This is a genomic window from Corynebacterium pacaense (assembly GCF_900169525.1).
GTDB lineage: Bacteria > Actinomycetota > Actinomycetes > Mycobacteriales > Mycobacteriaceae > Corynebacterium > Corynebacterium pacaense.
Genome location: NZ_LT821240.1, coordinates 610,041 through 1,069,499, shown reverse-complemented (window position 1 = coordinate 1,069,499; position 459,459 = coordinate 610,041). Strand labels below are relative to the sequence as shown.

Genomic DNA, 459,459 nt, shown 5'->3' with positions numbered 1-459,459 from the left:
CCGCGGTGTCCACCCCGCCCCACTGACCAGGGAGTATCTGCGCCACGGCCAGCCCGACCGCCGCGCCGCTCATCGCATGGGTGGGTCCCATCACCATAGGTCCGGCACATCCTTAAAGTAGATTCGAGGCAGCCTCAACTATCGCACATCGTCGAACTATTGTACTAATTCGGAGCCGGGGTTCAGAATTCCGCTCCGCGCCATCCAGCCCGGATCATCTAGCGTAGGCGGTATGGACACCGAGGACCTGAATTCAGCTCTGGCACTGGTACGAGGCGCCCGGCGCATCGAAGTGTTCACCGGGGCGGGCATGAGCGCGGAATCCGGACTGGAGACCTACCGCGATGAGCGAACCGGGGTGTGGTCCACCGTCGATCCCCGGGCGATGGCGAGCATCTCGGCCTGGGCCCGGGATCCGGAACCTATGTGGGCGTGGTACCGCTGGCGCGCCGGGATCGCCGCGCGGGCCGAACCCAACGCCGGTCACAGGGCGCTGGCGCACTGGGCCGATCGCGCCGACCTCCACATCACGACCCAGAACATCGATGATCTCCACGAACGGGCCGGTTCGGTGGATGTCACCCACCTCCACGGAAGTCTCTTCGACTACCGCTGCACCATCTGCTCGAAGCCGTGGCGCGATGACGGCAACTACCCTGCGGAGCCGGTGCCGGGGTTCGCCCCACCGGCTTGCCCACTGTGCGAGAACCCGGTCAGGCCCGGGGTGGTGTGGTTCGGCGAGAATCTCCCGCAGCGGGAATGGGAGATGGCCGAGGACGGCATGGGGGAGGCCGATCTGGTGCTCATCATCGGGACCTCCGGGGTGGTCCAGCCGGCGGCCTCGCTTCCGGAGATCGCCCACGCAGCGGGCACCCCGATCCTGGAGATCAGCCCTGCCCGGACGCAGCTGAGCCGCTTGGCGAGCTTCTCCTGGCGGGCCACCGCCGCGGGTGCGCTGCCGGCACTGGTCGTCGGCCTGGGGGTGTGAGCCTCCGCTATCCGGAGAACTCGTTGGGATTCGGGCCGCGGCGCTCATCGCGGTTGAGGGCGTCGATGGCGGCGATCTCCTCCGCGGCCAGCTCGAAGCCGAAGATGTCGATGTTCTCCGCGATCCGGGAGGGGGTGACCGACTTCGGAATGATGATCCTGCCCTCCTGCAGGTGCCAGCGCAGGACGATCTGGGCAGGTGTCACCCCGTGCTCCGCGGCGGCGCGGGTGATGGTTTCATCGCCGAGTACATCACCCTGTGCCAGCGGGCTCCATGCCTCGGTGGCGATCCCGTGCTTCCGGTTCGCCGCGGCCACCTCGAGGTTCTGGAATCTCGGATGGAGTTCAACCTGGTTGACGGCGGGTGTGACCCCGGTGTCGTCGATGATGCGCTCGAGATGTTCCGGCTGGAAGTTGGACACGCCGATGGACCTGGTCAGGCCCTCCTCGCGGAGTTCCACCAGGGAACGCCATGCGCGGAGGTAGGCGTCGGTGTCCGCCGGTGCGGGCCAGTGGATGAGATAAAGATCCACCTGCTCGAGTCCGAGCTTGTCCAGGCTGGTGCGCAGCGCCGCACCTGCGTTGTCCAGATCGGAGATCCACAGCTTGGTGGTGACATGGAGTTCACCGCGGGGGAGCCCCGACTCCGCGATCGCACGACCGACGCCGCCCTCATTGCCGTAGATGGCGGCGGTGTCGATGCTGCGGTATCCCGCCTCCAGTGCGGTGGACACCGCCGCGGTGGTGTCCTCGTCCGGAATCTGGAAGACCCCGAACCCGAGCTGCGGGATCGAGGTGCCGTCGTTGAGTGTGATTGAGGTGCCCAAGATGTGCCACTTCCTTATGAATCGATTGTGGTCGGTGAGGTTCCCGAAGGTACCACCGGTGGCCTTCCCGCGTCACCGGTTTTTTCACCTCCGGATTCAATCCGGGTCTGCGTCCGGCGTTTACACGCCTCCGGGGAAACCCAGCTGCCGCCAGGCCTCATAGGTGGCCACGGCCGCGGAGTTGGACAGGTTCATCGAGCGGCGCCCCGGCAGCATGGGGATGCGCAGCTCCCGGGTGATCCTTCGATGCCGGAGATGGCCGGCGGGCAGACCGGTGGGCTCGGTGCCGAAGAGGAGGGCGTCGCCCTCCTCGAAGGCGGTGTCCGCGTACCAGGTTGTGGCCTGTGTGGTGAACGCGAAGATGCGGGAGGGAAGCGTCGAGAAGCAGTCGTCGATGGTGGCGTGGACGCTGACCTCCGCCAGATCGTGATAGTCCAGGCCGGCGCGGCGCAGGTGCTTCTCGCTCAGGTCGAAGCCGAGGGGTTCGACCAGGTGCAGGTGGGCGCCGGTGCCGGCGCACATTCGGATGGCGTTCCCGGTGTTCGGTGGGATGACGGGATTATCGAAAACCACGTGCAGGGGAGGCGTTGACATGGGAAAGAGTCTAGAGCGTGGAATAATGGCGGAGGTGACTGCTATCAAACTTGACGGAAACCTGTACCGTGATGAGATTTTCACCGATCTCGCCACCCGCGTTGCCGCGCTGAGGGATCAGGGGATCGTCCCCGGTCTGGCCACCGTGCTCGTCGGCGATGATCCGGCGAGCTATTCCTATGTGAAGATGAAGCACCGTGACTGCGAGCAGATCGGGGTCAACTCCATCCGCCGCGACCTGCCCGCGGATATCAGCCAGGACGAGCTCTTCGCGGTCATCGACGAACTCAACGCCGATGAAGCCTGCACCGGATACATCGTCCAGCTCCCGCTGCCCCGGCACCTGGATGAGAACGCGGTTCTCGAACGCATCGATCCGGCGAAGGATGCCGATGGTCTGCACCCGGTGAACCTTGGCAAACTGGTGCTCAATGAGCCCGCCCCGCTGCCCTGCACGCCCAACGGCTCGATCCACCTGCTCCGCCGTTTCGGGGTTGAACTCGACGGTGCGAAGGTGGTGGTCATCGGTCGGGGGGTCACCGTCGGGCGCCCGATCGGACTCATGCTCACCCGGCGCTCGGAAAACTCCACCGTCACCCTCTGCCACACCGGTACCCGCGATCTCGCCGCGGAGACCCGGCGTGCCGATGTGATCATCGCCGCCGCGGGAAAGGCGCACATGCTCACCGCCGACATGGTCAAGCCCGGTGCCGCCGTGCTCGATGTCGGGGTCTCCCGTCTCGATGGCAAATTAGCCGGTGATGTGCACCCCGATGTCTGGGAGGTCGCCGGTGCGGTGTCCCCCAATCCCGGGGGCGTCGGTCCGCTCACCCGAGCCTTCCTCGTGCGCAACGTCGTCGAGCGTGCGGAAAAGCTCGCGGGTGCGTAGCCGCAGATGAAAACTCCCGGTCAGGTGGTCCCGGCCACACGAGCGATGCTCGACAACCCCCACGACGCCCGTCTGGCACCCTCGCGGCTGCCGCGGGGGGTGCAGCGGGCCGGTGTGCTCCTCTTTGTCCTCGGCATCATCGTGGCGGCCGGCTTCCTGGTCACCGAGCACTGGCGCCGGGCCACTTTCACACTCGGCGCGGCGATGATCTTCCTCTCTGTGCTGCGCCTTCTCTGCGATTCCCGGATCACGGGACTGCTTGCGGTCCGTTCGCGCCGCTTCGATGCGGCCTTCACCGGAGTCCTCGGGGCCGCGATGATGTTCCTGGCGCTATCCGTTGACTCCCTGGGCAGCTGAAACGCTGATGCTGCCATCGGGGGAGAAGGTGGCGATCCATCCCTGACCACCACGGTCGACCTCCATGCCCCATGCGGCGTTGGCCGCGGGTTCACCGATGATGCGCAGACGGCAGTCAGCGTCGATGTGCTCGTTGGTGGGAACCTCGTTGAGCATTTCATTGACAGCCGTCTGCTGCGCGAGGTTGAGGTCCGTCACGGTGATTCCCGTGGTGGTGATTCTTAGGCGCTGCTCCTCGGAGAGCAGGCCGAGGAAGAAGCGCCCCACGGCCGCGTTGCTGGCGGAGATGCTCGGGGTCCCGGTCGATTTCACCGAGGTCATGGATGCCGCGACGTTTTCCGTCTGCGTCGTCGGTCCCGTGGAGCAGCCGGAGAGTCCACCCGCCACGGCGGCGAATGCCAGTCCGGCAAAAACACGGAGGTGCTGGTTCATGTCCCTCAATCTAAGCCCCCGCATTGAAATGGAGCCGGGAGTTTCCTGTGAAGAAAGGGCGAGGACGTAGGGGATTTCCACATCTTTGAAACCCCGGACCTGAGGTTCCGGACCCTAGATGTAGAACTCTATGGAGTCATAGGGGCTGGCGTCCCCGGTATTGAGCAGGCTGAAGAAGTTGCGCAGGATGCGGTCCATCTGGCGGGTCTCGGTGAGGAAGGCGTCGTGGCCGACCGGGGAGACGATCTTCGCCATCGCCAGCAGGTTGCCCAGGTTTCGGGAGAGGTGCTCCTGCTGGTGGTAGGGGTAGAGGATGTCGGTGTCCACGCCGGCGACCAGGGTGGGCACCTTGATGGCCTCGAGGGCCTTGTTCAGGCCACCGCGGCCGCGTCCGACATCATGGCGGTTGAGGGCGTCGGTGAGAATGACATAGGAGCCGGCGTCGAAGCGGCTGGTCAGCTTCTCCGCCTGGTAGTCCAGGTAGGATTCCACCGCGAACCGCTGGGTCGGACTGCGGTGCGCGCCGAAGGGGTTCTCCCCGCGCTGCGCCGAGGTGCCGAAGCGCTCGTCGATCTCCTGCTCGCCGCGGTAGGTCAGATGCGCGATCCGGCGGGCGGCGCCCAGGCCCGTGGCGGGATTGCAGCCGGATTCGTAGTAGTTGCCCTCATGCCAGTGGTGATCGTTTTCAATGGCCTTGATCTGCGCGGACTGGATGCCTATCTGCCAGGCGCTGGCTCGCGCCGAGACCGCGAGCACCGCGGCGGCGTCGACGACATCGGGGTGCAGCGCCGTCCACTCAAGTGAACGCGCCCCGCCCATGGAACCGCCGAGCACGGCGGCCACCGAGGTGATGCCGAGGCTGTCAAGGAACTGCTTCTCGACGTTGACCTGGTCACGGATGGAGATGGCAGGGAAGCGGTTGCCCCAGAAACCACCGTCGGGATGCCTGCTTGAGGGCCCGGTGCTTCCACTGCAGCCACCGATGACATTTGTGCAGACCACGCAGTAGTGGTCGGTGTCCAGGGCCCGACCCGACCCGATCAGGTCACCCCACCACTGCGCCGCATCGGAGTCGCCGGTCAGCGCGTGCTCGACCAGGATCACGTTGCTGCGCCCGCGGGCGTCCTCGGTGTACTCTCCCCACCGGTGGTAGGCGATGGTCACCTCCGGTATCAGGGCCCCCGCCTCGGTTCGGACATCGCCGATCGGCTGAAGGTTCAGCTGGGCTTCGGGCGCAAGTTGTGGCATCGGGGGTGACCGCCTTCTGTGTGGGTGGGAGCTCCGGTCAGTTTAACTGGACAGCTCGGTCTAGTCCAATGACCGGATCATCGGGACGTGTGTCAGATCGCGGCGAAACCCCTTTCGAGGTCGGCGATGATGTCCTCGATGTTCTCGATTCCCACCGACAGACGGATGGTGGACTGCGTGACTCCGGCGCGGGTCAGTCCGTGCTCATCGGACTGGGAATGCGTGGTCGTGGCGGGGTGGACCACGAGCGAACGGACGTCACCGATGTTGGCGAGGTTGGAGTGCAGCTTCAGGGCGTCGATGAACGCCCAGGCGCGGTCCTTGCCGCCGTCGATCTCGAAGGAGAGCACCGAACCGGTGTACTTCAATCCCAGCTTCTCCTTGGTGGCGTACCAGGGTGACTCCGGGAAACCGGCGAAGTTGACCTTGGTCACCTTGGGATTGTCCCTGAGGAACTCGGCGACCCTGATCGCATTCTCATTGTGCCGCTCGATGCGCAGGGAGAGGGTGTCCAGGCCCTGCGCGGTGACCCAGGCGTTGAAGGGGGAGGGGGCGGCGCCGGTATCGCGCAGCAGTCCTACCCTGGCCTTCAGTCCGAAGGCGGGCGCTCCGAGATCGGCGTACTTCAGGCCGTGGTAGGCGGGGTCGGGGGAGGTGAAGTCGGGGAAGACCGGGGCGCCGTTGCGCTCAACGGTCCAGTCGAAGTGGCCGCCGTCGGTGAGCGCTCCGCCCAGGCCGGAACCGTTCCCGGTGTAGAACTTGGTCAGTGAATTGACCACGATGTCCGCGCCGAGTTCGATGGGGCGGGCGATGGCGGCGGTGGCCACGGTGTTGTCCACAATCAGCGGGACGGAGTCGCGGTGTGCGATCTCGGAGATGGTGGGGATGTCCAGGACATCGGCGAGCGGGTTGGCGAAGGTCTCGCCGAAGAATGCCACGGTGTTGTCCCTCACCGCGGCCTGCCATGCCTCGGGATCGTCCGGCTGCTCGACAAAGGTGAATTCGATGCCGAGCCGGGCCAGGGTGACCTGGAAGAGGGTCTCGGTGCCACCGTAGAGGCGTGCGGAGGTGACCACGTGGGAACCCGCACGGGCGAGGTTGAGGATGGCCGCGGTGGTGGCTGCCTGCCCGGAGGCGAAGAGCACGGTGTGGCTGCCACCCTCCAGGGAGTTGATGCGGTTTTCCACCGCCTCGACGGTGGGATTGGTCAGGCGGGAGTAGACGGGGCCCGAATCCTCGAGGGCGAAACGCTGCTTGGCGTGCTCCGCCGAATCGAAGACATAGGCGGTGGTGAGGTAGATGGGCAGGTTTCGGGCCCCGGTGTCCGAATCGACAGGCTGGCCGGCATGGATGGATCGGGTGCTGAATCCCCAGTCCGCGGCATTGGAATTGTCGTACTTCTTGGTCATGGTTCCATCCTCAGGTTTGTCATGGTGTCCGCGCCCGGGGATTAGGGTGTGCCGGGCGCACTCCCGACAACACTACTGAACAGCTTGGTCTAGTTCAAGGGTACCGCTCTGTTTGTTTACGGTCCGGGGTCAATCGCCGGGGTTAGCCGTGGGGGACTCCCGGTGATCACGGCCCGAGTGCCGGTTCGACCTGCGTGAATTCGACCAGGCGCGGATGACCAGCGCGGCGACCGCGAGGATACCGGCGCCGCCCAGGATCAGGTATTGGACCGGGATGGGGCGGGCGCGGTCGATCTCATCGATGCACTCCTGGAAATCATCACGCAGCCCCAGCTGGATGGCGTTGAACTCCTCCGAACGCTGCGCGAAGGTGTCCGTGCGGATCTCGGCGATCCTCGTTCCTCCGGCCTGCCGGAGCTGCTCGAGGACACCGGCCGCGGGATCATCGGTGATGGCGTCGACGGTCGAGCGTGCCTCGTCGTAGCTGTACTCGGTCTTGTACTGCGCGGCCGCATCCGGATCGGTCACCTCCGGGACCAGCATCGCCAGTCCCTCGCCGGATCCCAGTGAGTCCAGCCGCTCCTGCAGCTGGGAGGGGCCGGGGCTGCCTGTTGCGATATAGGACTCGATATCGGCCCTTATCCCCGGATCCTGCGCGTCGAGTTCATCGAGGCGCCGGTTGCGCACATCGCCTTCGAGATCATCCCAGAACTCCACCACCGGGGAGGTCCGGGCATCGGCCACGACGCATGTCCGGTTGTCCACATCGGCCGTGATCGTCCTTGCGGAGGCGGGGATCGGGGATCCCAGGATAAGCAGGGTCATGAGGGCGGGAAGAAGACGGTGACAACGCATTCCCCCATTATCCACCCACGCGAGAGCGCCCCGCATCCGGATGGTTGCGGGGCGCCTGTTGCGAGGGGTGCTAGCGCTTAAGGGAATCGATGATCTCGTTGAACTCCTCCACCGGGCGCATCACCGCGGTGGTCCTGTCGTCGGAGGGCTGGTAGTAGCCACCGAGATCCACGGCCGGTCCCTGTACGGCGATCAGTGCGGAATCGATCTCCTTGGCACCGGCATTGAGCGCCTTTGCGATGGGCGCGAAGGTGGCGGCCAGCTCCGGATCCGCGGTCTGGGCGGCGAGCTCATCGGCCCAGTAGGTGGCCAGCCAGAAGTGGGATCCGCGGTTGTCAATCTCGCCGACCTTGCGCGAGGGTGACTTTCCCTCGTTGAGCAGCTTCTCCGTGGCGGTGTCGAGGGTGTCTGCCAGCACACCGGCCTTGGCGTTGCCGTGGTTGTTAAGCTCATGGCGGAAGGACTCGGCCAGGGCGAGGAACTCACCGAGGGAATCCCAGCGCAGGTGGTTCTCCTCCTGCAGCTGCTGGACGTGCTTGGGCGCGGAACCACCGGCACCGGTTTCAAAGAGTCCGCCCCCGGCCATCAGCGGGACCACGGAGAGCATCTTCGCGGAGGTGCCCAGTTCCAGGATGGGGAACAGGTCGGTGTTGTAGTCGCGCAGCACGTTGCCGGTCACGGAGATGGTGTCCTCACCGCGGCGGAGACGATCGACCGAGAGCTGGGTGGCCTCTACGGGGGAGAGGATCTGAATGTCCAGACCCTCGGTGTCGTGGTCCCCCAGGTACTTCTTCACCAGTGAAATCAGGTTGCGGTCGTGGGCGCGCTCGGGATCGAGCCAGAACACCGCGGGCATTCCCGACAGGCGGGCGCGGGTGACAGCGAGCTTGACCCAGTCCTGGATCGGGGCGTCCTTGGTCTGGCAGGCGCGCCAGATGTCGCCCTTTTCCACCTCATGCTCGATCAGGACATCGCCGTTGGAGGCCAGGACCACGACACGGCCGTCGGATTCGATGAGGAAGGTCTTGTCGTGGGAGCCGTACTCCTCGGCCTTCTGTGCCATCAGGCCGACGTTGGGAACGGTGCCCATCGTCGTGGGATCGAAGGCGCCGTGGACGCGGCAGTCATCGATGACCACCTGGTACACGCCCGCGTAGGAGGAATCCGGGATGACCGCAAGGGTGTCCTGCTCCTGATCGTGCTTGTTCCACATGTGTCCGGAGGTGCGGATCATCGCGGGCATGGAGGCGTCGACGATCACATCGGAGGGAACGTGCAGGTTGGTGATGCCCTTGGCGGAGTTGACCATGGCCAGATCGGGTCCGCCCTCGATCGTCTCCTCAAAGGCCGCCCTGATCTCCGCACCATTGTCCAGCTTCTCCAGACCGGAGTAGATCGCGGCCAAGCCGTTCTCGCCGTTGAGTCCGGCCGCCAGCAGTTCATCGCCGTAGGTGGCGTAGACGTCGGCGAAGTAGGCGCGGACGACATGGCCGAAGATGATCGGGTCGGACACCTTCATCATGGTGGCCTTCAGGTGGGCGGAGAAGAGGATGCCCTCATCCTTGGCGCGCTTGACCTGCTTGAGCAGGAAGGCGTCGAGTGCGCGGGCGGAGAGCACGGTGCCGTCGAGCACCTCGCCCCTGAGCAGCGGGAGGGATTCCTTGAGCACGGTTTCGGTGCCATCGGCGGCGATGTGCCGGATGCTCACGGTGTCGGCGTCACGCATGATCACGGACTTCTCGTTGTGGCGGAAGTCATCGGAATCCATGGTTGCCACATTGGTCTTGGAATCCGCGGACCATGCGCCCATGCGGTGGGGGAACTTCCGGGCGAAGTTCTTCACCGCCCGCGGTGCGCGGCGATCGGAGTTGCCCTCGCGAAGGACCGGGTTGACGGCGGAGCCCTTGACGGCGTCATAGCGCGCGCGGATGTCCCTGTCCTCATCGGTGGAGAGGGTGTCGGGGTACTCGGGGAGATCGTAGCCGTGGTCCTGCAGTTCCTTGATGGCTGCCTTGAGCTGCGGTACCGATGCGGAGATGTTGGGAAGCTTGATGATGTTGGCTTCCGGGGTCTTCGCGAGCTCACCGAGTTCGGCGAGGGCGTCGGAGACCTTCTGGTCCTCCTTCAGCAGGTCGGGGAACTGGGCGAGGATGCGGCCTGCGAGGGATATGTCGCGGGTCTCGACCTCGATACCCGCAGTGGCGGCAAATGCCTCGACGACCGGCTTCAGCGAGTAGGTGGCGAGCAGCGGCGCTTCGTCGGTGCGGGTCCAGATAATCTTTGACATGAGTCTCCTTGTGTATGTGGGCTCTTTTGTTCAGATACCAAGAATACCGCGCCGTGGTGGCGCCGGTACCCATGGCAGCCATGTACTAACCCCGTTTCCATGAGGGGTGGGTCACGGTGTTCAGCCGCGCATGGCCACGCCGAGTTTCCAATAGCCCATGAAAGCGACCTGGGAGCGGTGCAGACCGTGGTCCCGGACCAGCGCGCGGCGCAGCCGGGTAACCACACCGCTTTCCCCGGCGATCCAGTAATAGGCCCCGGAAAGGGTGGTGTCCGGGACGATTGATTCACCGGCACCGGAAAAGTGCGGTGTCTCCCACAGCAGCCCGTCTGCGGTGTCCGCAGCGGGGACCGGGGCGTCGTCAAGCCGGGTGCCCAGATGAGAGAGTACCGCGGGGGTGAGTGCCTCCCCGTGGGCCGCACCCGAGCGCGGCAACCAGCGGACATCGACACCGGCGGGGGCGTCGATGTCGAGTATGTCCGCGGCGGTGGGCACCTCAATGAAGGCGGCGCCGGATACCGTCTCGCCGTGCAGATCCTCCAGGATCCGCGCGATCGCCGGGGCCGCGGTCTCATCGCCGGCGAGCACGATCGACTCCGCACTACCGCGGTCGAACTCGATGCCACCGGCGGACTCCGCGCCGCGCAGCGGGGCGACGATCAGGATCTCATCACCCACCCCTGCCGCGGCGGCCCAGTTCGCCGCCGGTCCGCTCAGGCCCGGCTCCATGTGGAGGACGAAGTCCACGGTCAACTCGGTACTGTGGTCATCCATTTCCAAGAAGCGGATGGAGTAGGTGCGCATGGCACCGCGGGAACCCTCGGGAAGGGCCAGCCAGTCGTTGTACCAGTCCCCGGATCCCGCGATCGCGGGCAGCTCGGCGCAGGGGGAGGGGAAGATCAGTTTGATGCGTTGATCGAAGACCGCCGTGCGGGCGCCCACCCGCGCCATGTCCGGGCCCCCGAAGGTGATGCGGATGAAGCTCGGGCTCAGCCTGTCAACGCCGAGCACCCTGGCGCGGACCGGTCCGTAGGGGGCAGTGCTCATATTTACTCCTTCATCGTGTGGTGCGGATATGGTGGCGGCCCATCGGCATGACCAGCGGGCTGCCGGAGACCGGGTCCGTGATCACCTGTGATCTCACGCCGAAGACCTCCGCCATGGCGGCTTCGGTGACCACCTCGGCCGGGGTTCCGGAACTGTGGATCCGGCCGTCGTGCATGGCCACCAGCCAATCGGAGTAGCGTGCGGCGAGGCCGAGATCGTGGAGCACCATGACGATGGTGGTGCCGCGCTGCTGGTTGAGGTCGGTGAGCAGATCCAGGACCTCCAGCTGGTTGGCAATATCGAGGTAGGTGGTCGGCTCGTCCAGCAGCAGGATGTCGGTGTCCTGGGCCAGGGCCATGGCGATCCACACGCGTTGGCGCTGACCGCCGGAGAGCTCATCGAGGGGCCGTTCGGCGAGTTCGGTGGTGTTGGTGATCTCCAGTGCGTTGGCCACGACCTCATAGTCACGGGTGGACCAGCGCCCCATCAACCCCTGGTGCGGGTGGCGCCCGCGTCCGACGAGATCGGCGACGATGATCCCCTCGGGCGCGACCGGTGTCTGCGGCAGCAGGCCGAGCGTGCGTGCCAGCTGCCTGGAACGGTGCTCACCGAGCGAGACGCCGTTCAGAAGCACCTCACCGCTTCTCGGGACGAGCAGACGTGCCAGCGCGCGGAGCAGTGTGGACTTTCCGCAGCCGTTCGGTCCGACGATGGAGGTGATCGCGCCGGGGGCGATGTCGAGACTGAGATCGGTGATCACGGGGTGCTCGCCGTAGCCCAGCGAGATCCCGCGGGCACTCAACTGATTGTCAATGGTCACAATGAGCTCCCTGCCCGGTTGCTTCGAATGAGGAGATAGATCAGGAAGGGTGCCCCGAGCGCACCGGTGACCACACCGACCGGATAGCGGGTACCCAGGAAGTACTGTCCCAGAAGATCCGCGGCCAGCACCACGATGCCCCCGATCAGGGCCGAGGGGACCAGTAGCGAGGAGCCGGGGCCAACAATCCGGGCGGCGATCGGACCGGAGACGAAGGCCACGAAGGCGATCGGGCCGCATGCCGCGGTGGCCACGGCGATCAGCGCCACCGCGGCGATGATCACGGTGATGCGTGTCAGACCCACGGGAATGCCCAGGGAGGTGGCCGTGTCATCGCCGAGCCGCAACACATTGAGGTTGCGCGAAAGCAGCAGCATCAGCGGCAGCAGCACCGCCGCGGCGATGATCAGCGGAAGGGCACGCTCCCAGGTCGCGCCGTTGAGCGAACCACTCAGCCAGCGCATGGCGGTGGGCAGATCCCAGGTGTCGGCCTTCGACAGCGCGTAGGTGACCATCGAATTCAGCATCGCCGCCACACCGATACCGATGAGGATCAGCCGGGTTCCCGCGAAACCGCCCCTGAAGGAGAGCAGATAAATAAGCGTTGCGACGCCCAGTGCCGCACACATGGCCACCATGGAGGTGGCCGTCTGACCGAGACCGAAGATGACGATGGAGATCACCCCGGCTGCCGAGGCCCCGGCGGAGATTCCGATGATGTCAGGGGAGGCCAGCTGGTTTCTCAGCAGTGTCTGGAAGGTCACACCCGCGGCGCCGAAGGCCAGGCCCGAGATAAGACCCATCACCGCGCGCGGAAGCCTGAGCACCCCCACCGCGTAGCTTGCGCCCGGGACCTGCTCACCGGTCAGGACGTCGATGACCTGGGCGGGGGAGTAGACGACCTCCCCCCACATCAGCGAGAAGCAGAACAGTGCGAGGAGCAGGACCGCCAGCGCACCGGTGATAAGCGCACGGCGGTTGGCACGCGAGCGTCGGGCCGCCCGCAGAGTAGGTGTCGCGGTCACAGGTCCCTCACCTTCTGCCTGCGGACAATCCAGATGAACAGGGGAGCACCGATCAGTGGCATGATGATCCCCACTGCGACCTCGCTCGGTCTGGTGATCACCCGACCGAGGGTGTCCGCGAGAAGGATGAGCACCGCACCGCTGAGTGCGGAGGCGGGCACCAACCAGCGGTGGTCGGTTCCGACGATCAGGCGGCACAGGTGGGGAATGATCAGACCGACGAAGGCGATGGGTCCGGCCAGCGCGGTTGCCACCCCGCACAGCAGCACCGCACCGGCGGAGGAGACCAACCGGGTGCGCAGAACATTGACACCCAGCCCGGTGGCGACCTCATCGCCCAGGGCCAGGGCGTTCATCCCCGCCGCGCTGAGCCAGCAGATCAGGAAGCCGAGGATGAGAAACGGCGCGGCCATGGTCATCCTGTCCCACTCCGCGCCGCCGATTCCCCCGATCTGCCAGAAGCGAAAACTGTCCATCACCTGCACGCGGGGCAGAAGAACGGCGCTGACCAGTGCGGACAGTGCCGCGGAGGTGGCAGCCCCCGCCAGCGCCAGCTTCAGGGGTGTGGCGCCGCCGCGGCCCAGGGACCCTACGGTGTAGACGAAGACGGCCGCCGCGGCGGAACCGATGACGGCCACGATCATGGTGGCCACCGGATTACCCAGACCGAAGAAGGCGATCCCGATGACCACCGCCAGGGAGGCGCCGGTGAGAACACCGAAGATCCCGGGGTCGGCCAGCGGATTGCGGGTGACCGCCTGCATGGTCATCCCGGAGACCGCGAGGGCCGCACCGATGACGATCCCGAGCACGGTTCGCGGAAGCCGTTTCGCGGCGGCCGCCTGCTCGGTGGTCGAGGTCGCGCCGAGCAGCGACTGGAAGGCGTCGGTGACCGAGATGGACCTCACGCCGAACATCAGCGAGGCGATGCAGGCCAGGCCCAGGAGTAAGAAGAGAATGAAAATGAAACCGACACGGCGGCCCGCCCGGGGCCGCGGGGGCACAACTGTGGCCATGACGGGTTACTTGAGTGCTTCCTCGAGCTTGGCGAAGTAGTCCTCCACACCCCAGGGGATGGACAGCGGCGACGGGGTGGCGGACGCGGCGAGCGGGCCATCTCCGAGGAAAACGATCCTGCCCTCCGCGATCGCGGGGATCCGCGAGAGCAGCGGATCCGCCTGCAGCGCCTCGAGGGTCGCGCGGTTGGTCGCCTCGTCATCGGAGCCGTAGGTGATGATGAAGTCCACATCATCGAACTGCTCCGGGTTCTCCGCAGAGAGCTGCTCATAGAAGCTCTCCGAACCACCGGAGGACTTCAGGACCTCGGCCTCGTTGAAACCGGAGTCCAAGAGGAAACGGACCCTGGGGTCGACGGCGGTGTACACGCCGACCTGGGAGAGGTCGTTGGCATCGAAGAAGGCGAACACCGGGGTCGAACCCCTCAGGGCGGGGTGGTTGTCCATGGCCGTGGCGATATCGGAGTTGATCTGATCGATCAGTGCCTGGCCCTCGGCCTCCTTGCCCAGCGCCCTGGAGTTCATTTCGATCGTCTGATCAAGGGTGGTGCCCCACGCGAGTTCGGGGTAGGCCACGACGGGGGCGATCTGGGAGAGCTGGTCATAGTCCTCCCGCGTCATGCCGGAATAGGCGGCGAGGATGACATCGGGCCGGGTGTTCGCGATCTCCTCGAAGGGGAGGGAATCGGTGGCGTCGAAAAGCACCGGCTCCTCGCCGCCCAGCTCGTCCAGCTTCTCCCGCACCCACGGCAGGACGCCGTCATTGTCATCATCGCCCCAGGTCGCCCTCTCCATGCCCACCGGCGTGATGCCCAGGGCCAGGGGCACCTCATGGTTGGACCAGGCGACCGTGGCGACGCGCTGCGGGGCGGACTCGATGGTGGTCGAACCGAATGCGTGCTCGATGGTGACGGGGAAGGCCTCGGAGGAGGACGCCGCGGAGGTACCCGAGGTGCTCGCCGATGTCGATGTTCCCTCGTCGGAGGAGCATGCGGCCAGCGATACGCTCAGCGATGCGGCCAGTAGACCTGCGAAAATGCGGTTTCTACGCATGTTTTCTCTTTCCGTGTTCGTGGTCGGCACTAGGATGTGGCGGCTCATCCGGACCCGTTACGGGTCGATGGGATCAAGCCGAAGCCGACTTAGATTAGCACAACCTAATAACGCTGGGGAATGGTGCGTGTCACATGCGCGGGCCGCGCAGCGACCCTGCCACAGACTCGCCCCGCGGGCTGCGGACGCGGCGGGGGTCTCCGATAGGGTGTTCCCACATGCAGAAAAGAGGGAGAAAACCGGTCACCGTGATCACCCGTACCGAGCCAGGGGACGGGCGGGTTTCCCATAGGCGGATCCACCGCAGCCCCCTGCCCAGGCAGACTGAGATCTCGGAAACCCGCCGCTACCTGGTGATGATCGCCATGGCTCTGGGTGGATTCGCCATCGGGGTGACCGAGTTCGTCTCCATGGGGCTGCTGTCCATGATCGCACGGGACTTCTCCATCACCGAGGAGCGCGCGGGACTGATCATCACCGTCTACGCTCTCGGCGTGGTGGTTGGTGCCCCGCTGATCACCGCCTTCACCGGCAGGGTGCCACGACGCAGACTGATGCTGCTGCTGATGGCGGCCTTCGTCGCGGGCAACGCGCTGTCGGTGGCCGGTGGCAGCTACGAGGTGCTTCTGCTCGCCAGATTCATCGCCGGTCTGCCCCATGGCGCGTACTTCTCCGTGGCGAGTCTCGCGGCGGCCTCCATGGCACCGGAGGGGCAGCGCGGCCGGGCGATCGCCTTTGTGGGAATGGGTCTGTCGGTGGCTACCGTGATCGGGGTGCCGGCGGCCCAGGCACTCGGCGACGCCCTCGGGTGGGCCTTCGCCTACATTCTGGTCACCGTGATCGGCATGGTGACACTGGTGGCACTGTGGTTCCTTTTTCCGCACATGACCGAGATGAAACCGACCTCGCCCATGACCGAACTCGGAGCGCTGAGAAGGTCCCAGGTCTGGCTGACCCTGGCCATCGGCGCGGTGGGTTTCGGCGGCATGTTCGCGGTCTACACCTACATCTCCTGGACCATGACCGAACAGGCAGGGGTGCCAGGATCCCTGATCTGGATCGTGCTGATGGCCTACGGGCTCGGCATGATCGGAGGCAACATCGTCGGAGGCCGGATCGCCGATTGGAACGTGGACAGGGGCATCCTCGTCGCCCTGTGCTGCATCGTGGTGGCACTGTTGAGTTTCTATTTCACCTCGGGCAATGCGATCGCGGGCACCCTCAACTTCGGCCTGATCGGATTTTTCGGCTCCACCCTGATCCCCTCCCTGCAGATCCGGCTCATGGATGTCGCGGGACGCGCGCAGACATTGGCGGCCTCGCTGAATCAGTCCGCACTCAACATCGGCAACGCGGTCGGGGCGTCGATGGGCGGTGTGGTCATCTCCCATGGTTACTCCTACAGCGCACCGGCGCTGGCCGGCGCGGGCCTCGCGGTTGCCGCCATCGGCATCTGGACACTGATGGTCTGGATGCAGTCGCGCCCCGGGAGGTGACTGCGTCCGGGGGTGATTGCGCACCGACCCGCCGCGGATCGGTGCCGATATCCCCGGGCGGTCGGGCGAAAACCGCCGGTTGCGGGGCCGCCCGCCCCAGCCGCTACTGTATGGGGCATGGGTTTCCAGATCACCACCGTCAACGTCAACGGAATCAGAGCGGCCGTCAAGGAACGCAGTGCGGACAACCGTGGCTTCCTGCCCTGGCTGGAGCAATCGGCATCCGACGTCGTCCTCCTCCAGGAGGTACGCGCCAGCGAGCAGGATACGCAGAAGGCCCTGCAGCCGGTACTCGATCAGGGCTGGCACTACGTCGGCGCCCCGGCGGCGGCGAAGGGACGCGCAGGGGTGGGAATTCTCTCCCGCCGGCCGATGACGGGGGTGTCCATCGGATTCGGTTCCTTTCTCGACTCCGGTCGCTACATCGAGGCGACCATCGAGGACACCGGACTGGATTCCCCGGTCACCGTGGCATCGCTCTACCTTCCCTCCGGCTCCGCCGGAACCGCCAAACAGGATGAGAAGTACCACTTCCTCGACGAATTCGAGGAGATCCTCAGCCAGCGAGCCGGCGCCAACTCCCACATGGTCATCGGCGGGGACTGGAACATCTGCCACCGGCGCGAGGACCTGAAAAACTGGAGAACCAACCAGAAGAAGTCCGGTTTCCTCCCCGATGAGCGTGCCTTCATGGACGCGGTCTTCGGTACCTTCCCGGATGAGACCTCGCAGGTCGCGGGGGCGGGTGACTTCCTCGGGGCGGTCGACTACTCCGGGGCGGCGGGGCGTCGGGAAGCGGCGGTTGATCCCGTGTGGTTCGACGTGCAGCGTCGGCTGCAGCCGGAGGGTGACGGCCCCTACACCTGGTGGACCTACCGCGGAAAGGCCTTCGACACCGACGCAGGCTGGCGGATCGACTACCAGGCAGCCACCGCGGCCATGCGGGACCTGGCGCGCAGAAGCTGGGTGGACAGGGCACAGGCCTATGATCTGCGGTGGTCCGATCATTCGCCCCTCAACGTGGTCTACGGCTAGCCATGCTGCTGACCGTTCTCTGGATCATTGGCATCACCGCCGAGGGGATGACCGGCGCACTGGCCGCGGGCAGACAGAAGATGGACCTGTTCGGAGTGTCGGTGATCGCGTGTGTGACGGCCATCGGTGGAGGCTCACTGCGCGATGTGCTCCTTGGCCACTATCCGCTGGTGTGGGTGGAGAAGCCGCACTTTCTCCTGCTGATCATCGGAGCCGCGATTCTGACGGTCTCCATATCCGTGCTCATGCAGCACTTCCGCACCCTGTTCCTGGTGCTCGATGCCGTCGGTCTCTCCGCCTTCGCCGTGATCGGCACCCAGATCGCCCTGGAAATGGGGCACGGATTCATCATCGCGGTCGTCGCCTCCGTGCTCACCGGTGTGTTCGGCGGCGTGCTGCGCGACCTGCTCTGCGACCGGATTCCCCTGGTATTCCAGAATGAGCTCTACGCGTCGGTGGCCTTCCTGGCCACCTGCGTCTACTTCCTCATGATGTCGCTGGGCGCATCGGAGAACATCACGGTGATCGTCTCGGTCCTCATCGCCTTCAGCACGCGGCTGTTGTCGCTGTGGCGGGGCTGGGCGCTGCCCGTTTTCGATTACCAGGAACGTGAGTACAAACGTGATCCCCGACAGCGGCTGTGGCGGATGTTCCGGCGCTGATCCGGGGTTTAGCAAAGTCGCCGAATCTGAGGGTAGGATTGGAACCCTGAACTTCACCACGGCCGACTCCCCGGACTCGGGGAGCGAAAAGTTAAGGATCGTACATGGTTAAGGCATTCGCGCTGATGATCGTCGGCGCCATCATCCTCGCAGGCGGAATCTGGTACTCCAGCGACATCGGGCACACCGTCATGTCCATGGTTGCCGCGCTGATCATGGCGGCGGGCGGTGCCATCATCACCTGGGGTATCGCCGTGGCTCTGGACGTGCATTCACCGACGTCCCGCAAGCTCTAGCAGCAGCTCAGCGATTGCAACCCGCACCGCCGGTGCGGGTTTTTTCACGTATGCCGGGCATCTCGCATCCCCGGTGGCACATCCGGTATCGCGCTTTGACTACCGTAGCCCGGGTGGGTGCGGAGTCCATGACTAGACTGTTTTAGCATGACCTCGCAGGACACCACGCAGACAGCCACCACCACCCAGAGAGTTCTCTCCGGCATCCAGCCCACCGCCGACTCCTACCACCTTGGAAACTACCTGGGAGCGGTCAAGCAGTGGATCAATCTGCAGGATGAGTATGATGCCTTCTACTTCATCCCCGATCTGCATGCCATCACCGTCGATCAGGATCCGGCGGAGCTGCGCCAGCGCACGGTCGCGGGAGCGGCCCAGCTGCTGGCGCTGGGAATCGACCCGGAGCGCTCCACCCTCTTCGTGCAGTCCCACGTCCCGGCACACGCGGAGCTGTCCTGGGTGCTGACCTGCCTCACCGGTTTCGGCGAGGCATCGCGCATGACCCAGTTCAAGGACAAATCGGCCAAGCGTGGCGCCGACCGCACCTCCGCAGGACTGTTCACCTATCCCATGCTCATGGCGGCCGATATCCTGCTCTACCGCCCACAGCTGGTGCCGGTGGGGGAGGATCAGCGTCAGCACCTGGAACTCACCCGCACCCTCGCCGAGCGTTTCAACACCCGCTTCGGTACGGTCTTCGAGGTGCCCGAGGGGTTCATCCCCACCGGGGCATCCAAGATCTACGATCTGCAGAACCCCACCGCGAAGATGTCGAAGTCGGGGGAGAACCCCAAGGGCATCATCAACCTCCTCGACGATCCGAAGGTCTCGGCGAAGAGGATCAAATCCGCGGTGACCGACAATGAGGCGCGGATCGCCTACGATCCGCAGAACAAGGCGGGTGTGAGCAATCTGCTGGTCATTCAATCGGCACTGACCGGCGTCGGGGTGGATACACTGGTCGAGGGGTACGAGGGCAAGGGCTATGGCGCACTCAAGACCGATACCGCGGATGCGCTCGAGGCCTTCACCACCCCGCTCAGGGAGAAGTACGACACCTACATGAACGACCCCGCCGAACTCGAGCGGGTCCTGGCGATCGGAGCGGACCGCGCCAACGAGTACGCCAGCGGTGTTCTCGCCGAGGTCTATGACAGGGTCGGCTTCCTGGCGCCGCGCGGCAGGTAAAGGCACCACGTGAGATCACAATCCGGCCACGCCCGAGGTCCCCGACCACACGGGCGCTGCCGGATTTCCTATCCTTGAGGGTGACAAAAGTACAGACCACGTGATTTCCAACGTTTTCCGAAGGGTGGATCCCATGGCCGAAAAGACGAGACCCGATGAGTTCGGCATCGAACGCTCGAACCGTGACGAGCTCGGTGTGGTGGACAAGGTCCGCGAGCGATCCAGATGGATCGATCACCTCATGCGAATGAACGAGCGGTACGGATCCAAGGGCGGAAACCAGCTCTCGGCCGGGATCACCTACTTCTCCGTGCTGTCGGTGTTCCCCCTGGCGATGCTCGTCTTCGGTATCGCGGGTGTGATGCTGGCACGCAATCCCGAGGTGCTCCAGCAGATCCAGGATGAGATCACCAACGCCCTGGAGGGTGATATCGGTTCCACGGTCAACCAGATCATCGACACCGCGATCGCCCAGCGCGGCACCGTCCTGGGCGTCGGTGGTCTGACCGCCCTGTGGTCGGGCCTGGGGTGGATGGACAATCTGCGTTTCGGGGTCTCCCGGATGTGGGCGGTCGATCCGACCAGCGGCAGTTTCCTGAACAAGAAGATCAAGGATCTCATCGCCCTGGTGGTCCTCATCCTTGCACTGATTCTCGCCTTCGGGATCACCGCAGTCGGGGCGTCGGGAGCCACCACGGCGTTTCTCGGATTCCTCGGACTAGAGGCGGTCCCCGGAATCAGCTACATCACCTGGGTGATCGCGGTGGCCATCGGCGTGGTGGCCAACTTCTTCGTCTTCTTCTGGATGATCGTCTATCTGCCGCGGACCAAGGTTCCGCGCAGGCCGGGCGTGCAGGCTGCACTGCTCGGTGCGGTCGCCTTCGAGGTGGTCAAGCAACTCGGCTCCCTGCTCGCCTCCAACGCGCTGAACAACCCTGCGGGAGTGGCCTTCGGCCCGATCATCGGCATCATGGTTGTGCTCTATCTGATCTGGCGGATCCTCCTCTACTGTTCGGCATGGGCGGCCACCTCCGAGGAATCCTTGAAGAACGCGCTGGTGCCGGCACCGGAGCCGGCGGTGATCCAGGTCCGCACCGAGATCTCCCCGGTCTCCGCACCCACCGACGCTGCCCGGAAGGTCGGAATCGGAGTCGCGGTGGGCGCGGCGGCCGCCGGTGCACTGGCCCTCCTGCGCAGGAACTAGGGGTCTGGTGTCCGTGGGGGGCGTGGTGCGCCCCTGAGCAACCGGATTCAGGGCTTTCCCCGATTCCGCTGGCCAGACACGCGCTATAGGGTGGGTGTTATGAATAACGACCTGCCAACCCTTTATTCCGCTTTCGATCTCGATCGAAGTGATGACTCCGAGGAACTCGGACTTGTACTCTCGGCCAGGGACCTCCGCCTGGAACAGATGGGTGTTCCGGACACCGACCCCCGGCGGACCCAGACGGTGCTGGCCTTCTCGGTCCTGGCGGACCCGGGGAAACGGGCCATCTATGATGAGCGGATCGACGCCGGTGCCGCATTGACCTGGGACCAGATCCGCCACCTGGGTAGTTTCGGTAGCCTCGATTCCTTTCAGGGGCCGGTCACCGGTCAGTCCGCAGGAGCTCAGCCGACCGCCTTCAACAATCCCTTCGCCACGCCGCAGCCGGAGACTTCGCAGGAGCCCCAACCCGGCGGTTACGGATACGCCTTCGGTGATCCGGCGCCCACCCCCTTCGCAGGGAATGTGAACGCCTCGATGTACGGTTCACCGGGCTTTTCGACGCTGCCGACCACACACTCCGGTTTCGCGGCACCCTCACCGATTCATGACCGTCCGACCTCGGGCACCCGGCTGCAGATGGCGATTGTCGATCTGATCATCGCCGCCGTGGGTTCCGGAATCATCATCGGGATCCTCGGTGCCGATGGGCTGCTCGACTGGCTTCTCGGCACCCTGCTGATGATCGCCTACGTCGTCGGCTTCGAATCGGTCATGGGAGCGACACCGGCGAAGAAGATGTTCGGCTACGAGGTCCGGGATGTCACCACCGGCTCGCGACTCTCCGCCGGCGCATCCTTCAAACGCAACTGGTGGAAGTTTCTCGGCGCGGTGCCGGCTCTCGGTGGACTGGTGACACTGATCATGGCCGCGGTCTACGGTTCCTCGATCAATCCCTCCAACCAGATGCGGGGCATCCATGACAAGATGGCCAATGCCGAGGTGGTGAAGAAGCACTAGCATCCCGGGGGTGTACCCAGTTGTGACCACGCGAAGCTCCCGATGGATATACCGTTCAATTCGGCTATCAATCTGCGGATGCACCGCGCCACCTTGCGATTTGTCGGAGGGCCATGGCGGCCACCGCTAGCGGTGACCACCCGCGTCACCGTGATCCCAGACTGAGTGCATGACATCTCGCGGGATTCTCCGTCAGCGGTCAGCAGATACGGGCATTCTCCACACCGCACTCGTCTGTCCCGACCTCACCACCTGAGGACCTCCCCGGCGCACGCATCGCAGCCGGTCGCCGGTGTTTCAGCACCGCGCGTACCCGGCTCAGATCACTCCAATGGCATCTCGGGACCCGGAGCTAACGGAGTTCGTCCGGCCGCGGAGCGGAGCGGGGTGGCCTGATCGGCTCCGTGCTCGCTGACCGGCAGCACCATGCGCTCAAGGTGACATCGGCGGCGGGTACCAACGGTTCGCTGAGTGTCACCCACACGAGTTCAGGTCCCTCAGCCCTCGTTCACAACCTCACCGGGAATTACCCAACTAGGGTCGCCTCCTGAACGTCCACACCAGGGCGGCCAGGAGCAGCAGCACGACGGCGGCGATCGGGAGGATGATCCGCATTGCACCGGTCAGCGGATCCGTGGGGGAGTCCGGGGAGTCCCCGGGCACGGTGGCCGGGGGAGCCGCGGACACCGTGCCGGTGTCCGCGGCGGGGCCACCCAGCTGCCCGACGGCTGAGCCGGTGGGCACGACCAGGGAGGCGTCGATAAGCTTTCGGGCCTGCTCCCAGGGACGGCCGTGGTCGACCGTGGTGTCCAAGATCACCGCGCCACGGCGCCTGCCGTCACGATTGACCGCACCGACGAAGGTGTGGTGGGCGTCATCGGTATAGCCGGTCTTTCCCCCGATTCCATCGGGATCGTTCATGAACAGACCGTTGTCGTTCCACACCTGGAAGCCCTCGTTGTCACCCCATCCGGGAAAATCCACGTGGTCGGTGCCGACGATCTCCGCGAAGGTGGGATTCTGCCAGGCCCGCCGGTAGATCAGCGCCATGTCATAGGCGGAGGTGGACATGCCGGCGGCATCGAGACCCGAGTAGGTTGCGGCGCGGGTGTCCTCGGCCCCCAGGTCCCTCGCCAGGGAATTGACCTTGTCCAGGGTCCGTTCATCCCCGCCCAGTTCCTGGGCGAGGAGATAAGCGGCATCATTTCCGCTTGCCATGAGCAGGCCATGGAGCAGCTGGTCAACGGTGTACACCCCACCCTCACCGACACCGACCCTGGAACCCTCGATCTCCGCGGCCTCCCTGGTTCCGGTGACCACCCTGGCGGGGTCGAGTTCATCGATGGCGACCAGCGCCAGCAGAACCTTGATGATACTGGCGGGACGGTAGCGGCCGTGGGGGTCCTTTGCCGCCAGAATCTCACCTGAATCCAGGTCGAAGACCATCCAGGCGGATGCGGTCAGATCCGCCGGAACCTCCATGCCCGCCGGGACGGTCACGCCGCAGTTCGACATCTTCGCGCCACCGGCGGGAACCTCCGGTACCGCGAGGGCGGCGGGGGTCTGCGCACCGGGGGCCACCGCCTCGGAGGTGGTGTGTGCGGGCGAGGGGGAGACCTCATAAGGGCAGCCGTCGGTGTCGGGTGCGGACTCGCGCGGAGCCGGGGTGGCCGTGCCGGAGGTGTCCTCGTGGCCGTCCACCCTGTCCGCGTTCTCCGCGGTCACCGGCGGGTTCCCCTGCGCCGTCGCGGTGCCGGGGGCGAGCGGGATGAGCAGTGAGAGTGCGGCTGCGGCCGCCACCAGTGTTGTCCTCATGATCGACTCATAATATCCGCACCGCACCCGGGGGCAGGTGACCGGCTCCCCTGCTGTGGTGCGGTATCTAGATGCGTCGGGGCGGTGGCTGCGACCCTAGAACTTGGTGAATCGCCTGGTCAGCATGTCCTCGAGCTCGCGCCAGGACTGTGAATGGTCGGTGAAGGGGGCGTGGGGGACGTATCCCGAGGTGTCGGAGGCGCCGAGCATGTAGGAGATGTAGTCCTGCATCCGTGGGTTGGCCAAGAAGTAGGAGTTCATCGAATCGTCGCCGGCCCAGTCCGCGGCATCGGCCATGAGCTCGTAGGCGCGCGCCATCTGCTGGGTGTCCACGGCGTCGACGGAGGTGTTGATGTCCTCGATGAGGCCGGTGAAGGAGTAGAAGTTGTCGGGGTGGACCTGCAGTTCCGTCTCACCAGCATTGATTCCGAGCATCAGGTCACCCCAGGTGGAGGCCCTGGCCAGATCATGGTCATCGTGTTCGATCAGCCAACGCAGCAGTGCCTTGGGGTTGTTGAAGGTGTGGATCTCGCCGAACCTTCCGAGGAACACGGGCTGGCCCTCCAGATAGGTCCGGAGGGTGTAGACGGAACGACCGTCGATGGTGATCCTGATCGGGTCGATTCCGGCGATTCCCCACGCTGAGGTGTCATAGGGATCGACCTTCTCCGCCTCCTCCCTGGCCACCTGCTCCTCGGCCTCGCGAGTTGCCTCGGCGGCGGACTCTGCCTCGCGGATGCGCGTGGCGGCATCATCGACGAACACCTTGTCCACCTCCTTGACCGTCACTGCCTCATCAATGGCGTCAACCACGGAATCCCAGTTGCTCAGCACCGCCCGACCGATCGCGGACCATTCCCCGAGGCCGTTGGGGCCGGCGTAGTGGTCGGCGCCGCGGTCGACGTTGGCGAGCACGGAATGGGAGGAGAAGAAGACCGTCACCGGGGTCGAGGCGGTGACGTTGCCGAGACTGCGGGTCAGCGCGAAGATGCGGGCAACCTCCTTGACATTGGCGTAGGAGGGACGCTCCGCCAGCAGCGCGGGCAGTCCCACGATGTCGTAGGAGGAATCCTCCCCGGGAACGACCCTGGAGGCGTCGCGGGCGGCGAACTCCTTCCACTGCGGGTGGGAACGCAGGTCGTGCGGGGCATCGGATTCAATGAACACCAGCAGTTCCTCCGGGGAGGTGAACACGTAGAGGTCATCCCCGTTGCCCAGAAAGGCCTGCCACTCGTTGCCCTGCTCCCTCCAGCCCGGAGCCCAGAGGGTGAAGAAGTCACCCTCTGTCAGTGAGATGGAGACGGGAACGATTCCTTTTTTAGCCATGCTCACAAATCCTAGTCGGTACCTCTTTTCCACGTCACCTCCCGTGCTGCTTTCACCCCGGGTGGGGCCGTCTATCCGGTTGGCCGGTAGAAGCCGTGAAATGCCATGCCCATATTGGAGGTGCGGACCGGATTGGTCTGCACGGGATCACCGGCCTCAATGATCTGCCCCTCACCTGCATACATAGCCACGTGTCCATCCCAGACGAGGAGATCACCGGCCCTGAGCTCCTCATAGGACACCGGCCTTCCAACCGCCTGCTGGTCGGCGGTCCGCGGCAGTTCCACTCCCGCCTGACGCCAGGCCCACTGGGTCAGGCCGCTGCAGTCGAATCCCCCGGCACCGGTGCCACCCCACAGATAGGGGGTGCCGATGGCGCTGCGGGCGGCGGCCACAGCCTGTTCGCCGGCCGTGTTCCCCGGGGCCTCCTGCGGTGCGGGTGCCTCCTGCGGCACGTCCGCGTGCGCCGGTTCATTGTTGCCAGGGTCCGGGGCCGGGGCGGGTACGGGGGCATCGGAGATACCGGGAACATCGGAGGCACGGTGGGCGAGTGGTTGGATCTCCTGGAGACGACTGGTGACGGGGAGCAGCTCCAGCCCGAGGTCATCCAGGCGCCGGCCGGCGGCGTGGACGGCCTGTGTACACAGTGCGAGCAGTTCGGCGTGTGCGGACCCGGCAGCACCGGGGACGGGGGAGAGCATCCGGAGCATGAGCGGCCCTGAGCCGCGGAGCAGCCCGAGTCCGAGGTCGAGGAGATCGGAGCGGGCGGATTCGATCAGCGGGGCGGCGCTTGCGAGGGTGTGCACGAGAGTGTCATGCTGGCCGCCGATGCGTTCGGCCACCTCCATCAGCGCGGTGGGGTGCGCCCCGAAGACGGTGCCGAGGTGCACCGCGGCATCCAGGTCGGGGACGGCGGGCAGCGCCACCTTCGGCAGGGCGGCGGGCAGGTGCCCGGATATGTCCGCCAGGGCCCGGTCAAGCGGTGTCACCCCGGCCGCCCGGTGTCGTGGCCCAGCTGGTCGAGGTCGTGGGCCAGCTGCGCGTCCCGCGCGGTGATGGCCTCGATGTTTCGGAGCGCACGTTCGCCCATGTCACGGGAGGACCGCGCCAGGGATGTGACATTGCCCAGATACACCCCGAGGGCATCGGCGTACACCCGGTGGAATTCAGTCAGACCCTCCCCCTGTGGTGGAGGCGGCGGGGAAAGCTCACCGACATGCGTGCGGAGGAGTTCGTGGGCGAGGGTGCGGGCGTGTTCCGGGTCCAGTCTCATACCCTGTTGGACTGCGCAGCACCGGTGAAGGTTCCCCCGATCTTGATCGGGGCGCGGATGATTTAACATGAGGGGCATGGACATCACCATCGTCAACCATCCCCTCGTCGCGAGTCGGCTCACCATCATGCGTGACGAGCGAAGTGACAACGCAGCCTTCCGTGCAGCCGCCGCGGATCTGGGCATGATGCTGATCTACGAGGCATCCCGTGAGCTGGCCGTGGAGTCCTTCGACGTGGACACCCCGGTCGCCACCGCGACGGGCACGCGCCTGGAGAATCCCCCGATCATCGTGCCGATCATCCGCGCGGGGCTGGGAATGATCGATCCCGCGCTGTCGATGATCCCCGATGCCCAGGTGGGCTTCATCGGACTCGCCCGCAACGAGCAGACCCATGAACCGGTTCCTTACCTGGAGGCGCTTCCGGAGGATCTCAGTGGTCAGCCGGTGTTCCTCGTCGACCCGATGCTCGCCACCGGCGGGTCACTGCTCCACGCGATCCGGCTGCTGGCCGCGCGCGGCGCCACCGACATCACCGCGATCTGCATGGTCTCCGCACAGCCCGGCGTGGATGCCCTGGCGGATTCCGGTCTGCCCGTGCGCCTGGTCACGGCGACCATCGATCCGTCGCTGAATGAGCAGGCCTACATTGTCCCGGGACTCGGGGACGCCGGCGATCGGCTCTACGGGCCCCGCAACATCGACCTCTGAGGCCCGCTGCTCTAAGCTCCGCCCGTGCCCACTGTATTGGGCGGTGATTGTCCAACCCGATGGGCATTGTGGGGTGGGTGTACGCCGATACCGACGACTACCACTGGGCCAGCTACGGTCTCGTGCTGTCCTCGCGGCTCAGACACATCCGCCGGGCCCGAGGGCTGAGCCAGGAGGGACTCGCCGAGCTGTCGAAGGTGAGCCGGAACACCATCTCCAATCTGGAGCGCAATGAAAACAACAACGGCGCCCCGATCGATCCGGTGATGACCACAATCTACCGCCTGGCTAGGGCGCTGAACGTGCCGCCGGCGGCACTGTTCCCCGCGGTCGGCGAACCGGTGTCCATCATCTGCGTGGAAACATCCGTGGCCGTCGATGTCCGGTGGCCGGCCACCGAGGAGGAAAGACTGCTTTTCGACGCCCGCGACGCCGCGGGTGAGGTCCCGGCGCAGCTCGGCGAGGCGGACATCCGGGTCCTCGGCCGAACCGTGGATCCCACACTGCCCTGAGTCTGCAACCTAGAGCTGCCCGACCCACCCCTCAACCTCGGACTGCAGTCGTTTCAGCAGTTCCGAAGCCTCCTCATGTGAGCTCGCCTGGGCGACCTCGAGATACATCTTGGCTTTGGCCTCGGTCCCGGAGACACGGCCGATGACCCGGATGTGGATGGAGTCGAGCCGTCCGCTGACGCTGAGACCCTGGTTCTCCGGGAGCGGTCGGGCGATCAGCGGCACCCCGATCAGCTCTTCCGGGGGATGCAGTGACCAGGAATCCACCAGTTCGCGGGGATCGGAGGTGCGGACCGCGATCTGGGTCGAGGCGAAGTATCCGTACCGGCGGTAGAGCTCATCGAGCTTGGTCTGCAGGGACACCCCGGCCGCCTTGAGCTCGGCCGCCCAGTCCGCGGTGACCAGGGCCGTGGCGATACCGTCCTTGTCCGGTACCAGATCCGGTGCCGGGCAGGTTCCCACCGCCTCCTCGTAGGCGAAGGCCAGGTCCCCCCGGCTGTTGTCCGCGGCGCGGGAGAGATTCTTGAAGCCGGTCAGTGTCTCCGTGTAGTCCCATCCCTTGTCCTCGGCGATGATCCTGAGGAGCTGGGAACTGACCACGGTCGTGGCCACGACCGGGGGCGCACCCTCGCCGGTGTACTCGGGCACCAGGCGGGTGGACAGCAGCGTCCCGGTCTCATCCCCGGAGAGCATGCGGTGACCACCGTCCGCGGTCCGGATACCCACAGCACAGCGGTCGGCGTCCGGGTCGAGTGCGAAGAGAATATCGGCATCCTTCTCCGCGGCGCGCTCGAGCAGCAGCTCGATGGCGGAGGATTCCTCGGGGTTCGGGAAGGTGACGGTGGGGAAGGTGGGGTCCGGGTACTGCTGGGCCTTCACCGGAGAGGCCAGGGCGAATCCGGCCGACTGAAAGGCATTGGACATCGCGCGACCACCCACCCCGTGCAGGGCGGTGTAGACGATCCGCAGGCTGGCACGTTCGGAGTTGACCCGGAGCAGATCGGCCTGCCGCGGTGTGATCATGTCCACGATCTCATCGATGTAGCGGCGAACCTGATCCGAAACCGGTCGCACCGTCACCCGCGGCACCCGCACCGGATCCTCCACGGCCTCGATGTAGCGCTCCAGCTCGGCCTCCATGTCGGCGTAGAGCTGCCGGCCGTTGGCGAGGAAGACCTTGTACCCATTGTCCGCGGCACCGTTGTGGGAGGCGGTGATCTGGACACCGGCATCCAGACCACGCTGCTTGACCATCCAGGGAATGATCGGTGTCGGACTCGGGGTGGGCAGCAGCATCACCTCGAAGCCCGCGCCGGCGAACACCTCCGCGGTGGTCGCGGCGAAGGTGTGGGAGCCGTAGCGGGCGTCATAGCCGACGACCACGCGGAGCGGACCGTCCTGCGGGTAGATGCTGCGGCCGATACCGGTCTCATCCTCGGGAACCAGATGGGGGATGTGGTCCCGGGCCGCCCGCTCGGCGAGCCAGCTGGCCACACCCGCCGTGGTGCGGGTCACCTGGAGGACGTTCATCTGATGCGGGGCCGGCCCCACCGGTGCGCGCATGCCTGCGGTACCGAATGACAGCTGTCGGAACTCGTCCATGAACACCCCATTTCCGGGTCTTGTTGGGTTCGCTACTAGAATTGACTCTACCGCTATGCGGGAGCAGCCGGATACGCCCGCGGACTTTTAGGAAGGAACACTCAGTGACGGATATTGGTGCGCTGGTTACCTCGTGGATGGACCGCCACCGGGATGAGGTTCTTGGTTGGCGCAGGCATTTGCACAGCCATCCCGAGCTGTCACACATGGAGTACCGCACGACGGAGTTCCTCTCCGATGTCCTCAGAGCCCACGGCCTGGAACCCGTGGCCTTCCCCGGCACCGGTCTGATGGTCGACATCGGTCCCGCGGGCGACCAGAGGCTGGCCTTCCGAGCCGATATCGATGCGCTCCCCCTCACCGAGTCAACCGGGCTTCCCTTCGCATCCACGATTCCCGGTGTGGCGCACTCCTGTGGGCATGATGTCCACACCACGATCGCGCTCGCCCTTGCCTGCGCGTTGAGCACCATTGATCTTCCGATGGGGATCCGGGTGATCTTCCAGCCAGCGGAGGAGGTGATGACAGGAGGGGCCACCGAGGTCATCAACTTCGGTGCGCTCGATCAGGTCGATGCCATCTACGCACTGCATGTTGAACCCAAGCTCAAGGTGGGCCGCGTGGGTGTCCGCGCGGGGGCGATCACCTCCGCGTCCGATGTCATAGAGATACGTGTGCACGGCAGCGGCGGGCACAGCGCCCGTCCGCACCTGGCGGAGGACGTCGTCTACGCACTGTCGAAGGTCGTGGTGGACCTGCCTGGACTGCTTTCCCGCAGGGTCGATCCCCGAACCGGAACGGTTCTGGTGTTCGGAACGATCAACGCCGGGTACGCACCCAACGCGATTCCGGAGACCGGGTCCGTCTCCGGCACGCTGCGTACCGCAGACATCGGGACCTGGCGTTCCATGCGGCCGCTGGTCGGTGAACTGGTCGAGCAGATTCTGGCACCGACCGGGGTGCACCATGAGCTGATCTACAACCCCGGTGTCCCACCTGTTCTCAATGATGATGTGGCAACGGCGCTGCTGGCCAGTGCCGCACGCGATGTGGACACCCAGTCTGTGGTCCAGGCCCCACAATCCAGCGGGGGCGAGGACTTCTCCTGGTACCTGGAGCACGTACCCGGGTCGATGGCACGGCTGGGCTGCTGGCCAGGTCAGGGACCGAAACAGGACCTGCATCAGTCGGACCTCATCGTTGATGAGGGCTGCATCGGTGTCGGGGTCCGGCTCTTCGGCTCACTGGTCCAGCAGTACAGCAGCAGGTCCGAGGCTTTCCTCCAGCATTGAAAGGGGTAGGGTGTAGGGCTGGCTCCAAGTTTGGGAATTGTCGTAACCCGGCGTGACCAGCACATATGCTTTAGACTTGGGTCGCGCATCAGTGACAGCCCAGCATTCACCCAGCTCACACGTGTGGAGGTGCCTTAATGGCAAAGAGGATCGTAATCATCGGCGGCGGACCGGCAGGATATGAGGCCGCCCTGGCAGGCGCCAAGTACGGGGCGGACGTCACGGTCATCGAGGATGTGGGAATGGGCGGCTCGGCTGTCACCATGGACTGCGTCCCCTCCAAATCATTCATCGCAGGAACGGGGATCAAGACCGACCTGCGGCGCGCCGACGATATGGGTCTCAACCGCGGTCTCGGCAAGGCCCGCCTGGAGATCGATGCCCTGAACATGCGTGTGAAGGCACTGGCACAGGCACAGTCCGATGATGTGCGTGGTCAGCTTGAACGCGCCGGGGTCCGTCTGATCAGCGGCGTCGGTCGCTTCGATGACTACAACACGAACCAGACCACCCACTACATCCAGGTCACCCACTCCACGGGGGAGCAGGAGACACTCGAGTGCGACCTGGTTCTCGTGGCCACCGGCGCCACCCCGCGCATCCTCCCCGACGCCAAGCCTGACGGGGAGCGCATTCTCACCTGGCGTCAGGTGTATGACATTGATGAGATCCCCACACACCTTATCGTCGTTGGTTCCGGTGTCACCGGTGCGGAGTTCGTCTCCGCCTTCGCCGAGCTGGGCGTCAAGGTCACCATGGTCGCCTCCCGTGACCGCATTCTTCCGCACGATGACGCCGACGCCGCCGACGTCCTGGAAACCGTCCTCGCCGAGCGTGGAGTCTCGCTGGAGAAGCACGCACGCGTGGAATCGGTCACCCGCATCGAGGACGGCGGGGTCCGCGTACGCACCGCCGACGGCAGGGAGATCTTCGGATCGCACGCCCTGATCACCGTCGGATCCATCCCGAACACCAGGGACCTGGGTCTGGAGAATGTCGGCATCGAACTGGCACCCTCCGGGCATATCAAGGTTGACCGGGTCTCGCGGACCTCGGTCGCCGGCGTCTACGCCGCCGGGGACTGTACCGATCTGTTCCCCCTCGCCTCGGTCGCCGCGATGCAGGGGCGCGTGGCGATGTACCACGCCCTCGGAGAGGGAGTCTCACCGATTCGCCTGAAGACGGTGGCCACCGCCGTTTTCACCCGTCCCGAGATCGCGGCGGTCGGTGTCACCCACGCCCAGGTCGAGTCGGGGGAGGTCTCCGCACGAGTGATCGTGCTGCCGCTGGCGACGAACCCACGGGCAAAGATGCGTTCGCTGCGCCACGGTTTTGTCAAGCTGTTCTGCCGTCGCAATTCCGGATTGATCATCGGTGGTGTGGTGGTCGCCCCGACCGCCTCGGAGCTGATCTTCCCGATCGCCGTGGCCGTCACCAACAAACTCACGGTGGAGGACATCGCGGAGACCTTCGCGGTCTACCCCTCCTTGTCCGGGTCGATCACCGAGGCGGCGCGCCAGCTCGTGCAGCACGACGACCTCGGTTAGTCAGTCCCGGGGGTTCTTCATCCGGCGTGGTGGACGGGAGCGAGGTTGTACACCGGTGTGTCCAGGCCCTCCGCCCTCGCCTTGAGCTGCAGTGCGAGATAGCGTGAGTAGTGCCGTGACTGGTGCAGGTTCCCACCGTGGAACCACAGGTTGCGCTGCTGAGTGGGTTTCCACATGTTGCGCAGCTCCCCCTCCCACGGGCCGGGGTCCTTGGTGGTGTCGGATCCCAGGCCCCAGCAGCGTCCGACCCTGTCCGCAACCTCCTGGCTGATCAGCTGGGCCGCCCAGCCGTTCATGGAACCATAGCCAGTGGCCAGCACGATCACATCCGCCGGCAGTTCCTCACCGTCGGTCAGCACCACGGAGTTCTCCCTGACCTCCTCGATGGAGACCCCTGGTCGAAGCTGGATGCTGCCGTCGGCGACCAGCTCCGAGGCACCGACGTCGATGTAGTAGCCGGATCCGCGGCGGAGATATTTGAGGAACAGACCAGAGTCATCGTCACCGAAGTCGAGCAGGAAGCCGGCATCCTCCAGGCGCTGGTAGAAGTCGCTGTCCTGTTCCCGGATTCTGTCGAAGACCGGTCGCTGCGCCTCGTTGAGGATGCGGTAGGGCAGGGAGGCGAAGAGGAGATCGGCGGAATCGGTGTCCAGGCCGGATTCGATGGCGTCCTCCGAATACAGCGGACCGAATACCTCTCGCATCAGGGATTCAGAACGCACGATGTGGGTGCTGGAGCGCTGGATCATCACCGGGTGCGCACCGTGCTCATAGAGATCCGCGCAGATGTCGTGGGCGGAGTTGTTAGCCCCGAGAACGACGACGTTCTTGCCACGGTCGGCATCACCTCCGGGGTGCTGGGAGGAATGGCGGATCTCCCCTGCGAAATTCTCCTCGCCCTTCAGGTGGGGGATGTTGGGTACACCGGACATACCGGTGGCCAGGACGAGCTGCTCGGGGTGGAGTGTGATGTTCTCGCCGCCGCGGGAGACGGTGACGTTCCACACGCCGGCGTCCTCGTCGAATTCCGCGGACTCGCAGGTGGTGGAGCCCCAGTAGTCCAGGTCCATGATTCCGACGTAGTGCTCGAGCCAGTCGCCCATCTTGTCCTTCGGGGTGAACACCGGCCAGTTCTCCGGTAAGGGCAGGTAGGGCAGATGGTCGTACCACACCGGATCATGCAGGCACAGGGAGCTGTAGCGGGAGCGCCACTGATCGCCTGGCCGCGGATGCCTGTCAATGATCAGGGTGGGCACCCCCTGGTGCTTCAACCGTGCACCGAGCGCGATGCCACCCTGCCCGCCGCCGATGACCAGGACATAGGGCTGCTGGCTCACGCCCAGCTCGGCCTGTCGCCTGGCCCGCGCCTGCGCCCATGTCGTCCGTTCCTCCGCCGAACCGTGCTCGACGCCCTTCTCCCTGGTGCGGCCACGTTTCTCGGGGAACTCGATGAGTTCGCGTGCCGAGGTCACCAGGGTCCAGGCGGAGCCGTTGCGCAGACGGAGCACGCCACGGCAGTGGAAGTCCCCGGTATCGAAGGTGATGAAGGCACGCAGCACATCATCGCCCTCCGCCGCCACCTCGCCGTCGATGCGGGTGTTGGTGATGACGCTGCGCGGCCAGGTCCGGGTGATCATTTCCGCTATCTCATCGCGGCCCTCTGCCGTGGTGAGATTCCAGGTGAAGGCGAGGAGGTCCCGCCAGTATCCGTCGCTCTCGAAGAGTGCGGCGGCGGCCTCGCCCGCCGTCTCCCGCTCCGCCGTGGCCTTCTCCAGTGCATCCAGCCAGGTGCGTACGGCCTGGTTTTCGGTATCCGACATGAATCAGTGATCCTCTCAGGTGAGTTAAATTACGATGCGGCCACAATAGGTCCTGCATCACATTAGGGGGGGTATTCAGCCCCGTTTGCAAAGAACGAGAAAACCGACGATCGCCGCCACTTCCATGGTGATATGGGGAGGTGATGGGTATTTGCAAGGTTTGCTAAGTTCGCGCTTCGCCCCCACGGCGGCGGCGGTGGGAGGGTGCGGAGACCTGATTGCTGTCACGGTTTTGGGCGAACACGTGGAAAGCACTCCTTGCGCACAGGCTACGATGTGCTGAGAGTGACTGCCATCACCCTACGGCCGGATACTCGTCGAAAGGAACAACAACAGTGGTAACCACAGCACCCTCCACGCTGCCAGCATTCAAAAAGATCCTGGTGGCCAACCGTGGAGAAATTGCGGTCCGCGCTTTCCGCGCCGCATTTGAAACCGGAGCGGCCACGGTGGCGATCTATCCCATCGAGGACCGCGGGTCCTTCCACCGCTCCTTCGCTTCCGAGGCCGTGCGCATCGGCACCGAGGGCTCGCCGGTCAAGGCCTACCTTGATATCGATGCCATCATCGGAGCCGCAAAGAAGGTCAAGGCCGACGCCATCTACCCCGGATACGGCTTCCTCTCTGAAAATGCCCAGCTCGCCCGCGAATGCGAGGAGAACGGCATTACCTTCATCGGCCCGACGCCGGAGGTGCTCGACCTGACCGGCGATAAGGCGAAGGCGGTCGCCGCCGCGCGTGAGGCCGGCCTGCCGGTGCTCGATGAAACGGCGTCGAGCACCGATATCGATGAGCTCGTGAAAAGTGCGGAGGGTAGGAGCTACCCGCTGTTCGTCAAGGCCGTGGCGGGCGGCGGCGGACGTGGAATGCGTTTCGTGGACAACCCGGAAAACCTCCGTGCGCTGGCCGCCGAGGCCTCCAGGGAGGCCGCCGCAGCCTTCGGTGACGGCGCGGTCTACATTGAGCAGGCGGTGATCAAGCCACAGCACATCGAGGTCCAGATCCTCGGTGACGCCACGGGAGAGGTCATCCACCTCTATGAACGCGACTGCTCGCTGCAGCGTCGGCACCAGAAGGTCGTGGAGATCGCCCCGGCGCAGCACCTCGATCCGGAACTTCGTGATCGGATCTGCGCCGATGCCGTGAAGTTCTGCAAGTTCATCGGCTACCAGGGGGCCGGAACGGTGGAGTTCCTGGTCGATGAGGCCGGCAACCACGTGTTCATCGAAATGAACCCCCGCATCCAGGTGGAGCACACCGTCACCGAGGAGGTCACCGAGGTCGACCTGGTGAAGTCCCAGATGAGGCTCGCCGCCGGGGCGACGCTGAAGGAGCTGGGACTCACCCAGGACCGGATCCGCACCCACGGCGCCGCCCTCCAGTGCCGGATCACCACGGAGGATCCGAACAATGGATTCCGCCCCGACACCGGAACGATCACCGCCTACCGTTCACCCGGTGGCGCGGGTGTGCGTCTGGATGGGGCGGCCCAGCTCGGCGGGGAGATCACCGCGCACTTCGACTCAATGCTGGTGAAGATGACCTGCCGTGGCTCGGATTTCGCCACCGCGGTCGCCCGCGCCCAGCGTGCACTGGCGGAGTTCACCGTCGACGGCGTCGCCACCAACATCGGATTCCTGCGTGCGCTGCTGCGCGAGGAGGATTTCACCACCAAGCGGATCTCCACCAGCTTCATCGCCGATCACCCGCACCTGCTGCAGGCGCCCCCGGCGGATGACGAGCCCGGCCGCATCCTCGACTACCTCGCCGATGTCACGGTGAACAAGCCGCACGGCGAGCAGCCGCCGGCGGCCCGACCCATCGACAAGCTTCCCAGGGTCGATGATATTCCCCTGCCACGCGGTTCCCGTGACCGTTTGCTGCAGCTTGGCCCGGAGCGCTTCGCGCGCGAGCTGCGCGAGCAGGATGCGCTTGCGGTGACCGATACCACCTTCCGTGATGCCCACCAGTCGCTGCTGGCGACGCGGGTGCGCTCCTATGCGCTGATCCCCGCGGCCCGCGCCGTCGCAAAGCTGACCCCGGAACTGCTGTCCGTGGAGGCCTGGGGCGGCGCGACCTATGACGTGGCCATGCGTTTCCTCTTCGAGGATCCGTGGGCGCGCCTTGATGAGCTGCGTGCGGCGATGCCGAATGTGAACATCCAGATGCTGCTGCGCGGACGCAACACCGTCGGTTACACCCCCTACCCGGATTCGGTCTGCCGCGCCTTCGTGCAGGAGGCCGCCGATTCGGGGGTGGACATCTTCCGCATCTTCGACGCGCTCAACGATGTCACCCAGATGCGTCCGGCGATCGATGCCGTCCTGGAGACCGGAACCACCGTCGCCGAGGTGGCCATGGCCTACTCGGGCGATCTCTCGAATCCGAATGAGCAGCTCTACACACTGGACTACTATCTCAGGCTCGCCGAGCAGATCGTCGCCTCCGGCGCGCACATACTTGCCATCAAGGACATGGCGGGGCTGATGCGCCCGGCGGCGGCAACGAAGCTGGTCACCGCGTTGCGACGGGAATTCGACCTGCCCGTCCACGTGCACACCCACGACACCGCGGGCGGGCAGCTGGCCACCTACCTCGCCGCGGCGCAGGCGGGAGCCGACGCCGTCGACGGCGCCTCCGCACCTTTGTCAGGGACCACCTCGCAGCCCTCCCTGTCCGCGATCGTCGCGGCGTTCGCCCACACCCGCCGCGACACCGGCCTCAGCCTGGAGGCGGTGTCGGACCTCGAGCCCTACTGGGAGGCGGTCCGCGCGCTGTACACGCCCTTTGAGTCCGGGACCCCCGGGCCCACCGGTCGCGTCTACCGCCATGAGATCCCAGGCGGCCAGCTGTCGAACCTGCGGGCGCAGGCGACGGCGCTGGGACTGGCCGATCGCTTCGAACTCATCGAGGACAACTACGCGGCGGTCAACGAGATGCTCGGTCGACCCACCAAGGTCACGCCCTCCTCGAAGGTGGTCGGCGATCTCGCCCTGCACCTGGTCGGGGCGGGGGTCGATCCGGCCGATTTCGCCGCCGATCCGCAGAAGTACGACATTCCCGATTCCGTCATCGCCTTCCTCCGCGGTGAGCTGGGCAATCCCCCCGGGGGGTGGCCCGAGCCACTGCGCACCCGCGCCCTCGAGGGCAGGGCGAAGGGCAGGGATCCGATGGTGGAGGTCCCGGAGGAGGAGCGCGAGAACCTCAGCTCCGCGAACCGGGAGACCCGGCGTGGAACACTGAACCGCCTGCTGTTCCCCAAGCCGACAGAGGAGTTCCTCGAGCACCGCCGTCGCTTCGGAAACACCTCCGCACTCGATGACCGCGAATTCTTCTACGGACTCGTCGAGGGTCGGGAGACGATGATCCGACTGCCCAGGTCCGCGACACCGATGGTGGTGCGTCTTGACGCGGTATCCGAGCCTGATGACAAGGGCATGCGCAACGTGGTGGCCAATGTCAACGGCCAGGTCCGGCCGATGCGGGTGCGGGATCGTTCCGTGGAGTCCGTCACCGCCACCGCGGAGAAGGCGAACCCCTCGAACAGGGGCAGTGTCGCGGCACCCTTCGCCGGCGTGGTCACCGTGACCGTCGCCGAGGGCGATGAGGTCGCCGCCGGGGATGCCGTCGCCATCATTGAGGCCATGAAGATGGAGGCCACCATCACCACACCCGTGGACGGTGTGATCTCCCGCGTCGTGGTTCCCGCCGCCACCAAGGTTGAGGGTGGGGACCTGATCGTCGAGGTCGAGTAGGTTCCGCACTGCCGGGTTCCAAGGCGGTTCCGGCCCGTGGATCAGGCCCGGGGAGGGATGGTTGTCCTCCCCGGGCCCTTTCGCGTCCGGTGGCCCCGTCGTATCCGGGGGACCGCCCCCGGCATGATCCGCGGCACAGCGAGGGAGGACCCGCGGATGGCTGCTGACATGGGCCTTCCACAGGCTTTGCAAAGAACCACTATTTTGCTCACACTACATACACACTTTTCTTAGTGTTGCCTATCACCTCCCGTTGATACTGTGAGGTACATCAACTGTTTACAGCATGTACACTCCGAGGAGGAGAATTGCTCAACCACGAAGTAAGAACCCACGCTTCGGCCGAAGACTTCCCCACAAGGGACCACCTTGCCTGGAAGATCGCCCAGGTCGCCGTCGATCCGGTGGAGGTCCCCGGGGACACCACGGAGATGATCATCAACCGGATCATCGACAACGCCGCGGTATCCGCGGCCTCGGTGCTGCGCCGACCGGTCACGGTCGCACGTCGACAGGCGCAGGCGCACCCCCGTGACCACGGTGCCGCGGTGTTCGGCATCGACGGAACCTATTCAGCCGAATGGGCCGCCCTGGCCAACGGCACGGCGGTGCGTGAGCTTGATTTCCACGACACCTTCCTCGCGGCGGAGTACTCCCATCCCGGTGACAACATCCCGCCGATCCTCGCGGTGGCGCAGCAGGTGGGCAGCTCGGGCAGGGACCTGATCCGCGGTATCGCCACCGGATACGAGATCCAGGTCGACCTGGTTCGCGGGATGTGCCTGCACGAGCACAAGATCGACCACGTCGCCCACCTCGGCCCCTCGGTCGCCGCGGGTCTGGGCACCCTGCTGCACCTGGATGAGGAGACGATCTACCAGGCCATCGGCCAGGCGCTGCACACCACCACCGCGACACGCCAGTCAAGGAAGGGCGAGATCTCCTCATGGAAGGCCTTCGCCCCGGCTTTCGCGGGCAAGATGGCCATCGAGGCGGTCGACAGGGCGATGCGCGGGGAGGGCGCACCCGCACCCATCTGGGAGGGCGAGGACGGCGTCATCGCCTGGCTGCTCGCCGGAAAGGACCACGTGTACACCGTGCCGCTGCCCGCAGCGGGGGAGGAGAAGCGGGGCATCCTGGACACCTACACCAAGGAGCACTCGGCGGAGTACCAGTCGCAGGCACCGATCGACCTGGCGCGCATGATGAAACCCCTCGTCGAGGAGGCGGGCGGAACCGCCAACATCGAGTCGATCGTGCTGCACACCAGCCACCACACCCACTATGTGATCGGCAGCGGTGCGAACGACCCGCAGAAGATGGATCCCCATGCATCGCGTGAGACCCTGGATCACTCCATCATGTACATTTTCGCCGTCGCGCTTGAGGACGGCGCCTGGCACCATGCCGATTCCTACTCACCGGAGCGTGCGAACCGCCCCGAAACCGTGGACCTATGGCACCGGATCTCCACCGTCGAGGACCCCGAATGGACGCGCCGGTACCACTCCATCGACCCCGATGAGAAGGCCTTCGGTGCACGCGCGGTGATCACCATGCGTGACGGAAGCGTCATCGAGGAGGAACTCGCGGTCGCGGACGCCCACCCGCTCGGGGCCCGGCCCTTCGCCCGTGAGCAGTACATCGGGAAGTTCCGGACGCTCGCCGAGGGGGTGGTCAGCACCGCGGAGCAGGACCGTTTCCTGGAGGCTGTGCAGAAACTCCCCGATCTCGATGACCTGCGTGAACTCAACATCGTCATCGAGAATGAGATCCTGGCGAAGGCCCCCGAGACCGGGGCGGGTGTGCTGTGAACCTCTTCTCCACCGACACCACACCGCGGCAGCGTCGACAGGCACTGCGGGCGGCACTGAACGCACCGGGGATCGCGCGGATGCCAGGCGCCTTCTCACCCCTGGTTGCGCGCAGCATCCAGGAGGCCGGATTCGAGGGGGTTTACGTCTCCGGCGCGGTGATCGCCGCCGACCTGGCCCTTCCCGATATCGGGCTGACCACGCTGACCGAGGTCGCCGCACGATCGAGGCAGATCGCAAGGGTGACCGACCTGCCCACGCTTGTCGACGCCGACACCGGCTTCGGCGAACCGATGAGCGCGGCCCGCACCATCTCGGAGCTTGAGGACGCCGGCGTCGCCGGCTGCCACCTGGAGGACCAGGTCAATCCCAAACGCTGTGGCCACCTCGACGGTAAGGAGGTGGTGGCGACATCGACCATGGTCCAGCGGATCTCCGCGGCGGTGGGGGCGCGCCGCGACAGCGAGTTCGTCATCTGCGCACGCACCGATGCCGCCGGTGTCGAGGGAATCGACGCCGCCATCGAGCGGGCCAGGGCCTACGCCGGGGCCGGTGCCGACCTGATCTTCACCGAGGCACTGCACACCCCGGAGGACTTTGAACGCTTCCGCACCGCGGTTCCCGATGTGCCCCTGCTGGCCAACATGACCGAGTTCGGCAAAACCCGGCTGCTGTCCGCCGGACAGCTCCAGGACATCGGCTACAACGCCGTGATCTACCCCGTGACCACCCTGCGCATCGCCATGGGCAGCGTCGAGAGCGCCCTCGGCGACATCGCCGAGACCGGCACCCAGACCGGATGGGTCGACCGGATGCAGCACCGCAGCAGACTCTATGAGCTTCTGCGCTACTCCGAGTACAACGTCTTCGATCAGAAACTGTTCACCTACACCAACCCCCGGAAGGACTAGTCATGTCCACCACCTCACCCGCGACCGAGGTCCGCAAGGGCCTGTACGGAGTCATCGCCGACTACACCGGTGTCTCCAAGGTCATGCCAGAATCCAACTCCCTGACCTACCGCGGCTACCCCGTCCAGGAGCTGGTGGAGCACTGTTCCTTTGAGGAAGTGGTCTATCTGCTGTGGAACGGCGAACTGCCCACCGCCTCCGAGCTGGAGGAGTTCAACGCCCGCGGACGCTCCTACCGCAGCCTGGATCCGGGCCTGATCTCCCTGATCCACTCCCTGCCGGTCGACTGCCACCCCATGGACGTACTGCGCACCTCCGTGTCCTACCTGGGAACCAAGGATCCCGATCAGTTCACCACCGGCTCCGAGCACATCCAGCACGTCGGACACAGCCTCCTGGCGCAACTGCCCATGGCCGTGGCCATGGACATCCGGCGTCGCAGCGGCAAGGGCATCATCGCACCGGACGAGAACAAGGGGGTCGCCGAGAACTTCCTGGCCATGGTCTTCGGCAACGGTCCGGAGTCACCCGCCAGCAATCCCGAGGATGTCCGCGACTTTGAAAAATCGCTGATCCTCTACGCGGAGCACTCCTTCAACGCCTCCACCTTCGCCGCACGGGTGATCACCTCCACGCGTTCGGATGTGTACTCGGCGATCACCGGGGCAATCGGAGCGTTGAAGGGACCGCTGCACGGCGGTGCGAACGAGTTCGTCATGCACACCATGCTGGAGATCGATGATCCGGAGAAGGCCGCGGAATGGGTCAACGCCACCCTGGACAGCAGGAAGGTGATCATGGGATTCGGCCACCGCGTGTACAAGAGGGGCGACAGCCGGGTTCCCTCGATGAAGAAATCCTTCCTCAATCTCGCGGAGCGCCATGACGGGCAAAAGTGGGTCGAGATGTACGAGAACATGGAGCGTGCCATGGACGAGCGCACCGGGATCAAACCGAACCTGGACTTTCCCGCCGGGCCCGCGTACTACATCCTCGGCTTTCCGGTGGACTTCTTCACACCCCTTTTCGTGATCGCCAGGATCGCCGGATGGACCGCGCACATCGTGGAACAGTACGAGGACAATTCCCTGATCCGCCCGCTGTCCGAGTACAATGGGCCGGAACAGCGGATCGTGGTGGAGATCGAACAGCGCTGACGGCGGGGTCGGTGACGCCGGGCGGACTACCGGAGCTTCAGCCCCAGGTATCCCTCCGCCCAGCGCGTGATGGTGGCGGTGCCCTCCCGGAGGGCATCGCCCACGGTCATTGGTGCAAGGACCGGATCATTGGGCAGCGCGGTCTCCGGCGGCGCGGTGGGCACGACTTCCAGCCGCGGCCGCGGGCCGGGGTACAGGACCGCCAGCGCCAGCGCCTCGACCCGGGTCTGTTCGCAGATTACCCAGGTGTAGCGGGTGTCACTGTGCCAGTCACTTCGTGCCGTGGCGACGAAGTCCGCGTCGATCGCCTCCCCCAGGGCCCTGCTGAGGGCGGGCAGGTCGTCCACGCGGGCGTCGTGAAGGAGCGTGCGCGCGTAGAAGCGACCGCCATTGAGTTCCGTGGGTTCCAAGTTTTCCTTCTCCTTGCTCAACGTAGGGATTCCCTACCGGTCGGGGGGAACGCCCGTTGTACGCAGTTCTCCCGCGGACACAACCGGCATCCCGGTCCGATCTCCGCCGCGGAGGCCGGATCGAGGTTCAAACCCTGTGAATAGACCAGCTTGGGGGCCTCGGCGATATCGCATCCCAGTCCGATGGCGAATTCGGCGGAGGGATGCCCGAAACCGTGCGTGCGCCCGGAGATTGAGGTTGCCATCCACAGATAGGTCCGGCCGTCGGGCATGCGTGCGACCTGGCGGGTGATGTGTCCCCGTCTCTCGAAGGCGCGGTGCAGTGCCCACAGGGGGCAGGTGCCGTTGGTCCTGGAGAAGTGGAATGTCGCCGCAGATTGGCGCTTGGAGATGTTTCCCGCGCGGTCGGAGCGGACGAAGAAGAAGGGCACACCCTCCTTTCCCCTGCGCTGCAGGGTGGACAGCCGGTGGCAGGCCGCCTCGAAGGACACACCGAAGCGGGCCGAGATCAGCTCGATGTCATAGCGGGTCTCCCTGGCGAATCCGAGGAACTGCTCATAGGGCATGACCACCGCTCCGGCGAAGTACTGGGCCAGGCCCGTCCGGGCGATCTCAACGGACTTCACCGTCGGAAGGTCGGGGTGGTCGGCTGTCAGGGAGGTGAACAGATCCGGGTGCAGCAGCGGCGCCAGCTCCTCGGCGAGCTGGAAGCACTGCTGCGCCTCGGTGAGGTCATGGCGGAGGTGGATCTGCCTGGTCTCCGGATCGAAGTGGCGGCGTTCCTCGATCCCGGGGGAGCGGAACCGGACGGTGATGTTGAAATCGGTGTCCAGGAGGTGGGCGAGCCGGGTCACCCGGAGTCCGGGCTGCCCGAGCGTGGCGGCGAGATCCTCACCCAGGCGGTCGAGTGGATCAATGTGGTTGCGGTGCGCCGCGAAATAGTCCCGGACGTGGTCATAGGCGGTGCGGCGATCGCTCTCGGTGGTGGCGGGATGCACCAGGTGCCTGGCGATCTGGGGAAACCGGTTGACCAGGTCCACCAGTTCCTCGGTGGACAGGGTGGGACCGCCACTCATCGCGAGTGCCTCGGAGAGTTCGGTCGCGGCGGCGGCGTTGCGGTCGGGGGAGAAGAAGCTGGCCTCCACATCGAAGGTGGTGGTCAACCTCATCAGGACCGTCGCGGTCAGCGGGCGGCGATCATTTTCCAGCTGGTTAAGATAGCTGGTGGAGAGATTCAACTGCTCCGCCAGGGCGGACTGGGTGATCCCATGGGCCCGGCGAAGTGCCTGGATCCGTGCCCCCGAGTACAACTTGGCCACTGTCGTGCGCCCTCCGAAATAGTGTCCAGGCAGGTGTTTCCGCCTGGTTTGCAATAACCGTCCTATTAACTCCACATGTTTACACAAATTTAACATGGCGAACGGAAGCCCGCCGTGGTTTTAGGCTGGGAATCATGAACACTTCCGAAACCGAGCCATGCAGGGGATCTTCCAGTGGCAGCGGGCATCACGGTCGAAAAGTCCCAGCCGCGCCCACCCCGGCCGCGCCCACCCCCGACTGGGCCTCCTTCGCCGACGGTTCCGCCCAGCGCCGGGCGATAATCCGCAGCGTGTGGCTTGAACTCCTGGAGGAGGAGCTCGGTTGAACGGCACGGACACCCCCGCGGTCCCCGCCGCAACCCTGCGTCCGATTCTCTACCCGGCGCCACGGGGATCACACGGTGGAGCATCGGTCGAGGCGGTGGTCCACCGTTTTCTCAATGGGCAGATCGATCATTTCCAGATGGTGGAGGAGCTGCTGGAATGGGCGCTGCCGGATTCCTCGGGCACCGAGATGAAAAAAACACCCGGCGAATGCCGGGTGCTCAATCACAGGGGAGGTGAGGGTGGTGCTACTTGATCTCGAGCAGCACGGCGCCCTTGGTCACGCCCTCGCCGGCCGCGACGAGCAGACCGGTGACGGTACCGGACTTGTGCGCCTTGACCGGGTTCTCCATCTTCATGGCCTCGAGCACGACGACGGTGTCGCCCTCATTGACCTCAGCGCCTTCCTCGACGTTGACCTTGATCACGGTGCCCTGCATGGGGGCGGCCACCGCGTCGCCGGAGACTCCGGCCTTGGCTCCACCGGCACGACGCTTCTTCGCCTTCTTCTTGGCGGCCCCACCGGCGCCGCCACCGAGAGCGAGGTCGCCGGGCAGGGCCACCTCGACGCGGCGGCCGTCGATTTCGACGATGACCTTCTGTGCGGGGGTCTTCTCCTCGTCCTCGAGTTCCGCGCCGTCGGAGAAGGGCTCAATCGGGTTGACCCATTCCTCCTCGATCCACTTGGTGTAGATGTCGAACTTGTTCCCGTCGCCGATGAAGGCTGGGTTGGAGACGATGTGGGAGTGGAAGGGGATCACGGTGGGCATGCCCTCGACGATGTACTCCGCCAGTGCGCGACGAGAGCGTTCCAGCGCCTGCTCGCGGGTGCTGCCCCAGACGATCAGCTTGGCCAGCATGGAGTCGAACTGACCGGAGATCACCGAACCCTCGACGACACCGGAATCCATCCGGACGCCCGGGCCGGCGGGCTCGCGGTACTTGGTGATGCGGCCCGGAGCGGGCATGAAGTTGGAGCCGGCGTCCTCGCCGTTGATGCGGAACTCGAAGGAATGGCCGCGGGGGGTGGGATCCTCCGTGATGGAGAGCTCTCCACCCTCGGCGATGCGGAACTGCTCACGGACCAGATCCAGGCCTGTGGTCTCCTCGGTGACGGGGTGCTCCACCTGGAGGCGGGTGTTGACCTCGAGGAAGGAGATCAGTCCATCGGAACCGACCAGGTACTCCACGGTGCCCGCGCCGTAGTATCCGGCCTCCCTGCAGATGGCCTTGGCGGAGGAGTGCAGACGCTCGCGCTGGTCGTCGGTCAGGAAGGGGGCGGGTGCCTCCTCGACGAGCTTCTGGAACCGGCGCTGCAGGGAGCAGTCACGGGTTCCCGCGACGACGACGTTACCGTGCTGATCGGCGATGACCTGGCACTCGACGTGACGGGCCTTGTCGAGGTATCGCTCGACGAAGCACTCACCGCGACCGAAGGCGGAGGTGGCCTCGCGGGTCGCGGATTCGAAGAGGTCTGCGACCTCGTCCATCTTGTAGGCGACCTTCATGCCGCGTCCGCCACCGCCGAAGGCGGCCTTGATGGCGATGGGCAGGCCGAACTCCTCGGCGAAGGCGACAACCTCGCCGGCATCCTTGACCGGCTCCTTGGTGCCCGGTGCCATGGGGGCCTCCGCGGCGTCCGCGATGTGCCGCGCGGTGACCTTGTCACCGAGGGAACGGATGGAATCGGGTGAGGGTCCGATCCAGATCAGGCCGGCGTTGATCACGGCCTCGGCGAAATCGGCGTTCTCTGCGAGGAAGCCGTAGCCGGGGTGGACGGCATTCGCGCCGGACTTCGCGGCGGCGTCGAGGATCTTGTCGATGACGAGGTAGGACTCTGCGGAGGTCTGGCCCCCGAGTGCGAAAGCCTCGTCTGCGTATTCCACGAAGGGTGCATCTGCATCCGGTTCGGCGTAGACCGCGACCGAGGGGATCCCCTCATCGCGCGCCGCACGGAAAACTCGAATTGCGATCTCACCACGGTTGGCTACCAACACCTTGGTGATCTTCCTGGTCTCGACTGACACTAAACCCTCCTGGTTTAAAGTTTTTCGGCATGGGGCATGCCGGTGCTGTACGGCATATTCTTGCACATCCGGGTGTGGTGATTTCAGAGATTCGGCAGAAAAAGCAGGAGCACTTCTTTGAAGTCAAAATCTGAGCAAACACTCACATTAGACAATAACGCTAGTGCACCCCTGATTCATCGGCAAAGCCGGCAATCAGGCTATTGACCCCGGTTCACTACCCACGGATATCGGCATCCGGACCATGTTGCCCCACTCGGCCCAGGAGCCGTCGTAGTTGCGGACACTGTCGAAGCCGAGCAGATGCCTGAGCACGAACCAGGTGTGCGCGGCGCGGTCTCCGACCCGGCAGTAGACCACGGTGTCCCTGGTGGGGGAGAGATCGCGGAAGATCTCCTCGATCTCCGCGCGGGAGCGGAAATTGCCGTTGGGCATGACAACAGCATCCCAGGGGATGTGGATCGCCCCGGGGATGTGGCCGCCCCGGAGGGCGCCGCCGGCGACCGCACCGGTGCCGGTGGCTCCGGTGTACTCCTCCACGGTCCGGACGTCGACAAGCGTCAGCGAATCGTCCTTCAGGGACGCCAGCACCTCGTTGACGAACACGCGCATATCCTCATCGGCGCGCTCCACAACGGGGTAGTCGGCGGGGGGATACTCCGGGACGACGAAGGAGGTTTCGCGCTCCTCCGTCATCCAGGCGTCACGGCCGCCGTTGAGCAGCCGGACGTCCTCGTGGCCGAAGAGCTCGAAGACCCACAGTGTGAAGGCGGCCCACCAGTTCGACTTGTCCCCATAGACAACCACGGTGTCATCCCGGGCGATGCCCTTGCGGTTCATCAGGTCGGCGAAGGCCTCACCGTCGATGTAGTCGCGGGTCACCGGATCGTTGAGGTCCTTTGACCAGTCGATGCGCACCGCGCCGGGCAGGTGGCCGATGTCATAGAGGAGGGAATCCTCATTCGATTCGACGACCTTTAATCCCTTGGACCCCAGACGCGCGGACAGCCATGATGCGGACACGATCCTCTCGGGGTGGGCGAATTCCTGGAATTGGGGTAACGGGTCGAACGGTGTTGCCATGGTGGTTCGCTGCCTTCCGAAGAGAGTGGTGGGACATCACCAGCGTAATCCAGCCTATTGTGGGAGCGCAGGTGTGTCCTTAGTTACTTCCGTCAAAGATGGCGCTGCACGGGTAGCGATCTTCCTTTAGTCTCATGTGTGTCAACGAGACGGCGCACCAGAGTGCATAGGGACTGAGGACGTATGCGACGGGGCGAATGTTCTGTGTTGTCACCCAGGCAGTAGTCATAAAGATCTCCGAGCATTCCATGTGATTTCCTTCTTTTGATCACACCCTTTGACCACATTGAGCACACCCCGCCACCGGTGACCCGACACTCGTCGACCGGTCGGGGATTCACGGAAAGTGATTTTCACCATGGCTAAGAACATCGTCGTTTTTGAAGTCGAGGGCGGCTCCGACAAGTTCATCGATGGACACCGCAGGGACACCATGCCGATCGTCAACGCAATCAACGAGGCCGGCGGACACTCCGAGGTGGTGTACTACCGCCCCGAGTGGACCGAGGACCTGTTCGCCTACGTCTCCGAGAACTTCGAGGGCTACATCTCCCGCGTCAACCCCGGCAACGTCCCCGGTGGGGAGCGCGGCTACTTCGATCTGCTCACCCGTCTGTCCGAGGCCGGACTGGTCGGTATGTCCACCCCCGAGGAGATGATGGCCTACGGTGCCAAGGACGCGCTGGTCAAGCTCGCCGACACCGATCTGGTTCCCACCGATACCCACGCCTACTACGATGTGGAGACCTTCCACAAGACCTTCCCCACCTCCCTGTCCTACGGTGAGCGCGTGCTCAAGCAGAACCGCGGATCAACCGGCTCGGGCATCTGGCGCGTCCAGCTGGTGGACAAGGAACTGGCCGACTCCATCGAGCCCGGAACCGCGCTTCCCCTGGACACCGAGATCAAGGCCACCGAGGCCGTGGACAACCACACCGAGATCCGCAAGCTCGGGGAGTTCATGGACTTCTGCGACCAGTACATCATCGGTGACAACGGAATGCTGGTGGACATGCGCTTCATGCCGCGCATCGTCGAGGGCGAGATCCGCATCCTTCTCGTCGGACCGCACCCCGTGTTCGTCGTGCACAAGAAGCCGGCGGCGGGTGGGGACAACTTCTCCGCGACGCTGTTCTCCGGCGCCAAGTACACCTACGACAAGCCCGAGCAGTGGCAGGAACTGGTGGACCAGTTCGCCGAGGCACGACCGGTCATCGCGGAGAAGCTCGGCGGCGACAACATCCCGCTGATCTGGACCGCGGACTTCATGCTGGATACCGCCGCGGACGGCTCGGACACCTACGTTCTCGGTGAGATCAACTGCTCCTGCGTCGGTTTCACCTCCGAACTCGACATGGGAATCCAGGAACTGGTCGCCTCCGAGGCACTGGGACGCCTTCCCGTCACCGTGTAGCACAACCCCGCTTCTCGACGCCCACCCTCACCGAATCCAGGGATCTCGGAGGGCGGGCGCCGTTGTCCGCAGACCCAGATGGAGGCAGCACCATGACCACCGCACCACAGGGGAGGACCCGGCCAACCGGGTTCCATAGAGCAGGGTTGCACAGGGTTGGATCCGGCGTGGGGAGATTCCTCAGCCGCTACCATCCCGTGGGCCTCGCCTTCGCCCTGCTTTTCTACACCTTGGTTCGCCCCGGGTTTAATGGAGGGTAGGAAATTGGAAAAGGAAACCCTTACATGCCCACCAAATACACTGTCGAGCTCAAGCAGCGCGCTGTAGAACTCGTGCTCCACGCTCAAGCTGATCCCGTCACCGCCCGGGGCGCGGTCACCCGCATCGCCGACGAACTCGGCGTGAGCAAGGAAACCCTGCGCGTCTGGGTCCGCACCCACAAGCAATCCGGAACCGACACACCGGCCGAATCGATGGATCTGGAAACAGAAAACCGCAGGCTGCGGGCCGAGCTCGCCGAAGCCAAACGCGCCAACGAGATCCTCAAGAAAGCCTCGGCTTTTTTCGCGGCGGAGCTCGACCGCCCACACAAGTAATCGTCACCTTCATCGACGACAACCGTGCTCAGTTCGGGGTCGAGCCCATCATCCGCGTCCTGGCCACCACCAGCGCGAAGATAGCCCTGAGCACGTATTACGCCCACAAATCACGGCCTGAATCAGCCCGGTCCATCCGGGACAAGCAGATCACCCGGGCACTGCGCCGGATCTTCGAAGACAACTACTCATGTTACGGCGCCCGGAAGCTGTGGGCGGAGATCAACCGCGAGGCCACCTTCGGTCACGTCGCCCGCTGCACCGTCGAGCGTCTCATGGCGACCGACGGGCTGAAGGGGATCCGGCGGCGGAAGAAAAGACCGTCAACTCGCAGCGCCGACGCCGGCGAGTGTCCTGTCGACCTGGTGGAGCGCAACTTCGCCGTGACCGCGCCGAATATGCTGTGGGTCGCCGATATCACCTATATCCCCACCCGGGCCGGGTGGGTGTATGCGGCGTTTGTGTTGGACGCCTACACCCGTGAGATCATCGGTTGGCAAGTGACGAACCACATGCGGGTCTCGTTGGCCCGCGATGCCTTGGATATGGCCCTGTCGGCTCGTCTTCGCGCTGGTGAGGACGTCTCTGGGCTGATCCACCACAGCGACCGTGGAGTGCAATACCGCTCTATTACCTACGGCGAGTCATTGGCGGAGTCGAAGGTCGTGGCCTCGGTCGGATCCCGCGGCGACTCCTATGACAACGCGATGGCCGAGGCGTTGAATTCGATGTTCAAGGCCGAGCTGATCGACCGCAGGACGTGGCCGGCGCTGACCGATGTGATCGTGGCGACCTCGAAGTGGATCGGGTGGTACAACAACCGCCGGTTGCACTCCGCACTGGCTCATCGCCCGCCGAAGGAAGTTCACCAGGAATGGCAGAAGTATCAGGCCTACGCGGCCTGATCGACAAGTAAATCACCCTCTACAAAACCCGGGGCTTGACACCTGGTCACTGAGTCCCTCGCTGCTGCCGCGCATGTGGTACTTCCAGGCACTGGCGACCGGTGTCAGCCTCGCCTGCGGATACGGCGTAGGCCTGATCGCCCGGCAGATCTTCCGCTGGTCCGGGATCACCTGGCGGCCCTCCGCGGAGCAGCGGCGATGGGGCTGGATCGGACTCGGGGTGGCCGCCGCGGTGCTGATTCCGCTGTTCATGATCCTCGGGGCGCACTGGCAGAAGCAGACCAGGGCGCTGATCGGTGTCGATGATGACAGCGACGGCCTCTATATTCTCGTCCTGCTGATCGCCTTGATCGTCGCCATCGCACTGATCCAGCTCGCCCGCGGAATCGGTGCGCTCTGGAGGCGCATCGCCGAGTTCGGGCGCCGCTGGGTGCCACTTCCCGTGGCCAAAGTCGGGGGACTCGCGCTGCTGGTGATTCTCGGTGTCGCTCTGCTCGACGGCGCGGTGGCGCGCGTCGTCCTCAATGTGGCGGAGCGGAGCTACTTCGCGGCGGACCAGAACACACGCCCCGGGGTGGTGCAGCCGGTGAGCCCGAAAAGGTCGGGATCGCCGGAGTCCCTGGAGCATTGGTCGACCCTGGGCCGTGACGGGCGCAGCTTCGTCGCCGCGGGACCGGACCAGGCGAGGATCGAGGAGGTGACGGGTAAGGCTGCCGAGGAACCCATCCGCGTCTACTCCGGCCGGGCTTCCGCGGAGACCATCGCAGAGATCGCCGACAATGTCGTTGCCGAGCTGGACCGCACGCGGGCCTTTGACAGGACGTCGCTGCTCGTGGTGACCACCACCGGACGCGGCTGGGTGAACACGGCAGCGGCGGACGCATTCGAGTACATCAACCACGGTGATTCGGCCATCGCCGCCATGCAGTACAGCCACCTGCAGAGTCCCTTCGCCTATCTCGCGGATCGGCAGACACCGCTGCAGGCCGGTCGGCTGCTGCTGGAGGCGGTCTATGAACGCTGGTCGCAACTGCCGGAGGCGAGCAGGCCGAAGCTCTATGTCATGGGCGAGAGTCTCGGCTCCTACGGCATGCAGGGAGCGGTGTCCTCGCCGCAGGACATGATCTCGCGTCTCAATGGCGGACTGCTCATCGGCACCCCGAACTTCGCCGAACCCTGGCACCGGCTGACGGAGGAACGCGACCCCGGCTCGCGGGAGATTCTTCCGGTGGTCGACCACGGCCGCCACGTCCGCTTCGCCGCCGAGGATGGTGACCTTGAGCTTTCACAGGACTGGGAGGCCCCCCGTTTCGTCTACTGGCAGCACGCCAGTGATCCCATCACCTGGTGGTCCCTCGACCTGATATACCGCAGGCCGGACTGGCTCGCCGAGCCGCTCGGATCGGATGTCAATCCCAACATGAGATGGCTGCCTTTGGTGACATTCTGGCAGGTCGCGGCCGATATGGCGCTATCCGCCGGTGTGCCCGCTGGCCACGGTCACGCCTACGGTGATGCCGCCGCGGGGCTGTGGGCGGCGATCCTGGACCCCGAGGGCTGGGAGGAATCCGACACCGACCGGGTTCGTGAGGCGATCCGGAGTCCGGAGACGCAGCTGCAGCCCCTCGGTGAGATCCACTGACGCTCACCCACCGGCTCGGACCGGGCATAGACACCGGGCATAGACTCGGACCGAGTAGATTTCTGAGATACCGGATGTTCCGCCCCAACTATTTGGAGTCACCGTGACCACACGAGTTCCCGCCACACAGGCCTTCGATCTGGCTTATGCCCATCCCGCCGAGGAGGTCCTCGCAGGCCTGGGATCGGGGATGGATGGCCTCAGTTCCCCGGACGCGGAGAGGGCGGTCGCTGACTTCGGCCCGAATGCACTGCCCGTGTCCGCGCCGCTCCCGGCCTGGCGCCGTTTCATCTCCCACTTCGATGATGTGCTCATCTACATCCTTCTCGCCGCCGCGGCGCTCAAGGCGATTCTGCAGGAATGGGTGGACTTCAGTGTTATCGCCTTCGCCGCGGTCGCCATCGCCTCGGTGGGATTCGTTCAGGAGGGAAGGGCACAGAAGGCGATGGAGAGCATCAAGTCGATGCTCTCCCTGCACGCCCAGGTCCTGCGCGATGGAACCTGGTCGACGGTGGACGCCGAGGCGATCGTTCCCGGCGATGTCATCCGGGTGCGTTCCGGTGACCGGGTTCCCGCCGACGCCAGACTCCTGCGCGAGTCGAATCTGCAGGTCGATGAGTCGGCGCTGACCGGGGAATCGGTCGCGGCGATCAAGAGCATCGATGCGGTCGGGGAGAGCGCCGGCGTGGGGGATCGAAGCTGCATGATCTTCTCTGGCACCATCGTCAGCACGGGAACGGCGGAGGCCGTGGTCACCGCGACGGGTACAAACACCGAGATAGGCAAGATCACAAGCTTGGTCAACGAGGTGGAGTCCACGGAGACGCCTCTGTCCAGGCAGCTGCAGTCCCTGGCGAAGAAGCTGTCCATCCTCGTCGGCATCCTGGCCTTCGTGCTGATTCTGGTCGGTCGGATCTTCTACGACTACACCGTCGATGAGCTGGTCTCCGCGGCGATCGGTTTCGCAGTTGCGGCGGTGCCCGAGGGCCTGCCCGCGATGGTGACCATCACGCTGGCGCTCGGTGTGCAGCAGATGGCGCGTCGAAACGCGATCACACGGAAAATGACCGCGGTGGAGACGCTGGGGGCGGTGACCACGATCTGCTCGGACAAGACCGGCACCCTCACGCAGAATGAGATGACCGCACGGGTCGTGGTCACCGATTCCGGTGCCGTCAATGTGCAGGGCACCGGCTACGCCCCGCAGGGACACCTCACCGCGGCGGATGCCCAGGTGGATCCGGAATCACGCCCGGATCTCCACGCCCTGCTCATCGCGGCCGGCCTGTGCAACAACGCCAGGGTGGAGGAGAAGGAGCAGGGCTGGGTGCTCGTCGGCCAGCCCACCGAGGGGGCGCTGACGGTCCTGGCACTGAAATCCGGTGTGGATCTGACAGCGGTCAGGATCGGGGAGGTGCCCTTTGAATCGGCCCACAAGTTCGCGGCGACCGTTGATGATCTTCCCGGCGGCAGCAGGCTGCTGCACTGCGTCGGTGCCCCGGACCGACTTCTGGACCGCTGCGACTCGCAGCTGCGTGCCGACGCCTCCACCGAGAATCTCGACCGCGCCGGGTGGGAGCGCCGCATCACCGAACTCTCCGACCGGGGGCTGCGCGTCCTCGGTGTGGCGCGTCGTGACGCCACCGACCTCGACGCCTCCGACCTCGGCCTGCACGACGTGGACGGGCTCGCCTTCATCGGCGTGGTCGGCATCGTCGATCCGCCCCGGCCGGAGGCGGTCAGCGCGATCGCCGAGACGCACGAGGCCGGAATCAGGGTCAAGATGATCACAGGGGACCACGCTGGTACCGCCGTCGCGATCGCACGGGAACTCGGGATCGTCGAAGGGCGGGGATCCGCCCGCGTCCTCAGCGGCACCGAACTCGAGGCGATGAGCCAGGAGGAACTGCGCCGGGTCGCCCGAGATGTCGACGTCTACGCGCGCACCAGCCCCGAGCACAAGATCCGGATCGTTCGTGCACTGCAGTCGCAGGGCGAGGTCGTGGCCATGACCGGCGACGGCGTCAATGACGCACCCTCGATCACCCGCGCCGATGTCGGTGTGGCCATGGGAATCAAGGGCACGGAGGCGACCAAGGAGGCCGCCGACATCGTGCTGGCCGATGACAATTTCGCCACCATTGAACGCGCGGTCGAGGAGGGGCGGCGGATCTACGACAACATCCGCAAATCGGTCGTCTTCCTGCTGCCCACCAACGGTGCCCAGTCGCTGGTGATCCTCGTGGCCATCCTGCTCGGGATGTCGCTGCCGCTGTCACCGGTGCAGATCCTCTGGATCAACCTGGTCACCTCACTGACGCTGTCACTGCCACTGGCCACCGAACCCGTGGAACCCGGCACCATGCACCGAGCCCCGCGCGCGGCGAATGAGCAGGTACTCTCCCGGAGCTACTTCCGTCTCGTCGTCGCGGCCTCGCTGATCATCGGCGCGATGACCTTCGCGATGTACCTCACCGAGATCCGTCTCGGCACCGACTACGCGCAGGCACAGACCGCGGCGGTGACCGTCCTGGCGTTCAGCCAGCTGGCCTTCCTCTTCAGCTGCCGGATCCTCGGCGGTTCGGCGCTGACACCACGGGCCGTCACGGGAAACCGGATCGTCTGGTACGCGGTCCTCGCCCTGGTGGGGCTCCAGCTGCTGTTCATCTACGCACCCTTCATGCACGTATGGTTCGACTCGGCGCCGCTGGGACTGCGGGACTGGGGACTGGTCGCGGCCTCCTCCATCGCGGTGTTCCTGTTGGTCGAGCTGGTCAAGGCCGTGCTCAGGCGCAGCGAGTCCTAGTTCCCCGACCGGCCCCCGCGGCCGGGAGAGGCCGTGCTCAGGCGCTTCCCAGCGGCTTTTCCAGGGTGTGCCTGTCCCCGGAGTAGCCGCACTCCCGGAAGAGCTCCTCCATCCGCGGATCCGTCGTGCCCAGCTGCGCGATCCGGGCGCCCCGGGCCTTGCCGTGGGAGTGCGCCCACGTCAGCATCGGCGGGATCAGGGAGGCGTCGGTGGCGGTCAGTGCGCCGATGTTCAGGCGCGTCGCCCCGGAATCCGCGATGCCGGGGATGAAGGTCAGCTGCATGGTACCGGTGATCCGAGAGGAGGAATCGCGGACCACCGCGAGATAGTGCGCGGGATTGACGGCCATGACATCGAAGGCACCCTCATGGGCCTCGGTTGCTTCCGGGGCATCGGCCAGCAGCGCGACGATCTCCGGGATGTCGGCACGCCCGGCACGCTGGATGGTGTAGGTCCGCTCCCCGAGCTGGAAGCGCGAGGCCGCGGATTCCCGCGCCGCGGCCTGCATGGCCGCCACCAGCGCTGTCAGCCAGGCCCCGACATTGGCCCTGGCCTCGAGGGTATCGGGGTAGCGGCAGCGCAGGTGGGCGCCGGTGTCATCGAGGATGAACCACAGCATGACACCGTCGGTGTGCATCGCCGCGCTGATGTACTGGGCCTCGAGGCCGATGTCATCGATGCTCACCGGCAGCCGGCGCAGATCGAGCCAGGACACGGCGAACATCCCGGGTGTGTCCGGCATCCCGCCCCAGGGTGCGAGAACATCCTCCAGGGGCCATGAACCCAGACTGATGGCCTCCCTGACGGCTTCGGCGGCAGCCGCGGGTTCCGGGGAATCAACCTCGAGGATAGAGTTGGTGATGAACCAGCCCACGGAGTTGTGCCAGTCCCGGTCGAAGCGACTGTGGACGGGAAACAGCGCGCGCAGCGGGGTACCCGCGAGCTCGCGGGTCACCTTCGCCATCAGCGAGGTGGTCAGCGTGAGGGTGGACACCCCGAGTGCCCTGGCGTGGGCGGCGAAGGTCGCCGTGTCATCGACGGTGAACACATCGCGGACCTCCACCCGCTCCGGGTGCTGGCCCGGGGTGCCGATGGACAGGGGGAAGCGTGGCATGTGTCCACCGCCGGCGTCGATAATTTCGCGCCACCTGTCGCGCACCGAGTCCGGGGCGGGTTCCCGGGTGCGCAGGAAACGGGTGTGCTCGGAGAACGGGGGCGGGTTGCCTGAGGACGCCGATTCCCGTCCCCCCAGGGCGGACAGCAGGTCGCGCGCCAGCACGAGCATGGACCACATGTCCACATGCGAGTGGTCACTGGCGATGACAATGGTGGGACGCTGGGCGCTGTCGACGATGCACAACCGGTAGGAGGGCCGGGCGAAGGACACACAGCAGCTGTCGAGGACCTCGCGCAGGAGATCGCGCATCGACTGTCCCGGAAGCGCGACGTGCTCCACCCACCGGCCGCCCGAGACCTCCATCTCGCGCAGGATGAGCTCGCCGTCCTCACCGTCGCTGTCGTGCCCGTCCGGCTGTTCGTGCTCGAAGACCGTGCGCAGCGTGCCGTGCCTGGCGACGACCTTCAACCAGGCATCGGAGAGTCTCTCCCTGTCCACAGGGGAGGACAGACGCATGCTCATCGCCATCCAGCTGCCGGGGCGATCCCCGAAGGAGACGTGTCTGCGCTGATCAAAGGACACGGGTGAGGTGTCACCGGTCGGGGTAAGGCTCACCTGAAAGCTGTGCAGTGGGCCGAAGGGTAGCCGTAAGTGGGTGACATGGGTGAGCCTCATGGCGGTATCCTAACCCACACCAGAGCCATCGGAAGTGAAGGAGAAATCCCATGTCGACCTTTTCCGTCCCGGGTGCGGAGCTTGCCACCTCGTTCAGTGATGAGCACGGACACCCCGTCGTTCAGCTCCACGGGCTGACCTCGAGCAGAAAGAGGGACCGCCTGCTCGATCTGGATCTCGGCCGCGGGCTGTCCGGAACGCGCCTGCTGCGCTATGATTCCCGCGGACACGGATACTCCACTGGCAGAGCCGTCCCGGAGGACTATACCTGGACGAATCTGGCCTCTGACCTGCTTCTGCTTCTCGACGCCTACTTCCCAGGGGAACAGGTGCACGGGGTTGCACCGTCCATGGGCTGCGCGACCCTGCTGCATGCGGTGCTCCGCGAACCGGACCGTTTCAGCGGACTGACACTCATGCTGCCGCCGACGGCCTGGGAGACGCGGACGGCCCAGGCGGCCGACTACGAGGCCAGGGCGAGGTTCATCGAGGAACACGGAATGGAGCAGTTCCTGCGCGCCGACGCCATGGCGGCGGCACCACCGGCGACCGTGGGGCGACCGGACACCGTCCCCGATATTTCCGCCGAGCTGCTGCCCTCGGCCTACCGCGGGGCTGCGATGAGCAATCTGCCCCCGAGGGAGGATCTGGCCACACTCTCAACCCCGATGACCATCCTCTGCTGGACGGGCGACCCCGGTCATCCCGTGTCCACCGCGATTGATCTGGCCACCATCTTCCCGATGGCCAGGCTGTTCATCGCGACCACACCCGCAGAGGTCTCACGATGGCCGGAGGTGCTCCGTGAGGATGTGGACAGGGAGTCTATTCCCCTCGCTTCACAACACCACTGACCTCGGTGACGGTGATGTCCGCGGGGGCGGTGCGGGAGTACCTGAAACCGGCGTTCGCGCACTCCTCGCAGACATCCTCCGGGATCAGCCCCCAATGGATCAACCAGCCGAAGATCCAGCATCCGAGGCAGAACCCGAACACGGATTCCAGTGTCGCCGCCACGGTCAGCAGCACCAGGACGAAGGTGGCGGCGGTATCCCAGCCCACGATCGTCAGAAGGAGGGCGGTGGTGGCAAACGCCAGCCCGATCGCCTGGGCGAAACGCTTCGGGGGTCCGGCGGTGAGCAGCGGCCCGCGGCGCAGAAGCGGGGCCAGTACATGCACCGAGAGACGGCCGAAGGGCGAGTAGCGCGGTCCTCCCGCCACCCGCAGCGCGAAGCCGAGGGCCAGCACGGATACCAGCACCAGCCGGAGGGTGCCGGTGGAGAATATCGTCGCAAGTGTCAGCAGTACGACCAGGCCCGCGGTGAAGCGGGCTGCATACTCATTGACCGGATTGGGGAAGCTGAAGATTTTCGTGGCCACGGCTGGGTACTCCTCATGGCTTGACCGGGGTGTGTGGCCCGCAGCCTAGCGCCGCGCCGGGCACGCTGCCAATATTGCAACCAGGGGGAATGAATTCCGTGCCCGGGGCGGGGTCCGCGAGGATCGCCCGGGCCCTATTGGCGGCGAAGGTTTTCCACTATCCGGCCGCAGGCGGGGGAAGAGGTGCCCCGGCGGGAGGGGCGATCCTGGGATAGGCCCGTGCGGTGATCCGGGCGGTGCTCTCCGATTCGATCGCCGCCGTTGCGGCGACCGGCCGCGGGCGGTGCGGGGCGGGATCCCAGTTGCCGTCCACCGCACGCTTCTGGAAGATCATCGCACCAAGGAGCAGCACGGCCCCGATGATCAGGATGAGGATGAGTCCACCTACCGGGCCGGCCTTCGCTGCGGAACCGATGGCGATACCGAACCAGCCGAAGTCGGCATCACCGAAGGTGGTGTTCTCCGCTCCGAAGGTGCCCAGGACCGACAGCAGGAAGGCCGGGAGAAAGGTGATGAGCAGACCATTGGCGAAGGCTCCGGCGACCGCCCCGCGGCGGCCGCCGGTGGCATTGCCGTAGACTCCGGCCGCGCCCCCGGTGAAGAAGTGCGGAACGAGTCCGGGGAGGATCAGCGCCACCCCGAACACCGGGTTGAGCCAGGAAGCGAGCACCGCCAGGCCGACGAGACCACCGACGAAGGAGGAGAGAAATCCGATGAGCACCGCATTCTGGGCGTAGGGGAAGACGATCGGCGCGTCCAGGGCGGGGATCGCCCCCGGTACCACCTTGGCCGCGATCCCCTGGAAGGCGGGGACCAGCTCACCGAGGATGGTGCGCACACCGAAGAGGATCACCGCCACTGCGACACCGAACTGCAGGCCCTGGGTAAAGGATTGCATGAGGTAGTCGCCCACGTTGCTCGCCACGCCCTCAAAGGCGGTGAAGGCTTCCGCGCTGCCGCGGCGCACCAGAAAGAGCACTGCGAGGACAATGTACATCAGTGCCATGGACAGGGCGGTGGAGACCATGGAGTCCCGCAGGAAGCGCAGGCCCTCCGGGACCTTCATGTCCTCGGTCGAGGGGCTCGTGCCACGGCCACCGACCGCGCGCCCGACGGAGCCGGCGAGAATGTAGCCGGCGGTGCCGAAGTGCCCGATCGCGATGGAATCATCGCCGGTGATCCGGCGGGTCCACGGATGGGCGAACGCCGGCATCGCGACCATGAGAATACCCAGCAGCAGTGCGCCGACCCCGACGACGATCCATGAGTTGAATCCCGCGGTGGCCAGGATGATGGTCAGCATCGTGGCCATGAACAGTACATGGTGGCCGGTGAGGAAGACATAGCGCAGATTGGTCACGCGGGCCAGGACTAGTGAGACGGCGAAACCGAGGATCATCAGCCACGCCACCTGGGCGCCGTACTCCTGCTGGGCGATACCGGCGATGGCCTCGTTGGTGGGAACGACGCCCTGGGCTCCGGTGGCGCCGGTGATCATTGCGCCGAGGGGTTCCAGCGAGGCGGTGACCAGAGTGGCACCTGCGCCGATGAGCAGGAAGCCGAGCGTCGCCTTGATGGCGCTGCCGACCACCTGACCGGTGGAACGGCCGAGCGCGGCCAAGCCCACGGCGGTGATGATGCCGATGAGGAACGCCGGAACGGCGAGGATTTCGTTGACCAGGAATTCGGGTATGGCAAGCCAGTTCATCTGTGTCCTAAATATCGTAGAGCTCGCGCAGTGCGGCATCGATTTCCGAGGTGGATGTGAAGTCGGTGATCACATGGACGGGGATGCCCACATCGCCGAGCGTGCGGGCAATCTCGCCGGAGGTGAGGATCAGGTCCGCCTCCTTGGCCTTGCCCTTGGCGGAGATGGTGTCGGTGGCCTCGACACTGAGGTAAGGTCCCCACCCCCAGCTGTCGAGCACCTGCTCCAGGGTGTTCTTGAGAAAAAGTGAGGTACCCAGGCCGTTACCGCAGACGGTGAGGATCTTGTCCCTTGTGGAACCCCCGCTTCTCGACGCCGCTCCCGGTGACTCGGCCGCGGGCACCGGCCCGCCGGCCTCCAGGATGCGGAGGATCTCCGCGGGGTCCCCCGCCCGGTTGAGCTCGGTGCGGTGTCTCGCCAGTGCCTTTGCGATGGCGGCCATGGCCCGGGAATGGGAGGTGGAGTCGGTGGCGGCGAGGGCGACGACCAGGTCGACGGGGTCATTGTCGGGATGTCCGAATTCCACCGGTTCGGCCAGTCGCACCCAGGACAGTGCGGTCTCGTGGACGGCCGCGCTGGGACGCGCGTGCGCGAAGGCGAATCCGGGGGCGACGACGATGTAGGGGCCCTTCTCCTCCACGCTCCGGATCATCGCCACGGTGTAATCCGGGTCGATGCTGCCGGAGCGCTCGAGCAGTTCCCCGGCGGCGCGGATCGCTCCGCGCCAGTCTCCGACCTCGACGTCGAGGGCGATCCTCTCGGGCCGCAGTAGTTGCGTCAGTGATGTCATACCCTGATCGTATGCCTACGCGCTAATGCATCAAATATATGGTCCCACCAATGGAGGCGATCGGTCAGTCCTCGCCGATCTCCGGGACGTGGTGGCGCCAGAGAACATCGAGTCCGACCCCTTGTGCATCGGTTCCGGTCACGGCCAGCCCGTGTCCACTGAGCACCATGGCCACCTCGGCCGCGATCGCATCATCGGAGACGTCCTCGCTGCGCGATGCGGTGGTCACGGCCAGACCGGTCGTGGATTCGTGGCTGAGTTCCTCCCAGGCGTTGACCCAGACCAGCGCGACCCCGCGCTGTCCCGGGCGCGCCTGGATGGAGGCGTGATCGGTGAAGATCCCGGCATCGATGTCGTGGTTGTCGATCAGGTCCTCGAAGGCCGCAACCAGGCGATCGACGTCCGTGGTCTCCTCGGCCCATCCATCGGCGAGGGCGAAAGCCTCCTCCCAGAGGGCGTTGACGATGTCCACGGCCAAATCGCCGATGTCACCGGGCAGCTCCCCGGGGTCCTCATCCTCGAGCACCTCCTCGAGGTGGTCATAGGCATCCTCCGGGTCGAGGATATCGCCGTTGAGAATCCTGCGGCGCAGGTCGTCGATGAACCAGTAGTTGTCGTTGCTGAGCAGTTCCGTGATGTCGGTCATGGCCAGAGAATAAGCGCATTCGGGTCCCACCGCGCGGTGTGCGTTCACGACCATAGTGAAAGACCGCGGAGGGGTGCTTATCGTCTCTCAGGTTCCGGGGTCACGTGTCACCACCTGGTGCCCCTTGGGAACCTCCTCCCCGTGGCCGCGGTGGGCGTCGTCACGCGGTGGGGAGGCCCCACCGGTGGTTACTGATCGGCAATCCCGCCGGGGTGTGCACATATATCCGGAGACACCGGGACGCGTACCTGGTAGGTTTCCCGGAAAAGCACCGGGGCCGGGCCCGTGCGAGGGTGCCGGCGTCTGAAACATCAGGAGTTGGAGGAACAATGTCCGTGGAAGAACTTCTCGACGCCCAGTTCGAGCAGATCGGCGATCCGGCACTTCAGGGGATCCGCGCACGACGGGAGCGACTGGTGGATGCGCCCACCCCGCTGCAGCGGCTGGACAGGTTGCGGAAGTCACTCGGGGGCGGGCCGGAGCTGTGGATCAAACGAGATGACCTCACCGGCCTGGCGCTCGGTGGAAACAAGGCCCGGAAGCTGGAGTACCTCCTGGCCCAGGCGCGGGCGGAGGATGCCGATACACTGGTCACGGTGGGTGCGGCGCAGTCCAACCATGCGCGCCAGACCGCCGCGGCCGCTGCCGCCGCAGGCCTCGAGGCGGTGCTGGTCCTCAGGGTTGCGCAGGGGGCCTCCGAGAACTACCGCACCTCCGGCAACATCCTGCTCGACCGCATATTCGGCGCGAGGATCGTTTTCGCGGAGGAGACCCCGCAGGATCCGCATCCGGAGCGGGCTCTGGCGGAGGAGATTATCGCTGTGCTCAAGGCGCAGGGGCGGCGGCCGTTTTTCATTCCCAGTGGAGGTTCCACGGAGATCGGCGCGCTCGGCTACATCGAGGCCTACGCGGAGATCGCGTCGGCGGGGGTGGAGTTTGAGGAGATCGTCCTCGCCAGTGGCAGCGGTGGAACCCAGGCGGGATTGATCGCGGGACGTCAACTGCTCGCCGGTGCCGGCCTGCCCGCCATTCACGGTGTGGGTGTCGGGCCCGGGGTCGCGGAGTTCCGTGATGAGGTGGAAACTCTGAGCAGACGGACCCTGGCGCTGTTCGGCAGGGAGCTGGATGAGTCACCGATTGTTGATGATGCACACACCGGATCGGCCTACGGCGTGCCCACCGAGGCCGGCCTGGAGGCGATCCGTCTGTTCGCCCAGACGGAGGGGATACTCCTGGATCCGGTGTACACCGCGAAGGCGGCGGCCGCGCTGATCTTCGGCATCAGGGCGGGGAGGTACCGGGAGGATGCCAGAGTCCTGTTCCTCCACACCGGCGGTGCACCCGCGCTGTTCGCCTACGCCGGCGAGCTTCCCGCCGGCTGGTGATCAGCTGAAGACCCCCGCGTTGAGATAGCGTTCACCGGTGTCCGGGAGGATGGCCACGATGGTTTTTCCGGCGTTCCCCGGCCTCCGGGCCAGTGTGGTCGCGGCAGCCAGGATCGCACCGGCGGAGGGGCCGACGAGCAGGCCCTCCGCGCGCAGCACCGCGCGGGAGAAGCCGTAGGCCTCGACCGCCTCGACCGCGATGACCTCATCGGCGATGGTGGTGTCGTAGTTCGGGGGGAGCTGACCCTCCTCGAGATCGAGAACCTTGTGCACGCCGTCGATCTCGGCGGGGTAGATGTTGTCCTCGGTGGGCAGCGAGGCATCACCGGGCTCGACCACCACCACCTGCAGATCGGGATTGGCCTCCTTGAGGTAGCGGCCGGCCCCCGAGACGGTTCCACCGGTTCCCACGCCGGCCACCAGGAAATCCACCTCGCCGCCGGTGTCGCGCCAGATCTCCGGGCCGGTGGTTTCGAAGTGGATCTGCGGGTTCACCGGGTTGGACAGCTGATTGGCCACGAAGGCGTCCGGGTGCTCTCGGAGGATCTCCGTCACGAGGATCTCCAGGCCCTCCGGATCCAGGAAGGTGCTGTTGGGTACATCGATGACCTCGGCGCCGAGCACCTCGAGGAGGCGCCTCTTGTCGGGGCTGGTGTTGTCGCCGAGGTAGAACTTCGTCGGGTAGCCCCTGCTCGCCGCGATGGCGGCCAGGGCGATGCCGGTGTTACCGCTGGTGATATCGACGATAAGCGTTCCAGGGGTGAGCAGGCCGCGTTCCTCCGCATCGCGGATGATCGTCCAGGCGATGCGATCCTTGATGCTGGAGAGCGGGTTGAAGAACTCCACTTTGCCCAGGATCCGGGCCAGTGACCCGTGTGCGGAACCCAACCGGTCGAGGTCGAGCAGGGGAGTGTTGCCGATCAGCTCGGTGATGTCACCGGCAATCGGCGTCGGGGGGCGCGATGCGGTGTCCGCCGCGGCCTGCCTGTTGAAGACGGGTCCCTCCACCGGCGGATGTGCAACGGTGGTTGATCCCGTGGCTTCGCTGACGGGTGTTGACATGTGGATTCTCCTGGTGCGCTCGTTCGAGGGGTGGATGGGGCTCCACCCGTGTAGCACACGAGGCTAACAACCGGGAGGGCGGATGACCCTCATTCGATTCCGCACGAATTGAACTGCGCCCGGGGGATCACACCTCCTGCCGAGGCGGTCAGCGCAGTGTCCGCCAGGCCATGACGGATGCCGCGACCATCAGGATCGCACCGATGGTGCTGGTGACCATGACTCCGGAGTCGAAGGCGTGCCGCGCCGACTCCGCTAGCAGCCCGCCGGTGGCACCATCGATCTCATCGGCGATCCGGATGGCGTTGCCCAGGGTCTCCCGGGCCGAATCGGCCAGGTCCGCGGGCAGGTCACCGGGGAGTTCGACCCCCGAGCGGTAGGTGGCGTTGAGGATGCTGCCCAGAACCGCGGTGCCGAGGACGGCACCGGTTTCATATGCGGTCTCGGAGATTGCCGAGGCGGCGCCGGCCTTCTCCGGGGGGACGGCGGAGAGGATGAGATCGTTGGAGATCGTCTCGGCCCCGCCGATGCCCGCGCCCAGAATCACCGACGCCAGGATGAGTCCGAGGTCGCTGCCCTGGGCACCGGTCAGGGCGATCATGAGGTAACCGGCTGCGTTGAGCAGCAGGCCGGTGGTGACGATCGCCGCCGCCGAGAACCGCTGCGCGAGTTTGACCACCACGAGGCCGGCGATGATGGTGATCACCAGGGAGGGCACCAGCATCAGACCCGCGGTCATAGGGGAGTGCCCGCTGACCAGCTGCAGGTGCTGGGAGACGAAATAGAGGAAGCCGACGAGTGAGAAGACGCTGAGCAGATTCGCCAGCACCGCGCCGGTGAACGTCGGCCGTGTAAACAGGCGGACATCGAGCATCGGGTTGCCGCGGCCCAGCTGCCGACGCACGAAGGAGGTGCCGGCGACGATGCTCAGTGCGATGCAGGCGAGCACCACGAGGTCCACCCCCGAGGTGGCGAGCCTCTTGATCGCAAAGACCAGTGGTCCCATGGTGGAGATGATGTACACGACGCTCGTTCGATCCACCGGAGCGGGATTCGGGTCCCGGGACTCCGGGATGAGCCGGGGGGCGAGGGCGAGCAGGGGCAGCATGACCGGCACGGCCATGAGGAAGACCGAACCCCAGTAGAAATGCTCCAGCAGGAATCCACCGACGATGGGGCCCAGCGCCGCACCCCCCGAGAAGCCCGCGGCCCAGATGGCGATGGCGGTGCGACGCTGCGTGGGATCGGTGAAGATGTTGCGGATCAAAGACAGCGTGGCGGGCATGATCATGGCCCCGAACACGCCCATGCCGGCACGGCCGAGTATGAGGGGGAAGGCGGTCGGTGAAAAGGCCACGAGCGCCGAGATCACCGTGAAGCCGGTGGAGCCGATCAGAAGCATTCTGCGTCGGCCGATCTTGTCCCCGAAGCTGCCCATGGGTATCAGCAGTGCCGCGAGGACCAGGGGGTAGATGTCAACGATCCAGAGCAGCTGGTTGCCGGTCGGTTGCAGATCCTCCGTGATCCTGGGTAGCGCGAAGCTGAGAACGGTGTTGTCCACCGAGACGAGCAGCACGGGCAACATGAGCACAGCCAGTGCCGCCCAGGGGCGGGAATGCTGAATGGTGGGCGTAGGGGCAATCATGGGAATCCATCGGGTGGGGTTGTATGAACCCCCATACTGTAACGTCTGGACTGTACAGTAGGCAAGCGGTAGGGTGAATAACCATGAGTACCCGTGAGCGAATCCTGGACACCTACGAAGCAATCCTCATCGGGGAGGGTGAGCGGGCCGCCACCTTCGACCAGATCGCCGCGAACGCGGGAGTGTCCAAGGGTGGTCTGCTCTATCACTTCCCCGACAAGCGGGCGCTCGCACAGGGTCTGCTCGATCGGCTCCGCGCGCTCGTCCTGGAGGACGCGGCAAGGATGGAGGTAGCACCGGAAGGTCCCTCCGCCTACTACATCTCCTCCTCGGCGTTCACCGGCGATCCCCTGGACCGCGCGCTGCTCGCCGCCACCCGCCTGGGTCCCGAGGGCGGATTCCACCTGGTGCGAGAGATCTTCGATGAGGTCCAGGCCATCTGGTTCCGGCTGATCCTGGCCGAGGTCGGCGACGAACCCGTGGCCAGGGCGATCATGCTCATCGGAGACGGGCTCTACTACAACGCACTGCTCACCGGCGGCCTCGATATGGGGGCGGCGGCGGTGGAGCCAGGCCGGATCAGAGAGCTGATCGGGGTCGTCGACAAGCTCAAATCCCTGGCCTGATCCGTGCGGTGGCGGGCGGGGTAGCGGGTAAGCTTAACGCCAAATCCCCCCGGAGAAGTTAAGGAGCAGCGGTGTTTGAAAAGGTGAAGCGTTCCTCATTCATGCTTATTGCGGTCGGTGCGGTCGCCGTGGTGTTCGGCATCGTCGCCGTGGCGTGGCCGGCGGCGACCGCGCTCGCGCTCGTGCTCGTCTGGGGCTGGTACGCGCTGGTGGACGGCATCCTCCAACTGGCCGCCGGTGTCCGCAGTGGGGAATCCCCGGGACGGTGGCTGATTATCGGGATGGGAGCGCTGGGGGTCCTCGCCGGACTCGTCGCCATCTTCCGCCCACTCGACAGCGCGATCGCATTGACCTGGGTATTGGGAATCTGGCTGGTCGCGCGCGGTGGCGTCCAGGCGGCCACGGCCATCACCACCGATGTCGGTTCCTCAAGAAATCCGAAATGGCTGCTGATCATCGGCAGCCTCCTGTGGATCCTAGGTGGCGTGCTGTTCATGGCGAACCCGGGGGCCGGCGCCGTGGCACTGAGCGGCTGGCTGGGCATCCTCGCCATCCTGTGGGGAGTGTTCCTGCTCGGTGGCGGCGTCATGCTGTACTCCTCCGGGAAACGGGAGAGGTAGAGACCCGTCGACAGGCTCCGGCAGCCGCGGTGGAGGCTTCCGATAACATGAAGCCATGAGCGATTTCACGCCCACTGACCTGCGGGGATTTATCGCTGTCGCGGCGTCGGGGCACCTGACGGACACCGCGGACGCCCTCGGCGTGCCGCAACCCACACTGACCAGGCGGATCAGGCGGGTGGAGGCGGCCGTGGGGGCGGATCTCTTCGACCGCGGCGGCCGCCGGCTCAGTCTCAACGCCAGGGGCAGGGCGTTCCTGCCGCACGCGGTGCGGATGCTCGATGAACTGGCGGACGGCTCCGCCAAGGTGGCGCGCCTGATGGACCCAGAGCGCGGCACGGTGCGCCTTGATTTCATGCACTCGCTGGGGACCTGGATGGTTCCCGATCTTCTCAGGGACTACCGCGCGCGGCACCGGCTGGTTGATTTCCGGCTGCATCAGGGTGCGGCGCAGGTGCTCATTGACCGCGTGCTTGACGACGCCTCCGACCTGGCACTCGTCGGACCGCGCCCGGAGGAGGCCGGCACGGAGCTCGGTTGGCACCAGCTCAGGTTGCAGCGGCTGGCGCTGGCGGTACCCGAGGGGCACCGCCTCGCGGAGCCGGGCGCGGTGCCCATCGATCTCCGCGAGGCCAGCGAGGAGAACTTCATCGGCATGTTTCCGGGTTATGGAACCCGGCTTCTGCTGGACCGGATCAGCGCCGACCTCGGTTTCACGCCGACCCTGGTGTTTGAATCAATGGAACTGACAACGGTGGCAGGGCTGGTCTCCGCAGGTCTGGGGGTGGCGCTGCTTCCGCTCGATGATCCCTATCTAGCCCCCGTCGGACTGGTGCTCCGCCCGCTGGATCCACCGGCCCACCGGGAGCTGGGGCTGGTCTGGCGCGCGGGAGCGGAGCCGGCTCCGCCGGTCGATCTCTTCCGCCAGTTCGTCATGCAACGCTGACTCGCGGCCGACCCCTCAGCTGTCCAGCAGCTCCCTCACCGATTCCGGATCGGCATCGGAGAGCATCTGGCGGCAGCGATCATATTCCTGATCCTCACCGATGAGCCGGGCCGCACGCGCCAGGGCGGCGATGGCGCGGAGGACGCCACGGTTGGGTTCGTGGGAGTAGGGGACCGGGCCCCATCCCTTCCAGCCGTTGGCGCGCAGGCGGTCGAGACTCCGGTGATAGCCCGTGCGCGCGAGGGCGTAGGCCTGGATCTTCTCCTCATCGGAGGTGACGGAGCCGATCGCTTCCTCGGCGCGTACGGCCCAGACGAGCGGACTGTCGGGGTGGGCGAGGGCGGTGGCGGTCAGCCCCGGATCGGCCCCTTCTGCCGGATCCGGAGGAAGTTTCACCGGTGGTGGGGCGAGCATGTCATTAATATTGACCATGTCCACTATCCTATCTGTGCTCGGTTCTATGGGATGGGAGAGGCAATTATAGTGAGCAGTGCTGTCGAGGGATCAACCGCGGGAAGAGCCGGGGTGCGATCATCCTCCTACCGCTACGATCTTGATGGACTTCGTGGGATCGCGATCGCCTTCGTGGTCATCTTCCATGTCTTCGTCGGGAGGGTCTCCGGAGGAGTCGATGTGTTCCTCCTGCTCTCCGGCTACTTCTTCCTCGGTTCGCAGCTCAGGTACGCCGATCGCCCGGATGCCTCCCTCAACCCCTGGTGGCCGCTGTGGCGGACCGCGCGCAGGTTGCTGCCCGCGCTGGTGCTGGTTCTGGCCTCCACCACGCTGATCGCACTGCTGTGGGTTCCGGCTCTGCAGCGCATCGACATTGCCAACCAGCTGGTGGCCAGCCTCTTCTACGTGCAGAACTGGGAGCTGGTGCGCCAGGGGGCCACCTACGGTGCCGCCAGCGATGCGGTCAGCCCCTTCCAGCATCTGTGGTCAATGTCGGTGCAGGGGCAGTTCTATCTCTTCGCCATCGGACTCGGGTTCGCGGTGATCCTCATCCGCCGCTACCGCCCCGGGTTGTCCGCCATGCGACTGGCCACCCCGGTGCTCGCAGTGTTGACCTCGGTGTCCTTCTTCTCCGCCCTGCTCTGGCACTTCATCGACCAGCCGCTGAACTACTACTCCACCTTCACCCGTTTCTGGGAACTGGGTCTCGGTGCGCTGTGCGTTCTCTATGCCCCGAGGATCACCCTGGCGTTCCGGGTCCGCGAGATTCTCACGGGGGTGGGCCTGGTCATGGTGCTGACCACCGGTCTGATCATCGACGGTGCCGCAATGTTCCCCGGGCCCGGCGCCCTCTACCCGCTGATCGGCGCGTGCCTGATCATCCTCGGCGACGGCAGGGTGGCCACCTTCCTGGCCTCACCGCTGATGCGCTGGCTGGGCGACATCGCCTACCCGCTCTACCTCTGGCACTGGCCGCTGCTGATCATCGCCCTCGCCCTCTTCGACCGCACCGAACCGACGGTCATCCTCGGCATCGCGGTGGTGCTGCTCTCGGTCCTGCTCGCCGATCTGACCCACCGCTTCGTGGAAAAGCCCCTGCGGCAGCATGCGCGGCGTCCCGCCTTCCGTGAGGCACGCGGTGCGGCCGCGATCGACCAGCTGCGCACCCAGGCGGTCGCCCGCAGGCGTGCCGGTGCCGCGGTGGCCATCACCGTCATCGCGCTGACCCTGACCGCGACTCCCGAGGTGCTCCACAGGCGCGTGCTGGATTCCCAGAACACCAGGCTTGATCCATACACCTATCCCGGCGCCCTTGCGCTGAGCGGAGTCACCTATCCGAGGGCTGAACCGGAGCCGGATCCCTATCTTCTCGCCGATACCGTTTCACCGGCATGGGCGAAGGGGTGCATGTCCACCTTCGATGACGCACCCGATGAGATTGTCAATGACCGATTCGACGATGACTACTGCGCCTTCGGCGACAAGGAGTCCGAGATCGAGGTCTATCTCGTCGGAGGCTCGCACTCTGAACAGTGGATAGGGCCCCTGGACAGTCTCGGACAGACGCACGGATTCAGGGTCACACCGCTGGTGCGCCAGTCCTGCCCGGCATTCGTGGAGGATCTGGATGGTGTCTTCGGTGAAGACTGCGCCGAATTCAACGGCCGCGTCATCGAAAGACTGGAAAAGGTGCAACCGAACCTGGTCGTTAGCAATTCCACGCGACCACTTCTGGAGAAGGGGCGGGGCATCGATGAGGTACCGGAGTCGTATGTGACCCTCTGGGACTTCCTCGAGAACCGGAACATCCCCTTCCTCGGTCTCAGGGACAATCCGTGGTTCATCCTTGAGGATGGCAACGGATGGCTGGTTTCGCAGTGCATGGCGGAGGAGGGGGACCCTGGGGCCTGCAGCATCGACCGTGACAACTTCTACGCGCCGGTGGATCCGGCGCACCGGGAGCTCTCAGCGCGGGCCAACATGATCGTGGTGGACACCTCGGACTGGTTCTGTCCCGGGACTATCTGCCCACCGGTGATCGGCAACGTCTATGTCTACCGCGACGGCAACCACATCTCCGATGATTACGCCCTCTCGCTGAGTCCCTTCATCTGGAACAGCCTGCGCCAGCTGCTCCCGCTCTGAGGTCATCGGTTCCAGAGATCCGCGACGTCCATACCGAAGCCGTAGATGGCGCGACGGACCACCGGAAGGGACAGGCCGATCACCGAGGAGGGGTCGCCGTCGATGGAATCGATGAACCAGCCCCCGAGCGCCTCGAGGGTGAAGGCGCCGGCGCACTCAAGGGGTTCGCCGGAGTTGGCATAGGATTCAATATCGGCATCCGAGACCTCGGCGAAACGTATCCGGGTTCGGCTGGCCGACACCAGGCGCTGCGATCCCCAGATGATGGCGTGGCCGGTGAGCAGCTCGGCGGTGCGGCCCCGTTGGGCCCGCCACCTGTCGATGGTGGCCGCGACGGTGTGCGGTTTACCCTGCAGCCGACCGTCGAGGAGCAGCATGGAGTCCCCGCCGATGATGATATCGCCGGGGTAGAGCGGGGCGACCTGTGCGGCCTTGGTCTCCGCGAGGGCGGTGACCACCCGCTCCGGTGGGGCGTCGGCAAGCTCGGTCTGGAGGGCCTCCTCGTCGATCTCCGCCGGGTGGATGACTGGGTCCACCCCGGCGGAGTTGAGTATCATCCGCCGGGAGGGCGAGGCCGAGGCGAGAACCAGGCGCATTTCTTAGAAGAAGTTGACGTTCTGGAACGCGCTGGGGTTGAAGGTGGTGTGACGCTGCAGGCGTTCATCCAGATTGCCCCACTGGTTGCGTTCGCGGGAGGCCTCCTCCGCCTGGGCCGAGGCGGCCAGGCCGGCGAATAGTACCGTCAGCGCCGCCACCTGGGTGGGTTCGGGATTACCGGACAGGACCTGCAGAAAAGTCTTTTCAGACATTGTTCTCCTTGTGCTTTAGAGCGGAATGTTGCCGTGCTTCTTGGCGGGAACGTTGACTACCTTGCGGTCGAGCAGACGCAGGCCCTCGATGATCTGTCCGCGGGTCTCGGAGGGCGGGATCACGGCGTCGACATAGCCGCGCTCGGCGGCCATGTAGGGGTTGACCAGGGTCTCCTCGTACTCCTTCTCGTAGGACTTCATCACCGCTGCGACATCCTCACCGGCTGCGGCCGCGGCCTTGAGTTCCTTGCGGTAGATGAATCCGACGGCGCCGGAGGCGCCCATGACCGCGATCTGTGCGGTCGGCCAGGCGAAGACGAGGTCCGCGCCCATGTCCTTGGAACCCATGACGCAGTAGGCTCCACCATAGGACTTGCGGGTGATCACCGTGATCTTTCCGACGGTGGCCTCCGCGTAGGCGTAGAGCAGCTTGGCTCCGCGGCGGATGATTCCGTCGAATTCCTGGTTGGTTCCGGGGAGGAACCCGGGGACGTCCACCAGTTCGATGATCGGGATGTTGAAGGCGTCGCAGGTACGGATGAACCGCGCCGCCTTTTCGGAGGCCTTGATGTCGAGACAGCCGGCGAACTGCATGGGCTGGTTGGCCACGATGCCCACGGACCGGCCCTCGACGCGGGAGAAGCCGCAGAGAATGTTCTCGGCGAAGCTGTCCTGGATCTCGAAGAACTCGCCGTCATCGACGATCCTGGTGATGACGTCCTTCATGTCATAGGGCTGGTTCGGGGAATCGGGGATCAGCGAATCCAGCTCGAGGTCCGAGTCCGTGATGTTCTCCTTGATGGAGCCGATCATGATGTCGGCCTCCTGCCTTGGGGTCTCCGCACGGTTGTTGGAGGGCAGGTAGCTGACGAGATCGCGGACCCAGTCGAGGGCATCAGAATCATCGGAGGCGGTGTAGTGCGAGGTGCCCGAGGTCGACATGTGGGTGTGCGCACCGCCGAGTTCCTCCTGCGTGACGTCCTCGCCGGTGACGGTCTTGATCACGTCGGGGCCTGTGATGAACATCTTGGAGGTCTTGTCCACCATGATGATGAAGTCGGTCAGGGCGGGGGAGTAGACGTGTCCACCTGCGCAGGCACCCATGATCAGGGAGATCTGCGGGATCACGCCGGATGCCTGGGTGTTGCGGTAGAAGATCTGGGAGTAGAGACCGAGGGAGACCACGCCCTCCTGGATGCGGGCTCCGGCGCCTTCATTGATGCCGATCAGCGGAACACCGGTTTTGATCGCCATGTCCATGATCTTGACGATCTTCTCGCCGTAGACCTCACCGAGCGCACCGCCGAAGACCGCACCGTCCTGGGAGAAGACGCACACCTTGCGACCATCGATCGTTCCATAACCGGTGACAACACCATCGGTGACCGGTCGCCTGGCATCCAGGCCGAAGTTCTTGGAACGGTGGCGCGCGAGCGCATCGACCTCAACGAAGGAATCCTCATCGAGCAGGTACTCGATGCGTTCACGGGCGGTCTTCTTTCCCGCGTCGTGGACGCGGTCCACGGACGCCGGCCCCATGGGTGCCTGTGCCTCGGACAGGCGTGCGCGGAGGTCGGCCAGTTTCCCGGCCGTGGTGGTCAGATCAGGTGCGATGGTTGCTGCAGTCATGGTTTCTTAGTTTAAGCCTTGGGGTGGGTTCACGAGTAATAGTTGGGAAACTTCCCGGGGAAAAATGGTGAAGCGGGTGTGGGCTTTGATCACACCCGCTACCCCCTGTCGGTGTTGCTCTCCTCCCCGATTCCCCGGGGGGAGGGCCCTCCTGGAGACGGACCGACACCCGGACCCCGTCGACCACGGGGGCCGCGGCGACGGGGATCCGGGTGCCGGTGTTCGGGTGCCGGTGGGGACACCGTCGCGGCGGGGATCCTAGAGCGGGATGTTTCCGTGCTTCCGGGCCGGGCGGGTGACGTTCTTGTTCCTGAGCAGACGGAGGTTGCGGGCGATCTGACCGCGGGTCTCGGAGGGGAGGATGACGGCGTCGATCAGTCCGCGTTCGGCGGCGAGGTAGGGATTGAGCATATGATCCTCATACTCGCGCTCGAAGGACTTGGCCAGCGCCTGGACATCGAGTCCCTTGGCGTCGGCGGCCATGAGCTCCTTGCGGTAGATGAACCCGACCGCGCCGGCGGCACCCATGACGGCGATCTGCGCCGTCGGCCATGCCAGGTTCACATCGGACCCCAGCCCCTTGGAACCCATCACGCAGTAGGCTCCGCCGTAGGCCTTGCGCATGGTCACGGTGATCTTCGGGACGGTGGCCTCGCCGTAGGCGTAGAGCAGCTTCGCGCCACGGCGCAGAATGCCTCCGTACTCCTGGCCTGCGCCCGGGAGGAAGCCGGGGACGTCGACAAGCATGACGATCGGGATGTTGAAGGCGTCGCAGGTGCGCACGAACCGGGCGGCCTTCTCGGAGGAATCGATGTCCAGGCAGCCGGCGAACTGGGTGGGCTGGTTGGCCACGAATCCGATCGCCTGTCCCTCGATGCGGCCGAAGGCGATGACCACGTTCTCCGCGCGGTCCGCCTGGATCTCCAGGTACTCGCCGTCATCGGTCAGGCATGCGATGACCTCGCGGACATCGTAGGGAACGGTGGCGGAGTCGGGGATGATGTCATCGAGCTTGAGATCATCGGCGGTGATGTTTTCCTCAATGCCGCCCTCCTCGGCGTCGAAATCCTCGGAAGGGGAGTAGGAGCGGTTGTTCGAGGGGAGGAAGGACACCAGGTCCTGCACCCAGTCGAGTGCCTCCTCATCGCTGTGTGCGGTGTAATGGGAGTTGCCGGCGGTGACCATGTGCGTGGTGGCGCCACCGAGCTCCTCCTGGGAGATCTCCTCGCCGGTGACGGTCTTGATCACGTCGGGGCCGGTGACGAACATCTTGGAGGTTTTGTCCACCATGACCACGAAGTCGGTCAGGGCCGGGCCGTAGGCGTTGCCGCCGGCACAGGCGCCCATGATCACGGAGATCTGGGGGATCACGCCGGATGCCTTGATGTTCTGGTAAAAGGTCTGGGAGATATAGTCCAGCGAGACCGCACCGTCCTGGATGCGGGCGCCGGCACCCTCGTAGAGGCCGATGAGCGGGCGGCCGGTGTCGATGGCCAGCTCCATGATCTTGATCATCTTTTCGCCGTAGACCTCGCCGAGCGCACCACCGAAGACGGTGCCGTCCTGGGAGAAAATGCACACCTCGCGGCCATCGATGGTGCCCCAGCCGGTGACGATACCGTCGGTGACGGGGCGCTTGGAGCCGAGGCCGAATGCGGTGGTGCGGTGGCGTGCGAGCTGATCCATCTCAAGGAAGGATCCCTCATCGAGCAGGTAGTCAAGCCTCTCGCGGGCGGTCAGGCGATCCGCGGCGTGGACCTTCTCAACGGCCTTCTCGCCCATCGGGAAATGGGCCTCCGCACGGCGGGCCTTGAGGTCGGCGATCTTGCCGGCGGTGGTGTTGATGTCTGGCAGGTTGGCGACGTCAATCAAAGGTGAGGAAATGGTCATGTTTTGCAAGCGTAGTGCCAGACGGGGGTGGCGTCCACAATTTCTTTTCGGTGATATATGTCACTTTCTATGAATGTCCAGCTGGCGGGCCTTTTTCAGGATGCGGAAAGGCAGGGCGTGTCGGGTGGATCACCATATGTCCTCGGTAGAGTTGCTTCCATGAATCGTTCACCTCTGGACTGGGACGCGTTGATTCGTGATCTCGTCACAACAGGCCCCTTCGCCCGGGTTGACTACACCGCGGAGACGGGTTCGACCAATGAGGATCTGCTGCGGGCCGCGCGCGAGGGGGCACCGGCTTGGACCGTGGCCACCACCGAGTTCCAGGGAGCTGGCAGGGGAAGGCTGGGCCGGCCCTGGACCGCACCGCCGGGTTCCCAGACGATCTTCTCCGTACTCATCCGCCCCTCACGCGAGCAGTTGACCTCACTTGGAACGGTGCCCCTGGCCTGCGGGCTGGCGATGATGGATTCACTGTCGGAGCACAGCGTCCCCGGTGCGGGACTGAAGTGGCCCAATGATGTTCTGGTGCGGGGGAGGAAACTGTGCGGGATCCTCGTCGAAGCGGCAAGTCTGGACACCGACCCTGCCGTGGTGATCGGCATGGGAACCAATATCACCCTCGACACCGCCGAGCTGCCGGTCCCGCACGCCACCTCCCTCGCCCTGGAGGGTGTAAGCGTGGATCGCACCGAGTTCATCGTCTCCGTGCTCCTCAACATCCACCGGAGGGTCGGGCAGTGGGCCGAAGGCGAGCGGAACTGGCTGGAGGACTACCGCCGGGTGTGCAGCAGCCTGGGTCAGGATGTGCGCGTCATCCTTCCCGGGGACAGGGAGATCCTCGGCGTCGCGGTGGGCATCGCCGACGGTGGCCAGCTCCTGGTGCGCGACGCCGCGGGCACGGTGCACACCCTCAGTGCCGGCGAGGTCACCCATCTGCGACTGCAATAGGCTGCGACAGGGTGCAGTAGGGTGTAGCCCATGCCGGGGAAGAGGATAGCCGAAGGGGAGAGGGTCTTCGTCGACCTCACGGCGCCGCTGTCCACCCTGTTTTTCCCCGTCCTCGAGCTGATCATCATCACCGGGGTGTGCTGGATGGGCGTCGGGTACCTCGACCGGCTTCCCGGCCTCGACGGCAGCAGCCCCGCGGCGGCCTTCCCCGTGGGCACCCGGGAGGCACTGCTCTGGCTCTGGGTCCTGCTGAGCACCTGGCGCTTCCTCATACCCCTGGTTCGGCGGCGTCGTCAGAGACTGACGGTCACTGACCGGCGGGTGCTCATCCGCAGCCCCGGCCTTCGTTCGCGATATGACTCCATCCCGCTGAGCCACATGCAGGGTGTTCGGCGTCGGCGCGGCACCCTCTACCTGGGCCTGGGTGGACAGGAACGACCCTATGTGGTGCCGGAGGTTCCAAAGGCCAGGAAGGTGGAGTCCATCCTCAGCGATCTGCTGTACCGCTAGAGACCGTATAGTAGGAATTCGTGACTTCCCAGAACCCTGCTGACGGAAACCCCGACGCACATGCTCCGGGCATGCCCGTCGTTGCCATCATCGGTGACGGCCAGCTCGCCCGGATGATGCAGACAGCGGCGATCGAGCTCGGACAATCAGTACGGCTGCTCGCCGGTTCCGCCGACTCCTCGGCGGCCCAGGTCGCCGCGGATGTGCTGCTCGGTGACTACACCGACATCGATGATCTGCGGCGGGCCGCCCGCGGCGCCGATGTGGTGACCTTCGACCACGAGCACGTTCCCACCGAGCACCTGCGGCAGTTGATCGCAGACGGCGTCAACGTCCAACCCGCACCCGATGCGCTGCTCAACGCCCAGGACAAACTGGTGATGCGCAAGCGGCTGCGTGAGCTCGGAGCCCCGGTTCCCCCCTTCGCAGCCATCACGAATGTTGAGGATGCGCTGGCGTTCTCTGATGCCGTGGAGGGAGCGGTCTGTCTCAAGGCGCGTCGTGGCGGCTATGACGGCCACGGGGTCTGGTTCCCGGCGGATCGGGAGGAGCTGTCCACACTCGTGGCCGATCTGCTGGCCCGGGGCACGGAACTGATGGCGGAGAAAAGGGTCACCCTGAATCGGGAGCTGTCCGCCGTGGTCGCGCGCACCCCTTCCGGCGAGACTGCCGCCTGGCCCGTGGTGGAGTCCGTGCAGCGCGAGGGTGTCTGCGCGGAGGCCGTCGCCCCGGCTCCCGACCTCGGTGCCGAACTGCAGCACTCCACCCGCGCGCTCGCGGAGAGGATCGCGACGGAGCTCGGTGTCACCGGTGTGCTGGCGGTGGAGCTGTTTGAGACCCGGGACGCCAACGGCCAGCCGGAGATCTACGTCAACGAGCTCGCCATGCGTCCGCACAACACCGGCCACTGGACCCAGGACGGCTGCGTGACCAGCCAGTTCGAGCAGCATCTGCGTGCCGTCCTCGACTACCCGCTCGGCTCGACCGCGACGCTTGCCTCCCATACCGTCATGGCCAATGTCCTGGCCGCGCAGGAGGATCCCGCCGAGCCGATGGCGCAGCGCATGACGCAGGTGTGGGAGCGCTTCCCGAATGCCCGCATCCATCTCTACGGCAAGGGCTTCCGTCCCGGACGCAAGATCGGTCATGTCAACATCACCGGTGCGGATCTCACGGATGTGCGTCGAAACGCAACGGCAGCGGCCCACTACCTCGTCCATGCAACGTGGCCCATGGAGTAATGCCATAGCCTCGGCATCGGAGTGACCACCCCCTCAACAACGGATGAATGTAAGGAATACGATGGAACCGCTGGTTGGATTGATCATGGGCTCGGACTCGGACTGGGACACCGTCTCACCCGCTGCGGAGATACTCGCGGAGTTCGGGATTCCCTTCGAGGTCGGTGTGGTCTCCGCCCACCGCACGCCGGAGAAGATGCTGGCCTACGCCAAGACCGCCCATGAGCGCGGACTGAAGGTAATCATCGCCTGCGCGGGCGGCGCGGCGCACCTTCCCGGGATGGTCGCGGCGGCCACACCCTTGCCGGTCATCGGGGTTCCGCGCGCGCTCCGGGACCTCGACGGCCTTGATTCGCTGCTGTCCATCGTCCAGATGCCCGCCGGCGTGCCCGTGGCCACCGTCTCCATCGGCGGAGCCAGGAACGCGGGCCTGCTCGCCGTGCGCATCCTCGGCACCGGCAATCCCGAGCTGATCTCCCGCATGAGCCGGTACCAGGAGGATATGGCCGCCGAGGTCGAGTCCAGGGACCGCGCGCTGCGAGACCGTCTCATGGGTCAGTGAACCCCATCCTCGTTCTCGGATCCCGGGTGCGGGACGGGCAGGTGAGCGCACTGCTGGCCTCCCGGCTCGACACCGCACTTTCGCTTGCCGACGCCCACGCGGCACGCCCCATCGTGGTCAGCGGCCTCGGCGAGGCCGCCGCGATGGCCGAGTATCTGACACGGCGCGGGGCCGTCAACGTCATCGAGGAGCCCGCGGCGACAAGTACCAACGAAAATCTCGAGAACGCCCGCGCCCTTTTCCCCGACACCGCCGGGTGGACGGTGGTGACCAATGGATTCCACTCCCTGCGGACCCGGCTCTGGGCCTGGCACCTGGGGATTCCCGTGACCATCGTGCGTGCGCGCACCCCCCGAGAATGGCGGGTGAGGATGCTGGCCCGCGAGTGCTTCGCACTGCCGCATTCGGCACTGCGGGTGCTGTGGCGAAGGATCAGGGCGTTGAAGAACTGAGCCTTCACGCGTAGACAGGGCCCATGAGCACATTCGCACTGGAAAACCCGAGCACCGGACAATCAGAGCTACACTTCGACCGCATCGACGACGCAGAGCGCGGGGGGATCCTCGACCGTTCCACGGCCGCCTTCAACAGGTGGCGGACCACCACCATCAGCGAACGTGCCGCCGTCCTCGGGCGCACCGCTGACCTCTACGAGGCCAACATCGAGGAGCTGGCCGATCACATCGGCCGCGAGATGGGAAAGCTGACCCGCTGGGCGAAGATGGAGATCGGCGTGGTGATCGACATCTACCGCTGGTACGCGGAACACGCCCATGAGCTGCTCGCCGATGTCGAGCTGCCCGCCCAGGGTGCCTTTCACACCTTCGTGCGAAAGGAACCCCTTGGTCCCCTCCTGGGCATCATGCCGTGGAACTTCCCCTACTACCAGGTCGCCCGCTGGGCCGCCCCGAACCTGCTGCTGGGCAACTCGCTGATCCTCAAGCACGCATCGATCTGCCCGCTGTCCTCCCGGGCATGCCAGGACCTGCTCGAGGAGGCGGGCCTGCCCGAGGACACCTTCATCAACGTCTACGCCTCCGGATCCCAGATGGACGGGTTCGTCTCCGACCCGCGGATCAGGGGGGTGTCACTGACCGGCTCCGAGGCCGCCGGCGCCGCGGTGGCACGGACGGCGGGGGAGAACTTCAAGAAGTCCCTGCTCGAGCTCGGCGGAAATGATCCCTTCCTCATCATCGATGATGAGAACCTCGACTGGGTGCTCGAGCTGTTCGTGCGGATCCGGATGTACAACACCGGCCAGGCGTGCAATGCGCCCAAGCGGCTCATCGTGCTGGAGGAATTCTATGATCGGACGGTCTCATTCCTGCAAAGGCGCATCGCCGACCTCAGCGTCGGAGCCTACGACGACCCCGATGCCGACGTCGGACCACTGTCCTCCATCGATGCCCGCGATGAGATTGTTGAACGCCTGGAGAAGGCGGAGAGCAATGCGGAGGCACGCATCCTCACCGGAGGCGGGCGGATCGACCGGCCGGGCGCCTTCATGGAGCCTGCGCTGCTCGTCGATGTGGATCCCGCGGCCGACGTCGGATGCAATGAGATCTTCGGACCGGTGGCACTGGTGTACAGCGCTGCGGACATCGACGAGGCCGTGGAGCTGGCCAATGATTCCGAGTACGGGCTGTCCAGTTCCGTATGGGGCAACGATCCGGAGGTGGCGCAGCAGGTCGCGTTGCGGCTCAATGACGGCATGACCTTTGTAAATGAGCACGCGGTGACCGCTGCCGGCCTGCCCTTCGGTGGCATCGGGCGTTCCGGTTACGGTCGGGAACTGGGTCGATGGGGGGTCGGTGAGTTCCTCAATGAGCACCTCTACCGCGTCAGCGATCAGAGCAGCCCCGGAGCCTCGCCCGCGGCATAAGCACGCTGCACGGCCGGATCCGCCCCCCGCGGTGTCAGCGGCGTCTGGCCCGCCACACCGCCACCGTGGCAATGACGAGAACTAGGGCCAGCGCCGCCGGCCACACCAGCGGCTCGGGGCGGAAGACATTGATGATCGCCTGCAGCACCGCGATACCGGCGAAGAATCCCAGGAACCCGAGCAGGGCGTCATGGCGCAGGCCGTGGCGCCTATCCTCCGATTGATCCTGCACGGTGGCACCCCCCATCCGGAAATGCGGTCGATGAACAGCGGTTGTGCATTTCTACGCCTTCACCCCGCCCGCGGTCAGCCCGGAGACGATGCGGCGCTGGAAGACCAGCACCATGATGATCAGCGGGATGGTCACCAGCGCACCCGCGGCCATCACCGCCGAGTAGGGGTACTCGAAGGAACTCGGCCCGGAGAAGCGCGCGATGGCCACGGTGACCGGTTCGGTCGAGGTGGTCGACAGCTGGCGGGCCAGCATGAACTCATTCCAGGTGGCGATGAACGCGAGGATGGCGGTGGTGAACAGCGCCGGCGCGGCCAGTGGCAGCAGGATCATCCGGAAGGCCTGGCCGCGGGTGGCGCCATCGACGCGCGCGGCCTCCTCCAGCTCCCAGGGCAGCTGCCTGAAGAAGGACACGAGGGTGTAGATGGTCAGCGGCAGCGCGAAGGAGATGTTCGGAATGATCAGCGCCTGGTAGCTGCCGATCCACCCGATATCACCGAAGAGCTGGAACAACGGGGTCACCAGCGCGATACCGGGGAACATCGAGGCCGCCAGGATGATACCGGTCACCAGCCCCTTGCCTCGGAAATCGAGGCGGGCCAGGGCATAGGCGGTGAACACGCCGACGATCACAGCCAGGGCCGTGGTGGTCACACTTATCAGGATCGAATTGCCGATGGCCGCGAGGAAATTGTTGCCCTTGTCGGTGGCCAGGGCATCACGGAAGTTCTCCAGGGTGACGTGGGTGGGCCAGGGGGTGGTGTCGAAGGTGTACGCGGAATCGCGGAGTGCGGTGATCACCATCCAGTAGAAGGGCGCCAGCCCCCAGAAGAGGATGAAGACAACACCCGCATAGTTGAGAATCAGATTGCTGCCGTGCTTTTTCATGATGCCATCACCTCGGTGTCCTTCTCCTTCACCTTCATATTGGTCCGTTTCCTCTTCCCCTTCGGTTTCCTCACCTTCATCCCCCTCTGACCGGAGACATCCGCGCCGAGGAAGCGGATCATGATGAAGGCGATGAGGAAGATGAGCAGGAAGATCAGTGTGGACAGCGCCGAGGCGGAGTTGAAGTTGTTCTGCCGCATGTCCTCGACCACCAGCTGGGAGATCACCGCAGTGGGGGAGTTGGAGGACCCGGAGATCATGATCACCGGCAGATCGTACATCCGCAGCGCGTCGAGGGTCCGGAACAGCACGGCCACCATCAGCGCGGGCCGGACCAGAGGCAGGGTGATCATGGTGAACTGCTGCCACCTGCCCGCACCGTCGACGCGTGCGGCCTCATAGGTCTCCCTGGGGATCATCTGGAGACCGGCGAGGATCAGCAGTGCCATGAAGGGTGTGGTTTTCCACACGTCGGCGAGGATCACCGCGAACCTCGCGGCCCAGGGATCGGTTGTCCAGCTGATGTCGAGCCCGAAGAGTTCATTGACTATTCCCCGCGGTGCGAAGATGAACTGCCACAGCTTCGCGGTGACCGCGGTGGGGATGGCCCAGGGAATGAGCACCGCCGCGCGGACCAGCGCACGGCCCCTGAACTCGCGGTTCATGATCAGCGCCATGCACATGCCAAGCACGATCTCCAGGGTGACGGTAACGACGGTGAAGAACAGGGTGATCCGGACGGCGGGCCAGAAGTCCGTGGCCAGGGTGCCCGGAGGGCAGGTTCGAACGGTACCGTCGGCCGACATGCACCTCTGGGTCAGCCAGTACAGGTAGTTGTCCAGGCCGGCGAACCCACCGTCGGTGAACAGGCCGGTGGTGGGATCCAGTCCCTTGTCGGCCTGGAAGGACAGCCAGATCGCCCGGATGATGGGGTATCCGATCACAACGGCCAGCACGACCATGGAGGGTGCGATCAGCCAGGCGGCGGTTCTCGCCTGCTTCTTTCCGGCCATGGATCCAGTGCTCCTTAGAGATTGAAGAGGATTAAGTCATGTTACATGGATCATAGAACCCCGGGTCCGGTGATGGAACCGGCTCCCCCTGATGCCGCCACCCCCGGGTTGCCGCCACACCGGATCCGGTGGGAACTCCCCGACGGTCCTCCGCGACAATTGGTTCATGACTTCTACCCTCGAGCGCAGAACCACGGCCACAGGCATGGTCAACCGCCTGCATACCATCGCCGGACTCTTCGTGGCACCGCTGCTTCTGGTGGCCGCTCTCAGTGGTCTGGTCTATGCGCTTGCCCCGAGCATGGAGCAGGTTGTCTACCGGGATGAACTGGGCGCGACCTCCGGCCTGCCCGCGCGGCCGGTGGCGGAGCAGATAGCCGCGGGGCGGGCGGTCCGCCCCGACCTGGCATTCAGCGCGGTGGAGGTCTCCGAGGATTCCGATGCCACCACCCGGGTGCTGCTCACCGATCCCTCGCTCCCCGGTGGCAGCTATCGGCAGGCCGTGTTCGTTGATCCGGGATCCCTGGAGATTCGCGGCGAACTGGTGCAGTACGGCTCCTCGCGTGCCCTGCCGCTGCGTGCCTGGATCTCGGAGGGACACCGCAGTCTGTGGCTCGGGGAGCCGGGGCGGATCTATTCTGAGACCGCCGCCTCGTGGCTGGGGATCCTGAGCATGGCGGGCGTGTGGCTGTGGTGGTCGCGACGGCACCGGGGAGGCAGGGGTGGCTCGCTGCGGCGGCGACTCAGCGGCGCGCACTCCCTCCTGGGGGTGTGGCTGGCCCCGGGTTTTCTCTTCCTCACCGTTACCGGTTTGACGTGGTCGCTGGTTGCCGGCGGCAACATCGGTGAACTGCGGGCGCAGCTGAACTGGGTCGAGCCCACCCCCGTGGTGACGGTGGCGGGTCATTCCACCGGTGCCGCGCACCACGGGGGGCACACCTCGGCTCCGGTGGCGACCGACACCTCGGCCGTGGACACGGTGATCACCGCAGCCCGCGCACAGGGACTGACCGGGATGCTCGATGTCAACGCGCCGGCTGATCAGCACAACGCCTGGGTGGCCCGGGAATCCCGGGATGCCTGGAAGTTCGCCAACGATTCCGTTTCCGTCGATGCCGAAACCGGGGCGATCGTGGATTCGGTGGACTTCGCGGACTGGCCGCTGGCGGCGAAACTGTCGGCCTGGTTGATCCAGCTCCATTCCGGGCAGCTGCTCGGCCTGCTCAATCAGGTCATCCTGGCGGTGATCGCACTCGGACTGATCGCGATGGTCTGCCTCGGCTATGCGATGTGGTGGAAACGCGGCTTCGGGCGGCTGCCCCCGGCGGGGCAGTGGCGGCGGGTCCGGCCCCCGGTGCTCGTGGGCATCGGTGTCTTCCTCCTTGCCTACGCCCTGGTGGCGCCGCTGTTCGGTATCAGTCTGCTCGCCTTCCTGGTGCTCGATGCGGCGCTGCAGCGGGTGCGCATGCGGCAGCGGCTGCGGCATGGGCGTCGATAAGCAGGGAAAACGGGCCACCCCGGAAAGGGGAGGCCCGTTGTCGCACGTCCTAGCCGGCCGAGGCGTTCTCGATCGCCGACTTCATGTCGGTGGTGGCCTGGTCAACATCGACGCTGCCGTTGAGGGCTGCGTAGGCATTGTCCTGGATGGCCTTGGAGATCGCCGGGTAGAAGGGGGACACCGGGCGGGGCGCGGCGTTTTCCAGTGACTCCTTCAGCGCGGGCAGGTACGGGTACTTCTCCACGAGGGCCTCATCATCGTAGATGGAGGCCAGTACCGGCGGGAAGGAGTTGTCGGCGAACCAGGTCTGGTTCTCCTCGTTGATCACGAACTCGATGAAGTCCCGTGCGGTGGCCTTGTTCTCCGAGTGGATGTTGATGCCGTTGTTGTAACCGCCGAGGGTGGACACCCCCACCCCGTCCCTGCCCACCAGGGGCTGGACGGCGAAGTGTCCGGCGACCGTGGAGCTCTCGGCGTTGGTGAACATGTAGGGCCAGTTGATCGCGTATGCGGTATCGCCCGCGGTGAAGGCCAGATTGGTCTCCTCCTCGGTGGCGGAGGTGGAGGACGCTGAGATGGTGCCGTCCTTGTAGCCGTCGACCATCGCCTGGATACCTGCCCTGGCGTTGTCGCTGTCCACGGTCGGATTGCCCTGATCATCGAGGATGCTGCCGCCCCATCCCTCGATGAAGCCCGCCGTGTTCACCGCGAGGCCCTCATACTGCTTGAGCTGCAGGGTCAGGCAGTCAACGTTGGCCTCCCTGGCGAGGTTGCAGGATTCCACCAGATCGGCCCAGTTCCCGGGAGCCTCGGGGATGATCTCGGTGTTGCGGAAGAGCAGCTGCCCGTTGGTGTTCTGCGGAAGTGCGTAGAGCTTGCCGTTGTAGGTGGCCGAGTCGACAGTGGCCTCCAGCAGCTTCGAGGTGTCCACCTTGAGGTCGCCCTCGAGGGGGGCGAGCCACTGGTTGGCGGCGAAGTCGGCGGTCCAGATCACGTCGAGAGCCATGACATCGTAGTCGGAGTTGCCCGCCTGCAGGGACTGGACGAGGGTTTCGCGCTGGGCGTCGGCCTCGCCCGCGAGTTCGTTGAGGGTGACCTTCTCGTCCGGGTTCGCCTCGTTCCACCGTTCGATCACGGGGATGATCTTGTCGGTGTCGTTCTTGCCCATGGCGAAGGTGATCGGGCCGCGGCCGTCGGTGCCTTCAGTGGCGGAGGAATCGGAGGATTCGCCGCCGGAGCTGCAACCTGCCAGTGCGATGGCGGCGATCAGCGAACCCGCTGCGAGGGAGGCTCCGGTCTTGCGGGAAAATGAGGACATGGATAGTCGCCTTTCTTAGCAATAGGTGACTCCAATTTTATGAATCAGGACACTATTTGGCGGCAGAATGCCGTATTTCACCCCCGACGCGTGTCGACGCCACCCCCATCCGGCTCAACGTGAGCTGAGCCGCTCACCATTTTCGGGGCTGAATCGGTGTGCCCCCTCCGGGTCATAGGCCAGCTCGACGGAGTCACCGGGTGCGGGCACCGCGGAGGAATCCCACCGCGCCACCAGGCGGTGTCCCTCCCAGGTGGCATAGACATAGGACTCCGACCCCAGCTCCTCGACGATATCGACCACCGCAGCCAGACGACGGTAGGTTGAGGGGGTGTCCGCGCCGGCGATGAGCATGCTCTCCGGGCGCACCCCGACGGTGACGCCATCTGCTGGGAAGAGGTTCATCGACGGCGAACCGATGAAACCCGCGACGAACTCGTTGACGGGATGGGCGTAGAGCTCACGCGGCGGCGCCACCTGCTGCAGGATGCCGTCCCTGAGCACGGCAACGCGATCACCCATCGTCATCGCCTCGACCTGGTCGTGGGTGACATAGACGGTGGTGGTGCCCAGGCGGCGCTGCAGTGCGGCGACCTCGGCGCGGGTCTGGACCCGCAGCTTCGCATCGAGATTGGACAGCGGCTCATCCATGAGGAAGACCTTGGGGTTGCGCACCAGGGCGCGGCCCATGGCCACCCGCTGCCGCTGGCCTCCGGAGAGATCCTTCGGTTTCCGGTCGAGGAACTCCTCGAGCCCGAGCAGCTCGGCGGCCTGACGGACCTTCGCGTCAATCTCCGACTTCGGCAGCTTGGACAGTTTCAGAGCGAAGCCCATGTTCTGGGCCACCGTCATGTGCGGATAGAGCGCATAATTCTGAAAAACCATGGCGATGTCTCGTTCCGCGGGTTCCTGACCCGTGACATCGACACCACCAATGCTGATCACACCGGATTCCACCTCCTCCAAACCGGCGAGGGCGCGGAGGGTGGTTGATTTTCCGCAGCCCGAGGGACCGACGAGGACCAGGAACTCACCATCGGCTATTTCAAGGTCCAATTCGTGGACGGTTGCGCGTTCCGCGCCGGGGTAGCGGATGCTGACATTGTCAAAGGTAACCGGAGCCATGGTCTGTTAACTTACCAGCAGCCGGGAAAGCGCCGGCGGCCTTTGACCGGGGATCACGCCGGGAGTGCACGTTCCATGTGGTGAAGAAGCTCCAGTGCCCGGTCGCGCCGCAGCTCCAAATGGAAGCGTTGGTTACTAAAGGAGCGCAGGCACGCATAGCAGGAGGTATCCTCGCCGCAGCCGCAGGTGTCAACGCGGCTGATAGCAGCGCCGAGCACATCCCGAAAGTTCTCCTTGACCTTTCTCGTAATTCCGGCCCCGCCGGGGACGGTATCAAAAAGAACCATTGTGGGAACGCCGTCCAACCAGGCCATGGTGCCGCTGAGATCATCCCGATTGATCTCGAGTTTCTCCGAGGCGGCCTCGATGATGGCGTACAGCCCCGATCGCCAGTCCGTGAAGTCCCTGGTGGGGAAGGAGGGGACGGAGATCGTCGCGATATCGGTCTGGTAGGTGTGGCCGAAGGAAATAGCCTCGATTCGCCCTGAACACTCTTGCCCCGTCCGGGGATTCTGATGCGTGCTCGGGGTCCGCTTCCCCCGTTGCGCGGCGAAACCACAGGATTCGCAGTACCAGTACCCCAGCGAGTGCAGTCCGGTTTCCAGCGCGCCCATTTCGGTTCGCGCCCAGGCACGGGTGTGAACACTCTCCGGGGAGCCCGGATTCTGGAATTCCTCAGCCTCGATCAACTCACCGAACTTCTTGACAAACTCCCGGCGATTCCACGAAGAGGTGGGTGGAGCGGAGCCGACCTTTGTTGGAGTGTGCTTGGCTACGAAACCGAATTCCGGGACGATATACCTTCTTGATTTGGATTCGGTGAGCACACCATTGCAGTGGGTACAGGTCGAGCCTTCGGAGAACTCATCCAGGGATGTCTCCGTGTGACCGCAGGCGCCGCATTCGGTCCAGAAGTAGTGGCGGGGCTTCTTTCCCGGCAGCTGCCGTACCCCCGCGGATTCCCAGACCTGCCCACCGGCGACCACCTGGGCGCCCGGTGCATAGTCACTGATCGCCAACTGGAGATCTCGCGAGAGATTGACCTTGTTTCCGTGCTCACTGAAGTTGGTCTGGAGTTCGACGGTATCAACGGGAAAGCTGTACTTAGGCAGCAGGTTCTTCTTGGCCAGGTACCCGAGCAGGTCCTGCTGAACAAGCGTCCGGATGGTGAACTCGACGCCATCGGCAAGCCGCCCCTTCCCATCCTCGAGCAGGCGCGAACGCCGTCCCGTAAGAAGAGCGAAGTCCTCCTTGATCTCATCGGCGACATCCGAGAAAACCTCGAGGTATTTCTCCGCCCACATGTGGTCCCTGATGCCGATCGCCATATGAAGTGATCCGGGTATGATGCGTTCCAATGCGCTGCTGACCGGCTCAGGGACCGGTGTGAGGAACTCGTTGACCAGGGGCAGCCCCGGGGTGTCTGAACCTTTTGCCCTGCGATACCGCTGCGCCTGCGAGGCAAGGAAGAAGTCACCGACGGTTGACCATGTGTTGCCTCCCTCCGCCGACTCGCGGAGAAATGCCGCAAGTCCGACGGAAAAGGCATGGCGGAGGGCAATTCGGGGGTTTTCAATGTGGAGGAAGGGAGCGGTCATCTCCCCATCGATCATATTGACGGGATCCTTGAAAACGGACATATCGTGAGCACCGCGCTTGGCAAAAGTGAGCACGAACGCCGCTGAACCGACCCGCCGTCCCGCACGCCCCGCGCGTTGGACATAATTTGCGGTTCGGGGAGGAACGTTTCGAAGCATGACCGATTGCAGATCGCCGACATCGACACCGAGCTCAAAAGTCGTGGAGCAGCTGAGGACATTGACATCGCCGCTGACAAAACTCTTCTGCACCTCCGCAGCCTCGGTGGGAGTCCACTGTGCCGTGTGCTCCCTGGCCGACAGTGGAACGATCTGCATGTTGCGCGCCAGATTCCTGTAGTGGTTGTCCACGATCTCCGGCGTCGAGGTATCCAGGGTCACAAGGTGACCATGACAGAATCCATGGGGACAAAGATTCGCAATGTTGAATGTGGTTAGTCCACGGCAGGTGTCACACTGATACCAGGTGTGATTCCCGCCAGAACTGACCCGGAGCAGCTCGTGGTCTAATGACAGTCCCCGAGCCTTCTCCCCTGGAAGCTTCAATACTCCGGCGCTGCCGAGATCCTTCCAGAGCAGATTGAGCAAGATTGCAGATCTCTCGCCTTTTTCATCAGCTGTTCCATAGGCGTTGAGCACCTTATCCACCAGTCTCTTTCTGGTGTTGGTGTTCTTCTGCGGGATCCAGGAATAGAGCCGCTTAACGGGGTCCGCACCACCATCCTTGCGGAAGAATCGCATCCCCTTCCTTGGTTCGAATCTCGTGTCCTCCAAGTCGACGAAGCCGGGGGCGGTCAAAGCCCCCTTGTGCCGTACATCCTGAAGCAGGACGTTGATCAGGTTCCGCGCGGTTGATTCATCCTTCAAAAAAATCGCCAGCTTCCGGGTTAGCGGAAGGTCGGATATGGCATCCGGGTCCAGTTCAATCCTGGCGAGGCCGAGACCCTCCGTGGACAGACGTCTGGATACCGACAAAATATCCGCGAAGACCCATGCTCCGACCTTCTCACGGATCTCGGTTGATGAATCTCGCTCAGGAAGAATCCGCTTCTCTCGTGCGATTCGACCTGCCAGGGTGATCCATCGGTCCAGCCGCGCGCCTTCGGAGAACTCCTCATCCCGAAGCGCTTCGATGAGAATTCGGCGCTCGAGCAGTTGTCCATGGGAATTCTCCAGATAGGGCGCAGCGTAGGCGGCGGACTGACGTGAATCGGAGAACGCAAGCAGTTTTCTACCTCCCCCGACCTTGCTGGCGGTGTCGGCATCCTCGGACTCGGGAAGCAGTTGATAAAGGGAGGTGGTGAGGACCGCTGGGGCAGCATTGGCATCCGTCTGGAGTCTGCGGATCAGGTTGGTGCCCTTCCCGCCGCATTCGGTGCAGGTTTGTGAGGAACCGGTAGCTCGCGGAAGCACTCTCACGGACAGCAGTCTGGTTTCTCCGCAATGTTCATTGCCGCAGGAAGTCGCCCAGTGGTCCGTCAGCTTGCCGCAGGCTGTGCAGACCTTGTTCAGCAGTAGAGGGGTGTCGGAACCAATGGTGTCCTCCTCCAGCCGATCATCCTCATCCATCTCGGCCGCGTCCGGAGCTTCGGTGAGTACGGACCACTGTGGCTCGGCGCGACCTCGTGCGGTTTCCGGCATGATGAGGAAGTCCTCCTCCTTGCTGCCGTTGATATGGACCGCTCCGCATTTGGTGCATGTACCCATTTCGTACATCGGCCGCGTTGTTCCATCGAGCGTGGTGCGGCGTTCCAAATAGATTTCCGGACGGCCATCATCATGAAAACCCAGAAATGCACCCTCAACTGCCCGCACGAACATGTGGTAGCGGGCGGACAGTGCGGGGATGCCACTCTCGGAAAACACCGTGCCTCCCAGTAGCACCAGCAAGTGCGCACGGTGCATCGCGATGGACCGCTCGGTTTCCGGCCACAGGAGTGCGCCGATTTCCGTCAGGGACAGGCTGTGGTCGGCGCAGGCACCCCGGAGCCGCACAATGTGCTCCTCATGAATCAGGGCCTCGTAGTTGTCGCCGGGGTGATTGCACAGAGCCTGGAATAGAGCTTCACTTCCACGCCTATCGAACAGCTCATCGGGCAGAGACCAGGTGTGCTTCTCCGGCAGTGGCAATCGCTCGGAACGAATCAGATCCTGACGGCCCTGGTCTGTTTCATCGTATTCGAAGGGTTCACCGAAAAGGTCGGTTCCGAACTGCATGATCCGCTGGGGGGACCCTTCCAGGGAGGCACTCGTGGCTATGCACTGAAGAGGACGGTCCCTGTGCACGCGGTCTTTGAGCCGGCGCAGCAGCATGGCAACCTCGGTGCCCTGTGCACCTGCATAGACGTGGGCCTCATCGAGCACGATGAACTTCCAGTGATGGGAGAATTCATCATCAAAGAAGGCATTGTCCGCTGGGCGGAGGAGCAGGTATTCCAGCATGGCGTAGTTGGTCAGGAGCAGGTGCGGGGGTGAGGCCTGCATCTCCTCCCTGCTGATCAACTCGTTGTCAAGTGGTGGCACACCCGGGCCGTTGATCTGTTGGTAAAGTATCTCCGCATCCTTGCGTGTCCTTTTCGTCTCACCCGTGTAGCGGCCGAAGGTGATCTCCGGAATGTCCGAAAGCAGCTCCCGCAATCTCTTGACCTGGTCATTGGCCAGCGCGTTCATCGGGTAGAGCAGCAGGGCCCGGACACCGGGTCCCAGATCCCCGGACTCTTTCTGACGGAGAAGCTCATCGATGATCGGAATCAGGAAGGACTCGGTCTTTCCTGAGCCGGTTCCCGTGGAGACGATCAGATTGCGTCCGTTTCTGATCTTTCGGACTGCGCTTTCCTGATGCCGGTAAAGGGGTCGATCCAGGGCGAAGCTGTGCGAGGCAAGGCGACTGAAGGATCCGCACAGTAGTTGCTCAGCGATGAGCTCCCGACTTGACCTTCCGGTGGCGAATGGAGGGGTAAGTTGCAGAATGGGTCCACGGGTCAGACTGTCAGACTCGTCCACAGCCCTTCCGAGCTCCCTGCTGATCGACGGAGTGCTTGGGCTGAGCATAGTTTTCAGGTACCTGCGGTAGTCCAGGCTAATCCGCTCGGAGGCCTCGACGGGATCGATGTTCCGGTCACTGGTGACTTTCGCCCGGGCATGTCTGGAGTCACCTGCATCCTCGGCCTGAAAGGTCTCTTCCGAGGACGTGCTTAGATGATCGGAGAAGATCGAGGAGAAGGTGTCGGTCTTGGAGGTGGACATTGTTTTCCTTGACGGTCGGATCATCGGGGGACGTGGTGCTTGCGGATCGCACCGAGGACAGTGGCTTCTGAGAGGACGAAATCGAATCCGGTAAGCAACGGCACGTGACGTGCGGCCGTCGCCCAAACATGGCGGAGTTCATTAAGGGTGGGGACAGTACGAATGACACCGTGTGCCGCCATTCTCGACAGAAGTGTGAGGACAAATGAGATATAGGGCATGAAAAGCCAATAGTCATCATCACTGCGGTGCTGCTCGCGAGCGAATGAGGACAGGTTGAGAGCTGTGATCTTCAGCTCGGGTTCCTCGAGATGGTCGATGAGATACTCATGATCCGACACGGTGGAAAAGAGCTCATGCAGTCGCGGTATTCCGGCGAGCTCACGCCGGTTTTCCAACCATTCCAATTGCGCTGCGAGGCGTGCGTTCGAGGAGATGTACTGGGCACCGAGTGCCTTGATTCCGAGCTCCTGTCTGATTCCAGCGATGCTGTCAGCCCTGACCGACACTACATTTGTGGCCGTTGGCTGGTGGTCTCTGACAATTGTCAATCCGCCGATATCGCCGGAGTACACCTTCCAAAGAACTGGACCCCCGGTTTCCCGAATGTAGTGCTCGGACTCCGCCCTTTCCGCTGCGATCTCCATGGAATCCTGCGCACGCGCCCCGAGGACCCGGAGATCGTTCATTTCCTGTATGAGACCGATCCAGGGGACGCGGTGGATATCCCCGCCGGTCTGGGCAGACCGGAAGGAACATGTGTGAAGCCCGGAGCGGATGAACGCCTCGAAGTGACCATCCACTGGGAGGGAGGATCTATCAAGCTGATCCAGGGAGAGACGTGGATTCCGGTGTAGAAACTGTTCGGTGGCATCATCGAAGGCGCGGATGCTGGGGATTCGCCGGTTCTCCTTAACGGAGAGGACATGGTGCAGTTTGCTCCGTGCATCCCACACTGTCTGGATCTCGTTGGGAAGCAGTTGGTGGGGCAACTCCCGCGCGAAGAGCCAACGGTTTTTGAGGGTGGGGTCAAACAGTGGGGGAAGGGCTCCATTGTGTTCAACGATGACCGCATGTCCTGACGGCGACTCCGGCGACCAGACCTCCAGGAACTTCCGCTCTCTCACCTCGACTATGAGCGGGCCGACATTGAGCAGTTCCTCCGGCAGGATTTCGCTGTCTCCGGTTATCGGTATCTCCACCGGAGGGGCCAGGGGATTGTGGATGGACCAGGCCCACCCCTCGAGCTCCATGGAGTGTGTTCGTCCGAAAACCAATTCAATAGCTGTGCCCTCGATGGCCGCGCTCAGCAGCAACGGCTGTTTTTCAACATTGAACAGGGAAACGAGGGCTCCGTGTCCTCGGGGGTCCCTCCGCTTGTGCTGGGGTGCTTTTCTCCACCGTCGGCGTTCCTTTTCTTCCATGTGGCGGTCAGCGTATTGCTCTTGGGTGAGCGGGTACCAGCAGGCAAGAATGGTGTATTTCGCAGCTTCCGAAATTGGCAGGATGAGTCGGGACATGGGTGCGGTCCAGACATTGCCCGTCTTTCTACTCAGTGATATCTCTTCAGATTTACCAATCTGCTGATTCGGCAGGGTCTCCGTGATGGTCAGTTTCACCTCGTGAACGGTGTCGGGGAATCTGATCTGAAACTCATCGTCCTCAAAAAGATCATTGAAGTTGAATGACTGAAAAGTGGGCGTCCAGCTGGCCACTTCATCGCGCAACGGGAGACGGTATTGCAGGCGCGGAACGGAGGCGTACACGTCGAGGTGGTAGGTCTCCGGAAAGGCCGAGCTCTCGAGGTGAAACTTCTGCGAGCGGGAGTCGTCCGCGAGAGCGATCTGGCCGGTGGGATGGGTGAGCCCCGCATCGTCGTCTGAGGTCAATTCGATAAAGGCTCTGGTCAGGGAATGACGGAAACCCATCGGTTCAGGTACCCGAAACTTGCCGGTCTTCTGGTAGCTGGGGAAACTCAACCGGACACTGAGACCCTCGGCGAGGTTGAACATCCGCCACTCCCTGAGTAGGGAGTCGCGGAATATCACAACCTTGAACCGTCCAACCCAGGGATCATCCGCCGGGTCGAAGAGGCTGAAGGCCTTTCCTTTAAGATGGTCCTCGACCACGTAGTCGTTCATGGGCACTTCACCCCCGTCTGGAAGGACCTGGAAGTAGCGCACCATCCAGGTGGCAGAGTCCCTTGGTACCTGGATCTTCGGGCTCTCGTGGTGCACTGGTAGCTGGTCGGATCCCTGAAGGTTCCTGATTGATGATTCCTCATCCAGCCATGTGACATCTCGCGACTCTTTGACCGGGTACACCCTGCCGAAGGTGAAATACTCGAGGTGCAGAGTGCGCACATCTTTTAGTGAGACTGTCCTGACGACCCAGTCCCGCCATCCGAAAACGGGACCAAGCTCCTGGACCCGGCGCGACATACTTTCCGGTCCCGTGGCTGTGATGGTAGCCGCAGCTGGCATGATTACGATCGTGTTCCGGCCGGTCAAGCTGGTTGGGCTGGGATTGAAGCGTCCCGAGGATTGGAAGAACAGCACTGGTTCCCGAGCCTCGATGCTGGTGACGATCGTGTGTTCGGCGCCGCTCGGACTGACAACTTTTAATGAGGAGATCGGGGAGTGCAGTGAATAACGGAGCTCTTCAAAGCCACCGTATGACCAGTCCCGGTCCTGTTTGGCCCTGGTCGTCGAACCATTCATGATCACGGACCATTCCGGCGTGTTGATATGCTTCGCCACAGTTCCGCTGATCGCGGGGAACACCAGAACCAGCTCGAGAGTGTCCGGATTCAGATGCAGGAAGGGATTCGGATACGTAACGTGATCATCCTCCGCGATCTGCTCGCGCACCGCCACTTCGGTGTCCCCGGAAAGGAATCTCAGGAGATAGTCGAAGGTTGGCTCGGGCAGCCCGTGGGTGCCTTCAAAATTCTCTGCTTCCGAAGGGTCGTCGAGGTTGCGGTACCAGTTGGTAATCTCATGGATGCGCGCGAAGAAGTCGGCGGACCGTACCGGGAGATGGGTGGTCAGGTTCCTCAGCGGGGAGTTGAACAGTCCATCGTGCTCCGATGCACCATAGCGAACGGCATGGGTCGCAAACTCCTCCGGATCATCGGTCAGGATCCCTTCGCTCCTCAGGTGATCAATGAGGGTGACCACGGGTTCGATATCGGCGGGTGTGATGCCGGCATTCAATCGGATAAGTGAGACATGGTTGGGGCCCGATACATCGGAATCGCTGAAGGTCTCCAGTCGGTTCTTTCGAAGCGCGCGGCGTAGTGTCGTCCGGATCACGGTGTAGAGGTGCGGGGAGGGGCCTGTTCCCAGCAGGTCCCAGAAACTGTCCCAGAAGCTCTCTTTTGACTCCAGAAGTGGAGTTCCAGTCAGTGCGGCAATGAAGACCAGGGGGTAGGCGTCGAACAGTGTCTCCAGCGTCCTGGTATTGCTCAACGCACCGGAAACCGATTCACCGAGGAGTCCGAAGAGCCAGCGGTAATCCTCGATGCTGAGGTTCAAATCAACGGCGAGGAGTGGAGAGGGAAGGGCCACTTTCTCCCCCCTGTTGTTCATGGGAGATATTCGTTCAACAAGGTAGCCGTTTGCTGATGCGAGCCGTTCGCTCAGGGTGCCTGTACCGTCCAACTCTTGGACAAAGTCAAAGACTGATTTGCTGCGCTTTCCACTGCTCACGGTGTTCCACGAGTGCTTTCTCTAGGGGTTGTGCCGATACCGGACAACTCTAACTGTCGGGGCCGACACGGCTGCCTTAAGCATCGAATTTCTGTGCGGACCGTTGCTCCGGTTTCCAGCGATCAGGTGGAACCCGCCGGATCTTCCGTGGCTGTTTCCCGGCCCAGGAGTTCAGATCCTGGCCGTGACCTTCTCCGCGGCCGCGATCTGGTCGAGGCGCGTTGAATCCGCCAGCCCCGCGACGATGACGGCCGAGCCGCTGGCGGCCAGAGGGGCGAGCACGGTCCGCACGAAGCCCTCCTTATCGGACCATCCGGTGCTGAGAACGCGCTCGGCCCCGCCACTCGGGGGGACGATCTCGGTCAGGGCCCTGGTTGGGTTGAAGAACTGGTCGCCGTAGAATCTCACGGTCGGGCCGAAGTCGATCGTCCCACCGGGCAGGGTGCCACCGCTTTCGACGATGCCACGGCCGAAGGGATCATCGCTGACCAGCAGTACGTCACCGGTGGGTTGATTCGCCTCGAATCGGTCGGGGGTGGTGAACTCGGCATCCGCCTCCTGGTCGCCGAACTCGACCTCGATTCCCGCGGCCAGGGCCCCCAGCACGATGACCGCGGCCTGCCAGCTCACGGGCAGATCGATGGCTATGGTCGATTCTTCATCCAGATCGAGTTCCTCCAGCAGCATATTGCCCACCTTCGCGGCCCAGTTGTCCAACGTCAGGGCCGAAAAATCGAGTCGCGCACCTGTGGTTTCGTTGTAGATGGTCAATCGGGGGGTGGCGGGATCCGCGAGGAGCAGGTGGGATAGGAGTTCCATGCGTTCCAGCCTAAGCAAAAACCCGCCCACGGCGGTTGTCTGCTAGTTCACACAGCGCGGGCCGTCGCCGCCGGCGTGGATCTCGGGGCTGACGATGGCTTCCCCCTCGTCTGCTCCGGGCTGGCCGACCACGGCGCTCGGCGTGGCCTCCGCTGCGGGGCCGGTGTAGTCCGAGGCTGGGACGACGATGAAGGTGTCGGCATCGAGAGATTCGTTGGCGATGATCTGCAGTCCACCGAGCTGATCGGAGAGAGCGACCACCCGCGGATCGGAGGGGTTCGCGGCCAGGATCTGCGATTCGTAGTAGAGGCCCTCGATCGCATTTCCGGTCTCGGTGATGGTGTAGCCCAGTCCCTGCAGGTGGGCTGCGACCTCACTGGCCAGGCCGATTGTTCCGGAAGCGTTGAGAACGTGGATCTCGACGCCCTCCGTGGACGGAGCCACCTGCGTCGGCATCTCCTCCGCGGGCGTCTCCTGTGCATCCTCCTCCCCGAGGGCGTCCTTGAAGAACTCCTGGACCTGGGAGGGGTTGACCGTGACCACGGACTCGCCGTAGTCACCGATTCCGTCGATGGAGGTCACCGGGATGGTGGCGAAGGAGACGTTGCCCCCGGCGAGGTTCTGCAGCTGGGTGGCGAAGCCCATCACGTCCCAGCCCTCGTCGATGATCACGGAGCGTTGGACGGCTTCCGCGAGCGCGGAAAGCCGTGAGGGGTTTGTCAGGGTTCCCGAGGAGAGCACCTGGTTGACCAGGGAGGCCATGAAAGCCTGTTGACGCACGATGCGGTCGAGGTCACCGCGTGGCAGATCGTGGCGCTGGCGGACGAAGGACAGGGCGTCGGACCCCTGGAGGGTCTGGCGCCCGGCGGGGAAGTTGGCGCCGGACAAGGGCTCGTCGACGGCCTCGTTGAGACACACCTCGACGCCTCCGACGGCATCGGTGAGCAGCACGAAACCGAGCAGACCCACCTCGGCATAGTGGTCCACCGTGATTCCCGTGAGATCGGAGACCACGTCGATCAGCCCCTCGCGACCAGCCTCCTTGGACCGGGACTCCAGCTCCGCCTCGTCGGTCACCCCCATGTTGATCAGTTCGTTCTTCCGGTCAGTCTTGTGGGCGCCGTAGATGCCGTTGATCTTCATGTTCCCGTACTCACCGGCGTTGATATAGGCGTCGCGGGGGATGGAGACGGCGGTGGCCGAGGAACCGTCGTTGGGAACGCGGATGACCATGATGGTGTCGGTGTTGTCGTTTTCCTCGTCACCGGCGCGCAGCTTGTCTATCTCCTCCTGGGAGAGCGGCTTTCCCTGGGCATCCGAACGCGAGTCGGAGCCGACGAGCAGAATGTCGGTGGCGCCGTCGGCGGCGTGGCCGTCCTTGACGCCGTTCTTGCCACCGAGGGTCAGGTTGCCCGCGTTTGCCACGTCCCCGATTGACCCCACGGCGAAGTATCCCAGCCCGGAAATGACCAGGATGATCACCGAGAGCACGGCGATCACCGAGCGCAGCGCAACGGGCCCGGCCTGTGCCGTGGAATGAACCGATGTCGGCGCGGCCTGGATATCCCGAACTGGGCGGTACTTCTCGGACACGTGGTGTAACCCTTCGGCAGTTGATGGTCAGTTACGGAAGAAACCGGCTCCATCGATGGAATGGCGAATTCGAGTGGAGTCTGTGCCTGGTGGGATTGTATGCCACTTTCGCGGCATCTCCTCAAACCATCTCGGGAGTGGCGGAATGTTGCTTGGCACGACAACCGCTAGACTCTGGTGGCTGTGAGCAATTCTAAACCACCCCTGGCCGTGATTACGGTGACGTATTCACCGGGGCAGTACCTGAATAGATTCCTGGATTCCATCCCGGGGGCCAGTGCCCGGGATGCTCTGGTTGTCATGGCGGACAATGGGTCGGTCGACGGTGCCCCCGAGAATGCGGCGCGGGAACGGCCGAACGTGGAGTTCCTGCCCACAGGGGGCAACCTGGGATATGGAACCGCCGTCAACGTGGCCGCGCGGGCCCTGCGGGGGCGTCGAGAAGCAGGGGGGATCGACAATGAGTTCTTCATTGTCTCCAATCCCGACGTTGTCTTCGGAGAGGGATCGATCGATGAGTTGATCGCCTGCGCGCGGCGGCATCCGCGCGCCGCCTCGGTGGGTCCGATGATCCTGGAGCCGGATGGATCGGTCTATCCCTCCGCTCGGGCCGTGCCGACCCTGGGGAACGGCATCGGTCATGCGCTGCTCGGTGCTCTGTGGAAGAACAACCCCTGGTCCGCGGCCTACCTTGATGATCAGGATATGACCGTTGAACGAAGTGCCGGCTGGTTGTCCGGATCCTGCCTGCTGCTTCGCTGGGAGGCCTTCGATGCGATCGGTGGATTCGATGAGCGTTACTTCATGTACATGGAGGACGTCGATCTCGGTGACCGCCTGGCGCGCGCGGGCGGCGAGAACATCTACTGTCCCGGTGCCCGGATCACCCACGCCAGGGGGCATGTAGCGGGAAAGCACCCTGAGATTCTGCTGCCCGCGCACCACGAGAGCGCCTACCGCTTCCAGGCGGACCGGCTGTCCGCGCCCTGGCAGCTGCCGATCAGGGTTGCCCTGCGCATCGGTTTGAAGCTCAGGGCCGTGCTGACTGTCGCCGCGTCCACAGTCCGCAGGGGTGGATCCGCCGCGGTTTAATAGGTATCAATTTCGCTGATTGCGTGGCGGCGGCCCGCAGCGTCCATTAGTTTTACGTTGTTCCCGGTCGGCGTCGGCCGGGAGGTTTAAATGTACAGAAAGTGATTCCAGGAAGGCCACATGTCTGACTCCCATGCACTGAATCCCGCTGAGGTTGATGCCGTAATTCTCGTCGGTGGAAAGGGGACACGGCTTCGTCCGCTGACCATCAACACCCCCAAACCCATGCTGCCCACCGCAGGGCATCCCTTTCTCTCGCATCTTCTCGCGCGCATCGCCGCGGCGGGTATCAAGCATGTCGTTCTGGGTACCTCCTTCAAGGCAGAGGTGTTCCGCGAATACTTCGGAGACGGTTCGGACCTAGGCCTCGACATCGAGTACGTGGTGGAGGACAAGCCGCTGGGCACCGGTGGTGGTATCCGCAACGTCCTGGACAAGCTGCGCCATGAGACGGCCGTGGTGTTCAACGGTGACGTGCTCTCCGCGGCCGACCTCGGTTCGATTCTGGACACCCACGCGCATAAGAGGGCGGACCTGACCATGCACCTGGTGCGGGTGTCCAACCCCCGGGCGTTCGGCTGCGTGCCCACGGACTCCGAGGGCAGGGTCGAGGCATTCCTGGAGAAGACGGAGGATCCGCCGACCGACCAGATCAACGCCGGGTGCTACGTGTTCAACCGCGAGGTCATCGAATCGATCCCGGTTGACCGGGTGGTGTCGGTCGAGCGCGAGACTTTCCCGCAGCTGCTCGCGGAGGGGCGACGGGTCTTCGGGCACGTGGACAACTCCTACTGGCGAGACATGGGAACCCCCGGCGACTTCGTCCGGGGGTCGGCGGACCTGGTCCGCGGCATCGCCTATTCCCCGCTGCTGGTCGGCAGTACCGGGGAGTCGCTTGTCGACGCCTCCGCGGGTGTTCGTGACGGTGTGATCCTGGTGGGTGGAACCGTGGTGGGGCGCGGCACCGAGATCGGTGCCGGGTGCCGGCTCGATGACACGGTGGTTTTTGACGGGGTGACCATCGAGCCCGGTGTGGTCATTGAGGAATCGATCATTTCTTCCGGGGTCCGCATCGGTGCCAACGCCAGGATCAGGGGGTGCGTCATCGGGGAGGGGGTGCAGATCGGCGCACGCTGCGAGCTGGAGTCCGGTATGCGGGTGTTCCCTGGCGTTTCTATTCCCGACGGCGGAATCCGTTTCTCCTCTGATCAGTAAAGAGTGGGGAGACACGCCGATATAGTGTCGAATTGTTGCCAGGAATGATGAACACCACTATATGTGCTACCCCCGGCAATTAACCCCGGTTTGATACCGGTGTTACTGGTGTTACTGGTGTGGGAAACGTGCGTGGAAATTTGCCCTTTTTTCCACTTTCAGTTGACGGCCCACGGCGACCCCGTATGTAATGACAGTTGTGTAATGAGATCGGCGACGGCGGCCCGCAACATCGGGGTGGTCCGGCATCGGACCTGATCGGCCTGTGACGTGAGAAGGGGGACTCGGCGTGGAAGAATCGGCTGGCGATGCCACAACGCATGCCAACAAGGTCCAGACCCGCACTGCGCTGGAGATGACATTGGATGACCTGTTCGGTGCCGTCGATCAGGAATGGCAGGAACAGGCGCTGTGCGCGCAGACGGATCCGGAGGCCTTCTTTCCCGAGAAGGGCGGCTCCACCCGCGAAGCCAAGCGCATCTGCCAGGCCTGCCCGGTGAGGGACGAATGCCTGGAGTTCGCCCTCGAACATGATGAACGCTTCGGGATCTGGGGAGGCCTCTCCGAGCGGGAACGCCGCCGCCTCAAGCGCGAGATCATCTAGCTCCTCCGGGAAAGGGCAGGCACCCACCGGGTCCCGCGACGCTGTCGGGGCCCGGTTTCCGCCGTCTACAACTGGAAGCCCGGATCGATGTCCCTGGGGTCGATGTTGAGGTAGTTGGCCACCAGGGAGGTGATGACCTGGGTGAGAAGCTCGTGGCGCTCAGCCGGACTGCTGGCCCGCTGGGCTATCGGCATCCGGAAGATCACGATCCGCGCCCTCGTCGGATTTCCCCTGGAATCGACGGCGGGGGGAATCACCCGTCCCAGCGGGACCGGGCCGTCGGCGGTGATCTCATCGGGCAGGACGGACTGCTCGGCACCCAGCCGCATACGCGGGACCGTGTCCACGGCGATGTCGAGGTTGCCCAGCTCCCTGCGGTACATCCCGTATATCGGTCCGTAGGCCTCCAGGACCGCACGGTCGAAGGCCTTCCTGCGCGTGGCATGGCGCGGAACATCGGTGGGTAGGAGAGTTCCACGCAGGCCGCGCCCGTGCCTGTCGCGGAAAGTCCTTGAATGCATGTCCGTCATTGTATGCACTCCTGAACTGCATAAAGGGAATGGCTCGCCGACCGGGGGCGCACCCGCGACTATCCAAACCTCAACCGAGGGTCTAAACTTTGGCCTCGTGAGTCAGTTCCGTAGATGTTCCCGCCCCGGTTGTGGCAAGCCCGCCGTGGCCACCCTCACCTACGCCTACGCGGAGTCCACCGCGGTCGTCGGACCGCTGGCTCCTGCCGCCGAACCCCACAGCTGGGATCTCTGCGAGCGGCACGCCGAACGCATCACCGCGCCCCTGGGATGGGAGATGCTGCGGGTCAATGACATCCTCCCTGTCAACGATGAGGACCTCACCGCCCTCGCCCAGGCGGTCCGCGAGGCAGGAAGGAACGCCAGTGGGCTGATTTCCCCGGAGGAGGAGGTCGGCGGCAACCATCCCGTCAACCGATCGGTGCGGGTCTCGGAGGAGAAGGCGCGCCGCAGGGGCCACCTCCACGTGGTGCCGGACGAGGGCTGATCCCGGCCTGGATGTGGGTCGTGGCGTAATATCCATGGGGTAAATTCCACCGCCTTAAACGATGAGGAACTATGCGCACCCGTGAATCCGTAACTGCTGTGATCAAGGCCTATGATGTCCGGGGAGTCGTGGGCAGGGACATCGACGCCGACTTCATCCGCGAGACCGGCGCCGCCTTCGCCCGCCTCATGCGCGAGGAGGGTGAGACGACCGTAGCGGTCGGTCACGATATGCGGATCAGCTCGCCCGAACTCTCCAGGGCCTTCGCCGAGGGAGTCGTCTCCCAGGGCCTGGATGTGGTGCTGCTCGGTCTGACCTCCACCGACGAGCTCTACTTCGCATCCGGCAGCCTCGACTGCGCGGGGGCAATGTTCACCGCCTCGCACAACCCGGCCGCCTACAACGGGATCAAGATGTGCCGCAGGGGCGCCCGGCCCGTGGGCCAGGAGACCGGGCTGGCCACCGTGATCGATGAGCTGGTCGAGGGCGTCCCCGCCTACACCGGAACCCCCGGCACCATCACCGAGAAGGATCTGCTCGGTGCCTACGCCGACTACCTGAAGAAGCTGGTCGATATCTCCGGCATCCGTCCCCTCAAGGTCGCCGTCGACGCCGCCAACGGCATGGCCGGACTCACGGTGCCCGCCGTGTTCAGGGGCCTGCCGCTGGAGATCCACCCGCTCTACTTCGAGCTCGACGGTTCCTTCCCCAACCATGAGGCCAATCCGCTGGAGCCCTCGAACCTGGAGGATCTGCGCAGATACGTGGTGGAGACCGGATCCGACATCGGACTGGCCTTCGACGGCGACGCGGACCGCTGCTTCGTCGTGGATGAGAAGGGCGACGCGGTCAGCCCCTCCGCGATCTGCGCGATCATTGCGGAGACCTACCTGAAGAAGCAGCCCGGATCGACGATCATCCACAACCTCATCACCTCCAAGGCCGTGCCGGAGATCATCGCGGAGAACGGGGGAACCGCGGTGCGCACCCGGGTGGGGCACTCCTTCATCAAGGCGAAGATGGCGGAGACCGGAGCGGTCTTCGGCGGTGAGCACTCCGCGCACTATTACTTCTCCGAGTTCTTCAACGCGGATTCCGGTATCCTTGCCGCCCTGCACGTCCTGGCGGCCCTCGGCTCGCAGGACAGGCCGCTTTCGGAGATGATGGCCAGGTACAACCGTTATGTGGCATCGGGTGAGCTGAACACCAGGCTGGCCAGTGCGCAGGAGCAGGCCGAGCGCACCCAGGCGGTGCTCGATGCCTTCGCCGACCGCGCCGAATCCGTGGATCACCTCGACGGGGTGACCGTGGAACTCAAGGGCACCCCGGCATGGTTCAATGTGCGCGCCTCCAACACCGAGCCGCTGCTCCGCCTCAACGTCGAGGGCACCTCGCAGGCCGAGGTTGATGCACTGGTCACCGAGATTCTCGGCATAATCAGGGTATAACCACCGCAAATTCCTTATCCTTGGGGGAACAGCGAAAGGATATTGAATAGCCAGTGGAGGATTCCTTTTACGACGGCTCCGCCTACGATCCGGAGACCGTGAAGTTCTATGATCTGGCACATGAGGGCGCACAGGTGCGACTGCTCGCGGGGCTGGTGGACTCCGGGGCCCTGCGCCAGGTGGAGGGGCTCGCGCCGCGCAGCGTGGTGGTGATCAGCGGCAGCCAGGTCTACCGCAACTGTGTCCGCGTGGTCGGCGCGCTGCGCGAACCGATGCGCCAGCCGCTGGTGCTCGCGGAGACGATGCCCGGTTACCTCGGCGCGCTCGACGTGCTGATTGTGCTCACCGACGACGGTGGGGACGAGGAGGCGCTGCGGGCACTGATCACCGCAACGCAGCGCGGGGCCACCACGGTGCTGGTGGGCCCGCCCGACGGGCCGCTTATCGACGAGGCCCCCACCGATACGGTGGTCGTGCCCACACTGCCCACCGTGAGTGGGTCCTCACCCGCACGCGCCGTGGCGTCGATAAGCACTGTTGTGGATCTTTTCGAGGAGGATCCGCGCATCGTCTCCGAACGTCTCCAGCACGTGGCGGACTCCGTGGACGAGGAGATCGAGGCCCTGTCGCCGGAGCGCGATGAGCTGGTCAATGACGGGCGCGCGCTGAACCTGGCGGCACGGGACCACCGGATCGTGCACACCGGCCGCACCCCCGTGGGGCGCGCGATCGCGGCACTGGTGGCCTCGCTGTGGACACGGGCCGGGATGATCTCCGGGTATCTGGATTTCCCGGAGCTTCTCGCGGCACTTCCCACACTGCGGGGGCCCGCCAATGAGCTTTTCCATGATCCATTCCTGGATGAGAACTCCGGACTGCTACCATTTAAGGCTGTTGTCTGGGCTGAGGAAGAGCCCGGAATCCCCGATGCACTGGCCCAGCACTGTGAGATGCTCGGCCGTGGGTCCCTCGCGGCCACGTTGAGGCTCATCGTCCGGGGACACTCTGCGACAGTTTTCACCTCGAAGGATGAAGGGGATTTTTAGTATGGAGTTGTTGGAAGGAGCGCTTCGCGCGTATCCGTGGGGATCCCGAACCATGATTCCCGAACTGCGCGGGCTGCATTCCCCCTCCACACGGCCCGAGGCGGAGATCTGGTTCGGTGCCCACCCGGGTGCACCCTCGACCATCAACGGCATCGCGCTCAACCGACTGATCGCCGATAATCCCGGGGTCTCACTGGGACCGCGTGTGTCCGAGGAGTTCGGTGGGGAGCTGCCCTTCCTGATGAAGATCCTCGCGGCGGACGAGCCGCTGTCCCTCCAGGCGCACCCCTCGCTGGAGCAGGCACGTGAGGGATTCGCCAGGGAGAATGCCGCGGGGATCAACCTGCAGGCACCCAACCGCAACTACCGCGATGCCAACCACAAGCCCGAGCTCATCGTCGCATTGACCGATTTCATCGCCATGGCCGGTTTCCGGCCGCTGCCGCGGACCCTGGAGATCTTCGACGCACTCGACTGCACGGCGCTGGATCGCTACCGCAGCATGATCGATGTGGACAACGAGTCCGAGAGCCTGCGGGCATTGTTCACCACCTGGATCACCATTCCGGTGGCTGCGCGTCATCTGCTGATCCGGGAACTGATCGCGCAATCCAGGCGCTACGTCGACTCCGGCGCGGATGAGGAGATCAGATTCATCCTCAGCCAGATCATCGCCCTCGATGAGCGCTACCCCGGTGATGCCGGGGTGCTCGGTGCCCTGCTTCTCAACTTCTACCACCTCAGCCCCGGCGAGGGGATCTACCTGGATGCGGGGCAGCTCCACGCCTACATCCACGGCATGGGCGTGGAGATCATGGCCAACTCCGACAATGTTCTGCGCGGTGGACTGACCTCGAAGTACGTCGACGTTCCGGAGCTGGTGCGGGTGCTGCGCTTTGAATCCCTCGCTGACGGCCCGGTACGCACCCGTGATGAGGGTCCCATCCGGCACTACCCCGTGCCGATCTCGGAATTCATCCTGGACCGGATGACCGTCGAGCAGGCGCACACGGTCGACCATGACGGGCCGATGATCATGCTGTGCACCGCGGGCCGCGTGGAGCTTCGTTGCGGTGCGACGACCCTGGAACTCGGACCGGGCGATGCGGCCTGGGTGCCGGCCTGCGATGGTGCGGTCCACGTCAGCGGGACCGGCGCGGAGGTTTTCTTAGCGAGGGTCTGAGTTGCCCATCGGCAACCCCGTCGCCTCCGGCGCTTCCGTCGGCTCCGTGGGTGCCGTGGCCTGCGGAGAATTCGGGCTCAGTGGTGCGGAGGTCTCGGTGATGAAATCCGTGGGGCTGGTCTCGGTACCCGGGGGGGACGGGGTTTGCGTATCCGGCTCCTCCGGCTCAGTGGTTTCCGGGGGTCCCGCGGGTGTGGGCACCCCCGAATCATCCTCGGAGGTGGTCGCCCCGGGGGTCTTCGAAGGCTGTGGCTCACTGCCGGGCGAGGATGGATTGCTCCCGGGCGGGGTGGGCTCGGTGTCGGTGGGCGACGCCGACGGCGATTCGGAGGTGGAGGTGGAGGTGGAGGTCGGTGCCGCCCAGCCGGGAGTCTCCGGCGTCCAGGTCCTGGTGTTCGTCGGGATGTAGGCATTGGGCGGAAGATAGGGGTCCGCGGTATCCACCGGGGCCAGAGGCTGAACCGGGGCCTCAGAATTCTCCGCGGTGGAGGTGGGGATCTCCTCGGAGCTGTACCGCGCCTGGGTGCGGGTGGTGGAGGTGGTCACCGTCATGGCAGTATCTGAGGTGGAACGACTCGGGCTGGAGGATTGCCAGACGATCAGTCCCAGCGCGGCTGCGGCGAGGCAGCCAACGGCAATGAATACGAGAACTCGACGAGTTTCGGATTTCATCCTGGACGCCTCCCTTTCCCATCTTGTGGTGATTGTGCATGCGGCTTGCTCCTGTTCACCGTGTCCGGGGTGGCCCGCTGAGGCGCACAACACAGTGAAGGTAACAACTCAATAACGAACGTTATCATGCTTCCCGGCCGTTTAATAGGTGTGCTTTCATTAATCGCCGGTGAAGTTCAGCGTCCCGGAAGAGCGGGATCGTGGGAAACACCACTTTCAAAGCCCCGAAGTCCAGCGGGAACTGTGGAAACGTTGTAGAACTCGAAGCAGATGAGATTTAGTGATCCGAGAAAGGGACAAAGATGGGTGCATGGGACGATGCGGTTCTCAATGAGGAAGTAAATGTGGACTTCCTCGATGAACTCGCCGAGCTGGACAATGAGGAGATCCTTGAGGCACTCGAGGACGCCTGCCTCCTGGTGGTCAATCAGGCGAATCCGACCGAGGATGAGCATCACAACGGACAGGCCGCGGCCACCATCGCCGCGATCCTGGCCGGTGCGCCCTACTCCGCGGGTCAGGTTCTGGAGAACTACCCCTTCATCAGGGAACTGATCGGTGAGGGCTCCGATTCACTGAACGTCGCGGCGGCGCGGGTTCTGGAGGAGGCGGAGGTGGAGTACGACCTCGAGGCCTACCTCGAGGCACTGACCTAGAATCTCGGATCGTTGCCGCCGGACCCCGCGGGTACAGTTGGATCCGTTGGAATCAACCATCTTCACAAAGGAGCAAGCCACAGTATGGTCAAGGTCACGGACTTCAAGGTCGCCGATCTGTCACTGGCGGAGGCGGGTCGCCACCAGATCCGACTCGCCGAGTATGAAATGCCCGGGCTCATGCAGCTCCGCAGGGAATACGCGGAGGAGCAGCCCCTGAAGGGTGCCCGGATCGCGGGGTCTATCCACATGACGGTCCAGACCGCCGTGCTGATCGAGACCCTCACAGCACTCGGCGCCGAGGTCCGTTGGGCCTCCTGCAACATCTTCTCCACCCAGGATGAGGCCGCGGCGGCGGTGGTCGTGGGAACGGGAACCCCGGAGGATCCCAGCGGCGTCCCGGTGTTCGCGTGGAAGGGTGAGACCCTCGATGAGTACTGGTGGTGCGTGAATCAGATCTTCAGCTGGGGAGACGAACTGCCCAACATGATCCTCGATGATGGCGGTGACGCCACCATGGCGGTCATCCGTGGCCGCCAGTATGAGGAGGCCGGCCTGGTGCCGCCGAACGAGGACAATGACTCCGACGAGCACATCGCCTTCCTCGGCATGCTGCGCGAGGTCCTGGCCGAGGAGCCGGGCAAGTGGACCGCGATCTCCGAGTCCGTCCGGGGCGTGACCGAGGAGACCACCACCGGCGTGCACCGCCTCTACCACTTCGCCGAGGAGGGCCTGCTGCCCTTCCCGGCAATGAACGTCAATGATGCGGTGACCAAGTCCAAATTCGACAACAAGTACGGAACCCGCCACTCCCTCATCGATGGAATCAACCGCGCAACGGATATGCTCATGGGCGGAAAGAATGTCCTGATCTGCGGTTACGGCGATGTGGGCAAGGGATGTGCGGAGGCCTTCGACGGCCAGGGCGCGCGGGTGAAGGTCACGGAGGCCGATCCGATCAACGCGCTCCAGGCGCTCATGGACGGTTTCTCGGTGGTCACCGTCGATGAGGCGATCAGTGACGCCGATATCGTGATCACCGCGACCGGTAACAGGGACATCGTCTCTTTCGAGCAGATGCTGAAGATGAAGGATCACGCGCTTCTGGGCAACATCGGCCACTTCGACAACGAGATCGACATGCATTCGCTGCTGCACCGCGATGATGTCATCAGGACCACCATCAAGCCCCAGGTGGACGAGTTCACCCTCCCCAACGGGCGGTCCATCATCGTGCTCTCCGAGGGACGCCTGCTCAACCTGGGCAACGCCACCGGCCACCCCAGCTTCGTGATGTCGAACTCCTTCGCCGACCAGACCATCGCGCAGATCGAGCTCTTCAACAATGACGGCTCCTATGCCAATGAGGTCTACCGACTGCCGAAGGTGCTCGATGAGAAGGTGGCCCGTATCCACGTCGAGGCACTCGGAGGTCAACTGACCGAACTGAGCAAGGAGCAGGCGGAGTACATCGGGGTGGACGTCGCCGGCCCCTACAAGCCGGAGCACTACCGCTACTGATGATCGTCAGTATTGAGGGGATCGACGGCGCGGGAAAGAACACCCTGGTCACCGCCCTGCGGGAGCGGATCGACGCCCGGGTGCTGGCATTTCCGCGCTACGCCACCTCACTTCCCGCCCAGCTGGCTGACAGCGCGCTGCACGGTCGGATGGGAGACCTCACCGACAGCGCCTACGCGATGGCGACGCTTTTCGCGCTCGACCGCCACGGGGCGCTCGAGGACCTCAACGCCCCGGGCCTGCTGCTGCTGGACCGGTACGTGGCCTCCAACGCGGCCTACACCGCCGCGCGTCTGCGTGACGACGCCGCGGCGGACTGGGTCGCCGACCTCGAGTTCGGTCGACTCGGGCTGCCGCGTCCGCGGCTGCAGGTGCTCCTGGACACCCCCGCGGAACTTGCGGGGGAACGGGCGAGGCGTCGAGAAGCGGTGGATCCCTCGAGATCCCGGGACATCTATGAATCGGACGGCGGGCTGCAGCAACGCACCGCGGCCCAGTACCGGCGCCTCGCCGCGACCGGCTGGATCTCGCCCTGGCTGGTCGCCTCCCCGGAGGACTCACCGGGTGAGGTGGCTACAGGAATCATCGAATTCCTGGGTACTATTAGCTGACCCCATTTTGAGAGCAGGAAGGATTCACATGCCGCAGAAAATCCTCGTTGTGGACGATGATCCGGCGATCTCGGAGATGCTCACCATCGTGCTCAGCGCAGAGGGCTTCGACACCGTCGCGGTCACCGACGGAGCGCTGGCGGTACCCACCGCCACCCGCGAGCAACCCGATCTGATCCTGCTCGATCTGATGCTCCCCGGCATGAACGGGATCGATATCTGTCGCGCCATCCGCCAGGATTCCACGGTTCCCATCATCATGCTCACCGCCAAGACCGACACCGTCGATGTGGTGCTCGGCCTGGAATCCGGAGCCGATGACTATGTGAACAAGCCCTTCAAGGCCAAGGAGCTGGTCGCCCGGATCCGCGCGCGCCTGCGCCGCACCGACGACGAGCCCGCGGAAACCATCGAGGTCGGTGACCTGAGCATCGACGTGCCGGGCCACACCGTCAAGCGTGGCAATGAGGAGATCTCGCTGACTCCGCTGGAGTTCGATCTCCTCCTCGAGCTGGCGCGGAAGCCGCATCAGGTGTTCACCCGCGAGGAGCTGCTCGGCAAGGTCTGGGGCTACCGGCACGCCTCGGACACCAGGCTGGTCAACGTCCATGTTCAGCGCCTGCGCGCGAAGATCGAGAAGGATCCCGAGAATCCGCAGATCGTCCTCACCGTCAGGGGAGTCGGGTACAAAACCGGCCTCAACGATTAAGAGAGCGGTGTGACAATCCTGACCTGGCTGAGAAGACTCCGGCACCGTTTCGTGGATAAGTGGAGGACCTCCCTCCAGGTCCGCGTCCTGGGGTCGATCTTCACTGCCTCCGCCGTGGTGATGCTCATCCTCGGGCTCGGGATGCTCACCGTGTTCACGCAGCAGCTGGTGGATCAGAAGATCGATATCGCCAACTCCGAGATCGACCGCGCGCGTGCGATCGTCGAGGAGCAGGTGGCCTCGTCGGGGGCCTCCACCTCGGTCCAACAGCGCGTGAACTCGGCGCGGGCCGCACTGGCCAGCCTGGGCACCGGCGGGGGAGGCGAGGTCACGGCCTCCTATGACCCGGTGGTTCTGGCCAACAATGACGAGCTGATCACCTCGCCGGAGGGATACCGGATCCCGGAGCGGCTGCGCTATTTCGTCTCCCAGGACCAGGTGTCCTATCAGTTCGCCACCATCGACCAGGGCGGGGGTGATAGTTTCAACGCCCTGATCATCGGCACCCCGACCGAGTCCGATATTCCCAATCTGCAGGTCTACCTGGTGCTCTCGATGGAAAACGACGAGGCCTCCCTGGCGCTCATGCGCGGACTGCTCTCCGCCGCGCTGCTGATCGTGGTCGTGCTGCTGGTCGGCATCGCCTGGCTGGCCACCCAGCAGGTCACCGCCCCGGTCCGCTCCGCGAGCCGGATCGCGGAGCGCTTCGCGCAGGGAAAACTCCGCGAACGCATGGTGGTCGACGGCGAGGATGAGATGGCGCGGCTGGCGATGAGCTTCAACGCCATGGCGGAATCGCTGTCGGCCCAGATCAACCAGCTCGAGGAGTACGGCAACCTGCAGCGGCAGTTCACCTCCGATGTCTCCCATGAGCTGCGTACCCCGCTGACCACGGTGCGCATGGCCGCGGATCTCATCGCCGACAATGAGGAGGAGCTGTCGCCGGCCGCCAGGCGCGCCAGCGAGCTGATGACCCGCGAGCTTGACCGCTTCGAGTCGCTGCTCAGCGACCTCCTGGAGATCTCGCGCCACGATGCCGGAATGGCGGATCTGGCCACCACGCGGCATGATGTGCGCGGCAGCGTCGATGCCGCGCTCGCCCAGGTCTCCCACCTGGCCGGGGAGCTCGGCGTCAGGCTCGACGTGGAGATGCCGGAGGAGCCGGTGATGATCACCGGCGATCCCCGGCGCATCGAACGCGTGGTGCGTAACCTGGTGGCGAATGCGATCGATCACGCCAAGGGGCATCCCGTGGAGATCCGGCTCGGAGCCGATGCCGAGGCCATCGCGATTACCGTCACCGATCACGGCGTGGGCCTGAAGCCGGGGCAGGAGGAGCTGGTGTTCAACCGTTTCTGGCGCGCCGATCCCTCCCGCGTGCGGCACTCCGGTGGAACCGGCCTGGGCCTTGCGATCTCGCGCGAGGATGCGATCCTGCACGGTGGAACCCTCGAGGCCGCTGGCACGCCCGGGATCGGCTCCGTGTTCCGCCTGGTTATTCCGCGTACCCCGAAGGCCTCCTACCGGAGGTCCCCGCTGCCGCTGGAGGCACCGGAGAAGGAATGGGTGGAGGAGAAGTGAGGCGATCAAAGACCCTGATCTCTGTCCTTTCAGTTGCGGTGCTCGCGGCGGGATGCTCGACTCTGCCCAGGGACACGGATCCCCAGGTGCTCAGGTCATTCGAGGCCTCCCAGCCCATCGAATCGGTGGCCGGTCCCGAACCCGGGCAGGACCCGGATATTTTGCTGCGCGGATTTTTCACCGCGGGAGCTCGTCCCACCCAGCAGTACCAGTCGGCGCGGGCCTATCTCACGGATGAGGCCAGCAGCACCTGGGATCCCTCGACGGAGATCCGGATACTCGACCGCATCGACCTCAACACCGTCTCCGGGTCGACCTCGGACACCAGGACCATCGCCATCCGGGGTACCCAGGTGGGCACGCTGGGCAGCGGCGGGGTGTACACCCCGGGAAACACCGAGTACGTCGCCCAGATCGAGATGCGCCGGGTCGGTGGTGAATGGCGCATCGATGAGCTCCCGCAGGGCGTGGTGATGGAGCGCAATGAGCTGCGCAACCACTATTCCCCTTACAATCTCTACTTCTTCGACCCCACCGGACAGGTGCTCGTCGGTGACCGCCGCTGGATCTACAACGGGGTGCCTGCCGTTGATTCCGTCCTCATGGCGCTGCTCGCCGGTGGCCCCTCCTCCCGGATCAGCCCCGGTGTGGTCAATCAACTGGAGGTGGGTGCGACCTTCGTCGGCGCCGATGACGGTGTCTACCGCTTCACCGGGCTGAGCAACCTCGGCGACGATCAGAAGCTGCGCTTCGCCGCCCAGGTTGTGTGGACGCTGGCGAATGCGGATGTCACCGGACCCTATGTGATCGAGGCCGACGGGCAGCCCCTGGTGGCCGATTTCCCCTCCCTGACACTCGATGATGTCGCCGATTACAATCCCCAGGCGCTGAGCACCTCGGTGTCCACACTCTTCGCCCTGCAGAACGGTTCGATCTCCAGGCTGTCCTCGGGCTCGGTGTCCTCGCTGAACGGGTGGCTCACGGGCGGAAACATCGAATCCGCGGCGATCTCCACCTCCGCCAATGTTGTCGCGGCGGTTCGCCGCGGTGCCCCGGCGACCCTGATGGTGGGGCAGCTGGAGGGCACCGGTACCGATGTTCTGACTGCGGAGTCCATCACCAGGCCCACCTTCGAGTATCAGGCCGGTGCGCTGTGGGCGGTGCTTGACGGCCAGACCCTGGTGCGGGTGGCGCGCTCGACCACCACCGGGGAGCTGGTGCGCAATGAGGTCGAGATCGCGCTGCCGGAGGGTATGACGGGCAACATCTCCGAGTTCCAGCTGTCCCACACCGGGGTCAGGGCGGCGATGATCATCGATGGCAGGGTTTTCATCGGCGTTGTCAGCAGACCGGGGCCGGGGGAGCGGAGGGTGACCAATGTCACCGAGCTGGCTCCGACGCTTGCGGAGTCCGCGCTCAGTGTCGCCTGGCGCCCGGACGGGTCCCTGCTCGTCGGTACCTCCAAACCCGAGCAGCCGGTGTGGCGGGTGGAGCTGGACGGCTCCGCGACGACGGCGCTGCCGAGCGGGAATCTCTCCGCGCCGGTGGTGGCGGTGGCCTCCTCCTCGACGACGATGTACGCCACCGATGCCCACGCGCTGCTCCAGCTGCCCACCTCCGACAACACCATCTGGCGCGAGGTGCCGGGGCTTCTCGGCACCAGGGCCGCGCCGATCGTGGCGTATTGATGGAACTGCTGCTGCCCCGCGAGTGTGGTGGTTGCCGGGCGCCGGGGGTCCCGCTGTGCGAGGGCTGCAGGCGGCGGTGGCGGACGCCGCCGGCCAGGGTGCCGGTGGCCCTTGATTTCCCGGTGTGGTCGCTCGGACCCTATGAGGGCGCGCACCGTGCGGTGCTCATCGCGATGAAGGAGCGGGGGCGCCGCGACCTGGTTGCGGAGGTGGCGGCCGTGGTGGGGGCGTCGATAGGCTTCCTGGTGGCACGTGGTGAGATTGAGCACAACTGCACGCTGGTGCCGGCGCCCACCCGCGAGCGCTCCAGACGCCTGCGCGGTGGCGACCCGGTGGAGCTGGTCTGTCGCGCCACCGGCCTGACGACGCTGCCCTCGGTGCGGCTCGCGGCGGGCACCCCGGACTCGGTGGGACAGTCGGCGGTGCAGCGGCGCCGGAATCTGCGGGTGGAGCTGCTGCGCACGCCGCCCTCTCCGGTGGTGATCATCGATGACGTGGTGACCACCGGAGCGACGCTCAGCGCGACAGCCGATGTGCTGCGCAGCGCGGGGGTGCTGGTCCGCGGTGCACTGACATACTGCCACGCATAAATTGGGGTCCCTATTGGCAGCAATGTTATGACCAGATGTATTCTGATAGGTGAAGTTGATCCCGTCACCGCGATCTGAGTAATCCCGCTCACTTCAAGGCGGTGACCAACACTGGGAGGAGTTGTAGCGTGACTACACCTGCTGACAACACAGGAACCTTGAGCCCGGAGACCCAGGTGAGCATCACCGGTCGAAATGTGGAGGTTCCCGAGCATTTCGCGGAGCGCGTCCACACCAAGCTCGCGAAGATCGAACGCCTCGATCCGACACTGACCTTCTTCCACGTGGAGCTCCAGCACGAGCCGAATCCGCGTCGCGCCGATGAGAGCGACCGCATCCAGATCACCGCGACCGGCAAGGGCCACATCGCCCGCGCCGAGGCGAAGGAGGACAGCTTCTACGCAGCCCTGGAAACGGCGCTGGCCAAGATGGAGCGTTCGTTGCGCAAGGTGAAGGCCCGCCGCAGCATCTCCCGTTCCGGGCACCGTGCGCCACTATCCACCGGTGAGGTCGGAGCGCAGCTGGTCGCGGAATCCCAGGAGGTCCGCGGAGCCGATGACCTGGGCAAGTACGATGTTGATCCCTACGCGGATCAGGTCGATGACGTGATACCCGGCCAGGTTGTCCGTACCAAGGAGCACCCCGCCACCCCGATGAGCGTCGATGATGCCCTCTCCGAGATGGAGCTGGTCGGCCATGATTTCTATCTCTTCGTCAACGAGGAGACCAGCCAGCCCTCCGTGGTCTATCGTCGCCACGCCTTCGATTACGGTCTGATTGCGCTCTCCGCAGAGGCCTGATCGGCCCCGGAAGTTCCGGTAGCACTGCCCGCCACCCCCGCGAAACCGTCGGTGGCGGGTACTGTTGTTTCCTATGTTTGTATAACTCGTGCGTACAATACGGTTTTGAATCAGATTTGTTATATGAGGGCCCGGCATTTCGGCGCCCGATACCCGACTCGCTAGATATAAGGACGACTGCTCGTGTTTGGATTGTCCAAGGTGCTCCGCGTTGGCGAAGGCCGCGCCGTGAAGCGACTCCAGAAGATCGCCGATCAGGTTATCGCGCTGGAGCCCCAGTTTGAAAACCTCACCGATGAAGAACTCAAGGCGAAGACGGAGGAGTTCAGGCAGCGCCTGGAAAAGGGCGAGACCCTCGATGACATCTTCCTCGAGGCCTTCGCCACCGCGCGGGAGGCGTCCTGGCGGGTGCTCGGACAGAAGCACTACCCGGTGCAGATCATGGGCGGTGCCGCACTCCACTTCGGAAACGTCGCCGAGATGCGCACCGGTGAGGGCAAGACACTGACCTGTGTGCTGCCCGCCTATCTCAACGCACTCGAGGGTAAGGGTGTCCACGTTGTCACGGTCAACGATTACCTGGCCAAGCGTGACGCGGAGTGGATGGGTCGCGTGCACCGCTTCCTCGGTCTGCAGGTCGGGGTGATCCTCTCCGACATGCGTCCCGCCGAGCGCAAGGTCGCCTACGATTCCGATATCACCTACGGCACCAACAACGAGCTGGGCTTCGACTACCTCCGGGACAACATGGCGCGCTCCCTCGGCGACCTGGTCCAGCGCGGGCACCACTACGCCATCGTCGATGAGGTTGACTCCATCCTCATCGATGAGGCCCGCACGCCGCTGATCATCTCCGGTCCCGTCGACGGAACCTCCCAGTGGTACAACGTCTTCGCCCAGATCGTCCCGCGGATGAAGAAGGACGTCCACTATGAGGTGGACACGCGGAAGAAGACGATCGGAGTCAAGGAGGAGGGGGTGGAGTTCGTCGAGGATCAGCTCGGTATTGATAATCTCTACGCCCCCGAGCACTCCCAGCTGGTCAGCTACCTCAACAACGCGATCAAGGCGGAGGAGCTGTTCGAGCGTGACAAGGACTACATCGTCCGCAACGGTGAGGTGATGATCGTCGACGGTTTTACCGGCCGAGTTCTCGGCGGGCGCCGCTACAACGAGGGCATGCACCAGGCGATCGAGGCCAAGGAGAAGGTGGAGATCAAGAACGAGAACCAGACTCTCGCCACCGTCACCCTGCAGAACTACTTCCGTCTCTACGAGAAGCTGTCCGGTATGACAGGTACCGCGGAGACCGAGGCCGCGGAGCTGCACCAGATCTACAAGCTCAACGTCATTCCGATCCCCACCAACCGCGACAACCAGCGTGAGGATCTCACCGACCTGATCTACAAGACCCAGGAGGCGAAGTTCGCCGCCGTGGTCGATGACATCGCCGAGCGGATCGAGAAGGGCCAGCCGGTGCTCGTGGGCACGGTGTCCGTCGAGCGCTCCGAGTACCTCTCCCAGCTGCTCAAACGCCGGGGCATCAGCCACAATGTGCTCAACGCCAAGCACCACGAGGAGGAGGCGCAGATCGTGGCCAAGGCGGGACTGCCCGGTGCGGTCACGGTGGCCACCAACATGGCCGGACGAGGTACCGACATTGTGCTCGGCGGGAACGCGGATATCATCGCCGACATCAACCTGCGTGCCCGCGGGCTCGATCCCGTCAATACTCCGGAGGAGTACGAGGCGGCCTGGGACGCGGAGATCGAGACGCAGAATGAACGCTCGAAGAGGCTCGCGGAGAAGGTCCGCGAGGCGGGCGGACTCTATGTGCTGGGCACCGAGCGGCACGAATCACGCCGCATCGACAACCAGCTGCGCGGCCGATCCGGACGTCAGGGTGACCCCGGGGCGACCCGCTTCTATCTCTCCATGCGCGATGATCTGATGGTGCGTTTCGTCGGGCCCACCATGGAGAACATGATGAACCGCCTCAACGTTCCCGATGATGTGCCCATTGAATCCAAGACGGTGACCAACTCCATCAAGGGCGCCCAGGCGCAGGTGGAGAACCAGAACTTCGAGATGCGCAAGAACGTGCTCAAGTATGACGAGGTGATGAACGAGCAGCGCAAGGTCATCTATAGTGAGCGTCGTGAGATCCTCGAATCCGCCGACATCTCCCGCTACATCCAGAACATGATCGAGGAGACCATCTCCGCCTATGTCGCCGGCGCAACGGCCAACGGCTACGTCGAGGACTGGGATCTGGACGAGCTGTGGAACGCTCTCGAGGCGCTCTACGGCCCCGGTTTCACCTGGCAGTCCCTCGTCGAGGGCAGTGAATACGGCGTGCCCGGTGAGCTCTCGGCCGCCGATCTGCGCGAAGCGCTGGTCAAGGACGCCCAGGCCGAGTACAACCGGCTCGAGGAGGCGGTGGCCATGATCGGCGGCGAGGCACAGATGCGCAACATCGAGCGCATGGTGCTCATGCCCGTCATCGACCAGAAGTGGCGCGAGCACCTCTATGAGATGGACTACCTCAAGGAGGGCATCGGTCTGCGCGCCATGGCGCAGCGCGACCCGCTGGTGGAGTACCAGAAGGAGGGCGGCGACATGTTCAACGCCATGAAGGACGGCATCAAGGAGGAGACGGTGCGCCAGCTCTTCCTCCTGCGCAAGCAGTTCCTCGTGCAGGAGGAGCACTCCGTCTAGAGCACGCGGAAGCTGGACATCCGCCACATGCCGTCGGTCTGTACCAGGCCGGCGGCATACGCTGTTGTGCGGTCGCGGCAGCGCACGCTGCCGAAGACCTCGGCCGCCGCATCCGCGAGACGGATGTGCATGGATACCACCTTGACGACGCCCACCGTCACGCGCCCCGCCCCCTTGCGGCGGGCCGCCACGTGGGCACGGGCGGAGGTATCGAAGCGCCTCGGGTGCAGCTGGGTCAGCGGTCGCAGCCCGAAGGCGGAATCCAATGCGATCTGGATCAGCGCCCCGATTTCCTTAGGAACGGTCTGCGGGGGTGCGGGGGCCGGTGGCTCGGTGACCTCGGGTGTGAGATACAGCAGGTGGCTGAGACCGGGGATGGGGCTGAGCATGGCGATACTCCTTGGGAGATTACACCCAAGGCAAACGACCAGTCACCCCGAACTGTGCGACAATCAAGAACACAGGCTACGACTAATATGGCACGGAAATGACAAAAATGAAAGGGACACAGTGCGCGGATTGATAGTGGACTACGCCGGGGTGCTCGACGGCACCGATGAAGACCAGCGACGTTGGCGGAATCTCCTGGCGGCGGCCAAGAAGAACGGGGTGGGCACCGCGATACTGAGCAATGATCCCGGCGGCCCCGGCGCCGACCCGATCCGGGAGTTCGAGACATCCGGCATCGTGGACAGGGTGCTGCTTTCCGGTGAGATGGATTCGGAGAAGCCCGACGTGGAGGCATTCCAGGCCGCCGCCGACGCCATCGAGCTGCCCATGCGCGACTGCGTGCTCGTCGACGATTCGATCCTCAACATCCGCGCCGCCGTCGAGTCGGGCCTGGTCGGAGTCTACTATCAGCAGTTCGACCGTGCGGTCGTGGAGATCACCGGCCTGTTCGGGCTCGAGGGGGAGTTCTAAGCCGTGCGCGTCTACATTCCCGCTACCTTCGGCATGCTCCGCGAACTCAATGACAACCGCGTGGTCACCGCCCGCTCTGGGTGGGGCTTCGCGGTCACGCCCGCACTCAATGAGTTCTATACGGCGGGAGATGAGGAGGAGATCGCCCACGCGGCCTTCCAGGATGCCGCGGAGGCGTCGATCCGCCTACTGGCCATCGGTGATGAGGCGGAGTTTCCCTACCGCCGTGTGGTGATATCAGCCGATATCGATGACGCCCGCGTCACCCTCGCCTCCGAGAATGGCGAATCCGTGGTCGGAATCGTTCCGGCCCGGATCGATCTGGAGGACGTCGCGGCGATCCATATTGATGTGGAGGCCTCGGAGGCGGATACCAAAAAGGCCATCGGGGTTATCGATGAATCCGATCTGGGCCAGGAGGACGCCGAGCTGGTGGTCGGCGATGCCCAGGATAACTTCATGGCGTGGTATGACCCGAATGAGCTGCCGTTCCTGGTCGAGCTGCTCTAGCCTGATCTGCAGCCAGGTCCCTTCGGGCATGCCGAGGCCCCCGGTCCACGGAGCTGTGCCCAGGGGAACTTTCTCAGGCGGGGACGTCGAATAGTCCACCGTAGTCCTGCGGGGGCTCGGTGCCGCTCCGCTCCCTGGCTCTTGTCCTGGCACGGGCACCTCCGGATTCCGACTGGGCGGCGGTCTCATTGAACACCACCCCGGAACCATCCGCCGGATAGTGGCCGACCCTCCCGGTCCCCGGGTCCGTGTCCATGTAGCCCTTGTTGTTCCGACCGGTTCGGGAATCATCGTTGTTCTTGTGGTCCCCGAAGCACATTCCGGCGAGATTGCCGATATCCGTGCGTCCGCCGTGGGACCAGGGGATCAGGTGGTGGACTTCACAGTTGATCATCGGTTGTGAACAACCGGGGTGGGTGCATACCAGTTCCGCCGCCTGGAGGGCGATGCGCTGCTCCAGGGAGGCGGACCGTCTGGTCCTGCCGAGGTGGAGTGGCCTGCCGCTGTGGGAGTCCAGTACGGCCCCGAAGTCGTATTTCGCCGCACCCAGGTTGAGGATCTCGAAGGGGGTGAGCCTGACTCCGGTGTTGGTGGGGTAGCGGTGCCCCGCGCCATTCGGCTCCAGGTCGGTTACATCATCGACGCTCATGGAGACGACGATCGAACCGATGCCGTGACGGCCACGGCTCAGGAGGCCGGAGTTGCTCAGTCCGAGGATGTGGCTGAGGGCATCAACCCTGCGCTGACCCATCGTCCGGGTGTCCTCGTCGGGCAGGACATCTACGAGATCTCCGCGCTTGGCCAGCGGTGCCAGTGCCGCGTGCAGCATCGCGGCGGCGTCCGCGGGAAGGTAGGCGGTGAGGCGAACTCCTCCGTCGCTGTCCTGACCGGCGATGTGGAGAAATCTCTTGCGCATCGCCGCGAAGGGATCCGGGGTGGTTTTGTTTGCTTTGGTCACCGCAGTGCGGACCCACCTGCGGAGATCCTCCGCGCTGCGGTCCGCGGCCTCCGCGGTGGCGGCGGCCAGGAGCTCCTGCCTGGTCGGTGTTGTTCCACGGTTAAGGTTGGACAGCTCTCTGTTGATGATGGCCAGCTTCTCCGCGCTCAGCGCGTTCTCCCTGGAGTTCTTCAGGGCCTGGCGGCGCTTTTCCTCCGCCTCCCTCTCGCGGGCCTCGCGGGCCTCCTTTTCTTCCTTCTCCCGGGCTTCCCGCTCCTCCCTATCATCGGGAACCTCGGTCTCCGGAGTCCCCGGGTCCTCCGGCTGTGGGTCGGGATACAGCTCCCTGGCCAGTTCCGCCCTGCGGAAGGCCTCGGCCCGGGAGAGCCCGAAAGTTCTGATCAGAAAATCAATATGGCTGCCGCCGCCGACGAGAACACCGGCATTTGCCAGCTCCGCGGCACGGGCCACCGCGGCATCGAGGAGTATTTTGGTATTGAAAATCTTCTCAAGGCTGATCAGTGCCGCAATGTTGGGTATAAGAACCTCCGACGAGGGGGCGGAGGTGAAGGCATCAACTATGTCACTCATGGCCGCCCCGATGGCCTCCACCTGTCCGGCAATGCTGCTTTGCATGATCCCCCCTCCCCAGGATAACCGCCACATCACTTGTTAGCTCCAATTCTAACCGCTAATGTGTTCGATCGCAATAGCGGATCAGAAATCGGCATAAATCCTGTTCAGGACTGCTACAGCAGAGAAAACGAATATAGAACACAGGTGATGTTTCTAAAGATCCCAGGCGTCATTGCTGCGCAATGCGACCAGCAGGGTCCTCACCGCCTCCACCCGCCGTGCGCTCGCACCGGTCAGCGTGTCCAGGGCGCATCCCGGGTCGGCGGGCGGACCAAGATGGGAACAGCCACGCGGGCAGTTCTCGGCAGCGCTGGCCAGGTCCTCGAAGACCCCGACCACGGTATCGGCATCGACATGGGCCAGCCCGAAAGAGCGGATCCCGGGGGTGTCGATGATCCATCCCCCCTCGATCGGAAGCGCCACCGACTGCGTGGAGGTGTGCCGTCCCTTGCCCACGCCGGAGACAACCCCGGTCTCGCGGTCCGCATCCGGTACCAGCCGGTTGACCAGTGTGGACTTGCCCACACCGGAATGCCCGATAAGCGCCGTGATGTGGCCGCGGACCACGTCGAGCACCGGCTCCAGCGGATCATCGATCCCGCAGACGACCACCGGGACCTCGAGGGCCTCGAACTCCGCTGCGAACTCGCTGGGATCGGCGAGGTCGGATTTTGTCAGACACAGGATGGGCTGGAGATGGCCGACGAATGCTGCGATAAGCGCCCGCTCCACGAAACCGGCGCGTGGCGGCGGATCGGCCACCGCGGAAACGATGAGGAGCTGGTCAGCGTTGGCCACGACGATCCGCTCGTAGGGATCCGTGTCATCGGCGGTACGCCGCAGCACGCTGGTGCGTTCCTCGAGCTTCACTATGCGCGCCAGCGTGCCCTCCTTGCCGGAGGTGTCTCCGACGACGCCGACCCGGTCACCGACCTCGATGGGGGTCCGACCCAGTTCGCGCGCACGCATGGTGATGATCGCGTCGCTGCGCCCATCCAGGACCACCCCCCAGCGGCCCCTGTCCTTAGTCACCACCATGCCGAACTCCGCGTCCGCATGGTCGGGACGGTCCTTGGTCCTGGGTCTGCTTCCTCTTCCCGGGCGAACCCTGACGTCGGATTCGTCCCATTGCCGCCTAGCCAACCATGTCCTCCCAGAGTTTTTCAAAACCGGGGAAGGTCTTCGAGGTCGTCTGTACGTCCTCGACCTCGACGCCGTCCACGGCCAGGCCGAGGATCGCACCCGCGGTGGCCATGCGGTGGTCGGCGTAGGAACGCCACACCCCTCCGTGGAGGGTGGCCGGGGTGATGCGCAGGCCGTCGTCAAGCTCTGTGCAGCGGCCGCCGAGCCGGTTGATCTCGGTGGTCAGTGCCTCGAGTCGGTTCGTTTCGTGTCCGCGCAGATGGGAGATCCCGGTGAGCACGGATTCGGTGGAGGCCAGCGCGGCGAGCGCGGCCACCGTCGGGGTCAGCTCGCCGATATCGGACATGTCGAGCTGGATTCCCTGCAACACGTTGGGCCCGGTGACCGCGAGATCGTGCGAGCGTCCCGTGTCGATCAGCTCGATGGCGCATCCCATCCGCTCCAGGATGGACCGGATGGCGTCCCCGGGCTGGGTGGTGTTGATCGGCCAGTCCGGAACGGTCACAGTGCCTCCGGTGACGGCGGCCGTGGCCAGGAACGGAGTGGCATTCGACAGATCCGGTTCGATGCGCCAGTGGTGTCCGTGGATGGGTCCGGGATGGACCCTCCACTCGTTCTCCGAGGTCTCCACCAGCACTCCGGATTCGCGCAGCATGTCCACGGTCATCTCGATGTGCGGCATGCTGGGCAGCCGCCCGCCGGTGTGCCTGACTGTGACACCCCTCCGGAACCGGGGGGCGGAGAGTAGCAGACCCGAGACGAACTGCGAGGAACCGGAGGCATCGATCTCCACCACCCCGCCGTCGGGGGTGTCCTCCGTGTTCACGGTGAAGGGAAGGGAATCATTGTCCACCTCCACTCCGAGCGAACGCAGGGCATCCAGGATCCCCGACATCGGCCGCAGGCGGGCCTGCGGATCCCCGTCGAAGTACACCGGGCCGTCCGCGAATGCGGCTACCGGCGGCAGGAACCGCATCACCGTGCCGGCGAGGCCGCAGAAGACACTTCCCGAGCGCAGTGTCCCCGGTTCAACCGCGTATTCGTCCACCGACAGCTCCCTGATCACCACACCCATTCCACGCAACCCCTCGGCCATGAGATCGGTATCGCGGCTGCGCAGGACATTGGAGATCCTCGAGGGCTGATCGGACAGCGCCGCGAGGATCAGTGCACGGTTGGTTATCGATTTTGAACCTGGGATGGGCTGCTTCCACACGATGGGTCGGTGCGCGCGCGGAGCATTCCACTTGGGCAAGGGGCTAGGCGAATCGGTCACACGTACCATAATAGAGGTATGTGCGGACGCTTCGTTCTCTTTACCACCGGCGAGATGCTTATCGACGCCGCGGAAAGCTTCACCCGACGCCCGGTGGGCGCGCCCGAGGGCACGCCCGGTCCCAGGTACAACCTGGCACCCACCCAGACGGTGCCGATGGTGCATGTGGCGGGGGAGAAGGGGGAGAAGGGGGAAGCCCTGCTGGAGCCGGCGCGCTGGGGGCTGCTGCCGAATTGGAAGAAGGACGACAGCGGACCCCCGCTGTTCAACGCGCGCTCCGAGACCGTGGCCGCGAAACCCTCCTTCCGCGATGCCTTCAAGCGCCAGCGGTGCATCATCCCGATGGACGGCTACTACGAATGGCATGAGAAGAAGCCCTATTTCGTCTCCCTCGGCGGCGAACTGATGTGGGCGGCCGGGCTGTGGGCCACCGGGGCGCAGCGGATCTCCGCGACCATCCTCACCACCGCAGCGGCCGAGCCCATCGAGTGGCTGCACGACCGGATGCCACGATTTCTCGAACGTGGGGAGGCCGCGGCCTGGCTCGGCGGGAGCGTCGAGGAGGCGACCGCGCTGCTGCACCCGGTCGGGCCGCAGTGGCGCGCCGGGCTGGTGACACGACCCGTGGGCGCCGCGGTGGGCAACGTCCGCAATGACTACGCGGAGCTTCTGGATTAGACACAGCCCACAGCGGTGCTATCCCCCCCATCCTCCCCGGACACGGTGTGGCACGGGGAGGATCACGGTCCCTGATTCATTCGGCGAGCAAGTAATCATTGCTGCCCCGTGGGCAGTGTCCATAGCATGCACAGTTGTTGGCAACATGACAGCTTCATCTTGGAGAGCTGCTCGTGGCCGGGTTCGTTGTCCATCGCTTTCTTTGCGCACCCTCCCGTGGTGCCGGGTTCCCCCACGGGCAGGATTCTCCCGAAAGGAACAACGCGATGGACATCGCATTCTTAATCCCCGGCACTTACGAGGAGCGGGACCCGGAGAAAGGACTCGACGACCTCCTGGATGTCTTCGAATTCGGCGAGGATCTGGGCTTCCGGGGCGGATGGGTCCGGCAGCGCCACCTCGAGCACGCGGTGTCGAACGCCCTCTCATTTCTGGCCGCGGCCTCGCAGCGGACCTCCCGAATCGAGCTGGGCACCGGTGTCATCCAGATCGGATATGAAAACCCCTTCCTGCTCGCATCCAATGCGGCGCTGGTGGATGCACTGTCGAAGCGGCGTCTGCAACTGGGGGTCAGCGGTGGTGTCCCGGCCCGCTATGATCTCCTGGGTCCGGAGGTGTTCGGGAACAACCCGCCCCGTCCCGAGGAGCTCGGATACGACAAGATCGGGCAGCTCCAGTCACTGCTGGTCGGGGACTACGTGGGGGAGCGGCCCACCGAGATCGAGGCACCGGGAACCATCCAGATAGCGCGGATCCAGCCACCGCACGCCACTCTTCCGGACAGGCTCTGGCAGGGTGGCAGTTCGCGGGGATCGGCTGCCTTCGCAGCCGCCCACGGTCTGAACTTCACCACCGGAAACATCGTTGCAGGCGACGGGATCCACGGTTTTGAGGAGGCACAGAGCGCCGTCCTGGACGTCTACGAGCAGGGTCTGCCCGAGGGGGCGCGGACGCGGGTGGCACTTGGCCGGGTCATCGTCCCCACCGACAGTGCCACCACGGAGTCCCGCGAGAAGTACGCGGCGCTGCTGGCCAGCCGCCTTGAACGCACACTCGGCCCCCACGGTGAGCGCGACATCAACTTCCAACCGGATCTGATCGGCTCGGCCGAGGAGATCGTGGAGCGGCTGCTCACCGACCCCGCGCTGTCGCGTGCGAGTGAGCTCCGCCTGGAGCTGCCCTATGAGTTCACCCTCGACGAATACCGACAGGTGCTCGCCGACTTCGTGGAGAAGGTGGTTCCGCTGGCCCGTGATGCGGGCCTGGACCTGGTCGTCTCGGAGTAGGAGGTGGTCAGCCCCGTGGCAGCAGCTCGAAGGATGCGGATTCGAGCAGGTCGCCTGCCACGGCATCGGCGCGCTGGAAACCACGGGCACCGGTCCCCGGACGGGAGAAGGGGGCATCCGGCCCACCGCCCGCGACCAGCGGACCGAAGATGAACAGACGGTGGTTGACGGAACCGTCGCCGCGGATGGCGTGCCCGCTGGCATCGGAGCGGAAACGGGCGGGACCGTCGCCGTCCTCGATCGAGATGTCGCCGGAGGCGACCAGCCTCCGCAGCAGCCCGTCTGTCACGTTGGCGGCGTAGCCGGGGGCGAGGTGGGCGTCGATAAGCGTTGTCGTGGATACGATGCGCCGCGCCCCCGTCGCCGTTGATGTGGCGTGAAAGCCCTCGCCGTCGGCGGTGACGCCCACACCCGGTCCGAGGAAGCGGAGGAGACCTGCGCGCCGCAGTGCCTGCAGCTGTTCGACCCTCAGCGGGGGCGGGCCGCTGGCGTTATAGGAAAACAGCCCGTGGAGGCGCCGATCCAGGCGTTCACCGCGCACCCGCGAGACCACCCTGCCCGCGGCGTACAGGGAGCTGAGCCGGAGGAACATGGGCATGAGGGTCTGTCGGAGCGCGAGATCCGGGGACTGCCCGGGATCGCGGCTGCGCTCGAGCCGGGTGGAGATATAGGCGTCGATCAGGGATTCGGTCTCGGAATGGTCCGCGGCCGTCACCGTGGCGAAGGGACGGTCGAGCCCTGCGAGGTCAAAGTGGTCGCCCACGTCGGGGACGGCGACCGAGATCGCATCCCGGACGTCGGCATCCGCGGCGGGACCCCGACCGCCGAGCTCCGGTGGCAGAAGCTGCGCGAGTGTCCTCTCAACCTCGGCCCAGTCCGCGCGGGTGCGCTCGGGATGGGCGACCCACAGCTGCCGGTAGTGCGACGTCCGGAGGTTCCAGTCCACGATGGGCAGAATGCGGGAATCGTAGTCGAGGGGACCGGGGCCGAAGCGATCCAGCGACTGATCGTCGAGGTACCGGGGCGGACCCGCGTGCACCTCCACCTCGTAACCGAGTTTCGGCTGGTAGGGAACACCGCGCCGGGATCCGGCCCAGAGGATCGGTTCCCGGCCACCTGGAACATAGGACAGCAGCCCTGCTGAATCCCGGACGTAGCGCCCGCCACGACCCTCGAACAGCAGGACCATGGCATCGATGAACGCGAGTCCGAGGCCGCGGACGATGGCGGGTTTTCCCGCGGGTACGACGGAAAGATCAAGGTCGGCGGTAAAACCGGGCGGCACGTAGATCAGGCCCGAATTTTCAGCGGCGGCGCGCAGGGGAGCCCGGTCACCGGCGTCGGCGACATCGAGGTGCCCCTGTGAGAGGATGGCCGTCGATGCACTGAGCACCGTGCCGTTGTCCAGCCGGACCAGCTGGTGGTCTCCGGCGTCGCTGACCCCGGTGGCCGTTGCGCGGTGCTCGATGACCGTCACCGGTTCCGGCAGGTCCGCGAGCTGGCGGACGGCCTCCTCGAAGGCCCACCTCAGGTACAGCGACTGCATCCTTCGCGAGGGGAAGGTGCGGCCGGTGAACCCCTCCGCCTCAGGGTCCAGCCCCGCCTCCCGGATGGCGGCGCGTCCGGCTCCATGGACCCACTGATCCACCCGCGGACCGGGGGAGACGGGGCCGTCCATGTCCACGGAGTCGTCGGCGAAGATGGTCACATCCTCAGCACGGGAGTTCATCCACAGCAGTCCGGACTGCTCGCGGCGCCAGATCCGGCCACCTCCGGCGGGATGCGGGTCGACCACGTGGATGGTGTTCAGCGCGCCCGGGAACTCTCCACCACGGGCCGCGAGACGCAGCAGGATCCCCGTGGTGCGTGGCCCGCCGCCGACGAAGGCGATGTCACGACCGCCCTCCTCATTCCTCATTGCGGATTCCCCTTTCTGTCGCTGTCCCGATCACTGTTCCGGTAACTGTCTCCGGAGATCTCGAGTTATCCGGCGAACTGGTTGGCCGCGACGGGCCGCAGTCCCAGTCGGTCCCGGAAGGTGATCCCCGCTGCATGGCTTCCATAGGCGCCGGCGCTGTCGACGATCTCGGCGATCAGAGAGTCGGTGTTTTTGCCGAGCGCGGTCGGGCGGAGGTGGACTCCCGGCGAACCTGTGCGGAACAGCCCGCCGACCTCGGTGGTGAACCAGTCATGATCAGCTGTCTCCGGAATGCTGAGACCGGGCAGGACCGGGACCCGCCGCCCCGTGGCATCGACGGCTTCGTGCACCGGGGCGAGCGTCCCGTCCACATCCCCGCCGGGTTCGACGGGCACGATGATCACATCGGCCAGTCGTGCCGCCGCGCGCACCGCCTCCGGGTCCGTCGCGGTGATGAACACCGGCGGATTGCCCTGCGGAGGCCGGGGCACGATTGACGGCCCCTTAACCGAGTACTCCCGTCCGACGCTGTCGGTGATCCGTGCATCGATGACATGGACCCTGTCTCGGTCCAGGAAACGGGAGGTGCGCGGGTCGCGGATCTCCGCATCCTGATCCCAGGAATCCCACAGCGCACGGACAACCTCGATGACCCGGGCGGTCTCGGCCCAGGCCGCATCGGGTGCCGCCGCGTGTCGACGCCCGATGGTGCGCGCCTCCACCTCCGTCAGGGAGGGCACCGGCGCCCACGCCGCCCGGCCACGGCCCGTGTAGTCGAGGGTCGCGGTGGCCGTGGCAATGTGAAAGGGTTCGGTGGGCGTCGTGGTCACAGTGGGAACGAGCCCGATCTGCCTGGTCTGGGTGCTGATGAAGGCGGCCGTGGTCAGGGCGTCGAACTCCGTGCGTCCCGCCGCGTTTCCCAGGCTGTCGGAGAAGGTGAGAGAATCGATGCCCGAGGCATCGAGCTTCTGGGCCGCGCTGAGCTGGGCCGGGATGATGTCGGAGGCGGCGATCCCCGGGGTGGGGTCGAGGCTGACACCGATCAGGAAGGTGCTCATGCGTTGGCCCCCACCTTCACGCTGGAGTTTCCGGTCGACTGCCCGTCGGCCCGCGCCGCTGCGCGGTGCTCGCTCCAGCTCCGGGCCGGACGGTGATCGGGGAGACCGAGGTTCTCCCGCAGTGTGGAGCCGGGGTAGGTGTCGCGGTAGACCCCGCGGTCCTGCAGCTTCGGCACCACCAGATCGACGAACTCATCCAGACCGCCGGGGGTGATCGGGGAGACGAGGATGAATCCGTCCGCGGCGCGCTCCTGGACGAAGCTGGTGATCTCATCGGCGATCCGCGAGGCAGTACCGACGAAACCACCGTGCCCCGTCTGGTTGATCACCAGGTCATGGATGGACCAGGAATTGGCCGTCGCCTGCTCGCGCAGCCCGGCTACTATCTCGTGGGGATCCTGCTGCCGACGTGCGACACCGCGGGTCGGTGCCACGCTGTCCACCACGGGCTCGATGTCGGGCAGCGGTCCGTCGGGATCGTAGGAGGACAGGTCCGTTCCCCAGAACTGCTCAATGAAGGAGATGGCCCCCGGTGCCGCTGACCTGCTGGCGACGAACGAATGCATCCTTCTCCCGCGCCTCGGCCTCGGAGTCCGCGAGGGTGACCGTCACCGCGGGGAGGATCCTGAGATTGCCCTCGGTGCGGCCGTAGGCGGGGAGACGGCGTTTGACGTCGGTGTAGAACCTCCTGCCCTCATCAAGCGTGCCGTGTCTGCTGAAGATCACATCGGCGGAACCCGCGGCGAAGTCCCGGCCGGAGGGGGAATCGCCGGCCTGGATAATCACGGGATGACCCTGGGGGCCGCGGGGCACCGAGAAGGTGGCCTCCACATCGAAGAACTCCGAATCATAGCGGATCGTCTCATCGGTGCCGGCCTCCCACAGCTGCCGTGCCAGGTCGATGAACTCCTCCGCGCGGGCATAGCGTTGCGGGTACTCCAGGTAGGTGCCACGGCGGAAGTTCGCCCCGGCGAAGGTGTGCGAGGTGACCACGTTCCACGCGGCCCTGCCCCCGGATACCGCATCCACCGTGGTCAGCTGCTTGGCCAGCTCATAGGGTTCGTTGAAGGTGGAGCTCAGGGTTCCGGCCAGTCCGATGTCTTCGGTGACCCCGGCGAGGGCGGCGAGTACCGTCAGCGTGTTCGGCCGTCCGACGACATCGAGGTCCAGAATCTCGCCGCGGTGCTCGCGCAGACGTAGCCCCTCGGCGAGGAAGAAGAAATCGAACAGACCACGCTCCGCCGTGCGTGCGAGGTGTTCGAAGGAGGAGAAATCGATGTGGCTCCCGGAGTCCGGGTCCGACCACACCGTGGTGTTGTTGACTCCGGGGAAGTGCGCGGCCAGGTGGACCTCGCGTGGTGGTGTGCTCATGGTGGAATCCCTTTCTCGAGTCGTACCCGGAGAGTCTAGGAACCCCGGAGGGTGCGCAGATAGCGTTCCATCGTGGGTGAATCTAAGGGTTCCCCCGGTGATGGTTCCTTCCCGTGAGGCAATAATCCCTGACCAGTGCGTGCGGCCTTGATCCGGGTGAAACGGGCCCGCATCACCTTTTCCGCCAGTGGCTCCCCCTTGTACATTGGCCCGGTATCCCCGTCACCGTTCGTGCCGAGCGCCGTTGTGGACCACGGCCCGTGCCGATCAACAGAAGGAAACGTATCCCATGACCTCCTCCGCAGCCTCCGCGCACATCGACGACCATCCCGACCACCCTCTCGACGCCACAGAGCGCAGAGCCCTGCGCGATGAGGCCCTGGAGCTGCTCAGGAAGCTGGTCCGCAACGCCTGCGTCAATGACCTCACCCCGGATTCGGGGCAGGAGGAGAGAAACGCAGACACCCTGGAGGAGTACTTCGCGGGGGCCCCGGTGAGCATCAGGAGGCTGGAGCCGCGACCGGGGCGCACGTCGATCATCGTCACCGTCGAGGGTGAGGATCCGGAGGCCGAGCCCCTCACCTTCCTCGGCCACACCGACGTGGTTCCCGTCGATGAGCCCAGGTGGACCACGGAACCCTTCGGCGCGGAGGTGATCGATGGAAAGATCTACGGCCGGGGAACACAGGACATGCTGGGAATCACCGCCTCGATGGCGGTGGTCACCCGGCGGATCGCGGAGAGCCCGCGGCGGCCGAAGGGGACCCTGACCTTCGTGGGGGTCGCTGATGAGGAGGCGCGAGGCGGACTGGGGGCGAAGTGGCTGTCAGAGGAGCATCCCGGAGAGTTCAGCTGGCGCAACGCCGTCGGTGAGCGCGGCGGTGCCCATATCCGTCCCGCGGACGGGACGGACCATGTCACCGTCACCATCGGGGAGAAGGGGGCCGCGCAGCGTCGCCTGCATGTGACGGGCGATGCCGGCCACGGATCCCAGCCCTACGGGGTCACCAGCTCCATCCGGAGGATCGGAGTGGTGGCGCAGCGCATCAGCGACGCCACCCCGCCGGTCTCTCAGGACGGTGTCTGGGAGAATTTTGTCAGGGTGTTCGACTTCGATGGGGCCACCCTTGCGGCGCTGGCGGAGGGCAGCCCGAACGCCTATGAGGCTTTCGGTGACCTCGCCGGCTATGCCTACGCCATTTCCCACCTGACCGTGTCACCGACGGTGGTCAGGGCGGGAGAGGCCATCAATGTATTCCCGAGCAGCGCCCATCTGGATCTGGACATCCGCACCCTGCCGGGACAGACCGACGATGACGTCGATGCCTACCTTCGCGGAGTTCTCGGCGACATCGCGGAGGAGGTGCGCATTGAAAGACTGATCTCCGAACCCGCTTCCCTCAGCCCGACCGGCACACCGGTGTTCGAGGCGATCACGGAGACAATCGCGGAGTTCTTCCCCGAGTCGACCGTACTGCCCATCATCTCCGGCGGCGGCACGGATCTGCGTTTCGCTCGCAGGCTCGGCGGGGTTGGCTACGGATTCGCGCTCAATCACCGTGACCGCACCTTCGCGCATGAGAGCCTGCGTGGCCACGGCCACGATGAGCATCTCCATCTCGAGGATCTCGAACTGACCGTCGCCGCCTACCTCCGACTCACCGAGCGGGTGCTGCTGAGTGGGCGGACCCGACGCGGCTTCTAGTACGCCACGGTGAAACGCCGGCGGTGGTGGGTGGGCACGTCCGCCTCGGTGATCACCGCATCCGCGAGATCCGCGCCGGACAGGGCGGAAACCCCCGCGGCGTCGCGCAGCACCACGTCACCTCCGATGCGGTAGATTCCGGTGTGCTCACCGGGGTTGAATGATCCGAAGGATTCCGCCGGGCTGACGAAGAACCAGTCCAGCCGCGGATCCGTTTCCTTCAGCAGTTCAAGAACGCCGGCAAGCTCCCCCGCCTCGGGTTTGGCCGCATCGGGGAAACCCTCGGAATCGATGAGAAGCGGGCCGTCCTCACTGACGCGGAGCGAACCGGCTCCCCCGATGACGCCGAGACGCACCGAGTTTTCCACGGCATGGGTGGCCAGCGCATCGATGATGCCGCGCAGCCGACCGGGACCCTCAAGCGCTCCGCGCGGTGAGAGCGCGGAGATCACCACGTCGGTGCCGCGGGTGGCGTCGATAAGCGTCTGGTCATCGCGGACGTCGGCGCTGCGGTAGGTGACGCCGTCAATCTGCTCCCCGGGAAGCGTCCTGCTGATCGAGATGACGGTGTGGCCGCGGTCGTGGGCTTCTTTTAGCAGGTGCGACCCTGCGTAGCCGGTGCCGCCGATGATGGTGATGGTGGACATGCTCAACTCCTTGTAAATGTTCCTTGTCTGCACCGCAACTGTAGTCTCGGCCAGGAGGCGGGGATACGCATTGCATTCACGGTGGAAGGACCTGCTTGTCGACGCCCGCACCGCGGAGGCGGTCGGAATGATGCTGGGTTTGTAGTGCTGCTTTAAGCGGTAGCTAATCTTGAGGCTGAGTCCAGCCCGCGAGTTCCATCAGATCATCGACATCTAAGCGCTGCGACTGCGAGGCTCGACCGAGATCATCGAAGATCACTCCTTCCGACTCCAGAACCTGCTGCTGGGTCAAGTCGCGATACTCCTGACTCAACCACCGGAATCCGTCGGACGTCTTACCATCTCGTCGTAGTACCCGGTATGCATTCTGGGCAGTTGTGTTTGCAATGTAGTTTCCCACCGGCTGGGCAGCTGTTCCGATCACAGAAGCAAGGTCGCCGTAACTGGTCCATCGCCCCGTTGGAAGTGCGGAGAGAACCTGTCGTAGCTTGTTCCAGAGCGGATTGTCGTCCGCAGGCACAGGGGTGGTGCTGTTGGGTCCCGGCCAGCGCTCGATGATTAGAGCTGCGAGCATCTGACCTCGAGCTTTGATTTGTTCCGGTCCCCATACATCCTGGTCTGAAATAGACCGGCTCAACCGTAAGCCCGAGGACTTCAATTCGGAAGCCTTCCAATCGAAGCTCTTATTGGACAATGTGGAGTTGTAACCAGTGAGAGTTAGGTTTCCCAGGGTGTGAACGAGTGACTCTTGTAGCTCATCGATGTCATCATTCGGATACAAGGTGTCGAGCTGTCTCCGCCAGTCGGTGTTGAGCGTCTGGGGCATGACATGCTCTATTGAGAGTGAGCTGGTATCAATCGGTTCAAGTGACCCAAACTCTTCCTCCAACCATTCGAGGAAGATTTTTCGGTGATTTCGTCTGCCCTGCAGAAAGTACGGAGCGTAAAGAACGGATTCCACCACCTTTTCGTCGCTGTAGAAGTGCCTGCGTCCGGTAGAAAGCCACTCGGATAGGAAAAGATCAAGGTCTCGCGAATCGCTCTGCTGTGAAACGCTGGTCGCCGCTTCTCTGAACAGCCGGTTGAGGCCCTGGCTTGCGCGGCCCGCGAGAAAGCGACGAACCACGTAGGATTCGATCACGTGGAGTGCCCTTGCTGTGGACTCTTGGCCCGCAGTGTCCGAGGCACGGCGGCTTAGGACACCAAGAACAGCTGGTTGGGTTACCTGCATTCCCCATTGCTTTAGTCTGTTGAGTCTGAATCGGACTCTCGGATCCTCCTCCTCCTCTGGGTGTAAAACCAGGTTGTAGAGCTTTGCGAGGCGAAAGAAGCGGCCAACCTCTTCTTCGACATCTTTTTCGGAAGTCAAAGACTCCAACCGCCGCTGCTGATATAAAAAAGTGTCACCGATTTTCGCAGTGGGATGATAGGCGGCTAGGTCGATCCAAAAGAGATTCTCCAGTTCATCATTGGTGAGCAAATTCTGTAGGGGTTTCCAGTAGCGGCGATATACATCGTCGCCTCGTTGCGGCAGGCGCATGAAGATGTAGTTCCTCAAGAGATCACCTTGCGTGAGCTTGAGTCCCGTGTTGTTCAAAGACTGAAAAATCCGGTGCACATTGTCATCTCTGTGCGTGCTGATGGAAACAAGAGCTAATCCTGAAACCACTGCTTCCTGAAGTGCCTCCACATCGTGACGACTATCAGGGTCGTCAAGCGACTCCAATTGTGAGCTGAAGAATCGATAGGCGGTACCTATAGCGTCCTCGCCTGCCTGGTCATTGTTTCCGGAGATAATCGCACTGTACGATTCTCTATCTTGTTGGGTTGGAACCAACTTTAAATAGGCGGAGCCCTTCTTGAACTTATTAACCAGGTAGCTCTCTTGGATCTCTTCATCGCCGAACCCGTCGGGCTCGGTTCGATGCAGATAATCCCGTATCGCTGCGAGAAGGATTGTCAACGTGGTCAGTCGTTGCTGTCCGTCCACTACGAGATGTGAGGTAACACTGCCGGCGATAGCAGCAGGGGTGGGAGCCAAAACGAGAGATCCAATGAAGTGACTTGCTTGGGGGTCTTCTAGGCGCGACTCAGCTAACTCGGTGATGTCATCCCACAGCGCTTTGAGTTGGCTGGTTCCCCACTGGTAGGGCCTTTGGTAAAGAGGGACCACAAACTGGATTGCTCCAGCAAGTAGATCTCGAAGCGTTGTCTCCTGTGCGGCGACCATGACTAAAAAGCTCCCTTTGTACAGAATGTGGTGGCATCGTGCTGACTTCCCAAGCTCAAGTGGGAACTACTCGATAATAGAACCAAAAACCAACAGAGGGGCTGCCTGACTGGAGTAGCTTGGCAGCAAATCGGGATGAAGGTCTACTTCTTGGCTCATAGGCGCAGAGACACTGACGTCAATCCCAAACTAATTCTGACTGCTTGTAGCCGGATGCAATCAACACCAACTGAACTCATTTGACGCGTGGCTCGGAAGTGGGGAGACTGCTGGGAATAGATTGACAGTCTGATCACAAGCGAGCCGTTTTCCAACCGCCCGCTTGTGGGGGTTGAAAGAGCATTGAATCTGAGCCCCGTCCTAAAATGGCGAGGACTGGGTATCTTTGGCATCCTGCACACCCCCGTGTCCACCCCCGGGTTTATGCTCAGATCCGTCAGCCTTCGGGCAGCGATTCAGATAAATTCTTCCTTGAATGACAGGAGCAGGTGCATGATCAACCGGTAGTTGGTCACGGTTGAGGTCCTTTCAGGTTCCCACACGACCGAGTTGTCGTGCGGTACCTGAAAGCATGGGGTTTGGCGGCGTTGAGCGCTTCACGAAGCTCACCATCGTGCTTCACGATGATCACCACGCCGCTTCAAACTACGCGTCCCCAACACATGTTACTGAGGATTGCTGCTTTCGGCGTTATCTTCGTTCCTAAAAAGGGGGAGGCCGGGAAGTGCGGAGTCATGCAGGCGATTTCGTTCTGCGAGATTGCTTAAACATCTGTTCGAAGGTGAAAGGTGGATGTCTTTATTCGGTGGTATTCATGTCTTATGACGACTGAGATCTCACGAGAAGAGTTCAAGCTCTTCACCACCGGCCCCGTTACTTTAGCTATCGGTACATCCACTGGCGTTTCTATGTGGGCGATTACCTCCCATTCCGACACCGAGCAGCTTTCGCGCCAGGCGATTGGAACAGGCCTTTCCAGGCTTGCGCGCGTTGTCCAGATTCCCAGTGATGACGCAGTTTCTCTCTACATCGAACCGAGCACTTCGCCGTCTAAGGCCCAAGCTTTCGATGGTTCGGCTGGCGAAACTGAAGCGTCGCGGGCGCAAGCACTCCTTGTGGCTCAAGCACTCGCGGAGTCCTGGAGATCAGCAATGCAGGACATATCTGAGCAACTCGGCGACCTTCCCCAAGATTCAGTGAAGGATCTCGGGAGGCTCGATATCGTGGGGCGACCATTCCTCAATGAATTAGTCGCCAGACGACGTCGAGCAACTGACGCGGATATTGAAGAGCTCAGGAAGGTCGAAGAGGTCACTGAATCTCTTCGAAAGCAGGTCGAGTTTGGGGTTGCCGGATTCATTGAAGACGTGCCTCAGGATCTTTCGGGGAAAGTCAATGAAGCCACCGACGTCGGTGGGTGGGCGACGAACCTCACATTGCTCGTGGCCGCTCAAGAGTGTCTCTCGACCGATGTGCTTGCGGAGGCAATTGGAATGGCGGAATCGGAGAGTATCGACGTTCGTCGTGCCATGGACTATTCGGCCATGATGATGGATCAGCGTCGAGAGAATGTGTTGTTGGCGGCGACTCTCCGTGAGGCGATGGATGCCTTAGAAAACTGGCGGCCGGACGGAATTGCGGAAAAACTCAATGCGCGTTCCCTCTCGAAGAAAATCGAGGCCATACGCCGAGCCGCCGTGCCATTTATCGTCAGGTTCAGTCCTGATCTATTGTCGCCCAGCGAATACATGGTCTCTGCAGGAGCGGGTTTTAGCGCCGACCGTGAGGCCGAGACAATTGATGTTGACGCCCTTGCCAGTGCACTGGGCGATGGATTTACACGCGCACTGCCAGAAGCTAAAAGGCGTGTTGATGAACTGAGGAGCACGTATCCTCGTGACAACGCTGAGAGCTTGGCTGTGCGTCTATTTCGCCATTTTGTGGATTCCGCAAACGTGAATGGAGAGGGTAGTAGTGGATTTGAAGGTGATCTCATTAATGCTGTTGCGGAGTATGCGATGGCTCTCGCTATCGTTCGTGACGTGCCGGTGGGCGACCCAGATAAGCGGAAAGGCCAGGCTCGCAGGCTTGCCAATGAGGTGAAGGGCGTCGTCCTAATCAATGAGTTCAAAGACAACCCGTTAATGCAGAAAGCGCTGGTTCAGGTCCAGTCCATCGTGGTGCAATGGGTTGTCACGGTGGTTGCCAAAAAGAAGATGGGGGCAAAGGGTTTACTCATCTTTCCGCTGAGCAAATTGATCCGTGCACTGCTCAAGGACTTTGATGATGAGATATTCATCAACACCGCGGCTTCTGCTGTCAGCAAGAGCATCCTCAAGCTATTAGCGCTAGCTGTGGATCGAGAGTTCCGCTAGGAATCCCTGCCGCAGACCTATGGATTCAGCCCCTCGGGGTCGCGCCGCCGTGAATCATCTATTCATCGGACACGGCTTCCAGGTTCTCGGAGGGGAGCTTCCTGGCCCTGCCCTCCATCCATGCCACCACATCAAAGATTCGCAGGTCAGGGACGATATCCGAGAGCTGTGTCTCCTGCCGGAGTACGTCGATCCGGTTGGAGATTTCGGGTCGATTCATGGACTCACGGATGAAATTGAGGTGGCCACCCTTTACTGTTCCGAGTACCTGGGACACCACGCTGTCGTAGATCGGGTAGAGCAGGGGCCTCTTCCGGGCGATGAGCTTCGATGCCCGGGTCCAGCCCACGCCGGGAATCGTCGAGGTGAGGAAGTTCTCCAGCCTCCATGCCGCAAAGTTCTCACTGCTGAGAGGCTCCGAATAGTCCGCGAGTGTGCGGTCGGTGGGAATGGTTTCCAGATAGTTCTGGATGGTCGAGCGGTGATCAAACAGGAGTTGTACCGCCGAACTGCCGTTGATGGGAGTGGAAAGCAGACTCAGCGACAACAGGTCATCCGCTGTGATGATATTCGGCGAGCTTGAAAGCTGGCCCGATGGATCAAAGCCATCGAAGTATGCGCCCGAGTAGCGTGGGGGAACCGCATCGGGGAGACGGAATCGCTCGCCGTAGTACTCCCGCAGGTAGCTGGCTGCCGTATCCACATCATCGGTGCTGAGAGCCTGGGGTAGCGTATGGCCGGACATTGTGGTCCTCTTTCGTCTGACAGCGGATGGACTGATGAAAACAGTAACACCGGCGTCGACTGCGGGGCCGGCTTTCGGGTGAGCATGGTGCCGTGGATTCCGGGGCGGACTCCGAGGCGGTGGCGGGTGCGGAAAATGCCCGACACCATTGGTTTCGCACGTGCTGCACACCCCCGTGTCCACCCCTGGGTTTATGCTCAGAACCGTCAGCCTTCAGGCAGCAATTCAGATAACTCTTTCCTTGAATGACAGGAGCACCCGCCGTGCCATCACCTTCCTTTGCGGTCATCGATCTTGAGACCACGGGCTTCCGTCCCAGTGACCGGGTGGTGGAGATCGGGGTTGTCCAACTCGATGCTCAGGCGAGGGTTGAAGGGCGGTGGGAAACGCTCGTGCAGCCCCAGCGGGATATCCCCAACGCCCGCATCCACGGGATCAGTGCGGGTGATGTGGTGCGGGCGCCACTGTTCGGCCAGATTGCCGCGGAACTTGCCGGGCTCCTCGAGGGCAGGGTGCTCATCGCCCACAACGCTTCGTTTGACATGGGCTTTCTCGCCCGCGAGTTCTCCAGGCTCGGTGTCACCGTTGATTTCAGTTCGCATCATGTGTGCACGATGCGCCTGTCCTCGGCGCTGCTTCCCGGATCTCCCCGGAAGCTGTCGGAGTGTCTTGAGGTGATCGCCGATGACAATGAGGCACCGCACACCGCACTGGCGGATGCGGAGGCCACCGCGCGCCTCTTCCGGTATCTGCTCGCCCTGCCGGGTGATTACCGGATCCCGGATCCGCTGCCCGGTGCTGGGGAGTTGGCGGCGGTGGGCGTCGAAAGGCGGCACCCTCCGGTGCCTCGGGGTGCCGGCCGGGAGGAGCCGGGGGAGTGGCTGGGCAGGATCAGCGCCAATCTGCCCGGTACCGGTGACGCGGACCGTGATGCCTACCGGTCCCTGTTGTCCACGGCGCTGACAGACAATTCACTGAGTGCCACGGAGGTGGACTACCTGGTCGCCTGTGCCGATGAGCTGGGCATGAACCGGGATGACGTGGCTGAGGAGCATGAATCCTATTTGCGCCAGATGGCGGTGGAGGCCTGGGCCGACGGCATCGTCACCGATGCGGAGCGGAGCCTGATCAATGAGGTGGCCCGGGCGCTCGGTGTGCCCGGGGGAGCCATTGACGCGCTGCTCAGTGAACCCGTCGACGGACGCGGGCTCACCCGCATCGTGCTGCGGCCCGGGAACCGTGTCACCTTCACCGGCGCCACCGAGCTGCCCAGGGAGGTGTGGGAGAAGCGGGCACGGCAGGCGGGCCTGGACGTTGGTGGTGTGATTCGGGCATCGGTACTGCTGGTCGCCGCGGATCCGGATTCCCGCAGCGGAAAGGCGAGGCGCGCCATGGAACTCGGGGTCCCGGTGATCTCCGAACTGGAGTTTGCCCGGATGATCCGGGAGCTTGAGGGCGCGGTGAATCCCACGGAGAACACCGGTGACGCCGGCACCGCATCGGAGGTCATCCCGGCCGCGGTGGAGACCGAACTCCTTGAGGTCTTCCCCTGGCTGGCCGAACTCAGCGAGGAGGCGACGGGCCCGCAGTCCATCGCACGGGAATGGATCGAGAACTATTCCGAGGTACCGCTGCATACCATTTCGCCCCGCCTGACCGAGGAGTTCGTGCCTGAGAACCTGGATACCCGCCGGGCTCCCATCCGACTCTGGATCGAGTTGCATCCCCAGCCGTTGACCGCCTCGGTGCAGGCACTCAGTGACATTCGCGGGGTGGGAAAACGTCGCCTCGCCGAGATCGTCCAGCAGGTTGCGCTCGCCGCCCTCGACGCGGTGGAGGCCACCACCTCCGCGGAGGATGGAGCCGAGATGTTCGTCGAGCTCATCGACTATGACGTGCCCGAAACCGACGTGGATCGGATCCCGGAGGATCTGCTCACCCTGTGGCGGTGGATGGCACTTAACGGTACGGAACCCGACTTCGACGGTGCCCCGGAATCCGTGCACACCGCCTGGGAGCGGGCCCGTGCGCTGCCGGAGCTCACCCGTCCGCTGCACGACCTGGTGGATCAGGCGACCGCTGAGATTATCGCTCTGGGCTCCGGTGATCAACGCCATGCGCTGATCGTGGAGAAACGCCTGCTCGGTGACGCCACCCTGGAACAGCTCGGGGAACTTGCGGGGGTGACCAGGGAACGCATACGCCAATTGGAAAAGCCCGTCCGTGCGCGGGCCGCGGACCCGGGCCCGGCCTGCGCGATGCTGCTGGCTGTCCTGCACCGCCGGTACTCCCCGTGTGCGCGCACCGAGCGCATCCTTGCAGAGCTTCCCGAGCTCGGCCTTGCCGCGCCCTTTGCGGGTCATACGGTTCTCACCGCGTTGACCCGGCTGAGCGGTGGGTATGAGATCGACGGGCCCTGGTGGCAGCGGCGCGACCTCGACACCACGATCGATGCCCTGCTGGCAGAGGCCGCGGACGTCCACGGGATCGTTGATCCGGCCGGGGTTGCCCGGGCCCTGGGCGTGGATGAGGATCTCCTCCTTGATCGCCTGGAGTCCCCGGTTACCCGCGGGACCATCCTCCACCGAGGCAGGCTGCTCACGGCCACCGGCAGCTACGGTGACCGAGCCGCGGCGATCATGTATCTTGAGGGCGAACCGATGGATTCCGATGAACTGCTACGCCACATGCAGGGAGGAAATCCCCGATCCATGTCCAATGCCCTGTCCACCGACGGGCGATTCACTCGCAATGCGCTGAACACATGGTCGCTGGCGGAATGGGGGTTGGAGGAGTTCACCACCATTCCCGAGCACATCGCCAGGCGGATCGACGCCAACGGCGGCGCCTATCCGCTGCAGGAACTCCTCCGGGAATCGGAGGCCCTGAAGGTGTCCGAGAGTTCCATCCGGACATTTGTCGCATCCCCGGAGTTCACGGTCACCGACGGTCTGGTCACCTGGGCGGAGGAACCCGCGGTCAACAATGCCACCGCCGAGGAAACCCGGGCACTGTACTGGCGTGACGGCGCATGGCAGTTGCTGGTCACTGTGAACAGGGATCACCTGCGCGGCTCCGGACTCGCCATCCCCCGTGGCGTCGCTGCCCTGTTGGAGGTGCCGTTCCTGGGTAAGGTGCACCTGCCGAGTGCTCTCGGCGAGCAGACCATCGGTCTGGGGCGCACCAACGCGACATGTTCCGCCATCCGGCGTTTCCTGCAGCTCCTCGACGCCCGGGAGGGCGACCGCATCTGGCTGCGCTTCGACACCTCCGGATTCGAAGTGACACCGGCACATCCCTACGGAGTCACCGACTCCGCCGGCCCGGCCGAGGTGCTCCTGAACACCATCGCCTTCGACGACCGCTGCGAACCCGCCGGCGACGTTCTCGCCGTGCTCAACTCGGCTCTCGGCCTGAGCCCGGACGCACCGATGCGCCGGACGATGTCGCGTCTGCGCCACCGCGGCGAGGATGAGCTCATCGATCTCGTCCACTCGATCAGTCAGGCGTGGGTGCCGGGCAGATCGGATTCACCGATGGCAGGAACCGCCGCCCGGGCAGTCACCGAACCTGATCCCCATCCCTGGAACCTCAACGACATCATCTCCGAGCGCCACGGACGCAGCGCCGCCATTGTCCTCCACCATGGTGACGGTGGCCTCTGAGTGGCCACATTCATTGCCATCGGGACCGCACCTGTGCTGGAATCAATTAACCTGACCGCATAGAAGTTTGCATACCACCTCGAAGCCTCTCCAAAGGAGAATCATGACCACCCCACACAACGGTTCGCAGGATCCCCTGAACGATCCCTACAGCAATCCCTTCGCCCAACCGGCTGAAGGCTACCCCTTCGCCAGTGGCAGCGAGACCCCTCCGGCGGCACCGCAGCACCAGCAGCAGACACCCTTCCCTCCGCAGCAGGTGCCCTTTCCGCAACAGCAGCAGGTGCGCTTCCCGCAGCCGGCACCGTTCGAACAGCAGCAGACGGCCTTTCCCCAAACCCAGTACGCCATGGGCGGCGGACAGGCCCCCGCGCAGCAGAAGTCCGTTGTTGTCGCAGCGCTGCTCGCCTTCTTCCTGGGAACCCTCGGCGTGCACAACTTCTACCTGGGATACACCGGGCGCGGAGTCGCCCAGCTCGCACTGACCGTGGTGGGATGGATCACGGCGGTCTTCCTCGTCGGATTCGTTCTCCTTTTCGCCGTCGGTGTGTGGGTATTGGTGGATCTGATCATGATCATCGCCCGCACCGGCACCTACAGCGTTGACGCGCAGGGAGTTCCCCTGCAGTAGAACCCAGGGGCCAGGCGCGACCTCAAGGCAGTGGCGGTCTGCGGGCCCCGCTCAGTTCCTGGATTCCACCCTGGTGAAGGCGCCCGCACGCCGGCGGAGTTCCCCGGCGGTGCCCGATTCCAACAGAATGCCGCCGTCCATGACAATCACCGGGGTGTCATCACCGATGAGGTCCGCGCGGTGGGTGATCTCAATGATCGTCACATCCAGCCGTGCCAGATTTAGCCGGACCCCTGCGGCGGTGTCGGCATCAAGCTGGCTCAGCGCCTCATCGAGGACGAGGATCCGCGGGTCGGTGAGGAGGGCGCGCGCCAGTGCCAGTCGCTGCAGTTCCCCTCCGGAAAGTTCGCCGCCACCCGCGCTGACCCGTGCGGACAACCCGCCCGGTCGCGTCCTGAGCCATGGTCCCAAACCCGCGGTCTCCACCGCAGCGAGCACATCCGCCTCGCCCGCCCCCGGGGCCGCCAGCCGGATATTGTCGGCGATGGTCCCGCTGAGGAGCACGGGACGCTGCGGAACCAGGGCCACGGCACCGCGCAGCTCATCGAGACTGAGTTCGCGCAGATCCACGCCACCGAGCCGCACCGCGCCCGCATCGGGGTCCCAGGCGCGCAGGATCAGCGAGGCGATGGTGGACTTGCCACTTCCAGATACCCCGACGATGCACGTCCAGGATCCCTCCGCGATGTCCGTGGACAACCCGCGAAGCGCCGTCGCCGTGGAACCCGGGTATCCGAAGGTGACGTCGTCAAACTCCACACCGCCTCCCGCTGGCAGCGGACGTGGCGACACGGGGCCGCTCACCAGCGGCGGAGCCTCCACCACCGCGCGGACGCGCTCGGTCGCGGCGAAGGCGGCGTCGAGCCCGGAGGTGAAGGCATCGATTCCGCGTACCGGCTTCCACAGGCTGATCGCCACGGCGAGGGCGATGATCACAGAGCTTGTCGACGCCCCCACCGCAACAACCGCGATCAGACCCAGGGCCTGCACGGTGTGCACCGCGCCGCTGCGCAGACCCTGGATGGCACCGGCCCGGGAGGCGGCGCGCTCCAGCCCGGCCCCCTCCGCGTCGAGCCCGCCGAGCCGCTGGGCCTGTGCGCCGAAGCCCAGCACCTCGCGGATGCCTCCCACATCATCGCCGATATGGGCGCTGACCTCACCACGGAGGCGTGCGACCTCGGCGGCGGCCCGCCAGGTGCTGCGCCCGGCCACCACGGGAATGACCGCGCCCAGCGCTGCGGTGAGCGCGACCACGGCGGCGAGAGCCGGATCGACAGAAACCGCGAGCCAGATCACCGCTGCAACCGGTACCACCACGGCGGACACCGCGGGCGCGGGGGTGTGGGCGAAGAAGACCTCGATCCGGTCGATGTCCCGGGTGGCGCGTTCGGTCAGCTCTCCGCTGGCCCGGCCCTGCGTGGCAGCCGGGGCCTGGGGCACCAGCCGGTCGAAGAGGAGGATACGCAGGCTGAGCAGGGCTCGGAAGGCCACATAGTGCCCGGCATACTGCTCCAGGTAGCGGAGGAAGGCCTTCGCCAGGGCCAGACCCAGCAAAAGGGCCAGCAGGGTCACGAGGTTTACCCGGCCGGAGTCGATGAGATCGACGATCGCCATGGAAGCGACGACCATGATCGCCACATCGAGCAGCTGCCAGGCGACCCGCGCCGCGGCGGAGATCCCCAGTGGCGGGAGCAGCGAGCGGGTGTGCCCGATCAGCCACCGGGCCAGTTCGGTGCGCGAACTCATCAGCGTGCCTCCTTGAGATCACCGAGGTTGAGGGTGCGGTCCGCGGCGAGGATCGCGCCGGGGCGGTGGGCGATCATGAACACGGTGCGGCCCCGGGCGAGTCTTTCCAGGGCCCCGAGAATGGCGGCCTCACCGGCGAGATCGACCTGTGAGGTCGGTTCGTCGAGAAGCAGGATCGGTGCGTCTCGCAGCGCCGCACGAGCAATCGACAGCCGCTGCGCCTGCCCGCCCGAGACCAGGCCACCCGCCTCACCGACGGGGGTGTCCCACCCGAGGGGGAAGGAGAGGACCTCCTCAAGCATCCCGGCGACCCGCAGCGCCTCACGCAGCTGTTCCCCGGTGGCATCCGGGGCCGCGAGCCGGAGGTTGTCGGCGATGGTGCCCATGAACAGGAAGGGGCGTTGCTCGACGACGGCGAGCTGGGCGCGGATGAGTCCGGGATCGGTGGTTGCGGTATCCATGCCGGCGATGAGGACACTGCCTGTTTCCGGTGTCAGATGGGCCTGGATCAGTGCGGACACGGTGGACTTTCCGGTACCGCTGGGACCCACGAACGCCACGCGTTCACCCGGGCGAACGCTGAAGGACACGCCCTCGAACACGGTGTCACCGTGCGGCCAGGCCGCTGCCACAGACTTGAACTCGATCGCTGGGGCGGCCGCATCCGGCAGTGCACGCCCGCCCGTTCCGGTGCCCGGGCGCGCCAGATGTGCCGAGATCTGGGACTCCGAGGCACGCCCGGCGATGCCGATGTAGAAGATCTGTCCGATCACATCCACCGGGCCGACGATGAGCACCGTCATCAGCAGGATGGCCACGGCCCCACCGGCGGTGATCTCACCACCGCCGAGCCGGAGCGCAATCAGCGCCACCGATCCGACGACAATGGTGAGGGAGAAGGCCGCGTCGACAACGAAGATGATCAGCTGATTGCCCGCCAGCATGCTCATCAGGTTTCTCCGGTGCTCCTCTCCCTGGGCCGCGATTCGCCGGCCCGTCCGCCCGGCCGCGCGCGCATAGGTCAGCGTGGTCAATGAGGAAACCGCCTCGAGGAAGGACGAGGTCAGCGCCGCCTGGCTGCGCCGGTAGCGGATACCGATCGGGGAGACCAGCCGCTGGAATCCCCGGACTGCGAAGGGGATGGTGAGAAGAAGTAGCGCCAGGCATCCGGCGGTGACCGCATCGACGGAGACCGCCATGACGAGCAGAACGAGCAAGGGGGTGCTCATGGCGCCGATGATCGGTCCGATGAAGCCGGCGCGATAGCGTGCCGCGCGGTCGGTGGCGTGGGTGGCCAGTGAGAGGATCTGGCCGGCCCGCCCACCGGATGCGACCACACCGAGGTCGAAGGTCTTCTCCACCACCGCGTGGCGCAGTCGGCCCTCGGTGAGGGCCTGCTCCCGCTCAGCCAGCCAGGTGCCCGCGGCCGTTGAAACACCGGCCAGCACCGCCAGCAGCGTACCGAGCAGATACCCGCCGCCACCCGGCTGGCCCCCGTCGAGCAGGAGCTGCACCCATCGGCCCAGCAGGACGAAGAGCAGGGTCATGCTCAGCGCGGCGCACCATTCCAGGAGCACCGAGGCCGCAGTCGCCCGGCGCGGTGTCGCCGCCTTCACAGCCGGGTGCAGGGACACCTTCGGTCGACCGGCGGGGTGCGTTGGTTTGTCATTCATCCTCGATCACTTTCTCCTCCGCCCGACACGTAACCGGGGGGCGGGCACCGCGGGCGGGGTCAAGGCTCACCTTAGCCAAACCCGCGCAGTCGCCCCGGATCCGGACCCTCGGGTGGTGGCCGTCTTCTATACACATCTGACGCGGGTCAAGGCTCACCTTAGCCAAACCCGCGCAGTCGCCCCGGATCCGGACCCTCGGGTGGTGGGGGAGGGAAACCGGATCCCAGCGGGTGAGATACTGGTCACACTACAGACAGCATGGTCTGTTCTTCGTGGACAGTCCGGATCATTTCTCCGTGGCCATAATGCCTCCGGCCGTGACGGTGCACTGCTTCGTTTTCTCCCGGCCCGCGCTTTCCCGTCCGGGCATGCCGTGGGAGGAAAGGGATCGGAGATAACCCTGTGGAACAGGGGTTTTATCGACATTCCGGGTAGCTGATGGATGTTTCGGACGGACCGTCCCGGCGACGGCCACCGGGATCCGGCGACGGTGATCGCAAGGCACCGAACCCACCGATTCACACCGTGGTCACATCCCGTGCCCAATATTTTCACACCGGATGAATCGGTATGAGCGTCGTCGGCGATCCTGCAGAGTCGTTGATCAGACGTCGGCCGCATGGACGGACGCAGGTGGTCATCACCCGCGGCTTACCTCGCACTGATCCGTCCCGCACCACCGACATACCCACCCACCGACATCCCCGCATGGAAGGACCCACCACGTGGCACCCGTTACCCAGCCCTCCCCGGGCGTCGAACTCGCCGGGAAGACAGTGCCCCGCGTCGCCTTCGGCGCGGCACGACTCACCGCCGGCGACGGCTGGGGGATCCCCGCCGACCCCGGGGCCAGCCGTGCGCTCCTGCGCTCCGCCATCGACCTCGGCTACACCTATATCGACACCGCGGATTCCCTCGGCCCCGGAGTGAGCGAGGCGATCATCGGTGAGGTGGTGGGCAACTCCGGGGATGTCCTCGTGGGCACCAAGGTCGGGATGCTGCGCCCCTCCGCAGGTGAATGGGGAGTGCTGGGCAACCCCCAGTACCTGCGCCAGCAGGTCCACAACAGTCTGCTCAGACTCCGCCGCGACCGCATCGATCTGGTCTATCTGCACCGCATCGACCCGAACTATCCACTCGCCGACCAGTTCGGCGCACTTCAGCGGCTGCGCGATGAGGGGCTGATCGGGTACATCGGGATCAGCGAGCCGACCCCGGAGCAGCTGGACCAGGTGTGGACCATTGAGAAACCGGCCGTGGTGCAGAGCGTGTACAACCTCGTGGAGAGAAAAAACGAGCAGCTGATCACCGCCCTCGAGGAGCGCGGTGTGCCCTTCGTCGCCTACTGGCCGCTGCTGGGGAGGGGGGTTCCCCGTGCCACCTACGAGGAGATCCACCGTCGCCTGCACCCGATCGCCGACCGCATCGGAACCTCCACCCAGGCGCTCTCCCTGGCCTGGATTCTTCAGCGGCACCGGCTGGGGATCGCGGTGGCGGGTTCCCGCAGCCCAGCGCACCTGGCCGACAACCTTTCCGCCACGCTCCTCCGCCTCGACGCGGACACCCTCGCCGAGATCGAGGCCGCGACCGAGCTTGCACTGACATCAACCTCGGCCCCCGCCTTCAACCCCGCATTCTCCAAGGACGAACAATGACCACCTCAGTTTCCCCCACCGATCCCCTGAACATCTACTTCGCCTTCGACGCGGCGCAGGAGGCGGCACCGGGCGCCGTCTCCGGGGCACCGGATGATGATCACGGTGACGGCGTCTCCCACTTCGCCGGTGCCCCGGAGCAGATCCAGCGCCGCATAGCCGATCACGTTGAATCCCTGCGCCCCGAGCTCGAGGCTCTGGCCAGGGATCTCCACGACCACCCGGAGACCGCCTTCCGTGAGCACCGTTCCGCGCGGGCCATCGCGGATCTTTTGCGATCCCACGGCGTGGACGCCGAGGTCGGAGCCTTCGGTCTCGACACCGCCGTGCATGCGGGCGACACCGCCGGCAAGGGCACTGAGCAGGATGCACCCCCGCATTTCGCCATCGTCGCCGAATACGATGCGCTGCCCGAGGTCGGTCACGCCTGCGGGCACAACATCATCGCCGGCGTCGCCGTCGGCGCCTACCTCGCCCTGCGCGAGGTCATCGTGGACATCGGCGGTCGGATCTCCTTCATCGGAGCCCCCGCGGAGGAGTCCGGTGGCGGCAAGGAACTGATCCTCCGTGCCGGCGGCTTCGACGATGTCGATGCCGCGGGCATGGTCCACCCCGGGGTGGGCGACGGCGCCTCACCCGTCTACGGCCCTGGCACCAGCGGTGTGCGTCGAATAGCGGTGACCTACCGCGGCCGGGCGGCGCACGCGGCCATGAGCCCCTACCTGGGACTCAATGCACTCGACGCCGTGGTCACCGCCTATCAGTCGGTGGCGCAGCTGCGCCAGCACATCCTCCCGGTCGACCGCATTCACGGCGTGATCACCAACGGCGGTTCCGCCGCGAATGTCGTGCCCGAGACCGCGTCCGCTGTGTTCCTGATCCGCTCGACGGAGATTGAGACACTGGACGTGCTCACCGAGCGCGTTGCCGAGATCCTGCGCGCCGCGGCCCTGTCCACCGGAACCACAGCGGAGATCGACCTCGATTTCGAGCCCGCCTACCTGCCGCTGAAGAACAACGTGGAACTGATCAAGCGCTGGTCCGACCATCTTCGCGATCGTGGACGCACCGTACCCCTGCGCTCCGCGCGCCTGCGCCAGGGCGGGCCCTCGACGGACATGGGCAACGTCAGTCAGTTCATCCCCGCCATCCATCCCTCGCTCGGGCTGGGCGGTGCCCCCGATGTCTCTCCGCACAACGCGGCTTTCGCGGACACGACCGTGCAACCCGCCGCCACTGACGCGCTTGTCGACGCCGCGGTATCACTGTCCGGCACGGCCGCCGACTACCTCGCCGACGCGGGACTGCGCGCCGCCGTGCGCAGGGAGTTCGATTACCGCATTCACGGGAGGGTGAACTGAGATGGCGGTTTTAACCGGTGCGCCGGGAAGCTCCGGGAGTGCGCTGGGGGACCGGACGCCGGGCTCCCGCGGGCTGGCCAGGGTCGGCGGGTGGCCGCGATTCATCCTGCAGCGTCTGGTGGATATCGTGTTAACGGTGTGGGCCGCGGCGACGCTGGCCTTCCTCGCGGTCAAGGCGATCCCCGGCGATCCCCTGGACATCCTCATGTCCGGTATCCAGGATGCGACCCCGGAGATGCGTGCGCGCATCGCCGCGGACTATGGCCTGGACAAACCGGCGTGGCAGCAGTACCTCGACTATCTCGGTGGCGTGGTCACCGGGGACCTGGGGACCAGCTATCAGCGCGGCACCCCGGTGCTCGAGGTCCTGCTCGCCGAGCTCGCCCCGACCATCGAGCTGACACTGGTGGCCATGCTCATAGCCACGGTGTTCGCGGTGCTCGTCGCCCTGCTGACATCCGGACGCAACTCCTGGGCACGTTTCGCCGCGCAGTTCGTGGAGCTGATCGCGGTATCCACTCCGGCATTCTGGTTGGGAATCATCCTCATGACGGTCTTCTCCTTCCAGCTCCGGCTGCTGCCGGCCTTCGGCAATGAGACCCCCGCCGCGCTGATTCTGCCTGCGGTGACGCTGGCATCGACGGTGTTCGGTGTGCTGTCCCAGATCCTGCGCGAACGCATGGAGTACACCCTGCACGAGCCCTTCGTGAAAACGCTTCGTGCCCGCGGGCTCGGCGAGGGGGCACTCCGCTCGCGCCATGTGCTCCGCCACGCAGGGTTGCCCGCGCTGACGCTGTCCTCCATCATCTTCGGCTCTTTGCTGGGTGGAACGGTGATCATCGAGACGCTCTTCGCCCGACCGGGAATCGGTCGGGTGGCCGTGCTCGCGGTGCAGGACCGAGACATCCCCGTTGTCCTGGGCTTCGTCATCCTCTCCTCCCTCATCTTCGTTCTGATCAACACCCTTGTTGATCTTCTCTACCCCCTGATCGATCCCCGTCTGAAAGGAGCGAGACGATGACCGTTCCCGTCGACGCCGCCACCATCGTGGGCCGTCCCGCCGACCGTGCCGAGGATGCCGAGCATGCCGAAGCAGCGCCGCCCTGGTTCCGCAGGCTTCCGCCGTTCGGCGTGTCCCTGGCCATGCTGCTGCTTGCGGTCCTGCTGCTCGCCGCCGTCTTCCCCGGTCTTCTGACCTCACACGATCCCCTCGATACCAGCCCGGCTACCACCTTCGCACCGGCTTCCGCGGAGCACTGGCTGGGCACCGACCAGCTCGGCCGCGACGTGTTCTCCCGTCTGGTCCACGGAGCCTTCTACTCCATCTCCCTGGGCCTGGGGGCGGCGGCGATCGGTGCGGTCGGCGGGATCATCCTCGGAGTGATCGCCGGCTACGCCAGGGGTGCCGTCGACCGTGTCATCAGCAGAATTCTCGATGTGGCACTCGCCTTTCCGGAGGTGCTGATCGCCCTGTTGACGATCACGATCCTCGGGGCCGGCCAGTGGAGCCTGCTCCTGGCGGTGGGCCTGGGCAGGATTCCGGGATCGGCACGCCTGGTCCGATCGCAGGTCATGCAGATCCGGGAATCCGGGTACGTTGAATCCGGAATCGTCCTGGGATTGAAGCCCTCGACCCTGGTGCTGCGGCACGTTCTGCCCAACAGCCTCGGACCCGTACTGGTCAACGCGGTCATCGGCGTCGGTGTGTGCATCATCTTCGGTGCCGGCCTGAGCTTCCTCGGTCTCGGCGCCGTACCACCGACACCGGAATGGGGGCTGATGCTCTCCGAGGCCCGCCAGTACCTGGGTGTCAATCCCTGGATCGCCATCTGGCCGGGTGTCGCGATCACCATCACCGTCGTCGCCGTCACCGTCACTGGACGCTGGCTGCAGCAGCACTTCATCACCAGAAGGAGTTCACTGTGATATCCACGAAGACCCCGGGGCGCGATCACGCCACCGATAAGGTCGAGACCCCGCCACGGGTCACCCCTGCAGGCGGTGGGGACGCGCTGGTTGCCGTGCGGGATCTCAGCATCGCGATCGGCGGCAGACCGATTGTCTCCGACATCAGCTTCTCCATCGAACCCGGAACCTGCACGGCGCTGGTGGGGGAGTCCGGTGCGGGTAAGAGCATGACCGCCCATGCCCTGCTGGGCCTGATCCCGGATTCGGCAACCATCACCGCCGGGGCACTCGACTTCGACGGCCGGGATCTGCGGAACCTGAGCACCAGGCAGTGGCGGAAACTGCGGGGCGGGGACATCGGTCTAGTCCTCCAGGACGCACTGGTCTCCCTCGACCCGCTCGTCCCGGTGGGAAAGCAGATCACCGAGACCCTGCGCCTGCACACCGGACTGTCCCGCCGTGAGCGGAAGGACCGGGCGCGGGAGCTTCTCGGCCGGGTCGGTGTCCCGGACCCCGCGCAGACCTTTGACCGATACCCCCATCAGCTCTCCGGGGGACTCCGGCAGCGGGCGCTGATCGCCACCGCCCTGGCCGGCGAACCACGGCTGATCATCGCCGATGAGCCGACCACCGCCCTCGACGTCACCGTCCAGGCGCAGGTTCTCGATCTTCTCGCCCAGCTCAAGGAGGCGGGAACCGGGCTGCTGCTGGTCAGCCATGATCTGGCCGTGGTGGCCGCCCTGGCCGACCACATCGTGGTGATGCGCTCGGGTGAGGTGATGGAACAGGGCAACCCGGAGGAGGTCCTCCACCATCCCTCCAGCGACTACACCAGACAGCTGCTGGAGGCGGTGCCCTCCGCGTCGTCGCGAGGCGAGCGTCTCTCCCCGGCGCCGGTGGCGCACTTCTCCGGGGTCACAGCGGGCGGCCCCGGGGAATCGGGCGGAATCAGCGTCGAGACCTCCGGGCTGCGCCGCGTCTTTCCGCTCCCCGGTGGGCAGTCACTCACCGCCGTCGATGACGTCTCCTTCACCATCGCCAGCGGCACCACCCTCGGGATCGTCGGGGAGTCGGGCTCCGGAAAATCAACGGTCGCGCGCATCGTTCTCGGCCTGGAGCGACCGGATGACGGTGAGGTGCACATCGGCGGGCAGCCCTGGACCGCGCTGAGCGAAGCGCAGCGCCGACCCCGCCGCCACCTCATGCAGGTGATCTCCCAGGATCCCCTGAGCTCCTTCGATCCGCGCTACTCCGTCGAGGCGCTGCTCACCGAGGCGCTGCGCGCAAGCGGGGTCGAGGGCGGTGGGATCAGGGACCGCGGGGTGAAGCTGCTCGAACAGGTCGGACTCAACGCGGGACACCTGTCCAGACACCCGCTGCAGTTGTCCGGCGGACAGCGCCAGCGGGTGGCCATCGCCCGCGCCCTGGCCACATCACCGCGGATCATCGTCTGCGACGAGCCGGTCTCCGCACTCGATGTCTCCGTGCAGGCGCAGGTTCTTGATCTCCTCTCCGACCTCCAGGAACAGACCAATGTGACCATGCTGTTCATCTCCCATGATCTGGGCGTGATCCAGCACATCGCCGATGAGGTCGCGGTCATGCGGCGGGGCAGGGTCGTGGAGTCGGGTCCCGTGGACGAGGTCTTCACCGATCCGCGGGACGCCTACACCCGTGAACTGATCGCGGCGATCCCCAGACTTACCTGACCATCACCGATACACACCATCAACTAAGGAAAGACAATGAAGAAGTTTCCCCGTACCATCCTCGCCGCGGCACTCGCCTCCGGCCTGCTGCTCACCGCCTGCACCTCGGGCACCGGCTCGAGCTCGGATGCCTCCGGATCCCCCGGCGGCGACGGCGGACGGACCCAGGAACTGACCTACCTGGCCAATACCGAACCGCCGGTCTGGGACGGCCAGCGCGTCCCGAGCCTCAACGCAAACTCCATCAACTCGTCCATCTTTGATTCCATCACCTCCCAGGCCTCCGACGGCACCTACAAGCCGGGGCTGGCCACGGATTGGGAGATCAGCGAGGACGGACTGACCTACACCTTCACCCTGCGGGAGGGGGTGACCTTCCACGACGGAACCCCCTTCAACGCCGAGGTGCTCAAGCAGAACCTGGACCGTCCGCTCCATGAGCCGGACCTGGCCACCGTCTCCAGCGGCATCGCCGAGAACACCGTGATCGATGATAACACCCTCGAGGTCAGGCTCTCCCGCCCCAACGCCGGACTCATCCACGCCTTCTCCACCCCGCACTGGCCGGTGTACTCGGGAAAGGTGCTCAGTGAGCACTCCCCGGCGGAGCTCAGCGCCGACCCCACCCTGTCCATCGGCACCGGACCGTTCAAGGTCGCCAGCTACTCCAAGGGATCCTCCCTCGCCCTCGAACGCAACGAGGACTACAACTGGGCGCCCGAGACCTTCGACCACGATGGCCCGGCGTACCTGGAGGAGGTCAACATCCAGTTCGTACCCGAGCCGCAGGCACGAATCGGTTCGCTGAACTCCGGGCAGGCCGACGCCATCGACCAGGTCCCGCCGCTGAACATCACCGAGGTGGAGTCCGCGGGCAACAGCATTCTCACCCAGGACAACACGGGCACGCCCTACTACCTGGCACTGAACCCGAACACCGCGCCCTTCGACGATAAGAATGTGCGCCTAGCTTTCCGCTCAGCCATCGACATCGAATCCATTCTTGACGGGGTCTACGCAGGGGTCTATGACAAGGCCTGGTCGACCACCCTCCCGGGAACACCGCCCGAGGGCAGCTTCGATGAATCGCTCGAGGGAACCTGGTCCTACGATCCCGAGGAGGCGACCAGACTTCTGGAGCAGGCGGGCTACACGGAGACCGATTCCGAGGGCTACCGCGTCAAAGACGGCCAGCGTCTGCGGATCGAGTGGTATGTGGACAGCCTCTACGTGCAGACCGATCAGCGCCAGCAGCTCGGTGAGGCCATCGCCGCTGCTCTGAAGGACACCGGCTTCGAGGTTGTCCGAACGCCCTTCGATACCGCCTCCTTCACCAGCGAGATCGCCAAGGGTGAGCACAATCTCGCCGACGCCTCCCGTGGCTTCGCCGAGGTGGCGACCTCGGTCGGACCCTTCGCAGCCTCCTCCATCCCGCGCTCCGGCGGAGGGTCGGGAATCAACTACGGGCTCCTCGATGATCCCGCGATCAACGAGGCCTATGCCCTGATCAGCACCTCCCAGGACACCGAGGCGCGGATCAAGGCCGCACATGAGGTCCAGCACCGCATCCTGGACGAGGGTTTCGCCGTCCCGCTCTACATCCCGAAGAAGATCGTTGGCACGACCCCGGATGTGAGCGGATGGAAATTCGACCTGGTCGGATACACCGATTCCTTCTACGACGTCCAGATCACCAACTAAACCACCCATCCCAAGGAGCATCATGCCGAGAATCGATCTCTTCTACTACGGCGACACCGCCCCGGGGCAGAGCCCCGCCCAGCTCTACCGCGACATCGAGGAACAGGTCGTCCTCGGGGACCAGCTCGGATACAACGGTGTCTGGGTCACCGAGCACCACTTCCGTTCCCGCGGCGAGATCCCCGATCCGCTGCTGTTTCTCACCCGCCTGAGCGGTGTGACCAGCAGGATCCGACTGGGTACCTCAATTGTGTGCGCACCCTACTACCACCCGATCAGACTCGCCGAGTCCGCCCTGCTTCTCGACGCCCTCAGCGGCGGCCGCCTCGACCTCGGGGTGGGCACCGGTATGGCGTTTCCCGAGATCGGGGAGATCTTCGGCTTCACCCAGGATGACGCCTCGGCCAGGGCCAGGGAGATCCACCAGATCCTCCATCAGGCCTTCGACACCGGTGTCGTCGACTTCGAAGGTGAGTACTACTTCTTCCCACGCGTGGAACTGTCCCCGAGATCGGGCAGGCCGGCGCGCGATATCATCTGGACCGCGGCCGGCCGCAACGCCATCGAACTGGCCGCGGAAAGCGGCTACCGACTGATGATCCCGCGTCCCCTTCCCCTGGAACAGCGGCTCCGCTTCAACGAGGAGTACCGTGCCGCGGTACCGGGCGGCGAGGTCATCCACCTCCGCTCCGGACTGGTCGCCGCGACCACCGAGCTGGCGAGGGAGCGTGCGGTGGAATTCCTCCGTGCCTATGCCCGCACCTATCTCCGGTATGAGTTCACGGGTGGCCCGGACAGCCCGGAATTCGATGACATAGCGGAGAAGCTCAGCTTCGCCGTGGGCACCCCGGAGCAGGTCGCGGAGAAGATCGAGGTCTGGACCAGGCAGTTCGACGGGACCGAGGAGACGGCCATCCAGTTCCAGGGGCCCCATGTCTCCCACGAGCACGCACTCGAGTCCATCGAGCTCTTCGCCTCAGTGCTTCCGCAGCTGCAGGACGATGCCCCCCGCACCGCCGTCGCCTACCGCGATCCCGGAGCCGTGGACGCCGAGACCCAGGTGTCCGCATCACCATTTCCCATTGCATAGAACAGGATCGCAACCATGAGTTTCTCCACACAATCGGTGCAGGGCACGCGTGCACCACTCGGTACCTCGGGGATCGGTGAGCAGCTGCGCATCGGATTCATCACCCACCTGGACCAGCACGACAATCTGGACACCATCTTCGCCGACAACATCCGGCTGATCCGGGAGCTGGAGCGGCAGGGCTATGACAGCGCGTGGATCGCGACCCGTCATTTCAACGCGGGCTGGGCGGCGCTGCCGTCACCCTTCGCCTTCCTCGGTGCCGCCGCCGCGGTCACGGAGAGGATCGACCTCGGGACCGCCGTGCTGCCACTGGTTCTCGATGATCCCGTGCGCGTCGCCGAGGAGGCGTCGGTGATCGACCACTACTCGGGAGGGCGACTGCTGCTCGGCGTGGGCAAGGGGGTCCCCTCGGATTCCTTCCACGTCTTCGAGGGCTGGAACTCCGACCGGGACCGCAACTTCGTGGACAAGGTCGACCGTCTGCACTGGGCACTCGAGGGCAACCGGGTCGAGGGTGGCTCGGCCTCGATCTGGCCACCGAACACCAACCTCGAGGGCCGCATCTTCCATGGCAGCTCGAATATCGAGACCATCCGCAACGCCGCGATCAAGGGGGACGGACTGATCCTCGAGCGCTTCGGCAACGGCCCCGAGCGCACCCCGGAGAACCGCCGGGCCTTTCACCAGCGCCAGGCCGATTCCGTCATCGAGTACCGGAGGGTCTTCGCGGAAACCTGGGGCGACACCCGTACCCCCTACGTGATCACCTCCCGCACCGCCTTCGACGGCCCGACCACGCAGGAGGCGCTCGAGGATTTCGGCGCACGGACCGCACGCTGGCTCGAGCAGGCGGAGCTCGTCGGACGCGCCGATCCCGCCCACACCACTGAGCAGAAGCTGCTCAGTGACAATGCAATCTGGGGCGACGGCGCGGAACTGGCCGCCGATCTGCTCTCGGATCCCACGATCGCGCTCTCCGATGAACTGGTGCTGGGCATCCACCCGGCCGCGCACACCACCGATGAGGCCATCTCCCATGCGGCGGCGCTTCTCAACGACGTGGTTCCGCTGGTCCGAAGGGGATGGGCGGCGCAGCGCGCCGAACTCAACCTCAGTCCCGTTCCGCAGACGATCGGAGAAAAGTCATGAGCGGCGGGGACACCGAGCAGCAGTGGAGGCTGTGGCATTCCGAGAGGGAGCGGGCCGTGGTGGAACCGACCGGCCAGACCGCTCTGACCGGCACCCACTGGATCAGCGCCACCTCGGCCGCGGATGCGGCGGAGATACCGGGACTGCCCGGTCGTTGGCACCTCACCACGGACGGTGTGGCGGGCACCGGGCTCCCCGGGGGCTATGGCGCGGCACAGAGTGAGCTGCTTCCCGGCGCGACCCTCGATGACGGCACGGTCATCCTCACCGTGATTGCACGCGGTGGGCGAAGGGCCGTGCGTACATTCGACCGCACAGCTGCCGCACGCAGCTCCTTTGCCGGTATCGCGACCTTCGACCCGGCCGCCAGGTGGGCGATCCCCGCCACCTTCGTCGCGGATGCCCGGACGGTTGCGGTCACCTCGATCGACGGCTTCGAGTCGGAGGCCACCGCGGCGGGATGGGTGCACTTCACCGTTGACGGTGTCGGGCACCGGCTCCAGGCATCCTCGGACGGCACCCAGCTGCGGATCGTGTTCTCCGATGCCTCGACCGCTCTCGGCACCCACCGCTTCCGTTTCCTCTCCCTCGCGCTTCCCGATGACCAGGGGCGGACCGAGATTGATTTCAATTTCGCGTACCTTCCGCCCTGCGCCTTCAGTGACCATTTTCTGTGTCCGCTGCCCGCGCGGGAGAACGTGCTCGCCATCTCGGTGGAGGCGGGGGAGCGGACGGTGCTGCGGGCGGAAACCGTGGCTCAGGGACAGCGATAGGGTCGTGGCCTCCGATCCCCACGGACCCGACCGGCTGGCCGTCTTCACCGACCACGTCTCGGAGAACAGTGGACTCGCCCCGGTGACGGTGCCACCGAGAGTGCTGGACCGACTCTTTGTCACCGATACCCTTAGCCTGAGTTTCATCGCCACCGTGGCGCAGTGGGGTGGTGCGGAGGCGGATCGGCTCTACTCACCCGAACGCCTGGGGGAGTGGCTGGACATGGTCGGTCTGCCCCGGATTCGGCGCCGCGTGTCCGCCGCCGAACTGGAGAAGCTCGCGGCGCTGCGCCGCGCGGTCTACAGGACGGTGATGGCGCGGTTGGCGGGGGCGGGGCCGACGGTCGAGGACGTCTGCTACCTCAATGAACATGCCGGCCTGCCGCGACTCCAGGTGGTGCTCGACCATTCCTCGTGGACCCTGACAACGCACCGGGGCATGACCTACGCCCAGCTGCTGTCCGAACTGTCCAACAGCGCGCTCGATGCTGTGGCGGGTCCGTGGTCGCACCGTCTCAGGCGCTGCCGGCGCAGTCCCTGCACACATGTGTTCATCGATCGGACCTCCTCCGGTCAGCGTCGGTGGTGCACCAGCGAGGGTTGTGGAAACACCGCACGGGCGCGCGCTCACCGGGCACGGTCACGCTGAGGTGGTTCACACCCCAAACTTTAGGTTAGGCACGCCTCATTCACTTGTTGTATATTGATCTTTTGTTCAGATAGTGACTATCTAATGAAAGGCGTTGCCCCAGTGAAAGGCAAAGTTCTCTTCTCCATCAGCGCGGCCGCGGTTCTGCTTCTGAGCGCGTGCTCGCCATCCGGGCAGGAGGCAGCCGGTGATGCCTCCCCGACGACGGAGGAGGCCGGCTCCATCACCTTCAGCCACCCGAGCATCGAGAACCTCCAGATCGATTTCGAGACCAGGCCACAGAAGCTGGTGATGGACTGCTACTCCTAAAGTTCCCTGCATGACTACGGACTTGAGCCCGCCGCGATCTTCGGATTCGACTGTGACAATCCGGTGATCATGGGCGATGCAGATGTCAGCGGAATTCCCCGGATCGGCCAGAACGGTGAGATCGACATGGAAAAGCTCGCCGAGATCCGTCCCGACGCGGTCATCGGCAACGGCGACGCCGACGGCTGGTCCTGGTTCGACGATGATGTCAACGCCCAGCTCACCGGGGTCGCCCCCTTCATCCCGCTGCCGGCCACAGGCGACATTGACACAAAGATCGCCGATACCAGGGAGATTGCCGACTTCCTCGGCGCCGACGTGACCGCCGACAGCATTGTCCGCGCCGACGCAGATCTTGAGAGCGCCAAGCGGGAGTTCCGCGATGCCGTCAGCGGCAAAGACCTCAACTTCCTTCTCGCAAGTCCGACGAAGGAGATACTCTACACCGGTGTCGGATTCGCCCAGGCGGACCTCCTCGCTGAACTCGGGGCCACCATCGTCGGTGCCGAGGCACCGGCCACCGGCAACCCGTGGGGCCAGGTGGCCTGGGAGGACGCATCGACCTACCCGGCCGATGTCATCCTCGTCGAGGGCTATGATCCGGAGAACCCCTTCAGCGCGGAACTCTGGGACGATCTTCCGGCCGTCAAGGCGAGACAACTCAGTGGATGGTACTCCAAGGGTGCGCTGACCAGCCGCAACTATGCCGACTGGCTGGGTGGTCTGGCCGAGCGGGCGCGCGGCTACACCAAGGTCTCCTGACCGTTGATCAACGCCATGCTCGACCGGGGGAACGAGATTCCCCTCCGCATCCTCGGCCTGCCGGTGGTGGCCGTACTCTGCCTGTGCGCCCTGGGGCTGAGCATGATGGTGGGCTCGCGCACCATCGCGCCGGCGGAGATCATGCACTTCCTGGTCAACCCCGACCCGGCCGATCCCACCTCCCAGGTGGTGTGGCAGTCGAGAGTTCCCCGGACCGTCCTCATTCTTGTCGCAGGTGCGGGATTCGGTGTGGCGGGCGGACTGATGCAGGCCGTCACCCGCAACCCGATGACCGATCCGGGAATCCTCGGCGTCAACGCGGGGGCCTCGCTCCTGGTTGTCGTGGGACTGGCATTTTTCGGACTGGGTGATATCTCGCGGTACATGTGGTGGTCCTTCGCCGGTGCTATCCTGACCTCCCTGGCCGTGTTCGTCATCGGCAACACCGGACCGGTGCGGGGCAATCCCATCCGGATGACCCTGTCCGGAGTCGCCCTCGGTGCGGTACTCGGTGGTTTCACCTCGGCCGTGCTGCTGACCAACCCGGATGTGCTCGAGCGGATGCGCGGCTGGTCCGCTGGCACCACCGCGTCCCAGCCACTGGACCAGACGATGGCGATCGTTCACTTCATCGTTCTCGGCCTGGTCATCGCCCTGGCCGGTACCAGGGCGCTGGACGTCCTCTCCCTCGGTGAAGCGGCGGCCGTGGCGATGGGTGCCAGTCCCAACCGCACGCGGCTGGCAGCCCTCGTCGCCATCGCCCTGCTGGCCGGGGGCGCCACGGCCGCCGCCGGACCCATCGGGTTCATCGGTCTGCTGGCGCCGCACCTGGCGCGGATGATCGTCGGACCGCACCAGGGGTGGATCATGGCCTATTCCATCCTCATCGCCCCGGCCGTGCTCGGCGTCAGTGATGTCATCGGCAGGGTGATCACCAGCGGGGAGGTGCCCGTGGGAGTGGTGACGGCCTTCGTCGGAGCGCCCCTGCTGATATTCATGGTGCGCCGCCACCGCGTTCCGGAGATGTGACCATCATGTTCCAGATACACGACGGCCTGGACTTCGGCCGACGGATCTACAGCGTGGGCCCCCGGCAGCGTCCCGTCCTGCTTATCGACGCCCGCACCGCCACCATCACCGCCGCCTGCTGGGCGGCCACGGCGTGTGTGGCGGTGTTGTCACTGCTCACCGGTTCGGCGAGCGTGAGCATCGCTGAGGCGGTGGGGGCACTGCTAGGCCGGGGTGACCCTTACACCACCATGATCGTGGTCGAATGGCGTGCCCCACGGATCCTCATGGCGGTGCTGCTCGGGGTCGTGCTGTCCATGAGTGGGTCGATCTTCCAGAACCTGACCGCCAATCCGCTCGGATCCCCGGATGTGATCGGTTTCCAGACGGGGTCCTACACCGGGGCGCTGGTGGTGATGCTGATCATCGGTGGCGGCTCCACCGCGACGATGGTGGGTGCGCTTCTCGGTGGAGTGGCCACCGCCCTCGCGGTGTTCCTCCTGGCGTCGAAAAGCGGCTTCGCCGGCGGAGTACGGCTGGTCATCGTCGGGATCGCGGTGAGCGCGATGCTCGCCTCTGTCAACGTGTGGATCCTGCTCACGGCCTCGGTGGAGGACGCGATCATGGCCAGCCTCTGGGGCGCGGGCAATCTCGCGGGAACCTCCTGGTCCGCCCTCCTGCTCGCCGCCTCCGGTTCGATCGTCTTCATCGCAGGCGCGGTGGCGCTGGCACGTCCGATGAGGCTGATGCAGATCGGCCTTCCCTTCGCCACGGCGCTCGGCCAGAACGTCCGGCGCGTGCAGATCGCCGCGATCATCACCGGCATCGGTCTGACCGCGCTGGCCACCGCGACCGCCGGGCCGATCTCTTTCATCGCGCTCGCCGCACCCCAGATCGCCCGGCGGCTGGTGCGCGACGATGGCCTCGCCCTCGCCCCGACCGCGGCCGTGGGTTCCCTCCTGCTCCTGCTCGCCGACACAGTCGCGCAGCGGATCAATCCCGAGTCACCGCTTCCGGTGGGCATTGTCACCGTGTCCATCGGTGGCATCTATTTCCTGTGGCTCCTTTTGAGAGAAGGTCGAAAGAAATGACCCGTCTACTTCTGGATAGGGCACGGCTGGGCTACGCGGAGACGGTCATCTGTCCCGAGATCAGCGTCGATGTCCCCGACGGCCGCTTCACCGTGATCGTCGGACCCAATGCCTGCGGAAAATCCACCCTGCTCAAGAGCATGACGCGATTGATAGCCCCGAGCTCGGGGAGGGTGATCCTCGACGGCAGGGCCCTGCATGAGATGCCGACCAGACAGATCGCCCGTGAAATCGGACTGCTGCCGCAGGGACCGACGGCACCTGAGGGCATCCGGGTGGTCGACCTGGTCTCCCGCGGCAGATATCCCCACCAGAGTCTGTTTCGGCCCTGGTCACCCGAGGATGAGGCGGCCGTCGCCGGGGCGATGGATGCGACGGGGATCCGTGACCTCTCCGGGCGGCTCGTCGACGAACTCTCCGGTGGCCAGCGACAACGCGTGTGGATGGCGGTGGCACTCGCGCAGCAGACCCTGATTCTGCTGCTGGATGCGCCGATCATCTTCCTCGATGCCAGCCACCAGATCGAGCTCCTGGAGCTGTGCCGGAGGCTCAACCGCGATCGCGGGCACACCCTGGTCGCGGTGCTGCACGATCTCAACCAGGCGGCACGCTACGCCGACCACATCATCGCGATGAGGGACGGCCGGATCGTGTCCACCGGCTCCCCGGCCAGGGTGATCACCGAGGAACTCGTGCACACGGTGTTCGGGGTGGATGCACGCATCATCGCCGATCCCGAGTCCGGGACACCGCTGATGATCCCGCGGTGGGCCCACGGATAGGGGCCGTTTCCTTCGCTCAGATGTTCCCGGGGGGTGCCCCCGGTGTCCCGCCACCGGTTTACAGTGACAACCGGACAACACACCGGCACCGGGGACTTGGAGGAACACAGGATGGGCAGGCCGTGGAAGAACATGAACGGGGTCCTCAAGGCGATCGACAGTTGGGCGATGATGGGAACGGTCCGCGCACTCGCGGAACCCGGTATGAACATCGCGCTTGCTGCGGAGGAGGGCGAGCATCCGAGGGCCTGGCGGATCATGGACATCACCGAGGGCGAAAACGAGGACGGGAACTGGTTGTTCATGCACCTGCGTCCACTGAATCGGCGCGGTGGGACCGATGGCGGGGATCAGGACATTCACCGCGGATGGACCTCGGATCCCTGGAAAATCATCGAGCCCTGGGTGTACAGCCTTCAGGAACACTACGCGGTCTGCGCCGGCTGCCACCATCTGATGCCCTGCCCGGAGATGGCCAGGCAGGCCCGGATCGAGGACGAGCTGGAGGAGTTTGAGAGATTCAACAATCCCGGTGAGCACCCCTCGTGCCCCCAGTGCCAAAGAAGCATCACGAAGGGGGAGAAGCAGATCACCTTTGAAACGAATCTTTACGCCTTCGGCCCCGTCACCTTCCACCTGGAGGGGATGTGCCGCACCGCGGCCGATTACTACGATGAACAGGTGAACCGGGAAACCGGTCAGCCGCGCAAGCTCTACTGCCCCAACGATCTTTACTTCTACAATGTCAGGGGCAACCCCCAGCGGTACTGGTGCCGGGATCCACGGTGCGGGGGCTATGACCTCACCCACGCGGTCACCCACTACATCTATGAGCTCCTCCGTGTCCCGAGCAACTACCATGAGGTCCGGCACTCCGCCTTCCAGTGAGGGTGATGGAGCAGGGCGGTACCGGATGCCCACGGCTCCTCGGACCCATCGCTTGACCTGGAGTGCACTCCAGCACCTGGCCTTGGCCCATGAGCGAAAACAGGCAGGACCGCGCCGATCTATCCATCTCCGGGGTATCGGCCCGCACCGGGCTGAGCCGTGACACCCTGCGCTGGTACGAGCAGGAGGGGCTGATCCCCGAGGTGCCCAGGGATCACGCGGGAGTCAGACGATACGACGAGGCGAGCGTCAGGATCGTGGAACTACTGGTGACCCTGCGCAGGATGGGCATGCCGGTGGCGCGGATGCGCGAGTTCACCACCATGCTCGGACAGGGCACCACAACGCATGGTCAGCGCATGCGCATTCTCGATGACCACCGCGAGCACATCCACACCCGGATCCGTGAACTACATGAGGACATCAGGGTGGTCGAGGAGAAATCCGCACACTACCGCACGCTCATATCGGCGGGCCTCGATTGCACCGGGATCCCGGTGTCCACGGGGCCGGTGTTCCTCGGCGACGGTCTGGTCACTTCCCGCACCGGCTTCGGTGCCATGGCGCTGACCCCGGTGTATGGGGGAATCGACGATGACCGGGCGCTGCAGGTGCTGCACCACGCGGTGGATATCGGGGTGAGTTTCATTGATACCGCCGACGTCTACGGTGCGCCCGCGCCGGGTACCACCGGTCCCGCGGGGACCAACGAGGAACTCCTCTCCAGGCTGCTCCGGGATCGCCGCGGGGAGGTGACCCTGGCCACCAAGTTCGGTATCACCGGGGCGATCGGACTCTCCTCCGATCCCGCGGTGGCGGGTGCGGGAAAACGCACCCGCGGCGACCGCGGGTACGCACGGCGCTGCCTGGAGGATTCCCTTCGGCGCCTGGGCACCGATGTCATCGATCTCTGGTACCTGCACCGCCCGGACCCTGAGGTCCAGGTTGAGGAGACCGTCGGTTTCATGGCCGAGCAGGTCGCCGCGGGAAAGGTCCGGCACATCGGACTCTCGGAGGTCACCGCGGCGGAGCTGCGTCGCGCCCACCGGGTGCACCCCATCGCCGCGGTGCAGAGCGAATGGAGTCTGTGGTCGCGGGACGTGGAGGACAACGTGGTGCCCGCCTGCGCCGAACTGGGAGTCGGCTTCGTTCCATACTCCCCGCTCGGGCGCGGCCTCCTCACCGGCACCCTGACCCGCGAACAGATCACGGGTGACGCCCGTGCCGGAATGGAGCGCATCAACGCCGGCTGGAGCGCCAACCAGCGCGCGCTGGCTGTGGTCTCCGGAGTTGCGGACCGGATCGGTGCCACGAATGCGCAGGTCTGTCTGGCATGGCTTATCGACGCCCGCCGCAGGCACGGGCTGACGGTGGTGCCGATCCCCGGCACACGGTCAACCCCCCGCCTGGAGGAGAATGCACGGGCGGTCGATGTCCTTCTCGATGACAGGTCGCTCGCCGAACTCGACGGTGTTGCCGCGCTGGTGTCCGGGTCCCGCAACATCATCGACGATCCCACCTGGATCTCCGCGGGACGCGAGTAGGCCCGGGGTCGATCCGCCGGTCGTTGCCACCCCGGCAGCCGACTGAGCACAGGCGATACCACGGTCCCGGGCCGGGGGAAGGCTCACCCGCGCTTCAGGCCCGGGCGCGGGGGAACGTAGAATGGCGCTTACGTGTTTTGAAAGGGGCCGCATGGCGCAGAACAGAACCGGCACGCTTGATAGCGAATCGCTGGCAAGACGCTTCGAAGAGGAAGCACTACCTCTGCTTGACCAATTGTACGGTGGCGCGCTGCGCATGACCCGCAATCCAGCCGACGCGGAGGATCTGGTCCAGGACACCTATGTCAAGGCGTACCAGGCCTTTGCGAGTTTCCGCCCCGGTACCAACCTCAAGGCGTGGCTCTACCGGATCATGACCAACACCTACATCAACACCTATCGCAAGAAGCAGCGGCAGCCTTCCCAGACCTCCACCGAGGATGTCACCGACTATCAGCTGGTGGACACCTTCTCCCACACCTCCAGCGGATTGGAATCCGCCGAGGTCGAGGCGCTGAAGAATCTCCCCGACGGGCAGATCGGCGAGGCGATGAACAAGCTCAGTCCCGAGTACCGCATGGTGGTCTACTACGCCGATGTGGAGGATCTTTCCTACCGCGAGATCGCCGAGATCATGGACATCCCACTGGGCACGGTGATGTCCCGCCTGCACCGTGGAAGAAAACAGCTACGTGGGATGTTAAAGGAAGTAGCGCAAGAGCACGGGATCGGATTGACCCATCCCGATGTGGTTAAAAATTCGGAGGCGGAGAAATGACAGAGAACGAGTGCGGATGCTCTGAGTTCTACGACACCCTGTTTCAACTCGTCGATGATCAGCTCACTGCCGAGGAATGCTCGCGGCTGAGACTGCATGCTGAGGACTGTCCGCACTGCGCACAGCTGCTTCATGCGGAAACAGAGCTGCGTGCATTACTGCGAAAGTGCTGCTGCCCACCGGCGCCTGCCGAGCTCAGACAACGGATAAGTTACAGCATCCGTGTGGAGTACCGGCAATAAAAAAACCGCTCGGAAGAGGAATCTTCCGAGCGGTTCATTTATTTTTAGGAATTGGGGCGACGTCCGTGGTTCGCGCCCTTCTTCCGACGATCCTTGCGCTTACGTCCTCGCTTGCTCATGCGGGTCCTCCTTGTGCTTGAATGTTGATCAACCTACAACACTTTAGCGGGTGCCCATATGCGGAACAAAGCTGAGGTTGGAAGTTGAATTATGGCTTAGACCGCGATGCGGGCGCGACCGCGGCCGCGGTTCTTGCGGCGCTTGAGCGCGCGGCGCTCATCTTCGCTCATGCCGCCCCAGACTCCGGCGTCCTGCCCGGTTTCAAGTGCCCAGGCAAGGCACTGGGAGGTGACGGGACAACGGTTGCAGACCATCTTTGCGGATGCGATCTGGGCGAGGGCCGGGCCGGAATTGCCGACGGGGAAGAACAGCTCGGGGTCCTCTTCGCGGCAAACTGCCTCGTGGCGCCAATCCATTTCGATAACTCCTTTTCATTAAAGCTTCAACAGTGTTTTTCGGGCGCGCGGCATGAAGGCCAGTTGTGGTCTTGTTGGGTGCTGAGAGTCCCTGGCACATCAAAGAAGACGCACGGATGCGTCTTGCTCGTTTACCGGGAGTTAATGCTGCGCTGGACCGAAGTTAAGAACCAATTTCGTTCTAGTTCTTTTTGGTACTTGGAAATAATGGCATGTACATCCGCTGTTGGCTAGGGGTGCGGCTCAATTTGTGTCAGACATCACAAGTTTGACCGTCTACTTGTGTGTTACCTGGCGCATCCTTGTGGGACGCGCCACAGTTTGGCACTCAGTTTCCCCCGTGAATATTTCGACTACCTTTAGGTTCTGTGAAATGGCCGTCAGTGTGTCACCGGTGGCGATGTCAAGTTCATATTCACTCAACCGGGAAAGTGATCGCCACCTGTGGATATATCCACAAATTGCGCGGTTCCCGGAACCGGGCTCGCCGGCACCTCCGTGTCACGGAGGTGAACTACCCGCGCCCCGCTCCGGTGATTAGACTGAACACCCGTGACTACTCCAATTGTGCCGAACACCGTCCGCTGGGGCGGGATCATCGGCATCGTGCAGTCCTGCATCGGCATTCTTTATGCGGGGATCCTCATTTTCCGGGAGTTGACGGGGCGGCATGACGCCAGCATCGTCTATGAGGCGGAGGATGCGAACACCTGGGTCGGTTTCGGTACCGCGGTGTTCTTCATCATCGTCTTTGGTACGGTGCTCGCGGGCGGGATAAACATGATCCGTGGAAGGAAATGGGGACGCGGCCCCATCGTGATGCTTAACATCATTCTGCTGCCGATCGCCTACACCATCTTCACCGCGGGACAGCCGGTGTGGGCCGTTCTGGTGGGTCTCTCCGCCATCGCATGCCTGGCCATGCTCTTCCACGCCCGCTCGGTGCACTGGGCGGCAAACATCTACTGAGTCAGGCCCACCAGGGTCCCACCGCGCTTTTCCACGATGGTTCCACCCGCCAGCGCCAGCGACACCGGACCGGAGTAGTTCCCCCGATCCACCGCCAGCGTGCGCAGCACCTCCCCGGAGTCCCAGTCGGCGACGGCGATGCCCCCGGCGACGGGGTAAAGGAGACGTCCCCCCACCGCGATACCGGTGCCCAGGGCATCATCGAACCGTGTTGCCACACCCAGCCTGCTGGGTGTGAAAAGAGTCAGATGCCCACCGTCGAACCAGGACATGTGGTGCGGCAGGTCGGCGGTCGCCGGCTGGAACGGGGGAGCGGGGAAGTCGACCCCGTCCACGCTCCTGGACGAGGTCTGCTCGCCCTGGCTGTCGTAGGAGACGATCATCGGCTCCGGATTCTCCACGTACACCGCCGCGGCCTCCTGGCCCACCGCCACCAGTCGGGCATTGACGCCGTCGATGGCTATGTCCCGGGAGATCTCCGGCTCGCGGGAATCCTCGGGCGTGGTGTTCTGCAGCCTGAGGTGGTACCCGTCGGCGCAGTCGTCCACCACCGCCAGAAGCTCCTTGCGGGTCATCGCCGAAGTCACCGAACAGTCCTCGTGGGGTTGCTGAGCCGCCTCCTGTTTCGCCTCGACATCGCCGTACTCGACGGTTCTCACCAGATCCGAACGCCAGAGCTCCACGCGTTCACTGCCGAGGATGCCCACCCTGTCGTTCGAGGAGATCGGCGCCACCGTCTCGCTGGCTATCGCGCTCCGCGTGGCCCCGTACTCACCCGTGGCCGCCCGGATCTCCACCACATCGCCGCATCCGACGCCGGTGCGGTAGACCGCAACGGCGGATTCGAAGCCGCTCATCAGCGCGCAGAGATCGTCCTCGCGCTCGTAGCTCCACAGCAGGTCCCCGCCGGGCGTGTAGCCACTGACCGTCGGCCCGTCCGCGGCGATCACCACCCCACCGGCGGTGAGCGGCTTATGGTTTCCGGGCGCGGTGTCCGTCACTGTCCATGCCTGCGTCAGCGATTGCGGAACAACCTCGATGCCAGGACCGGCGACGAAGGTCTCGGAGGCGGTGCTCAGGTGGGCGTCGCGGGCGGGCGCGGTGACCCAGACGGTGGTGACCCCGACGATCGCGGCCGCGGTGAATGCGGCGGTGAGAATGAGATCGGTGCGCGTCCGGCGCAGAGGTTTCTCCCCCATCTGCCTATCGCCTCCGGCGGGGACTCGTACGTACGGCCGCTCCACCGAGCACCTTCCTGGACGGTCCCACACGGTCGCCGGCGCCCTCAGGGATGGACAGCGCGGTGTAGAGCTCCGGGGAGGTGGAGAACCACTGCGGGGGATCGGGTTGTCCCAGACCCAGCTCCTGGTCGATAGCGGTCCACTTCGCCAGCTCATCGTAGCCGACCAGGGTCACCGCGATTCCCTCATGGCCCGCGCGTCCGGTGCGCCCGATGCGGTGCACGTAGGTCATCGGATCGTCCGGGGTCTGGTAGTTGATCACGTGGGTGACATCGTCGACGTCGATTCCCCGCGCCGCGACATCGGTGGCCACCAGGATGTCAATGGCACCCGTGCGGAAGGCGTTCAGCGACCGTTCGCGCGCGGGCTGCCCCATGTCACCGTGGACGGAACCGACCGAAAATCCGCGTGCCGCGAGATCCTCGGCAACCTGGGCGGCGGTGCGCTTGGTCCTGGCGAAGATGATGGTCCGGCCACGCCCCTTCGCCTGGAGGATCCGCGCGGTGATCGCCTCCTTGTCCATACGGTGCGCCTGGAAGACCACCTGCCGGGTGCTGGCGTGGGTGGTCGAGGAGTCCGCGGCCTCCGCCCGGATGTGCACCGGCCTGTCCAGGAAGCTTCTGGCCAGGGTCAGGATCGGGCCGGGCATCGTCGCTGAGAACAGCATCGTCTGGTGGCGGTGGGTCAGGGTGCGCATCAGCTTCTCAATGTCGGGGAGGAACCCGAGATCGAGCATCTCATCGGCCTCGTCCAGGACGAGGATGGCCACCCTGTCCAGTTCGAGGGTGCCCCGCTGCTGAAGGTCGAGGAGCCTGCCGGGGGTACCCACGACCACATCGACGCCGCTCTTCAACGCCTCTGTCTGCTCCTCATAGGGTGTACCGCCGTAGATGGTGAACACTGTCAGCGGGAGGTTGACCGCCGCACGCTGGAGATCATCACCGACCTGTACCGCGAGCTCGCGGGTGGGCACGATCACCAGTGCTCGGGGTGTACCATCAATCTCCTCGACATCTGCGGAGTCGAAGACCCGATCGAGCAGCGGCACACCGAATCCGTAGGTCTTACCCATGCCCGTGCGCGCCTGACCGATAAGGTCATGGCCGTCAAGTGCAATGGGCAGGGTGTACTCCTGGATCGCGAAGGTATGTGTAATCCCGAGGGCTTCCAGCGCGTCGGTGATTTCAACTGCGACGCCGAGCTCAGTGAATGTAGGTCTGGGGCTTTCAGAAGTCACAAGCTAAATACTATCGCTGCGTGGTTAGAATAGGGTCATTCCACCAACAACGATGAAAAGGGAAGAACTATGGATATCAAGGTCGGTTTCTCCGATACTGCACGTGAGCTCATTATTTCCTCGGGTCTGAGCCAGGATGAGGTGGTGGCGAAGGTGTCCGAGGCACTCACCAACGAGTCCGGGGTTTTTGACCTCAGCGATGACAAGGGTCGCCGCTACCTGATCCGCAACAGCCGCATCGCCTATGTGGAGGTGGGTACCTCCACCCCCCGCACCGTCGGCTTCGCCGGTGCCTGAGAAATAGACAGAGGTCAATCAACAACGTGTCTGTCGAACCCTTTCTTGTCCGTTTCGCGCGGGACTACGGGTGGCGCGCCTACGCGATACCGGTTCTGACCGTGATAACGGTCTGGGTGCTCGTCGATGTCTTCACCGGCGGCGGTGAGGTGGATCAGACCTCGGCGTCGACAAGCACCGGGGTGGCCCAGACGGCGTTGCACTCCCACGGACCCGACCCGGCGGATGCCCGCCCGAGCGGCATCCCGCTGACCGCGTTGCCGCCCGGCGGGCCGGTCACCGAGTCAGGGGACGGTTTCTACCGCACCGTCGGTGCCGGACTGCCGCAGGTGGGCCAGGGCAGGGACAGGGTGTTCACCTACGTCGTCGAGGTGGAGAACGGAATCAACACCGCCGGCTACGGCGGCGATGACGGCTTCGTCTCCGCCGTCGACGCCACGCTGGCAAATCCCAAGGGATGGACGGCGGATCCGGGCTTCGCTTTCGAGCACCTCCCCGCCGATGATCAGAGGGAACCGGACCTGCGGATCCAACTGACCACCGTGGGTACCACCCACGATCTGTGCGGCAATGATATCGCCATGGAGACCAGCTGCTTCTACGCCGATGGCAACCGTGTTCTGATCAACGAGTCACGCTGGATCCGCGGGGCCGTCCCCTTCGACGGCGATCTCGGTTCATACCGCCAGTACCTGATCAATCATGAGGTCGGTCACGGCATCGGCTACGGTGCCCACGATTCCTGCGGCGGTGACGGTGAACTGGCTCCGATCATGATGCAGCAGACCCTGAGCCTGAACAATTCGGAGCTCTTCCGCATCGACCCCGATGAGGTCTACCCCGACGACAACGCAACCTGCGTGATCAACCCCTGGCCGTATCCGCGGGGATTTTAGGAGAAGAATTGTCCGAACAGCTACCCGACCATGTCCGCGATGCGTTCCAGGTGGGCGCCGGCCCGGCTGAACAGCTCGGATCGGCGTGGGATTACGGCTTCAGGGTCGGGAACACGGTCTTTTCCAGGGCGCTGAACCCGGAGATCTCCGCCTGGTCATCGAAGAACCGTGAATCCCTCAAACCCACCGGGGTCCGGGTCGTGCGCCCGATCCGTTCCACCGACGGGCGTTTCGTGGTCGCCGGATGGCGGACATCGATCTACTCCACCGGCGTGGTCAGCAGGCGGGTGGATGAGACCGTCGTCGCGGCCCTCCGCCTGGCCGATGCCCTTGTCGGAGCCAGCATGCCCACCCCGGCGGACACCGTGTTCACCAGGGCCGACATCCAGGCATGGGAGGAGAAGTCGGGCCGGATCGGCGAGCTCCTGCATCCCCTCGATGCCCCTGATCAGGTCGGACACGCGGACATGCTCGCAACCACCCTGTTCTCCGGGACCCAGCCCCCCGTTGTCACCGATATCGTCCCGGTGCACCGGCCGCACGGCTTCACGGCCGCCCTGGTGATCATCGACGGACTGCTGCTGGCGGCGGTGGATGACGGCATTCTCCGCCGCTTCTCGCACCTTCCCGACATCGACCAGCTCCTGCTGCGGGCCTTCCTCTACCGCCGCAACATCCGGGAATTCTCCGGGGACACCGATTCGAATGCCCTTGCCAACCTTGACCGCGTCGAGGAACTGTTGGTGTCACACGTATCTGACACAATCTGATTCATGCCGGAATACCAGCCCTTCATTCCGCCGGATCCCGAGGTCCGGCTCGTCAGCGCCATCAGAAGGCAGACCGCCCGAACCTGGGAGGGGGATCCCGCGCACCTGATCGGTGGTGGCGTCGGGAGTTGGCGGGTTCTCGGCGAAGCGGGTTCGGGTGTGAGCTCCCTGCTGATCGATACCGTCGTGGAGAGGATCCGGCAGGGATGGGATCCCTCCGAGATCCTGGTCGTTGCAACATCGAGGGAGGCGGCATCCAGGCTGCGTCGTGAACTCTCCGAGCAGGTGTCCGCTATGAACTACGTCTCCGACGGACCCCTGGTGCGTTCCCTCCACTCCCTTGCCTTCGCCCTGATCCGTGATGCCTCCGATGGTGATGTCCGCCTGATCACCGGCGCCGAGCAGGATGCGGTGATCCGTGAGCTGCTGCGCGGTCAGGCCGATGACGGACGTGGGTCATGGCCCCCGGAACAGCGCGAGGGGCTGCGCATGGTTGGCTTCGCACGGCAGTTGCGCGATTTCCTCCTCCGCGCGGTCGAACGTGGAATCGGACCGGAGGAGCTGGTTGAACTGGGATCCCGCCACAACCGCCCGAACTGGTCGGCCGCGGGGGAGTTCCTCCGTGAGTACCGTCAGATCATGGGTCTGTCCGGGGCTCACAGCTACTCCGCCTCGGAGCTGGTCTGCGCGGCCCTTGCGGGTCCCGAGCCGCGCGTGCACTACCGCGGGGTGTTCGTCGATGATGCGCAGCACCTGGATCCCAAGTCGGCGGAGTTGATCTCGCGTTTCCTGCCCGCGGCCGAGCTAGCGGTGATCGCCGGTGATCCGCGGCAGTCGGTGTTCCACTTCCGGGGGGCGAACTCGGAGTTCCTCACCGGGGTCGGAGTCGATCACGAGCTCAACCTCGGTGCTTCCCGGCGTGCACCGGAACGCCGGGTGGTCATCGCCGAGACCGAATCGGCGCATAATGATGTCATTGCCGATGCGGTCCGTCGCGCCCACCTCATCGACGGTGTGGAGTGGTCGGGGATCGCGGTGATCGTGCGGTCCTCCGGGATGATCGCACCGGTGCGGCGTGTACTGCTCGCCGCCGGTGTACCGGTGCATGTCAACCCTACCGATGTGGTGCTCTCCGAGCAGCGGATCGTCGCCGCGATGATCCTCGGGTTGCGCTCGCTAAGCGAGCAGCTCACGCCGCTGGAACTGGAGGATCTGCTCCTCGGCCCGATCGGCGGGGCGGACCCGGTGACGCTGCGGCGACTGCTCCGGGGCCTGCGCCAGGCCGAGATGCGCGCCGGTGGACACCGGCGCGCGATCGAGGTGCTGCGCGGAATGCTCGATTCCGGCCCGGATACTGAGCTGACCTCCTATCTCACCGAACGTGAGATTGAGCTGCTCACCCGTGTGCGTTCCGTGGTTCAGGCGGGACGCGCAGCGCTGGGAGGCAGCCTCGAGGAGGTGCTGTGGGCGGTGTGGCAGGCCACCGGGCTCTCCGAGCGTTTGGCCGCCTCCAGTCTCCGCGGCGGTGCCGCGGGGTCCCAGGCGGATCGTGATCTCGACGCAATGATGTCTCTGTTTGACGCCGCGGGCGACTACGTCGAGCGCCGCCCCACCGCGAGCCTCCGCTCCTTCATCCTGCACATCAACGAGCAGGAGCTGCCCACCGGGGTCCGCGAGCGTCGCGGGGTGACTCCGGAGGCCGTCAGTGTGGTCACCGCGCATTCAACCACCGGCATGCAGTGGAGGAAGGTGGTGGTCGCCGGTGTCCAGGAGGGCAGCTGGCCATCGCTCGGGGAGACCGGAACGCTGCTCGGTCAGGAGGAACTGGTGGATCTCGTCGACGAGGGCATCGATCCGGACATCATCATCTCCCGTTCCGCGGAACGGCTGGCCGAGGAACGCCGCCTCTTCCACGTCGCGGTGACCAGGGCGAGCGAGAGTGTGCTGATCACTGCAACAGACGCCCCCGACGGCGATGAGGTACGCGAGCCCTCCCGCTTCCTGGAGGAGCTCGGGGTCGATGTGGAGAGGTCGGTGGGCGGCGGTGACACAACGGAGATCGCCGCGGCCCCTGAGTCACTAGGGCACCGGCTCCTCTCCGTTCCCGCGCTGGTTGCGGAGCTGCGGCGCGCGGTGGGCGACGGTGCCGGGCACCCGGGGAGGCGTCGACAGGCGGCGCGCCAGCTCGCGCGCCTCGCCGAACACGGTGTGCCGGGTGCCGACCCCGCGGAGTGGACCGCCCTGCGCACGCCCTCCACCGATGAGGAACTGGTCGCACCCGGGCGTGTGTCGCTGTCACCCTCGAGGATCGAGGCACTTATCAACTGTCCGCTGCGCGCGGGTCTATCCTCCCTCGATGAGAAGACACCGGTCGCGATGCTCAAGGGCACACTCATCCACGCCTACGCGGAGGTCATCGCCCAGGGCGCGGAGCCGGAGCGGGCGGCGGACATGGTGACCGAGGCGTTCATGGATCTGGCCGCCGTGCCCGCCTGGTCACGGGAACGCACCGAAGGTGCTTTTCGACGCACACTGGAACGCACCCGGACGTGGCTGCTGACATCGCGCTCGGCATTCACCGAGGTCGCCGTGGAGGTGCCGGTGTCCGTCGACATCGACGGGGAGGTCCGCATCGGCGGCCGCATGGACCGCCTCGAGCGGAACGGGGAGGGGGAGCTGGTGATCGTCGATCTGAAGACGGGAACCAGCATGCCCTCCAAGAACTCCATGGTCGACCACGCCCAGCTCTCGGCCTACCAGCTCGCGCTGTCCAGGGGGGTGCTCCACGGACGGCGAATCGAGGACCCGGAACCGGGGGAGACCCCGGATGCGGTCGGCGGTGGTGTGCTGGTGTTTCCCGCCAGCGATTCCAGGACCATCGCCACCCGTGAACAGGTGGCCAAGACCCCGGAGGAACTCGACGCCTTCGCCGCCACCCTTCCGGGGCTGGCGCACCAGCGCCGGGGGCCGCGTCTGCTGGCACGGGCCAACGCCACCTGCTCCAACTGCCCGATCCGAGGCATCTGCCCGGTCCAGCCGGAGGGACAACTGATCCATGACTAAGATTTCACCGATTCTGCTGTCCCGAATCCTCGGACAGCAGCACGCCCCCACCGCCCAGCAGGCCGCGATCATCGGCGCTGAACCGGGCCCCCTGCTCGTCGTCGCCGGCGCGGGCGCCGGAAAGACCGAAACTATGGCCGCCCGCGTCGTCTGGCTGGTGGCCAACGGATTCGTGGCCCCCGACCAGGTTCTCGGCCTGACCTTCACACGAAAGGCCGCGCAGCAGCTTTCCCAGCGGATCCGTCACCGCCTGGAGACTCTCGCCGGTGTGCCCACCCTGCGTGACCTCGACCCGGGTGGAACACTGGCGCGCAACCTCCAGGCGATCACCCCGACGGTGTCCACCTATGATTCCTACGCGGGATCGCTGATCCGGGAGTACGGGCTGCTGCTGCCCGTCGAACCCTCGGCGCGACTGATCACCCAGACCGAGCTCTATCACATCGCCCGTGGGGTGGTGGACAACTACCGCGGTGAACTCACCGCGACCCAGACCCCGGCGACCGTCACCGAGTACCTCCTCCGGCTGGCCTCCGAGATGGACAATCACATGGTCGGTCCCGAGGAGATCACCGAGGAATCGTGGCCGATGATCAACCTCTTCGAGGAGCTGCCCAAGGGCAAGGGGCAGCGCGAGGGTCTGAACGCGGAGATGCGGAAATGGCGGGAGACGCAGATCACCAGGCTGGAGTACATGCCGCTGGTGGAGGCACTGAAGAAGGAACTCCACGAGCGTGCCGTGATCACCTTCGGCGAACAGATGTCCACCGCGGCCAGACTCGCCTCGCGCCACCCCCAGGTGGGATACCGCCAGCGCCGCCGCTTCCGCGTGGTGATGCTCGACGAGTACCAGGACACCAGCCACTCGCAGCGCGTCCTCCTCCGCAGCCTCTTCGGCGGAACGGATCCGGGTCTGACCGTCAACGCCGTGGGCGATCCGATGCAGGCGATCTACGGCTGGAGGGGCGCTACGGCGGCCAACCTGGACAACTTCATCACGGATTTTCCCGTGGTCTCCCTCGAGGGACCGCGGCCCGCCCCGAAGCGGGAACTGACCACCAGCTGGCGCAACCCACCGGAGGTGCTCGATCTGGCCAATGCGGTTTCCCGTGAGGTACTCGGCCCCGCGGACGCGCCCGGGCGCACCGTGCAGCCCCTCGTGGCCAGGGAGGGGGCGCCGCAGGGACAGGTGTCCATCGGGTGGTTTGCCACCGCCGTGCGGGAACGTGAGTTTATCGCCGATGAAATGGAGCGGCACTGGAAGCGGCGCGGCGAGGGCTTCACCGCGGCGGTACTGGTCCGCAAGCGCAGGCACTCCGCTGCGATGGCGCAGGAGCTGAGCGCACGCGGCATCCCGGTGGAGATCGTCGGACTCTCGGGTCTGCTCGATGTTCCCGAGATCGCCGACATGGTGGCCATCGCCACCATGCTGGTCCGCCCCCAGCACAACGCGGCCGCACTGCGCATTCTCGCGGGCCCCCACGTCGGCCTCGGTCTCGCCGATCTCCTGCACCTGCAGGACCGCGCCCGGAACATCGCCGGCCGCGTCGCCCGCAACGAGGTGGAACTGCCCGAGGACCCGGTTGAGCGACTGCAGGCGATCATTGATGAGACCGTCCCCGCCGAATCCGAGGAGATGGTCGGGCTCGCGGATGCGGTGTCGGACCTGGGGGAGGGCGAGCGCTACAGCGAGGAGGGCTACCGTCGCTTGAAGCGGCTCTCCGCCCAGCTGCGGCATCTGCGCCGATCCAGCCTGGGCCGTTCGCTTCCGGACATCTTCGCCGAGATCGAGACCGTGTTCGGTATCCGAACCGAGGTCCTGGCTCGGGAGGATCCCCGGGCCGACGGTGCGGCGGGAACGGTCCACCTCGACCGTTTCGCCGAGGAGGTTGCGGCGCACGGTGGCGCCGGTCTGCCCGAACTGCTTGACTTCTTCGACCTGGCACGCAACCAGGAGGATGGTCTGGAGCCGGGCGAGGTACGGGTGCGCAGCGATCGGGTGCAGATCCTCACCGTCCACAAGGCCAAGGGCCTGGAATGGGATATCGTCTCCGTTCTCCACGCGGACGCCTCGACCTATGACGCGAGCGCTTCGACGTGGCTGAAGAATGTCACCGCGATTCCGGGGGCGCTGCGTGGGGACGCAGAGGACGGAGCACCGATCCTGGACACCTCCGAGGTCACCGACCGCAAGGAGCTGCAGAGGGCCGGTGAGGAATACACCGAGGAGGTCAGGGAGGGACTCCGCGAGGAGAACACCCGCCTGTTCTATGTCGGAATCACCCGCAGCGAGCGTGTTCTCATGGTCACCGCCTCCGCCGTGAGCGATGAGGGCGGCTCCCGGAAACCCTATGACCGCCTGGAGATCCTGCGTTCAACGGCACCGGAGTCCGTTGTTGAATGGTGGGAGGGCAGTGAGGAGGAGGTGGAGCGACCCGTAGTGGAGGAGGCGCTGTTTCCGCGCACCACTGTTTCCGCCGATGTCGTCGACGGTGCCGCGATGGTCCGCGAGGCGATGGAGGATCCGGCTCCCGCCTCCACCGAGGGAGGACTGGAGACCCTGTGGGAGAGGGAGGTCGGCGCCCTGATCGAGGAACAGCGGGTGCTGTCCTCGCCTGTCCTGGACGTCGAGATCTCCCTCGAACTGACGGCCACCGACCTTGTCAGCATGAAAAACAACCCCGAACAGTTCGCCCGCCGTCTCCGCCGCCCGGTGCCCTTCAAACCGAACAGCTTCGCCAAACGCGGAACCCGCTTCCATCAGTGGTTGGAGGACCGTTTCGGGGCTACGGCGCTCCTGGACGAGGATGAGCTTCCCGGCATCGGGGAGGAATCCGGCGAACACACCTTCACCGAGCTCCGGAGGGCCTTCCTGGAATCAGCATGGAGCAGGCGCACACCGGCCTTCGTCGAGCACCCCTTCGAGGTCGTGATCGGTGGCCATGTGATCCGCGGACGCATGGACGCGGTCTTCGAGGAGGCCGACGGCGGCTGGCTGGTGGTGGATTGGAAGACGGGTCGGACCCCCACGGGTCCGGAGATGGCGGCGGCGATCATCCAGCTGGCCGTCTACCGCATCGCCTGGGCCAACCTTCAGGGGGTGGATCCGGCGCAGGTCCGGGGTGCCTTTCACTATGTCGCGGACGATCACACCTTTGAACCGGAGCGTTTTCCGGAGGCCGCTGAGTTGGCCGATCTCCTCAGCCGGACGCGGACGCCTATGATCAACTGAGAAAGAAAGGACGGACCACATGGGTCGAAGCCTGCGGCGCGACGGCGAACTCGCGCACCTACCCGATCATGCACTCTTGAGTGTCATCCACATTCCGGAATCCGCCCGTCCGAGTCCCTGGTGGCTGATTCTGCGCAGGGTCGGGTACGCGCTGGGTCTGCTCGCCGTGGTCACCTTCGTGGTCTACGTCGACCGCAATGGCTATTCTGAGGATCTCACCTTCATCGACGCCCTGTACTATTCGACGGTCTCGTTGACAACGGTGGGATACGGCGACATCACCCCGGTGACCCAGAACGCCCGGCTGACCAACATCCTGGTGCTCACGCCCTTCCGCGTGGCCTTCCTGGTACTGCTGGTCGGTACCACGCTGTCGGTGCTCACCGAGGAGTCACGTAAGGCACTGCAAATTCAACGTTGGAGGAAACGAATGCGCAATCACACCATCGTGGTGGGCTACGGCACCAAGGGCCGCTCCGCGGTGGCGGCGCTACTGGCCGACGGTGTGCCCGCCAATCAGATCGTGGTGGTGGACACCGACGCCTCCGCGCTGGAGGCGGCGAACAATGACGGTCTGGTGACCGTCCGGGGTTCGGCGACGAAGGCCGACGTGCTCAGGCTCGCGGGTGTCACCAGGGCACGGGCGGTGGTCGTTGCTCCGAACCTCGATGACACCGCGGTGCTGGTCACACTCTCGGTACGCGAAATCGCCCCGAGTGCGATGATCGTCGCCAGTGTCCGGGAGTCAGAAAACCAGCATCTGCTGGAGCAGTCGGGTGCGGATTCGGTGGTGATCTCCTCGGAGACAGCCGGCCGGATGCTCGGCCTGGCCACAGTCACACCCTCGGTGGTGGAGATGATGGAGGATCTCCTCTCACCGGATGAGGGGTTCTCCGTTGCTGAGCGTGCCGTCGGCGATGATGAGGTCGGCGCCAACCCGCGCCACCTCGCCGATATCGTGCTCGGTGTCGTCCGCTCCGGTGAGCTCTATCGCATCGATTCCCCGGAGGCGGAGACGGTTGAGCCCGGTGACCGGCTGCTGTATGTGCGTCGAGTTTTCAGTGAGGATGTGAAGGACAAATGAACTATCTTCCCGTCGGACCCCGGGACGAGGTGCCGGTGCGCGGTGGCCGCGCGGTCTTCCTCGACGGCCCCGATCACAGTCTTGACGGTGACGCCGTGGCGGTCGCCCCCGGTGTGTGGGCGGTGCGGGTCGCCGCCGCGGTCGTCGAGAAGCACGGCCGCCCCGTGGCTCCCCGTGAGCTCAGGGATCCGCTTGTCGACGCCGCCGTCGCCCTGCTGCGCAACCGGGAGCGGGTACGTTTCGATCCCGCGGACGGCAGCGAGCTGACCTATGACGAACACGGTGTGGCCTTCGGCGCAAGCGGGCGACCGGTGTTCCCGCGGGTTGATCCGGCGGTGATCGGAATCGTTGAACTCAAGGACGCCGAGCGGCTCCTGCTCGGGATGAACGCGCAGCGCCGGACCCAGTTCTCGCTGATCGCCGGCTATGTCTCCCACGGGGAGACCCTGGAGGCGGCATTTGAACGCGAGGTGATGGAGGAGAGTGGACGTCTGGTCACCGATATCCGCTACGTGGCCAGTCAGCCCTGGCCCGTGTCCGGGTCGATCATGGTCGGCATGCGCGGGGTGACCGCGGATGAGGAACAGCGTGCCGACACCGACGGCGAGCTCGCCGAGATCGTGTGGGCGTCGCGCTCCGACATCCTCGACCACCGCATCCCGATTGCGGCGCCGGGATCCATCGCCCATGATCTCATCATGGCCTGGGCGAGGGAAAAGTAGCGGCGAGAGAATACACGTGATCAATCTGCAGGACCTTGACCAGGATCAACGCATAGCCGCCGCAGCTCCACGCGGCCCGGTGTGCATTCTCGCCGGTGCGGGCACGGGCAAGACAAGAACCATCACCTACCGCATAGCCAACCTCATCGATCAGGGGTTCATCAGCCCCAACAGGGTGCTGGCGGTGACCTTCACCGCGCGGGCGGCGGGGGAGATGAGACACCGCCTGAACCTGATGGGCATCGGTGGCGTGCAGGCGCGCACCTTCCACGCCGCCGCCAGGAGGCAACTGTCCTACTTCTGGCCGCAGGTGGCCGGAAACCTCAGGTGGACCTTGTTGGACAACAAGTTCCCCCTGGTGGGACGGGCGATGCGCGGTGCCGGAATGGAGTCGGGCACGGACAAGGTCCGCGATGTACTCGGCGAGATCGAATGGGCGAAGGCCTCGCTGATCTCCGCCGAACAATATCCGGAGAAGCTCGGTCTGCGCACCCCGCCCGCCCCAGCGGAGAAGGTGGCCGAGGTCTACGCCAGGTATGAGCGGATGAAGACCACGGAGGACGGGGTGCTGCTGGACTTCGACGATCTCCTGCTCCACACCGCCGGCGCGCTGGAGAACTCACCCGCGGTGGCCGAGGAGTTCCGGGAACAATACCGCAGCTTCACCGTCGATGAGTACCAGGATGTGACCCCGCTCCAGCAGCGCGTGCTCGAGGCCTGGCTTGGGGAGCGTGATGATCTCACCGTGGTCGGTGACGCCAACCAGACGATCTATTCATTCACCGGGGCGACCCCGGACTACCTGCTCAACTTCTCGCGCACCTATGATAACGCCACCGTGGTCAAGCTGCAGCGTGACTACCGCTCCACTCCGCAGATAACCTCCCTGGCCAACACTGTGATCTCGCAGGCCCGCGGGCGCGCCGCCGGGACCCGTCTCGAGCTGCAGGGTATCCGGCCCGCCGGTCCGGAGCCGGAGTTCTCCGCCTTCGATGATGAGACGACCGAGGCCAGGGAGGTGGCCGGCCGGATCCTGACCCTCATCGATTCCGGTGTGCCCGCCTCCGGGATCGCGGTGCTCTACCGCATCAATGCCCAGTCCGCAGTATTTGAACAGGCGCTCGCCGATGCGGGCATCGTCTACCAGGTCAGGGGAGGGGAGGGTTTCTTCAACCGCGCGGAGATCAAGCAGTCCATCAGCCAGCTTGTCCGCGCCTCCCAGCGCGATGTCGATGACTCCGATCTGCTGAGGCTGGTGCGCAGAACCCTCGTCCCCCTCGGCCTGTCCGCGGAGGAGCCCGAGGGGGCACGGGAACGGGAGCGCTGGCAGTCGCTGACCGCCTTCGTGGAGCTGGTCGAGGAACTGCTCACCGCCACCCCGGGCCTGGACCTGGAGGGGCTGCTGCAGAAACTGCGGCAGCGCGCCGAGGCGAAGCATCCACCGACGATGGAGGGGGTCACCCTGGCCTCCCTGCACGCGGCGAAGGGACTTGAATGGGATGCCGTGTTCCTGGTCGGACTGGTTGATTCCACTCTCCCGATCAGCCACGCCATAAAGGCCGGCGATGAGGCGATCGAGGAGGAGCGTCGACTGTTCTACGTCGGTGTCACCCGTGCCCGTGAGCATCTCTTTTGTTCCTGGTCCCTGGCCAGGCAGGAGGGTGGGCGCAAGTCCCGCAAGCGCAGCCGTTTCCTCGACGGCATCGTCGTGGATCTGCCCGCCGAGCACGGCCGTGCCAGGAGCACCAGGGCGAAGAACTGCCGCTCCTGCGGACGACCCCTGGTCAGCCCCGCGGAGAAGGTCATCGGACGCTGCGGGCAGTGTCCCTCCACCGCGGATGAGGACACCTTCGAGGAGCTGCGCACCTGGCGCAACTCCATCGCTCGCGATGACAATGTCCCCGCCTACGTTGTCTTTTCCAACGCCACGCTGATGGCGCTGGCGGAGACGCGCCCGGGCGATGAGAATGAACTGCTCAATGTCCCCGGTGTCGGTCCGATGAAGATCGAGAAGTACGGGCGGGAGCTTCTAAGGATCCTGGGCGGTCACCCCCAGGCCGGGTGATCCGGGGCCATCCGGAGCACCGTCGGAGTACAGCCAGCACACCGGGCACAACGGGTGCCGTGACATCCTCCTGCGGCTTATCGTCCCTGTGTAGGGATCGAGCTCCTCGATGACGCCCGCGTCCGGATCACCCCTGTGCAGCAGTGCGACCACCCGCGCGGCCACGGCGGCCTCGACCACGGGGTCGGGATTGGCGGGTCCCCGGGGTTGCTGCCGGACAAGGGTGTGCCACTGCTTATCGACGCCCACCCGCGTCAGTTCAACACAGGTCAGGCACGGGCCCGCACCACCGGTGCGGGCCGGGCCGATGACACCTCGGGCGTCGATAAGCATGGCGCTGAACACCGTCGGCTTCCGCCGGGCCAGTCGCGCGGAGAGCTCCGCATGGTGGCTGAAGCGGTTGATCACCACCACCGGGGCGGTGGGGTCACGGTCGAGGAAGGCGGCGTCGGAATCATGGCGCAACTGGAAGCGGGCGGTCAGGCCCGCGGATTCGAGCAGCTCGCCGATGACCGCCGGAAGCGAGCCCCTTCCGAGCAGCAGCACGGGTCTGCGGGTGAACTCGCGCAGAATCCCATAGGCCAGCAGATCATCGATGAGGCTGAACACCGCGGTCCCGGAGACCCCGGCGCCCCTGAGCCTTCCCACCAGCACCGACACCGGCAGTGGGTTCGCGATGCCGCGAAGCACCCCCGCCAGTGCATCGGCGAGCTCGGTGGATCCCAGCTCCACCACGCCGGAGCGGGTGGCATCGAGGCCGAACTGGATTGCAGTGTCCCCGCGGCGCACAACGGTCACCGATGGCGCCAGAAAAACGTGTGTCATTGGAAAATCCCCCAACTTTCCGTCTGTCACACCCCGTTGCTCCCATTTCATCACAGATAGACTGCTGTGTCATGCGTGAAATTCAGGTGATCCGGTCGGCCAAAAGAAAAAGAACCGTCCAGGCCCGCATCGTCGACGGGCGTATTGAGGTCCGGATTCCGGCGCGGATGTCCGGGCCGGAGGAGGAGCGCACCATCGCCGAAATTGTGGCCAAGCTGGACCGGCGCACCTCATCCGCGGTGCGTTCCGATGCGGATCTGATGCGGCGCGCCAGACAGCTCAATGAGTCCGTCCTCGAGGGCAGGGCGAGGGTGCGGAGCATTCGCTGGGTGGGAAACCAGAACAAGCGCTGGGGTTCATGTACCGTCTCAACAGCCGAGATCAGGATCTCCGACCGACTGAAGCTGGTTCCGGACTATGTCCTCGATTCCGTGCTGGTCCATGAGTTGACCCACACCTTCATCCCGGGGCACGGACCGGAGTTCCACCGGTGGGCCGACCGGGTGCCCCAGGCCGAGAGAGCCAGAGGCTATCTGGAGGCCTACCAGAGATGGGGCTGAAGGGGCCTACAGCTTCTCTGAGCCATCGCCCTCATCGCCCTCATCGCCGTCATTGTCGTCCCCGTCGGAGGTGCCCCCGGTACCGGTGGCCTTCCTGTCGGCCTCCTCGGCGAGGAGCTTCTCCAGGGCGGTGATCTCGGCGATGGGGTCGAATCCTTCCGGATCATCCTCCCCGAGGAGACCGTCGATGAACTCCGCTGAGTTCTCCAGGTCCTCGGCCACCGGAAGGAAATCGGGATGATCCCAGATCGCGTCGCGGCGCCTGGTACCCACCGCGACCTCGACCCGGCGCCACAGCTCGGTGGCCTCGGCGACCCTGGGGGCGGAGAATTCGATGCCCACCACCTTGGCGAAGGCCTGCTCCGCGGATCCACCGGTGGCACGGCGCCGGCGCCAGGCCTCATTCATGGTGGCGGTGGAGGGGATACGATCCCCCATAGCCTCGGTGACCACCAGATCCACCCAGCCCTCAACGAGCGCGAGCAGGGTCTCCAGACGCGCCACGGCGGTGGCGTTGCGTGAACTGATGCGGGGGGACAGATCCATGCCCTGCAGTTGATTCATCATGTCCTGCAGCTGCGAGGGATCCGGATTGTCCATCTGCAGGCCGTTGACGGCGTCCTGAATATGGGAGGTATCGATCTCCAGGCCGGCCGCATACTCCTCGACGGAGGAGACCAGCCGTTCACTCAGCCACGGAACGTGCTTGAACAACCGCTGCCGGGCGGATTCCCTGGCGCTGAGGTAGACGAGGATCTCCTGGGCGGGCACATCGAGGTCGCTGGCCGCGGAGGCGAGATTGGTCGGCAGGATCGCGGTGACGTCACCGGGGGCGACGGGAAGACCGAAATCGCATCCGGTCAGTGTCTGTTTGGCGAGATCGCCCAGGGCGTTGCCCAGCTGCATGCCGAAGTTCATCGAGGACATCTGGTTCATCATCTGTGACATCGGCCCGATCATCTCGCGGGCTTCCTCGGGCAGATTGTCCAACTGGGCCTGGCTCATGTGTTCAGCCACCGGTGAGACCAGACGCTTCCACATGGGAAGGGTCTTCTCCAGCCAGTCCTCGGCGCTCCACGCCTCGGCGCGGGTGCCGGAGGAGGGCAGTTCGGTGGCGTCATCCAGCCAGAGTTCGGCCAGACGGACCGACTCCGTCACCGCATCGCGATCGGCCTGCCTGATGGGTTCGACCCGGCCGATCTGCTGACGTGCTATCCGCGCGGCCAGTTCATAATTCACCGCGCCAGCGCCGGCGGGCGAATTCATCGAGTCGCCCATGCCGGAGAGCATCTGGCCGAACTGATTGAGAATATCTCCGATTCCGCCGGCGCCGGCGCCACCGAAGAATCCGAAGGGATCGTTATTGTTGCGATTCCTGTCTTTATCATCGTCGTCGTCGTTGTTCGGGAATGAGAAACCGAAGCCATTGGAGTTCATGTCCCCTAATCTACAAGGGGCGCAAGCCCCGACGCCATCATCCGGACAACGCTGATAGCGAACAGAGGTTGTAGGGTTGATACCCGTGAACCGCAGACTCAAAACCCTCACCTGGGGCGCCATCCCGCTCGTTGCACTGGCGGGTCTGGTCAGCATTGACCGGATCCCGGGAACGGACGTCGATCTCACCGTGCCCTTCGCGGCTGAGGGGCCGGGCCCGACCTTCAACACCCTCGGGGAGGTCGATGGCACCCCGGTTGTGGAGGTCGAAGGTGCGGAAACCCATGATGTGCAGGGTAACCTCAACATGACCACAGTCTCGGTGCGGACCAACATGACGCTGTCGCAGGCGATCTCACGGTGGCTGTTCACCGGGGACACCATGGTGCCGATCGAGCAGATCTTTCCCCCCGGACAGAGCGTGGAGGACGTCCAGCAGTCCAATGAGCTTGCTTTCTCCTCCTCTGAGGCATCGGCGACGATCGCGGCGATGAACTACCTCGGTCTGCCCGTGGAGGTGGAGGTGCTCGGCATCGTCGAGGGGTCGGCCGCAACGGGCCACCTCGAGGAGGGTGATCGGATCGAGGCCGTGGACGGTACCGTGGTAAAGACCCCGGGTGCCATCCAGGAACGAATTCGGGCGAAGGCACCTGGCGACGAGGTGAGCGTGGACTATCTGCGCAACGGTCAGCCCGGAAGCACGCGCATCGTTCTCGGTGCGCACCCGGATGATAAGAACCTCGCACTGCTCGGCGTGACCATGACCTCGGTGGGTAGCAGCGGCGTGGAAGTCAACTACAACCTCGAGGATGTGGGAGGTCCGAGTGCGGGTCTGATGTTCTCTCTTGCGGTGGTGGACAAACTCACCGCCGATCAGATCAACGGTGGACGGTTCGTCGCTGGCACCGGGACGATCGCGGAGGACGGCACGGTCGGACCGATCGGCGGCATCGCTCACAAGGTCCGTGCCGCGGAGGACGCGGGGGCCGAGGTCTTCCTCGCCCCGGCGGACAACTGCGCCGAAGCCGTGGGATCGAACCCGGATCTGACGGTCCTGAAGGTGAACACGCTTTCCGATGCAATCTCCGGCATGGCTGCCTATAACAACGGCGGGGAGTACCAGACCTGTGGCTAGGACGTGTCTGATGAGTATTCCAACCGGGCGACCATTACCCTGCACATCAGCCCGAAAGGGAACGCCACACGGAGTATGCCACAGCGGGTAGCCAGACCCCACCAAAGCCAAAACCCACAGATTCGACGTGCCACGACATCACGGCCCTTTTTGGGACTAGACATCTAGCACTGGCGGGCGCCGTCCCTTCGATCCTTTTCGCCTCCGATTGCGGATCCGATCCGCAGACCCGGGGGATCGTCGTTTTCATCCTCTGTTTCCTGCACCATGGAAGGACCTCCCGCGGGGAATGGGCATTGTCACCGCGCAATTGATCAGGACCCGTGCGCGGTGGCCCCTTTAACCGCACCAACTGACGTTCCTCCGCCAGTGGCACACCCCTCCCATCGACAAGCAGGGTCTTCGTGGTCAACGCACCCGTGGATCTGTCGGGTACATGATCGGGGCGTTCACCGTATCGATTTGTGGTACATCGATGCTGCTCCCGGTGTGGCAGGTGATACTTGTTGCGTGCCGGCCGGGGTGGGATGGCTGAAGATGGCGTGCCCGGTCATCCGGTTGTGCCGGTAGTAGACGGCTTTTCGGGATCCGGGATCCACAGGAACCTCCAGGCCACGGGAGTCCGCATCGAAGCCCGTAGATGTTGGCCTCGGTGATCGACCGTGGATGAGAGAAGAGCCGGCCCTAGTTCTGTTCCGCCGTCGTTTCGGAGGTGGTCTCCGTGCTCCTGCGCTCCGCGAGGCCGAGCTCGTAGATCCGCTTCTCGGGATCGATCTTGTCGGAGGAGACCATCTGCTGGAGGACCAGACCGTTGTCGTTGTCGACCACGGTGATGATCGACATCGTTCCCATGGTTGTCCATCCGACGATCTTCTTCCCGGTGTCCTCGACCACGCGTGAACTGCGCAGCTCGGTCAGCAGCTGGGTGGTGGAGGCGGCCTTGGACTGGCTTTCGAAGAACTGGAACTGTCCGACCCCGGGGCCGGTACAGGCCGAGGAATTCTCCACACCGTTCGGGTCGCAGGTATCAAACTGCTCGAAGAGTGAGCGCGGCGCCAGCGTCTTGAAGGTCTCGTAGACTCTGGCCACATTCCGGTCCATCCCGCCGGAACCGGAGGTGCTTGTCGACGCCCCCGCCGAAGCACCCGGTGTGGCGGTGGGGGAGGTTGTCGTGGGTGTGGTGGACGTGGTCGAGGTCGGTGCCGTGGAGGTCTCCGAGGAGGTCGTCGGTTCGGGCGCCGGTTCCTCCTCCTGTGAGCAGGAGGCCAGCAGGGGGACAAGCGTCAGCACGCCGATGCTCAGGCGGATATGTGCGCGCAGGGTTGACGCCACGTCGTGTTCTCCTTGCCAACTACTTCAGGGGTACCTTTGACCATCCTAGCGCTAAAGATCCTCCGGTTCGGCCTCGAGCGTGTAGCGCAGTGCCGCGATGACTCCCGGGGCCACACCCGGACCTCCGCGGAGTTCGATCTCATCCTCGGCGAAGGGACCCCGCCGCGCCATCTCCTCCTCGGTGGGGCGGAGCTGGAGCAGGGTCAGTTCCGCATCGCCACGCAGCACACCCGAGAACAGTCGGGCCGGCCTCGCCGGCGCATCGGGCTCCGCGGAGTCATTGAACACGATCTCCTGCGCGAGTATCGCCCCGACCACCTCGGCCGGCCATTCCAGTCGGGAGATGTAGTCACCTAGGGCCTCCGAACCGGCCTCCAGGTTGGAGGGCAGGTTGTCCTGGACCACCAGTGTCAGCGGTGACCCTGCGTCGGTGCCGTAAGGGCCATCCAGGGCGTCGACAAGCAGTTCGGTGGGGACGAGCGCGAAAAGGGTCGGCCCGCGGTCCCATCCCTCGGCGTGAATGAAATCAACGGCCTCCAGCATGGCCTTATTCAATGATTGGGGACTCAGCTCAGCATCGCTCATGTTTTCTTCCTTGATCTGGAATCTCGTTGGTCTTTGAGAGTAATTAACCTTAGAGTAGGTGGAAACGAAACGCTCATAACATATAAGGATGTTGTCTTGGCGACTGGCCTCACACCCCCACCACAACCCATCAAGCGACCTCCGAAGGCGGTGACCTGGACGATCGGCATCATCGCACTGATCGTTTTGATCGCCCCGATGACGGTCGGTTTCTACACCGATTGGCTGTGGTTCGGCGAAGTCGACTACCGCGGCGTGTTCAACAAGGTGATCATCACCCGGGTGGTGCTCTTCCTGATCTTTGGCGTGGTAGCAGCGCTGATAACGTGGCTTGCCGGCTACTTCGCCATCAAACTGCGCCCGAGTGAGATGGCGGCCTTCGACGCTGAATCCCCGGTCCACCAGTACCGTCAGATGATTGAGAACAGCCTGCGCAGGGTTGTTGTCATCGTCCCCATCTTCGTCGGCATCATCGCGGGCCTGATCGGCCAGCGTTCATGGCGGACCGTCCAGCTGTGGATGAACCGGCAGTCCTTCGGCGTCGAGGACCAGCAGTTCGGCCATGACTACGGATTCTATGCCTTCGATCTGCCGGTGCTGCGTCTGATCACCGACTCCCTGTCGATGCTTCTGATCGTCGCGTTCCTGATCGCCCTGGTCGGCCACTACCTCCTCGGTGGGATTCGCGCAGGCAACCAGGTCGCGGGCCAGAAGGCCTACATTTCCCGGGGTGCCCGTGCACAGCTGGCGGTGACCGCGGGAATCTGGATGATCCTTCGCGTCATCTCCTACTGGCTTGATCGCTATGATCTGCTGACGAAGTCGAATGACACCTTCACCGGTGCCGGATACACCGACATCAATGCCCAGCTGCCCGCGAAGATCATCCTGATGGTGATCTCCGTGATCGTCGCGGCGGCCTTCTTCTCCGCCATCTTCCTCAAGGACCTGCGCATCCCCGGTCTGGCCGTGGTGCTGCTGGTGCTCAGCTCCATCGTGGTCGGTACCGCCTGGCCGATCATGCTCGAGCGTTTCTCGGTTCAGCCGAACCGTGCGGAGAAGGAATCGGAGTACATCTCCCGCAATATCGAATCCACGAGGTTCGCCTACGGCATCACCGATGACCAGGTGACCTATGAGGAGAACTGGGGTGGGTCGGGAGCCACCGCCGCGAGCGTGGCGGCCGATGTGGCCACCATCTCCAATATCCGCCTGCTCGATCCGCAGATCCTTTCACCGACCTTCACCCAGCAGCAGCAGCTGCGCAATTTCTACGGTTTCCCCGATCAGCTGGCCATGGATCGTTATGAGGTTGACGGGGAGCTGCGCGATTTCGTGGTCGCGGCCCGTGAGCTCGACCCCAATTCCCTCCAGCAGAACCAGCAGGACTGGATCAACCGCCACACCGTGTACACCCACGGAAACGGCTTCATCGCCGCGCAGGCCAACCAGGTTGATGAGGTGGCGAGGGATGTCGGATCCACCCGTGGCGGCTACCCCGTGTACACGGTCTCGGATCTCCAGTCGAATGCCCGCGCCGCCGAGAGTGAGGATGCCGAGCAGCTCGGAATCAAGGTTGATGAACCCCGCGTCTACTACGGCCCGTTGATCGCCAGCGCCAACGACGGGGCGGACTACGCCATCGTCGGTCGCACCGGCGACGGCGACGTCGGCGTGGAGTATGACACCGACACCACCAGCTACACCTACTCGGGAGAGGGCGGAGTGGGAATCGGAAATGTGGTCAACCGCGCGGCCTTCGCCCTGCGCTACCAGGAGATGAACCTGATTCTGTCCGACCGCGTCGGGGAGGAGTCAAAGATTCTCTTCGAACGTGACCCCCGGACCCGTGTGGAGAAGGTCGCCCCCTGGCTGACCACCGACTCCAAGACATACCCGACGGTCATCGACGGCCGCATCAAGTGGATCGTCGACGGTTACACCACCCTCGACAGCCTTCCCTACGCCACCCGCAGCTCACTGAGCGAGGCAACCACCGATGCCGTGATGACCGATGGGATGCAGCCGCCGATCACCGACCGCGTGGGTTACATCCGCAACTCCGTCAAGGCCGTCGTGGATGCCTATGATGGAACGGTTGAGCTCTACGAGTTCGATACCGAGGATCCGGTGCTCAAGGCCTGGGAGGGTGTGTTCCCCGACACCGTCAAACCGGCTTCCGAGATCTCCGAGGAACTGCGCAACCACATGCGCTACCCGGAGGATCTGTTCAAGATCCAGCGGGACATGCTGGCCAAGTACCACGTCGACGATGCCGGTACCTTCTTCACCAACGACGCCTTCTGGTCCATTCCGGGTGATCCGACGGCGGCTGAGGGGCGCCAGGAGCTGAAGCAGCCCCCGTACTACGTCGTCGCGGCTGATCCGGAGACGGGTGAGTCCAGCTTCCAGCTGATCACCCCCTTCCGTGGACTCCAGCGCGAATACCTTGCCGCGCACATGGCGGTGTCCTCTGATCCGGACACCTATGGCCGGATCACCGTCAGGGTTCTTCCCACGGGTGCGGTGACCCAGGGACCGAAACAGGCCCAGGACGCCATGATGTCCTCCGATCAGGTGGCCCAGGACCAGACCCTGTGGCGTGGGTCGAATGATCTGCACAACGGCAACCTCCTGACCCTGCCGGTCGGTGGTGGCGAGATCCTGTATGTGGAGCCGATCTACTCCCAGCGCAAGGACCAGGCGTCGGCATTCCCCAAGCTGCTGCGCATGCTGGTGTTCTACAAGGGCCAGGTCGGCTACGCCCCGACGATCGCCGAGGCGCTGTCCCAGGTTGGAATCGATCCGGCCGCGGCCCAGGACATCAATGAGGTTGACGGCACTCCCACCAGCCCGGAGACCCCTGGTACCGAGGCTCCTCCGGCCGGTCAGGCTCCGGCCACACCGGCAGCCGGCGACGTGGCAGCCATAAACGAGGCTCTGAAGAACCTCGAGGCCGCGCGCGGCGGGTCCTTCGAGGAGTACGGACGGGCACTTGATGCTCTGGACCGTGCCGTCGCCGCCTACCAGGCGGGCCAGTAGGAGATCTGAACCCATAGAAAAACCGCACCTGTACCGCAGGTGCGGTTTTTCTATGGGGCGGTGGCCTCGACGATGCGGCGGAGCGCCCGCTCAAGAGTGGCATCGTCGTGGCCGCCGAAGCCGAAGACGATTCCGTTCTCCGCCTTCCCGCCGCCCCAGTAGCTGGAGAGTCCGGTTACACCAACGCCCCGATCGGCGCAGTTGCGCACCACCTCGGATTCCGGGAGGTTGCAGATCAGCACGGCGTGGAGTCCACCATTGATGGGACGCAGCTCGGCGTTCCCTGTGGTGGAGAAGGTACGGGTGACAAGCTCGCGCCGTCGCCGGTAGAGGCGTCGCATACGCTGGGTACGGCGGCGGAGGGCACCGCTGGCCAGGTAGTGTGCGAGTGCCTCCTGCGTGATCGCCCCCACCGGCTGGCCGATGATCCCACGTAGGTTACCCAGCTCCGGGATGAGTTCCTCCGGAGCAACAAGATAGCCACAGGCTATCTGTGGGGAGATCACCGAGGAGAAGGTACCGAGCAGCACGGCCCGCTCCGGGGCCATTGCCGTGAGTGCGGGCAGCGGCATGCCGAGATAACGCAGCTCGGAATCGAAATCGTCCTCGATGAGCAGGGTCGAGTTATCGGCGGCCCAGGTGGTCAGCCGTGTGCGGCGGGATGCGGGCAGCGAGCCGCCGTAGGGGTACTGGTGACTGGGGGTCAGCAGCACCGCGTCGAGGGGGGCGCCGAGTCTATCGACGTCCAGTCCATCGGCGTCGGTGTTCAGGTTGACGGTCCGGTGCCCCAGAACCTGCGGGACGCGCCTGAGGCTGGGGTAGCCGGGGGACTCGACGCCGATGTCGAGGTTGTCGCCGAGGGCCCGGAGTAGCAGGGTCAGGCCTTCGCGGGCACCTGCGGTGACCACGATGCGCGAGGGATCGGCGACAAGTCCGCGCATGTGGCGCAGGTGCTCTGAGATCTCAACGCGCAGCGCAGGCAGACCGAGTGGAGGTTGGGGGCGGGGCGGGGTGGAACAGGCCCTGCGCCACGCTGCGCGCCATGCGGAGTCCGCCAGGGTCGTCGTATCCGGAATGCCGGGGTCGAGGTTTATCAGATCCTGTTGGACGGGAGCCTGCGGAGTCCGCTTTTCAGTGCCGTAACCGGCGGAATCCGGTTTGAGCAGATTCAGACCCGGGTTGATGAGTGTGCCGGAGCCATGGGCGGAGGTGAGGTATCCTTCTGCGCCGAGCTGCTCATAGGCGGTGACCACGGTACCCCTGGACACCCCGAGTCTGGCGGCGAGCATCCGTGTGCTGGGCAGGTGATCGCCCGGTGCGATGACACGCCGGGTGAGCAGTTCGCGGATTTGTGCCGCGAGCTGCACCGGGATGGAGAGTTTCGAGTGCGGGTCAATGTCGAGCGGGAGATCTGCCACAAGGTCCGGACGCATGGGTTCATGCTCCCCGAAAAAGTGGTATACCGCAACATGCTCAATTTGGATCTGTTCATGTACCACCTTTATGGGTTTTGATGAATCCTATGACTGAAACAGAGCAGCAGACTACCGCGACAACCCGCGTGAAGAGAGGATTGGCCGACATGCTCAAGGGGGGTGTGATCATGGATGTGGTCACACCCGAGCAGGCGAGGATCGCTGAGGATGCCGGTGCCTCCGCCGTGATGGCACTCGAGCGGGTTCCGGCGGACATCCGCTCACAGGGCGGGGTGGCGCGGATGAGTGACCCGGACCTGATCCAGGGGATTGTCGATGCCGTGTCCATCCCCGTGATGGCCAAGGCCCGGATCGGACATTTTGTCGAGGCCCAGATCCTTGAATCCCTCGGCGTCGACTTCATCGACGAGTCCGAGGTCCTCAGCCCCGCCGACTATGTCAACCACATCAATAAGTGGAACTTCGAGGTGCCCTTCGTCTGTGGTGCGACGAACCTCGGCGAGGCACTGCGCCGTATCACCGAGGGTGCCGCGATGATCCGTTCCAAGGGAGAGGCCGGAACCGGCGATGTGTCCGAGGCCGTCAAGCACCTGCGCACGATCCGTGGTGATATCAACCGACTGCGCAGCCTTGATGCGGATGAACTCTTCGTCGCCGCGAAGGAGTTCCAGGCCCCCTACGATCTGGTTCGCGAGGTTGCGGAAAGCGGTGCGCTGCCGGTGGTGACCTTCGTCGCCGGAGGTGTGGCCACGCCCGCCGATGCCGCCCTGGTGATGCAGATGGGTGCCGAGGGAGTGTTCGTCGGCTCCGGCATCTTCAAATCCGGTAACCCCGCGGCGCGGGCCGCCGCAATTGTTAAGGCCACGACGCTTTTCGACGACCCCCACGCGCTCGCCGAGGTCTCACGTGGCCTCGGCGAGGCAATGGTGGGCATCAATGTCACCGATGTTGCCGCCCCGCACCGCCTCGCAGAGCGTGGCTGGTGATTATCGGGGTTCTCGCGCTGCAGGGAGGGTACTCCGAACATATGCAGTTGCTTGCCGGACTCGGTGCCGATACACGCAGGGTGCGGGTGCCCGCTGACCTTGAGGGAATCGACGGAGTCGTTCTTCCCGGAGGCGAGTCCACTGTGATGGACAAACTCGCCCGATCCCTGGGGCTGGCGGAACCACTGGCCACGGCGATTGTCGGGGGACTGCCGGTTCTGGCGACCTGCGCCGGACTCATCTACCTCGCCCGCGGGGTTGAAAATCCTGCTATGGGGCAGCAGACCCTCGGTGTGCTGGACATTCGTGTCAGGCGCAACGCCTTCGGCAGTCAGCGTAATTCTTTTGATACGAGCGTGAAGATCATGGACCCTAGCCTGGAACTGGCCGAGGTGGAAGCATCCTTCATCCGCGCACCCGTGGTGACGGAGGTGGGGGAGCATGCGAGCGCCTTTGCCACGCTGTCCGACGGTAGCATCGTCGGAGTCAGGCAGGACTCAATCCTTGCACTGTCCTTCCACCCCGAGGTGACCGCCGACAGCAGCCTTCATCGGCGATGGCTGGAGATGATCGAGCAGCAGGTGGCATAGCGCCGCTGCCTGGGGATTTGTCGAAACTTCTGGAACTATGTATAGTATGAACACGTTGCCAGGCAGCATGGAAGAGATTCTAGGAGCTGGGCAATGTGAGGTGATGTTAGTATCGCCGCGTCGCGGGGTGGAGCAGCTCGGTAGCTCGCTGGGCTCATAACCCAGAGGTCGTAGGTTCGAATCCTGCCCCCGCTACTAAATTCCCGGAATCCCCCTCAACTTCGGTTGAGGGGGATTCCGGCGTTTGTGATGCCGTGATCCGGCGGGGGAGAAGATCGGTGATCGGAACTGCGAGGAATTCGGCTGCGGCGAAGAGTTCTTCCATCTTCCAACTTGTCTGACCGTGAATTTTTTTGCTTATCCCTTGAGGCGAGAGCCCCAATGCTTCGGCCAGTGACATCCGGGTTTGTCCTTGTACGAAGAGAAGTCGATTGACCTTCGCGCCGATAGCTTCGTCTGCGGAATAGAACCTCCGCTGTTGTTTCAATTTGACCATGTTTCGAACTTTCAGCAAATAGACCACCTTTCGCAACGTGCTGTTGCGAACTAAGGCGACGGACGGGCATCTTCCAATGTATGAATGCAACGAAAGTGGAACATCTACATAAAAGTGAATGGTTGTCACCGAGGGAAGTCGCAACCGCCCCGCCTGGAACATCAACGCGATCAATCCAGAATTGGTGCAGGAAGGGGCAGATTTCGGGTGCGCTTCGCTTGCCGAATGGGCGTTGGAAGATTCCCGCTCCCGTACTCGACGGACTCATCCGGAGCGCAGCCCAATGCGAGTGGAAAAGAAGACGGCCACTTGCGCGGGAACACAAGTGACCGAAAACCTCTTTGAAAGCGGCTGGCATGCTGCTGTCGGTCATAGTAACCACGGTCGAATTTCTAGCGCAGCGTCTCGTTGAGGTCTACATGGGATTCGCTGAGGTATCGTTCGTCTTCGACAAGGTTGGATGTCAGGCCCCTCCCCGCATCAGTCCCGTGTACTCTCCCAGGCAGGTGGGATGTATGCGCACGTTGGATCGGAGGCCCGAATATCCCCGGTCAGGGCATACGCCGTTGAGCGAGAACCACCGCACAATGAGTGGAATTCGCATACTGCGCATTTGCCGAGCCAACTATCCGGATCTCGAAGCTGGCGGAACACGGGAGAATCGCGATAGATGTCGGCGAAAGAACGCTCTTTAACGCTCCCGCAGTTCCGAGGCAGAAATCCACTGGGATAGACATCACCGATGTGATCGATGAAGGCGAAACCCGATCCGGAGTTCACGGCCATTGGTGGCCGTGGGCGGCGCGGTACCTCGGGGTACGCTCCCAGGAGCCGGGTGGTTTCCACCGTCAGCCACCGGTAGAGAGAGCCGCCGACAAAAGCGGGAATCCTTCCCTGTCTCACCTGCTCATTCTGCAGCACAACACGGCGGTACTGGGGTGCCTCCGTGGTTTTGATGGCTATACGATCCGAGACATCCGCAAGCCAGTGCAGGACATCCTCGCGTTCGTTCGGATCCAGGCAGTTCAACTGCGCACCCCGTCCCGTGGGGACGAGGAAGAAGACGTACCACATCCGTGCTCCCATCTCCATGACCTGTTTCAGCAGCGCCGGTGCTTCCCGAATGGTGTCGCGGGTGAGCGTTGAGTTGATCTGGAGCCGGTAGCCGATTTCGGCGATGACCGGTGCCATGGACACGGTGGCATCGAAGGTTCCGGGAAAGCCGCGGAAAGCATCATGGGTCTCGGCGGTCGCGCCATCCAGTGACATCGACATGGCCCTGGCGCCCGCCTCGTGCAGAGCCTCCAGTCGTGGCCGGGTGAGCTTCGGGGTGACCGAAGGAGAAAGGGACACAGACAGCCCACGTCGCGTCCCATGACGCACCAGGTCCTCCAGATCATCTCTTTCAAAAGGATCGCCACCGGTGAGGACCACCAGTGGGTGCGGTGCGGGGTAGTCGGCCAGGGCGTCGAGAAGCAGGAAGCCCTGTTCCGTGGTGAGCTGGCGGGGGTGGGCGGAGTGCTGGGCGTCGGCGCGGCAGTGCCTGCATACGAGCGCGCAGGCCCGTGTGACTTCCCAGATGACGATGAAAGGTTTGGTCGAGATGTCATGGCGAACGGTACGGACCACCGGCGCATGTGGCATGGTTTCTCCTGAGCTCTGAAAGGTGTTCCCTTCAACGCTAATGCCGAAGCGGGCGAGTATCCATCGAAAGTATGATGCTGTGAGATGTATCAAGTGGTCCTGGGTGTGCTGTTTTCATCGGAGGGTGGTCCATCGCGCGCCGCGTGCCTGGTGAGAAGACCTACCGAGGCGGCCAGGAACAAAGGAGCCAATTCCTCGGAGGTCCGGCGCCCATGCAACGGCGTCGCATCGTCACGGCCACCTACACCTAGAGTGGGGTCGTACACCGCCTGAACAATGTTGGGAGTCACCTTCTCCATGTCGGATTCACGCAAGGGTTTCATCACCGTCACCGAGGCTGCGGACCACAATCTGCGGTCAGTCGATGTGGAGATACCGCGCGACAAGCTGATCGTGTTCACCGGGGTCAGCGGATCGGGGAAGTCCACACTGGCTTTCGGCACGATCTACGCCGAGGCGCAGCGCCGATACCTGGAATCTGTCGCACCCTATGCCCGACGTCTGATTCAGCAGGTGGGCGCGCCACATGTTGGCGATATCACCGGATTGCCGATGGCATTGGCGCTCCAGCAACGGAGGGGAGTGCCATCGGAGCGCACCACCGTGGGCACGATGACCAGGATCGGCAATTCTTTGCGCATGCTCTATTCCCGCGCCGGGAGCTATCCGCAGGGAACGACCAGTCGACTGGATTCCGATGCCTTCTCACCGAACACCGTGGCCGGGGTCTGTCCCGTGTGCCAGGGAAGCGGAGTAATCACCGAGGTCACCGAGGACACCCTCGTTCACAACCCGGCGCTCAGTATCCGGGACGGCGCGGTTGCTGCGTGGCCCGGAGCCTGGCAGGGGCAGAACTACAGGGACATTCTGAAGGAGATGGGCGTTGACCTCGATCGTCCCTGGCGCGAGCTTCCGGCGGAGACACGCAGGTGGATCCTCTTTACGGATGAACAGCCCACGGTCACGGTGCACCCCGGGAACCGCAGTACCACCTACAGGGGAACCTTCGCCAGCGCCCGGCGATATATCCTGCACACGCTCGACTCATCGAACTCGGAAAGAAACCGCGGACGCGCCAGGAGTTTCACCACAGAGGAACCCTGCGTCACCTGCCGGGGGACGGGAATCAATCCGGAGGCGCTGAAAGTGACCTTCGCCGGACAGAGCATCGATCAGATGCAGCAGCTCCCCATCTCGGATGTTGATGAGATCCTTCGTCCGACCGCGGAGCTGAGGAATCCGGTGGCGGCCGTCGTCTCACCTGACTCGGGCGAGACGACGGAGGTGGCCGTCGCCCTTGCCAGGGACCTCCGGAAGCGCATAGCCACCGTGAGGGATCTGGGACTGGACTATCTGGCCATCAACCGGAGTGCACCCTCACTGTCATCCGGGGAGTTGCAGAGGTTGAGGCTCGCCGCTCAACTGAGATCCGGCCTCTTTGGTGTCCTCTACGTCCTGGACGAGCCCTCCAGCGGACTGCATCCCAGCGACACCGACCGTGTTATCGGGGCACTGAATGAACTGCGAGAGCAGGGAAACACCGTGCTGATCGTGGAACACAATATGCGTGTGGCAGCCGGGGCGGACTGGATCGTCGACATCGGACCAGGCGCGGGTGAGGACGGCGGACGCGTCCTCTACTCGGGACCCGTGGAGGGGCTCGCGGATGTTGCCGCATCACATACGCGACCCTATCTGTTCCGGAGGGATGCCGTCGGTATTCCGCGCCACCGCAACCTCGGAACGTTCCTGCATCTGAAAGACATTCATATTCGGAACTTCAAGGGCGTCGATGTGGACATCCCACTCCATGCATTCACGGTGGTTTCCGGCGTCAGCGGCTCGGGAAAAACGACTCTCATTGATCGGGTCCTCGCACCCGATCTGCGGGAGATGTTCTCCGGACATACTCCCGCGGGACTGTCGGGTGCGGAGTCCGTGACCAGGATGGTCGAAGTTGATCAGAAGCCCATTGGGCGAACCCCCAGGTCCACGATCGCCACCTACACGGGACTGTTCGATCAGGTGCGTGCGCTTTTCGCGGGGACACCCGAGGCAGGTTCCCGTGGATGGAACTCCAGTAGATTTTCCTTCAATGTCCCCGGTGGGCGCTGCGAAACATGCCAGGGGCAGGGAACGGTTTCCGTCGAACTGCTCTTCCTGCCCGGTACAACGGCACCGTGTCCCACCTGCCACGGAGCCCGCTACAACGCAGAGACGCTCAAGGTCAGGTGGGAGGGCATGAGCATTGCCGATGTTCTCGCCCGCACCGTCGACTCGGCCAGGGATCTGTTCTCAGGCCAGCCGGGGATTTACAAAGCGCTGGAAGCCCTTTCGGACGTCGGTCTGGGCTACGCGCGCCTCGGGCAACCCGCCACCGAGCTTTCCGGGGGAGAGGCCCAGCGGGTTAAACTGGCTGCGGAGCTTCGGCGGTCGGCACGGGGGCACACCCTGTACCTGTTGGATGAGCCGACCACCGGGTTGCACCCGAGCGATGTGGACCTGTTGATCGAGCAGTTCCAGGCTCTAGTCGATGCCGGACACACCGTGGTGGTGATTGAGCATGATCTTGAGGTGCTGCGCTCCGCGGACCATGTCATCGACATCGGACCGGGTGGTGGCAGCCATGGCGGAAGGGTGGTGGCCACCGGCACGGCGGAGGAGATCGCAGCTAGTGCCGAATCGGTGACAGGGCGCTACCTCCGCTGAGCCGCGGACATTTCCTCGGCCAGTGCTCGGAAGGCGGCTGAGGGATTCCCGAAGCGGTGCAGGGTGATGGAGACGGCCTGCTCCTTGAGCCAAAAACGCAGCTCGACGCGCCCGGACGCGGTGACAGGGTCGTCGAGAAGCGCCACTTCGGGTCGTGCGGCAAGACGCTCGCGGGTTAATCGTGTCACTGAGCCGAGAACCCGGACCCTGATCCCGACCTGATCGTCGAAGTCCCCGGAGGCAAGTTTGGACACGAACGTGGAGTCATCGACAACCTGCGCCGATGCGAACCCGAGCAGTGAGGGGGCGACGGCAAGTACCGCAGCGACCTTCTCCGAGCAGCCGGGATCGCTGACGATCCTGAGGTCCGCACATGCACGACGGGCGGCGAAAAGGGCACGAACGACGTCGGCTGCGGCCGCGTCCGGGCTGACACGCAGCACCACCGACGCGGGCCGGTAGCGGAAGATATTGGCCTCGCTCCGCAGCGCGCTCCTGTCCTGCGTGGTACCGAATTCCTTGGACCACGCACGATCGTCGCTTCTGGCGGCCTCGGTGAGCCAGTCGGCGGCGTGGGCGTCGATAAGCTCCTGCCCGCGCAGGCGGTCGATGAGTGCATCCGCCATGGAATCCCCACTTCCCCGGCTCTCCCCGTCCACGCTGGTCGCGTCCTGCCAGGTACCCATGAGCATGGTGTAGTTGGGGCCACCGGCCTTCGAGCCGAGGCCCACCGAGGACTTCTTCCAGCCGCCGAATGACTGCCGCTGGACGATCGCGCCGGTGATCCCGCGGTTGACGTAGGCATTGCCCACCTGCACACCGTCGATCCAGGTCCGCACCTCCTCGGGATCAAGACTCTGGATACCGCCGGTCAATCCGAAGTCCGTGGCATTCTGGAGTTCCAGGGCGTGATCGAGATCCCTGGCATGCATCAATCCGAGCACCGGGCCGAAGACCTCGGTGAGGTGGAAGAATGAACCGGGTCTGACACCCTCCTTGATCCCAGGGGACCAGAGCAGTCCGGAATCATCGAGCTGCCTCGGCTCGAGCAACCACCTCTCACCCTCATCGAGCTGTGTCAGCGCCCGTCGGAGCTTGTCGCCGGGCAGCTCCGTCAGCGGACCCATAGTGGCACTGAGATTGCTCGGCCAGTCCACCACCATCGAGGATGCCGCATCGACGAGCTGACGCCGGAAGCGTTCGGAGGTGTAGACACTGTCGACGAGAATGCCGAGGGAAGCCGCCGAGCACTTCTGACCGGCGTGGCCGAAGGCGGAAATGATCAGATCCGCGACCGCGAGATCGCGGTCCGCGGCGGGCGTGATCACCATGGCGTTCTTTCCCGAGGTTTCCGCACTGATCTTCAGCTCCGGACGCCAGGAGGCGAACATGGAGGCGGTTTCGGATGCGCCGGTAAGGATCACCCGGTCAATTCTGGGATGGCTGACCAACGCACGGCCGGCCTCGCGGTCCGCCGGATAGACACCGTGGAGCACGTCCCGGGGGACGCCGGCCTCCCACAGGGCTTCAACGATTGCCATGGAGCAGTGCGGGCTGGGCTTCGAGGGTTTGTGGATGACCGCGGCCCCCGCCGCCAATGCCGCGAAGGTCGATCCGGCGGGGATGGCGATGGGGAAGTTCCAGGGAGGGGTGACCAGAACCACCCTGTCGGGGGTGAACACGGCATTGTCCACGTTCTCCAGCTCAATGGCCTGCCGCCCGTAGTACCTCGCGAAGTCGATTGCCTCGGAGATCTCCGGATCGGACTGTGCGATGGATTTGCCCACCTCCGCGGCCGCGATGGAGGCCAGGTGGCCGCGCCGGGAGACGAGGATATCGGCGGCGCGGAAAAGGATGCGCGCGCGATCCTCCGCGGGCGAAGCCGCCCACGTGGCCGCGGCACTGTGAGCGGTGCTGACCAATTCATCGACCTGTGAGTTCTCGATGATCCGTGGCCCGGCCTGCCGATCCAACCAGCCGGGCTCGGCGGAACGCTCCATCGCCCTGCGCGCCCACCTCTGATTTGCGGCCAGGGCGGGGTTGGTGTCCGGTTCATTGCGGAACTCCGGGAGCGCCGGATGGTCCACCGGCTCGGAGTTCCCCTCCTCTTCAGCCTCCCGATCCTGAAGATGGTTCGGTGCGGGGGCATCGTGGGCACCCCGGTTGAGTATCTCCGCCAGATCCCCGATGGAGGAACGGAACCGCTCCTCCTCCCTGCGGAAGATCTCATTGCCGGGTTTGAGATCGAAGATCCCGGACATGAAGTTCTCGCTGGCCGCGTTCTCCTCGAGACGACGGACCAGGTAGGAAATGGCCACATCGAATTCCTCCGGGCGAACGGCCGGAACATAGAGCAGGAGCCGACCCACATCCTCGCTCACGGCCGCGGCCTGTTCAGTGGCCATGCCCTGAAGCATCTCGAACTCGACGCGGTCGGTCACCTCGTTTCGCACGCTGAGCAGATGGGCGAATGCGATATCGAAGAGGTTGTGTCCGGCGACCCCGATGCGCAGACCCCTCATGTGCTTGCGCTGCAACGTCCAGTGCAGGACGAGCTTGTAGTTCGCATCCGTTGCCTGTTTGGATCCGCAGGTGGCCACCGGCCATCCGGCGATCTCCGCGTGGACCCGCTCCATGGCCAGATTTGCTCCCTTGACCAGGCGGACCTTGATTCCCGCGCCACCCTCCGCGACACGACTGTCGGCGAAGGCCGAGAGTTCCTGCATGGCGCCGAGGGCATCCGGTAGGTAGGCCTGAAGCACGATTCCGGCCTCCAGGTGCCTGGTTTCCGGAAGGGACAGGAGCCGACGGAAGACCTCGATGGTCAGCCGCAGGTCACGGTATTCCTCCATGTCGAGATTGATGAACGTGGAGCCGCGCGGTGCGGCAGCCGCTTCACGATAGAGCGGGGTGAGGCGTGTGACCACGCGGTCCACGGTTTCATCGAAGCCCCACATCGATATCAGGGAGGTGATCGAGGATATCTTGACCGATACGTAGTCCACATCCCGGCGGGCGAGGAGCCGACGGGTGTCCTCGAGATGGCGGTCCGCCTCGTCCTCTCCCAGAACAGCCTCACCGAGCAGATTGATATTGAGGCGGTTGCCCTCCCTGGTCAGCTCCTCAACGGCCCTGCTGAACTGTTTGTCTCGGGCATCGACGATCATGTGGCCGACCATGGATCGGATCCTGGTACGCGCAGCCGGGATGACAACGGATGGCAGATACCGTGCCACGGCCGCGCCCACACGGATCTGTGCCCGGTCGAGTGCGGGCAGCGTCCTCGGAGTGATGCCGCCGAGTTCGGTGAGGGCACGGGCGGCGGCCCTCTCATCCTCCGTTCGGACCACGCGGTCGACGAATCCAACCGTGAAGTCGAGTCCGTTAGGGTCGGAGAGGACAGCTGACAGACGCGCGGCCGATGCGTGGGGTGTGGCTCTTCCCTCGCTGGACACCAGCCACCGGCGAACCGTATCCACGGCGGCATCGGTGATGCTTTCCAGATCCTCGGGCAGGTGGGTGGTGCCGGACACGTGTGCAGTCATGATGCCTCTTCTCGATCGGTTCCGTTTCTTGACCTCCCCGGTTCCCGGGTCGGGCACCGGCGGGTGCGCCACCCGGGGTGGCGCGATAGAAGTCAGTGTGGGTGCTGGCATTCCGGAAAGAAAGGAATTGCTTGCTCTGTGAAATCCTTTGAGTCAAAATTATGAGCATGGCAGCAACCCCGGAGCGGACCCGCGGGCGCGGAGATAAGACCCGGCGGGGTGCGGGTCGACCGCGGATTCAGGAGACGGCCGATGACATCGTGGCCAGTGTCATCGCCACCGCCGGCCCGCGAGTGGGCAGCCGTGACTACTCAACGAGAAGGATCTCGTCTCTGACCGGTCTGAGCCAGACGGTGGTCAGCAGGGCGGTTGTGAATATCCGGCGGGCGGGTGCTGGGGGAGGCGCTCCGGATGAGGGAGGTCGTCTCCACATCGTCGAGTTCACCGTGGAGTTCCCGGAGATCACCATCGTCCTCGCCGAATCCGGGGATCACATGGGCACCCAGGTCCATGCATCGGCCAGGCGGGCCACCGCCGTGATGGCGGCGCTCCGGGTTTCCGGTGCTCGTGACTGGAAGCCCAACAAACCCCTGGAAGACTCCGGGGGTGCGGCAGCGGAGGAGTCGACCGGAGGGACGAGGAGTATCCGGTGGCGCCCCGGGGGTCCTGCCTGGGATGACTTCCTCGATGGTGTCGCCGTGGCGTTGTCCGCCTGCACCACCGACGCCGATTCCATACCGGGAGATCTTCTCGCCCTACTCGCCCAACGCGCCGATCGGGGGCTGCACGGGGTCCGGTGGCGGCGTCTCCACTCCTCCGGCCGGTCCGTACAGGGAGGAGAAACCTCCGAGGTTTTTGACTCACATCCGTTCCCGCTTCCGGAGTATCCCGCTCCGGGCCAGCGCATACCCCGGCATTCCCCCTGGTTGCCGCAGAATGAACTGTCCATCACCGAACAGATCGCGATTTCTCTGCGCAAGGAGATCATGAACTCAGGTTTTCAACCGGGCGACCGGATCCCGCCCTCCATGCTGGCCTCGGACATGGGTATTCAGGTTTCCACCGTGCGGAGCGCGATGCGGAGGATGACCGACGATGGTCTGCTGACCTTCGGTGAAGGCTCCTTTTCCATTCCGGAGGTCTCGGGCAGGGACATCATTGATCTCTACGCCGCACGGCGGCAGCTGGGCACCCTCATTCTCCGGGCCTGCAGCGCACAGCCCAGACACAGTATGCTCGCTCCGCGCATCGCGTTGCGTTCGCTCGAGGCGGCGGCGGTCCACGGGACCTCCGTCCATGTGGACCAGGCCGATCTGCATTTCCAGCAGGAGATCGCCGACAGTAGCGGGTTGCTTCAGACCGCGAGGAGTTTTCATGCACTGACGCTGAGGGTTCGAATGTTCATCTCGGTGCTGCGACTGGACTACCGGCCCGCCATCGACAGGATACTCAGCGATGACCGCCGGATTCTCCGTGCGCTGGTGAGCGGGGATCAGGAGGAGGCCGTGCGGGTGTGGTGGGCCAAGCTTGACAACGCCGTCAAGCACATGTCCGCGAAATCTCCGGTGGCCTTTGACAAGGGGCTCTGGGAGCAGTTGACCGGTGGAAGATAAGGGGAAGGTGGTCAGGGATCATCACCTTGACGGGCCGGGAAGGCACGATGACCGGGGTCTGCCTATCGGGGTGCCACGATCACGGTTACCGTAGTCGCGCGGATTCAATGCGGCTGGGGGCGATGTAGGCCGTGGCACCGGCGCAGAGGACCGCGACCAGCGTGATGATGGTTTCCCAGTTGCCGCTGAGCAGTCCGCCGAACAGCACCCAGACAACCGCGGCAGCTCCTTTGACAAGGGGCTCTGGGAGCAGTTGACCGGTGGAAGATAAGGGGAAGGTGGTCAGGGATCATCACCTTGACGGGCCGGGAAGGCACGATGACCGGGGCGGGGGGGTCGGCGGGGACCTCCACCGCGGACGCGTGGATTCAGCGGCCCCGGCAGGTGCCACTGACCGCCCGTTTGGCACTGTGATCCAGGTTATATGGTGTGACTAATGGAACTGTGGGAAGGGCTGCGAGATCTACACAACACCTCTATCTTTAGAAGTTATGAGCCCAAGACAAATTGGTGTAACCGAGGTGGCCCTGCGCGACGCGCACCAGAGCCTGATGGCAACCAGAATGGCCATGGAGGACATGGTCGGAGCATGTGAGGACATAGATAACGCCGGATACTGGAGCGTCGAGTGCTGGGGCGGGGCGACCTTTGATGCCTGCATCCGCTTCCTCAACGAGGATCCGTGGAAGAGGCTGCGCACATTCCGCGAACTGATGCCCAATTCACGCCTGCAGATGCTGCTACGAGGGCAGAACCTCCTGGGATACCGCCACTACGAGGACATGGTGGTGGACAAGTTCGTGGAGAAGTCCAAGGAAAACGGCATGGATGTCTTCCGTGTCTTCGACGCCCTCAACGATCCCCGCAACCTGGAGCGCGCGATGTCCGCGGTGAAGCAGGTCGGTGGGCACGCCCAGGGCACAATCTGCTACACCACCTCGCCGCTGCACACGGTGGAGGGCTACATCGAGCAGGCCGGTCGGCTCCTGAACATGGGGGCGGATTCCATCGCCCTTAAAGATATGGCGGCGCTGCTCAAACCACAGCCGGCCTATGACATTATCCGCGGGATCAAGGACACCTACGGCGAGGAGACACAGATCAACGTTCACTGTCACTCGACCACCGGTGTGACCATGGTGACGCTGCTCAAGGCGATCGAGGCCGGCGCGGACGTGGTGGACACCGCCATCTCCTCGATGTCGCTGGGACCGGGGCACAATCCCACCGAGTCCTTCGCCGAGATGCTGGAGGGCACCGGTTTTGAAACCGGTCTGGACATGCACCGCCTGATCAACATCCGCGACCACTTCAAGCAGGTCCGCCCAAAGTACGCGGAATTCGAGTCGAAGACCCTGGTGGATACCAATATCTTCCTCTCGCAGATCCCGGGTGGCATGCTCTCCAACATGGAGGGCCAGCTGCGCGCCCAGGGGGCCGCCGACCGCATGGATGAGGTGATGCTCGAGGTGCCCGTCGTGCGCAAGGACGCAGGGTACCCGCCACTGGTCACCCCCTCCTCTCAGATCGTCGGAACCCAGGCGGTGTTCAACGTGCTCATGGGCCGCTACAAGGTGCTCACCGCGGAATTCGCCGACCTCATGCTCGGCTACTACGGGGAGTGCATCGGCGAACGCAATCCCGATCTGATCAGGCAGGCGGAGGCACAGGCCAGGAAGGAGCCCATCACCGTGCGGCCGGCGGATCTGCTCGAGCCGGAGTGGGACCAGCTGCGCGCCGAGGCGGAATCCCTTCCCGGATTCGATGGTACCGACGAGGACGTTCTGACAAATGCGCTCTTCCCCGGCGTGGCTCCGGGATTTTTCACCACACGCGATGAGGGACCGAAGAACGTGGGCAAGACCCAGGAGCAACTGGCCAGAGAGAAGGCCGTGGCATCGGGACAGGCGAACGCCGTTCGCGAACCCATCACATACAAGATCACCGTGGGCGGTCGCAGTCAGACGGTCAAGGTAGAGCCGGGAGAATAATCATGGAACAGAGTATGCAGGAACGTCTCGACGCCCTGACCGTCGAACGCCAACGGGTCGCACTGGGTGGCGGGCAGGCAAAAATTGACAAACAGCACGACAAGGGACGGCTGACCGCCCGCGAGCGCGTCGATGCCTTCGTCGACCAGGGCACCTTCCGGGAAACCGGAATGTTTGCCCAGCACCGCACCACCGCCTTCGGCATGGACAAGGTCGACGCGCCCGGCGATGGCGTGGTCACCGGAGTTGGCGCGGTCTTCGGCCGGCCCGTGCACATCGCCAGCCAGGACTTCACGGTCATGGGCGGCTCGGCGGGAGAGACGCAGTCCGAGAAGGTGGCGGCGATGATGGAGGCCTCGGCCACCACCGGTACGCCCTTCGTGTTCATCAATGATTCCGGTGGTGCCCGCGTCCAGGAGGGCATTGACTCCCTCTCCGGATATGGAAAGGTCTTCTACAACAACGTCCTGCTCTCCGGACTCGTCCCGCAGATCTCCATCATTGCCGGCCCCTGCGCCGGTGGGGCGGCGTATTCCCCGGCCCTGACGGATTTCATCATCCAGGTGCGCGGTGCGCAGATGTTCATCACCGGTCCCGGCGTGATCAAGTCGGTCACCGGTGAGGACGTCACCGCCGAGCAGCTCGGTGGTGTCGACGCCCATATGTCCAAGGCCGGCAATATCCATTTCGAAGCCGAGAACGACGAACAGGCTCTGCTGATAGCGCAGAAGCTCTTGAGCTTCCTCCCGCAGAACAACACGGAGGAGCCGCCCATCGTGGAAGCGGACCTCGATGTCGAACCCGATGAGGTGCTGCGCGACCTGGTACCCGTCGACGGCAAGAAGGGCTACGACGTCCGCGAGGTGATCGCCCGGATCGTCGACCGCGCCGATTTCCTGGAGGTCCAGGAGGGATTCGCTCGCAATATCGTGGTCGGTTTCGCCAGGATCACCGGTCGCACCGTGGGAATCGTAGCCAATCAGCCACAGGTGATGTCGGGAGTGCTCGACATCAATTCCTCAGACAAGGCGAGTTCCTTCATCCGTTTCTGCAACGCCTTCAACATTCCACTGGTCACTCTGGTGGACGTCCCCGGCTTCATGCCCGGCGTCGCCCAGGAGCACGGCGGGATCATCCGCCACGGTGCGAAGATGCTCTACGCCTACTCCGCGGCCTCGGTGCCCAAGCTGACCGTCGTGCTGCGCAAGTCCTACGGTGGTGCCCACCTGGCCATGTGCTCCAAGGACCTCGGCGCCGACCGCGTCTTCGCCTGGCCCACCGCGGAAATCGCCGTCATGGGTGCCGATGGTGCCGTCAATGTGGTCTTCCGCAGGGAGATCGAGGCGGCGGAGGATAAGCCGGCGCGCCGGGAGCAACTGATCCAGGAGTACAAGGACACCTTCTCCTCGCCCTACATGGCAGCCTCCAGGGGACTCGTCGACGACATCATCGATCCCGCCTACACCCGCCTCCAGATCGCCGATGCCCTCGAGCTCCTGGCGAACAAGCGCGTCAGCCGTCCGTCGAAGAAACACGGACTCGGACCGTCCTAGGAGATGATGATGGAAAAGAAACAGCTCGAGGAACTGGTCGCACAGCTCTCGGCGCGACTGGATTCCGTCGAATCGGAGCTCGCCGATCTCCGTGCGCGCTCCGACGCAGATATACCGGAGGACATCCTCCTCGCCATCTCCGCCGCGGTTTCGGCCTACATGGGTAACCGCGGAAAGGTGAGGGCCGTCAGACTCCAACGTCATCGGACGTGGGCTGCGCAGGGCCGGCAGCGTGTCCAGGACCACTCCCAACTGTTCTAGAGGTCGAGGAAAATGAAACTCAAAGTCACAGTCAACGGTATTGCCTACAGCGTGGACGTGGAGGTGGAGGAGGAGCAGAAGACCCTCGGATCCATCGTCATCGGTTCACGGGGAAACACCCCCGCCGCCCCCACCACCGCCTCGGTGCAGGGCGTGGCCGCCAACGCCATCGTCGCACCTCTAGCCGGGTCCGTCTTCAAGGTCCTCGTCGAGGTTGGCGAGGAGATCGAGGCTGGTCAGGTCCTTCTCATCCTCGAAGCCATGAAGATGGAGACGGAGATTACCGCACCCGCGGCAGGCGTTGTCGCAGCCCTCAACGTCAAGGAGGGGGATGCGGTGCAGGGCGGTCAGTCCCTCGTCGAAATCGACTAGACCACACTCGGCGATTGTTGTCTCCAGACCCACGGGGGCATGGCAGTATAGAGGAAATCACCCGCTCCGTACTCCGAAGAAAGCGATGCTGAACCGCCATGCACCGATTGGTCCCACCGCGTCCCCTGCTCACCACCTCAGTGCTGGTGGCAGCGGTGAGTCTATTCGCACCCCCGGTGCATGCTGCGCAGTGGGTCGATACCGCGGCCATTGTGGATCAGGCGAACGCCACATTCTCAGGGTACGGACCGGCTCTGGACCGCCGAGTCGCGGAGGATCTCGATGCGAGCGTCAACAGCGGCATCGAGGCCGCCCTGGCCGACTTCGGCGGGGTGCGGACCCCTGCTCCGGCGCCGGTGGTCGAGATCGGGGCAGCGCAGCCACTTCCGAACTATGAGGTGCGCACCGACCTGGAATCACAGATCATGGCGGCCACCCCCGGGGAGGTGGTGCACCGCGTGCAGGGTTCCTGGTTCAACGCCCCCGCGGTACCTGCGGAGTCCATTGAGGCCGAGTCGCAGGGTACATCCCTCTATGGGCCGGGTACCCCCATCTACCTAGGTGAACACTCCATGTGCACACTCGCGGTGACCGGAACCGACGCCGAGGGGCGAAAAATCGGGATCACCGCCGGGCACTGCGGAAAGGTTGGGGACAGCGTCCGTTCCGCGGATTCCTACTGGGTCGGCGACTCCGGCACGGTGGTGGCCACGGGGACCGGCTCGGACTACTCGGTCATTGAGCTGGGATCCAATGCGGCAATAACCAATTCCTACAACGGCGTCACCGTCGATGAGATCGGGGGCACGGTTGTCGGCGGTCAGCAGCTGTGTAAGACCGGCGTGGCCACGGGCCGAACCTGTGGACCGGTGTGGACCGCCGATCAGCGCAGCACCATGTCCCAGCTGTGCGCCAACCGTGGTGATTCCGGTGCTCCCGTGCTCGCCGGTACCCGGCTGGTGGGGGTCATGTCGGGCGGCATGATCCCCAACTATGATCTCGCCTGTAGAACCCCGCTGCAGGGTCCGCTTTTCATGCCGTCATTGTCGGTGAACATGGACCAGATTCTCCGTGACATGGATGGCAGCGAGGGTCCGGGCAGCGGTTTCACGCCCGCCCGCATCGAATGAGCACGCCGCTCAACCGACGAGGGCGCGACGTACCTCATCGTGGAGCGGACCGTTGGTGGCCAGGGCATCGCCTCCATGGGGGCCGTCCTGGCCCGCCAAGGAGGTGAAGCGACCCCCAGCCTCGGTGACCAGCACCGACAGGGCCGCGAGATCCCAGAGGCTGACCTCGGGTTCCGCGGCGATGTCCACCGCGCCCTCGGCGACAAGACAGTAGGAGAAGAAGTCGCCGTACCCGCGCAGCCGCCAGGTCCGGTCGCTCAGCGCGATGAAATTCTCCCGCAGTCCCCGCGCCGCCCAGCCCTCGAGCGAGGAGAAGGACAGGGAGGAGTCGGAGAGGGTGGAGACTCCGGAGACACCGAGCTTTCTGGGTGAGCCCCCGTTGAAGCTGCGCCAGGCACCGGATTCCTCGGCGGCCCACCAGCGCCTGGACAGTGCGGGTGCTGACACCACGCCGACGACGGGCCGACCGTCCTCCAGCAGGGCGATCAGGGTGGCCCACACGGGGACACCGCGGACGTAGTTCTTGGTGCCGTCGATCGGGTCGATCACCCACTGGCGTCCCGTGAATTCAACCTCGCCGCCGAATTCCTCGCCGAGAATGGAGTCGGAGGGGCGGACCGAGGCGATCCGCTCACGCAGTGCCTTCTCAGTGGCCAGGTCGGCGTCGCTGACCGGGGTCATGTCGGGTTTCGCCGAGACATCGAGGTCGGCGGCCTCGAAGCGGTCGAGGGTGATGGTATCGGCAAGCTCGGCAAGTTCGATTGCCAGGGCGAGATCGTCGGCGTAGTTGCTCATGGGTTATCAGTCTAGTGCGCCCAGGATCGCGGAGATCTCCGTGACCGCCTGCGGGTTACCCGCGACACACCAGGTGACCCCGCCGGCGTCGACCTTGACGCAGGCGCCGCCCGCACCCTCGACGAGGGCACGGCCGGGTAGCCAGTCCCAGTCGGCGACGCTGTGCTGCATCCAGGCACCCCAGGTGCCGTCCGCGACGCTGGCCAGGTCGACGGACCCGGCCCCGAGCATCCTGAGGGTGGCGAAGTGGGTCGCCACCTCCGCCCAAACGCCGCGCACCCGCTCCTTCGCCAGCCAAACCGGGTGGATGTAGGTGGCCAGTGAGATGTCACCGCAGGGAGCGTCGACAAGCAGGGGCAGTTCCCTGGAATCGCGTGTGCTGCGGATTCCGGGGCCACCGAACCAGGTGTATCCCATGGCGGGGCGGTGCACCGCCCCGAAGACCACGCGCTCCGGTGCCGCGGGGTCACCTTCGACGAGCGCGAGTGCGGAGCACCAGTAGTCGCTGCCCCGGGTGAAGTTGTAGGTGCCGTCGACGGGATCGATCACCCAGGTTCTCCCGCTTGTCGACGCCCGGTGCGCACCCTCCTCACCCAGGATGCCGTCCTCCGGCCGCAGGGCCTCAAGGACCCCCGCGACGAAGGACTCCGCCGCCCGGTCGGCGTCGGTGACCACATCGGATACGGAGGTCTTGTAATCGGTGTCCACCCCGTTCTCCCGCATCCGCCATGCCAGCCTGCCCGCGTTGAACACCAGAGTCTGCGCGAGATGCTCATCCGAATCCTGTTCATGGGCGATGGTGAAGGTTTTTGTGATCGCCCCGATCATCTGCTCCAGGGTTGCGGTCGGCTGCATCTGCTTGGCATCATTCATGCCTCCCATTGTGCATCCTTGCGGGCGTGGTCGCTGAACTCGAGGGGCATTGCCGGGACCGCGGTCGTACCGAGATGGCGGGCGTTGTCAGGCGAACGGGTAGGATATGCAATCATGCGTCCCGAAACATCAGCAGAAATCTCCGCGCTCGAATCCACACTGACCACCATTGAAAAGGTGCTTGATCCACGGGAGATGTCGGATCGCGTTCGGGAGCTCGAGGCGCAGGCCGCGGATCCCGGCCTGTGGGATGATCCCGATCACGCGCAGCAGGTGACCTCGGAGCTTTCCCACGTGCAGGCCGATCTTCGTCGCATCACCGATCTGCGGCAGCGCATCGACGACCTGCCCATCATGTATGAACTCGCAGAGGAGGAGGACGGTGACACCTCCGTGGCGGACGAGGAGCTCGCCGAACTGCGCAGGGAGATTGACACCCTGGAGGTAAAGACGATGCTCGCCGGCGAGTATGACGCCCGTGAGGCGGTGATCAACATCCGTTCCGGGGCAGGCGGGGTCGATGCCGCGGACTGGGCCGAGATGCTCATGCGCATGTACACCAGATGGGCGGAGAAGAACGGCCACAAGGTCGATGTCTATGACATCTCCTATGCGGAGGAAGCCGGCATCAAATCAGCCACCTTCGTGGTTCACGGGGACTACATGTACGGCCAGTTATCGGTGGAACAGGGTGCCCACCGTCTGGTGCGCATCAGTCCCTTTGACAACCAGGGGCGGCGACAGACCTCCTTCGCCGAGGTCGAGGTGCTCCCGGTGGTCGAGACGACGGATCATATCGATATCCCCGACAACGAGGTCCGTGTGGATGTCTATCGCTCATCCGGCCCGGGAGGGCAGTCGGTCAACACCACCGATTCCGCGGTGCGACTGACCCATATCCCCACCGGAATCGTGGTGACCTGCCAGAACGAGAAATCCCAGATTCAGAACAAGGCCTCGGCAATGCGGGTGCTGCAGGCGAAGCTGCTGGAGAAGAAGCGCCAGGAGGAGCGTGCGGAACTCGACGCCCTCGGCGCCGGGGGCAACGCCTCCTGGGGAAACCAGATGCGGTCCTATGTCCTGCACCCCTATCAGATGGTGAAGGATCTGCGCACCAACTATGAGGTCAATGATCCCACCAAGGTGCTCGACGGTGATATCGACGGACTGCTCGAGGCCGGTATCCGGTGGCGCATGGCGCAGGGGGAGCACGCCTCCTGAATTCCGGGCCGCACGCCGGCCCCGGCGCCACGGGACCTCGGGGGAGCTGGGAATACCCGGGCAGTTTAATCACTCGCGTTTCTTTAGTAACACCGCGTTGGCTAGAGTGAGACGCGTGATCACGTTCGAGAAAGTCACCAAGACCTACAAGACATCGACGCGCCCCGCACTCGACAACGTCTCCATGACCATCGACAAGGGCGAGTTCGTGTTCCTGATCGGTCCCTCCGGCTCGGGCAAGTCAACGTTCCTGCAGTTGCTCACCCGCGAGGAGAACGTCACCAGCGGCGACCTCTATCTCTCCGATTTTCACGTGAACAAGCTCCGGGGCTCCAATGTGAACAAGCTCCGGCAGCGAATCGGTTACGTGTTCCAGGATTTCCGCCTGCTGAAGAACAAGAACGTCCACGACAACGTGGCTTTCGCCCTCGAGGTCATCGGGAAGAAGCGGGACGCCATTGAAAAGCTGGTTCCCGAGGCCCTGGAGATGGTGGGGCTGTCCGGAAAGGCGAACCGGATGCCCAATGAACTGTCCGGCGGTGAGCAGCAGCGCGTCGCCATCGCCCGTGCCTTTGTAAACCGGCCGCTGGTGCTCCTCGCCGACGAGCCCACCGGAAACCTCGACCCGGACACCTCCGACGACATCATGGTTCTGCTCGGCCGGATCAACCGCCTGGGAACCACGGTGATCATGTCCACCCACAACGCCCGCACCGTCGACGACATGCGCCGCCGTGTGATCGAGCTGCAGCTCGGAAAAGTTGTCCGCGATGACGCCCACGGCGTCTATGGCGAGATGCGCTAAGGAAGGATCAATGAGTATCGGATACGTACTTCGCGAGGCCGTGCGCGGCATGGGGCGCAACCTGACCATGACCATCGCCCTGGTGATCACCACGGCGATCTCCCTCGCACTGCTGGCCACCGGCTTCCTGGTCACGAACATGACCGAGCGCACAAAGGATATCTACCTCGACCGGGTGGAGGTGATGATCCAACTGGATGAGGACACCTCGGCCAATGATCCGGAGTGCACGGGCGAATCCTGTGTGGAGGTGCGGGAGAAGCTGGAGGGACTTGAGGGCGTCGATTCCATCACCTACCGTTCCCGGGAGCAGTCCTATGAGCGCTTCGTGGAGGTGTTCCAGAACACCGATCCGGTGCTGGTGCAGGAAACCTCGCCCGATGCCCTGCCCGCGGCCTTCCATGTGCGTCTCCAGGATCCGCTCGCCGTGGACATCCTCGACCCGGTGCGTGATCTACCGCAGGTCAGCGCCGTGATCGATCAGGTTGATGACCTCCGGGGAGCCACAGACAACCTCGATTCAATTCGGAATGCAACCTTCCTCATCGCCGCGGTGCAGATCCTCGCCTCCATCTTCCTGATCGCCAACATGGTCCAGATCGCCGCCTACAACCGGCGGGAGGAGACCGAGATCATGCGTATCGTCGGTGCCTCGAGGCTCTACACCCAGGCGCCCTTCATCCTCGAGGCAGTACTGTCGACCCTGATCGGTGCGGTACTCGCCACGGCCGGATTGTTCCTGGGCAAGGAGTTTGTCATCGACAAGGCGCTGCGCGGATTGTATGAATCGCAGCTGATCGCCCCGGTGACAACGGGTGACATCTGGATGATCACCCCGGTGATCTCGGTGATCGGTGTTCTGGTGGCGGGATTGATCGCCAACCTGACCCTGCGGTTCTATGTGCGCAAGTAGGCGGATGTGGGCAGACAGGTCGCTCGCGTAGACTGGAGACGCTATGGCCAAGAAGAATAAGAAGAAGGTCGACGATAACAACGCAGTTATCGCCACCAACCGCAAGGCCCGCCACGATTACACGATCCAGGACACCTGGGAGGCGGGCGTGGTGCTGCTGGGTACCGAGATCAAATCGCTGCGCGAGGGGAAAGCCTCGCTGGTGGATTCCTTCGCCACCATCGACGGCGGCGAGGTGTGGTTGCGCAATCTCCACATTCCGGAGTACTCCATGGGCACCTGGACCAACCACAGTCCCAAACGAACACGCAAACTCCTGCTCAACCGCAAGGAGATTGATTCGCTGATGGGCAAGGTGCGGGACGGCAACCGCACCCTGATTCCGCTGAAGCTCTACCTGAAGAACGGACGGGTGAAACTTGAGCTCGGTCTGGCACAGGGCAAGCAGGACTATGACAAGCGCCAGGACATCAAGCGCCGCACCGAGGAACGCGAGGTTACCCGCGAGCTCGGGAGGCGGGTGAAGGGGATCACGGGCTGATGGAGGTCCACATCGCCAAGGTCCATGACGTTGTCAAGGGCGAACAGATCCACGGCACCCCGATCCTGGTCGATCGCCTCTGGCCCCGCGGAATCTCCAGGGCGAAGCTGGCGGGGGTCACCTGGCTGAAGGACGCGGCCCCATCTCCGGGGTTGCGCCACTGGTTCAACCACGAGCCGGCGAGGTTCGACGAGTTCTCCCGGCGCTACCGCGCGGAACTTGATCAGCGCGCCGGGACCGGTGATGTGCAGAAGCTTGTCGACGCCGCCACCGCCGGCCCGGTCACCCTCCTGTACGCGGCCGCGGACCGGAAACACAACCACGCCATGGTGCTGGCAGACTGGCTCAGGACGTAACCTTGCGTTCATCTTGAGTATGGAGTAGAGTCGGACTTCCTGTGGAACTCGCACGAGCCCACCACAGAACAACCAACGGGGCAGACATGGTTTCGACTACGTTGATTGAGCCAGGGGAAGCGTGCCGGTGAAGGCTGGAGACCACCGTAAGCGTCGCAGCAAACCAATAAGCGCCGAGAAGTCTCAGCGCGACTACGCCCTCGCTGCCTAAGTAGCGACCGCGTGTCTGTCAGCCCAGGGGAGTCCCTGACCTGGATCCTGGCATCGACCAAGGGACTTGCCATCCAATCGCGTCCGCGGGGTTGGATGGGACTTCCACCGCAGACTGGGCCCATCATCCGGAAGCGTTCGTCCTGGCCGGAGGGCCGAGTAGAGATCCACGCGCGAACTGCGCACGGAGAAGCCCTGGCGAGGTGATGTAGGACCCGGGTTCAATTCCCGGCTGCTCCACCATACGAAGGAACCCCGCACCCCTCTGGTGTGGGGTTCCTTCGTGTTTGTACCCTGATCTGGGACTCATGCTGACGTGCGGATGTGGGCACTTTAGAACAAAAGACCGATTCCGTAAGTCGCTTGTTTGTCATGCAGGCCCTATCTGTCCCGAACTGTCACGAAAACGGACATCCCACCATGGCACGCAAGAAACGAGAATTCGGCACCGTCGACCAACTACCCTCCGGCAAGTGGAGAGCCCGCTACACCGGCCCCGACGGACGCCAGCACAAAGGTCCACACACATGGGCCGGTGAGTGCGATGCCTACAGCCGGATCCGTAGCGAACAGAAACTCATCGAGTTCGACGAGTGGTCACCACCCGCGTCACCGCCAGAGAAGACCTCGCCCGCACCGTCGGTACCTGAATCACAGAGTGGCTCGACCTTCGCTCCCGCGACAGCCGGCTCTTCGGCCCATCCATCTCGACGACTACCAATGGACCCTTGAGGCCTGCATCCTCAAAGTCACCTGACACACCGCACGCCTCAGGGACATTCAACTGGTCAAACTCACGCGCCGGGCAGTGCGATACAGCATGACAGGAGGAAACTGCCGAACGCTTCACTGATTGATCCGCTTGAGAATATGCTTATCAGAGTCAGCGCGCCGAAGTCGATTGAGATCCATGCGAGGATCGTTTTCCATTTGGCGGGTCGGGGAGCGGTACTAAAGTTCTTGAGCCCTCCCTACGGCGATCGGAATGGGCTTGGGATAGGGAGTGAATTCCGGGTGATGATACCGCGTGTTTCACTAAACCTGCGGGCATTGACCGGCTGTGGTGTGCATGATCACCCAGTAAAAGCCGACTGCCAGGCTCCTCAGATGGAGTCTAGCTCTTGAGTGCAAATCGTTACGCTGGAGCGTTTCAGTCGCTATGGGCTCATCGTTGGGTTGCCAAACTGGTCATAGAACCGCGGCGACGTCTCGCCCGTCGTCTTGTCGAACCAGATCGGATTCCCTGATTCGTCGTAGTATCCGCATACAGCGGCGGGCCCAACGCAGCCATCGGCTCGAACAGGCTCTGAATAGGTTGGGGCGGTTGAGAAATAGGCCTCGGCACGCTGGCGGATTTCCTCATCACTGGCGAGATGGCAGTTCACCGGATCGTAGATGATTGATCCGTCGGACATCATCGCTGCGTCGTTCTCCCAGCATTCAACGAACGTTGGTGAAACTGCTGGAGCTGGAGCCAGCGCTGCCGTAGCCGTCGTTGTCAGACTGGGGGTTGTCGTCTCTTCGGTAGCCGACGGCGTGACAGTCGTAGATGAACTTGAACTGGAAGTCGCTGTCGACGTCACGGTGTTAGTGGCTGGGGTTGTCGACGTCGCGGGGGTATCGCCACCGTTCGAACACCCGGTAAGCGTGATCGCCAGCGCAGTCACGGAGAGTGCAGAAGCTAAACGTTTCATGTTGGTTCCTAATCAAAGATTCAAAAGGAGCGGAGCTAAACGGAGATGTGACGTGCGTGTCTGTCCCGCCATGTAGCGACGAGGCGGATGGTCACACCCAGCTCTCGGGCGATCGCGCCGGGGCGGGCGTCGGCTCGTGCCTCAAGGTCAAGCACCGTCTCCATAGTCGTCTCCCTTCATTAGTTCATCGTCACTGCTTTCGGCAGCATAGGGGATGTGCTCGACATCGTCAGCGGATTCGTTCGAACGCGGGGGCAAAGAGGTGACCGTCGCGCGGGGTGTGGAATCCTCCAGCTCGTAGAACTCCCGGCGTCTTCATTCGACTTCCGATGAGATGATCGTGTTGGGGAGCTTTGATGGAGCTTGGAGGCCGCGCACTTCATAAAGGAAAGCTTTCTCCCCGGTGGTGAACTCAGCCTTCACGAGAGCCTGGAGCGCATTGACTCCGTAGGCCCGCGCCATTTTCACCACGAACACCTGGTCCGCCTTGGTGCCATCTTTCCACCTGGTATTGCTTCTTTTGCCGATCCACAGGTGTCTCTTCCTGGTTCGTCAGTCAGAGGGCCTTTCACACCCTGGATCAGCGCTTCCGGCCATCTGAGAAATCTTCCAGTGTCCGGGTGGAGGGGTTTTCTTCGTCCCCGACGACAGCTTGGCTGGGTGTCCGCAACACCAATACGTTGCTACGTGGCCACCTATCGCGGATCCTTCTCACACCCGATGCCGTCGCCGTCACTGTCCAGATGGCCGGCGTAGCCGGGATTGCCTGAATAGATGGGGCCACCGATTGCGTTCCATACTGCGGTGCAGTTCTTATAGCTCGCAGATGCGGGCGCCGGTGCGGGTGCCGCCGGTACGGGTGCGGGGGCAGGAGCGGGCGCCTCTTCAACCACGGGTGCCGCCGGGATGGCCGCGAACCCCTGTTGCACCACGGGGGCCTCCCCAACCGGTGGTGCGGGTTGCTCCGTGGTTGGTTCCACGGACTGCGCCAAGGTCGTCGGTGTGGAGGTCGAGGTCCTTGTGGTGGGCTTCCGTGACGTCGTCCGCGTGGTGGTGGCCACAGGCGAGGTCGTCTCCGCGGTCGGGGATGCGGTGGTAGTTGACACGGCGGGTGCGACACCCGGCTCCGGCGTGGGCAACAGCGAGGCTCCAATGAACGCCACGGCGACGGAGGCACCTGCTACGACCGGCCAGCGCCTCTTCTGTGTGGCCGGGGCATCCGGTGTCCCCATTCCCATGACGATTGTGGGGTCCGTTTCCCGGAGCAGGCCGGTCAGCTGGATGTGCTTCTTCATCGCCGAGCCGTAAGCCGAGGCGGCTTTTCTGTCGCGCGCGTTGCAGTACATCCACCAGGCGCCCGGAAGACCGAAGGCGATTGACATCAGGAGGCTGCCGAACGCCCCGCCGACGGACCCGCTGCTGAAGAGGCTGATGAGTGAGCAGGCACCGAAGACGACCGATACCCAGGCGAGGATCGATTTCCATTTGGCGGTACTGGGCGCGGTGTTCATAAAATGGGACTCTCAGTGTGCAGATCGGATCGGCCCCGTGGAGGGGCCTTGAACTTCGAGTGATGTTACGCGCCCGGCGCCGGAACTCCGCGTGCATCCGGGTGGTCAGTGGGCATGATCACCCCCGTCGCGGACCCTCTCCGGGATCCGCTCAGCAGCTTCCGCCCGCTACCGCAGTCAACCCGGGCGGTTCAGATGGGCAGGCGAGGATCGTCCTGCGGGTCCGTCGGAAGCTACCAGCCGCCGCTGAGTAGCTCGGCAAGGGGGCCGGCGGAAAACTGTGAGAGCCAGATCTCCAGCTGGTGTTCAGGTATACCCAGAGCTATCAGGATGTTCCAGATGATGAGGGTGCCGATGGCCGAGGAGCTTGAAATAAATTCCATATTTAGATATTAATTGATCAGGTGCCGCTGCGCAGCCCGGTTCCATCGGCCTCCGGTGGGGGGCTGGGGTGGAGGCGTCGTCACGCGGGGTGCCGGAGGGTCAGAGGTAACTCCGGAATGCCCAGACCGCGGTGGCGGCGATGGCCGCCAGCCAGACCACGGCGACGAGGATCTTTGATTTGTCCAGCGCTGCGCCGATGCCGCCGGAGGAGCCGCCGTAGGTTTTCACATTCCATGCGGTGACCATGACAAACATGATGATGGTCACCGTCCACACGACCATGCAGTAGGGGCACAGGGTCCGAATGATGAACATGGACTGGTACGCCAACCAGTGGACGAACATTAGGGCGAAGGTCAGGCCGAGCTGTGCGCCGAACCAGAACCAGCCTTTGAAACGGCCTCCGGCGAGAATCGCGGCGCCGATCAGCGAGGTCACGGCGAAACCCGCCAGACCGATGAAGGGGTTGGGAATTCCAAAGGCCGCGGCCTGTCCGGAGCGCATGACGCTTCCGCAGGAGAGGACCTCATTGAGATCGCAGCTGGTGACGTGGCCCGCGTCCTCGAGGATCGCCAACTTCTCCATCATGATGATCGTGGAGGCGATCAAGCCGATGATGCCGCAGATCAACAGCGTCCAACCCAGCCATGTCGGCGGCTTGGGCAGCTGGACGGTGTCGGTGGACATGTGGGTGTCGGTGGACACGGGGAACCTCCGGATCGGCACGGGTAAAAGTTTCGAGGTCCAAGTGTATTCACCTGTCCGTGTTTCGGCGGACGGGGGATGAACTTCACAGCCAATTACTAAACATGGAAAGTATTTTCCAACTCTGGCGGGATGGATCCGCGATGCGGGAGGGGCGTCGGTGTCCGCCTGCTCAAACTTTCGGGGGGTAACCCCCATCGGTAATAGGTTTGGCTTACCTGCACACATATGTTAGCTTTTTCTTTAGGTAACCTTACCTCACTTGGACTTTTTGAAGGGTCTCGAAGCAGGCCGAAGAACGACAACAAAGGACGACATGGTTAACACTCGTTTCAAGCTGGTATCTGTTGCTGCCGCCGCCGCGCTCGCACTCACCGGCTGCTCCTCCTCCGAAAGTGATGCCGCCTCGGAATCCTCCTCCGGATCATCCTCCGTCGCCGCCGAGGCGTCGGGCAATGTGACAATCGAGGACAACCACGGATCCCACGAGATCACCCTGCCGGTCAAGGCGGTCGCCGCCACCGACAACCGCGCCTTCGAACTCCTCGACCGGTGGGGCGTCGATCTGGTAGCCGCTCCGGTGCCGTTGATTCCCTTCACCGTCACGGACTACAAGGACAATCCCGACATTGTGGATATCGGATCCCACCGTGAGCCCAACCTCGAGGCGCTGACCGCCGCGCAGCCCGATCTGATCATCAACGGCCAGCGCTTCGCATCCTTCTACCAGGACATCACCACCCTCAACCCGGACGCCACCGTGATCGAACTGGATCCGCGTGACGGCCAGCCCCTGGACAAGGAACTCATCCGTCAGGTGGAGACCCTCAGTGAGATTTTCGGCGAGGAAGAGGATGCCGCCAAGATCGTCGACGAGTTCAACCAGGCAGTCGACCGTGCGAAGGACGCCTACGCCGCGATCTCCGACAAGACCGTGATGGCGGTCAATGTCTCCGGCGGAAACATCGGCTACATCGCCCCCGGTGTCGGTCGCACCTACGGCCCGATCTTCGATCTGCTCGGCCTGACCCCCGCGCTGGAGGTGGAGAATGCCTCCTCCGACCATGAGGGCGACGATGTCAACGTCGAGGCAATCGCAGAGTCGAACCCAGATATCGTCCTGGTGATGGATCGCGATGGCGGCACGAACACCCGCAACGAGGAGGGCTACGTCGCGGCCCAGCAGGTCATCGAGGGCAATGAGGCTCTCGCCAACGTCCGGGCGGTCACCGGTGGCAACGTCTACTACGCCCCGGCCGACACCTACACCAACGAGAACATCATCACCTACACCGAGATTCTCAACGGGCTCGCCGATCTGTTCGAGAAGGCAGCCAACAACAAATAGCTGAAACGGCACCGGCCGGGGGAGGGAATGCTCCCGGCCGAGGCCGCTCCCAGTGCTACATCTCCGGAGGTCGCCTTGTTCCCAGACTGGACGAGGCGATCTCCTGTCCCATTTTCCTAACTACAACATTCCGCCGTTCTCAGTGGGTGTCCCATCGCGGAGGCACCCCTGGGGACGGTGGAGAACCACATTGAGGAACCAGGCCATTGTTCATGTCTTACACTCCGAATCGACACCGGGGAAGGGGGATCTGACAATGCAGTCGACGTCAACCCCGCAGGCGGTGGATACAGAGGAACCCCGACGCGGGCGGACGCGCGCGAAGCTCTTCGATTGGAAGCTGCTCATCGGCGTCATCCTTGTCGGTGCACTGGTTGTCCTTTCACTGTTCACCGGGCAGTACGACATCTTCGGTGGGGAGGACGGCGCAATGATGTTCAATGCCGTGCGCATTCCGCGGACCGTCTCCCTGGTGCTTGCGGGCGCCGCGATGGCGATGTCGGGATTGGTCATGCAGCTGCTCACCCAGAACAAGTTCGTCGAACCCTCGACCACGGGCACCACCGAGTGGGCGGGACTTGGACTGCTGACGGTGATGTACTTCGTTCCCGCGGCCAGCGTCCTCGACCGCATGATCGGTGCGGTTGTGTTCTCCTTCATCGGCACAATGGTCTTCTTCCTCTTCCTGCGCCGGGTCACCCTCCGCTCATCACTGATCGTCCCGATCATCGGAATCATGCTCGGTGCGGTGGTCGGATCCATATCCACCTTCTTCGCCCTGCAGACCGATATGCTCCAGCAACTGGGCATCTGGTTCGCCGGATCCTTCAACACGGTCTTCCGCGGGCAGTATGAGGTGCTGTGGATCGTTGTCATCGTCGTGGTGGCGGTGTTCATCTTCGCCGATCGTCTCACCGTGGTGGGTATGGGCGAGGAGATCGCAACCAATGTCGGACTCAACTACAACCGGATGATCCTGATCGGAACGGGACTGATCGCCATTGCCACCGGTGTGGTCACCGTTGTCGTGGGCAGTCTGCCCTTCCTCGGACTGATCGTTCCAAACGTCGTCTCAATGTTTCGCGGCGATGATCTCCGATCCAACCTGCCGTGGGTGTGCCTGATGGGAGTTGCAACGGTGACCATCTGTGATCTGATCGGTAGGACCATCATCGCGCCCTTCGAGATGCCGGTGTCGGTGATCCTCGGAATCGTCGGCGCGGTGGTTTTCGTGATTCTGATTGTCAGGCAGCGTGGACGTGGATAGGAAAACCATGACCCAGAGTGAAACCCCGGTCGGGGACCAGGCCGAGACGAAGGCTGCCGGAGGCGGTGCCGCAGGTGACGGGCGCTCCACCCCCGGGCTGTCCGCGCTGCAGGGCGCTGTACCCGGTGAGTTGGGCGCGCCGGCCCCGGACACGGAGGCCGAGCGCACCGCAAGTCGGAGCTCCGGGGCGTTCCAGAGCCCGGGGGCCAGGCGGAAGTACTGGACTATCATGGCGGGACTGCTGCTCGCCGGCCTGGGGTTCACCTGGGGGCTGATCTGGTACAACAATCCGATGCCCATGGGTCACCCCGGCTTCCTGCTCATCGCCGAGAGGCGCATGGAGAGCGTGGTGGTGATGGTTATCGTCGCCTTCTGCCAGGGCCTGGCCACCGTTGCATTCCAGACCGTCACGGGAAACAGGATCATCACGCCGTCGATCATGGGGTTCGAATCGCTCTACACGGTCATCCATACCGGCACCGTGTTCTTCTTCGGCGCCACGACCCTGATCGCGACCCGCAATCTCGAGATGTTCCTCGGCCAGCTGGTGGTCATGGTTCTGCTCACGCTGGTGCTCTACACCTGGCTGCTGACCGGAAAGAACAGTGACATGCATGCGATGCTCCTGGTGGGCATCATCATCGGCACCGGCCTGGGATCGGTGTCCACCTTCATGCAGAGAACACTGACACCCTCGGAATTCGATGTCCTCTCCGCCCGGCTCTTCGGTTCAGTCAACAATGCTGAGACGGAGTACTTCCCGATAGCGATCCCCCTGATCGTGGTCGCCGGAACACTGCTGCTGTTGGCCTCACGGAAACTCAATGTCATTGCCCTGGGCAGGGACACCACGACCAACCTCGGGGTGAACCACAAGACGCTTTCCATCTACATCCTGGTTCTGGTGTCCATCCTCATGGCGGTGTCCACTTCCCTGGTGGGGCCGATGACCTTCCTCGGATTCCTGGTGGCCACACTGGCCTATCAGTTCGCCGACACCTTCGACCACCGCTACATTTTCCCGATGTCGGTGCTGACGGGGTTTGTCGTGCTGGCCGGGTCCTACTTCATCATGAACCATGTGTTCCGTGCCCAGGGCGTGGTGTCCATCATCATCGAGCTGGTCGGCGGATCGGTATTCCTCTTTGTCATCCTCAGAAAGGGCAGATTGTGATCACCTTAAAGAATGTCCGGAAGGACTATTCAAGCGACGTCAAGATAGGGCCGGTCAATCTTGAGATCCCGGCCGGGGGAATCACCGCGCTGGTCGGCCCGAACGGCGCGGGAAAATCCACCCTGCTGACCATGATCGGCCGGCTGCTTGGGATGGACTCCGGTGAGATCCGGGTGGCGGAGTTCGATGTCAGCTCGACCAAATCGCAGGATCTGGCCAAGATCATCTCGATTCTCCGTCAGGAGAACCACTTCATCACGAAACTGACCGTCCGCCAGCTGGTCGGCTTCGGACGTTTCCCCTACAGCAGGGGCAGGCTCACCGCCGAGGACGAGGGGATCATCTCGAGGTACATCGATTTCCTCAATCTCACCGACCTGGAGGACCGCTACCTCGACCAGCTCTCCGGCGGACAGCGGCAGCGGGCGTATGTCGCCATGGTGCTCAGCCAGGACACTGACTACGTCCTGCTCGATGAGCCCCTGAACAACCTCGACATCGCCCACTCCGTGGAAATGATGAGGCACCTGGAGCACGCCGCCGAGGAATTCGGACGCACCATCATCGTGGTTCTTCATGACATTAACTTCGCGGCGCGGTACGCCGACTACATCATTGCCGTGAAAAACGGACAGATCGAACAGATGGGGACACCGGATGAGATCATGCGCGATGACACCCTGAGTTCGATCTTCAACACCTCGATCCAGGTTATTGATGGACCGACCGGCAAGATCGCCTGCTATCACTGAGCCCCCGCTTGTCGACGCCAACACCGGCACCCCTCCACCACTGTGGAGGGGTGCCGGCTCTTTTCTGCGGAGACAAGCCTTTGACCTGGGGATTTGTGGAGCAATCCGGCGGTGTGTAAATTAATTCTCACACCGCCGAGGTAATCAGAAGGTTACGGAGCGGGGAAGACAAAAAGAACTTTGAAAAGACTTTGACTTCTTTCAAGGGATTCTGTAAAGTCGAAAAAGCTGCTTGAGAGCAGGGGAGATAGGAACTTCCCGGTAATCAGGTTGTGCGTGTTGTTTGAGAACTCAATAGTGTGCCATTTATTTTTTTCTTTTGTCGCTTTTGGTGCCCGCTGTTGTGGTGGGTGCCGGGTGGTCATGCCGGGTGTGGGGGTTGCATGAATGTCCCTGCACTGTAAATTGTTGCCTGTTGCTGGTTGCCCGCTTGGTGTGGGTGGTTGGTGGTGGGAATTGTTTGTGCATGATTGATGGCGATGTTTTCATCATGGCCCTTTTTTTGCCCCGTCTGGGTGGGTTGTGGTGGTTGTTTTTTGATCATTTATTTTTGGTTGACAGCCAGTCGGCATTTATGGTCATCTGCGTTTGTGTGGGTGGTTGTGGGTGTTGGTTTTGTTGTTGGCTGGGTTATCGGGCTTTTCACGGCCGTGATATTTTTTCATTTTGTGGAGAGTTTGATCCTGGCTCAGGACGAACGCTGGCGGCGTGCTTAACACATGCAAGTCGAACGATGATGCCCTGCTTGCAGGGTGGATTAGTGGCGAACGGGTGAGTAACACGTGGGTGATCTGCCCCGCACTTCGGGATAAGCCTGGGAAACTGGGTCTAATACCGGATAGGACCGCACTGTTGGGGTGTGGTGGAAAGATTTTTCGGTGTGGGATGAGCCTGCGGCCTATCAGCTTGTTGGTGGGGTAATGGCCTACCAAGGCGTCGACGGGTAGCCGGCCTGAGAGGGTGTACGGCCACATTGGGACTGAGATACGGCCCAGACTCCTACGGGAGGCAGCAGTGGGGAATATTGCACAATGGGCGCAAGCCTGATGCAGCGACGCCGCGTGGGGGATGACGGCCTTCGGGTTGTAAACTCCTTTCGCCAGGGACGAAGCTTTTGTGACGGTACCTGGAGAAGAAGCACCGGCTAACTACGTGCCAGCAGCCGCGGTAATACGTAGGGTGCGAGCGTTGTCCGGAATTACTGGGCGTAAAGAGCTCGTAGGTGGTTTGTCGCGTCGTCTGTGAAATCCCGGGGCTTAACTCCGGGCGTGCAGGCGATACGGGCATAACTTGAGTGCTGTAGGGGAGACTGGAATTCCTGGTGTAGCGGTGAAATGCGCAGATATCAGGAGGAACACCAATGGCGAAGGCAGGTCTCTGGGCAGTAACTGACGCTGAGGAGCGAAAGCATGGGTAGCGAACAGGATTAGATACCCTGGTAGTCCATGCCGTAAACGGTGGGCGCTAGGTGTAGGGGTCTTCCACGACTTCTGTGCCGCAGCTAACGCATTAAGCGCCCCGCCTGGGGAGTACGGCCGCAAGGCTAAAACTCAAAGGAATTGACGGGGGCCCGCACAAGCGGCGGAGCATGTGGATTAATTCGATGCAACGCGAAGAACCTTACCTGGGCTTGACATACACCAGATCGGGCTAGAGATAGTCCTTCCCTTGTGGTTGGTGTACAGGTGGTGCATGGTTGTCGTCAGCTCGTGTCGTGAGATGTTGGGTTAAGTCCCGCAACGAGCGCAACCCTTGTCTTATGTTGCCATCACGTGATGGTGGGCACTCATGAGAGACTGCCGGGGTTAACTCGGAGGAAGGTGGGGATGACGTCAAATCATCATGCCCCTTATGCCCAGGGCTTCACACATGCTACAATGGTCGGTACAGCGAGTTGCCACACCGTGAGGTGGAGCTAATCTCTTAAAGCCGGCCTCAGTTCGGATTGGGGTCTGCAACTCGACCCCATGAAGTCGGAGTCGCTAGTAATCGCAGATCAGCAACGCTGCGGTGAATACGTTCCCGGGCCTTGTACACACCGCCCGTCACGTCATGAAAGTTGGTAACACCCGAAGCCAGTGGCCCAACCCTTGTGGGGGGAGCTGTCGAAGGTGGGATCGGCGATTGGGACGAAGTCGTAACAAGGTAGCCGTACCGGAAGGTGCGGCTGGATCACCTCCTTTCTAAGGAGCTTTATTTTTGTGCTGTGCCCGTGGTGCCACCGGTTGGTGGTGTGGGTGCGGTGTCGGTGTTGGAACCCGGATGTGGTTGCCATCGGCGTGTTATTAATCGGGTGGAGATGATCATCTGTGTGGTGGCGGAAGAGAAATGTTGGTAGGTGGCATGCTGTTGGGTGTCTGGGATGACATGTGTGTTGTGTTGTTTCCTGTGGGCATCGATGTCTGTTGCGCTTGTTCCCTTGTTGTGGGGTGGGTGTGGTGGTGTTGGTGTTGTGTTGTGTGAGAACTGTATAGTGGACGCGAGCATCTTTATTTTTTTGTAAGTTTTGTGTATCCGAACGCGCATCGTGCCTTTTGCCGGTTCGTCCTTGTGGCGGGTTGGTGGGTGGTGTGGTGTGGTGTTGTTTGTTTTTAAGGGCACACGGTGGATGCCTTGGCATGTCGAGCCGATGAAGGACGTGAGAGGCTGCGTTATGCCTCGGGGAGTTGCCAACTGAGCGTTGATCCGAGGATGTCCGAATGGGGAAACCCGGCCGCAGTGATGTGTGGTCACCTGCCGGTGAATATATAGCCGGTGTGGGGGTGAACACGGGGAAGTGAAACATCTCAGTACCCGTAGGAGAAGAAAACAATTGTGATTCCGTTAGTAGTGGCGAGCGAACGTGGATGATGGCTAAAACCCATGTGTGTGATACCCGGCAGGGGTTGCATGTGGGTGGTTGTGGGGCTAGTGCGTGTCCGGTCTGCCGGCCGGTGGCATCGGTTGTGGTTGTTAGTGGAAGTGGTGTGGAAACGCCTGCCGTAGAAGGTGAGAGTCCTGTACGCGAAGATGACCATGGTGGTGTTGTGTTAGTACCCGAGTAGCAGCGGGCTCGTGAAATCTGCTGTGAATCTGCCGGGACCACTCGGTAAGCCTGAATACTTGATATGACCGATAGCGGATTAGTACCGTGAGGGAATGGTGAAAAGTACCCCGGGAGGGGAGTGAAATAGTACCTGAAACCGTGTGCTTACAAACTGTCAGAGCATCCTTTGTGGTGTGATGGCGTGCCTTTTGAAGAATGAGCCTGCGAGTCAGCGGCATGTCGCGAGGTTAACCAGTGTTGGGTAGCCGTAGGGAAACCGAATCCTAACGAGGGTGTGTTAGTGGCATGTCTTGGACCCGAAGCGGGGTGATCTACCCATGGCCAGTGTGAAGCGATGGTAAGACGTCGTGGAGGCGCGAACCCACTTAGGTTGAAAACTGAGGGGATGAGTTGTGGGTAGGGGTGAAAGGCCAATCAAACTCCGTGATAGCTGGTTCTCCCCGAAATGCATTTAGGTGCAGCGTTGTGTGTTTCTTGCCGGAGGTAGAGCTACTGGATGGTTTAGCGGGACTAAAATCTTAGCGACATCAGCCAAACTCCGAATGCCGGTAAGTGAGAGCATGGCAGTGAGACTGCGGGGGATAAGCTTCGTAGTCGAGAGGGAAACAGCCCAGATCGCCGGCTAAGGCCCCTAAGGGTGTGCTAAGTGGAAAAGGATGTGCAGTCGCGAAAACAGCCAGGAGGTTGGCTTAGAAGCAGCCATCCTTGAAAGAGTGCGTAATAGCTCACTGGTCGAGTGATTGTGCGCCGACAATGTAGTGGGGCTTAAGTACACCGCCGAAGCCGCGGCAATGCATCCTTGTGGGTGTGTTGGGTAGGGGAGCGTCGTGTACGCGGTGAAGCAGCCTGGTGACGGTGTTGTGGAGTGTGCGCGAGTGAGAATGCAGGCATGAGTAACGAATGATGAGTGGGAAACTCATCCGCCGGATGACTAAGGGTTCCTGGGTCAAGTTAATCTTCCCAGGGTGAGTCGGGGCCTAAGGCGAGGCCGACAGGCGTAGTCGATGGATAACGGGTTGATATTCCCGTACCCGAATGTGGGCGCCCATGGTGAATCAGTGATACTAACCATCTATGCCCGCTGTTGTGTGTGTCTTTGATGCATGTGGTGGTGTGGTGTGCGTGGGACCTGATCTGGTAGTAGCTAAGTGATGGGGTGACGCAGTGAGGTAGCCAGGCCACTTATTGGATTGTGGTGTAAGCGTGTGGGACGATGGGTAGGTCAAATCCGCCTGTCATGTGTCTGAGGCGTGATGCGTAGCCCTGTGTGGGTGATGTTGGTGATCCTGTACTGTCGAGAAAAGCCTCTAGCGATGTCCATGTTTGGCCCGTACCCTAAACCGACACAGGTAGTCAGGTAGAGAATACTAAGGCGTTCGGGTGAACTGTGGTTAAGGAACTCGGCAAAATGCCCCCGTAACTTCGGGAGAAGGGGGGCCATGGTTGGTGAACACCGTGCGGTGGGAGCTGATTGTGGTCGCAGAGAATAGAGGGAAGCGACTGTTTACTAAAAACACAGGTCCGTGCGAAGACGTTTAAGTTGATGTATACGGACTGACGCCTGCCCGGTGCTGGAAGGTTAAGAGGACCGGTTAGTCACGTTGGTGGCGAAGCTGAGAATTTAAGCCCCAGTAAACGGCGGTGGTAACTATAACCATCCTAAGGTAGCGAAATTCCTTGTCGGGTAAGTTCCGACCTGCACGAATGGCGTAACGACTTCCCTGCTGTCTCAACCACAGGCCCGGTGAAATTGCAGTACGAGTAAAGATGCTCGTTACGCGCGGCAGGACGAAAAGACCCCGGGACCTTCACTATAGCTTGGTATTGGTGTTTGATTCGGTTTGTGTAGGATAGGTGGGAGACGTTGATCATGTGACGCTAGTTGTGTGTGAGTCGTTGGTGAAATACCACTCTGATCGGATTGGATACCTTAACCTTGGCCCATGATCTGGGTTGGGGACAGTGCCTGGTGGGTAGTTTAACTGGGGCGGTTGCCTCCCAAAATGTAACGGAGGCGCCCAAAGGTTTCCTCAGCTTGGTTGGTAATCAGGTGGTGAGTGTAAGTGCACAAGGGAGCTTGACTGTGAGAGTGACAGCTCGAGCAGGGTCGAAAGACGGGACTAGTGATCCGGCACCTACTTGTGGTTGTGGTGTCGCTCAACGGATAAAAGGTACCCCGGGGATAACAGGCTGATCTTCCCCAAGAGTCCATATCGACGGGATGGTTTGGCACCTCGATGTCGGCTCGTCGCATCCTGGGGCTGGAGGAGGTCCCAAGGGTTGGGCTGTTCGCCCATTAAAGCGGCACGCGAGCTGGGCTTAGAACGTCGTGAGACAGTTCGGTCTCTATCCGCCGCGCGCGTTGAAACTTGAAGAAGGCTGTCCCTAGTACGAGAGGACCGGGACGGACGTACCTCTGGTGTGCCAGTTGTTCCGCCAGGAGCAGGGCTGGTTGGCTACGTACGGGAGGGATAACCGCTGAAAGCATCTAAGCGGGAAGCCTGTTTTGAGATGAGGTTTCTTTTGAGGTTCCCTGGAGATGACGGGGTTGATAGGCCAGATCTGGTAGCACTGTGAGGTGTGGAGGTGACTGGTACTAATTATCCGATTTTAAACAACTGTTGGTTTGTGTGCATTAAGCGTGTTTACTTAAGAATTGTTGTGTTTGCGTCCACTATGCAGTGTCTGGCATGACACACGATCGCCTACCATGGTGTGTGGTGGTGTGTGGTTGCCGTTGTGGTTGTGTCGGTGGTGATAGTAGCAGGGAAACGCCCGGTCCCTTTCCGAACCCGGAAGCTAAGCCTGGTTACGCTGATGGTACTGCACTCGGGAGGGTGTGGGAGAGTAGGTTACCGCCGACCTAAAACTTAAAAAGATTGTTAAAGCAGAAGTAGTGTGTGGGAGAGTGTGATCTGGTGGTGGGAGTGGGTTTCCTTCTGCTGGGTGGCACTCTCTTTCCGCATGTCCGCACCCCTGTGCTCACCCGTGGTGACCGGAACCAATAGACTGCAATCATGTCCAAATCTCATGTAGTCTCCCGTCTGCGCCCCTTCGGGGAAACCATCTTCGCGCAGATGTCCGCCAGGGCCGCCAAGGCCGATGCGATCAACCTCGGCCAGGGATTCCCAGATGAGGATGGCCCCGCCGAGATGCTGCGCATCGCCGCCGGGCAGATCGCCGGGGGTAACAACCAGTACGGACCGGGCAGGGGAGCGCCTGAGCTGCGCAAGGCCGTGGCCAAGGAGCGCAAGAAGAGATTCAAGTTGGCCTACAATCCCGATTCCGAGGTTCTGATCACCGTCGGGGCCACCGAGGCGATCTCCGCCACCGTCCTCGGGCTGGTTGAACCCGGCTCCGAGGTCATCGTCTTTGAACCCTATTACGATTCCTATGCCGCGGCCATTGCGCTCGCCGGGGCCACCAGGGTTGCGGTACCGCTGAAGGAGGAGGACAACTCCTGGGCGCTGGACATCGACGCGCTTCAGGCGGCTATCACGAAAAAGACGTCGATGATCATCATCAACTCCCCGCACAACCCGACCGGTTCGGTGTTTTCCCGCCGTTCCCTGGAGGCGCTTGCCGGCATCGCCCGGGTCTATGACCTTCTCGTGCTCTCGGACGAGGTCTACGAGCACCTGGTTTTCGATGATGCTGAGCATGTCGCGGTTGCCACCCTGCCGGGCATGTGGGACCGCACGATCACCGTCTCCTCGGCGTCGAAAAGCTTCAGCGTCACGGGGTGGAAGACCGGCTGGGCCCTGGGGCCTGAGCCCCTGATCACCGGGGTGCTCAGGGCGAAGCAGTTCATGACCTACGTCGGTGCCACCCCCCTCCAACCCGCGGTGGCGTACGCGTTGAGGAACGAGCAGGAATGGTTGTCATCCATGCGCTCCGGACTGGAGCGCAAGCGCGACATCCTCCGCGATGCGTTGACCGGTGCCGGACTGTCCGTCCATGACTCCCGGGGGACCTATTTCATCGTCGCCGATATCGGTGACCGTGACGGGGCGGAGTTCTGCTCACGGCTCATCGACCGGGTGGGTGTGGCGGCGATCCCGGTCCAGGCCTTTGTCGATCATCCGCGGAAATGGTCCTCGAAGGTCCGTTTCGCCTTCTGCAAAAAGGAAGAGACGCTGCGCGAAGCTGCGCAGCGTCTCGGGAGAATCGGGGAACTAGAGCTCTAGGAGATTGAACCTGGTCTCCTTGACCTCGTCGAGGCGGCCCCTGAGCTTCTCCAGCCGTGCCCACTGTTCGTGGGGAATGGTCTTCTCCGCCCTGCGCACCACGTCAACGTCGGTGGTGCCCCAGGTGATCGGCATCGGGCTGATCTCATCCCACTGCTCCTGGTTGCGCACCCTGCGGCGACCGGTGACGGCGACCGAGGGCACCCTGGTACCGAGCTTGCGCGGGTGCATCCCGACACGGGTGATCGTGCGTGTGGCCAGCGCCCACTTCGGTGCGGCGGAATCGTCGACATTGATGTTGACCAGCGCGAGCAGCACCACATCGCGGGGGTTGACCTCGGCGATGACCGCGGGGACCAGGTCGTAGTTGTCATAGAGCGACTGCGCCGAGCCCATCTGTCTGGGCAGCACCGGGATCATGATGAAACTGATCAGCGCCATCACCCCCAGCACGAAGGCGAGGATCCACCCCCAGACAGCACCACCGGCGGCGTAGTAGCCGGCCACACCGCCGGCGATGAGGACGAGACCGAAGAAGAAGGCGGAGACCTGGAGCCTCCTGGCGTCGCGGAGGAACTCATTGTTCTTCTTCGCGTAGGCCTCGTCAACCTGAAAAGGGAAGTGCGGCATTATTGGTCTTTCTCTGAGATGGGGTATAGGAGATCATCGGCATCGATGATGCGGTATGCGTAGCCCTGTTCCGCCAGGAAACGCTGCCGGTGTGCGGCGTACTCCGTATCAAGGGTGTCCCTGCTGACCACGGAGTAGAAGTGCGCCTCACCGCCGTCTGCCTTGGGACGCAGCAGACGCCCGAGACGCTGCGCCTCCTCCTGGCGGCTGCCGAAGGTCCCGGAAACCTGGATCGCCACAGCGGCCTCGGGAAGGTCGATGGAGAAGTTCGCGACCTTGGACACCACGAGAACGTCGAGCTCTCCGCTGCGGAATCGATCAAAGAGCTCACCGCGTTTCCTGTTGGAGGTCTTTCCGTCCACCACGGGTGCGGAGAACTCCCCGCCGAGTTCCTCCAGCTGGTCCAGGTAGGCCCCGATGATCAGCGTGGGCTGGCCCCTGTGCCGTTCGAGCAGTCTGCGCACCACCTCGACCTTTGTGTGCGCGCAGGCGGCCAGCCGGTAACGGTCGCCCGATTCGGCGGTGGCATAGACCATGCGTTCGGCATCGGTCATGGTTGTGCGGACCTCCACGCAGTCGGCGGTCGCGATGAACCCCTGGTTTTCCAGATCCTTCCACGGGGCGTCATAGCGCTTCGGTCCGATCAGCGAGAACACATCGCCCTCCCGCCCGTCCTCGCGGACGAGCGTGGCGGTCAGACCCAGGCGCCTGCGGGACTGGAGATCGGAGGTCATCCGGAACACCGGGGCGGGGAGCAGGTGGACCTCGTCGTAGATGATCAGCCCCCAGTCCCTGGAATCGAAGAGTTCGAGCGCCTTGTACTCGCCCTTGGTGCGCCGGGTGACCACCTGGTAGGTGGCTATGGTCACCGGGCGGATCTCCTTCCTCTCACCCGAGTACTCGCCGATCTCCTCCTCGGTGAGGGTGGTGCGGCGCAGCAGCTCATCCTTCCACTGCCGGCCCGCGACGGTGTTGGTGACCAGGATCAGCGTGGTCGCCCCCGCCCTGGCCATGGCCGCGGCACCGACCATGGTCTTTCCCGCCCCGCAGGGCAGGACGACCACTCCGGATCCGCCCTGCCAGAAGGAATCGGCGGCGAGGCGCTGATAGTCGCGTAGTTCCCATTGCTCCACTGCCGTCGAAAGTGCGATGGGGTGCGCCTCCCCATCTACGTAACCCGCCAGGTCCTCCGCCGGCCATCCGACCTTGAGCAGCTCCTGCTTCAGACGGCCACGCTCCGAGGGGTGGACAATGATGTTCTCTGCGTCAACCTGCTGACCCAGCATCGGTTTGATCCTGCGGTGCCGGGTGATCTCGACGAGCACCGCGGGTTCGGCGGATTCGAGGATGAGCCCGTGTGCGGGGTGCTTGTGCAGACGGACGCGCCCGTAGCGCGACATCGTCTCGGCGATGTCGATGAGCAGCGCCTGCGGCACGGGGAAGCGGGAGTAGCGCTCGAGCAGATCCACCACCTGTTCCGCGTCATGTCCCGCGGCGCGCGCATTCCACAGCGCAAGGGGGGTGATGCGGTAGGTGTGCACATGCTCGGGCGCACGCTCCAGCTCCGCGAAGGGGGCGAGCGCGGCCCGGGCCGCGGAGGCCAGGGGGTGGTCGATTTCGAGCAGAACAGTCTTGTCTGATTGGACGATCAGGGGTCCATCGCCAAAAGCCACTAAAGAAATCTCCTAACAGGTGGAAACCCCCATTATGTCACGGTTTTCCGGCTAGTCCACTATCACTTCCGTGATGCGGTGGAGAAGGAAGCGGTGGATCTTTCCGGTGGATTCATCGAGGGCATCGACCTGACCGGCGGACACAGTCAGAGGTTTGACCACGCGGTGCACCGCCACCCCCTGTTTATCCACGAATCCGAGAGTCACCGAGCGGTTCCCCCTCGCAGCGGCCTGCAGGACCGCCAGCGTGGGCTGTTCGGTGGCCTCGCCGCCAGCCGCCGCGTCCTCGCGGCGCAGGGCGTTGATGGCCGCCCGGATGCGGCCGTCGTCCAGCCCCGTCCGACGGGGTTGGCGTTCCCTTAACGGTACCCGCACCGGTGTCGGGGACAGGTCGAGCCGGGCACCCAGGGCGTCCTCTGCCACGGGGTGCATTCCCGCCTCACGCAGTGCCCTGACCACGGCGATCAGGGGCGCCTGGGAGATGGCCACGGTCGGCGCTATCTGACGCAGCGCCACCGAGGGTGCGGCGTCGATGGCGGCGAGCAGTACGGCGGGATCATCGGAACGCAGATAGCACAGTGCGGGCCCGCCGCGAAGGGTACCGTGCCTGCGTGCGATGTCTTTGAGCAGATAGGTCACCGACTGCGGGAGTTCGGTCAAAGAATGTTGACGGAGGAAGGACTCGATGTCGGTGGTGCTCAGCCCGGTATCGAGGGCGGAGCGCAGGGATGATTCCGTGATCCTGTACACGCTGGCCACACCGGCGGACTCCAGCTCGGCGATGGTGTCGGTCATTTTCTGCATGGCAGGATCCAACGGCCCGGGAACCATGATCGTGAGATCGCCCTGTACGTGGAAGTTCTGGACCGGGGCAGGGGCGTCGATCGCGGGGGCCGGGTCATCCCCCCGCAGCAGTGCGAGCCCGGCGGAGGTGACACCACCGGCGACCGCGCCGATCCAGCGTGCCTCTTCGAGAATCTGCTCCACGGTCCCGGCGTCCATGCGGTGCGCGGCGATCGGATGGGAATAGAAGATCTCCTCGGCCAGCTCATCCGGTGCAACTCTGCTCAGCGCCCCGATGACGATCGCGCGGGTGTCCGGAAGCTGCTCACGCGCCGCCGCCGGGCTGAGCAGGTGGATCGGTTTGTTCCTGGGATCGGCGGCGCCGACGAGCCAGGCGGCGAGGGTCTGTGACCACCACGCGCGCAGCAGCGCGGCCAGCTGGCCACGGAGGTCGAGAGCGAGCCATTCATCGGCAGTGGGTGTAGGTGCGATGTAATCACCGCCGTCATCAACATCGGGCAGGGGATCGGGGACGCCGCGGGCGAGCAGGTTGCCGGACACAGCCAGGTTGACCAGCCTGGCGAGCAGGAACTCGTCCACGCCCAGTTCCCTGGTCAGCCTGCTGACCGCACGCACGCCCAGGCCGCCGTCCTTCAGGGTGGCGGCCGGGGTGGCACCCAGGGCGTCGATAAGCATTCTGGTCAGGCGTACCACCTCGAGCCCGGCCGCGACGCCGGCGGAATCATCGGCGGTCCCCGGATGCTTGTCGACGGGCAGAATGCGCCAGGGCAGCGCCTGCTTCCCCTCAAGCACCCGCCGCACGGCGGCGGGGAGCTTGACGGTACTGCTGTCCACCCGTGCCAGCAGCCCGGCTGAGATCAGCTCCGGGATCGGGCGGGTGGGAATGGCGGTGATCGCCGCGTCCTTTGTCAGCCCGAAGCCGCCGGATGCCACGAGGGTGGTCAGGATCTTTCGTTTGCGCTGGTCCAGCGACCCCACGGCCTCGGTGGCCTCGGCGAAGCTCAGGGTGCGGGCCTGCACCTCCGGAAGCAGCTGCCAGTTCGTGGGCAGTGCGGGCATCGCCTCACCGACAATACGGATGTGATCCCGCCCGTAGATCACGGCCATGGAGCGAAGGTGGTCCAGTGCGTGGGAGACCTGCCCGGCATCCGGCAGTTGTCCGCTGTTTTCAAGGACGGTGTGCAGTCTCTCCACCACTTCGGGGGCAGTGACGGGGTGGAGTTCCGCGCCGATGTCCGCCGCGGCCTCCAGCACCGCGAGGTCGAGGGCGGTGAGCCTGTGGAGGGCGCGGACCAGGGACGCCCGCAGCTGTAAACGCGCTGCAAGGGAGCCAAAGCCGGGCGGCAGTGGCAGCACGGAATCGGGTCGGTTGCGCAGGAGTTCGGCCAGCTGCGGATCGTCCAAATCGGCCAGCCAGTCCCGAAGTGTCATCGTGGGTGGATCATTTTTCATGGTGGCATTCAAGTTTAGTTCCAGTTGAGGTGACTTTTCGCGGCGGAGTTTGACAGAATGGGAGGCATGTCAAATGTAGAGAAAAAGGGATACGTTGACCCGGCATGGCCGGCGCACCTCCCAGGCGATGGCCACGCGGTTTCCGAACTCACCTCCCGGTTGGCTGGTGCGTCCAGTCCCTTCGGCGATGATCTTGAGCTCCCGGTTCCCCCCGAGAGCCTGGGCTACGTTCATCCCTACACCAGAATCAACCGCTAGTCCGATCCGACAGCAACCCGGATAGAACAAAGAAGAGGCGGTACCCCGGATAACCGGGGTACCGCCTCTTCGGGCTTTCTAGTTGCCGATGAAGGCGTTGTAGTAGGCCTCGACCTCTGCGGGAACGGTGATGCCGTACTGTGCCAGGGTCTGGGTGACGTTGGCGTAGGTGGCCCGGATGGTGTCGGAATCGGTGGAACCGATGGCAACGTTGGCGTTGGCGGGTGCTGCCGGGGCCGCGTAGGGGGCCTCGACGGGGGCAACCTGTGCCGCTACGGGTGCGGGTGCCGCGGCATTGCGCGGGGTGGGTGCGGAGTTCAGTCCGAGCTTCGCGGAGCAGGAGGGCCATGCGCCCCATCCCTGGCCTGCGAGGGTGCGCTCGGCGACGGCGATCTGCTGCTCGCGGGTGGCCAGGTTGGCGGTGGGGGCGAACTCCCTGCCACCGTAGGCGGCCCAGGTGCTGGCGGAGAACTGGACTCCGCCGTGGTAGCCGTTGCCGGTGTTGATTCCCCAGTTGCCGCCAGACTCGCACGCTGCAAGACGGTCCCAGTCGGAATCGGGAGCAGCGGAGGCGGTCGGTGCCAGCACGGCTGCTGCAGCGCCGAAAGCGATGGTGGAGGCAGCGAGCTTGACTGCGGCGGAGCCGGTCTTGGTTGAGTGACGTCCCATGGAGCGGTTTTCCTCTCATTTGTCGCCGTCGAGGTTAGCTGTCGGGTTAGAGCGGAGGATATGCTCTGTCGGATTTCTCCGACTTCACCCCAAGGAGTGGAACCTCCGGTGCCTGTGGACCAGGCGGTGGTTTCCCCGTTCCTGTCTGCATTCGCTTCCACCGGACGGTGGAAGATAGATTATTTACGGTCTATTGCACATGTTCCTTGTTGATCCTCCGGCTCCAGACAGGATTTGGCGAAGAGCCGGATGGTGGATCAATGCGAAGTGCCTGCGACATACGCTAGCGCTTTGGTAACGAAATTGTCACGTTCTTAATGGATTGTTGATCAAACTTTTTTGCGGCCCACCTTGAATTTGCAGGTCATGGGGGCAAACCCTGAACTGTGATCCTGGTTACATTTTCTTCTCGGGCGTAATGTCGCGGGAACCGGAGCGCGTGTTTTTCTCCAGGGCCGGCCGGTGTATACTGGTTCGTTCGTATTCTTTTGAGTCACCCTCCGAGCTGCGCGACCATCCTTATCCCGCTACCGGGGCGGTGACCACTGTTGAGGAAGGTGGTGAGGACAAGTGCCCGTCGGAACTGTGAAATGGTATGACGCAGAGCGTGGTTTCGGCTTTGTCTCAAATCCGGGGGAGGACGACTGCTTCGTGGGTAGGCAGTCTCTGCCCGAAGGCGTTGATGAACTGCACCAGGGCCAGCGGATCGAGTATGACTTCACCGCGGGACGAAAGGGTCCCCAGGCGCTGCGTGTCAGGGTGCTGGACTCTCCCCGGAAGCGCCCCCAGCACAAGTACGAGCCGGATCAGCTGCACAGCATGATCTCGGATCTGGTCACGCTGCTGGAGGGAAGTGTGCAGCCGGGGCTGTTGAAGGGCCACTACCCGGACCGGAAATCGGGACGGCAGGTTGCTTCGATCCTGAGGGCGGTGGCCACGGAGCTGGAGAACTGAAGGAAGGCGGTGCCGCACAGGCACCGCCTTTCCTATTCTGCCACCGTGCTCAGGGACCAGGTGGTGGTGTAGGGGGCCTGTTCGCCATCCGAATCGTGTCCGATCATCACCGCGGAGATCTCCACGACCACGAGCCGGGGCCGCTGCCCACCCTCCTCGGTGGGGTCCACGGATCCGGGTACGGTGACCTCGGTGGCGTCGAAGCTGGTGTGGTAGAACTCGTCGTTGGCCGCGGGATCATCGTAGATGGTCAGCAGATACCAGTCGTGGTCATGGATGGCTTCCGGAATCGAGAGGTGGAGCTCCTCGTCCGCGCCGACCTCCAGGACGGGCACCTCGTTCTCCTCGCATGCCACCCCCGGCTCACAGACGCTGAAGGGGAACACCTCGATCTCGCCGGCCGGGGAGGAGGCAGTGACGGAGATCTCCGAGGGCTCGGGGTCCGGGCGGTCGTTCCACCAGCTCTGGAACACCACGGAGGCGACCACCACGAGGACCACCGCCAGCGTCAGCGCGATTATTTGGATCAGATTCCTGCGTCGTGTCTTCCGGCTAGCCATGGAACCCCATCCTAGTTGCCACCGACCCATTCAACCTCATACAGGTCGGGCCAGCGTTTTCCGGTGAGATAGAAGCGGTCGGTGCCCGGGATGTGTGCGATCCCGTTGAGGACATTGTTCACGTCGGGGACCGCGTTGTTGGGAAGTCCGGAGGCGTCGATGACCGCGGTGACCGCACCACTGTCGGCGTCGATACGCACGATGTCGGTGCTCTGGAAGATGTTGGCGTAGATCTCATCCCCGACGCATTCCAGCTCGTTGAGCCGGGATACCGGCTCGGTCCCGGAGGTGACCGTCACTCGGCCCCGCTCCTCGAAGGTCTCCGGATCCAGCGTGCGGAGTGTTGAGGTGCCGTCAGACATGTACATGACGTCTCCGTCGCCGGCACAGATACCCCAGCCCTCGCCCGGATAGGGGACCCGGTCCAGAACCTCCAGGCTCGAGCGGTCGCGTTTGTATGCGATGCCGGACTTCCAGGTCAGCTGCCAGATGTGGTCCCCGGCGATGGTGATTCCCTCACCGAAGTCATCTGCGGGGAGATCCTGCGAGGCGTACTCCCGCCCGTCAATGCCACTGCGGTAGATGCGTGAGTCACCATACTGGCCCGTGCCAACGACCAGGTCCTGTCCGTCGAGTTCCAGACCCTGGGTGAAGGAGGAATCGTCGAAGGCGTGTGTACCGATGATCTCCGGGCGGAGGTGCTCCACCGGGCGTGGGGCACCGGGACCGGTGTCCGCGCAGGACATCAGCGCGGAGGAAGCCAGGACGGGGACCGACAGGATGAGGGCGAGCGTCTTCTTGAAGGCCAGCGGCATGGGCCTACACCTCCTCAGCTATTTCCCAGAGGTGATCGTTGACCTCCGCAATCGTCGGAATGAAGGCCGCCACCGGGCGCACCTCCGCGACCGGGAAGGTGCTGCCGTATTCCACCCATGCCGCCACGCGACGGGCACCGTTGCAGGAGTCGAGCAACCAGACCTCCGCGGAACGCAGCTCCTCGATGTTGAAACCCTCCGGCCGGGCTTTCGGGGTTGCACCCAGTGTGGCCAGGTATTCCACCACCTGGGTCTCGATTACGGAGGACAGGGTGCGCGGGTGTGTGGAGTAGAAGACCATCTCGCCCTCGATGACGAACAGCGAGGCCTCGATGGCGCTGACGGCCATGCCGCGCTCATCGACCAGCAGGCCCTCATCCGCACCCTGCCGGCGCGAGGCGGCCAGAGCCCGGGCCTGCCAGGCGAAGTCGCGACCCTTGATCACCGGGTGCGCCCGTTCATCACGGTGCCCGTGCACATCCAGCGTCAGGTCGGAAGGGGAAGGCCGGAAGGGTTTGATCTCGACGTTGAAGGTGTGATCCTCGACGGTCACCCAGGGGTAGACATCGGGTGCGGCGGCTCTCAGACGCTCCCGGATCCTCGGCTCATAGTCCACCGACGCGGGTACGGCATTGATCAACCGCGCCACGTGACTGCTGAAATTGCGGACGTGACCATTGATCATATGAAACGTTGTGGTTACCACGGTGAGGGTGAACGCCTTTCAAGCGGGTTTCACGGGCCTTAAATGATAGCCAAGACAGTATCACCTGCAGGGGGGCCTCAAAAGTCGCCGGAAGCCCCGCCTTCGCGGTGCCTTTAACTTGCCTGTTCAGGTCGACAGGTGAAAGAATTCTGTCGAGCTAAAGGTTCAGTGTCTCTGAAGCTCACCCCTTTCTTCTACTCAGAGCAGAAAACAGGTATGCGGCAATGACGTCGAGCAATGCAACGGAGACGGCCCGGGAAACCACAGGCTTCCTGGACCGCTACTTCCACATTTCAGAGCGGGGATCGACCATCGGCACCGAGGTGCGTGCGGGTGCGGTCACATTCTTCGCGATGGCCTACATCATTATTCTCAATCCCCTGATCCTCGGAACAACCCCGGACATAGAGGGCAACACGCTCGGTATCGCTCAGGTGGCGGCGGCCACGGCGCTCGCCGCCGGTGTCATGACCATCGCCTTCGGCCTGATAGCCCGTTATCCCTTCGGAATCGCCGCCGGGCTCGGTCTGAACACCATGGTGGCGGTGACACTCGTGGCGGGGGAGGGTCTCACCTGGCCCGAGGCCATGGGACTGGTGGTCATCGACGGAATCGTGATCGTCATCCTCGCGGTGTCGGGTTTCCGCGTCGCGGTGTTCCGGGCGATTCCCCCATCGATGAAGGCGGCGATCGGAGTCGGCATCGGCCTGTTCATCGCGATGATCGGCCTGGTGGATGCCGGATTCGTCCGCAGGATCCCGGATGCGGCCCACACGACCGTCCCGGTCGGACTCGGTATCGGGGGCTCGATCGCCTCCTGGCCGACCTTCGTCTTCGTCATCGGTGTTCTGCTCTGCGGCATCCTGGTCGTGCGGAAGGTCCGCGGCGGCCTGTTCCTGGGCATTCTCGGTACCACGGTGCTCGCCATCATCTTCGAGTCGGTGTTCGGTTCCGGGCCGAGTGTGGAAAACGGCGAGCCCAATCCCGGTGGATGGTCACTGGCTGTGCCGACCATTCCCGATTCCTTCGGTGGCATGCCCGACCTGTCGCTGGTCGGCGCCGTCGATCTTATCGGGGGATTCTCCCGGGTCGGTGTCGTGGCGGCGACGCTGCTCGTGTTCACCCTCGTCCTGGCCAACTTCTTCGATGCCATGGGCACCATGACCGCACTGGGCAAGCAGGGCAACCTGGTTGATGCAAACGGTGACCTGCCCGACATCAAGCGCGCACTGGTCGTCGAGGGTGCGGGCGCCATCGTCGGTGGTGCGGTGTCGGCGTCGTCAAGCACCGTGTTCGCCGATTCCTCCGCGGGTGTGGCCGATGGAGCCCGGACCGGTCTGGCCAATATTGTCACCGGTTCACTTTTCCTTCTGGCGATGTTCCTCACCCCGCTCTACGAGATCGTTCCGATCGAGGCGGCGGCCCCGGTGCTGGTGGTGGTCGGTGCCATGATGATGGCGCAGGTCACGGAGATCGATTTCACCAAGTTCCACATCGCCTTCCCCGCCTTCCTGACAATTGTCATCATGCCCTTCACCTACTCGATCGCCAACGGTATCGGCGTCGGCTTCATCATGTACGCGGTCATGGCCGCCGCAGCGGGCAAGGCCAAAGAGGTGCACTGGCTTATGTGGCTGGTGGCCGGTCTGTTCGTGATCTTCTTCGCCGTCGATCCGATCATGGATGCGCTGTCCTGACATGGTTGAAGGGGATGCAGCAACAGCACGAATCCGGATCTTCGACCCCGAGGACCCGAGGTTGGCGGATTTCCGCGACCTCAACCACTCCGACTCCAGACCGGACCTTCCGGGTGGTAGGGGACTGGTGATCGCGGAGGGTCCGCTCGTGGTCGGCCGGTTGCTGGAGTCACGGTTTCCGGTCAGGGCGGTGGTCGGATTCGGAGGAAAACTCGACTCCTTCCTCGCCGCCAATGCCGGTGGGAAGGAACTAGGGGACGATATCCCGGTCTATGAGGTGAGCAGGGAGGTGCTGGCGGAGGTCGCCGGCTTTGACATGCATCGCGGACTGCTCGCCTCCGCGGACCGCCCGGAGCCACTCAGCGTCGCCGAGGTGCTGGAGGGGGCCCGGACCGTGGTTGTTCTTGAGGGGGTGGGCGATCACGAGAACATCGGCTCCATGTTCAGAAACGCAGCAGGAATGGGTGTCGACGCGATACTTTTCGGAAATGGCTGTGCCGACCCGCTCTACAGGCGGGTTGTGCGCGTTTCCATGGGTCATGTCCTGCGACTGCCCTTCGCGCACCTGGAGGGCGGATACACGACGTGGCAGCACAGTCTGGACCAGCTCAGGCGGGAGGGGTTCCACCTGGTCTCGCTGACACCCGACCCCGCAGCGGAACACATCGAGGACGCCCTCGCGGGACACGACAGGGTTGCACTGCTGGTCGGAGCCGAGGGCCCGGGGCTGAGCGAGCACGCGATGCGTGCCACCGACGTCCGCGCCAGAATTCCTATGGCACCGGGAACGGACAGCCTCAACCTGGCAACCTCCGCGGCGATAGCCTTCTACGAGAGGGACCGGTCTCAGCGGTCGGTGTGACGGATCCGCTCCGCGACATTCGAGGTGAAGCTGCGGCTCGCCGTGATCAATGATCGGCCCCATCTCCGGGCGGAACGGGCCGCCCTCTTCGCCTGCGCGCCGAGACGCCCGGTGAAGGCGTCCTCCAGGTTGGTCCCCTGCGCCCCGTGCTCCTCGTAGTCATCGTATTCCCCCGATTCGCGGAAGCCGAGCTTTCCGGCGGCGGAGTGGGTCAGTTCGGCGGGCGAGAGCTGCCGAGTCTGTGCGATCCTCGGCTCGGGCCGGCCGTCGATGGCATAGGCCACGACGTTGATGTCCGGCGACTCCGCGGCGTCAAAGCCCAGCCACGCCCGCTGTGCCGCCTCGACCAGGTCTATCGGGTTGAAGGGCAGTGACAGTGCGCTGATCCGCTTACCCATGCTCCCGGCCCAGTAGGGGGCCTCGAAACCCCCCGGTACCCCGATATCCTCGAAGATCCGCTCCTGTTTGGCGATGAACGAGCGTTTGACGCCATCGCCGGTGAGATGGACGAAACCGCCGAGCGTCGTCGACTCGTTCACCGCGAAGATGAACGTGTCCGTCGCAGGCATCGAATGCATCAGGCGGGTGTCGAGCCCGCTCAGGGAGGTGGCATCCTCGAGAACCGTCTGAATCACCGTGACGCCGGGGAAACCGGCGATGTAGAATTCATCGACCGATGCCGGGGCTGATCGGTTGAGCGCGAACTGCCCGATGGGTGTGATGGGCCAGGTGGGATTGAGCTGTGCGAGAAGCTTCCGGCCGAAGCCACGGTCGGCCCGCGGCTCGGAGCGGATGATTGCGGCCGGATCGCTGGCCGTGACAAACCAGAAGGTGACTATCGCGGCCCTGTCGCCCAGGAGATTCGGCATCGTCTACAGCTCTCCTACTTCTTGGGGCGTTTGGTGTTGGCACGCACCCCGAGAAGTACATCCTCCCAGTGCGGGGTGACCGCCTTGCGCCGTCGATTCTTCGGCGCACCGTCACCGGTGTGCGCGGGGACGGCATCCGTCCCCTCGACACCTTCCTCGCTGTCCGTGGACCGCTCACGGCCGTCCGCGGGGGGAGCGGTGGCAACGTCATCGCCACCAGCCCCGGAGTCCTGTACCCCGTCCGCATAGCGGTTGCCACCGATCGAGGTCAGGGTCCGTACGGGTTGGATGAACTCCGGGTCGATGAGATCGGCGGCGACCGGGGTCCGGGGATCGGCTGTGGGCCTGCTCGTATTGTGCAGCTTCAGCGCCCACTCCGCGTGGTTGTCACTGAGACCGGCCTTCCAGCTGACGCGGACGATCCACTGGTTCGTGGCGTCGCGGTAGGCGTCCCATGTCGCGGTGGTCAGATCGTGTCCACGGGTGGCGAATGCGGTTGCGAGGATCTCCCACAGGGTCAGCTTTGCCGGACCGTCCTCGCGCACGGGGTGGGACTGCTTGGCCAGATCCGCGATCCGCGCGCGCTCCAGGACCACGGGGTGGGCATAGGGTTCCACGCGGGATTCCGTGACCTCGTTCTCCTCTGCCAGCTCGGCGATGGTCGCGCCGGCCCTGATTCGGTTCTGGATCTCACGGGGCGTCATCTTCAGGGGTGCACTGATCCGGGGATCGAGTTCCCTGTCCTTGTCGCGTGCCGCGGCGGGTTCCGAAGCCGACTGTGCGGGAACCTGTGAGGCGACTTGTGAGGACAGGGGCGTCGATCCGGAGGAGTCCGATCCGGTGGCATCTGGCCCGGTGGCATCTGGCCCGGTGGCATTTGATCCGGCAGGGGCGTCACCGGTGGGAACGGACTCCAGCACCACCTGATTGGGGTTCGGTCTGCCGTGTTCGCCGGTCAGGACGGCGCGGAACTCATCGGTCACGGCGATGAAGAATTCCTCGGCCCCATCGTCCGCAGAGGTTGTGAAAACCAGGGATGATTCGGTGGAATCCCCGCTGACCAGGAAAAGTTCCCGCATGTTGACTCCTTGAGGTCGGATAGGTGTTTTACCAGCTTAACGAAAAAACGCGCCCCACCGTGGCAATGGAGGGCGCGTTTTGTCGGGGAAGTGCCCCGGGGTGTGAATTTACGGTGCGAACGGCTACTTCGCGGCGAAGCCGCCGTCGAGGACGAAATCAATGGCTGAGGTCAGCTTTTCCACATCGGCGGTATCGATTGCCGGGAACATGCCCACACGCAGCTGGTTGCGGCCGAGCTTGCGGTAGGGTTCAACGTCCAGGATCCCGTTGGAGCGGAGAATCTTGGCAAGGACCGCGGCGTCGACGGCGTCATCGAAGTCGATGGTGCCCACGACCAGTGACCGCTTGGCCGGATCTGCGACATAGGGGGTGGTCTCCGCGCGCGCCTCGGCCCAGGAGTAGAGCGCGGAGGAGTTGGCGGTCGTTCGTGCCACCATGCCGTCGAGGCCACCGTTGGCGTTCATCCACTGGATCTGGTTGTCCAGCATCAGGAGGGTGGCCACGGCCGGGGTGTTGTACGTCTGGTTCTTCAGGGAATTGTCAACCGCGGTCTGCAGGTTGAGGAACTCCGGAATGAACCGACCCGAGGAGTTGATCCTGCTGATCCGCTCGAGTGCGGCGGGGCTCATTGCCGCGAGCCACAGGCCGCCGTCGGAGGCGAAGCACTTCTGCGGGGAGAAATAGTAGACATCCGAGTTGGTGATGTCCACGGGAAGTCCACCGGCTCCGGAGGTCGCGTCGATGGCGACCAGGGAACCCTCCGAGCCCTCCGGACGCACGACCGGGACCATGGCCCCGGTCGAGGTTTCATTGTGTGCCCAGGCGATGACGTCGGCGCCGTCGAAGGCCCGCGGAGCGGGAGCATCGCCGGTCGGCGCCTCGAGGATCTCGGGGTCATCCAGCCATGGTGCGCGTTTGGCGGCCTTGGCGAACTTGGAGGAGAATTCGCCGAAGGTCAGGTGACCGGATTTCTTCTCAATCAGGCCGAAGGTGGCTGCGTCCCAGAAGGCGGTCGCTCCACCGAGGGAGAGGATGATCTCGTATCCCTCGGGCAGGGAGAACAGCTCGGACAGTCCCTCGCGCACAGAGCCTACGACATTCTTCACGGCCGGCTGGCGGTGCGAGGTGCCGATAACGGTGGAGGATTCGTCAACGATCGCCTGGATCTGCTCAGGTCGAACCTTTGAGGGGCCGCAGCCGAAACGGCCGTCGGCCGGGATGCGGTCGCTGGGCAGGGTGGGGAAGTCAGTCATGTCTTTGAGCAACTTTCTGCGCTGGATGCACGAGCTAGGTGGGCAATGGGTATCGCCTTGTCTGACCAGACCACTATAACCGCATGACCCCCCGATTCCGATGGGTGTAGGCCGAATCACCCGCAGTCCGCGGGGGCGCGCGACCCGGGATTGCGGGGGTGATTCGCAGCGGTGCACCATTGTGGGGGTGGTGGCGGTGCGGGTTCCCATATTTGTGAATATCCCCCCTCAAAGGGCATTTTTTGGAGGGATACACTGCGTAAAGGGGTAATTTCCCGGTTCTTTGTCGTGCACATCACAAACTTTGCTAAACTGTGCCATGCTCCACTTTGGCGGGACCCTGGGCGGGGCATGCACCCCGTGCCGATCCGGTACCGCACCGTGCAGAAAACAGTTATTGCGTACAACTCAATAGCGGGCGAAGGTTGTGATTCGGTGGCGTGGCCGCAATCATCGATTGTCCTGTGGGACATCATGGAGGCGGGTGACCCGGAGATGTGTTTTCACTGCGAGGCGGGGGAGAAACTACCCCTTGCCGTGATATGGCTAAACCGCAATTATCGGTATAGCGTGTTATCGGACCGTTGTGAAGGCGCGTGTGACCTTCAGAGTAAGAGAGACCGCAAGTGATGCGTCCGATCTGGTTTAGAATCCGGTAACCCCCAGCAACCCTGGGAGGGCCGATAAAGAAAGTGTGAAAGGGATATCGTGGCTACTGATAACAACAAGGCTGTACTGCACTACCCCGGCGGCGAGTACGAGATGGACATGATCCGCGCCACCGAGGGAAACGATGGTTTTGTCCTGGGCAAGCTGCTGTCCGAGACAGGTCTGGTCACCTTTGACCCGGGATATGTGAGCACCGGCTCCACCGAGTCCAAGATCACCTACATCGATGGTGACGAGGGAATTCTGCGGTACCGCGGCTACGATATCGCTGATCTGGCGGAGAACGCCACCTTCAACGAGGTGTCCTATCTGCTGATCAAGGGCGAGCTACCCACCGTGGATGAGCTCCACAAGTTCAATGACGAGATCCGTCACCACACCCTGCTCGATGAGGACTTCAAGTCCCAGTTCAACGTGTTCCCGCGCAACGCCCATCCCATGGCCGTCCTTGCATCCTCGGTGAACATTCTCTCCACCTACTACCAGGATCAGCTCGATCCCCTCGACGAGGAGCAGCTGGACAAGGCAACCGTCCGCCTGATGGCGAAGGTGCCCATGCTCGCGGCCTACGCATACCGTGCCTCCAAGGGCGCCCCCTACATGTACCCGGACAACTCGCTCAACGCCCGCGAGAACTTCCTGCGTATGATGTTCGGCTACCCGACCGAGCCCTATGAGATCGACCCGATCATGGTCAAGGCCCTGGACAAGCTGCTGATTCTGCATGCCGACCACGAGCAGAACTGCTCCACCTCGACCGTGCGCATGATCGGTTCCGCGCAGGCGAACATGTTCGTCTCCATCGCCGGCGGCATCAACGCCCTGTCCGGCCCGCTGCACGGTGGTGCCAACCAGGCCGTTCTCGAGATGCTCGAGGACATCAAGAACAATCACGACGGCGACGCCACCGAGTTCATGAACCGCGTCAAGAACAAGGAGAAGGGTGTCCGCCTCATGGGCTTCGGGCACCGCGTGTACAAGAACTACGACCCGCGCGCTGCCATCGTCAAGGAGACCGCACATGAGGTTCTGGAGCACCTCGGTGGCGATGACCTGCTCGATCTCGCGCTCAAGCTCGAGGAGATCGCACTCAACGACGAGTACTTCATCTCCCGTAAGCTGTACCCGAACGTGGACTTCTACACGGGCCTGATCTACCGCGCCATGGGCTTCCCGACGGACTTCTTCACCGTCCTGTTCGCCATCGGTCGCCTTCCCGGCTGGATCGCCCACTACCGCGAGCAGCTCGGCGCACCCGGTGGAAAGATCAACCGCCCGCGCCAGATCTACACCGGAAACACCGCCCGCAAGGTTGTGCCCCGCGAGGAGCGCTAGAACATAACAAGGCGGTAACGTAGCCCGTCGTGACTTCGGCCGGAGCCAGCTGGCATGCCATAATGGCAGCCAATGGTTCCGGCCGTTTTTTCCGGCGGCGGGAGCACTGACGTTGTACCTGATCCCAAGGAGTGTGTGTCACACATGGAGAAGCCCCAGATCGAGGCCCAGTCCGGCCCGGCCCCCGAGGACCTCGTTATCGAGGACATCATCGTCGGTGAGGGTGCCGAGGCGAACCCGGGCGGTGTCGTTGAGGTTCACTACGTGGGCGTCGATTTCGAGACCGGTGAGGAGTTCGACTCCTCCTGGGACCGCGGACAGTCCACCCAGTTCCCGCTGAACGGGCTCATCGCCGGCTGGCAGGAGGGTATCCCCGGAATGCGTGTGGGTGGTCGCCGTAAGCTGACCATCCCCCCGGAGGCTGCCTACGGGCCTGAGGGAAGCGGACATCCGCTGTCCGGCCGGACCCTGATCTTCGTGATCGATCTGCTCAGCGCCTAGGTAATCGTTTCCGCGAGTCGCTCATAGCGCCTGAATCGCTGCTCCCGTCCCACCGAGCCGGAATTTTCATCCAGTTCCTGCAGGGTGTGTTCGATGGCGGCGATTATCTCTTTTCCGGGGTCCTCGGTTTCGGCGATTATGCCGTCGATGATTCCCGATTCCCGCATTGCCAGTGCCGTCACGCCCTGCTGTTCCATCATCTCCGCGGCGTGTGAGGTGTCGCGGTGAATGATTGCGGAGGCCCCCTCCGGCGGCAGGGGTGACATCCAGGCGTTCTCGGTTGCCAGTACGCGGTCCGCCGGCAGCATCGCCAGAGCGGCACCGCCGCAACCCTGGCCCAGAATGATGGACATCGTGGGTACCGGGGCGTCGACAAGCTCCCCCATGGTGCGTGCGATGCTGCCGGCCAGTCCCTGTTCCTCCGCACTCCGCGACAGCTCGGCGCCGGGGGTGTCGATGATGCTGACGATCGGCAGCCGCAGCTCCACGGCAAGGGCGATTCCCCGCCGGGCGAGATGGAGCGCGGCCGGGCCGAGCGGCTGGGTGCGGCGGTCCTGCGCGATCAGCACCACGGGTCGGCCACCGATGTTGCTCAGGGCGGCGTTGACGGCCGCGGGGGTGCCGGAAAGGCCGACCCTGGGTAGCCCGCGGATCAGATCACGGGCGCCGATCCGGCCGTCCTCCCGGGTTTTCTCGATCGATTCCCAGGCACTTCGCCGCGGGTGGGCGGGTGTGAGGGGCCGCGGAACGCTTGTCGACGCCCGCCTGAGCACTCCGGTCACCCGCCGCACCGCCTCCCGGAGCTGGGTGGGGGAGACCACACCGTCGATGATGCCGTGCCTGACCAGGTTCTCCCCGGTCTGCACCCCCTCCGGCATGGGGTGTCCGGTGGTCAGCTCCACCACCCGCGGCCCGAGGAAACCGATGAGCGCCTCCGGTTCCGCGAAGGTGAAGTGCCCGGTGGAACCCCAGGACGCCAGGACGCCACCCATGGTGGGATTGCGGAGATAGACCAGGTAGGGAAGATGCGCGTCCTTGTGGCGGTAGACCGCGGTGGTGATCGAGATCATGAGCGCGAAGGCCGGGGTCCCCTCCTGCATGCGGGTGCCACCGGAACACGGGGAGATCAGCAGTGGCAGTTTTTCCCTGGTGGCGCGGTGGATGGCCTCAATGATGCGGCGGGAGGTCGCAGCACCGATGGATCCGCCGAGGAAGGCGAACTCGGAGAGGATGAAGGCCACGGGTGTGCCGTCGACGGTGCCCTGACCGGTGATCACGGCCTCGTCGACCCCGGACCTCTCCCTGGCGCGGGCAAGTGCCAGGCGGTAATCCTCGTCGATGTCACCATAGTGAGGGGGTGAATCCCAGGAATGGAAGCTGTCGTGGTCGAGCACGTGATCCAGCAGGGACCGGGCTGAGGTGGTGGTCATGGACACAACAATATCGTTCCCTCCCCCGCTCCGGTGGTGTTCAATGGGGGACATGGTTACCCCAACACTGACTCTCAACGACGGTTCGGATATTCCACAGATCGGGCTCGGCACCTGGAAACTCGGGGGAGAGGAGGCCTACCGGGTCGTGCGCACCGCGATCGGACTCGGATACCGGCACATCGACACCGCCACCCTCTACGGAAATGAGGAGGAGATCGGCAGGGCGCTCGCCGATGCGATCGCCGCCGGGGATGCCACCCGGGACGAGCTTTTCATCACCTCGAAGGTCTGGAACTCCGACCAGGGCGCCGAGCGGACGCCACGGGCCTTTCAGGGATCCCTGAGGCTGCTCGGGCTGGACTACCTTGACCTGTACCTGGTTCACTGGCCGTGCCCGCAACAGGGCCTCTACGACGAAACCTTCGAGGCGATCGCCCGGCTGCAGGGTCTCGGTCAGATCCAGTCCATCGGGGTGGCGAACTTCTATCCGGAGGTCCTCGAGGATCTGGTGAGGTCCACCGGCATCGTGCCGGCCGTCAATCAGGTGGAGCTCCATCCGGGCTTCAGCCAGCCGGATCTCAGGGAGCTCCACCTCAGACTCGGGGTGACCACCACCGCCTGGGCGCCCCTGGGTCGGGGGAGGGTCCTTGATCAGCCGGTGATCCGGGCGATCGCGGCGGAGCACGGTGTGGGTGCCGGGGCGGTGGTGCTGCGGTGGTTGCTCCAGCTCGGGTGTGTGGCCATCCCGAAGTCTTCAAATGAGCAGAGGCTGCGGGCCAACCTGGACATCTCCGGATTCGTCCTCGATGAACAGCAGATGCGGTCGATCACGGAACTGGATCACTCCGAGATCGCGGGGCGGATGTATCAGGATCCCCGGGACTTTCCGGGCCAGAACCCCTAAGTGTAGAGAAAAACGCTCGGTGTAAAGACGGTTAACTATTACAACGGGCTGTTTGCAAGATTTGCAAAAGGGGGGATTCTGGGGGTAGTGGGCCCTCTGACGTGGGGCCAGCTCAACTGCTATTTTTCCGAACAGCGGGTGTGGGAGAGGGGAGAAGTTTCCCAAATCGCTATCCCATTGCAATGTGAGTTAGGTAACTTCACATTCACACGTTAAGTTGTGACCGACAGCATAAATTCCGGGCGTCAACGAGATGTGAAGAATCAAGTTCAGTTACCAGGGAAACCGGTTCTCGCCCTCGGTAATCGGCTACCTACTCCCTGCAGGACAAGGGAAATGAAAGTGAGATGAATCAAAAGTGAGTGCAACCCCAACTACCCGGGAGCGTCGCCAGCCGACGCCTCAGGAATTCCGGGACATGCAGAGCAGTCAGGAATTCGGTGAACTCCGAAGCAAGTTCCGCTCCTTCGCGTTCCCCATGAGCGTCGCGTTCTTCGTGTGGTACATCGCCTACGTGCTGATCGCAACCTTCGCTTCGGACTGGATGGCCACACCGGTATTCGGATCCATCAACATCGGGGTGCTCTTCGGACTCGCACAGTTTGTGACGACGTTCCTGATCACCTACATCTACATTGTCTACGCCAACAAGAATCTCGAGCCACGTCAGGCCGCAATTCGCAAGAAGATGGAAGGTTAATCTTCAATGAACTCCACTATTCTCCTTGCCCAGAGTGAATCCAACACGGGCAACCCGATTCTGAACATCTCAGTCTTCGTAGTCTTCATCGTGGTCACCATGACTGTGGTTTTGCGTGCTGGCAAATCCACCAAGGAAGCTTCGGACTTCTACACCGGCGGTGCGAGCTTCTCCGGCACCCAGAACGGTCTCGCAATCGCGGGCGACTACCTTTCGGCCGCATCCTTCCTGGGAATCGTCGGCGCCATCGCCCTCAACGGCTACGACGGATTCCTTTACTCCATCGGCTTCTTCGTAGCCTGGCTCGTGGCACTGCTCCTCGTGGCGGAGCCGCTGCGTAACGTGGGTCGTTTCACCATGGCCGATGTGCTCTCCTTCCGCCTCCGGCAGAAGCCGGTCCGTGTGGCCGCTGCCTTCGGAACGCTGTTCGTCTCCCTCTTCTACCTGATTGCACAGATGGCCGGCGCAGGCTCGCTGGTCTCGGTGCTCCTGGATATCCATGAGTTCCGCTGGCAGGCCCTCGTGGTCGGTCTCGTCGGCCTGGTGATGATCGCCTACGTCCTCCTCGGCGGAATGAAGGGCACCACCTATGTGCAGATGATCAAGGCCGTGCTGCTCGTCGGTGGCGTGCTGATCATGACAATCTGGACCTTTGTCGCCGTCAAGGGCGGAATCACCACCCTTCTCGATGACGCCGTGGCAGCCCACGCAGTCTCCCAGCGCGCGGCAACCCTGGGATACGATCCCACCGCAATCCTCGAGCCCGGCCTCCAGTACGGCGCAACCCGGACCAAGCAGATCGACTTCATCTCCCTGGGTATCGCCCTGGTTCTCGGTACCGCGGGTCTGCCGCACGTGCTGATGCGCTTCTACACCGTTCCCACCGCCCGCGAGGCCCGCAAGTCCGTGACCTGGGCCATCATCCTCATCGGTTCCTTCTACCTGATGACCCTGGTCCTCGGCTACGGAGCGGCCGCACTGGTCGGACCTGACCGGATCATGGCCGCGCCGGGTGCGCAGAATGCCGCCGCCCCGCTGCTCGCGCTTGAACTCGGTGGATCGATCTTCATGGCGCTGATCTCGGCTGTTGCTTTCGCCACCGTGCTCGCCGTGGTCGCCGGACTTGCCATTACAGCATCCGCAGCTGTCGGTCACGATATTTATGATGCCGTTCTGCGTGACGGGAAGTCCACTGAAGCCGAGCAGGTGAAGGTCTCGCGGATCACCATTGTGGTCATCGGTATCGTCGCCATCGTGTTCGGAATCCTGGCGATGCAGCAGAACGTGGCCTTCCTGGTGGCCCTGGCCTTCGCCATCGCCGCCTCCGCCAACCTTCCCTGCATCCTGTACTCGCTGTACTGGAGGAAGTTCAACACGACCGGCGCCGTGGCTGCGATCTACACGGGCCTCATCTCCGCGCTGGTTCTCATCTTCTTCTCCCCGGCGGTCTCCGGCACGGCGACCTCCATGGTTCCCAACGCGGACTGGGCATTCTTCCCGCTGGCCAACCCCGGCATCGTCTCCATCCCCGCGGCCTTCATCGCGGGCTGGATTGGTACCATGCTCGGTAAGCCCGATAACATGGAGGACCTCCAGGCGGAGATGGAAGTTCGTTCCCTCACCGGCGTCGGCGTCGAAGCAGCCGTCGACCACTAGGAGCGATTTCTAGCAGCTCAACCACCGTCGCCCTCTCGCACAGAGGGCGACGGTTTTCCATGCGCTAGTGTTGTTATACGTGTCAACAACTTCACGCGGCCACAGAGGGTGGCAGGCTGCGACCTTCATTCTCGCGGCGGTCATCGTCCTCGGGGCCCCGTTCCTGATGACCAGGGGCGATGATTCCCCGAAGGGTCAGGTCAACTCAAGCGGCGCCGGTCCGGAGATGAGCGCAACCGCGCCAGCGGGTGATGGTGGGACATCCGAGCATTCCGGGTTCGTTGAAAACGCCACGGGTTCCCAGGTCAGCTACCTGCGCCTGAGCGACGGGTTCACCACCGGCACCGCCACCGAGAGGTTCGCCCGCCCGGCGCTGAGCCTTGGCAAGCTCTACATCGCCGACTACGTGGTGGAACACGGAACACTCGAGCAGCAGTATCTCGCCTTTGACATGATCAGCACCTCCTCCGATGCCTCGGCGGAGACTCTGTATGAGCTTTACCCCGAATCCATCGACGAGACGGCCCAGAAGTACGGACTCCTGTCTACCAGGGGTGCGGAGCAGTGGGGGAGTTCGGTGACGTCGACCTATGACGTTGTGCGATTCATCGCCAGGCTCCTGGAGGACGATCCCACCTCACCCATCCTCGTGGCCATGGCTTCCGCGGACCCGCTGGCTGCGGATGGATACCCACAGAATTTCGGTACCGCCGTGCTGCCCGGTGTGCTGGGCACCAAGTGGGGATGGTCCGATGATCAGACGCTTCACTCCTCGGTGTCCTTTGGAACGGATTTCGTGGTCGCGGCTGCGGTGACCGGAACGGCGGACGACCTCACCCAACTGGTGGAGAACCAGTTGGGTGAGGTCGGGGACTTCTCGCAGCGGTGATTACCGGACTCCGGAACGGAACCTGCTAGCTGGACAGCGTGTTCAGAATCCGGAGCACCTCAGTGACGGTGTCGACGGAATTCTGGGTCGGGGGTGCGGGCGGAATGACATCATCCACCACGTTGCCGGGAGTCCACTGGCCCCAGTCAGCGGCATAGACTTCGTTGATGTCCACCTTCACCCCACCGACGGTGTCCTTGTCGATGCGGATCTGATGGATGGTGGTCCGCGGGTGGATCCGGTTGTTGGAACCCCAGTTGTGCATCCAGAAGAACTCTCCCAGACCATCTGCCACGGCCCAGTCGATGACGTTGTAGTTTCCGTAGATGCCCAACCTGTATCCGGCAGTTTCGAGTGCCACCTTGAAGGCCTGGAGGTAGGGTCGGATTTGGGCGGTGTACTGGGCGTTCGAGGGATTGTCATCGATCGCGACATAGATGGGTCGGTTCTTGGGGCCGCCCGCCGCCACGTGCAGCGCGATGGCCTGCGGTGCGTGCCTGGCCGCTCCGGCAGCACCCTCGATCCAGTCTGCGCTGTCAGCCTTGCCGAACTGGTAGACCGATGCCGTCTTCAGGCCGGCGGCGGCGAAGGAGCGGGTCTCGTCGAGGGTGACCGGCTTGCCCAGCATCCACGACTCGCTGCCGGGGCGCCGTTGTGAGACATAGCGGACCGCACCCAGGTGGCCGGCGGCCTTGACCGATGCGGCGGAGGGGACACCTGCCGCATAGTCGATTACCGTGCCCAGTACCGGGCCCAGCGCATGTGCCCGCGGAGCTGTGAGGACCCCGGCTGCACCGATTGCGGCCACGCCCGCCGCAGCCTTGAGGAATGTCCGACGGTTAATGTGTGCGTCCATGTTTCTCCGATTCGGGTTGAATCCCACCAATAACAAGTGTTAACAATAACAACAAGTGGCCCAAAGGGCCATAGTTCGTGCCGGATCGGCGGGGGAGCGGCCAGATAAATGTGATGTTGAACACGTCGGAGGGGCAGTTTCCTGCACGAACCAAACAACTGTCAGCAAAACGTGAGGGTTTCTTCACCTATTTGGGCTACGTTCGCGTAACCTACGCATTCGTAAGTGGTCATGGGCCACCTGTGCCCATTCCCAAGACTTAGGAGCTTTAATTCGTGAGCATCTCTTCATTGACACCGCTGCACTCCTTCAAGGAGCCAGCAATTCTCTACGCCGGTCAGGCCTCCGCCTGGCAGCAGGTGATTGCCGACGCCAGCGTCGACCACATCGCTGCCACCCATCTTCGTGAGCTGCTTTCCCGCGCCCGAGCCAGGACGGCACCCTTCGCCCGACAGATCGTGTCCACGGTGCCCGGCGCACTGGCACGCCTGGAGGAATTGACCAGGGAGGATGCGCAGGTCTCATCCGATCTTGACCCACAACCCGCCGTCTCCATCCCCGGCATCGTGCTGGGACAAATCGCGGCCACCCGACAGCTCCGTGATCTCGGCTTGGACGTGGAGAAGGCGACACGGCTGGGACACTCCCAGGGCATCCTCGGGGTCGAGGCTGCAGTCAATGAGGAAGACGTTCTCGCATTCGCCATCCTCCTGGGCACCGCCGCTTCCCAGTTCGCGGGCAAGGGCGACCACATGCTGTCCGTGCGCGGACTCGAACTCGCCACCATCGAGGAGGCCATCGCCGGGATTGAATCCGTGGAGATCTCCCTGCGAAACGCCCGGCGCCACTTCGTGCTCTCCTCCAGCAGCCCCGCAGACCTGAAGAAGGCGGCCGCCGCACTGCAGCGCGCCGCCGATTCGTACAACGAGGAGATCAACAACAAGAAGCACGGCGGATCGCTGGTCGAGCCCAAGTTCGACTACCTCGCGGTGGCCATCCCCTTCCACCATTCATCGATGAGAGCCGCGGCGGATCTGGCGGTTGAATGGGCGGGCACCAGCGGACTGAACGTCGATGCCCGCGGACTCGCCGATGCCATTCTGGTCGAGCACTCCGACTGGACCGAGCAGATCTCCAACCTCGAGGCGGACTACGCCCTTGCCCTGGATGCGGGCCTTGCACGGTTCACCGAGCCGCTGCTGGACGGAACCGGAATCACCATTCTTCCCGCGTTCAGCGCCGCCGAGCGCGACAACCTCGCCCGCCCGGGCTTCCAGATCCCCACCTCCGAGGACTGGTCCGCCTTCGCCCCCAAGCTGGTCCGCCTTCCCAACGGAAATGTGAAGGTCCAGACCGGATTCTCCACACTGACCGGATACTCACCGATCGTGCTGGCGGGTATGACCCCGACCACCGTGGATCCCACCATCGTCGCGGCAGCGGCGAATGCGGGCCACTGGGCCGAGATGGCCGGTGGCGGACAGTACTCCGAGGAGGTGTTCAACCGGAACAAGGAGGGCCTGGTCAAGCAGCTGAATCCGGGCCGCGCCGCACAGTTCAACTCCATGTTCTTCGACCGCTACATGTGGAACCTGCAGTTCGGCGCCCAGCGCATCGTCTCCAAGGCGCGCGCCGCCGGAGCCGCGATCAACGGCGTGGTCGTCTCCGCGGGTATCCCGGAGGTCGAGGAGGCAACCGAGCTGATCAATGATCTGCATGCCGATGGCTTCCCATATATCGCCTTCAAGCCCGGAACCGTCGAACAGATCCGGGCCTCGCTGAGGATCGCCGCGGCCAACCCCGACACCGACATCATCATCCAGGTGGAGGACGGGCACGCCGGAGGTCACCATTCCTGGGTCAATCTCGATGACCTGCTGCTGACCACCTATGCGGAGATCCGCGCCCACAGGAATGTCGTTCTGCTCATCGGTGGCGGCATCGGAACCCCGGAGAAGGCTGCGCACTACCTGACCGGTGTCTGGGCCACCGACTTCGGCTACCCCAAGATGCCCGTCGACGGAATCCTCGTCGGTACCGCAGCCATGGCAACCAAGGAGGCGACTACCTCACCGCAGGTCAAGCAGCTGCTGGTGGATACTCCCGGCGTCGATCCCCACGATGCCGGCGGCTGGGTGGGCAGGGGAGAGGCACGCGGTGGCGTGACCTCCGGACTGTCCCACCTGCACGCCGACATGTACGAGGTGGACAATGATTCTGCGGCGGCCTCGCGCCTGATCTCCTCCATTGACTCCGATGACTACGCCGATCACCGTGATGAGCTGATCGCCGCCATCGCCAAGACCTCCAAGCCCTACTTCGGTGAGCTGGAGGAGATGACCTACGCCGAGTGGATCGAGCGTTGGGTCGAACTCGCCTACCCGACCCAGGATCCGACCTGGGACGACCGCTTCCTCGATCTCGCGCACCGCATCGAGGCCCGTCTGCACAACGCCGACCACGGTCCGATCGTCACGCTCTTCCCCGACCTGGAGTCCGTCGCCGACGAACCCGCGGTCGTCGAGAAGCTCCTCGCCGCCTACCCGAGTGCCCGTGAGATCAAGGTCTCCGCACGCGACGCCGCCTGGTTCATCGGGCTGTGCCGCAAGCACCACAAGCCGATGCCGTGGGTGCCCGCCATCGACGCGGACCTCGCCCGCTGGTGGGGCCTGGACACGCTGTGGCAGTCACAGAATGAGCGCTACGATGCCCGCTCGGTGCGTGTGATCCCCGGACCGGTGTCGGTTGCCGGCATCGACCGCGTCGATGAGCCCGTCGCCGACCTGCTCGGACGTTTCGAGGCCGCCTGCGTCGACGCACTCGAGGGCGAGCCGGAGGACGTCTACTCCCGCCTGCACCAGGCCAGGGACGAGCGCGAGCTGCTGCTGGCCGCACCGCACATCGTCTGGCACGGCAACATGATCGACAACCCGGCGCACGTTCTCGAGGAGGGCGCCTTCGAGCTCATCGAGAAGGACGGTTACTGGATCATCCGGATCCTGGCAGATTCCTACTTCGATGACCTGCCCGAGGAGCAGCGCCCCTACCTGGTCACCAGGGTCGACATTCCCGTCGAGCTCGGCGAGGCCGTGGCCACGGGCGGAATGCCCGTCGTGTCCAGGGAGAAGCTGCCGGAATCCGTGTTCGAGCTGCTTGCAGGCGTCGCCGGAGTCGGTTCCGTCTCCGCGGCGGGGGATCATATCACCGCGCTGCCCACCGTTGAACAGGATGGTGCATCGCCCTTCGGTGTGGTCCGTGATTCCTTCACACTGCCCGCGCATCTGCTCAGCGCGCACACCGCCGTCACAGGCGCCGCACTTGAGGAGCACAATCAGGGAACCGGGGATGTCCTGGTCGGTGTCTGCTGGCCCGCCATCTACGCGGCACTGGGCTCCGGAAAGCTCTCCGACGGCTACCCCGTGATCGAGGGTCTGCTCAACGCCGTCCACCTGGACCACCTGCTCGATCTGCGCGTTCCGATCACCGAGCTGGCCAATGGACGAACCATCAATGTCGAGGCCCGAACGGATGCCATCGAGGAATCCTCCTCGGGTCGAATCGTGACCGTGCGACTCGTGCTCACCGATGCCGAGTCCGGTGAGGTGGTGGCCAGACTGGTCACCCGCTTCGCCATCCGTGGCCGCATCACCACCAGTGAGCTCGCCTCCCAGGCGGAGGCCTACGGCGGACGCGAGGAGAGCATCGAGGCTACACCGCGCTCCTTCATCCGCTCCGCCACCGTCACCGCCCCGGCCGATATGACCCCCTTCGCGATGGTCTCCGGCGACTACAACCCGATCCACACCTCCGTCAACGCGGCGAAGCTCGTCGGTCTCGAGGCACCGCTGGTGCACGGCATGTGGCTCTCGGCCACCGCCCAGCACCTGGCCGCCCTGGGTTCCGAGGTCATCGGATGGACCTATTCCATGTACGGAATGGTCCAGCTGGGTGATGTCGTGGACATCACCGTCGAGCGTGTCGGACGTTCCGGACCCAACCCCGCCTACGAGGTAACCTGCCGCATCGACGGCAACGTGGTCTCCCGCGGACAGGCTCTGCTCACGGCACCCTCCACCGCCTACGTCTATCCCGGTCAGGGAATCCAGGCCAGGGGCATGGGGCAGAACGACCGCAACGCGAGCCCCGAGGCCAGGGCCGTCTGGGAGCGCGCGGATGCGCACACCCGGGCAAACCTCGGTTTCTCCATCCAGCAGGTCATCGATGACAACCCCGTGGAGCTCAAGGTCGGGGACACCGTCTTCGTCCATCCCAAGGGCGTGCTCAACCTCACCCAGTTCACCCAGGTGGCACTGGCCGTGGTGGCCTACGCGCAGACCGAGCGTCTGAAGGCCGCCGGCGTGATCGTCGACGGATCCCTCTATGCGGGCCACTCACTCGGCGAGTACACCGCCCTGGCCTCGCTGGGTAACATCTTCGAGCTCGAAGGTGTCATTGACGTGGTGTTCTCCCGCGGTTCCGCGATGCACTCGCTGGTTCCCCGCGATGAGCGTGGCCGTTCCAACTACGCCCTGGCGGCCTTCCGTCCGAACATGATCGGCCTGTCCGGCTCCGAGGTGGAGAACTGGATCGACCGGATCGCCGCGGAATCGGGTGAGTTCCTGCAGATCGTCAACTACAACGTCGACGGCCAGCAGTACGCGGTCGCCGGAACCCTGAAGGGGCTGAAGGCGCTCAAGGCCTCCGCATCGGCCAACCCGCGCGCCTACGTGGACATCCCGGGCATCGACGTGCCCTTCCACTCCAGCGTTCTGCGTCCGGGCGTCCAGGCCTTCGCCGAGAAACTCGACGAGCTCCTGCCCGGGACCATCGACATCGATGCGCTGCGCGGACGCTACATCCCCAACCTGGTCGCCCGCCCCTTCGAGCTGACCCAGGACTTCGTGGACGCCATTCTCGCCGTCGTCCCCTCCGAGCGCCTCAAGGGTGTCAAGGTGTCGGACCTCGATGAGAACACACTCGCGCGCCTGCTGCTGATCGAGCTGCTGTCCTGGCAGTTCGCCTCTCCGGTCCGGTGGATCGAGACCCAGGCACTGATCATCAACAACGTCGAGCAGATCATCGAGGTCGGTCTGGCGGCATCGCCGACCCTGACCAACCTGGCCCTGCGGACCATGGATGTCATCGGTGAGCACCGCCCGGTGTTCAACGTTGAGCGCGACCAGGATCAGGTCATGCTCAACGACGTCCGCCAGGCGCCGGTGGTCGAGGTCGAGGAGGAGGCTCCCGCGGCCGAATCCGCCGGCTCCCCGGCGCCCGTCGTCGAGGCCGCTCCGGTCCAGGCCGCCCCGGCCGCGGCGGCCGTGGCCGTTGCCGATGCGCCCGAACTGAAGTTCAATGCCTCGAACGCGATCATGACCCTGTTCGCACTGCAGAACAAGATCAACATCGACCAGATCCAGGGCAGTGACACCTCCGAGACCCTCACCAACGGTGTGTCCTCGCGCCGCAACCAGATGCTCATGGACATGTCCACCGAGCTCTCGGTCCCCACCATCGACGGTGCCGCCGATGCCGATGTGACCACCCTCCAGGGGCGTGTCCTCACCGCGGCTCCCGGCTACAAGCCCTTCGGTCCCGTTCTCTCCGAGGCGGTCCGCGCCCGGCTGCGTGCGCTGACCGGCGCCGCGGGTCTGAAAACCTCCTACGTCGGCGAGCGCGTCACCGGCACCTGGGGACTGCCCCAGAGCTGGGTCGCCCACGTCGAGGTGGAGCTGCTGCTGGGCACCCGTGAGGGTGAATCCGTCCGTGGTGGAAACCTCGGAACCCTCCCGTCCTCCGCATCCAGCAGGGGTGAGGTCGATTCGCTTATCGACGCCGCCGTCGGCAACGTGGCGGCCGCCAACGGCACCTCGGTGTCGCTGTCCTCCGGCGGTGCCGCCGCAGGTGGCGGGGTCGTCGACTCCGCAGCCCTGGACGCCTACGCATCCAGCGTCACCGGTGAGGACGGCGTTCTCGCCACCATCGCCCGTGGCATTCTCGATCAGCTCGGCCTGAACGCGGCCGAGACCGCGGAGATCGCGGCGGCCGATACCGAGCTCTACGAAGCCGTCGAGGCCGAGCTCGGGGCCGGCTGGCAGAAGATGGTCACACCGGTGTTCTCCGCCGAGCGTGCCATCCTCTTCGATGATCGCTGGGCATCCGCCCGCGAGGATCTCGCCCGTCTGGCCAACGGTGCCGAGGTCGCCGTCGAACGTTTCGTCGGCACCGGTGAGGTCGTCGCAAAGCAGGCGGCATGGTGGTCCGCACACGTTGCGGACACCGCCCTCGCCGCACGGCTGTCCAAGGTCGCCGACGTGGCGGTCGCGGTCGCCGATGAACCGCTCCGTGAGGATGTCGCCCTGGTCACCGGTGCGGCACCGGACTCCATCGCAGGTGCGGTGGTTGGTCGCCTGCTCGCCCAGGGTGCCACGGTCATCATGACCGCCTCGAACGTGTCCCAGGCACGCAAGGAGTACGCGCGCACCCTCTACGCATCCACGGCATCCCCGAACGCGAAGTTGTGGATCGTACCCGCCAACATGTCCTCCTACCGCGACATCGATGCGGTGATCGACTGGATCGGCAACGAACAGCGTGTCACCGTCGGTGGCTCGGTCACCGTGACCAAGCCGGCGCTGACGCCCACGCTTGCCTACCCCTTCGCCGCACCCTCTGTCTCCGGATCGCTGGCGGATGCCGGCCCGCAGACCGAGAACCAGGCGCGCCTGCTGCTGTGGTCGGTTGAGCGCACCATCGCGGGGCTGGCCGATCTGGCATCCCGGGGTGTCGATGGTCGCGTCCACGTCGTGCTTCCCGGTTCACCGAACCGCGGTATGTTCGGCGGCGACGGCGCCTACGGCGAGGTCAAGGCGGCCTTCGACGCGATCCTGAACAAGTGGGGTTCCGAGACCGGCTGGCCGGAGTTTGTCACCCTGGCGCAGGCACGCATCGGCTGGGTCGCGGGCACCGGTCTGATGGGCCGCAACGACGTGCTCATCCCTGCCGCCGAGAAGCTGGGCATCCACGTCTACACACCCGAGGAGATCTCCGCCGAGCTGCTCGGTCTGGCATCTGCCGAGTCCCGGGAACGGGCGCTGCAGGAGCCGATCGATCATGATCTCACCGGCGGTCTCGGCGGGGGAGTCTCCATCGCCGAGCTCGCGGCATCGCTTGAGCAGGAGGCGGCGGATTCCGAGAAGGAGGAATCCACCACCATCAAGGCTCTTCCCTCCCCGAAGAACCCGGTCCAGGCCGCCGGCGCCCCCGTGGGGGACGTCACGGTCGATCTCGAGGACATGATCGTCATGGTCGGCGTCGGCGAGATCTCCTCCTGGGGTTCGGGCCGCACCCGATTCGAGGCCGAGTACGGCATCCAGCGCGACGGCTCCGTCGAGCTCACCGCCGCCGGTGTGCTCGAGCTGGCCTGGATGATGGGCCTGATCAGCTGGTCCGAGGACCCGCGCCCGGGCTGGTATGACGCCGAGGGCACCGAGATCCCGGAGGAGGAGATCTACGATCGGCTGCGTGACGAGGTTGTCGCACGTTGCGGCGTGCGCCAGCTTGTCGACGACGCCTTCCTCGTCGACGGAGGGTCCATCGATGCGGCAGAGGTGTTCCTCGACCGCGACATCACCTTCGGTGTCACCTCGGAGGCGGAGGCGCTGTCCTACGTCGATGCGGATCCCACCGCCGTGGCCCTGGAGACCGAGGGTGAGTGGACCGTGACGAAGAGGAAGGGTTCGACCTCCTTCGTGCCGCGCAAGGCCACCCTGACGCGCTCGGTTGCGGCGCAGCTGCCCACCGATTTCGATCCCGCCAAGTGGGGCATCCCCGCCTCGATGATCGATGCACTGGACAACATCGCAGCCTGGAACCTGGTGACCGCGGTGGACGCCTTCCTCTCGGCGGGATTCAGCCCCGCGGAGCTCCTCCAGTCGGTTCACCCGGCGGATGTGTCCTCCACCCAGGGCACCGGTATCGGTGGCATGCAGTCCCTGCACAAGCTCTTTGTCAACCGCTTCCTCGGGCAGGACCGTCCCTCGGACATCCTGCAGGAGACGCTGCCCAACGTTGTGGCCGCCCACACCATGCAGTCCTACGTCGGTGGTTACGGTCAGATGATCCACCCGGTCGCCGCCTGCGCTACCGCCGCGGTGTCCGTGGAGGAGGGTGTGGATAAGATCCGCCTCGGCAAGGCCGACTTCGTCGTCGCCGGTGGTATCGACGATATCCAGGTCGAATCCCTCACCGGCTTCGGTGACATGAACGCCACCGCGGACACGCAGGCAATGCTGGACAAGGGCATTGATTCGCGGTTCATCTCCCGTGCCAACGACCGCCGTCGCGGCGGATTCCTGGAAGCGGCGGGCGGTGGCACCGTGCTTCTGGCACGCGCCTCCCTGGCTGCGGAACTGGGCCTCCCGGTTCTGGCCGTGGTCGCACACGCCCAGTCCTATGCTGACGGTGCGCACACCTCCATCCCGGCGCCAGGCCTCGGTGCCCTGGGCGCCGCGCGTGGTGGGGTGAATTCCCGCCTGGCGCGTGAGCTGCGCTCGCTCGGCCTCGCCCCGGACGATGTGCGCGTGGTGTCCAAGCACGACACCTCCACCAACGCCAATGACCCGAACGAGTCGGAGCTGCACACCCTGCTGTGGAAGACGATCGGTCGGGATCCGGAGAACCCCCTGTTCGTCATCTCGCAGAAGTCGCTGACCGGCCATTCCAAGGGCGGTGCGGCACTCTTCCAGATCGGTGGCCTGGTCTCGGTGCTCGAGTCCGGCAGGCTCCCGCAGAACGCATCCCTTGACTGCGTCGATCCGGAGATGGAGGCCAAGGGCGAGAACTTCGTCTGGCTGCGCTCGCCGCTGGATCTCGGCGAGGGTGCCGTCAAGGCCGGTGTTCTCACCTCGCTGGGCTTCGGACACGTCGCCGCCGTGGTGGTCGTGGCCACCAGCGGTGTCTTCGAGCAGGCGATGCGCAACGCGGGCCTGGACGTGGAGGCCTGGCGGACACGCGCCACCGGTCGCCTGCGTGCAGGTGCCAACCGCCTGGAGGCCGGCATGGTTGGCCGTGCCCCGCTGTTCGAGGTTATCGACGGACGCCGTCTGCCCGAACGCGGCGGACACGCCGCCGAGATCAACCTGCTTATCGACGACACGGTCCGCCTCGGTGCGGACGGGCTGTACCCCCGCGGATAACTAGCTGATCGCTGGAGGGGACAGGGAGCCGGGCTCCCTGTCCCCTTCAGTTGTTCCGGGTGATGAGTGTCTCATTTCGGGCGCTCAATGGAACCCGATGCATTTGCCCGCTGAGGTTTGCTTCGCATACCTCATAGATACAAGATGTATACATGGTTCAATTGATAACCGCGACCGATCGGGTCTACCGCTACGTCAAGGGCCGGATCATCGACGGACAGCTGCCCGGCGGTGACATGGTCACCGAGGGGCAGATCGCCTCCGAGACACAGGTGAGCAGAACCCCGGTCCGCGAAGCGTTCCTGCGGCTGCAGACCGAGGGTTATCTGCACCTCTACCCGAAAAGGGGAGCGGTCATCTCGCCGATCACCCCGGAGGAATCCGGGGAGGTGTTCGACGCGCGGTTACTTCTTGAATCACACGCGGCGGCACACATCTGCCGCCAACCCGAAAGGGTACGCCTCGCCTTATGTGACACACTCGAGACGAATCTCGACGCGCAGGACGCCGCCATCGAGTCCGGGGACCTGGACGCCTACTCCTCCATGGATGCAGATTTCCACCACGCCGTGGTGGAGGCCGGGGGCAACCGCCTGCTCTTCGGCTTCTTCTGCACCATCAGGGAACGCCACCAGCGCCTGATCTTCGCCTCGGTGGGCGGAGACCACCGCAGCGCCAGGGCATTCGTGGCCGGACACCGGGAACTGCTCGAGCAGCTGCGCGCCGGAAATGCCGCCGGGTATCAGAGCGCACTCACCAAACATCTCACACTCGCCGAGGACATACTGAAGTGACCACTTCCACCGACATCCATCCACAAACCACATCCACCTCCGAAGAAGGCGGTACCCGGCCCATAGGTAGGCACGACTGGGTCCCCGTGGCCGCCGCGATCACCGCCGTGGCCTGGGGCGGGAATGAGTTCACCCCGCTGCTGGTGATGTACCGCTCGGTAAGTGAGTTCACCGCCGTCACCGTCAACGGGCTGCTCGCCGCCTATGTGATCGGCATCGTGCCAGCGCTGCTGATCGGCGGCCCACTCTCCGACATCCTGGGGCGCCGCACGCTCATGCTGCCGGCGGCCCCGCTGTCGATGGCGGGGTCGATCCTGCTGGCAGTCGGTCCGACCTCACCGCTGATGCTGGGTGCCGGCCGAATTCTCTGTGGACTCGCGCTCGGGCTGGTGATGGCCGTCGGCACCACCTGGATGAAGGAACTCAGTGAAAAGGAGTCGCCGGCGGCCGGTGCGCGACGGGCCTCACTGGCGTTGACCATCGGATTCCTCGTGGGCGCCGGCGTGGCGTCCGCCCTGGCGCAGTGGGCCCCCTTCCCGACCCACGCCTCCTACTGCCTGCACATCATTCTGACCATCACGACCGGCCTGTGGGTGCTGCGGGTTCCCGAAACGCGGATCGCCGAGGCGGGAGCAGCCCGCAGCATCAGGCCGAAAACGCTGGTGAACCTGTTGAGGATCCCGAGTGTCGGCCACGCCAGGTTCCTCCGCGTCGTCGTCCCGGTCGCACCGTGGGTGTTCGGGTGTGCAGGTGCCGCCTACGCCATCCTGCCCAATCTGCTCAGCGGCAGCGCCCACGGGGTTCCCATCGCCTTCTCCGGGCTGATGACGGTGCTCACCCTCGGTTGCGGCGTGGGAATCCAGGTGCTCGGACGCGTCATCGATTCCAGGCACAACGCCAGGGCCTCGGTCATCGCCATGGCGATCATCACCGTCGGTGTGTTCATAGGGGCCTTCGCAGCCCAGAGCCTCAACCTGGTCACCGGCGCCATCGCCGCCGCGCTGATGGGCATGGGGTACGGACTGGCACTGGTGGCGGGACTCTCCGAGGTTCAGCGGATAGCGACCCCTGCGGACCTGGCCGGACTGACCGCGGTCTACTACTCGGTTGCCTACCTCGGCTTCTTCATTCCCATGATCTTCGCCGAGCTGTCCGCCTATATCAGCTATCCGACCATGTTCCTGGTCGGGTCGATCCTTGCTCTGGTCAGCCTCCTTTTCGTGGCCAGTGCATGGAAGGCGCACCTCCCCGCGCACTACTAGTCGGGTCGGCGCGGAGCGGGGGAACTACAATCACTGATATGAATGCAGACGAACTCCGCAAAGCCTTCAGGGACTATCAGGAGAAGAGGGGCCATGTCCAGATTAAAAGGGCCCCGCTGGTACCGGTCGGCGACGATACCACGCTGTTCACAGGCAGTGGCATGCAGGCGCTGCTGCCGTACCTGCTCGGGAAGACGCACCCGGACGGAACCCGCCTGACGGACAGCCAGCCGTGCGTGCGGGCACAGGACATCGAGGACGTCGGCGACAACCGCCACACGACGTTCTTCGAGATGCTCGGAAACTGGAGCCTGGGGGACTACTTCAAGGCCGAGCAGATCCCCGCCTTCCTCACCTTCCTCGTCGACGTGGTCGGACTGGATCCCCAGCGGATCTACGTCACCGCCTTCATCGGTGATGAGGAGGCGGGGATCCCCAGGGACGACGAGGCCGCCGGAATCTGGCAGAAGGCCTTCGCCGACCACGGCATCGAGGCGGGGATCGCAGCGATCGGCAGCAAGGAGGACGGTGACGTCCGCGGGGTCGCGCCGGGGGAGCGGATTTTCTTCTACGACGGTGGCGAGAACTGGTGGTCGCGGGGAGGCTCCCTGCAGGAAACCCCGATCGGTGACCCCTGCGGACCCGACAGTGAGGTCTTCTACGACTTTGGACCGCAACATCACGATCCCGCCTTCGGAAAGGCCCACCCGGCCAGCGACAGTGGCCAGTTCATGGAGATCGGCAACCAGGTGTTCATGCAGTACCGCCGGCTCGAGGACGGATCCTTCGCGGAACTCGAGCGCAGGAATGTCGACTTCGGTGGTGGGCTTGAGAGGATCGCCGCGGCGGCAATCGACTCCCCGGATGTGTTCCGGATCTCCCTGCTGTGGCCGATTGTCGAGCACGTGGAGAAACTGAGCGGCAAATCCTACGGTGAGAACACCGCCTCCATGCGGGTCATCGCCGATCACCTGCGCGGGGCGACCTTCCTCGCCGTGGACGGGGTACGGCCATCGAACAAGGAACAGGGCTACGTCATGCGTCGCCTGGTTCGCAGGGCGATCCGGGAGGCTCTGCTACTGGGGGTCTCTGAGAACTTCTTCGCTGAACTCGTCCCGGACATCGCCGACCTCTACGTCGAGGACTACCCGGAGGTCCGGGAGCACCGCGAGGAGGTGGTAGCCGTCCTGGTCAAGGAGGAGAAGTCCTTCCGCAGGACGCTCGCGGGTGGGCTGAAGAAACTCGCGGCCTACAAGGGCAGCGTGCTCAGTGGCCGCGACGTGTTCCAGCTTTCCGACACCCATGGTTTTCCGCGTGAGCTCAGTGTCGAGGAGGCCAGGCGCCAGGGGATCGAGGTGGACCCCGACTGGGAGGCCGAGTTCCACGCAGCCCTGGAGGAGCAGCGTGCACGTTCGCGCGGGGCGACAAAGCTCGGTACCGCCGGATTGCCGCACAGGTAATCCCGGGCGCTGTTGCAGCCGAGTAATTAGAATCATCTGGCGTAAGCGGAGGCGGCATTTGTCGGTCTGGAGAGTATGGCGTCGCCTCTGATAGGCGGTGTCTGGACGAGGGTTCAGATTCCATTCCGGATGGAGGAGCATGTACTACAGCAGCGGAAACTATGAAGCTTTCGCCCGCCCCCGCAAACCCGAGGGCATCGATGGCAAGTCGGCATGGTTCGTCGGCGGTGGCCTGGCGTCGATGGCTTCAGCCGTCTTCATGATTCGTGACGGTCAGATGAGGGGAGACCGGATCACGATCCTGGAGAGGCTGGAGCTTCCCGGCGGTGCGCTCGACGGTATCAGGAAGCCGGACAAGGGCTTCGTCATTCGCGGTGGCCGCGAAATGGAGGACCACATGGAATGCCTGTGGGACCTCTTCCGCAGTATTCCGTCACTCGAGGTCGATGGATCGGTTCTGGACGAGTTCTACTGGCTGAACAAGGACGACCCCAACTACTCCCTGTGCCGGGTGACGCACAATCAGGGAATGGATGCCGAAACCCACAACACCTTTGGTTTGAGTGAGACGGCGCAGAAGGAAATGGTAAGGGTCTTCCTCGCGAAGCGGGAGGACATGGAGAACAAGCGGATCGACGAGGTTTTCGGCAGGGAGTTCCTCGAGAGCAACTTCTGGTTGTACTGGCGGACCATGTTCGCCTTCGAAGAGTGGCATTCCGCACTCGAACTGAAGCTGTATCTCCACCGCTTTGTTCATCACATCGGGGGACTCCCGGATCTCTCCGCACTGAAGTTCACAAAGTACAACCAGTACGAGTCGCTGGTCCTTCCCATGCAGAAATGGTTGGTGGACCAGGGGGTGAGGTTCCAGTTCGGAACCGAGGTGACCGACATCGATTTCGATTTTCAGGGTGAGAACAAGCAAGCCACCCGCATCCACTGGATAAGGGACGGAGAGCAGGGCGGGGTGGACCTTTCCCGCGATGATCTGGTGCTCACCACCATCGGTTCCCTCACCGAGAACTCCGATGACGGGGATCACCACACCCCCGCACGGTTGAATACGGGCCCCGCCCCCGCATGGGACCTGTGGAGGCGAATCGCGGCGAAGCACCCGTCCTTCGGGCACCCCGACGTGTTCGGCGGTGACATCCCGCGCAGCAAGTGGGAATCGGCGACCGTCACCACGATCGGCCCTGACATCCCCCGCCATATCGGTAGGATCTGCAAACGTGATCCATTCAGCGGGAAGGTTGTCACCGGAGGCATCGTAACTGCAAAGGACTCCTCGTGGTTGCTGAGCTGGACGGTGAACCGGCAACCGCATTTCAAACAGCAGAGTCCGGATGAGATCGTCGTCTGGCTCTACGGACTGTTCGTGGACACCCCCGGCGACTACGTGAAAAAGCCGCTGCAGGAATGCACGGGTGAGGAGATCACCGCCGAGTGGCTCTTCCACCTGGGGGTTCCCGAGGCGGATATCCCGGAGCTGGCCGCGCACGGAGCGCAGACCGTACCCGTGATGATGCCGTATGTGACCTCGTTCTTCATGCCCAGGCAGAAGGGGGACCGGCCCGCAGTGGTTCCCGAGGGGGCAGTCAACTTCGCGTTCATCGGTCAGTTCGCGGAGACGACCAGGGACACCATTTTCACCACCGAGTATTCGGTGCGTACCGGCATGGAGGCCGCCTATCAGCTCCTCGGGGTCGATCGGGGGGTTCCCGAGGTCTTCAATTCGACCTATGATCTGCGTTTTCTCCTCAAGGCCACCAGCAGGCTGCGTGACGGAGAGGAGGTTGAAATCCCCGGGCCGAAGTTCGTCGGTAACAGCATTATCAGGAAGCTGGACCACACCCAGATCGGTCAGCTCCTCACCGATTTCGGCCTTGTACCCGGCCTGGGGGACGTGGTGCAACGAGCCCGCGGGGAGGACGCGATTTCCTGAGCGGGGGTTCGGTAAGTGTTCGAATGAAAACAAACCCCTCACCTTTCCTGTTTGTGCAGGTGGTGAGGGGTTTTCTTGTGCCCTGGAGAGGAATCGAACCTCCGACACCGGCTTTAGGAGAGCCGTGCTCTATCCACTGAGCTACCAAGGCGTCACCCAGATAGGTTACCGTACGGGGCTGCCTGGGTAAAAACGGGGTGGTGACAGCTAAAGAACGGTATTGTTGAGGGGTAAAACTATCGAGATTCAAGGAGTGGGTCGCCATGTCTGAGCTGAAGCCTTCGTTCCACGATGTGCAGCGCCGGCCGATCGTTGTCCACCAGATCACCAAGGACACTGTTCCGGTGCTGGCCGTCGATGAGATTCAGGAGGACGGCAATCCGCGCCGCATCCTGCTGCTCAACAAGTATGATGCCAAGCAGCTCAGCGCTGCCTGTGATCGCTACCTCCAGGAGATTTTTTCGGCGACCTTCTCGGGTGTGAACACCGACCTGTCCCCGGATGACATGGCGCGCCTCTTCGGCGACGATGAGTAGCCGTCAGCACCTGGTCATTGGCATCGGCGCCGGCAGCCCCAACCACCTCACCCTGGAGGCGGTGGAGGCGCTGCGGGGCGCCGATGTTGTTTTGGCCCTTGATAAGGGTGGCACCAAGGGTGACCTCCTTGAGTTGCGCAGACACATCGTCGACAAGCATGCCCCCGGCACCCCCATCATCACCGTGGTGGACCCGCCGCGGGAGCGCGGGGACTACATCGAGGAGGTCCGGCGGTGGCACCGCCGCAGGGCGCAGCTGCTTATCGACGCCACCCCCGCCGACGCGGCCACCGTCGCGTTCCTGGTCTGGGGTGATCCTTCACTCTATGACTCCACCCTGCGCATCCTCGGACACATGGGGGCGGACAATGTCCGCGTCATCCCCGGGATCACCGCGGTTCAGGCGCTGACCGCGGCGCACGGCATCCTCCTCAATGAGATCGGGCAGGCGATCACCATAACCACCGCCCGGAACCTGCCTGCGACACCCGACCTCGACAACACCGTGGTGATGCTCGACGGGGGAGCGGCCTGGCTCGAGCTCCCAGGCGAGCTCCACATGTGGTGGGGTGCGTATCTCTCCACCGACCATCAGGTGCTGCGTTCGGGTTCCATCGATGAGATCGGTGGTGAGGTCGCGGCGTTGAAGCAGCGGCTGCGCGCCGAGCACGGGTGGATCATGGACACCTATCTGCTCAGGCGAGTTCCCCGAGCTTCCTGAGAACCTCCCCGGCCGGCGGGTTGGTGGCATGGGTGCCGTCGGGATAACGAACCGTCGGCACCACGCGGTTTCCGTTGTTGACGGATTTCACCCACTCCGCGGCGTCGGGGTCCCGGTCCACATCGATCAGGTCGAAGTCGGTGCCCTCGAGTCCGCGCAGCAGCGTGGCACAGTAGGGGCACCATGTGGTTGCGTAGATGGTCAGGTTGCTCAAGGGGTTCTCCTCTCGAAGCGTTGAAATTTAAAACGGTAACCGCCGGACCGCCGCCAGACGCTCTCCCATTCCAGGCTGAGATGGCCGGGAATACCGGGGGCGAACACCGCGCGATCGCCGAGGGCGGCGGCGAAACCCGCATCCACCAGCGTCACCTCGAGCCTGTCCACCAGATTGATGGTGGCCGCGTAGAGTTCTCCGCCCCCCATGATCCAACCCGCCCCGGGAACGGATGTGCTCACCCGCGCACCCCGGGACCATTCACCCGGGCTGCGCCGCGAGAGCACGATGTTTTCCCTGCCTGGCAGCGGGCGGAAACGCTCAGGAAGTGACTCCCAGGTCCGGCGGCCCATGATCACCGGTTGGCCCATGGTGATTTCCTTGAAGTGGGTGAGATCCTCCGGTATGTGCCAGGGCATCCCTTTGCCGTCGCCGATCACGCCGTCCGTGCCCTGCGCCCAGATCGCTCCGATCATACGGCGACCGTGCCGCGGATGAGCGGGTGCGGATCATAGTCGGGAACCAGGCAATCCGCGAAGGTGTAGTTAAAGATGGAGTCCGCTCTGGCCAGCTCCAGGTGGGGGTAGGGCCGCGGTTGCCTGGATAGCTGCTCACGGACCTGGTCGAGATGGTTGTCGTAGATGTGGCAGTCGCCACCGGTCCAGATGAACTCGCCGACCTCCAGATCCGCCTGCTGTGCCAGCATGTGGGTGAGCAGGGAGTAGGAGGCGATGTTGAATGGTACGCCGAGGAACATGTCCGCCGAGCGCTGATACAGCTGGCAGGAAAGCTTTCCGTCCGCGACATAGAGCTGGAAGAGCAGGTGGCAGGGGGGCAGCGCCATGTTGGAGATCTCGGATACGTTCCAGGCCGAAACCACGTTTCGACGTGAATCCGGGTTCTCCCTCAGCATCTGGAGTGCCTGCGAGATCTGGTCGATGTGGTGCCCGTCGGGTGTGGGCCAGCTGCGCCACTGCACACCGTAGACGGGACCGAGCTCGCCGTTCTCGTCGGCCCATTCATTCCAGATCCGGATTCCGTTGTCCTGGAGCCACCTGACGTTGGACTCGCCGCGGAGGAACCACAACAGCTCGCCGACCACCGATTTCCAGTGCACCTTCTTGGTGGTGATCAGCGGGAAATACTCCGCGAGATCGAAGCGCATCTGCTGCGCGAACAGGGAGGTGGTTCCGGTGCCGGTGCGGTCGTCCTTGTGGGAACCTTCAATGAGAATCCTGGCAAGCAGATCCTCATAGGGGGTGGGAATGCTCATGGTCGACAGCTTAGGGCTTTTCGGTCGTTCCCCGCCAGCCACAACTACGAGGTGTAACTGCCGTGCTCCTCGTGAAAGTCCTTCGCCATGGCCAGGATCTCCTCGGCGAGTTCCGGCCGGCAGATCAGGACATCGGGAAGGTAGGTGTCCTTGTTGTTGTAGCGCAACTCCGAGCCATCCAGGCGCGAGCAGTGCAGGCCCGCGGCCTTGCACACGCCCACGGGTGCCGCCGAGTCCCATTCGTACTGTCCACCGGCGTGGATGTAGGCATCATAGTCACCGAGGAGGACATGCATCGCCTTCGCACCGGCCGAACCCATGGTGTGGGTACCGAAACCGAGCTTCTCCGCGATGTCAACCGCCACCTTCGGGGGCCGGTTGTGGGACAGTGCCACCACCTTCGAGTACGGCCCGGTCACGGCGCGGGCCTCGGAGGAGTGGAACACCACGCCCAGATCGGGGAGGCCGACCGCGGCGTGGGTGGGAACACCGTTTTCCACCAGCGCGATGTGGACCGCCCAGTCTTGGCGGCCGGTGGCGAACTCCTTGGTGCCGTCGAGGGGGTCGATGATCCACACGCGTTCCTTGGCCAGCCGGTCCAGGTTGTCGGCCGCCTCCTCAGAGAGGAAACCGTCCTCGGGTCTGTGCTGCTCCAGCACGCGGGCGATCCAGTTCTGTGCGAGATCATCCCCGGCGTCGCCGAGAGCGCGCCCGCGGAGGACACCGACGTTACGCACCCCCTTGAGGATCTCTCCGGTCCCCTGAGCCAGTCGTTGGGTGAGAATGGCATCATCAAGCTGAGCAGTCATGATCTTGAGTCTAGATGTTCAGTTACATTAAGGCATGGCCAAAAGCATACTTTCCCGTTTCCGCCCTCAGGTGGCGGAGTGGTTCCGGGATGTTTTCGCCGCGCCGACGACGGTGCAGGAACAGACGTGGGAGGCCATCGCCGAAGGCGAGAACGCACTCGTTGTCGCACCCACCGGCTCCGGCAAGACACTGGCGGCATTCCTGTGGGCGCTGAACTCCCTGAGCGAACAAACAGGTCAGACCGTTCTGGATACCGGAAGTCCGGTGCCGGTCGCGGACAAGAGGGTCAGGGTCCTCTACATCTCCCCACTGAAGGCCCTCGGGGTGGATGTGGAGAACAATCTGCGTGCGCCGCTGACCGGAATAGCCCGCACCGCGGCACGGATGGGCCTTGATGTGCCCAATATCACCGTCGGCGTCCGATCCGGGGACACCCCGCCCGCCGAACGCTCCCGTCAAGTCCGGAAACCCCCGGATATTCTCATCACCACCCCGGAGTCCGCCTACCTCATGCTCACCTCGAGGGCGGGTGCGATCCTCCGGGATGTGGACACCGTGATCATCGATGAGATCCACGCCATGGCGGGCACCAAACGTGGCGTCCATCTGGCGCTGACGCTCGAGCGGCTCGAACTCCTTGCCGGCCGGTCCATCCAGCGGGTCGGCCTGTCCGCGACGGTGCGACCCCTGGACACCGTGGCGGCCTTCCTGGGAGGCGACCGCCCGGTCACCGTCGTCGCCCCCGGGGCCGACAAGAAGTGGGATCTCACCGTCACCGTGCCCGTGGAGGACATGTCCGACCTGCCCACCCAGGAACCCGGATCGACGATCGGCGAGCTGGTCATGGACGACCCTCTCGGCATCACCGGGGAATCGGCACTGCCGACCCAGGGTTCGATCTGGCCGCACATCGAACAGCAGGTGTACCGGCAGGTGATGTCCGCGCGATCGACACTGATCTTCGTCAATTCCCGGCGTACCGCGGAACGTCTGACAAGCAGGCTCAATGAACTCTGGGCCATCGAGCACGATCCGGAATCACTCTCACCCGAGCTGCGCCGGCCACCCGCCCAGGTCATGGTCTCCGCAGCCAAGGCGGGGACCGCGCCGACCGTCATCGCCCGCGCCCACCATGGTTCGGTGTCCAAGGATGAACGTGCGCTCACCGAGACGATGCTCAAGGAGGGGGCGCTCAGGGCCGTGGTCGCCACCTCCTCGCTGGAACTGGGTATCGACATGGGGGCGGTGGACCTGGTCATCCAGGTGGAGTCGCCTCCCTCGGTGGCCAGCGGTCTGCAGCGCGTCGGGCGCGCCGGGCACTCGGTGGGGGCGACGTCGACAGGCATCTTCTACCCCAAGCACCGCTCGGACTTGGTCCAGACGGCGGTGACGGTCCAGCGGATGAAGGAGGGGCTGATCGAGGAACTCCATGTGCCCCGCAATCCCCTCGACGTGCTCGCACAGCAGACGGTGGCGGCCACCGCGATCAGGGATCTCGACATTGACCAGTGGTTTGACACCGTGCGACGCTCCCACCCCTACCGGAATCTGTCCAGGGATGTCTTCGATTCGGTGATCGACCTGATCAGCGGGGTGTATCCCTCCACCGATTTCGCCGAGCTGCGCCCGCGGGTCAACCGCGTGGGAGGTGTTCTCGAGGCCCGTCCCGGGGCCCAGCGCGTCGCGGTGACCAGTGGTGGCACGATTCCCGACCGCGGCATGTTCGGGGTCTTCCTCGTCGGAGACGGCCCGCGCAGGGTCGGGGAACTCGACGAGGAGATGGTCTATGAATCCAGGGTCGGTGATGTGTTCACCCTTGGCGCCTCCAGCTGGCGCATCGAGGAGATCACCCGCGACCAGGTCCTGGTCACGCCCGCCCCCGGACATACCGGGAGGCTGCCCTTCTGGAACGGGGACTCGGCGGGCCGGCCCGCCGAGCTCGGCAGGGCACTCGGTGCCTATCGACGCCAGATCCGCAGCAATCCGGAGGACAGCGGGCTGGTGGGATGGGCGCAGGACAACCTCATCGCCTATCTCAGCGACCAGGAGGAGGCCACCGGAATACTCCCCGATGAAAAGACGCTGCTCCTCGAGCGATTCAAGGATGAACTGGGGGATTGGCGGATCGTTTTGCACAGCCCCTACGGCAGGGGGGTGAACGCGGCCTGGGCCCTGGCGCTGGGGGCACGTATCGCCGAGAACACCGGGATGGATGCGCAGGCGGTAGCCGGGGATGATGGGATCGTGCTCCGCCTTCCGGAGGGGGACGAGGACCCTGGGGCGGCGCTGTTCATCTTCGAGGCGGAGGAGATCGAGCGGACCGTCACCGAACAGGTCGGCAATTCCGCCCTCTTCGCCTCGCGCTTCCGGGAGTGCGCCGCTCGCGCGCTCCTGCTCCCGCGCCGGAATCCGGGCAAGCGGGCGCCGCTGTGGCAGCAGCGCCAGCGTGCGGCACAGCTGCTGGATGTGGCCCGGAAGTATCCCAGTTTCCCGATCATCCTGGAGACGGTCAGGGAATGTCTGCAGGATGTCTATGATCTGCCCGCGCTCAAGGAACTGATGGGCGATCTCCAGCTGCGGCGCGTCCGGATCGCGGAGGTGAGCACCGAGCAACCGAGTCCCTTCGCCTCGTCGCTGCTTTTCAACTACACCGGAGCCTTCATGTACGAGGGCGACTCCCCCCTGGCGGAGAAGCGCGCGGCCGCCCTCGCGCTGGATCCTGCCCTGTTGGCCAAGCTCCTCGGTGAGGTGGAGCTGCGTGAGCTTCTCGACGCCGACATCATCGCGGAGGTCCACCGGCAACTCCAGCGCACCGGCGAGCGTGCCGCCCGCAACAATGAGGAACTGGCCGATTCGCTTCGCATCCTCGGCCCGATCCCGTTGGATCAGCTCTCGCGCCACATCGGCTTCGATGATCCGGATCTGGGAGACCGTGCCATGACCGTCCGGATCAACGGTCGGCCACACCTGGCCCAGGTGCTCGATGCACCACTGCTTCGTGACGGCCTCGGGATCCCGGTGCCGCCGGGGGTTCCCGCGCAGGTGGAGACGGTCACCGACGCCCTGGAACAGCTGGTCAGACGCTGGGCCCGTACCAGGGGGCCCTTCGTTGCCGTTGATCTCGCGCAGGCCTTCGGGCTCGGTGTCGCCGCGGCGCTGTCCGTGCTGCGTTCCGTGGATGTGGTGGAGGGCCACTACCGGCAGGGGGTGATCGAGCAGGAGTACTGTGCGCGGGATGTGTTGAGCATGATCCGCAGCCGCAGCCTCGCCCGTGCGCGCAAACAGACCCGACCCGTTTCGCAGACCGCCTTCGCCCGTTTTCTCAGCGACTGGCAGCAGGTCGCCCCGATCGGTACGACGCCGCCGCAGCGCGGTGTGGACGCCACCTTCGGTGTCATCGAGCAGCTCGCCGGATTCCGGCTGCCCGCCAGCGCCTGGGAGGATCTGGTGCTGCCGCGGAGGATTGCGGACTATTCCCCGCGCTTTCTCGATGAGCTGACATCGAACGGCGAGGTGCTGATCGTCGGTGCGGGGCAGGCTGGTGCGCGGGATCCGTGGATCATGCTGCTGCCGGCGGACTACGCCGCGCAGCTGGTGCCGGAGGCGTCGACAGGCATCTCGGCGATTCAGGAGATGGTGCTCGAGGTGCTGGCACCAGGCGGTGGCTTCCTGTTCGCCGATATTCTCTCAGAAATCCACTTCGCCGATTCCGAACAGCTGCGGGAGGCGATCTGGGGGCTCGTGGAGGCGGGGCTGGTCAGCCCGGACAGCTTCGCACCGGTGCGGGCGAGACTGGCGTCGGGCACCACCGCGCACAAGGCCAGACGGCGTCCCAACCGGTCCAGGCTGCGGATGGGACGCACCTCCTTCAGCGTCAGCGAATCCTCGCCGCCGGACATGCGTGGCAGATGGGCGTTGAGCGTGAAGGCGGCCGGCGACGCCACAACCCGCTCGCTCGCGCATGGTGAGGCGTGGCTGGACCGGTACGGTGTGGTCACCCGCGGAAGCGTGGTCAACGAGGATGTCATCGGTGGTTTCGCGCTGGCCTACAAGGTGCTCTCCGGCTTTGAGGAGAGCGGTACCGCCATGCGCGGCTACTTCATCGAGGGACTGGGGGCGGCGCAGTTCTCCACGCCGGTGATCGTCGACAGGCTCCGTGGGATGGACGATTCCCCCGATGTCGGGGGCTGGCCGTCGGGGACCACCGATCCGCAGGTCCATCTCCTTGCCGCCGCGGATCCGGCGAATCCCTACGGGGCGGCCCTGCCGTGGCCGGAGCCGGGCAACAGGGCGGCCGGTGCCATGGTGGTCATCGCCGACGGGGTGCTGCTGGCGCATCTGAGCAGGGGCGGGAGAACCCTGACCCTGTACCGGGAGGAGATCGAACTGGTGGCCTCGGCTCTGGCGACCATGGACCGGCTGACCGTGGAGAAGATCAACGGGGTCGCAGTCTTCGACTCCCCGCACCTGGCGGGGTTCCGGGATGCCGGTGCCAGCGTCACCCCGCGCGGACTGCGTTTTTCGGGAGTGCGGCGCTAGGCTTTAGCCCATGCCGGAAGGAGACTCAGTTTTTCAGCTTTCACGCCGAATGCAGTTCATGCGCGGACGTGAGGTACTGGCCACCTCCCTGCGTGTGCCATCGGTGGCACTGCGTGATTTCACCGGGCGCAAGGTTCACCGCGTCTGGCCCTATGGGAAGAACCTGTTCATGCAGTTCGGCGATGAGATCCTGCACACGCACCTGAAGATGGAGGGTACCTGGGCGGTCCACCCCAAGGGACAGCGCTGGCGCAAACCCGGCCACACCGCCCGCGTCGTGCTCGATCTGGCGGGTGAGCAGACGATCGAGGTGGTCGGCCACTCCCTCGGACTGGTCCGGGTGTTCAATGAAAAGGACTACGGTGATCAGATCGCACACCTCGGCCCCGATGTGCTCGCCCCGCTTTTCGACGCCACCACCGCACGCCGCAACATCGAAGCCGCACCCGGGCGCAGCATCGGGGAGGCGCTGCTGGACCAGTCGAATCTGGCGGGGGTGGGAAACGAGTACCGCGCGGAGATCTGCTTTCTTCTCGGCGTGCACCCTGCGGCGCGGGTGGACACCGTCGACGTGGATCGCGCCCTGGAGATAACGCGGCGGCTGATGTGGGCGAACCGCAACTCACCGATCAGGGTGACCACCGGGGTTAGGAGAGCCGGAGAATCCAGCTATGTCTTCGGCAGGAACAACAGGGCATGCCGACGCTGCGGAACCCGGATCGTGAAGGCGGAGCTGGGGGACCGGATCATCTGGTGGTGTCCCCGCTGCCAGCCGGAGGATAGGCGTAGTCCTGATAGATGATCTCCGACTCCCTGCTGACGTGGACCAATGACCGGGGCAGCAGCGGAACCAGAATCAGAGCGGGTAGCAGGAACCATGCCCAGGACACATCCCGGACCAGGGTGAGAAGCAGAAATAGCCCAACCGCGGCCACCAGGAACACCCGATCCAGCATGTGCAGCAGACGGCCCCTTCTTCTCAGCTCCATCCGCCATTCCCGGGACTCATCAGTGAAACCGCCAAGGTCATGGAAGAGGTTCTCCAGTGCGGCCATGCTCCGGGCCTGTGTCGCGTACTCATAGCGGCGTTCGAGCTCCGCGGGCTGGAGGGAACCGTCCTGCAGATGGTCCTTCAGGGCCCGCATCGCCCTGGCGCGGTCATGTGAATTCAGCGGCATGATCCAACTCTAGATGCCCTTCCCCCTGCCCCTCGCCTGGTCCTCGACGAAAACGGGACGGGTGGCGAAGAAGCTGCCTGCGATGACGATGACTGTTGCGGTGACGAAGACGGCAAGCACAGCCCTGAAACCCCCGGTGAGCTGCAGGGTGATGCCGGTGAGCAGGGGGCCGAGGCAGGCAACCGAGTAACCCAGGCCCTGACCGAAGGAACTCAGCGCCGTCGCCCCCTCCGGGGTCCTGGCCCGGATGTTGATCAGGGTCAGCGCCATGGGAAAGGCCAATGGACCGAGTCCGGCGAGAGTTGTCCACACCCAGGGTGCGGTCATGGGTGCCAAACACAGTCCGGCGTTGCCGATGATCATCAGTACCGCGGCGAGGAGGACGAAGGGGAAACTGTCGGCGACGCGGTCCACCACCCAGGGGCCGATGATGTTCAGTGGTAGACCCAGGATCGACCACCAGCCGAGGAGGGCCGCTCCCAATTGCGGATCCGGAACCATCTGCGGCAGGAAGGCCATCATGGAGTAGGTGACGAAGGAGGTGAAACCGAACATCAGCCCGAGTCCCACCCCGACCGGCGTCCGCCACACGGGGACACCCATCGAGGGCTCCGGTGTCTTGACATCCGGGTTCTCCCCGCGGTGGCCGAGCAGTGGTATCCACGCCATCGCCGCGAGCAGTCCGAGCAGCGCCCACGAGCCGAGTGAGACCCGCCATCCGCTGAGTCCCGTACGCTCGGCCCACACCGATATCGGGACGGCGAGGATCGGCGAGAGAGCCATCGTGATCTGCGAGGAGATGAGGTATCCGATCGACATGCTCGAGATGTGATTCGGAAAGTACTCCCGCACCGCCAGGGGCAGGAGCGCATTGGTCACCCCAATGGCGAACAGGGCCGCCACCGAACCGCCGAGCAGCATCACGGGCCCGGCTGAGACGCGGAGGAGCTGTCCCGCGGCAGTCAGCAGCATGGCGATCAACAACAGCTGCGAGGTGGTCAATCGCCGTTTGAATCCGGGAAGGACGAATGCGGCGATGGCGAACATGGCGGTCGGAATCATGCCGAGGACCCCGACCATGGAGGCGCTGACTCCGATTGATCGCTGGATCTCGGGGACCAGGGGCGACAGCGCCGTGACGGCGGTACGCAGATTGAGGGAGGTCAGTGCGATGGCTGTCAGAGCCGTAAAACGGGGGTATCTCACGGCTCCAACAATAAGGGATTACCTATTCTGGCGGTACCACTTGATCAGGGCATCGGTGGAGGAGTCTCCGGAATCAACCTCCACCTCACCGGAGACCGCGGGGCCCAGATCATTGGCCTGCTGCTTGCCGAGCTCGACGCCCCACTGATCGAAGGAGTTGATGTCCCAGATCACACCCTGCACGAAGACGATGTGCTCGTAGAGTGCGATCAGGGCACCGAGAACGGCGGGGGTCAGCTCCTCGGCCAGGATGGTGGTGGTCGGGCGGTTGCCCGGCATCACCTTGTGGTTGACGAGCTCGGTGGGAACACCCTCCGCGGCGATCTCGGAGGCGTCCTTGCCGAAGGCCAGCACCTTGGTCTGGGCGAAGAAGTTGCTCATCAGCAGATCATGCATGGAGCGGTCCCCGGCGGGCAGATCCTGTTTGGGCCGTGCGAACCCGATGAAGTCCGCGGGGATCAGGCGGGTTCCCTGGTGGATGAGCTGGAAGAAGGCATGCTGGCCGTTGGTTCCGGGCTCACCCCAGTAGATTTCGCCGGTGTTGACAGTAACCGGGGATCCGTCGCGGTGGACGGATTTGCCGTTGGACTCCATGGTCAGCTGCTGCAGGTAGGCCGGGAATCGGCCGAGATCCTCTGAATAGGGCAGCACGGCGTGGGTTTCGGCGCCGTAGAAGTCGGTGTACCAGATGCCGAGCAGTCCCATGAGCACCGGGATGTTCCGGGAGAACTCGGTTGTCCGGAAGTGCTCATCCATGGCGTGGAAGCCGCCGAGGAAGCGCATGAAGTCCCGGGGGCCGATCACCGCCATGAGCGAGAGTCCGATGGCCGAGTCGACGGAGTAGCGCCCGCCCACCCAGTCCCAGAAGCCGAACATGTTGGCGGTGTCGATGCCGAACTCGGCCACCTTCTCGCTGTTGGTGGACACCGCGACGAAGTGCTTGGCCACCGCGTCCGGGGACCCGAGCCTGTCCACCAGCCAGCTCCGCGCAGCCTGCGCATTGGCCAGCGTCTCCTGTGTGGTGAAGGTCTTGGATGCGACGATGAAGAGGGTGGACTCGGGATCCAGATCCTCGAGCGTGGCCAGGATGTCGGCGGGGTCGACGTTGGAGACGAACTCCGCGGAGATACCCGCGGTTGCGTAGGTGCGCAGCGCCCTGGTCGCCATCGCGGGACCGAGATCGGATCCACCGATGCCGATGTTGACGATCTTCTTGATGGTGTGCCCGGTGTATCCCAGCCACTTGCCTGAACGCAGTGCGGTGGCGAAGTCGCGCATGCGGCCCAGGACCTCGTGCACGTCGGCGGCCACGTCCTGGCCGTCGACCTGCAGCTCGGCCTCCGCCGGCAGGCGGAGTGCGGTGTGCAGCACCGCGCGGTTCTCGGTGTTGTTGAGGTGTTCACCATTGAACATGGCTTCGATGCGTTCGCTGAGGCCGGCCTCCTGTGCGAGGGCGAGCAGGTCGAAGAGGGTGGCGTCGTCAAGCAGGTTCTTGGACAGATCCACGTGCAGTCCCGCAGCGGAGAAGGTCAGCTTCTTCGCGCGCTCCTCGTCCTGGAAGAGCTCGCGCAGGTTTGTTCGGCTGACATCGGTGAATCTGTCGGAGAGTGCCTGCCAGGCAGGGGTGGTTGAGATCGCCATGAAAACTCCTGAGTTGTTCGGGAAGAGATACGTCCATCTCAGGTTAGCCCGAGTTTGTGGGCACGTGTTGGGAAGTACGTGCATAGTGGGAAACATGACGAACCTGGAAACACTCATTGAATCAGTGCCCACCGGAATCTTTCTTGCCGGATCCTTCGAGGATCGCGATGAGACCTTCGACGTGATCAACCCCTCCAACGGGTCGGTGCTGACCACCGTTGCCTCGGCGGGCGCGCAGGATGCGGTCACCGCTCTCGACCGGGCCGTGGAGGCGCAGCCGGGATGGGCGGCGACGCCCGCGCGTGAGAGGGCCGAGATTCTGCGCACCACCTTCGACAAGCTTGTCGACGCCTCCGAGACACTTGCCCTGCTGATGTCCGCGGAGCTCGGGCGGGCGCTGCCGGATTCCCGCGGTGAGGTCACCTATGGCGCGGAGTTCTTCCGCTGGTTCTCCGAGGAGGCATCGAGGGTGCGCGGGGACTACCGCCACAGCCCGGCGGGAAATGCAAGGATCGTGGAGATCAAGCAGCCCGTCGGCCCGACGCTGGCCATCACGCCGTGGAACTTTCCGCTCGCCATGGGTGCGAGGAAGATCGCCCCGGCCCTGGCCGCGGGTTGCACCATCATCGTGAAGCCGGCCTCGAAAACCCCCCTGACCATGCTCTATCTGGCGAAGGTGCTCAAGGAGGCGGGATTGCCGGACGGCGTCCTCTCGGTGCTGCCCACCGCCTCGTCCTCGCGCATCTCCGCGCTGCTCGACGATCCCCGACTTCGCAAGCTCACCTTCACCGGATCGACCGAGGTGGGGCAGAAGCTGGCGGCGCAGGCAGCCGGACACTCGCTGCGGACGAGCCTGGAGCTCGGCGGCAACGCGCCCTTCGTTGTACTCGAGGACGCGGATGTGGACACCGCCGTTGAGGCCATGGTCACGGCGAAGATGCGCGGTGGCGGTCAGGTGTGCATCGCGGCCAACCGTTTCCTCGTGCACTCCTCACTCAAGGAGAGGTTCATCGAGGGCTGCGTGACACGGCTCAGCGAGTTCCGCATCGGGCGCGCCACCGATGACGGGGTAACCCTCGGGCCGTTGTCGGGTGAGGATCAGCTGGAGATCGTCGCCGGGCTGGTCGACGACGCGGTCGACCGCGGCGCGACACGGCACCTCGGATCACTGCCGCAGGGGCTGGAGGACGGCTTCTACTATCCCGCCACGATTCTCTCCGATATCCCCCTCGACGCCGAGATCAACACCACCGAGATCTTCGGCCCCGTCATCGCAGTGAGCACCTTCGACACTGATGAGGAGGCGATCGCGCAGGCGAATGACACCCCCTTCGGACTGGCCGCCTACGTGTTCTCCGAGAACCTGAGCCGTGCGCTGAACGTAGCGGAAGCCATTGAGGCTGGCATGGTCGCCGTGAACAAGGGTGCCCTCTCCGACCCCGCGGCTCCCTTTGGGGGAGTCAAGGAATCGGGTGTGGGCCGGGAGGGCGGATTCGAGGGAATCGAGGAGTTCCTCGAGGCCAAGTTCATCTCCCTGCCCCTTTAGAAGTCAGGGGCGTCACGGTCCTCGGGTTGGTTCTCCCTTGTCGCGGCATCCCTCCAGCTTTGATGATGGCGGGCGCGGTACTGGGAAACGGTTTGCGCCCACCGGGCGTTTACCGGGGTCAGCGGTCCCTCCGGGGTGGTGACAGCCCAGGAACCGTCGAGGAAGAGCCAGACGATAATGCCGGTGTGCGGATCCAGCAGGTAGTTGACCCTCCCGTCGGTTTTCATGTTGTGGTGGTGCTGGCACAGCATGACGAGGTTGGCGCGGCAGGTTGGCCCACCGGTGGAGTGGTTCACCCGGTGATCGGCCTGGCACCGGGAGGCGGGCACCCTGCAGCCGGGGAAACGGCAGCACCCGTCCCGGCCCACCACAGCGGAGCGGAGGTCCGCGGGTGGGTCATGGGCCTCGGTGGTGGTCCCGCCCGCGGCGTCCATGTCCCGGGTGCGGGCCGCCTGGTCCTCCCAGTGTGATCCGGTCTGCCTGTCCACCCATCCGAGGCCGTCCGCCCACACGGGGGCGTCGACAAGATCTCTCGCCTTGTACAGGTTGAGGATCACCGTGACGCGGATCCTGTTTCGGATGATGTCCACGAAGGCCTGGGCCGGGGACATTCCCGTGGCCGAGGCGTGGGCCTCGACGGCCTCCCTGAGCAGCTTCCCGTCCACCGCATCGATGGTTGCCCCGACCTCGGCACTGCCCTCCGGGCTGATTTCGACTCCGAAGCTGATGTCCTGCTGGGTGCCGCTGCGGCTGGTGGCACGGGCGTCATCGAGGGCATCTCGGATCGATTTGATTCTCCTGCGGATCGATTCCGCGGAGGGCAGGATCTCGTTCGGCGTACCCGCGGTCAGGTATTCGGTAAGCAGGTCATCCACGCTGCCAAGATTGCAGGGATGCAGGCCGAAGAGCCCGGTGCTGATCGCGATGATCCGATTGAGATCGAGATGGAACAGCTCATGCTGCAGCGCGTTGAGGCGCGGAAGCTCCCGCAACTGTGCGAACGCCAACACGAGGAAATTGATCCTGGTTCGGGATTCCCCGGTAGCGGCGGAGAGGCTGGCGACCGCTGAATCGAGGTCCGCCTCCTCCGGAGGGAGGTTCTCCTCCCAGAATAGATGTTCCATCCGCCGGATCTGTGTCCGGGAGGTCGCGATAGGGTTGTTTTGGTTGTTAACGGCGTAGTAGAAGGTCGGGCCGGGTGGATGGCTTCCGCCATCGACCTCCCTCACCTTGTCCGTGGCCATGGTCTCACCCCCGTGAGTTTGAGTTAGTTCGCATGTTCTAACGCAAACCTACAGCGTCCCGGAGGGGAGGGGAAGGGAGTTAGGTCGGGTCTCCTGGCACACGTGGGCGCGGGGAAAAACCCCAGTTCAGACCCTGTGGATGAACCGGGGCGGGGTAGAAAGCTGTGGATTACCGGACAGCTACCCCAGCTTCCCGCGCCCCATTCGAAGGAGGATTCCCGCCAGTGCCGGACCCTCCTCGCCGATCTCCTCCCGGAACTGGTTGATGATGGCCACTTCCCGGGTGTGTACCAGGCGGGTGCCACCGGAACTCATCCGTGTCTTTCCGATCGCCTTGGAGATGGCGGTCCTGCGCTTGATCGCCTCGAGGATCTCGTGGTCGAGCCGATCGATTTCCTGGCGGTACTTCTGGATCTCCGTATCGGACAGGGGATCATCAGTGCCGGAGGGCATCCTGATTTCGAAGTTCTCACCGGTGCTAGTCATAACGGCTATTCTGCCACGCTTAACGGCGGCGACTCCACCTAGTAGGTTGGTAGGAGTCATGGAAACAACACATTCGCCCTTCAATCCGCACACCCCCGATCTGACGGAGGGTCTCAATGAGCAGCAGCGGGCAGCCGTCGAGCACATCGGTTCGCCCCTCCTGATTGTTGCCGGCGCAGGTTCCGGCAAGACCGCCGTGCTCACGCGCAGGATCGCCTACCTGATGCGGCACAGGGGGGTCCACCCGGGTGAGATCCTGGCGATCACCTTCACCAACAAGGCGGCGGCCGAGATGCGCGAGCGGGTGGCGCAGCTGGTCGGTCCGGTGGCCGACCGGATGTGGGTGGCCACCTTCCACTCGGTGTGCGTGCGCATTCTCCGGCAGCAGGCCCAGCTGGTGGAGGGGCTCAACACCAACTTCACCATCTACGACTCGGATGATTCTCGTCGTCTGCTGTCGATGATCGCCAAGGATCTTGAACTGGATATCAAGAAGTTCTCGGCCCGAACGCTGGCCTCGGCGATCTCGAATCTGAAGAATGAACTCATCACGCCGCAGTCCGCCCTTATTGATGCCGAGCGCACCCACAATCCCTTCGAGGGCGTGGTGGCGCGGGTGTTCGTTGAGTATCAGAGCAGACTGCGCACGGCGAATGCGGTCGACTTCGATGATCTCATCGGAGAGGTGGTCCGGATATTCACGGAGTACCCCCAGGTGGCGGAGCACTACCGTCGTCGTTTCCGCCATGTGCTCATCGATGAGTACCAGGACACCAACCATGCACAGTATGAACTGATCGCGAAGCTCGTGGGTCGACCCGAGGACAATCCCTCCGAACTGTGTGTCGTCGGTGATTCCGATCAGTCTATCTACGCCTTCCGCGGCGCCACCATCAGGAACATCGAGGAGTTTGAACGCGACTTCCCCAACGCCCGCACGATCCTGCTGGAGCAGAACTACCGCTCGACGCAGACGATCCTCTCCGCGGCGAATGCGGTGATATCCCAGAATGACAACAGGCGACCGAAGAATCTGTGGACCGCACTTGGCGAGGGCGAGCACATCATAGGCTACGTCTCGGACAATGAGCACGATGAGGCACGTTTCATCGCCTCGGAGATCGATACCCTCGTCGACGGGGGAATGAACTACTCCGATATCGCGATCATGTACCGCACCAACAATTCCTCCCGTGCCCTCGAGGACGTATTCATCCGCACCGGGGTTCCCTACAAGGTAGTCGGGGGTACGAAATTCTATGAGCGCAGGGAGATCCGTGACATCATCGCCTACCTCCGCGTGCTGGAGAACCCGGATGACACCGTCAACCTCCGGCGCATCCTGAACACGCCGAAGCGCGGCATCGGCGACCGTGCACAGGCATTCATCGCCCTGCACGCCGAGAACAACCGGATCGGTTTCGGGCAGTCGCTTATCGACGCCGCCGCCGGCCGGGTCGACCTGTTGGGTTCCCGGGGTCGGAACGCGGTGGGCAAGTTCAACGACATGATCTCCGCCCTGAAGGCGGAGATCCCCGGAATGGTCAACGAGCTCACGGGGATGCCAGACATCGGTCAGCTGATCAGCCGGATACTCGATGTCACCGGATACCGGGCGGAGCTGGAGGCATCGAATGATCCACAGGATGGTGCACGCCTGGACAACCTCAACGAGCTGGTGTCCGTGGCCAGGGAGTTCTCCTCGGATGCGGCGAACCGGATGGCCTACGACGCTGAGGAGCCCGGAGACGGCGAGCCGCAGCCGGGAAGCCTTCAGGCTTTTCTCGAGCGTGTCTCCCTGGTGGCCGACGCGGATCAGATACCCGATGGTGAGCAGGGCGTCGTCACGCTCATGACACTGCATACGGCAAAGGGCCTGGAGTTCCCGGTCGTGTTTCTCACGGGATGGGAGGACGGCCAGTTCCCCCACCTGCGTTCGCTGGGAGATGCCGCGGAACTGGCCGAGGAACGCCGACTCGCCTATGTGGGGATCACCAGGGCGCGGCAGCGGCTCTACCTGACGCGGTCGATGCTGCGCAGCTCCTGGGGAAATCCTGTGACCAACCCCGCGTCCAGGTTCCTCCAGGAGATTCCCTCGGAGTTGATCGACTGGCGACGTGAGGAGCCTCAGAATACCTACGCCTCCGCCTGGGCACCGCCGACCAGACGCAGGGAGCAACCCGTGCGGACGAGGAACAAGTCGCTGGAGCTGGCGGTGGGGGACAGGGTCAACCATGACAAGTACGGACTGGGAACCGTGATCGCCGCCGATGGCACCGGTCCCAGGGCCACCGTCACCATTGATTTCGGTTCCTCCGGAAAGGTGCGTCTGATGCTCATCGGCGGCGTGCCGATGGAGAAGCTCTAATCGCGGTAGCCGGACATGTCCGCCCTCGGTGTGAGGATCCAGCCGATCGCCGCGGAGACCCCGGGAGCGACGACCACGAGTCCGAGGATGAGCAGCCAGGCGGGCTCGATGAATCCGAGGGAGCCGTAGCGCAGCGTGTGTCCGGCATCGTCACCGAGGCTGTGGGAAGCGTTGAGGATGGCCGCGATGTGGCCGGAAACGAGTCCGAGCAGCCCGGCTCCCAGGGCGCATAATCCGCCGAAGAGCGCATTGGCGAGCCCGCACAGATTCGGAGGGGCGCCCACGGCATCGAGGACAATCCGCTGTCCCCTGATCTGCTGCGCGGACAGTGCCAGCACCAGCGTCATCACCACGATGACCAGTGCGGCCAGTGCCGTGGAGAGGACACGGGCACCGGAGCCGTCGTCCAGGGCCCAGGTGGGAAAGGAGAGTGCGACCCCCGCCGCGGAGCCATTGATCATTTCGCCCAGCTGCTGTTGCCGTTGTGCGCCCACCGGCTGCTCCGCGCGGAGGAGCGCTCCCAGGTACTCCGGCTGGCCGTCGAGTTCGGCGAGGGCATCCCGGGTCAGCAGGGTGTCCTGCATCAGGACAGGGAGCACGGGACGCCTCTGAAGATCCGCGGTTGCAGTGGCGGCGGGCTCAGGACGATTGGGCAGGTACTCCAGCAGCGAGTAGACCACCGAATCCTCGGGTTCGGCCTGGATGGAAACCAGCGCGGCGGAACCGGAGAGGTCGGCCTCGCCGGCGCGGAAGAATTCCAGCAGCTCCGGCGACGCGAGCAGCATCGGGGAGTTGAAGGCATCCGATAGCCCGGATACCCAGCTGCTGTTCGGGTCGAGGTCCGAGATGGGTTCAAGGGTGGACCAGGATTCCTGATTCCGCGCCCCGTAGACATCGACGCGGTGGGTCCGCCCGAGCACCGACTCCACAGTGGAGACGGAGGCATCGAGATCCTCCGGCATCCCGTTCTCTAACGCCAGCATCATCGTGCCGTCCGGAAAGACCGATTCGGTGGCGACGATGTTCGCCTCGGAGTTGGCGCGATCTCCCACCGATAGCACGGTTGCGATGAAGATGATCGAGCCCAGGGCCGCGATGGCGGGAATGGAGCGAAGCGACTGGCGCAGCAGATCCCGTGAGGCGAGTCTCAGTGCGAGCCCACCCCGGAGTCGACCGATCAGCCAGATCAGCGCCGGGGCCGTCGCAGCCACCGCGACCACCGCGAGCAGCGTGCCGATGATGCCGGCAATCTCCCGCCAGGCTACGTAGCCGGTTTGAAAAACTGTCCGGGACGTGGCTGTGAGCGAAAGGTAGAGGAAGAGGATCCCCAGCACGGTCAGTGTGACGGGGCCGATTCCCATCCACGGTCTCCACCGCATGATTCGGTCCGCTCCGCCGCCCTGAATCCCGCGCACGATGCTGGAGCGGCCGGCGATAAGGGCGGGAAGGAACGCCGCTGCGGTGGAGGCAGCCACCGCGAGGGCGAACACCGCGGCCAGGCTCAGCCAGGGGATGGTCAGCGGCCATTGCGGATAGGTGAGTATCCACCACAGCGAGGTCCCGATTCCTCCAAGGAGCACACCGACGCCCGCGCCGCTGACGCCGGCAAAGAGACCGTAGACCAGCACCGCCAAGCGGATGTGTCCGGGCGTTGCACCCTGGGACGCCAGCAGAGCGAATGTTCGGGTCTGCCGTGAGGCGGAGATGGTGAACACCGGCGAGATCAGCATGAGGGCGAGGAAGGCCACGATCACTATCGGAATGGCCCACACCGCCGCCAGCAGCACGTCCCCGAACCCGGGTGACGGGCGCTCGTCGGAGAACAGCGGGACTGCCTCGCTCGGCGGCGGGTTGTCGATGGCGTCCTGCGAATTGACAACAAAGCCCACGGCGTTGAGTTTGAGAACGTCATCCCAGGTGAACGCTTCCGGACCCGAGATGACCCAGCTTCCATAGAACCCGGTCTCGGCGGTGCTGGAGTACCGCTCAGGGGCAAGGAGGGTGGGTTCAGCCACGAGAGCGGTGCCCGAGGGGGTGACGCCGGCGACGCGAACACTGGTGCGCTCGTCCATTGTGAGAACATCGCCGACCCCGGCTCCGAGGTCATCGAGGATCCGTTTCGGGACGAGGATCTCCCCGGGTGCCGGCGCCTGGCTGCTGTTGTTCTGGGTGAGAAAGATGTTCTCGGAGTTCTGCCCGAAGCTCGCCCTCACGCTTCCGCTCAGTCGGAGCTCAACCGTGAAGCCCTCGGGCAGGTTCGAACGTAGGAGATCGTACTCGCTACTCTGTGATACGGCGGGCTCGCACTGGAACAGGTGTCCGTCAACCGACTGTTCGCAGGATCCGCCCGAGTAGCTGGCGGTGGTGCGGGGGCTGCCCAGGAATGATGCGGCGGTTTCCGATTCCGATGAGATCATCCCGATTGTCACCAGTGCGACGGGCACCGCAACCAGCAGGATGGCGGCCAGGGAACGCAGCGGGTGTCTGAGCACGTCCCTGCGGGTGGGACGGGTGGCGGAGGCGAGGACACTCATTTCTGAATCACCCCGTCGCGAACCAGCACGGTGCGATCGGCCCAGGCGGCGAACCGAGGTTCGTGGGTGACCAGGATCCCTGCGGCGCCCGCGTCGATACGCTCACGGAGGATCCGCAGCACCCCTTCGCCGCTGTTGGTGTCCAGGGCACCTGTCGGCTCGTCCGCGAGGAGCACCGAGCGCGGCCCGATCAGGGCACGGGCGATGGCGACACGCTGCGCCTGACCACCGGAGATCTCATCGGGGAACCGATCCGACATTCCCCCGAGGCCCACCTCCTCCAGAGCGATCTCCACGGCCCCGCGGGGTTGGACACCGTCCAGCTCCAGTGGCAGACCGACGTTCTCCCCCACTGTGAGGGTGGGTATCAGATTGTAGTTCTGGAAGACCACGCCGACCTTTGTCCGTCGGGCCCGGGCCGCGCGGGCGGGACTGAGGTGGGAGACATCCACGCCGTCGATGAGCACGCGACCGGAGGTGGGCCTCTGAAGCAGGCCACCGACGTTGAGCAGTGTGGACTTTCCGGATCCCGAGGGGCCCATCACGGCGATGAGCTCTCCGGGTTCAACAGCCAGGGAGACGTCATTGAGCGCGATGACTCGGCGGGCTCCCTGCCCGAAGATGCAGGAGACGCTCTGGAGCTCGAGCGCCGCAGGGATGGTGCTGATCATTTCTTTTCCTCACTGTCTTCCGGAGTGTCCAGGGATTCGACGCGGTCCAGCCATCTGGCCTGTGACTCCAGGTCGAGGATCCGCCGCTCGGTGAGGAGGCGGTCCGTGGTTCGGGTATCCGGCAGATCGCGGGCGTGCCGGTTGAGTCTGCGCAGATCCGACATGATCGCCTCGCGCTGGGAATCGAGGAGCCTGATCAGATTGACGTCCCGGCGTCTCACGGCGAGGCTGACCTTTGCCACCAGCTCGTCGCGTTCGGCCAGAGGCTGGATGACGGGAGAGTTGAACCAGTTCTCAATGACCTGGTGTCCTGATTCCGTGAGGGTGTAGGTCTCGGCACTGTGCCCGGTGACTCCGGTGACGGTTCCCGCAAGTTCTATGTGTCCATCGCGCTGGAGACGACCAAGGGTCTGGGTGACCTGGCCCATGTTCAGGGGCCATACCCCCGAGGTGGAGTCGGCGAATCGGGACTGCAGCTGGCTGGCCGAGCCGGGCCCGTCCAGAAGCAGTACCAACAGGGCGTGCTTGATCGACATGTGGGTTCCTCCGCGTTGGATGGGGGAGAGAGGTTACCGGGTAACCATCGGGAAGCTTACCCGGTAATCATTTCCCTGTACAGCCCTCGGCGGCAAGTGAACGCGGACGTGAAAAAAGGGACAGTCCAGCCGGAGCTGAACTGTCCCTTGGAACCGTGCCTGAGAAACTAGAGCTGAATGCCGTGTTCGGCGAGCCAGGGAGCGGGATCGATGGGGCCCTGGCCGGCGGGGTGAACCTCGAAGTGCAGGTGTGAGCCGGTGGAGAAACCACGGCTTCCCATTCCCGCAATCTTCTGCCCGGCGGTGACAGTCTGACCGACGGCGACGTCGATGGTTTCCATGTGGCCGTAGACGGTGATCGTTCCGTCCTCGTGCCGCAGGCGTACCCAGTTGCCGAAGCCGGAGGCGGGGCCGGCGTCGATGACCTTACCGTCCATGACGGCGACGATCGGGGTTCCAATGGCATTTGCGATGTCCACACCGTTATGGCTGGTACCCCAGCGGGCGCCGAATCCTGAGGTGTAGGAGCCCTCGGCAGGTTTGACGGCATGTGGCGCCCGTGCCTGGAGATCCGCCTGGATACGGTTGGAGTTGAACTCGATCGCCTGGGTCAGCTGTGAGCCGAGGTTGGCCACCGGCTTGAACTCGGAGATCGACAGGATCTGCGGCGCGGAGCTGGTGCCCGCGAATTCCGCGACATCATTTGATGCCAGCTGGTAATTGACATCGACGGGGGCGTTCTCCGCCTGGGTCGATGCTGCCACCGCTCCGCCCGCGCCTGCGGTGGAGACTGCGCCGGTTGCGACTGCGACGAGGGCTACGCGACCTTTGGTCGTCTGAGACGTGGTCTGCTTGCGGTGCTTGCCACCCCGCCGGGTCTGCTCCTGCATTTAGCCTGCTTCCGTCTACTGTCACCGCCCACCGCCGGCCTGAATGAAGAACCGGATTATAAAGCCTGGGTGAGTTGAATTGTGACCATCTTGTTATCTACCGGAAGTAACACTAGCCGGAAGAAATCGATGGGGCAAGTGAAATACCGAATTTCTTTACAAATCCACTGTCGGACAACCGTATTCGTCCCGCCGTGCCGTTACCAAACCTTTAGGTCGCGCCATCGCCACAAACCGTCCTTGACGTGGCACAGTTGTATGCGATGAGCAAGAATAACAGCCCGCAGGCGAGGCCCGGACCGATTCGACGTCGCCGAGCGAAAACCCAGACATCGACCGCTGCCCCGACGAGGGATATCAGGCAGTCGAAGCTTCGCCGTTGCGTTCCCGCGATCCTGATTCCGCATGGCGTGGCGCTGCTGCTCGTTCTCATTGCCGCGGTTGCCTCCCTGATGTTCACCGACACCTCGATGGTTGCTCTCCCGGCGACGATCGCCCAGTTGTGGCTGGCCCTGAACCTGAGTCCCGTCAGCGGGAGCGGTGAGATCGTCGGAGTCATGCCCATGTTGCCGGCTCTTGTGCTCGCAGGGGTGATCGCGCGCCGCGTCCATGGACTGGTCAGGGAGCGGGCCAGCCTGGTTGACCTGGGGATAATTACCACCACGGTGCTCGCGGTCCCGCTGGTGCTCACTCTCGTGGCGGTGCTGATGCTTTACGACGCCTCCGAGGTCCTTCCCGTCGGCCCACCACCGGCCGCGTCGTCAGTGGGCCGCGTCCTGTTGCTGCACGCAGCAGCGCTTGTCCTCGGCATGGGATCACGGTTGTGGCGTGCCCTGGCGCGTCGATACGGGGTACCGGGCTGGTTCGTTGACTCCGCCGTCCAGGGGATGAGATTCCTGGGCGCCTTCGCAGTTGCCTCAGCCGTGATCGTGGCGGCGATGCTGGTGGTCAACCACCAGGAATTCGCGGCGACGCTCAGCGGCTTCGGCGAGGCCGGTGCACCGTTGGCACTGATCGTGCTCAGTCTGCTGTACCTTCCCAACATCGTGGTCTACGGAATGGGAATCCTCGCCGGTGCACCCCTGTATTTCGGCGAGGCCTCCATAAGCCTGTTCAGCGTCCGTCTGGTCCCGCTGCCGCCTCTGCCGATCCTCGCCGCCCTTCCCACGCAGGCTCCCGTCTGGGCGATGGCGCTGCTTGTTGTGCCCGCGGCCATCGCCATCCACGTCAGCCTCAAACACCCCCTGAAACTACCCGTCCAGGTCGTCGCAGCCCTGTTCAGTGCGACCTTCTTCGTCGTGCTCGCCCTTCTGGCGGGGGGACACCTCGGTGTCTACGGCCGCGTGGGACTCAACCTCTATGCAGCATTCGGGCTCCTTCTCTGCTACCTCCTGGTCGTTGCCCTGCTGATAGCGGGTCTGGACCGCCTCCGCTCAGCCACGGCAGAGGAGCGGAGACGCAAGGCGGACACCCTGGACCAGGTACCGGCAGAGCAGGTCGAGGCTCCCGAGCACACCGAGAACGACCACGATGCGCAGGACGAGGCTCCCGAGCACACCGAGCACACCGAGAACGACCACGATGCGCAGGAGGAGACTCCCGAGCACACCGAGCACACCGAAGTCGACCACGATGCGCAGGACGAGACTCCCGAGCGATAACATGGGTCTGTGAATTCTGACTCACCGACCAAGATTGTTGTGCTCGCATCGGGGGCGGGAACGCTTCTGCAGTCCCTGATCGATTCCCAGGGAAGTTACCGTATCTGCGGAGTGGTCTCCGACGTCAATTGCCCCGCGATGGAAAAAGCTGCCGCCGCGGGACTCCCGAGCGCCGTCATCGGGCTCGGCCCGGACCGCGAGGCGTGGAACGTGCAACTCGCCGATCAGGTCTCAGCGATGGGCCCGGATCTGGTCGTGTCGGCGGGATTCATGAAGATTCTGGGATCGGGTTTCCTGGACAGGTTCCCAGACCGGATCATCAACACCCATCCCGCGCTGCTGCCCTCCTTCGCGGGGGCGCATGCCGTCCGCGATGCGCTCGCCTACGGGGTGAAGGTGTCCGGATCGACGGTGCACATCGTGGATTCCGGAGTGGACACCGGGCCGATCATCGCGCAGGAGGCCGTCCAGGTGATGGAGGGCGATGACGAATCTCGACTGCATGAGAGGATCAAGCGGGTCGAGCGTAAACTTATAGTGAAAGTCCTGAACAGCGCCGAGGTCACGCGGACTGGGGACGGTATACAACTCAACTGGAGAGGCTAAACCTTCATGAGCGACGATCATAAGGTAATCAAGCGCGCACTGATTAGTGTGTATGACAAGACCGGCCTGGAAGATCTGGCCGCTGAGTTGCATCGCGCCGGGGTGGAAATAGTCTCCACCGGCTCCACTGCGGCGAAGATCGCGGAACTGGGCATCCCCGTCACCCCGGTTGAGGAGCTGACGGGTTTCCCCGAGTGTCTGGAGGGACGGGTCAAGACTCTCCACCCCAAGGTACATGCAGGTATTCTCGCCGATACCCGGAAGGAGGACCACCTCAGGCAGCTGCGTGAGCTCGAGGTGTCCCCGTTCCAGCTCGTGGTGGTCAATCTCTATCCCTTCGCGGAGACCGTAGCCTCCGGAGCCGATTTCGACGCCTGTGTCGAGCAGATCGACATCGGTGGCCCCTCCATGGTCCGCGCCGCCGCGAAGAATCACCCTTCGGTTGCGGTGGTTGTTTCCCCGAACCGCTATGAGGATGTCATCGAGGCCGTCCGCTCGGGCCAGGGATTCTCCCTGAGCGAGCGCACCAAGCTCGCCGCGGAGGCGTTCCGCCACACCGCGACCTACGACGTCGCGGTTGCCACCTGGATGAGTGAGCAGCTCGCCGCTGCAGATACCGACACCGAGTTCCCCGGTTGGATCGGCACCACCAACACCCTGGTCCGTACCCTGCGCTATGGGGAGAACCCCCATCAGTCCGCCGCGCTCTATGTCAACAACACCCGTGGCTTGGCACAGGCGGAGCAGTTCCACGGCAAGGAGATGAGTTACAACAACTACACCGATTCCGATGCCGCATGGCGCGCGGCATGGGACCAGGAGCGGCCCTGTGTCGCCATCATCAAGCACGCGAACCCCTGCGGTATCGCGGTGTCCGATGAGTCGATCGCGGCCGCGCACCGAGCCGCACACGCTTGTGACTCGGTGTCCGCCTTCGGTGGGGTGATCGCGGCGAACCGCGAGGTCAGCGTGGAGATGGCCGAGCAGGTGGCGGAGGTCTTCACGGAGGTCATCATCGCACCCTCCTACGAGGAGGGTGCGGTGGAGATCCTGAGCAGGAAGAAGAACATCCGTATTCTCCAGGCCGAACCGCCGGTACGTGACGGATTCGAGTCCAGGGAGATTTCCGGCGGACTCCTGGTTCAGGAACGCGATCTCATCAATGCCGAGGGCGACAGCTCGCGGAACTGGACCCTCGCCGCGGGTTCGGCCGTGTCGCCCGCGGTGCTCCGGGATCTGGAGTTCGCCTGGACCGCCGTGCGTGCGGTGAAGTCCAATGCCATTCTGCTCGCCAAGGACGGTGCCACCGTCGGCGTCGGGATGGGGCAGGTCAATCGGGTGGATTCCGCCCGTCTGGCCGTGGACCGCGCCGGTGCGGAGCGGGCCGCGGGTTCAGTCGCCGCGTCGGACGCCTTCTTCCCCTTCGCGGATGGCTTCGAGGTGCTGGCGAAAGCCGGCGTCACCGCCGTGGTCCAGCCCGGTGGATCCATCCGTGACTCCGAGGTCATTGAGGCCGCAAACAAGGCTGGTGTGACCATGTACCTGACCGGTGCCCGCCACTTCGCGCACTGACCGACCGGAAAGATCCGCCCAGCCGGTGGCCCGAAACGGCCACCGGTTGTCCAGTTTCCGCGTAAGAATGAGACTATGCCTGAATTCATCACCGGCCCCGCGGTGCTCTTCGCCCCCGCGGGGCGCGCGGAGATCATCCCCAAGGCCGCGAGTCGAGCCGATATGGTCATCCTCGACCTCGAGGACGGCGCCGGGGAGGTCGATCGACAGATCGCCTATTCAAACATTCTCAACTCGGGCCTGGATCCCGCGCGCACTATCGTCCGCGTCGTAGGTCCGGGGGACCCGCACTTTGCCGAGGATGTGGCGATGGTCCGTTCCAGTCCCTACACACTTGTGATGGTGCCGAAGATCAGCGGTGCTGTACCCACGGGGCTGGACGGCCTCAATGTGATCGCCATGATCGAAACGCCGCAGGCGGTGGCTGGTATCGCCGGTATCGCGGCGCATCCGGCGGTGGTGGGACTGTTCTGGGGTGCGGAGGACCTCACGCACCTGCTCGGAGGCACGCACTCGCGTTACCTGGCCGATGAGGCGGGGGAGGGCACCTACCGCGAGACCATGAGGCTGACGCGGGCACTCATGCACATTCATGCCAGTGCGCACGGAAAGTTCTGCATAGACGCCATCCATGCAGATTTTCACGATGAGCGCGGCCAGTACCTCGAGGCCGTGGATGCCGCGCGGTCCGGGTTCGCCGCCTCGGCGTGCATCCATCCGGCCCAGGTGGAGACGATTCGCAGAGCCTATGCCCCCGAACAGGGACAGGTCGAGTGGGCTCGTCGGGTGGTGGAGAAGGCCACGGGCTACCCGGGTGCCTTCACCCTCGATGGCCAGATGATCGATGCACCGTTGGTTTCCCAGGCCCGGCGGATTATCGGGCGTCTGCCTGCTTGATCAGTTCGAGGGTCTTCTCCACCCGGTTCTCCGGCAGCGGGGCGCCGAGGACGGCCAGGGAGGCGTCGGCAAGCATGATGGCGATGTCCGGAAGACTGTCATCGGTGAGCGGGCAGGGGACCGTTCCGTCGTTGGGACGCATCTCTATGGCGGACATGGTGATGTGGAAGGGGAGCTCGGCGCGGGGATCGTCTCCGACGATCTCCTGAGCCAGGGAGGTGAAAATCCCGATCAGGCCCTCGCGGTCGGCGTGGTACTCCGCGAACTCGTCGGAGGCGACGATCGGCAGCTGGTAGAGGCGACCGACGTTCCACTTCGTTGACAGCAGGAGGCGGGCCTCGGCGGCGACGATGGCCCACAGGCGGAGTTCGGGACGTGCGTCGAGTGCACTCAGATCCTCGGCGAGCATGATCGAGGGCTCGACGGTGGACTTCAGCAGGGTGAGAAAGATTTCGCTCTTCGAGGGAAAGTGATAGTAGAGGGAGGCCTGGCGGATCCCCACGGCATCCGCGATCTGGTGTGTGGATGTGGTGGCGAAACCCTGGCGCGTAAACAGCTCTGCCGAGGCGTCAAGGATCTCCTCGCGGGGATTCTTGCCGGCCCGTCGCGGAGCTGACCTCCGGGGGCGTCCGACTGCTCCTGCCATGACCTGTTGACACTTCCTTCGATTGAAAAAGATTTAGAACGACCGATATAAAGACAGTTTCAAAGATTCTAGCCCTGAGTTATCCCGCTTCACCATTCAGGGCACCGCTTCAGAGCGGGATGCCGTTTCTTCGGGCCACTGAATCCATGACATTGGACAGCATCCTGGCTGCGGCTCCGAAGGTGGTTCGCTGCAGCGCGGGCATGTCCCAGGCGGTCGCGTCCTGATCGTGGATGTGGTCCATCCAGCGTTTGGACTGCAGCTCGAGTCCCGCCTTCCACACCTGGGTCAGGTAGTCAACCTCGTCGGCACTGAGGAGGTCACCCGCCTGTGCCAGCCGCTCCGCGGTTGTCGGCGCCAGTGAACCGGCGCTGTATGCCGCCCAACGGGCTATCTTGACCGTCGGGATAAGGAGGTTCTCGCGGATGCTGACGGCGTGGTCGAGGGAGGGCAGTCCGTCAAGCACCTGCAGCGTCGGGGGCCGGGAGGCGATGGCGTCGGCAAGCAGTGCGGCGGTGTCCACGTTCGCGGTTTTCGCCGCCCAGGTACCGGCATCCAGGAACACGGCCGCATCCTCACCCGAGCGCGCCCGCCGCTCCCACTCCCGGCGGGTGGCGAAGCCGATGGGTTCGACTGTGAATCCCAGGTTCGCCAGCATTGCCGCAACGGGGATCGCGGGGTCGGCGTCCGTGGGCTTCTCGACGACCGCCAGCCACCTCACCGGGGAGGTGGGGAGCGCGTCACCGCGTCCCACAGGGCCGGTGAGGACAAGGGTGGCGTCGACGCCGGGGGAGTGCAGGGCGTCGGTGATCAGCCGGGAGAACCAACCGGCAAGCTCCGCGGGGGACTCACCGTGGTGGAGCGCGTTACCGAGCAGATCGAGCGATTCGGTGATCACTCCGCGCACGGTGGCGAAGTCTGCGCACAGGGGTGCGCTTTCGGATAGATCGGTCAGTGAGGGGTGCAGCACGATGGAATTATCCTCGGAAGGTTAAGAGTGAGTTAGCTGTCTCTTCTAAAGAAACTACACGGTGGATCCATGCAGAAACCACCTGGTCCCGGTTAGGGGATCAGGTGGTCTCGAAAGTGCGCTGTTTTCGTTTCCCAGTCCTAGCGGCTGGTGAACGGCAGGAGAGCCATTTCGCGTGCGTTCTTCACGGCTGTCGCGACCTCGCGCTGCTGCTGCGGGGTCAGACCGGTGACGCGGCGGGAACGGATCTTGTGGCGGTCGGAGATGAACTGACGAAGGGTGTTGATGTCCTTGTAGTCCACCTTCTCGATGCCCGCTGCCTTCAGCGGGTTCTTCTTCGGGCGGCGGGTCTGCTCAAGGCGGATCCGCTTAGCGTTGTTACGCTGCTTCATTGAAAAACTCCCTTACCAGCTGGACTTACGAACGCCGGGAAGCTCACCGCGGTGAGCCATCTCGCGCATACGGACACGGGACACACCGAACTTGCGGAGGAAGCCACGGGGGCGACCATCCTTGGCGTCGCGGTTGCGGACGCGGATCTGTGCGGCGTCGCGGGGCTGGCGGTTCAGTTCGAACTGCGCATCCAGGCGATCCTCGTCAGAGGTGTTCGGGTTACGGATGATGGCCTTGAGCTCTGCGCGACGCTCCGCATAGCGGGCGACGATTTCCTTGCGCTGCTCGTTCTTGGCGATTTTTGACTTCTTAGCCATGAATTATCGCTCCTCGCGGAATTCGACGTGCTTGCGGACCACCGGATCGTACTTCTTCAGCGTGATACGGTCCGGGTTGTTGCGCTTGTTCTTACGGGTGACGTAGGTGTAACCGGTGCCAGCCGTAGACTTCAGCTTGATGATGGGGCGGATATCATTACGTGCCATCTTTAGATTTTCTCCCCACGTGCGCGAATCTGAGCCACGACGGCTTCGATGCCGTCACGGTCAATGACCTTCAGGCCCTTGGTGGATACGGTCAGGGTGATGGTACGGCCCTCAGAGGGGACGAAAAACTTCCGACGCTGCACGTTGGGGTTCCAACGGCGTGACGTGCGTCGGTGCGAGTGTGAGACAGACTTGCCGAAACTCGGCTTGCGTCCCGTTACCTGGCAATGTGCCGACATAACTTTCTTTCTCCTAGCCGCCCACATTCAACTAAAAGACGCGCCGCACCGGGGGATCCGGGGCGCGAGCATGCCAGCTGACGGGGCGATAACGAATATTTACGACAACAGCAAGGGACAAGTTTACAGATGGAGGTGAAAATCACCTAATCCCGTACCGATTCCGGGTCAGGGGCGGGCCACATTGTGTGAGCGGGCGTGCTCGACCGCGGAATCCAGATCATCGAAGAGATGGTGGGGGTGGCGCAGCGAGCGGATCGCACCGAGCACCCCGAGCACATGGATGTGCTCCTTCCGGACTCCCTTGATCAGTACTGTAACTCCCCGCCGCTCCAGAGCGGTGACGAGCTCGGCCAGCTGGTGGGCCCCCGTGGCGTCGATCATCTGCAGCTGGGACAGCCGGAGGATCACCACCTCGACGTCCCTGTGGGCGCCGATGTCCTCGAGGATGCGCTCGGCGGCACCGAAGAACAGTGAACCCTCGATCCGGAATAGTGCAATCCGTTCATCGCCGTCGACCGCGGGCCCGGGCAGTGTCTCACGGTACAGCCCGGTGTCCAGACTCATTCTGCGCAGCATGAAAAACGCCGCGGCCGCGATCCCGATGCCGACGGCCACGACCAGATCCACGCTGATCGTGATCACCGCCGTGACCATGAAGACGATGGCGTCGGAGCGTGTGGAGCGCAGCACCCTGGATATGACCTCGGGGGAGACCATGCGGGTCGCGGTGATCATCAGGACGCCGGAGAGTGCGGCCAGGGGAATCACCGAGACGACGCCGGCGGCCAGATAGACGACGGCGAGGAGTACAAGAGCGTGCACGCTTGACGACGCCCGCGTCCGGCCCCCGGAACGCACGTTGACGGCGGTCCGGGCGATCGCACCCGTGGCGGGCATACCGCCGAAGAAGCCGGCACCGATCGACGCCAGGCCCTGCCCCACCAGTTCGCGATCCGCGTTGACGGGGCCTGTGTCAGCCATTGATGCGGCGACCCTGGCGGAGAGCAGCGACTCGATGGCGGCCAGGGCGGCCACCGCGCACGCCGGTCCAATCAGGTTGCGGATCAGCTCGGGACTGATCTCGGGCAGCCCCGGGGCCGGAAGCGAGCGGGGCAACGCACCGATGGTGTCCAGGGGCAGGTGCAGTATGAGGCCGATCAGTGTGACCGCGACAATGGCCACGAAGCTGCCGGGGACCCGCGGTGCCAGTTTCCCGAGCAGCAGCATGATGGCCGCCACCGTGACAACGATGGACAGCGGCAGGAGTGCGCGGGGCCATCCGGTGTGGAGAAGGGAGTGGAACGCGGCGAGGAGGGTGTTCGTCGGGAGATCGCCGGTGTACCCCACCGCGGCGGGAACCTGCTGCATGAAGATGATGATGCCGATTCCCACGGTGAATCCCTCGATCACCGGCCACGGAATGTAGCTGACCGTTCTGCCCAGCCTCAGTACCCCTGCGAGCACCACGATCAGTCCCGCCATGATGCTGACCAGCGCGACGGCTCCGACACCGTGTGCATGGACGATGGGGGACAGGACGACGACCATGGCGCCCGTGGGTCCGGACACCTGGACATTTGAACCCCCGAAGACCGCCGCGATCAATCCGGCGACGATGGCGGTGATCAGTCCCGCCTCCGCGCCGACCCCGGAGCTGACCCCGAAGGCGAGTGCCAGGGGCAGTGCGACGATTCCGACCGTGATACCCGCGGTGACATCTGACTTCCAGGTGTAGCGCAGGAGCTGGTAGTCGGAGGCGGAAGGAAGCAGGGAACGCCATTGCCTATTCATTGGCGGGACCCGCGAATCGGGGAAGGGTGGACACCGAGGAGAGCTGCTGACTGGACTTCTCGAGCATGGCGTTGAGCAGAGCCCTGGCTGTGCTGAGGAGATCGGCGACCTGGGGATGGGCGAGGCTGTAGGTGACGGCGTTCGCGTTCCTTACCGATATCACCAGTCCGTACCTTCTGAGCACGGACAGGTGGTGGGAAAGATGTGAGGCCTCGAGCTCCGTGGCCGCGATCATCTGGGAGACGGTGGATTCATTCTCGGCGGCGAGGATCTCAAGTATCCGTATGCGGTAGGGGTGCGCCATTCCCTTGAAGAGGTTGGCCTTGCGTTGGTACAGCGGTAGCTGCTCGGAGGTGAACATGTGGGCCTCTCTGAAATGACCATATGATGGATACATCATATGGTCATTGTTTGGGGGCCACAACCACCGATGTCCGCGCCCCGCCCGCGCTGATTTTTTCTCAGGCCACCAGGGGTGTAGGGTATTGGAGGTTCATCACCCGCCGATGGGTGATGCATACTTAACGAACCCAACTCGGGCACGATCCGTGATCTCACGGAACCGACCTGATGTTTCTATCCTGAGGGAATCGAGAGTAAATGAAGAAGGACATCCACCCCGACTACCACCCGGTGGTCTTCCGCGACGCAGGTACCGGTCACCAGTTCCTGACCCGTTCCACCACCTCCAGTGACCGCACCGTCACCTGGGAGGACGGAAACGAGTACCCGCTGATCGTCGTTGACGTCACCAGTGAGTCCCACCCGTTCTGGACCGGCGCTCAGCGTGTCATGGACACCGCCGGCCGTGTCGAGAAGTTCGAGCGTCGCTTCGGCGGCATGGCTCGCCGCAAGAAGAAGGCATAGGAGGAAGACCCATGGCAGTTCCAAAGCGCCGTTTGTCCCGCGCCAACACCCGTATGCGCCGCTCCCAGTGGAAGGCCGACAATGTCGCCCTCCAGGAAGTGAAGATCGACGGTCAGACCGTTCGCATCCCGCGCCGTCTGGTCAAGGCCGCACAGCTGGGCCTCGTTGACGTCGAGCAGTTCTAGCAGCACACTTCACGCCCTCCGGGCTGAAGTTCAATAGCAACCGGGTACGCTCAGTTTTTTGACTGGGCGTACCCGGTTGTATTCTGTACTAGGTGGTAAATTCGACGAAACCGGTTTTAACTTCGATGGTTCGCCGGCAGGGAAAGCACCGTGTATTGGAAACGCTGCGGTCCGATGCCTCTGTGTTTGGGATGGGTTGGAAGAAATGAAGATTCTGGTCGTGGACGATGAGCAGGCCGTGAGGGATTCCCTGCGGAGGTCGCTGGCGTTCAACGGATATACGGTCGCACTCGCCGAGGACGGCGTGCAGGCGCTCGACATGATTCGCCGGGAACAGCCGCACCTGGTCATCCTGGATGTGATGATGCCCCGGATGGACGGGGTCGAAGTGTGCCGCACCCTGCGCAGCGAGGGCGACAAGCGCCCCGTTCTGGTTCTGACCGCCAGAGACAGCGTGTCCGACCGCGTGGGTGGTCTCGATGCAGGTGCGGACGACTACCTGGCGAAGCCCTTCGCTCTGGAGGAGCTGCTGGCACGGGTTCGTTCGCTCATTCGCCGTTCGGCGGCGGAGCCGTTCACCGCGAACAACGTTGAAACGGAGCTCACCTTTGAAGATCTCGTCCTCAATCTGAAAACCAGGGATGTGAGCAGGGGTGGTCGGCCGATCAGCCTCACCAGGACCGAGTTCGCCCTATTGAACATGTTCATGCGGCATCCCCGCAAGGTTCTGTCGCGCGCCGATATTCTCGAGGAGGTGTGGGGAAATGAGGCGCCCAGCTCCGGGAATGCTCTGGAGGTATTCATCGGCTATCTCCGAAAGAAAACCGAGATGTCCGAAGGGACGGAGGCGAGGAGCCGGCTGATCCACACCGTTCGGGGAGTCGGTTACGTTCTCCGACAAACGGTTTCGTGAGCCTGAGGCGGGAATTCCCACCGCCGGAAATCGCGGAGGTGAACCCCGAATCACCTGAAGCGGAGCAGGAGGGGTGGAGCTACACCGCCTCGCTCCGGTGGAGGCAGTCGCTGCTGAGCGCCACACTGGTCGCGTTCTCCGTCGGTATCATCACCGTGGCGGCGTACTGGACGGTGTCGGAGTCTCTGACCTCCTCCGTTGACAGCGAGCTGGAAAACAAGGCCCAGGCGATGCTCTCCCGCGCCTACACCTTCGATTCCGTCCCGGAGATCGACTCGGAGATAGCGGCGTTGAAGGCCTACAACCCGGATATCCGTGTGGCCGTCGCTCCCGCGGGGTGGGAGTACGTGGTCGGTGACAGCATCGCGCTCCCGGGGGATTTCTTTATTGATTTCTCCTACCCCGGGGTGAATTCCCTGTCCGTGGCCGGTGACAGGGTTCTGGTGATGCACGATGAGACCGGAGCGGCTGTCCTGGTGGCCAAGGACATGAGCGAGACCCGCCGACTGCTCACCTCCCTAGGTGTTGCGCTGCTGGTGATCAGCGGGATCGGGGTACTGGCGTCGATTCTTGTGGGGTTCAGCATCTCCAACCTCGGACTCAAGCCGCTGGTGCGCCTGCAGCAGGCGGTTGAGCGTCTGGCGCGCACGGATGAGCTGGAGCCGATCCGGATCGACGGCAACGACGAGATTGCCCGCTTGAGTAACAGCTTCAATGAGCTCATCGAGGCGCTCCGCGTCGCACGGCTGCGGCAGGCGCAGCTTGTCGCCGACGCCGGGCACGAGTTGAAGACTCCTTTGACCTCGATGCGCACCAATATCGAGCTGCTCATCCTATCCTCGAAATCGGATGCCCAGAGCATCACCGATCAGGACCGTGAGGATCTCGAGCATGATCTGATCGCCCAGCTCGAGGAGCTGTCCACCCTGGTGGGTGATCTGATGGATCTCGCGCGCGAGGAATCCTCCAACACACTGGAGCAGGTGAACCTCGATGAAATCCTGACGGGGGCGATCGAGAGGGCACAGCGCCGCCGTCATGATGTGAGGATCGAGCTGCAGCAGAGCACCGAGTGGTATCTCCTCGGCGATGAGTTCTCCCTGGGAAGAGCCCTGGTCAATGTGTTGGACAATGCGGTCAAGTGGTCACCGGAGGACGGTACGGTCCGGGTTCGCATGCAGCAGCAGAGTGAGAGCGAGGTGTGGCTGACGGTCTCCGATTCCGGTCCGGGAATTCCGGAGGAGGAGCGTTCCAGGGTGTTCGATCGTTTCTACCGGTCGGTGTCATCACGGTCCATGCCCGGCTCCGGGCTCGGACTCGCCATCGTCTGGCAGGTCATTGAACACAGTGGCGGTGTGGTCGGGGTCTCCGATTCCGACGACGGGGGCACCATGATCACCATCATTCTGCCCGGTTTCGCGGACCGGGAGCACCTGGGAACCATCGGCGCCTGAACGTTTAGCATTCTCACAATAAACATTCAGAATCATCCGATTGACCCGCCAGCCAGGGGGTTCATAATCTAATTCATGACAAACATGAACCCACACTCCCCGGAGCCTTCGGATGGACGCGCCGATGGTGCAGATGAAGCGCAGGAGACCTCCCGTTTTGACTCCGTGCGCAGCCCGTATCAGTCCGCGGGGGAGGGAACGCCCGCCCCGGATTCCCAGACCTGGACGAGTTGGGATGCTCAGCCGGTGGCAGATGCCCCGAAGAAGAAGGCCACGGTCGGGCTGCGGACGGCACTGGCTCTGATGGTTCTCGGATCGGTGGCCACGGGAACCGTGGTGGGAGTCGCCAGCAACAGGATAGGTTCCTCGGCTTCATCGTCGAGTGTTGTCAGCTCGCTGGATCAACCGAGCATGCAGCGGACCTCGACGGCGGAGCCCGGTTCGGCCGAGCAGGTCGCAAAGGCGGTGCTGCCTTCAGTGGTGTCCATCCAGGCGGTGACCAGGACGGCGGCCTCGGAAGGCTCCGGTTCCATCATCTCCTCCGATGGGTATGTCATGACCAATAACCATGTGGTTTCGGGTGCCTCACAGAGCGGTGTCCTGGAGGTGACCCTCGCCGATGGAACGGTCAAGCAGGCGGACTTCGTCGCCGGCGATGCCTCCACCGATATCGCGGTGATCAAGATTCGGGACGCCACGAATCTCCCGGTGATGGCCTTCGGTGATTCCAACGACCTCGCGGTGGGACAAGACGTCATGGCCATCGGTTCGCCGCTCGGATTGAGCTCCACGGTGACCACGGGCATAGTCTCCGCCATGAACCGTCCGGTGCGCGCCTCCGGTGAGGAGGGCGAATCCTCACTCATCGACGCGATCCAGACGGATGCGGCCATCAACCCGGGCAACTCCGGTGGGCCGCTCGTGGACATGCAGGGCAACCAGGTGGGGATCAACTCCGTTATCGCCTCGGTGTCATCCGGAGGTGACACCGCCGGTTCGATCGGGCTGGGCTTCGCCATCCCCGCAAACTTTGCGAAACGCGTGGCCACCCAGTTGATCGATTCCGGTGTGGTGACCCAGCCGATGATCGGCGTCCAGTTGGCGGGCAACTCCAACGCCGCCGGCGCGCTGATCTCTTCCGTTCAGGATGGCGGCCCGGGAGCCGCGGCGGGGCTGGCGCCCGGCGATGTGGTGACCAAGCTCAACGATCGCCCGATCGACAGTGCCGATGCGCTCATCGCCGCTGTTCGCTCGCAGAATTTCGGCGAGACGATCAGGCTCACGGTGACCCAGCAGAACACTTCCCAAACCCGAGAGGTAGAGGTTACTCTCACCAGTGAGTAGTTTAGTTGGTGAACCCCAGTCTGAAAGTGAGCGAGACAACGATGAGCAATGATGCCATGGGAGAGCTTTCCGCCGTCCTGGAGACCAGGGCCCCGCTTCCGGATGTCGATCCGGATCCGGAGTTTCTGAAGGCGACCGAATTGGAGGAAGCGTTGAACCCCCAGCGTCGCGCGCTCGTCGTGCTCGTCAGTGACCACACCCCGGGCAGTGGGTTGGACAGTGACAAACTGGTCACCGAGCTGCTCCATGAAGCGGGTTTCACCGTGGATGCCGTTGTCCAGGTCAAGTCGAAGAAGTCACAGATCCGCCAGGCGATTGAAACCGCGGTCATCGGTGGGGCCGATCTGGTTCTCACCGTCGGCGGTGTCGGAGTCGGGCCCAGGGACAAGACCCCGGAGGCGACGCGGTCCATCCTCGACCAGATGCTCCCTGGAATCGCCCAGGCACTTCGTGCCTCGGGCCTGGCCTGCGGTGCGGTGGACGCCTGTGTATCCCGTGGCATCGCCGGTGTGTCGGGGTCGACCGTCGTCGTCAACCTCGCGGCCTCGCGTTCCGCGATCAGAGACGGCATGGCCACCCTGGTGCCACTCGTGCATTTTGTCATCGACCAGATGCAGACCTCCACCGTCAGATAACCCAGGGGGTTCCAAGTTGTCCAGAAGCCGTCGCCGCGTGTTCAAACCCTCCACCGCACAGGACTACGACCGATCAGCCGACCGTTCCACCGATGGCCGGATCACCGGTGATGAGGATCGGGAAGTGATTCTTGATCCGGATTCGGAGGACACTCCCGAGGGGGATCGGTTCTGGTTGGAACAACGTCCGCCCCACTATGGAGCGGAATAGCAAAAGCCACCCTGACTGGGGTGGCTTTTTCCATCGTTTCGACTGCACCTACTGTGCGGACTTCTGCTCCTTGAGCAGGTCGCGGATCTCGGTGAGCAGCTCGGCTTCGATCGATGCGGGAGTCTCCTTCTCCTCCTCAACGCCCTTGCGCTTGGCCAGGGTTTCATTGAGCTTGTTCATCGGTGCGACAAGAACGAAGTAGACGATCGCCGCGATGATCAGGAAGTTGATGGCCGCCGTAATCACGGCACCGAAGTCGATGAAGGTGGCCTCGTTGCCGGCGATGACGTGGAAGCCCAGCCCGGATACATCGGCACCACCGAAGGAGGCGATCAACGGATTGACGATGTGGTCGGAGAATGCGGTCACGATTGCCGTGAACGCGGTTCCTATGACCACGGCGACGGCAAGCTCGATGACATTGCCACGCAGAATGAAGTCCTTGAATCCCTTGAGCATTTTTCCAGTTTCCTTGTCAGGTTGAAGGGGCGCGAGTCAACTTCAGGATTTTAGTCCACATCCATGGCATGCATAGGGATGAAACGCCTCAGGAGGCCGGGCCGCGCACCCGGTCGCCGGTGAGCACCACCGTCAAGGGCGCATTCAGGGACGCAGCGGCCACGGTGAGGGCGAGGGATTCGGGGAGCAGGACCAGAACGCTCTCGGTTCCCTCGGCGGCCCCGAGGATTACGCGCCCACCTGCTGCAATCGTGTGTGATCCGCCCGAATCAGGTTCGAGGGAAACCACGGAGACGGTGTCACCGTGGTGGAGAAGCGGGATGGTGGAGGGGTCGGACAGGCGCAGAGGCACCATTGTCTGCGGATCCGCAGAATTATCACCAGTGATATTGGCCACAAAGCTTGCTGTGAGGTCCTCGCCTATGAACCTGCGCGGGGTGGCCACCTCCCCAGCTCCGAGGGATGATGCCGCGACCTTTCCCACCGCCTCCCCGGTATCCCCCAACGCGCCTGCAGGAGCGAATTCCGCCGGCACCCGGCGAAGCTCCACATCGGTTTCGCGGATCACGTCACCGGCGTTGACATCCCGGATGAACACCACCGCAGAGGGGTCCGTGGACAGGAAAGAGCGCAGAAGAAGTGCGCCGGCCGCGAGTAGAAGCAGCGCGGCAACGGCGCGGCGCAACAACAATGACCGGTGCCACCCAGGCGTGACTAGTTTTCTGCGGAGTTCCATATCTCCTTGGACTGCCTAAAGCGCACCCAGGTTCCGCACTCCGGCCGGTGTGATGATCACATTGACGGGCAGATCGTGGTCCTCGACCTCGATGTCATCGCGGATCTCGCCGTTGTAGAGCGTGGTGGCCACCGTCGCCCGCACCCCAGTGGCCAGTGCACGGTCGTAGAAGCCCCCGCCCTTGCCCAGTCTTATCCCCCCGGGCGTGCACGCCAGTGCAGGTGCGATGATGAGATCGCAGAAGTTCAGCGCCTCCGGCCCCAGCCGGGGGCCCGATGGCTCCCAGATGCCGAAGGCCCCCTTCACCAGATTGGTCGGCCCCTGGTAGAGGGCCCAGTCCAGGCGTCCGTCCTCCAGGGACAGGGGAAGGATCAACGCGGGTACCTCGGAATGGATCGCGTCGAGAAAGAGGCGACCCCCCGGTTCCGTCCTTCCGGGAACATAGGCGGCGACTCTTTTGGGGCGGGTGCTCCGGAGGAAATAGGAGACATGGGCCACCAGGGCGGCGTCCTCCCTGTGCCGGAGGTCTGCGGGCATGGTGGCGCGGGCGTCGAGAAGCTTTCGGCGCAACTCCGTCTTGGACTCGCTCATAGCTTTCCAGGATAGCCGTGTTTTTCCGGAGGGTGACGGGCGGGCTGAATCATCGTCGGGGGTAAGGTGATCGTCATGAGTTTGCCTATCGACGAGCACGCGAACGCGGTCAAGACCGTGGTTGTCCCCGCAGCGGGAATGGGAACGAGATTCCTGCCTGCGACCAAGACCGTGCCCAAGGAGCTGCTCCCGGTGGTCGACACACCGGGAATAGAACTGATCGCCAGCGAAGCCGCGGAACTCGGCGCCACCAGGCTGGCCATAATCACGGCACCGAACAAGAAGGGTGTCCTGGCGCATTTCAGCAGGTTCGCCGAACTGGAGCAGACCCTGGAGGAGAGGGGAAAAACCGAACAGCTGGCGAAGGTCCGCCGCGCCGCGGAGCTCATCGAGGCTGTGTCGGTGGAGCAGGCCCATCCCCTGGGGCTCGGCCATGCCGTCGGTCTCGCCGAATCCGTACTCGATGAGGACGAGGACGTCGTCGCGGTCATGCTCCCGGATGATCTCGTGCTCCCGGTCGGGGTCATGGAAAGAATGGCGGAGGTGCGCAATCGCTTCGGGGGATCCGTCCTCTGCGCGGTCGAGGTCGCTGATGATGAGGTCTCCAACTACGGCATCTTCAAGGTCGAGGACACGGCAAACGACGCCGCCGACCCTGATATCAAGCGGGTGGTGGGCATGGTGGAAAAGCCCGCGGCGGCCGATGCACCCTCCAATCTCGCGGCCACGGGACGGTACCTGCTCGACCGCGACATCTTCGACGCGCTGCGTCGCATCTCCGCCGGCTCCGGCGGCGAGATCCAACTCACAGATGCCATCGCCCTGCTCATCGATGAGGGGCATCCCGTTCACATAGTCATCCACCACGGGAAGCGGCATGATCTCGGAAATCCCGGCGGATACATTCCGGCTTGCGTTGATTTCGGCCTCTCGGATCCTGTCTACGGGCCCCACCTCAGGCGTGCGATCACGCAGATCCTGGCGGAACACGAGGATGCGGACGCAGCGGCCAGTGGATCCGACGTAGACTAGCTGCCTGTCGGAAGGAGATCCCCAGTGAGATCAGTCGAACAACAGCTGGCCCTGGTAACCCAGGCGGCGGTGACACCGGAGCCGGTCCGTATCGCGATCGCCGATGCCCTCGGTCTGATGTGCGCCGAGGAGGTCCAGGCCACGCGCCCGCTGCCGGGCTTTGCCCAGGCGGCCATCGACGGTTACGCGGTTCGTGCTGTTGATGTCGGCGGTGAGCGCTCACTGAGCAGGGAGTTGCCGCTGGCTCCCCTGGAGAAATCCCTTCCTGTCGTCGGTGAGGTGGCCGCGGGCTCCCAGCAGCCCCTCAGGCTCCAACCGAAGCAGGCTGTACGCGTGCACACCGGAGCACCACTGCCGACGCTGGCGGATGCGGTGCTGCCGATGGCATGGAGCGACCGCGGGAGGAAGCGCGTGGTCGCGCAGCGACCCGTACGCTCCGGGGAGTTCGTCCGCAGGGAGGGCGACGATATTCAACCCGGCGATGTCGCGGTGAGTGCGGGCTCCGTCCTCGGGCCCGCGCAGATCGGGCTGCTCGCCGCCGTCGGCCGGTCCAAGGTACTTGTCTATCCGCGTCCCCGGATGGCGGTCATCTCCGTCGGTCCCGAACTCGTGGACATCGACCGCAGCCCCGGGCTCGGTCAGGTGTATGACGTCAACTCCTATTCACTTGCCGCCGCGGGACGCGAGGCGGGTGCCGATGTCTACCGCTACGGAATCGCCGCGGGTGAGCCCCGCCGGATCCGGGAGATTATTGAATCGCAGATGCTGCGCAGCGAGATGATTGTGATCAGTGGTGCGGTAGGTGGCGCCGGTTCGGAGGGTGTGCGCGAGGTGCTGAGGGAACTCGGTGAGATCGACACTGAAAGGGTGGCTATGCACCCGGGGTCCGTTCAGGGTTTCGGACTGCTCGGCGAGGATCGGATCCCGGTGTTCCTGTTGCCCTCGAATCCGGTGGCCTCCCTGGTCATTTTTGAGATCCTCGTTCGCCCCCTGGTCAGGCTGTCACTGGGCAAACGCAACGCCGCGCGCAGGGTGGTGCGTGCCCGCGCCCTCAACCATGTCACCTCGCTGGCCGGTCGCAAGGGGTTCATCCGGTCCCGCCTCATGCGCGACGCGGAAACCCAGGACTACCTCGTGGAGGCACTCGGCGGAGCCACGGGCGCACCCTCCCATCTGCTCGCCGGAATGGCCGAGGCCAATGCGATGGTGCGTATTCCCGAGGATGTGGCGGAGATCCGCCCCGGCGACGTCGTCGATGTGATCTTCCTGGCACAGGGACGATGAGCCCATGCTCCATGTCTTCAACGACGACCGTTCCCGCCCGCAGCCCCATTTTCGCCACCCCGGATGGCCGGAGAGCACCCGGCAGGTGACCCTCCCGGAGGGTGGCGCGGTCCGGCTGCGGCCGCTGCGCCGCCGTGACTACGCGGTCTGGGCGAAACTTCGGTTGAAGGATGTCGAGCACCTGCGTCCCGTCGAACCCACGGTTCCCGCCGGATGGGAATCCGCCCACACCCGCTCCGCCTGGTGGGAGAGCTACGGTTACCTCAAGAGCGCGGCGCGGCGCGGGGTGGTGGTACCCATGGTCATCGAGCTTGATGGCCGCTTCGTCGGTCAGGTGACCGTCGGCAACATCCAACACGGGGGAATCTCGGACGCATGGATCGGCTACTGGGTGTTCAGTGGGGTCACCGGTCGCGGGGTCGCATCGGCCGCCTGCGCACTCGGCGTCGACCATGCTTTTCGACGCATCGGGCTCCACCGGCTCACCGCCACCTACCTGCCCTCGAACCCGGCATCGGGGCGGGTGCTCGGGCACTGCGGTTTCCGTAAGGAGGGCTTTCTGCGCCGAAACCTCCACATCGACGGACGGTGGATGGATCACCACTTCGTTGCGCTGCTCGCGGATGACTACGCCGCCTCGGCCGTGGAGAGACTGATCCGGGCGGGACGACTTCAGCGCTAACCTTGTCGGCGTGGCAGCCCTTGCGGATTTGTCACACCCGTTACTCTCGTAACTGATTCAACCATGCACCCGTCTCTGGAAGGTTTGGTGCCCTAGTGTCCGGTTTTGTAGGTATCGGCCTGATCGTTGTGGTGTGGCTCATCGTGCTCGCGCCGCTACTGCTACGCAGCCAGAAGCCCATTCGCAAGGCCGGTGAGGCCTTCGATGAAACCCGCGTCATCCATGAGGGTGGCAGCGGGATCCCCGAGCGTCGCCGGCCCCATCTCGCCGCGGAATCCACCGGGGATGAGCAGGTCAAACCAGTCGGCGATGCCTATGAGATCGTCGAGGAACCCTCGATCTTCAGGCATCGCCGTGAGGAGGATGAAACCCAACCCGAGTCCAAGGAGACTGAGGTCTTCGCGGAGGACATCGTTGTCAGTGAAACCGTCACCGACGAGGACGCCGAGTGGAACGAGGAGGATCACTATCCGCTCGAGGACAGTGACACCACCCCGGCGGATCTCCTGCACCCGGTGGAGCGGGAGCGTGCCGCCGCCGAATTTCCGGTTGCCGACAACAGTGCGGAGGAGGAGGCCGAGGAGATTGAGGAGCTCACCGACGAGGACGAGGAGTTCGCCAGGCGCCGCCGCGGACGCGGATACTACGATCCCCAGGCCGACCGCGAGTTCGCGCAGTCGCAGTACGTCCGCCGTCAACGCACCCTCATCGGTCTGGCAGCGCTTGTCGTTGTGACCGTCATCCTCGGTGTCGTCGTCGGTGGTTGGGTGTGGTCACTACCGGTCCTCTCGGCCCTTGTGACCGCCTCCTACCTCGCCGCGCTGCGGAACCAGGTGCGGGCGGAGAACCAGCTTCGTGCCAGGAGGATCCGGCGCCTGCGTCGTTCGCGCCTGGGGGTGCGCCACCCCGAGGATGTCCCGGCCCGGCTCCGCAGGCCCGGTGCCGTGATCGTGGACCTCGATGATGAAAGCCCGGATTTCGAGGGCCTGGACCTGACCTACGCCCCCGCCACCGAGGAACCGGAGACACGGGGTCAGAACCGCCCCCGCAGGGTTGGTTGATGTAGAGTTCCCGCTTATGGCCAAAACGCACCCGACCCGGATTTTCGCCCTAATAGCCGTCCTTGTGGCGGCTTTGAATCTGCGTACCGCGATCGTCTCCGTGGGGTCGGTCCTGGATCAGATCATCGCCACCTTCGGCGCCTCGGAGGCGGTGGCGGGCATCATCACCGCCATACCCGGTCTGATGTTCGGCATCTTCGGTGTCGCAGCGGTTCCGCTCGCCAGGAGGCTGGGGCTCTCCGGCGCATTGAGCTGCGGAATGGTCATCGCCCTGATCGGGTTGACCGTCCGCCCGTGGGTGGGGGACATCTGGAGCTTCATATTCTTCACCGGTCTCGTCGTCGTGGGCATCGCCATCGCCAATATCCTGCTGCCGGCCTGGATCAAACTCCATGGCGGCGCGAACACGGTGGCGCTGATGACCGTTTACACCACCCTGCTCGGGGTCGGCTCCACGATCGGGCCGCTGCCCGCGCTCCTCTTCGGCGGTGAGCAGGGATGGAGATGGGCGATGTTCGTCTGGGCCTTCCTGGGTCTGGCACAGGTTCTGGTGTGGCTGCCGATGTGGGGGAGGGTGCGCCATGACTTCCCCGGGGAGACCATCACCGCGCGGGGCAGGATCTGGACCTCCCCCTCGGCCATCTTCATCATGTTGTTCTTCGGGCTGCAGTCGATGAATGCCTACATTCAGATGGGTTGGCTGCCGAAGATCCTCGTCGACGCTGGCGTCAGTACCGGCAATGCCTCGATCGCGCTGTCCATAGTCGGGGTGATGGGTATCGTCGGTGGATTCACCATGCCGGTCGCCATCGCGCGGACCCGGGACAGAAACCTGGTGTGGTTCCCCGTGGTCTTCGGAATCTCCATGTTTCTGGGGTATCTGGGCACCTGGGCCTTTCCCCTACAGGGCTGGTGGCTGTGGGCCCTCCTGCTGGGTCTGGGCGGATTGTGTTTTCCCATGGCCATCGCCCTGATCCCGGCACGCACCAGGGACCCGCATGTGACCGCCAGCCTGTCCGGCTTCGCCCAGCCGGTCGGCTACGTTCTCGCGGCCCTCGGTCCGCTCGTCGTCGGTGCGCTCTTTCAACTGTGGGGGACCTGGAGTCCGATCCTGCTCATTCTCGCCGGGGGAACCATCGTGCTCGCCGCCGTGGGATACCGTGCCGCCAGGAAGGTGGTCGTCGATGATGAACTTGAGGCCGGTGGTGGCGCCGGATCGCTGGGGTAATCTGTCAACCATGAACAAACCCTTCGTCAGGGACGCGGCGCTCCTGCTTTTCCGCGCCGTTCTCGGCCTGATCTTCGTGGCCCACGGTTGGGAGAAACTCTTCATCGTCGGTATCACCGGGACAACCGGGCAGTTTTCGGCGTGGGGCGTCCCGCAGCCCGGGCTCTCCGCCTGGATCTGTGCGATCGCCGAGCTTGTGGGTGGTGGTCTGCTCGTGGTCGGTCTGCTGACCACGATCGTTGCCGGAGCGCTCACCCTGCTGATGGCCGCGGCGATCTATTTCATGCACCTCGACCACGGGTTCTTCGTCGCCGACAACGGGGTGGAGTATCCCCTGCTGCTGGTTGTCTCCCTGATCATGATCGTCGTCTTCGGCTCCGGACGGGCAAGCATTGACGGGGTGCTGTCCCGTGGTTGATTGTCGGGAGATCCAGGCCGCGCTCTCTGCGCGTCTGGATGGCGAGTCATCCGGTATCGAGGATGAGGTCGTTGATGCCCATCTGGCACACTGCGCGGACTGCCGGGAGTTCTACGACCGCGCGGCGCACCTGAAGCGCCAGTTGAACTTCTGCGTGGCGCAGCCACGCACCATGGTCCCGCCGGACCTGTCGGAGGTAATCCTGGCGGAGGTCGAACCGCAGTGGCGCAGACGTGCCACCACCCGCGTGCTCACCTCGGTGCTCACCCGGGTCTTCATGGTCGTCCTCGGGGTCATTTTTGCCTGGTGGGCGGTTGCCCTGCTGGTGGAGGGGGCGTCGATAAGCACGGTGGAGGACCCGCTGACCTACCGCCTGCTCGGGGAGGCCGCAACCTTTCGTCTCGGTCTGGCCTCCGGACTACTGTTCGCGGCGTGGAAGCCCGGCCTGGTGGGTGGGATGCTGCCGATCTACGGAACACTGTGGACCTTCAGCCTCGGCTTCGCCGCCCGTGATCTGGTGCTCGGTGCGGCCGGCCGTCAGACCGCGCTGCTGATCGTGCTCCTGCTGGCCACCGCCCTGGTGCTGGGGGTATCCTGGCTGGGAAACGCCGGCTCCGGGGTGCTGCGGCGGACATGGAGCTCGATTAGCGCGCAGCCTGCGTGAACACCCTAGACTCGGAACCATGAGTTTTGCTGAGCATGCGATCATCTGGCACATCTACCCACTGGGTGCACTGGGTGCACCCATCCGTCCGGAGGAGCCCATCCGGGAGGTCAGCCACCGCCTCCGTGGCCTCGGGACATGGCTGGACTACGTGGTTGAACTTGGCTGCAACGCGGTGATGTGCGCACCGGTGTTCACCTCGGAATCACATGGCTACGATACCGTCGATTTCTACTCCGTTGATCCGCGTCTGGGGGATGAACGCGATCTCGATGAATTCATCGCCGCCGCGGAGGGGCGCGGCATCGGCATCATCCTCGACGGGGTGTTCAACCACGTCGCCCGCAGTTCGGGGTACGTAGATCTGTGCACCGGGGACAGTTTCGAGGGCCACGAGGCACTGATGGAGCTGGATCACACCCGTGAGGAGGTGGTCGACCTGGTCAGCGATGTGATGTGCTTCTGGCTGGATCGCGGAATCGCCGGATGGCGCCTGGATGCCGCATACGCCATCGACCCCGCATTCTGGGCGCGGGTCCTGCCCCGGGTGCGTGGCAGGCACCCGCGCGCCTGGATCGTAGGCGAGATGATCCACGGGGACTACGCCGCCTATGTTTCGGAGTCGGGCATCGATTCCGTGACCCAGTATGAACTGTGGAAGGCGATCTGGTCGAGCCTGAAGGAGGAGAACTTCTATGAACTTGAATGGACCCTGAGCAGGCATAACGAGTTTCTGGAGTCCTTTGTGCCGCAGACCTTCGTGGGAAACCACGATGTCACCCGCATCGCCACAAAGGTCGGGCAGAACAAAGCGGTCCTCGCAGCGGCGATCCTGTTCACCGTGGGGGGCACCCCGAGCATCTACTACGGCGATGAACAGGGCTTCACCGGCACCAAGGAGGACAGGCTGGGGGGTGATGATGACATCCGCCCGCCACTGCCGGAGAAGCTCTCACCCCTGGGGGAGTGGATTCACCGCGCCTATCAGCAGCTCATCGCCCTTCGGCGCCGCCACCCCTGGCTCCACACCGCGCACACCGAGGTGGAGGATCTCAGCAACACCGAGATCACCTACCGCGCGATCGGTGGTGACGGGGAGTGGATCCGGGTCCGGGTGTCCGTCGAACCGGTCGCCGTGCGGGTCAGCGGGGTCGACGGCGAGACGCTCTTCGAGTTCGATGGGAATCCTGCGGCGGGGAGCTGAGCGCGGCGGGTCCCCTCGCGGGTCAGCGCCAGCTCGGCATCCACATCAGGGAGTAGTAGACGCTGTCCGGGACCAGGTATCCGTAGAGAATGGGTGAGTAGGCGAGGAACATCATCACCACCAGTCCCAGATAGCCGATCACCGCCAGGGAACCCGTGGTCAGTCCCCGGAAGCGTGGCGTGCCCCGCTGCCAGAGCTGGCCGCAGACCAGGGCCAGCATGACGATGGTGAAGGGGATGAGAGCCGTTGCGTAGAAGAAGTACATTTGCCGGTCATAGGTGGCCAGCCAGGGCAGGAAACCCGCGGCGAAGCCCACGAGGGGAATGATGAACGCCCCCTGCCGCCTGATGACCACCGACCACAGGGCCCACACGATCACGGGAACGGTCAGCCACCAGATCGCGGGTGTGCCGAAGAGATAGATCATCCTCCGGCAGGTTCCACCCACCGCGCACTCGATGTCCGTCGAGGAGTAGTAGAGGATGGGCCGGCCGGCGACGAGCCAGGACCAGGGTTTTGAATCCCAGGGGTGGCTGTGGCCGTTGGAGGTGGTCAATGAGCTGTGGAACTCAAGGACACTGAGGTGATAGTGGATCCAGCCGGCCACCGAATCCGGAAGTATCCGGAGGAAGGAATCACCGCTGATTGTTCCGTCCACCCTCGCGTGCCGGTACACCGACGTCTCCGAGGCGAACCACGCCCGCCAGGCCCAGATGTAGAGCAGGACGGGCACGACGACCAGTGAGCCGAGGGCCGGGAGCACATCACGCATCACCGTGCCCGAGACATAACGTCGCACCCCGTAGCGCCTTCGCAACCAAAGGTCCAGGAACACACTGGTCAATCCGTAGAAGGCGATGTAGTAGAGGCCCGACCACTTGACCCCGAGGGATAGGCCGAGGAGGACACCCGTGGTGAACCTCCACCACCGGAAGCCGAATCTCGGGCCGTAATCGGAGGCCCACCCTGAGGTCAGCGCGCCGAAGGCCCCGGCGATCCTGGCGTGCATCTGCTGGTGATCCCGAATCAGCGTCCACGCCGCCGCGGTGATGAAAAAGACCTGAAAGATGTCGAGCATACCGAACCGGGAGGACACCAGCAGCACACCGTCAGCGGTGGCGATGACGCCGGCGATGAAGGTGACCAGGGTGGAACCGCTGAGCCGGCGGGTGATCGCCATGATCGCGAGGATGGTCAGCGTACCGAAGACCGCGGTCATCAGTCGCCAGCCCAAGGGTGAGTAGCCGAACACCATCTCGCTGAGCGCCATGATCTGTTTGGCCAGCGGGGGATGGACCACCAGGCCGAATCCGGGATTTGATTCGATGCCACCGGTGACCGGGTTGATCCAGGACCGCACCATGTCCCAGGCCTGCGGGGCATAGTGTTTCTCATCAAAGACCGGGGTGCCGCCGGCGGTTGCGCTGCTCAACCCGAGGAATCGGGTGAACAGCGCAACAACGGCGATCAGCGACCATGTCCAGGAATCCTGAAAAGTCCAGGTGAACGTGGGTGGGGTAGGTGGGCGGCTACCGGCGAACATGCCTTGGTCCCGCCCCTGACTCCGAACTGGCAGGGCTAGGCTCACCCGGTTGATTGTAGAGCCTGGTGGGAATTCTGTGGGAAGCTGGGATACATGGATGCTGCTGACAACCTCCTTCCGCCCGGGATCATCATCGCGGCGACTCCGCTGGGCAACATCGGGGATGCCTCCCCGCGCCTGGTCCGGGCGCTGGCCCAGGCCCAGATCATCGCCGCCGAGGACACCAGGCGCACCGCGTCACTCGCCGCAGCCCTCGGGGTGGATATCCAGGGGAAACTGGTGTCGAATTTCGATCACAATGAAAACAGCCGGGTCGAGAAACTCCTCGAGGCCGCCCGCACCGGAAGCGTGCTCGTGGTCAGCGACGCGGGCATGCCGGTGGTCTCGGATCCCGGTTTCGCGCTGATCGACGCAGCCCACGACGCGGGGATCCCGGTGACCTGTTTTCCCGGCCCCTCGGCGGTCCCCACGGCCCTGGCACTGTCGGGCCTGCACGTCGGACGTTTCGCCTTCGACGGATTCGCACCCCGTAAACACGGCGCGCGCATTTCATGGCTGGAGACGCTGAAGACGGAGGCCAGGGCGGTGTGCTTCTTCGAGTCACCGCACCGGATCGCGGAGACGCTTGCCGACGCCGCGTCCGTGCTCGGCACCCGCCGCGCGGCGGTGTGCCGCGAGCTCTCCAAGACCTATGAGGAGGTACGCCGGGGGACGCTCCCCGAGCTTGCGCACTGGGCCGCGGACGGCGTCCGGGGTGAAATCACCGTGGTGATCGAGGGAGCCACGGACCTGGAGGTCGATCTCGATGCACTGGTGGAGAGCGCCCTTGAACGGGTGAACGCCGGGGAGCGGCTAAAGACGGTGGCGGCCGAGCTCGCGGGGACCCATGGGGTGGGGAAGAAGGAACTCTATGATGCGGTGATATCGGCGAGGGATAGCTAATTGTTATTGCTTCGTGATTGCCCCGGATGGAAATGCGGCACCAACAGGGGTTCCACCAGATCACGAGGATATAAAGAACGGGAAATGATAGGTGCAGCCCCCGTGGAGGGGCCGGTTTCAACTTGATTCGCCTGTGGAGGATCCCCCAATCTGTGTTCCATGACTACATCTGACTCTTCATCGGACAGGGATTCGGGGCGGCACACCGAGCAGCCGGATACCACTTCGCCGGACCATGGCCCGGCAGGCGGTGACCCCGTGCAGACCACGGCGACGGGGGAGCTGGCGGACCTCTTGGAAAGCCCCGATGAGATCGGTGAACACCTCACCGCGGATTCGGAGGACATTGTCCTCGAGGGTGAACGCGAGGACGCCCCGCTGCAGTGGGCGGTGATCGTTCCCGCCATCGTCGTAGTTCTGTCGACGGTCATCTGGGGGCTCGCCCAACCGGACTCCTTTTCCACCTTCGCCAGCTCCGCCCTGAATTTCGTGGTGAGCAACCTCGGTTGGGCCTTCATTCTCTTCGGCACGGTGTTCGTATTCTTCGTGATCGTGATCGCGGCCAGCAGATTCGGATCGATCCGTCTTGGCAGATCCGATGAGGCTCCCGAGTTCCGGACGGTGTCGTGGATTGCGATGATGTTCGCGGCGGGAATGGGAATCGGGCTGATGTTCTACGGCACGGCCGAGCCGCTGACCTTCTACCGCGATGGCGTGCCCGGACACGCCGAACACGGGGTCGGCTCCGCGATGTCATCAACCCTGTTCCACTGGACCCTGCACCCCTGGGCGATCTACGCCATCGTCGGGCTGGCCATCGGCTACTCCACCTACAGACTCGGACGCAGGCAGCTGCTGAGCTCCGCGTTCATCCCGCTCATCGGTGAAAAGGGCGCGAACGGGTGGCCGGGCCGGGTGATCGACATCCTCGCGATCGTCGCCACCGTCTTCGGCACCGCGTGCTCGCTGGGTCTGGGTGCGCTGCAGATCGGTGCCGGGCTCAGCGCGGCCGGGATCATTGAAAGCCCCGGCCAGTGGACCGTCCTGGGTATCGTCCTGGTTCTCACCCTCGCCTTCATCCTCTCCGCGCTCTCCGGTGTGGGGAAGGGAATCCAGTACCTGTCCAACTTCAATATGATCCTCGCGGCGATTCTGGCGGTGTTCGTGTTCGTGGTCGGGCCCACCGTGTCCATCCTCAACCTCATTCCGGGTTCCATCGGGGCCTATCTTTCGAACTTCTTCGAGATGGCCGGACGCACGGCGATGAGCGCGGATGGCACGGCGGGGGAGTGGCTGGGCGTCTGGACCATTTTCTACTGGTCCTGGTGGATCTCCTGGTCACCCTTCGTCGGGATGTTCCTGGCGCGTATCTCCCGGGGGCGCAGCATCCGCGAGTTCGTTGTCGGCGTGCTGCTCGTTCCCGCGGGAGTGTCCACCGTCTGGTTTGCCATCTTCGGCGGCACGGCCATCGTGATGGAACAGAGCGGCGAATCCATCTGGGGTAACGGCTCCACCGAGGAGCAACTGTTCGACCTCCTCCAGGCGCTGCCGGGCGGGCACGTCATGGCCATTGTCGCGATGGTCCTCCTCGGGATCTTCTTCGTCACCTCGGCGGACTCCGCCTCCACCGTGATGGGGTCGATGAGTCAGCGGGGACAGCTCGACGCGAACAAATGGGTCTCCGCAGCCTGGGGCGTGGCGACCGCGGCGATCGGACTGACACTGCTGATCTCGGGCGGCGACTCCGCACTGACGAATCTCCGCAATGTCACCATCGTCGCGGCAACGCCCTTCCTCTTCGTGATCATCGGCCTGATGTTCAGCATCGTCAAGGATCTCCGCAATGATGTGATCTACCTTGATTACCGGGAGCAGCAGAAATTCGCCGCCAGACTCGCGCGGGAACGCAGACTGCACTCCCAGCATCAGCATCGCCGGGACCAGGCGCGCCGCAGGCGCGAGCGCCAGGCGCAACGCGGCACACGGAAAAGCTAAGTAATACCTCGATACCGCCCGGCGGGCGACCATAAATTAAGGTGGTACGCATGACGAAGAACGTGCTCGTATCTGTTGCCTGGCCGTATGCCAACGGACCCCGCCATATTGGACATGTGGCGGGGTTCGGTGTGCCCTCGGACGTTTTCGCCCGTTTTCAGCGGATGCGTGGTAACAACGTGCTCATGATCTCCGGTACCGATGAGCACGGCACCCCGCTTCTCGTTCAGGCGGACAAGGAAGGGGTCACCGTCCAGGAGCTGGCGGACAAATACAACCGTCAGATCGTCGAGGACCTCACGGGCCTCGGATTGTCCTATGATCTGTTCACCCGGACGACCACCTCGAACCACTATGCGGTGGTCCAAGAGCTGTTCCGGGGTCTCTACGACAACGGCTACATGATCAAGGAATCGACCCTCGGCGCGATTTCCCCGTCAACCGGGCGCACGCTGCCGGACCGCTACATCGAGGGCACCTGCCCCATCTGTGGTGCTGAAGGGGCCCGCGGGGATCAGTGCGACAACTGCGGCAACCAGCTGGATCCCGCCGATCTGATCAACCCGGTATCAAAGATCAACGGTGAAACACCCATCTTTGTGGAGACCGAGCACTTTCTGCTGGATCTGCCCGCTCTCGCGGACGCACTGACCGAGTGGCTGAAGGGGCGCAGAGACTGGCGTCCCAATGTTCTGCGCTTCTCCCTGAATCTGCTCAATGATATCCGACCCCGTGCCATGACCAGGGACATTGACTGGGGTATCCCGGTACCGGTTGAGGGATGGCAGGACAACAACGCCAAGAAGCTCTATGTCTGGTTCGACGCGGTGGTCGGTTATCTCTCCGCCTCCATCGAATGGGCCTTCCGCACCGGGGATCCGGAGGCGTGGCGCACCTGGTGGAATGATCCTGAATCAACCTCCTATTACTTCATGGGCAAGGACAACATCACCTTCCATTCGCAGATCTGGCCCGCCGAACTTCTCGGCTACGCGGGTAAGGGATCCCGCGGTGGGACCGTCGGCGAACTCGGGGAGCTGAACCTCCCGACAGAGGTTGTCTCATCCGAATTCCTGACCATGTCCGGATCGAAGTTCTCCTCGTCCAAGGGCGTTGTCATTTACGTCAAGGATTTCCTGAGGGACTTTGGACCGGATCCCCTCCGTTACTTCATCGCGGTGGCCGGGCCGGAGAACAACGACACCGATTTCACCTGGGATGAGTTCGTCCGGCGTGTGAACAACGAGCTCGCCAACGGCTGGGGCAACCTGGTCAACCGCACCGTGTCCATGGCACACAAGAACTTCGGTGCCGTCCCGGTACCGGCCGCGCTGACCGAAGCCGACCAGGCGATCCTGGATCTGGCATCCGGGACCTTCGACTCCATCGCGGAAAACCTGGAGCAGTCCAAATTCAAGGCGGGAATCACCGCGGCGATGCATGTCGTGGGGGAGGCGAACGCCTACATCGCGGAACAGGAACCGTGGAAGCTGGCCAAGGATGAAACGCAGCGGGAGCGCCTGGCCACCGTGCTGTGGACCGCGCTGCAGGTTGTCTCGGACTGCAACACCATGCTCACCCCCTACCTTCCGCACACCGCGCAGAAGGTGCACGAGACGCTCGGACGCGAGGGGATCTGGGCGGCCGAGCCCAGGATCGTTGAGGTGGTCAACGATTCACCTCGCCAGCCGATCGGTGTCGGGCTGCCCGATCCCGCGCACACATATCCGGTGATCATGGGCGATTACAAGACCCAGCAGGCGGTCTGGAGGCGCACCGAGGTCGTTCCGGGCACCGTCCTGAACAAGCCGGCACCGCTGATCACCAAGCTTGATCCCGAGCTGGGGGAGACCGGCCCGGAGTGGGCCCCGGTGCAGGGGTAGACTGCGGGGGTGCGTGTGTCCACCGCGTGGTGTTAGGTGGGGGCATGAGTGCAACGAGAGACCAGGCCAACCAACTCCTTGAATCCATTGCGGGCCCGGGGACCCGACTCAGGGATGATCAGTGGTCGGCCATTGATTCCCTGGTGAACCACCACCGGAGGATGCTGGTGGTGCAGCGGACGGGGTGGGGAAAATCAGCGGTGTATTTCATTGCCGCGAAGCTTCTCCGGAGCCGGGGCGCAGGTGCCACGGTGATCATCTCCCCGCTGTTGGCGCTGATGCGCAACCAGGTCGCCGCGGCGGACAGGGCCGGCATCCGCGCGGTCACCCTCAACAGTGCGAACATGACCGAATGGGACGAGATCCAGCGGCGCATCGTCGGGGACGGGGTGGATGTCCTGCTGATTTCCCCGGAGCGACTCAACAACCCCGACTTCCGGGACCAGGTCCTGCCGAGACTCGCGGCGCAGGCCGGAATGGTCGTTGTGGACGAGGCGCACTGTATCTCCGACTGGGGGCATGACTTCCGTCCGGACTACCGGAGGATCCGGGATCTGCTGGCGGGGCTGAATCCCGATGTCCCCGTGCTCGCCACCACGGCAACGGCCAATGACCGGGTGGTGGAGGATGTGCGCGGGCAGCTCGGGGAAAACACCGGTCTGCTCCGGGGGACGCTGGACCGTGAATCACTGTATCTGTCGGTGCTCAACCTTCCCGATTCCACACGGCGTCCGGCGTGGATCGCCACCCATCTGGGAGAGTTAGAGGGCTCCGGCATCATCTACTGCCTGACCGTCGCGGCCGCCCATGATCTCGCCGATGCACTGAACTCAATGGGGTGGAACGTCGCCGCCTACACCGGTCGCACCGAGTCCTCGGAACGGGAGGGACTGGAGCTGGCGCTGCTCAACAATGACGTCAAGGCACTGATCGCCACCTCCGCGCTGGGGATGGGATTTGATAAACCGGACCTCGGGTTCGTGATCCATCTGGGCGCACCGAGCTCGCCGGTGTCCTATTACCAGCAGATCGGGCGCGCGGGTCGCGGGACTGAGCGCGCCGAGGTGATCCTGCTCCCCGGAGCGGAGGACCGGGAGATCTGGGAGTACTTCGCCTCGGTGTCATTTCCGCCCGAGGACACCGTGCGCGAACTCCTGGGGGTACTGGGGGAGCAGCCGCAGTCCACCGTGAGGCTCGAGTCACAGGTTGATCTCTCCCGGTCCAGGCTCGAGCAGGTGCTCAAGGTGCTCGATGTTGATGGCGCGGTGCGCCGCGTGCGCGGTGGCTGGGTCTCCACCGGAGCCGAATGGGTCTATGACGCCCAGCGCTACCTCAAGCTGGAACAGGCCCGCAGGCGGGAGCAGCAGACCATGGTGGAATATGAACACACCACGCAGTGCCGGATGCTCTTCCTGCGGACCCAGCTTGACGACGCCACCGCGGCCATCCCCTGCGGCCGCTGTGACAACTGCACCGGGGTCGGATGGTCACCGGAGATCGACACGGAGCTCGGTGCAGATATCGGACGACGAATGGACGCCCCCGGCGTGGTCATTGAACCCAGGAAGCAGTGGCCCACGGGGATCTCGGTGAAGGGGAAGATCAAGGGCCTCCGGCAGGGCCGGGTGCTGGGCCGCCTCAATGATGTCGGACGGGGCCCGGCGCTGCGGGAACTGCTGGAAAGCAGGGAGTTCCCGGAGGATCCCTGGCTGAACAGGATCATTGCAGTCCTCGCCGATTGGGACTGGACGGTACGGCCGACCAATGTGGTGGCCCTCGGCCACACCGACCCGGCAGCCCAGGCGATGATCGTCCGGATCGCTGGGAAGATCGCTGAACTCGGCAGAATGCACTACGCAGGTGTGCTCCCGGTCCGGCCCTCCGCCACCGAGATCACCGCGCACAACTCCGCCTACCGTGTCAGTGCCCTCCTCAATCACTGGGACTGGTCGCGGGGACCCGCGGTAATCGACGGGCCCGTTCTCCTGGTCACCGATGTCATCGATACCTCCTGGACCGTAACCGTTGCCGCCAGTGGCATTGCGGAGCGCGGCGGTAGCGAGGTTCTGCCCTTTGCCCTGGCGTCCCGGGGCTAGGTTTCACGGATCATGGCGATGGGCCGGACCGGAAAGCTCACTCCGCCCACCGGCACGGGAAAGGCGCAGACGATGTGGGCACCGACAGCTGGCACCTGTCCGAGATTCGTCATGTTCTCCACCTGCCAGTGATCATGGTCGAGCCACCAGTGCTGGGCCTCGAGGCCGGGATCGGTGTCGGGGAGATCATGTCCGATGGCGGTCACCGATCGGGAGTCAAGCAGCTCCAGCGCGGGGATGCTCCATCCCGGTGCCGTCCCCGCCGCACCCCATGTCCATCCGGTGTGCAGGGCGACGAAACTTCTCGGCGGGATCCTGCCGTGAACGCCCTCGTGGTGGCGCAGGTCCTCGGCACCGATGAGTCCGGCCCCGGGGAAGGACACCACCACTAGGGGGAGCAACAGGTCGGATGGGTCGATCCCCTCCAGGGTTCGTCCGCCGTCCACGAAATGCGCGGGCGCGTCGACATGCGTTCCCCAGGCGCCGACGAAGCAGTAGCGGTGCATGAGGAAGCCGTCCTCGCGGATCGTGGACACAGTGTCATTCCTCTGGTCGGGATCACCTGGAAAATGGGGCTGACCTGGGTGGAAGTGGTGTGAGAGGTCAATGATTCTCATGCGGCTAGACTATAGGACCTATGTCGAAGAAGAAGCCCCGTCCCATTCCGGTTCCAGCCGCAACCATCCCGGGTCTCATTGACGCGCACACCCATCTGGCGTCCTGCGCCGGAGAGCCCGCGGCGCTGGTGGCCAGGGCGGTGGCGGCGGGCGTCGACAAGCTGTGCACCGTCGGTGACGGGCTGGCCGAGGCCAGAATGGCACTTGAATCCGCCCGTGAACTCGAGGGCGTCTTCGCGGCCTGCGCGATCCACCCCACCCGCGCAGGGCAACTGGATGCGGCGGCGCGTGCCGAGCTCACCGGCATGGTCGCGGATCCGGCCTGTGTCGCGGTGGGGGAGACCGGGCTGGATACCTACTGGATCACCCATGATCCGGAGGGAACCGCCGATCTGGAGACCCAGGAGGAGGCGCTGCGCTGGCACATCGATCTGGCCGTCTCCGCGGGCAAGGCCCTGATGATCCACAACCGGGAGGCGGACGCGGAGCTGCTGCGCGTGCTGGCTGATTCGCCGACGCCGGTGCACACCATCCTGCACTGCTTCTCCTCGCCACTTGACGTTGCACGTGAGGCGACCGATCGCGGGTACACCCTCAGTTTCGCGGGCAACGTGACCTTCAGGCGTAATGAGGAGCTGCGCGAGGCTGCGCGACTTGTCCCCGCCGAGCAGATTCTCATCGAAACCGATGCACCGTACATGACGCCGGAGCCGTTCCGGGGTTCCCGGAACGAACCCAGCCTGATCGGCCACACTGCGTTGTGCATTGCACAGGTGCGCGGTGTGGATGTGGAGGAGCTCGCGGGGGTCCTGTCGAGGAACTTTGACCGCGTTTACGGACTATGAGCACCAAAAGGTGATGTAGCTCACGCGGGAACCGTTTTCCATGCTCAGCAGCTCCGAGAGGGAATAATGTTGCGGAAGTGTCTCACAGGACGGCCTCGCCCGCCTTTTTTCTCGACAACCGTGATCTGTTACCGTATCGTGACTTAATGTTCATCATCCCGAGAGCGAAGAAGTAAAGCAATCCATGGCGATCCATCAGAAATCCCGAATCAACCGCATCAACGGCACCCGTTCGGTGCCGCTGCGTTTGGCCACCGGAGGAATGCTCGCCACCCTGCTTATCGGCGGAGTGACTGCGGCAACCACCAAGAAGGACGTCATTCTTGACGTCAACGGCGAACAGATCCCCCTTTCCACCATGTCGGGCACCGTCGACGGTGTGCTCGCCCAGGCCGGAGTCGAGCTCGGAGACCAGGACTTCGTGTCCCCGTCCCCGGACTCCTCCATCGCCTCCAGGGACGTCATCACCGTCCGCACCGCAAAGCAGGTCGCGCTCGTGGTCGAGGGCCAGGAGAAGACCGTCACCACGACCGCGGTCGACGTCGAGGACCTCCTCGGTGAGCTCGACGACGTCAGCCCCTCCGATGTCATCGACCGTGACCGGACGGAGGCCATCCCCGAGAGTGGCCTCAAGCTCAGTGTGACAAAGCCGAAGATCATCTCGATCAATGACGGTGGCAAGGTCACCTACACATCGATCGCCGCGAAGACCGTCGGTGATGTGCTCGATCAGCGCGGCATCAAGCTCGACGCCGATGACCGGCTCAATCTCCCCGCCGATGCACCGATCGCGAACAACACCGGGATCACCATCGACAGGGTTGAAACCACCGAGCGCTCCGAGAGCGTCCCCGTCGAGGCTCCCGCCACCTACGTCGACGATCCGGAGTCGCCCGCCGGCGAGGAGGTCGTTGTCACCCAGGGCACGCCAGGTGCCAAGGATGTCACCCGTCGGATCACCACCGTTAACGGTGTCGAGACCGCCAGCGAGATCCTCAGGGAGGCCGAGGTTCAGCCGGCGACACCCTCGACGATCAAGCGCGGAACCAAGACCGTGAAGTCCGTCGCAGGCAACTCCGTCTGGGATTCCCTCGCACAGTGCGAGTCCGGCGGAAACTGGGCGATCGATACCGGAAACGGCTTCTCCGGAGGTCTGCAGTTCCATCCGCAGACCTGGCAGGCCTACGGTGGTGGCGCGTACTCCGCGACCGCGGGTGGTGCCAGCCGTGAGCAGCAGATCTCCATCGCTGAAAAGGTCCAGGCCGCCCAGGGCTGGGGAGCTTGGCCGGCGTGCACCGCCAGCCTCGGTATTCGCTGACCGGGACGTAAACCGATAGCGTGATTCCCGCACCCGCCGGGTAAGTTGGGATGCTATGGAACAACCCCGCGCCGCACAGCTGCTTGGGCCCGTGGAGATCCGGGCCCTGGCGGACAAGCTCGATGTCACGCCCACCAAGAAGCTCGGCCAGAACTTCGTTCATGATCCCAACACTGTGCGCCGCATCGTCGGTGCCGCCGGGCTGACCCCCAACGATCATGTGGTGGAGGTCGGACCGGGGCTGGGGTCGCTGACCCTGGAGCTCGCCGGGGCCGCGGGGTCGGTGACCGCGGTGGAAATCGATCCCAGGCTGGCTGCTGAGCTGCCCCACACCTTCTCCTGGCGCGCCCCCGAGCTCGCGGACCGGCTCACGGTGATCCAGAAGGACGCGCTAAAGGTCACCCGTGACGATTTCACCATGCAGCCGAGCGCACTCGTGGCCAATCTGCCCTACAACGTTTCAGTGCCCGTCCTCCTGCACATGCTCGCCGAATTCCCCACCATCAGAACCGTTCTGGTCATGGTCCAGGCAGAGGTCGCCGATCGACTCGCCGCGGATCCCGGATCCAAGGTCTACGGCGTACCGAGCGTGAAGGCGTCCTTCTACGGAGAGGTTACGCGGGCCGGTTCAATCGGCAAGCATGTGTTCTGGCCCGCACCGAAGATCGAATCGGGCCTGGTGAAGATCATCCGTACCGACACCCCCTGGCCCCAGGACGATTCCACCCGTTCCAGGGTGTGGCCGATCATCGATGCCGCCTTCCTGCAGCGCCGCAAGACCCTGCGGGCCGCACTTTCTGGATTCTACGGTTCCGGCCCCGCCTCCGAGGAGGCGCTGAGGGCCGCCGGCATCAACCCGGGCGAGCGCGGGGAGAAACTCGACGTCGGTTCCTTCGTCCGGCTGGCGGGAGTGGAGCTTCAATGATCGTCACCGCACGGGCGTGGAGCAAGATCAACCTGCACCTGGGGGTCGGCGCCGCACGCGGGGACGGCTTCCACGAGCTGCTCACCGTGTTCCAGACCCTGGATCTCCACGACGAGGTCACCCTGCGCATCGACCCTTCGCGGCCGGCGGGTGCGGGCTCCGTTGTTCGTTCGCTCACCTCGAGTGGTGCATCCGGGGTACCTGCGGATGAGAGCAACCTCGCGTGGCGGGCGGTGGACGCGCTGGTAGGGCACTGGCGAGCCGCCCACCCAGGGGAACCGCTGGCAACGGTGGACATCCACATCCGCAAGGGCATCCCCGTGGCCGGCGGCATGGCCGGTGGCTCCGCCGACGCCGCGGCGGCACTTCGGGCCGTCGACTCCTGGCTCGGCCCCTTCGGGCAGGACACCCTGCTGGTCATCGCCTCCGGGCTCGGATCCGACGTGCCCTTCACCCTGCTCGGCGGAACCATGCTGGGAACCGGGAGGGGTGAGAAACTGGTGGATGTGCTCTGCCGGGGGCGGTACCACTGGGCGATTGCTGTCTCCCCCAGGGGATTGTCCACACCGACAGTTTTCAACAAGCTCGATCAGATGCAGCGCGTCCCCTCTCTCGACATCGACGAACTTGTCAGGGCGCTGCTCAGTGGCGATCCGCATGAGCTGGCCCCCCACCTGCGCAATGATCTCCAGGCTGCGGCGCTGAGCCTGCGGCCCGACCTCCGCGGCACGCTGGCCGCGGGGACCAGGGCAGGGGCACTGGCCGGAATCGTCTCGGGCTCCGGTCCCACCGTGGCGTTCTTGTGCGCGGACGCACGGCACGCCGAGGACGTCGCCGAGGAGATCCGCGACGCGGTCTCCATCGTCGTGCACACCGCCAGCGGGCCGGTACCCCCACCGCACAGGGGCGCACATATCATTTCCACAGAATCGGAGTAGAAGTAGACACAATGGCCAATCTGATCAACCTGGAGAATGTCTCAAAGACCTGGGGGCTGAAGACGCTGCTCGACGGCGTCTCCCTCGGAGTTCAAACCGGTGACCGCATCGGTGTGGTGGGCCTCAACGGTGGCGGGAAGACCACCCTGCTCGAGGTGCTGTCGGGGATCGAACCTCCGGATTCCGGCCGTGTCTCGCATGTCTCGGATCTGCGGATGGCGGTGGTCACCCAGCGGGCCGAACTCAATGACAGCGATACGGTCGCCGATGTGGTCCTCGCACCGCTCGGGCTGGAGGTCTTCGAATGGGCGTCCAACGCGAAGGTCCGCGAGGTGCTGGGCGGACTCGGCATCGTGGACCTGGGACTGGACACCGCCGTGGGCCAGCTGTCCGGTGGCGAGCGGCGTCGGGTCAACCTCGCCGCGGCGCTCGTGAGGGACCTTGACCTGGTGATCCTCGATGAGCCCACAAACCATCTCGATGTCGAGGGTGTGCAGTGGCTGGCCAGCTATCTGCTTAACCGCAGGATCGCGATCGTGGTGGTCACACACGACCGTTGGTTCCTGGACACCGTCGCCACCACCACCTGGGAGGTGCACGACGGGGTGGTCGATTCCTATGAGGGTGGCTACAACGACTGGACCTTCGCCCGCGCCGAGCGCGCCAGGCAGGCGGATGCCATCGAGCAGCGCCGCGCCAACCTCGCCAGGAAGGAACTGGCGTGGCTGCGCAGGGGCGCCCCGGCGCGAACCTCCAAGCCCCGCTACCGGATCGAGGCCGCGGAGGCACTGATCTCCAACGTGCCCGAGCCGCGTGACAAGGTCGAACTGATGGCCTTTTCCAAGTCGCGTCAGGGCCGGGTGGTCATCGAACTCGAGGACGCGACCATCGCCACCCCGGACCGGCGGATCCTCGTTGAGGATCTGACCTGGCGGCTGGGACCGGGTGAGCGTATAGGCCTGGTCGGGGTCAACGGATCGGGGAAGACGACCCTGCTGCGGACCCTCGCCGGTGAGTATCCACTGGTCGCCGGAAAACGCATCCAGGGACAGACGGTGAAGCTGGGATGGTTGCGCCAGGAACTCGATGATCTGGATCCCTCGCGCAGGTTGATTGACTGCGTGGAGGATGTCGCCTCCTACGTCCATGTGGGAAAACGGGAGATGTCGGCCTCCCAGCTGGCAGAAAGGCTGGGTTTCTCGCCGAAGAGGCAGCGGACCCCGGTGGGGGACCTCTCCGGCGGTGAGAGGCGTCGACTGCAGCTGACACGCGTGCTGATGGCCGAGCCCAATGTCCTGCTGCTCGACGAGCCCACCAACGATCTCGACATCGACACCCTTCAGGAACTGGAGTCCCTGTTGGACAGCTGGCCGGGAACGCTCGTGGTGATCTCCCACGACCGCTATCTGATCGAGCGCGTCACCGATTCCACCTGGGCGCTGTTCGGTGACGGCAGGCTGACCAACCTGCCCGGCGGCATCGAGGAGTATCTCAGGCGGCGCGAGTCCCTGGCCGAGGCGGAGAACGCCGGTGTGCTCGATCTCGGCGAACGGTCCCAACGGCCGAAGCACAGCGGGGTCTCCGCGCAGGAGCAGCATCGCATCACCAGGGAGATGAATGCCCTGGAGCGGAAGATGGGCAAGCTCGACGCGAAGATGGAGAAGTTGAACACACAGCTCGCCGACGCCGCCGAAGCCATGGACACCGACCGGTTGAGCTCGCTCGACGCCGATCTCCGCGCCGTGCGCGAGGAGCACGCGGAACTGGAGACGGCTTGGCTTGAACTGGGCGAACTCAGTGAAAGCTGACCGGGACGCGCAGCGTGCGCACCGTGGCGTCGCCGAATTCAACCGGCAGCCGGCGGATGTGCTGCTGATCGGTTCCCAGGTTGTCTACGGTGCGGTTGGGATAACCGGTGCACTGCCGATCTACCACGACGCGGGCATGCGCGTTCTGGCACTTCCGACGGTGATCCTCAGCTCCATGCCGCACTACGCCAACTCGCACCGTTCGGTCCAACCCGCGCAGTGGATCGGCCAGACCATGGACGATCTGCTCGAACTCGGCCTGATCGATGAGATCTCGACGGTGGTCACCGGCTACTTCGCCTCGCCGGAGCAGATCGAGGTCGTGGCCGACCGGTTGCGCGGGATCCGGACCACCCATCCGCACCTGCGGTTCGTCGTCGATCCCACGGTCGGGGACTCCGACGTCGGTGTCTACACCGCACCCGGGATCGCTGAGGCGCTGGCCGCGCACCTGATTCCGCAGGCCACCGGCCTGACCCCGAACGTCTTCGAATTTGATCACTTCACCGGCGAGGGTGACCCGGTGACCCGGGCCCGAGGTCTGCTCGGCCCGCGGGGCCGGTGGGTGGTGGTCACCAGCGCCTCGCACGACGAGGACACGGTGAGCAACCTGATCGTCACCCGCACCGCCGTCCACGAGGTCTCCGCGCCGCACATCGATTCCGGCGCCAAGGGCACCGGGGACGTGTTCACCGCGGCACTGGTGGCGGGTCTGCACCGTGGCATGGAGCTTGTCGACGCCGCGGCCGCCGCTGCGGCCGCCGTCAGTGGCGGTCTGGGCGTCGACAAGCACGGCTGAACGCCTAGGATTAGGCGGTGAACAGGAAGCCGCGGGAGGAGGAGTATCGGTGAACGTGGTCATGCGGTCCTTCGAAAGGCTCGCCCCGGATCCCTGCGGACTCGTGCTCGGGGCACTGATGTACTCCCTGGCGCTGACGCCCTCCCTGCTGCCGCGCACCTGGTTGTGGCAGGCGGTGGCCTGCGGGCTTTCCGCAGCGACCGGTTACGGGCTCGGGGTGTTCCTGCACTACCTGTGGAAACGCTTGGATCTGGGTACGCAGTTCAGGATCGGTGCGCGTGCGCGCAGGATCATCAATGTGGTGATCATGGTGCTCACGATCGCCTGGCTGATTGTCTCGAATCTCTTCGCCCTGCGCTGGCAGCAGGAGGTCGCCCAACTCACCGGGGCGCAGTCCTACACGGTGCTGGAGTTCCTCAGGGTGGCTCCGCTCGCGCTGCTGCTGTGGATGCTGCTCGTCGCCCTGGCACGCGGGATAGCGGCGGCGGCGGACTGGATTCTGCGGCGTACCCCGGAGAAATGGGACGGCAGAATCCGCTACGGCGTGGCGTGGGTGAGCATCTCGGTGGTGGGTCTGTTCATTGTGGACAGTGTGATTCCCGGGACGATCGTGGGTATCGGTGAGCGGGTGTTCTCCGTCCGAAACACCGAGATCCGCGCTGATCTGCACCGCCCCACGGATCCGGGCCGTTCGGGCAGTCCCGCCTCCCTCAACGACTGGGAGGGGCTGGGTGCCTATGGAACGAGGTTTGTCGGGCTCGGATTGGATGCGGCCGGGCTCGAGGAGATCACCGGCCGCCCCGCCAGGGAGCCGATCCGGGTGTACGCCGGACTGCAACACGGAAAAACCGATGCCGAACGCGCCGAACGGGTGGTTGCGGAGCTGGAGCGAACCGGTGCGCGTGACCGTGAGGTGCTCGTGGTCGCGGCGACAACCGGTACCGGCTGGGTCAACCCCACCTTCGCGCAGTCGGTGGAGCTGCTCTTCGACGGCGACACCGCGATCGCCGCGGCCCAGTACTCCTACCTCCCCTCGGCGCTGCAGTTCATCTCCTCGCACGAGGAGATCGAGGAGGCCGGTCGCGCTCTGATCACCACCGTCGTTGCCTGGTGGAAGGACCTGCCGGAGAATGACCGTCCCCGCATCTACCTCTACGGCGAATCCCTGGGGACGACGGCGGGGGAGGGGGCCTTCGCCGGCACGCGCGATATCGCCTCCTCCGTGGACGGTGCCCTGTGGGTCGGGCCGGTGAACTCGAACCGGATCTGGCGCGAGCTCGTCGGGGACAGGGATCCCGGATCACCGGAGATCCAGCCGGTCTACGGCGGCGGTGAGGTGGTGCGTTTCGTGCAGAACTCCGAGGAGATTGAATCCATGGACACCTCCGGGTGGGGGCCGAGGCGAATCCTCTATGTGCAGCATCCAACCGATCCGGTGGTCTGGTGGTCACCGTCACTGATGTTCCGGGAGCCGGACTGGTTGCAGGAGGATCCGGGATTCGACCGCTCACCGAGCATGTTCTGGATGCCCGCAATCACCTTCTTCCAGATCAGCGTCGATCTGCCCAATGCCGCGAACGTGCCCAACGGGCACGGCCACAACTACGGACAGGCGGTCATGGACGGGTTCGCCGCTATCACCGGGGACCCGCGTTTCGACGCCGGTTTCCTGCACCGAGCGGGCGTGGAACTGGACCTTGCGATGCGCGGGCAGGGCCCGGAGAAGGAGATCGGGGTGTCCGCGACCGAGGGGGACGGCTGAGATTCCGGATGCCAGGGGGTGGTCACGCGGGCAATCCATTGCTATAGTCTTATCTGTCGTTCGAAAGGCAATTTTGCGCGACGGCCCCTCCATCAGATCAAGCCCCGTTTCGGGGCGGTGGAGGGGCACCTCTCTTTCGGCCGGCGGCTGCGGGATCCGGTCGTCGTTCGCGTATGGTGGGGGCCATGATTTTGATCAATGTCCGGTTCCGCCCGCGTCCCGAGTATGTGGAGTCCTTCCGTGGACGGGTCGCGGAATTCACCGATAAGACCCGCGCCGAGGACGGCAACATCTTCTTTGACTGGTCCGTCAATACCGATGACCCCGGGGAGTTCATCCTCATCGAGGCCTTCAGGGATGATGCGGCACAGGCACATGTGGACAGTGAGCACTTCAGGGCGGCCTGCGAGCTGTTCCCGGAGATCCTCCTTGAAACCCCGAAGATCATCAACACCTCGATCGAGGGCAGGACCGGTTGGGATGAGATGGCGGAATTCGCCGTGGAGTAGCGCCACGGGTGTTGTGATTCCCGCCACTGGCATCACAGTTTGCGATCTGGAACATATTTTTCTGAATCAAAGTAAACTGGACCCCATGATCACCGTCAATATTCGATTCCTGCCCAAGGCCAAGTACGTGGACAATTTCCGTCAGACGGTCAACCGTTTCACGGAGGAGGCGCTCGCCGAGGAGGGGTGCCTCTTCTTCGACTGGTTCCGCAGCACCGATAACCCATCCGAATACCTGCTGCTCGCCGCCTTTACCGAGGACGGCGCCCGGGTCCACAGGAAGAGCCCGCATTTCATCCGCGCCATGGAGTCCCTCCCACCGATGCTCCAGCAGACACCGCAGGTCATCCAATCCTCCGCCCCCGGCAAGAAGGACTGGGACAGACTCCATGAGTTCCAGGTCTACTGAGCGCTGATCCGGGGTCACGGGTACGGGGTTAACATTCCATTAACCCTTGCCGGTAGAATTTGACCATGTCAAAAAAGCAGCGGGACAGTGATCAGCAGCAGTTTCCAAAGAATCCACCCAAGCTGGACAAGGCCGCCTATGAAAAGGAACTCAAGCGGCTCCAGGCGGAACTGGTGGAGATGCAGCAGTGGGTCGTGGAGACCGGGGCCAGGGTCGTCGTGGTGATGGAGGGCCGCGACGCCGCCGGAAAGGGCTCGGCGATCAAGCGGATCACCGAGTACCTCAACCCCCGTACCGCCCGCATCGAGGCTCTCCCGACCCCCGGTCCGAGAGAGAAGGGGCAGTGGTACTTCCAGCGTTACGTGGAGAAACTGCCCAGCGCAGGTGAGATCGTCATCTTCGACCGGTCCTGGTACAACCGTGCCGGAGTTGAGCGCGTCATGGGTTTCTGCACCTCCCAGGAGTACCGCCGCTTCCTCCACCAGGCGCCCATCTTTGAACGACTGCTGGTCGAGGACGGCATCTACCTCCGCAAGTACTGGTTCTCCGTCTCCGATGATGAGCAGGTAGCCCGCTTCAGGAGTCGTCTCAGGGACCCGCTGCGCAGGTGGAAGCTGTCCCCGATGGATCTGCAGTCACTTACCCGCTGGGAGGACTACTCGAGGGCGAAGGATGAGATGTTCATCCATACCGACATCCCCTCCGCACCCTGGTACACGGTGGAATCGGAGGACAAGAAGAGGTCGAGGATCAATGTGATGAGCCACCTGCTCTCCACGATCCCCTACGAGAAGATCGACCGGCCGTTGCCGGAGATTCCCGAACGCCCCGAACCTCACACGGACTACCACCGCCCGCCGCGCGACGAGTTCCGCTACGTCCCGGACGTGGCCTCGCACCTTGAGGCCGACCGGGTCGAGGAGAAGAAGGAAAAGAAGAAGGCGAAGAAGGACTCCAAGAAGAAGTAACGAAGGCCGGTGGCTCAGTTTCCGTCCCTCAGGAGGTCGCGCAGGACGACGACAACGCCGTCGTCCACGTTCGATGGCGCGAGCCTGTCGGCTGCGGCGATGATATCGGGATGCGCATTGGCCATGGCGTAGGAGGTTCCGGCCTCCCGGAGGAGCTCCAGATCGTTGAGGTAGTCACCGAAGGCGAGGACCTCGGACTTCTCGATGCCCATGGCCGAGCGCAGCATCTGTAGCGCGTGCCCCTTGTTCGCCCCCGAGTCCATGATGTCGACCCAGTGCTCGCCCGAGACCACCACCTTCTCCTCCGGGGCAGCGGCGCGCAGCACCGGCGCCGCGGCGGTTTCGGCGTCGTCGAAGGTGAACACCGCGACCTTGACCACCTGCTCCGAGACGACGGCATGCAGGTCCTCCACCTCGGAGAGAGCGACGTAGTATTTGCTGCCCTCCGCACGGAAGGCCTCGTCATTACGTTCGACATAGGCGTGTTCCGGATGGCAGATCACCACACCCATGTCCACCTCGGATTCGCGGGCGGCGTCGATCACCCTGTGCACCGCCTGTTCATCGAGGCGGGTCAGGGAGATGATCTCGCCGTCGTGGACCACCACGGTTCCGTTCTCGGCGATGAAGGAGATGGGCTGCCCGGCGCGTTTGAACTGGGTGCGCAGAGTGGCGAGCTGGCGGCCGCTGGCCGGGGCGAACTCCACCCCCGCCGCCCGGAGTTCGTCCAGAACACCCCAGAACTCCCCGGGAACCTCTCCCCGGGCATTCAACAGCGTGCCATCCATGTCCGTTGCCACCAGGCGGTAGTCCATCTGGTTCCATATCCTTCCGGTTGTGTCCTTTTTCAGCCATTGTTTCACACTTTCCCGATACAACTCCCTGCGCCCGCTTCCTGTGATGTGTCACACTTGTTGACATGGTCCTAAAAGCTGACAACAGTGAAAAAACAGTCAACGCCTCCGTGCACAACAGCACGGGAATAATAGAACTCAACCGCCCCAGGGCGCTGAACTCACTCAACCAGGAAATGATCGAACTGATCCATGGGGCGCTGGCGGCGTTCCGGGATGAGGATTCCGTTGAACAGGTGCTGATCTGCTCGACCTCGGAGAAGGCGTTCTGCGCCGGCGGGGATGTGCGGGCGGTGCGGGAGGCTGTCCTCGAGGGGAATCTCGCAGCGGGGGACCGCTATTTTGTCGAGGAGTTCAACGTCAATGATGAGCTCGGCAACTTCCCCAAACCGGTCATTTCCGTCATTGACGGTGTGGTCATGGGGGGAGGTCTCGGAGTGTCCATGCACGGCTCCCACCGTGTGATCACGGAGAAGGCCTTCGCCTCGATGCCCGAGATGGCGATCGGCTACGTCCCAGACGTCGGGTTCACCTACTTCAGCCAGCGGGTCACCACCCCCGCGATCGCGACATTCCTCGGTGTCACCGGCTGGAGGATGAGCCCCGCTGACATGCTCTGGGCGGGTGTGGCCACCGAGTTCATCCACTCCCGGGACGTCGGGGCGTTTATTGAGACGCTCATCGACGATTCGCTGGCCACCGCACTGGCCACCTACGCCACCTCACCGGCGGAACCGAGCCGGCTGGCCAGCTACGCCGAGCAGATCAACTCCACCTTCGGTGCCGGGAGCTGGAAGCTTATCGACGCCGCCCTCGACGCGTACGGGGACCGTGAGTTCGTTGCGGAGGTGCGCGGACTAATGAAGAACGCCGCACCGGAATCCGTGGTGGCGGCCACCATCCTGTTTGCCGCGAACCGGGATGCCGACAGTCTGCGGGCGGCACTGAACAATGAGCTGGCGGTGTCCCTGCACCTGATTCGCCGCCCCGACTTCCTCGAGGGAGTGCGCGCGGTTCTTGTGGACAAGGACCGGAATGCGGTGTTCCATCCCGCCACATTCGGGGAGGTGGATGAGCAGACCTACCGGAATCTCCTCAGCCTTTGATAGCGTGAACGGGAGTTCAACCGTGATAAGGAATGGGTGAGGTGCGACCGGAAACGAAGATCGCTGTGCCCTGGGCGTGGTACCTGGGGATAGTCGGTGTGATCATCCTCAGCGCGGTGTTCGCACCCGGAGGTGTGGCGGACGCCAGGATCATCGCGGGTCCCGTCCTGGTTGCGTGCATCGGCGGGGGAGTGGCGCTGCTCATCTCCTCGGTGTCCGGCAACCTCGCCCAGATGCACCCGGAGGTTTCTCAGGGTGAGGTGCTCCGTCGCGGAGCCCTGCTGGCTGTGCTCCAGTCGTCGATGGGCTGGTTCAGTTTCTTCTTCAGCGCGGCCCTGGCGCTCGCCGGACTGCGCGTGAACGGGCGGGTGCCGGTCAGCTCCTTCGAGCTGGTGGCGTTTTTCCTGTTGTTCTTCGCACTGGCGTGGGTGTTCATCCGGACGCTGAGACAGGGGTGCGCCGAGGTCGATCGGATTCACCCGGTCGAGGAGGGCGCTTCGCCGCTGAAATGGGGGATCGTCTATCACAATCCCTCGGACGCCCGCGTCTTCGTTGAGTTGGAGGACTCCGGTTCCACGGTGATCAACATGGCGCGGCCCGCCGCCTGGGGGGTGCTGGCACTGCTGGTCGTTCCCGCGGCCTTCATCGTCGGACTTGTCATCATCCTCAGCTGATGCCGGAGATTCTCTTACCGTTGAAGGTGATCCCGACGCGGTGGCCCTCGACCGTGATCGCCTCGCCGTCGAAGGCCAGGCCGCGCTGCGCGGCGTAGGAACTGACCGCCCGGTGCCCGTCTATCTCCCTGGCCAGTGGGGTGTGCAGGGTGGCCTCCGCCGCGGCCCTGGACGCCGGGGGAAGATGCAGCCGCGGGTGATCGATGAGCAGCACGACGGAGAAGCCCTCTCCCGAGTCAGCGATGACATGAGTCCAGCGGTGCAGCACCGGTTTCGCCACGTCGATGAGGTTGAGCTGGCGCGCCTGCTCGGTGGAGACGGTGGGTGAGACCAGGGGGAGGAGACCATTGTCGAAGCCGAATCGGCGGAGCCCCGCGGTATCTGAGTCCGGGACCCGGGAGTCCGCCCATGCCCAGCGCCACACGTCATCGTCGGTGGTGGCCAGTGCAGTCGCCGACACCCTCAGCAGTCCGTCGATCAAAGCCGTTCCGGTCCGGGGGTCGTAGTCGGCGTGGGCGCGCGGGGCGACGGCGTCGAAAAGCAGTTGGTGCTCAGCGGAGGTGAAGGCCGCATCCGCACGCACATCCGCGAAACTGAGTCCACCGGAGATCTCGGTGGCACGACCGCCGCGGAGCAGGACGGAGGTGCCGTCGGAGAAGGCGAGGATGTTTCCCTCCTCGAGCACCCCGAGCCCGCGTTCCGCGGCGAAGGCGATCAGTGCACGGGACACATCGGTGCCCTCCGGGAGTACGGACAGACCCTCGATGAGATCACTGCGGGTGTCCACCGGTTTCAGATCGGTGTTGAGGACAACCAGCGCACGTCCCCGCTCATCATTGACGGGTGCGATGAAAGCGGGCAGATTCCCGTGGAGGGTGCGCGCGGCGGCGATCAGCTGGTCGGACAGCGGTTGGGTTCCCGTGAGCTCGGGAATGCCGAACTGCTCGCCCCTGGTGCTAACCCAGGTGAACTCATCTCCCCGTATCCACGCAACAACCTCGCCGGTGGTGTCGAAGGACCGGACGGAGGGACGGTGGACGCGCACCTGGGCTGCGGTGGAATCGGGGGCGATGGTGAACTCGACACCGTCGATCCGCCCGAGTTCCCGGGAAAACGCACGGTCGAGTGCCGATTGGGCCAGGACTCCGTCCGTGGCGACGTCAGCTGGGGATGTGGGATAGGGAAGCTCCATGCCTCAAGACTAGGCAATTGTGTAATTTTTGCGCACCCCCGGGCGATAGTTGGCAGTAGCGGAGCAAAAATGCTCTGATGAATGGGAGAGCCGACAACCGAGGCCCTTCGAATCAAAGAGGAACCCCCGCCGTGAAAAACCTGAAGAAAAGTGCCATTCGAGCGGCCACCGCATCGGTAATCGCTCTGACCACCGTGCTCGGCTGCACACAGGTTGCGTGGGCCTACGACTACGGGATGGATCCGACCCAGGACTACAACCCCATCGACGACATCACCGAACGGCCCTCCGGCGTGGCCTGGATCCCCGGGATCGGCCTCCAGCTCACGGAGTCCGGATCCTCCGATGCCTCCGCGTCCTCCGGTGTCATTTCCTCCGGGCGTCCGCAGGACGTCGATCCCCGCTACCCCGAGGGTAAATCCCATCTTCCCAAGGCCACCATCGACATGAACCCCGAGGTCCTGGCGCGGTTGAAGAGCTTCGCCGGCGTGGACGGCCAGCGCATCCGCCAGATCAACGCATACTCCCCGTCGATGGGGCGGACCATTCCCCTGGTCTGGATCGTCCCTGAGGACAACTCGGTGCCGCGCCCCACGCTTTATGCGCTCGGTGGTGGTGACGGCGGGCAGGGCTTTGACAATTGGATCAACAAGACCGATCTCGTCGACATGATGAGCACCAGCAACGTCAATGTCATTATGCCGATGCTGGGTTCTTACAGCATGTATGCGGACTGGGTCGGCGAATCGGTGAACATGGGCGGCAAGCAGCAATGGGAGACCTTCCTCGCCTATGAACTACCCCAGGCGCTGGAATCGGCCATCGGCGCCGACGGACAGCGCAGCCTGATCGGGATGTCCATGTCGGGGGGAACGGTGCTCAACTACGTCTCCCACCAGCCCAATTTCTATTCCTCGGCCGCATCCCTGTCCGGATGTGCAGAAACCAACTCCTGGATGGGCCGACGCGGAATCGCCGCCACCGTCTACAACGGCAATGCGGACCCGACGCAGGTGTTCGGCGAGGTCGACAGCGACTACTCCCGTTACAACGATCCGCTGCTCAACGCGCGGAAGCTCGGTGAGCAGAAGAACCTCTATGTCTACACCGCGTCCGGGGTCTGGTCGGATGTCGATGTCAACGGCGAGAACGCACCTTCCGACAACAGTGGTCTCCTGGAACGGATTCTCGTCGGTTTCCGTATCGAGGCGCTGTCCAATGCCTGCACCCACAACCTCAAGGCGGCCACGGATCAGCTCGGCATCGATACGATCAATTACGATTTCCGGGCAACCGGGACGCACGCCTGGGACTATTGGAATGACGCCCTCCACCGTTTCTTTCCGCTGATGATGAGCGGATTCGGTCTGGACGGTGGGGAAATCCCGGAGTACAACCCCAACGGCCTCAGCTCCACGGGCAGCTCGAACGGCAGTGTCACGGGCAGCTCGACGGGCAGCGCCACCGGGAGTACCGATGGCACCATCCGTGATCTCGTATCCGGCAGCAGCGGTTCCTCGGGATCCGGCGACCGCTTCTACGAATAGAAGGGGCTCCGTCTCAGGGGTTGATACGGTTGCGGAGGATCTCAAACGCCAGATGCACCTTCTCGATCGCCGCCTCGCGGTCCTCGGGTCGGTCCTGCTCGAAATGCGACTCCATGGCCACGCGCGCGGTGGTGGCGCTGACATCCAGCAGCAGCTTCACCTCGAAGAGGCTGCGCTCCGGATAGAGGGTGCTCAACTCATCGATGATCGGCTTCAGGGAGTTGATCACCGCATGGGGGAACATCGTCGGCGCGATCATCTCCACGATCTGACCCAGCTTCATCAGTGAGACGAAGGATCCCGGGTCCGAGGTGTCCACCTTCAGCCCCTCCACCGCGATCAGCTCCACGGCATCGGGGATGGGTGTGTCCGCGGGGAACTCGCGCATCCTGTTCGCAAGCGCGTGGATGCGTTCGGACATGAAGAAGCTCAGCGCCTCCTCGCGTGAGGAGAAATAGTTGTGAAAGGTGCGCTGGGAAACCCCCGCGGCCTCGGTGATCGCCACCACGGTGAGTTTTTCAACGCCCTCCCGCAGGGCGATGGTCGCCGCCGCCCTGGCCAGTGTGGCCCGGGTTGCGGCCTTCTTGGATTCACGAAGCCCGCACATGCTCCATGTCCTTCAGACCCTCGCCCTCGATATCCACCCTGGGAAGGATCCTGTCCAGCCACTTCGGCAGCCACCAGGCCCTCTCATCGAGAAGGAACATCGTCGCGGGGATGATCATCATGCGGACGATGAAGGCGTCGAAGAACACCGCGATCGCCAGGGCGAAGCCCATGGTCTTGATGAACACCATGTCCTGGGCCATGAAGGCTGCGAACACGGAGATCATGATCAGGGCCGCGGCGGTGACCACGCGGGCACCGTGCTTGAAGCCGTTGGAGGTGGCGTTGCCCGCCGTCTTGCCATGGGTCCACCCCTCGCGCATACGGGTGACCAGGAACACCTGGTAATCCATGGCGAGTCCGAAAACCAGGCCGATGAGCATGATGGGAAGGAAGCTCAGCAGGGGCTGCGGATCGCTGATGATCCCCAGCCAGCCCTCCTGGAAGATGCCGACGGTGACACCGAAGGTGGCCGCCACGGAGAAGGCGAAGCCCAGCGCGGCGATCAGCGGAACCCAGATGGAACGGAAGACCAGAAGCAGCACGAGGAAGGCCAGTACCAGCACGATCGCGATATAGGGTATGAGGACATCGCTGAGGCGATCGGAGATGTCATCGAAGATCGGGGTGACACCCGTGATGCCGTAGGTGGCGCCGGTCTCGGATTCGAAGGAGCCGAGCTCGGTGCGCAGCGCCTCGAGCGTATCCGAGGTCAGCTCGTCGGTTGCCCCGTTCTCCGGTGTGATCAGTACCTGTGCGGTATCGAAACTCTCGGTGGTGGCAACGACCTGTGCGTTCCTCACGCCCTCGGTGTCCTGGAAGGTTTCCACGGCGGTGGCGAGCGCACCCTGGCGCTCCTCCGGTGTGCCGAGGTCCGCAGCGTCGACAAGCGCGATCATCGGTGCGTTGCGGCCGGGGCCGAAGGCCTCCGAGGTCAGGTCGTAGGCGACCCGCGTCGGGGTGCCGGGGGTGGAGGTACCGTCGGTGGGCATCGCCAGGCGCATACCCGCCGCAGGGATCGCCAGAATGGAAAGCAGCAGAACTCCGGCGACCAGGTGCAGTGCGGGGCGCTTGCGCACGCGCCGGACCCAGCGCAGTCCCATCGTGGGTTCCTCGTCCTCCGGGTCAGGGGCCTTTACCCCGGGCAGACGGGCGGCGAAGATCTTCGTTCCGAGCAGCCCAAGCAGTGCGGGCAGGAACGTGAGGGCGACGAGCACGGCGATGAACACCGTCGCGGCGGCCGCCAGGGCCATCGCGGTGAGGAAGGGGATGTTGATGATGGACAGGGCGGCGAGGGCGATCAGGACCGTGATGCCGGCGAAGACCACCGCGGAGCCCGCGGTGCCCACCGCCGTGCCCATGGCATGAGCCCTCGTGGACGCGTCCATCGATTTCAGGCGCTGGGCCAGTTCCCGTGGACTTAGATCATTGGAGCCGGACTGCTTGATCAGCTCGTTGCGGAAGCGCGAAACGATGAACAGTGCGTAGTCGATGCCCACGGCCAGGCCGATCATGGAGGCCAGAACCGGGGTCATCTCGTTGATGTCATCGGAGACCACGGTGACCAGCTGCACGCCGAGAATACCGACGCCGACGCCGATGATCGCGGAGATCAGCGGCATACCGGCGGCAACGAAGGAACCGAAGGTGATGATGAGCACGATGGCTGCGACGAAGAGGCCGATCACCTCGGAGGTCATGTTGATCTCGGTGGCGGCGGCGCTGAAGGCGTTGCCCTGGTACGCGACGGTGAGATCGGAGTCCTCATTGTAGGAATCAAGAATTCCGGTGACCTCGGCCAGCCCGTCCTTGTCGATGTCCATGGCCGAATCCGCGTCGAAGTTCACGGTGATTGTACCGGTGCGCTGATCCCCGCTCAGTGGACTGACCGCGGAGATATTTTCCGTGATCGTCTCCTCCGGCAGCTGCTGGGCCTCGAGGGTGGGGCGCAGCTGCTGCTCAAGTCCGAGCGAGCCCGTGACGGGATCAACGATGGATTCGGGGGCGGTGAACTGATTGGTGGCGGTGATCTCCCTGATCAGATCGCCCACCTCGGCCTGGATCTCGGGGTCCGCCAGCGTGCGTCCCTCCGGAGCCTGGATGACGATTGTGCCGGTGGCGGCCTCGGTGGAGTCCTCGGCCGCGGGGAAGCGCTCCTGCATCTTTTCCATTGTCTGGACTGATTCCAGACCCGGAATGGTGAAGGTGGTGGAGGGTGCCTTGGCGAATGCAGAGGAGAGGACACCCATGGCGATCAGCAGGATCAGCCAGAATGCGAGGAAGGGCCATTTATGGCGGTATGCGGTGGTGCCTATCTTATAGAGCAGTTTAGCCATCGGGCCTTTGAGCTTCTTTCATTGTCGCGTGTGCGGTGGTTCGTGCCCGGCGTGTGCCGGTGCTGCCGTGACTCATGTCGGGGGGGCGGTACCCGCCCCCGGAAACACGATGTGCATGGCGCCACGACGGTGCCCGGAATGAATCCGGTACCGCAGGGGCGCCGCCCACAATATTGCACAGTCTATGCAAGTTTGCATAATGAGTGTAATCTTCCTGCTCAGAGGAACTTCTTCGGGGAGGGGCTGAAATCTAAAAGGTCAGATTATTCCCTCTTAACCCCGAAAAAACAGGACAGGCGTACTGGAGAGTCCTATGCTGGCAGCATGACCGACACGAACCCCTTCATTGCCACAGCGGATCTCGTCGACATCATCGGTGAGGATGTCCGATCCTGCGACACCCAGTTTCACAACCTCGGCGGGCGCACCGAGTTTCACGGACGCATCACCACCGTGACGTGCTTCGAGGACAATGCCCTGCTCAAATCAATTCTCGGCGAGGATAGCGAACACGGTGTCCTCGTCATCGACGGCTCCGCATCCCTCCACACCGCCCTCGTCGGGGACCTGATCGCCGGCCTGGGAAGGGATCACGGCTGGTCCGGGGTGGTGGTCAACGGCGCTATCCGGGATTCCGCGGTGATCGGCACCATGGACTTCGGGTGCAAGGCGCTGGGAACCAACCCGCGCAAATCCTCCAAGACGGGTAAGGGCGAGCGGGATCGCGTGATCACGTTGGGTGGAGTGGAGTTCATCCCCGGGCACTACCTCTATGCGGATTCCGATGGAATCGTGGTCACCGAGGCGCCGGTGCCCAGTCAGTAAGGTGGCACGACGGTGAGGTAACACCGCGGTCGATTCGAGCGACAAAGCAGGATGCGGCCCTTGCGAGTGCGGAGGGTAGGGTCTATGTGAATGTCGGTCGATTGATTGTTTAAGGGGTGCGCCGGGTGCTTCATGCCGTGAGTTTCGCGTTGCTGGACTCAGTGAATGTTCTGCTCATTGGGATCATCGTCGCGCTGGGCGCGATGCTGCCGCGAAAAGGGCGCTACGGCATGATCTCCACACTGCTGGTGTTCGGTGACTGGCTCGGGGTGCTGGTGCTGTGCGTGATCGTGATGTTCGTCTTCGGGGGCATCGACCACCTTGTGCAGCAGTTTCTCGAATCTCCGCTGTTCGGGATACTGCTGATCGCCACCGGCGTTATCTCCCTGCTGCTGACCAGGTTCGGCAAGGGCGAGAGCACGGAGATGATCAACCGCTTCCTCGCCCCCGTGCGTACCCCGTCCTGGTTGACCGTGGTCGCGGGCTTCGTCCTCGGGATCATCCAGTCCGCCACCTCGCTTCCCTTCTACGCCGGCCTCGCCTTCCTCAGTGCGGGTGATTTCGCCGATGATCTCCGGTACGGCGGACTCGTGCTCTACGCGACGCTGGCGCTGAGCCTGTCCATCATTACGGCGCTGCTGGTGGGATGGGTCCGGCGCTATCCCTCGAGTCCGATCGGAATGCTTTTCGACGCCGCCGGCAGGAACCGCGGGCGGGTGGCGAAGGCCTCGGGGTACCTGGTGGCCGCCCTCCTATGCGCTATCGGCATCGGCGCGCTGCTTTAGGCAACGGGTTCCCCGCGGTGGCGGGGCTCAGGCCGCGTCCTGCTCCGTGCCCGGAAGCAGCCAGGAATCGATCCGCAGACGGGCCTCTCGTGCTGTGATCCCGTGCACGCAATCCCCGGCAAAGTCGGAATCGCAGTCGGGGTCGGGTTGGATCATGGGGCGCAGCGTGGCGCCGCGAAGATGCAGGGTGACCGGGTGGTTGAGAACCCCTGAATACCCCGGGATCTCATTTGCCAGGCGGGCGTTGAACATCGTTGGAACGATGGAGCTCTGCAGTTCGCGATAGCGCTGGAAGTCCCTCTCCGTCAACCGGACCCACACCCCGTAGTCGAGCACTTCGCTGGTGCCCCGGATCGGGAGCATCAGGTTGGCGCGGACGAAGCTGGAGCGGGGTTTGGGATACATGATCCGGCAGATCTCGGTGCCGATCTCGATCCGGTATTCCCCGCTGCCCTCTGGGATGCCCACTATCGCATCGGGCTTCATCATGGTCAGCGCGGGTAGTCCCTCGTGCGGGTGGTTACAGCAGGAGCAGCGGAAGTGGACGGGTTCCATGGCGTTGATTCCTCGTGTTCTCTAGTGCCTGACGGGTTGCCCCTCACACTAGAACCGCGTGGTTGATCATGAAACCGGTTCCGCCACAGCCCTGTGGATAATCCACCCCGGCCGCGAGCGGCCTGTGGATGGTCCCCCCACCAACACCCGTGTTGTCCGCGTCCCGCCGGACAACCTTCGGAGGATCCGCTAGGAGGCGAAGAGCTCCCTGAGGTTGTCATCGACCTGCTCGAGGTAGCTTCGCTCGAAGGCGAAGAGCCCGAAGTGCCCGCAGATGCTGTCAATGACCTTCAGCTCGGCCGCGGGGCAGAGTTCAACCTCGGCGGCGGCATCGGCGGGAGGGAAGAACATGTCGGTGGAGATCGGCATGTCCAGGAACCTGGCCGTCACCCGTCCGAGGGCAGCCGCCAGGTCACCGTCGGTGTTGCGGGCGACATCGGCGCGCTGCCACTTCCATGCCATCGTCAGCAGGACATTCGGATCCATCGATGCGAAAAGTGTTCCCAGGAAATTGTCGGAGAACTCCTCGAAGGTCCAGTCGCTTCCCTCGGGGGCGATGGTGCGCCAGAACTCGGTCTTCCAGAAGTCGGTGCAGAACCCCATCACGGACCAGATCTCGGCGTGCCTGCGGAGACCGGCCTCCACCTCCGTGTGGGAGGTGTAGTGGCCCTCCTGGAACCCGGGGTCGGAGGTGATGGCGTCGATCAGGGTGTTGGTGAAAAGGAAGTCGTGGGGCGTGTTCTGGGCAGTTCCCGCCAGCGCCGCCGCACGCTCGACGAAGTCCGGGTAGCGCACCGCCCACTCCCAGGTCTGCTGGGCGCCCATGGATCCGCCGACCACCGCGAAGAGCTTGGTGATTCCCCATTCCTGCTCGAGCAGCTGCCGCTGTGCCCGCACATCGTCGCTGATGCGAACCTTCGGGAAGGCCGGCCCGGCCAGCTCGCCTCCGATGTTGTTCGGCGAGGTGGACAGTCCGTTGCCGATCTGGTTGACCACGATGATGAAGTACTTCTCGGGGTCGAGCGCCCTGCCCTCGCCAATATAGGAATCTGCCCACGCCTGATGTGTTCCGGAGAACCAGGTGACGATCAGGATCGCGTTGTCCTTGACCACGTTGAGTGTGCCGAAGGTGGAGACGGCCAGCTGCAGATCATCGAAGACGCCACCCTCCTCGAGCTCGAAACGGCCGAGGGAGTACAGCTCGTAGGGACCCTGAAGCTCCGGGGTGTAGAAAGGGTTGGCAGCAGTCATATTTCCTCCAAAGTGTGATGACGATAACTCTGCGGATATCATACGCCAACTCCGGTCGGTGTGGTCGGCGGGTGTGGAGGAGGTGCCACCGGGCCCGGTGGCTAGTTATCCGCTACAAGGGATTCCAGGACCAGTCCGGGGTGCTCCTTCTCAATGAAGGACAGCCGCCACTTGTCACTGAACAGGGCGATGAGGGCGCCATCGGTGCGGGTGAAGATCTCCACTCCGCGCTGCCTTGCCAGCTCCGGTGCCGAGGCGGCATCGGTGCGCCTGGCGATGGTGTAGGGGATGGCCTCCGCAACCGTTTCCACGTTGTACTCGTTTTCCATGCGCGCCTGCATCACCTCGAACTGCATGGGGCCGACGGCGGCCATGACCGGGGCCGCCTCACCGCGCAGATCATTGCGCAGGATCTGCACGACACCCTCGGAATCGAGCTGCTCGAGGGCCTTGCGGAACTGCTTGTACTTTCCGAGGGACTTCGCACGCAGGGTGCGGAAGTGCTCGGGTGCGAATTTCGGCATCGGCGGGAACTGGATCCGGCGGCCCTCGAAGATGGTGTCACCCGGGGCGAGGGATCCGGCGTTGACCAGACCGACGATATCGCCGGGGAAGGCGATCTCCACCGTGGATCGCGTCCGCCCGAACACCGTCAGGGCATACTTGGTGGAGAAGCTGCGCCCGCTCTGGGCATGTGTGACCTGCATGCCCCGATCGAACTCGCCGGAGACCACCCGCATGAAGGCGAGGGTGTCGCGGTGGTTTTTGTCCATACCGGCCTGAACCTTGAACACCACCCCGGAAAAATCATCTGCGGGATCCCGGTGGTCATCCATGGCGCTTGTCGACGCCTCCACCGCCTTCGGATCGGCCGCCCTGCCGGCGGGTGCGGGTGCCAGGGCGCACAGGGTGTCCAGAATCTGGTGGACACCGAAGTTCAGCATCGCCGAAGCGAAGATCAGGGGGGAGGTGGTGCAGCTGAGGAAGAGCTCCTCATCGTGGATGGCACCCTCCGCCGCCAGCAGTTCAGCCTCCTCGGCCGCGTTCTCCCAAACCTCGCCCTCACGTTCCGCGGCCTGCCCGGGCAGGTAGGACTCCTCGGGGGCGATCGTCGAACCACCGGCGGTGCGGGTGAAGTGGATGTACTCCTCCGCCTCGCCCTCGCCGTTGATGCGGGCCAAACCGCGGAAGTCCCCAGCCTCGCCGACCGGCCAGAACAGGGGGGTCGGCTGGAGGTCGATCTCCTTGACGATCTCATCCACCAGTTCCAGCGGCGTACGGCCGACGCGGTCCCATTTGTTGACCACCGTGATGATCGGCAGACCCCTGGCCTTGCACACGCGGAAGAGCTGCAGGGTCTGCGGCTCGAGTCCCTTGGCGGCGTCGATCAGCATCACCGCGGCGTCCACGGCCATAAGCACACGGTAGGTGTCCTCGGAAAAGTCCGCGTGGCCGGGGGTATCCACCAGATTGATCATGTAGGGCTCGCCGACATGGCCCTCCGGTGCGTACTCGAACTGCAGCGCCGAGGAGGCGATGGAGATGCCACGATCCTTCTCCATCTCCATCCAATCGGAGACCGTGGACTTTCGTCCCGCCTTGCCGTGGACCGCACCCGCCTCGGCGATCACGTGCGCGTGCAGAGCCAGGGCCTCGGTCAACGTTGATTTACCGGCATCGGGGTGCGCGATGACGGCGAAGGTGCGGCGACGTTGTGCCTCGGCGGCTGCTGCGGGGGAGCTCATGGGTATTAAGGATAGCCGTTGCCACCGTCAGGCCCTATCCGGTGGTCGGAGGTGGATAAGGCCGGTTTAGAAGTTGGAGATGCCCAGCTGCCGCAGTGACGAGTCGAACAGTGTGTCCACGGCCCGGCCGTACGCCAGCGGTCGCGTCAACGCCGGGCGCCGGTTGCTTCCGTAGTAGGTGCCCGAACGCCAGGTGATTCCGGGGACCCCGGTAATGAAGTAGGCGAGGTTGGCTCCGCCGCGGTCGGGTCTGCTGAACAGGCGGGCGATCGGGGAGTGGTAGAGCCGGTTCATCGCCCCGGCTGAATCCGCGGCGAAGCCGGTGGCGATGACACCTGGATGGAAGGACACCGAGGGAATTCCCCTGGCAGTCAGCGCGCGGGCGAACATGATGTTTGCCAGCTTCGCGGTCCCATAGGCACGATTGGACGAATGGAACTCCCCGGGGTTGTCGGGGTCCAGGTGGGAGAACAGCACGGAGGCGACGGAGGCGGTGTTGACGGTCGCCCCGATCTGCTCCCGTAGGAGATGGGTCAACAGAAACGGTGCCAGGTAGTTGACCTGCCAGGTCAGTTCGAATCCGTCCGCAGTGGTGCGGGGTCCGTCGAAAAGCCCGCCGGCATTGTTGGCCGGGACGTCGATGCGGCGTCCGCTCAGGGAGGCGGCCAGGGCGCGGACCTGATCGAACTGACTGAAGTCGGCGATGTGGTGCTCGGCGCCGAGTTCCGTGGCGATCGCCGATGTCCGCTCCGGATTGCGGCCGACGAGGATCAGCTCATCGGAGGTGTTGGCCGCGATCAGCCGGGCGGCTGCCGCACCGATGCCGCTGGAGGCACCGGTGATCAGAATCGTGCTCATTTTCTGTGGATCTCATTCTGTGCGGTGGCGAGACCTGCGCTGATGATCAGGTCCACGGCGCGGGCCGCCGTGTCGATACCGATACTGCCACCCTCAGCCGGTGTGAGCACGTAATCCGGCACTGACATCCCCGTCGGCGGACGCGCTATACCTATCCTGACCCGGAGATAGTCACGGGTGCCCAGCTCCTCGGTCAGTGACTTCAATCCGTTGTGGCCGTTTTCGTTTCCGCCCATTTTCACCCGCACGGTGCCCTCGGGGAGGTCCAGTTCATCGTGGATGACGATGATGTGCCCCGGATCGACGCCCATCGCAGAGGCGAGCGGGGCCACGCCCTTTCCCGAGTTGTTCATGAAAGTCGTCGGGCGCACGGCGACGGCGTCGCCCATCCGGGCGACCAGCGAGCTGAAGCCCGGAAGGGGTGTCAGTGGTTCGGTGCGGTGGGCGTCGAGAAGCGAGTCCACGCACATGTAGCCGACATTGTGCCTGGTGGCTGCGTACCTGGGACCGGGATTGCCGAGTCCGACCACCAGCCACCCGGCGGACGGGATCTCCGTGGTGTGCGCGGGTGCGGCGGGGGAGGTGAAAAGGGATGCGACTCTGGTAAAGATGCTCACCCCTTCCATACTATGGGCTGGCATGACCATCCTCGATTCGCTCGATATCCCTGTCATCATCGCACCCATGGCGGGCGGACCGTCCACACCGGCCCTCGTCAACGCCGCCCACGAATCGGGGACCGTGGGGTTCCTGGCCGGGGGAGTGATCGGCGTTGATCAGCTGCGGGAGGACATCTCCGGGGTCAACGGGAGGTTCGGGGTGAACCTCTTTCGTCCCCAGGACCGGGAGCCGGCGCCCGCCGACATCGACGCCGTCGCGGGTCGGCTCACCCAGGCCTTCAGGGAGTACGGCCTGGATGATCCGCACATCCCCGAGGTCGATCTCAGTAACGGATGGGCGGAGAAGTTCGACCTCCTTCTTCAGGCCCGCCCCGCCGTCGTCTCCTCCACCTTCGGAATGTTCACCGCCACGGAGTTCGATGCGCTGAACAGGGCCGGCATCGAGGCGTGGGTGACGGTGACCAACCCGGAGGATGCCGTCACGGCGGAGGCGGCCGGGGCCGACGTGCTCATCGTCCAGGGGCCGGAGGCGGGAGGGCACCGCTCCACCTGGTCGATCGATGTCCGGCCCGACCGGCGGAGCCTCGATGATCTGCTCCGTGACATCGCGGTCTCGGTGCCGATCGTTGCGGCCGGGGGCATCTCCACCTCCCGGGACGTCGAGCGTGTCCTGTCCCTCGGCGCGCAGGCCGCCTCCTGCGGCACAGCCTTCCTGCTCGCACCCGAGGCGGGGACATCCCTCTTCAACCGTGGGATCATCGCAGACGGCGGCCCGACCGTGTCCACCCGCGCCTTCTCGGGGCGTTTCGCCCGCGGCGCGGCCACCGCTTTCAGCAGGGCCAACGAAAGTTTACCCCCACTCTATCCGTACCTGAATACCCTCCTCGCTCCACTGCGGAAGGCTTCAACCGCCCGTGGGAACAGGGATTTTGCCTACTGTCTCGCCGGCACCGGAATGGCACTGGCAAGGGAGGCGGAGGCCAAGCGGATACTTATGGAATTGAATCCTTCCGCTTAGGCTACGGTTGGGGGGATTGTTCGACATCAACCCCCGAAGGACAAACCAGCTATGAGCCACCACCACAAGGACTGGAACGAACGCATCGCCGTCGCGGAGGAGATGGTGCCCCTGATCGGGAAGCTCCACCGGAACAACAACGTCGTGGTCTCCGTCTTCGGTCGTCTCCTTGTGAATGTCTCTGACATCGACATCATCAAGTCCCACCGCTACGCCCGCCACATCACCTCCAAGGAGCTGCCCCTGGAGGACACCCTGAGCATCCTCCGTGAGCTCGTGGACATGGATCTGGGAACCGCCTCCATTGATCTGGGCCAGCTGGCCTACAACTTCGAGCAGTCCGGGCGCACGGATCTGCGCACCTTCCTCGAGGAGGAGCTCGCATCGGTGATCGGCACCGGGCCGACCACCGAACACACCGATGTGGTGCTCTACGGCTTCGGTCGTATCGGTAGGCTGCTCGCACGGATCCTCGTCTCCCGCGAGGCACTCTACGATGGTGTGCGTCTGCGCGCGGTCGTGGTTCGCAAATCCACCGACGACGACCTGATCAAGCGCGCTTCGCTGCTGCGCCGCGATTCCGTGCACGGGGCCTTCGACGGCACCATCACCACCGATCACGAGAACAACATCATCTGGGCCAACGGGACACCCATCCAGGTGATCTACTCCAATGATCCCGCGAGCGTCGATTACACCGAGTACGGCATCGACAACGCCGTCGTGGTGGACAACACCGGCCGTTGGCGCGACCGTGAGGGACTGTCCCAGCACCTCAGGGCTAAGGGTGTGTCCAAGGTCGTGCTGACCGCCCCGGGCAAGGGCGATCTCAAGAACGTGGTGTACGGGATCAACCACTCCGATATCACCGCGGACGATCGGATCGTCACCGCGGCCTCCTGCACCACCAACGCCATCACCCCGGTGCTCAAGGTGATCAATGACCGATACGGTGTCGAGTTCGGCCATGTGGAGACCGTGCACTCCTTCACCAATGACCAGAATCTGATCGACAACTTCCACAAGGGACCACGCCGGGGCCGCGCCGCCGGGCTGAACATGGTACTCACCGAGACCGGTGCGGCCAGGGCGGTCTCCAAGGCGCTTCCGGAGTTCGAGGGCAAGCTCACGGGCAACGCCATCCGTGTTCCCACCCCGGATGTGTCCATGGCGGTGCTCAACCTGACCCTGGAGCGCGAGGTTGACCGCGACGAGGTCAATGAGTACCTGCGCAGGGTGTCCCTGCATTCCAACCTCCGTCAGCAGATCGACTGGATCGCCTCCCCCGAGGTGGTGTCCACCGATTTCGTCGGCACCACCCACGCGGGCATTGTCGACGGTCTGGCCACGATTGCGGCGGGCCGCCATCTGGTGCTCTATGTCTGGTACGACAATGAGTACGGCTACTCCAACCAGGTGATCCGGATCGTTGAGGAGATCGCCGGCGCACGACCCCAGGTCCTTCCGGTGCGCGCCAACCCCGTGGAGCTCTAGGTTCGGGCCACGGCGGCCCCCGCTCGAAGGGATTGGGGGATGTTTTTAGGATAGCCACCCCTGACCGGGGTAGGCTTAGAGCATGGCTAAGTCTAAGAAGCGCGGTGCTTCCCGGATCAAGGTCACCCACAACCCCCTGGGTCTGAAAGTTAAATCCACGTGCTGCCGGAAGACCCCGCGGTGCCCGGGGTGCCCCCTTGTGTACACCCGTCTGCTCAAATCGGGTGCACTGGACAATGATGACATTGATCTGCCGCGCCGCCTGAAGGAAGCCCGCCGCAGGTAGTCATGGCGAAGAAGATGGGCGGCGTCCGGAGGAAGCTGGAATCCGGAAAGGTGAAAAAGAAGTGCTGCCGCGATAAGCCGAGGTGCACCACCTGTCCGACGGTGGCCCACCGTCTGCGGAAGGCCGGGGCGCTCAAGCTTGACGACGCCGCCCTTCGCACCGCACTGGCGAAGGCGCGGCGCTGGTAGTCCCTACGCCCGTCACCGGCGCCGCAGGTGCTCCTCGACCAGATCCGCGGCATCGGCGACCATGATCGGCACACCGGCCTGCTCCTGCCTGGAGAACGGTCTGAGAACGAATGATGCCGGATCCATTCGTCCCGGAGGTCGCCCGACCCCGAGGCTGAGCCGCCAGTAGTCCCTGGTTCGAAGTGCCGCAGTGACGGATTTGAGGCCGTTGTGCCCGTGATCGCCACCCCCGCTGCGCAGCCGGACGGTATCAGGGTCCAGCTCCAGGTCATCGTGGGCGATGACGATCCCGGAGGGTGGGACGGAGAAGAAATCCGCGAGTGCGCGCACCGGGGCGCCGGAGAGGTTCATGAAGCTGCGTGGCTTGGCCACGAGCAGACCGGGCAGCTGGATGATTTCCGTGTTCGAGCGCTTGTGTACGGAGAAGCGCGCATGATGTCGCGATGCCAGCTCGTCGGCGAGCTCGAATCCGATATTGTGCCGGGTACCGACATACTTCGCGCCGGGATTTCCGAGGCCGATGACAAGAAGAGGGGAGTCATTCACGACCCCAAGTCAATCATGCCGCCTATCACGGCATCCATCCGGGCATGAAAAAACCCCGGCGGTTGCAATCGTGCACTGGTTGCAACCGCCGGGGCGGAGGTCCGGACTACTCGGACTCTGCGGGAGCCTCTGCGTCCTCTGCGGGCTCCGCTTCCTCCTCGGCCTCTTCCTGTGCCGGGTGGACGATGTTGACGATGAGCAGCTCGGGATCCTCGGCCAGCGTGGCATCGCCGAGGGCGACGTCACCGGCGGTGATCTGAGTACCGAACTCCAGGCCCTCGACGGAGATGACGAACTCCTCGGGGATGTTGAGCACATCGGCCTCCACACGCAGTGCGTTGGCATCCTGGACGAAAATGGTTCCGTCGGCGGGCTCGCCCTCGATGACGACGGGAACCTCGACCTCAACCTTCTCGCCACGCTTGATGGCGAGCAGGTCGAGGTGATCGATGTTGAAGGTCAGCACGTTCTGGTCGATGTGCTTGATCATGGTCAGGTGCTTCTCGCCCTCGGCGTCGATCTCGATGACGGCGTTGACACCCTGGTTGCGCACGACGGCGGCGAATTCCTGGTGATCGACGGTGAGGTGGATGTTGCTGTCCAGATCGGCACCGTAGATGACGGCGGGGATCTGGCCCGCGACGCGTGCGCGACGGGCGGAACCCTTGCCGAACTCGGTGCGGATCGCAGCCTCAATGGTGGGGTAAGAGGAAGCCATATGATTCTCCTTGAAAGGTTGATCTCTTGAGGTCACAGGCATGAAAAAAGCCTGCGTCCAACTCGCATGTCTTGGTCGAGTCTTCGCAGGCGGGGATACCACCGTGAAACAGGCGCAATCGCGTCGATAACGGTGGTTCCGTGAAACCGGGGCCACCCTCGCCGAGACTCGACAATGCTAGCACGCGGGGGAGCGGGAACCCAAGTAGGATCGGTACACAGTGATCCAACCCACACCTACGAGGAGAACTATCATGGACCGACTCAGGCACGACATGATCTTCATCAATCTACCCGTCGCCGACATCTCCGTGGCCAGCGATTTCTATGCCGGACTCGGATTCACCAAAAATGAAATGTTCAGCGATGACAATACGTCATCGTTCATGGTCAGCGACGTGATCGTGGTCATGCTGCTGCAGACCCGCAGGTTCTCGGATTTCACCGAGCGTCCGGTGGTCGAGCCTCAGGGTGCCCGGGAGGTGCTCAACTGCCTGTCCGTCTGTTCGAAGGAGGACGCCGATGAACTGATGCGCCGGGTGCGTACGGCCCGGGGAACGGTGACCAGGGAACTGGCCGAGGATGGTCCGATGTACGGCGGCGCATTCGATGACCCCGACGGGCACGGCTGGGAGCTCATGTACTTCGATCCGGAGGCACTTCCCGGAAATTAACCGAGCCTTCTCAGAGCCTCCCGGCGGCTCAGCGGGGACAGGTCGGTACCGGAGACGAACTCCCGCACCCACATCGGATGGGTGCGGGAGACCTCACGTAGCGCCCACCCGATCGCCTTGTCCACGAAGAACTCCCCGGAGCCGAGATTGAGCCGGATGATAGCGCTGAGCAGATCGAGGTCGGTGTCCGCGCCGCGGCCGAGCTGGTGGAGGATGGCGACCCGCCGTACCCAGAAGTCACCGTTGGCCGCCCATCGCATCATCTCCTGCCGATCACCCGCCGCTCCGATCGGCTTCGCCAGTGCATCGACGGTGTCCCACCAGGATTTCGTGCGTACCAGCCTCAATGCGAGGGAGAGGTCGGTGATGCCGGTGCGCCTGATGTGATCGCAGGCGATGTACTGGAATTCTCGCTCCTTCTGGGAGAAGCAGTCGAGCACCAGCCGGCGGTCGAGCGCGGTGTACCCGCGCAGCAGCGGCAGCGTCGCCTGCCGACGCTCGCGGGTCGGCACACCCAGGAAGGCGAAGCGACCCCGCATGTACGCCGCCATCGAGGCGGCGCGTGCAGGGTCGGCGTGGGGGAGGAGGGCCTCCCGGAAGCGGTCTATGCCTCGCCCTCGAAGAGTGTGGTCACCGAACCGTTCTCGAAGATCTCGTTGATGGTCCGCGCCAGCAGCGGAGCGAGGGAGAGGACGGTGAGGTTGTCCCAGCCCTCGGTGTTCTGGGGGAGGGTGTCGGTGGTGATAACCTCGCGGGCGCCGCAGTTGTTCAGGCGTTCCCGGGCGGGGTCGGAGAACACGCCGTGGGTACACGCGATGATGACGTCGGTGGCCCCGGCCTCGCGGAGCACACCAACAGCTCCGGCGATGGTGCCACCGGTGTCGATCATGTCGTCGAGAAGCACCGCGGTTCTGCCCCTGACGTCACCGACGACACGGTTGGACACCACCTGGTTGGCAACCTCCGTGGACCGCGTCTTGTGCACGAACGCCATGGGCGCGTCGCCGAGGGTATTCGCCCACTTCTCGGCCATCTTCACGCGTCCCGCGTCGGGGGAGACCACGACGATGTTGTTCAGTTCGTACTTGTCCTTGATGTAGTCGGTGAGGATCGGCATGGCGTGCATGTGGTCGACCGGGCCGTCGAAGAAGCCCTGGATCTGGTCGGTGTGCAGATCCACGGAGACGATGCGGTCCGCCCCGGCGGTGAGCATGAGATCGGCGACCAGGCGGGCGGAGATCGGCTCGCGGCCGCGGTGCTTCTTGTCCTGGCGGGCGTAGGGGTAGAACGGCAGGATGGCGGTGATGCGCTTGGCGGAACCCCGCTTGAGTGCATCGATCATGATCAGCTGTTCCATGAGCCACTTGTTCAGCGGCTGGGTATGTGACTGGAGGACGAAGCAGTCGGATCCACGGACGGATTCCTCGAAGCGCACGTAGATCTCGCCGTTGGCGAAGTCCCGTGCCGTCATCGGGGTGACCTCGATGTTCAGTTCGCGTGCCACGGCCTCGGCGAGCTCGGGATGAGCGCGGCCCGAGAAGAGCATGAGGTTTTTATTGTTCTGTTTCCAGTGAGCAGTCATGGTGGTCTCTGCTTAGCCTTCCTGGTTGGTGGTGGAGTTGCGTAGTGCTGCCTCCGCGGCCTCCGCGGCCGCGGTTCCCGGTCGTTTCTTCTGCACCCATCCCTCGATGTTGCGCTGGTGCCCGCCGGAGACGGCCAGCGCACCCGGGGGAACATCATCTTTGATCACTGTTCCGGCGCCGGAGTAGGCACCGTCGCCGACGGTGACCGGGGCGATGAACATGGTGTCGGAGCCGGTGCGGACATGGCTGCCGATGGTGGTGTGGTGCTTGTTCACGCCGTCGTAGTTCACAAACACCGATGATGCGCCGATGTTGGATTCCTCACCGATGGTGGCGTCGCCGACATAGGTCAGGTGAGGGACCTTCGAGCCCCTTCCGATGATCGCCTTCTTCGCCTCGACGAAGCCGCCGAGCTTCGCCTCCGGGCCGAGGACCGTGCCGGGGCGGATGAAGGTGAAGGGTCCGACGGTGGCGTTTTCCCCGATCTCGGAGTCCGACCCGTGGGTGCGCACCACCGAGGCTCCGGCGTGGACGGTGACATTGCTCAGGGTCGTGTCCGGGCCGATTTCGGCGCGGTCCCCGATCGAGGTGGTGCCCTGCAGCTGGGTTCCGGGGTGGATGACCACGTCCCGGCCCACCGTGACCTCGACGTCGATCCAGGTCGAGCGGGGATCGACGATGGTGGCCCCTGAGCGCATCGCGGCCTCGACGGTGCGGCGGTTGAGTTCCACCCCGGCGTCGGCAAGCTGCACGCGGTCATTGACGCCGGCGAGTTCGCGGGCATCGTCGGCGGTGTGTGCGCGGACCGGATGCCCCTGGTTGCGGGCGATGCCGAGCACGTCGGTGAGGTAGAGCTCACCCTGTGCGTTGTCCGGGCTGAGCAGGGTCAGCGCGGAGCGCAGGATGTCGGAGTCGAAGGCGAAGACTCCGGAGTTGACCTCGTTGATGGCGCGGGTGGTGTCATCGGCGTCCTTCTGCTCCACGATGGCGGTGACCTCGCCCTCGCTGTTGCGCACGATCCGTCCGTAACCGGTGGGATCCTCAAGTCGCATGGTGAGCACCGTGACGGCGGTGGGGACCGCGGTGTGGGCGTCGACGAGCGCGGACAGCGTCGCCGAGGTCAGCAGCGGCACGTCACCGTTGGTCACAACCACGGTGCCGTGGAAACCCTCCAGCTGTTCCAGTGCGCATTGCACCGCGTGGCCGGTGCCGTTCTGCGTCTCCTGGACCGCGACGCGGATCCCGCGGCCGAGATCCGCGGCGACCGCCGCCACGGCGGGCTCGACCTGTTCGCGCTCATGGCCGATGACCGCGACTATCTCCTCGGGATGGAGTCCCGCCGCGGCATGGAGGCTGTGGGAGAGGAGGCTGCGTCCGCCGATGCTGTGCAGCGTCTTCTGCAGGTCGGATTTCATTCTGGTTCCCGCGCCGGCCGCCAGGACCACGACGGCGCAGGATGGATCGACTGTGCTCAAAGCGATTTCAAATCCTTATGTGTCAGGGGCACACGTACGTCCAATAGCATAACGCCACGGAGTGCCCCGCAGACACTTTCGGTCCACTTTCTCGTTTCCCCGGGTTCGCGTGCGCAATCTCACCCGGGAGTTCCGGGAAGCGGTCAGCGGCGGACGTAGACTAATAAACTGAAGTTTCCCGTGTCTATTCGATCAGGGGTGTTGTATGGCCGTGCCTGCGGTGGATCGACGTGCGTTTCTCAAGGGGGCCGGCCTGGTGGCCGGAACCGTGGTGGCGGTATCGGCGCTCGGGGGATGCTCCACTGCACCGACACCGCGGGGGTACGGCGGGGCGCCGCGGCCGCTGCCCGTACCCCCGCTTGCCGACGCCACCGGTGACGCGACCTCCCTCACCTACCGGCTCACCGCGCAGGCCGGGGACAGCCGGATCCTCCCGGACGTGAGCACCCGCACCTGGGGTTTCAACGGGACGCATCTGGGTCCGACGCTCACCGCGCGGCGCGGCGATCGGGTGACCGTCGAGATCACCAACACCCTCGGGGAGACCACCACCGTGCACTGGCACGGCATGAAACTGCCCGCGGTCGCGGACGGCGGACCGCATTCTCCCATCGAACCCGGCGCGACGTGGTCGCCCGGCTGGACGGTGGAGAACACCGCCGCGACGCTCTGGTACCACCCCCACACCCACGGGTTGACGGGACTGCACGCCTACCGTGGGCTGGCCGGTCTGTTCATTGTCGAGGACGAGGTCTCCGATTCCCTGGACCTGCCCAGGGACTACGGCGTGGATGACATCCCCCTCGTTCTGATGGATCACCGCTTCAATGAGGACGGCTCGCTGGATGAGACGGACCTGCCGGACCTCGGACTGCTGGGTGATACCCCCACGGTCAACGGCATCACCAATGCCCATTTCGATGCCTCGACCCCGCGGGTTCGGTTCCGCGTTCTCAACGGTTCGACCATGCGCTTCTACAACCTCGCCTTCTCCGATGACCGGGCGTTCAATGTGATCGCCTCCGATTCCGGTTTTCTGCCCGAACCGGTGGAACGCGGGATGTTGCCGATCGGCCCGGGCGAGCGCTGGGAGATACTGGTGGATCTGGAGCCCGGCGATGACATCTCCCTGGTCTCCCTCCCGTTCCCGGACAACTTCGGCGTACCCGAGGACGGGTACACCCCTGATTTCGGTCTCGGTGATCAATTCACCCTGCTGGGCATCACCGGCCCACCGGAGGGAAGCGGGCCGGCTCCCGCGGTACCCGGGGTGCTCGACGTCAGGGCCGCGACCGGGCCAGACACCACCGATGCGCCGCAGCGTGATTTTCTGCTCAACACCTTCTCCATCAACGACCTGATGATGGACATGAACCGCGTGGACGTGGTCATCGACCATTCGGGCCCGGAAATCTGGAAGGTCACCAACGACAATTCCGATTGGCCGCACAACTTCCACATCCACAACGCGCGCTTTCGGGTGAACCGCTTCGAGGGCACCGGTGTGGAGGTGTTCAATGATGGATGGAAGGACACGGTGAGTCTGCCGCCGGGCGCCGGGGCGACCCTCGCGGTCGAGTTCGGACACCACCCCGACCCCACCTGGCCGTACATGTACCACTGCCACATGCTCTACCACGAGGATCAGGGAATGATGGGCCAGTTCGTCATCGTGGAACCGGGTCAGACCCCGGCTCTGGAAACGGGGAGCAGTGAGCACACGCACCGGCACTAGGCCGATACGCAGGCACGGAATCTCCCCGTGGATCCCCAACCAGCACGGGGCGTGGTACATGCTCCTGACCCCCGTGCTGCTCGGTGCGCTGTCCACGGATCTCGGGTTGTGGACCACTGTGTCGGTGTTCGTCGCCTGGTTCAGTGGTTACTTCGCCTTCTTCGCCTTCGGTCTGGCGGCGCGGGCGCGCGCAGGGGTCCGTCGGAGGAGGTACCTGGAGCCGGTGTTCGTCTACGGCGGGTTGTCCACGCTGGGTGCGGTGGTGGCTCTCTACCGGGAACCCGGCCTGATCGCCTGGGCACTTGCCTTCGTGCCCCTCGTGGGGCTCGCGCTGGTGGAGACGTGGCGCGGGCGGCCCCGTTCGCTGCTGTCCGGTGTTGCCACCGCAGTGGCCTCGACACTGATGCTGCCGGTGCTGTCGGGATCGCCGATGCAGTGGTGGTGCGCGGCTTTCACCGGCCTCTACTTCGCGGGCACCATCGCCTTCGTGAAGACGATGATCCGCGAACGGGGAAACCGCGGCTATCTCCTCGGGTCGATCTGCTACCACGCCGTGGCACTGTTGGCCACGGTCGGGATCGCCTTGCAGGTGGGATGGGTACCCGGGGCCGCAATGATCCTGACCATGGCCGCCGCGCTGTTCCGTTCCTGGGCCATCCCCCGCTCCTCCGCCTCGGGGAGAACCTGGACCCCGAAGATGGTGGGGCAGGCCGAGATTCCACTTCTCCTGCTTCTCATCCTCTCCGTCTGTCTCGCGCTGTAGGTGACATGTGTCATCCTGCAACCGTGACGCACCGCTGATCAGGTCCTGACATACGGCTCTACCGGCGCAGATCCCTTCGCGGCACAGTGGAGGCATGACACAGACACTTGCTTCCACGACAAGGACAATCGAGGTCACGGACCTCGTCCGCACCTACGGCAGCGGCGACAAGGCCTACACGGCGGTCAGGGGATCGACTTTCCATGTCCGCGAGGGTGAGGTCTTCGGGCTGCTAGGAACCAACGGCGCGGGGAAGACCTCCACCCTCGAACTGATGGAGGGTCTGGCCCGTCCCACCTCGGGCCGGATCCGCATCCACGGGCGTGATCCCGTGGCTGACCGCGCCGAACTCCGCCCCGAGCTCGGCATCATGCTGCAGTCCGGTGGCCTACCCTCACAGCTGACGGTCATGGAGACCATGCGCATGTGGCACGGCACCTGCTCCTATCCGCGTGACATCGGGGACGTGCTTGCCGACGTCGACCTCGCCCACCGCGCCGACGTCAAGGTCGGCTCGCTGTCCGGCGGCGAACAACGGCGCCTCGACCTCGCCTGCGCACTGCTCGGCGACCCCTCCATCCTCTTTCTCGACGAACCGACCACCGGCCTCGACCCGGAGTCGCGGCGCCACACCTGGGACCTGCTGCTGGTGCTGAAGAAGCGTGGGGTCACGATGGTGCTCACCACGCACTATCTCGAAGAGGCGGAGTTCCTCTCCGACCGCATCGCCATCATGGACCGCGGTGAGATCGCCGTGGAGGGGACCATCGCGGAACTGGTCGCGGGCGCGGGCTCAAGGATCGACTTCATCCTGCCGGATACCTCGACCGAGCTGCCACCACTGCCCGGTGCGCACATCACCAGGGACAACACCGACGCGGAGATCATCACCTCCACACTCCAGGAGCACACCCTCGAGATCCTCCGGTGGGCCGAGCACAACGGCCTCGAGCTGAAGAGCTTCGCCGCCCGCCCCGCGAATCTCGAGTCGGTGTTCATGGACATCGCGGGCCAGCAGAGCATATAGGCCATCTGGGACATCCACGGTATCTGCGGCATTCAGGACACAGTGAAAAACAAGGAGTACAACATGACACAGTCGATTCTCACCAACCGGACACAGAAGAAGTCCACCCCGATCCAGCGTATCCGCTCACTCGGCAGGGCGGAGTGGCTGCAGTTCTTCCGCAACAGGACCCTGCTGTTCATGGCCGTTGTCTTTCCCCTCGGACTCCCGCTCGTACTTTTCGGAATCGGTTCCCGGGGTGCGCTGGAGGCCGCGAACACCTTCGATCTCTTCGTTATATATACCCTGCTCTTCGTGCAGTTCTACACCGTGCTCTCCATGGTGACCACGCGCCGGGATGAACGGGTGCTCAAGCGCTTGCGTACCGGTGAGGCCCGTGACATGGAGATTCTCCTGGCCATCTGTCTGCCGGGCGCGGTGCTCACGATCATCTTCTCCATCGTGATCGTCCCGATCCTCATGCTCATGGGTGCCCCGGCACCGGTGAACATCCTCCCGATCATTCTCGTGGTGCTGCTCGGACTGGTGCTCTCCAGCGCGCTGGCGTTCATCACCAGCGGTTTCACCCGCAACGCCGAGGCCGCGCAGTTGACCTCCATGCCGGTGTTCACCATCGCGGTCCTGGGTATCGGTTCGCTCCGGCCGGCATTCGGTGACGGGCTTTTCGCTCAGATCATCGGCTACACACCCTTTGCCATGATCAGCGACCTGGTCCAACTCGGCTGGGCCGGGGCCACTTACAGCGATTCGTTGGCGGGGGTTGAGCCCGCTGATTTCGCGGGGGTTCTCGGTGAATCGGGTCGACCGCTGCTGATCGTGGTGGCGTGGACCGTCGTGTCGCTGGTGGCTGCGCGCAGGTACATTCGCTGGGACACCCACCGCTAGAGCGTCGGACCCGCTAACATCGGTTCCCAATGACAGACTCCAGATTCGATGGTCTCGTGTTCCCGCTGCGGACGTGGCGGGGACTCGATGCCGTGACAAAGCTCGCGCTCTATACGCGGCTGTCCCTGCAGAGCGCACCGATCGCGGTGGCGCTGGTCACCGTCATGGCCGCCTCCGGAGAAAAAGATCTTGCGCTGGATGCCTTCTGGCGTGCGGTGATCGCGGTGTTCGCCGTGGTGGCGGCGGTTTTCGCCGCAGTGACCTTCGAGCTGCATCCCGACCTCAACACCCGTGAGCGCAGGGATGTGCGGCCCGTGTTCCGGGCCGGGCTGCTGTTCGCCTCCTCCGGTCTCGTGCTCTGGCTTGTCATCCTGCTGATCCCCGGAGTGTCTACGCAAAGCAGGAACGCAGCCCTGGTGCTCGCGATGTTCACGCTCTTCATCCTCGCTCTAGTCTATTTCCCCTGGATGAGGTTCAGTTGGCTGCTTGTCGTGGCCACCACGCTCACCGTTGCGCTGGTGCTCGCCCAGTCACATGGTGCGGGTCTGTGGTGGCTGGTCGTGCCCCCCACCCTGACCATGACCCTGAAGCTGTCGGTGTGGACGCTGGCGATGATGAAGGAGATCGAACGTGCCAGGGTGTTGGAGGCGTCGCTGAAGGTGACGGAGGAACGGCTGCGTTTCGCGCAGGAGCTGCACGATACCCTGGGTCAGCACCTCGCGGCGATGTCCGTGAAATCCGAACTGGCGCTCGCCCTGTCACGCCGCGGCGATGCGCGGTTGGAGGGGGAGCTCCAGGAGCTCCAGCAGCTCACACGGTTGTCCATGGCGGAGATGCGGGCGGTGGTCAAGGGGTACCGTTCCATCGATCTCTCCAGGGAGATCGATGGAGCGCGGAGTCTGCTTGACGACGCCGGGATCGCACTCTACGTCCACGGCGGTGACCCCGGCCTCGGCCGGGCCCACGGTGAGCTGGCCGCGTGGTTCGTGCGCGAGGCCACGACCAATGTTCTGCGTCATTCAGAGGCGAGTTCGGTGGATCTCCACCTCTCCACGGAGGAGGTAAGCATGAGCAATGACGGGGCCCACGGCGAGATGGGACGGATCTCCGGACTAGGCGCACTGCGGCAACGTGCCGAGGCCATGGGGGTGTCCCTTATCGTCGAACGCGAGGGAACCGTATTCACGGCGAGGCTGGTACGGGGAGTGGGGAGCACATGATCTCCATCGCCATCGCCGATGACGAGTCACTGGTGGCCAGCTCACTCGCCACGCTGCTCGGTCTCGAGGATGATCTCACGGTGCTCGCCACCGCCGGTTCGGGCGAGGAGCTGATCTCCTGGTGGAACGACAGACTCGGTACCGGTCAACAGGTGCCCGGTGTGTGCGTCCTGGATCTGCAGATGGGGGATAAGGACGGAATTGACACGGCCATTGAGCTTCGCCGCCTCAGTCCGGGGTTGTCGGTGCTGATTGTCACCTCCCATGCCCGTCCAAGGCAGCTGAAGAGGGCGCTGTCTGCCGGAATCCTCGGTTTCATGCCGAAGACCTCCACGGCGGAACAATTCGCCGCCGCCATCCGCAGTGTGCACGCGGGTCGACGTTACATCGATCCCGAGCTGGCGGCTCTGACGATCAGCGCCGGTGAATCGCCCCTGACTCCGCGTGAGGAGGAGGTCCTGGAACTGGCGGGCAGGGGTGGAAGCATCGACGATATTGCGACGGCGGTCCATCTGGCGGCGGGAACCACGAGGAATTACCTCTCGCAGGCGATAGCCAAGACCGGCGCCCATAACCGTTTCGAGGCATTCACCCGTGCCAGGGAGCTGGGGTGGCTGTGAACCAGAACAACAACCGCGATCTCATCGACGCGACGCTGGCGGCGGCGGAGCCGCGGCGACCGGTGGACGCCAGGCGCATCAGGCTGACCCGGCAGGGCTGGAAACTCGCGTTCGGACGGGTGCTCAGGGATTTCATTCCGGACGGACTGCTGGATCTCGCGGCATTGTTGAGCTTCTTTTCCGTGCTCTCCCTGGCCCCGGCACTCCTGGTCATCTACTCCCTGATCACCCTGCTGTTGTCGAGCAACTCCGCGGAGATCATCGACAAGATCACGGGGCTGTTGGATCGTTATGTACCCGAGGAGCAGCATGAGCTCGTGCTCAGCCTGTTCAACGCCGTCGCGGGTTCCGCCACGGGCGGAAGAATCGGCCTGGTCGTCGGTGTGGTGGTTGCGCTGTGGACATCATCGGCGTACGTCAGGGCGTTCTCACGGTGCGCGAACACCGTCTACGGCCGGGCGGAGGGGCGGACGATTCTGCGGCAGTGGGCCGTGATGCTGATGACCAATATCGTGCTCCTCGCCGGCGCCGTCTTCGTCCTGGTGTCACTGATTGTCAATGAGACAGTGGTGGACCGGGTGCTGGGCCCCGTGGCCGGGCCGCTCGGGCTCGGCGGGGTGCTGAGCTTCCTCACGGAAACATTCATCCCGGTGTGGAACTGGGCGAAATGGCCGGTCATCCTGCTGGTGCTCGCCGGGCTGGTGGCGCTTATCTACCATGTCGCGCCGAATGTGAAGCCCTCGAGATTCCGCTGGTTGAGCGCGGGATCGGTGTTCGCGGTGTCCGGGATTTTCCTCGCGGGCCTGGCGCTCAATCTGTACTTCAGTACCTTCGCCGTCTTCAATTCCTACGGCGCGGTCGGTTCTGTGATGGCGCTGCTGGTGGGCATGTGGATCTTCAACGCGGTACTCGTTGTCGGGCTCAAGATCGATGCCGAGGTCAGCAGGTCCAGGCAGCTCCAGGCGGGGCTGCCCGCGGAACGCCACAACCTGGTGCGGCCGCGTTCGATCACCGCGGTGACCTCGCTGGAGGAATCCCAGGAGAAGATGGCCGATCGGGCGAGGGAGTTCCGGGAGAGCCGGGAGACCCCCGAGGACGACGGGCAGGAGTAGGGGGCGGATCTCAGCCTCCCATCACCACACCTTCGCGTCTGGGGTCGGCTCCGCCGGTGATGGTGGCACCGTCGCCGCGGACAAGGGCGGAGAGTCCACTGGACTGCTTCGTCGGATTGACCTGGTGACCCCTGCCCTCCAGTCCGGAGATCAGATCCCGCTCGTGCTCCTCGACCAGTGGATGCTCGGTCCCGATTCCCGTCTCCGGTTCGTTCATGGCGCCGAAGTTCGGGGCGGACACCGCCTGCTGCGGATCCATGCCCCAGTCGATGATGTTGACCAGGGTCTTGATGACGAACTGGATGATCAGTGATCCCCCCGGTGAGCCCAGCACCATGGCGAGGTCGCCGGGGGCGCCGTTGTCATCGCTGGTGAACACGATGGTGGGTGACATCGAGGACCGGGGTCGTTTCGCGGACTCGACGCGGTTGGCCACGGGCGCCCCCATCTCATCGGTGGGCTGGGCGGAGAAATCGGTGAGCTGGTTGTTCAGGATGAATCCGCGGGTGAAGTGGAAGGATCCGAACGCGGCCTCCACGCTGGTGGTCAGGGAGGCGGCATTGCCGTGGGAATCGATCACGGAGACGTGGCTGGTCCCGCTCTCGGGGACCGGTGCGGACAGCGCGGACTCCCGCAGACCCGCCTCCGCGGTACCCATGGAGACCTCCGGGTTGATCAGCCCGGCGCGTTCCCTGGTGTACTGGGCACTGATCAGTTCCTCGATGCCACCTCCGGGAACGGTGACGAAGGCGGGGTCACCGATGTAGGCGTCGCGGTCGGCGTAGGCCAGGCGCTGTGCCTCGGAGATGAGGTGGATTGCCTCGATATCGGGCAGTCCGCCATCGCGTCCGACATCCGTCGGGGCGTACTGTGCGAGATCGAAGTTGTTGAGTATTCCCAGTGCCTCGATCACTGTGACTCCGCCGGAGGAGGACGGTGGCATGCCACAGATCTGGTGCTCGCGGTAGGGCCCGCACAGTGCCTCATGGGTTTCGGGGGTGTAGGCGGCGAGGTCGGCGGTGGTGAGCAGCGAGGGGGTGAAACCCTCGGTCGGCCGGGTCGCCCGTTCGACTATATCGGCGGCGATCTCACCGGTGTAGAAGGCGTCCGGCCCACCATCTGCGATCAGTTCCAGGGTGTCGGCATAGTCGGGGTTGTGCAGGAGGGTTCCCGCAGGTTTGGCTTCGCCCCCGGGGGTGAGGAAGTAGGCCGCGGCGTCGGGATCGTGTGAGAGGTCCTCGGCCGAGCTAGCGATGGAGGCCGACATTCGCGGGCTGATCTCGAAACCGTCGGTGGCCAGTTGCCTTGCTGGAGCGATCAGCTCCGGCCATGCGGTGTTCCCGTGCGCGTCGTGAAGCTCTCCCAGAGCGGCCACGATTCCGGGCACCCCGATTGAACGTCCGGACCTCCGGGCGTCGGGGACGGGTGGGGTGGGATCCTCCGGGGAGACCTGTATCAGGTAGTTTTCATCCGCCGCGACGGGTGCGGTCTCGCGGCCGTCGATGGCGGTGATGGCGCCGGTGTCCGCGTCGTAGTAGAGGATGTAGCCTCCGCCGCCGATTCCGGAAGATTGTGGTTCACTCAGTCCGAGTACGAACTGAGCCGCTACCAGCGCATCGGCCGCGGTGCCACCGTTGCGCAGGATGTCGCAGGCGGCTTCAGAGGCCAGGGGGTTGGCGGTTGCCACCGCGTAGCCGGTGGTGCTCACGGGTTCCAGTCCGGAGCGGTAGCCGGTGGCGATCTCGGGAGCGACCGAGATGTCCTCGCCGCTGTGCGTTGCCTCCACCTCCACGTCGGCGCCGGTGTCCGCGGGCATCCCGCAGGGTTGTGGTTCGGGGTCGGTGGCCGCGTCCTGCTGTGAGTCGCGGTTGCTGGCACAGGCGGCCAGCGTGAGGGCCAGCGCGACCACGGAGAACGTGGCGGCAACCCTTTTCAATGTGATCTTAGACACGTTCATAAATACAAGGTTAACAATATCTGACGCCCGAGGGAAGGGTAAATGCTTGGGACGCCCCAATCATTGGTGGGTTGCGATCAATGCGGAGAGGGGATAAAGTGAACAACAGGTTAATAAAAAGAGTTTATTAGATGAACCGCCGGGGACTCGGGTGGGAAGGGAAACACAATGAACAACATTGACAAGGAAATCAGCAGGATTGAACGCAGCCACGACTACCTTTGGAGTGTGAGGCAGGATCTGCACACCCGCTTTGATGAGCGAATCAAGCCCCACATGGTCGACAGCGTGCTCGACGCGGCGGCCAGCGGATACGAGGGCCGGATTAATCGCTTCCGTAAGATTTTCATTGAGAAGAGCGCCGTCAGGGATCTGGAGGCTCTCGCGGGCAGCCGCGTGGACATGGCCCTGGCAAGTGTGATCGCCGCCTACGGCGTGCGGGCGGCCTGATCTGTCACACCTTCAATGAAACACCCGCTCACTTGCCCCTTAAAGGCCAGGTGAGCGGGTGTTTTCGTGCTGCTTCCCTGCAAGGACTCGAACCTTGAATGACGGTACCAAAAACCGTAGTGTTGCCGATTACACCACAGGGAAATGCGGGTCAGCGAAAGGGCTGAACTGCACCGCTAGAGTTTACATGACGCCGGGTGAGTTCCAATTATTCGGGGTCCGTGGGCTGGGATAGGCTGGGGACATGGTTCGACAGCGGATGACCGGCAAGGAACGTCGGGAGCAATTGATTCTGATTGGTCGCGCGGTCTTCGCCGAACGCGGTTTCGAGGGCGCGAGCGTGGAGGAGATCGCCGCCAGAGCGGACGTGTCCAAACCGGTGGTCTATGAGCATTTCGGTGGCAAGGAGGGGTTGTTCGCCGTCGTGATCGACCGGGAGATGCTCAAACTGGAGGCCATGATCACCGATTCCCTGCGGCACGGGCGTTCGCGCTACCGGATTGAACAGGCGGTGCTGGCACTGCTGACCTACGTCGAGCGGGATACCGATGGTTTCCTCATCCTCGTCCGGGATATGCGTCCGGGTCAGGACCGTTCCTACGGCACGCTGCTCAATGACGCCACCACCCAGGTCTCACATATCCTGGCAAAGGCGTTCTCCCGATCGGGATTGAATCCCGGGTACGCGACGTTGTACGGACAGGCACTCGTGGGCATGGTCTCCATGACGGCGCAGTGGTGGCTCGATGAGCGGACACCGCCGAAGGAGGAGGTCGCGGCACACATCGTCAACCTGTGCTGGAACGGACTGGCCGGAATGGAGGCCTCACCCCATCTGAGCACCCCGACCTCCGAGGGGGCGATCCTCGGCGCGACCGACCAGCGCCCGGAGGTGGGGACAACCACAGACATCAACACAGATTTCAACACACCGGCAGAAAACAAGGAGAACAACGCGTGATACCCATGCTGGCGGGCCTGCTCAAGGTCGCGGCCACCGATCCGAAACTCAAGGGCATGGTCGCCCATGTGGGGGAGCCGCACCTGCACCTCACCGGCATCGACCAGGCGCGCCCCTGGACGATCGCCGCATTGGCGCATCACACACCGGTTCTCGTGGTCACGGCCACCGGGCGTGAAGCGGAGGACCTCAGCGCCGAACTCACCGCGATGATGGGGGACAGGGTCGCCCTGTTCCCCTCATGGGAGACCCTTCCCCATGAGCGGCTCAGCCCCGGTGTGGACATCGTCGGCCGTCGCGCACAGGTGCTCAACAAGCTTGACGACGCCCGGGTCGTCGTCGCCGCGGCGCGCGCCTTCTGCCAACCGGTCCTGCGGACCGCGGAGGGACGAACCCCGCTCAGGCTCCGGGAGGGTGCCGAGTTCGATTTCTCCTCGCTGAGCAGCGAGCTGGTTTTCCGTGCCTACAAGCATGTGGACATGGTGGGCCGGCGCGGTGAGTTCGCCACCCGCGGTGGCATCCTCGACATCTTTCCAACGACACTGGACTACCCCGTCCGTGTCGAGTTCTGGGGCGATGAGATCTCCGATATCCGGCAGTTCTCGGTGGCTGATCAACGCACCATTCCGGAGATCACCATTGACGGCATCGAGATCTACCCCGCGCGCGAACTGCTGATCACCGATGCGGTCGCCGCGCGGGCCGAGAAACTGGCCGTGGCGCACCCCGGCAACCCGACGCTGGTGGAGATCCTCACCCGTATCGCCGATCACACCGACGTCGATGGCATGGAGGCGCTGATTCCCGCCCTGGTGGACACCCCCCTCGTTCCGCTGCTCGAATTGCTCCCCGCGGGAACCCACCTCGTCGTGGTGGCACCCGAGAAGGTGCGCACCCGCATCGCGGATCTGGAGGCAACGGACGCGGAGTTTTTGGCCGCGGGTTGGGAGGCGGCGGCGATGGGTGCGGACGGTCCCATCGCAACGCAGGGGCTGGATCTTCAGGCCTCCAGCTACCGCAGCTTCGAATCCCTGGAGGCCTCAGCGGCGAAGTCATCGCTGCCCTGGTGGACCTTCTCGCCGGAGGGCATGTTCGAGTCCGCCGATGAGGAGACGCTCCCGCTCGACTTCGAGCCGGGACCAGCCCCGCGTGGTGATCTCGCGCAAATCGAGGAGATGATGACGCTCCTGCTCGCGCACACAAGGCAGGGGGGACGTGCGGCATTCATCGCCCCGAATCAGGGTGCGATCAAGCGCATGGCCGAGCGCTTCTCCGAGAAGGGCATACCCTCCCATGTGGCCACTCCCGGTTGGGAGCCGAGCCCCGGGGAGGTCACGCTCTACCACGCGCTCAGCCACGCGGGACTGGTGTTCCCGAAGGTGCGCAAGCATCGTGACGCCTCCGCGCTGCCCCTGGTGGTGATCACCGAAACCGATCTCACGGGCAACCGCGTGGGTGACATCGCCGGCGCCAAGCGACGCCCCGCCCGCCGCCGCAACAAGGTCGATCCGCTCGCGCTGACCCCCGGTGATCTCGTGGTCCACGAGACCCACGGCATCGGCAGGTTCGTGAAGATGACGGAGAGAACCATCTCGGCCGGCGATGAAACCTCGCGCCGGGAGTACATCGTGCTGGAGTACGCACCGTCAAAGCGGGGCCAGCCCGGCGATCAGCTCTATGTGCCCATGGATTCCCTCGACATGCTCAGCAAGTACGTCGGCGGTGAGAAACCGTCGTTGTCCAAGATGGGCGGCTCCGACTGGAAGAATGCCAAGAAGAAGGCGCGCGCGGCGGTCCGGGAGATCGCCGGCGAGCTCGTGGAGCTCTACGCCAAGCGTCAGGCCGCCCCCGGGCATCCCTTCGCTCCTGATTCGCCGTGGCAGAAGGAGATGGAGGACAACTTCCCCTTCGTCGAGACCGAGGATCAGATGCTGGCCATCGAGGCGGTCAAGGAGGACATGGAAAAGGATGCCCCGATGGATCGCGTGATCATCGGTGACGTCGGCTACGGAAAGACCGAGGTGGCCATCCGCGCCGCCTTCAAGGCGGTCCAGGACGGCCGTCAGGTGGCCGTGCTGGTGCCCACGACGCTGCTGGCGCAGCAGCACCAGTCCACCTTCGAGGAGAGGATGGCCGGATTCCCCGTGACCATCCGGGGACTGTCCCGCTTCACATCCGCCAGGGAATCGAAGGAGACCCTCAAGGGGCTCGCCGACGGTTCCGTGGATATCGTCATCGGCACCCACCGGCTCCTGCAGACCGGCGTCCACTGGAAGAATCTGGGCCTGATCATCGTCGATGAGGAGCAGCGCTTCGGTGTCGAGCACAAGGAGCACATCAAGGCGCTGCGCAGCCACGTCGACGTGCTCACGATGTCGGCCACCCCGATCCCCAGAACTCTGGAGATGTCGATGGCGGGCATTCGCGAGATGACCACCATTCTCCCCCCGCCGGAGGACCGCCATCCGATTCTCACCTATGTCGGTCCCTATGAGGACAAGCAGGTCGCGGCCTCGATCCGCCGTGAGCTGCTCCGTGACGGCCAGGTCTTCTTCATCCACAACAAGGTTGCGGACATTGAGAAGAAGGCGCGCGAGCTGCGCGATCTGGTGCCCGAGGCGAGGGTCGTGGTCGCCCACGGCCAGATGAGTGAGGAGCTCCTGGAGCAGACCGTCCAGGGTTTCTGGGACCGGGAATACGATGTGCTCGTGTGCACCACCATCGTGGAGACGGGGCTGGACATCGCCAACGCCAACACCCTGATAGTGGAGAACGCCCACCACATGGGTCTGTCCCAGCTGCATCAGCTGCGCGGGCGTGTCGGACGGTCCAGGGAGCGTGGTTACGCCTACTTCCTGTACCCGAAGGGTGCGACGCTGACCGAGACCAGCTACGACCGCCTGGCCACCATCGCCCAGAACAATGATCTCGGTGCGGGTATGGCTGTGGCGATGAAGGACCTGGAGATGCGCGGTGCGGGCAACGTCCTCGGGGCGGAGCAGTCAGGACACATCGCCGGAGTGGGATTCGATCTCTACGTCCGCCTCGTCGGGGAGGCGGTGGAGGCCTACCGGGCGCTGGCGGACGGCAAACCCGTCGACGGCACCGTCCAGGGGCCGAAGGAGATCCGCGTGGATCTTCCGGTGGATGCCCACATTCCGGAGAGCTACATCAACGCAGAACGCCTCCGCCTGGAGATCTACCGCAAGCTCGCGCAGTCCACCTCCGAGACGGACCTGCGGTTGGCGGTGGAGGAGATGGAGGACCGTTACGGTCCGATTCCCGAGGAGGTCTCCCGCCTGTTGGCGGTATCGCGGCTGCGCCACCAGATGCGCAGGGCAGGTCTCACCGACGTCGCGGTGCAGGGCACCCGGATCAAGATACATCCGGTGGAGCTGAAGGATTCCCAGCAGGTGCGTCTGAGGCGTCTGTTCCCCGGTGCCACCTACCGCGCCGCGGCCAAGGCCATCCAGGTCTCCTTCCCCAAGGCGGGCCGCAACGTCACTGATCCGCTGCTCCGGGATGTGGACCTGCTCCAGTGGGTCGCGGACTTCATCTCGCGTATGTTCGATGTCGAGCAGATCGATGTCAGGGGTTCTCGGGCGGGTCGACCTGCGAAGAAGGCATCGGTGGTCTCGGTGTCACAGTAGTGGCGGCTGGGGGATCGATCAGCCGAACCACAGTTCGAGTTCCCATTCCGCCTGGTCCGCACCCCCGGGGTACTCTGCATCGAGAACGTCGCGGCACTCGCGGAACGCGGAGGCACAGTAGGTGGCGCTCTCCTCCGCGGACCAGTACTCCCGGGCGTGATCGAGTGAGAGGGGAATGGAGTGGTCACTGTTCCAGTTCCGGGAGTGGGTATCGCCGGAGTAGACGCACACGTTGGATTCCTTCAGCTCGGATTCGATGACCACCCGTCCGAACTCGAGCGAGGTCAGCAGGAACTCTCCCGGCACCCTGATTCCCGACAATCACTGCAGCAGGAGGTTCTGGCCCAGACCCCCGAAGTCATCCTTGACCTGGGCGAAGATCTCCTCCGCAATGGCGCCCCTGTGCTCGGGATCAAGGTTCTCCCGGAATGCGTCCAGGGGCACATCCAGGCGTCCGATGCCCGGACCGTAGCCGGGAAAATGCTCGCCGGAGCGGCGCGAGATCGTGGTTTCCCGGGAGGATGATTCGAAGATGATCGGACCCGCAATCAGTGTGGTGAGTTTCCGCTCGCGCATGTCGAACACCCTACCCCGCGGTCTGCACCGCTTTCGGGGGAATGCTTCCGCGCGCGGATCTGCCCGGAGACGTCACCCGGGCGGAACCGGGATGATCGGTGCCTGGAAAAAACGGGTGCCGGCGTCACGGAGTTGACGTATTCTTAGCAGCGATATCCGTAGCGCCAACAATGAAGGGGAAATCACACATGGGTGTTTTCGACGATGCAAAAGCCAAGGCCACCGAGTTTCTGAATTCCGATCAGGCGGAGCAGAAGTCCGATGAGATCCTCGACAAGGTCTCCGAGTTCGCCAAGGACAAGCTGGGCGCGGACAAGGCGGGTCAGATTGACGCCGTGCGCGACAAGCTTGATGAGCAGATCGGTAAGAACAACTAGAGTCACCTTCCATGACGATCGTCCTGATTGACTCCACCGATCCCGTTCTCCCCGCTGCCTTTCTGGACGCGGTACTCGGACGGGGGGAACCGGTGGAGGTGGACGATTCCGTTTCCCTGGACATCGCGTCCTGGGGGCTTCAATCCGAGGTCGGCGCGCCGTGGTTTCTCACCACGCGCGCCGACCTTGTGGATTTCTCCGCACCGCTTATCGACGCCAGGGTCGGCCACGTGGCCCGGGCCGTCGAGGTAATGCGGAAGGCGGTGGGCATGGGCGAATGGGAGTCCGCCCAGACCCATGAAAGCCTGATTCCCTACCTCCGGGAGGAATCGGAGGAGTTCATCGAGGCTGTCGGGATTGGGGACGAGACGGAGATGTGCAGGGAGCTCGGGGACGTCCTCCTGCAGGTACTCTTTCACGCCGAACTCGCCGCCAGGCGCGGAAGTTTCGACTTCAGCGCCGTAGCGGCGAGCTTCGTGGCCAAGATGGAATCCAGATCCCCCTACCTCTTCGATGGTACGAGGGGGACCGTGGGGGTCGAGGAACAGCAGCGCTACTGGGCGGAGGGCAAGGCCGCGGAGAAGTCGGCGGGGCGCTAGGACGAGAGGTTGCTCGAGAGATTCTGCAGCTGGGTGATGATGTCCTGCTGCGGATTGGCCTTGACGATGCCACAGGTCAGCGCGCGATCGGCGATGCGCCCCGCGTATATGTTCCCGGCGAGGCCGAGAATCGGGTCAATGGCGCCGAGGTTCGTGGCGTTCCTGAGCGTGGCGGCGAGCTCATCGCGGGTGGTGGATTCCCTGGCCATGCCCGACTGTTCGAGGACGGTTCGAAGGGCGTTGCAGTCCAGCTTGTCCACGATCTCGTTGATCGCCTGGAGGCCGCCTTCCTGTGCGGAGGCCACGGGGGTCAGGGATGCACCGAGGGCGATGGTGGCGGCGGCGACGGCGAGGCGGAAAGACTTGGTCATGGTTGTCCTTTTGGGGAGGAGGGATGGCGGTAAATACTGTGCCGTAGAAAATCATAAGTGCTCAGTGTGTCCAATGTGTCGGATGTTAAGAAAGTGGTTACCCCCGCGCCGGTCATGGTCAAGGATCGCGCGGATGGTTCCCGATCCCCGTCCCAACTGCCTGAATATCGGTCCGATCACCGTGGGGGCTAAGATTGGCGCCTATGAATTCTGGGGCGAGCAAGGCTTTCGGCTGTGGCTGTGGGTCGGTCCTTGCTGTCATCATGGTTATCTCCTTCGTCGGATGGGCATTGAGTTTCATTGACGGCGGCGCTCCGATCAGACAATTGGAACCGATTCCGGATGACGTCCCCCCCGCCAGGGGGGAGGCGGTCCCGGTTGTGGATATCCATGCACCGGGGCGCACCTCCTCCCAGCTGGACTTCTGGGCGCAGCCGATCGCGGCGGACATCAGCGTCTCGGCCCAGGCGGTCGCCGCCTACGGCAACGCCGAGCTCGTCGCGGAGGGGACCTGGCCGGGGTGCCACATCTCCTGGAACACCCTGGCGGGCATCGGACACGTGGAAACCAGGCACGGGACCTACTCGGGGAAGCTCTTCGGTGGCAGTGCCCTGAATGCGGACGGTGTCGCCACACCGCCGATCATCGGCATTCCCCTCGACGGTTCGCCTGGTGTCGCCGAGATTCCGGACACCGACGGCGGTGCTCTCGACGGTGACCCCGATTTTGACCGCGCGGTGGGTCCCATGCAGTTCATTCCGGAATCCTGGGGGCGTTTCGGCCTGGACGCGAACGGGGACGGGGTGGCCGATCCGAACCAGATCGATGATGCCGCCCTGAGCGCGGCCCACCTGCTGTGTGAGAACGGCGGCGACCTGTCCACGCCCGAGGGGTGGACCAGGGCGGTGCACTCCTACAACATGTCCACCAAGTATCTGCTCGACGTCAGGGACGCTGCGGCGGCCTTCGCCCTGCGGCAACCGGCTCTGTGACGTCCGATTGTGTTGATTCGGACACATTCGGACGTGGAGTGCTTCACTTTTTGGCGGTGATTCCGTCATGGAAACGAGATTCGTGCAACAATTGATTTCAGACGTGACCGGACGCCGGACACGTACAAGAATCTGGTTAGCTCCCAAGTTGGCATAGGAGGCCACAGTGGCTGAAATCATGCACGTATTCGCTCGCGAAATCCTGGATTCCCGCGGAAATCCAACGGTAGAGGCCGAAGTTTTCCTTGATGACGGATCGCACGGACTGGCCGACGTACCCTCCGGGGCGTCGACAGGCATCCACGAGGCACATGAGCTGCGTGACGGTGGCGATCGCTACCAGGGTAAGGGTGTTCTCAAGGCGGTTGAGAACGTCAACGAGGAGATCGGCGACGAGCTCGCCGGCCTCGAGGCCGATGACCAGCGCCTGATCGATGAGGCAATGATCAAGCTCGACGGCACCGAGAACAAGTCCCGTCTGGGCGCCAACGCCATCCTGGGAGTCTCCATCGCGGTCGCCAAGGCCGCTGCGGAGTCCGCCGATCTTCCGCTCTTCCGTTACATCGGCGGCCCCAACGCCCACGTGCTTCCCGTCCCGATGATGAACATCGTCAACGGCGGCGCACACGCCGACTCCGGCGTGGACGTCCAGGAGTTCATGATCGCCCCCATCGGAGCGGAATCCTTCGCCGAGGCACTGCGCCAGGGTGCGGAGGTTTACCACACCCTGAAGTCCGTGATCAAGTCCAAGGGGCTGTCCACCGGCCTCGGCGACGAGGGTGGATTCGCCCCCTCCGTCGCGTCCACCAAGGAGGCGCTCGACCTGATCGTCGAGGCCATCGAGAAGGCCGGTTTCGCACCGGGCCGGGACATCGCCCTGGCACTGGACGTGGCCTCCTCCGAGTTCTACAAGGACGGCAAGTACCACTTCGAGGGCGGCGAGCATACCGCCGAGGAGATGGCACACGTCTACGCGCAGCTGATCGACGAGTACCCGATCGTGTCCATCGAGGATCCGCTGCAGGAGGATGACTGGGAGGGCTACACCAACCTCACCGCCCAGCTCGGCGACAAGGTCCAGATCGTCGGCGACGATTTCTTCGTCACCAACCCCGCCCGCATCCGTGAGGGCATCGAGAAGAAGGCCGCGAACGCACTGCTGGTCAAGGTCAACCAGATCGGTACACTCACCGAGACGTTCGACGCCGTGGACCTCGCCCACCGCAACGGCTACCGCACCATGATGTCGCACCGTTCCGGTGAGACCGAGGACACCACCATCGCCGATCTCGCGGTTGCCCTCAACTGCGGTCAGATCAAGACCGGTGCTCCGGCACGTTCCGAGCGTGTGGCCAAGTACAACCAGCTGCTGCGCATCGAGCAGCTGCTTGGCGACGCCTCCGTCTACGCGGGTCGCGGCGCATTCCCGCGCTTCAAGGGCTAAACACCTACCGCGCCCCCACGCGGACTCCCGCACACCGCTTCGGTGTGCGGGAGTCCGCGTTTTTGTGGGCGTCGAGAAGCGGGCTCTGTTACTCCTGTGACTAAGATCAGTGACTATGGCAAAGCAGAAGAAGTCTCATAAGGGCATAGTCCCGGTGTCCAGCCGTGAACGCGCCACCGAGACCCGTTCTGCCACGCGCGCGCCCTTCCGGCTCGGCTCCTACGGGCTGATCGCGCTCTTCGCGGTCGTGCTGCTCATCCTGCTGATGATCGCCATTCCCCTGCGCAACTACTTCCAGCAGCGCACGGAGATCGCGCGCGTCGAGGCGGCCATCGAGGCCAAGCAGGAGCAGATCAACCAGTTGGAGACGGACCTGGACCGCTACCGTTCGCAGGCCTACATCCGCGAGCAGGCCCGCCTCCGACTCGGTCTCATCGAGCCGGGGGAGACCGCCTTCCGCATCCTCGACCCGGCACTGGATAATGATCAGTCACTGACCTCCGACGGCCCCGGGGTCGAGCCGCCGGGACCCTGGTACGAGACGCTCTGGGAGTCCGTCACCCGGCCCGAGCCCCCCGGGGAGCAGGCGGCGGATGCTCCCGAGGCACCTGCGCAGACACCTGCTCCCTAGTAGTACTTGGTTAGGTTTGGGTGTGTTGTTCCCGCGGCTCGGTTTGCGTTGTTGTTAACGTTCGGGTGTGGATAAGCGTGAGATCGGCAGGGTGCGGGCCGAGCTGGACGAGTATGTCAGCGACGTGTTCGCATCGCTTGCCCGCCGGGACCAGCGAACGAAGGGCAGCTTGTACCTGCAAGGGTTGATGCTCGACGGGCGCCGGAAATCGATGCAGCCCATGGGAGATCGGCTCGGGATTGATTACCAGCAGTTGCAGCAGTTCGTGTCTTGCTCACCCTGGCCGGTCGAGCCGGTCAGGCGGAAACTCGTCTCGCGCGCGATCGACGTGATCCAGCCCGAGGCGTGGGTGGTCGATGACACGGGGTTCGTGAAAGACGGGCCCGCCTCTCCCGGGGTGGCGCGTCAGTACTCCGGGAGCCTGGGGAAGATCGGGAATGTGCAGATCGGTGTCTCGGTGCATGCGGTCACCGACCAGGCATCGTGCCCGTTGGAGTGGCGGCTATTCCTGCCGGAAAAATGGGATGATGCGTGCGCGGAGACGAGCGAGGAAGCCGAGCACATTGCCGTTCGCAGGCAGCGGGCAAAGATCCCTGACATCGCTGGGCATCAGACGAAGTGGGAGCAGGCGCTCGAGATGCTCGACGAGCTCGACACTTGGGGGTATCGACCACAGGTGATGGTCGGCGATGCCGGGTACGGGGAGATCGGGCCGTTGAGAACCGGGCTGACCGAGCGTCAGATCCCGTATGTGGTGCAGGTGAAAGCCACCACGAGCGTGCATGATGTCGACGCCCCGTTCGAGTTGCCCGACTCGACCGGGAAGACCGGGCGCCCGTTCACAAAGCCCTCCTATCGGACAAAGCCGGTGCAGGCGAGACAGTACGCAGGAGATCTCCCCGAGGAAGCCTTTGAAGAGGTCGCGTGGCGGCAGGGTTCCAAAGGGGTGCTCACGAGCCGGTTCGCGGCATGCCGGGTACGGCCCGCGAACCGGAACCTCCCAAAGGACGCCGACGGCACGCTGCCGGTGTGCTGGCTCCTGATCGAGTGGCCCGAGAACGAGGCCGAACCGAGCGACTACTGGCTGTCCACTCTGCCCGAGAGCACACCGGTCGCGGAGTTGGTCAGGTTCGGGAAGATCCGGTGGCGGATCGAGCACGATTACCGGGAACTCAAGCACGGGCTCGGACTTGACCACTTTGAGGGCCGCACCTGGTTGGGGTGGCATCACCACGTCACGCTTGTGACCGCGGCGCACTTATTCATCACCGAGCAGAGGCTGCGTGGCGACCCAAAAGCGGGTGGGGTGGCCTGAGCTTTTACCAGCTCCTGACCGAGTTGCAGGTAGCGGTCATTCGGATGCTCAGTTGCTGCCCCTACTGCCGCCGCGCCGGACCCACCTAACCAAGTACTACTAGGGCGTGTCTTGTAAAAGGTTGAGCCACGCGATCACTCCGTTGAGGACAACTGCGGCCCGGTACACGATCGCGAGCTTGTCATACCGAGTCGCGAGTCCTCGCCACTGTTTCAACCGGCAATAGCCACGCTCGATCACGTTCCTTCCCCGATACTTCTCCGCATCAAACTTCGCAGGCCTGCCGCCCTGCATGCCGCGCCGCTTCCGATGCCCCTGCTGATCACGAGGTTCGGGGATCACCGCTTCGATGCCACGCCTGCGCAAGTACGCCCGGTTCGCCCGCGAGGAGTACGCCTTGTCGCAGAGCGCGGCATCGGGCCTGGTGCGACGGCCGACCCGCACTTGTTCCATGAGCGGGATGAACATCGGCGAGTCACCATCTTGTCCCGCTGAGCAAATCGTCACCAGCGGCAGGCCGCGCCCATCGACGAGCTGATGTGTTTTCGTTGACAAGCCGCCCCGAGAACGGCCGACTGCGTGGTCAGGCGGCTCGGTCAGCGGATTCTTGTAATTCGATATAGCCCTTTTTTACGCGTTTGGTGTTGGTCGCGTGCTGATGCGCACGAGCGATCGTGGAATCCACCGATACCGACCAGTCGAGCAGGCCCTGGTGGTCTGCGTACTCGTGCAGACGCGCTTGCGCCCGATCCCAGACACCATCGTCGGCCATGCGCCTATGCCACGCCCAGACCGTTTGCCAAGGCCCGAAAGCATCAGGAAGGTCTCGCCACGCGATCCCGCATCGATACCGGTAAATGATCCCCTCGACCATCAGTCGGGCGTCGGCGAACGGGCGGCCCTTCTTGCCCGTGGGACCAGGCAACAAATCAGCAATCAGTGTCCATTGGTCGTCTGAGAGGAGCTGGAATCGAGACATACCTCCACGATCTCAGCTCCCACAGAATTCATTTGCAAGACACGCCCTAGTGGCGATTCTGTCCGGGGCCGTCCGGGCATGACAGAATGGAGCGCATGAGTGTAACTGATGCAGACCTTCAGGCTGTCGAACAGCAGCTGGGAAGGGTGCCCCGCGGTGTTGTGGAGATCTCCTACCGCAGCCCCGACGGACAGCCGGGAGTGGTCAAGACCATGCCCAGGCTCGAGGACGGCACGCCCTTTCCGACGCTGTACTATCTGACCGATCCGCGGCTGGCCAGTGAGGCCTCCCGCCTCGAGGTCGCGCTGGTGATGAAGTGGATGACCGATCGCCTCGAAACGGATGAGGAGCTGCGCGCCGACTACCGCCGGGCCCACGAGTACTATCTGGCCAGGCGCAATGAGCTCGGCGATCTTGGTACCGAGTTCTCCGGAGGTGGCATGCCCGACCGCGTCAAGTGCCTGCATGTCCTCATCGCCTACGCGCTCGCCGAGGGCCCCGATCATTTCCGCCTGGGCACCGAGGCCGTGGCCCTGGCAGCGGAGCACGGCGGGCTGCGCGGGACTGCGATTCCCGACCAGTGGCCGACGGTCGGGGAACTCGGCATCAACATGGCCGATTTTGATTTCTCCAGGGCCGGTGGGGTGCAGTGAGCCGCTTCGCAGCCGTTGACTGCGGCACCAACTCCATACGCATGCTCATCTCCGAGCTGACCACCGACGGACTCCGGGAGATCACGAGGGAGAATAGGATCGTCCGGCTGGGACAGGGCGTGGATGCCACCGGGGAACTGAATCCCGAGGCCATCGAGCGCACCCGGGTGGCACTGGCGGAATATGTGGAGATCATGGCCGCCGAGGATGTGAAGGTGGTGCGTATGGTGGCCACCGCAGCCACCCGCGACGCCGGCAACCGCAACGAGTTCTTCGCCATGACCGGGCAGCTGCTGTCCAGGATCCAGCCTGGTTCCAGGGCCGAGGTGATCAGCGGCGAGGAGGAGGCGCGACTGTCCTTCCGCGGTGCGGTGGCCGATCTGCCTGCGGACCAGGGGCCCTTCTGCGTCATCGATCTCGGCGGTGGATCCACGGAATTCATCGTGGGAACCCATGACGGGGAAATCCTCGGATCACACTCCGCGCAGATGGGGTGCGTGCGACTGAGTGAGAGAATCATGCGCAGCGATCCGCCCACGGCGACCGAGGTGGAGATCGCCCGCGACTATGTCGGTGAACGGATCGAGGAGGTCCGTGCGATCGTCCCGATCTCGAGGGCGGCGACTTTCGTCGGCTGCGCGGGAACCTTCACCACCATCTCGGCGTGGGTGCAGGGCCTGGAATCCTATGACCGCGACGCCATACATCTCTCGGTGCTGAACTTCGACGCCCTTGGGGTGATCACCGATGAGATCATCTCCGAATCCTCGGCGCAACGGGCGAGCAACCCCGTGGTTGATCCGGGTCGGGCCGACGTGATTGGTGGGGGGTCTGTGATCGTGCAGGCTGTGATCGATCTCGCCGCGCGTGAGGCGGGGGTGGACTCGATCGTGATCTCGGAGAAGGACATTCTCGACGGTATCGTGCTCGGCCTCATCGACGCCACCGTCGCTTGAGCGGTCAGCGATCCCGGGGGGTTGGAACGGCGTGACTATTCCGACCCTCGCGGCTGTCCGCGGCCACCGGTGATCTATACTCGTTGGGTTGCCAACGGCGGCGGCCCCCATAGCCCAATCGGCAGAGGCAGTTGACTTAAAATCAATTCAGTCTGGGTTCGAGTCCCAGTGGGGGCACTCTGAGCAGGGAATACAGGTTTGGGAAAAGGGTCATTCCCCTTTATCCCTCGAAAAGCCAATTGTCCCCGGTCCCATGCACCGGCATCCGCGACGCCCCGGGACTGTGGCGTGTGGGCCTTTCCCCACAACCCATCAACCTCCCCTGATGGTGTGCCGGACAGGTTTTAGGGGTTCAGCAACGCCGGTCCGAAACCTTTTCGGCGGGGAAAGTATGCGCCCGAGTGTTTGGCCTGAACAGGGGATTTGATTGCTTTGGGTGATGTTTCTCTCAGATTCTTGAGGGTGATCGGAAAGAATCATATAGGCTTGGAAGGTGCGATCAGAGATGTTGTCGATCGTCCGCCGGGGCAGAGGGCACAGGACGTGTCCGGCGGCCAGTACGCGGGTGAAGCAGTGCTTTTCCCATCGCTCTGGACCTCCAGTGAACAGATGAAAGGTATGCCATGACTGACACCAGGCTGTACGAACTCCTTACCGAAATCCGCGATGAGGTTATCAACCTCCGTGCCACGGTTACCACCCAGGCCGAGGAGATCTCCAAGATCCGGACCAACCTCTCCGAGGACAAGGATTAATTTCCAGACAGCGGCGAGGTTTCGCCCTGTTTCACGCGGTCGGTTGACTCGGGCTTCTGACTGCTGCTACCCCTTTCTCCCTGTGGAAGCGGACGGACCCACGCGGTTGACCGCTTTCAAGAGGGGATTTTTCACTTCGGGTGTTAGGGGAGTAGCCTTTCTAACTGCAGGCACAGGGAACGCTCGATGCGTTTTGTGCCCCCGGGGCTATAGCTCAGTTGGTAGAGCGTCGCGTTCGCAATGCGAAGGTCAGGGGTTCGATTCCCCTTAGCTCCACATAAGCAGATAAATCCGAAACCTGCCCCGCTTGAACGCGCGGCAGGTTTTTCTGTCATCAGTTTCTGTTGTCAGGACCCCGGAATCACCGTCGACCACCGTGACCTCGCGATGGGACGCGATGGGATGAGCGGATGATCAGTCCTGCTCGGCCCGCGGCGGGCTGTCATCGAGGTCAGGGTCGTGTCAATTTTCTTTTCCCTGTTCCGCGGAATGCCCCTGTCCTCGCTGACAGGCCCCCCCGGGGGCGGCCTGACTTGTCTTACGGGCCTTGCACTTCGTACCGTCTCCCGGTCACAGAGGGACAAGCCTGCTGTCCGAGGGCGGTCCCATGGGGACGCGCCGCCCGCCGAGACGCTGATACTGGCGGCGCGTCCCCATGGGAACGGCCATCGCCGTGAATCTCTTAGTCGAACATGTACGTTGGCGAGCCCTGCGTCGCCCTTGTCAACATTGCCGAATCCTTGATCAGTTGCCGTGCCTGCCACAGTGCCTGCGACCGCGGGAGGGAGTTCAGGGAAAACGCCAGAATCCGGCGTCGCGAGGGCTGCTCTGCGCTCCACGGCCGCAGGAGTTCCTTCACCTGCCTCCCCGCCGGAATCTGCGTGCGCTCAGCGGAAGGTAGATCAGGGTAAGCAGCACCGGCCACCCGATAGCGAAGGCGAGCGCGTGCTCCCCTGCAAAACCCAGCGCATCCCATTGTGTGCCGCCGAGGAGCTGACGTACCGCGGTGGCTGTTGCCGAGATCGGGTTGAACTCCACGATTGACCCGAGCCAGGTGGGCATGGTGGCAGGGTTGACGAAGACGCTGGACAGGAAGGCCACGGGCCACGTGAGAATCTGGATGTAGGCGACCGACTCGACGGATCTGGCACCGTAACCGATGAAGACGCCGAACCACAGGAGAGCGAATCGCAGGAGCAGGAGCAGTGCGAGTGCCAGCAACACTCGATCGATGCCGAGGTCCGGCCGCCATCCGATCACGAACGCAAAGGCAACCATCAGCACCAAACTGATGAGCGAACTGAGCAGATCAGCCAGTGCACGGCCCAACACGATCGCTACGCCGTTGATGGGATAGGAGCGCAGGCGATCATTGATGCCGCGGGTGGCATCGGCCGCTGCCGAGAGTGTGGTCGTCTCGAGTCCGAACAGCATGGTGACGGCCAGCATGCCGGGAACGAGAAAGTCCACATACGTCGAGCCAACGGGAACGTCGATCGCTCCGCCGAAAAGGCCGAGAAAAAGCAGGGTTGTGAACACTGGAAAGAGCCAAACCGTCGCTGTTGCGCCGATCTGGCGGGGCCATGAACCCACAGTCCGTCCGGCGATGATCCAGGACGCGGAGAAGAGGTTGGGAGCAGGTACCTCTGTGTGCGTCTTTCGGGCAGTCGTTGTCATTGTCGGTTCCCCTCGGTGTCGCTGTGATCGCCGGTCAGTGTCAGGAAGACCTCATCGAGCGATGGCTTTCGGAGCGTCACTTCGGCAGGTGGTAAACCGGCGGATGCCAGCGTTGCGATGACCTCACCCAGGACTGTCGCCGATGCCTTCGGCAGCGTGATTGTGCTTGTGTTCTCGTCCAGGGAAACTTCAGTAAGGGTGGCGCCGAGGATCCTCAGCGAGTTCCGGGCGTCATCGGTGGTTTCAAAGACCACCTGAACGACCGGAGGGCCGACGAGAGTTTTGAGTTCGCCAGGGCTGCCCTGTGCCGCGACCTTTCCACGATCAATCAGAACGATCCTATCGGCGAGTTGGTCTGCCTCCTCGAGGTACTGAGTCGTCAGCAGAATCATGGTGCCACCGTGCACCAGATCTCGCAGCGACTTCCACAGGTCTCTACGGGCTGCGGGATCCAGCCCCGTTGTCGGCTCGTCTACGAAGAGAACCCGGGGCGGAACCACAAGGCTCGCTGCAAGGTCCAGCCTGCGGCGCATTCCGCCAGAGAAACTGCTGACTGCCCGGTTCTGTGCTTCGCACAGACCGAATTCCTCAATCAGCTCGTCTGCACGCTGTCCGGCCGAGCGCCTTCCGAGACCGCGGAGTCTTCCGAAGAAGCGAAGGTTCTGCCCTGCGGTGAGTTGTTCGTCCACCGCGGCGTCCTGCCCTACGAGCCCGATGTGATCCCGTACGCGGGCAGCCTCTGTGGATACGTCGTATCCACAGACACGCGCCGTTCCCCGGTCGAAAGCGACAAGCGTGGCCAGTCCCTTGACCGCCGTTGTCTTCCCAGCGCCGTTGGGTCCGAGGAGCGCCAGGATCTCGCCCTGGTTCGCGTGCAGACTCAGCTCACGCAACCCACTCTCGCCATCCCGTGAACGGTAGATCTTACCCACGCCATCGGCTTCTATCACTGCTCTCACAGATAATCTCCTTCCGATACAGTGTTCCGTACAGTGTATCGTAGCATAGTATGGGCGAATACTGTCTACACCATTCCCAGGAGGTGGCCGAGGTGGCCGAGCGCACAGGAACCGGTGACCCACTACAGAGCATTGCGCTGCTCTGGGGCACCAACCCCAGGACGGGTCGATCGCCCCTGACCCTCGATGCGATCGTGGAGGCCGCTATCAACGTCGCGGCCGAGATCGGAATTGACAAACTTTCGATGCGCAAGATCGCTGACCGTGTGGGAGTGGGTGTCATGTCTCTCTACCAGCGCGTTCCTGGGAAGGGTGAGCTGATCGATCTCATGGTCGATCACGTCAACGGGTGCGCCTACGACACGGATGAGCCACCGGACGCCGCAAGCGGTTGGCGCTCGGCGATGGAAGAGATAGCCGCCCGGAACTGGCAGTTGTTCCTGCAGCACCCCTGGGTACTCGGCATCGACACATCCAGGCCTCCGCTCGGGCCGGGCACGACTGCAAAGTACGACCTTGAGCTCACTCCTCTGATCGGAATAGGGCTCAGTGACGTTGAAACCGACCAGGTTCTCGCGCTCATACTGGAACACGTCAAGGCGGCGGCCAGAGTGTCCCTGGGTGTGGCGGAGACGGCCGAGGCAACGGGAAACGATGACCATGACTGGTGGGCCACGGCGGGCCCTCTCCTCGCCGCTTTGATCGACGAGAAGCAGTTCCCCAACGCGTCCCGGATCGGTGCCGCATCCGGGGCGCAATATGACTCCGCCGTGGACGGTGAACTGCAGTTCCAGTTCGGCTTGCGAATGATCCTCGATGGGGTGGAGCAACTGATCGCGAGCAAGTAGGGCACCGGCCTGTGCTGCCATTCCGCTTACCGGTTCACAGTCGTGGCTTCATTCGTCGTCAGGACCTGCAATGCCGATACACTCTTGCCTGGGGCTGCTACCTGCTGAAGTCAGCCAGGGCCAAGTAATTCCTTCGTCACCGATCCCCGGGGGAGTGGATCGACCTTTCCGTTCGGCAGCATGGGCACGGGTGCGGCTAACGCCGGCGATGTGCTCCCAGCGGATCACTATTGCGGCGTAGCGTCCCCGGCGTTGAGCGGCGCGTTATCCGTGACCACGAAGGCTCCGGAGTCGTTGTTCCTATCGGCCGGATCTCCACGTACGGCGCCAAGCGAGCGAAGAGGTCGGATCTATTAGTCTCCGGCAGCCCGGGGTCGGGTTCCGGATCGGAGAGAGTTGCGGGAGTGTTTGAATCAGTTGCACAGCAGCGGCCGGCGATCCGAGTTCGGAAGCGCCCCCGACAGATGCTCTCGACCCACTGCGGTGCATCCAGGGTGGGGAAGGGCACAAGCTGGCCGAGTTGATGGCAGATGGAATTGTGGTTCGTGATCACGCCGATGCCACAGCTGTGCCGGGGCAAGTTTCGAAAGCTCACCCCTACCTCAACCTCGTTCTCCACCCACATTCACTTAATTAAGCCTTGCCTAAATAGCCGAGTCGGGCGATAATCGGAAGCCACCGACAATCAATTTCTGGAGGGCGTTCCGTGAGCAACATCGCTGTGACACATTCCGATTCCGGATTCCTTCCGGTGCAGGTCCTGGACAGTCGCCGGGTATCCCCGCACATCGTGCGTGTGACCTTCGGCGGCGGGGCGCTGGAGAATTTTGAGTACCGCGGTTTCGATCAGTGGTTCCGCATCGCCCTGCCGGTCCGTGAGGGATCCAGACTGGATAATCTGCCCAGGAAGTTCGGGGTCGGCGGTTACCTCAGGTTCCTCACCCTGCCCAGGAACTCCCGTCCTGTGATCCGGAACTACACCGTCCGCAGCTTCCGGGAGGATCCCCGCGAGCTGGATGTGGATTTCGTCGTGCACGGCACCGAGGGCATAGCCGGGCCCTGGGCGGTGGGGGTGCGGCCCGGCGCGCCCGCCGCGATCATCGATCAGGGCTGCGGCTGGAAGCCCGTGCCGGCCGCCGAGAACCTCATTGTCGCGGACGAATCCGGAATGCCCGCCGCCCTGGGAATCCTGCGCGACCTGCACGCCGAGGCCAGGGGTCACGCCATCATCGAGCTTTTCGACGCCCGGGACACCCAGGAGGTCACCGGACCCGCCGGTGTCGAGGTCCGGTGGGTGATCCGCGACGCGGGAAGCGCCCCGGGGTCGGCGGCGCTACCCGCGCTGCGGGCGCTGGAGGTGGACGAGGATACCTATGCCTTCGCGGTGGGGGAGTCCTCGCTTGCCACCGGTGCGAGACGCCTTCTGGTGTCCGAGCGTGGACTCCCGAAGGCAAACGTCACCTTCTCCGGCTATTGGAGGCTCGGCAGGGCCTCCCCGAGCTGACGGAGGGGCCTTGCATTGCGTGGAGGTCGCAGACTAGTGTTTCTATCAATTCTTTTAGGTAAGCGTTGCCTTAATTAACTGATTTGTCGAGTGTCAGAGGTTGTGGAAGATGAGTCGAGGAAGTCTCCTGTGGTGCCAGTCCGGTGTTCACACGGTCAAGGTGGGCGGACGGGAAGTCGACATGGTGGCGGGAGACCTCCTGTTCGCCGGTGATCAAGTCGCCCACACCCGCAGTGCGGGCGGGATCGTCCTTGATATCCGATTCCCCGAGTGCGGGATCGCGGGGGAGACCCGGCGCATCCACCTCGGGCAGGCGTGGGGCGAGTGGATGATCCACGAGTACAGCCGATCCCTGATGGGCGAGGCCGCTCCCTCGACCGAGATCCTGCGGTTGTTCCGGGAGTTCGTCACCGCCCCGAGGCTGCCCTTCAACCACGAGGCGCGGTCCGTCGCTCGGACCCTGGTGAACAACCCTGCGGACAACACCGGCCTGGAGGAGTTCGCGCGGAGAATGGGGGTCGCAGCCCGCACCCTTCAGCGGCAGTTCGTCAAGGGAACCGGCTACACATTCAGCGAGTGGCGGGCGGCGCAGCGCGTCAGCGTCGCCGCCAGCCTGCTCGCCCATGATTTCAGCATCTCGGTGACGGCCAACCTCGTCGGCTTTGCGGCCACCAGCAGTTTGACCAGGGCTTTCCGGCGACATACCGGCCGCACCCCCTCGGCCTTCACAACCGGCTCCATCGGGATGGGGATGGCGGGTGATCCCCCGGCGATCCCGCCGAGCATCTCCTTCGCGCTCTCTGAACGCGACCAGCAGCTGTGGATCCACTCCGGGTCCGCCACCGTCACCACTCCGGGTTTCTGTCGGTTCCTCGCACAGGGGGACATGGCGACCATCCCCGCCGGGACCAGGACCCGCATCGACGTTGCCGCCGGGTCCATCGCATTGCCGGTGCCCCTGGGCATGGCCGAAAGGGACATGGACCTGCGCACCCTCGTCGAGATCCGGTCAGGCACAGGTGGTGAGATTCCGCGGCTCACGCTGCTCGAGCAGGCCGAATGGGAGATTCTCAGCCACGAGCTGCTCACCACACCGGTGCCCGTGCACCCCTAGAACCGTGAATTCGGGTTTCCGGGAACTATTTGGCGGTTCACCTCGTTGAACTTGATGAAGCTTTAACAATTCGACGAAAGGATCGGGGACCCCTTGCGAAGCAGCAATCCCGTTTTTAGTTCACTGACGGAAACCCAGCGGTCGCACGTTCAGGACCCGTACGGAAACTACGGCGCCCCCCAGCAGCGCGAACGCTCAATGACTGTTGATGATGTCATCACCAAAACCGGTATCACCCTCGGGGTGATCATCGTCTTCGCACTGGTGACGGTTGGTGTGAGTTTCGTCAACCCGGGCCTCGCCATGATTCTCACCATCGTCGGTGCCATCGGCGGGTTCATCACCGTGCTGGTGAGCACCTTCGGAAAGAAGTACGGTTCCGCCGCCGTCACCATCATCTACGCGGTGTTCGAGGGACTTTTCGTCGGCGGAATCTCCCTCCTGCTCTCGGGGTGGACAGTTGGAAACTCGAACGCCGGAACAATGATCGGCCAGGCGGTGCTCGGCACCGTCGGCGTGTTCATCGGCATGCTCTTCGTGTACAAGACGGGTGCCATCAAGGTGACCCCGAAGTTCAACCGCATCATCACCTCGATGCTGGTTGGTGTGCTGGTGCTCGCCCTGGGCAACCTGGTCATGGCGATGTTCGGCCTGGGCAACCCGCTGCGTGACGGCGGTATGCTGGCCATCATCTTCTCCCTGGTCTGCATCGGGCTGGCGGCATTCAGCTTCCTGACCGATTTCGACGCGGCAGATCGCATGGTCCGCCAGGGTGTTCCCGCCAACATGGCATGGGGCGTCGCCCTCGGCCTCGCGGTGACCCTGGTCTGGCTCTACACCGAGATCCTCAGGCTGCTGAGCTACTTCCGCAGCAACTAGAATTGTGCCCCGCAGGCTCTGAGCCGAAAGGCAATCACCCCCGCATCCGAGAGGATGCGGGGGTGATTGCCTTTTCTAGAGGGCGATGACCTCGTCGTTGATGCTGACGCGGGAGAAGACCAGGCCCTGGGAGGTCTCGGTGGGCTCGGAGAGCTCCACCGCCACGTCCGCGGTGGTGGTTTCGGTGCCCGTGGCGTCGATAAGCGTACGGGTTCCGGTACCCTCCGCGTGGTCCTGATCCCAGGATGTCCACATAATCGCGGTGAGTCGATCATCGGTGTCGGTGCAGGTCAGGGACAGCGACTCCGGGGCCCTCACCGGTGCTGAGACGCAATCGATGAAGCCGGGGATGGAATCGCCCGTAACGGCCGGGGAGATGGTTCTACCGGTCGCGGTGGGGATCTTGAGGTCTGAATCGACCTGATTGGGTGGGGAGCATGCGCTGAGCAACACGGAAGCTAGAACCGCCGTGCCGACAACGGCGCACGCCCGGATGGGTGCGCGCATGTCAACTAGTCGGAGCCGCGCATCTTCGCCGCCTTGGCGGAGTTGTAGGGTTCGGCGGAGACGACGGTGACCTTGATGACGGTCCCGTTCGGCGTGCTGTACTGACGGGTTTCACCCTCCTGTGCGCCGAGAATGGCGGCGCCGAGGGGGGACTGCTCGGAGTAGGTCTCCAGATCGGGGTTCTCCGAGGCGGCGGCACGGGTACCGATGAGGAAGGTCTCCTTATCGTTTTCATCACCGTCGTAGTAGACGTGGACCACGGAGCCGACGTGTGCGACGCCCTCGATGATGCCCTCGCGCTCGGTGGTGGAGTTGGCCAGGACCTCGGAGATCTGCTTGATGCGGGCCTCCTCCTGGTCCTGCATCTCACGCGCGGCGTCATAGCCGGCGTTCTCCTTGAGGTCGCCCTCCTCGCGGCGCTCGTTGATCTCGGCCGCGACGGCGGGTCGGTGGGCGATGAGGGCGTTGAGCTCCTCCTCCAGCTTCGCCTTGGTTTCAGGCGTGATGTACTGCTTTTCTGGGCTTGCCATGTGTTTAACCCTCCCGGGGGACTGTAGGGGTGGAGCGCCGGAGTGTCACTGACAGTTCATGAGTCGGGCCCCGGGTATCCGGGGCCCACCATCACGCGCTTAACTGCAGGGTTCGACCAGCGATGCCACCAGCAACGTCGACGTACGTTTTCTGCTGTGATTTTAGCACAGCCCTCCTCCGCGGCCTCACAGGTTCATGTGCGCGGGGATGGTGGTGGAGCAGCCGTAGATGCCCCCGGAGACAGCGGGCGCGCGGGTCGGGATGGTGGTGGTGATGCGGATGACGGAATCTCCGCCGGGCTCAACCAGGACCTCCCTGCGTCCGACCTCGCCGTGGGAATAGTCCAGTGCCGTCACGATGCAGTAGGAGGGCTCATCGACGTTGTCGCGGGAGACGTCCACGTCCATCTGGAAGGTGTGGTCGTCGATGCGCTCGAAGGCGCCCATGGACGCGGAGACGGTCTGCGCCTCGCGTGCCTGCATGTACCGGGCGAAGGCGAAGACCACTGCGAAAATGAGTGCGACCGCCGCGATGGCGATGAGCTTTCCCGTCCAGTTGGTCTTCGTGATTACCTCGCGGCTGCTGCGGTACCTGGAAGCTGGGCGCTGCGGGTTCGGGTTGGTGCTCATTTTTGCCTGTCGACGTCCTCATCGGGGTGGTGCCGCGCACGCGCGTGCGCCGGCCTACACAAGCATTCTAATCATAGTAATCCTCCGGGATACCCGGGGTGAGGTGAAGAAGTATTAACATGAGTGGACAAGCATTACTCAACCACTTTGAGAAGCGAAGGCTTCAGGGAAGGACCGGAATCACGTGAGTGGTCTACGTCTCCTGGCGATCCACGCCCACCCCGACGATGAGTCGAGCAAGGGTGCGGCGACGATGGCGCGCTATGCCGCGGAGGGAAACCGCGTCATGGTGGTCACCTGCACCGGCGGGGAGCGCGGCGACATCCTCAACCCGGCCATGGACAAGCCGGGCGTGCTGGAGAACATGCCGGCCATACGGATGGAGGAGATGGCCAAGGCGATGGCGGTGCTCGGCACCGAGCACCGCTGGCTCGGTCACGTCGATTCCGGTCTGCCCCAGGGCGATCCGCTCCCGCCGCTTCCTGAGGGATGCTTCGCACTCGAGGACAATGAGGTGGTCACGCGTGAACTGGTGACCATCCTCCGGGAGTTCCGACCCCATGTCATCATCACCTATGACGAGAACGGCGGCTACCCCCATCCGGACCACCTCAAGGTCCATGAGGTGTCCATGCTCGCCTGGGAGAAATCCGGCGATGCGGGCTACGCCCCCGAGCTGGGTGAACCCTGGGCCCCGCTGAAGCTCTACTACACCCACGGGTTCATCAGGCAGCGCATGCAGATGTTCCATGACCAGCTCACCCTCATGGGCCGGCCCAGCCCCTACACACCCATGCTGCAGCGCTGGGAGGCCAATCGCGCCGATGTCATGGCGCGGGTGACCACCCAGGTGCCCTGCGACGCCTACTTCGAGCAGCGCGATGAGGCACTGCGCGCCCACGCCTCGCAGATCGATCCGGCCGGGGCCTTTTTTGGTACTCCGGTGGAAGTGCAGCGTAGGCTGTGGCCGACGGAGGAATTCGAGTTGGCCAGGACCAGAGTGAAGACCTCGATTCCGGAGGATGACCTGTTCGCGGGCATCGACCCGGACGCCGAATAGGCTCAATTCCCTGAAGGAAGGACAACCTGCGTGATCGACTTCAACCCCGTGTTGAACACCGCAGCCGCCGTGTACAACAACACGAGTGTTTTCATACTCGCCCAGCAGCAGGAGGGTGGCCCGCTCGGTCCCGAGTTCGGCAAGGCGTCCCCGATCGGTCTGTTCGTGCTGGCGGCGATGGGTGCGGCCATTTTGACCCTCGGCTGGTTGTTTCATCGGCGCTGGTCACGGATGAATCGGCGGCGGATCTTCGCCGAGAGGCACGGGCTCGACCCCTTTGATATCGAGGGGATCCGCGCGGCGATGAAGGAAGCGGGACTCAACGACAAATCCAAGAGGGGCTTCCTTTAAAGCGGAAGTGTGATAGGGTATCGCTCATGTTCGCCGCACGCTTCTATTTTATCAACGGCTCCGGGGCCTTCCCGTTAGAGCTGGCCGTTGACCGTGCCTGACTAACGCGAACATCTAAACCGGAGCCGAGCAGCACCTCCCCGTAAAGGGTTGAGGGGCTGCTTTTTTTGATGCCCCGTTCACCCTCCCCGAAAGGTAGCAACTGTCAATGAGTACCCCGGTTTCCCTGGAACACTCGGCCTCCACCAGCAATAAGCGGGTGGTCGCCTTCCATGCCCTGCCCAGCCCGGCGCAGCTGATAGCCGAGAATCCGCTCAATCCTGCCCGGGCCGCAAGGGTCGAGGCGGATCGCCAGGACATCGCCGACATCTTCGCAGGAGACGATGACCGGCTCGTCGTGGTCGTCGGCCCGTGTTCGGTCCATGATCCCGAGGCCGCCATCGACTACGCCCACCGTCTGGCACCGCTGGCACGGCGGCTGGATGGCGAGCTCAAGGTGGTTATGCGGGTCTACTTTGAAAAACCGCGAACCACGATCGGTTGGAAGGGGCTGATCAACGATCCGCACCTGAATGAGACCTACGACATCCCCGAGGGGTTGCGCCTCGCCAGAAAGCTGCTGATTGATGTGGTCGATCTCGACCTGCCCGTGGGCTGTGAGTTCCTGGAGCCGAACAGCCCCCAGTACTACGCGGACACCGTGGCCTGGGGTGCCATCGGCGCCCGGACCACCGAATCCCAGGTCCACCGCCAGCTGGCCTCGGGCATGTCCATGCCCATCGGATTCAAGAACGGTACCGACGGCGGCGTGCAGGTGGCCATCGACGCGGTGGAGGCCGCGAGGAACCCGCACTTCTTCTTCGGTACCTCCGATGACGGTGAGCTCAGCGTCGTGCAGACCGCGGGCAACGCCAACAGCCACATCATTCTCCGTGGCGGCAGCGCGGGCCCCAACTACGACGCGGCCTCGGTGGCCGCGGCCGTCGACAAGCTCGGTGCCGGTGCCCGGCTGATGATCGACGCCTCACACGCGAACTCCGCCAAGGATGACGTCCGGCAGGTCGCCGTTGTCAGGGACATCGCCGCGCAGATAGCGGCCGGAAACAACTCCATCGCCGGCATCATGATGGAGTCCTTCCTGGTGGCGGGGGCACAGAAGCTCGATCCGGGGAAGCTCCGGATCAACGGGGGCGAGGGCCTGGTCTACGGCCAGTCGGTGACCGACAGGTGCATGGACATTGATACGACGGTGGATCTGCTGGTCGAGCTTTCCGCAGCGGTGCGAGCGCGACGCGGCATTTAGCGGGCGGTTGGGAGCGGAAGAGGGGCCGGGGGCTAGAATGATAGTCGTGTTCACCCTGCCCAATCTGCTGTATCCGGCCTATGAGCGCCGCCTGCTCCGTGAGCTCGATGGTGCCAAGTCGCCTGGTCATGTCGCCGTGATGTGCGACGGCAACCGCCGATGGGCGAGGGAGGCGGGATTCGTGGACCTCAGTCACGGACACCGCGTCGGCGCGAAGAAGATCGGCGAGCTGGTCCGCTGGTGCGATGACGTGGATGTCGAGCTGGTCACCGTCTATCTGCTGTCCACCGAGAACCTCAGCCGATCCGATGAGGAGCTGCAACTGCTCTTCGATATCATCGGCGACGTCGTCGATGAGCTCGCACGCAGGGAGACGAACTGCAGGGTGCGTCTGGTCGGACACCTTGACCTGCTCCCGGTACCCGTCGCGGAGCGGCTCCGGGACGCGGAGCGGGCGACGGTCGGGCACACCGGCGTCGCCGTGAACATAGCCGTGGGTTACGGCGGCAGGCAGGAGATCGTCGACGCGGTGCAGGATCTGCTCCGCAGCGGTGTGGAAGAGGGCGCGAGCCCCCAGGAGCTCATTGATTCCGTGAGCGTCGACTCCATCTCCACCCATCTCTACACCTCCGGGCAACCGGACCCCGACCTGGTGATCCGCACCTCGGGTGAACAGCGGCTCTCCGGCTTCATGCTCTGGCAGTCGGCCTACTCGGAAATCTGGTTCACCGACACCTACTGGCCCGCGTTCCGCCGCATCGATTTTCTCCGCGCGCTGCGCGACTACTCCCAGCGCAGCAGACGCTTCGGCAAATAGAAGGAAGAAGCAATGACCGCGATCATCGCCTACGCCAGCACCTACGGTTCCACCGCGCAGTACGCGGCGGAGCTTGGTCGCAGGTTGGGCGTGGCGCCCATGCGTATCGACGCCCCCACCGAGGTAACCGGGGCACTGCTGCGGCACCCCGGAGCACCGCTGGTGGTGCTCAGCCCCGTGCACGGGCCGCTGAACGCGGGGGCGAAGTTCATCACCGACCACCAGCTTGGCGATCGACCGGTGGCGCTGTGCACTGTGGGAATGACCCTCGATGAGGTGGCCCTGGAAAAGGATGGGGCACAGCGCGCACTCGGGGCCAGGGCCGACGGGGTTGAGCGCTTCTACCTGCCGGGACGGCTGAACTACTCCGAGCTCTCGCCCGCGCACCGCTCCACGATGTGGACGATCATTAAGATGCTCAGGGTCAAGCCACGGAAGTCGGACAATGACAAGATGATGATCGACACCTTCGACACTGACGTCGACCGCGTTGATCCCGCGCGGTTGGAGAAGGTGGTGCAATGGGTCGCGGCCGGCAAAGGGAAGCCAACTCAGCCCCGGCTCAACTAGATTTTCCGCATCCGTACGCGTTCAACCAGGTGATCCCCGCCCTTGCGCAGGACCAGTGAGGCGCGTACGCGGGTGGGCAGGATGTTCTCCACAAGGTTGGGCAGGTTGATTGACTGCCACAGCTCGCGGGCGACAGCCATGGCGCGTTCGTCGGCCATGTCGGCATAGTCTGAGAAGTGTGCGCCGGGGCGCCGGAAGGCGGTGTGGCGCAGTTCGAGAAACCGGTCGATGTACCACTGCTCGATGTCCTCGGTTCGGGCATCGACGTAGACGCTGAAATCAAAGAGGTCACTGACCATGAGCGTCGGGCCGGTCTGCAGCACGTTGAGACCCTCGACGATGAGGATGTCGGGTTGCTTGACCGTGATGAACTCCCCGGGCACACGGTCATAGGCGGTGTGGGAGTAGACAGGAGCCCTGACCTCGAATTTCCCGGATTTCACATCGGTGACAAAACGCAGGAGCGAGCGCTGGTCATAGCTCTCGGGGAAACCCTTGCGGTTCATGATTCCGCGCCGGGTGAGTTCCGCCGCAGGGTAGAGGAAACCGTCGGTGGTCACCAGATCCACCCGGGGATGGGTGCTCCACCTCTGCAGCAGCACCTGGAGCAGACGGGCGGTGGTGGATTTTCCCACCGCCACCGATCCTGCCACCCCGATGATGAAGGGCACATGGGAACCGGGCACGCCTCCGGTGGAGGTTCCGAGGAACGTTTCGGTGGCCGCGGTCAGCTCCTGGCGGGCCTTGACCTGCAGGTGGATCAGGCGGGACAGGGGCAGGTAGACCTCCGCCACCTCCTCGAGATCGATGTTCTCACCGATGCCCCGGAGTTCGATGACCTCGTTCTCTGTAAGCACCTGGGGCATCGACTTGCGCAGCCGCCGCCACTGGGCCCTGTCGAAGTCGAGGTAGGGACTGAAGTCCGGTGTCCGACTGGAGGTGCGTTCTGACACGGGGCGCTGGGCGTGGAGCGGGCTGGCCATAGCAACCATTGTGCCCTCTCGGTGTGAGGTGCCGGGCGATTGGGTGATTGGATACCCGTACTTTCTCAAAGCCGGGAAGGCGGCTATGCTTAACTCCCGTATCTATCCCGTGCGTGAGGTCTTACCCACGGGATTCGTCTTGTGAAAGGTTAGCCGACCAGATGACCGATGCCCACCATGCCGATGATGTCCGTTACCAGCCGCTGAGCGAGCTTGATCCGGAGGTGGCCGAGGCCATCGCCGGTGAGCTGGCCCGCGAGCGCGACACGCTTGAGATGATCGCCTCCGAGAACTTCGTCCCGCGCGCCGTCCTGCAGTCGCAGGGTTCCGTGCTCACGAACAAGTACGCCGAGGGTTACCCGGGTCGCCGCTACTATGGTGGCTGCGAACAGGTCGACATCATTGAGGATCTCGCCCGCAACCGCGCCAAGGCGCTGTTCGGTGCGGAGTTCGCCAACGTCCAGCCGCACTCCGGTGCCCAGGCCAACGCCGCGGTGCTCATGGCTCTCGCGGAGCCCGGGGACAAGATCATGGGTCTCTCCCTTGCCCATGGTGGACATCTCACCCACGGAATGAAGCTGAACTTCTCCGGAAAGCTCTACGAGGTCGTGGCCTACGGAGTCGACCCGGACACCATGCTCATCGATATGGACCACGTCCGCGAGCAGGCGCTCAAGGAGCGCCCGAAGGTGATCATCGCAGGATGGTCCGCCTACCCGCGCCATCTTGATTTCGCCGCCTTCCGCGAGATCGCCGACGAGGTCGGTGCCAAGCTGTGGGTGGACATGGCACACTTCGCCGGTCTGGTCGCCGCGGACAGGCATCCCAACCCGGTTCCGTATTCCGATGTCGTCTCCTCCACGGTGCACAAGACCCTCGGTGGTCCGCGCTCCGGCATCATCCTGGCCAAGCAGGAGTATGCCAAGAAGCTCAACTCCGCCGTATTCCCCGGTCAGCAGGGTGGCCCGCTCATGCATGCCGTGGCAGCCAAGGCCACCGCTTTGAAGATCGCAGCCACCGACCAGTTCGCGGAGCGCCAGGACCGCACGCTCGAGGGAGCCCGCATCCTGGCCGACCGCCTCATGGCAGCTGACGCCAAGGCGGCGGGAATCGACGTTCTCACCGGCGGCACCGATGTCCACCTGGTGCTCGCCGATCTCCGGAACTCCCGGATGGACGGCCAGCAGGCCGAGGATCTGCTGCACGAGGTCGGCATCACCGTCAACCGCAACGCCGTTCCCTTCGATCCCCGTCCGCCGATGGTCACCTCCGGCCTGCGTATCGGTACCCCCGCGCTGGCCACCCGTGGCTTCGATGCCGCGGCCTTCACCGAGGTCGCCGACATCATCGGCACCGCGCTGGCCAACGGCAGGGATGCGGACATTGATGCGCTGCGCGCCCGCGTCGGTGCCCTTGCCACGAACTTCCCGCTCTATGAAGGGCTGGAGAGCTGGACGATCGTCTAGGGACCGCACCCCCTCGAGGGCGCGACGTGCGCACCCTGATCATTGACAACTACGATTCCTTCACCCACAACCTCGGGGGCATCGTGGAGCGGATCACCGGGGTCGCCCCCACGATCGTGCACAATGACGCCCCCGGCTGGGATGCCAGGCGGGCCGCGCTTTTCGACGCCGTCATCATCTCACCCGGCCCCGGTCACCCGGGGCGGCGTGGCGACTTCGGTATCTGCGCCGAGGTCATCGCCGACGCAGGGGTGCCCATCCTCGGTGTGTGTCTCGGACACCAGGGCATCGCCCTGCACCACGGAGCCGAGGTGGACCTGGCACCCGAGCCGGTGCACGGCCGGGTGTTCGAGGTCACCCACAACGGCTCCGAACTCTTCGACGGGGTACCGGTGACCTTCGCGGCCGTGCGCTACCATTCCATGGCGGTGAGCAACCTTCCCGGAGACCTCGAGGCGACCGCGTACAGTTCCGACGGTGTGCTGATGGCCTTCCGGCACCGCACCCTCGAGCAGTGGGGGGTGCAGTTCCACCCGGAATCCATCGGCGGGCAGTTCGGTGAGCGGATCATCGCCAATTTCCTGGCACTGGCCGCCCGCCCGCGCCGGGAGGTCACCGAGGAGATCGTGGACATCAGCGTCGATCCCGCGGCGGTATTTGAAACCTTCTTCGCCGGGTCCGTCAATGCCTTCTGGCTCGACGATCCCACGGGCTGCAGCTATCTCGGTGATGATTCCGGCCCGCACGCCCGTGTGCACTCCCACCGGGTCGGGGAGGGGGACTTCTTTTCCTGGCTGCGCGATGATCTCCGCACACACCGCACCCGGGCAGGGGAGGGATTCCGGCTGGGCTGGGTCGGGTACCTCGGATATGAGCTGCGCGATGGCACAAGCCGGCACAGGTCCGAGCATCCCGACGCGCAGCTGATCTTCGCCGACCGTACCATCGCCGTGGAACCTGACCGCGTGCGGTTGCTGGCACTGGGGGAGCAGCGGCAGTGGATGGAGGAGACCACGGCCGCGCTGGGGAGACTCACACCGCCACGGCAGCCGCGGTCGCCGCGGCTGCGGTTGAGCATCCGGGATTCACGTCCGGACTACCTGGACGCGATTGGCTCGGCCCAGGACCTGATCACCCGTGGGGAAAGCTATGAGATCTGCCTGACCACCCGGATCAGCGGGGTCGGGGACTTTGAACCGCTGGCGAACTATCTCCGTCTGCGTGCCGACAACCCGACCTCCCACGGCTCATTCCTCCGCTTTGGGGACCTGGCCGTGCTCAGTTCCTCCCCGGAGCGCTTCATCAGCATCACCGCCCGCGGCAAGGTGGAATCCAAGCCGATCAAGGGGACCCGCCCCCGCGGGGGCTCTGTGCAGGAGGATGCGGACATCGCCGCGGAACTCGCCTCCAATCCAAAGGACCGTGCGGAGAACCTGATGATCGTGGACCTGGTACGCAACGACCTGGCGGTCGGCGCCCGGCCCTCCAGTGTCCGGGTGGACCGCCTCTTCGATGTGGAAACATATGCCACGGTGCACCAGCTGGTCTCCACGGTCAGCGCGGAGCTGGGCACCAAGGATCCGGTGGACTGCGTGCGCGCGCTGTTTCCCGGTGGTTCCATGACCGGCGCGCCGAAGATCCGGACGATGGAGATCATCGATGCCCTCGAAACCGGGCCCCGTGGAATCTACTCCGGTGGCCTGGGATACTTCTCACTCGACGGCGCGGTGGATCTGTCCATGGTGATCAGGACACTGGTGCTCCACGGTGACCGTGCCGAGTACGGGGTCGGGGGTGCGATCCTGTCACTGTCGGACCCGGAGGCGGAATGGGAGGAGATCCGCGTGAAGGCACGGCCGCTGCTCAATCTCACGGGCCGGGAGTTTCCGTGAGGGTCGTGGATTCCTACCTGGTCCGCGATGGTGCGGTGGTTGCACTGACACTGCACGAGCGGCGGTTTCTCGCTTCGGCCCCCGGCGAGCAGTTCCTCCGCCTGGTGCGCGGGAGGATTCCACGGCGTGGGGACTGGTTTCCACGGGTGGAGTGGGATGGACGGCGGTTCACGCTGGACATCCGCCCCGCCCCACCACTGCGCGAAAGCACCAGCCTGTGGTTGTCCACGCTGCCGGACCCGCGCACGACACCCACGGTGAAGGGACCTGATCTGGAGGCGCTGGCCGCACTGCGTCAGCGTGCGGTCGAACGCGGGTGTGAGGACGCCGTGGTCGTCGACAGTAACGGTTGCCTCGTGGAAACCGCCAACGGCTGCCTGGTGTTCTGGCAGGATGCGTCGACGGTGGTGCTGCCGGCTGCCACCGCGCTTCCCTCCGTCACGCTCGCGGCCACCATTGCGCTGTGGCGCGGCGCGGGCATCGAGGTGGTGCGCCGCAACACCCGTCACGTCGATCTGCCGGCCTGGTGCGGCAGTTCCCTGCACGGCTGGACACCGGTGACGCGCTGGGGGGTCGGTGGCGGTGGGATCACCGCGGCACCGGCCCCGCCCGTGGACCGCTGGAACGAGGCGCTGTGGAGCCGAGCGGAGAAGCTCTAGTCCTGCGTCTCCTCCGGCTGGGTACGCCCCTCGGCCAGCTGGGTGCGCGCGGCGCGAAGCCACTCCGGCTGATCGGCCAGCAGATCCTTGATCTCGGCGGTGGTCAGTGGGTTGTCCAGGTCGTTCTTCTTCAGCGCGGTGATGGTAACTCCCAGCTTCTGGGCAACCACGGGCCGCGGATGCGGACCCTCACGGCGCAGGGTGCTCAGCCACTCCGGCGGATTCTCCTGCAGTGCGCGGAACTCCTCATGGGTCAGCGCACCGTGCTGGAACTCCTCTGGCGTGGCGGGCAGATATAGACCGAGCTTCTTGGCTGCGGTCTGCGGCTTCATGGCCGTGCCCGATGGCGTGCGTGCAGATTCTTCGTTCACGATCCCAACGGTAGCATTGAACGCATGCTCACCTTAAGTTTCATCACCGGCACCGAACCGGGAAAATGGTTCGAACGCTTCCGTGAGCGCACCCGCCACGGCGGGCTGGAGACCCTCGACAGCGATGACGCGCTCGCCCTGCTTATCGACGCCCACGCGGACCTGGCGCTCACGCGCCTGCCGGACACCCGGGTGGATGAGACCTTCCACGTGGTGGAGCTCTACACCGAGACCCCGGGCATCGCCTTTTCCAGGGACTCGTTCCTGGCGGCGGAAAGCGGTGGCATCGATCCGGCGGAGCTGGAGGGTGAGATCATCAACTGGTCGGTGCCGGACTCCGGGGAGGTCGATCCCGCCGCGGTCCGCGATGCCCTGCAGGTGGTGGCGGCCAACGTGGGGGTGGTGATCGCACCCCGTCCGCTGCTGAAGGTGCTGAGCAGGAAGCAGGTGGAGCACCGACCGTTCAGATCCGCGGCGGTGACCAGGATCGCGCTGGTCTGGAGGAAGGATGCGGATTCCGATGCGATCCAGGATTTCGTCGGCATCGCACGCGGCCGCACCGCCAATTCCACAAGGCAGGCCGCACCCAAACGCAGCGCGAGGGAGAAAACCCTGGCCAGGCAGGCCCGCAGACGGGGGGAGAAAGCGCAGGGTGCGAAGCGGAACCCGCCGGGAAAGAAGCCCGGAAAGCGCCGGTGAGCTGGCTGTTCCCATGCCCGTTTGCCCCGAGGGGAAAAAGCCAGGAAAATTGCCAGCATGGCAGAAACCGATTTTTCCATCCGTCCCATCCGCGAGGCCGACTTCGCGCAGGTACGGGAAATCTACGAACTCGGGCTCAACACCGGTCACGCCTCCTTTGAGAAGAAGGGGCCGACGTGGGAGCAGTTCACCCGCACCAAGATCATCGAGACCGTGTTCGTCGCGGTGGAGAATTCGGATCCCGATTTCGTCCTCGGCTGGGTGTCGGCCGCGCCGGCCTCATCGCGTTCGGTGTTCCACGGCGTCGTTGAGGATTCCATCTACATCCACCCGCAGGGGCAGGGACGCGGAGTCGGCGGTGCCCTGCTGGACACCCTGATCCAGGTGTGCAGTGATCTGCACAAATGGTCCATCCATTCCTGGATCTTCCCCGAGAACGAGGGGTCGGCGAAGCTGCACGCCTCCCGCGGGTTTGAGAAGGTGGCCACCTTCCATCATGTGGCCAAGATGTCCTTCGGCGAGATGGCCGGGCAGTGGCGCGACACCGATGTGTGGGAGAAGCTTCTGCCCAAGCCCGACATCCATCCCTGATCCCACGGACCACCCCACCGGTGCGGGCGGGCTACCCCGGGAATGACAACGCGTATATGATTGTTGACCTAGCCAGTGGCGCACACCATACGGTGCAGGTTTTTCACCGTACCGCCATCCTGAGGCATCACTGGGCGGGAAGGAGTCGTTGGAATCATGGCACGTGGATTTTTCAACTGGCGCCGGAGGAAGAACGAGAAGCACGATGACACCGACGCCCCCCGGACAACCCGGCGGCAGACGGCGGGGGCGTCGTCACCCGCCGGGCCCGCACCCTATCTGACCCCCGCGGATTTCCTGCCCGATGAGGATCTCCCGCAGCTCAACCGGTCGCGGGCGAACATGCTGCGCCGGGAGCTCGAGTACCGCTTCACCCTGGCCGAGGCTCAGATCACCTTCGACGGCAACTCCGCGCTGATCCTGCGCCCCGACGGTGGCAGCGCCCACGTCTCCCTGCGCACGCTGGCCCTGAACGCCGCCGGCCTGGACGATATCAGCGAGCTCTCCGATCTGGTCCAGAGCTTCGTGCACGGCACCCTCGCCGACGCGACACTGGGGGAGCTGTCCACCGCTGATCTCTACCGGAGCCTGCGGCTGAGGCTCCTGCCCACCCCGGACAGCGATGAATCCCTCGAGGACAGCAACCCGGGCATCGAGCGCCAGATCAGGGAGAACTCGGTGCTGCGCGGATTCACCTCGGACACCTCCATCGCACTCGTCCTGGACACCGAGCACGCGATACGGATCCAGCCGCTGGCGGAGCTCGAGAGCTTCGATTCCATCGATGTCCTCGAGCGCGCCGCGGACCGCAACACCTGGCGGGAGCTGTCCCAGGCCGAGGTCGACGCCAATTACGTCTCCAACGACGAGGGCGGGCCGGGCTCGGATTTCTGGGCCTTCGAATCCACCTCCTACTACCTGGGCAGCTCCCCGCTGTTCCTCCCGGATCTGCTGCAGAAGTGGGCACCGGAGCTGGATCAGAGCCAGGGGGTGATCTTTGCGGTGCCGGACCGTGATCTGCTGCTCGCCAGGCCGGTGACCACCGGGGAGCACCTGATGAACGGCATCACCTCGATGGTGCGCATCGCCATGCGTTTCGGTCTGGGCAACCCGACATCGATCAGCCCGCGGCTGCACCTGCTCCATGAGAACCAGGTGACCACATTCACCGATTTCAGGATCATCGAGCCCGAGGCCGACGAGGAATGGGACGGCGCACCGTACTCGGAGTCCGCGGCCGGGGCCATCGGAATCGAGGTCCGGCCCGACCCCTACCTCATGGCGATGCTGCAGAGCGGTGAGACGGGCAACAACTTCGGTGACGGCTTCGACGACTTCGGTGGTGAGCCCGACCCCGGGCCGCTGGACTGAGGCGGTCGGGGGCGTCGATAAGCAGCAGAGCAGGGGGCGGGGAGAATCCCCGCCCCCTGCTCCATCGTTGCCGGCTGATGCCTAGAAGGAGTTCTTCCGGTCGGTGTTGGCCATGGCCAGCACGTCCAGGCGGCGGTCCAGCTCCTCCTCGGTGAGGGTCGTTCCATCGACGAAGCCGAGGTCGATGACGGTCTGGCGGATCGTCTTGCCCTCCGCGAGCGCGGTCTTGGCCACCTTGGCCGCGTTCTCGTAGCCGATGGCGGAATTCAGCGGGGTGACGATGGAGGGTGAGGATTCGGCCAGCTGCTTCATGTGCTCGACATTGGGCACAATGCCATCAACCAGGCGCTCGGCGAATACCCGCGCGGTGTTGGCCAGCAGGCGGGCGGACTCGAGGACATTGCGTGCCATGACGGGGATGAACACGTTGAGCTCGAACTGGCCCTGGGTCCCGGCGAAGGCGACGGCCGCGTCATTGCCGATCACCTGGGCGGTGACCTGGGTGGCGGTCTCACAAAGGACGGGGTTGACCTTGCCCGGCATGATCGAGGATCCCGGCTGCAGGTCCGGGAGGTGGATCTCGCCGAGACCGGTCAGCGGGCCGGAGCCCATCAGACGGATATCATTGGCGATCTTGTAGAAGGAGACGGCGACAACGCGCATCGCACCGGAGAACTCCACCAGGGCGTCGCGGGCGGCCTGGGCCTCGAAGTGGTTCGCGGCCTCCTTGAGCTCCTTGACCCCGGTCAGTTCGATCAGTTCCGCGGTGACCTTGGCGCCGAAGTCAGCGGAGGTGTTCAGGCCGGTGCCCGCCGCGGTGCCGCCGATGGCCAGCTCGCCCAGGCGGGGCAGGGTGGCCTCGATGCGTTCGATTCCGAGCTGGATCTGGCGGGCGTAGCCACCGAACTCCTCACCGAGGGTGACCGGGACGGCATCCATGAGGTGGGTGCGGCCGGACTTGACGATGCCGGACCACTCGTTCGCCTTGGCCGAAAGTGATGCGTGCAGAACCTTCAGGCCGGGAACCAGATCGTTGACCGCCGCCTCGGTCGCGGCGACGTGCGTCGCGGTGGGGAAGGTGTCATTGGAGGACTGGCCCATGTTCACATCGTCATTGGGGTGGACCTCGGTGCCCGCGGCCTTGGCCAGGGAGGCGATGACCTCGTTGGTGTTCATGTTCGAGGAGGTACCCGAGCCGGTCTGGAAGACATCGATGGGGAACTCGGAGTCGTGCTTTCCCTCCGCGATCTCCTTCGCTGCGGCGATGATCGCGTCCGCCTTCGCCGCATCCAGCGCGCCGGCATCCTTGTTCACCTGAGCGCACGCCGCCTTGAGCAGGCCCATCGCGCGGATCTGGGTGGATTCAAGTCCACGGCCGGAGATGGGGAAGTTCTCCACCGCACGCTGGGTCTGTGCACGCCACAGGGCGTTGACGGGGACCTTCACTTCACCCATGGTGTCGTGCTCGATGCGGAATTCCTGATCACTCATGTATGTCACCTTCACAGTGTGTAAAGAAGCCTTTTTTGTTTTTCGGAATCAACCCGCCCGTCGAGGTGAACCGTCGCGGTGGACGGTGGCCACGGGGGCGGGCACATTCGACCATCATTGTGCCACACGGAGCATCCGGGTTCATGTGTGATTCGACGCACCGATGACGGTCGGGGTTGTGCTGGGGACGCTAGCTGTTTCGGCTGTAGTCGACCACGGAGTATTCCTGCAGCTTGGACAGCTGGTGGACGGATTCGATGTGCCGGATGGTTCCGGACTTCGAGCGCATGACCAGCGAGCGGGTGGTGGCGCCGTTGGCACGGTAGGACACGCCGCGCAGCATATCGCCGTTGGTCACACCGGTGGCCACGAAGTAGCAGTTGTTGGAACGGACGAGATCATCGGTGAACAGCACCCTGTCCAGCTCGAGTCCGGCGTCAAAGGCCTTCTGGCGCTCGAAGTCATTCATCGGGGCGAGGATGCCCTGGATCTCACCGCCCATGCACTTCATGGCGCAGGCGGTGATGATGCCCTCGGGGGTTCCACCGGTGCCCATCATCATGTCGACGGAGTTGGAGTTCTGTGCCGCGGCGACCGCGCCGGCGACATCGCCGTCGGAGATCAGGCGAACCTTGGCGCCCGCGCGACGGATGTCGCTGATCAGTTCAAGGTGGCGGGGGCGGTCGAGGACGACGACGGTGACATCGGAGGCGTTGATGCCCTTCGCCTTGGCCACTGCGTTGATGTTGTGTGCCACCGGGGCCTCGATGTCGACCTTGCCCGCGGCATCGGGGCCGACGGCGAGTTTCTTCATGTAGAAGACAGCGGAGGGATCGTACATGGAACCGCGTTCAGCGGCGGCCAGGACGGAGATGGCGTTGGGACGGCCCTCGGCCATCAGGGTGGTTCCGTCAACCGGGTCCACCGCGATGTCCACCTCCGCGCCGAAGCCGGTTCCCACCTCTTCGCCGTTGAAGAGCATGGGGGCCTCGTCCTTCTCGCCCTCTCCGATGACCACGACGCCCTTCATGGACACCGAGTTGATGAGCTGGCGCATGGCGTCCACTGCGGCACCGTCGCCCTCATTCTTCATTCCGCGGCCCACCCATCGACCGGAGGCCAGTGCTGCGGCTTCGGTGACCCGGACCAGTTCCATGGCGAGGTTGCGGTCGGGTGTTTCGGGGTGCTTTGCGTTCATCTAGGGGCCTCCTGAGGGCGCTATCAAGGCTGTTGACCCCCAAGCGGCCTGCGGCCACCCGGGGGAGTCCTGGTGTAGTTGTTGGCTCAACGCGACGGGTTGCGTCGCGGCGTTCAAGCCGGATGTTCAATTCGTGCACGGCGCTGAAGCCTGGTACATCCTCCATTCTTGCACTCTTTGTCGGACCATAGTTGCGTTTGGGCACCCGAAAGAGGGGGAGGGGAAAATACGTGACATACTGAGCACGTGGCTGAGAATCGACCGAGACTGTTTCAGGGTGGGCGTGACATCTCACTTTCGCTCATCGTTAGCGCGATCGTCATGTTCGCAGCCGTGGGACTGACCGGCATGTGCACCTTCAATCCCGGCTCCCCGGAGCGCGGGGAGGTGCCGCAGGTGGATGCGGGGACCTTCATTTCAATGGAGGCCAGGGGAATGGACTTCGCGGTCAGGCAGCCTGCGCTCCCGGAGGGGTGGGTGACCAACTCCGCACGCAGGAGCATGGTCGATGACACCCCCGCACCCGTCATTGGCTATGTCACCCCGGATGGTGGCTACCTCCAGCTCACCCAGACCGGGGAGGACACCCCGGACGCGGTGGAGGGCTATGACGGGCGCTGGCGGGACCTGGCGGAGACCTATTTGGTCGATGGCCGGGAGGTCGGTGTGTACACCTCCGCGGAGAAGGATGTCCGCGACCTCCGCGTCGTCGATCTCGGTGATGCGCGGGCGTTGATCTCGGGGGCGGCAACCGACGAGGAGTTCAACCAGCTGATCTCCACCACCATCGCGGCCGCCCCGTTGCCGAAGTACTAGGCCTGAATTACGGGCTTGTCGACGCCCGCACCGACCGTGGTCGCGGCGGCGCGGCGGCCGCAGCGCGGACAAAACCTACTCGCTAACCTTCTTCAGCGCCTCCTCGACCCGCTGTGAGGCGCCGCCGAGATGCTCCTCGCATCGCCTGGCCAGGGATTCCCCCCTTTCCCAGTAGCTCAGCGACTCATCGAGGCCCATCTGTCCGAGTTCAAGGATCTTGACTATCTCCACCAGCTCATCTCTGGCCTGTTCATAGGAGAGTTCCTCCACCGGGACGAAGGCGGCGTCGCCTCGTCCGGATCCGATGACGTTGGGGTTGCTCATTGCTGCTCCTTGGATTGAGACTCGATGTGAAAACTAGTCGGCTGACTGGGTTCCCATGGCCGCCGCGGTGATGGAGCCGTCGGCGACCCTGATGCGCAACTGGCTGCCCGGAGGGGACTGGGCGATGGTGGTCACCACCTCCGGTGGTGACCCGTCGCGTGGAAGGACCTGAACCACGGAGTACCCACGGGCGAGGGTGGCCGAGGGGCCGAGGGCGGCGACCTGGGCGCGCAGTGAGTCCACCGTGGAGATCTCCGTGCGCAGCAGATGGCTGACATCGCGTCGGATCAGGGCGAGCGCGCGCTCTATCTCCTCACGCCGGCGCAGAATCGGCGTCATCGGGTCCGCGAGAACCGGACGGGAGCGGATCGATTTCAGCGCCTCCTCCTCGCGCCTGACCCAGCCACGCAGGGCCGCTGCGCCCCGGTCCCGGAGCTGGCGGATCAGCAGCCGCTCCTCGGCGACATCGGGAACCACGCGCTTGGCGGCGTCCGTGGGGGTCGCCGCACGCAGATCGGCCACATTGTCCAGGACGGGGGTGTCTGGTTCGTGCCCGATGGCTGAGACAACGGGGGTCCGTGCCGCGGCCACGGCTCTTTGCAGTCCCTCCTCGGAAAAGGGCAGCAGGTCCTCCACCGAACCACCGCCGCGGGCGATGATGATGACATCAACCTCCGGATCCTCATCCAGCTGGTGCAGCGCAGCGATGATCTCGGGGACGGCGCCGGCTCCCTGCACCGCGGTGTTGATCACCCTGAAGGACACCTCCGGCCAGCGGTCCCTGGCAACGCTGAGCACGTCGCGCTCGGCGGCGGAACCCCGTCCGGTGATCAGTCCCACCCTGGTGGGAAGAAAGGGCAGGCGCTTTTTTCTGGAGGCATCGAAGAGCCCCTCGGCCGCCAGTCTCCTGCGCAGGTCCTCGATGCGCGCGAGCAGCTCGCCGATACCCACCGGGCGGATGTCGGTGACCCACAGGGAGAAGGTGCCACGCCCCGCATAGAAGGCCGGTTTGCCGTAGACGACCACGCGGTCGCCGTCCTTGAGCGGGGTCGGCCGGTTGCGGATGAGCTCGGTGGGACAGGTGAGCTGGACCGAGGCCTCCTGTTCCACGTCGCGGAGCGTGAGGTAGGACAGCTTCCAGGAGGGTTTGACGTTGATCTGGGCGAGCTGCCCCTCCACCCACAGGTGTCCCAGACGCTCGATCCAGTTCTTGACCTGGTTGTTGACCTCGCGTACCGGCCAGGGGGTCTCCGGCGTTGAATTCGCAGACGGCACAGGCGTGTGATCCTCCCACTTCTTCCGGGGCTTCAGTGATTTGAGCTATCATTCCCCGCCCTCGGCGGGGAGGTCAGGTTCCCAGTCTAGGTGTTTGGCCTCAACGTTGGATACGCTGGGATCCATGAGTTCACCCCTGACACACTCCGAGAACGAAACCGGAAAGAAGATTCTGCTCGCCGCCCCGCGCGGATACTGCGCCGGCGTGGACCGCGCCGTGGAGACGGTGGAACGCGCCCTGGAGCAGTACGGTGCCCCGGTGTACGTGCGCAAGGAGATCGTGCACAACCGCTACGTGGTTGATACCCTCGCGGAAAAGGGTGCCATCTTCGTCAACGAAGCCTCGGATGCGCCTGAGGGCGCCCACATGGTCTTCTCCGCCCACGGCGTAAGCCCCGCGGTCCACGCGGAGGCTGCGGCTAAGAACCTCAAGGCCATCGACGCGGCCTGCCCGCTGGTGACCAAGGTCCACAATGAGGTCAGGCGCTTCGACAAGCAGGGATTCCAGATTCTGTTCATCGGGCACGAGGGTCATGAGGAGGTCGAGGGGACGATGGGGCACTCGCCGGAGAAGACCCACCTGGTGGACGGGCTCGCAGGTGTGGAGAAGCTCCCCGCGTTCCTGGCGGACGAGCCGAATCTGATGTGGCTGTCCCAGACCACGCTCTCGGTCGATGAAACCATGGAGATCGTCCGCGCCCTCAAGGTGAGGTACCCCCAGCTGCAGGATCCGCCCTCCGATGACATCTGCTACGCCACGCAGAATCGTCAGGTGGCCGTCAAGGCGATCGCCGAGGCCTGCGAGCTGATGATCGTGGTCGGTTCGAAGAACTCCTCCAACTCGGTCCGCCTCGTCGAGGTGGCCAGACAGTCCGGTGCCGATGCCGCCCACCTCGTCGATTTCGCCCGGGAGATCGATCCCGCGTGGCTGGATGGTGTGACCACGGTGGGGATCTCCTCGGGCGCCTCGGTGCCGGAGATCCTCGTGCAGGGAGTGGTGGAACGGCTCTCCGAGTTCGGCTTCAACGACGTTGAGGAGGTCACCTCGGCCGCGGAGAAGATCGTCTTCGCACTGCCGAGAGTGCTGCGCCCGGCACGTACCTAGAGGTATCTACTGGAGGTATCTAGCTGTAGAGATCGTCATCGAGGGTGAGGCGGCGTCGCGGCGGGGGTGCCTGCCGACGCTCCCGCGGGTCCACCGGCGGCTGGGTGGGAAACTCGCGGGTCAGCGGTGCCTGCTGTGCCTTCGGCTCTGGTTCGGGGGTGACCCGGGGTCCCGGCCTGGGGGTGTAGCGCACGCCCCTGTCCGCCTGGACCTGTGCGGTGTGCTGCCGTCGCTGCTGACTCCGACGGATCAACTCGTCCACCGTGACCTGCTGGTTATCTTCCTCCGCCGGTGCCGGGGCCCGGCGGGTGCGCGTCCGGCTGGTCTGTGCCCGGGCCTTCGTCGCCGTGGTGGTGTTCGCGCGGTCGGCGGCACGTTGCGCTCTCCGGGCCCGTTCCCCCACGACCTGGGTGTTCTGCTCATTTCTGCGCAGGAGCATGATTCTGACCACCGCGATGAAGGCCGAGACGATCGTGACCATGATCAGGGTGGGGAAGAACTGCGCCAGGGGGTAGATGGCCGTGAGTATCTTGGTGGTGGAAAAACCCGAGCCCGAGTTTATTCCCTGCTGGCTGATCAGCCAGGACGCGACCGGGGTGGTCAGTCCAAAGAGCAGGGGAATGGCCGCGACGGTGAGAAACAGGCCGCGGGCCTCGACGAGCAGGGTGACCGTCAGTGCGCCGAGAATGAAGATCAACTGGTAGGTCAGGCCCAGTCGGCCCAGGTACAGGCTGATGAGCAGACCGGTGATCAGGCAGGCGAGAATGATTGCGGAACCCGACCAGGTGGGCAAACCGGCGAAGCCGCCCTGCTGCGCTGGCCTGGGTTGGGTTCGCCTCGCTGACGCTGATCCATGTGACACGTTGGACAATGTTACCGTTTCTTGTCCTGAAACTGGATTCTGGCGCCGGGGTCGCGCCGGCTACCCCTGGTCAGTTGCGGTTTCACTTCCTGCAGCATGTCTGCTCTGCGCGCTCAGGGGAGTGGGTTCGGTGATTTTTGCGGCGGTGGGCGAGAGCACGTCCATCTCAGCGAGTTTGCGGGCGGTGACCATCACCCTGGAGTCTATGGAGTTCAGGGTCGAGTTGAAGGCGTCGACGGCTTTGTCCAGCGCTCCGCCGACGCGGTTGTAGTGTTCTGCCATCGTGTTCAGGCGGGTGTAGAGTTGCTTGCCCAGGCGCTGGACCTCGGCGGCCTGCTGCGTCACAGCCTCCTGCTGCCAGCCCATCGCCACCGTGCGCAGCAGGACCATCAGGGTGGAGGGGGTGGCCAGCACGATGTCGCGGGAGAAGGCGTACTCGAGTAGCTCCGGATCGTTGATCAGAGCGGCGTCGAGGAAGGGGTCGGCGGGGACGAAGAGGATGACAAACTCGGGGGACTGGCTGAAGCCCTCGGTGTACTGCTTGGCGGACAGCTGCGTGACGTGTTGGCGCAGCTGGTAGGCGTGACGGCGCAGGAAGGCCTCATGCTCCTCGGGATCCTCGGATTCCATGGCGTCGAGGTAGGAGGTGAAGGGCACCTTGGCGTCGACGATGATGTGGCGGTTCCCACTGAGGTTGATCACCATGTCCGGTCGCATCGTCTGTCCGCCGACCCTGACGGTGACCTGGGTGTCAAAATCGCAGTGTCGCTGCATCCCGGCCAGCTCGACCACCCGCTCCAGCTGCATCTCCCCCCAGCGTCCGCGGACCTGCGGTGCCCGGAGGGCGGAGACCAGTCTGTTGGTCCGGTCCGACAATAGGGCCGAGGTCCTGGTCATGGACTGCACCTGCGAGGCCAGGGCCGCCATCGATTCCGCCCGCTCCACGTCAAGGGAGTGCACGCGACCGCTGAGCTGGTTGAGTCCGTCGTGCAGCGGCCTGAGGGAATTGCCCAGTGATTCCCCGAGGTTGTGGGCCAGCGATTCCGGATCATTTCTGCGCTCCAGGGTCCGTGCCAGTTCACGCAGCTCAGCGGTGCTTCTCCCGGCCTCACGGTTGCCGCGCGCCAGCCAGCCGATCAGTGCGCCGATGGCTATGCCGACGATGAGGATGATGAGAGTGACAGCCGTGGAATTCATGCCTGCCACTGTGCCACACGGGGTGGACGGGGCTAGGGTCGCTTCCGCAGTTTCTCGAACGCCTGTGCTGTGGTGGTGCGGGCGGCGGCCAGTCGCTTCCTGAGCTGACCGCGACGGATGTCGGTGCGATCGACCCGGTCAGGTTCATCAAAGCCCTCCGGTATGTTCAGCTCCGAGGTGCTCGGTGAGTTCAGCAGCGTCTGGTAGTGCTCCTGGCGGAACAGCGCCCCCTGCGCCTCCGCGTGGCGTCCGGCGAGCGGGCCGAAGTCACTGGCGTAGGTGAGGTCCTCGGCTGACTTCTCACCTGCCCTGATCGAGGTCATGTCCTGGACGTAGCGGAAGACCACCGCGATCATCGCGGCGATGGGAACGGCGAGGAATGCCCCGATGATGTTGAACAGCGTGCCACCGACGGTGACGGACAGCAGCACGATCACCGGATGCAGGTTCATGGCCCTGGACTGCAGGATCGGGGAGAGGATGTTTCCCTCGAGCTGCTGCACCGCCACCACCAGAACCAGCACCATCACGGCCTCGGTGAACCCCAGGGAGACCAGTGCGACCAGGACGGCCAGGGCCCCTGCGGTGAAGGCGCCGACGATGGGGATGAATCCGGCGATGAAGGTGATCACCGACAGGGCGAGCGCCATGGGGACCCCGATCAGCACCAGGCCGAGGCCGATGAAGAAGGCGTCGACGGCGGAGACTATCGCCTGCGCGCGGATGAATCCGGACAGGGTCTTCCAGGCCCGGGTGAGCAGCTCGGTCAGGTGCCACCCGGAGGTCTCACCGACCACCTGCCTCGCCCAGGGCAGAAAACGGGACCCGTCCTTGAGGAAGAAGAAGGTCAGCACCAGGACGACGCCGAGGGTGACCACCACGCTGGTGGCCATCCCGAGTCCGGAGAAGATCTCGCCCGCGATGGTCCCGGCCTGGTTCTGCAGCCAGGCCGCGGCCTCGTTGAAGAAATTGTTCAGATCACCGGGATTGACGTTGAGCGGCGGCCCCTGCAGCCACAGCTGAACCGAGAGGATCCCCTCGAAGGCCTGATAGTAGAGGGTCTGGGACTGCCTGCCGATCGAGGGTGCGATGAACCAGAACACCCCCAGGACGATGGCGAAGAAGGAGACGATGGTGACCAGCGCCGCCAGGGCAGGTGGAACCCCGTGCCTGCGCAGCCAGCTGTTGGGCACCGAGAGCACCGTGCACACGATCAGCGCGAGCATGACCGGGAGCACGCCCCGCCAGAGCTGGCCGAGGATCAGCCAGGCCACATAGGCCGCGGCGGCGATGAGGAGCAGTCTCATGCTCCACATCGAGACCCTGCGCAGAATGTCACCGATGATTATTGAACGATCGATCCGGTCCAGGGGTGCACCCCCGACCGATTCATCGGTTTCCGGGGCGGGCTCCCTGGTGTCGTCCCCGACGAAGCCGTCGAGCTGCTGCGGAAAATCATCCATCCTTGCCACAAGAAACCATTGTGCCCGCTTCCGGTGGTTAAAGCACGGGAAACACGCTTGTCGACGCCCCGGAGCGCGTAGATTGGCCGTCAAACACAGTTTGACGCGTCCACGAGAGGAAAAGACATGAAGGAATCCCTGGCCCCCGGGCTCACCCACACGATGAACTACCCGGTGCCCGAGGATCGCACCGTCCCGCACCTGCTTCCCGAGGCCCCGGAGTTCCGCTCGATGCCGAAGGTGCTCGCCACCGGCTACATGGTCGGGATCATCGAATGGGCGTGCATGCAGCTGATCGCCGCGCATCTCGATGAGGGCGAGATCTCCCTCGGTACCCACGTCGATCTGTCCCACCAGGCACCGACGGTGCCCGGCTCCACGGTGACCGTGGAGGCCGAGCTGCTCGGTGTCGACCGCCGCACCCTGACCTTCGGGATCACCGCCCGTGATGAGCACGGAGTGATCAGCACCGGTACCCATCAGCGCGGGGTGGTGTCGCGGGACCGTTTCGTCGACAAGCTGCCGTCCTAGGGGCATCCGTGTCCGCGGGGGTTGCTAGGATTAGTGCCCGTGACCCTTACTCTCGGAATCGTCGGCCTGCCCAACGTGGGCAAATCCACCCTCTTCAACGCCCTGACCCGCAATGATGTTCTGGCGGCGAACTACCCCTTCGCCACCATCGAACCCAATGTTGGTCTTGTGGAGCTTCCGGATGCGCGCCTGACCCGCCTGGCGGAGATCTTCGGCTCCGAGCGGATACTGCCGGCGACGGTGTCCTTCGTGGACATCGCCGGCATCGTCAAGGGCGCCTCCGAGGGTGAGGGAATGGGTAACGCCTTCCTGGCCAATATCCGCGAGGCCGACGCCATCTGTCAGGTCGTCCGCGCCTTCAGCGATGACAACGTCATCCACGTCGAGGGCCGCGTCGACCCGGCGACCGACATATCCGTGATCAACACCGAACTGATCCTCGCGGACCTGCAGACCATCGAGAAGGCACTCCCGCGCCTGGAGAAGGATGCCCGCAAGGACAAGTCGCTGGGCGAGGTCGTCGCCGAGGTGCAGAAGGCCCTGGGGATTCTCGAGGATGACCGCACGCTGTTCACCGCGGCCAAGAACGGGGAGGTTGACCTGTCCCTGCTGCGTGATCTCCACCTGATGACGGCCAAGCCCTTCCTCTATGTGTTCAACTCCGATGAGGAGGTTCTCACCGACGAGGCGCGCAAGGAGGAGCTCCGTGCCCTGGTCGCCCCCGCCGATAGCGTGTTCCTCGACGCCCAGACCGAGACCGAGCTCCTCGAGCTCGAAGACGAGGAGGCCGCCGAGCTCCTCGAGTCCGTGGGGCAGTCCGAGCCCGGCCTGCACTCCCTGGCCCGCGCCGGCTTTGACACGCTCGGCCTGCAGACCTACCTCACCGCGGGCCCCAAGGAATCCCGGGCCTGGACCATCCACAAGGGCGATACCGCCCCGCAGGCCGCCGGGGTGATCCACACCGACTTCGAGCGGGGCTTCATCAAGGCCGAGATCGTGTCCTTTTCCGATCTCGACGCCGCCGGATCCATGGCCGAGGCCAAGGCCGCGGGCAAGGTGCGTCAGGAGGGCAAGGACTACGTCATGGAGGACGGGGACGTGGTGGAGTTCAAATTCAACGTATAGCTCCCCGGTCAGATACGTCCCGACGCGGGATACCCGGGATCGATGGCCTCAGGGTGTGAGACACTCGGTGCATGGTTTCGCCTCAAACCCTGAGTGATTCAGACCGTCGCATCGTTGCCCGCTGGGCGGCGGCGTGTGCCGCGCGGGTGGTCCCGCTCTTCGAGGCCGAAGCTTCGGCGCAGGATGAGATCCGGGATGCACTCGATCGCACCCGGGCATACAGCGAGGGGCGCAGCAGCGCCGCCGAAGAGATCGCCCGGCGCTTCATCGCGGTTAAGGCGGCGAAGGCTGCGGTATCCCCTGCGGGTGCCGCGGCCGCACGGGCGGTCGCCCAGGCCTCGGCTGTCGCCCACATGGGTGCTCATGCACTGGGTGCGGCAGCCTATGCCGTGAAGGCGGTTTCACTGGCGAACGCGGGTCGGCCGGAAAAGGTCGATGAGGAGATCCGCTGGCAGATTGCAGATCTCCGGGAAGGTGAGCGGGTCGCGTTGCGATTGCTCCCGCCGCTCGGTGAGGATGCCGCGGGACCGTTGGCCGGCGGGCTGCTCTCGCGTGGGGTTCTCGGGTCGACGATTATCCGGATCCAGAGGCAGATTGCCTGAATGTGCCCGTGACTCCCGCCGGATCCGGTTACCGGGGTTCAGCTCGGTGTGATCCCATCCCTGGGCCGATGCGGTGTCTTACCGCTGCGCTCGACGGTGACCAGCGGTTCCGGAAGGATCCGGTTGATCAGGGCCGTGATCTCCTCCAGCGGCTGGTCGTGGTCGGTGAGTGCCAGGCGGCGGAGGCCCGGGTGGGTGCGCAGGGCGTCGACAAGCTCGTCTGGAACGGGACCGGACAGGGACACCGATTCCAGCGCGGGCAGGTGCTCGAGGGCATCCGCGCCACGGATGCGGCCGACATTCTCGAGGGTCACCGAGCGCAGGGTGGGGTGGCCTGCCAGCGGGCCGAGATCGATGTCCTCGAGGTCCAGGAGCCGGAGTTCCTGCAGCGGACGTTCGAGCAGCCCGTTGAGATCGACGCGTGCGGCCCCGCGGATGAGAAGTGAACGCACCGACGGCGCCTGCACCAGCGCGGCACCCTCGACCTCGCCGCGGCCGAAGATCCGGAGGGACTGGGCGGTGCCGGGAAACTGCTCGCCGGTCAGGGTGCCACCGTCCTCGAGCTGCACCCGGTGGTCGATGCCCGGGTCGGAGGGCCAGGTGGTGCGCCTGCCCGCGAGGAAGTCCAGGATGGAGTCGGCGTGCACGAAGGGTCCGAAGTCGAGGTCGGAACCGAATTCGAGAACCTGTCCGGCGACCCCCGTCGGCCCGGGAACGGTATCCACGGCCAGGTGATTTCCGGAATGGTCGTGGGCGAAGGGGATCCAGCCGGGATGTGCGAGCCGCGGCTGGGTCGCCCCCGGGGTGCCCAGGGTGTAGGCGACCCCGTCGAAGGGGCCGGTGGCTGCCAGATCCGCCCACTCCGCATGCGCCGCGGCGATGCCCCCGGTCGAGAGCAGCGACCACCCCGCCGTTAGTGTGCGGTCCCAGTCCTCGACCTCCAGGCGGATCTCCGCACCATCGCTGAGCCTGAGGATCTCGGCGATCTCCGGGGGAACCGGCTGGCCGATCGCCGCGGCCAGGTCACTGAGCTTGTCGACGCCAGCACCGTCCTCCGCGAGGTAGTCGCCGCTGCCGCGCGCCCACAGATCCGCGATCTGCCCGCGGACCTCGGTGGGCAGTTCCGGCAGGGTGGCCGGGGTCTCGGGGAAGCTGGTCGGGCCGATAATCGTTTCCCGGGGATCTCCCCGCACCGCGAAGAATCGCCATCCGCCGTCGCGGTGCACGGTGATCTCCGCGGTCCACGGGTTTGCCTCGAGTTCCCCGCGCAGCTCGTCCACGTCAAGTTCCTCCGGACTTTCGGGGAAGCGGGTCTGACCGGAGTGTGTGCGACCCCGCAGTGACCGGGAGGTCGAACCACTGGACAGGGTGCAGGAGAGCACCAGGAGGTCCAGATCCGGATTGGCTGGGAACACTGTGACCAGGGTCTGCACCAACGCTTGCAGTGACATGGCTTCAATTGTCGGGGCACGGTGACACCCCCGCAACTTTTCCCGCCCCGGGTTTTTCGGCCACCGGAACCCGGGAGGCGGTAGTGTGGCGAGTCCAGATCATAGGTACCCACCAACAGCGCAGGAATGGTCAACCATGGGATCACTGAGCTTTTCCGCAACGGTTTCACTTGACGGTTTCGCCGCGGACCGCGACGGCGGCATTGACTGGACGGTACCGGACGCGGACCTCTTCAGGCTGCACGTGGAGCGAATGGCCGCAGTGTCAACCGAGGTTCTCGGACGCAGGACCTTCCTCATGATGAAGTACTGGGATTCCGAACCGGGGGATGGATCCTGGGGCCCGGATGAGCGGGAGTTCGCCCGGAGGTGGCGCGGGATCGAGAAGATCGCGGTGTCATCGACACTGACCGGGGCCGAGGTCGGGTCCGGTGGCGCGAGGCTGATTTCCGGTCTCACCCTGCCCGGGCTCGCACGCATCGTCGAGGACGCGCCGGGGGAGGTGGAGATCTTCGGGCCGACTACCGCGGCTGCCGCGATCCGTGCGGGAATGGTGCGTGACTTCCGGTTCTTCGTCGTTCCCCGCGTCCTCGGCGGCGGGCTGCGTGCCCTTCCGGATCACGCGGACCTGGAACTGAGACTGGTTGAACACCAAGTCTTCGGCAGCGGCATCGTGTTCCTGCACTACTCATCGCGGGATCGTGGAGGCGTCCCGATAGACTGAGGCGCCATGACAGCGACACTGTGGGCGGTCAGCGACCTCCATGTGACCTTCCCGGAGAATCAGGCGATCGTGGATGGATTGTCCCCGCGGCACCACGGTGACTGGTTGATCGTTGCCGGCGATGTCGCCGAACGGATTCCGGATGTCGTGCGGACCCTGCGGGGACTGGTCGCGCGGTTCGACACCGTGATCTGGGTGCCGGGTAACCATGAGCTGTTCAACCGGAGGACCGATCGCTTCAACGGCAGGTCACGCTACCGGGTTCTGGTGGGACAGCTGCGCGCGATCGGTGTGATCACGCCCGAGGATCCCTTTCCGGTGTTCGGCGGTGTGACGGTCTGCCCCCTGTTCGCGCTCTATGACTACTCCTTCCGCCCGCCGGGGGTGTCGGCGCGGCAGGCGGTGGACAGGGCGGTGGTCAAGCTCGATGATGAGATAGCCATCGCACCCTATGTCGATGTGGTGCAGTGGAGCGCCGAGAGGGTCGAGTATTCGGAGCGGCGACTGGCGGCGGTGACGGGTCCGAAGATCCTGGTCAACCACTGGCCCCTGGTTGTTGAGCCGACCCGCAGGCTGCGGGCACCCGATATCGCCCTGTGGTGCGGGACCACCGCCACCCGCGACTGGGCCGTGAAGTACAACGCACTGCTGGCCATCCACGGACACCTGCACATTCCCGCAGAGACCCGCGTCGACGGAATCAGTCACATTGACGTCTCGCTTGGCTACCCCTTCGAGCAGCACCCTCCGCATCTGCGGCGGCCGTGGCCCTTCCCGGCGCTGGAGCTCCCCTGACACCGCGTTCCGCCGGGGTGGCGGCGGTGCGTCCTAGGGTCACTGTTCGTCGATAAGCGGTGGTGCCAGCGTGCCCAGCCACTCGATCAGCAGCTGGGTCTGGGTCGCGCCGAGGACGTCGGGATGTGAGGCCGCGAATTCGATGACCGTGGCGAAGGGCCCCGCGGACCCGGTCCCGCTTCCGGTGATCGCGGCGATCGCGCCTTCCCGGACGGCCGCGGACAGGGCCGGATCGGCGGCATCCATGACGATCTGGCGCAGCGTGACCCCGATGTTGGTGACCAGGATATGGGCTGCGGCCTGCTCGGAGGAAACAACCAGGCGTCCCTGGTCCGCCGCGCGTGCGGTCAGGGCCCGGAGGATCTCGCTGGGGATCGCCTGTGGCTGCGGGGAGTAGCCGGGGCGCACCTTTCCGTACATGAGCGTGTAGAAGCCCGGATTGGCCAGACCGAAGGCGACGTGGGCATCCCAGCCTGCGCGGATGTCCTGGATGGGATCCCCGGAGGATTCCATCGAGTGTTTCTGCCCGATGTAGAGCTCAAAGCCGTGTTCGATGACCGCGTCGATCAGCCCCTGCTTCGATCCGAAGAAGTGGTACAGCGTGGGCATCTTGACCCCGACCGCATCACAGACGGCACGTAGCGAGAAGTCCTCGCCGGGGCTGGCGGCGATGAGGTCGGCTGCGGCCGCGATGAGGCGTTCGCGCGTGGTACTTCCCATTCGCTCTGTCATACTGTGATACGGTAGCTCATGTAGCGCTGATATGGTGTTGCATATCTACGATATGGAGGAAGTTTCATGACCGACCACACACTCGCCGGTAGCAGCGTCCTGATCGCAGGAGGGGCGAAGAACCTGGGCGGGCTGATCGCCCGCCAGGCCGCGCGGGCCGGCGCCAATGTCGCGATCCACTTCAATTCCGATGCCAGCAGGGCCGCTGCCGAGGAGACACTCGCGGCCGTGAGGGAGGCAGGGGTGAAGGGGGCGCTCTTCCAGGGAGATCTGACCGTCCCCGCCAATGTCGCGCGACTTTTCGCCGATGCCGAGGCCGCCATCGGCACCATCGACGTCGCGGTGAACACGGTGGGCAAGGTGCTGCGCAAGCCAATCATTGAAACCACCGAGGAAGAATATGACTCGATGTTCGACATCAATGCCAAGGCGGCGTACTTTTTCATCCAGGAGGCTGGTAGGCATCTCGCCGACGGCGGCAAGATCATCACCATCGTCACCTCGCTTCTCGCAGCCTTCACCGACGGTTACTCCACCTATGCCGGTGGCAAGTCGCCCGTCGAGCATTTCACCCGCGCCGCGGCGAAGGAGTTCGCCGATCGCGGCATCTCCGTCACCGCCGTCGCGCCCGGCCCGATGGACACCCCCTTCTTCTACGGACAGGAGACCCCCGAGCGCGTGAAGTTCCACAAATCGCAGGCCATGGGCAACCAGCTCACCAGGATCGAGGACATCGCCCCGATCGTGGGATTCCTGGCCACCGACGGCTGGTGGATCACCGGCCAGACCATCTTCGCCAACGGCGGGTACACCACCCGCTGACCCGTACCGACCGACCGCCCGCAACAAACAAGGGAGAACCCGACCATGACCACATCAGCACTGCCCGAACCCGTCGCCGGTTTCATCGGGCATGTCAACGCACATGATGAGACAGCGTTCCTCGACGCCTTCACCCCCGAGGGGGTCGTCGACGACTGGGGACGGGTGTTCACCGGCCGCGAGGAGATAAAGACCTGGAGCGACAAGGAATTCATCGGTGCCGGCGGGATCCTCACCGTCGAAAGCGTCGAATCGGACGGATCCCGGGTCACTGTCATCGGCGACTGGCGTTCAAGCCACGCCAACGGCCGGGCGAGGTTCATCTTCGAGATCGACGGTGACAAGTTGGAGTCAATGACCATCCGCAAGGTCTGAGCGGCAGACCCGTAGACGGTGTTTCAGTAGACTCTCACCATGAGGCGTCCCCTCCTTCCCGCACTGGTCACCGCCATCGTCACCACCCTGCTTCTCGCTGCCTGCACCATGGAGGCGGGGCCGGGTCCAGCTCCGCGGGAAACCCGGACGGGGGTCCCCACCGCGGGCGCCACGGACTCCGGGGTGGACGCGGTGGCACCGGAACCCGAAGTGGCGGAGGTGGCCGCGGACGTGGAGATTCCCGGCGTTAGCGCCACCGAGCACGGTCACTTCAACGAGGGCTGGGCCATGAGTTTCCTGCCCGGCACGGACTATCTCGCGATCACCGAACGCGGCGGCGCCCTGCAGCTTTGGGACCAGACCGGCGGCGGGGTCCGCCCGGTCGCGGGGGTTCCCGAGGTGTACCACTCCGGCCAGGCGGGACTGCATGACATCATCCCCGCATCCACCTTTGACCGCGACGGTGGCATTTACCTGAGCTGGGTGCGCCCCCACCCAGAGGGCGCGCAGGGGGTGGTCGCCAGGGCGGTGCTCGACGTGGAGCAGGCACTGCTGCACAGCGTGAAGGTTATCTGGGAACAGGAGCCGGCACCGGGCGACGGACACTTCTCGCTCCGGCTGCTCGACCACGACGGCCACCTCTTCGTCACCTCCGGTGACCGCCAGCGTTTCGACCCGGCACAGGATCCCGCCAGCAATCTGGGCAAGGTGATCCGGATGGGACAGGGGAGCGAAAACCCGCGGATCTGGACATCCGGGCACCGCAACCCGCTGGGGATCGACACCGATTCGGAGGGCGGGATCTGGGTCTCGGAAATGGGACCCCGCGGCGGAGATGAACTCAACCACCTGGTCGAGGGCGGCAACTACGGGTGGCCGGAGGCATCGATGGGGGTGCACTATGACAACTCCGATATCCCCGACCACCGTCCCGGCGACGGCTACCGCGCACCGGAGGCGTACTGGGTGCCGTCGATCTCCCCGGGTAGTCTGCACATCTACCGCGGAGGGCTGCTCCCCGACCTGACCGGCTCCGCCATTCTCGGCGGGCTGTCCGGCGAAACCCTGGTGGCGGTAGTGCTCGGGGGAGAGTGGGCAGGGGAAGTGGACACCTGGGCCATGGATGACCGGATCCGTGCGGTGACCGAATCCCAGGATGGCGCGCTCTGGGTCCTTGAGGACGGACCACGCGGGCGGCTGCTGCAGCTGCGTCCGGTCTGAGGCACCCCTCCCGTCACGCCTTCCCCTCGGTGGCTCCGCGCGAAACGGCAGCTGCGGATCCCACCGGCCGTGATCACGCCCTCAATATATTCAGTTCCGCCCACCACCGGTCCCGGCGAGCGCCCCCGGCATGTCTGAGCGTGGCAACCCCGAGGTGGTCACGGTGCCCGATCGGCGGGGCGGGGCGGATGCCCGCGGCGCACCCGACCGGGAATGAACGTAGTGTGGGCCATCACACATCGAACACAAAGGAGAAGCTCATGGCAGATCTCAGGGCACGCGCCCACCAGTTCGCCGAGGCCCACGCCTCGGGAAGAATCCTCGTCCTGCCCACCGTGTGGGACACCTGGAGTGCCGGACTTGCGGCCGAGGTGGGATTCGAAGGCCTGACCATCGGCAGCCATCCGGTGGCCGATTCCATCGGCAGCTCCGACGGGGAGAACATGGATTTCGATGACTATCTCAGGGTGATCGCTCGCATCACCGGTTCGGTTGATCTCCCGGTCAGCGCGGATGCGGAGTCCGGCTACGGCCTTGAGCCCGCGGAGCTGATCGAGAAGCTCCTGGAGGCCGGTGCGGTGGGTGCCAATATCGAGGACGTGGTCCACTCGGAGGGCAACCGTGTCCGCGACCGGCAGGAACACGCTGATTACATCGCCGCGGCGCGCCAGGCTGCGGACGCGGCCGGCGTGGAGTTCGTGATCAACGCCCGCACCGACGCGGTGGCCCTGGGCACCGACGTCTTCGCCGATCCGCTCGAGGAGGCGGTTACACGGGTCGAGCTTCTGGAGCAGGCCGGGGCGCGATCCGTCTACCCCGTCGGCTTGAGCACCGCCGACCAGGTCAGTGAGCTCGTCGCGGCGGTGTCCATCCCGGTGAACGTGACCGCGCATCCCGTGGACGGGCACGGTGCCGGCGGTCTGGACACGCTCACCGAGCTCGGGGTGCGTCGCGTCACCTTCGGCCCGTTGTGGCAGAAATGGCTCAGCGAGGTCTCCAGGAAGCAGCTTGCAACGTGGGTGCACCGCTGAACCCGCGTGCCGACGCCCCCACCACCGGTAACCGCACCGGCCGGGTGGTGGACTCCGGGCCAGGCACTGGGTGCGGGAGCCGCGAAGTTCCTCCGACCCGCTGAACCGGGTCGAGGGCGGACGGGGGTGGGCGTTGCGGCTCCGGCTCCGGGACGGTCCTCGCGCCACGGGCATACACTCTTGTCCATGGAGCAAGAATCACAGGTGGACACTCTCGTCCGGCGGAGAATCAGAGCACTGCGCCTGGCCAGGGGATGGTCCCTGGACACTCTGGCCTCACACGCCTTCCTCAGCCCCTCGAATCTGAGCAGAATTGAAACCGGTGGGCGTCGAATAGCCCTCGACCAGCTGGTCGCGATCGCCCGGGCCCTGGAGACAACGCTCGACCAGCTGATCGAGCCGCCGGAGCACAAGGACGTGATCATCCGGCCGCAGGTGGAGGAATCCCGCGGGATCACGGTCTGGTCACTTAGCGCGGGAGACACGGACAGCGGTCGGGCGGTGGCGAAAATGCGGATCACCCGCTCCGCACCGCCCCCGGAGGAGGCGGTGGTGCATCCGGGCCACGACTGGTTCATGGTGCTCTCCGGAACCGCCGAGCTGCGGCTGGGGGAGAGGCTGATCCCGGTACGGGCAGGTCACGCTGCGGAATTCTCCACGATGACCCCCACGGGTTCGGTGCGCACGGTGGAAAACCGGCCGAGATCCTGACCATCTTCTCCGCGGAGGGACGCCGGGCCCACACCCGGTGACTGCTCCGGTGGGTGTCCCGGGGTGGCAAGCTGCAACAATGATCCCATGATGGAAACACTCGTGGTACGTGACCTCGCCGGCGGTTACGGCCACCGCACGCTGTTCGATTCCCTGAACCTCACCGTGGCGGCGGGCGATGTCATCGGGGTCGTGGGGGCAAACGGCGCGGGAAAATCCACGCTGCTGCGGATCCTGGCGGGTCGGGTCGCACCCCGCGAGGGCACGATCACCCTGACCCCCTCGGATGCCTTCGTCGGTTTCCTTCCCCAGGAGCACGAGCGCGTGGTGGGGGAATCCATCGCCGAATACATCGCCCGGCGCACCGGCTGCGCGGAGGCGACACGCGCCATGGATCTCGCGGCCGGGGCCTTCAGCGACCCCTCCCTGGCGGAGGATTCCACCGCCGACCCGGCCGAGGTCTACTCCCTGGCCCTGGATCGATGGATGGCCAGTGGCGCCGCGGATCTCAGTGACCGGATCCCGGTGGTGCTTGCGGATCTGGGCTTCGGGGTCGATGCGCAACAGGCCGAGCATATCCAGATGACCTCGCTGTCCGGAGGGCAGGCCGCGAGGGTCGGCCTGGCGGCCCTTCTGCTTTCCCGTTTTGATATCGCCCTCCTCGATGAGCCCACCAACGATCTCGATCTCGATGGACTCGAGCGCCTCGAGGCCTTCGTCACCGGCCTGCGCGGAGGGGTGGTGCTGGTCAGCCACGACCGGGAGTTCCTGGCCCGCTGTGTCACCAGGGTCCTCGAGCTGGACCTGGCGCAGTACTCCAACCACGTCTTCGGTGGCGGCTACGAGTCCTACCTTGCCGAACGCGAGGTGCTGCGGCAGCACGCCAGGGAGCAGTACGAGGAGTTCGCCGAGCACCGCGCGGACCTGGTCGGGCGGGCGCGCACCCAGCGGGAATGGTCGAGCAAGGGCGTGCGCAACGCCATGAGGAAAGCCCCGGACAATGACAGGCTCAGGCGTGCGGCGGCCACTGAATCAAGCGAGAAGCAGGCCCGGAAGGTCCGCCAGATGGAAAGCCGCATCGCCCGTCTCGAGGAGGTGGAGGAACCGCGCAAGGAATGGCGCCTGCAGTTCAGCGTGGGGGCGGCCCCGCGTTCGAGCTCGGTTGTCGCCACACTGGGCAATGCGGAGTTCACACAGGGGGATTTTCATCTCGGTCCGGTGTCCCTCCAGGTCAACGCCGGGGACCGCATAGGTATCACCGGCCCCAACGGCGCGGGGAAGACCACGCTTCTCAGTGGCCTCCTCGGCAGGCTGGAGCCGGCTGCCGGCACGGCGAGCATGGGGGTCAGCGTCGCCATCGGTGAGATCGATCAGGCACGCTCCCTGCTGACCGCATCCGAGACACTGGTTGCGGCCTTTGAGCGGGAGGTGCCCGATCTGCCCCTAAATGAGATCCGAACTCTGCTGGCCAAGTTCGGGTTGCGCGCGGATCACGTGGATCGACGGGTGGAGGAACTCTCACCGGGGGAGCGGACCCGCGCCGGGCTCGCCCTGCTCCAGGTTCGCGGGGTCAACCTGCTGGTCCTCGACGAGCCCACCAACCACCTCGATCTGGAGGCCATCGAGCAGCTCGAACAGGCGCTGGCGGCCTATGAGGGCACGCTGCTACTGGTCACACACGATCGCCGCATGCTGGAAGCCGTGGCCACCAACCGGCGCTGGCGGGTGGAGGACGGGCAGGTCCATCAGTTGTGAGCGATCCGGCCGCGGGCTTCGGCTAAACTCTGCTGTTTATGTCTGATCTTCTACCGCCCTGCCCGGAATGCGGCAGCGAATACACCTATGAATCTGCGACCCTGCTCGCCTGCCCGATGTGCGCCCATGAATGGTCGCCCGAAAGTTCGGCTCCGCAACCGGGGGATGTGGCGGAGATCAGGGATTCCGTGGGAAACATCCTCCGCGACGGTGACAGCGTCTCCGTGGTCAAGAGCCTCAAGGTCAAGGGCGGCGGCGGGAAGATGATCAAGATCGGGACCAAGGTCGGTGGCATCCGGCTGATCAGCGATGGCGTCGACGGCCACGACATCGAGGCGAAGGTTCCCGGCTTCGGTTCCATGTAGCTGAAATCCAGCGTGGTCAGGAAACTCGGCTGAGCCTGCACCCCGGGAGGGGACATCCGGGATGAGGGTAGGGTGAACTACCATGTTGGCTGCTCTCTTCGGCGTTTTCTCCGGCGCGCTCATGCCCGTCCAGACCTCCGTGAACACCCGTCTGCGTCGATCGGTCGGGTCGCCGCTGATGGCGTCCTTCTTCTCCTTCCTCGTCGGCACCTGCGCTCTGCTGGTTGCGACGCTGATCACCAGCGGCCACCTGCTGCCCGCCCTCGGGCTGACGGCGGGGCAGCCGTGGTGGATCTACACCGGTGGCGCCCTCGGGGTGGTGGTGCTCACCGGCAACATTCTGCTCTTTCCCCGCGTCGGCAGTGTGCAGACGGTGATTCTGCCGATCACGGGTCAGATCTTCATGGGCCTGCTTATCGACGCCCAGGGTCTTCTGGGGTCACCGCAGGTGGGCCTGGGACCGCTGCGGGTGGGCGGCGCCCTGGCGGTGCTGCTGGGGGCCGCCGCGGTGGTGGGGGCGCTGCGTCCGGGGCGTCGACAGGCACCGCGGCAGCCCGGAATCTGGCTGTGGCGGGCCTTCGGTGTGTTCATGGGTATGTGCTCGGCAACCCAGATCGCGGTCAACGGTCGACTGGGCACCATTCTCGGTTCCGCCGTCGAGTCAGCCCTGGTGTCCTTTTCGGTGGGCACCGCCACCCTGCTGCTCCTGCTGCTGCTGACCAGGACGCCGTGGCGCGGGGTGGAGGGTGGACCCTGGTGGATGTGGCTCGGTGGCATTCTGGGCGCGACCGTCGTCTTCGCCACCGCACTGCTCGGGCCGATCCTCGGAACCGGGCTGACCGTGGTGCTGATGCTGCTGGGGATGATGACCGCCAGCCTGCTGATCGACACCCTCGGGCTGATCGGTGGTGTGCGCATCCGCGTCGGATGGACGCAGCTTCTCGGGCTGGGGATCATCATCACCGGAGTGGCGTTGATCAGGGTGGTGTGAACGCCACGGGGAACGTATCGCTTAGTTGCCGCGTTAACTATCCGGAGGGCACAAATTCCAACCGAAAGGGCATCATGCAGTACATCATCACCGGAGCAACCGGACATTTCGGACGTGTGGCAATCGAGACCCTGCTCGACCGTGGCATCCCGGCCACCGAGATCGTGGCCATCGGGCGCAGCGTGGAAAAAATCAGCGACCTCGCCGGGCGTGGCGTCCGCGTGATCAGGGCGGACTACAATGACCCGGAATCCCTGCGCACGGCATTCGCCGGCGGCGGCAGGTTGCTCCTGGTCTCCGCCAGCGAGGTGGGAAGCAGACTGGTTCAGCACCGCAACATCATCGACGCCGCCCTGGCCAGCGGGGTTGAATTCATCGCCTACACCAGCCTGCTCAACGCCAGGGATGGCGGATTGAAGCTGGCCGAGGAGCACATCGCCACCGAGGACGCCATCGCAGCGAGCGGGATTCCCGCCGTGATCCTCCGCAACGGGTGGTACCTGGAGAACTACACCGGGCAGCTGCCGGGCTATCTGCACAGCGGCGCGGTGCTCGGAAGTGCGGGTGAGGGACGGTTGAACGCCGCCACCCGCAGTGACCTGGCGATCGCCGCCGCGGCGGTGATCTCGGGTGAGGGCCACGAAGGCAGGATCTATGAGCTCGGCGGCGATGAGGCCTTCACCCTCGGCGAACTGGCCGCGACGATCACCGAGGTTACCGGCACCGAGGTCGTGTACAGGGATCTGCCCGCCGCGGAGTTCGAGTCGGTCCTCGTCCAGGCGGGCGTACCGGGGCCCTTCGCCGCCATCCTCGCCGACACCGACCAGGGCATCGCCCGGGGTGCGCTGGCGACCGACTCCACCGATCTTCACCAGCTGCTCGAAAGGGACACCACCTCCGTCCGCAGCGCCGTCGAGGCGGCACTCTAGCGGTCGCCGCTCAGGGAATCCGCCTCGTCCACTCCTGGGTGCCGTACTTCTGCGCGACGAGGTTCTCGGCGGCGGCGAGGTCATCATCGCTCAACGACGCCTCCACCGCGGCGTACCTGGCGCCGAAGGTGTCCTCGAGGGTGGCGATGATCTCCCGCCTCGTGGCCCCGGTCTGTCGTCGCAGCGGATCCACCCGCTTCTTCGCGCTGCGCAGCCCCTTGTCCGCGATCTTCACCTTTCCGATCCGCAGCACCTGCGTCATCATGTCCGCGTCGATGTCATAGGACATGGTCACATGGTGCAGGACGGCGCCACCCCGGCGCTTCTGGGCCGCACCGCCGATCTTGCCCCCGGTGGAGGTGATGTCATTGATGGGTACGTACCAGGCATCCACGCCGTGCAACCTGAGTGCGGCGATGACCCAGCGGTCGAGATACTCGTAGGACTGCTCATAGCTCAGGCCCGCCACCAGCGACTCCGGCGCGTAGAGGGAATAGGTGATGCAGTTGCCGCCCTCCATGAACATCGCGCCGCCGCCGGAGATCCGGCGGACCACCGTCACGCCGTGCTCCCTGACGGCGTCGTCATTGATCTCGTTGGCATAGGACTGGAAGGAGCCGATGACGGTGGCACGGTCGATCCAGTCCCAGATCCGCAGGGTCGGGCCGCGCTGCCCGGACGCGACCTGCGCCAGCAGCAGATCGTCGAGGGCGACATTGACCGGGGTCGGAAGCGGGCCCGGGTTGATGATCTCCCAGGAATGGTCGGTGAAGTCCGTCGCGCCGGTGATCGCGCGCCTGACGGCAACGGCGACGTCCCCCGTGCTGAAGCCGTGGAGCGCCAGGTCCTCGCCGAAGGGTGTGAGTGCGGCGTCGAAACGGGCGGTCAGGGCGCCCGCGTCCTCGTCCACCGACACCCCCGATGCGGCGGCGTTGATGGCATCGAGGGCGGCATCGGGTTCGAGAAAGAAGTCGCCGGACAACTGCAGCTCGGAGATGGTGTCATTGTCGGTGCGGACGTCCACGACGACGAGTTTCCCGCCCTGGACCTTGATTTCGAAGTGGTGATTCATTCCCGCAACCATACCCCCGGTCACGGCGCCGGATTCCGCCCCGCCACCGGCAGCCGGTGGGTCAGTAGTTGGCGGGTGGGTCACTGCCCGGGAATGATTCCTCGCCCCACTCATCGACGAGCTCATCCTCCGTCTCCGGCTGATCCTTCGGCAGTTTATCCGCCAGGTGCTGGTCGCTGGGATCCGGTTCGGCGAAGGGGTTGGTGTTTCCGGTGACGTTTGTGCCCATGGGGAGATCCTCTCAATGGATTTGTGGGGGAGTTGTGCCGGGGACCAGTTTACGCCTCGGGGATGTGGTGGGATCTGCGATACATCGGAACATGTGTGACGGATCACTTCCTGCTAGAATGGCGCGCAGCTGGTCCACACCACCGCGAACAGAGGAGCCGAAGATGGCCGGAACTGTCTCCACCTATGTTGCATTCAATGGTTACACCGCGCAGGTGCTACGGCACTGGCACGAGGTCTTCGGCGGTGAGCTGGAGATCCTGACCTACAGGGACGTCCCGACCGAGGGATTCCCCTTCGAACCGCCCGAGGATGCCGTCGCGCACGGTGTGCTCACCCTGCCGGGCGGACTGATCTCCGGCGGTGACTCCCTCGGCGAGGAGCTGCCGGTCCGTGACACCGCCTACTCGTTGCTGTACAACGCGGAGAGCGTCGAGGGGGCCCGCGAACTCATCGCGAAACTCTCGGCAGCCGGCGGTACCGAGGGCATGCCCTTCGAGCAGGCACCGTGGGGTGGCTGGTACGGGCAGGTGTTTGACAGGTTCGGCGTGATGTGGAGCTTCTCCGCCGAGTGACCACCGGGGCCGCGCGGGAGCCGCCCGACCCCGGGGTTTCCCAAACCGGTCGCCATTGGCTAAGGTGATGATGCACGTCAAAATAGAACACACGGGTGCTCGGTGAGATTCCGGGCTGAGATGCAGGCAAGCTGCGACCGTAGAACCTGATCCGGGTAATGCCGGCGCTAGGGAGGAAGAAAAATGGGTACATCCGTCACGCCCGCCACCAATCGCACCAGCCGTTCATGGCGGGTCATCGACATCGTCATCGCCGCGGTCCTCGGTGTCGCCTGCGGTCTTATCTTCGTCGTCTGGAACTCGATCGGCTATGCCTGGTTCACCGCCTTCGATGCGCTGACGCCGGGTCTCGGCGGCATGGCCGTGGGCATCTGGCTGATCGGCGGGGTGCTCGGCGGACTGATCATCCGCAAGCCGGGGGCGGCGCTGTTCGTCGAGGTCCTCGCCGCCTCCGTGTCGGCGGTGCTGGCATCGCAGTGGGGGATTGAGACCCTGTACTCCGGCATCGCGCAGGGCCTGGGCGCGGAGATCGTGTTCGCCCTGTTCCTCTACCGTCGCTTCACCCTGCCCGTCTCCGTTTTGGCCGGAATGGGTGCGGGTGTCGGTGCCTATCTCCTCGAAACCGTTCTCAGCGCCTACTTCGCCATGTCGCTGGCGTTCAACATCATCTACTTCAGCTGCCTGATGCTCTCCGGGGCACTGCTGGCGGGGGCGCTGGGATACTTCCTCGTCCGCGCACTGGCCGCGACCGGGGCGCTGGACCGCTTTGCCGCGGGACGTGAGCTGCGACCCCGGGTCTAGGAGATGACCATCGCAACGGGCGCGCGGGTGGAGGCCCGCCGGTTCTCCTACCGTCACGGATCCCGCCGCGATCCGGCGCTGAGCGACGTCAGTTTCCGCATCGAGCCCGGTGAGCGCGTCCTGCTCACCGGTGACTCGGGGTCCGGAAAATCGACGCTGCTCGCCGCGCTAGCCGGCGTGCTCGACGATGACGGGGAGCCGAGCGGATCCCTGCTTGTCGACGCCGACTCCACCGGCCTGGTGCTGCAGGACCCGGACGCACAGACCGTCGCCTCCCGGATCGGCGACGATGTCGCCTTCGGATGCGAGAACCTCGGGGTGCCGCGGGAGGAGATCTGGCCGCGGGTCGAGGCCGCGCTGGAGATGGTCGGACTGGATCTCCCACTCGACCACCCCACCCGGCACCTGTCCGGTGGCCAGAAGCAGCGCCTGGCACTGGCGGGGGTCATCGCGATGGGTGCCAGGCTGATCCTCCTGGATGAACCGACCGCGAACCTCGATCCCAGGGGCCAGCGCGATGTCATCGATGCGGTGGACAACGTGGTGCGCCGAACCGGCGCCACCCTGATCGTTGTGGAGCACCGCCATGAGTTGTGGACGCCCCTGGTTGACCGCGTCCTGCAGGTCAGCGACGGTCACGTCCGTGAGATCGCCGCAGCCGACCTCGACGTCGAGGTGGTGCTCCCGGAGCGTCGTCACGTATCCGGTTCCGCACTTGTGGCGGCGCGGGATCTGCTGACCCAGTGGGGCAGCCCTCGCAGCTTCTCCATCCCCGAAGGGGCCTCCACCGTGATCACCGGTGCCAACGGCGCCGGGAAATCCACCCTCGCACTGACCATCGGCGGACTGATTCCGCCCAGGAGGGGTCAGCTCGAGCTCAGCGGGCATCTCCGGTCGGGGTTGCAGAAATCGGTGCACACCTGGAAATCCGCCGACCTCGCGCGCAGGATAGGCACGGTATTCCAGGATCCGGAGCACCAGTTCGTTTCCCGAAGTGTCCGCGAGGAGCTGGAGGTCGGGCCGCGGATCATGGGTATCGGCGCGAGCGAGCGGATCGAGGAACTGCTCGACCGGCTGCGACTGCGGCACCTGCAACAGGCGAACCCCTTCACCCTCAGCGGTGGCGAGAAGAGAAGACTGTCGGTGGCCACGGCCCTGGTCGCGGCACCGGCGCTGCTGATTCTCGATGAACCGACCTTCGGCCAGGACCCCTCCACCTTCCGCGAGCTGGTGTGGCTGCTGCGCGAGCTCAGTGATTCCGGAACAACAATCATTTCCGTGACCCACGACCCGGACTTCATCCGCGCGCTGGGCGACCACCACCTGGAGCTGACATGAATCTGGTGCGGGAAGTCAACCCGGTCACCCGGATCCTCGCGCTGATCGCACTGACCACACCTCTGCTGATCAGCGTCGACGTCGTCTCGGCCGGTATTGCGCTCACGGCCACGGTGCTCCTGGCGCCCCTGGCAGGGGTCACCTGGACCATGCTGATCACCCGGGGCTGGCCGCTGTTTCTCATCGCTCCTATCGCCTCGCTGTCCATGGCGCTCTACGGACGGCCCCAGGGTCGTGAGTACTTCAGTTTCCTGCTCGCCCACGTCACCGACAACTCGCTGTCCCTGGCGCTCGCCATCGGGGTGCGCGTGCTGGCGGTGGGGCTGCCCGTCGTCGTCCTGATCGCACGCGTTGATCCCACCGACCTCGGTGACGGACTCGCCCAGGTGGCCAGGCTGCCGGAGCGCTTCGTCATCGGAGCGGTGGCGGGCGGCCGGCTGGTGACGCTCTTCCGTGAGGACTGGCAGTCCATGTCGCGGGCCAGGCGTGCGCGTGGCATCGCCGACCGCGGACGCATCAGGCACCTGTTGACCATGGCATTCGGTCTGCTGGTGCTCTCGCTGCGGCGCGGATCGAAACTGGCCACCGCGATGGAGGCGCGCGGATTCGGCCGCGGGCACTCCCGGACCTGGGCCAGACGGTCCACGGTCGGAGTCCGCGACGCCCTGCTGGTGGCGGTGTGCCTGGCCATCTCAATCCTCGCGGTGATGGTCTCCGTACACACCGGCTACTTCAGGTTTCTCGGAACATGATAACCATCCTCATCGACGGTGCGTCCGGATCCGGCAAGACCACACTCGGCCGCGAACTGGCTGAACTCACCGGCTTCCAGCTCGTCCACCTGGATGACTTCTATCCCGGTTGGGCCGGCCTGGCCGCGGCGTCGACGATGGTGGCAACCGATGTGCTCGACCCGGTCAGGCCCGGTTTCACCCGATATGACTGGGTGGGACAGAAACCGGCGGACCGCGTCGAGCTGCACCCCCGACGGAGCCTGATCGTGGAGGGTGCGGGGGCGGTGACGCGGGCGTCGAAGGCCGCAGCCCTGAGGCTGGGGAGCGTGATCACGGTGCGTCTGAATGCACCCGAGCCGATGCGGCGGGAGCGGGCACTGGCCCGTGATCCCGCCTACGCGCCATGGTGGGACATGTGGGCGGAACAGGAACGAATCCACTTCGCCGGGGACGGTGACGTCGAGGTCGATCATGACCTATGGTTGTAGGTGATCTCCTGGGACGACCCGGGCGGGTCGAGCTGACCACCGGGGACGGCCCCGCCGTTTTTCAGGGAATGTGCACACATGCCGTCCAGGTACCTCAGACCCATCGACTACTCCAGGATGCTCGCCGGATGGCTGGTCGTCCTTCTTCTTCCCGACCGCCTCCCCGCGGCGGTTCTCCTCATCGCGGTTGTCGCGGTGATCATGTTCTGCGCCTTCGGGGTGGTGACGCAGGCGGAGAAACTGGCCGGCATCCTCGGAGATCCCCTCGGTTCCCTGGTGCTGACGCTGTCCATCGTGATCATCGAGGTGATCCTCATCGTCGCGGTGATGCTCGGACCGGGGCAGGCCCCGACGATCGCCAGGGACTCCGTGATGGCGGTATCCATGATCATCCTCGCCCTGGTGACCGGACTGTCACTGCTTGTCGGAGGGATCCGCCACGGCGGAATGGACCACAACGGTACCGGAACCCGGACCTACCTCAGCCTCATCGCCGTGATGGCCACCACCACCTTCGCGCTGCCCCACCTTCTGGGCACAGGGGGTGCCTACGGCAGCCTCCAGGCGGTGCTGGTGGCCGTATCGACGCTCGCGCTCTACACCTTCTTTCTCCGGCGGCAGCTCGGGGCGCAGGCCGGGGACTTCCGGGAGCCGGACACCGGAGGGGATCGCCACGAGGAGCACGCGGTGTCGGGACATCTCGAGGTCGCGCTCCGGATATCGGTCCTGATCATCACCGTGCTGCCCATTGTGGTGCTCTCCCACCGGATGGCGGCGGCGATGGATTCCGTGCTCGGCGACCTCGGGGCACCACCGGCGCTGGCGGGCATGGTCATCGCGGTGATCGTCTTCCTACCCGAGACCATCACCGCTCTGCGGGCGTCCTGGGATGGACGCACCCAGAGGATGAGCAATCTCGTCCACGGCGCTCTCGTCTCCACCGTGGGGTTGACCATCCCGACAGTGCTGCTGATCGGGGTGCTCGGAGACCGGGCCGTGGTGCTGGGCGAGACACCGGCCAACCTGGTCATCCTCGGCCTGGCGGTGGTGGTGTCCATGGCGGTGTTCAGCGGACGCAGAGTCAACGCCGTACATGGCGCGGCCCTGCTCATGATCTTCGGCATCTATATGATGGCACTGTTGAGCTGAAGCGGTAGCAGGGAGGACATCGATGGTGAAACTCTTGACTGGAGCGGGTGGAAGCGGGTGCTCGTTGTTGTCGCCCATCCCGACGACCCCGAGTACGGACTGTCGGCGGCGGTGAAGCACTGGACATCCGCGGGCGTCGAGGTCTCCTACCTCCTGCTCACCCACGGGGAGGCGGGGATCTCCACACTGGTCCCGGAGGAGACCGGCCCCCTGCGCGCCGCCGAGCAGCGCGCGGCCTGTACGGCCGTCGGCGTTGGTGACCTTGTTATTCTCAATCATCCCGATTCCATGCTGGTCTACGGACTGGATCTGCGGTTGGATATCGCCAGGGAGATCCGTCGTGTGAAACCCGATGCCGTGGTCACCGCGAGCTTCGAGGTGGAAGCCTACGGCGGATTCAACCAGGCCGATCACCGTGTCGCGGGGCTGGCAGCACTCGACGCCACCCGCGACGCCGGAAACCCCTGGGCGCACCGAGGGTTGCTCGGCTCCGAGCAGCCGTGGAACGTCGACCAGTTCCTGATCTTCGGTGCCGATGACCCCAATGTCGGACTTCCGGTGTCCCGGGGGTGTGTGGATGCGGCGATCGAATCACTGCGCTGCCACTCCGCCTACCTTGCGGCTCTTCCCGGCCACCCGGCACCGGAGGACCTCATCCCCGCGGCACTGCGTGGCCCCGCCGAGCTCTTCCCCGACCCCGGGGTGGAGTTCGCGGTGAACTTCACCATGCACAGCATCTGAGGCGGACCCCCGGTGCCGGGCCCACGGTCGGCGGAATTGCCCTTTGATGCCGGGGGTACATGGCAGGAGACACCCCAACTCCCTAGGATGGTCGGCATGGCAACTACACATTTCAAAGGAACAGAAACCGCAACCGTCGGAGAGATCCCGACAGTGGGGGAGAAACTCCCGGACTTCCTGCTGGTGGGAAGCGATCTCGCAGAAATCTCGCTGGCGGACTTCAGCGGCCGTCGACTGCTACTGAACATCTTCCCCTCGGTGGACACCGGGGTGTGCGCCACCTCGGTCCGGAACTTCAACGAGCGTGCAGCAGGGCTGGAGAACACCACCGTGCTCTGCGTATCCAAGGACCTTCCCATGGCACTGGGGCGCTTCTGCGCAGCAGAGGGCATTGAGAACGTCACCGTGGCGTCGGCGTTTCGCTCCAGCTTCGGCGAGGATTACGGGCTCACCCTCGAGGAATCCCCGCTGAAGGGACTGCTCGCACGCGCGGTCATCGTCGCCGATGGTGACGGTACCGTGCTCTACACCGAGCTGGTCGATGAAATCACCACCGAACCCGACTACGACGCAGCGCTAGGCGCACTCTAGGCGCATCCGGTAGCCGCTGCACCGGCCCCTACTGTGGGGGTGCCTCACTTGGTTCCACGGGTTCGTCCCGGACATCCCCGTTCGGGGGTGTATGGATCACGGTGGTGGTCGGTGGTTGTGGCGGAGCGGTCGGTTCATCTTGGCCCGCCATGTCGAGCGTCGGAGGGGGATCAGCCTTGGGCGGAAGTGCCACCGGCGGGTCGGTAAACGGCGGCCTGGGGCGGGTCGTGGTGACCCGTGGACCCGCATCCGATGGCGCCGGGAGCGAACCCGCGGTCGGCGGGGGAGCGGGTGCGAAGGTACCGGATCCGGGAGGAGCGGTGGTTGGACCGCTGGGCCGTTCAGCCCAGATCGGCCCGTTGTCATCGTTGTCGCGGGTCCGGGTCCGCCCTTCCGTCCGCCGCTGCGACTCCGGATGCTGCGGCGAGTTGCGGGGTGACGTTGACCGGTTCTCACCGGCCGTTCCGGCATTGGCTTCCGGGGTGGACTGCGGTGCGGTGGATTCGGTGGTGAAGCTTCCATCCTCCGACCCGTCCTGAGCGGCCGGATGCTGGGGCATCAGGGCGATCTGCTGGGGAAGGTCGGTCCGATACAGGTCCCCCGTGAAAGCCGGCGATTCGCTCGGCTCCATCTGCCCGGGGTTCTTCGGCAGGGTACGCACCTGCGTCAGATCCGTCTGGTGCATCGACGATGAGGAATCGAGAAAAAGCCCGATCATGGCGAAGGCGAGCGATGGCAGCGCGGTGCTCAGCGCGAGGGGGCCGATCAGGCTCCAGAGGCGGGGTTGGCGGTGGCTGAGCGTGTCACGGCTGCGGCACATGTACACCCACCCACCGAGGAAGGTCGAGACCAGTCCGAGCGCGCCGAAACCGACGGCGTGGTGCCCGTTGAGGTTCGAGGAGGACAGCCCGAACAGGATGCTCACCGCACCCAGGACGATCGCCAGGAACGGCAGGTTCCGTTGCAGGCCGGGGATGATGCGTTCACGCAGCCGGGTCGGAGGCGCCGCCGGTGCCCCGGAGGGGAACTCCAGGGGAGGATAGTCCCGGGGGCGGGCACGGAACCCGACGAGGGCGGGCAGGGGTTTGACCGGAAGTGAATTCTGCCGGATGGTCCATTCACCCATTGCCAGGGCATCGATGAGGAGGCTGATCACCCCGGTGGTGCTGTTCCTTGTGACATAGGCCCGCACCACCGGAACCAGGAGGCGCTTACTGAAGTACTCATGGATGTCGTGGGCCCAGCACAGGGAGTCCGCGTCCAGAATCGCGCATTCGGAACCGTTCAGATAGAGCAGGGCCACATCATTGACGATTCGGAACTCCATGAGCACCTGCGCGCGGTCCGGAAGGCAGGAGAACGGGCTGTTGAGGATCGGCTCTGCACGTCGGAGGGTGCCCGTCGGCAACAGGGACCAGTCCGATTCGGGTGGGTTGTTGACGGGAACCGAGAAGGAGTCGGTGCGCAGAGACACCGTGGCGGAGGGGGGACCGATCGTGTCGATGCTCAGCAGGCAGGTGGGGATGCGCTCCGAGGCGTAGAGCCGGGCGATCTGGCTGCGGGTCAGGATTCCGGGGTCGGGGAGGCTGCCGACGGCCACCCCACCGATCATGATGGCGATGTGTCCGGTGGAGGTCGGCACGAGCCGGGCCTCGGTATGGAAGGTGTCCCCGGTTGCGCTGGCGGCCAGTGAAGTGAGCACCGCGGGATCGGCGTCCTCCAGCGATATGACCGTCAACCTCGACGGGCAGTCGGAGGTGCTGGGCCAGTAGACGGGGTAGGTGCGGGCCGTTTGTGGACCATGGAGGTCAGCGTGGGACAAGGACAGTCCGTCGGAGCTGACCCCGAGTCCCTGACCCTCCATGTTTCCTCCTGTTGAAACCAAAAAGGCGCCCGACCATCGTTGTTGATTCACCTGCACCCGGGCGCGACCCTCCACGTTCGGCTCAGGCGGGTGTATCGGCCGCACACGGTCTCACTGCCATCCTAACCCCGAACTCAATAGAGAATACCTAAAGTCGAGAAAATACCGTAGAACCTGCCATTTCACCAAATCCCTGCTAGCCGCGTGAGAAGACCGGGACCAGGTACCTTTTTATCAGCGCCACCACACCGAGAACGATTCCGCCCCAGATCACTCCGAAGACCAGCGAACCGGCGGTGTTGGCGATCCACCCAAGGGTACCACCTCCGATACCCGTACCGAATTCCTCCAGGTGGTGAACGAGCTGATACGGCAGCCCCCAACCGAGTTCCTCGGTTCCGGCGACCAGAATGTGACCACCGACCCACAGCATGGCGAACACCCCGACCACGGAGATGACCTGCAGGACGACGGGCATGGCACGGACAAGCCCGCGGCCGAATTTCTGTGCGGTGGCGCGGTCGGTGCGTGCCATCGCCAGTCCGATGTCATCCATTTTCACCAGGATCGCCACGACGCCGTATACCAGCGCGGTGATACCGAGTCCGATCAGGGCCAGCACCACGGTGCGGATCCAGAAACTCTGGTCGGCGACCTCGTTGAGGGAGATGACCATGATCTCCGCGGAGAGAATCAGATCGGTGGTGATCGCGCCACGCACCAACTGGTCCTCCGACTGTGGTGATTCAGCCGACTTGGCGACGGTGCTGTGCTCCTGCCTCTTCATCCTCCGCTCAAGGGAGTGGAAGATCTTCTCCGCGCCCTCGAAGCACAGATAGGTGCCGCCGAGCATGAGGGTGGGGGTCAGCGACCAGGGGGCGATCCAGCTGAGAAGAAGCAGGATGGGCAGGATGATCACGATCTTGTTGAACACGGATCCCTTGGCGATCCGCCAGATCATGGGAAGCTCCCTGGCCGGACTGACCCCCGCCACGTACTGCGGGGTCACCGCGGCGTCGTCGACGACGACACCGGCGGCCTTGATACTTGTCCTACCCGTGATCGCAGCCACGTCATCCACGCTCGCCGCGGCGGCGCGAGTGATGGCCGCAATATCGTCCAGAAGTGCCGCGAGTCCGCCTGCCATGTGTTTCCGCCTTCGTTTGTTGACTGAGGTGTGAGTTTAGCGCCGAGTCCGCGCCGGGGCCACGGGTGGCTGCTCCGGGGCCCCGCGGCAAGCATCCCTGCAGGACGGCACACCTGTTGACCGTCGTCGCGCCCGTCTGAGCTTGTCGACGCCGAGGCTTGCCTCCCGGCCACGAGGGCCACAGCGGTACCCCGGGGGCAGGTCCGGACTTCGCTGTTTCTGGCGCCCGGTCTAAAAAACCTGGAACAGGGGTGATTGAGGCTACACTGTGGTTCCATGATCCTTACCTCCACTGCGCGGGTCGCCACGGAGCGCCCCGCGCGCTACGGAAAGCAGCTGGCGAATCATCTTGCCGAGAACTTCGTCAGCATCTGGGATGCGGATGCGCGGCGCGGATCAATCAAGATCAGGGGCCAGGGTCCGGGGGCGGATAATCCTCGGCTGGCGTTTGAGGGGGAGGCCAGCTGTGATCTGGTCACCGGCGACGGGGTGCTGCTCATCCACATCGAGGCGCCCGCCGAGCTGATTGAGCGCTGCGAACGGATACTCGGCGGGCACCTGGTGGGTTTTGGCAAGCGTGAGGGACTGACCTGCACCTTCCGTCGGGGGGACGGTAGTCAGGGTGGAGTATTCAGTGCGGAGGATGATGAGTAGCGTCATCCGCATCGCGGCGGTGATCCTGCGCAATCCCGCCGGCGAGGTGCTCAGCGTCAGGAAGTCCGGAACCCGGTCCTTCATGATGCCGGGTGGGAAATTGGAACCGGGGGAGGATCCGCGTGGCGCCGCGGTGCGCGAGATCGCGGAGGAGCTGCACCTGGACCTCATCGGCGAACGCCTCGATCATCTGGGCCGATTCGTTGCGCCGGCTGCGAACGAGAGTGGATACACCGTGGATTGCGATGTCTTCATTTGGCCCGCGCCCCTTGAGACCATGCCCGCCGTGTTCGAGGAGATCGCGGAGGCGCGGTGGTTCGCCGCCGATTCTAACGATGAGCAGTTGGCGCCACTGAGCCGCGAGGCTGTGTTCCCGAGGCTTCTGCACACCTCGGAGGCGCGGTTGACCTAGACAGCGATGATCAGCAGCGGTGCGGCCGAGATCACCATGATGATGCCGAGAAGGTAAAGGAATGTTCGCAGGGTGCTCAGCTGGGTGCTCCGTGACTGCATCACCCGCGTCGGGTCATCGATATGAACCCGCAGCTGCAGGGTTTCACCCTCGGGGAGAATTGGTCTGGAGCTAGAGGCCGGAAGCACCCCGTGGATCTCGTGACCGTCGACATGCATCCGGTACTGCGTATGGTAGCGCCCGTCACGGTCCCTGGTGTATCCGGTCACCTGCGCATCGCACGATCTGGACCTCGCATGGAAGGCGCGTTCGCGCATGCTGAAATAGGCGGCGCTTCCCACACAGATGACGCCGAGCGCCAGGACGACGAAGAAGGTGACGATCAGTCCGGTCATAATTCCTAGGAGCTACCGAGGATGAGGCTGCGCAGTGAACCATCGATCAGTGAACTTCCGGTGGCCGGGATGTTGAGCACCTGGACCGGGGGGATCTGCGAGGGATATGCGGTGGCATCGACCAACTGGCTCGGTGCCCCGGTGGCCGCAGGAACCGGGATGCCGGTCTGTCGGCCGATCCAGTCGAGGTGCTCCGCGACGGGGACGTACCAGCCCATGGTTCCGTTCCGGCTCTCGTTCGTGGTGTCCGTGGACATGCTGAGCACTCCGGCGAGCTGTCCGTTGACAAAGAGCGGGCCGCCGGAATCCCCGGGGATCAGCCGGCCGCCCGTTACACCCGCCTCCAAAAGCTGGGCGCCGGGGTCGGGGCTGGGGACGTTGACCACGCGGCGCACGATCGTGGCGTCGCCCTGCTGGGCGACGAACTGGTTCAACCTGTTCCACCCGCCCCAGCCGACGGAATTGCCGGTGGTCCCGGGCTGCAGGTTGGTGCCGGACAGTCCGGCCACCTGGGCGCCGGAAGGGTGGTCGAGTCTGATCAGCGCCAGATCCGCGGCGGGGTGCAGGATGGCCTCGGTGCCACGGAAAGTCTCGCCGATGCGCAGGCCGCCGATGGTGAGCTCGGAATGCGTACCCTCACCGATGCAGTGCCTGGCGGTGAGAACCCACTGCGGGGCTATCAGGGTTCCCGTGCAGTTCATATTGCCGATGGTCATGCGCACGAGGGAGTTCGCGCGCACATCGGGGGAGACGTTGCGGGCGTCGGCCATGGCGTTGGCGGGCAGCTGGGCGCCGAGGGTCACGCTTCCCGCTGTCGCGGCGGTGGCTGCGAGCACGGCGACGCCGATACGCGCAGCCGACTTCGGGCGGCCGGGGGAGGTGGGTGAACTCAACATGGTTTCATATTCTATGCTCTCGCTGCATGTATTGACAGTCCGCCGTGGGGAGGTCCGGACCCTTCGGGACGGTTACCCGGCGGGTACCAACCGCACCTCGCTCGTGTCTGCCCAGGTGAGATCGATGCCCTGTGAGCGCAACCATTCCATCGGATCGTCGCCGTGGCGGGTGATGCCCTCCACGGCGTTGAGGGTGGCGTCGATGGCGCGTTCGGCGTCATCGGCGGTGATGAGTCCCGCTGAGGTCGCGGCCGCCAGTTCATCGATGTCCATGACGGTGATGGGTTCGCCCCGCACCGAGATCAGGTCGACGTAGAGATCGCGGGTCGTCCACACCTGGTCCCCGACACTGATCTCCGCGATGTCGATGTAGAAATCCTGCCGTTCCTCGACCCCCTCGCGGAAGTGGAAGATGTTGGCGCGCAGGCCCAGACCCGGCAGCAGCCAGCTCTCCAGGTAGCCGAACCTCGGGTGGTCCGCGCCCCGGGCCATGTAGAGGCCGAAGTCGGTGACCCTGAAGGTGTCCACATTCCGCAGGAACCCTTTGGGGTCGGTGTTCACCCGTTCCGCGGTGTTGAAGGTCTCCTCTTTGACGGGATGAAGATCTGCCATTGTCAATTCCTTATCTCACATCAAAAATCACTGCGGTCGGGGCGAAATTGCAGGTGACCGGTGCATCCTGCACGGCGGTGCTCAGGCCGCCCGTGAGGACGGCGACGATGACGCCGCTACCGGTGTCGGCGACTCCGGAGAGGGTCGAGGGCCCCTCGGGATTGATGCCGGTGTTACCCAGCACGGTGCTGCCGTGGGTGAGGGTGCTCAGATTGGCCCACTGCACCTGCATCTTGGACTGCTGCTCAGCCGCGAGGGGACCGGTGCCCAGTGCGGTGAATACGAAGGATGTCTGACCCGGACCCGCCCCGGGCAGGGGCAGGTCCGCCGGACCGGGCACGGCGAAGGCGCTGCCGATCGAGGCGGAGTCGCCTGCGATGCAGTTCTCCGCCCGTGTCGGCCAGGCGAACTGTGCGATACGGGGGGCACCCTTCGGGATCTCCACACCCGGTTCGCCGCCACCATCGAGGAAACCAAGTGCCTGGGCGATTATTCCGCGGACCTCCGCGGGCACCCAGGGCTGTGCGGCGAGTGCGGCGATCTGATCGCGCACCTGCTGGTTGGGTCGACCCCACTGATCCACGGGCAGGCCACTGGAGAGGTTCTGTGAAAATGCGTAGGCATCATCGACGGGGCTCGCGGAGGCGGGCACGGCGGTGGAGGCCGCGGTGCCGAGAACAACCGCCGCAGCCAGGAAACGCAGGCTGAACCGGCGCCTGGGTCCTTGTATGTGTCCTGCCTGGGCTTTTAGCACGATGGTTGAACTTGCCTTTCATTGATGGCGAACTCGTTGAGGTCACAATAGAAACTCGAGTTAACTCTAGCCTCTCCTGACACATTAATCGCGGAATATTCGCTGTCAATATTGAATGCTTCTCTTTACGGTCCCGGAGTTTCCATCCGGGAGTCCGGCACAATCCGGCGGCGATCCACTTCCGTCAGTTGCTTAACTCTTAGGTCGCGCACCGATGCCATTTCGTTACCAAAACCCGCGGGAAAGTTAAGGATTGCCAGTTCAGGTGGGTCGGGGCGGGACAGCCGGGGCGGCGACGGCGGCGACGGACTCCTCTTCCACGGTGGGGAGCCGGAACCTTCAATGTGCGCGAAGGGCCCAACACGGAGTATTCTTATGGCCGATCAAAACAATGAGCGCGGAGAGTCCACGTGATACTTCCGCGCTTTCCATATTTATTCCGTTCAGGAGAATGCCCCCAGTGACCCATCCAGAGTTTCGCAACGTAGCGATCGTCGCGCACGTTGACCACGGAAAGACCACACTCGTCAACGCCATGCTCGAACAGTCCGGTGTCTTCGGCGACCACGGCGAAGTTACAGATCGTGTGATGGATTCCGGTGACCTGGAGAAGGAAAAAGGCATCACCATCCTGGCCAAGAACACCGCGATTCGTCGGAAGGGGGCAGGACGGGACGGCAATGACCTGATCATCAACGTCATCGATACCCCCGGCCACGCCGACTTCGGTGGCGAGGTGGAACGCGCGCTGTCCATGGTCGACGGCGTGGTGCTGCTTGTCGACGCCTCCGAGGGCCCGCTGCCCCAGACCCGTTTCGTGCTGGGTAAGGCACTGGCGGCGAAGATGCCGGTGATCATCGCCGTGAACAAGACCGACCGCCCCGATGCCCGCATCGACGAGGTCGTCGAGGAGTCGCAGGACCTGCTCCTCGAACTCGCCTCGGCACTCGATGACGAGGAGGCCGCGGAGGCCGCCGAGCAGCTCCTCGATCTGCCCGTGCTCTACACCTCCGGCCGCGAGGGCAAGGCATCCACCGAGAACCCCGGCAACGGAAACGTCCCGGACTCCCCGGACCTCATGCCCCTGTTCGACACCCTTTACAAGGTGCTTCCGGAGCCGGCCGCCAACATCGACGCCCCGCTGCAGGCGCATGTGACCAACCTGGACTCCTCCTCCTTCCTCGGCCGCATCGGCCTGGTGCGCGTGCACGCGGGCACCCTGCGCAAGGGCCAGCAGGTCGCCTGGATCCACTACGACGACGAGGGTAACCAGCACACCAAGACCGCCAAGATCGCGGAGCTGCTGGCCACCGTCGGCGTCACCCGTGTCCCGGCCACCGAGGTCGTCGCCGGCGATATCGCCGCCGTCTCCGGCATCGAGGACATCATGATCGGCGACACCCTCGCCGATCTGGAGCATCCGGTCGCCCTCCCGCGCATCACCGTCGACGATCCGGCCATCTCCATGACCATCGGTGTCAACACCTCTCCCATGGCCGGACGCGGCGGCGGCGACAAGCTCACCGCCCGCCTGGTGAAGGCACGTCTGGAGCAGGAGCTGATCGGCAACGTCTCGCTGAAGGTGCTGCCCACCGAGCGTCCCGACGCCTGGGAGGTCCAGGGCCGCGGTGAGATGGCGCTGTCCATTCTCGTTGAGACCATGCGCCGCGAGGGCTTCGAACTGACCGTCGGCAAGCCGCAGGTGGTGCCGAAGATCATCGACGGCAAGACCTACGAGCCCTTCGAGCACCTGGTCATTGACGTCCCCGGTGAGTACCAGGGCGCGGTCACGCAGCTGCTGGCCGTGCGCAAGGGCCAGATGGTCTCCATGGGCACCTCACCCTCCTCCGACTGGGTCCGCATGGAATTCAAGGTTCCCTCCCGCGGCCTGATCGGCTTCCGCACCCAGTTCATGACTGAGACCCGCGGCACCGGTATCGCCAACCACTACTCCGACGGCTTCGAGCCGTGGGCGGGGGAGATCAAGGGCCGCGCGTCCGGATCCCTGGTGGCCGACCGCACGGGCCAGATCACCCAGTACGCACTCACCCAGCTCGCGGACCGTGGCTCCTTCTTCGTCGAGCCGGGCACCGAGGCCTATGAGGGCATGGTCGTCGGCGCCAACAACCGCGACGAGGACATGGACATCAACATCACCCGTGAGAAGAAGCTGACCAACATGCGTGCGGCTTCGGCGGACACCACGGTCACCCTCGCCAAGGCGCGGAACCTCTCCCTCGACGAGGCCATGGAGTTCTGTGGTCAGGACGAGTGTGTGGAGGTCACCCCGGAGACCATCCGCGTGCGCAAGGTGATCCTCAACGCCACCGAACGCGGTCGCGCCCGCTCCCGCGCCAAGAGCATGAACAAGTAGTTACGCAACCCGAGCATCCGGCCCACCCTTCCACGCACCCGCCGTGGTGGTGGGCCTTTTGTCGTGTCACCTGCCCGCACCCGCACGGGCCACGGGTCCCCGGGTCAATCGTCTAGAATCGAGCCTCGTGAAACACCGCCTGCCACACCTTGTCGGCCCCCTGCTCCTGGCGGGAGCCCTGGCGGCCTGCCACGCCAACCCGGGGCCGGCTCCGGTGGAGGAGGAGACCAGTACAACCGAAACCCAGACCTCGACCCGTACGACAACGGCGGAGGCCGGGGAGCCGGAGGGCACCCGCAACAACATCAGCGTGGGCATCGATGCGCTGCGCAACGGTTTCAATCCGCATCTGGTCGCCGATGACACCTCCTTCGTGCGCGACATGGCGGCGCTGGTGCTCCCGAGCGCCTTCGTCGACGACCGGCCGAACACGGACCTGCTGGAAAGTGTCGAGGAGGTCGGGGGAACCATCCGCTACCAGATCGCGCAGGAGGCGCAGTGGAGTGACGGAACCCCGATCACCGGGGCTGACTTCTCCTTCCTCTGGCAGGCGATGACCACGACGCCGGGGGTTATTGACGCCGCCGGGTACCACGCCATCTCCGCGGTCCGGGTCACCGGTGGCGGGAAGACGGTCGAGGTTGACCTGTCCGAACCCGTCGCGGACTGGAACCAGCTCTTTGACAACCTGCTGCCGAGCCACCTGGTCGCCGGAAGCGACTTCGCCTCGGCCTTCTACGATACGATCCCGGCGTCGGCCGGGCGCTACATGGTCCGTTCCATCGACAGACAGCGCGGCGTGGTCGTGCTCTCGCGCAATGATCGTTTCTGGGGCGCGAACCCCGCCTCCACGGAACTTCTCACCTTCCAGACGGCCGGCAGCGCATCGCGGGCGGGGGAGTTCCTGCGCACGGGACAGAGTGCATTCATGAACCTCACCCCGACGGAGACCCTGGTGGACACCTTCACCCTCCTGCCAGGCACGGACCTGCGGGTTTCGGATACCGACCGAACCCTCGAACTGACGCTTAACGCGAAGGTCCTTGACGCAGGGGTGCGCAGCACCGTCCTTTCGCTAATCGACGCCCCCACCACCGCCCGGCTCGCCGCCGGGCGGGGCGCCCAACTGTCGGTCCCGGAGCGGGTGGACTTCGGAGGCGTCGAGAAGTTGCCGGAACGCCCGCTCCGGATCGCGGTGGACCCCGCCGACGACCAGGCCGTGGCGGCGGCGCGCGCCGTCGTCGATCAACTGGCGGTGCACGGCATCGCGGCAGGCACGGTGTCCACGGACCTGGCCTCGGCCCTGGAACAGGCGCTGCCGGACGGCGAGATCGACGCCGTGATCACCTGGCGCAGGAGCGCGGAGAACCCGCTCTCGCTGGCCAGCCGCTACCAGTGTGAACAGGAGGTCCACAGCAACCTCTCGGTGTGGTGCGATCCCGATACGGATACCTTCCTGGCCAGGGTCGTGGCCGGTGCCGTGGATCCGGTATCGGCGCGGGCGTGGGCGGGTGAGTTCAACGCCACCCACGCACTGAGTCTCCCGCTGCTCCGGGAGACGCGGGTGGAGGCGCGCACAGGGGGTATCGTGGGAGCGTCAGGTGATGGGGCCGCATGGCCGGGAGGGATCGCCGGCGCGGCGAATTGGAGGAAGAATGACAATCAACAGTGATCTCTCGGGGGCGCGGATCGTCGCGGTCCATGCGCACCCGGACGATGAGGCGATCACCACGGCGGGAGCACTGGCGAACCTCGCCGGGCGTGGCGCGAATGTCACCGTGATCACCTGCACCCTCGGCGAGCAGGGTGAGGTGATCGGGGAGACCTATGCGGGACTGGTCAACTCCGACGCCGATCAGCTGGGTGGTTTCCGCATCCGGGAACTCGACCTCAGCCTCCGGGCACTCGGGGTCCGCGGCGAGTTCCTCGGCGGTGCCGGCCGCTGGCGAGATTCGGGCATGATCGGAGACCCCGCTAACGGACACCCGCGGGCGTTCATCCACTCGGGTTCGACCGCCGTCGGGCAGCTGGTGACGCGCCTGCGGGAACTGCAGCCCCATCTGCTGATCACCTACGGTCCCGATGGCGGCTACGGGCACCCCGATCACATCAGGGCCCATCAGATCACCCACGAGGCGGCGGCAGCGGTGGGGACCCCGCGAATCGTGTGGGCCGTGACCGACACCGCCGAGCTCTCCGCGGGATTGGATGCGATCGCCGGGGTGCCGAGCGGCTGGCGTAGGGCCGAACCTGGCGAGCTGGCAAGCGTCGACTCCGTGGACCTCGCGCTCGAGCTCGGGGACGCCGATTTCAGTGCCAAGGTCGAGGCGATGCGGGCGCATGCCACACAGATATGGATCGCCGACGGCAGCGTCTCCGTGACCAACCCCCACGCCGCCTTCGCCACCGTCAGCGACCCCGCCGCCGCCCCCGTGGTGTGGGCGCTGTCGAACCTCATCGCCCAGCCGGTGCTGCGCCACGAGCACTATCAGCTCGGTGCGGGAACACCCTTCCCCGAGGATGCTGCCGGGCTGCTGGACGGGCTGGATTGGCGGGGGAGATGAAGGGGGAGCGCAACAAGAGTTTCATTCACCGGGGGCTGGGGCGCGGCGAGGTCCTCGGCGGGCTTTTGTGGCTCAGTCTCGGTGCCCTGATTTCAGTCATGCTGGAAGTAATCTATCTGGGCACCTGGATCACGCTCCCCGGGGGCGCATTGATCCCCTTTCCCTATACCATCCTCGTTGCTTTCCTCTTCAATATCGTTCTGACCAGGACATCCATGCTCTGGACGGACTCCCGGGCGGTGGCGGCGACACCTCTGCTCGTCTGGGTGGCCGGATTCATGGCACTGTCACTGTGGACACTGTCCTCGGGGGACCAGTTGGTGCCCTCGACCATGCGCAGCATTCTGCTGCTCTGCGCGGGCGTCAGCGGGGGGATTTGGCCCTTGTTGAAGACGGCGTAGCATAATAAACCCGATCACCCTTTTCGATTCGTTATTTCACAGGAAACCAGGAGTATTCGAGTACCGATGACCTACACAATCGCACAGCCCTGCGTTGACGTCATGGATCGTGCCTGCGTTGAGGAATGCCCCGTCGACTGCATCTATGAAGGCAAGCGCTCGCTCTACATCCACCCGGACGAGTGCGTCGACTGTGGTGCCTGCGAACCGGCCTGCCCGGTTGAGGCAATCTTCTACGAGGATGATGTTCCGGATGAGTGGCTTGACTACAACGAGGCCAACGCCGGGTTCTTCGACGATCTCGGTTCGCCGGGTGGAGCCGCCAAACTCGGCCCCCAAGATTTTGACCACCCGCTGATTGCCGCCCTTCCCCCGCAGGCCTAACCTTTAGATCCATGAGCCTTCATACCCGTACCCCGTTGATTGACAGACTCCCGGACTTTCCCTGGGACTCCCTCGCCGAGGCCAAGGCGAAGGCGGCCGCCCACCCGGGTGGCATAGTCAACCTCTCGGTGGGAACCCCGGTGGATCCGGTCGCCCCGGGTATCCAGATCGCGCTGTCCAGGGCGGCGGCCTTCCCCGGCTATCCGCAGACGGTGGGCACCCCAGAACTGCGGGAGGCGATCTGCGCCTCGCTAGGGCGACGCTACAACATGACGGCTCTGGATTCCGGGTCCGTGCTACCGGTGGTGGGGACCAAGGAGGCCATCGCACTACTTCCGACGCTGCTGGGAATCGGGGAGGGCCTCAGCGTGGTCATTCCCGAGGTGGCCTACCCCACCTACGAGGTGGCTGTCGAGGCCGCCGGTGCCCGTGTCCTGCGGTCGGATTCGCTGCTCAAGCTCGGCCCGGAGATTCCCGCCCTGATGTTCATCAACTCCCCGTCCAACCCGACGGGGAAGGTTCTCGGGGTGGAGCACCTGCGCAAGGTCGTGGGCTGGGCGCGGGAGAACGGGGTCATCCTCGCGGCCGACGAATGCTACCTGGGCCTGGGGTGGGACGATGCCAATGCGCCCGTCTCCATCCTCGACCCCCGGGTCTGCGGCGACGACCACACGGGGCTGCTGGCGATCCATTCGCTGTCAAAGACCTCGAACATGGCGTCGTACCGCGCCGGCTACCTCGCCGGAGATCCGGCACTGATCGCGGAGCTGACGGGGGTGCGCAAGCACTTCGGTCTCATGGTGCCCTATCCGATTCAGGCGGCCATGGTCGCCGCGCTCGAGGACGATGAGCAGGAGGCGGGGCAGAAGTTGATCTATGCGCATCGCCGTGTGAAGCTCATGAAGGCGCTCCTGGGGGCGGGGTTCCGCATCGATGATTCCGAGGCCGGACTGTACCTCTGGGTCACCCGTGGACAGGCCTGCAGGGACACCGTCGACTGGTTCGCCGAGCGTGGCATTCTGGTCGCCCCCGGCGACTTCTACGGCCCCCGCGGGGTCGACCACGTCCGGGTGGCGCTCACCGAGACCGATGAGCGTATCGACGCCGCCGTGGCCCGACTCGGCTGAGCCTGCGGGCGCGTCCGGCTCCGGTTTCAAGAACCGCAGCCAATCAGACTAGAATGAGATGCCTAAATGTTCGTCGACAGTGGAAGAGGCATGCGGGTGACCGAGAAACCAAGCTGGGGTGCCCGCTTTCGGAGGGCCTGCCGTCAGTTCCTGCAGTTCGGCCTGGTCGGTGGGTCCGGAACCGTGGTGAATCTGATTGTGGCGGCGCTGTCGAAGAAGATCGCGGGATGGACCGCGGGAATCTCCGAGCATGATGCCTTCATGAACCTGCTCGGCAGCAGCTTCCACATCCGCTGGTACCACGTGTTCATGACCATCGCCTTCCTGGTCGCCAACACCTGGAACTATCAGCTCAACCGTTCCTGGACCTTCCGGACGAAGAACATGCGCGGCTGGTGGCGGGGATTCTTCCCCTTCCTGGCCACCGGGCTGATCGCTTTCGTGTTCAGCCAGTTCGTGGCCACCCTGCTGATGAACCCCACCTCGCCGATCGCACTGTCCTCGGAGATCTTCGATGATTCCACCGGTCTGCGCACTAAGTTCTACTGGGTGACCGTGATCTCGATCCTGGTGGCCATGCCGGTGAACTTCCTGGTGAACAAGTACTGGGCCTTCCGCAAACCCAACGTGCGGGTCGTTGAGGCCCAGGAACCTGTTGTGAAGCTAAAGTAGTCCCATCTCCCCCCGGCCGGACCGGGGGATGGTCGAGGGCTCAGTTTTTGTGCAGGGCGGAGTTCAGTTCCACGACCTTGGAGTTGGGCACGGCCTCCACAGCGCCGCTGATTGAGTTGCGACGGAAGATCAGCCCCGAGCGCCCGGCGAGGGTGGCGGCCTTGGCGGTCTGGCCGTCGATAAGCACCTTGGTGCCCGCGGTGACGTAGAGGCCGGATTCGATGATGCAGTCATCTCCGAGGGGGATGCCGCAGCCGGAGTTGGCTCCGAGGAGGCAGCGCTCACCGAGGGAGATCACGTGCTGCCCGCCACCGGAGAGGGTGCCCATGATCGAGGCGCCGCCACCGACATCCGTGCCGTCGCCGACGACGACTCCCGCCGAGATGCGTCCCTCCACCATGGAGGTTCCCAGGGTGCCCGCGTTGAAGTTGACGAACCCCTCGTGCATCACGGTGGTGCCCGGCGCGAGGTAGGCGCCGAGCCGGACGCGGTCGGCGTCGCCGATGCGCACCCCGTCGGGAACGACGTAGTCGACCATACGGGGGAACTTGTCCACCGAGTACACGGTCACCTGGCCACGCAGGCTCAGGCGGAGGCGGGTGAGGGCGAAGTCCTCCACGGCGCAGGGGCCGAAGTTCGTCCACACCACGTTGGTGAGCAGCCCGAACACTCCATCGAGATTGAGGCCGTGTGGCCTGACCAGGCGGTGGGAGAGCAGGTGCAGGCGAAGCCAGGCGTCGTAGGTGTCCGCCGGTGCCTGCTCGAGGGAGTCGATGCGGACCTCGACGATCCTGCGGGTGACACCACGGTCCGGGTCCTCGCCGGCCAGGGCGTCGAGGGAGGCGCGCAGGGATGCGGAGGTGTCGGGTTCACGCGTCAGCGAGGGCGCGGGAAACCAGACGTCGAGGACCGTGTCATCGGCGGTTAGTGTGGCAATTCCGGTTGCGGAGGCAAAAGTCATAGCACCAACCTTAATTTCCATGGTTCGACCAGTCCACACCGGTACCTCGGACTAGGAGGTGGCCCGGTGCCTGCGGAGCGGACTGTTGACGGTGGCAAAGGACAGCGCCACCAGGAAACCGTAGACGATGGCCACGGAAAACACCTGGCCACGCGAGTCCGCATCGGTGAGCATCAGCACGATAAGGCCCATGATCGCGACCAGGGTGAGGATCCCCAACCAGGGGTGTCCCCACATCCGCACGGTGGAGATCTCGCCGTTTCTTTCCAGCTCCGGGCGGAGCTTGAGCTGGCTCAGGGCGATCATGATCCACACCACGATCAGGCACCCGCCGACGGCGTTGAGCAGAAAGTCCAGCAGGCCGGCGGGATTCCAGTACTGCAGGCCGACCGAGGCGAAGGCGAAGAACATCGACAGCAGAACGGCGTTGGTGGGGACCCTGGAGGAGCTCAGGGAGGCGAACACCCGCGGTGCGTCGCGGCGTCCGGCCATCGAGTAGACGAGGCGGGAGGTGGCGTAGATCTGGGCGTTGAAGGCGGAGAGCAATGCCAGGACGATGACGGCCTCCATCAGGCCGACGGCTCCCGGGATGTTGGCCATGGACAGGATCTGGGTGAAGGGCGACTCGGCCGCGGTGTTGGCGTTGTCGATGGAGTTGTAGGGCATGAGGAAGGTGATCACCAGCACGGAGCCGAGGTAGAACACCGAGATGCGCAGGATCACGGCGCGCACCGCCAACGAGATCGCCTCACGCGGCTTGTCCGATTCGGCGGCGGCGATGGTGACGATTTCAATGCCACCGAAGGCGAATGCGACCGCGAGCAGACCGGTGGCGACACCGGACAGGCCGTTGGGCATGAATCCGTGCTCGCCGATGAAATTGGTGGTTCCCACGAAGGAGTGACCGGGCAGCAGACCGAAGATCAGCAGGACGCCGATGATGAGGAAGGCGATGATCACAGCCACCTTGATGAAGGCGAACCAGTACTCGAACTCCCCGAAGCCCCGCACCTGGGCCAGGTTGACCACCGCGAAGAACACCACGCAGACCAGCGCCGGGATCCACGGTTCCACCCCGAACCAGGCGCCCATCATCGCCGCGGCGCCGGTCATCTCGGCGCCCATGACCATGATGAGCGTGAACCAGTACAGCCAGCCGAGGGAGAAACCGGCCCAGTGGCCGAAGGCGTCCTCGCCATAACGGGAGAAGCTGCCAGAGGCGGGCCGGGCGGCGGCGAGCTCGCCGAGCATCTGCATGACCATGACCACGATGGCGCCGGCGATGATATAGGCCAGGAGCACCGCGGGGCCGGCGGCGCGGATGCCCACGCCGGTGCCCAGGAAGAGGCCGGCGCCGATGGCCGAGCCAAGGCCCATCATCGTCAGATGGCGCGTGCGAAGCCCGGTACCCAGTCCGGACAGGGCCACATCTGTCTTCATTCCTGTGTCCGCCGCGGCGGAACCCACATTCTTTGCCATGACCTCCACCGTAAACCCACGGGTGGACACCCACCCATTCGGGCCAGCTTTTCGACGCCCCCGTCAGCCGCTGGCACCGTCCAGCGGGGGGATCCGCCGTGCTGTGGGCTCGTAGTGGCCGACCTCGCGTCGGATCGCCCAGTTCGACTCGCCCTCGATGGCCTTGACGGTGCGCAGCTCATCGAACTCCGGGAACCACACCGGTGTCTCATCATCGAGGACGATGTTGTTGCCGATGTGGAAATTGTCGCCCACACTGACCCCGATGATGCCGGAGCTGACCCCGAAGGTGCAGTTTCGTCCGATGCTCAGTGGCAGCCTGCGCCGTAGTTCATCGCGGGGGGACATGATCGTGGAGGACAGTCCGATCTCCGAACCCTCACCGATGACCACCCCGGAGGACAACCGTCCCTCCACCTTGGCGGCGCCGAGGGTGCCGGAGTTGAAGGAGACGAAACCCTCGCGGAGCACCGAGGTCCCCGGGGCGAGGTAGGCGCCCAGGCGGACCCTCTCGGCCTCGGAGATCCGCACTCCGGAGGGGACGACGTAATCGACCATGCGGGGCAGGCGGTCCACGCAGTAGACGTGGATCAGCCCGCGGGACCGCAGTGAGGTGCGCACCCACTCGAAATTCTCCGGCTGGCAGGGTCCCTTGTTGGTCCACACCACATTGGCCAGCAGGTCAAGCGTTCCGTCCATGTTCAGTTCGTGCGGGCGGACCAGTCGGTGGGAGAGCAGGTGCAGGCGCAGATAAACATCGTGTGCGTCGACGGGCGGATCATCCAGGTCGTCGATGATGGTGCGCACCGCCACCTGCTCGACCAGGCGGTCCTCATCGAGTTTGACCAGGGAGAGCATTCTCGCGCTGAGCTCGCGCCCACCAAGGCGCACCGTTCCCTGGCTGCGTGAGTGCTCCCACAGAGCGCGATCGAAGAGCTCCGGTTCCGGATACCAGGTGTCCAACACGGTGCCGTCCATCGCGATGCTTGCGATACCGATGCCGATAGCTCCTCGAGAAGTCATTGAATTGCTCACACTTTCATCTCACGTACCAGGTGTTCTGCTCAACAGCAGTCCATGTTTGTAGGCTGGTCCCCGTGGAACACGAGCAGACACCCTTGACCGTCCCCGTCCTTGATCTCCTGGCGGATCCCATCACACTGACTCAGCAGCTGGTGGACATACCCAGTCCCTCAGGGAGGGAGAAATCGATTGCGGACGCCATTGACACTGCCCTACGAGTGCTTAATCTACCCGGTGTGGAAGTATTTCGCTTCAATCACAACGTCATGGCGCGCACCGACCGCGGACTGGGCTCGCGGGTGATCCTCGCCGGGCACATCGACACCGTTCCCATCGCGGACAACGTCCCCGGTCACATGGAGGGCGGGGTGCTCTTCGGGTGCGGCTCGGTGGACATGAAATCCGGCCTCGCAGCCTACCTGCACGCCTTCGCCCACCTGGCCGCGGACCCCGACCTCGCACACGATCTGACGCTGATCGCCTACGAGGGGGAGGAGGTGGCCACGGAGTTCAACGGACTGGGCCACATCGAGGACAGTCACCCCGGGTGGCTGCGGGGTGATCTGGCACTTCTCGGTGAGCCCACCGGCGCCTGGATCGAGGCCGGCTGCCAGGGCTCGATCCGGCTGCGCGTCACCGCCCACGGAACCCGTGCCCACAGCGCACGCTCCTGGATGGGGGACAACGCCATGCACAAACTCAGCCCCTACATCGCTCGGGTGGCCGAGTATCAACCGGCGACGGTGGACATCGACGGCCTCGAGTACCGTGAGGGACTCAACATCGTGCACTGTGAATCCGGTGTCGCCACCAATGTCATCCCGGACCTGGCGTGGATGTTCGTCAACTTCCGTTTCGCCCCCGACCGGAGTCTGGAGGAGGCGCTCGACCATGTCCTGGTCGCACTGGGGCTCAAGGACGGTGGCGCGAAGGGTATCGAGTGGGAGATCGACGATGCCGTCGGTGGCGCACGGCCCGGGCTGTCCAAGCCGGTGACCAGGGGACTGATCCGGGCGGTGGGGGCGGAGAAGGTCAGGGCGAAGTTCGGCTGGACCGATGTGGCGCGCTTCTCCGGACTCGGGGTCCCCGCGCTCAACTTCGGTGCGGGTGACCCCTCCTTCGCGCACAAACGCGATGAGCAGTGTCCCGCCCGGCAAATCACCGATGTCGCCGGAATTCTCCGGACCTATCTGACCACACCCGTCTGACCACACCTATCTGACCGCACAGCGCGCAGCCATCATGGTTTGTCGATATCGTGGATGGTCCATCGTCCCTGATCACCAGGAGGGTATTCCTTGGCTCCGAACAAAACCCCGCACCCGGACAAGAACCGACTTCTCATCGGCCCGGTTCTCCGCAGGTCGCAGGCGGAAACGGATGATTCCAGCACCTTCGACCAGCGTCTGCTGGAGATGCGCGCGGATCACGATTGGAAACACGCCGATCCCTGGCGGGTGCTGCGCATCCAGGCGGAGTTCGTCTCCGGTTTCGATGCACTCCAGGAACTGCCCAAGGCCGTGACGGTTTTCGGCTCCGCCCGCATCCCGGAGGGCCATCCCTACTACGACACGGGTGTGGAGGTCGGGGAGAAGCTGGCCGAGGCCGACTACGCGGTGGTCACCGGTGGCGGTCCGGGCCTGATGGAGGCACCCAACCGCGGGGCCAGCCAGGCGGGCGGACTCTCGGTCGGACTGGGCATTGAGCTCCCGCACGAGCAGCATCTCAACGACTATGTGGATCTGGGTCTGAACTTCCGGTATTTCTTCGCACGCAAGACCATGTTCCTGAAGTATTCGCAGGCCTTCGTCTGTCTCCCCGGCGGTTTCGGCACCCTCGATGAACTCTTCGAGGTCCTGTGCATGGTGCAGACAGGCAAGGTCACCAACTTCCCAATCGTGCTCATCGGCACCGAGTTCTGGTCCGGTCTGGTGGAGTGGATCCGCGCCCGACTCGTCGATGAGGGGCTGATCAACGCCAATGACATCGACCGTGTCCTGCTCACCGATGACGTCACCGAAGCGGTCCGTTTCATCGTCGAGGCCCACGCCGGTCTCGACGTCGCACGCCGCCGCAACTGACCTTCCGGATAGATTGAAGCCCATGACTGTGCCCGTTTCCTCCGCCTACCGCACGGGCCCGCTGCCCGTGATCATGGCGATCGTCAACCGCACCCCGGATTCCTTCTATGACAGGGGAGCGACCTTCGGGGACACCGCCGCCCTGGACCGGGTGGCGCAGGTGGTGGCGCAGGGCGCGGGGATCATCGATATCGGCGGGGTCAAGGCCGGCCCCGGTGAGTTCGTCTCCGCGGCGGAGGAGGTGGAGCGGGTGGTGCCCATCATCGCCGGCGTCGTCACGCGTTTTCCCGGGGTGGCGGTGTCGGTGGACACCTGGCGCTCATCGGTGGCCGATGCCGCGATCGCCGCGGGTGCCACCCTGGTCAACGACACCTGGGCGGGCGCGGATCCGGAGCTGCTGGAGGTCGCCGGCCAGCACCGCGTGGGTTACGTGTGCTCCCACACCGGGGGAGCTCGGCCCCGGACCAGGCCGCACCGTGTCCATTTCGATGACGTCGTCGCGGATGTGATCGCAGAAACGACCTCCCTCGCCGAACGCGCGGTCGCTGCGGGCGTTCCAGAGGACCGCATCCTCATTGATCCCACCCATGACTTCGGCAAAAACACCTTCCACGGACTGGAGCTGCTCCGCCGGGTCGGAGAGATCGTGGCCACGGGGTGGCCGGTGCTCATGGCACTGTCGAACAAGGATTTCATCGGGGAGACCGTCAACCGGCCGGTTCAGGAGCGGGTCCCTGGCACGCTGGCGGCGACGGCATGGGCCGCGGCGCACGGGGTTGCGGCCTTCCGCGTCCACGAGGTCTCCGATACCTTCGACGTGCTGCAGATGACGGCCGCCATCGCCGGGGATGTCGCGCCCCTGAACACGATCAGGGGGCTGGCATGAGCGTGAGCGTGGTCATTCCCGCACTCAACGAGGCCGCGACCGTGGGCGCGGTGGTGCGTGCGGCCCTGGCGGACGACCCCCTGGAGGTTCTGGTCATTGATGCGGACTCCACCGACGCCACCGCGGAGGAGGCGACGGCCGCCGGCGCGAGGGTGCTCAACTGGGCGTCGATCCTCCCCGATATCCCGACCCGTCCGGGCAAGGGGGAGTCATTGTGGCGCGGGGTGGCGGCGGCACGCGGTGAGATCGTCGTCTTCGTCGACGCCGATCTGCGGTCCTTCGAACCGGGGATGGTCTCCGCCCTGGTCAGACCGTTCGATGACCCCGGAATCCACATGGTCAGGGCGGACTACCTGCGCACCTTCGGCACCAGCCCCCAAGGCGGAGGCAGGGTCACGGAACTGACCGCGAAACCCCTGCTCCGACTTCTGTTTCCGGAGCTGGCGCACATCAGCCAGCCCCTGGGTGGCGAGTACGCTCTGCGCCGTGGCACCGCGCTCGACCTGCCCTTTGTCGACGGTTACGGGGTGGAGGCCGGTCTGCTTATCGACGTCGCGGCCACCCACGGCGTCGCCGCGATCACGGAGGTCGACCTGGGCAGCAGGAGTCACAGCCACCAGTCGCTGGCAGCACTGGGGCCGATGGCGGAGGTGGTGGCCGCCACCATCCTCAACCGCAGCGGTGTTCAGGTGCCGCTGACGCAGCGTGGTCCGTTAAGCTCTGTTCTATGCTGACATGGATTCTGATGATCATCGTGCTCGCCGCGCTGGTGGTTTTATTCACGTTCTTCTTCGCCACCGTCTTCGGCCGTGGCGAGCGGACGATGCCGCTGCCGTCCAACGATGAGGTCCTGGAGTACAACAGGACCAGGCTCGAGCACGGGGAGATCGATGAGATCATGTTTGACACCGTCCTGCGCGGGTATCGCCAGGACCAGGTCGACGATGTCATCGAGGAGCTGCGTCACCAGATTGACTCTCTCCAGGCACGGCTCCTGGAAAAAGGAGATGACCTGCGCTTTAATCAACCGCCCGCCCCCATCGGGAGAGAAAACGGCTAAAATGGACCGGTGAGCCGCGTTTGTTGCGGATTGTCTAAACCGTGTGAGGAGCTGGGATCAACATGGCAGCTATGAAGCCGAGGACCGGTAGTGGCCCGATGGAGGCGGCCGAGGAGGGCCGCAAGATTGTGATGAGGATTCCCTCCGATGGCGGTGGACGACTGGTCGTTGAGCTGAACAAGGAAGAGGCCGCCGAACTCGGCGCGCTGCTGACCGAGGCATCCAAATAGCCGGACTCGATTACTCCGCGGGTACGATGTATCCGACGTGTTAAACACCCACTTCAAGGAGTAATGCGCAAGTGCTTTCTCACATCATTGATGTCCTGGCAGATCCGATCGACGGAACCCCGTTGAGGGGCGCCGATGATTTCACCAGACTTGTCTCTGAATCAGGGCACTCCTATGACGTAGCCCGGCAGGGGTATGTGACACTGGCCGGCGGTGCGGGTCTGCGCTATTCCGGTGATGATGCCGCGATGGTCGCCGAAAGGGAAACCTTCCTTTCCGGTGGCCATTTCGCACCTTTCGTCGAGGCCGTGACCGAGCATGTGCAGCAGGTTCTCGATGCGGGAGAGGTGGCCGACGACGCCTCGCCGGTGATCTGCGAGATCGGTGCGGGCACCGGCTACTACCTGTCCCACACCCTGGACAGCATCGCCGGATCGAGGGGAATCGGTATAGATGTCTCCGTCCACGCCGCGAAGCACCTGGCCAGATGCCACCCGCGCGTCGGTGCGGTCATCGCCGACGCGTGGGCGCGCCTGCCCATCGCCGATCAGTCCGTCGATGCCGTCACCGTGATCTTCGCCCCCCGCAACGCCGCCGAGTTCGCCCGCATCCTCAAGCCCCGTGGTCAGGTGGTGGTGCTCACCGCGGACACCGGGCACCTCGCGGAGCTGCGCGAGCCCCTCGGCATCATCGATGTGGAGTCGGGCAAGGTCGAGCGCATGATCGAACAGGCCGCCGGAAACCTGCGTCCGGTCGGTGAGAGCGACACCATCGAGTTCGAGATGCTGCTGGATCAGAGCTCCATCGCCTCACAGATTGGGATGAGCCCGTCAGCGCGCCACATCAAGCCCGAGGCGCTGGCCGAGCGGATCGCCGCCCTGCCCTCCCAGATGACCGTCACCGCACGCGCGAAGGTCACCCGTCTGGAACCGCTGCCCCGCTAGACCCCTTTACCAGGGGTGCTAGCGCACCAGCCCCTCGTCGGGCTCCTCGTCGTCATTGAACTCGGTGAGATCATCCAGATCGGGAAGCCCGGAGGAGGAGAAGGTCTCCGGAAAGACCGCGCTGGAACGCCGTACACAGGCGTCGCCGGTGATGGAGACGTCGAAGGCGGAGATGGGCCCGCCGTCGAAGTAGACCCGCGAGGCCATGGCCACGTAGCCGCCGTCGGCGAAGACCTCCACCGTGGAACCGTCAACAAGGATGAACATGGAATCGGTGTCTTCCGCGGTGAGCGGGGCGACCGCCCACGGGGAATCGGGGTGATGGGGATTCATCGAGCGGTCGATGACCAGTTCATTGTGGCGGTGTGAGACCACCGCAGCGGTGTCGCCCCCGGCGTCGATGAGTGCCACCGATACCGAACTTCCCTGCGGAATCTCACACAGTCCCGTCCACCCGGCGGCCGCCTCGGAATCGTGGATGGCGTCGAGGAGACCCTTGGGCGGGGTCTGGAAGAGTGTCCCGCCCTGGAGGGTGGCCACCCGGGGAACCGTGATCGCGTTCGCCCAGCCCTCGGTGGCCAGGGACAGGTGGGTCTGTGGATCATCGAGGCGTCCGATGCCGTTCATGAGTCCGAAGATGAAGGCCTCGTCATAGCGGGACTCCTCCCTGACCGTGCCGGGAGTGAAGTTGGTGTTGCGCGGTCGGGAGAAGTCGTGGCCGAAGTCCACCCGCGTGAACGGCGTGCTCACGCTGAACTCGGATCCGGTGAGTCGGCCGACGAGGTAGCCGGAGATGTCGATTCCATCCTTCTCGATGGTGACGATGACAATATCGTAGATCTCATGGTCGACCTCATCGCGGAGCCTGATTACCCGGGGGCTAACCAGAACCTCCCCTCCGTCCAGCCCTGAGTACCCCGCGAAGGTCAGGGGGCCCTGCACCTGCCAGTCCATGCCGTCGGGTGAGTTCAGCACCACCACGGTCGGGGACTCGGCGGGTCCGGTGACGGCGAGCATCAACCAGCCCTCGTGCCCCTCCTCGCGGTTGCTCCCGTCCTCCCAGCCGGGGATCACGCAGGGGGAGCGGAAGTTCTTCCAGTCCTCGGTGTCCCCGACGACGCGACCGATACGCACGACATGGCTGTCCAGGACGAAGGGATCCTCGGAGACGGTCTCCAGGGTCGCGGGAAGATCCTGGATCCGCGCCAGGTGGATGGATGCCCCCGCGGAGGTGACCGAGGTGAAGTAGAGATCCACACCGGAGCCGTTGGAGACCACGGATCCGGCCCGGTTCTGCGTCTCGCCACCTGTCGGGGCGAGGACGTCATCTGCGACCTCCCACACGAAGGGTGCGCCCTCGGCGAACTGGTGTCCCCAGCGCGGCCCACTGTCCGCCTCGGGGCGGTACTGGTGGAATACATGCCAGGTGGCGCCGTCGAGAAGCACTCCGGCGGGTGCGTTGAGCACACCGGTCTCGGAGGTGATGTGCAGCTCCGGGCGGTGGGTATGGTCAGTTTCAGCCATGTGGGTGATCCTAGCTTTCACGTCGACGGGCAGTGTTCCTGCTGATCGAGGGTAGCCACTGCCTCCACAGCAGGGGAGAAAGACCAGTTCAGCGCGCCGTCACAGGAGTGACTTGTACACATCGACGGTCTGCTGGGCGATGGTCTCCCAGGAGAAGTCGTCGATGGCGCGCTGGCGGCCGGCCTTCCCGAAGCGCTCGGCGCGTGCCCGGTCCTCCACCATCTCGTTGACCGCCGCGGCCAGTCCCGCCTCGAAGCCCGCGGCATCATTCTCGTCATAGTGCACGAGGGTTCCGGTGACGCCGTCGACGACCACCTCGGGAATCCCGCCGACATCGGAGGCGACCACCGCGGTGGAACAGGCCATGGCCTCGAGGTTGACGATCCCCAGCGGCTCGTAGATTGAGGGACACACGAAGGTGTCCGCGGCGGTGAGGATCTCCTGGATCTTGTCGCGGTCGAGCATCTCCTGGACCCAGTACACCCCCTCCCGGCCCGCCTGCAGCTCCTCGACGAGCGCCTTGGTGCGTGCGGCGATCTCGGGGGTGTCTGGGGCACCTGCGCAGAGGACCAGCTGGACGCCCTCGTCGAAAAGCTTCGCGGCCTTGACCAGGTGCTCCACGCCCTTCTGGCGGGTGATCCTCCCCACGAAGGCGACGATGGGACGCGACGGATCGACGCCGAGGGAGCGCAGGACAGAGTCCTCGGCCAGATCGAAGGTCGGGCGCGGCTGCCACAGCTTCGTGTCGATGCCGTTGAGCACCACCCGGACCCTGTCCGGCTCAATTCGGGGGTAGGCGGCGAGGATGGAATCCTTCATCCGTGCGGAGACCGCGATCACGGCGTCCGCGTACTCCATGGCGTTCTTCTCCGACCACGAGGAGACGTCATAGCCGCCGCCGAGCTGCTCGCGCTTCCATGGACGGTCCGGCTCGAGGGAGTGCGCGGTGGCCACGTGGGGGATGCCGTGGAGGCGCCCGGCGAGGTGTCCGCCGAGCCCGGTGTACCAGGTGTGGGAGTGGACCACATCGACGTTGTTGGCGGCATCGGCCATGCGGAGGCCGGTGGACAGCGTTTTCAGCGCGGGATTCGCATTCTCGAGTGCGGGATCGACGCCGTGGACGAACACGCCCTCCTCATGGCGAGGTGCACCCATGCAGTGGACATCCACCGGCACGATTTCGCGCATGAAGCGGGTGAGCTCGGTTACATGGACGCCGGCGCCTCCGTAGACCTCCGGGGGATACTCTCTTGTCATCATTGCGACTCTCATGTCCTTGAGATTAGCCCGCCGAATCGAAGCGCGCAGGGGGGTGCCCATGATTTCTTTTCCCACTTCCAAGCGGAATCAGCAAAATGGATTTATGGTTGAAAGTGTGAAGGGTAGACCAAATGTTTTAGCAATCGTCCTCGCGGGTGGCGAGGGCAAGCGGCTGTATCCTCTGACCGGGGACCGCGCTAAGCCCGCGGTGCCCTTCGGGGGTACATACCGGCTCATCGATTTCGTGCTGTCGAATCTGGTGAACGCGGGCTTCTTGAAGATCTGCGTTCTCACCCAGTACAAGTCACACTCCCTGGACAGGCACATCTCGCTGTCCTGGAAGGTGATCGGACCGACCGGCCAGTACATCACCTCTGTGCCCGCGCAGCAGCGCCTGGGCAAGAGGTGGTTCACCGGGTCAGCCGACGCGATTCTGCAGTCACTGAACCTCATCTCCGACGAAAAGCCGGACTACGTCATCGTTTTCGGCGCCGACCATGTGTACCGCATGGACCCGAGCCAGATGATGGAGGAGCACATCGCCTCCGGAAGGTCCGTCTCGGTCGCCGGTATCCGCGTTCCGCGCAAGGAGGCCACGGCCTTCGGCTGCATCCAGTCCGACGACGAGGGCAACATCACGGAGTTTCTGGAGAAGCCCGCGGATCCCCCCGGAACGCCGGATGATCCGGATGCCACCTACGCGTCCATGGGAAACTACATTTTCACCACCGAGGCGCTGGTGCGGGCACTCAAGGACGATGCCGAGGATGAGGACTCCGATCATGACATGGGCGGAGACATCATCCCCTACTTCGTCAGGCGCAATGACGCCCATGTCTATGACTTCTCGGCAAACGAGGTTCCCGGCGCCACCGAGCGCGACAAGGGCTACTGGCGTGATGTCGGTACCATCGACGCCTTCTATGAATGCCACATGGACCTGATTTCTGTGCATCCGATCTTCAATCTCTACAACGCCCAGTGGCCGATCCACACCACCGTCGAGGGCAACCTGCCACCGGCGAAGTTCGTGCAGGGCGGCATCGCGCAGTCCTCCATGGTGGCCCCGGGTTCGATCATCTCCGCGGGTACCGTCCGTAACTCGGTGCTGTCCACCGACGTTGTTGTCGAGGAAGGCGCCACCGTCGAGGGCGCGGTGCTCATGCCGGGAGTGCGAATTGGAAAGGGCGCGGTGGTCCGCCACGCGATCCTGGACAAGAACGTCGTGGTCAGCGACGGCGAGCTCATCGGGGTCGATCACGTCCGCGACGCGCAGCGGTTCACCGTCAGTGCAGGTGGCGTTGTCGTGGTGGGCAAGAACAGCGTGGTTTAAGCCACTACAAACTGAGATCACCGTGGTCGCCGGAGTGCCGGTGGCCACGGTGCTTTGTGCTTGTCGACCCGTGCTGCCCCCGTGGGCGGCGTTGATGGCCGGGGTGAAGTCCGGACACCGGTCGTCTCCGGCGCAGGGCGCTGAAAGTTTGACCCGCTTGTCCACACCCTGTCAGTGTGCTGGGCGCGGCGGGGTGGGGCCCGGCCCTCGATGCTAGGGCAGCCTGGTCACCAAGGTCAGGCCAGCACCGAGGGGGAGGCGGGCCACGAGGGCACCGTCGAGGGCGCGGATGTGTTCATCGGCCTCTCGGGCTGCGACGGTTTCGCGGTCCTTCCGGGTGTGGTCGCTGAGGGTGCCGTCGAGAAGCGAGTCGGCCAGGACCAGAATTCCGCCTGGTAGCAGCAGTGGCCAGGCGGCGTCGACGAAGGCGACGAGATCCATCGGGGAGACCTGGCCGAAGACGAGCTGGTAGCTGTCGTTGGCCAGGCGGCCCATGACGTCGAGTGGCCGCGAGGGGAGGAAGCGGACGCGTCCCGGGGCGTAACCCGCATCGCGGAAGACCTTCTTGGCCTGTCGCTGGTGCTCGCTTTCGGGATCGATGCAGGTCAGCGTCGTACCCTCGCGCAGGCCCAGGAGCAGGTGCAAGCCCACCACTCCGGCCGCAGGCGTGACGGCGATGGCGCCGGTGGAGCTGGCGCTGTTGGTTGCCGCGGTGAGAGTGCTCAGCAGCTGACCGGTCATCTCATCGGGGATGGCGAGGCCGAACTCGGTGGCGTCCTCACGTGCCGTTGCCAGGGCGGGGTCGATGTCGGTGGTGGACTCGACGTAGGTTCGGATGAACTCGAAAGCGGTACTCACAAGTGCCAAGTGTAGGCTGGTTCTGTGGGCGGATGGGGGTACCACACGCGGGTTCGGGAGGGGAAATGCAGGTGATTTCGTTCCTGAAGTCACAAAATCGCCTCAAGTGTATAACTGCCAGATGTTACACAGCTAGTGATCTAGATTTCTTAAGTTCAGTGATGCACAATTAACTCCATGGAAAAGAAGTCCCGTGATCTTGCACACGCCGAGTCTGATCAACTTGCCCCGGAAACCACCGAGGAATTGACCGGCACCGCTGCTTTTGATGCTGGACAGGCCGATATGCCGACGTGGGGCGAACTGGTTGCAGAACATGCGGACAGTGTCTACCGCCTGGCTTTCCGACTCTCCGGCAACCAGCATGACGCTGAGGATCTTACCCAGGAGACGTTCATGCGGGTGTTCCGCTCCCTGAAGAACTACCAGCCCGGGACCTTCGAGGGCTGGTTGCACCGAATCACCACCAATCTCTTCCTTGATATGGTCCGACACCGCGGCAAGATCCGCATGGAGGCGCTGCCCGAGGACTATGAGCGGGTTCCGGGTACGGACATGACCCCGGAGCAGGCCTACAGCGTGGCCAACCTCGACCCGGCGCTGCAGAGCGCACTCGATGAGCTCAGCCCTGATTTCCGAGTGGCGGTACTGCTGTGTGACGTCGTCGGGATGAGCTATGACGAGATCGCCGAGACACTCGGTGTGAAGATGGGCACGGTACGTTCACGCATTCACCGCGGACGCAGCCAACTGCGCGCCAGCATCGAGTCCGCGGCCAAGGTAAGTGAGGATGCCTCGCTGCTCGTACCCACCACCTAGTCCGCGTTCGCCTGCCCCCGGGGAGTTTACCCGGGGGTATTCTCGGCCCCGGGAACCTTTGGGTTCCGTCACCCGTTATTACTGATAGGTAACTTGAGACGGCTGAAGCAACAGGAGGTTGTCGGAAACGATGTTTAATTCAGAGTCCGCCGGTGATCTCCATTCCCGCCTCCGGGAACAGGATCGGGACACCGCCGAAGAGACCGGAAAGAAGCCCGACACCGGGCGAATCCGGAAAGTGAAGGCTCTCGGTGGTTCGGTCCGCGACAGGGCACGGAAGAAGACCACGGATTTCGCCTCCGTCGAGCATTTGTCCTCGGATGCCGTCGCCGGTTTTGTGGACAATGAACTCAGCAGGGGTGCCATGCACCGCGCGCGAATACATCTCGTGCACTGTGGTGAGTGCCGCGAGGAGATCAGCAGGCAGCGCGACACCTCCGAGTACCTGCGCGCAGAGTGCTTGTCAGAGGAGGTCTCCGCGCCGAAGGATCTGATGGCCAAACTCGCTGGTATCGCCAATGACTGCGCCCCGGGTCCCGGCGCCGATGAGCTGGCGATGCAGCGCCCGGATTCTTTTGTGGCTAAGGTTGAATCCGTGGTCCGTGCGGTTCGTCGCACCCAGGGCCGCTGACATATTCCTTAACACAGTGAAGGTCCGTCACCTATGTTCTCTAACGTCGGCTGGGGAGAGATTCTCCTGCTTTTCGTCGTCGGCCTCGTCATCATCGGCCCCGAACGCCTTCCGCGTCTGATAGAGGACCTCCGTGCCACCATACTCGCGGCGCGCACCGCGATCACCAACGCGAAACAGCAGCTGGACAATGACTTCGGCGAGGAGTTCGATGAGATCCGCAAACCGATTTCGCAGATCGCCCAGATACAGCGGATGAGTCCGCGCACCGCTATCTCCAAGGCGCTGTTCGACGGCGACAATGAGTTTCTCGATTCCTTCGATCCAAAGAAGATAATGGCCGGTGACACCGCGGGGGAGGCCCACCGCGACAGCCCGAAGAACAAGCTTGACGACGCCACCGTGGTCGAGCGCCCCACCACGCAGTCAGCCCCTGGGAAGCAGGACGCACCGAGGAAGGATGGCCCCGACTACTCCGGTGGTGCCAAAGCAGCCTGGACCGACATCCTCTAGTTTCTGGTCACCCCGAGTCCCAGTGGTTTGCCCACCATGGAGACCTTGCGCACGGCGAGGGTATCGGCAATCTCACGGATG

The 459,459-nt window shown here is 64.3% G+C and carries 422 protein-coding genes, 4 tRNA genes, 3 rRNA genes, 1 other RNA gene, 3 pseudogenes, 1 riboswitch and 1 other annotated feature (2 of these 435 running past the window's edge); of the genes and pseudogenes, 264 read left to right on the top strand and 169 right to left on the bottom strand.

Annotated features, from left to right (window positions below; translation table 11 throughout):
- Positions 1–97, bottom strand: the start of a protein-coding gene (locus B7E02_RS11970) for a metal-dependent hydrolase (protein ID WP_080796365.1). Its footprint begins 713 nt before the window's first position; 97 of the gene's 810 nt are visible here — the first part of the coding sequence; it begins with the start codon at positions 95–97; its stop codon lies off the left edge, out of view.
- Positions 98–232: 135 nt separating this feature from the next.
- Between B7E02_RS11970 and B7E02_RS11965 the strand changes: the two genes are divergently transcribed.
- Entirely contained in the window at positions 233–988 is a 756-nt protein-coding gene (locus B7E02_RS11965) for an NAD-dependent deacylase (RefSeq protein ID WP_080796363.1), read from the top strand.
- 7 nt (positions 989–995) lie between these two features.
- Here the strand turns inward: B7E02_RS11965 and B7E02_RS11960 are convergent, their stop codons facing one another.
- Positions 996–1,814: an aldo/keto reductase gene (locus B7E02_RS11960; protein WP_425429799.1), complete on the bottom strand. Its 819-nt coding sequence runs from the start codon at positions 1,812–1,814 to the stop codon at positions 996–998.
- Positions 1,815–1,934: 120 nt separating this feature from the next.
- A complete protein-coding gene (locus B7E02_RS11955) occupies positions 1,935–2,408 on the bottom strand; it encodes a tRNA (cytidine(34)-2'-O)-methyltransferase (RefSeq protein WP_080796359.1) in 474 nt (157 codons plus the stop codon).
- A 34-nt stretch (positions 2,409–2,442) separates the two neighbouring features.
- Here B7E02_RS11955 and B7E02_RS11950 point away from each other — a divergent pair, with 34 nt between their 5' ends.
- Both B7E02_RS11950 and B7E02_RS11945 read left to right on the top strand, forming a co-directional pair.
- Positions 2,443–3,297: a bifunctional methylenetetrahydrofolate dehydrogenase/methenyltetrahydrofolate cyclohydrolase gene (locus B7E02_RS11950; RefSeq protein WP_080796926.1), complete on the top strand. Its 855-nt coding sequence runs from the start codon at positions 2,443–2,445 to the stop codon at positions 3,295–3,297.
- A 6-nt stretch (positions 3,298–3,303) separates the two neighbouring features.
- On the top strand, positions 3,304–3,654 hold the full coding sequence (locus B7E02_RS11945) for a DUF3017 domain-containing protein (protein WP_080796358.1): 351 nt from the start codon (positions 3,304–3,306) through the stop codon (positions 3,652–3,654).
- Here B7E02_RS11945 and B7E02_RS11940 read toward each other — a convergent pair.
- The 10 genes from B7E02_RS11940 to B7E02_RS11895 all read right to left on the bottom strand — a co-directional run bounded on the left by B7E02_RS11940 (position 3,628) and on the right by B7E02_RS11895 (position 14,846).
- Positions 3,628–4,086 (bottom strand): hypothetical protein, encoded by a 459-nt coding sequence (locus B7E02_RS11940; RefSeq protein WP_080796356.1) that lies wholly within the window; start codon positions 4,084–4,086, stop codon positions 3,628–3,630. The genes B7E02_RS11945 and B7E02_RS11940 overlap by 27 nt on opposite strands.
- Positions 4,087–4,200: 114 nt before the next feature.
- Positions 4,201–5,334: a homoserine O-acetyltransferase MetX gene (gene metX, locus B7E02_RS11935; protein WP_080796354.1), complete on the bottom strand. Its 1,134-nt coding sequence runs from the start codon at positions 5,332–5,334 to the stop codon at positions 4,201–4,203.
- Between the two features lie 92 nt (positions 5,335–5,426).
- Positions 5,427–6,743 (bottom strand): O-acetylhomoserine/O-acetylserine sulfhydrylase, encoded by a 1,317-nt coding sequence (locus B7E02_RS11930; RefSeq protein ID WP_080796352.1) that lies wholly within the window; start codon positions 6,741–6,743, stop codon positions 5,427–5,429.
- A 129-nt stretch (positions 6,744–6,872) separates the two neighbouring features.
- Positions 6,873–7,568 carry a hypothetical protein gene (locus B7E02_RS11925; RefSeq protein ID WP_245802268.1) on the bottom strand — a complete coding sequence of 232 codons (696 nt, stop codon included), beginning with the start codon at positions 7,566–7,568 and terminating at the stop codon, positions 6,873–6,875.
- A gap of 100 nt (positions 7,569–7,668) precedes the next feature.
- Positions 7,669–9,885 carry an NADP-dependent isocitrate dehydrogenase gene (locus B7E02_RS11920; RefSeq protein ID WP_080796348.1) on the bottom strand — a complete coding sequence of 739 codons (2,217 nt, stop codon included), beginning with the start codon at positions 9,883–9,885 and terminating at the stop codon, positions 7,669–7,671.
- Between the two features lie 120 nt (positions 9,886–10,005).
- On the bottom strand, positions 10,006–10,932 hold the full coding sequence (locus B7E02_RS11915; RefSeq protein WP_080796346.1) for a siderophore-interacting protein: 927 nt from the start codon (positions 10,930–10,932) through the stop codon (positions 10,006–10,008).
- 10 nt (positions 10,933–10,942) lie between these two features.
- Complete coding sequence (locus B7E02_RS11910) at positions 10,943–11,752, bottom strand: ABC transporter ATP-binding protein (RefSeq protein WP_080796344.1); 810 nt, start codon at positions 11,750–11,752, stop codon at positions 10,943–10,945.
- A complete protein-coding gene (locus B7E02_RS11905) occupies positions 11,749–12,777 on the bottom strand; it encodes a FecCD family ABC transporter permease (protein WP_080796342.1) in 1,029 nt (342 codons plus the stop codon). The genes B7E02_RS11910 and B7E02_RS11905 overlap by 4 nt, the downstream gene beginning before the upstream one ends.
- Positions 12,774–13,694, bottom strand: coding sequence for a FecCD family ABC transporter permease (locus B7E02_RS11900; protein WP_425429807.1), 921 nt, complete (start codon positions 13,692–13,694; stop codon positions 12,774–12,776). Before B7E02_RS11900 ends, B7E02_RS11905 begins: the two co-directional genes overlap by 4 nt.
- Before the next feature lie 105 nt (positions 13,695–13,799).
- The gene (locus B7E02_RS11895; protein ID WP_080796338.1) at positions 13,800–14,846 is read right to left on the bottom strand and encodes an iron-siderophore ABC transporter substrate-binding protein; all 1,047 of its coding nucleotides are present in this window, start codon (positions 14,844–14,846) and stop codon (positions 13,800–13,802) included.
- 218 nt (positions 14,847–15,064) lie between these two features.
- Here B7E02_RS11895 and B7E02_RS11890 point away from each other — a divergent pair, with 218 nt between their 5' ends.
- The 7 genes from B7E02_RS11890 (at position 15,065) to B7E02_RS11860 (ending at position 21,750) form a co-directional block, all read left to right on the top strand.
- A complete protein-coding gene (locus B7E02_RS11890) occupies positions 15,065–16,342 on the top strand; it encodes an MFS transporter (protein ID WP_080796337.1) in 1,278 nt (425 codons plus the stop codon).
- A gap of 117 nt (positions 16,343–16,459) precedes the next feature.
- Entirely contained in the window at positions 16,460–17,377 is a 918-nt protein-coding gene (locus B7E02_RS11885) for an exodeoxyribonuclease III (RefSeq protein WP_080796335.1), read from the top strand.
- A 2-nt stretch (positions 17,378–17,379) separates the two neighbouring features.
- Entirely contained in the window at positions 17,380–18,039 is a 660-nt protein-coding gene (locus B7E02_RS11880) for a trimeric intracellular cation channel family protein (protein WP_080796333.1), read from the top strand.
- 104 nt (positions 18,040–18,143) lie between these two features.
- On the top strand, positions 18,144–18,335 hold the full coding sequence (locus B7E02_RS11875) for a hypothetical protein (protein WP_080796331.1): 192 nt from the start codon (positions 18,144–18,146) through the stop codon (positions 18,333–18,335).
- Positions 18,336–18,482: 147 nt separating this feature from the next.
- Positions 18,483–19,523: a tryptophan--tRNA ligase gene (trpS, locus tag B7E02_RS11870; protein ID WP_080796329.1), complete on the top strand. Its 1,041-nt coding sequence runs from the start codon at positions 18,483–18,485 to the stop codon at positions 19,521–19,523.
- A gap of 133 nt (positions 19,524–19,656) precedes the next feature.
- The gene (locus tag B7E02_RS11865) at positions 19,657–20,727 is read left to right on the top strand and encodes a YhjD/YihY/BrkB family envelope integrity protein (RefSeq protein WP_080796925.1); all 1,071 of its coding nucleotides are present in this window, start codon (positions 19,657–19,659) and stop codon (positions 20,725–20,727) included.
- 99 nt (positions 20,728–20,826) lie between these two features.
- A complete protein-coding gene (locus B7E02_RS11860; protein WP_080796327.1) occupies positions 20,827–21,750 on the top strand; it encodes an RDD family protein in 924 nt (307 codons plus the stop codon).
- Between the two features lie 534 nt (positions 21,751–22,284).
- Here B7E02_RS11860 and B7E02_RS11855 read toward each other — a convergent pair.
- The 4 genes from B7E02_RS11855 to B7E02_RS14125 all read right to left on the bottom strand — a co-directional run bounded on the left by B7E02_RS11855 (position 22,285) and on the right by B7E02_RS14125 (position 26,164).
- Complete coding sequence (locus tag B7E02_RS11855; protein ID WP_080796325.1) at positions 22,285–23,565, bottom strand: D-alanyl-D-alanine carboxypeptidase family protein; 1,281 nt, start codon at positions 23,563–23,565, stop codon at positions 22,285–22,287.
- 96 nt (positions 23,566–23,661) lie between these two features.
- Positions 23,662–24,891: a hypothetical protein gene (locus B7E02_RS11850; RefSeq protein WP_080796323.1), complete on the bottom strand. Its 1,230-nt coding sequence runs from the start codon at positions 24,889–24,891 to the stop codon at positions 23,662–23,664.
- Between the two features lie 71 nt (positions 24,892–24,962).
- Positions 24,963–25,880, bottom strand: a complete 918-nt coding sequence (locus B7E02_RS11845) for a C40 family peptidase (protein ID WP_080796321.1) — start codon at positions 25,878–25,880, stop codon at positions 24,963–24,965.
- Positions 25,877–26,164, bottom strand: coding sequence for a hypothetical protein (locus B7E02_RS14125; protein ID WP_143336749.1), 288 nt, complete (start codon positions 26,162–26,164; stop codon positions 25,877–25,879). The genes B7E02_RS11845 and B7E02_RS14125 overlap by 4 nt, the downstream gene beginning before the upstream one ends.
- A gap of 76 nt (positions 26,165–26,240) precedes the next feature.
- Between B7E02_RS14125 and upp the strand changes: the two genes are divergently transcribed.
- Positions 26,241–26,876 carry a uracil phosphoribosyltransferase gene (gene upp, locus B7E02_RS11840; RefSeq protein ID WP_080796924.1) on the top strand — a complete coding sequence of 212 codons (636 nt, stop codon included), beginning with the start codon at positions 26,241–26,243 and terminating at the stop codon, positions 26,874–26,876.
- A 59-nt stretch (positions 26,877–26,935) separates the two neighbouring features.
- Positions 26,936–27,388 (top strand): helix-turn-helix domain-containing protein, encoded by a 453-nt coding sequence (locus B7E02_RS11835; RefSeq protein WP_080796319.1) that lies wholly within the window; start codon positions 26,936–26,938, stop codon positions 27,386–27,388.
- Between the two features lie 9 nt (positions 27,389–27,397).
- Here B7E02_RS11835 and B7E02_RS11830 read toward each other — a convergent pair whose 3' ends face one another.
- A complete protein-coding gene (locus B7E02_RS11830) occupies positions 27,398–28,990 on the bottom strand; it encodes a phospho-sugar mutase (protein WP_080796923.1) in 1,593 nt (530 codons plus the stop codon).
- A 137-nt stretch (positions 28,991–29,127) separates the two neighbouring features.
- Here B7E02_RS11830 and B7E02_RS11825 point away from each other — a divergent pair, with 137 nt between their 5' ends.
- Positions 29,128–30,282 (top strand): M20 family metallopeptidase, encoded by a 1,155-nt coding sequence (locus tag B7E02_RS11825; RefSeq protein ID WP_080796922.1) that lies wholly within the window; start codon positions 29,128–29,130, stop codon positions 30,280–30,282.
- 137 nt (positions 30,283–30,419) lie between these two features.
- Positions 30,420–31,829: an NAD(P)H-quinone dehydrogenase gene (locus B7E02_RS11820; RefSeq protein WP_080796317.1), complete on the top strand. Its 1,410-nt coding sequence runs from the start codon at positions 30,420–30,422 to the stop codon at positions 31,827–31,829.
- A gap of 17 nt (positions 31,830–31,846) precedes the next feature.
- Here the strand turns inward: B7E02_RS11820 and B7E02_RS11815 are convergent, their stop codons facing one another.
- The gene (locus tag B7E02_RS11815; protein WP_080796314.1) at positions 31,847–33,649 is read right to left on the bottom strand and encodes an NAD(P)/FAD-dependent oxidoreductase; all 1,803 of its coding nucleotides are present in this window, start codon (positions 33,647–33,649) and stop codon (positions 31,847–31,849) included.
- 335 nt (positions 33,650–33,984) lie between these two features.
- On the opposite strand from B7E02_RS11815, the gene B7E02_RS11810 reads away from it, so the two are divergent.
- The 4 genes from B7E02_RS11810 to B7E02_RS11795 all read left to right on the top strand — a co-directional run bounded on the left by B7E02_RS11810 (position 33,985) and on the right by B7E02_RS11795 (position 41,286).
- Positions 33,985–37,404, top strand: a complete 3,420-nt coding sequence (locus B7E02_RS11810; protein ID WP_080796312.1) for a pyruvate carboxylase — start codon at positions 33,985–33,987, stop codon at positions 37,402–37,404.
- Positions 37,405–37,712: 308 nt separating this feature from the next.
- On the top strand, positions 37,713–39,218 hold the full coding sequence (gene prpD, locus B7E02_RS11805; protein ID WP_080796309.1) for a 2-methylcitrate dehydratase PrpD: 1,506 nt from the start codon (positions 37,713–37,715) through the stop codon (positions 39,216–39,218).
- Positions 39,215–40,129 (top strand): methylisocitrate lyase, encoded by a 915-nt coding sequence (gene prpB / locus B7E02_RS11800; RefSeq protein ID WP_080796307.1) that lies wholly within the window; start codon positions 39,215–39,217, stop codon positions 40,127–40,129. The genes prpD and prpB overlap by 4 nt, the downstream gene beginning before the upstream one ends.
- 2 nt (positions 40,130–40,131) lie before the next feature.
- Positions 40,132–41,286: a bifunctional 2-methylcitrate synthase/citrate synthase gene (locus B7E02_RS11795; RefSeq protein WP_080796305.1), complete on the top strand. Its 1,155-nt coding sequence runs from the start codon at positions 40,132–40,134 to the stop codon at positions 41,284–41,286.
- Between the two features lie 26 nt (positions 41,287–41,312).
- On the opposite strand, the gene B7E02_RS11790 is transcribed toward B7E02_RS11795, so the two are convergent.
- Positions 41,313–41,696 (bottom strand): hypothetical protein, encoded by a 384-nt coding sequence (locus B7E02_RS11790; protein ID WP_080796921.1) that lies wholly within the window; start codon positions 41,694–41,696, stop codon positions 41,313–41,315.
- A gap of 17 nt (positions 41,697–41,713) precedes the next feature.
- Entirely contained in the window at positions 41,714–43,015 is a 1,302-nt protein-coding gene (locus B7E02_RS11785) for a short-chain fatty acyl-CoA regulator family protein (protein WP_080796303.1), read from the bottom strand.
- A gap of 134 nt (positions 43,016–43,149) precedes the next feature.
- Here B7E02_RS11785 and B7E02_RS14120 point away from each other — a divergent pair, with 134 nt between their 5' ends.
- Together B7E02_RS14120 and B7E02_RS11780 are read left to right on the top strand one after the other, a co-directional pair.
- A complete protein-coding gene (locus B7E02_RS14120; RefSeq protein ID WP_143336748.1) occupies positions 43,150–43,341 on the top strand; it encodes a hypothetical protein in 192 nt (63 codons plus the stop codon).
- Positions 43,338–43,595, top strand: a complete 258-nt coding sequence (locus tag B7E02_RS11780; protein WP_080796301.1) for a hypothetical protein — start codon at positions 43,338–43,340, stop codon at positions 43,593–43,595. Before B7E02_RS14120 ends, B7E02_RS11780 begins: the two co-directional genes overlap by 4 nt.
- Here the strand turns inward: B7E02_RS11780 and B7E02_RS11775 are convergent.
- The gene (locus tag B7E02_RS11775; RefSeq protein ID WP_080796299.1) at positions 43,588–45,366 is read right to left on the bottom strand and encodes an acetyl/propionyl/methylcrotonyl-CoA carboxylase subunit alpha; all 1,779 of its coding nucleotides are present in this window, start codon (positions 45,364–45,366) and stop codon (positions 43,588–43,590) included. The two genes, B7E02_RS11780 and B7E02_RS11775, sit on opposite strands and share 8 nt — an antisense overlap.
- A gap of 195 nt (positions 45,367–45,561) precedes the next feature.
- Positions 45,562–46,449 carry a sulfurtransferase gene (locus B7E02_RS11770; protein WP_080796297.1) on the bottom strand — a complete coding sequence of 296 codons (888 nt, stop codon included), beginning with the start codon at positions 46,447–46,449 and terminating at the stop codon, positions 45,562–45,564.
- Positions 46,450–46,807: 358 nt separating this feature from the next.
- On the opposite strand from B7E02_RS11770, the gene B7E02_RS11765 reads away from it, so the two are divergent.
- The 5 genes from B7E02_RS11765 (at position 46,808) to B7E02_RS11745 (ending at position 53,812) form a co-directional block, all read left to right on the top strand.
- Entirely contained in the window at positions 46,808–47,863 is a 1,056-nt protein-coding gene (locus tag B7E02_RS11765) for a Cj0069 family protein (protein WP_080796920.1), read from the top strand.
- Positions 47,864–48,147: 284 nt separating this feature from the next.
- Positions 48,148–48,459, top strand: a complete 312-nt coding sequence (locus tag B7E02_RS11760) for a transposase (protein ID WP_080792459.1) — start codon at positions 48,148–48,150, stop codon at positions 48,457–48,459.
- Positions 48,420–48,548: a sequence feature (AL1L pseudoknot), on the top strand. (Overlaps the previous gene by 40 nt.)
- Positions 48,459–49,364: an IS3 family transposase gene (locus B7E02_RS14405; protein ID WP_342743706.1), complete on the top strand. Its 906-nt coding sequence runs from the start codon at positions 48,459–48,461 to the stop codon at positions 49,362–49,364. Its footprint overlaps the feature before it by 90 nt. The genes B7E02_RS11760 and B7E02_RS14405 overlap by 1 nt, the downstream gene beginning before the upstream one ends.
- Positions 49,345–51,006 (top strand): alpha/beta hydrolase, encoded by a 1,662-nt coding sequence (locus B7E02_RS11750; RefSeq protein WP_281248252.1) that lies wholly within the window; start codon positions 49,345–49,347, stop codon positions 51,004–51,006. Before B7E02_RS14405 ends, B7E02_RS11750 begins: the two co-directional genes overlap by 20 nt.
- Positions 51,007–51,109: 103 nt before the next feature.
- A complete protein-coding gene (locus tag B7E02_RS11745; RefSeq protein ID WP_080796293.1) occupies positions 51,110–53,812 on the top strand; it encodes a cation-translocating P-type ATPase in 2,703 nt (900 codons plus the stop codon).
- A 37-nt stretch (positions 53,813–53,849) separates the two neighbouring features.
- Here the strand turns inward: B7E02_RS11745 and B7E02_RS11740 are convergent, their stop codons facing one another.
- Positions 53,850–55,544 carry a condensation domain-containing protein gene (locus B7E02_RS11740; protein ID WP_245802267.1) on the bottom strand — a complete coding sequence of 565 codons (1,695 nt, stop codon included), beginning with the start codon at positions 55,542–55,544 and terminating at the stop codon, positions 53,850–53,852.
- A gap of 110 nt (positions 55,545–55,654) precedes the next feature.
- On the opposite strand from B7E02_RS11740, the gene B7E02_RS11735 reads away from it, so the two are divergent.
- On the top strand, positions 55,655–56,458 hold the full coding sequence (locus B7E02_RS11735; protein WP_080796288.1) for an alpha/beta fold hydrolase: 804 nt from the start codon (positions 55,655–55,657) through the stop codon (positions 56,456–56,458).
- On the opposite strand, the gene B7E02_RS11730 is transcribed toward B7E02_RS11735, so the two are convergent.
- The 4 genes from B7E02_RS11730 to B7E02_RS11715 all read right to left on the bottom strand — a co-directional run bounded on the left by B7E02_RS11730 (position 56,430) and on the right by B7E02_RS11715 (position 60,128).
- Entirely contained in the window at positions 56,430–56,984 is a 555-nt protein-coding gene (locus B7E02_RS11730; RefSeq protein ID WP_143336746.1) for a DUF4395 domain-containing protein, read from the bottom strand. The two genes, B7E02_RS11735 and B7E02_RS11730, sit on opposite strands and share 29 nt — an antisense overlap.
- Positions 56,985–57,141: 157 nt before the next feature.
- Complete coding sequence (locus B7E02_RS11725; protein ID WP_080796286.1) at positions 57,142–58,692, bottom strand: PTS ascorbate transporter subunit IIC; 1,551 nt, start codon at positions 58,690–58,692, stop codon at positions 57,142–57,144.
- Between the two features lie 7 nt (positions 58,693–58,699).
- Positions 58,700–59,482 carry a PTS sugar transporter subunit IIAB gene (locus B7E02_RS11720; RefSeq protein WP_080796284.1) on the bottom strand — a complete coding sequence of 261 codons (783 nt, stop codon included), beginning with the start codon at positions 59,480–59,482 and terminating at the stop codon, positions 58,700–58,702.
- Positions 59,483–59,546: 64 nt separating this feature from the next.
- Positions 59,547–60,128 (bottom strand): DUF6891 domain-containing protein, encoded by a 582-nt coding sequence (locus B7E02_RS11715; RefSeq protein ID WP_143336745.1) that lies wholly within the window; start codon positions 60,126–60,128, stop codon positions 59,547–59,549.
- Between the two features lie 329 nt (positions 60,129–60,457).
- Between B7E02_RS11715 and B7E02_RS11710 the strand changes: the two genes are divergently transcribed.
- The gene (locus B7E02_RS11710) at positions 60,458–61,513 is read left to right on the top strand and encodes a D-cysteine desulfhydrase family protein (RefSeq protein WP_080796279.1); all 1,056 of its coding nucleotides are present in this window, start codon (positions 60,458–60,460) and stop codon (positions 61,511–61,513) included.
- Here the strand turns inward: B7E02_RS11710 and B7E02_RS11705 are convergent, their stop codons facing one another.
- Together B7E02_RS11705 and B7E02_RS11700 are read right to left on the bottom strand one after the other, a co-directional pair.
- Positions 61,514–62,575: a PLP-dependent cysteine synthase family protein gene (locus tag B7E02_RS11705; RefSeq protein ID WP_080796277.1), complete on the bottom strand. Its 1,062-nt coding sequence runs from the start codon at positions 62,573–62,575 to the stop codon at positions 61,514–61,516.
- Positions 62,576–62,723: 148 nt separating this feature from the next.
- Positions 62,724–64,220: an MFS transporter gene (locus tag B7E02_RS11700; protein WP_080796275.1), complete on the bottom strand. Its 1,497-nt coding sequence runs from the start codon at positions 64,218–64,220 to the stop codon at positions 62,724–62,726.
- An 83-nt stretch (positions 64,221–64,303) separates the two neighbouring features.
- Between B7E02_RS11700 and B7E02_RS11695 the strand changes: the two genes are divergently transcribed.
- From B7E02_RS11695 to B7E02_RS11685, 3 genes are all read left to right on the top strand, one after another.
- Positions 64,304–64,846: a TetR/AcrR family transcriptional regulator gene (locus tag B7E02_RS11695; protein ID WP_080796274.1), complete on the top strand. Its 543-nt coding sequence runs from the start codon at positions 64,304–64,306 to the stop codon at positions 64,844–64,846.
- 71 nt (positions 64,847–64,917) lie between these two features.
- A complete protein-coding gene (locus B7E02_RS11690; RefSeq protein WP_218672389.1) occupies positions 64,918–65,466 on the top strand; it encodes an HdeD family acid-resistance protein in 549 nt (182 codons plus the stop codon).
- Positions 65,467–65,521: 55 nt separating this feature from the next.
- Positions 65,522–66,412 (top strand): LysR family transcriptional regulator, encoded by an 891-nt coding sequence (locus B7E02_RS11685; RefSeq protein ID WP_080796272.1) that lies wholly within the window; start codon positions 65,522–65,524, stop codon positions 66,410–66,412.
- Between the two features lie 15 nt (positions 66,413–66,427).
- Here B7E02_RS11685 and B7E02_RS11680 read toward each other — a convergent pair whose 3' ends face one another.
- On the bottom strand, positions 66,428–66,844 hold the full coding sequence (locus B7E02_RS11680) for a DUF3151 domain-containing protein (RefSeq protein ID WP_080796269.1): 417 nt from the start codon (positions 66,842–66,844) through the stop codon (positions 66,428–66,430).
- Positions 66,845–66,895: 51 nt separating this feature from the next.
- Between B7E02_RS11680 and B7E02_RS11675 the strand changes: the two genes are divergently transcribed.
- The gene (locus tag B7E02_RS11675; RefSeq protein WP_245802266.1) at positions 66,896–69,010 is read left to right on the top strand and encodes an acyltransferase family protein; all 2,115 of its coding nucleotides are present in this window, start codon (positions 66,896–66,898) and stop codon (positions 69,008–69,010) included.
- Between the two features lie 2 nt (positions 69,011–69,012).
- Here B7E02_RS11675 and B7E02_RS11670 read toward each other — a convergent pair whose 3' ends face one another.
- The 4 genes from B7E02_RS11670 to B7E02_RS11655 all read right to left on the bottom strand — a co-directional run bounded on the left by B7E02_RS11670 (position 69,013) and on the right by B7E02_RS11655 (position 73,338).
- Positions 69,013–69,606, bottom strand: coding sequence for a Maf family protein (locus B7E02_RS11670; protein WP_080796265.1), 594 nt, complete (start codon positions 69,604–69,606; stop codon positions 69,013–69,015).
- A gap of 3 nt (positions 69,607–69,609) precedes the next feature.
- Complete coding sequence (locus tag B7E02_RS11665; protein ID WP_080796263.1) at positions 69,610–69,819, bottom strand: acyl-CoA carboxylase subunit epsilon; 210 nt, start codon at positions 69,817–69,819, stop codon at positions 69,610–69,612.
- A 15-nt stretch (positions 69,820–69,834) separates the two neighbouring features.
- A complete protein-coding gene (locus tag B7E02_RS11660; RefSeq protein ID WP_080796261.1) occupies positions 69,835–71,448 on the bottom strand; it encodes an acyl-CoA carboxylase subunit beta in 1,614 nt (537 codons plus the stop codon).
- Positions 71,449–71,706: 258 nt separating this feature from the next.
- Positions 71,707–73,338 (bottom strand): acyl-CoA carboxylase subunit beta, encoded by a 1,632-nt coding sequence (locus B7E02_RS11655; protein WP_080796259.1) that lies wholly within the window; start codon positions 73,336–73,338, stop codon positions 71,707–71,709.
- Positions 73,339–73,497: 159 nt separating this feature from the next.
- Between B7E02_RS11655 and B7E02_RS11650 the strand changes: the two genes are divergently transcribed.
- The 6 genes from B7E02_RS11650 (at position 73,498) to B7E02_RS11625 (ending at position 78,484) form a co-directional block, all read left to right on the top strand.
- Positions 73,498–74,289, top strand: a complete 792-nt coding sequence (locus B7E02_RS11650) for a biotin--[acetyl-CoA-carboxylase] ligase (RefSeq protein ID WP_143336744.1) — start codon at positions 73,498–73,500, stop codon at positions 74,287–74,289.
- Positions 74,290–74,319: 30 nt separating this feature from the next.
- Positions 74,320–74,799 carry a PH domain-containing protein gene (locus B7E02_RS11645; RefSeq protein WP_080796254.1) on the top strand — a complete coding sequence of 160 codons (480 nt, stop codon included), beginning with the start codon at positions 74,320–74,322 and terminating at the stop codon, positions 74,797–74,799.
- Between the two features lie 20 nt (positions 74,800–74,819).
- Positions 74,820–76,040 carry a 5-(carboxyamino)imidazole ribonucleotide synthase gene (locus tag B7E02_RS11640; RefSeq protein WP_281248242.1) on the top strand — a complete coding sequence of 407 codons (1,221 nt, stop codon included), beginning with the start codon at positions 74,820–74,822 and terminating at the stop codon, positions 76,038–76,040.
- Between the two features lie 61 nt (positions 76,041–76,101).
- A complete protein-coding gene (purE, locus tag B7E02_RS11635) occupies positions 76,102–76,602 on the top strand; it encodes a 5-(carboxyamino)imidazole ribonucleotide mutase (protein WP_080796249.1) in 501 nt (166 codons plus the stop codon).
- A complete protein-coding gene (locus tag B7E02_RS11630) occupies positions 76,599–77,054 on the top strand; it encodes a YdcF family protein (RefSeq protein WP_080796247.1) in 456 nt (151 codons plus the stop codon). Before purE ends, B7E02_RS11630 begins: the two co-directional genes overlap by 4 nt.
- Positions 77,055–77,077: 23 nt before the next feature.
- Positions 77,078–78,484, top strand: a complete 1,407-nt coding sequence (locus B7E02_RS11625) for an aldehyde dehydrogenase family protein (protein WP_080796245.1) — start codon at positions 77,078–77,080, stop codon at positions 78,482–78,484.
- Positions 78,485–78,518: 34 nt separating this feature from the next.
- Here B7E02_RS11625 and B7E02_RS11620 read toward each other — a convergent pair whose 3' ends face one another.
- Genes B7E02_RS11620 through B7E02_RS11610 form a run of 3 tightly spaced genes read right to left on the bottom strand, consistent with a single transcriptional unit; the run spans position 78,519 to position 80,617 of the window.
- Complete coding sequence (locus B7E02_RS11620) at positions 78,519–78,716, bottom strand: hypothetical protein (protein WP_245802265.1); 198 nt, start codon at positions 78,714–78,716, stop codon at positions 78,519–78,521.
- A 51-nt stretch (positions 78,717–78,767) separates the two neighbouring features.
- Complete coding sequence (locus B7E02_RS11615; protein WP_080796241.1) at positions 78,768–79,604, bottom strand: carbohydrate ABC transporter permease; 837 nt, start codon at positions 79,602–79,604, stop codon at positions 78,768–78,770.
- Positions 79,601–80,617: a carbohydrate ABC transporter permease gene (locus tag B7E02_RS11610; protein WP_080796239.1), complete on the bottom strand. Its 1,017-nt coding sequence runs from the start codon at positions 80,615–80,617 to the stop codon at positions 79,601–79,603. The genes B7E02_RS11615 and B7E02_RS11610 overlap by 4 nt, the downstream gene beginning before the upstream one ends.
- A 166-nt stretch (positions 80,618–80,783) precedes the next feature.
- Here B7E02_RS11610 and B7E02_RS11605 point away from each other — a divergent pair, with 166 nt between their 5' ends.
- A complete protein-coding gene (locus B7E02_RS11605; RefSeq protein ID WP_245802264.1) occupies positions 80,784–82,115 on the top strand; it encodes a PepSY-associated TM helix domain-containing protein in 1,332 nt (443 codons plus the stop codon).
- 49 nt (positions 82,116–82,164) lie between these two features.
- On the opposite strand, the gene B7E02_RS11600 is transcribed toward B7E02_RS11605, so the two are convergent.
- From B7E02_RS11600 to B7E02_RS11575, 6 genes are all read right to left on the bottom strand, one after another.
- Positions 82,165–83,433: an ABC transporter substrate-binding protein gene (locus tag B7E02_RS11600; RefSeq protein ID WP_080796235.1), complete on the bottom strand. Its 1,269-nt coding sequence runs from the start codon at positions 83,431–83,433 to the stop codon at positions 82,165–82,167.
- Positions 83,434–83,547: 114 nt separating this feature from the next.
- Entirely contained in the window at positions 83,548–84,558 is a 1,011-nt protein-coding gene (locus tag B7E02_RS11595) for an ABC transporter ATP-binding protein (protein ID WP_080796233.1), read from the bottom strand.
- Between the two features lie 53 nt (positions 84,559–84,611).
- Positions 84,612–89,402 carry a DEAD/DEAH box helicase gene (locus B7E02_RS11590; protein ID WP_080796231.1) on the bottom strand — a complete coding sequence of 1,597 codons (4,791 nt, stop codon included), beginning with the start codon at positions 89,400–89,402 and terminating at the stop codon, positions 84,612–84,614.
- A 20-nt stretch (positions 89,403–89,422) separates the two neighbouring features.
- Positions 89,423–92,971, bottom strand: a complete 3,549-nt coding sequence (locus B7E02_RS11585) for a hypothetical protein (RefSeq protein ID WP_143336743.1) — start codon at positions 92,969–92,971, stop codon at positions 89,423–89,425.
- Between the two features lie 312 nt (positions 92,972–93,283).
- Positions 93,284–93,931: a TIGR03089 family protein gene (locus tag B7E02_RS11580; protein ID WP_080796228.1), complete on the bottom strand. Its 648-nt coding sequence runs from the start codon at positions 93,929–93,931 to the stop codon at positions 93,284–93,286.
- 42 nt (positions 93,932–93,973) lie between these two features.
- Positions 93,974–95,524 (bottom strand): LCP family protein, encoded by a 1,551-nt coding sequence (locus B7E02_RS11575; protein ID WP_080796226.1) that lies wholly within the window; start codon positions 95,522–95,524, stop codon positions 93,974–93,976.
- 210 nt (positions 95,525–95,734) lie between these two features.
- Between B7E02_RS11575 and B7E02_RS11570 the strand changes: the two genes are divergently transcribed.
- From B7E02_RS11570 to B7E02_RS11560, 3 genes are all read left to right on the top strand, one after another.
- Complete coding sequence (locus B7E02_RS11570) at positions 95,735–96,616, top strand: glycosyltransferase family 2 protein (protein ID WP_080796225.1); 882 nt, start codon at positions 95,735–95,737, stop codon at positions 96,614–96,616.
- Positions 96,617–96,736: 120 nt separating this feature from the next.
- Entirely contained in the window at positions 96,737–97,831 is a 1,095-nt protein-coding gene (manB, locus tag B7E02_RS11565; protein ID WP_080796223.1) for a mannose-1-phosphate guanylyltransferase, read from the top strand.
- Between the two features lie 289 nt (positions 97,832–98,120).
- On the top strand, positions 98,121–98,435 hold the full coding sequence (locus tag B7E02_RS11560; RefSeq protein WP_080796220.1) for a WhiB family transcriptional regulator: 315 nt from the start codon (positions 98,121–98,123) through the stop codon (positions 98,433–98,435).
- Positions 98,436–98,500: 65 nt separating this feature from the next.
- On the opposite strand, the gene B7E02_RS11555 is transcribed toward B7E02_RS11560, so the two are convergent.
- Positions 98,501–98,956: a metallopeptidase family protein gene (locus B7E02_RS11555; protein WP_080796219.1), complete on the bottom strand. Its 456-nt coding sequence runs from the start codon at positions 98,954–98,956 to the stop codon at positions 98,501–98,503.
- A gap of 106 nt (positions 98,957–99,062) precedes the next feature.
- On the opposite strand from B7E02_RS11555, the gene B7E02_RS11550 reads away from it, so the two are divergent.
- The 4 genes from B7E02_RS11550 to manA all read left to right on the top strand — a co-directional run bounded on the left by B7E02_RS11550 (position 99,063) and on the right by manA (position 103,129).
- On the top strand, positions 99,063–99,452 hold the full coding sequence (locus B7E02_RS11550) for a DUF3499 domain-containing protein (protein WP_143336742.1): 390 nt from the start codon (positions 99,063–99,065) through the stop codon (positions 99,450–99,452).
- A gap of 71 nt (positions 99,453–99,523) precedes the next feature.
- Positions 99,524–100,900 carry a phosphomannomutase/phosphoglucomutase gene (locus B7E02_RS11545; protein WP_080796215.1) on the top strand — a complete coding sequence of 459 codons (1,377 nt, stop codon included), beginning with the start codon at positions 99,524–99,526 and terminating at the stop codon, positions 100,898–100,900.
- A gap of 53 nt (positions 100,901–100,953) precedes the next feature.
- Positions 100,954–101,946 (top strand): MurR/RpiR family transcriptional regulator, encoded by a 993-nt coding sequence (locus tag B7E02_RS11540; protein WP_080796213.1) that lies wholly within the window; start codon positions 100,954–100,956, stop codon positions 101,944–101,946.
- A gap of 1 nt (position 101,947) precedes the next feature.
- Positions 101,948–103,129 carry a mannose-6-phosphate isomerase, class I gene (manA, locus tag B7E02_RS11535; protein WP_080796211.1) on the top strand — a complete coding sequence of 394 codons (1,182 nt, stop codon included), beginning with the start codon at positions 101,948–101,950 and terminating at the stop codon, positions 103,127–103,129.
- Here manA and B7E02_RS14110 read toward each other — a convergent pair.
- Positions 103,115–103,801 carry a hypothetical protein gene (locus B7E02_RS14110; RefSeq protein WP_143336741.1) on the bottom strand — a complete coding sequence of 229 codons (687 nt, stop codon included), beginning with the start codon at positions 103,799–103,801 and terminating at the stop codon, positions 103,115–103,117. The genes manA and B7E02_RS14110 overlap by 15 nt on opposite strands.
- 302 nt (positions 103,802–104,103) lie before the next feature.
- Here B7E02_RS14110 and B7E02_RS11525 point away from each other — a divergent pair, with 302 nt between their 5' ends.
- From B7E02_RS11525 to secA, 9 genes are all read left to right on the top strand, one after another.
- A complete protein-coding gene (locus B7E02_RS11525) occupies positions 104,104–104,457 on the top strand; it encodes a hypothetical protein (RefSeq protein ID WP_080796207.1) in 354 nt (117 codons plus the stop codon).
- A gap of 84 nt (positions 104,458–104,541) precedes the next feature.
- Positions 104,542–105,978, top strand: coding sequence for an adenosylhomocysteinase (gene ahcY / locus B7E02_RS11520; RefSeq protein WP_080796205.1), 1,437 nt, complete (start codon positions 104,542–104,544; stop codon positions 105,976–105,978).
- A complete protein-coding gene (locus B7E02_RS11515; RefSeq protein ID WP_080796203.1) occupies positions 105,978–106,589 on the top strand; it encodes a dTMP kinase in 612 nt (203 codons plus the stop codon). Before ahcY ends, B7E02_RS11515 begins: the two co-directional genes overlap by 1 nt.
- A gap of 28 nt (positions 106,590–106,617) precedes the next feature.
- Positions 106,618–107,298 (top strand): MtrAB system response regulator MtrA, encoded by a 681-nt coding sequence (gene mtrA, locus B7E02_RS11510; protein ID WP_080796201.1) that lies wholly within the window; start codon positions 106,618–106,620, stop codon positions 107,296–107,298.
- A gap of 18 nt (positions 107,299–107,316) precedes the next feature.
- Positions 107,317–108,879, top strand: coding sequence for an MtrAB system histidine kinase MtrB (gene mtrB, locus B7E02_RS11505; RefSeq protein ID WP_179129752.1), 1,563 nt, complete (start codon positions 107,317–107,319; stop codon positions 108,877–108,879).
- Positions 108,876–110,567, top strand: a complete 1,692-nt coding sequence (gene lpqB, locus B7E02_RS11500) for an MtrAB system accessory lipoprotein LpqB (protein WP_245802262.1) — start codon at positions 108,876–108,878, stop codon at positions 110,565–110,567. The genes mtrB and lpqB overlap by 4 nt, the downstream gene beginning before the upstream one ends.
- Before the next feature lie 104 nt (positions 110,568–110,671).
- On the top strand, positions 110,672–111,157 hold the full coding sequence (locus B7E02_RS11495; RefSeq protein ID WP_245802261.1) for a ComF family protein: 486 nt from the start codon (positions 110,672–110,674) through the stop codon (positions 111,155–111,157).
- A gap of 128 nt (positions 111,158–111,285) precedes the next feature.
- Entirely contained in the window at positions 111,286–111,957 is a 672-nt protein-coding gene (gene hpf, locus B7E02_RS11490) for a ribosome hibernation-promoting factor, HPF/YfiA family (RefSeq protein ID WP_080796195.1), read from the top strand.
- A 183-nt stretch (positions 111,958–112,140) separates the two neighbouring features.
- The gene (gene secA / locus B7E02_RS11485; RefSeq protein ID WP_080796193.1) at positions 112,141–114,675 is read left to right on the top strand and encodes a preprotein translocase subunit SecA; all 2,535 of its coding nucleotides are present in this window, start codon (positions 112,141–112,143) and stop codon (positions 114,673–114,675) included.
- On the opposite strand, the gene B7E02_RS11480 is transcribed toward secA, so the two are convergent.
- Positions 114,672–115,064 carry an Rv3235 family protein gene (locus B7E02_RS11480; RefSeq protein ID WP_080796191.1) on the bottom strand — a complete coding sequence of 131 codons (393 nt, stop codon included), beginning with the start codon at positions 115,062–115,064 and terminating at the stop codon, positions 114,672–114,674. The two genes, secA and B7E02_RS11480, sit on opposite strands and share 4 nt — an antisense overlap.
- A gap of 121 nt (positions 115,065–115,185) precedes the next feature.
- Between B7E02_RS11480 and B7E02_RS11475 the strand changes: the two genes are divergently transcribed.
- Complete coding sequence (locus B7E02_RS11475; RefSeq protein ID WP_080796190.1) at positions 115,186–115,596, top strand: HAD family hydrolase; 411 nt, start codon at positions 115,186–115,188, stop codon at positions 115,594–115,596.
- A gap of 3 nt (positions 115,597–115,599) precedes the next feature.
- Positions 115,600–116,106 carry a DUF6912 family protein gene (locus tag B7E02_RS11470; RefSeq protein WP_080796188.1) on the top strand — a complete coding sequence of 169 codons (507 nt, stop codon included), beginning with the start codon at positions 115,600–115,602 and terminating at the stop codon, positions 116,104–116,106.
- A gap of 73 nt (positions 116,107–116,179) precedes the next feature.
- Here B7E02_RS11470 and B7E02_RS11465 read toward each other — a convergent pair whose 3' ends face one another.
- From B7E02_RS11465 to aroA, 3 genes are all read right to left on the bottom strand, one after another.
- On the bottom strand, positions 116,180–117,679 hold the full coding sequence (locus tag B7E02_RS11465) for an HNH endonuclease signature motif containing protein (RefSeq protein ID WP_179129718.1): 1,500 nt from the start codon (positions 117,677–117,679) through the stop codon (positions 116,180–116,182).
- 153 nt (positions 117,680–117,832) lie between these two features.
- Positions 117,833–118,822 (bottom strand): ribosome small subunit-dependent GTPase A, encoded by a 990-nt coding sequence (gene rsgA, locus B7E02_RS11460; protein WP_080796184.1) that lies wholly within the window; start codon positions 118,820–118,822, stop codon positions 117,833–117,835.
- Complete coding sequence (gene aroA / locus B7E02_RS11455; protein ID WP_080796183.1) at positions 118,815–120,107, bottom strand: 3-phosphoshikimate 1-carboxyvinyltransferase; 1,293 nt, start codon at positions 120,105–120,107, stop codon at positions 118,815–118,817. The genes rsgA and aroA overlap by 8 nt, the downstream gene beginning before the upstream one ends.
- Before the next feature lie 9 nt (positions 120,108–120,116).
- On the opposite strand from aroA, the gene B7E02_RS11450 reads away from it, so the two are divergent.
- Together B7E02_RS11450 and B7E02_RS11445 are read left to right on the top strand one after the other, a co-directional pair.
- Positions 120,117–120,776, top strand: a complete 660-nt coding sequence (locus B7E02_RS11450; protein ID WP_080796181.1) for an SOS response-associated peptidase — start codon at positions 120,117–120,119, stop codon at positions 120,774–120,776.
- Between the two features lie 266 nt (positions 120,777–121,042).
- Entirely contained in the window at positions 121,043–122,062 is a 1,020-nt protein-coding gene (locus tag B7E02_RS11445; protein ID WP_080796179.1) for an LLM class flavin-dependent oxidoreductase, read from the top strand.
- Between the two features lie 7 nt (positions 122,063–122,069).
- Here the strand turns inward: B7E02_RS11445 and B7E02_RS11440 are convergent, their stop codons facing one another.
- The 3 genes and pseudogenes from B7E02_RS11440 to B7E02_RS11430 all read right to left on the bottom strand — a co-directional run bounded on the left by B7E02_RS11440 (position 122,070) and on the right by B7E02_RS11430 (position 126,409).
- Positions 122,070–123,980, bottom strand: coding sequence for an FAD/NAD(P)-binding protein (locus tag B7E02_RS11440; RefSeq protein WP_080796178.1), 1,911 nt, complete (start codon positions 123,978–123,980; stop codon positions 122,070–122,072).
- A gap of 65 nt (positions 123,981–124,045) precedes the next feature.
- Positions 124,046–125,038: an LLM class flavin-dependent oxidoreductase gene (locus B7E02_RS11435; RefSeq protein WP_080796176.1), complete on the bottom strand. Its 993-nt coding sequence runs from the start codon at positions 125,036–125,038 to the stop codon at positions 124,046–124,048.
- Positions 125,035–126,409: pseudogene (locus tag B7E02_RS11430) on the bottom strand (NtaA/DmoA family FMN-dependent monooxygenase). The gene B7E02_RS11435 and the pseudogene B7E02_RS11430 overlap by 4 nt, the downstream one beginning before the upstream one ends.
- A 289-nt stretch (positions 126,410–126,698) precedes the next feature.
- Here B7E02_RS11430 and B7E02_RS11425 point away from each other — a divergent pair.
- Positions 126,699–128,114: a M20/M25/M40 family metallo-hydrolase gene (locus B7E02_RS11425; protein WP_080796175.1), complete on the top strand. Its 1,416-nt coding sequence runs from the start codon at positions 126,699–126,701 to the stop codon at positions 128,112–128,114.
- Here B7E02_RS11425 and B7E02_RS11420 read toward each other — a convergent pair.
- Complete coding sequence (locus B7E02_RS11420) at positions 128,111–128,761, bottom strand: NAD(P)-dependent oxidoreductase (RefSeq protein WP_080796173.1); 651 nt, start codon at positions 128,759–128,761, stop codon at positions 128,111–128,113. The genes B7E02_RS11425 and B7E02_RS11420 overlap by 4 nt on opposite strands.
- A 16-nt stretch (positions 128,762–128,777) precedes the next feature.
- Here B7E02_RS11420 and B7E02_RS14810 point away from each other — a divergent pair, with 16 nt between their 5' ends.
- Entirely contained in the window at positions 128,778–128,906 is a 129-nt protein-coding gene (locus B7E02_RS14810) for a hypothetical protein (RefSeq protein ID WP_281248241.1), read from the top strand.
- 18 nt (positions 128,907–128,924) lie between these two features.
- Here B7E02_RS14810 and B7E02_RS11415 read toward each other — a convergent pair whose 3' ends face one another.
- Complete coding sequence (locus B7E02_RS11415; RefSeq protein WP_080796172.1) at positions 128,925–130,991, bottom strand: GmrSD restriction endonuclease domain-containing protein; 2,067 nt, start codon at positions 130,989–130,991, stop codon at positions 128,925–128,927.
- A gap of 821 nt (positions 130,992–131,812) precedes the next feature.
- Between B7E02_RS11415 and B7E02_RS11410 the strand changes: the two genes are divergently transcribed.
- Entirely contained in the window at positions 131,813–133,366 is a 1,554-nt protein-coding gene (locus B7E02_RS11410; RefSeq protein WP_080796170.1) for a hypothetical protein, read from the top strand.
- A gap of 58 nt (positions 133,367–133,424) precedes the next feature.
- On the opposite strand, the gene B7E02_RS11405 is transcribed toward B7E02_RS11410, so the two are convergent.
- On the bottom strand, positions 133,425–134,111 hold the full coding sequence (locus B7E02_RS11405; RefSeq protein WP_080796168.1) for a DUF6308 family protein: 687 nt from the start codon (positions 134,109–134,111) through the stop codon (positions 133,425–133,427).
- Positions 134,112–134,374: 263 nt separating this feature from the next.
- Between B7E02_RS11405 and B7E02_RS11400 the strand changes: the two genes are divergently transcribed.
- Both B7E02_RS11400 and B7E02_RS11395 read left to right on the top strand, forming a co-directional pair.
- The gene (locus B7E02_RS11400; RefSeq protein WP_179129717.1) at positions 134,375–137,776 is read left to right on the top strand and encodes an exonuclease domain-containing protein; all 3,402 of its coding nucleotides are present in this window, start codon (positions 134,375–134,377) and stop codon (positions 137,774–137,776) included.
- A gap of 103 nt (positions 137,777–137,879) precedes the next feature.
- A complete protein-coding gene (locus B7E02_RS11395) occupies positions 137,880–138,407 on the top strand; it encodes a TM2 domain-containing protein (protein ID WP_080796165.1) in 528 nt (175 codons plus the stop codon).
- A 51-nt stretch (positions 138,408–138,458) separates the two neighbouring features.
- On the opposite strand, the gene B7E02_RS11390 is transcribed toward B7E02_RS11395, so the two are convergent.
- Both B7E02_RS11390 and B7E02_RS11385 read right to left on the bottom strand, forming a co-directional pair.
- Positions 138,459–140,153 (bottom strand): amino acid ABC transporter ATP-binding/permease protein, encoded by a 1,695-nt coding sequence (locus tag B7E02_RS11390; protein WP_080796162.1) that lies wholly within the window; start codon positions 140,151–140,153, stop codon positions 138,459–138,461.
- Positions 140,153–141,826 carry an ABC transporter ATP-binding protein/permease gene (locus tag B7E02_RS11385; RefSeq protein ID WP_080796160.1) on the bottom strand — a complete coding sequence of 558 codons (1,674 nt, stop codon included), beginning with the start codon at positions 141,824–141,826 and terminating at the stop codon, positions 140,153–140,155. Before B7E02_RS11385 ends, B7E02_RS11390 begins: the two co-directional genes overlap by 1 nt.
- A gap of 725 nt (positions 141,827–142,551) precedes the next feature.
- Here B7E02_RS11385 and B7E02_RS11380 point away from each other — a divergent pair.
- The 20 genes and pseudogenes from B7E02_RS11380 (at position 142,552) to rsrA (ending at position 161,228) form a co-directional block, all read left to right on the top strand.
- Positions 142,552–143,481, top strand: coding sequence for an aldo/keto reductase (locus B7E02_RS11380; protein ID WP_080796158.1), 930 nt, complete (start codon positions 142,552–142,554; stop codon positions 143,479–143,481).
- Complete coding sequence (locus B7E02_RS11375; protein WP_080796157.1) at positions 143,478–144,842, top strand: amidohydrolase; 1,365 nt, start codon at positions 143,478–143,480, stop codon at positions 144,840–144,842. The genes B7E02_RS11380 and B7E02_RS11375 overlap by 4 nt, the downstream gene beginning before the upstream one ends.
- Position 144,843: 1 nt before the next feature.
- Positions 144,844–145,863, top strand: a complete 1,020-nt coding sequence (locus B7E02_RS11370) for an ABC transporter permease (RefSeq protein ID WP_080796155.1) — start codon at positions 144,844–144,846, stop codon at positions 145,861–145,863.
- Positions 145,860–146,768 carry an ABC transporter permease gene (locus B7E02_RS11365; protein WP_080796154.1) on the top strand — a complete coding sequence of 303 codons (909 nt, stop codon included), beginning with the start codon at positions 145,860–145,862 and terminating at the stop codon, positions 146,766–146,768. Before B7E02_RS11370 ends, B7E02_RS11365 begins: the two co-directional genes overlap by 4 nt.
- On the top strand, positions 146,765–148,459 hold the full coding sequence (locus B7E02_RS11360) for a dipeptide ABC transporter ATP-binding protein (protein ID WP_245802260.1): 1,695 nt from the start codon (positions 146,765–146,767) through the stop codon (positions 148,457–148,459). Before B7E02_RS11365 ends, B7E02_RS11360 begins: the two co-directional genes overlap by 4 nt.
- 36 nt (positions 148,460–148,495) lie before the next feature.
- Positions 148,496–150,160 carry an ABC transporter substrate-binding protein gene (locus B7E02_RS11355; protein WP_080796150.1) on the top strand — a complete coding sequence of 555 codons (1,665 nt, stop codon included), beginning with the start codon at positions 148,496–148,498 and terminating at the stop codon, positions 150,158–150,160.
- Between the two features lie 22 nt (positions 150,161–150,182).
- Entirely contained in the window at positions 150,183–151,250 is a 1,068-nt protein-coding gene (locus B7E02_RS11350) for an LLM class flavin-dependent oxidoreductase (RefSeq protein WP_080796148.1), read from the top strand.
- A 15-nt stretch (positions 151,251–151,265) separates the two neighbouring features.
- Positions 151,266–152,402: an LLM class flavin-dependent oxidoreductase gene (locus B7E02_RS11345; RefSeq protein WP_080796146.1), complete on the top strand. Its 1,137-nt coding sequence runs from the start codon at positions 151,266–151,268 to the stop codon at positions 152,400–152,402.
- Positions 152,399–153,175: a DUF1684 domain-containing protein gene (locus B7E02_RS11340; RefSeq protein ID WP_080796145.1), complete on the top strand. Its 777-nt coding sequence runs from the start codon at positions 152,399–152,401 to the stop codon at positions 153,173–153,175. The genes B7E02_RS11345 and B7E02_RS11340 overlap by 4 nt, the downstream gene beginning before the upstream one ends.
- 4 nt (positions 153,176–153,179) lie before the next feature.
- Positions 153,180–153,824: a CGNR zinc finger domain-containing protein gene (locus B7E02_RS11335; protein WP_179129716.1), complete on the top strand. Its 645-nt coding sequence runs from the start codon at positions 153,180–153,182 to the stop codon at positions 153,822–153,824.
- A 102-nt stretch (positions 153,825–153,926) separates the two neighbouring features.
- Positions 153,927–154,133, top strand: a complete 207-nt coding sequence (locus B7E02_RS14695) for a hypothetical protein (protein WP_245802259.1) — start codon at positions 153,927–153,929, stop codon at positions 154,131–154,133.
- Between the two features lie 69 nt (positions 154,134–154,202).
- Positions 154,203–154,895 carry an ABC transporter substrate-binding protein gene (locus tag B7E02_RS11330; protein WP_245802258.1) on the top strand — a complete coding sequence of 231 codons (693 nt, stop codon included), beginning with the start codon at positions 154,203–154,205 and terminating at the stop codon, positions 154,893–154,895.
- A 3-nt stretch (positions 154,896–154,898) separates the two neighbouring features.
- Positions 154,899–155,924 carry an iron chelate uptake ABC transporter family permease subunit gene (locus B7E02_RS11325; protein ID WP_245802257.1) on the top strand — a complete coding sequence of 342 codons (1,026 nt, stop codon included), beginning with the start codon at positions 154,899–154,901 and terminating at the stop codon, positions 155,922–155,924.
- Between the two features lie 5 nt (positions 155,925–155,929).
- Positions 155,930–156,994, top strand: a complete 1,065-nt coding sequence (locus B7E02_RS11320; RefSeq protein WP_080796916.1) for a FecCD family ABC transporter permease — start codon at positions 155,930–155,932, stop codon at positions 156,992–156,994.
- A complete protein-coding gene (locus tag B7E02_RS11315; protein ID WP_080796139.1) occupies positions 156,991–157,776 on the top strand; it encodes an ABC transporter ATP-binding protein in 786 nt (261 codons plus the stop codon). Before B7E02_RS11320 ends, B7E02_RS11315 begins: the two co-directional genes overlap by 4 nt.
- Before the next feature lie 111 nt (positions 157,777–157,887).
- Positions 157,888–158,664: a hypothetical protein gene (locus B7E02_RS11310; RefSeq protein WP_080796137.1), complete on the top strand. Its 777-nt coding sequence runs from the start codon at positions 157,888–157,890 to the stop codon at positions 158,662–158,664.
- Between the two features lie 89 nt (positions 158,665–158,753).
- A pseudogene (locus tag B7E02_RS14690) lies at positions 158,754–158,969 on the top strand (MerR family DNA-binding transcriptional regulator); the annotation flags it as partial.
- A gap of 255 nt (positions 158,970–159,224) precedes the next feature.
- Entirely contained in the window at positions 159,225–160,208 is a 984-nt protein-coding gene (locus tag B7E02_RS11305) for an aldo/keto reductase (RefSeq protein ID WP_245802300.1), read from the top strand.
- Positions 160,209–160,359: 151 nt separating this feature from the next.
- Positions 160,360–160,986, top strand: a complete 627-nt coding sequence (locus B7E02_RS11300; RefSeq protein ID WP_080796133.1) for a sigma-70 family RNA polymerase sigma factor — start codon at positions 160,360–160,362, stop codon at positions 160,984–160,986.
- Complete coding sequence (gene rsrA, locus B7E02_RS11295; protein WP_080796130.1) at positions 160,983–161,228, top strand: mycothiol system anti-sigma-R factor; 246 nt, start codon at positions 160,983–160,985, stop codon at positions 161,226–161,228. Before B7E02_RS11300 ends, rsrA begins: the two co-directional genes overlap by 4 nt.
- A gap of 44 nt (positions 161,229–161,272) precedes the next feature.
- Here the strand turns inward: rsrA and B7E02_RS14950 are convergent, their stop codons facing one another.
- Together B7E02_RS14950 and whcE are read right to left on the bottom strand one after the other, a co-directional pair.
- Positions 161,273–161,347 (bottom strand): 50S ribosomal protein bL37, encoded by a 75-nt coding sequence (locus B7E02_RS14950; protein ID WP_020948532.1) that lies wholly within the window; start codon positions 161,345–161,347, stop codon positions 161,273–161,275.
- A gap of 96 nt (positions 161,348–161,443) precedes the next feature.
- Positions 161,444–161,704, bottom strand: coding sequence for a WhiB family transcriptional regulator WhcE (whcE, locus tag B7E02_RS11290; protein ID WP_080796129.1), 261 nt, complete (start codon positions 161,702–161,704; stop codon positions 161,444–161,446).
- 552 nt (positions 161,705–162,256) lie between these two features.
- On the opposite strand from whcE, the gene B7E02_RS11285 reads away from it, so the two are divergent.
- Entirely contained in the window at positions 162,257–162,673 is a 417-nt protein-coding gene (locus B7E02_RS11285; protein WP_080796127.1) for a hypothetical protein, read from the top strand.
- On the opposite strand, the gene B7E02_RS11280 is transcribed toward B7E02_RS11285, so the two are convergent.
- Positions 162,667–163,872, bottom strand: a complete 1,206-nt coding sequence (locus tag B7E02_RS11280; protein ID WP_080796125.1) for an Rv3212 family protein — start codon at positions 163,870–163,872, stop codon at positions 162,667–162,669. The two genes, B7E02_RS11285 and B7E02_RS11280, sit on opposite strands and share 7 nt — an antisense overlap.
- A gap of 4 nt (positions 163,873–163,876) precedes the next feature.
- A complete protein-coding gene (locus tag B7E02_RS11275) occupies positions 163,877–165,151 on the bottom strand; it encodes a DEAD/DEAH box helicase (RefSeq protein ID WP_080796123.1) in 1,275 nt (424 codons plus the stop codon).
- Positions 165,152–165,220: 69 nt separating this feature from the next.
- Here B7E02_RS11275 and B7E02_RS11270 point away from each other — a divergent pair, with 69 nt between their 5' ends.
- The 8 genes from B7E02_RS11270 to B7E02_RS11235 are packed head-to-tail and all read left to right on the top strand — an operon-like array spanning position 165,221 to position 177,280.
- Complete coding sequence (locus B7E02_RS11270; protein WP_080796121.1) at positions 165,221–165,448, top strand: DUF3107 domain-containing protein; 228 nt, start codon at positions 165,221–165,223, stop codon at positions 165,446–165,448.
- A 17-nt stretch (positions 165,449–165,465) separates the two neighbouring features.
- The gene (locus B7E02_RS11265) at positions 165,466–166,344 is read left to right on the top strand and encodes a DUF3152 domain-containing protein (RefSeq protein WP_425429806.1); all 879 of its coding nucleotides are present in this window, start codon (positions 165,466–165,468) and stop codon (positions 166,342–166,344) included.
- Positions 166,345–166,352: 8 nt separating this feature from the next.
- Positions 166,353–167,114: a TIGR02569 family protein gene (locus B7E02_RS11260; protein ID WP_080796118.1), complete on the top strand. Its 762-nt coding sequence runs from the start codon at positions 166,353–166,355 to the stop codon at positions 167,112–167,114.
- Between the two features lie 3 nt (positions 167,115–167,117).
- Positions 167,118–170,177, top strand: coding sequence for a PD-(D/E)XK nuclease family protein (locus B7E02_RS11255; protein ID WP_080796116.1), 3,060 nt, complete (start codon positions 167,118–167,120; stop codon positions 170,175–170,177).
- Positions 170,170–173,409 carry an ATP-dependent helicase gene (locus tag B7E02_RS11250; protein WP_080796115.1) on the top strand — a complete coding sequence of 1,080 codons (3,240 nt, stop codon included), beginning with the start codon at positions 170,170–170,172 and terminating at the stop codon, positions 173,407–173,409. The genes B7E02_RS11255 and B7E02_RS11250 overlap by 8 nt, the downstream gene beginning before the upstream one ends.
- Positions 173,410–173,428: 19 nt before the next feature.
- Positions 173,429–174,493, top strand: a complete 1,065-nt coding sequence (locus B7E02_RS11245) for a potassium channel family protein (RefSeq protein ID WP_080796113.1) — start codon at positions 173,429–173,431, stop codon at positions 174,491–174,493.
- A complete protein-coding gene (locus B7E02_RS11240) occupies positions 174,490–175,215 on the top strand; it encodes an NAD(+) diphosphatase (RefSeq protein WP_080796111.1) in 726 nt (241 codons plus the stop codon). The genes B7E02_RS11245 and B7E02_RS11240 overlap by 4 nt, the downstream gene beginning before the upstream one ends.
- 16 nt (positions 175,216–175,231) lie before the next feature.
- Positions 175,232–177,280, top strand: a complete 2,049-nt coding sequence (locus tag B7E02_RS11235; protein WP_080796109.1) for an ATP-dependent DNA helicase UvrD2 — start codon at positions 175,232–175,234, stop codon at positions 177,278–177,280.
- Here B7E02_RS11235 and B7E02_RS11230 read toward each other — a convergent pair.
- The gene (locus B7E02_RS11230) at positions 177,245–178,105 is read right to left on the bottom strand and encodes a hypothetical protein (protein WP_179129715.1); all 861 of its coding nucleotides are present in this window, start codon (positions 178,103–178,105) and stop codon (positions 177,245–177,247) included. The two genes, B7E02_RS11235 and B7E02_RS11230, sit on opposite strands and share 36 nt — an antisense overlap.
- A 71-nt stretch (positions 178,106–178,176) precedes the next feature.
- Between B7E02_RS11230 and B7E02_RS11225 the strand changes: the two genes are divergently transcribed.
- Positions 178,177–178,665 (top strand): M48 metallopeptidase family protein, encoded by a 489-nt coding sequence (locus B7E02_RS11225; RefSeq protein ID WP_080796108.1) that lies wholly within the window; start codon positions 178,177–178,179, stop codon positions 178,663–178,665.
- A 6-nt stretch (positions 178,666–178,671) separates the two neighbouring features.
- On the opposite strand, the gene B7E02_RS11220 is transcribed toward B7E02_RS11225, so the two are convergent.
- Positions 178,672–180,102: a zinc-dependent metalloprotease gene (locus B7E02_RS11220; RefSeq protein ID WP_080796106.1), complete on the bottom strand. Its 1,431-nt coding sequence runs from the start codon at positions 180,100–180,102 to the stop codon at positions 178,672–178,674.
- An 85-nt stretch (positions 180,103–180,187) separates the two neighbouring features.
- On the opposite strand from B7E02_RS11220, the gene B7E02_RS11215 reads away from it, so the two are divergent.
- Positions 180,188–181,237 carry a YlbL family protein gene (locus B7E02_RS11215; protein ID WP_080796104.1) on the top strand — a complete coding sequence of 350 codons (1,050 nt, stop codon included), beginning with the start codon at positions 180,188–180,190 and terminating at the stop codon, positions 181,235–181,237.
- 684 nt (positions 181,238–181,921) lie between these two features.
- On the opposite strand, the gene B7E02_RS14685 is transcribed toward B7E02_RS11215, so the two are convergent.
- Positions 181,922–182,569: a hypothetical protein gene (locus B7E02_RS14685; protein WP_245802256.1), complete on the bottom strand. Its 648-nt coding sequence runs from the start codon at positions 182,567–182,569 to the stop codon at positions 181,922–181,924.
- Between the two features lie 51 nt (positions 182,570–182,620).
- The gene (locus tag B7E02_RS11205) at positions 182,621–183,154 is read right to left on the bottom strand and encodes a PPA1309 family protein (protein WP_080796102.1); all 534 of its coding nucleotides are present in this window, start codon (positions 183,152–183,154) and stop codon (positions 182,621–182,623) included.
- A 96-nt stretch (positions 183,155–183,250) separates the two neighbouring features.
- Here B7E02_RS11205 and B7E02_RS11200 point away from each other — a divergent pair, with 96 nt between their 5' ends.
- On the top strand, positions 183,251–186,196 hold the full coding sequence (locus B7E02_RS11200) for a UPF0182 family protein (RefSeq protein ID WP_080796101.1): 2,946 nt from the start codon (positions 183,251–183,253) through the stop codon (positions 186,194–186,196).
- Between the two features lie 50 nt (positions 186,197–186,246).
- Here B7E02_RS11200 and pdxR read toward each other — a convergent pair whose 3' ends face one another.
- Positions 186,247–187,629, bottom strand: a complete 1,383-nt coding sequence (gene pdxR / locus B7E02_RS11195; RefSeq protein WP_080796100.1) for a MocR-like pyridoxine biosynthesis transcription factor PdxR — start codon at positions 187,627–187,629, stop codon at positions 186,247–186,249.
- 80 nt (positions 187,630–187,709) lie between these two features.
- Here pdxR and pdxS point away from each other — a divergent pair, with 80 nt between their 5' ends.
- From pdxS to B7E02_RS11180, 3 genes are all read left to right on the top strand, one after another.
- Positions 187,710–188,618, top strand: a complete 909-nt coding sequence (pdxS, locus tag B7E02_RS11190) for a pyridoxal 5'-phosphate synthase lyase subunit PdxS (protein ID WP_425429798.1) — start codon at positions 187,710–187,712, stop codon at positions 188,616–188,618.
- Positions 188,615–189,208 (top strand): pyridoxal 5'-phosphate synthase glutaminase subunit PdxT, encoded by a 594-nt coding sequence (pdxT, locus tag B7E02_RS11185; RefSeq protein ID WP_080796097.1) that lies wholly within the window; start codon positions 188,615–188,617, stop codon positions 189,206–189,208. Before pdxS ends, pdxT begins: the two co-directional genes overlap by 4 nt.
- Before the next feature lie 121 nt (positions 189,209–189,329).
- A tRNA-Met gene (locus tag B7E02_RS11180) sits at positions 189,330–189,403 on the top strand.
- A 781-nt stretch (positions 189,404–190,184) separates the two neighbouring features.
- On the opposite strand, the gene B7E02_RS11175 is transcribed toward B7E02_RS11180, so the two are convergent.
- Complete coding sequence (locus B7E02_RS11175) at positions 190,185–191,348, bottom strand: TIGR04053 family radical SAM/SPASM domain-containing protein (RefSeq protein ID WP_080796095.1); 1,164 nt, start codon at positions 191,346–191,348, stop codon at positions 190,185–190,187.
- A 276-nt stretch (positions 191,349–191,624) separates the two neighbouring features.
- On the opposite strand from B7E02_RS11175, the gene B7E02_RS11170 reads away from it, so the two are divergent.
- Complete coding sequence (locus B7E02_RS11170) at positions 191,625–194,057, top strand: AAA family ATPase (protein ID WP_425429797.1); 2,433 nt, start codon at positions 191,625–191,627, stop codon at positions 194,055–194,057.
- Here the strand turns inward: B7E02_RS11170 and B7E02_RS11165 are convergent.
- Positions 194,045–197,602, bottom strand: coding sequence for a bifunctional proline dehydrogenase/L-glutamate gamma-semialdehyde dehydrogenase (locus tag B7E02_RS11165; protein ID WP_080796094.1), 3,558 nt, complete (start codon positions 197,600–197,602; stop codon positions 194,045–194,047). The genes B7E02_RS11170 and B7E02_RS11165 overlap by 13 nt on opposite strands.
- A 167-nt stretch (positions 197,603–197,769) precedes the next feature.
- Here B7E02_RS11165 and B7E02_RS11160 point away from each other — a divergent pair, with 167 nt between their 5' ends.
- Positions 197,770–199,215 (top strand): GntR family transcriptional regulator, encoded by a 1,446-nt coding sequence (locus B7E02_RS11160; protein WP_080796913.1) that lies wholly within the window; start codon positions 197,770–197,772, stop codon positions 199,213–199,215.
- 85 nt (positions 199,216–199,300) lie between these two features.
- Here B7E02_RS11160 and B7E02_RS14805 read toward each other — a convergent pair whose 3' ends face one another.
- Positions 199,301–199,423, bottom strand: a complete 123-nt coding sequence (locus B7E02_RS14805) for a hypothetical protein (RefSeq protein ID WP_281248240.1) — start codon at positions 199,421–199,423, stop codon at positions 199,301–199,303.
- A gap of 283 nt (positions 199,424–199,706) precedes the next feature.
- On the opposite strand from B7E02_RS14805, the gene B7E02_RS11155 reads away from it, so the two are divergent.
- From B7E02_RS11155 to B7E02_RS11135, 5 genes are all read left to right on the top strand, one after another.
- Complete coding sequence (locus B7E02_RS11155; protein ID WP_080796092.1) at positions 199,707–201,206, top strand: methylmalonyl-CoA carboxytransferase subunit 5S; 1,500 nt, start codon at positions 199,707–199,709, stop codon at positions 201,204–201,206.
- Positions 201,207–201,208: 2 nt separating this feature from the next.
- Complete coding sequence (locus tag B7E02_RS11150; RefSeq protein ID WP_080796089.1) at positions 201,209–202,759, top strand: acyl-CoA carboxylase subunit beta; 1,551 nt, start codon at positions 201,209–201,211, stop codon at positions 202,757–202,759.
- 9 nt (positions 202,760–202,768) lie between these two features.
- A complete protein-coding gene (locus B7E02_RS11145; protein ID WP_080796912.1) occupies positions 202,769–203,020 on the top strand; it encodes a hypothetical protein in 252 nt (83 codons plus the stop codon).
- A gap of 12 nt (positions 203,021–203,032) precedes the next feature.
- The gene (locus B7E02_RS11140) at positions 203,033–203,392 is read left to right on the top strand and encodes a biotin/lipoyl-containing protein (protein ID WP_080796087.1); all 360 of its coding nucleotides are present in this window, start codon (positions 203,033–203,035) and stop codon (positions 203,390–203,392) included.
- 98 nt (positions 203,393–203,490) lie between these two features.
- Positions 203,491–204,522, top strand: a complete 1,032-nt coding sequence (locus B7E02_RS11135; RefSeq protein WP_080796085.1) for a S1 family peptidase — start codon at positions 203,491–203,493, stop codon at positions 204,520–204,522.
- A 9-nt stretch (positions 204,523–204,531) separates the two neighbouring features.
- On the opposite strand, the gene hisN is transcribed toward B7E02_RS11135, so the two are convergent.
- Together hisN and B7E02_RS11125 are read right to left on the bottom strand one after the other, a co-directional pair.
- The gene (gene hisN, locus B7E02_RS11130) at positions 204,532–205,317 is read right to left on the bottom strand and encodes a histidinol-phosphatase (RefSeq protein ID WP_080796084.1); all 786 of its coding nucleotides are present in this window, start codon (positions 205,315–205,317) and stop codon (positions 204,532–204,534) included.
- A gap of 6 nt (positions 205,318–205,323) precedes the next feature.
- Positions 205,324–206,190 (bottom strand): inositol monophosphatase family protein, encoded by an 867-nt coding sequence (locus tag B7E02_RS11125; protein ID WP_425429796.1) that lies wholly within the window; start codon positions 206,188–206,190, stop codon positions 205,324–205,326.
- 114 nt (positions 206,191–206,304) lie between these two features.
- On the opposite strand from B7E02_RS11125, the gene prfB reads away from it, so the two are divergent.
- The 7 genes from prfB (at position 206,305) to B7E02_RS14980 (ending at position 210,968) form a co-directional block, all read left to right on the top strand.
- Positions 206,305–207,411 carry a peptide chain release factor 2 gene (gene prfB, locus B7E02_RS11120; RefSeq protein WP_080796081.1) on the top strand — a complete coding sequence of 369 codons (1,107 nt, stop codon included), beginning with the start codon at positions 206,305–206,307 and terminating at the stop codon, positions 207,409–207,411.
- Between the two features lie 115 nt (positions 207,412–207,526).
- Positions 207,527–208,216 carry a cell division ATP-binding protein FtsE gene (gene ftsE / locus B7E02_RS11115; RefSeq protein WP_080796079.1) on the top strand — a complete coding sequence of 230 codons (690 nt, stop codon included), beginning with the start codon at positions 207,527–207,529 and terminating at the stop codon, positions 208,214–208,216.
- A gap of 10 nt (positions 208,217–208,226) precedes the next feature.
- On the top strand, positions 208,227–209,129 hold the full coding sequence (gene ftsX, locus B7E02_RS11110) for a permease-like cell division protein FtsX (RefSeq protein ID WP_080796078.1): 903 nt from the start codon (positions 208,227–208,229) through the stop codon (positions 209,127–209,129).
- Positions 209,130–209,172: 43 nt separating this feature from the next.
- Positions 209,173–209,670 (top strand): SsrA-binding protein SmpB, encoded by a 498-nt coding sequence (smpB, locus tag B7E02_RS11105; protein WP_080796076.1) that lies wholly within the window; start codon positions 209,173–209,175, stop codon positions 209,668–209,670.
- Entirely contained in the window at positions 209,670–210,026 is a 357-nt protein-coding gene (locus B7E02_RS11100; protein WP_080796074.1) for a DUF488 domain-containing protein, read from the top strand. Before smpB ends, B7E02_RS11100 begins: the two co-directional genes overlap by 1 nt.
- Positions 210,027–210,103: 77 nt before the next feature.
- Positions 210,104–210,479: a transfer-messenger RNA gene (ssrA, locus tag B7E02_RS11095) on the top strand.
- 129 nt (positions 210,480–210,608) lie between these two features.
- Entirely contained in the window at positions 210,609–210,968 is a 360-nt protein-coding gene (locus B7E02_RS14980) for a hypothetical protein (RefSeq protein WP_483862421.1), read from the top strand.
- Positions 210,969–211,393: 425 nt separating this feature from the next.
- Here B7E02_RS14980 and B7E02_RS14105 read toward each other — a convergent pair whose 3' ends face one another.
- The 6 genes from B7E02_RS14105 to B7E02_RS11080 form a co-directional block, all read right to left on the bottom strand.
- Complete coding sequence (locus tag B7E02_RS14105) at positions 211,394–211,930, bottom strand: hypothetical protein (protein WP_143336736.1); 537 nt, start codon at positions 211,928–211,930, stop codon at positions 211,394–211,396.
- A gap of 35 nt (positions 211,931–211,965) precedes the next feature.
- Positions 211,966–212,094, bottom strand: coding sequence for a hypothetical protein (locus B7E02_RS14800; protein ID WP_281248239.1), 129 nt, complete (start codon positions 212,092–212,094; stop codon positions 211,966–211,968).
- Between the two features lie 151 nt (positions 212,095–212,245).
- Positions 212,246–212,407, bottom strand: coding sequence for a hypothetical protein (locus B7E02_RS14505; RefSeq protein ID WP_218672388.1), 162 nt, complete (start codon positions 212,405–212,407; stop codon positions 212,246–212,248).
- A gap of 218 nt (positions 212,408–212,625) precedes the next feature.
- Positions 212,626–213,441, bottom strand: a complete 816-nt coding sequence (locus B7E02_RS11085) for an excalibur calcium-binding domain-containing protein (RefSeq protein ID WP_245802255.1) — start codon at positions 213,439–213,441, stop codon at positions 212,626–212,628.
- A 233-nt stretch (positions 213,442–213,674) separates the two neighbouring features.
- Entirely contained in the window at positions 213,675–213,824 is a 150-nt protein-coding gene (locus B7E02_RS14400) for a hypothetical protein (RefSeq protein WP_179129714.1), read from the bottom strand.
- A 100-nt stretch (positions 213,825–213,924) separates the two neighbouring features.
- Positions 213,925–214,512, bottom strand: coding sequence for a vitamin K epoxide reductase family protein (locus B7E02_RS11080; protein WP_143336800.1), 588 nt, complete (start codon positions 214,510–214,512; stop codon positions 213,925–213,927).
- Between the two features lie 334 nt (positions 214,513–214,846).
- Between B7E02_RS11080 and B7E02_RS11075 the strand changes: the two genes are divergently transcribed.
- From B7E02_RS11075 to B7E02_RS11040, 8 genes are all read left to right on the top strand, one after another.
- Positions 214,847–215,878, top strand: a complete 1,032-nt coding sequence (locus B7E02_RS11075; protein ID WP_080796071.1) for a siderophore ABC transporter substrate-binding protein — start codon at positions 214,847–214,849, stop codon at positions 215,876–215,878.
- A gap of 256 nt (positions 215,879–216,134) precedes the next feature.
- A complete protein-coding gene (locus B7E02_RS11070) occupies positions 216,135–217,145 on the top strand; it encodes an ABC transporter permease (protein ID WP_080796070.1) in 1,011 nt (336 codons plus the stop codon).
- Positions 217,146–217,152: 7 nt separating this feature from the next.
- The gene (locus B7E02_RS11065) at positions 217,153–218,319 is read left to right on the top strand and encodes an iron chelate uptake ABC transporter family permease subunit (protein ID WP_080796068.1); all 1,167 of its coding nucleotides are present in this window, start codon (positions 217,153–217,155) and stop codon (positions 218,317–218,319) included.
- Positions 218,316–219,071, top strand: coding sequence for an iron ABC transporter ATP-binding protein (locus B7E02_RS11060; protein ID WP_080796066.1), 756 nt, complete (start codon positions 218,316–218,318; stop codon positions 219,069–219,071). Before B7E02_RS11065 ends, B7E02_RS11060 begins: the two co-directional genes overlap by 4 nt.
- A 665-nt stretch (positions 219,072–219,736) precedes the next feature.
- Positions 219,737–221,254 (top strand): 16S ribosomal RNA (locus B7E02_RS11055).
- 398 nt (positions 221,255–221,652) lie between these two features.
- Positions 221,653–224,737, top strand: a 23S ribosomal RNA gene (locus B7E02_RS11050).
- Positions 224,738–224,864: 127 nt separating this feature from the next.
- Positions 224,865–224,981: ribosomal RNA gene (rrf, locus tag B7E02_RS11045) — 5S ribosomal RNA — on the top strand.
- Together the 16S, 23S and 5S rRNA genes form the textbook arrangement of a ribosomal RNA operon.
- Before the next feature lie 153 nt (positions 224,982–225,134).
- Positions 225,135–226,304: a pyridoxal phosphate-dependent aminotransferase gene (locus tag B7E02_RS11040; RefSeq protein WP_080796064.1), complete on the top strand. Its 1,170-nt coding sequence runs from the start codon at positions 225,135–225,137 to the stop codon at positions 226,302–226,304.
- On the opposite strand, the gene B7E02_RS11035 is transcribed toward B7E02_RS11040, so the two are convergent.
- The 3 genes from B7E02_RS11035 to B7E02_RS11025 are packed head-to-tail and all read right to left on the bottom strand — an operon-like array spanning position 226,293 to position 230,863.
- Entirely contained in the window at positions 226,293–226,934 is a 642-nt protein-coding gene (locus tag B7E02_RS11035; RefSeq protein WP_080796063.1) for a DUF3239 domain-containing protein, read from the bottom strand. The genes B7E02_RS11040 and B7E02_RS11035 overlap by 12 nt on opposite strands.
- Positions 226,934–228,607: a DNA repair helicase XPB gene (locus tag B7E02_RS11030; RefSeq protein ID WP_080796061.1), complete on the bottom strand. Its 1,674-nt coding sequence runs from the start codon at positions 228,605–228,607 to the stop codon at positions 226,934–226,936. The genes B7E02_RS11035 and B7E02_RS11030 overlap by 1 nt, the downstream gene beginning before the upstream one ends.
- A gap of 51 nt (positions 228,608–228,658) precedes the next feature.
- Positions 228,659–230,863: a helicase-associated domain-containing protein gene (locus B7E02_RS11025; protein WP_080796910.1), complete on the bottom strand. Its 2,205-nt coding sequence runs from the start codon at positions 230,861–230,863 to the stop codon at positions 228,659–228,661.
- Positions 230,864–230,929: 66 nt separating this feature from the next.
- On the opposite strand from B7E02_RS11025, the gene B7E02_RS11020 reads away from it, so the two are divergent.
- Entirely contained in the window at positions 230,930–231,121 is a 192-nt protein-coding gene (locus B7E02_RS11020) for a hypothetical protein (protein ID WP_179129713.1), read from the top strand.
- Positions 231,122–231,199: 78 nt separating this feature from the next.
- Here the strand turns inward: B7E02_RS11020 and B7E02_RS11015 are convergent, their stop codons facing one another.
- The gene (locus B7E02_RS11015; protein ID WP_080796057.1) at positions 231,200–231,790 is read right to left on the bottom strand and encodes a resuscitation-promoting factor Rpf1 domain-containing protein; all 591 of its coding nucleotides are present in this window, start codon (positions 231,788–231,790) and stop codon (positions 231,200–231,202) included.
- A 7-nt stretch (positions 231,791–231,797) separates the two neighbouring features.
- Positions 231,798–231,926: riboswitch (cyclic di-AMP (ydaO/yuaA leader) on the bottom strand.
- 434 nt (positions 231,927–232,360) lie between these two features.
- Between B7E02_RS11015 and B7E02_RS11010 the strand changes: the two genes are divergently transcribed.
- Positions 232,361–232,744, top strand: coding sequence for a cold-shock protein (locus B7E02_RS11010; protein ID WP_080796055.1), 384 nt, complete (start codon positions 232,361–232,363; stop codon positions 232,742–232,744).
- Positions 232,745–232,776: 32 nt separating this feature from the next.
- Here B7E02_RS11010 and B7E02_RS11005 read toward each other — a convergent pair whose 3' ends face one another.
- Genes B7E02_RS11005 through B7E02_RS10995 form a run of 3 tightly spaced genes read right to left on the bottom strand, consistent with a single transcriptional unit; the run spans position 232,777 to position 234,825 of the window.
- Positions 232,777–233,304 carry a DUF2771 domain-containing protein gene (locus B7E02_RS11005; protein ID WP_080796053.1) on the bottom strand — a complete coding sequence of 176 codons (528 nt, stop codon included), beginning with the start codon at positions 233,302–233,304 and terminating at the stop codon, positions 232,777–232,779.
- A gap of 11 nt (positions 233,305–233,315) precedes the next feature.
- Positions 233,316–234,119 (bottom strand): glutaminyl-peptide cyclotransferase, encoded by an 804-nt coding sequence (locus B7E02_RS11000; RefSeq protein ID WP_080796051.1) that lies wholly within the window; start codon positions 234,117–234,119, stop codon positions 233,316–233,318.
- A 4-nt stretch (positions 234,120–234,123) separates the two neighbouring features.
- Positions 234,124–234,825 carry an aminotransferase class IV gene (locus tag B7E02_RS10995; RefSeq protein WP_080796047.1) on the bottom strand — a complete coding sequence of 234 codons (702 nt, stop codon included), beginning with the start codon at positions 234,823–234,825 and terminating at the stop codon, positions 234,124–234,126.
- A gap of 224 nt (positions 234,826–235,049) precedes the next feature.
- On the opposite strand from B7E02_RS10995, the gene B7E02_RS10990 reads away from it, so the two are divergent.
- Together B7E02_RS10990 and B7E02_RS10985 are read left to right on the top strand one after the other, a co-directional pair.
- On the top strand, positions 235,050–236,522 hold the full coding sequence (locus B7E02_RS10990) for an NCS2 family permease (RefSeq protein ID WP_080796045.1): 1,473 nt from the start codon (positions 235,050–235,052) through the stop codon (positions 236,520–236,522).
- A 1-nt stretch (position 236,523) separates the two neighbouring features.
- The gene (locus B7E02_RS10985; RefSeq protein ID WP_080796043.1) at positions 236,524–237,384 is read left to right on the top strand and encodes a TrmH family RNA methyltransferase; all 861 of its coding nucleotides are present in this window, start codon (positions 236,524–236,526) and stop codon (positions 237,382–237,384) included.
- Here the strand turns inward: B7E02_RS10985 and B7E02_RS10980 are convergent.
- The 3 genes from B7E02_RS10980 to serC form a co-directional block, all read right to left on the bottom strand.
- Positions 237,369–238,253 (bottom strand): DUF6928 family protein, encoded by an 885-nt coding sequence (locus B7E02_RS10980; RefSeq protein WP_080796041.1) that lies wholly within the window; start codon positions 238,251–238,253, stop codon positions 237,369–237,371. The two genes, B7E02_RS10985 and B7E02_RS10980, sit on opposite strands and share 16 nt — an antisense overlap.
- A gap of 14 nt (positions 238,254–238,267) precedes the next feature.
- On the bottom strand, positions 238,268–239,332 hold the full coding sequence (gene sepH / locus B7E02_RS10975; RefSeq protein WP_080796039.1) for a septation protein SepH: 1,065 nt from the start codon (positions 239,330–239,332) through the stop codon (positions 238,268–238,270).
- Positions 239,333–239,455: 123 nt separating this feature from the next.
- Positions 239,456–240,586 carry a phosphoserine transaminase gene (gene serC / locus B7E02_RS10970; RefSeq protein WP_080796037.1) on the bottom strand — a complete coding sequence of 377 codons (1,131 nt, stop codon included), beginning with the start codon at positions 240,584–240,586 and terminating at the stop codon, positions 239,456–239,458.
- A gap of 708 nt (positions 240,587–241,294) precedes the next feature.
- Here serC and B7E02_RS10965 point away from each other — a divergent pair.
- On the top strand, positions 241,295–242,590 hold the full coding sequence (locus B7E02_RS10965; RefSeq protein WP_080796035.1) for a citrate synthase: 1,296 nt from the start codon (positions 241,295–241,297) through the stop codon (positions 242,588–242,590).
- A gap of 144 nt (positions 242,591–242,734) precedes the next feature.
- The gene (gene fkpA / locus B7E02_RS10960; protein WP_080796033.1) at positions 242,735–243,091 is read left to right on the top strand and encodes an FKBP-type peptidyl-prolyl cis-trans isomerase FkpA; all 357 of its coding nucleotides are present in this window, start codon (positions 242,735–242,737) and stop codon (positions 243,089–243,091) included.
- Here fkpA and B7E02_RS10955 read toward each other — a convergent pair.
- Positions 243,088–244,521, bottom strand: coding sequence for a carboxyl transferase domain-containing protein (locus B7E02_RS10955; protein ID WP_080796909.1), 1,434 nt, complete (start codon positions 244,519–244,521; stop codon positions 243,088–243,090). The genes fkpA and B7E02_RS10955 overlap by 4 nt on opposite strands.
- Positions 244,522–244,564: 43 nt before the next feature.
- Here B7E02_RS10955 and B7E02_RS10950 point away from each other — a divergent pair, with 43 nt between their 5' ends.
- From B7E02_RS10950 to B7E02_RS10935, 4 genes are all read left to right on the top strand, one after another.
- Entirely contained in the window at positions 244,565–245,428 is an 864-nt protein-coding gene (locus B7E02_RS10950; protein ID WP_080796031.1) for an aldo/keto reductase, read from the top strand.
- Positions 245,429–245,846: 418 nt separating this feature from the next.
- The gene (locus B7E02_RS10945; RefSeq protein ID WP_080796030.1) at positions 245,847–246,128 is read left to right on the top strand and encodes a DUF485 domain-containing protein; all 282 of its coding nucleotides are present in this window, start codon (positions 245,847–245,849) and stop codon (positions 246,126–246,128) included.
- A 6-nt stretch (positions 246,129–246,134) separates the two neighbouring features.
- Complete coding sequence (locus tag B7E02_RS10940; protein WP_080796028.1) at positions 246,135–247,784, top strand: solute symporter family protein; 1,650 nt, start codon at positions 246,135–246,137, stop codon at positions 247,782–247,784.
- 226 nt (positions 247,785–248,010) lie between these two features.
- Positions 248,011–248,673: a hypothetical protein gene (locus tag B7E02_RS10935; protein ID WP_245802299.1), complete on the top strand. Its 663-nt coding sequence runs from the start codon at positions 248,011–248,013 to the stop codon at positions 248,671–248,673.
- 25 nt (positions 248,674–248,698) lie between these two features.
- On the opposite strand, the gene B7E02_RS10930 is transcribed toward B7E02_RS10935, so the two are convergent.
- Positions 248,699–249,529 carry a DUF1906 domain-containing protein gene (locus B7E02_RS10930; RefSeq protein WP_080796027.1) on the bottom strand — a complete coding sequence of 277 codons (831 nt, stop codon included), beginning with the start codon at positions 249,527–249,529 and terminating at the stop codon, positions 248,699–248,701.
- 275 nt (positions 249,530–249,804) lie between these two features.
- Between B7E02_RS10930 and B7E02_RS10925 the strand changes: the two genes are divergently transcribed.
- The 5 genes from B7E02_RS10925 (at position 249,805) to B7E02_RS10905 (ending at position 264,187) form a co-directional block, all read left to right on the top strand.
- Positions 249,805–258,726 (top strand): type I polyketide synthase, encoded by an 8,922-nt coding sequence (locus tag B7E02_RS10925; RefSeq protein WP_080796025.1) that lies wholly within the window; start codon positions 249,805–249,807, stop codon positions 258,724–258,726.
- Positions 258,727–258,878: 152 nt separating this feature from the next.
- Positions 258,879–259,520, top strand: a complete 642-nt coding sequence (locus tag B7E02_RS10920) for a GntR family transcriptional regulator (protein WP_080796022.1) — start codon at positions 258,879–258,881, stop codon at positions 259,518–259,520.
- Positions 259,521–259,534: 14 nt separating this feature from the next.
- A complete protein-coding gene (locus tag B7E02_RS10915; RefSeq protein ID WP_483862423.1) occupies positions 259,535–260,782 on the top strand; it encodes an MFS transporter in 1,248 nt (415 codons plus the stop codon).
- A 38-nt stretch (positions 260,783–260,820) separates the two neighbouring features.
- A complete protein-coding gene (locus B7E02_RS10910; protein ID WP_080796020.1) occupies positions 260,821–262,242 on the top strand; it encodes an alanine--tRNA ligase-related protein in 1,422 nt (473 codons plus the stop codon).
- 139 nt (positions 262,243–262,381) lie between these two features.
- Positions 262,382–264,187: an oleate hydratase gene (locus B7E02_RS10905; protein ID WP_080796019.1), complete on the top strand. Its 1,806-nt coding sequence runs from the start codon at positions 262,382–262,384 to the stop codon at positions 264,185–264,187.
- 78 nt (positions 264,188–264,265) lie between these two features.
- Here B7E02_RS10905 and B7E02_RS10900 read toward each other — a convergent pair.
- Positions 264,266–264,338, bottom strand: a tRNA-Arg gene (locus B7E02_RS10900).
- Between the two features lie 112 nt (positions 264,339–264,450).
- On the opposite strand from B7E02_RS10900, the gene B7E02_RS10895 reads away from it, so the two are divergent.
- Together B7E02_RS10895 and cobF are read left to right on the top strand one after the other, a co-directional pair.
- Positions 264,451–264,723 (top strand): cg0963 family protein, encoded by a 273-nt coding sequence (locus tag B7E02_RS10895; RefSeq protein WP_080796017.1) that lies wholly within the window; start codon positions 264,451–264,453, stop codon positions 264,721–264,723.
- Positions 264,716–265,444: a precorrin-6A synthase (deacetylating) gene (cobF, locus tag B7E02_RS10890; RefSeq protein WP_080796016.1), complete on the top strand. Its 729-nt coding sequence runs from the start codon at positions 264,716–264,718 to the stop codon at positions 265,442–265,444. Before B7E02_RS10895 ends, cobF begins: the two co-directional genes overlap by 8 nt.
- Here the strand turns inward: cobF and B7E02_RS10885 are convergent.
- From B7E02_RS10885 to B7E02_RS10870, 4 genes are read right to left on the bottom strand one after another with little or no spacing between them, the layout of a single operon-like run.
- On the bottom strand, positions 265,419–265,658 hold the full coding sequence (locus tag B7E02_RS10885) for a mycoredoxin (RefSeq protein ID WP_080796014.1): 240 nt from the start codon (positions 265,656–265,658) through the stop codon (positions 265,419–265,421). The genes cobF and B7E02_RS10885 overlap by 26 nt on opposite strands.
- Positions 265,655–266,134 carry a dihydrofolate reductase gene (locus B7E02_RS10880; RefSeq protein WP_080796013.1) on the bottom strand — a complete coding sequence of 160 codons (480 nt, stop codon included), beginning with the start codon at positions 266,132–266,134 and terminating at the stop codon, positions 265,655–265,657. Before B7E02_RS10880 ends, B7E02_RS10885 begins: the two co-directional genes overlap by 4 nt.
- Positions 266,131–266,931, bottom strand: a complete 801-nt coding sequence (locus B7E02_RS10875; protein ID WP_080796011.1) for a thymidylate synthase — start codon at positions 266,929–266,931, stop codon at positions 266,131–266,133. Before B7E02_RS10875 ends, B7E02_RS10880 begins: the two co-directional genes overlap by 4 nt.
- A gap of 44 nt (positions 266,932–266,975) precedes the next feature.
- Positions 266,976–267,740, bottom strand: coding sequence for a 3'(2'),5'-bisphosphate nucleotidase CysQ (locus tag B7E02_RS10870; RefSeq protein WP_080796008.1), 765 nt, complete (start codon positions 267,738–267,740; stop codon positions 266,976–266,978).
- A 34-nt stretch (positions 267,741–267,774) separates the two neighbouring features.
- Between B7E02_RS10870 and B7E02_RS10865 the strand changes: the two genes are divergently transcribed.
- Together B7E02_RS10865 and B7E02_RS10860 are read left to right on the top strand one after the other, a co-directional pair.
- Positions 267,775–272,280, top strand: coding sequence for an ATP-dependent helicase (locus B7E02_RS10865; RefSeq protein WP_080796006.1), 4,506 nt, complete (start codon positions 267,775–267,777; stop codon positions 272,278–272,280).
- A gap of 10 nt (positions 272,281–272,290) precedes the next feature.
- Entirely contained in the window at positions 272,291–273,082 is a 792-nt protein-coding gene (locus B7E02_RS10860; RefSeq protein WP_080796004.1) for a DNA-formamidopyrimidine glycosylase family protein, read from the top strand.
- Here B7E02_RS10860 and B7E02_RS10855 read toward each other — a convergent pair.
- The 3 genes from B7E02_RS10855 to pgi are packed head-to-tail and all read right to left on the bottom strand — an operon-like array spanning position 273,027 to position 276,305.
- Entirely contained in the window at positions 273,027–273,458 is a 432-nt protein-coding gene (locus tag B7E02_RS10855; RefSeq protein ID WP_080796003.1) for a DUF1707 SHOCT-like domain-containing protein, read from the bottom strand. The genes B7E02_RS10860 and B7E02_RS10855 overlap by 56 nt on opposite strands.
- Before the next feature lie 9 nt (positions 273,459–273,467).
- Entirely contained in the window at positions 273,468–274,664 is a 1,197-nt protein-coding gene (locus tag B7E02_RS10850) for an MFS transporter (RefSeq protein WP_080796001.1), read from the bottom strand.
- Between the two features lie 18 nt (positions 274,665–274,682).
- Positions 274,683–276,305 carry a glucose-6-phosphate isomerase gene (gene pgi, locus B7E02_RS10845; protein WP_080795999.1) on the bottom strand — a complete coding sequence of 541 codons (1,623 nt, stop codon included), beginning with the start codon at positions 276,303–276,305 and terminating at the stop codon, positions 274,683–274,685.
- A 94-nt stretch (positions 276,306–276,399) separates the two neighbouring features.
- On the opposite strand from pgi, the gene B7E02_RS10840 reads away from it, so the two are divergent.
- A complete protein-coding gene (locus B7E02_RS10840) occupies positions 276,400–277,851 on the top strand; it encodes an NAD-dependent succinate-semialdehyde dehydrogenase (RefSeq protein ID WP_080795997.1) in 1,452 nt (483 codons plus the stop codon).
- Here the strand turns inward: B7E02_RS10840 and B7E02_RS10835 are convergent.
- Together B7E02_RS10835 and B7E02_RS10830 are read right to left on the bottom strand one after the other, a co-directional pair.
- The gene (locus B7E02_RS10835) at positions 277,848–279,095 is read right to left on the bottom strand and encodes an HNH endonuclease signature motif containing protein (protein ID WP_080795994.1); all 1,248 of its coding nucleotides are present in this window, start codon (positions 279,093–279,095) and stop codon (positions 277,848–277,850) included. The genes B7E02_RS10840 and B7E02_RS10835 overlap by 4 nt on opposite strands.
- Positions 279,096–279,275: 180 nt before the next feature.
- Positions 279,276–279,581, bottom strand: coding sequence for a chorismate mutase (locus tag B7E02_RS10830; protein WP_080795992.1), 306 nt, complete (start codon positions 279,579–279,581; stop codon positions 279,276–279,278).
- A gap of 58 nt (positions 279,582–279,639) precedes the next feature.
- Between B7E02_RS10830 and pcrA the strand changes: the two genes are divergently transcribed.
- On the top strand, positions 279,640–281,949 hold the full coding sequence (gene pcrA / locus B7E02_RS10825; protein ID WP_080795990.1) for a DNA helicase PcrA: 2,310 nt from the start codon (positions 279,640–279,642) through the stop codon (positions 281,947–281,949).
- Here pcrA and B7E02_RS10820 read toward each other — a convergent pair.
- The 4 genes from B7E02_RS10820 to B7E02_RS10805 all read right to left on the bottom strand — a co-directional run bounded on the left by B7E02_RS10820 (position 281,946) and on the right by B7E02_RS10805 (position 286,580).
- Positions 281,946–284,483, bottom strand: a complete 2,538-nt coding sequence (locus B7E02_RS10820; RefSeq protein WP_080795988.1) for an FtsX-like permease family protein — start codon at positions 284,481–284,483, stop codon at positions 281,946–281,948. The genes pcrA and B7E02_RS10820 overlap by 4 nt on opposite strands.
- On the bottom strand, positions 284,480–285,154 hold the full coding sequence (locus B7E02_RS10815) for an ABC transporter ATP-binding protein (RefSeq protein WP_143336733.1): 675 nt from the start codon (positions 285,152–285,154) through the stop codon (positions 284,480–284,482). Before B7E02_RS10815 ends, B7E02_RS10820 begins: the two co-directional genes overlap by 4 nt.
- Positions 285,151–285,690: a helix-turn-helix transcriptional regulator gene (locus B7E02_RS10810; RefSeq protein ID WP_080795986.1), complete on the bottom strand. Its 540-nt coding sequence runs from the start codon at positions 285,688–285,690 to the stop codon at positions 285,151–285,153. The genes B7E02_RS10815 and B7E02_RS10810 overlap by 4 nt, the downstream gene beginning before the upstream one ends.
- Before the next feature lie 167 nt (positions 285,691–285,857).
- Entirely contained in the window at positions 285,858–286,580 is a 723-nt protein-coding gene (locus tag B7E02_RS10805) for a M23 family metallopeptidase (protein WP_080795984.1), read from the bottom strand.
- 263 nt (positions 286,581–286,843) lie between these two features.
- On the opposite strand from B7E02_RS10805, the gene B7E02_RS10800 reads away from it, so the two are divergent.
- The 4 genes from B7E02_RS10800 to B7E02_RS10785 all read left to right on the top strand — a co-directional run bounded on the left by B7E02_RS10800 (position 286,844) and on the right by B7E02_RS10785 (position 291,316).
- Positions 286,844–288,241 (top strand): cell division protein PerM, encoded by a 1,398-nt coding sequence (locus B7E02_RS10800; RefSeq protein WP_143336732.1) that lies wholly within the window; start codon positions 286,844–286,846, stop codon positions 288,239–288,241.
- Between the two features lie 9 nt (positions 288,242–288,250).
- Complete coding sequence (gene purN / locus B7E02_RS10795) at positions 288,251–288,847, top strand: phosphoribosylglycinamide formyltransferase (RefSeq protein ID WP_080795982.1); 597 nt, start codon at positions 288,251–288,253, stop codon at positions 288,845–288,847.
- Between the two features lie 6 nt (positions 288,848–288,853).
- Positions 288,854–290,419, top strand: a complete 1,566-nt coding sequence (gene purH, locus B7E02_RS10790; RefSeq protein ID WP_080795980.1) for a bifunctional phosphoribosylaminoimidazolecarboxamide formyltransferase/IMP cyclohydrolase — start codon at positions 288,854–288,856, stop codon at positions 290,417–290,419.
- A 75-nt stretch (positions 290,420–290,494) separates the two neighbouring features.
- Entirely contained in the window at positions 290,495–291,316 is an 822-nt protein-coding gene (locus tag B7E02_RS10785) for an HpcH/HpaI aldolase/citrate lyase family protein (RefSeq protein WP_080795979.1), read from the top strand.
- Here B7E02_RS10785 and B7E02_RS10780 read toward each other — a convergent pair.
- The 8 genes from B7E02_RS10780 to B7E02_RS10745 all read right to left on the bottom strand — a co-directional run bounded on the left by B7E02_RS10780 (position 291,294) and on the right by B7E02_RS10745 (position 296,204).
- Positions 291,294–291,962: a TetR/AcrR family transcriptional regulator gene (locus tag B7E02_RS10780; protein WP_080795977.1), complete on the bottom strand. Its 669-nt coding sequence runs from the start codon at positions 291,960–291,962 to the stop codon at positions 291,294–291,296. The genes B7E02_RS10785 and B7E02_RS10780 overlap by 23 nt on opposite strands.
- A gap of 109 nt (positions 291,963–292,071) precedes the next feature.
- Positions 292,072–292,932: a putative nucleotidyltransferase substrate binding domain-containing protein gene (locus B7E02_RS10775; protein ID WP_080795976.1), complete on the bottom strand. Its 861-nt coding sequence runs from the start codon at positions 292,930–292,932 to the stop codon at positions 292,072–292,074.
- 140 nt (positions 292,933–293,072) lie between these two features.
- Complete coding sequence (gene rpsR / locus B7E02_RS10770; protein WP_080795974.1) at positions 293,073–293,324, bottom strand: 30S ribosomal protein S18; 252 nt, start codon at positions 293,322–293,324, stop codon at positions 293,073–293,075.
- A 12-nt stretch (positions 293,325–293,336) separates the two neighbouring features.
- Complete coding sequence (gene rpsN, locus B7E02_RS10765; protein ID WP_080795972.1) at positions 293,337–293,642, bottom strand: 30S ribosomal protein S14; 306 nt, start codon at positions 293,640–293,642, stop codon at positions 293,337–293,339.
- A gap of 3 nt (positions 293,643–293,645) precedes the next feature.
- Entirely contained in the window at positions 293,646–293,810 is a 165-nt protein-coding gene (gene rpmG, locus B7E02_RS10760) for a 50S ribosomal protein L33 (RefSeq protein WP_006063179.1), read from the bottom strand.
- 2 nt (positions 293,811–293,812) lie between these two features.
- Positions 293,813–294,049, bottom strand: a complete 237-nt coding sequence (gene rpmB / locus B7E02_RS10755; RefSeq protein ID WP_080795971.1) for a 50S ribosomal protein L28 — start codon at positions 294,047–294,049, stop codon at positions 293,813–293,815.
- 168 nt (positions 294,050–294,217) lie between these two features.
- A complete protein-coding gene (locus B7E02_RS10750; RefSeq protein ID WP_080795969.1) occupies positions 294,218–295,843 on the bottom strand; it encodes a SulP family inorganic anion transporter in 1,626 nt (541 codons plus the stop codon).
- On the bottom strand, positions 295,836–296,204 hold the full coding sequence (locus B7E02_RS10745; RefSeq protein ID WP_080795965.1) for an ArsR/SmtB family transcription factor: 369 nt from the start codon (positions 296,202–296,204) through the stop codon (positions 295,836–295,838). Before B7E02_RS10745 ends, B7E02_RS10750 begins: the two co-directional genes overlap by 8 nt.
- 239 nt (positions 296,205–296,443) lie before the next feature.
- On the opposite strand from B7E02_RS10745, the gene B7E02_RS10740 reads away from it, so the two are divergent.
- The 7 genes from B7E02_RS10740 to B7E02_RS10710 all read left to right on the top strand — a co-directional run bounded on the left by B7E02_RS10740 (position 296,444) and on the right by B7E02_RS10710 (position 301,452).
- A complete protein-coding gene (locus B7E02_RS10740; RefSeq protein WP_080795962.1) occupies positions 296,444–296,710 on the top strand; it encodes a type B 50S ribosomal protein L31 in 267 nt (88 codons plus the stop codon).
- Positions 296,711–296,721: 11 nt separating this feature from the next.
- A complete protein-coding gene (gene rpmF, locus B7E02_RS10735) occupies positions 296,722–296,895 on the top strand; it encodes a 50S ribosomal protein L32 (RefSeq protein WP_080795959.1) in 174 nt (57 codons plus the stop codon).
- 205 nt (positions 296,896–297,100) lie between these two features.
- The gene (locus B7E02_RS10730) at positions 297,101–297,808 is read left to right on the top strand and encodes a response regulator transcription factor (protein ID WP_080795957.1); all 708 of its coding nucleotides are present in this window, start codon (positions 297,101–297,103) and stop codon (positions 297,806–297,808) included.
- Positions 297,805–299,262: a sensor histidine kinase gene (locus B7E02_RS10725; RefSeq protein WP_080795955.1), complete on the top strand. Its 1,458-nt coding sequence runs from the start codon at positions 297,805–297,807 to the stop codon at positions 299,260–299,262. The genes B7E02_RS10730 and B7E02_RS10725 overlap by 4 nt, the downstream gene beginning before the upstream one ends.
- A gap of 75 nt (positions 299,263–299,337) precedes the next feature.
- On the top strand, positions 299,338–300,606 hold the full coding sequence (locus B7E02_RS10720) for a S1C family serine protease (protein WP_425429795.1): 1,269 nt from the start codon (positions 299,338–299,340) through the stop codon (positions 300,604–300,606).
- Between the two features lie 56 nt (positions 300,607–300,662).
- The gene (locus B7E02_RS10715; protein ID WP_245802298.1) at positions 300,663–301,241 is read left to right on the top strand and encodes a MogA/MoaB family molybdenum cofactor biosynthesis protein; all 579 of its coding nucleotides are present in this window, start codon (positions 300,663–300,665) and stop codon (positions 301,239–301,241) included.
- Between the two features lie 37 nt (positions 301,242–301,278).
- Positions 301,279–301,452, top strand: a complete 174-nt coding sequence (locus B7E02_RS10710) for a hypothetical protein (RefSeq protein WP_245802253.1) — start codon at positions 301,279–301,281, stop codon at positions 301,450–301,452.
- Positions 301,453–301,500: 48 nt separating this feature from the next.
- Here the strand turns inward: B7E02_RS10710 and mscL are convergent, their stop codons facing one another.
- From mscL to B7E02_RS10695, 3 genes are all read right to left on the bottom strand, one after another.
- Entirely contained in the window at positions 301,501–301,911 is a 411-nt protein-coding gene (gene mscL / locus B7E02_RS10705; RefSeq protein WP_080795947.1) for a large-conductance mechanosensitive channel protein MscL, read from the bottom strand.
- Between the two features lie 88 nt (positions 301,912–301,999).
- Positions 302,000–302,647, bottom strand: a complete 648-nt coding sequence (locus B7E02_RS10700) for an SAF domain-containing protein (protein WP_080795946.1) — start codon at positions 302,645–302,647, stop codon at positions 302,000–302,002.
- 15 nt (positions 302,648–302,662) lie between these two features.
- Entirely contained in the window at positions 302,663–303,238 is a 576-nt protein-coding gene (locus tag B7E02_RS10695) for a 5-formyltetrahydrofolate cyclo-ligase (RefSeq protein ID WP_080795944.1), read from the bottom strand.
- A gap of 75 nt (positions 303,239–303,313) precedes the next feature.
- Here B7E02_RS10695 and B7E02_RS10690 point away from each other — a divergent pair, with 75 nt between their 5' ends.
- From B7E02_RS10690 to B7E02_RS10655, 8 genes are all read left to right on the top strand, one after another.
- Positions 303,314–304,270 (top strand): UTP--glucose-1-phosphate uridylyltransferase, encoded by a 957-nt coding sequence (locus B7E02_RS10690; RefSeq protein WP_080795943.1) that lies wholly within the window; start codon positions 303,314–303,316, stop codon positions 304,268–304,270.
- Positions 304,271–304,294: 24 nt separating this feature from the next.
- Positions 304,295–305,554 (top strand): molybdotransferase-like divisome protein Glp, encoded by a 1,260-nt coding sequence (gene glp / locus B7E02_RS10685; RefSeq protein WP_080795940.1) that lies wholly within the window; start codon positions 304,295–304,297, stop codon positions 305,552–305,554.
- Between the two features lie 4 nt (positions 305,555–305,558).
- The gene (locus tag B7E02_RS10680) at positions 305,559–306,236 is read left to right on the top strand and encodes a GNAT family N-acetyltransferase (RefSeq protein ID WP_179129712.1); all 678 of its coding nucleotides are present in this window, start codon (positions 305,559–305,561) and stop codon (positions 306,234–306,236) included.
- 95 nt (positions 306,237–306,331) lie between these two features.
- Positions 306,332–307,297: a divisome protein SepX/GlpR gene (sepX, locus tag B7E02_RS10675; protein WP_080795938.1), complete on the top strand. Its 966-nt coding sequence runs from the start codon at positions 306,332–306,334 to the stop codon at positions 307,295–307,297.
- A gap of 16 nt (positions 307,298–307,313) precedes the next feature.
- Entirely contained in the window at positions 307,314–308,525 is a 1,212-nt protein-coding gene (locus B7E02_RS10670; RefSeq protein WP_080795936.1) for an MFS transporter, read from the top strand.
- 10 nt (positions 308,526–308,535) lie between these two features.
- The gene (locus tag B7E02_RS10665) at positions 308,536–308,943 is read left to right on the top strand and encodes a DoxX family protein (protein ID WP_080796903.1); all 408 of its coding nucleotides are present in this window, start codon (positions 308,536–308,538) and stop codon (positions 308,941–308,943) included.
- Positions 308,936–309,607, top strand: a complete 672-nt coding sequence (locus B7E02_RS10660) for a zf-HC2 domain-containing protein (protein WP_080795934.1) — start codon at positions 308,936–308,938, stop codon at positions 309,605–309,607. The genes B7E02_RS10665 and B7E02_RS10660 overlap by 8 nt, the downstream gene beginning before the upstream one ends.
- A gap of 19 nt (positions 309,608–309,626) precedes the next feature.
- The gene (locus B7E02_RS10655) at positions 309,627–310,811 is read left to right on the top strand and encodes an alpha-amylase family protein (RefSeq protein ID WP_080795932.1); all 1,185 of its coding nucleotides are present in this window, start codon (positions 309,627–309,629) and stop codon (positions 310,809–310,811) included.
- Positions 310,812–310,833: 22 nt separating this feature from the next.
- Here the strand turns inward: B7E02_RS10655 and B7E02_RS10650 are convergent, their stop codons facing one another.
- Positions 310,834–312,399 carry a dolichyl-phosphate-mannose--protein mannosyltransferase gene (locus tag B7E02_RS10650; protein ID WP_143336731.1) on the bottom strand — a complete coding sequence of 522 codons (1,566 nt, stop codon included), beginning with the start codon at positions 312,397–312,399 and terminating at the stop codon, positions 310,834–310,836.
- A 48-nt stretch (positions 312,400–312,447) separates the two neighbouring features.
- On the opposite strand from B7E02_RS10650, the gene rsmI reads away from it, so the two are divergent.
- The 4 genes from rsmI to B7E02_RS10630 all read left to right on the top strand — a co-directional run bounded on the left by rsmI (position 312,448) and on the right by B7E02_RS10630 (position 319,270).
- Complete coding sequence (gene rsmI, locus B7E02_RS10645; protein WP_080795928.1) at positions 312,448–313,296, top strand: 16S rRNA (cytidine(1402)-2'-O)-methyltransferase; 849 nt, start codon at positions 312,448–312,450, stop codon at positions 313,294–313,296.
- 159 nt (positions 313,297–313,455) lie between these two features.
- Positions 313,456–315,291: a BCCT family transporter gene (locus B7E02_RS10640; RefSeq protein ID WP_080795926.1), complete on the top strand. Its 1,836-nt coding sequence runs from the start codon at positions 313,456–313,458 to the stop codon at positions 315,289–315,291.
- 50 nt (positions 315,292–315,341) lie between these two features.
- Positions 315,342–317,174, top strand: coding sequence for a methionine--tRNA ligase (gene metG / locus B7E02_RS10635; protein ID WP_080795924.1), 1,833 nt, complete (start codon positions 315,342–315,344; stop codon positions 317,172–317,174).
- Positions 317,175–317,218: 44 nt separating this feature from the next.
- Positions 317,219–319,270, top strand: coding sequence for a RecQ family ATP-dependent DNA helicase (locus B7E02_RS10630; protein WP_080795922.1), 2,052 nt, complete (start codon positions 317,219–317,221; stop codon positions 319,268–319,270).
- Here the strand turns inward: B7E02_RS10630 and B7E02_RS10625 are convergent.
- Complete coding sequence (locus tag B7E02_RS10625) at positions 319,267–319,887, bottom strand: cyclase family protein (protein ID WP_080795920.1); 621 nt, start codon at positions 319,885–319,887, stop codon at positions 319,267–319,269. The genes B7E02_RS10630 and B7E02_RS10625 overlap by 4 nt on opposite strands.
- A gap of 20 nt (positions 319,888–319,907) precedes the next feature.
- On the opposite strand from B7E02_RS10625, the gene B7E02_RS10620 reads away from it, so the two are divergent.
- From B7E02_RS10620 to ppk2, 10 genes are all read left to right on the top strand, one after another.
- Complete coding sequence (locus B7E02_RS10620) at positions 319,908–320,732, top strand: TatD family hydrolase (RefSeq protein WP_080795919.1); 825 nt, start codon at positions 319,908–319,910, stop codon at positions 320,730–320,732.
- Between the two features lie 184 nt (positions 320,733–320,916).
- Positions 320,917–322,050, top strand: coding sequence for a resuscitation-promoting factor (locus tag B7E02_RS10615; RefSeq protein WP_080795918.1), 1,134 nt, complete (start codon positions 320,917–320,919; stop codon positions 322,048–322,050).
- Between the two features lie 55 nt (positions 322,051–322,105).
- Positions 322,106–322,975, top strand: coding sequence for a 16S rRNA (adenine(1518)-N(6)/adenine(1519)-N(6))-dimethyltransferase RsmA (gene rsmA / locus B7E02_RS10610; protein ID WP_080795916.1), 870 nt, complete (start codon positions 322,106–322,108; stop codon positions 322,973–322,975).
- Entirely contained in the window at positions 322,972–323,913 is a 942-nt protein-coding gene (locus tag B7E02_RS10605) for a 4-(cytidine 5'-diphospho)-2-C-methyl-D-erythritol kinase (RefSeq protein ID WP_080795913.1), read from the top strand. Before rsmA ends, B7E02_RS10605 begins: the two co-directional genes overlap by 4 nt.
- A gap of 11 nt (positions 323,914–323,924) precedes the next feature.
- Positions 323,925–325,721 (top strand): ABC-F family ATP-binding cassette domain-containing protein, encoded by a 1,797-nt coding sequence (locus B7E02_RS10600; protein WP_080795912.1) that lies wholly within the window; start codon positions 323,925–323,927, stop codon positions 325,719–325,721.
- Positions 325,711–326,520, top strand: a complete 810-nt coding sequence (locus tag B7E02_RS10595; RefSeq protein ID WP_080795909.1) for a PfkB family carbohydrate kinase — start codon at positions 325,711–325,713, stop codon at positions 326,518–326,520. The genes B7E02_RS10600 and B7E02_RS10595 overlap by 11 nt, the downstream gene beginning before the upstream one ends.
- A 49-nt stretch (positions 326,521–326,569) precedes the next feature.
- On the top strand, positions 326,570–328,282 hold the full coding sequence (locus tag B7E02_RS10590) for an alpha/beta hydrolase (RefSeq protein WP_245802252.1): 1,713 nt from the start codon (positions 326,570–326,572) through the stop codon (positions 328,280–328,282).
- 185 nt (positions 328,283–328,467) lie between these two features.
- Positions 328,468–328,791: a putative quinol monooxygenase gene (locus tag B7E02_RS10585; protein WP_080795907.1), complete on the top strand. Its 324-nt coding sequence runs from the start codon at positions 328,468–328,470 to the stop codon at positions 328,789–328,791.
- A gap of 85 nt (positions 328,792–328,876) precedes the next feature.
- Entirely contained in the window at positions 328,877–329,200 is a 324-nt protein-coding gene (locus B7E02_RS10580) for a putative quinol monooxygenase (protein ID WP_080795906.1), read from the top strand.
- A 65-nt stretch (positions 329,201–329,265) separates the two neighbouring features.
- Entirely contained in the window at positions 329,266–330,168 is a 903-nt protein-coding gene (ppk2, locus tag B7E02_RS10575) for a polyphosphate kinase 2 (protein WP_080795903.1), read from the top strand.
- A 14-nt stretch (positions 330,169–330,182) separates the two neighbouring features.
- Here ppk2 and B7E02_RS10570 read toward each other — a convergent pair whose 3' ends face one another.
- Entirely contained in the window at positions 330,183–330,983 is an 801-nt protein-coding gene (locus tag B7E02_RS10570) for an HAD family hydrolase (RefSeq protein WP_080795901.1), read from the bottom strand.
- Between the two features lie 104 nt (positions 330,984–331,087).
- On the opposite strand from B7E02_RS10570, the gene B7E02_RS10565 reads away from it, so the two are divergent.
- A complete protein-coding gene (locus B7E02_RS10565; RefSeq protein ID WP_080795899.1) occupies positions 331,088–332,128 on the top strand; it encodes a 3-hydroxyisobutyryl-CoA hydrolase in 1,041 nt (346 codons plus the stop codon).
- A 41-nt stretch (positions 332,129–332,169) separates the two neighbouring features.
- A complete protein-coding gene (locus B7E02_RS10560; protein WP_080796901.1) occupies positions 332,170–332,802 on the top strand; it encodes a hypothetical protein in 633 nt (210 codons plus the stop codon).
- Here B7E02_RS10560 and B7E02_RS10555 read toward each other — a convergent pair.
- On the bottom strand, positions 332,795–333,994 hold the full coding sequence (locus B7E02_RS10555; RefSeq protein WP_080795897.1) for a DUF6882 domain-containing protein: 1,200 nt from the start codon (positions 333,992–333,994) through the stop codon (positions 332,795–332,797). The genes B7E02_RS10560 and B7E02_RS10555 overlap by 8 nt on opposite strands.
- A 131-nt stretch (positions 333,995–334,125) precedes the next feature.
- Here B7E02_RS10555 and B7E02_RS10550 point away from each other — a divergent pair, with 131 nt between their 5' ends.
- Positions 334,126–335,541 (top strand): alpha/beta hydrolase, encoded by a 1,416-nt coding sequence (locus B7E02_RS10550; protein ID WP_425429794.1) that lies wholly within the window; start codon positions 334,126–334,128, stop codon positions 335,539–335,541.
- 13 nt (positions 335,542–335,554) lie between these two features.
- Here the strand turns inward: B7E02_RS10550 and B7E02_RS10545 are convergent, their stop codons facing one another.
- Both B7E02_RS10545 and B7E02_RS10540 read right to left on the bottom strand, forming a co-directional pair.
- Complete coding sequence (locus B7E02_RS10545; RefSeq protein WP_080795894.1) at positions 335,555–336,148, bottom strand: TetR/AcrR family transcriptional regulator; 594 nt, start codon at positions 336,146–336,148, stop codon at positions 335,555–335,557.
- Complete coding sequence (locus B7E02_RS10540) at positions 336,132–338,483, bottom strand: MMPL family transporter (protein ID WP_080795893.1); 2,352 nt, start codon at positions 338,481–338,483, stop codon at positions 336,132–336,134. Before B7E02_RS10540 ends, B7E02_RS10545 begins: the two co-directional genes overlap by 17 nt.
- A 324-nt stretch (positions 338,484–338,807) precedes the next feature.
- Between B7E02_RS10540 and rraA the strand changes: the two genes are divergently transcribed.
- The gene (gene rraA, locus B7E02_RS10535) at positions 338,808–339,308 is read left to right on the top strand and encodes a ribonuclease E activity regulator RraA (RefSeq protein WP_080795891.1); all 501 of its coding nucleotides are present in this window, start codon (positions 338,808–338,810) and stop codon (positions 339,306–339,308) included.
- Positions 339,309–339,433: 125 nt separating this feature from the next.
- Complete coding sequence (locus tag B7E02_RS10530) at positions 339,434–340,093, top strand: hypothetical protein (protein ID WP_080796900.1); 660 nt, start codon at positions 339,434–339,436, stop codon at positions 340,091–340,093.
- Between the two features lie 27 nt (positions 340,094–340,120).
- On the opposite strand, the gene B7E02_RS10525 is transcribed toward B7E02_RS10530, so the two are convergent.
- From B7E02_RS10525 to pth (B7E02_RS10505), 5 genes are all read right to left on the bottom strand, one after another.
- A complete protein-coding gene (locus B7E02_RS10525; RefSeq protein WP_080795889.1) occupies positions 340,121–340,648 on the bottom strand; it encodes a DUF2199 domain-containing protein in 528 nt (175 codons plus the stop codon).
- 189 nt (positions 340,649–340,837) lie between these two features.
- Entirely contained in the window at positions 340,838–341,899 is a 1,062-nt protein-coding gene (locus B7E02_RS10520; RefSeq protein ID WP_080795887.1) for an alpha/beta fold hydrolase, read from the bottom strand.
- Between the two features lie 101 nt (positions 341,900–342,000).
- Complete coding sequence (locus tag B7E02_RS10515) at positions 342,001–343,644, bottom strand: peptide chain release factor 3 (protein ID WP_080795885.1); 1,644 nt, start codon at positions 343,642–343,644, stop codon at positions 342,001–342,003.
- Between the two features lie 66 nt (positions 343,645–343,710).
- Positions 343,711–344,502: an SDR family NAD(P)-dependent oxidoreductase gene (locus B7E02_RS10510; RefSeq protein ID WP_080795884.1), complete on the bottom strand. Its 792-nt coding sequence runs from the start codon at positions 344,500–344,502 to the stop codon at positions 343,711–343,713.
- Positions 344,499–345,128, bottom strand: a complete 630-nt coding sequence (gene pth / locus B7E02_RS10505; RefSeq protein WP_080795882.1) for an aminoacyl-tRNA hydrolase — start codon at positions 345,126–345,128, stop codon at positions 344,499–344,501. Before pth (B7E02_RS10505) ends, B7E02_RS10510 begins: the two co-directional genes overlap by 4 nt.
- Before the next feature lie 13 nt (positions 345,129–345,141).
- On the opposite strand from pth (B7E02_RS10505), the gene B7E02_RS10500 reads away from it, so the two are divergent.
- The 4 genes from B7E02_RS10500 (at position 345,142) to B7E02_RS10485 (ending at position 348,108) form a co-directional block, all read left to right on the top strand.
- The gene (locus tag B7E02_RS10500; protein WP_080795880.1) at positions 345,142–346,140 is read left to right on the top strand and encodes an NAD(P)H-dependent flavin oxidoreductase; all 999 of its coding nucleotides are present in this window, start codon (positions 345,142–345,144) and stop codon (positions 346,138–346,140) included.
- Positions 346,141–346,191: 51 nt separating this feature from the next.
- A complete protein-coding gene (locus tag B7E02_RS10495; RefSeq protein ID WP_080795879.1) occupies positions 346,192–347,634 on the top strand; it encodes a glyceraldehyde-3-phosphate dehydrogenase in 1,443 nt (480 codons plus the stop codon).
- Positions 347,635–347,716: 82 nt separating this feature from the next.
- Positions 347,717–347,920: a hypothetical protein gene (locus B7E02_RS10490; RefSeq protein WP_080795878.1), complete on the top strand. Its 204-nt coding sequence runs from the start codon at positions 347,717–347,719 to the stop codon at positions 347,918–347,920.
- Between the two features lie 2 nt (positions 347,921–347,922).
- The gene (locus B7E02_RS10485) at positions 347,923–348,108 is read left to right on the top strand and encodes a hypothetical protein (RefSeq protein ID WP_080795877.1); all 186 of its coding nucleotides are present in this window, start codon (positions 347,923–347,925) and stop codon (positions 348,106–348,108) included.
- Positions 348,109–348,120: 12 nt separating this feature from the next.
- Here B7E02_RS10485 and pth (B7E02_RS10480) read toward each other — a convergent pair whose 3' ends face one another.
- Entirely contained in the window at positions 348,121–348,654 is a 534-nt protein-coding gene (pth, locus tag B7E02_RS10480; protein WP_080795875.1) for an aminoacyl-tRNA hydrolase, read from the bottom strand.
- Positions 348,655–348,760: 106 nt separating this feature from the next.
- Entirely contained in the window at positions 348,761–349,372 is a 612-nt protein-coding gene (locus B7E02_RS10475; RefSeq protein WP_080795874.1) for a 50S ribosomal protein L25/general stress protein Ctc, read from the bottom strand.
- A 253-nt stretch (positions 349,373–349,625) separates the two neighbouring features.
- Here B7E02_RS10475 and B7E02_RS10470 point away from each other — a divergent pair, with 253 nt between their 5' ends.
- Entirely contained in the window at positions 349,626–350,045 is a 420-nt protein-coding gene (locus B7E02_RS10470) for a VOC family protein (RefSeq protein ID WP_080795871.1), read from the top strand.
- Here the strand turns inward: B7E02_RS10470 and B7E02_RS10465 are convergent.
- The 3 genes from B7E02_RS10465 to glmU are packed head-to-tail and all read right to left on the bottom strand — an operon-like array spanning position 350,042 to position 353,103.
- A complete protein-coding gene (locus tag B7E02_RS10465; protein ID WP_281248251.1) occupies positions 350,042–350,653 on the bottom strand; it encodes a DNA alkylation repair protein in 612 nt (203 codons plus the stop codon). The two genes, B7E02_RS10470 and B7E02_RS10465, sit on opposite strands and share 4 nt — an antisense overlap.
- Positions 350,650–351,627, bottom strand: coding sequence for a ribose-phosphate diphosphokinase (locus B7E02_RS10460; protein ID WP_080795866.1), 978 nt, complete (start codon positions 351,625–351,627; stop codon positions 350,650–350,652). Before B7E02_RS10460 ends, B7E02_RS10465 begins: the two co-directional genes overlap by 4 nt.
- A 12-nt stretch (positions 351,628–351,639) precedes the next feature.
- The gene (gene glmU, locus B7E02_RS10455; protein WP_080795863.1) at positions 351,640–353,103 is read right to left on the bottom strand and encodes a bifunctional UDP-N-acetylglucosamine diphosphorylase/glucosamine-1-phosphate N-acetyltransferase GlmU; all 1,464 of its coding nucleotides are present in this window, start codon (positions 353,101–353,103) and stop codon (positions 351,640–351,642) included.
- A gap of 205 nt (positions 353,104–353,308) precedes the next feature.
- Here glmU and B7E02_RS10450 point away from each other — a divergent pair, with 205 nt between their 5' ends.
- The 7 genes from B7E02_RS10450 (at position 353,309) to B7E02_RS10420 (ending at position 360,465) form a co-directional block, all read left to right on the top strand.
- Complete coding sequence (locus B7E02_RS10450) at positions 353,309–354,838, top strand: multicopper oxidase family protein (RefSeq protein WP_080795858.1); 1,530 nt, start codon at positions 353,309–353,311, stop codon at positions 354,836–354,838.
- A complete protein-coding gene (locus tag B7E02_RS10445; RefSeq protein WP_245802250.1) occupies positions 354,816–355,601 on the top strand; it encodes a YwiC-like family protein in 786 nt (261 codons plus the stop codon). The genes B7E02_RS10450 and B7E02_RS10445 overlap by 23 nt, the downstream gene beginning before the upstream one ends.
- Before the next feature lie 94 nt (positions 355,602–355,695).
- Positions 355,696–356,628: an ABC transporter ATP-binding protein gene (locus tag B7E02_RS10440; RefSeq protein ID WP_080795853.1), complete on the top strand. Its 933-nt coding sequence runs from the start codon at positions 355,696–355,698 to the stop codon at positions 356,626–356,628.
- A gap of 63 nt (positions 356,629–356,691) precedes the next feature.
- On the top strand, positions 356,692–357,513 hold the full coding sequence (locus B7E02_RS10435; RefSeq protein ID WP_080795850.1) for an ABC transporter permease: 822 nt from the start codon (positions 356,692–356,694) through the stop codon (positions 357,511–357,513).
- Positions 357,514–357,542: 29 nt separating this feature from the next.
- Positions 357,543–358,733: a sensor histidine kinase gene (locus B7E02_RS10430; protein ID WP_080795845.1), complete on the top strand. Its 1,191-nt coding sequence runs from the start codon at positions 357,543–357,545 to the stop codon at positions 358,731–358,733.
- On the top strand, positions 358,730–359,353 hold the full coding sequence (locus B7E02_RS10425) for a response regulator transcription factor (RefSeq protein ID WP_080795841.1): 624 nt from the start codon (positions 358,730–358,732) through the stop codon (positions 359,351–359,353). The genes B7E02_RS10430 and B7E02_RS10425 overlap by 4 nt, the downstream gene beginning before the upstream one ends.
- Positions 359,344–360,465: a YihY/virulence factor BrkB family protein gene (locus B7E02_RS10420; RefSeq protein WP_245802249.1), complete on the top strand. Its 1,122-nt coding sequence runs from the start codon at positions 359,344–359,346 to the stop codon at positions 360,463–360,465. The genes B7E02_RS10425 and B7E02_RS10420 overlap by 10 nt, the downstream gene beginning before the upstream one ends.
- A gap of 10 nt (positions 360,466–360,475) precedes the next feature.
- Here B7E02_RS10420 and ggt read toward each other — a convergent pair whose 3' ends face one another.
- Positions 360,476–362,422: a gamma-glutamyltransferase gene (gene ggt, locus B7E02_RS10415; protein ID WP_080795836.1), complete on the bottom strand. Its 1,947-nt coding sequence runs from the start codon at positions 362,420–362,422 to the stop codon at positions 360,476–360,478.
- 168 nt (positions 362,423–362,590) lie between these two features.
- On the opposite strand from ggt, the gene B7E02_RS10410 reads away from it, so the two are divergent.
- From B7E02_RS10410 to mfd, 3 genes are all read left to right on the top strand, one after another.
- Positions 362,591–362,872 carry a hypothetical protein gene (locus B7E02_RS10410; protein WP_080795834.1) on the top strand — a complete coding sequence of 94 codons (282 nt, stop codon included), beginning with the start codon at positions 362,591–362,593 and terminating at the stop codon, positions 362,870–362,872.
- A gap of 244 nt (positions 362,873–363,116) precedes the next feature.
- Positions 363,117–363,833: a TetR/AcrR family transcriptional regulator gene (locus B7E02_RS10400; RefSeq protein WP_080795831.1), complete on the top strand. Its 717-nt coding sequence runs from the start codon at positions 363,117–363,119 to the stop codon at positions 363,831–363,833.
- A gap of 5 nt (positions 363,834–363,838) precedes the next feature.
- Positions 363,839–367,483, top strand: a complete 3,645-nt coding sequence (mfd, locus tag B7E02_RS10395) for a transcription-repair coupling factor (RefSeq protein WP_080795829.1) — start codon at positions 363,839–363,841, stop codon at positions 367,481–367,483.
- Between the two features lie 18 nt (positions 367,484–367,501).
- On the opposite strand, the gene B7E02_RS10390 is transcribed toward mfd, so the two are convergent.
- On the bottom strand, positions 367,502–367,789 hold the full coding sequence (locus tag B7E02_RS10390) for a hypothetical protein (protein ID WP_143336730.1): 288 nt from the start codon (positions 367,787–367,789) through the stop codon (positions 367,502–367,504).
- Between the two features lie 15 nt (positions 367,790–367,804).
- Positions 367,805–368,059, bottom strand: a complete 255-nt coding sequence (locus tag B7E02_RS10385; protein WP_080795824.1) for a hypothetical protein — start codon at positions 368,057–368,059, stop codon at positions 367,805–367,807.
- Between the two features lie 188 nt (positions 368,060–368,247).
- Between B7E02_RS10385 and B7E02_RS10380 the strand changes: the two genes are divergently transcribed.
- Both B7E02_RS10380 and B7E02_RS10375 read left to right on the top strand, forming a co-directional pair.
- The gene (locus B7E02_RS10380) at positions 368,248–368,436 is read left to right on the top strand and encodes an Rv0909 family putative TA system antitoxin (protein WP_080795821.1); all 189 of its coding nucleotides are present in this window, start codon (positions 368,248–368,250) and stop codon (positions 368,434–368,436) included.
- Positions 368,437–368,447: 11 nt separating this feature from the next.
- A complete protein-coding gene (locus B7E02_RS10375; protein ID WP_080795818.1) occupies positions 368,448–369,035 on the top strand; it encodes a MazG nucleotide pyrophosphohydrolase domain-containing protein in 588 nt (195 codons plus the stop codon).
- Here the strand turns inward: B7E02_RS10375 and B7E02_RS10370 are convergent.
- Positions 369,032–369,406 (bottom strand): hypothetical protein, encoded by a 375-nt coding sequence (locus tag B7E02_RS10370; RefSeq protein ID WP_080795816.1) that lies wholly within the window; start codon positions 369,404–369,406, stop codon positions 369,032–369,034. The two genes, B7E02_RS10375 and B7E02_RS10370, sit on opposite strands and share 4 nt — an antisense overlap.
- A gap of 203 nt (positions 369,407–369,609) precedes the next feature.
- On the opposite strand from B7E02_RS10370, the gene B7E02_RS10365 reads away from it, so the two are divergent.
- From B7E02_RS10365 to B7E02_RS10350, 4 genes are all read left to right on the top strand, one after another.
- On the top strand, positions 369,610–370,398 hold the full coding sequence (locus B7E02_RS10365) for a lytic transglycosylase domain-containing protein (RefSeq protein ID WP_080795815.1): 789 nt from the start codon (positions 369,610–369,612) through the stop codon (positions 370,396–370,398).
- 166 nt (positions 370,399–370,564) lie between these two features.
- Positions 370,565–371,842, top strand: a complete 1,278-nt coding sequence (gene eno, locus B7E02_RS10360; RefSeq protein WP_080795809.1) for a phosphopyruvate hydratase — start codon at positions 370,565–370,567, stop codon at positions 371,840–371,842.
- A 115-nt stretch (positions 371,843–371,957) separates the two neighbouring features.
- On the top strand, positions 371,958–372,473 hold the full coding sequence (locus B7E02_RS10355) for an FtsB family cell division protein (protein ID WP_080795802.1): 516 nt from the start codon (positions 371,958–371,960) through the stop codon (positions 372,471–372,473).
- 67 nt (positions 372,474–372,540) lie between these two features.
- Positions 372,541–373,788 carry an IS701 family transposase gene (locus tag B7E02_RS10350; protein ID WP_143336729.1) on the top strand — a complete coding sequence of 416 codons (1,248 nt, stop codon included), beginning with the start codon at positions 372,541–372,543 and terminating at the stop codon, positions 373,786–373,788.
- 99 nt (positions 373,789–373,887) lie between these two features.
- Here B7E02_RS10350 and B7E02_RS14795 read toward each other — a convergent pair whose 3' ends face one another.
- The gene (locus B7E02_RS14795; RefSeq protein WP_218672379.1) at positions 373,888–374,388 is read right to left on the bottom strand and encodes an IS5 family transposase; all 501 of its coding nucleotides are present in this window, start codon (positions 374,386–374,388) and stop codon (positions 373,888–373,890) included.
- Positions 374,372–374,767 carry an IS5 family transposase gene (locus B7E02_RS14790; RefSeq protein ID WP_080795378.1) on the bottom strand — a complete coding sequence of 132 codons (396 nt, stop codon included), beginning with the start codon at positions 374,765–374,767 and terminating at the stop codon, positions 374,372–374,374. Before B7E02_RS14790 ends, B7E02_RS14795 begins: the two co-directional genes overlap by 17 nt.
- A 95-nt stretch (positions 374,768–374,862) precedes the next feature.
- On the opposite strand from B7E02_RS14790, the gene B7E02_RS10335 reads away from it, so the two are divergent.
- The 5 genes from B7E02_RS10335 to B7E02_RS10320 all read left to right on the top strand — a co-directional run bounded on the left by B7E02_RS10335 (position 374,863) and on the right by B7E02_RS10320 (position 377,407).
- Positions 374,863–375,420: a DUF501 domain-containing protein gene (locus B7E02_RS10335; RefSeq protein ID WP_080795796.1), complete on the top strand. Its 558-nt coding sequence runs from the start codon at positions 374,863–374,865 to the stop codon at positions 375,418–375,420.
- Positions 375,417–376,376 (top strand): Ppx/GppA phosphatase family protein, encoded by a 960-nt coding sequence (locus tag B7E02_RS10330; RefSeq protein ID WP_080795793.1) that lies wholly within the window; start codon positions 375,417–375,419, stop codon positions 376,374–376,376. Before B7E02_RS10335 ends, B7E02_RS10330 begins: the two co-directional genes overlap by 4 nt.
- Before the next feature lie 103 nt (positions 376,377–376,479).
- A tRNA-Leu gene (locus B7E02_RS10325) sits at positions 376,480–376,553 on the top strand.
- Positions 376,554–376,999: 446 nt separating this feature from the next.
- Positions 377,000–377,131 carry a hypothetical protein gene (locus B7E02_RS14785; RefSeq protein ID WP_281248238.1) on the top strand — a complete coding sequence of 44 codons (132 nt, stop codon included), beginning with the start codon at positions 377,000–377,002 and terminating at the stop codon, positions 377,129–377,131.
- Positions 377,132–377,334: 203 nt separating this feature from the next.
- Positions 377,335–377,407: transfer RNA gene (locus tag B7E02_RS10320), tRNA-Ala, on the top strand.
- 406 nt (positions 377,408–377,813) lie between these two features.
- On the opposite strand, the gene B7E02_RS14395 is transcribed toward B7E02_RS10320, so the two are convergent.
- The 3 genes from B7E02_RS14395 to B7E02_RS10310 are packed head-to-tail and all read right to left on the bottom strand — an operon-like array spanning position 377,814 to position 379,767.
- Positions 377,814–377,990 (bottom strand): hypothetical protein, encoded by a 177-nt coding sequence (locus B7E02_RS14395; protein ID WP_179129711.1) that lies wholly within the window; start codon positions 377,988–377,990, stop codon positions 377,814–377,816.
- Positions 377,987–378,808 (bottom strand): ABC transporter permease, encoded by an 822-nt coding sequence (locus tag B7E02_RS10315; protein WP_080795791.1) that lies wholly within the window; start codon positions 378,806–378,808, stop codon positions 377,987–377,989. Before B7E02_RS10315 ends, B7E02_RS14395 begins: the two co-directional genes overlap by 4 nt.
- Positions 378,805–379,767 (bottom strand): ATP-binding cassette domain-containing protein, encoded by a 963-nt coding sequence (locus B7E02_RS10310; protein ID WP_080795788.1) that lies wholly within the window; start codon positions 379,765–379,767, stop codon positions 378,805–378,807. Before B7E02_RS10310 ends, B7E02_RS10315 begins: the two co-directional genes overlap by 4 nt.
- A gap of 50 nt (positions 379,768–379,817) precedes the next feature.
- On the opposite strand from B7E02_RS10310, the gene B7E02_RS10305 reads away from it, so the two are divergent.
- From B7E02_RS10305 to B7E02_RS10290, 4 genes are all read left to right on the top strand, one after another.
- Positions 379,818–380,615, top strand: a complete 798-nt coding sequence (locus B7E02_RS10305; RefSeq protein ID WP_080795786.1) for a TetR/AcrR family transcriptional regulator — start codon at positions 379,818–379,820, stop codon at positions 380,613–380,615.
- A gap of 706 nt (positions 380,616–381,321) precedes the next feature.
- A complete protein-coding gene (locus tag B7E02_RS10300) occupies positions 381,322–382,119 on the top strand; it encodes a siderophore-interacting protein (protein ID WP_080795783.1) in 798 nt (265 codons plus the stop codon).
- A 109-nt stretch (positions 382,120–382,228) separates the two neighbouring features.
- Positions 382,229–383,233, top strand: a complete 1,005-nt coding sequence (locus B7E02_RS10295) for an AraC family transcriptional regulator (RefSeq protein ID WP_080795779.1) — start codon at positions 382,229–382,231, stop codon at positions 383,231–383,233.
- 93 nt (positions 383,234–383,326) lie between these two features.
- The gene (locus tag B7E02_RS10290; RefSeq protein WP_080795777.1) at positions 383,327–384,112 is read left to right on the top strand and encodes a Bax inhibitor-1/YccA family protein; all 786 of its coding nucleotides are present in this window, start codon (positions 383,327–383,329) and stop codon (positions 384,110–384,112) included.
- A gap of 75 nt (positions 384,113–384,187) precedes the next feature.
- Here B7E02_RS10290 and B7E02_RS10285 read toward each other — a convergent pair whose 3' ends face one another.
- The 3 genes from B7E02_RS10285 to B7E02_RS10275 form a co-directional block, all read right to left on the bottom strand.
- The gene (locus tag B7E02_RS10285) at positions 384,188–384,619 is read right to left on the bottom strand and encodes a hypothetical protein (RefSeq protein WP_080795773.1); all 432 of its coding nucleotides are present in this window, start codon (positions 384,617–384,619) and stop codon (positions 384,188–384,190) included.
- A 5-nt stretch (positions 384,620–384,624) separates the two neighbouring features.
- Positions 384,625–385,149 carry a transcription elongation factor GreA gene (greA, locus tag B7E02_RS10280; protein ID WP_080795768.1) on the bottom strand — a complete coding sequence of 175 codons (525 nt, stop codon included), beginning with the start codon at positions 385,147–385,149 and terminating at the stop codon, positions 384,625–384,627.
- Between the two features lie 186 nt (positions 385,150–385,335).
- A complete protein-coding gene (locus B7E02_RS10275; RefSeq protein WP_080795767.1) occupies positions 385,336–385,779 on the bottom strand; it encodes a DUF4307 domain-containing protein in 444 nt (147 codons plus the stop codon).
- A 184-nt stretch (positions 385,780–385,963) separates the two neighbouring features.
- On the opposite strand from B7E02_RS10275, the gene mca reads away from it, so the two are divergent.
- The 5 genes from mca (at position 385,964) to B7E02_RS10250 (ending at position 389,880) form a co-directional block, all read left to right on the top strand.
- The gene (gene mca, locus B7E02_RS10270; protein WP_080795764.1) at positions 385,964–386,839 is read left to right on the top strand and encodes a mycothiol conjugate amidase Mca; all 876 of its coding nucleotides are present in this window, start codon (positions 385,964–385,966) and stop codon (positions 386,837–386,839) included.
- A gap of 30 nt (positions 386,840–386,869) precedes the next feature.
- Complete coding sequence (locus B7E02_RS10265; protein ID WP_080795762.1) at positions 386,870–387,190, top strand: hypothetical protein; 321 nt, start codon at positions 386,870–386,872, stop codon at positions 387,188–387,190.
- A 208-nt stretch (positions 387,191–387,398) separates the two neighbouring features.
- A complete protein-coding gene (locus B7E02_RS10260; RefSeq protein ID WP_080795759.1) occupies positions 387,399–388,493 on the top strand; it encodes a 3-deoxy-7-phosphoheptulonate synthase in 1,095 nt (364 codons plus the stop codon).
- 37 nt (positions 388,494–388,530) lie between these two features.
- Positions 388,531–389,310: an isoprenyl transferase gene (locus tag B7E02_RS10255; protein WP_080795756.1), complete on the top strand. Its 780-nt coding sequence runs from the start codon at positions 388,531–388,533 to the stop codon at positions 389,308–389,310.
- A gap of 12 nt (positions 389,311–389,322) precedes the next feature.
- Positions 389,323–389,880: a flavodoxin domain-containing protein gene (locus tag B7E02_RS10250; RefSeq protein WP_080795753.1), complete on the top strand. Its 558-nt coding sequence runs from the start codon at positions 389,323–389,325 to the stop codon at positions 389,878–389,880.
- On the opposite strand, the gene coaA is transcribed toward B7E02_RS10250, so the two are convergent.
- A complete protein-coding gene (gene coaA / locus B7E02_RS10245) occupies positions 389,877–390,863 on the bottom strand; it encodes a type I pantothenate kinase (protein WP_080795751.1) in 987 nt (328 codons plus the stop codon). The two genes, B7E02_RS10250 and coaA, sit on opposite strands and share 4 nt — an antisense overlap.
- 161 nt (positions 390,864–391,024) lie before the next feature.
- On the opposite strand from coaA, the gene glyA reads away from it, so the two are divergent.
- The 3 genes from glyA to B7E02_RS10230 are packed head-to-tail and all read left to right on the top strand — an operon-like array spanning position 391,025 to position 394,880.
- Positions 391,025–392,329 (top strand): serine hydroxymethyltransferase, encoded by a 1,305-nt coding sequence (gene glyA, locus B7E02_RS10240; protein WP_080795748.1) that lies wholly within the window; start codon positions 391,025–391,027, stop codon positions 392,327–392,329.
- Between the two features lie 26 nt (positions 392,330–392,355).
- Positions 392,356–394,221 carry an aminodeoxychorismate synthase component I gene (pabB, locus tag B7E02_RS10235; RefSeq protein WP_080795745.1) on the top strand — a complete coding sequence of 622 codons (1,866 nt, stop codon included), beginning with the start codon at positions 392,356–392,358 and terminating at the stop codon, positions 394,219–394,221.
- Positions 394,218–394,880 carry an aminotransferase class IV gene (locus B7E02_RS10230; RefSeq protein ID WP_245802248.1) on the top strand — a complete coding sequence of 221 codons (663 nt, stop codon included), beginning with the start codon at positions 394,218–394,220 and terminating at the stop codon, positions 394,878–394,880. The genes pabB and B7E02_RS10230 overlap by 4 nt, the downstream gene beginning before the upstream one ends.
- On the opposite strand, the gene B7E02_RS10225 is transcribed toward B7E02_RS10230, so the two are convergent.
- Complete coding sequence (locus B7E02_RS10225) at positions 394,877–395,212, bottom strand: DUF5997 family protein (protein ID WP_080795740.1); 336 nt, start codon at positions 395,210–395,212, stop codon at positions 394,877–394,879. The genes B7E02_RS10230 and B7E02_RS10225 overlap by 4 nt on opposite strands.
- Positions 395,213–395,275: 63 nt before the next feature.
- Between B7E02_RS10225 and B7E02_RS10220 the strand changes: the two genes are divergently transcribed.
- The 3 genes from B7E02_RS10220 (at position 395,276) to B7E02_RS10210 (ending at position 397,912) form a co-directional block, all read left to right on the top strand.
- Positions 395,276–395,950: a LysR family transcriptional regulator substrate-binding protein gene (locus B7E02_RS10220; protein ID WP_080795738.1), complete on the top strand. Its 675-nt coding sequence runs from the start codon at positions 395,276–395,278 to the stop codon at positions 395,948–395,950.
- A 57-nt stretch (positions 395,951–396,007) separates the two neighbouring features.
- Entirely contained in the window at positions 396,008–396,541 is a 534-nt protein-coding gene (locus B7E02_RS10215; protein ID WP_080795735.1) for a GNAT family N-acetyltransferase, read from the top strand.
- A gap of 156 nt (positions 396,542–396,697) precedes the next feature.
- Positions 396,698–397,912 carry a hypothetical protein gene (locus B7E02_RS10210; RefSeq protein ID WP_080795733.1) on the top strand — a complete coding sequence of 405 codons (1,215 nt, stop codon included), beginning with the start codon at positions 396,698–396,700 and terminating at the stop codon, positions 397,910–397,912.
- Positions 397,913–397,993: 81 nt separating this feature from the next.
- On the opposite strand, the gene B7E02_RS10205 is transcribed toward B7E02_RS10210, so the two are convergent.
- Both B7E02_RS10205 and glpX read right to left on the bottom strand, forming a co-directional pair.
- Positions 397,994–399,403 carry a class II fumarate hydratase gene (locus tag B7E02_RS10205; protein ID WP_080795730.1) on the bottom strand — a complete coding sequence of 470 codons (1,410 nt, stop codon included), beginning with the start codon at positions 399,401–399,403 and terminating at the stop codon, positions 397,994–397,996.
- A gap of 190 nt (positions 399,404–399,593) precedes the next feature.
- On the bottom strand, positions 399,594–400,601 hold the full coding sequence (gene glpX, locus B7E02_RS10200; RefSeq protein ID WP_080795727.1) for a class II fructose-bisphosphatase: 1,008 nt from the start codon (positions 400,599–400,601) through the stop codon (positions 399,594–399,596).
- 246 nt (positions 400,602–400,847) lie between these two features.
- Here glpX and B7E02_RS10195 point away from each other — a divergent pair, with 246 nt between their 5' ends.
- Complete coding sequence (locus B7E02_RS10195; protein ID WP_080795724.1) at positions 400,848–401,417, top strand: DUF4245 domain-containing protein; 570 nt, start codon at positions 400,848–400,850, stop codon at positions 401,415–401,417.
- 75 nt (positions 401,418–401,492) lie between these two features.
- Here B7E02_RS10195 and B7E02_RS10190 read toward each other — a convergent pair whose 3' ends face one another.
- The gene (locus B7E02_RS10190; protein ID WP_080795717.1) at positions 401,493–401,741 is read right to left on the bottom strand and encodes an exodeoxyribonuclease VII small subunit; all 249 of its coding nucleotides are present in this window, start codon (positions 401,739–401,741) and stop codon (positions 401,493–401,495) included.
- Positions 401,742–401,774: 33 nt separating this feature from the next.
- On the bottom strand, positions 401,775–403,016 hold the full coding sequence (gene xseA / locus B7E02_RS10185) for an exodeoxyribonuclease VII large subunit (protein WP_080795710.1): 1,242 nt from the start codon (positions 403,014–403,016) through the stop codon (positions 401,775–401,777).
- Positions 403,017–403,140: 124 nt separating this feature from the next.
- Here xseA and B7E02_RS10180 point away from each other — a divergent pair, with 124 nt between their 5' ends.
- On the top strand, positions 403,141–404,121 hold the full coding sequence (locus B7E02_RS10180) for a 4-hydroxy-3-methylbut-2-enyl diphosphate reductase (RefSeq protein WP_080795707.1): 981 nt from the start codon (positions 403,141–403,143) through the stop codon (positions 404,119–404,121).
- A 19-nt stretch (positions 404,122–404,140) separates the two neighbouring features.
- On the opposite strand, the gene B7E02_RS10175 is transcribed toward B7E02_RS10180, so the two are convergent.
- The 3 genes from B7E02_RS10175 to B7E02_RS10165 are packed head-to-tail and all read right to left on the bottom strand — an operon-like array spanning position 404,141 to position 407,643.
- Positions 404,141–404,983, bottom strand: coding sequence for a DUF6542 domain-containing protein (locus B7E02_RS10175; protein WP_245802247.1), 843 nt, complete (start codon positions 404,981–404,983; stop codon positions 404,141–404,143).
- A gap of 60 nt (positions 404,984–405,043) precedes the next feature.
- Complete coding sequence (locus B7E02_RS10170; protein ID WP_080796897.1) at positions 405,044–406,180, bottom strand: DNA recombination protein RmuC; 1,137 nt, start codon at positions 406,178–406,180, stop codon at positions 405,044–405,046.
- 32 nt (positions 406,181–406,212) lie between these two features.
- The gene (locus B7E02_RS10165; protein WP_080795704.1) at positions 406,213–407,643 is read right to left on the bottom strand and encodes an AI-2E family transporter; all 1,431 of its coding nucleotides are present in this window, start codon (positions 407,641–407,643) and stop codon (positions 406,213–406,215) included.
- A 126-nt stretch (positions 407,644–407,769) separates the two neighbouring features.
- Between B7E02_RS10165 and B7E02_RS10160 the strand changes: the two genes are divergently transcribed.
- The 3 genes from B7E02_RS10160 to B7E02_RS10150 all read left to right on the top strand — a co-directional run bounded on the left by B7E02_RS10160 (position 407,770) and on the right by B7E02_RS10150 (position 409,901).
- Positions 407,770–408,174: a thioesterase family protein gene (locus B7E02_RS10160; protein WP_080795701.1), complete on the top strand. Its 405-nt coding sequence runs from the start codon at positions 407,770–407,772 to the stop codon at positions 408,172–408,174.
- Positions 408,175–408,213: 39 nt separating this feature from the next.
- Complete coding sequence (gene ychF, locus B7E02_RS10155; RefSeq protein ID WP_080795698.1) at positions 408,214–409,299, top strand: redox-regulated ATPase YchF; 1,086 nt, start codon at positions 408,214–408,216, stop codon at positions 409,297–409,299.
- 71 nt (positions 409,300–409,370) lie between these two features.
- Positions 409,371–409,901 (top strand): putative immunity protein, encoded by a 531-nt coding sequence (locus B7E02_RS10150; RefSeq protein WP_179129709.1) that lies wholly within the window; start codon positions 409,371–409,373, stop codon positions 409,899–409,901.
- A 38-nt stretch (positions 409,902–409,939) separates the two neighbouring features.
- Here B7E02_RS10150 and B7E02_RS10145 read toward each other — a convergent pair whose 3' ends face one another.
- Complete coding sequence (locus B7E02_RS10145; protein ID WP_080795695.1) at positions 409,940–411,352, bottom strand: SMI1/KNR4 family protein; 1,413 nt, start codon at positions 411,350–411,352, stop codon at positions 409,940–409,942.
- Between the two features lie 136 nt (positions 411,353–411,488).
- On the opposite strand from B7E02_RS10145, the gene B7E02_RS10140 reads away from it, so the two are divergent.
- Together B7E02_RS10140 and B7E02_RS10135 are read left to right on the top strand one after the other, a co-directional pair.
- Positions 411,489–412,076, top strand: a complete 588-nt coding sequence (locus tag B7E02_RS10140) for a dihydrofolate reductase family protein (protein ID WP_080795692.1) — start codon at positions 411,489–411,491, stop codon at positions 412,074–412,076.
- Positions 412,077–412,082: 6 nt separating this feature from the next.
- Positions 412,083–412,871 carry a metallophosphoesterase family protein gene (locus B7E02_RS10135; protein WP_080795689.1) on the top strand — a complete coding sequence of 263 codons (789 nt, stop codon included), beginning with the start codon at positions 412,083–412,085 and terminating at the stop codon, positions 412,869–412,871.
- A gap of 39 nt (positions 412,872–412,910) precedes the next feature.
- On the opposite strand, the gene B7E02_RS10130 is transcribed toward B7E02_RS10135, so the two are convergent.
- Positions 412,911–413,591: a TetR/AcrR family transcriptional regulator gene (locus B7E02_RS10130; RefSeq protein WP_245802246.1), complete on the bottom strand. Its 681-nt coding sequence runs from the start codon at positions 413,589–413,591 to the stop codon at positions 412,911–412,913.
- 78 nt (positions 413,592–413,669) lie between these two features.
- Between B7E02_RS10130 and B7E02_RS10125 the strand changes: the two genes are divergently transcribed.
- The 9 genes and pseudogenes from B7E02_RS10125 (at position 413,670) to B7E02_RS10085 (ending at position 421,803) form a co-directional block, all read left to right on the top strand.
- Positions 413,670–414,425: an SDR family oxidoreductase gene (locus B7E02_RS10125; protein ID WP_080795684.1), complete on the top strand. Its 756-nt coding sequence runs from the start codon at positions 413,670–413,672 to the stop codon at positions 414,423–414,425.
- 45 nt (positions 414,426–414,470) lie between these two features.
- Positions 414,471–414,800 carry a nuclear transport factor 2 family protein gene (locus tag B7E02_RS10120; protein ID WP_080795681.1) on the top strand — a complete coding sequence of 110 codons (330 nt, stop codon included), beginning with the start codon at positions 414,471–414,473 and terminating at the stop codon, positions 414,798–414,800.
- A gap of 39 nt (positions 414,801–414,839) precedes the next feature.
- The gene (locus tag B7E02_RS10115) at positions 414,840–416,021 is read left to right on the top strand and encodes a PQQ-dependent sugar dehydrogenase (RefSeq protein ID WP_080795680.1); all 1,182 of its coding nucleotides are present in this window, start codon (positions 414,840–414,842) and stop codon (positions 416,019–416,021) included.
- Positions 416,022–416,281: 260 nt separating this feature from the next.
- Positions 416,282–417,052: an isocitrate lyase/PEP mutase family protein gene (locus tag B7E02_RS10110; protein ID WP_080795677.1), complete on the top strand. Its 771-nt coding sequence runs from the start codon at positions 416,282–416,284 to the stop codon at positions 417,050–417,052.
- Positions 417,053–417,238: 186 nt separating this feature from the next.
- Positions 417,239–417,804: pseudogene (locus tag B7E02_RS10105) on the top strand (helix-turn-helix domain-containing protein).
- 46 nt (positions 417,805–417,850) lie between these two features.
- Positions 417,851–419,518 carry an ABC-F family ATP-binding cassette domain-containing protein gene (locus B7E02_RS10100; RefSeq protein WP_080795675.1) on the top strand — a complete coding sequence of 556 codons (1,668 nt, stop codon included), beginning with the start codon at positions 417,851–417,853 and terminating at the stop codon, positions 419,516–419,518.
- Positions 419,519–419,556: 38 nt separating this feature from the next.
- The gene (locus B7E02_RS10095) at positions 419,557–419,883 is read left to right on the top strand and encodes a zinc ribbon domain-containing protein YjdM (RefSeq protein WP_080795673.1); all 327 of its coding nucleotides are present in this window, start codon (positions 419,557–419,559) and stop codon (positions 419,881–419,883) included.
- Between the two features lie 82 nt (positions 419,884–419,965).
- Positions 419,966–420,874 carry a DMT family transporter gene (locus B7E02_RS10090; protein WP_080795671.1) on the top strand — a complete coding sequence of 303 codons (909 nt, stop codon included), beginning with the start codon at positions 419,966–419,968 and terminating at the stop codon, positions 420,872–420,874.
- Positions 420,875–420,948: 74 nt separating this feature from the next.
- Positions 420,949–421,803, top strand: a complete 855-nt coding sequence (locus tag B7E02_RS10085; RefSeq protein WP_080795669.1) for an SDR family oxidoreductase — start codon at positions 420,949–420,951, stop codon at positions 421,801–421,803.
- A 10-nt stretch (positions 421,804–421,813) separates the two neighbouring features.
- Here the strand turns inward: B7E02_RS10085 and lplB are convergent, their stop codons facing one another.
- Positions 421,814–422,875, bottom strand: coding sequence for a lipoate-protein ligase small subunit (gene lplB, locus B7E02_RS10080; protein ID WP_080796895.1), 1,062 nt, complete (start codon positions 422,873–422,875; stop codon positions 421,814–421,816).
- A gap of 61 nt (positions 422,876–422,936) precedes the next feature.
- Positions 422,937–423,104 (bottom strand): hypothetical protein, encoded by a 168-nt coding sequence (locus tag B7E02_RS14390; RefSeq protein ID WP_179129708.1) that lies wholly within the window; start codon positions 423,102–423,104, stop codon positions 422,937–422,939.
- A 163-nt stretch (positions 423,105–423,267) separates the two neighbouring features.
- Here B7E02_RS14390 and B7E02_RS10075 point away from each other — a divergent pair, with 163 nt between their 5' ends.
- The 8 genes from B7E02_RS10075 (at position 423,268) to tpx (ending at position 429,520) form a co-directional block, all read left to right on the top strand.
- Positions 423,268–423,678, top strand: a complete 411-nt coding sequence (locus B7E02_RS10075) for a VOC family protein (RefSeq protein WP_080795667.1) — start codon at positions 423,268–423,270, stop codon at positions 423,676–423,678.
- 183 nt (positions 423,679–423,861) lie between these two features.
- On the top strand, positions 423,862–424,479 hold the full coding sequence (locus B7E02_RS10070) for an ECF transporter S component (RefSeq protein ID WP_080795665.1): 618 nt from the start codon (positions 423,862–423,864) through the stop codon (positions 424,477–424,479).
- Between the two features lie 3 nt (positions 424,480–424,482).
- Positions 424,483–425,817, top strand: coding sequence for an ABC transporter ATP-binding protein (locus tag B7E02_RS10065; protein WP_080795662.1), 1,335 nt, complete (start codon positions 424,483–424,485; stop codon positions 425,815–425,817).
- Positions 425,814–426,569: an energy-coupling factor transporter transmembrane component T family protein gene (locus B7E02_RS10060; protein ID WP_080795661.1), complete on the top strand. Its 756-nt coding sequence runs from the start codon at positions 425,814–425,816 to the stop codon at positions 426,567–426,569. The genes B7E02_RS10065 and B7E02_RS10060 overlap by 4 nt, the downstream gene beginning before the upstream one ends.
- Positions 426,566–427,039, top strand: a complete 474-nt coding sequence (locus tag B7E02_RS10055) for a nucleoside/nucleotide kinase family protein (protein ID WP_080795657.1) — start codon at positions 426,566–426,568, stop codon at positions 427,037–427,039. The genes B7E02_RS10060 and B7E02_RS10055 overlap by 4 nt, the downstream gene beginning before the upstream one ends.
- Positions 427,040–427,117: 78 nt before the next feature.
- Positions 427,118–428,188, top strand: coding sequence for a calcium:cation antiporter (locus tag B7E02_RS10050; RefSeq protein WP_080795654.1), 1,071 nt, complete (start codon positions 427,118–427,120; stop codon positions 428,186–428,188).
- 57 nt (positions 428,189–428,245) lie between these two features.
- On the top strand, positions 428,246–428,929 hold the full coding sequence (locus B7E02_RS10045) for a PIG-L deacetylase family protein (RefSeq protein WP_080795651.1): 684 nt from the start codon (positions 428,246–428,248) through the stop codon (positions 428,927–428,929).
- Between the two features lie 96 nt (positions 428,930–429,025).
- Positions 429,026–429,520, top strand: a complete 495-nt coding sequence (gene tpx, locus B7E02_RS10040; protein ID WP_080796894.1) for a thiol peroxidase — start codon at positions 429,026–429,028, stop codon at positions 429,518–429,520.
- Between the two features lie 28 nt (positions 429,521–429,548).
- On the opposite strand, the gene B7E02_RS10035 is transcribed toward tpx, so the two are convergent.
- On the bottom strand, positions 429,549–431,384 hold the full coding sequence (locus tag B7E02_RS10035; RefSeq protein WP_080795648.1) for a hypothetical protein: 1,836 nt from the start codon (positions 431,382–431,384) through the stop codon (positions 429,549–429,551).
- 196 nt (positions 431,385–431,580) lie between these two features.
- On the bottom strand, positions 431,581–432,531 hold the full coding sequence (locus B7E02_RS10030) for a DUF808 domain-containing protein (protein ID WP_080795645.1): 951 nt from the start codon (positions 432,529–432,531) through the stop codon (positions 431,581–431,583).
- 276 nt (positions 432,532–432,807) lie between these two features.
- On the opposite strand from B7E02_RS10030, the gene B7E02_RS10025 reads away from it, so the two are divergent.
- Both B7E02_RS10025 and B7E02_RS10020 read left to right on the top strand, forming a co-directional pair.
- Positions 432,808–433,185 carry a DUF2218 domain-containing protein gene (locus B7E02_RS10025; RefSeq protein WP_080795643.1) on the top strand — a complete coding sequence of 126 codons (378 nt, stop codon included), beginning with the start codon at positions 432,808–432,810 and terminating at the stop codon, positions 433,183–433,185.
- Positions 433,178–433,597: an NUDIX hydrolase gene (locus B7E02_RS10020; protein ID WP_080795640.1), complete on the top strand. Its 420-nt coding sequence runs from the start codon at positions 433,178–433,180 to the stop codon at positions 433,595–433,597. The genes B7E02_RS10025 and B7E02_RS10020 overlap by 8 nt, the downstream gene beginning before the upstream one ends.
- On the opposite strand, the gene B7E02_RS10015 is transcribed toward B7E02_RS10020, so the two are convergent.
- The 4 genes from B7E02_RS10015 to B7E02_RS10000 all read right to left on the bottom strand — a co-directional run bounded on the left by B7E02_RS10015 (position 433,594) and on the right by B7E02_RS10000 (position 436,254).
- Positions 433,594–433,992 (bottom strand): DUF3592 domain-containing protein, encoded by a 399-nt coding sequence (locus tag B7E02_RS10015; protein ID WP_080795637.1) that lies wholly within the window; start codon positions 433,990–433,992, stop codon positions 433,594–433,596. The genes B7E02_RS10020 and B7E02_RS10015 overlap by 4 nt on opposite strands.
- A gap of 5 nt (positions 433,993–433,997) precedes the next feature.
- Entirely contained in the window at positions 433,998–434,888 is an 891-nt protein-coding gene (locus B7E02_RS10010; RefSeq protein WP_080795634.1) for a S1 family peptidase, read from the bottom strand.
- Between the two features lie 72 nt (positions 434,889–434,960).
- Positions 434,961–435,500 (bottom strand): ribonuclease FAU-1 family protein, encoded by a 540-nt coding sequence (locus tag B7E02_RS10005; RefSeq protein ID WP_080795632.1) that lies wholly within the window; start codon positions 435,498–435,500, stop codon positions 434,961–434,963.
- A 10-nt stretch (positions 435,501–435,510) separates the two neighbouring features.
- Positions 435,511–436,254, bottom strand: a complete 744-nt coding sequence (locus B7E02_RS10000; protein ID WP_245802245.1) for an Rv1157c family protein — start codon at positions 436,252–436,254, stop codon at positions 435,511–435,513.
- A gap of 460 nt (positions 436,255–436,714) precedes the next feature.
- Between B7E02_RS10000 and typA the strand changes: the two genes are divergently transcribed.
- The 7 genes from typA (at position 436,715) to B7E02_RS09965 (ending at position 443,776) form a co-directional block, all read left to right on the top strand.
- Entirely contained in the window at positions 436,715–438,628 is a 1,914-nt protein-coding gene (typA, locus tag B7E02_RS09995) for a translational GTPase TypA (protein WP_080795629.1), read from the top strand.
- A gap of 127 nt (positions 438,629–438,755) precedes the next feature.
- Positions 438,756–440,300, top strand: coding sequence for an ABC transporter family substrate-binding protein (locus B7E02_RS09990; RefSeq protein WP_179129707.1), 1,545 nt, complete (start codon positions 438,756–438,758; stop codon positions 440,298–440,300).
- Entirely contained in the window at positions 440,284–441,192 is a 909-nt protein-coding gene (gene mshB, locus B7E02_RS09985) for an N-acetyl-1-D-myo-inositol-2-amino-2-deoxy-alpha-D-glucopyranoside deacetylase (protein ID WP_080795627.1), read from the top strand. The genes B7E02_RS09990 and mshB overlap by 17 nt, the downstream gene beginning before the upstream one ends.
- On the top strand, positions 441,189–441,593 hold the full coding sequence (locus B7E02_RS09980) for a hypothetical protein (protein WP_080795623.1): 405 nt from the start codon (positions 441,189–441,191) through the stop codon (positions 441,591–441,593). The genes mshB and B7E02_RS09980 overlap by 4 nt, the downstream gene beginning before the upstream one ends.
- A gap of 66 nt (positions 441,594–441,659) precedes the next feature.
- The gene (gene fdxA / locus B7E02_RS09975) at positions 441,660–441,977 is read left to right on the top strand and encodes a ferredoxin (RefSeq protein WP_080795620.1); all 318 of its coding nucleotides are present in this window, start codon (positions 441,660–441,662) and stop codon (positions 441,975–441,977) included.
- A gap of 11 nt (positions 441,978–441,988) precedes the next feature.
- Positions 441,989–443,104, top strand: a complete 1,116-nt coding sequence (dapC, locus tag B7E02_RS09970) for a succinyldiaminopimelate transaminase (RefSeq protein WP_080795617.1) — start codon at positions 441,989–441,991, stop codon at positions 443,102–443,104.
- Between the two features lie 90 nt (positions 443,105–443,194).
- Positions 443,195–443,776, top strand: a complete 582-nt coding sequence (locus B7E02_RS09965) for a GtrA family protein (RefSeq protein ID WP_080796891.1) — start codon at positions 443,195–443,197, stop codon at positions 443,774–443,776.
- 40 nt (positions 443,777–443,816) lie between these two features.
- Here B7E02_RS09965 and dapD read toward each other — a convergent pair whose 3' ends face one another.
- The 3 genes from dapD to B7E02_RS09950 all read right to left on the bottom strand — a co-directional run bounded on the left by dapD (position 443,817) and on the right by B7E02_RS09950 (position 447,239).
- On the bottom strand, positions 443,817–444,737 hold the full coding sequence (dapD, locus tag B7E02_RS09960; RefSeq protein ID WP_080795614.1) for a 2,3,4,5-tetrahydropyridine-2,6-dicarboxylate N-succinyltransferase: 921 nt from the start codon (positions 444,735–444,737) through the stop codon (positions 443,817–443,819).
- Between the two features lie 51 nt (positions 444,738–444,788).
- Complete coding sequence (gene aroP / locus B7E02_RS09955) at positions 444,789–446,177, bottom strand: aromatic amino acid transport protein AroP (RefSeq protein ID WP_179129749.1); 1,389 nt, start codon at positions 446,175–446,177, stop codon at positions 444,789–444,791.
- 102 nt (positions 446,178–446,279) lie between these two features.
- A complete protein-coding gene (locus B7E02_RS09950; protein ID WP_080795612.1) occupies positions 446,280–447,239 on the bottom strand; it encodes a DapH/DapD/GlmU-related protein in 960 nt (319 codons plus the stop codon).
- A gap of 74 nt (positions 447,240–447,313) precedes the next feature.
- Here B7E02_RS09950 and dapE point away from each other — a divergent pair, with 74 nt between their 5' ends.
- The 7 genes from dapE to B7E02_RS09915 all read left to right on the top strand — a co-directional run bounded on the left by dapE (position 447,314) and on the right by B7E02_RS09915 (position 452,440).
- On the top strand, positions 447,314–448,447 hold the full coding sequence (dapE, locus tag B7E02_RS09945; RefSeq protein ID WP_245802244.1) for a succinyl-diaminopimelate desuccinylase: 1,134 nt from the start codon (positions 447,314–447,316) through the stop codon (positions 448,445–448,447).
- A gap of 90 nt (positions 448,448–448,537) precedes the next feature.
- The gene (locus B7E02_RS09940) at positions 448,538–449,320 is read left to right on the top strand and encodes an LOG family protein (RefSeq protein WP_080795604.1); all 783 of its coding nucleotides are present in this window, start codon (positions 448,538–448,540) and stop codon (positions 449,318–449,320) included.
- Between the two features lie 22 nt (positions 449,321–449,342).
- Positions 449,343–450,206: a dihydropteroate synthase gene (gene folP / locus B7E02_RS09935; protein WP_080795599.1), complete on the top strand. Its 864-nt coding sequence runs from the start codon at positions 449,343–449,345 to the stop codon at positions 450,204–450,206.
- On the top strand, positions 450,203–450,940 hold the full coding sequence (locus B7E02_RS09930) for a glucosyl-3-phosphoglycerate synthase (protein WP_080795597.1): 738 nt from the start codon (positions 450,203–450,205) through the stop codon (positions 450,938–450,940). Before folP ends, B7E02_RS09930 begins: the two co-directional genes overlap by 4 nt.
- On the top strand, positions 450,934–451,266 hold the full coding sequence (locus B7E02_RS09925; RefSeq protein ID WP_080795594.1) for a DivIVA domain-containing protein: 333 nt from the start codon (positions 450,934–450,936) through the stop codon (positions 451,264–451,266). Before B7E02_RS09930 ends, B7E02_RS09925 begins: the two co-directional genes overlap by 7 nt.
- Positions 451,267–451,328: 62 nt before the next feature.
- The gene (locus B7E02_RS09920; protein ID WP_080795592.1) at positions 451,329–451,496 is read left to right on the top strand and encodes a DUF3117 domain-containing protein; all 168 of its coding nucleotides are present in this window, start codon (positions 451,329–451,331) and stop codon (positions 451,494–451,496) included.
- A gap of 71 nt (positions 451,497–451,567) precedes the next feature.
- Positions 451,568–452,440, top strand: a complete 873-nt coding sequence (locus tag B7E02_RS09915) for a methyltransferase domain-containing protein (protein WP_080795589.1) — start codon at positions 451,568–451,570, stop codon at positions 452,438–452,440.
- An 18-nt stretch (positions 452,441–452,458) separates the two neighbouring features.
- On the opposite strand, the gene B7E02_RS09910 is transcribed toward B7E02_RS09915, so the two are convergent.
- Both B7E02_RS09910 and glgA read right to left on the bottom strand, forming a co-directional pair.
- The gene (locus B7E02_RS09910) at positions 452,459–453,964 is read right to left on the bottom strand and encodes a GH32 C-terminal domain-containing protein (protein ID WP_080795587.1); all 1,506 of its coding nucleotides are present in this window, start codon (positions 453,962–453,964) and stop codon (positions 452,459–452,461) included.
- 99 nt (positions 453,965–454,063) lie between these two features.
- Positions 454,064–455,236: a glycogen synthase gene (gene glgA, locus B7E02_RS09905; protein ID WP_080795585.1), complete on the bottom strand. Its 1,173-nt coding sequence runs from the start codon at positions 455,234–455,236 to the stop codon at positions 454,064–454,066.
- A 91-nt stretch (positions 455,237–455,327) separates the two neighbouring features.
- Here glgA and glgC point away from each other — a divergent pair, with 91 nt between their 5' ends.
- The gene (gene glgC, locus B7E02_RS09900; RefSeq protein WP_080795581.1) at positions 455,328–456,557 is read left to right on the top strand and encodes a glucose-1-phosphate adenylyltransferase; all 1,230 of its coding nucleotides are present in this window, start codon (positions 455,328–455,330) and stop codon (positions 456,555–456,557) included.
- A gap of 213 nt (positions 456,558–456,770) precedes the next feature.
- Here the strand turns inward: glgC and B7E02_RS09895 are convergent, their stop codons facing one another.
- A complete protein-coding gene (locus tag B7E02_RS09895; protein WP_080796889.1) occupies positions 456,771–457,415 on the bottom strand; it encodes an O-methyltransferase in 645 nt (214 codons plus the stop codon).
- Positions 457,416–457,592: 177 nt separating this feature from the next.
- On the opposite strand from B7E02_RS09895, the gene sigE reads away from it, so the two are divergent.
- From sigE to tatB, 3 genes are all read left to right on the top strand, one after another.
- Positions 457,593–458,234 carry an RNA polymerase sigma factor SigE gene (sigE, locus tag B7E02_RS09890; RefSeq protein WP_080795578.1) on the top strand — a complete coding sequence of 214 codons (642 nt, stop codon included), beginning with the start codon at positions 457,593–457,595 and terminating at the stop codon, positions 458,232–458,234.
- A gap of 130 nt (positions 458,235–458,364) precedes the next feature.
- Positions 458,365–458,865: an anti-sigma factor gene (locus tag B7E02_RS09885; protein WP_080795576.1), complete on the top strand. Its 501-nt coding sequence runs from the start codon at positions 458,365–458,367 to the stop codon at positions 458,863–458,865.
- Between the two features lie 33 nt (positions 458,866–458,898).
- Complete coding sequence (gene tatB / locus B7E02_RS09880; RefSeq protein WP_080795573.1) at positions 458,899–459,378, top strand: Sec-independent protein translocase subunit TatB; 480 nt, start codon at positions 458,899–458,901, stop codon at positions 459,376–459,378.
- Here the strand turns inward: tatB and B7E02_RS09875 are convergent.
- A protein-coding gene (locus B7E02_RS09875; protein WP_080795571.1) for an Mrp/NBP35 family ATP-binding protein crosses the window boundary here: on the bottom strand, positions 459,375–459,459 show its 3' portion. The gene runs 1,046 nt beyond the window's last position; 85 of the gene's 1,131 nt are visible here — the last part of the coding sequence; the start codon falls outside the window, past its right edge — the gene reads right to left on this strand; its stop codon occupies positions 459,375–459,377. The genes tatB and B7E02_RS09875 overlap by 4 nt on opposite strands.

Excerpts from the sequence above, each read along its gene's own strand:
- B7E02_RS11415 (WP_080796172.1), bottom strand. The coding sequence starts at position 130,991 with ATGGTCGCCGCACAGGAGACAACGCTTCGAGATCTACTTGCTGGAGCA.
- B7E02_RS11145 (WP_080796912.1), top strand. The coding sequence starts at position 202,769 with ATGGAAAAGAAACAGCTCGAGGAACTGGTCGCACAGCTCTCGGCGCGA.
- B7E02_RS10065 (WP_080795662.1), top strand. The coding sequence starts at position 424,483 with ATGACCATCGCAACGGGCGCGCGGGTGGAGGCCCGCCGGTTCTCCTAC.
- B7E02_RS11670 (WP_080796265.1), bottom strand. The coding sequence starts at position 69,606 with ATGCGCCTGGTTCTCGCCTCGGCCTCGCCCTCCCGGCGGATGATACTC.
- B7E02_RS10555 (WP_080795897.1), bottom strand. The coding sequence starts at position 333,994 with ATGGAGCTTCCCTATCCCACATCCCCAGCTGACGTCGCCACGGACGGA.
- B7E02_RS10615 (WP_080795918.1), top strand. The coding sequence starts at position 320,917 with ATGGCGATCCATCAGAAATCCCGAATCAACCGCATCAACGGCACCCGT.
- B7E02_RS10695 (WP_080795944.1), bottom strand. The coding sequence starts at position 303,238 with ATGAGCGAGTCCAAGACGGAGTTGCGCCGAAAGCTTCTCGACGCCCGC.
- B7E02_RS11820 (WP_080796317.1), top strand. The coding sequence starts at position 30,420 with ATGGCAAAGAGGATCGTAATCATCGGCGGCGGACCGGCAGGATATGAG.
- B7E02_RS10100 (WP_080795675.1), top strand. The coding sequence starts at position 417,851 with ATGATGGAAACACTCGTGGTACGTGACCTCGCCGGCGGTTACGGCCAC.
- mtrA (WP_080796201.1), top strand. The coding sequence starts at position 106,618 with ATGCCGCAGAAAATCCTCGTTGTGGACGATGATCCGGCGATCTCGGAG.
- B7E02_RS10010 (WP_080795634.1), bottom strand. The coding sequence starts at position 434,888 with ATGTTGAGTTCACCCACCTCCCCCGGCCGCCCGAAGTCGGCTGCGCGT.
- purE (WP_080796249.1), top strand. The coding sequence starts at position 76,102 with ATGGAACCGCTGGTTGGATTGATCATGGGCTCGGACTCGGACTGGGAC.
- B7E02_RS10990 (WP_080796045.1), top strand. The coding sequence starts at position 235,050 with ATGACGTCGAGCAATGCAACGGAGACGGCCCGGGAAACCACAGGCTTC.
- B7E02_RS10315 (WP_080795791.1), bottom strand. The coding sequence starts at position 378,808 with ATGACAACGACTGCCCGAAAGACGCACACAGAGGTACCTGCTCCCAAC.
- B7E02_RS10865 (WP_080796006.1), top strand. The coding sequence starts at position 267,775 with ATGGCCAAAAGCATACTTTCCCGTTTCCGCCCTCAGGTGGCGGAGTGG.
- B7E02_RS11135 (WP_080796085.1), top strand. The coding sequence starts at position 203,491 with ATGCACCGATTGGTCCCACCGCGTCCCCTGCTCACCACCTCAGTGCTG.
- B7E02_RS14125 (WP_143336749.1), bottom strand. The coding sequence starts at position 26,164 with ATGAGACTGGACCCGGAACACGCCCGCACCCTCGCCCACGAACTCCTC.
- dapC (WP_080795617.1), top strand. The coding sequence starts at position 441,989 with ATGAGCCTTCATACCCGTACCCCGTTGATTGACAGACTCCCGGACTTT.
- B7E02_RS11440 (WP_080796178.1), bottom strand. The coding sequence starts at position 123,980 with ATGAGGAATGAGGAGGGCGGTCGTGACATCGCCTTCGTCGGCGGCGGG.
- B7E02_RS11525 (WP_080796207.1), top strand. The coding sequence starts at position 104,104 with ATGGGTGCATGGGACGATGCGGTTCTCAATGAGGAAGTAAATGTGGAC.
- B7E02_RS14400 (WP_179129714.1), bottom strand. The coding sequence starts at position 213,824 with ATGGAATTTATTTCAAGCTCCTCGGCCATCGGCACCCTCATCATCTGG.
- B7E02_RS11830 (WP_080796923.1), bottom strand. The coding sequence starts at position 28,990 with ATGGACGAGTTCCGACAGCTGTCATTCGGTACCGCAGGCATGCGCGCA.
- whcE (WP_080796129.1), bottom strand. The coding sequence starts at position 161,704 with ATGGATTGGCGCCACGAGGCAGTTTGCCGCGAAGAGGACCCCGAGCTG.
- B7E02_RS11685 (WP_080796272.1), top strand. The coding sequence starts at position 65,522 with ATGAGCGATTTCACGCCCACTGACCTGCGGGGATTTATCGCTGTCGCG.
- B7E02_RS10570 (WP_080795901.1), bottom strand. The coding sequence starts at position 330,983 with ATGGACTACCGCCTGGTGGCAACGGACATGGATGGCACGCTGTTGAAT.
- B7E02_RS11375 (WP_080796157.1), top strand. The coding sequence starts at position 143,478 with ATGACCACCTCAGTTTCCCCCACCGATCCCCTGAACATCTACTTCGCC.
- B7E02_RS11925 (WP_245802268.1), bottom strand. The coding sequence starts at position 7,568 with ATGACCCTGCTTATCCTGGGATCCCCGATCCCCGCCTCCGCAAGGACG.
- B7E02_RS11425 (WP_080796175.1), top strand. The coding sequence starts at position 126,699 with ATGACCTCCTCCGCAGCCTCCGCGCACATCGACGACCATCCCGACCAC.
- rpsR (WP_080795974.1), bottom strand. The coding sequence starts at position 293,324 with ATGAAGCAGCGTAACAACGCTAAGCGGATCCGCCTTGAGCAGACCCGC.
- B7E02_RS11035 (WP_080796063.1), bottom strand. The coding sequence starts at position 226,934 with ATGCCGCACTTCCCTTTTCAGGTTGACGAGGCCTACGCGAAGAAGAAC.
- B7E02_RS10620 (WP_080795919.1), top strand. The coding sequence starts at position 319,908 with ATGTCGAAGAAGAAGCCCCGTCCCATTCCGGTTCCAGCCGCAACCATC.
- B7E02_RS11340 (WP_080796145.1), top strand. The coding sequence starts at position 152,399 with ATGAGCGGCGGGGACACCGAGCAGCAGTGGAGGCTGTGGCATTCCGAG.
- B7E02_RS11070 (WP_080796070.1), top strand. The coding sequence starts at position 216,135 with ATGCAGTCGACGTCAACCCCGCAGGCGGTGGATACAGAGGAACCCCGA.
- B7E02_RS10215 (WP_080795735.1), top strand. The coding sequence starts at position 396,008 with ATGGCAGAAACCGATTTTTCCATCCGTCCCATCCGCGAGGCCGACTTC.
- B7E02_RS11150 (WP_080796089.1), top strand. The coding sequence starts at position 201,209 with ATGGAACAGAGTATGCAGGAACGTCTCGACGCCCTGACCGTCGAACGC.
- B7E02_RS10980 (WP_080796041.1), bottom strand. The coding sequence starts at position 238,253 with ATGCCGAATCTCCTGGGCGACAGGGCCGCGATAGTCACCTTCTGGTTT.
- B7E02_RS11615 (WP_080796241.1), bottom strand. The coding sequence starts at position 79,604 with ATGAAAAAGCACGGCAGCAATCTGATTCTCAACTATGCGGGTGTTGTC.
- B7E02_RS11715 (WP_143336745.1), bottom strand. The coding sequence starts at position 60,128 with ATGACCGACATCACGGAACTGCTCAGCAACGACAACTACTGGTTCATC.
- B7E02_RS11725 (WP_080796286.1), bottom strand. The coding sequence starts at position 58,692 with ATGAACTGGCTTGCCATACCCGAATTCCTGGTCAACGAAATCCTCGCC.
- B7E02_RS11930 (WP_080796352.1), bottom strand. The coding sequence starts at position 6,743 with ATGACCAAGAAGTACGACAATTCCAATGCCGCGGACTGGGGATTCAGC.
- B7E02_RS10500 (WP_080795880.1), top strand. The coding sequence starts at position 345,142 with ATGACCATCCTCGATTCGCTCGATATCCCTGTCATCATCGCACCCATG.
- B7E02_RS09965 (WP_080796891.1), top strand. The coding sequence starts at position 443,195 with ATGCGGGTGACCGAGAAACCAAGCTGGGGTGCCCGCTTTCGGAGGGCC.
- manA (WP_080796211.1), top strand. The coding sequence starts at position 101,948 with ATGGAGTTGTTGGAAGGAGCGCTTCGCGCGTATCCGTGGGGATCCCGA.
- B7E02_RS10085 (WP_080795669.1), top strand. The coding sequence starts at position 420,949 with ATGCAGTACATCATCACCGGAGCAACCGGACATTTCGGACGTGTGGCA.
- rsmI (WP_080795928.1), top strand. The coding sequence starts at position 312,448 with ATGGATGCTGCTGACAACCTCCTTCCGCCCGGGATCATCATCGCGGCG.
- B7E02_RS10880 (WP_080796013.1), bottom strand. The coding sequence starts at position 266,134 with ATGATCGGAGCGATCTGGGCGCAGGGCACGGACGGCGTGATCGGCGAC.
- B7E02_RS10370 (WP_080795816.1), bottom strand. The coding sequence starts at position 369,406 with ATGACCAAGTCTTTCCGCCTCGCCGTCGCCGCCGCCACCATCGCCCTC.
- B7E02_RS11850 (WP_080796323.1), bottom strand. The coding sequence starts at position 24,891 with ATGGCTAAAAAAGGAATCGTTCCCGTCTCCATCTCACTGACAGAGGGT.
- B7E02_RS10565 (WP_080795899.1), top strand. The coding sequence starts at position 331,088 with ATGGTCCTAAAAGCTGACAACAGTGAAAAAACAGTCAACGCCTCCGTG.
- B7E02_RS10785 (WP_080795979.1), top strand. The coding sequence starts at position 290,495 with ATGCCTGAATTCATCACCGGCCCCGCGGTGCTCTTCGCCCCCGCGGGG.
- B7E02_RS10335 (WP_080795796.1), top strand. The coding sequence starts at position 374,863 with ATGAGTGTAACTGATGCAGACCTTCAGGCTGTCGAACAGCAGCTGGGA.
- B7E02_RS11920 (WP_080796348.1), bottom strand. The coding sequence starts at position 9,885 with ATGTCAAAGATTATCTGGACCCGCACCGACGAAGCGCCGCTGCTCGCC.
- B7E02_RS10145 (WP_080795695.1), bottom strand. The coding sequence starts at position 411,352 with ATGTCACTGCAAGCGTTGGTGCAGACCCTGGTCACAGTGTTCCCAGCC.
- B7E02_RS14105 (WP_143336736.1), bottom strand. The coding sequence starts at position 211,930 with ATGAAACGTTTAGCTTCTGCACTCTCCGTGACTGCGCTGGCGATCACG.
- B7E02_RS10690 (WP_080795943.1), top strand. The coding sequence starts at position 303,314 with ATGAGTTTGCCTATCGACGAGCACGCGAACGCGGTCAAGACCGTGGTT.
- B7E02_RS11305 (WP_245802300.1), top strand. The coding sequence starts at position 159,225 with ATGGCGCTGACCCCGGTGTATGGGGGAATCGACGATGACCGGGCGCTG.
- B7E02_RS11015 (WP_080796057.1), bottom strand. The coding sequence starts at position 231,790 with ATGGGACGTCACTCAACCAAGACCGGCTCCGCCGCAGTCAAGCTCGCT.
- pdxS (WP_425429798.1), top strand. The coding sequence starts at position 187,710 with ATGAATCCTATGACTGAAACAGAGCAGCAGACTACCGCGACAACCCGC.
- sepH (WP_080796039.1), bottom strand. The coding sequence starts at position 239,332 with ATGCGGGAACTTTTCCTGGTCAGCGGGGATTCCACCGAATCATCCCTG.
- B7E02_RS10540 (WP_080795893.1), bottom strand. The coding sequence starts at position 338,483 with ATGGCTAAACTGCTCTATAAGATAGGCACCACCGCATACCGCCATAAA.
- B7E02_RS11025 (WP_080796910.1), bottom strand. The coding sequence starts at position 230,863 with ATGAAAAATGATCCACCCACGATGACACTTCGGGACTGGCTGGCCGAT.
- B7E02_RS14120 (WP_143336748.1), top strand. The coding sequence starts at position 43,150 with ATGAACACTTCCGAAACCGAGCCATGCAGGGGATCTTCCAGTGGCAGC.
- B7E02_RS10745 (WP_080795965.1), bottom strand. The coding sequence starts at position 296,204 with ATGTTCACCTCCGAGCAGCTACCGCTGTACCAACGCAAGGCCAACCTC.
- B7E02_RS10125 (WP_080795684.1), top strand. The coding sequence starts at position 413,670 with ATGACCGACCACACACTCGCCGGTAGCAGCGTCCTGATCGCAGGAGGG.
- metG (WP_080795924.1), top strand. The coding sequence starts at position 315,342 with ATGACGAAGAACGTGCTCGTATCTGTTGCCTGGCCGTATGCCAACGGA.
- B7E02_RS10840 (WP_080795997.1), top strand. The coding sequence starts at position 276,400 with ATGACGAACCTGGAAACACTCATTGAATCAGTGCCCACCGGAATCTTT.
- B7E02_RS11545 (WP_080796215.1), top strand. The coding sequence starts at position 99,524 with ATGCGCACCCGTGAATCCGTAACTGCTGTGATCAAGGCCTATGATGTC.
- B7E02_RS11770 (WP_080796297.1), bottom strand. The coding sequence starts at position 46,449 with ATGGCAACACCGTTCGACCCGTTACCCCAATTCCAGGAATTCGCCCAC.
- B7E02_RS10365 (WP_080795815.1), top strand. The coding sequence starts at position 369,610 with ATGAATTCTGGGGCGAGCAAGGCTTTCGGCTGTGGCTGTGGGTCGGTC.
- B7E02_RS10110 (WP_080795677.1), top strand. The coding sequence starts at position 416,282 with ATGGCAGATCTCAGGGCACGCGCCCACCAGTTCGCCGAGGCCCACGCC.
- B7E02_RS10305 (WP_080795786.1), top strand. The coding sequence starts at position 379,818 with ATGGGCGAATACTGTCTACACCATTCCCAGGAGGTGGCCGAGGTGGCC.
- B7E02_RS10020 (WP_080795640.1), top strand. The coding sequence starts at position 433,178 with ATGAGTAGCGTCATCCGCATCGCGGCGGTGATCCTGCGCAATCCCGCC.
- B7E02_RS11450 (WP_080796181.1), top strand. The coding sequence starts at position 120,117 with ATGTGCGGACGCTTCGTTCTCTTTACCACCGGCGAGATGCTTATCGAC.
- B7E02_RS10855 (WP_080796003.1), bottom strand. The coding sequence starts at position 273,458 with ATGCCGCTGAATTCACATGACCGCGCCAGGGCGATGCGGGCCCTGAAG.
- B7E02_RS10955 (WP_080796909.1), bottom strand. The coding sequence starts at position 244,521 with ATGACCACCACCTCAGCCCGGTCCCTGCTGGATCACGTGCTCGACCAC.
- B7E02_RS10665 (WP_080796903.1), top strand. The coding sequence starts at position 308,536 with ATGAACAAACCCTTCGTCAGGGACGCGGCGCTCCTGCTTTTCCGCGCC.
- B7E02_RS10425 (WP_080795841.1), top strand. The coding sequence starts at position 358,730 with ATGATCTCCATCGCCATCGCCGATGACGAGTCACTGGTGGCCAGCTCA.
- B7E02_RS09925 (WP_080795594.1), top strand. The coding sequence starts at position 450,934 with ATGCTGACATGGATTCTGATGATCATCGTGCTCGCCGCGCTGGTGGTT.
- pth (WP_080795882.1), bottom strand. The coding sequence starts at position 345,128 with ATGGAAGGGGTGAGCATCTTTACCAGAGTCGCATCCCTTTTCACCTCC.
- lplB (WP_080796895.1), bottom strand. The coding sequence starts at position 422,875 with ATGAATCACCACTTCGAAATCAAGGTCCAGGGCGGGAAACTCGTCGTC.
- B7E02_RS09930 (WP_080795597.1), top strand. The coding sequence starts at position 450,203 with ATGAGCGTGAGCGTGGTCATTCCCGCACTCAACGAGGCCGCGACCGTG.
- B7E02_RS11595 (WP_080796233.1), bottom strand. The coding sequence starts at position 84,558 with ATGGCTCCGGTTACCTTTGACAATGTCAGCATCCGCTACCCCGGCGCG.
- B7E02_RS10870 (WP_080796008.1), bottom strand. The coding sequence starts at position 267,740 with ATGACTGCTCAGCTTGATGATGCCATTCTCACCCAACGACTGGCTCAG.
- B7E02_RS10940 (WP_080796028.1), top strand. The coding sequence starts at position 246,135 with ATGAACTCCACTATTCTCCTTGCCCAGAGTGAATCCAACACGGGCAAC.
- rsrA (WP_080796130.1), top strand. The coding sequence starts at position 160,983 with ATGACAGAGAACGAGTGCGGATGCTCTGAGTTCTACGACACCCTGTTT.
- B7E02_RS10740 (WP_080795962.1), top strand. The coding sequence starts at position 296,444 with ATGAAGAAGGACATCCACCCCGACTACCACCCGGTGGTCTTCCGCGAC.
- B7E02_RS11965 (WP_080796363.1), top strand. The coding sequence starts at position 233 with ATGGACACCGAGGACCTGAATTCAGCTCTGGCACTGGTACGAGGCGCC.
- B7E02_RS10255 (WP_080795756.1), top strand. The coding sequence starts at position 388,531 with ATGATAGTCGTGTTCACCCTGCCCAATCTGCTGTATCCGGCCTATGAG.
- B7E02_RS10250 (WP_080795753.1), top strand. The coding sequence starts at position 389,323 with ATGACCGCGATCATCGCCTACGCCAGCACCTACGGTTCCACCGCGCAG.
- glgC (WP_080795581.1), top strand. The coding sequence starts at position 455,328 with ATGGTTGAAAGTGTGAAGGGTAGACCAAATGTTTTAGCAATCGTCCTC.
- B7E02_RS10260 (WP_080795759.1), top strand. The coding sequence starts at position 387,399 with ATGAGTACCCCGGTTTCCCTGGAACACTCGGCCTCCACCAGCAATAAG.
- B7E02_RS11695 (WP_080796274.1), top strand. The coding sequence starts at position 64,304 with ATGAGTACCCGTGAGCGAATCCTGGACACCTACGAAGCAATCCTCATC.
- B7E02_RS10715 (WP_245802298.1), top strand. The coding sequence starts at position 300,663 with ATGGGAGAGCTTTCCGCCGTCCTGGAGACCAGGGCCCCGCTTCCGGAT.
- B7E02_RS14785 (WP_281248238.1), top strand. The coding sequence starts at position 377,000 with ATGACTGACACCAGGCTGTACGAACTCCTTACCGAAATCCGCGATGAG.
- B7E02_RS14390 (WP_179129708.1), bottom strand. The coding sequence starts at position 423,104 with ATGGGCACAAACGTCACCGGAAACACCAACCCCTTCGCCGAACCGGAT.
- B7E02_RS11330 (WP_245802258.1), top strand. The coding sequence starts at position 154,203 with ATGGGCGATGCAGATGTCAGCGGAATTCCCCGGATCGGCCAGAACGGT.
- B7E02_RS10135 (WP_080795689.1), top strand. The coding sequence starts at position 412,083 with ATGACAGCGACACTGTGGGCGGTCAGCGACCTCCATGTGACCTTCCCG.
- B7E02_RS10670 (WP_080795936.1), top strand. The coding sequence starts at position 307,314 with ATGGCCAAAACGCACCCGACCCGGATTTTCGCCCTAATAGCCGTCCTT.
- B7E02_RS10060 (WP_080795661.1), top strand. The coding sequence starts at position 425,814 with ATGAATCTGGTGCGGGAAGTCAACCCGGTCACCCGGATCCTCGCGCTG.
- B7E02_RS11825 (WP_080796922.1), top strand. The coding sequence starts at position 29,128 with ATGGACCGCCACCGGGATGAGGTTCTTGGTTGGCGCAGGCATTTGCAC.
- B7E02_RS10210 (WP_080795733.1), top strand. The coding sequence starts at position 396,698 with ATGGCACGTGGATTTTTCAACTGGCGCCGGAGGAAGAACGAGAAGCAC.
- purH (WP_080795980.1), top strand. The coding sequence starts at position 288,854 with ATGAGCGACGATCATAAGGTAATCAAGCGCGCACTGATTAGTGTGTAT.
- B7E02_RS09980 (WP_080795623.1), top strand. The coding sequence starts at position 441,189 with ATGAAGGGGGAGCGCAACAAGAGTTTCATTCACCGGGGGCTGGGGCGC.
- B7E02_RS11395 (WP_080796165.1), top strand. The coding sequence starts at position 137,880 with ATGACCACCCCACACAACGGTTCGCAGGATCCCCTGAACGATCCCTAC.
- B7E02_RS10470 (WP_080795871.1), top strand. The coding sequence starts at position 349,626 with ATGGACCGACTCAGGCACGACATGATCTTCATCAATCTACCCGTCGCC.
- B7E02_RS10515 (WP_080795885.1), bottom strand. The coding sequence starts at position 343,644 with ATGAGCTCCCCCGCAGCAGCCGCCGAGGCACAACGTCGCCGCACCTTC.
- manB (WP_080796223.1), top strand. The coding sequence starts at position 96,737 with ATGTCTGACTCCCATGCACTGAATCCCGCTGAGGTTGATGCCGTAATT.
- prfB (WP_080796081.1), top strand. The coding sequence starts at position 206,305 with ATGCGTCCCGAAACATCAGCAGAAATCTCCGCGCTCGAATCCACACTG.
- B7E02_RS10120 (WP_080795681.1), top strand. The coding sequence starts at position 414,471 with ATGACCACATCAGCACTGCCCGAACCCGTCGCCGGTTTCATCGGGCAT.
- B7E02_RS10545 (WP_080795894.1), bottom strand. The coding sequence starts at position 336,148 with ATGTGCGGGCTTCGTGAATCCAAGAAGGCCGCAACCCGGGCCACACTG.
- B7E02_RS10430 (WP_080795845.1), top strand. The coding sequence starts at position 357,543 with ATGACAGACTCCAGATTCGATGGTCTCGTGTTCCCGCTGCGGACGTGG.
- fkpA (WP_080796033.1), top strand. The coding sequence starts at position 242,735 with ATGGAGAAGCCCCAGATCGAGGCCCAGTCCGGCCCGGCCCCCGAGGAC.
- B7E02_RS10585 (WP_080795907.1), top strand. The coding sequence starts at position 328,468 with ATGATTTTGATCAATGTCCGGTTCCGCCCGCGTCCCGAGTATGTGGAG.
- B7E02_RS10380 (WP_080795821.1), top strand. The coding sequence starts at position 368,248 with ATGGGTGTTTTCGACGATGCAAAAGCCAAGGCCACCGAGTTTCTGAAT.
- folP (WP_080795599.1), top strand. The coding sequence starts at position 449,343 with ATGACTGTGCCCGTTTCCTCCGCCTACCGCACGGGCCCGCTGCCCGTG.
- B7E02_RS10640 (WP_080795926.1), top strand. The coding sequence starts at position 313,456 with ATGACTACATCTGACTCTTCATCGGACAGGGATTCGGGGCGGCACACC.
- B7E02_RS10920 (WP_080796022.1), top strand. The coding sequence starts at position 258,879 with ATGGTTCAATTGATAACCGCGACCGATCGGGTCTACCGCTACGTCAAG.
- glpX (WP_080795727.1), bottom strand. The coding sequence starts at position 400,601 with ATGAACGCAAAGCACCCCGAAACACCCGACCGCAACCTCGCCATGGAA.
- B7E02_RS11065 (WP_080796068.1), top strand. The coding sequence starts at position 217,153 with ATGACCCAGAGTGAAACCCCGGTCGGGGACCAGGCCGAGACGAAGGCT.
- upp (WP_080796924.1), top strand. The coding sequence starts at position 26,241 with ATGGACATCACCATCGTCAACCATCCCCTCGTCGCGAGTCGGCTCACC.
- B7E02_RS11320 (WP_080796916.1), top strand. The coding sequence starts at position 155,930 with ATGTTCCAGATACACGACGGCCTGGACTTCGGCCGACGGATCTACAGC.
- B7E02_RS11660 (WP_080796261.1), bottom strand. The coding sequence starts at position 71,448 with ATGACTGCAGCAACCATCGCACCTGATCTGACCACCACGGCCGGGAAA.
- B7E02_RS11945 (WP_080796358.1), top strand. The coding sequence starts at position 3,304 with ATGAAAACTCCCGGTCAGGTGGTCCCGGCCACACGAGCGATGCTCGAC.
- B7E02_RS10625 (WP_080795920.1), bottom strand. The coding sequence starts at position 319,887 with ATGAGAATCATTGACCTCTCACACCACTTCCACCCAGGTCAGCCCCAT.
- B7E02_RS11890 (WP_080796337.1), top strand. The coding sequence starts at position 15,065 with ATGCAGAAAAGAGGGAGAAAACCGGTCACCGTGATCACCCGTACCGAG.
- B7E02_RS11915 (WP_080796346.1), bottom strand. The coding sequence starts at position 10,932 with ATGAGCACTGCCCCCTACGGACCGGTCCGCGCCAGGGTGCTCGGCGTT.
- B7E02_RS11230 (WP_179129715.1), bottom strand. The coding sequence starts at position 178,105 with ATGACACACGTTTTTCTGGCGCCATCGGTGACCGTTGTGCGCCGCGGG.
- B7E02_RS11315 (WP_080796139.1), top strand. The coding sequence starts at position 156,991 with ATGACCCGTCTACTTCTGGATAGGGCACGGCTGGGCTACGCGGAGACG.
- B7E02_RS10055 (WP_080795657.1), top strand. The coding sequence starts at position 426,566 with ATGATAACCATCCTCATCGACGGTGCGTCCGGATCCGGCAAGACCACA.
- B7E02_RS11795 (WP_080796305.1), top strand. The coding sequence starts at position 40,132 with ATGTCCACCACCTCACCCGCGACCGAGGTCCGCAAGGGCCTGTACGGA.
- smpB (WP_080796076.1), top strand. The coding sequence starts at position 209,173 with ATGGCCAAGAAGAATAAGAAGAAGGTCGACGATAACAACGCAGTTATC.
- B7E02_RS10355 (WP_080795802.1), top strand. The coding sequence starts at position 371,958 with ATGGCAAAGCAGAAGAAGTCTCATAAGGGCATAGTCCCGGTGTCCAGC.
- mfd (WP_080795829.1), top strand. The coding sequence starts at position 363,839 with ATGCTGGCGGGCCTGCTCAAGGTCGCGGCCACCGATCCGAAACTCAAG.
- B7E02_RS11205 (WP_080796102.1), bottom strand. The coding sequence starts at position 183,154 with ATGAGCGATGCTGAGCTGAGTCCCCAATCATTGAATAAGGCCATGCTG.
- ahcY (WP_080796205.1), top strand. The coding sequence starts at position 104,542 with ATGGTCAAGGTCACGGACTTCAAGGTCGCCGATCTGTCACTGGCGGAG.
- B7E02_RS10165 (WP_080795704.1), bottom strand. The coding sequence starts at position 407,643 with ATGGATGATTTTCCGCAGCAGCTCGACGGCTTCGTCGGGGACGACACC.
- B7E02_RS11815 (WP_080796314.1), bottom strand. The coding sequence starts at position 33,649 with ATGTCGGATACCGAAAACCAGGCCGTACGCACCTGGCTGGATGCACTG.
- B7E02_RS10810 (WP_080795986.1), bottom strand. The coding sequence starts at position 285,690 with ATGTCGATCAAGCACGCCCTGTTGGTACTGCTTCTGGACGGGCCCGGC.
- ftsX (WP_080796078.1), top strand. The coding sequence starts at position 208,227 with ATGAGTATCGGATACGTACTTCGCGAGGCCGTGCGCGGCATGGGGCGC.
- B7E02_RS10655 (WP_080795932.1), top strand. The coding sequence starts at position 309,627 with ATGAGTTTTGCTGAGCATGCGATCATCTGGCACATCTACCCACTGGGT.
- B7E02_RS10095 (WP_080795673.1), top strand. The coding sequence starts at position 419,557 with ATGTCTGATCTTCTACCGCCCTGCCCGGAATGCGGCAGCGAATACACC.
- B7E02_RS10805 (WP_080795984.1), bottom strand. The coding sequence starts at position 286,580 with ATGCAGGAGCAGACCCGGCGGGGTGGCAAGCACCGCAAGCAGACCACG.
- B7E02_RS11175 (WP_080796095.1), bottom strand. The coding sequence starts at position 191,348 with ATGCCACATGCGCCGGTGGTCCGTACCGTTCGCCATGACATCTCGACC.
- B7E02_RS10520 (WP_080795887.1), bottom strand. The coding sequence starts at position 341,899 with ATGACTGCTGCCAACCCTTTCTACACCCCGGAGCTTCAGGGTCCCTAC.
- B7E02_RS11865 (WP_080796925.1), top strand. The coding sequence starts at position 19,657 with ATGGCCGAAAAGACGAGACCCGATGAGTTCGGCATCGAACGCTCGAAC.
- B7E02_RS10875 (WP_080796011.1), bottom strand. The coding sequence starts at position 266,931 with ATGAGCATTCCCACCCCCTATGAGGATCTGCTTGCCAGGATTCTCATT.
- B7E02_RS10130 (WP_245802246.1), bottom strand. The coding sequence starts at position 413,591 with ATGGGAAGTACCACGCGCGAACGCCTCATCGCGGCCGCAGCCGACCTC.
- B7E02_RS10180 (WP_080795707.1), top strand. The coding sequence starts at position 403,141 with ATGAGTTCACCCCTGACACACTCCGAGAACGAAACCGGAAAGAAGATT.
- rpsN (WP_080795972.1), bottom strand. The coding sequence starts at position 293,642 with ATGGCTAAGAAGTCAAAAATCGCCAAGAACGAGCAGCGCAAGGAAATC.
- B7E02_RS11160 (WP_080796913.1), top strand. The coding sequence starts at position 197,770 with ATGGCAGCAACCCCGGAGCGGACCCGCGGGCGCGGAGATAAGACCCGG.
- B7E02_RS10600 (WP_080795912.1), top strand. The coding sequence starts at position 323,925 with ATGGCCAATCTGATCAACCTGGAGAATGTCTCAAAGACCTGGGGGCTG.
- B7E02_RS10985 (WP_080796043.1), top strand. The coding sequence starts at position 236,524 with ATGGTTGAAGGGGATGCAGCAACAGCACGAATCCGGATCTTCGACCCC.
- B7E02_RS10070 (WP_080795665.1), top strand. The coding sequence starts at position 423,862 with ATGGGTACATCCGTCACGCCCGCCACCAATCGCACCAGCCGTTCATGG.
- B7E02_RS11080 (WP_143336800.1), bottom strand. The coding sequence starts at position 214,512 with ATGTCCACCGACACCGTCCAGCTGCCCAAGCCGCCGACATGGCTGGGT.
- B7E02_RS11075 (WP_080796071.1), top strand. The coding sequence starts at position 214,847 with ATGGTTAACACTCGTTTCAAGCTGGTATCTGTTGCTGCCGCCGCCGCG.
- B7E02_RS11155 (WP_080796092.1), top strand. The coding sequence starts at position 199,707 with ATGAGCCCAAGACAAATTGGTGTAACCGAGGTGGCCCTGCGCGACGCG.
- B7E02_RS11435 (WP_080796176.1), bottom strand. The coding sequence starts at position 125,038 with ATGAGCACCTTCCTGATCGGTGTCAGCCTCGACCCCACCCCGGGGATC.
- rraA (WP_080795891.1), top strand. The coding sequence starts at position 338,808 with ATGACCGACACGAACCCCTTCATTGCCACAGCGGATCTCGTCGACATC.
- B7E02_RS11420 (WP_080796173.1), bottom strand. The coding sequence starts at position 128,761 with ATGTCCACCATCACCATCATCGGCGGCACCGGCTACGCAGGGTCGCAC.
- B7E02_RS11900 (WP_425429807.1), bottom strand. The coding sequence starts at position 13,694 with ATGTTCGGCGTGAGGTCCATCTCGGTCACCGACGCCTTCCAGTCGCTG.
- B7E02_RS10930 (WP_080796027.1), bottom strand. The coding sequence starts at position 249,529 with ATGGACGCACACATTAACCGTCGGACATTCCTCAAGGCTGCGGCGGGC.
- B7E02_RS11350 (WP_080796148.1), top strand. The coding sequence starts at position 150,183 with ATGCCGAGAATCGATCTCTTCTACTACGGCGACACCGCCCCGGGGCAG.
- metX (WP_080796354.1), bottom strand. The coding sequence starts at position 5,334 with ATGCCACAACTTGCGCCCGAAGCCCAGCTGAACCTTCAGCCGATCGGC.
- coaA (WP_080795751.1), bottom strand. The coding sequence starts at position 390,863 with ATGGCCAGCCCGCTCCACGCCCAGCGCCCCGTGTCAGAACGCACCTCC.
- pgi (WP_080795999.1), bottom strand. The coding sequence starts at position 276,305 with ATGGCGATCTCAACCACCCCTGCCTGGCAGGCACTCTCCGACAGATTC.
- B7E02_RS10750 (WP_080795969.1), bottom strand. The coding sequence starts at position 295,843 with ATGAATAGGCAATGGCGTTCCCTGCTTCCTTCCGCCTCCGACTACCAG.
- B7E02_RS11610 (WP_080796239.1), bottom strand. The coding sequence starts at position 80,617 with ATGGCCGGAAAGAAGCAGGCGAGAACCGCCGCCTGGCTGATCGCACCC.
- mshB (WP_080795627.1), top strand. The coding sequence starts at position 440,284 with ATGACAATCAACAGTGATCTCTCGGGGGCGCGGATCGTCGCGGTCCAT.
- B7E02_RS11955 (WP_080796359.1), bottom strand. The coding sequence starts at position 2,408 with ATGTCAACGCCTCCCCTGCACGTGGTTTTCGATAATCCCGTCATCCCA.
- B7E02_RS11625 (WP_080796245.1), top strand. The coding sequence starts at position 77,078 with ATGAGCACATTCGCACTGGAAAACCCGAGCACCGGACAATCAGAGCTA.
- B7E02_RS11370 (WP_080796155.1), top strand. The coding sequence starts at position 144,844 with ATGGCGGTTTTAACCGGTGCGCCGGGAAGCTCCGGGAGTGCGCTGGGG.
- cobF (WP_080796016.1), top strand. The coding sequence starts at position 264,716 with ATGAGTAGCCGTCAGCACCTGGTCATTGGCATCGGCGCCGGCAGCCCC.
- fdxA (WP_080795620.1), top strand. The coding sequence starts at position 441,660 with ATGACCTACACAATCGCACAGCCCTGCGTTGACGTCATGGATCGTGCC.
- B7E02_RS10780 (WP_080795977.1), bottom strand. The coding sequence starts at position 291,962 with ATGGCAGGAGCAGTCGGACGCCCCCGGAGGTCAGCTCCGCGACGGGCC.
- B7E02_RS10440 (WP_080795853.1), top strand. The coding sequence starts at position 355,696 with ATGACACAGACACTTGCTTCCACGACAAGGACAATCGAGGTCACGGAC.
- B7E02_RS10285 (WP_080795773.1), bottom strand. The coding sequence starts at position 384,619 with ATGCGCGCACCCATCCGGGCGTGCGCCGTTGTCGGCACGGCGGTTCTA.
- B7E02_RS09950 (WP_080795612.1), bottom strand. The coding sequence starts at position 447,239 with ATGACTTCTCGAGGAGCTATCGGCATCGGTATCGCAAGCATCGCGATG.
- B7E02_RS10700 (WP_080795946.1), bottom strand. The coding sequence starts at position 302,647 with ATGGAACTCCGCAGAAAACTAGTCACGCCTGGGTGGCACCGGTCATTG.
- rsmA (WP_080795916.1), top strand. The coding sequence starts at position 322,106 with ATGGAACAACCCCGCGCCGCACAGCTGCTTGGGCCCGTGGAGATCCGG.
- B7E02_RS14110 (WP_143336741.1), bottom strand. The coding sequence starts at position 103,801 with ATGAAATCCGAAACTCGTCGAGTTCTCGTATTCATTGCCGTTGGCTGC.
- B7E02_RS11085 (WP_245802255.1), bottom strand. The coding sequence starts at position 213,441 with ATGAACACCGCGCCCAGTACCGCCAAATGGAAATCGATCCTCGCCTGG.
- B7E02_RS10435 (WP_080795850.1), top strand. The coding sequence starts at position 356,692 with ATGACACAGTCGATTCTCACCAACCGGACACAGAAGAAGTCCACCCCG.
- tpx (WP_080796894.1), top strand. The coding sequence starts at position 429,026 with ATGGCAACTACACATTTCAAAGGAACAGAAACCGCAACCGTCGGAGAG.
- aroA (WP_080796183.1), bottom strand. The coding sequence starts at position 120,107 with ATGGTACGTGTGACCGATTCGCCTAGCCCCTTGCCCAAGTGGAATGCT.
- B7E02_RS10905 (WP_080796019.1), top strand. The coding sequence starts at position 262,382 with ATGTACTACAGCAGCGGAAACTATGAAGCTTTCGCCCGCCCCCGCAAA.
- greA (WP_080795768.1), bottom strand. The coding sequence starts at position 385,149 with ATGGCAAGCCCAGAAAAGCAGTACATCACGCCTGAAACCAAGGCGAAG.
- B7E02_RS11705 (WP_080796277.1), bottom strand. The coding sequence starts at position 62,575 with ATGTCAACACCCGTCAGCGAAGCCACGGGATCAACCACCGTTGCACAT.
- B7E02_RS10035 (WP_080795648.1), bottom strand. The coding sequence starts at position 431,384 with ATGGAGGGTCAGGGACTCGGGGTCAGCTCCGACGGACTGTCCTTGTCC.
- B7E02_RS11410 (WP_080796170.1), top strand. The coding sequence starts at position 131,813 with ATGACGACTGAGATCTCACGAGAAGAGTTCAAGCTCTTCACCACCGGC.
- B7E02_RS11650 (WP_143336744.1), top strand. The coding sequence starts at position 73,498 with ATGAATCGTTCACCTCTGGACTGGGACGCGTTGATTCGTGATCTCGTC.
- B7E02_RS10510 (WP_080795884.1), bottom strand. The coding sequence starts at position 344,502 with ATGAGCACGATTCTGATCACCGGTGCCTCCAGCGGCATCGGTGCGGCA.
- B7E02_RS10275 (WP_080795767.1), bottom strand. The coding sequence starts at position 385,779 with ATGAGCACCAACCCGAACCCGCAGCGCCCAGCTTCCAGGTACCGCAGC.
- B7E02_RS10375 (WP_080795818.1), top strand. The coding sequence starts at position 368,448 with ATGACGATCGTCCTGATTGACTCCACCGATCCCGTTCTCCCCGCTGCC.
- B7E02_RS10050 (WP_080795654.1), top strand. The coding sequence starts at position 427,118 with ATGCCGTCCAGGTACCTCAGACCCATCGACTACTCCAGGATGCTCGCC.
- B7E02_RS10815 (WP_143336733.1), bottom strand. The coding sequence starts at position 285,154 with ATGATCAGCACCATCCCTGCGGCGCTCGAGCTCCAGAGCGTCTCCTGC.
- B7E02_RS11355 (WP_080796150.1), top strand. The coding sequence starts at position 148,496 with ATGAAGAAGTTTCCCCGTACCATCCTCGCCGCGGCACTCGCCTCCGGC.
- B7E02_RS11860 (WP_080796327.1), top strand. The coding sequence starts at position 20,827 with ATGAATAACGACCTGCCAACCCTTTATTCCGCTTTCGATCTCGATCGA.
- B7E02_RS10490 (WP_080795878.1), top strand. The coding sequence starts at position 347,717 with ATGGCTAAGTCTAAGAAGCGCGGTGCTTCCCGGATCAAGGTCACCCAC.
- B7E02_RS14810 (WP_281248241.1), top strand. The coding sequence starts at position 128,778 with ATGTTCCTTGTCTGCACCGCAACTGTAGTCTCGGCCAGGAGGCGGGGA.
- pdxR (WP_080796100.1), bottom strand. The coding sequence starts at position 187,629 with ATGCGTCCGGACCTTGTGGCAGATCTCCCGCTCGACATTGACCCGCAC.
- B7E02_RS10950 (WP_080796031.1), top strand. The coding sequence starts at position 244,565 with ATGGGGGACATGGTTACCCCAACACTGACTCTCAACGACGGTTCGGAT.
- mscL (WP_080795947.1), bottom strand. The coding sequence starts at position 301,911 with ATGCTCAAGGGATTCAAGGACTTCATTCTGCGTGGCAATGTCATCGAG.
- rpmB (WP_080795971.1), bottom strand. The coding sequence starts at position 294,049 with ATGTCGGCACATTGCCAGGTAACGGGACGCAAGCCGAGTTTCGGCAAG.
- B7E02_RS09910 (WP_080795587.1), bottom strand. The coding sequence starts at position 453,964 with ATGGCTGAAACTGACCATACCCACCGCCCGGAGCTGCACATCACCTCC.
- B7E02_RS11580 (WP_080796228.1), bottom strand. The coding sequence starts at position 93,931 with ATGGAACTCCTATCCCACCTGCTCCTCGCGGATCCCGCCACCCCCCGA.
- B7E02_RS11555 (WP_080796219.1), bottom strand. The coding sequence starts at position 98,956 with ATGCATTCAAGGACTTTCCGCGACAGGCACGGGCGCGGCCTGCGTGGA.
- B7E02_RS11250 (WP_080796115.1), top strand. The coding sequence starts at position 170,170 with ATGACTAAGATTTCACCGATTCTGCTGTCCCGAATCCTCGGACAGCAG.
- rpmF (WP_080795959.1), top strand. The coding sequence starts at position 296,722 with ATGGCAGTTCCAAAGCGCCGTTTGTCCCGCGCCAACACCCGTATGCGC.
- B7E02_RS11240 (WP_080796111.1), top strand. The coding sequence starts at position 174,490 with ATGAACTATCTTCCCGTCGGACCCCGGGACGAGGTGCCGGTGCGCGGT.
- B7E02_RS10015 (WP_080795637.1), bottom strand. The coding sequence starts at position 433,992 with ATGACCGGACTGATCGTCACCTTCTTCGTCGTCCTGGCGCTCGGCGTC.
- B7E02_RS10075 (WP_080795667.1), top strand. The coding sequence starts at position 423,268 with ATGGCCGGAACTGTCTCCACCTATGTTGCATTCAATGGTTACACCGCG.
- B7E02_RS10295 (WP_080795779.1), top strand. The coding sequence starts at position 382,229 with ATGAGTCGAGGAAGTCTCCTGTGGTGCCAGTCCGGTGTTCACACGGTC.
- B7E02_RS10400 (WP_080795831.1), top strand. The coding sequence starts at position 363,117 with ATGGTTCGACAGCGGATGACCGGCAAGGAACGTCGGGAGCAATTGATT.
- B7E02_RS11020 (WP_179129713.1), top strand. The coding sequence starts at position 230,930 with ATGTCAAATGTAGAGAAAAAGGGATACGTTGACCCGGCATGGCCGGCG.
- B7E02_RS11390 (WP_080796162.1), bottom strand. The coding sequence starts at position 140,153 with ATGAGTTCGCGCACCGAACTGGCCCGGTGGCTGATCGGGCACACCCGC.
- B7E02_RS11655 (WP_080796259.1), bottom strand. The coding sequence starts at position 73,338 with ATGACCATTTCCTCACCTTTGATTGACGTCGCCAACCTGCCAGACATC.
- B7E02_RS11515 (WP_080796203.1), top strand. The coding sequence starts at position 105,978 with ATGATCGTCAGTATTGAGGGGATCGACGGCGCGGGAAAGAACACCCTG.
- B7E02_RS11140 (WP_080796087.1), top strand. The coding sequence starts at position 203,033 with ATGAAACTCAAAGTCACAGTCAACGGTATTGCCTACAGCGTGGACGTG.
- B7E02_RS11005 (WP_080796053.1), bottom strand. The coding sequence starts at position 233,304 with ATGGCTAGCCGGAAGACACGACGCAGGAATCTGATCCAAATAATCGCG.
- B7E02_RS14800 (WP_281248239.1), bottom strand. The coding sequence starts at position 212,094 with ATGGAGACGGTGCTTGACCTTGAGGCACGAGCCGACGCCCGCCCCGGC.
- B7E02_RS10220 (WP_080795738.1), top strand. The coding sequence starts at position 395,276 with ATGCTCACCTTAAGTTTCATCACCGGCACCGAACCGGGAAAATGGTTC.
- B7E02_RS10475 (WP_080795874.1), bottom strand. The coding sequence starts at position 349,372 with ATGGCTTCCTCTTACCCCACCATTGAGGCTGCGATCCGCACCGAGTTC.
- B7E02_RS10835 (WP_080795994.1), bottom strand. The coding sequence starts at position 279,095 with ATGGCCACGGACAAGGTGAGGGAGGTCGATGGCGGAAGCCATCCACCC.
- B7E02_RS14790 (WP_080795378.1), bottom strand. The coding sequence starts at position 374,767 with ATGTCTCGATTCCAGCTCCTCTCAGACGACCAATGGACACTGATTGCT.
- B7E02_RS11245 (WP_080796113.1), top strand. The coding sequence starts at position 173,429 with ATGGGTCGAAGCCTGCGGCGCGACGGCGAACTCGCGCACCTACCCGAT.
- B7E02_RS10410 (WP_080795834.1), top strand. The coding sequence starts at position 362,591 with ATGAACAACATTGACAAGGAAATCAGCAGGATTGAACGCAGCCACGAC.
- B7E02_RS10800 (WP_143336732.1), top strand. The coding sequence starts at position 286,844 with ATGAGCAAGAATAACAGCCCGCAGGCGAGGCCCGGACCGATTCGACGT.
- B7E02_RS10450 (WP_080795858.1), top strand. The coding sequence starts at position 353,309 with ATGGCCGTGCCTGCGGTGGATCGACGTGCGTTTCTCAAGGGGGCCGGC.
- B7E02_RS10160 (WP_080795701.1), top strand. The coding sequence starts at position 407,770 with ATGAAGGAATCCCTGGCCCCCGGGCTCACCCACACGATGAACTACCCG.
- B7E02_RS11255 (WP_080796116.1), top strand. The coding sequence starts at position 167,118 with ATGCCGGAATACCAGCCCTTCATTCCGCCGGATCCCGAGGTCCGGCTC.
- hisN (WP_080796084.1), bottom strand. The coding sequence starts at position 205,317 with ATGAGCAACTACGCCGACGATCTCGCCCTGGCAATCGAACTTGCCGAG.
- tatB (WP_080795573.1), top strand. The coding sequence starts at position 458,899 with ATGTTCTCTAACGTCGGCTGGGGAGAGATTCTCCTGCTTTTCGTCGTC.
- B7E02_RS10485 (WP_080795877.1), top strand. The coding sequence starts at position 347,923 with ATGGCGAAGAAGATGGGCGGCGTCCGGAGGAAGCTGGAATCCGGAAAG.
- B7E02_RS11220 (WP_080796106.1), bottom strand. The coding sequence starts at position 180,102 with ATGAACTCCAATGGCTTCGGTTTCTCATTCCCGAACAACGACGACGAC.
- B7E02_RS11170 (WP_425429797.1), top strand. The coding sequence starts at position 191,625 with ATGTTGGGAGTCACCTTCTCCATGTCGGATTCACGCAAGGGTTTCATC.
- B7E02_RS11480 (WP_080796191.1), bottom strand. The coding sequence starts at position 115,064 with ATGCTCAGCCCCATCCCCGGTCTCAGCCACCTGCTGTATCTCACACCC.
- B7E02_RS10720 (WP_425429795.1), top strand. The coding sequence starts at position 299,338 with ATGACAAACATGAACCCACACTCCCCGGAGCCTTCGGATGGACGCGCC.
- sigE (WP_080795578.1), top strand. The coding sequence starts at position 457,593 with ATGGAAAAGAAGTCCCGTGATCTTGCACACGCCGAGTCTGATCAACTT.
- B7E02_RS11165 (WP_080796094.1), bottom strand. The coding sequence starts at position 197,602 with ATGACTGCACACGTGTCCGGCACCACCCACCTGCCCGAGGATCTGGAA.
- B7E02_RS11645 (WP_080796254.1), top strand. The coding sequence starts at position 74,320 with ATGCCGGGGAAGAGGATAGCCGAAGGGGAGAGGGTCTTCGTCGACCTC.
- B7E02_RS11880 (WP_080796333.1), top strand. The coding sequence starts at position 17,380 with ATGCTGCTGACCGTTCTCTGGATCATTGGCATCACCGCCGAGGGGATG.
- B7E02_RS10030 (WP_080795645.1), bottom strand. The coding sequence starts at position 432,531 with ATGGCAGGCGGACTCGCGGCACTTCTGGACGATATTGCGGCCATCACT.
- B7E02_RS09885 (WP_080795576.1), top strand. The coding sequence starts at position 458,365 with ATGTTTAATTCAGAGTCCGCCGGTGATCTCCATTCCCGCCTCCGGGAA.
- B7E02_RS10170 (WP_080796897.1), bottom strand. The coding sequence starts at position 406,180 with ATGAATTCCACGGCTGTCACTCTCATCATCCTCATCGTCGGCATAGCC.
- aroP (WP_179129749.1), bottom strand. The coding sequence starts at position 446,177 with ATGAAGACAGATGTGGCCCTGTCCGGACTGGGTACCGGGCTTCGCACG.
- B7E02_RS11665 (WP_080796263.1), bottom strand. The coding sequence starts at position 69,819 with ATGTCTGAAAAGACTTTTCTGCAGGTCCTGTCCGGTAATCCCGAACCC.
- B7E02_RS11365 (WP_080796154.1), top strand. The coding sequence starts at position 145,860 with ATGACCGTTCCCGTCGACGCCGCCACCATCGTGGGCCGTCCCGCCGAC.
- B7E02_RS10830 (WP_080795992.1), bottom strand. The coding sequence starts at position 279,581 with ATGACTAGCACCGGTGAGAACTTCGAAATCAGGATGCCCTCCGGCACT.
- B7E02_RS11310 (WP_080796137.1), top strand. The coding sequence starts at position 157,888 with ATGGGCAGGCCGTGGAAGAACATGAACGGGGTCCTCAAGGCGATCGAC.
- B7E02_RS10730 (WP_080795957.1), top strand. The coding sequence starts at position 297,101 with ATGAAGATTCTGGTCGTGGACGATGAGCAGGCCGTGAGGGATTCCCTG.
- B7E02_RS10525 (WP_080795889.1), bottom strand. The coding sequence starts at position 340,648 with ATGGAACCCGTCCACTTCCGCTGCTCCTGCTGTAACCACCCGCACGAG.
- B7E02_RS10910 (WP_080796020.1), top strand. The coding sequence starts at position 260,821 with ATGAATGCAGACGAACTCCGCAAAGCCTTCAGGGACTATCAGGAGAAG.
- ppk2 (WP_080795903.1), top strand. The coding sequence starts at position 329,266 with ATGTCAAAAAAGCAGCGGGACAGTGATCAGCAGCAGTTTCCAAAGAAT.
- B7E02_RS11760 (WP_080792459.1), top strand. The coding sequence starts at position 48,148 with ATGCCCACCAAATACACTGTCGAGCTCAAGCAGCGCGCTGTAGAACTC.
- trpS (WP_080796329.1), top strand. The coding sequence starts at position 18,483 with ATGACCTCGCAGGACACCACGCAGACAGCCACCACCACCCAGAGAGTT.
- B7E02_RS11225 (WP_080796108.1), top strand. The coding sequence starts at position 178,177 with ATGCGTGAAATTCAGGTGATCCGGTCGGCCAAAAGAAAAAGAACCGTC.
- B7E02_RS10630 (WP_080795922.1), top strand. The coding sequence starts at position 317,219 with ATGAGTGCAACGAGAGACCAGGCCAACCAACTCCTTGAATCCATTGCG.
- B7E02_RS11385 (WP_080796160.1), bottom strand. The coding sequence starts at position 141,826 with ATGAATGACAAACCAACGCACCCCGCCGGTCGACCGAAGGTGTCCCTG.
- B7E02_RS11125 (WP_425429796.1), bottom strand. The coding sequence starts at position 206,190 with ATGAATGATGCCAAGCAGATGCAGCCGACCGCAACCCTGGAGCAGATG.
- B7E02_RS11000 (WP_080796051.1), bottom strand. The coding sequence starts at position 234,119 with ATGCCGCTGGCCTTCAAGAAGACGCTCGCCCTCATCCTGTCGGTCCCC.
- B7E02_RS10190 (WP_080795717.1), bottom strand. The coding sequence starts at position 401,741 with ATGAGCAACCCCAACGTCATCGGATCCGGACGAGGCGACGCCGCCTTC.
- B7E02_RS10005 (WP_080795632.1), bottom strand. The coding sequence starts at position 435,500 with ATGGCAGATCTTCATCCCGTCAAAGAGGAGACCTTCAACACCGCGGAA.
- B7E02_RS11100 (WP_080796074.1), top strand. The coding sequence starts at position 209,670 with ATGGAGGTCCACATCGCCAAGGTCCATGACGTTGTCAAGGGCGAACAG.
- B7E02_RS14980 (WP_483862421.1), top strand. The coding sequence starts at position 210,609 with ATGCAGGCCCTATCTGTCCCGAACTGTCACGAAAACGGACATCCCACC.
- glyA (WP_080795748.1), top strand. The coding sequence starts at position 391,025 with ATGACCGATGCCCACCATGCCGATGATGTCCGTTACCAGCCGCTGAGC.
- B7E02_RS11875 (WP_080796331.1), top strand. The coding sequence starts at position 18,144 with ATGGTTAAGGCATTCGCGCTGATGATCGTCGGCGCCATCATCCTCGCA.
- B7E02_RS10150 (WP_179129709.1), top strand. The coding sequence starts at position 409,371 with ATGGTTTCGCCTCAAACCCTGAGTGATTCAGACCGTCGCATCGTTGCC.
- B7E02_RS11465 (WP_179129718.1), bottom strand. The coding sequence starts at position 117,679 with ATGCAAAGCAGCATTGCCGGACAGGTGGAGGCCATCGGGGCGGCCATG.
- B7E02_RS11445 (WP_080796179.1), top strand. The coding sequence starts at position 121,043 with ATGGACATCGCATTCTTAATCCCCGGCACTTACGAGGAGCGGGACCCG.
- B7E02_RS10205 (WP_080795730.1), bottom strand. The coding sequence starts at position 399,403 with ATGAGTGATCAGGAATTCCGCATCGAGCACGACACCATGGGTGAAGTG.
- B7E02_RS10605 (WP_080795913.1), top strand. The coding sequence starts at position 322,972 with ATGATCGTCACCGCACGGGCGTGGAGCAAGATCAACCTGCACCTGGGG.
- B7E02_RS11405 (WP_080796168.1), bottom strand. The coding sequence starts at position 134,111 with ATGTCCGGCCATACGCTACCCCAGGCTCTCAGCACCGATGATGTGGAT.
- B7E02_RS11600 (WP_080796235.1), bottom strand. The coding sequence starts at position 83,433 with ATGTCCTCATTTTCCCGCAAGACCGGAGCCTCCCTCGCAGCGGGTTCG.
- B7E02_RS11040 (WP_080796064.1), top strand. The coding sequence starts at position 225,135 with ATGTCCAAATCTCATGTAGTCTCCCGTCTGCGCCCCTTCGGGGAAACC.
- glgA (WP_080795585.1), bottom strand. The coding sequence starts at position 455,236 with ATGAGAGTCGCAATGATGACAAGAGAGTATCCCCCGGAGGTCTACGGA.
- B7E02_RS10385 (WP_080795824.1), bottom strand. The coding sequence starts at position 368,059 with ATGCGCGAGCGGAAACTCACCACACTGATTGCGGGTCCGATCATCTTC.
- B7E02_RS11280 (WP_080796125.1), bottom strand. The coding sequence starts at position 163,872 with ATGGGGGAGAAACCTCTGCGCCGGACGCGCACCGATCTCATTCTCACC.
- B7E02_RS11720 (WP_080796284.1), bottom strand. The coding sequence starts at position 59,482 with ATGACATCACTGACGCAACTACTGCGGCCCGAGAGGATCGCCCTCGAC.
- B7E02_RS10115 (WP_080795680.1), top strand. The coding sequence starts at position 414,840 with ATGAGGCGTCCCCTCCTTCCCGCACTGGTCACCGCCATCGTCACCACC.
- B7E02_RS11855 (WP_080796325.1), bottom strand. The coding sequence starts at position 23,565 with ATGAGGACAACACTGGTGGCGGCCGCAGCCGCACTCTCACTGCTCATC.
- B7E02_RS10090 (WP_080795671.1), top strand. The coding sequence starts at position 419,966 with ATGTTGGCTGCTCTCTTCGGCGTTTTCTCCGGCGCGCTCATGCCCGTC.
- B7E02_RS10895 (WP_080796017.1), top strand. The coding sequence starts at position 264,451 with ATGTCTGAGCTGAAGCCTTCGTTCCACGATGTGCAGCGCCGGCCGATC.
- B7E02_RS10680 (WP_179129712.1), top strand. The coding sequence starts at position 305,559 with ATGCTCCATGTCTTCAACGACGACCGTTCCCGCCCGCAGCCCCATTTT.
- B7E02_RS10460 (WP_080795866.1), bottom strand. The coding sequence starts at position 351,627 with ATGACTGCTCACTGGAAACAGAACAATAAAAACCTCATGCTCTTCTCG.
- B7E02_RS11700 (WP_080796275.1), bottom strand. The coding sequence starts at position 64,220 with ATGATTGCCCCTACGCCCACCATTCAGCATTCCCGCCCCTGGGCGGCA.
- B7E02_RS11735 (WP_080796288.1), top strand. The coding sequence starts at position 55,655 with ATGTCGACCTTTTCCGTCCCGGGTGCGGAGCTTGCCACCTCGTTCAGT.
- B7E02_RS11940 (WP_080796356.1), bottom strand. The coding sequence starts at position 4,086 with ATGAACCAGCACCTCCGTGTTTTTGCCGGACTGGCATTCGCCGCCGTG.
- B7E02_RS11300 (WP_080796133.1), top strand. The coding sequence starts at position 160,360 with ATGGCGCAGAACAGAACCGGCACGCTTGATAGCGAATCGCTGGCAAGA.
- B7E02_RS11270 (WP_080796121.1), top strand. The coding sequence starts at position 165,221 with ATGGATATCAAGGTCGGTTTCTCCGATACTGCACGTGAGCTCATTATT.
- B7E02_RS11835 (WP_080796319.1), top strand. The coding sequence starts at position 26,936 with ATGGGCATTGTGGGGTGGGTGTACGCCGATACCGACGACTACCACTGG.
- B7E02_RS10495 (WP_080795879.1), top strand. The coding sequence starts at position 346,192 with ATGAGCCACCACCACAAGGACTGGAACGAACGCATCGCCGTCGCGGAG.
- B7E02_RS11885 (WP_080796335.1), top strand. The coding sequence starts at position 16,460 with ATGGGTTTCCAGATCACCACCGTCAACGTCAACGGAATCAGAGCGGCC.
- B7E02_RS11590 (WP_080796231.1), bottom strand. The coding sequence starts at position 89,402 with ATGTCCACCTCCAAGACCGACACCTTCTCCTCGATCTTCTCCGATCAT.
- B7E02_RS11765 (WP_080796920.1), top strand. The coding sequence starts at position 46,808 with ATGGCTAAGAACATCGTCGTTTTTGAAGTCGAGGGCGGCTCCGACAAG.
- B7E02_RS10140 (WP_080795692.1), top strand. The coding sequence starts at position 411,489 with ATGGGATCACTGAGCTTTTCCGCAACGGTTTCACTTGACGGTTTCGCC.
- B7E02_RS10860 (WP_080796004.1), top strand. The coding sequence starts at position 272,291 with ATGCCGGAAGGAGACTCAGTTTTTCAGCTTTCACGCCGAATGCAGTTC.
- B7E02_RS10820 (WP_080795988.1), bottom strand. The coding sequence starts at position 284,483 with ATGAGTGTCCTCGCCTCCGCCACCCGTCCCACCCGCAGGGACGTGCTC.
- B7E02_RS11895 (WP_080796338.1), bottom strand. The coding sequence starts at position 14,846 with ATGCGTAGAAACCGCATTTTCGCAGGTCTACTGGCCGCATCGCTGAGC.
- B7E02_RS10935 (WP_245802299.1), top strand. The coding sequence starts at position 248,011 with ATGAGCGCAACCGCGCCAGCGGGTGATGGTGGGACATCCGAGCATTCC.
- B7E02_RS09920 (WP_080795592.1), top strand. The coding sequence starts at position 451,329 with ATGGCAGCTATGAAGCCGAGGACCGGTAGTGGCCCGATGGAGGCGGCC.
- dapD (WP_080795614.1), bottom strand. The coding sequence starts at position 444,737 with ATGACTTTTGCCTCCGCAACCGGAATTGCCACACTAACCGCCGATGAC.
- serC (WP_080796037.1), bottom strand. The coding sequence starts at position 240,586 with ATGACTGACTTCCCCACCCTGCCCAGCGACCGCATCCCGGCCGACGGC.
- ggt (WP_080795836.1), bottom strand. The coding sequence starts at position 362,422 with ATGAACGTGTCTAAGATCACATTGAAAAGGGTTGCCGCCACGTTCTCC.
- B7E02_RS10580 (WP_080795906.1), top strand. The coding sequence starts at position 328,877 with ATGATCACCGTCAATATTCGATTCCTGCCCAAGGCCAAGTACGTGGAC.
- B7E02_RS10225 (WP_080795740.1), bottom strand. The coding sequence starts at position 395,212 with ATGAAGCCGCAGACCGCAGCCAAGAAGCTCGGTCTATATCTGCCCGCC.
- B7E02_RS11710 (WP_080796279.1), top strand. The coding sequence starts at position 60,458 with ATGTCCGTGGAAGAACTTCTCGACGCCCAGTTCGAGCAGATCGGCGAT.
- rpmG (WP_006063179.1), bottom strand. The coding sequence starts at position 293,810 with ATGGCACGTAATGATATCCGCCCCATCATCAAGCTGAAGTCTACGGCT.
- B7E02_RS10025 (WP_080795643.1), top strand. The coding sequence starts at position 432,808 with ATGATCCTTACCTCCACTGCGCGGGTCGCCACGGAGCGCCCCGCGCGC.
- B7E02_RS11345 (WP_080796146.1), top strand. The coding sequence starts at position 151,266 with ATGAGTTTCTCCACACAATCGGTGCAGGGCACGCGTGCACCACTCGGT.
- B7E02_RS11605 (WP_245802264.1), top strand. The coding sequence starts at position 80,784 with ATGACTTCTACCCTCGAGCGCAGAACCACGGCCACAGGCATGGTCAAC.
- B7E02_RS11680 (WP_080796269.1), bottom strand. The coding sequence starts at position 66,844 with ATGGTCAATATTAATGACATGCTCGCCCCACCACCGGTGAAACTTCCT.
- B7E02_RS10945 (WP_080796030.1), top strand. The coding sequence starts at position 245,847 with ATGCAGAGCAGTCAGGAATTCGGTGAACTCCGAAGCAAGTTCCGCTCC.
- pcrA (WP_080795990.1), top strand. The coding sequence starts at position 279,640 with ATGGAAACAACACATTCGCCCTTCAATCCGCACACCCCCGATCTGACG.